We start from the raw sequence: 461,373 nt of genomic DNA, 5'->3' as shown, positions 1-461,373 counted from the left end.
ACCCGCTGACGTAGGTGGCCGCACCCCCCGGCGGCGCCACCGACAGACCCACCATGATCCGGGCTCGGTCCCGCTCGTCCACACCCACGCTCGGCCCGAACCGAGACGGTCGCCACAACCGAAGGGCCACCCGATCCACCACCGACCCGCGGTGCTCATCACGGGCTGCGTCGCGCACGGCGCGCAAGGTCTGGTCAACGGTGTCGGCCCATCTGAACCGGCGGGAACGCTCGATACCAGCCTGAGACCGATCCACCCGCTCCCGCTCGGCAACCTCGAGAGCGCGAGCCAGGTCCTCGGCATCTCCTTCCCGGTACAACACCGCAACGTCACCACATATCTCCCGCACAAGGTCGGTGTCGGGGGCGACGACAACACAACCCGACCTCATCCCCTCGACGAGCGGATGACAGAACGACTCGAAAGCCCCGCCCATCACCAGAACGTCAGCCCAGCGGTAAGCGTCCACCATCTCGGCTGCCGCCATCGGGGGCTTGATCACCGACTCCCCCAAAAGACGCCAGGAGAGCGCCTCCACCTGGTCGGCGTAGGCCTCGTCCATCCGGGTGCCGTGGACGCGCAGGTCCCAACTACCGCCCTTGCGACGAACTTCGGCCAAACCCTCCAGCACAACCTCAACCCGCTTGTTCTCGATGAGGTTGCCCACCATCAGGACCTGCACCGGCCGGTCCGGTGAAGCGGCCGCCGCATCGTCGAGGCGGGGGTACTCGGGAAGCGAGCAACCGTGATGGACCACGGCATCCACCCGTGCCGATCGGGCCGCCGCCGCCATCGTCTCAGACACGGCCAGCACCGAGGCGGCCCGCCTCGACGTGAGGTAGGCCACAACCCTGAGCAGATGGGCGGGCAACCAGCCACCGATGGCTTGGCCCGAAGCGAACGATGCCCACGCATACCGGTTGTTCAGCAGCACCACGGTGGGAACAGAAAGGAGCGGTGCCGCATCGCGAGGGAAGAAGGCCACGTCCACACCGTGGTCTCGGACCACGCGGGCCACCACGCGTCCCCGGGAGAGGCGTGCCCTCCAGGACCCCGGAGGCGGGAAGGTCTCGGCCACCACCGTGACCCCCGCCCGCCTCATGGCCGAAACCAGGTCGGCGTTGTCCTCGGCCCACGCCGCGTCTACCAAGGCCACCACGTCGGTCTTGTCGGCATCGTCGGAGTCGATGAGGCCCTGGGCGAAGCCTCGGCTGTAGGTGGCCGCGCCACCGGCCGCTGCCACCGACAGATCCACCAGCACCCGCGGCATCACCGTCGCCAAGTCAGGCCCGGCTACATCGGGCTCGTCGGCCACGCCATCGTGGTCGGTCACAGTCATCAGATTCCCCCCGCGTCGGCCTGAACCAGCAGTCGGGATCGGTCAGGCACGGTCGACGAGCGTAGTTGCCAGCCTGGCCACCAGCCGGACGAGAACTAACGTCGACCCGTCCCGGCCCCGTCCTTGGTTCATCGATGCGCATCGTCTACTTCCACCAGTTCTTCTCCACCCCTCAGGGCTCGTGGGGCACCCGCGTGTACGAGTTCTGCAAAGACTGGGCCGCGGCAGGCCACGACGTCACCGTGGTGACCAGCACCTTCGCCAAGTCCGACCTGGTCACCACCAAACTGGTGGAGGACCAGGAATTCGAGGGCTTCAAGGTCAAGGTCATCGACCTCAAGATGAACAACAAGGAATCGGTGGCCAAGCGCATCCGGTCCTTCGTGGTCTATGCCGCGCTCTGCTCCTGGTACGCGGTGACCCTGCGTGCCGACGTGGTCATCGCATCGTCGGGGCCGATAACCATCGGCATGCCCGCCCTGGCCGCCCGCTGGATCCGGCGACGAAAGCTGGTGTTCGAGGTCCGAGACCTGTGGCCCGACGGAGCCATCGAGATGGGCATGCTCCAGAACAGGGCCGTCCAACGCGCCGCCTATGCCCTCGAGGCTGCCTGCTACCGCAGCGCCGACCACATCGTGTGCCTTTCTCCGGGCATGGTCGACAACATCGTGGGCCGCTTCGGCGTGCGCGACATCTCCTCGATCACCAACGCCGCCGACCTAGACCTGTTCGGAACCCCCCGCCAAGCCACCGACCTCCCAGCGGTGTTCGCTGACCACAAGGTGGCCATCTACACGGGCAACATCGGCCAGGTGAACAACTCGGACCTGCTCCTGCGGGCCGCCCGTCTGCTCACCGAGCGAGGCAGGACCGACATCGCCATCGTGTTGGTGGGAGATGGCCAGCTCAAGGAGCAGCTCATCGCCGAACGAGACGAGCTGGGCCTTACCAACCTGGTCTTCTGCGACCTCATGCCCAAGGTGGATCTGGTCGCCCTCATCCAACGTTCGTTCGTGTCGCTGGTACCCCTACGGGGCCAGCCCATCTTGGACACGTCCTCCCCCAACAAGCTCTACGAGTCGCTGGCGGCCGGCAAGCCCGTCATCCAGAACACCAGAGGCTGGATCAAGACCCTGCTCGACGAAAACCAGTGCGGCTTCACGGTCGACGCCACCGACGAGACCGAACTGGCCGATCGGCTCGAACAACTAGCCGACGACCCCACCCTCACCGCCACCATGGGCTCCAACGGCCGGTCGTTGGCCGAGCGGGAGTTCGACCAGAACATCCTCTCTGCCCGCTACCTGTCGGTGATCGAAGCGACCAGGTCCTGACCTCCCCACCGACGGGTCGGCCACCGGTGTCGGTGTCAGGCCAGTGACGCTACCGGGAGGTGGCCAACGTCGTCGTCGTCCACCTCCTCGGACCGAGCAAGACCCGACGAACCCCTGTCCCAGGGCCCATCGAACGGTGACCTCCGCTGCATCAACGAGGCCGCCAACACGAAGATGGCGAAGAACACCGAACCACCCGCGAATATCCAGCCCTCGAAGATGCCGTGGACGATCATGAAGGCGAAGACGGTCCTGAACACCGAGGACCGCCCACGAGCGGCTCGTATACCCACAAAGGCCACCACACCCAGCGGCAACAACCCAGGCCATCCCAGCTCGACCAACGGGCGCAATACCGACGATGACACCGGAATGCCTTCCTCGGAGCTCTTGAAGTCGTTCCCCGGACCAAGGCCCCCGATCGGGTTGGCCTGTATGGCATCGACCGCGCCCGACCACGACTTCTGTCTCGTGTTGGTCGTCCGAACCAGGTTCTGGTTGGTGATGTCCACCGGTTGGGTGCTCTCACTGAACAACACCGTCCACAGGAGCGGGATCGCCACCACCAACGCGACCGCCACCGAAAGTCGCTTGATGGTGCCGCCCCACCCCCGAAGCAATTGGGGACCGGCCACGATGCCGAGAGCCAAGGCTGCGGCCCGAGAGGCGGTACCGAACATCACCACCAGAGCGGGCGCCAAGCTCACCATCGCCGCGGTCATGGTTCCGGCCGTCAGGAAGAACAGAGCGGCGTAGGTAGACAAGGCGTTGGGGTTCTGGGTCAGACCGCGCCAACGGTTGGCGACTATGTCGAGCTCGTATCCGCCGATCGCCGCGCTCGGCATCACGATCACCAGCACCATGCTGATCGCCACCACCAACCCGGACGTCCACCTCAGCACCACCCGGACGTCTTCGCCGTCGGCGGCGCTGAGCAGGCACCAGCAGAAGACGATCAGGTACACCAACAAGAAGATCGATTTCAGGCTCTCGCCCATGTCCACCGAACGAGGCAGCAAGAGCAGCGCCAGAGCCAGGTACACGTAGATGGCGGGAAAGACCCCGGTGACCAACACCCCGAAGCGGGGCAGCCGCTTGCGAAGGATGCCGGCCAACAAAACGCAGACCAAGGCCAAGGCGGCGTAGCCGTTGGCGCTGACGGGCACGACCGCGCCGTTGAACATCTGGGCGGCATAGAGGAGTAGACCCGCACCCATCAAGAACCTCTGATCGGCCAACCCTAAGACCAGAACGAACAATGCGATGCCCATGGCCAGAACCAGCACCAGCGGGCGAAAAAGGGACTCGAGCCCGAGAACCCCGCCCGCACCCGCAGTGCCGCCCACCACATCAAGCATCTTGATCATCGCGATCCCACGAACTGTGACGGCAGCGCTTCGGATTCCCTCGATCTGGGGCTGGCCTCATCTACCAACTCGGCAAGTCGGACCATTGCCCGAGTCGAAATCTCGATGCTGCGACGCGAATCACCAGAGGAGTCCTCGCTGATGCGACGAGCGAACTCGACGTACATGTCCTCATGGGATCGGAGCCGTGAACACGAGGCGCTACGGCTCCGACCGAAGCCCTGCTCGCTCCGGTAGCGGGAGTTGTCTTCGATCGTCACCGTTGCATCGTCATGCCACAACGAGATGAGGTCACGGACGCCGAGGCGCGGAGACCCGACGTGGCGAAGCGATATCGCACAAGAGGCGCCGGTGCTCAACTCCAAGACCAACACCACCTGATCAGCCAGAACCAACGCCCGGTGTTCACTCACCTGTGGGAAGTCGTTCAGGTACAAGAAGTAGTCGATCCAATGGCACCCGTTGGACACCACCGAGTTGCCCACCACCGGCCACCGATACCAATGAAGGGCAGGTAGTGGTACCTCATAGACCGTGGCCGACATCGAGATCGGCCCAGACCCGAGGTCCCGTCGGATGAGACGGTTGAACGGCGAGTGACGGCGTTGGAATGCGGCATGGACCCGGGCATCGGGGTGGCGATCCATGGCCGCCAAGAGATCGTCGAGCTGGGCTTCTGTGGTGGTGAGCGGCTTCTCGATGATCACATGTCGGGCACCTCGCTCGATCAGATCCACCGCCAATGGGCCGTGGGAGTGGTGATACCCAGCCAGCACCACGTTCTCGATCTTTTCATCGACACGGGGAACCGGCGACGTGTCCAACGCCGGGCCCGGGGTGGCAGGAACGGGACCGAGCTGGGCCGGGTTGATCTCATGAATCCCGGCCAGGTGGAGCTTCAGGTCCAGGTTGGCGATGGCGTTCACCTTGGCGTACTGGCCGTAGCCGAACACGTGGTAGCTCGGCCGGTCCCCGGGAACGGGACCCCCCTCTGCTCGTTCCCTCACCGAACTCTCCGGCGACTTCTCCTCGGTAGACATCCAACTCGACGGCGGCGACAACACGACCTTGGCTATGCGGGTCTTCGTCGCGTCGTCCAGGGCGGGCTGAACCAGAGTCTCGGGCTGCCACCCGGCCAGGCTCGACAGCACCTCGGAAACCTCTACCCCGAAATCCCGGGCCAGGCTCACCCCTGACACGTAGTGAACCCGACGACGGTCAAGATCATCGGGACCGGACACCTTCCACACCAACGCCTCGGGAAGGACCAGTCGCTCCACCCCTCGGGGGGCACTGGTGGCCACGAAGCCGACCAGATCGCCAGCCTGACCATCGATGTCGGTCTCGCCCACATCACCCAGACGCCCGATGCCAACCGACAACCACGCATCGTTTCGGACCGTTTCGGCCTGACGGGACCGAACCTTGCGGAGCATCCGGGACGGACCGAAAGCCCGGGCGTAGGCCAAAACCATCCGGATGTCTCGGGGTCGTACGAAGAACTGCTGGTCGGCCCGACACAACGCAACCTGGGTGAGGACGTGCACTCGCACCGCACCTGGGACAACGCTCTGATCCAAGTAGTCCGGTCTCCACTGGCCGGACTCATCGAGTAGGTGCACCGTGTTCAGTTCCTTCCGGGACGGACCCGATACCGTACCGCCCGACCGCCACCCACAACCCCCCAGACCGGTGGCTACCACTGTGCTGATGTCGTAACCACGACATCCGACGACACCGACAAGTGGCGCTGCCCAACTGCTACCGCCTCCTAGGGTGCTCCAGCCGGCCGGCCCCGACATAGACGATCATGGCTGCGACCCTCAGGGAATGGCCCGGCAACACCATTCTCAAGCCAGTTCTCACCACGAATGGAGCTACACGTGGCATCGCCGCTGGACCAGATCGGGCGCCAGACCCGAACGCTCCTACACCTGCACCCAGCCCAGGTTTGGCACCGATTGCGACTCCAAGCCCAGCGAAAGGCTGTTGCCCGCAACCCCGACAAGGCCGCCCACCGTTGGAGGGTCACACCAAGTCGCTCCGTGGGACTGCCCGAATCGTTCAGGGCCATCGACGCAGATCACCTGGCCAGCAACTGGACGCTCGGAGACCTGGCCCAAGGACGATTCGACCTGCTGAACGAGCCACGTGATCTGGGAAACCCGATCAACTGGACGCCACCAGACACGACCCAGCTCTGGTCATTCCACCTTCACTACTGGGAGTGGGCCTGGGCCCTGGCCGCCGACACCGACCGCGATGGGGCTCGCTCGGTCTTCGCCCACCACCTGAAGAGTTGGACCACCGCCACCACCTTCGGCACCTGGGACGGCTGGGCCCCCTACCCGGCATCCCTACGAGCCTGGGTCCTGGTCAACGTGCACCAAAGGCTGGCTGCGGGCACCGACATCGAACCGATGCTGTGCGATTCCATCGAGCTGCATGCCGGCTTCTTGGAGCACAACATGGAGCTCGACGTCGGCGGCAACCACATGATCAAGAACATCAAGGGTCTTCTTGGCTGCGCGGTGTTTCTGGGTGACGACCGGCTCATGGCGACCGCACTGGGCCACCTCGACCGAGAGATGAAGGTCCAGATCCTCCCCGACGGCGGTCACTACGAACTGTCGCCCTCCTACCACTGCCAGGTCCTGGCCGATCTGGCGGACATGGCAGGGCTGCTGGCCGCCATCGACCACCCGCCGGTCATCGACTTGAAAGAGGCCCTCACCCGGATGAGACGTTGGCTCGGGGAGATGCTGTTGCCAGACGGGACCTTGCCCCTGTTCAACGACAGCGAACCCGTCGCCCCCGGCCTGATCGCGGCCCTTGACCCCGACGCCGTAGAACCCCGCCCCCTGGTGGTGCTCCCAGACAGCGGATACGCCGTGATGCGCTCTGATCGCATGCACCTGATCGCCGATGTCGGACAACCCGGTCCCGCCTCTCCACCTGGCCACATCCACGCCGACTGCCTCAGCTTCGTCCTCCACGTAGACGGCCAGCCAGCCATCGTTGACACCGGAACCTCCGAGTATGGGTCTGGGCCCCGCCGCGCCCACGAGCGCAGCACCGCCGCTCACAACACCATCGTGGTGGACCGCACCGATCAGACCGAGGTGTTCGGAGCGTTCCGGGCGGGACGAAGAGCCCGAGCCACGCTGGAGCGAGCCGAGGCAGCCCCGGACGGTTCGGTGGAGGTCGCCGCCTCCCACGACGGCTACCGCCACCTGCCCGGCAAGCCGATCCACCGACGGCGGTGGTCCGTCCACCAGAACACCCTCACCATCACCGACGAGGTCACCGGAACTGGCAGCCACCACCTGGAATCACACATCCACCGCCCGACAATCGGCGGCAACACATCCGAAGGCACAACGCAGATGGCAATGGATGCCCTCGAGATCGAGGCCGATCCGGCCACCGAACACACCACCAACCGCTGCGACTTGGCCGCTGGCTTCGGAAACCTCGTCCCAGGGATGTCTGACACCTTCTCGACCACCGCGCACCTACCCGTGGTGATCACCACCACCATCACGGTCCGGAACGCCTGACGAACCACAGGTCCGCAAGCCCCGGCCCCGGGCCGCAACCGATTTGCCCGACCCCGACGAGACCTGGATCCCCCGAAAGGCAGAGCCTTCCGGGGGAGTTCGGTCGCCGGCCTGACGGCCGACGACTTCGCTGCGACGACCGGCAAAGCCGATCTCCGCAGGTCAGGGGCTCCGCCACAAAGGGCTCTGCCCCCGGACCCCCGCCCAGTCCTGTGACTTCAGCTCGTCAGACAGTCGAGCACCAATGGTGGGCGCACATAGAGCCGGATTCGCCCGGGTGACAAGGGACAAACGAACACGACCCGATGTCGAGCAGGCCGCAACTTCCTGGGATCAGGGGGACTCCTACCGGTGGTTCCGCGCGCTGTAGCATGTGGTCCCTATGTCGACCAGCACAGCCGGGGCAGTCACACTCGAACTGCGTGACTACATCGCAGTGATCAGGCGCCGCAAGGTCCTGATCCTCCTCATAACTGCGGTGCTGGTGCTGATCACCTTGGGCTACTCCCTCACGCGGACACCCCTCTACCAGGCCAACGCTCAGGTTCTGGTCGACCGCCGAGACAGCGACGTGGTCCTTGGCATCATGCCGGGCTCGGACCCCGACGCCATCAAGAACGAGATGCAACTCATGCGCAGCGGCCGCACCCTCGCCGCCATCGAGAAATCCCTCGGCTACCTCCCCGACGTCGAACTCAAGCCGGCATCCACGTTGAACCCAGGCGTCATCGTGATGGCCACCGACCCCGACGCCGAGCGTGCCGCTGAGATGGCCAACGACTTCGCCGAGGCATACGTCGCCGAACGTCGCCGCCTTACCAACGACGACCTCGAAGCAGCCATCTCCGAGATCCAGACCCAGATGGCAGACCTCGCCATCGAAGTGGCCGCCACCGACCAGCAGATCCAGGACCTGATGGTCCAGGTGGACGACACACCCGAGTCCGACACCGAGCGCATCCGCCTCCTCGAGGCCCAGATCGCCCAGCTCCAGGTCCAGAACGATCCCAGCAACGTCAGCAGCCGCCAGAGCGTGCTCCAGACAAAGCTCGATCAGCTCAAGACCGCTCTCAGCTCCACAGCCGTACGTGGTCGGTTGGTGGTGTCCACCGCACCCACCCCCGAATCCCCGGTGTCGCCCACACCGGTCCGAGACGCCACCATCGCCCTAGCCGCCGGCCTCTTCTTGGGACTCGCCGTCGCCTTCTTGCGCGACTACACCGACGACACGTTGCGGACCAAGGAAGACCTCGACCGGACCACCGGCGGCGTGCCGGTGTTGGGGATCATCCCGGCCATCACCGAATGGCGAGACCGCAAGACGGCGCTGCTCGAATCCGTGAGCCACCCCAACTCGCCGGCATCGGAGGCCTACCGGGGCCTGCGCACCGCCATCGAGTTCGTGGGCGTCGAGCAGAAGCTCGACATCATCCACATGACCAGCTCCACCTCCGGTGAAGGCAAGACCACCACATCGGCCAACCTCGCCGTCACCCTGGCTCGCGCTGGCAAGAGGGTCATCCTCATCGACTGCGACCTCCGCCGTCCACGCCTCCACCAGTTCTTCGGGTTGGACAACTCGATCGGGTTCACCTCCGTGATCCTCGGCAGCAGCCGGATCGAAGAAGCCCTCCAGCCGGTGCCAGGCGTGCCGGGGCTGTTGATCATGGCTTCGGGGCCTCCCCCACCCAACCCGTCCGAGCTGCTGTCCACCAAGACGGTGCGCTCCAAGCTCGATGCCCTGGCCCGGTCGTCTGACTACGTGGTGATCGACTCTCCGCCCCTGCTCCCCGTGTCGGACTCAGTGATCATCTCCAGCCTGGCCGACATCACCCTGCTGGTCGTCACCGCTCGCACCACCGCCCGCCGCTCGCTGCTGCGTTCGATCGAGATGCTCCGCCAGGTAGATGCCCCCCTCGAGGGGCTCGTTTTCAACGGCGTCCACTCCGAGGGCACATACGGCTACGGATACGGCTACGGCTACGAGGCGTACGGCACCTACTCCGCCTATGCCCCCTCCGGCTCCGGGAACACCTCGGGCTCAGGCAAAGGTCGCAAAGCCAAGCGCGGTGGAACCAGCACCAACGGGACCGGTGCCGACATGAACGGCCACGCCACCTCCAGCACCAACGGTTCCACCGGCTCGTCCAAGCCTGTCACCACCGACCACTGACCGGGTCCCTTCGGGTGTTGTCCGAACGCGGACGGAGGCGTCGGTTCCTCCAACCCCGGACGCAAGCCGCGTCCTAGGTCTGGCGTCCTACACTCCCGTCGTCGCCGCGGTGGCGGCCGCCGAGCACGTGCAGGGGCAGGACATGACCGGATGGAACTACGCCGAGCTGTGGGAAACCGTCGCGGAGCAGATCCCCGACGCTCCCGCCCAGATACAAGGCCAGCGGGTCATCACGTGGGGTGAGTGGAACCGCAGGGCCAACGGTGTGGCCCGGGCCCTGCTCGATGCCGGGCTGGGTGAACAGGCCAAGGTGGCCCAGTACCTCCACAACTGCCCCGAATACCTGGAGTCGATGTTCGCGGCGTTCAAGGCCGGTCTGGTTCCGGTCAACACCAATTACCGCTACACCGACGACGAACTGGTCTACTTGTGGGACAACGCCGACACCGAGGCGGTGGTGTTCCACGGGCACTTCGTCGACAACATCGACCGGATCCGAGACCGCGTCCCCCGCGTGAAGGTGTGGCTGTGGGTAGACGACGACACCGCAGCATGCCCGGCTTGGGCCACCCCTTACGAGCAGGCCGCCGCCGCCCACCCGGGCCGGGTGGAAGCCCCGTGGGGTCGCAGCGGCGACCACCTGTACATGCTCTACACCGGCGGCACCACCGGCATGCCCAAAGGCGTGATGTGGCGGGTGGACGACCACATCCGCAACGTGATCGCCCTGGGCGTCAACCCCCGCTACCGCGACGACCCCGTCGACTACTCGGTCACCCGCGAACTGGTCCAACAAGTCGGCATGGTCGGTCTACCCGCCTGTCCGCTGATGCACGGCACCGGGTGCATGACCCAGCTGATCGTATTGTCCGGCGGCGGATGCGTGGTCACCCTCGAGAGCCCCAACCTCGACATCGTCGAACTGTTCGACACCATCGAGACCAACCGCATCAACACCATCGCCATCGTCGGAGACGCCTTCGCCAAGCCGATGTTGCGAGCCCTCGACGCCGAGCCCGACCGCTGGGACCTGTCCAGCCTGTTCCTCATCGCCTCGTCTGGGGTGATGTTCTCCGAGGCCTCCAAGTCCGGACTGATCCGCCACCTCCCCCACGCCATGATCGTGGACGCCTTCAGCTCGTCAGAGGCCATCGGCATGGGCCAGTCGATCAGCGCGGCCGGCGTCGACTCCGGCACCGCCAAGTTCACGGTCGGCCCCAACACCAAGGTGTTCACCGAGGACCACCGAGAGGTCGAGCCCGGCTCAGGCGAGATCGGCCGGGTTGCGGTCGGTGGCTTCCAGCCCATCGGCTACTACAAGGACCCCGACAAGACCGCGGCGACCTTCATCACCGTGGACGGCCAGCGCTACTCGATCCCTGGAGACTTCGCCACCGTCGAAGCCGACGGCTCCATCACCCTCCTCGGCAGAGGGTCTGTGTGCATCAACACCGGCGGCGAGAAGGTGTTCCCCGAAGAGGTCGAAGAGGCGCTCAAGATCCACCCCGACGTGGCCGACGCCGTGGTGGTGGGAGTTCCCGACGACCGTTTCGGCGAAGCCATCACCGCCGTGATCCAGCTGGAGGCCGGCGTCGAACTCGACGCGGCAGGGCTGGTGGCTTCGGTCAAAGAGAAGCTGGCCAGCTACAAGGCCCCCAAGTCGGTGCTGGTCATCAACACGATCGGGCGAGCCCCCAACGGCAAGGTCGACTACAAAGCCATGCGCCGCTACGCCATGGCCGAACTCGGCATCGAGCCCTGAGCACCGCCCAGCACTGAGCTCTGAGACCGTTCCGGTGCGTTCCCCCGTCCTCAAACGCCTCATGGACCTCGCGCTGGCCCTGGCCGGCCTGGTCGTGGCCGCCGTCCCCATGGCCGGCATAGCAGTAGCGATTCGCCTCACCATGGGTAGCCCCGTGCTGTTCCGCCAGCGTCGCCCCGGCCTGCACGGCGAGTTGTTCGACGTGCTCAAGTTCCGGACCATGCGTACCGGGGCGGGCAGCGACGCCGACCGACTGACCCGCCTCGGGGCGTTCCTGCGCCGTACCAGTCTCGACGAACTACCCGAGCTGTTGAACGTCATACGAGGCGAGATGGCTCTCGTCGGTCCCCGCCCGCTGCTCCCCGCCTACCTGGACCGCTACTCGCCCGAACAAGCCCGCCGCCACGACGTCAAACCCGGAATCACCGGTCTGGCCCAGGTCAACGGACGCAACGCCTTGGACTGGGACGACCGGTTCCACCTCGACGTGACCTATGTGGACACCTGGACCGTCGCGTTGGACGCACGGATACTGGCGCGTACCCTACGATCCGTGGTGAAGCGTGAGGGGATCTCTGCGGAGGGTCACGCCACCATGCCCGAGTTCATGGGATCCGCCGCCATGTCCAAAACGATGCCCGATACGAGCCCTAGCGCCGATACCAGCCCGACCGGGGTGGTCGACCCTGGGCCAGACAACGTCGGCGGCTCACCATGCCCGTGACCCCGCCGCCGGTACGGGCCGGGTCTGGATATGACCCGTTGGCGTCGCTGTACGGCGCCGACACGCCACCGGCCAAGGACTATCGCCTCCGCCTCGCCTCCCCGGTGATGGGCACCGAGGAGACCGAGGCGGTCACCAGTGTGATCGAGTCCGGGGTCCTGACCAACGGCCCCTGGACCAGACGTTTCGAGGCCGCCATGGCCTTCCGCCATGGCACCGACCACGCCGTGGCCTTCGCCAACGGCACCGTCGCCCTGGCCGCCATGTACCTGGCAGCCGGGATCGGCCCGGGAGACGAGGTGATCGTTCCGTCGTTCACCTTCATCGCCACCGCCACATCGGTCGTCCACGTCGGAGCCACCCCGGTGTTCGCCGACATCGATCCCATCACCTTCAACATCGATCCCGCTGCGGTGGCCCGGTGCATCACCCCACGGACCAAGGCCATCGTGCCGGTCCACTACGGCGGTCAGCCCGCAGACATGGACCGCCTGTTGGAGTTGGCCACCGCCCACGGGCTCAGCGTGTTCGAAGACGCGGCCCAAGCCCACGGGGCCAGCTACCGCGGGCGGCCAGCAGGGTCCTTGGGTCGGGCCGCCATGTTCAGCTTCACCCCGGTCAAGGCCATCACCACCGGCGAAGGGGCCGTCGTCACCACCGACGACGCCGACCTTGCCCACCGGATGCGTCTGCTGCGCAACCACGGCATGGACCGGCCCTACCACCACGAGATCGTCGGCTACAACTGGCGGCTGTCGGAGATGCAGTCGGCGCTGGGCGTCAAGCAGCTCGACCGCCTCGACGAGATCCTGGCCGTCAAGGCTGCCAACGCGCAGACCATGGCCGCCCTGTTGGCCGACCTCGCCGACGTCGAGGCGCCAACCGAGCTCCCCGACCGAACCCACCCCCACACCATCTACACCATCAAGGTTCCGCCCCGACTCCGTGACCTGGTCATGGACGCCCTCGATCAGGTCGGCATCGAGACCCGCCGCTACTTCCCGCCCGCCCACCTCGAACCCGCCTTCGTGGGGCTCGCCGACCACAAGCTGCCCGTCACCGAGTCGGTGGCCGAACAGGTGGTGTCGCTCCCGTTCCAGTCCCGAATCACCACCGAGGACCTCGAGGAGATGGCCGCCATCATCGGCGAGGTCCTCGAGACCTGATCTCGAAAGACTGTCGCTGAAACCTGTCGCTGAAACCTGATCTGGGCGGCACCGCGGCGGGCACCGCGGTCAGGGAGCCGACAGACCCCGCTCGCCGAGAAGGCGTCGGTAGGTGGCCAAGGTGATGTCGATCACCCGTCGCTGGTCGAACTCCTCGACCGCCTTGACCCGCGACGCCTCCCCCATGTGGGCTCGCCGCCGCCCATCGTTGGCCAGCACAGACACGGCCTCGCTCAGCGACCCAGCATCACGCGCTCGGACCAACAGACCGTTCCCCCCGTCGTCGACCACCTGACGACATCCCCTGATGTCGGTGACCACCAGCGGCACCCCGGTGGCGGCGGCCTCCATGGCCGACCGGGGAAAGCCCTCACGGTACGAGGCCAACACGTACACGTCCAACGCCCGGTAGCAGTCCTCCACATCGGAACGCTGACCCAGGAACGTGATCCCGGACTCGCCCGACACCCGAGCCAGGTCGGCCTCCACCAGACCATCGGACTTGTCGGAATCAAGAGGACCGACCACCAGCCATCGCACCTGGGGATCAGTCTCACGCAAGGCCGAGGCCGCCTCGATCACCTCGGCCAGACCCTTCTCCCACACCAGTCGGGCCACAACGCCGACCGCCACCTGGTCTTCGGTCACACCGAACCGGGCGCGAGCCGCGGCCCTGGCTTCGGTGGTGGGGACCGAAAACCGCGACAGATCCACACCGTTGCCCAACACATGGATCCGATTCGCTGGGACCCGCAGCCGTCGAAGCACGGCCACGTCCTCCACGCTCTGGAGCAATTCAGCATGGGAGCACGCTGCCGCCAGGCGTTCCAGCCCATAGACCACCGCTCGGCGCGGCCAGGAGTCTTCGGGGGTGGCGTACAGGCCGTGGACGGTGTTAACCACCACCGGCACCCGGGCAGCCCGGGCCGCCGGACGACCGAACCAACCCGGCTTCGGGTTGTGCAGGTGCACGATGTCGGGGCGTTCATGGCGGAACAGGCGGTACAGCTCCCCGATCAGGGCCAGGTCCCGTCTCGGGTCCATGGCCCGGGTGGCATTGGCCAGCGCCACATGACGGATCCCGGCCGCTTCGAGCGCTCCCACGTGGGGTCCGGGGGCTGACGCCCCCACGACCTCATACCCGGCCCGAGCAAAGGCCTGGAGCTGCGGCTTGAGCAACAGGTCCAGGCTCATGTCCACCGTGGTCACGTGGATCAGCTTCCGGCGACCACCGGCCCCCGGTGACCGAACCGCCCCAGATCGAGACACGGCGTCGATCTCAGCCGTTGCCGAGAGAGCTCGGTCGGGCCGGAACCCCGTGGACGGTGGTGGCGGCGGCAACATCGTGGAGCACCACCGCTCCCGCCCCGACCCTGGCGTCTGGGCCGACGCGAACCCGGGGACCGGCCACAGCGCCCACGCCGAAGAAGCTGCGCTCACCGACCTCGACGCCACCGGTGAGACGACAGCCCGGGCTCAAGGTGACGTGATCCCTCAAGATCACGTCGTGGGACAGGCTGCAACCCACGTTCACCTGCACGCCCTCCCCCACCTCGACGTTGGTGGTGATGATGCTCCCCGCGGCGACGACCGAACCGTCACCTAGGCGCACGTCTCGACCCACCGAGGCAGTGGGATGGACCAGCGCAGGCGCCAAGGCCACACCGGCCGCACGCACCTGAGCCGATAGCCGGCTGCGCAGCATCGCATCACCCACCGCCACCACGGCCACGAGTTGATCCGATCCGCAATCTCCCACCGTGTCCACACCGCCCAAGACGCGGGCACCCAACCGGGACAGCCTGGCCTCGGACTCCCCATCCGGTACGGCATCGTCGAGGAAACCCAGGAGGTTCCAGGCCGGGCCGGGATCGGCTGCGTTCACGGCCACGACCAGTTCGAACACCTCGCGACCATGGCCCCCAGCCCCCACAATCACCAGGTCCCGGGCCGGGCCGACGTCGCTCACGACCGGAGGATACCCATCACCTCGACCGCGGGGCGTCGCCCGCTCCTTCCCCATCCAGTCGGAGGCCGGCGACAGAACACCGCCGGAAGGCTCTGCAGTTCGGCGGATCCAGGCTCAGCCACCGTGATCACGGCGCTGACGTCGGGCTCCTCGCTGCAACAGCTTGGACCGGTTCATGTCCCGTGCACTCAGGTGTTCCCGGGACGGGAACAAGACACCGGCCGTATACGCCCATCGGTCCCCCCAGTTGGGCAACTCGGACACCACCCTCAACCGGGAACGGCCGTAGGAGGATCCATCTCGTCGCTGGGCCATGATGATGCGACGCTCGCTCGGGCTGGGATCTACCTCATCGAACCAGGCCTTCCACCGTGGGAGGCTCACTCCCGGCAGCGAGAGGATCGATGCCGCCGCCTCGTGGAGCACGGCGGTGCCGTTCCAGGCTTCGGCTTCGCTGACCACACCGTCGACCTCGACCTCCGAGGAGAGCAGGTAGCCCAGCAGGTCCCGACGGCTCATCAACCGTGGGATCGGCGAGCCCAGCATTGCGTGATAGGCGGCGTGAAGGACTCGCACGACCCGCGTCGGCGCCGACATGGTCACACCGGCAAGGTCGAAGTGGACGGGATCGTCGAACAACCGCTCAACGGGGACCCGCACGGCATGGACACCGTCACAGATGGTTCTATGGAGGTCTATCTCGACGTGGTCCGAGAACGTGAGCGTCACCGACTTGGCGAAGCGGCCATCGAAGCCGGGCCGCCGCTGGGGATAGGGACGATCGGCCCCCATCGCCACCAGCACCTCAACGGTTCGATCGATGTCGCTACCTCGCACCACCAGATCCAGGTCCCCGAAGGTACGCAGACCGGGCTCGAGCTCGTCCAGATGCGCCACCGCCGGCCCTTTGACCACCCGCAGGTCCGTGATCCCAGAGACAGCGAGACGCTCGGACACGTCGCACAGGCGATCCTCCAACTTCATGCACCACGCCAGGGCGTCGAGGTGGTGGCGCTCCAGCAGATCTACCTGGGCTTCCCCCAACAGAACGGCGCCCGACTCCGACGCCGCCATGAGCGCACCGGTCAACCGTTCAACCCGAACCGACTCCACCAGCGCAACCCCCAAGTGGCTCCAGTCGACCGGCTGGCCCCCAGATTGGCCCCCTTGGACCATGGGCGCAGTCGTGGCCACCAGATGTTCGAGCTGGGACCCGAACCCGTGGTCCACCGACTGATCACTGTCGACCAGCATCGTCATCCTCCGCATGCTGGTGAGGTCCCACCTCGACAAGGCCCGCCGCCGACATAGCCTCGACCGCGTCCCTGACCGCTTGGTCAACCACGTCGCCGCCTACCCCCACCGCCGCCCCCTGGGCCACGGCGATCAACTCGGAGAGCGTGTGGGGTGTGTCCAGCTCCACCCACACTCCGGCCGTGACGCCTTGCAACCGGTGCAACTGTTCCTCACCCCGACCCAGCAGCAGGATCGACGCGCCGCATCGACGGGTAAACAGGTCTGTCCGACGCGTCAACCGGACGTGATCGGGGCCCAGCGTCATCTTGCACCGTCACCAATGGTTGCGGGTCGCTGGTGGATGAAGCCCAGGGCCGCCAGTTCGGAAACCAGCTCTCCACCGGGACCCGTCATCTCGACGGCGCCGACGGTCAGGTCCCACAGCAGCGCCGCACCTGCCGCGTTCACGCTCACGACCGTACCGGCCTCAGGTTGATATGCCACCAGCTCACCGCAGGACCACACCCTCACCGTCGATCCCCACGACCAGGGCCCGTCTGGGGACGGCTCCGCCAGCGTCGCGGTAGTCGGAGCAGGTTGCACCTCGACCGCGGTCTTCTCGACCTCCAGGACCCATCGGCCACCCGAAGGCGAAGGCGGGTCGGCCATGAGCCTCTCGATCACCTCCATCGCCTCCGCCGCATGCTCGTAGGACAGTCGCACAACGGGAACCTTCGCCACCAGCCGGGCGAAGGCGTCGAGCACCGACACCGGATCACGGCTGAGGTCGAGGTTGTTCATGCACAGCGCTTCCATGGCGGCGCCGAAACCGAGCTGTTCCCACCTCACCTCGTTGCCCAACCGCCGGTCCAGGATCACCACCACCGCGGGCTCGGCCACCAGCCGTTGACCACCGCCGAGGTCCGATGCGCACAACAGGAGCGGACCAGGGGACTCGACTCGTCCCGTCGCCGCGCCGGCCGGCAGCGCGCCCAGGCCCCCGACCTTGGCCACCACCGGACGGGTGAACGAATGCACCATGCCGGACACCCCGTCGAGAACCACCTGTTCGTCGTTCACCAGATCGAACCCCTGGCCGACCAGGTGCGATACCAACGTCGACTTCCCGGTGCCAGAGGCAGCCAGGACGAGCACGGCCCGCCCCAGAGGATCGGCCACCGCTCCGCCGTGAAGGGTTCCACTCGGCCCCATGTCCAAGAACCGCCGGCTCACCAGGCTCAGCACGGTGACCGCCACGCTCTCGACCGCCACCACCCGCTCCCCACCCCACTCGGGACGTACCCGCACCGTCGCCACCGGTTGAGGCTCCAGATGGACGACCAACGGGTCGCCATCGACCACGGTGACGTCGTCTCCCATCGACCGTCGGGCGATGGCGACACATCCCTCACGGGGCAGACCCAGCGGGGCCAGAGCGGCGGGCACAACACCGCTCCCGTGGTCGAGGATCACCAACCGTCGGTAGGTGGCCCTCGCCGGGGAAAGCCCTCCCGACTCCAGGTGAACGATCCCACCCGCCGGCCCGATCCCCACCGGACCGGGCGGTGCGGTAGGCGTCGCCGACTGTGCGTCTGTGGTGTCGGAGTGGATTCTGGTCACGGAACGGTGCTGGTCGGATCAGAGCGGGTCGGGTCGGTCACCTTCAACGCTCGACTCCCGATCAGGCGAGTTCGGTTCATCGCGGTTCGCCTCGTAGATCAGCAACGGAGCCGGATAGAGCGATGGTAGATCCCCCGATGCCCTACCCAAGTCGACCGCCCAGAGAAGTCACCTCCCTTCGGATCTGGCGACCAAGGCAGACTGGACCTATGAGGCACCGTCTCGTCCTCGTGGCCATCGCAGCCGCCGCCTTCGTGGCGGTGAACCTGCTCGTGTTCGCGATCTCCGAGCTCGTCTGGCCATGACGGCGACCCCGTCCCCGACAGCGAGGTCGCGCCCGAGCCACCAATCCGCTGCACTCCCCATCCCGTGATCCCGCATTGACTCACTCGAAACCTCCGCGTAGGGGGATTCGTTGCCTCATGTAGTTCCTCCGTTTGGGGTGTGGCCCGCTACGCCTGATCGATGGGACTCTCGATGGCGCAACGGCGTGCGGTCACGAACCAGATGGCAACGAAGTACCGGCAGGCGACACGGCCGGAAAAGACACAGATCCTTGACCAACTCGTCGAGCTGACCGGCTGGCATCGCGACTGGGCCCGGGCACAGCTGCGCCAGGCCGGAACGGTCCGTGCCGCCGGGTCCCGCAAGCCCCGGACGCCAACGTATTCGGCCCGGGTGGTGTCAGGTCTGGAGCAGTGCTGGCGGGTCGCCCGCTGCCCGGCCGGCAAGCGCCTGGCGCCGATGCTCGAGACGCTGGTGCCGCTACTGCGCCGCGATGGCGAGCTCGTGCTCACCGACGCGGAGGCCGACCTGCTGGTGGCGATGTCGGCTGCGACGATCGATCGGCGCCTGGCGAACTCGAAAGCTGTCGCGGGGTTCACGGGCCGGTCCCACACCAAGCCGGGATCGTTGTTGAAATCGCAGATCCCGATCCGAACCTGGTCTGAATGGGACGAGAACAAACCCGGGTTCGTGGAGATCGACTTGGTCGGCCACGAAGGAGGCAACAGCTACGGCGAGTTCTGCTTCACCCTCACGATCACTGACGTGGCAACGGGTTGGACCGTGAACCGCTCGATCCCGAACAAGGCCGCGATCCACGTTGTCGAAGCGATCAAGCACGCCTCAGCACGGTTCCCGTTCCCGATCCTGGGCATCGATTCCGACAACGGTTCGGAGTTCATCAACTCCCATCTCTACGACTACTGCCTCGCCAACAAGATCACCTTCACCAGGGGCCGGCCCGGCAACAAGAACGACGGCAGCCACGTCGAGCAGAAGAACTGGACCCACGTCCGAAGCCTCGTCGGCTACCTCCGTTTCGACACCCCCGCCGAGCTCAAGCTCCTCAACGAGATCTGGGACCTCGACCACCACTTCACGAACCTGCTGTGCGCCCAACAGAAGCTGATCAGCCGCGAACGTGTCGGCGCCAAGATCATCAAACGCCACGACACCGCACAGACCCCGCACCAACGTGCCCTGGCCGCGGGCGTGCTCACCCCAGCGAAGAAGGCCGCTCTAACCCGGGCCCGCAACACCATCCGACCCGGGCAACTTCAACGCCGCATCGACCAACTCGCAGCGCAACTCGAACGCCTCGCCCTGTCCAAAACCGCTGCCCCACCCAGACCCATCAACCGGGCCTTCAACAAGCGCGACCGTCCGGAGGTCTTAGGTGAGGCAACGAACTAGCCCTCCCGGAGGTTTTGACATGAGGCAACAGGATCCTCTAATATGTCCCCGACCTGATTTGAGGAGGGCTAGATGAGCGATCGAGAGAACAACCAGGCCGACGACGCCAGCATCACCAGGCGTGACGCCATGCGCAAAGCGGCGGGCATCGGCGCAGTGGCTGGCGCGGCTTGGGCCGCGCCATCGATCAACGGAATGTCGATCGTGCCGACCTTCGCTGCCGCGGCCAGCACCGCCCCCATCGTCATGACCGGCACGGCCACCAAGACCCTGGGGTGCTTCGGGCCGGATTCCTTCGCCGTCGACCTAACCCACCCGACCATCCCGGCCAACAGCGGATGGTGGAACTTCGCCTTCCAGGGTTGCACCGCGCTCAACACTGAGTCGGTTCGCTACGATTTCTTGGGCGGCCGGACCGACTGCTACAAGGAGCCGGTCGGCTACCAGTGCAAGATGGAGCTGCTCAACGGCACCACCGTCGTCTACGACACCGGGCACATCGACAGCACCGGCAACCAGCTCGGCGGCACCATCTTCATCGGCACCGCCGCCTACCCCAATGGTTTCGGAAACATGAACTGGCGCATCACCTGCGTCTGACCTGAACCTGCTCACGTCCTTCCTCGACCGTCCTCAGGTCCGAGACGCCGTTTGGCGGTGGCCGTGCGCGGACCAGTTCCTGGCCTGGGCCCCGTGGGCGGCACCCGTGGTGCTGGACCGGCGGGCCCTGGCCGTGCTCGACGCATTCGACGGCTCCCCCCTTCCCCCGCTGGCCGACGCCCTCGCCGACATAGAAGCCCGAGACCGCTCGGAAGCGCTCATCGAACTTCAACACCTCGCGGTCATGTTCGCTCGGGTCGGCCTACTGGACGACGGCACCCACCACCCTCGCCCGAACGTGACCGCCCTCGGTCGTCCCGTGACCGTGTGCGACCGCGACTGGTGGAGGCTTGACGCCTCGACCATCACCGACCTGCACCTCGAGAATCGACTCCTCACCGTGTCGAGCACCGACGAGCGGCTCTCACAGGTCCTCACCGGCCTGACCGGGTTCCACCCCACGACGCGAGACGCCATAGACGACACCACCCCCCTCGAGTTGGCGGTGGCCATGTCCGAACGAGAGCGGGGGGTACACGCCCTCTACGGCCGAGGGGGGCGGGTCTATGCCCGCTCGACGGACCGTGACGCGCTGATCCACCAGTTCTGCTGGTACCTCGCGTCCTTGGCCTGGCTAGCCACCGATCCCGAGGTGGTGTGGCTCGACTCGCTGCTCCTCCATCGAGACGGAGAGGTTGCGTTGCTGCACGGCCGAGCCCGCCACATGTGGACCCAATTCGGCCGGCGCCTGGAACAGCGGGGCTGGCGGGCGCTTCCGTCGGTCCTGACCGCCTTGGACCCGGCCACCGCCCAGGTCGTCGTTGCGCCCACACCCACCGGGGTGGTGGCCGAGGCCATGAACCTCCTCGACCTCACCTCGACACCAGAAGTCGCGTTTGGCTCTCGGCTGACGGTGACCAGGATCGATGACCTGGCTCCCGACTACGAGGTGTCATTCCTGATCAACGCCGGCCACGACCTGAGCGATCTGAGCCCACCTCTGACCGGATGGCGGGTGGCGCTCATGGCATTTCGAGGGGCCGCCGATGCCTGGCCCAGCCAGGATTCACCCGACACCCACCGAGGTGAGACAGCCCTTCGCACCGCGGCCGCACTGGCCGAAAGACCAGACCTCCCCGCCGCTCTACATCTATCGGACGACGCGCTGGTGGCTTCGTTGACGTGACCGAAGCCCCCTCGGCCTTCGGTCGCTTCACAAGCCGCGACTACCGTCAACACGCCCACCAAACAAACCTCTCTAGGAGTTACCCATGGCAGATCTCGGTTACGACGGCAAGGTCGCGGTCATCACCGGCGCAGGAGGTGGCCTCGGCCGATCACACGCCCTGGAGCTGGCCAAGCGAGGCGCCCTCATCGTGGTCAACGACCTGGGCGGATCGGTGGACGGCCAGGGTGGTTCCCACACCGCCGCCCAGCAGGTCGTCGACGAGATCAAGGCCGCCGGCGGCGAGGCCGTGGCCAACTACGACTCTGTGGCGACCCCCGAAGGCGGCAAGGCCATCATCCAGACCGGCCTCGACGCCTTCGGCAAGATCGACATCGTCATCAACAACGCCGGCATCCTGCGAGACGCTGCGTTCAAGAACATGGACGCGGAGAAGCTCGAGCCGGTCATCGACGTCCACCTCAAGGGTGCCTTCTACGTCACCCTGGCCGCCTGGGGCGTGATGCGCGAACAGAACTACGGCCGCATCGTCAACACTTCCTCTGCGGCCGGCATCTTCGGGAACTTCGGCCAGACCAACTACGGCGCGGCCAAGGCCGGCCTGGTCGGCTTCACCCGGGTGCTGGCGGTAGAGGGCGCCAAGAACAACATCAAGGCCAACGCCATCGCCCCGGTGGCCAAGTCCCGCATGACCGAGGACCTGCTCGGCCCCCTCGTGGACAAGCTCGGCCCCGAGTTCATCACCCCGGTAGTGGCCTGGCTGGCCCATGAGGAATGCCCGGTCAGCGGCGAGGTCTTCTCCTGCGGCGGCGGCCACGTGGCCCGGATCTTCACCGGTGTCACGCCCGGCTACACCGACACGGAGAGCCTCACCGTCGAAGACATCCGCGACAACTTCGACCAGATCCGCAACCTCGACGGGTACGCCGTTCCGGCCAACCTCACCGAGGAGCTCCAGCTCACCCTCAAGGCACTGGGCGGCTGATCGCACGGTGTGACGGCGTGGATCGTCCACGCCGTCACACCAACCGTCTCCAATCCACCCGTCGACCACCCGAGAGCTGAGCCCATCGGGTGAGGCCCCGCGATCGGAGGTGGTCACCAGAGGGAAACGCCACACCAAAGGCGAAGGCGGGACGGTCCGCCCACCCCAGCTCCCTGATGGCAGAAACCTTGGCCGGGCCGAACGAGGAGCCCTCCACCTGCTGGCGGGCGATGATCCGACGCTCTCGATCCGACACGTCCACCCCCTCGGCCCACAGGGCCCACCGTTGCGGCAGCCACCCGAAGGTGGCACCGGTGACCCGGACCGCCTCGGCCAGTACCGCAGTCCCACCCCAACGGTCGGCCTCCAGCGTGGCTTCCTCCACCGAGACCTCACCCCTGGCCAGGTAGCCGGCCAGATCCCTCACGCTCATCAGCTTGGGACGGGCTGAACCCAGCACGGCGTGGTGGCCGGCATGGAGCAGACGGTGCACCGGGGCCAGCGCCGTCATCGTCTGACCGCCTAGGGCCCAGGGCTGGGCCATCTCGAACAACCGGTGTAGCGGAACCCGAAAGCCGTGAACGCCATCGCACAACGACCGATGTAGGTCCAGCTCCATGCCGCTGGCCACCGTCAGCGTCACCGACTTGGCGAATCGGGCATCGAAGCCGGGCCTACGTTCCGCCCACGGCCGAGAGGCCCCGTCGACCATGAGGGTTCTGACCACGGCGTCGAGGCGGTCGGCTCTCACCAGCAGGTCGATGTCGTTGAACGAACGCCACGACGGGTCGGGCTCATCGAGATGGGCGATTGCCGGCCCCTTGAGGACCAGCAGGTCACCCTCGTCGGCCACCGCCGACAGCCGCTCCCTCAGCGCCAGCAGCTCTGCCTCTCGATGCAGGCACAGCACTAGCTCGTCACGGTGGGCCCGCTCCAGTTCGGCCCGGGCCGCCGAGGTAAGCCTCAACCGTGAGCGCCTCACGCCAGCCATCACCGACCCGGTGAGCTGAAGCCGCTTCGCCGCCGCCACCACCGCCCCAGACCAGCCCTCGGCGGCGGTCAGGTCGACGTCCACCGTGGGCGCCCCCGGCAGGTGCTGGACAGCTACCGCCCGTAGGATCGCCTCCACCGAGGGCTCATCGACCCGATCTTCGGATCGACTCCCGCCGGCCCCGCCGAGGTGGACGTCGGGCAGCCGGAGCGACCCGAGAACGCGAACCGTCGGGTCCGTTCCATCGCTTCGGTGTCGGTCCCCAGGGCGCCGCATGTCATCACCCTCGTGTCGGACACCGGGTTGGGCTCGGACGCCGGGTTGCGCTCTGACACCGGGTTGCGCTCGGTTCGACCGGAGGGCCGCCGCAGACTCGACGGCCACCTCCTGGTCGACCAGGAGACCCGCCGACACCAGGGCGTCGATCGCCACCTCGACAAGGGCCACCTCGGACCCGTCCCCGCCGGGGTCGAAACGGCCTGGGCCGGTGCGGTCGACGACTGGCGCGAGGCGGCGGGTCCCTGGCTCCGATGAGACGTCGGCGCCGACCAGCCCCGTGATCACGTCATCCTTCGCCGGCGGTTCACCAGCGCGACCCGCCTGGGCCCAGACCAGAGCGGTCAGACCATCGAGTACCGCCACCTGACGGTCCGAGGCTCGCATGACCACGGTCTCATCCCCATCGACCCGCCACAACAGACCCCGAGCCTGGGCCAATGTCCGGGCCGGCGGGCGGTGACGGTACAAGCCAGCCCGATCAGGCTTGCGCACCTGCGGCCCGGACCTCCCGGGACAGGGTCCGCGAACCAGCCCGCACCAGGGAGTCGACATCACCGTCGATCAGCGCCCAGGCATCGGTGGCCAGACCGTTCTCTATCTGCACCACGCCTCGACCGACCCGCGCCGTGGCCCCGGACTCGCCCGACCGCCACGCCACCGGCACCGGCACCGGCAGCGCCGCCACCAACAGCCGGCCCGAGATCCCCCCCAGCCACGTTGGCATGGCCTCGGCCAGGAGCTGGGTGAGCAGGTCGGGTTCGGGGTCCACCACCACGGTGGGAGGGTCGGGGATCACCCGCCCCAGCGTGCCCACCGCCCCAGCCGCCGCCATCAGGGGGATGGACACCGGAGCACCCAGGGCCACGTCGGCCAGATCCGAAGCCAGGCCGGTCACCGATCGGGCCTGACGCCCGACAACCCGATCCAGCACCGAGCGGGCGCTGTTCAGCGTCCGGGCCACCACCACGGCGTGGGCAACCCCGGCGAAGAGGGCCTGGCGGGAGGGTTCATCGAGCGGCACGGCCGGGTCCTCGACCTGGTCGGGGTGGGCGCACACCGCGGCACCAGCGGCCCAGGCCATCACCTCGTCGTCCACGTCGTCGAGCTCTGCGGGACCCAGAACCTCCAACCAGGCCGCGTGCAGGCCGACCAGGGAGCCCACGTCGAGTGCACCTGACACCACCGCGCCCAACAACTCCCGGCGCCGGGCATCGATCGCTGATCCGGGCAGGTACAACCGGGCCACCGAGCCCAGGCGCGGAGCAAGGTGAAGGGCCCACGCCCGCATCTCGGGGCTGCTCACTGCGGGGCCCACCCGGAGTCGTACAACTCACTCACTGCGGCGGTGAGCGATTCTCCCAGCACATCACCCAGGATCGAGGCCACCAGGTTGGCCACCACCAGTTCGGCCTCGGCCGGACCTCTACTCCCGAGGGTGCGGATCGAGTTCCAGGTGGACCACGACCCGACGGCCACCAGGGAATCCAACACCAGTTCACGGCGATCCCCGGCCCGATCGAGTTCGGGAGCGAACGCTTCGGCCAAACGGGCGGCCACGAAGTCGTGACCGGCCTGGAACTGGCTGTTGATGGTGGGCGAACCGGGGGCGTGGACCACCGCAGCCCGCAGCGTGGGGGTGAGAGCCTCGTTGATCCGTCCCCGCTGCTGGCAGAACGCCACCACCCTCTCGGCCGGTCCGAGCGCCATGTCGACGGGGCGGACCAGTTCGGCGAGCTGTTCGGTGACCCGAGCTCCCACCGCGGCGTAGAGGGTTTCGAGATCGTCGAAGTGCTGGAACACCGACCGGACCGACACCTCAGCCTTCTCGGCGATGCGCGGCGCGCTGGGGCGGACATCTCCGCTGGCCAGCAAGGCCAGCGTGGCATCCACGATCGCCCCTCTGGTGCGCACGGCCCGGGCCGTGCGCCCGTCTACCGGCTCGGCCGGGGCATCGTCTATGTCGAAGGTGGACGACAAGTGCTCTCCAGGGGAACGGGAGGAACCGCCCGACGAGTGTAGGTGCTACCTGCGGTCCGGCACCGAGGGCGTGTGCGCTCCCGACGCGCCCCAGCGGGGCGGCCCCGCTTGGGCGTCACCGACAGTGGTTAGGTTGGAACCATGGCCCTCGTCCCACCCGAGACCCTCTCTCCGTCCAAGGTGTCCTCGTTCAAGGACTGTGCCCTAGCCTTCCGCTTCTCGGCCATAGACCGCCTGCCCGAAGCCCCGTCGGTGGCGGCCACCCGAGGCACCCTGGTGCACCTGGCCCTCGAGCACCTGTTCGAGCGCGAGCCCGCCGAGCGGACCCGAGCCAATGCCGACCAGGACCTGGACCGGGCCATCGCCGAGATCCGCACCGACCCGGAGTACCTCGGCCTCGATCTGGACGCCGACGCCGAGCAGTCCTTCTTCACCGAGGCCGGCAGTCTGATCGACACCTACTTCACCCTCGAGGATCCCACCGCCATCCATCCCATCGGATTGGAGTTGATGTTGGAGGCCAGGGTCGGGGGTCTACGCCTTCGGGGGATCATCGATCGGCTGGAACTAGATGCCGACGGCAACATGGTGGTCACCGATTACAAGACCGGGCGGGCCCCGGGAGCGGCCTACGCCCAGGGGCGCCTGGGTGGGGTCAACTTCTACGCCCTTTTGTGCCAGGAGCTCTTCGGGGTCCTGCCGGCCAAGGTCCAGCTCCTATATCTGGGAGACGGCACCGCGCTCACCACCCAACCCACCGATCAGGCCACCCGGGCCCTGCGCACCAAAGTTGGGGCCATCTGGCAGGCGGTGGAGACCGCCTGCCAGCGAGAAGACTTCCGACCTCGCCCTGGGCCGCTGTGCAACTGGTGCTCGTTCCAGGCCTACTGCCCCAGCCAGGGGGGAGACATCTCCCTGGTGACCTCGGCCGTGAGCATGGCCTCGTGACCAGAACAGACCCGGGCGCAGACCGGGGCACAGATCCGAGCGCCGGCCTGTGGGGGTCGGTAGACCGCTTCGACGAAGCCGTGGATCATGTCTGGGGTCAGATCCTGCGCGGCCACCCCCAGGTCGACAAGATGTTCTACCTGGCCTCTGAGCTGGGAGATTTCAGCCTGATCTGGCACTTCATCGGCGCGGCCCAAGGTCTTCGCTCCGATCGCGACGCCGATGCCACCATCCGGCTGGCCGCGGTGCTGTTGGTGGAGTCGGTGGTGGTCAACCAGGGAATCAAGCGGCTGGTCAAACGTCCTCGACCACAAACCACCGAACCCCGCCCCCACCACCTCCGCCAGCCACTCACTTCCAGCTTTCCCAGCGGGCATGCCAGCTCGGCGTTCACCGCGGCAGGGGTGCTCAGCCACCATGACCCAGCGCTGAAGCCCCTCTACTACGCCGTGGCCGCCGTGGTCGCCACCAGCAGGGTCCACGTCAAGATCCACCACGCTTCCGACGTGATCGCCGGAGCGGTGCTGGGCGCCGCCTTCGCCCGCATCGCGGTCCGGGCGTGGCCTCTCCCCCGCCACTAAACCTGGATCCACCGATCGGATTTGGCTTCTGCTCGATTGACCCTGGTCACCCAGACGAATCCGCTTCTTTGGTCGGCCACCGTTGATGTTCTACTGTCCGACGAGATGGAGCGGGAGGACTGGGCGGGGGTTCGGGGGCAGAGCCCTTTGTGGCGGAGCCCCCGACCTGCGGAGATCGGCTTTGCCGTTCGTAGCAGCGAAGACTCGGCCGTCAGGCCGGCGACCGAACTCCGCCGGAAGGCTCTGCCTTTCGGCGGATCCAGGCTAAGGACCCGAGCGGATAGGTCCAGTCGTCGTCGCTGTGAGGTTGATCAGACCGAGGCTTCGCCTCGGTTTAGCCATGCCGTATTTATGGGTCGGCTCGCCTGATGGCTCGCCTCCTAAGCCTGGATCCACCGATCGACCAGGTCTCGACGATCTAGGGTCCCCATCGTGAGCACCGAGGGGAACGACGGCGGAACCAGCGAACCGATGAGCGACCTGGAGTCGCTGATGTGGACCCTGGAATCAGACCCGTTCCTGTCCTCCAACTTCGCCAACATCAGCTTTTTCGACCGGGCCCCCGACCACGACCGCCTCCGGCAAAGGATGTGGCGAGCGAGTCGGGTGGTCCCCCGCCTCCGCCGCAAGGTCCAGCCCGGCCTGGGCCCGCTCACCCCCAATTGGATCGACGACCCGGATTTCGACCTCGACCACCACCTCCGCTGGGTGACCCTCCCCCCCGGTTCCCAAGACTCCGATGTTCTGGCTCTGGCCGCCGACCTGGCCCTAGCCCCACTGGACCCGAACCGTCCCCTATGGGAGTTCACCGTGATCGACGGCCTGCCCGACGGTCGGGCGGCGATGGTCCAAAAGCTGCACCACACCATCACCGACGGCAACGGCGGCATCCGCATGTCGGTCGAGTTCATCGACCTGGAGCGAGATGCCCCGCCCCCGCCCCCCGTCGACGAAGGGCCCCCAGCCCAGACGCCCCAATGGGGCCCGCCGGCCCTGGCCACCGCCCTGCTACGCAACGCCGACCAGGCCGTACGCCAGTTCCAAGGCCGGGCTGGGTCGCTAGCCGGCTCGCTCACCTCCAGCGTGCGCCACCCAACCCAGCTCGCTTCCACCCTGGCCGGCCTACCGGCCGAGTCGGCCGCCACCATCCGCTCCCTGATCCGCCAATACGGCGTAACCGGGTCGTTCCGCTCACCGCTTTGGACCGAGCGCTCCCTGCAACGGGCGCTGGTGGTGTTCGACGTCTCCCTGGAAGAGGTAAAGCAGTGTGCCCGCGCTCTGGATGGCAGTGTCAACGATGTGTTCGTGGCTGCCGCCGCCGGTGGGGCGGGCCGCTATCACCGCACCCACGGCCACGACACCGCCGAGCTACGCATGACCATGCCGGTGAGCACCCGTTCGGGGCGCACGATGGCCGGCAACGCCTTCTCACCGACGCGGGTCATGGTGCCCCTCGACGCCGATCCGACAGACCGGTTCCGCGAAACCCACCAACGGCTAACCGTCACCAAGACCGAGAAGACCCTGGGGTTCATGTCGTCGCTGGCCGGCTTGGCCAAGGTCGTACCCCGCCCGGTGCTGGTGCGCCTGGCCCGCCAACAGGTCACCACCGTCGACTTCACCACCTCCAACGTGAAGGCAGCCCCCTTCGACCTCTACATCGCGGGCGCCAAGATGGAGCACAACTACCCGATCGGCCCCATCATGGGAACGGCCTGGAACCTGACCACCATGAGCTATCGAGGCCGGCTGGACATCGGTCTCCACGTGGACACCGCGGCGGTGGAACACCCCGAAGAGTTGGCGACAGCAATCCAGGAATCGTTCCAGGAGCTGTTCGCTCTGGGGGCCTGATAAGGCCCGTGGGGTCAGACGCCGGACGGAACCGGGATGTCGTCTACCACCAGGTCGTCGGTGACCAGCGGAGTGGCCGCGGTCACCAGGAGCAAGCGGATGTCCAAGAGGAGGTCTGAGACCTCATCGGAGGAGACCAGCTCGCGGTGCTGGAAGGTGCCGAGAGCCCGGTCGATCACGGCCATGGCTTCGGCGATCACGGTCTCAGACGTTTCGGTGTCGGTCACGTCACCACCTTACCGGCCCCCGGTGACAGATCGGTGGCGCATTTGGCCCACACGGTCATGGTGCGGGGCCAGGGCGTAGGTTCTCGGCCATGACCCACCCCCGCCTCGGCGTCACCTTCGCCAGCCTCATGCCCCTCGGGCCGGCCACCGCAGTGGAGACGGCCCGCCACGCCGCCGACCTCGGCTACCGATCGTTCTGGACGGCTGAGACCACCGGCCCCGAGGCCTTCTCGGTGCTGGCCGCTGCCGGTGCGGCCGCTCCCGGGCTCGGGCTAGGCACCGGAGTGCTCGCCCTCCAGATCCGCACCCCGATGGTGGCGGCCATGGGGGCCGCCACCCTCCAGGCTCTGCACCCCGACGTGGATGTGTGCCTCGGCATCGGCATCTCCTCACCGGTGGTTACCGGCCGCTGGCACGGCGTCGACTACGGCGAGCGCCCCCTGGCCCGGGTCCGGGAGTACGTGGCCCTGGTCCGTGCCTGTCTGTCAGGCGAGAAGGTCGACTGGGACGGCGACTTCTACCGGGTCCGGGGCTTTCGCCTCGGCATGAAGCTGGGCGACCGCAAGCCCAAGATCGTCATCGGTGCCCTCAACCCGGCCATGTTGCGCCTGGCCGGCGAGGTGGCCGACGGCGTGCTCCTCAACTACCTCCCCGCCTCCCACGTGGCCTGGTCGGTGGAACAGGTGCGCGCCGGCGGCCCCGCCGAGATCTACGCCTACATCCATGCCGGGGTCGGAGACCGCGATCAGGCCCTCGACAAAGCCCGACGAGACCTGTTCTCCTACGCCGTGGTCGATTCCTACGCCGCCAACTTCATCCGGGCCGGGTTCAACGACGAGGTGGCCGAGATTCGAGACCGACACCGCGCTGGCGACCGCGATGGCGCCTTGGCCGCGGTGTCAGACCGAATGTGCGACGCCATCGACGTGATGGGATCAGAAGATCTGGTGACCCAGACCGTGCGTGACTACGTGGCGGCCGGCGTCGACGTACCCGTGCTCATGCCCCTCCCCTGGGGTGGAGACCGCACCCAGGTCCTCACCAACACGCTCCGCGCCGCCGCCCGAGCCTGAGGAGGCGGGGGGGGCCCCCCGGCCCCCCCCCCCCCCCCCCGGCGGGGCAAAACCGGGGGGGAGCCCCGCCCCGCCCCCCCCCCCCCGCGGCGGCGACGGCCCCCCCCCCCCCGGGCCTGAACGTAGATCCACCGAAAGGCAGAGCCTTTCGGTGGAGTTCGGTCGCCGACCTTCCGGCCGACGTCTTCGCTGCTGCGCCCGGCAGAGCCGATCTCCGCAGGTCGGGGGCTCCGCCACAAGGGGCTCTGCCCCCGAACCCCCGCCCAGTCCAGTCGCTTCAGCTCATCGGACAGCCGAACAGCGATGGTGGCCGTACCAGGTACCCGATTCGCCTGGGTGACCAGAGAATCGAGCACGACCCAAGTTCGATCGGAGGATCCCAACTGGGACCCCCGCGCAGCCACGCCTGGGTAGGGTGCCGGTCATGGAGCTCGAGGACCGGGTGGTCGTGGTCACCGGTGGAGCGAGAGGGATCGGTCTGGCGATCGCCCAGGCCGCGGTGGCCAACCGGGCCGGCGCCATAGCGGTGGTCGACCTGGACTCGCCTGAACTGGAGGCTGCCGCCACCAACCTGGGACCCACCGCCCGGGCCTACGCCGCCGACCTGTCCGATGAAGCGGCCGTGACCGGGGTGATCTCCCAGATCCAAGCCGAGCTCGGCCCGATCGACCTCTACGTATCCAACGCCGGCATCGGGTCCGGAGCCGGGCTGGACGCCACCGCCGAGCAGTGGGACCAGATCTGGCGGATCAACGTCGCCGCCCACATCCACGCCGCCCGGGCCCTGCTCCCCACCGTGATCGAGCGAGGACACGGCCACCTGTTGATCACGGCATCGGCCGCCGGCCTGCTCAGCCAGATCGGGGACCTCCCCTACTCGGTCACCAAGCACGCCGCCGTGGCCGTGGCCGAGTGGTTGGCCATCACCTACGGGGACCAGGGTCTCACCGTCTCCTGCCTGTGCCCCCAAGGAGTGAAAACCGACCTGCTGGCCAAGGCCATGGGCCACACCTCGGTCCAGACAGTGGTGGCCCACGGGTTGATGGAACCGGATCAGGTCGCCGACGCGGTGGTGGAGGGCCTGCGCCAGGAGCAGTTCCTTATTCTCCCCCACCCCGAGGTCGCCACCTTCTATCAACGGCGGGCCACCGACCCCGATCGGTGGTTGGCGGGCATGAGGCGCCTACAGGCCCGGATCCTGGGCCAACCCGGGCTCGACCCGCCCGAGCCGTGACCCGCCGTACTCGTCCGATCGACGACGGCCTGGCCGAACTGGGCCTGGAGATCGGCCAGATCGTTCGCTACGTCGGACGGTCCGATCGACGGTTCCGAGAGGGCGTGGTACTACGCCGCGAGACCGACGGATCGGTGGGGTTGCGAGACGAACGGGGCCGAGCCCGGGCCATACCGGTGGAGCAGATCGAGGTTCGAGTGATCGGCCCTCGAGGCGGCGAGCAGTGGATCCCCCTCACCGAACTGGGCGGAGGCCTCCAACTCGGCCTGTTCTGACCGACGCCGGGAAGCCGAACCGGCAGGGTCAGAACAGTGTTCCCTGCGGTTCGGGACGGACGTAACGGACCGCTCCGGTCCAGGGGATGTCGTCCATGAACGACCAGCTCCGCCGGTGCAACGCCGATGGCCCCACCCCCCGCAGGGCCTGGCGGTGCCGGGGACACGGGTAGCCCTTGTTCCAGGCGAAGTCATAGGCCGGGAACTCCTCGTCCTCGGCCCGCATGATCCGATCCCTGGTCACCTTGGCCAGGATCGAAGCGGTGGAGATGGACAGACACGTCGCATCGCCCTTGACGATCATCCGCGTAGATCCGCCACCCACGAAGTCCCACTTGCCATCGATCAACACCTGATCGGGCACCATGCCCAGCCCATCCAACGCCCTCCTGGCTGCCAGCCGCTGGGCCTCGGACATGCCCAACTCGTCACATTCGGTGGCAGTGACGTGACCAACCGACCATGCCACGCACCAGTCGGCCAGCCGGTCGAACAAGGCCTCACGCTCGGGCTCGGTGAGCGCCTTGGAGTCACGAACCTTGTTGACCCTGCGATCCCGGGGCAACACCACCGCCCCGATGGTCAGCGGCCCGGCCCACGCCCCCCGCCCCACCTCGTCGACGCCGACCCCCACCTCGTGACCGGCCGCCCAGAGCTCACGCTCCACCGCCAAACCCGGGACCCGTCGCTTCAACGACTTTCGCAAAACCGGAGCAGAGGCGGTAGCCACGAACCCGAACGCTAATCCTGGTTCGCCGGAAGGCTCTGCCTTACGGCGAACTCCAGGCCGATGCCGCCGGTGCTAGGCACCTTCCTCACAGGTCGTACAGTTCTGGCGTGCCCGAACCAGCACCCGAGCCGCGATCCACCGGTCGCCCCGGTCTGCTCGAAGGCGTCCGCGTCGAGGTTCGCAACAACTTCGACGACTCGTGGAGCAACGGATTCGTGATCATGGCCGTGACCGCCACCGGCTACCGGCTTCGGCGCCGCCACGACAACGAGGTCCTACCCACCGAGTTCCCGGCCAACGACGTCCGCCGGGAACGCAAGAACTCCATGTGGTGGGTCTGAACCGCCACGCTCCGCGCGGGAAGGATCTGCGTTTCGGCGGAGCCAGGGTCAGGACCCGGTGCCCCCGCCCAGGATGGCGACGTAATCGTCTACCTCGATGGCGGTGAGGGTGAGGGTCTTGAGCGTGCCCCTCGCCGACAACGTGGTGGCCACCCGGGCTACGGCCCGCTCGTCGGGAGCGTCGAGCACGGTGATGAAGTCGTACTGGCCGAGCAGGGCGTACTGACTCAAGACCTTGACACCCATGCTCTCGACATCCGCGTTCACCTCTTTGAGCCGCTCAGGGCTGTCACGCAAGCGGGCATAACCATCGGGTCCGAGGGTGGAGAGCATCACGAACTTGGGCATGGCGAAAACCTACCGCCCGATGACCCAGGACGGTCGGGCCAGGGCGATCAGGCTAGGGCGTCACTCCAGGCGATCGATGTTGGAACGTTCGTCGGGATCCACCTCTCCGGTGGCCAAGAAGGCAGCCACAATCTCTCGGGCCACCGCTACCGAGGTGAGACGCAGGCCAAGGGCCAACACGTTGGCATCGTTCCAACGTCTCGCTCCCCGGGCGGTATCGGCATCGGTACAAAGGGCGGCCCTGATGCCCGGCACCTTGTTGGCCGCGATCGAAACGCCGGTCCCCGTCCAACAGCACACCACCCCGACGTCGGCCGCCCCCGACGCCACCACCCGACCAACCCGCTGACCGACATCGGGCCACCGATCCTCGAACGGATCCACCACCTCATGGCCATCGTCGGCCAACACGGCCAGAACCGCTTCTGTCACCTCGTTGGACTCGTCGGTCCCGAAAGCCACTCGCATCACCCGATCGTGCCAGAGAACCGCCGTCACCGGGCAGGGACCTAGCCTGCGGCCATGGCACGCACGGTCCACGTCGTCCCCCACACCCACTGGGACCGGGAGTGGTACAAGCCGTTCCCGGTGTTTCGGATGCAGCTCGTCGAACTGCTCGACGGCCTGCTCGCCACCCTCGACTCGGACCCGACCTACCGGCACTTCCAGCTCGACGGCCAGATGGCCGTCATCGACGACTACCTGGAGATCCGCCCGACCGAAGCCGAACGTCTGACCCGGCTCAACCGGGCCGGGCGGCTCACCATGGGCCCGTGGTACACGCTGCCCGACGAGTTCTTGGTCTCGGGCGAGACCCACATCCGCAACCTTCGCCTGGGACTGGAGCGAGCCGAAGCCATGGGCGGCTCCATGGCCGTGGGCTACCTGCCCGACATGTTCGGACACGTCGCCCAGATGCCCCAGATACTGGCTGGCTTCGGATTCGACCACGCCGTGGTGTGGCGAGGGGTGCCCTCGACACTGGCCGCCCCCGCCTTCTGGTGGGAAGCACCCGACGGCACCCGAGTCCGGGCCGAGTACCTGCCCGATGGCTACGGCAACGGAGCCCGGCTCCCCGCCACCGGATCTGGACTGGTCCACCAGGTAGAAGCGTTCCGGGTCGCGCACGGCCCGTGGGTCGGCGACGACGTTTTGTGGATGAACGGGACCGACCACCAGCTCCCCGACCCCCGGCTTCCCGGTGTTCTTACCGAGGCCGAGGCCGCCAGCCCCGACGGGGACCGCTTCGTGATCGCTTCGCTGGCCGAACACCTCCGGGCTGCTCCGGTCCAGGACCTACCCACCTGGTCAGGCGAGCTCCGCTCCGGAGCCCGGTCCAACCTGTTGATGGGCGTGGCCTCGTGTCGCACCGATGTGAAGCAGGCCGCGGCCCGGGCCGAGCGGGCGCTGGAGCGCGTGGCCGAGCCATTGCTGACGTGTTGGATGCCGGCCGAGGAGTGGCCCAACGAGTTCCTGGCCAGCGCGTGGAAGGAGATGATCCGCAACGCCGCCCACGACTCGATCTGTGGATGCTCGGCCGACGAGGTGAACCAGGCAGTACTCCACCGGTACGCCGAGGCCACCCGGGTAGCCGAAGCGCTCACCGACCGGGCCCTGATCAGGGCCTTGGCCACATCGGGCCAGGACCACATCGCCGTCAATCCGAGCGCGTCGGATCGATCCGGCATCGTGGCCGCGGTGGTGGCCGGGGAGGTGGCACCTCCCGACACCCAGCAGATCTCGGTGCGACCTGCCGTTCACCGTGGGCCCGCCCTGGCCGGCGCCCAGGCAGTGGCGGTGGTCATGCGAGCCGCCCTCGATGACCCCCGGGTGAGCCGCGTCGAGATCGTTCCCGACGACCGGTCCACCGACCTCGTCCGAGCCGGCCGGGCCTCGACCGGCGATCACACCCCGACCGGTGATCACACCCCAACCCGGTGGACAGCCCGACTCCACTCCGATCGTGGCCCCGACCAGATCGACGCCCGCGAGCTGCGCCGACAACTGGAGGCCATCGCCCGGGACCCCGACGCGGTCGTGACCGTGGAGACGGTCCGGCGAGGACCAACACAAGAGGTCCTCGTACGTACCCCGGTGGTACCCGGCCACGGTTGGCGGGGGTTGGCCCCTGCCCCCCTCGGGGACCATGCCGTTCGTCCTCACGCCGGGGGCCTCACCAACGGGTTGGTGACCGTCGAGGTGGACCAGTCGAACGGCACGTTCTCGGTCAACGGTCTGGGCGGGTTCGGGGTTCTGGCCGACGAAGGTGATGCCGGCGACACGTACAACTGGTGCCCGACCCCCGACGGAGCCACGCTCACCAGACCGGACGCGGTTGACGTCGTCGTGGCCGAGGCCGGGCCGGTTCGGGGCCGCATCGAGATCACCCGACGCTTCACCTGGCCCACCCACGTCGCCTACGGAAACCGGGCCGGACGGACCACGGTGGACATCCAGACGATCATCGAGGTGCGGGCCGGAGAGGACCTGGTCCGGATCCGAGTCGAGCTCGACAACCGATGCCGAGACCACCGCCTTAGGATCCACTTCCCGCTCCCGCAGCCCGCGACCGGGTCACGGGCGGGTTGCGCCTTCACCACCGTGTCCCGAGGCCTCACCGCCGAAGGCGGCCCCAACGAGGCCGGTCTACCCACCTTCCCGAGCCGGGGATTCGTAGAGGCTGGCGGCCTGGTGGTGGCCCACGACGGGCTCCCTGAGTATGAGGTACTCGATCAGAGCTACCTGGCCGTGACCCTGCTGCGGTCGGTCGGGGTCATCTCCCAAGATTCGATGGCCACCCGGGCACTGCCCGCGGGACCGCCCACCCCCACCCCCGCCGCCCAGTTGCCAGGCCCCTTCGGCGCCGACCTCGTTCTGCACACCTCGGGCCGCAACCCCTACGACGTGGTCGAAGAGGCGTTCACCCCCATCCTCACCGCCCGCCGGCCCGGAGCCGGCTGGGGTGACCCCGACTGCTCGGAGCGGTCATTCACCGTGTCGGGGGCTGAGCTATCGGCCCTCACCCTCCGACCCGACGGCCTCGTGGAGCTTCGCCTGTTCAACCCGACCGACCAGGAGACGGTGGCAACCGTGGCCGGGCGCCGAGGCCAGGTCACCGACCTGCGGGGCCGCCCCCTCGGCCAGCCCTTCGACGAAGCGGTAAACCTGAGACCACACCAGATCGTGACGTTGGCCCTCGACCATCGCTGACATGGGACCGAGGGGGTGGCGGCGGTATCGTCGTGCACCGTGCAACGCCCTTCCATTCGTGCTCTACCCGTGGTCGGTGCCGTACTGGTACTGCTGATCGGGGCCGGGATCTTCCTCATGGATCGAGATTCCGAGCCCGAACCCGCGGCCGCCCCAACCACCACCACCCAGCCCCGTCCTACCACCACCACCAAGCCCACCGAAGAGGGCTTCTTGGTGGCCGACGCCGCCGGGCCGGTGGTCGACCTCTACAGCGAACCGGGTGTGGCCTTGGCCGACCGTCCGTGGCTGGACAACCCCACCCATGAGGGCCTGGCCGTGGTGTTCCAGGTGCTGGAGGAAGGCCCCGAGTACCTCAAGGTGCGGGTTTCGTCTCGCCCCAACGGCCTGGAAGCCTGGATCAAGCGTGACCAGGTGACGCTGCGCCACGTTCCCAACCACGTGCTGGTCGAGGTCGGAGCCCGCCGGGTCACCGTGTTCAACGGCGACGAGATCCTGTTGCAGGAGCCGGTCGCCGTCGGCAAGGACCGCACCCCGACACCGCTCGGCAACTTCTTCGTCGACGGCATCGTCGAGCTGGCCAACACCACCGGCTCCTACGGTTCCCACCAGGTGAGCGTCAGCGGCTTCAGCGAGGAACTGAAGAGCTTCCAGGGCGGAAACGGCCAGATCGCCCTCCATGGCACCAACCGACCCGAACTGATGGGCCAGCCGGTCAGCAACGGTTGTGTCCGTATGACCAACGACGCCATAGCCCGCCTGGCCTGGCTCGCACCCACCGGAACCCCAGTCCAGATCGTGGCCTAAACATCCTGGTCCGTCGGAAGGCAGAGCCTTCCGACAGAGTTCGATGGCCGGCCTGACGGCCGACGTCTTCGCTGCTGCAACCGGCAAAGCCGATCTCCGCAGGTCGGGGGCTCCGCCACAAAGGGCTCTGCCCCCGTGCCCCCGCCCAGTCCTGCTGCTTCGGCTCGTCGGACAGTCGAACACCACAGGTGGCCGCACAGAGCCCAAGGCGCCTCGCTGACAGAGGCCAGTCAGCGGCGGCGCTGGGAGCGGCGGGCATCCATCTCGGCCAATCGGGCCTCTTGGCGTTCGGCCCAGCGGGCACCGGCCCGCTCTCGGCTGGAGCGAGGCTCTTCGACGGCATCGGCCCGCCTCAAGACATAGAGCGGAATGCGGCCGATGTCTTTGACCTTGCGGTTGCCGATGTCTCGCCACGAGAACTCGACGTCCCCTTCCAGAGCGTCACGCACGTCGGCCGTGCACACCACCGTGGCCGGAAAGGCCAAGGTCACGAGTCGTCCGGCCATGTTCACCACCGGCCCGAACACGTCGGCCTCCCGCTGGAGAACCGGGCCCGATGCCAGCCCCACCCGCACATCGGGCAGCTCGTCATCGGCGGCGTAACCCTCGGCCAGTGACAGGGCGATCTCGGCCGCGGCCCGTTCATGCGGGACGGCGAACAGGACCTCGTCACCGATCATCTTCACCACCCGGCCCCCCAACCGGCCCACCGTGTCATAGGCGCGGGTCTCGAACCGCTCCACCACCTCGGCCAGTTCGTGGGGACCGAGTTGTTGGCTCAGGGCCGTGAACCCGACCAGATCGGCAAAGCCGACCACCATGTGCGACGGGTCGGTGGCGGCCTGCTCGCGGGCCATCCGAGCCCGGGCCGCGTCCTGAAGGTGACGGCGCCACACCAGCCCCATGATCTCGATCAGGTTGGGCACCAGGACCGGGGCCACCGCCGCGAACGCTTCTCCTCGCGGTGCAGCCACGGGCTGTGACTCGGCGACGGGCTCGGTCTCCCCGTCCCCCCGGTCGTCACCGCCCGTGGTTTCGATATCGAGACCGTCGCCCGCTGACGTCTCGGGCTCCTCCACATGTCCGTCCCTGAGGTCGTCACCCGGGTCCACGGCGTCGACCACGGCATTGGCCACCCTGGACATGGATGAACCCACCACCCGCGCCATCTGGAGCGTCAGGTCGTGATCGATCACGTCGCTCTCCATGAGCTGACCGATGACGGTGAGGAGAGCTACGTCGGAGTCGTTGAAGGCCCGGTCCCCCACCCTGGGCACGGTGAGGCCGAGGGACCGCCACATCCGGGTGATCAGCTCCGGAGCCAGGCCGGTAGCGGCGGCCACGTCGTCGAGGTCGTAGTCGGCGCCCTCGGGGCGAGCGACCGTGTCCATCAACAACAAGGTGAGGTGGTGGTTCTGGTCGGCGGCGGCAATGGCTGCCTCGTCCACCCCGTAGAACCGCAACAACTCGGCCCGTGTTCCCGTCTCGGGAAGCACTCCCGTCTCGGGAAGCACTCCCGTCTCGGGAAGCACTCCCGTCTCGGGAAGCACTCCCGTCTCGGGAAGCACTCCCGTCTCGGGAGGCACTCCCGTCTCGGGAGGCACTCCCGTCTCGGGAGGTACCTCCCCCTGGTCCATCCCGCCTGGTTCGGTCACGAGAACGACCCGCCCTCGGGAACGGTGGGACCCGTCGACGGGCCCGGATCTGATCCGGGGCGGCGCATCACCGGGTCGATGTCGGGGTGCTCGGCCACGATGGTCAGCGACTTGAGACCGCCGGGTGGCAACACGTCACCGAGCAAAGCATCGCCCTTCAACTCGGTAGTGGTCCACGTCCGGTCCAGCCCCGACGCGGTGATGACGACGGGACCCACACCATCGTGGGGTTCCAGGTGCCACAACAGGGCGGGGCGGATGCCGTGCCAACGGACGCCATAGGAGATCCGCCCCCACTCGGTGGGCAGGTCGTGAACCTCCACGCCGCCGCCATACCAGTTGTCGGGATGGACGGGAAGTAGATCCAGACCCGAGTCGGTCTCGGTGACCATCTGGTGGCGCAGTGCGGTGATGAGCGCCGCCGACGCGGCCAGGTCATGACCGATCCTCCTGGTTCCCGAACCAGGAGCGGGGCCCTCCCATGCCGTCAGCGGCCCGGCCTCGGACACCACCGCATCCAGAGCGGGACCACGCGCGGCGAGCACCCGATCGACCGCGTCGGCTTCGGTCCCGGCTTCGGTGGGGGCCACGGCACCGTGCCTCACCTTGGACTCCAACGCCCCCACCGCAGCAGCAGCCTCCCGCTGGCCACAGCGATCCAACATGTTGGCGGCCTGACCCAGGCTCGTACTCACCCGCCATCGCAGCACCGGATCGGAGAGCTGACCACGCTTGTTCGCCCGAGCCAACCGCTCCACCGCGGCGGACACCTCGGGCAACATCCAATCCAACAACTCGTCCACCCGGTGCAAGAGCCAGTGGCGCGACACCACCGACAGCACGAGGGCGTCGGCTTCCACCGACGCCGAAGCCAGCCGGTCCACCCACCGAGCCACCACAACCCCGACGTCGGAGGGACGGTCCATGAGGTCCAGCGCGGCGAGGATCACCTCGGTCGCCCCCAACTCCATGTCCGAGCTGAGGTGGCCGTCGCGGCGCACCGACTCCCCGTCGTGGGCCAACTGCACGTGGGCTCGGGCATGGGTGAGGGCTGCTGCCAGGTGGTGGTCGGGTACCTCTAGGCGGGGCCCGCGGCGGTGGACCTCCCAGCCCGAAGCGACGGTGGCGGCATCGGGTAGGACCTGGGGGTAGTCGAGCGGACCGGTCCCCGTCTCACCCACCGGTACCATCGCCCGCAAGACCGCGGTGTGAGGCGTCGGGAACACCAGGGCCATGGTGGCCAGGCCCTGCGGGCACGAGGCCGTGAGCAGTTCGGTACCAGCCGCCCCCGAGAGAACCTGGTCGACCACGTCGCCGCCGGCTCGGTCACCCACCGCCACCCGGGCCGGGCGCCGGGGAAGCACCACCGCGGGCCGACCATCCACCCGGACCATGTGGGCCACATCGCGGCCCCGCCCACCGCCGACAGGTTCGATGGTGATCTCACGAACCGAACCGACCCCGTCAGCCACGAATGGACGGATCACCACTACGGTGGCGAACGGGATGGCGGTGCGGTTCTCGACCTCGGCAACTACCCACTCGTCGCCCACCGGGCGGGGCGAACGCACCCCATAGGCCCGATGCACCGCCTCCCCTCCCGGAACTCGCATGAGGGTCTCCACCACCGGGGCGTCGCCCAACAGGAACTGGCGGATCGACCCCTCACGGGCGGGGATGCGCCACCGGTCATCGGCGCCGATCCACCAATCCAGGCTCCAACCCTCACCGACCACCAGACCGGCTCCGTCGACTGGTGTGGCCACCGGCGAGGACACCGTGCCCACCAGGCTCCACTCCACTCGACCCGGCCGTACTCCCGCAACCGGCTCAGCACCCCTCGAGCCGACCTCGTCGAGCTCTCGGCGCCTCCTCACCCCCCTCGGCAGGACCCAGCCGGCGTCGCGCAGTTCGGTGACCAGCGAGCCGGGATCCGAGCCACGGTGGAGACCACTACCTGCTTCCGAACCGTCAGCCACCGATGGGGACGAAGCGGGTGGCGACGGGGTCGAGGAGGCGGTGCGGGACGACGAACGGCGAAACATGATCCGGCGGGTCTATCCGGCCCGGCCTCCCCCGTCCACCTCACGGCGCGATCCCCGACGAAGCAGGCCGGCGTATGCCTCAGCAGCCGGGCGTCCGTGATGGCACACCGCCTGCACCTCGGCCGCTATCGGCATGTCTATTCCGAGCTCTGCGGCGATCTCCATGACCACGTTCGATGTCTTGACCCCCTCGGCCACCATGTTCATGGCCGCGATGATCTCGTCGATCGTCTGCCCCCGTCCGAGGCACTCCCCGACATGGCGGTTACGGCTCTGCGGGCTGATGCAGGTGGCCACCAGGTCCCCCATGCCAGCCAAGCCGGCGAACGTGACGGCCTGGCCGCCCAGGGCCACACCCAGCCTGCTCATCTCGGCCAGGCCCCGGGTGATCACCGCGGCGCGGGTGTTGTCGCCGGCACCCAGCCCATCGGCCATGCCCGCGGCGATGGCGATCACGTTCTTGAGCACCCCACCCAGTTCGCTGCCCACCACGTCTTCGTTGGTGTACACGCGGAACAGGTCGGCCTGGAAGAGGACCTGGAGGGCACGGGCGATGTTGTCGTCCTCCATGGCGATGACGCTGGCCGCAGCGTGGCCAGCCAGGATCTCCTTGGCCAGGTTCGGCCCGGTGAGCACCCCCACGGGATGGCCGGGAAGGACTTCCTCGACCAGTTGACTCATCCGCAACCGGGTACCCACCTCGAGGCCCTTGCTCAGCGAGATCACCGGGACCCAGGGTCGCAGGAACGGCTTGACCGCCTCTAGGGAGGACCGGAACCCGTGGGAGGGAACTCCCATCACCAACAGGTCGGCACAGCGCACGGCCCGCTCCAGGTCGTCGGTGGCCCGAAGCTGGTCGGGTAGGCGGAACCCGGGGAGGTAGTCGCCGTTCTCGTGGTCCCGATCGATCTGCTCGGCCAGCGCCGACCTTCTCGACCACAACAAGGTGGGGGTGTTCCGACTGGCCAGCGCCGCCACCGTGGTTCCCCACGACCCCGCACCGATGATTGAGACCGCTATCTCCATGGTCGAACCATAGAACCGGGTGGACGATCGATGGGCGAGGTCGGGCCTGGCGAGTCGGCGGTAGCGTGGCGTGCGTGCAGAGCGCCGTCGTCATTCCGGTGAAGGCGTTCGCATCGGCCAAGGCCAGGCTGTCTCCCGCGGTCACCCCCCGAGAACGCGAAGCGCTGGCCCAATCCATGGCCGAGGCCGTCATCCGGGCCGCTGGTCCCATGCCGGTGGTGGTGGTGTGCGACGACCCCGGCGTGGCCACCTGGGCCCAGACCCAAGGAGCCGAGGTCCGGTGGACACCGGGGTTGGGTCTCGACGGGGCGGTCCAGGCCGGCGTCGAGTGGGCGGCAGAGTCGGGATACAACCGGGTGGTGGTGGCCCATGCCGATCTTCCGCTGGCCACCGACCTGCAACACCTCACCGGTGTCCACAGCGGCGTGGTCTTGGTTCCAGACCGCAGGGCGGACGGAACCAATGTGATCTCCCTGCCCGCCGACTGCGGTTTCCGGTTCGCCTACGGACCGGGCTCGTTCCACCGCCATCGGGCCGAGGCCACCCGCCTGGGCCTAGCGGTGACGGTGGTCGACGACGCCTCGTTGGCCTGGGACGTCGACACCCCCGACGATCTCGTCCTCCCATCGGGCCAGGCGGTCACCGCGGCCATGGCTGCCTCGATCCCGCCGCTACCAGGTCCCGGGCCGACGACCATCGGAACGCGCCGGTCCATCGCCGGCCACTGACCCATCGATGAGGACCCGGCCATGACGTTGCCTCGGCCCGCCACCAGCGGCCTCGCCATCCCGACCCGAGCCTTGGCGGTGGGGGCCCATCCCGACGACGTCGAGTTCGGGGCCGGTGCCACCCTGGCCCGATGGGCCGAAGCTGGCTGTGAGGTGTCGTTGGTGGTGTGCACCGACGGGTCCAAGGGTACGTGGGACCCTTCGGCCGACACCGAGGTCCTGGTGGCTACCCGCCAGGCCGAAGCCCGAGCCGCGGCCGCCGCTTTGGGAGCGACAGGGGAAGTCGTGTTCTTGGGTCGCGTCGACGGCGAACTCGAGAACGACCGGGTCACCCGATCCGAGCTGGCCCGAGTGATCCGGCACCTGCGACCCGACGTCTTGTTGGGTCACGACCCCTGGAAGCGCTACCGCCTCCACCCCGACCACCGGGCCGCCGGCTTCTTGGTCTGCGACGCCCTGGTAGCAGCCCGAGACCCCCACTTCTTCCCCGAGCACGGCCTGGACCCGCACCGTCCGGCCGCACTGTTGCTGTTCGAAGCCGACGAGGCTGACCACGCCGAACCGGTGGACGAACACCACCTCTTGGCCCGGATCGCGGCCCTGGAATCGCACCGCTCCCAGTACGAGTCCACCATGTTCATCACCGAACCGACCGAGGCCGCGTCCGCGCAAGACGCCACCCTCGCCGGGGAGGTCCCAGCCACGGTGGCCGCGTTCCGAGCCGAACAGCGCCAAGCCCTCCTCGATGGGGGCACCTGGGCCGGAGCCGCATTGGCAGAGTGCTTCCGGTACATGCCCACCGACCGCTGAAACACGACCGCCCCACGAAGGCGAACAGTCCAGCCCCACCGCTGGCCTGCGCCACCTGACCCCGGACGCGATTCGGGGGAGGGCCCAAGCCCTCCCCCGAATCGAACCCGATTGTGTGCTGGTTACTTCTTGGCCAGCTTCGGAGCGGGGATCTCCTTGTTCACGGTCTTCTTGAAAGTGGCGCCGAGGGTGGCCTTGGGGGCCTTCTTGGCCTTGACCTTCACGGTCTCACCGGTGCGGGGGTTACGAGCGGTGGTGGCCGCCTTGGCGATCTGCTCGAAGGACACGAAACCGGTGAGCACGACCTTGTCGCCCTTGGTGACGAGAGCCAGGACCGTCTCCTCGAAACCCTTGAGCACGGCCGCAGCGGTGGTCTTGTCGGTGCCAGCCTGCGCGGCGACCTGGTCGACGAGCTCAGCCTTGGTGATGTTGGCCACTGCCAACCTCCTGGTTGTTTGTTGGGATAACGCCCGAACATTGCTGTGTCGGGCCTCGTGAGGTCAAGTATCACCCCGATCAGCACCCATTTGGGGGATGCCCGCCCCACGTCGCCTCTCTAGGCTCACCTCATGCTCGAAGACGGCACCTACGACGCGGTGGTGGTTGACGCCGAGGAGGGCCCTGCCCCCCACTCCACGAGGGTGGAGCTGGCCATCGCCGCCGGCCCTCACAAGGGCGAGCTGGTGGCCATCGTCACCGACCTGACCCTCATCGCCTCGCGCGATCCGCTGGACCTGTTGGCCCTACCCGCCACCATCACCGTCGAGGCCGGGATCCCCTCGCTCACCATCGAAGGCTGACCGCAACGAGAGACACGGCGGACAGCAGCCCGACGCGGTCTGCCTTTCAAAGGCTCCAAGCTCAGTAACAGTCGCTCAACTCGTGAACTCCGGCGGCTACGCCCTCGGCCAACACCGAGATGTCGGGTGCCCGTTCCCGGTCGCCGGTGATGCCCACCACCAACTTGCCGTTGTAGGAGAGGATGGCGGTGGCCACCGCCGCCCCGTGGGCGATGGGCACGTACGGCCTAGGTTCCACCAGCTCCCGGCCCAGGCAGTAGAGCGGGAACTGGGGTCCGGGCACGTTGGTCACCACGGTGTTCACCGACCGTTGCGGCACGGCGTGGAGCATGCGCATGGCCAGCCGGCTGGCCGACCCGGCCAACATGGGGGGTACCAGATCGGCCACGTTGGTTATCCATTCGCCGGCCTCGCTCATGTGGGAGGCCTTGCGGTCAGCCATCTCGGCCTTGACCGCGTCGAGTCGAGCTGTCGGGTCGCCCAGGTGGGTGGGCAGCTCAACCAACAGGGCAGACACCCGATTGTCGGGTACACCCACGCCGTCGTCATGACGGACCGACACCGGAACCAACGTTCGGATCGCGCTCTCCACCGGGTCTCCCCGGTGGGTCAAGTAGGTCCTCCACCCCGACGTGACCGCGGCCAAGACCACGTCGTTGACGGTTCCACCTGCGGCTCGACCGATGCGCTTCACCTCGGCCAGGTCGATGGTGACATGGGTCCAGACCCGATCCGGGCCGATGGAACCCTCCAAAGAGGGGGCCGTTCGGGGTCCAAGGTGTGACAAGAAGCGGGCCGCTCCTTGCATGGTCCTGGCCATCTGCTCCACCGCTTCGGACGGTCTGGTGGCGGCGGCCACGACCCTGGCTCCTCGCGTCACGGTGTCGGCCACCAAGCCGATCCAGGCATCGGCAACCAGCTCGCCAGCACTGGGCTCGGGCTCTGGAACCCACGGTTCGGGCTCGGGGACGACGGGGTCGGGAACGATGTCCAACAACGCCTCCAACAGCCCGACCCCAGCCACCCCGTCGACCATGCAGTGGTGGACCTTGAACACCATCGCCCACCGCCCCTGGTCGAGGCCTTCGACCAGCCAGGCGTCCCACAACGGCAGGTCCCGGTCCAGGCGTCGAGACATGAGCTGCGACATCAGTTCGTCCAATGCCGCATCGTCTCCCGGGGCCGGCAGGGCGGTTCGGTGAAGGTGGTTGGCGATGTCGAACTGCGGATCGTCGACCCACACCGGCCGACCCAGCTCGAAGGCCACCGCCCTCACCCGCTGGCGGTAGCGAGGTATCCGGTGGATCTTGGCCAGGATCAGATCACCCACCTCCTCGAGGGTGGGGGCTGGGCCCTCGAAGACGGTGGCCCCGGCGATGTGGAGATGGGTCTGGTCGTCTTCGAGGTGCAAGAACTCGGCATCCAGCGACGAGAGACGGTCCATGTCGGCCAGTCTGGTGCCAGCACCACGCCTCGTCCATGGTCTCCCATCCAAGGTCAGAGGGCATCCACCAACGAGGCGGTCGCCGCGGGAATGATGACGATCGGTGACCAGCCGCCCAGCCGTCTGCCCGATCGTCCATGCCGAGACGACAGGACCGTGATGGCTGCCCAACGACCAGGGGTACCCGTGAACCATTCCCAGACCTCTCCCGACGCGCGTCCGCACACCTACGTGCTCGACACCTCGGTCCTGCTCGCCGATCCCGGCGCGCTGACCCGATTCGACGAGCACGCGGTGGTGCTGCCCGTGGTCGTACTCATGGAGCTCGAAGCCAAGCGCGACCATCCCGAGCTCGGGTGGGCGGCGCGCAACGCCCTGCGCCACCTCGAGCGTCTGCGCCTTGCCCACGGTTCCATCACCGACCCCATCCCGGTGAACGCCGAGGGCGGAACGGTGCGAGTCGAGTTGAACCACCAGTCCACCGATGGCCTGCCACCGTCGATGACCGCCGACAACAACGACCACCGGATCCTGGCCGTGGCCCTGAACCTGGGACGGGACGGCCTCGTGGTCACCCTCGTCACCAAGGACCTGCCGCTACGTCTCAAGGCCAGCATCGTGGGGCTCCAAGCCGAGGAGTACCGCAACGAGCAGGCCGCCGACACCTCCTGGACCGGGTTCGTGGAGCTAGACGTCGAGCCCGACGACATCGACGACCTGTACGCGGATCGTCTGGTCGACCTACCCGAGGGTCGTGACCTCCCGTGCAACGCCGGGGTGGCCCTACATGCCGGTAGCCAGTCGGCGCTGGGTCGGGTCCGAGCCGACAAGGCCATCCACCTGGTGCGTGGCGACCTCAGCCTGTTCGACGTGGTCGGCCGCAGCGCCGAGCAGCGCATTGCCTTGGACATCCTCTCGGATCCGTCGGTGGGGATCGTGAGCCTGGGCGGCAACGCCGGTACCGGCAAGAGCGTGCTGGCGTTGGCGGCTGGGCTCGACGCCGTGCTCGAGCGCGGCACCCACAAGCGGATCTTGCTGTTCCGTCCGCTGTTCGCCGTGGGTGGTCAGGATCTGGGGTTCCTGCCCGGCGACCGGGAGGAGAAGATGGGGCCTTGGGCCGCTGCTGTGTTCGACGCGTTGGAGTCCATCGCCGGGCCCGAGGTGGTCGAGGAGGTGATGGCCCGGGACCTGTTGGAGGTTCTCCCACTGACCCACATCCGAGGTCGCAGTCTCAACGACACCTTCGTGATAATCGACGAGGCCCAGAACCTCGAGCGACCGGTTCTGCTCACGGCCCTGAGCCGACTCGGTGAAGGCAGCCGGGTGGTGCTCACCCACGACGTCGCCCAGCGCGACAACCTGCGGGTGGGCCGCCACGACGGCATCGCTTCGGTGATCGACGCCCTGCGGGGCCATCCCCTGTTCGCCCATGTGACCCTCACCCGATCCGAGCGCTCGCCGGTGGCGGCTCTCGTCACCAACCTCCTAGACGACTTCACCTGAGGTTCCCGGCGAAGCCGATCCGGCGGAAGGCCGAGCCTTCCGCCGGAGTTCGGTCGCCGGCCTGGAAGGCAATGCAGCGATCACTGATTATTCCGTGAGTTATCACGTATTGGTCAGCTATATTCGGGACATGGATAGGAACCAACCCACCGAAGGCGAGAGCCTCATGATCCACCTGGCCGACGCCTGGCTGACCGTGGAGAAGCTCCTCAACGGCAGGCTCAGCGCCATCGCCGGGATCAGCGTGGCCGAGTACCGGCTGCTGCGGGCCATCTCCCTTTCCCCTCAGGGCCGGGCCAGCCGGGTTGCTCTGGCTGGCGAGGTCGGACTCACCCCGTCCGCTGTCACCCGGGCGCTGACCCCGCTCGAGACCCGAGGCATCGTGGCCACCACCCGCAGCGAGCGCGACGCCCGACAGGCACTGGCCGGCATCACCGACTCGGCCATCGAGCTGTTGACCACGGCCACATCTGTGGTGCAGGAGACCATGGCCGACATCGTCGAGGGCCTTTCCTTCAGCACCACCGACCTCGGAGAACTGACTGCCTTCCTCGACGGGGTCACCTCGGCCGCAGGCCGCCCGCCCAGAGGTCGGGTCTCGGAACGGTGACCGAGCTGCCGGCTGTGTTCAGCCAGCTACCTCAACCTTCACCTCGGCCTCCAGCTTGGAGAACCGGTCGGGCTGGACGGTGACGGTAACGACCCACGACCCGGCGATGGCCAGGTCGGCATCCTCCACCCGGAACCGGCCCGGCCCCACCCGTTCGACCTGGCCTTCGATCGGGCCCACGTCAAGGGCCGGTAGCGAGAAGTCGACGCTGGCCTCCGGGTAGCGATCATCGGGTCGACCGTCACCGGCCAGGAGACGAAGGTCCACCTGGTTGGTGCCGGCCCGACCAGGGCTGATCACCACTTCGACCGATCCATCACCGAGCGGAGCCGAAGCCTCGACCGGCCCCCTCGGAGCCGACCCCCGCGAGTCCGATCCATTGCTGGTCGCCGAGGCCGTCCGGGCCGGGGTGACGTTGACCAGCGCCGCGGTCACCGCGACCACCACCAAGAGGACGCCCACCTCGACCCGCAGAATCCGAGCCAACGTCTGCCACCGAGGATCACCAATCGGCGGGGCGTCGTCGCCGTCGGGATCAGGGGCCAACACCGGAACCAGCCGAAGGCGATTCCAGCCCCCGGCCGCGGCCACCAACGCCACCAACGCCACCTTGGCCATGAGCAGGCGGCCGTAGGTGGTCGACGTGAGCGGACCCAGACCCCCCACCACGATTGTGGCCATCGCCGCGCCGCTCATGGCCACACCCACGAGCGCAACGGCGGCCAGACCGGAGAACCCGGCCACCGCCTCACCGGACCCGATCACATCTCCGGCCGCTCGTCGACGACGCAGGATCCCGATGAGAGCCACCAAACCCCCGAGCCAGATGGCGGCCGCGGCCAGGTGGGCCAGATCGGCCACCATCCCCGCCCAGGCCGGGACCATGGTCCTGGTGTGACCGGTGAGGGCGAACCCGAGGGGGGCGACGGCGGCCCCCGCGCCAGCGATTGTGCGCACCGCCCCCTTGAAGGGCAGACCGGCGGTGATGGCCACCATGACCATTCCCACCATGGACAGCCCCAGCGACCAGCCCATGCCGTCAGCCAACGATCGACCGAGGAGACCGACCTCGGTCACCGATCCCCAGCCTCGCCCGGTGGCCAGCGATGCCCGCACCGGCACTTGGAACAACAACGCCAACACCCCAACGCCGGCCAACACACCCAGTCGGCGGGACACCGGTGACGGCTCGTCGGCCCGACCCAGACGGGTACCCACCAGGACAGCCCCCGCCACCACCAGCACCGCGCCGTAGGAGATGGCCCGCAGCACGGCGGCGATCACCTCGTCTCGCCGGTCACCACCGGCCCCGAACGCCCGGTCGACCACCTCGGAATCGACCACCGTGCGCTTCCCGACCGAGAACTGGAAAGCGCCGTGGATCGGGTGACCATCAGCAGACACCACCCTCCACGCCACCACGTATCCGCCGTCGGGTAGAACCCCGCGCAGCGGGACGGTGACGGTTCGACCGCGGGCCTTCGCCTCGCCGCGGTCATGGCGCCCCGCGGTGGCGTCCAAGACCCGTACTCCTTCGCCCTCGACGGACACGTCCTCGGTGAAGGAGAGAACCACCTGGTCGGGCGAGTTGTCTGCCACCGCTCCCGCGACCGGCTCTGTAGCGGACAGCTCGGCGTGAGCCCACGCCTCACCGACCCCGACGCCGAGCACCCCGACGGCGAGGACCAGGGTCGCCACCACCAACCGCACCACCCCGTCCCGCCATCGGGGCCGGTGCCCGGAGTTGCAACGGGAAGAGGTCATCGGGGCATGGTGGCCCAATACAGCCGACCGGTTCCACCCAGGCCCCACCCAACCGCCGTGGCCGGAGTTTGGCTTCAGGCGCCATCCCTCCTACGATGGCTCGTCCGCAGGAGCACGGTCCCGGCCCGGCTCGAGCGTCCAACCTGTCCGGGAGAGCGAACCGATGGCCAAGAGCGACAAGCGTCCGATCATCAAGCTGAAGTCCACCGCGGGCACCGGCTACACCTATGTGACCCGGAAGAACAAGACCAACACCCGCGAGCGGATCGAACTCAAGAAGTACGACCCCAAGATCCGCCAGCACGTCATCTTCAAAGAAGAGCGCTGACTCTGAGCGGCCAGGCCTTCGCCGGCCGCTGAGAGTTGAGCGAGCAGGTGAGCCGTCCGCAGGCACGGCATGGTTGGAACCAAGGCAGAGCCTCGGCCTGATCAACCTCGCAGTGACGACGACTGGGCCATCCGCCACGACCCCAATGGGCACGACGCGGAGTGGTGACGTGACCCCTCGGGGTATCCACCACCGGCGCGCCCGTGCTCTCTACGATTTTCCCAACAGGGGAATCGCCGGGAGCACAGATGCAGCCAACCATCTACGGCCTCGACATCGAGACCGACACCCGAAACGACGGAGCCGACCCGACCATCGCGCCGGTGATCACAGTCGCGCTGTCGGGTCGCAACTTCGACGAGATCTTCGTCGGATCCGAGGCCTACATCCTGACCGCGCTCGACGACCGATTGTCCACCCTGGCCCCCGGCGTCCTCGCCACCTGGAACGGCTCCACCTTCGACCTTCCGTTCATGGCCGATCGGGCTCTGCTCCTTGGCGTGGACCTAGGCCTGCGGTTGTGCGTCGACCAGCGCCTCACCATGCAGCGGGCACTGCTGCCCGGGCATCGGGGGGCGTATCGGGCCGCGTGGCACCACCACAGCCACATCGACACCTTCCGCCTCTACGGCGAGTCGGCACCGGCCGGGCCGTGGTCGTCGCTGCGGGTGATCGGCCGGGCCCTCGGCCTCACCGCGTCGGCCAACCGAGGTGAAGCTCGGGGCCGTTGCCAACTTCTCGCCACCGAGGCACTCCATGCCCATGCGGCCAGCGACGCCCGCCTGGCCCGGGTCCTGGCTGAACGCCGGTGGTCGACGGCGCAGAGGCTGGTGGATCGCCTGGACACGACCGAGGCCGAGCTGGTGACCGTGGCCGCCAGCCGTCTGGAACGCCAAGCCCGCTTGGAGCGCCAGCCGGCACCCGCAATGGCCTGATCAGCCGCTCCCCGTTGTCACCGTGGCGGGGCACAATCTGATCGAGGCTCGCAGTCCCCTCCCAGCCCCAGGGCCGGACCGCCGGAAGAACCACCACCTCCGGAGGTCCCATGTCGAGCCACGCCACCCCCACCCCCGATCCCGCCAAGGGTTCGCCGCCGCCAGGCGCCCAGCCACTCATTCCCATCAGGCCCGTTAACCCGTCTCCAGGGCTGCCCACCCCAGAGCTGACCCACCTCGTGCACGAGGCCGCGGCACCCATGCACCGAGACCTGGTGGTGGTGGTCAGGTTCCACGCCGACCATCTCGACCTGGCCCTCTGGCCCATTCCGCCGTCGGGTCGATCCAACACCGAGGTGCTCGTCGGCTGGCGACCCGACCCCGGGGTCAGGGCCGTTGGCCTCGTGTCGGCCGGTACCGCCCGCGCCATCGATCCCGGAACGGACCAGACCAGACTCGACGGTCCGGTGACGGTCACCGTCATCACCGACGTAGAGGGCCACACCGCCACCGTGCTCGAGCACCAGGGTGGAGAGGTGGTCACGGTGCCAGAGCCCCCCACCGGTTGGGGAGCCGACTGCCTCCGGCGAACCCTGGGTCTGCCCACCCCTCGCCCCGAGGTGCCCGTCAGCGCATGCGTGGAAGGCACGTGGCTCGCCCACCTGTCGGCGGCGGCGTGGGACCCGTCGACGGGCCGATCCCGGGCCCTTTCGTGGGCCGAGATGGCGCAGATGCACCCGTTGGGCCAAGCCGGCCAAGGGTTGGCCACCCCTGCTCCTCGATCTCTTGCCCGTCTCACCCAACTCCTAGACCAGGAGTCATCGTGGTCGGCGCTGTTGGAGGCGGTGGGAAGCGAGATCCCGGGGTCGACCCTGAACCCGCCCGGCGGTCGGCAGGTTCCCCTAGCGGCCTGGTTCGATCAGGGTTCGTTCTCGCGCTGGATGCTGCGCCGCGTTCCCGACCCCGACCAGGTCCTGTTCGACCTGCTCGACCACCTGAGCGAGGAAGGCGCCGATCGGCTCCTGTCCGCCCTGGTCTCACTCTGAGCGGCGAGCGGATGTGGCCTGTCCGCTGGGGGCCTAGTTTCCGAGGCCCCCAGCGTGGCGGTCAGCCGCCGTTGTAGTCGGTGAGCGTCTTGTTCACAGCGGCCTCGGCATCCTTCAAGGCCTGGGCCGGATCGGCGCCGCTGAACAGCACCCCCTCCAGCGCACCTTGGACCGCCTCGGTGTAAGCCGGGAAGGGGCCGATCAGCGGGCCGGCCTGATCGGGGTCGGCCGCCTTGAGCTGATCCACCGCGTTGAGCAACAGCACACCAGCCACGTCTGTGTCCCAGAACGTCTGGACCTCTTCCTCGTCGAGCACAGACTTCACCACCGGCAGGTAACCGCCGTTGACGTGCCACTCCCGCGCGTTCTCGGGCTGGAGCATGAACTGGAGAAACTTCCACGACGCAGCCTGTTGGGCCGGGGTACCGGCATTGAGGATGTAGAAGGCTCCCCCGCTGGCGAACACCTTGCCCGGTGCCTCGATACCAGGGTAGGACCCACCCCCAGGGACCAGCGCCGCCTTGTCGATCACCGACTGGTCGAAGTCGATGCCTGCCTCGGCCGCGGTGATCTTTCCGCCTAGGGCATCTCGGATGGTGGTCGATGCCGTCGACGTTTCGATCACCATCGAGCTCTGCTCGCTGACCAATGCCAGGTAGTGGTCGATGCTGCCTTCGGTGGCGGCAAACGCGTTGAGCAGGCCATCGGTGTTCATGGTCTTGAGGAACTCGAGCAGGTCAACGGCCTCGGGGGTGTTGAACGAGGCCTCGGTGGCAGCAGCATCCCGACCGTTGTCGTTGTTCACGATGTCCTGGTTGATACCCACCAGCCAGGTCTCGAAGAACCAACGGTTCACCTTGAACGACAGCGGCTTCTGGGAGACGCCGGCATCTTTGAGTTTCCGGGCCGCCTCCCGCACCTCTTCGAGGGTGCCAGACGGATCGTTGGGATCGAGGCCAGCCTTTTGGAAGTGGACCTTGTTGAAGTAGATCATCGGCGTCGACACGTTCATGTACCCCGGCCACAGCACGCCGTCCACCGAGAACTCGGCCCGAGCCGCGGGCAGGAGCTGGTCGGTGTCGTATCCGTCGGCTTTCATGCACGATTCGGCCGGCAAGACCTGGCCCTTGTCGACCATCTCGCCCAACGCGGTGTCCTCCACGTACAGCACCTGGGGGAGCTGGTTGGGTCGAGGAGATGCCGCCTGGTACTTGCGCAGCACCTCCTCATAGGAGTTGCCCTGGTTGTTGGCCGTCACCACCACCTTGTCTTGGCTGGCGTTGAACCGGGTGGCCATGTTCTCCATGGTTTGCTGGGTGGTACCACCCAGACCGCCATACCAAAGGTCTACCTTCACCGGCGACGTGGCCTTCTCCAAGGCGTCGAGCGGGCATTCGGGCAAGGTCTCGGCTTCGCCGGGGACGGTGGTTCTGCCACCGGACTCCTGGTCTCCAGATGTGGGCGGACCGCCACAGGCCGCCATCACCAGTCCACCGGCAGCCAGGATCGAAACCACCCCGCGGCGGGCACGGTGGCGAGAACGCCGACCGGGCTCGAGGATCGTTCCAAGGCCGTGGGACGCCTCGGGCGTCGACGGGCGAACGGTGCTGGGATGGTCAGGCATTGTGATCCTTTCGGGACGGGTCACTTGACCGCGCCGGCGGTGAGACCGCGGATTATCTGGCGTTGGAAGGCGATCAGGAGAACCAGGACCGGCACCGCCGCCACCATCGCCGCGGCGATGCTCACGTTGGCGTTGGCCACGTTGTTACCGATGATGGTGCGGAGCTGGAACTGGAGCGTGTTGTAGCGGTCGTCGGACACAACCGACGCCGGCCACAGGTATTGGTTCCACGCACCCAGGGCGGCGATCACCGTGAACGAGGCGATCACCGGGCGGGTGAGAGGCACGGCGAAGCGGGTCAGGAAGGCCACGTGGCCATACCCGTCGAGCCGTGTGGCGTCGTTGATCTCGGGTGGGATGCCCCGGAAGCCCTGACGGATCAAGAACGTGCCGAAGGCCGAGGCCGTGAACGGCAGCACCAGGGCCTGCATGGTGTTGATCCACTCGAGCTGGCGGATCAGGGCGATGTTGCCGATCAGCGTCACCTCCAAGGGGAGGAGCAAGGTGGCCATGAACAGCGCGAACAGGAGGCGCTTGAACGGGAAGCGCAAGAAGGCAAAGGCGTAGGCAGCCATGACGGCGGTGACCACCTGGGCCAGGGTTATCGTCACCGTCATCACCAGGCTGCGGCCCATGGCCGGACCTAGTCGGGCCGAGGACCACGCCTGGGTCCACACTGCGCCACCGGCGAACACGATGGCGGCCCCGGTGATCAGCGAACCGACGGCGGCGGCCTCGATCACGGCCACCGTCATGCTCCTACCGTTGACGGCCAGGGCCGGTACCAACGTGGCCGAAACCAGGGCCATGGCAGCCAGCGTCCACCATTGGCTGTTCCCGTCGGCAGCGTGGAACGACCCGAAGGCCGGACCGACGGATATGGCGAGGACCACGGTGGCCCCCGCCGTGGCCAGAACGTTCTGCCAGCTCTGAGACGCCGCCCTCCAACCTCGGTCCCATCCCACCAGGGCCCGGTTGGCCCAAGTGAACACCACCAAGACCACCACCGTTCGGGCCACCACCGAGAAGAGTCCGCCGGTGAACCACGTTCGATCCTTCCAGTCGACATTTACCGGGTGGAGCGGCTTGCCGGCGTCCACGTACACGAACGGCGGCGACATGGCCTGGATCAAGGTGAGCAACAGTGGTCCGAGAACCACCACCGACAGGAGGACAAGCATCAGGTACTGCCCGGCCACACCCAGCCTGCGGCGGGTTGCGGAGTGCCCGAGCCCGTGGGAATCACTCGTCGCCATAGTGGACCCTCCGCTCGAGCAACACGAACTGGAGGAACGTGACGATCAGCGTGATGGCGAACAACCCGATGGACAGCACCGCACCGGCCCCGTAGTTCTGGCTCTGGCGGGAGATCTTGAACACCAAGGTCTCCGATGCTCCGGCCGGGCCTCCGTTGGTGATGATCTGGATCTGGGCGAAGGCCTGGAACCCGAAGATCACCAGCACCACCACCAGGAACAGCAGAACCGGCGAGATGAGCGGCAAAGTGATGCGCAACAGACGCCGCATCGGCCCGTATCCGTCGAGACGGGCAGCCTCCATCACCTCTTCGGGGACGGCCTGCAACCCAGCGAGCACGATCACGAATGCCAGCCCCAGGTTCTGCCAGATGCTGGGCAACGCCGCCGCGAACAGAGCCATGTCGGGGTCCTCCTTCCAGCCGACCTGGAAGAAGCCCACCGCCGGGTTGAACAAGAACAAGAACAGCACCGAGCTGACCGCCACCGAGCTGGCCAAGGTGCTGGAGAAGATGGCCTGGAACACCTTGATGCCCCGGAGCTGACGATGGGCGGCCACCGCCAGCAAGGTCCCCAGGACCAGGCCCGCGGGCACGGTGTAGAGGACGAACAGGAGCGAGTGCGTGAATCCGTCCTTGAACTCGGGACCGGTGAGGATCTCCCGGTACTGCTCCAAGCCGACGTAGCGATAGCTGAGACCACCCCGAGATGATCAACGACGGCGCCAGGAAGCCGAAGGCCATCCCAACCTCTTTGAGGGAGTAACGCCGTCGGAGCGATGTCACGGGATGCGCTCGGTGGTGGTCACATCGAACAGGTGGACGTGGGCCGGATCCGCGACCAGCTTCACCACGTCGCCGACCACATGGCTGGTCATGCCCGGCTGGCGGATCACGAACTGCTGCTCTCCAGCCACCATGAACAAGAGGCACTCGTGGCCCAGCCATTCGACGGCGCGGACTTCGGCTCGAATGGTCCCGTCGTCGGTGATCAGCAGGTGCTCGGGTCGAACGCCCACCACCACCTTGCGGCCTCGTTCCATGGTGGTGGAGGTCTCGGGCCCAGCCAGCCACCCACCCACGATGTCGACGGTACCGCCCGCACCCATCACACCGTTCAGGCAGTTCATGGGAGGAGTGCCGATGAACTGGGCCACGAAGGTGTTGACAGGGCGGTCGTACACCTCCCGAGGGGTGCCGACCTGTTGGAGCTTGCCCATTGACATCACTGCCACCCGGGAGGCCATGGTCATGGCCTCCACCTGATCGTGGGTCACGTACACGATGGTGGTGCCCACCCTCTCGTGCAGTTCCACCAACTCGATGCGAGTATTGGCCCGAAGCTTGGCATCGAGGTTGGACAGCGGCTCGTCCATCAAGAAGGCCTTGGGTCGCCCGACGAAGGCCCGGGCCAAGGCGACCCTCTGACGTTGACCACCGGACAGGGCCGAGGGCTTGCGGTCTAAATAGGCCTCCAAGTCGAGCACCCGGGCAGCCTCATGCACCCGTTCAGCTCGCTCGTCCTTCGTCAGCTTGCGGGTTGGATGATCCGGACCATCTACGGCATAGGACCGCACCAACAGCGGTGACTCGATGTTCCGCCTGACCGTCATGTGGGGGTAGAGGGCATAGCTCTGGAACACCATCGAGATGTCCCGGTCCGCCGGGTCGACATCGTTGACCAACCGCTCCCCTATGAACAGCTCACCGTCGGTGACGGTCTCCAAACCCGCGATCATCCGCAGGGCAGTTGACTTACCGCAACCGGACGGACCGAGGAGCACCATGAACTCACCATCGACGATCTCGAGATCGAGCGTCTCGACCGCTGTCACATCGCCGTAGCGCTTGGTGACGCCCTTGAAGGTGACACCGGCCATCTGACCTCCTGGTTGCCGTGGTCGACACGGATCGTAGGGGGCCGAGATGGCCATCGGGTGACAGAACGGTGTCGACCATCCCAACCAGAGGTGGATGCTGAGCTAGAACCTTCCACCCGGCCGCCGCTGGCCTACCGCAACTTTCGGACTCCTCACCCCACCGTTCATCACCATGCCAACTTCTCCCGATCCGAGCGCATCCTTCGACGACGCCACCAGGGCTCTCTACGCCGCGTTCGCCGATGTGGCCCACCGACCCAACATGGCACGGTGTCGCCATTGCGTCACCGATTCGGACGTGGCCGCCCTCGCCGGAGCGGTCACGACCCTGCCGGCACCGTCGATCAGCCGCTTTCTGGCCAAGGCCGGAACCACCTGGGGAGATGGCGAGGACCTTCGCCGCGTCGCGCCCCGGGCCCTCCACCTGGCAGCCGACCGCCAGCTCACCTTCGGACGACAGGTCCTGCTGGAGAAGCTGGCCAACGCGGGCTGGTCGACGTGGCCACCGGCCCAGGTCGATGCGATCTGTCGCTTCCTGCTGGCCGAGTGGACCCGGCTGATCGCCTCGCCCCCTCGGCCCGCTCACTGCGCGCACGGCTGGCTGAGCCAGACCGCCACCGTGGTCAGCGACCTGACCCCGTTCCTGCAGGGCGTGGAGCCGATGCTGGCGGGACCCAGCCCGGGCCCCGGCCCTTCACCTTGCCGTGGTAATCGTCCAGAGCGACCTGCGCCCCGACTTTCCCGACAGCGTGAGCGCCCTGTTCCAGGAGCCGGCGACAGCCGAGGCGTTCGGCGCGTGGCTTGCCGGCTCTCCGGTCAGCTCTGGTCTCGAGGCTGCCAGCCGAGCCCTGGCCACCACCGCTGATGCCCGAAGGCTCACGCTGGCCGTGGATCGGCTCGCCCGGTTCCGCTCGGCCCGCACCCGAACGGTGTGAGACGACCACCGGCCGCGGCGGCGACCGGAGTCAGCCCCGGGCCACCTCGCCATGAACCTTGCACCGCCCGACGAAACCACCGGGCGTGACCACCACGGCCAGCCTCGTGCCGCAGATCGAGCAGAACCGAGGCGGGTCCAACTCGCGGCCGCAACCAGGACAGTCCGTCGTCGGTCGCCCGCAGGCCGAACAGTGGACGACGTTCAGCCGGTCACCGGACCGACGCTTAAAAGACCTTGCCCAGCACACCCACGGGCATCTGCAGATCTTCCAGCATCTGGAGATCTTCATCCGGGGTGCGACCCAAGGTGGTGAGGTAGTTGCCCACGATCAAGGCGTTGATGCCCGACGTCAGACCAAGGGCCTGAAGCTCGCGCAGGGTCACCTCCCGACCGCCGGCGTAGCGCAGGATCACACCGGGTAGGGCGAGGCGGAACAGCGCTATCCAGCGAATGGCCTCCATGGCCCCAACGATCGGGTAATCACCCATCGGTGTACCGGGCCGGGGGTTCAAGAAGTTGACCGGTACCTCGGTGGGGTCGACGGCACGCAGTTCTTCGAGCAGCTCCAGGCGCTGGGCCGCGGTCTCTCCCATGCCCAACAGCACTCCACAGCACAGCTCCATGCCGTGGTTTCGAACCAGCTCACAGGTCTGTTGACGGTCGTCCCAGGAGTGGGTGGTGACCACCTTGGCGAAGTGGGAACGGGCAGTCTCCAGGTTGTGGTTGTAGCGGTGAACCCCACCCTCGGCCAGCCGTCGGGCCTGGTCGTCGGTGAGGATGCCGGCCGACACAGCCAAGTTGAGCCCGGTCTCCTCGCGGATGAGCGGCACCAACTCCAAGATCCGAGACATGTGCTTCTCATCGGGGCCCTTCACCGCCAAGACGATGCAGAACTCCGATGCCCCCACCGCCGCGGTCTCGCGGGCCGCGGCCAGAACCTCGTTCGTGTCGAGGAACGGGGTGGCCTTGACCGGGGTGTCGAAGGATGCGGACTGGCTGCAGAAGTGGCAGTCCTCGGGGCAGGCGCCGGTCTTCACCGACAAGATCCCCTCGACCTCGACCTCGGGACCACACCAGGCCAGTCGAACCTCATGGGCCAGAGCGGCCAGCGACGGAACCGAGGCATCCGGTACCCGCGCCAACACCTCCAACTCCGCTGCGCTCAGCTGGCGACGCTCATCCAACAACGCAACCTCGGCGGAGCGGATGACCCGGCGGGCCTCATCGGCTTCCAGCGGAGGAAGGGCGACCACCGGGCCGGGGCGGGGCGACAGGGTTACCGGCTGCACGGTCTCAGACATGGCCACCGACACTAACGACGGTGCCTGAGGCCACCCCAACCGGTCCGGCGACCGGTGTCATCAGCTCGCCTCCCACAGCGCCGCTGGGCTGGGTCGATCGACTCATCTGTACACATGCCAGATACGGGCCGTTCGACTCATTTACGATGTATCACACGCTGCCGATCGGGCATCAGGGGACTCTCCCATCTGGGCCAGCAAGGGGATCGGCACCAGGGGACGAGACGAACATCACAAGGGGCTCGATGTCATGAGCAAGCCAGCCAAGCACCAGACCGGGGCGCCCACACCCAAACGGCCGAAGGTCCCCATCCGGGCCAAGCTGCTGGCCGCCCTCTTCGTCCCCCTCGTCGCCGTAGCCGGCCTGAGCCTGGTCCAGGTCAACCAGGCCCAGGACCGCAAGAGCACCGTCGAGGAGGAGACCGCACTAGCCGGGGTGGCCCTCACCCCTGGCGGGCTGAGCGCCGCCCTCATCGTCGAGCAAGCCGATGCCGTGGTCACCGTGTTGGACCTGCGCGGTACGGCCACGCTGCCGACCAAGGACTGGTCCGAGAGCACAGCCCAGACCGATGCCGCCCTCGAGAGCCTCCGCAAGAGCGTGGCCGAGGGCGGCCCGGTGGCCCGCAAGATCTACGCCAACACCTTCGCCGACATCGAGGGCAACCTGAAGACCCAGCGGGCCAAGGTCGACGAGGCAGCCAAGACGCCCGGGCTCGGAAACTGGGGCGTAAACGAGTCGGTGTACCCGGCGTACTCACGCACCATCGAGACGCTGCTCGACGCCAACGACCAAGTGGTGCGGGCCATCTCCGACCCCGAGATGCGGGCCGCGGCCGAGACGCTCAACGACGCCAACCGGTTCAACTTCGCCATCAGCGTGGTCATGAAGCTGACCGGAACCTCCCTGGCCGCCACCGACCCCGAGCGCGTTAAGGTCGAGGTGTCTGGTGTTTTGCGCGATTTCGACCGGGTCAAGGAAAGCCTCCGAAGCCACACGACCGGCCCCTGGGCCCAGTCGGTCAACATGCACGCCTCCAACCCCAACTTCGACGAGATCTCCAACACGGTCACCCAATACCTGCTTTCTGGTGAACTGGTCATGGAGGAGCTGATCCAGCTCAACCCACCCGTGGCCGACCTGAGCAAGGCCCCTGAGGGGACCACCCAGCGGGTGGCCCTCGAGGCGGCTACAGCGCTGGAAGACATGATCGACGCCCGGGTGAGCGACGCCAATGCCGAGGCCCAGCAATACCAGCTCATCGGTGTCGTGGTCGTGCTCGGTGCCACGATTGCTGCCCTTGCGGTGGCGGCCTCGATCCTGCGCCCGATGCGCAAGCTCACCGAACAGGCCGAGGAGATGGCCACCACCGGGCTGCCCGCGGCAGTGCAGGCAGTGTTCAACACCCCCACCGACCAGGACGTCGTGGCCCCCCACTTCGCCCCGATATCGGTCAAGTCCCACGACGAGGTCCAGACGGTGGCCAGCGCCATCAACCACGTCCAGACATCGGCCATCGACCTCGCCGTGGAGCAGGCAACGCTCCGGCGCAACATTGCCGACTCGTTCGTGAGCCTGGGTCGACGCACCCAGAACCTGATCGGACTCCAGCTGGAGCTGATCACCGAGCTGGAAGAGAGCGAAACCGACCCCACAGTCCTGGAGTCGCTGTACAAACTCGACCACCTCGCCACCCGAGCCCGGCGCAACGCCGAATCCCTAGTCGTGCTCGGCGGCACCGAAGCCCACCGCGCCGGAGGCACACCGGTCCCCTTGACCGATGTGGTCCGCGCCACCCTCAGCGAGGTAGAGGCCTACCAGCGGGTGAGCCTCAGCAACCTGGACACGGCCTACATCCCCGGCTCTGCCGCCGCCGACCTCATCCACCTGCTGGCCGAACTGGTGGAGAACGGCCTGTCGTTCTCTCCCCCGACCACCGACGTCGAGGTGACCGGCACCCGGGGTCCGGCCGGCTACATGGTCACGGTCACCGACCACGGTGTCGGCATGACCGCCGACCGCCTAGAGCAAGCCAACCGGCGCCTATCGGGTAACGAGTCGTTCACCATCGCCCCGTCCCGCTACCTGGGCCACTACGTGGCCGGTCGGCTTGCCGCTCGTCTCGGCGCTTCGGTCTCGCTGGCATCGGCATCGGGTGGAGGGGTGGTCGCCACCGTCTCGGTGCCTGCCTCGCTACTGGTGAACGACGAAGAAGCCACCCGCGCCATCGCCCAAGCAGCTCAGACCCCCCCGGCGACACCGGCAAAGGTGACCCGGCCCTCGGCCAGCGCCAACGACGTCCACACCGACCCCGAGAACGCCGATGTCACCGTCGACGGACGCCCCCCTGCGGTCACGTCCGCCGCAAATGGAAACGGAAACGGCAAGGCCGCCACCGCACCCAAATCCGATCCGGTAGCGGTTCCAACACCACCAGTACCGGCAGAGACCACCACTGGGGGGTTGCGCAAGCGGGTTCCCGGCTCCCATGCCAAGGCAGTGGCCGAGCGCAGCCCCTGCTGCGCAGTGCCGCCGTGAACGCCGATCGCGGTTCGCTCAAGGCCGAGACCACCGAGAAGGAGAACCAGAACCTGGCCACCCTTCTCACGGCCTACACCTCGGGCCTTGATCGAGGTCGGAGCGGGTCCGATGATCCAGGCGACGAGGGCTGAGCCGGCCATGGCACAATCCCCCACCGGCGGAGCCCAGAAGTGGCATCCTGTTCGCTTCGAGTCGCACCACCTTCCGATGCTTGAGCAGACCAACGGCACGTACCGCCACCCCCCGACGGAGCCAACCGAGTGACTGAGCTGAGTGACAGTGCCAAGAACTTCAACTGGTTGATCGATGACTTCGTCAACTCCACCGCAGGCGTCACCGATGCCATCGCGGTATCCAGTGACGGGCTGTTGATCGCCGCCTCCAAGTCCTTGGAACGTGAGGACGCCGAGCAGGTAGCCGCAATCGTCACCGGTCTCGTGTCGCTCTCCGACGGCGCGTCGCGGGCCTTCGGCTTCGCCGGTCTCCAACAGGTCATCGTGTCCATGTATGGCGGCTACATGTTCGTTTCGTCGATCTCGCTGGGAAGCGCCCTGGGCGTGGTCGCTACCAGCGGATGCGACATCGGCGCCATCGGCTATCAGACCAGCCTGCTGGTCGAGCGGGCTGGCGAGCTCCTAACCCCCGAGTTGATCAGCGAGCTACGAGTCTCGGTCCTGTCCTAAGCCTCGATCCACCGATCGAACTTGGCTTGTGCTCAGTTCTCCCTGGTCAACCAGGGCCGCTCCGTGGGGTCCAGGCCGGCGACCGAACTCCGCCGGAAGGCTCCGCCTTCCGGCGGATCAGCCCGGTGGAGCAGCGTCAGCCGTTGACCAGGTCGGCCACCAGGCGGAGATGGTCGGGGGTGCCGTTTACGAGCAGGGTGGTCATGACCGTCTTGCGCCATTTCTGGTCGAGTTCTTCACGCACCTTGGCCAGCGGTCCCACCATGGCCACGTCTTCGACCAGGGCTAGAGGCACGCGGGCGATGGCCTCGTCCTTGCGGCCGGCCAGGAACAGGTCCTGGATCTCCTCGACCACCTCGCCGTAGCCCATGCGGGCGAAGAGGCTGGCGTGGAAGTTCACCTCCTTCGCCCCCATGCCTCCGATGTAGAAGCCCAGGAACATCCTCACCGCATCGGCTGCTCGTTCGATGTCGTCGTCGATCACGATGTTGACCATGTTGGGCACCTCGAAGGTGTCCAGAGAGCGGTGACGGGCATTGGGGCGGGCGAAGCCTTCGGCCAGGTTCTGGCGGTAATCGACGTCGAGGTCAGGTGACAAGAAGATGGGCAGCCAGCCGTCGCAGATCTCCGCGGCCAGGGCCACGTTCTTGGGCCCCTCGGCTCCGAGAAGGATGGGAAGGTCGGCCCGTAGCGGGTGGGTTATCGACTTGAGTGCCTTACCCAGGCCGGTGGTCCCGTCGCTGTGGTTGGGTAGCTGGAAGTGGCGACCCTGCATCTCCACCGGGGCTTCGCGGGCCAGCACCTGGCGGACAACGTCCACGTACTCCCGGGTCCGCTCCAGGGGACGGGGGTAGGGCTGGCCATACCAACCCTCGACGACCTGGGGTCCCGACGCTCCCAGACCGAGCATGAAGCGGCCGTTGGTGAGGTGATCGAGCGTGAGAGCCGACATAGCTGTGGCCACCGGAGTACGGGCCGCCATCTGACACACCGCCGTACCCATCCGGACCCGAGATGTGGCCGGGCCATGCCAAGCCAACGGGGTGAAGCAGTCCGAACCGTAGGCCTCGGCCGACCAGATCGAGTCGTAACCCAGGTCTTCAGCGGCGGCAACCATCTCGGCCACACCCACCGGCGGCGCCGAGAACCAGTATCCGAGGTGGAGCCCGAGCTTGAGGTCGTCGCTTGCCATGGCCGAACCGTAGCCCGCCGCTGCCATAGCTCGGTGGGGTCCAGCGCGCCTTCTGCTGGCCCGGTCGGGTGCATTCGACTCCGAGGGACTACACTAGAACACGTTCTAGTTTTCGGTTCAAGGAGCCCCGATGACCAGCACCACCGACCGCTACCCGTTCTCGATGCCCTCCGGGTGGTTCGCGGTGGCCGAATCTCCCGACGTAGAGATCGGCCAGACCAAGGCCATCTACTACTTCGCGACCCACATGGTGCTGTGGCGGGACGAAGAAGGCACCGCTCATGTCCAAGACGCCTACTGCCCCCACCTTGGCGCCCACCTCGGCCATGGCGGCCTGGTGGAGGGATGCGCCGTGGTGTGTCCCTTCCACGGCTGGAAGTTCGACGGCGACGGCTGCAACACCGAGATCCCCTACTCGGATCGCACCAACAAGAAGGCCAAGATCTACTCCTACCCGGTGCTGGAGCGGAACGGCTTCATCTACGCCTGGTACCACCCCACCCGCCAGGAGCCGACGTGGGAGGTCGAGGCCATCGAGGACGTGACCAACGGTGAGTACTACGGCCCCAAGCGATTCACCCACACCGTCGAAGCCGCCATCCAGGAGATGGGCGAGAACGCGGTGGACTCGGCCCACTTCCGCTACGTGCACAACGTGGCCGAGGTGCCCGAGATCATCCGGTACGAGCACGACGGCCACCGTTCCTACATGGAGTCCAACCAGAAGTTCCCCACCCCTCGGGGAGTGGTAAACGGAGAGATCAACAGCACCGCAGACGGGCCCGGCGTGAGCGTTGTGCGCTTCGCCGGAATCGTCGACACCTTGCTGATGACCGCCACCACCCCGGTCGATGCCGACACCACCCAGACCCGCTTCAACTTCTACGTCCGAAACCTGGGCGACGAATCCACCAATTCGTCGGTGGGTGAGGCCTTCGCCAACGAGGTCATCAAGCAGTTCACCGAAGACCTTCCCATCTGGACCCACAAGGCCCACTTGGTGCGGCCCGCCCTGGCCGACAACGACGGTCCGTTCATGAAGTACCGCAAGTGGTACGCCCAGTTCTACGCCGATCATCCCACGGCCGAAGAGGTGGCCGCCGAGGAGCGCACCGTGTTCCCGGCGCCGTACTGGCCAGACCGGATGGACGAGGTCCCCGGCAAGGGAACGGCCTCGGTCCGCTACGGCGGTTCGGCGTTGTAGGGAGGTCCGTTAGAGCCGGTCCGTCAGAAGGCGGAGCCTTCCAACGGAGTTCGGTCCGTCAGAAGGCAGCCTTCCGACGGAGCTGATTTTGTCGGCCTTACGGCCGTCGCCTTCGCTGCTGCGATCGGCAGAGCCGGTCTCCGCAGGTCCGGGGCTCCGCCACAAGGGGCTCTGCCCCCGAACCCCCGCCCTGCCGCGCTCCTCGGTGTTCTCGCGGTACTTCGCCACCTTGGACGATCCGGGATTGATGGGTTGGGCTTGTAGGGTGCTCGCCGTTCTGCTGAATGGGTGAGGCTGCCGATGGGTCATTCTGCTCCTGACATCGTGCTGGTCATGACCGACCAGCAACGCCACGATCAGGTCGGGTGGGCACCGGGGTCACCAGTCCGCACTCCGACCCTGGATGCTCTGGCGACCTCGGGGGTGATCTTCGACGCCTGCTACAGCGGGTCGACCACCTGCGTGCCAGCCCGCACCGCACTGCTCACCGGAAGGCTCGATCACCGGGTGGACACCGGTCCAAACCGGGCCATCCGCCCCGGGACTCCGACGGTGGCCACCATGCTGGGAGATGCCGGCTACCAGACGGCACTGGTGGGCAAGATGCACTTCACGCCCATGCGGACCGGGCACGGTTTCGACCACATCGAGGTGGCCGAGCACTTCACCGCCTACCCCGGTGACCCGGCCGGGTGGGACACATATGACCACTACCACGACTGGCTGGCCGAACAAGGCCTGGCCGACTGGCGCTTCGAGGTAGCCGGGGGCACAGCAGCGCCCTACCCCTTCCCCACCGAGACCCACCCGACGTCGTGGGTGCGGGATCGGGCCATCGAGGTGCTGACCCGCCGGGATCCGAACCGCCCTCTGTTCCTGGTGGTGTCGTTCCCCGGCCCCCACCCTCCGCTGAATCCGCCCGAGCCGTGGGCGTCGATGTACGACCCGGCCGACAGCGTGGTGGACCCCGACGATGACCGCCGCAACTTCGGTCTTCCCAACCTGTTCAGGAGGGAGATGGAGGCCGACGGGCCCGACCACCGTCGGGTGCGAGCCGAGCGCATCGGCCACCACCGTCGAGAACTGGCCCTCACCTACGGCTCGATCACCCAGATAGACGAGGCGGTGGCCGCGGTGACCGACCGCATCGACTTGGACCGAACCCTGTTGTGGTTCACCGTCGACCATGGCGATTACGGCGGACGGCGGGGGCTGGTGCGCAAGGTGCCGTGGATCCCGTTTGACGACCTGGCCCGTGTCCCCTGCTTCGCCACGGGTGCCTACGTCGCCGGCGGCCGACGGATCACCGAGCCGGTACAGAGCTACGACTTCGTGCCCACCGCCCTGACCGCGGCCGGGCTGACGCTCCCCTACCTCGACCCCGACCCCGGCGACGGTGTCGATCTGAGCGGACTTCTGGCAGATTCCGTCGCCCCCGGAGATCCCGATCGCATCGTGCTCTCGGCGTTCACCATGCACTGGCCCATGGCCCGCCGAGGCCCCTACAAGTACATCCGCGAGCTGGGCTGGAGCGAAGAGGTCCTATTCGACCTCAACACCGACCCCGGAGAGACCACAAACCTGATCGACTCCCCCGAACACGCCGACATCCGCGCCGACCTGGCCGCGGCGGTCGACGAAGAACTAGCCGGCTCCACCATCAGAGCCGACCTAGACGCCGCCCTAGCAGCAGCCATGCGCGCCCCCAACCAAGGCTGAGCCGAGGGCTGAGACCTCCGCGACGACGCCGTTATCCCCGAAGGGGGCAGCAGGCTCTGGTGGGGCCGGAGGGGTTGAGCCCGGGCGGGCCCGCGCGGAGGCCGGCTGGGGGGGGGGGGCCCACCTTGTCCCGACCGACGACCCACATGGCAAAGAACTGGCTACCGCCGCCGTAGGCGTGACCCACGGCTTTGCGGGCGCCGTCCACCTGGTGGTCTCCGGCGGTGCCCCGGACCTGCATGGCGGCCTCGGCGAAGCGGAGCATGCCCGATGCTCCGATGGGGTTGGTGCACAGCACGCCACCGGACATGTTGACCGGAAGGTCACCATCGAGCGCGGTGACGCCCTCCTCGGTCAGCTTCCAACCCTCGCCGGGCTCGGCGAAGCCCAGGTTCTCCAGCCACATGGGCTCGAACCACGAGAACGGGACGTACATCTCAACGCAGTCAACATCCTTGCGGGGGTTGGTGATCCCGGCCTGGCGGTAGACGTCCGCGGCGCAGAGGGCTCCGCCCAAGGGCAGCACGGTGTCCCGCTCGGCCGACAGAGTCGGCTCGGAGCGCATGGCGGTGCCCTGGATCCACGCCGGTTTGCGGCCTTCGGCGGCGGCATCGTCGGCCACCTTCTCGCTGCCCAGGACGAGGGCGCAGGCGCCGTCGCTGGAGGGGCAGGTCTCGGCGTAGCGGATGGGATCCCACAGCATCAGCGAGTCCTTTATGGAATCGAAGGTGATGTCGGGTTCGTGGAGGTGGGCGTAGGGGTTCTTGAGACCGTTCTGGCGGTCCTTGAGGGCCACCAGGATCCCGGTGTGGTCGGGGGCCTTGGCCCGCCGGATGTAGCTGCGAACGTGGGGGGCGAAGTAGCCACCGGCTCCGGCGTGCAGCGGCGGGGTGAAGGGGATGGGCAGCGACAGCGCCCACATGGCTTCGCTCTCGGACTGCTTCTCGAAGGCGACGGTCAACACTCGCTCGTGGATACCCGCCGAAATGAGCTGGCTGGCCACGATGGCGGTGGAACCCCCCACCGACCCGGCGGTGTGAACCCGGAACAGCGGCTTGCCGGTGCACCCCAGGGCGTCGGCCAGGAACAGCTCCGGCATCATCACGCCCTCGAAGAAGTCGGGGGCCTTGCCGATGACCACGGCGTCGATGTCGGTCCAGGTCATCTGGGCGTCGGTCAGGGCCCGCTGGGCGGCCTCGCGGAGCAGGCCGGCCATGGAGACGTCGCCCCGGGTGGCCTGGTGCTTGGTCTGGCCGATGCCGACGACCGCGACTCGCTCCTTGCCCATCAGTTCTCTCCTTCGAGCACGGTGACCAGGTTCTGTTGCAGGCAGGGTCCGCTGGTGGCGTGGGCCACGCCGCGGTCGGCCTCACCGGCGGCGATCCGGTTGGCTACTTCTCCGATGCGGACCAGGCCCGCGGTCATCATCGGGTTGGCGGCCAGGGCCCCTCCCGATGGGTTGATGTTCGTCTCGGCACCGAGCCCCATGGCTTGGGCGAGGATCAGCTCCTGGGGGCTGAACGGCGCGTGGATCTCGGCCACGTCCACCGGCCCGTCGGCGACCCCGGCCCGCTCGGCCGCGATGCGAGTCGACTCGCTCACCGTCAGGTCTCGGAGCCCGAGGTGGATCGGCTCGATGCGGTGGTCGATGCCACGGATCCAGGCCGGGCGCTCCACCTTGGAGCGGGCCACGTCGCCAGCGGCCAAGACGATGGCGGCAGCGCCGTCGGTGATGGGCGGGCAGTCGCTACGTCGGAGCGGGGCCACGAGGTAGTCCTCGGCCAGCACGTCGGCGGCGGGACGGTCCCAGGCCAGTTGGGCATTGGGATTGGTCATGGCCGCCCGGCGGCTGCGGGCCGCCACCTCGGCGAACTCTGCTTCGCTGGCTCGGCCCGAGTCGAGCAGGGCCCGCGCTTGGAGGGCAGCCAGGCTGATCGAGTCAGGCCATAGCGGCCCCATGGTGATGGGGTCGAGCTGGCGGGTCAGCACCATGGGCAGGTCGCCGGGTGACGACTTGGCGTAGGCGTAGACGAGGGCGGTGTCGATCTCTCCGAGTTGGAGCTTGACCCAGGCCTCATAGAGGGCCCAGGCCCCGTCCATCTCCACGTGGCTCTCCTGGATGGGGGGCCACGGCCCGACGGCGTCCAGGGTGGACACGAAGCTGAAGGCCATGCCGGCCAGGTAGTCGGTGGACCCCGAGCAGGTGAAGCCGATGTCGTCGATGGTCATGTCGACCTGGCGGAGCGCGCCGTGCACGGCGGGCATGAGCATCTCGACCTCGTTGAGCTCCTCCACCCGGCGCCGCATGGGCGTCTGGGCGAAGCTGATGACGGCGATGTCACGCATCAGGCGGACGCTCCTTGGGTGGTGCCGCCCTGGCCGGTGCGGGGGTTGCGGATGACGGCCTCGGTGGGGGCTACGCCGCCCACCCACGAGCCCAGGCCGGTGCCGTGGCCTTCGCCAGGGATCCGCACATGGGGGTCGTCGGGCTCGCCGTTGGGACGGAAGTAGCGGATCGACTCCAGGGTGGGTTCGATGTCGGCGTCGTCACGCCACACCCCCTCGACCCGCATACCGATGCGGACCTGATCGGCGGGGACCTCCTGGATGAGGTGCATGATCGACAGGTCTGCTCCGTCGAGCAGGATCAGGGCGCTCACGTAGGGGATCTCCATGACCGAGCCGTAGAACTGGAGGTTGACCACACAGAACGACGTGACGGTGCCGACTTGGGCCACCTCGACGTCGATGGGTGTGGGCTGGCCGAGTTCGGGGTCGGCACCACGCGGCGGGACGTAGACACGTCCACCGGGGGCCTGCTGGCCGATGATCTGTTTGTTGGTGATGCCGGTGAGGAAGCGGGTGGTGGCGTCGCCGGCGGTGAACTCGTAGTCGAGCTGGGCCGGTGTCCGAACCGAGCGGACAGGCTCCACGTCTCGGATGGATTCGGGAAGGGTGATGTCGGCCATCAGGCTTCTCCTCCGTCGGTGACGGGCACCCAGTGGGCGATGTCGTTGATGTGGCCCTCGCGCTCATCGGCCCATACCGGCTGCACCCGCATGCCGGTGGCCATTGCGGCCATGGACCCGGCGTCGACGGCTCCGAGCATGGCGGTGTCGGCACCGTCGGGTCGGATCTGGGCCCAGGCGAAGGGGCGATCCAAGGGATGCTTTTCGTGGGGGTCGATCACCCAGGCCCAGGTCGTCACCTCACCCGCGGGTCCGACCTCTACGAGCTCGGTGAGGTCGCGTCCCGAGACCGGATCGAACTCGGCGGGCGGCACGATGACCCGACCGTCCTCAGCTCGCGTTCCGATCAGGACCCGTTCGCGGAGTCCGGTGAGAAAGGCGCCGATGATCGGGCCGGTGGTCCGCTTGAACGGATACTCGATGATGAGGGGGGCCGAGAGGATCTCGCCACCCCCTGTCCCCTGGGTGGTGTCGGTCACGGCGCCAGACAATAGAACACGTTTCACTTTCGCGAGGAGGCCTCCCAGGGCAGGTGTGGGGCCGCACCAGCTCCAAGTATGACGCACCACGGGCTGACCCCCCAGGGGCGGCGGGCGGTGGGGGAGGAGAAGGCGGCGGGGGGCCATGGCCACGGTCCCCGCGTCCAGTGGCGTGGTCGATTCCCAACAGGGCGGCGTGCTGGCACCACCCCCCCCCCCCCCCCCCCCCCCCCCCCCCCCCCCCCCCCCCCCCCCCCCCCCCCCCCCCCCCCCCCCCCCCCCCCCCCCCCCCCCCCCCCCCCCCCCCCCCCAAGGGGGGGCCCCGGCCGGCGCCCAGCCGGGCTGCGGCGCCCAGGGCCGCGGGGATCCAGGCGAAGCCCCGCTCAGAAGGTGATGACGGTGCGGATGACCTCGCCCTTGCGCATGGCGTCGAAGGCATCGTTGATGTCGTCGATCCCCATCCGCTTGGAGATCATCCCCTCGAGGTCGAGCTTTCCTTCCTTCCACAGCTGGAGGAACCGGGCGAAGTCGCGCCGCACGTCCACCGAGCCGTAGTAGCTACCCATGAAGTTTTTCTCGGAGAAGAAGATCTCGAAGCCGTTGAAGGACACCTCCTTGTCCATGGCGCCGACCCCCACCACGCAGGTGGTCCCACCGCGCCGGGTGGCGTCGTAGGCCTGGCGCATCACGGCCGGGACACCGATGGCCTCGAAGGCGTAGTCGAAGCCGTCGCCGGTCAGCTCGGCCTGCAGGGCAGCCAGATCGTCGGGCTTGACGGTGTGGGTGGCCCCGAACCGCTTGGCCATCTCCAGCTTCTCGTCGACCAGGTCGACGGCCACGATGACCGACGCCCCGGCCACCTTGGCGCCCTGGATCACCGAGATCCCAACGCCACCGCAACCGAACACCACGACCTTGGAGCCGGGTTGGACCTTGGCGGTGTTGATCGCCGCGCCAACACCGGTGCTGACCCCGCAGCCGATGAGCGATGCGATGTCGAAGGGGACGTCATCGTCGATCTTGATGGCTGCTTCCTGGGGCAGCGTCACGTACTCGGCGAACGTGCCGGTGCCGGCCATGCCGAACAGGTCGGTGTCGCCTTCGGTGAACCGGGGCAGGCCAGCGATGGTGAACTGGATCATCACGCACAGGTGGGGTTGGTTGCGCTCGGTGCAGTAGTTGCACTGCCCGCACGGCGGTGACCACGCCACCACCACGTGGTCGCCCACCTTCAGGTCGGTGACCTGATCGCCCACCTCGGAGATGATGCCGGCGCCCTCGTGGCCGGGCACGAACGGCGCCCCCTGGGGCAACGTCCCCTCCATGGCGTGGAGGTCGGAGTGACACACCCCGGTGGCCTCGATCTTGATGGTGACGTCGGTGGGGCCGCACGGGATCGGTTCGACCCCGTCGACCACCTCGAGCTTCTCGTCCCCGGTGTTTCGCAGCACGGCGGCGCGCATGATGTGTCCCCTCTATGGCAGTGGTTCTGTGGGCCCGCGGACCCTACTAGAACGCGTTACAGAAGTGACCCCACGAGAAATAGAACGTGTTCCAAGAATTTCTCCTACAGTCCCCCACCATGGGAGACCTTGGATTCTGGCGACTGGCCGAAGCTGACCGTGACCGACTGGCCCTGGTGGGCCCCGACGGGAGCGAGCGCACCGCGGGCGAACTCCTGGACCGGGCCAACCAGATCGCCCACGGCCTCCGGGCCCTGGGACTGGAGACGCAACGACACCGTCGCCCTCCTGCTCCCCAACGGGATCGAACTGATCGAGACCTACCTGGCCGCACTCCAAATCGGCCTGTACGTGACACCGATCAACTGGCACCTGGTTGGCCCCGAGATCGCCTACATCCTCGAGGACTCCGACGCCCGCGTGTTCATCGCCCACGAGCGTTTCGCCGAGGCCGCCCGAGCCGCCGCCAGCGAGGCGGACTTCCCCACCGGCCCCGACGGCCGCGCCTTCGCCGTAGGCGAGGTGGACGGATTCCGCCCCTACGCCGAGATCGCCGCGGATCAGCCCCTCACCGCTCCCCGAAGGTCGTACCACCGGCGCCGCCATGCACTACACGTCGGGCACCACCGGCCGCCCCAAGGGCGTCAAGCGCGGCCTGTTCGAGATCGACCCCTCGGACATGGGCGAGCTGCTCGGCTACCTACCCAACCAGTTCGGCATTGCCCCGCGAGACGGCCACGTCCACCTGACCGTCTCACCGCTCTACCACACCGCGGTGCTGATGTGGACGGGCAACGCCTTGCACCTGGGCCACACCGTGGTTCTCATGGACAAGTGGCAGCCCGAGGAGACCCTGCGCCTCATCGAGCGCTACCGGGTGACCTACAGCCACATGGTGCCCACCCAGTTCGTCCGCCTGCTCGACCTGCCCGCCGACACCCGCTCCGCTTACGACATGAGCTCGTTGCGCAACATGGTGCACGGGGCTGCCCCGTGCCCCCACGAGATCAAGCGTCGGATGATCGAGTGGTGGGGCGACACCATTCAGGAGTACTACGCCGCCACCGAAGGGGGTGGCACGGTCATTGGCGCGGCCGAGTGGCTTTCCAAGCCGGGCTCGGTCGGCCTGCCCTGGGCCGGCTCGGAGATCCGCATCTACGACGACAACGCCAACCAGCTCGGCCCCGGCCAGATCGGCACCGTCTACATGCAGCTCATGGCCGACTTCGAATACAAGGGCGACTCCGCCAAGACCAAGGCCAACCGGATCGAGAACTTCTTCACGGTGGGCGACCTGGGCGAGCTCGACGAGGACGGCTACCTGTTCCTGCGCGACCGCAAGGCCGACATGATCATCTCGGGCGGCGCCAACATCTACCCGGCCGAGATCGAGGGTGAGCTGATCAACCACCCCGCGGTGGCCGACGTGGCCGTGTTCGGCATCCCCAACGCCGACTGGGGCGAGGAGATCAAGGCCGTGGTCGAGCTTCACGACGGCTTCGACGCCAGCCCCGAACTCGAGGCCGACATCCTGACCTGGGCCGCCACCCGCATGGGCAAGTTCAAGCTGCCCCGCACCATCGACTTCGTCGAGGCGCTCCCCCGCGAAGCCAACGGCAAGCTCATCAAACGCAAGCTCCGGGATCCCTACTGGGAAGGCGTCGATCGCCAGATCTGATCACAGAGGCGCGACGACGGGTGACCCGTCGGGAAAGATGAGTTCGTGCCAGTCCACGTACGCGCCTATCAGCAAGGCCAACTGGTCGAGGACCACATCGACCTCGCCGACGTCTCCGAACACCTGGACCTGCCCGACGTCTTGGTGTGGGTCGACCTGGTCGCCCCCACCAGCGACCAGCTCGCCGAACTGGCCGCTGAGCTTGGGCTACACGAGTTGGCGGTAGAGGACGCACTGAAGGCCAGCCAGCGACCCAAGCTGGACAGCTACGAGAACCACCTGTTCGTGGCCACCAGGTCGCTGCGGGTTGACGCGAGCTCGGGCCAGCTGTCACGAACCGACGTCCACGCCTTCTCGAACAGCCGCTGGATCGTTACGGTCCGAGACAACGACAGCTTCGACATGACCTCGGTAGCCGCCCGGGTTCCACGTTCTCCCCAACTGCTGAACCTCGGAGCCAGCTACATCCTCTACGCGGTGCTCGACGCTGTGGTGGACGAGTACTTCACAGCGGTGGACGTCTTGGACGAGTTCTACGACGCCATGACCGAGGACCTGTTCGAGGAACGACCCATCGCCCAAGACCGTCAGCGTCAGTGGTTCGAGATGCGCCGATCGCTGGTCACGTTCCATCGCAGCGTGGCCCCCATGCGCGAGGTCATGGCCGGTCTGACTCGCCACCGGGTGGAAGGTCTTCCCCAGGAGCTGGACCCCTACTTCGCCGACGTCTACGACCACGTGATCCGGGTTTTGGAGGCCACCGACGCCCTCCGGGAACTGGCCGCCAGCATCATCGAAACGAACATCAGCCTGCGCGACTACCGCCAGAACCAGATCATGAAGCGCGTCACCAGCTGGGCCGCCATCGTGGCCGTGCCCACCCTCATCACCGGCTTCTACGGCATGAACGTCCCCTACCCCGGCTTCGCCCGCCACTGGGGAGTGGTTGCCTCGGTCGTGTTGATGTTCGTGATCTCGGGCGCCCTCTACATTCAGTTCAAACGCCAAGCCTGGTTGTGACACCGGCGGACCCTCGGCCTGTCACCCATGCGAATCCAGCACGCTGTGTGCCCACCCAAGGTGTTCGGCTGTCCGACGAGCTGAAGCAGCAGACAGGGCGATCCAGCTAAACCGCGACCGGGGTCACCGGTTGGGGAGACGGGCGGAGGAAGCCGAACCGAGTGGCCATGAATCCCCGGATCTCGGGATCGCGCAACCTCCAGAAGCCAGCATCGACCACGAAGTGGGTGGCGACGATCCCCTTGGCAAGCCCGAACGTCCACAGCGGGCCACTGTCGAAGTTGGCGGAGGCAACCGAGAGGAAGATCCCTCCGACCACCACCGCGGCAACCGTAGACAGCACGACCCGACGCTGCGGGGCAACGACCGTACCCACCATCAGGTAGTACTGCGCTCCATGGGCGGCCTGATAGGCCATCGCCGCCCACAGAAAGCCAACTCCAAAAAAGCACAGTGGAGCGTAGAAGAGGACCGTTCCGGCCAGCACCATCGCCCGATACCAGTCCCGTCGGGCCAGCACGGCAACCGCCACCAATCCGACGATCACCAAAGCCGATCCGGTCACTCGAGCAGCGGTGTGGAACGTCCCCAAGTCGCTGGTCATGATCACCAGGCCCATCAGCCCGATGACCGTGGTGGCCAGGATCAGCCGCCTCTCCGATTGCGACGGTCCGCTCCGCTGCGTGGCCCGACACCAGAAGCTGGTCATTCCGAAGTTCTGCTTGGTGAAGTGGTGCAGCTGCCAAGCGATGAAACCGAAGACCAGGACCTCTCCAACCCGCCGAGGAGCGAGCGCGAAGAGCAGTGTCGATGCGGGAATTATCACCAAGGGAGCCACCACGTATCGGCCCCGGTGGCGGCGGACGTGGTCACCCAGATCCCGTTGCAGGTACAACCCAACGGTGGCCAACACGTGGGGTGACCCCAGGTAGATGCTGAGCACCAGCAGGGGATCCTCTACCTCCGCTACCGACGCCAACACGAACAGCAGCCAGGGAAACGCGGTGGTGGCCACGATCAGCCGCCCGTAGCGTCTCCCGTCATCGGCCAGCGCCACAGCGGTCACGTTCCCACGATCGGCACGAACAGGGGCTTCCTAAACCTGGATCCGCTGAAAGGCCGAGCCTTCCGGCGGAGCTGGGTCGCCCCGGTTGAGCAGGCAGGTCAGCGGTACTGGTCGAGCATCAGGTGGGTGGCTAGGGCCACCTCGTCTCCCACCCGTTCGATCCCCGACCAGCCGTTGACCCAGCCGACCAAGGCCGAGAACCAGACATGGCCGAGGGTGCGGGTCACATCGGCCCGCAGCTCAGCGTCGAAGTCCGACCCCAGGGCCGGCGCCAGGATCCTGGTCATGGATCCAGCCACCGCCTCCTGGCAGGCGGCGGCCCCCTTGTCTGGTGACATGAGGGCGGTGACCACCGCCTCGGACAGCCTGGGCTCACGTTCCATGGCCCGAGTGGCCCGACTCAACACGTCCATCACCCGATCCGCAGGTGAATCGCCTTTGGGTGGCTTCTGTCCGACCCGGCGTTCGAGGTCCATGACCCACTCGACCATGGCCGCGGCCAGCAGATGGTCCTTGGATTCGAAGTAGCGGTAGATGGTTCCCAGGGCCACGCCCGCCGACGCGGCCACGTCGCGCATCTGCACTGCGTCGTAGCCACCATCGGCTCCAAGCTCGAGCGCGGTGCGCAGCACCCGCTCACGCCTAGCAGCCTGGTTGGCGGTGAGCACCACCACCTCGGCATCGGGGGCGGGGACCACTCAGGACACCGCCTTGGGGATCTGGCGGAACGGCACGTCACGGTCCACCCGAAGCTCGCCGGGAAGACCGAGGACTCGCTCGGCCATGATGTTGCGCTGCACCTCGTTGGACCCGCCGGCGATCCGGATGGCCGGGGCGTACAGGAACCGCTGCTGCCAGTCGACGCCCGCAGCCAAGGTGTCGTCGAGCAGCATGCCCTCCGGGCCGAGCATCTCGAGCGCGGCGTTACCCAGTCGACGCAGGTACTCGGCCGCGAACAGCTTCATGACCGAGGTCTCAGGCCCGGGCGGAACCCCCTTGGACAAGGCGGTCTGGAGCCGGAAGCCCAGGTAACGCTGGATCTGCTGGCGGATCCAGCAGTCCACCAGTTGCTGGCGCAGGGTGGGATCCTCGTTGCGACCCCGCTTGCGGGCCAACTCGATGAGGGCGTGAGAGTCGCTGGAGCGGTTGGCGCCGGCGATAAGGCCCCGCTCGTTGGCCAGCGTGGTGAGGGTGCAGGTCCACCCGCCGTTCACGTCACCCAAGACGTTCTCGTGGGGGATCCGGACCTCGTCCAGGAACACCTCGCTGAAGTGCTCCGATCCGGTCATCTGCCGGAACGGTCGGATCTCGAAACCGAGGGTCTTCATGTCGACCAAGAAGTAGGTGATGCCCTTGTGCTTGGGCACATCGGGGTCGGTTCGGGCCAGCAGGATCCCCCAGTCGGCCTCATGGGCGCCCGAGGTCCACACCTTCTGGCCGGTCACCACCCACTCATCGCCGTCACGGATGGCTCGCGTGGAGATGTTGGCCAGGTCAGATCCGGCGTCGGGCTCGCTGAAGAGCTGACACCAGACCTCGTCGCCGCGGAGCATGGGCCGCAGGTAGCGCTCCTTCTGCTCCTCGGTGCCGTGGCGCATGATCGTGGGTCCGGCCATACCGATACCCACCGCGAAGCTGGCGGTGGACACGCCGAACCGGCTGGCCTCCTGGGTGAAGATCGACGACTGGAGCGAGGTGGCACCCCGTCCGCCGTAGCGGGTGGGCCAGGTGATTCCTGCCCAGCCCCCGTCAACCAAGACGTGCTGCCACTCCTTGACCCGGCGCATGAACTCGGCCGGGTCCATCGTCCCCTCGAGCATGCCGGTGGAGAAGTCCTCGGGGCTGCCCTTGGCCGGGGCATGAGCCTCCAGCCACGCCCGGGCCTCGGCTCGAAACTCTGCCTCTTGCGGGGTGTCGTCGAAGTCCACTGGAAAATACTAGAACACGTTCTAGTGTGAGTCCGACCTCGCCTTACTCCATCGGCTCATCGCCGGCCCGCCAGGTGGCAGAATCACCGCCTACTCGACCATGAGGGGACAGCACATGGAACGTCTCACCGGACTCGACGCCGCCTTCTTGTACCTGGAGACGCCCACGCACCACATGCACGTGGCCATGACCATGGTGTTGGACCCAGCCACCATGCCCGGCGGGTATTCCTTCGACAAGATCAAGGACTTCATCTCCAAGCGCCTCCACCTGGTGCCCCCGTTCCGACGCCGCCTGGTCAACGTCCCCCTCAACTGGCATCACCCGGTGTGGGTGGACGACCCCCACTTCGACCTCGACTACCACATCCGCCGGATCGGTTGCCCAGCACCGGGTGGACGCCGGGAACTGGGAGAGATGGCGGGCCAGATCGCCAGTTCGCCGCTGGATCGCAGTCGCCCGCTGTGGGAGCTGTGGGTGGTCGAAGGACTCAAGCAGAACCGCATCGGCATCGTCACCAAAGTGCACCACGCCGCCATCGACGGGGCATCGGGCGCCGAGCTCATGGTGCACCTGTTCAGCCTGGAAGCCGATGCTCCGGACCCGGCACCGGCTCCGCCCTCCGAGCCCGAGAAGATACCCAACGAGTTCGAGCTGCTGGGCTACGCCGCCGCATCCAAGCTCCGGCGCTACATGACCCTGCCCCAACTCATCGGAAGCACGGTCAGCTCGGTCAACCGGGTGGTCCAAGGCCGGCGAGATCCGCTGATCCCCGTCGGTGCCGCCCCCCTCACCGCACCCCGCACCTCCTGGACCGGACCCCTGTCCACCGGCCGGACCGTGGGGTTCGCCCGCGCCTCACTGCCCGCGGTCAAAGAACTCAAGTCGGCCTACGGGTGCACGGTCAACGACATCGTGTTGGCCCTGTGCACCGGCACCCTGCGCCACTACATGATCGGGCGGGACGAACTACCCGATGCACCGCTGGTCGCCACCTGCCCCGTGTCGGTCCGTCCCGACGGTGAGACCACCATCGGCAACCAGGTCTCGGCCATGTTCACCACCTTGCCCACCCACATCGACGACGTGGCCGAGCGGGTCAGCCAGATCCAGTCCTGCACGGTGGGGGCCAAGGCCGAACACAAGGCCGTTGGTGCCGACATGCTCCAGAACTGGGCCGAGTACGCCGCGCCCAACACCATCAACCTGGCGTCGCGCCTGTACTCGAGCCTCGGCCTGGCCGCCAACCACCGGCCGGTTCACAACGTCATCATCTCCAACGTCCCCGGGCCGCCCTTCCCGCTCTACTACGCCGGCGCCAAGATGATCGCGGCCTATCCGATGGGCCCGGCCATGGAGGGTGTTGGCCTCAACATCACGGTGTTCAGCTACCAGGACTCCATCGACTTCGGTTTCATGGCCGACCGAGAGATGGTGCCCGACGTGTGGGACCTGGCCGACCACGTGAGCGACGCCCTCGCCGAGCTCCAGATCGCGGCCGGGATATCTCCCGAACCCAAGTCGGCAGCGCCCGGTCCGCCCATTACGACACCACCAGCCAGCGGCACCCCCATCAAGAAGGCCCCGCCAAGAAGTCGACGGCCAAGAAGTCGACAGCCAAGGCCACCGCGACCAAGAAAGCTCCGGCCAAGAAGTCGACAGCCAAGGCCACCGCGGCCAAGAAAGCTCCCGCCAAGAAGGCTCCGGCCCCGGCGGCCGCAACCCACTAGGGCCACAAACCCGCCGGGCCAGTCCACGGGTCAACTAGAACCTGTTCTCGTTCGCGGTGCTAGACAGGACCCCCTATGGGGTTCAACATCGCTGACCTGTTCGAGCGCGCCGTAGACGCCGTACCCGACCGGGTGGCGGTGGTGTGCGGCGACCACAAGCTCACCTACCGGGCCTTCGACGAAGAAGCCAACCGACTGGCCCACCACCTGCTGGGCCAGGGCTTCGGCCTCGGCGACCACATCGGCATCTATGCCCAGAACTCCCTGGAGTGGATCGTGGCCATGATGGCGACGTTCAAGATCCGGGCTGTGCCGATCAACATCAACTTCCGCTACGTCGAGGACGAGCTGGCCTACCTGTTCGACAACGCCGACCTGGTGGCTGTCCTGCACGACCGCGAGTACGCCGACCGGATCGCGACGGTCAAGGACGCCACCCCGGGCCTGAAGCACTTCGTGGCCATGGATGCTCCCGCCGGCTCAGGCACCGACCCCGACCTGGCCGCCATCGGCTCCATCCCTTGGCCCGACGCCCTGGCCGGTCAGCCCACCGACCGCCCCCAACTGGAGCGCAGCGACGACGACCAGTACGTGCTCTACACCGGCGGCACCACCGGCATGCCCAAGGGCGTGGTGTGGCGCCACGAGGACGTGTTCTACGCCCTGGGCGGCGGAGTGGACGCCTACACCAACGAGCGGGTGACCGACGGTCACCAACTGGCCGAGAAGGCAGCCACCAACCCCAACCCGATCGTGGCGTTGAACCCGGCCCCCCTGATGCACGGCGCCGCCCAGTGGGGAACGCTGCGCTTCCTGTTCGAGGGCGGGACCGCAGTGCTGGTTCACAAGTTCAGCCCCGAAGCGGTGTGGTCGGCGGTGGAGGACAACAAGGTCAACACCATCACCATCACCGGTGACGCCATGGCCCGCCCCCTGGTGGAGGCGCTCGAGGCCGAACCGGACCGCTGGGACCTGTCGTCGCTGTTCGTGGTCTCCTCCAGCGCGGTGGTCTTCTCCCCCGCCCTCAAGGAGCAACTCCTCGACCTGTTGCCCAACATCATCATCGTCGATGCCATCGGATCATCCGAGGGCGGGATGAACGGCATGGTGATCCAGACCAAAGGACAGACCGTCAACCAGGACGCGGGCGGCCCGACCGTGAAGGCCGGCCGAGACGCGGCGGTGCTCGATGAGGACCTGCGCCCGATGGCCCCGGGCACCGGCCAGGTCGGGAAGCTGGCCCGGGCCGGCAACATCCCGATCGGCTACTACAAGGATCCGGTCAAGACGGCCTCGACGTTCCTAGTCGGGGCCGACGGCGTCCGCTACGTGGTGGCCGGTGACCTGGCCCGCCTCGAAGAGGACGGTTCCATCACCCTGCTGGGGCGTGGGTCGGCGTGCATCAACTCGGGGGGCGAGAAGATCTTCCCCGAAGAGGTCGAGAGCGTGCTCAAGACCCACCCCAGCATCTATGACGTCTTGGTCGTCGGGGTACCTGACCCCCGGTGGGGCTCGGCGGTGTGCGCCGTGGTGCAGGCCCGGCCCGGGGCAACGGCGCCGACGCTGGCGGAGCTTGCCGACTACGGCCGCGCCCATCTGGCCGGCTACAAGCTGCCCCGACACCTGGTGGTGTGTGACGAGGTGGTTCGTTCTCCCAGCGGCAAGCCCGACTACCCCTGGGCCACGCAGCTGGCCAAGGACGCCGTAGCCGGGACCTGATCAGGTACCGGTGAAGTTGGGCTTGCGCTTCTCCTTGAAGGCGCGGGGCCCTTCCTTGGCGTCGTTGGTGTTGAAGATGATGGGCTCGCCGATCTCCAGCTCACGGGCCAGGCCCTCGGCCTCGCTCATACCTGCTGTCTCCCGCATCGAGCGGAGGACGGCGGCCACCGCCAACGGGCCGTTCTCGGCGATCTGATCGGCGATCTCGCGGGCCTTCGCCAGCGCCTGGCCATCGGGCACGACGTGGCCGATGAGGCCGATCTCCTTGGCCTCCTGGGCGCTGATCAGGCGACCGGTGAGAAGCAGGTCCGCAGCCATGGTGAACCCGATCTGGCGCTGAAGGCGCACGGTGGATCCACCCAGCGGGAACAGACCTCGCCGGACCTCGGCGATGCCGAGCTGGGCCGAGGTCCCCTGCCACCCGGATCTCGGTGGCCTGGAGGATCTCGGTTCCGCCGGCCACGCAGTAGCCCTCCACCGCCGCGATGAGGGGCTTGGACGGGCGGAAGTGACGCAGCAACGCCTTCCAGTGCAGGTCCGGGTCCTCGGCCATGCGGGCCATCTCCTCCTCGGAGAACCCGGTGGCCAAGGCCTTGAGGTCCATGCCCGAGCAGAAGTCACCGCCGGCACCGGTGAGGATGCCGACTCTGAGCTCAGGATCCTCGTCCAGCAGCTTCCAGGCATCGGCCGCGCCGACCAGCATGGACGGGCTGAAGGCGTTCTTGGCCTCGGGCCGGTTCAGGGTGACGGTGAGGACGTGACCGTCCCGCTCTACGAGGATGTGGGGTTCATCTGCCATCCCCTGAGACTAGAACACGTTCCAATTCTGGTGCCGCGGCCGCGGCAGACCTGATTCCGGTCAGCGGTTGAGGCGGCTTTCCCGGATTGCAGTCTCGATGCCGTCGAGGGCGGCCAGAACCCGTTCGTTCTGAGTCTGTTGCTCGACGATCACGCGGGCCAGCCAGAACCGGAACAGACGCGTGAGCGAGTAGCGCAGGAACAGCCCGAGGCCCACCAGCAGTAGGCCGAGGCCCACCAGCCCGCCTGAGATGAGCATGGGGATCTGGTCGGCCACATAGGGAGTATCCGACGCCGACCACCAGGCCGCGATCATCAGGACCAGGCCGATCACCGGTAGCACCGCACCGCTCTTGAGCAACAGGGTCTCGGCCTCGGCCAAGGGTTCGGGGACCGTGAGGGCCTGCACCCCGGCTTCCAACCGCGCGGAAGCGGAAGCCGGTGCCGGGGCCGATCCCGACGGAGCCGGGTTCTGGTTGGTCTCTTCGGCGGTGTTTGCGTTGGTCATGAATGGGCTCCGAGGTACGCGGCCGACAGCTCGGCCTCGAGGTCTTGGGGACTTCCAGATGAGATGACGTGTCCGTGCTGCATGATCACGGCCCGGTCGGCCACGCCGAGCACGGTTCGAGCGAACTGCTCCACCACCAGGATCGAAACACCATCGCGAGCGATGCCTGCCACGATCTCATACAGCTCGGCCACGATCAGGGGGGCCAGACCCATGGACAGCTCGTCGATGATGAGCACCGCCGGGTCGGTGGCGAGGGCGCGGGCCATGGCCAGCATCTGCTGCTCGCCGCCCGACATGGTGCCGGCCACCTGATCGATGCGCTCACCGAGACGAGGGAAACGGGTGACGGCCTGTTCCACGATCACGTCCTCAGGCGTACCGGAGTAGGTGGCCATCTTCAGGTTCTCGCGCACGGTGAGGTTGCGGAACACGCCGCGCCCTTCGGGGATGGTGCACAACCCGATCCGGGCCAGAGCATCGGGTTTGACGCCGTTGACGTGACGGCCCGCCACGTGCACGCAACCGGAACTGGCCTGGTGCTGACCGGTGGCCACCTTGAGCGTGGTCGTCTTACCGGCGCCGTTGGGGCCGAGCAGGGCCACTACCTCACCACGAGGCACCACCAGGTCCACCCCGTGGAGGACCTGGATCCGGCCATAGCCGGCGGTGACGCCGCGCAACTCCAGCAGCGGTCCCGGCGAACCATCTGTTTGCGAACGGGGGTCGTCGGCCAACGGATCGGGATGCTGGCGGCGGGACGGGCGGAGGTTCACGCTATGGCTCCCACATCGGTGCCCTGCCCCAGGTAGGCGTCGGCCACCTGTTCGTTGGCCTGGATCTCGGCGGGAGTGCCGCTGGCCAGCACCACACCGAAGTTCAGCACCGTGATGGCGTGGCACAGCCGCATCACCAGGGGAACGTCGTGCTCCACGATGAGCACAGCCATGCCCTCTTCGGCCAGCTCCAACAGGATGTCGGCAAAGCGATCGGTCTCCCGTTCGTCGAGACCCGATGCCGGTTCGTCCAGCAGGATCACCTTGGGTCGCCCGGCCAAGGCCCGGGCCAACTCCAGCAGTCTGGCGTTGCCGGTGGAGAGGGAGTCGGCCCGCTGGTCGGCGAGGCCCTCCAGACCCACCCGGGCCAGGAGCTCATGGGTGACAGCCACCGGGTCGTGATCGGGATCGGCCACCAATTCGGCCGCGGTGAGGACGTTGTCATGGACGTCGAGCGACCCGAACAGCTCCAGTCGCTGGAATGTCCTGGCCATACCCAGTCGGGCCCGCTTGTGGGCAGGGACGGCGGTGATCTCCTCGCCTCCAAGGAGCACCCGGCCGGTGGTCGCGGCCTGAAGCCCGGTGAGGACGTTGAAGGTGGTGGTCTTGCCCGCACCGTTGGGGCCGATCAGGCCGGTGATCTGCCCGGCTTCCACGTCCAGGTCGACCCGGTCGACGGCTAGGTGTCCACCGAAGCGGACCGATATCTCACGCGCTTCGAGGATCGGCATCACACCTCCCCCAGTTCAATCCCAGCTCCCCATCCAACCCGGCCAGCTGCTCGGCCGTGGCCCCCCGTCCGATGGGAATCTCCTCGGGCAGAACGGCGCTGCGGGGCGGAACTATCAACGCCCGGAGCCTGGCGCTCAGGGCACCGGGACCAACCGCCTGGCGGTCGTCGATGTCCAGGGTTCCGAGGCGCTTCTGGCGTCGACGCTCCAACTCTCCCGTTACCCGCTGGACCACCTGCGACACCGCCCCATCGGGGTTGGCCACCAACGAGATGCCAGCCAGACCAGGAGCGATGATCATCAGGTTCTTGAGGAACGGATAGGTCTCCCCGATGATCGGGAACATCACGATGAGCATTCCGCCCAGGAATGCTCCCGACACCGCGGCGATGCCACCAACCACCGCCATCAACACGGTGGGCAGGGCCGGAACCGCGCCTTCGAGGAGGGCGTACTGTGAAGGCCCGGCCTGGGTGCGCCATTGAGCCAGCAGCACGCCACCGATGCCGGCGATGACCGCCGACAGGGCGAAGGCTTGGACCTTGAGGCGCGCCACGTCCAGGCCGATGGTGGCGCTGCCGGCCGGGCTGTCCTTCATGGCTTGGAGCCGACGACCGAACGGCCCCCGCCGCAGGTGGGTGACCCCCACGCCGCAAGCCGAGAACACCACCGCCATGAAGGTGAGGTACGCACCATCTCCGGCCAGCGACAGGCCGCCGACCGCGAAGCGCGGGAAATTCGGGCTGGCGTGGAACGACTCGACGTTGGGATATATGGCCTTCTCACAGAAGAGGGCGAAGGCCATGGTGGCTAGGGCCAGGTACAGCCCACGGAGCTTCAGGGTGGGAAGGGCGACCACGGCACCAACCACCGCACACACGACGACCACCGCCAACAGGCCGAGCGGGCTGCCCCCCGGTGAAACGAGGTGCATCGTCATGGCCCCGATACCAGCGAAGGCAAACGGGGCCAGCGATATCTGCCCGGCGATGCCGGTCAGCGGCACCAAGGACAAGGCGATCAAGGCGATGGCGAAACCCGAACCGATGGCGTTGAAGACGTTGCCCTCCATCACCATCGGGATGAGGATCGCCACCAGCACCAGACCCACCGAGGCCAGGAGGGCTTCGGTGATGGTCGGCTTGGGCATCCTGGTCTTGTCGGCCCGTCCGCCGAACAGCTCGGCCTTCTGCTGGGGCACCACCAGCAACACGATGAACAACATGATCACCGGCACGCTGTCGACGTTGATCCAGTCCGGCAGGTTGGCGTCGTACATGCGCACGGTCTCACGGGACAAGCCCAGTATCAAGGCACCGAGAGCGGTGAGCGGAAGGCTCTTGAGCCGTCCGACCATGGCGGCGGCATAGGCGTTGATGACCAGGAAGGTGAGCTGGATCTGGTCGAGACGCAAGATCGGGGCCACCAACACACCGGCCACGCCGGCCAGAACACAGCCCAACGCCCAGGCGATGGTGGACACGGTCTGAGGGTTGGAACCATTGAGGGCAGCGAGCTCACGATCGTCGACCACCCCTCGCATGGCCACTCCGATACGGGTGTTGTACAGCACGACCCGCAAGGTCCCAGCCACCGCAACGGCCACGGCCATGGTGATGATCTGGTGGTAGGTGACGGCGATACCGGCCACGTCGATCGACTTACCTCGGAAGAACTCGGGCAGGTTGGCGATCACCTCGTTGGGCGGCCAGATGATGGACGCCAGTTGGATGAGGGCCACCAGGAGGCCGATGGGGACCACCAGACGGATGGTGGGCGGCGCTTCGGTGAGCCCGCGCATCAAGACCCGGTCTATGAACAGTCCCATCAACGGTGCGAATACCACCAAGGTCAGCACCAGCGCTACCGGAACCGGCAGACCCCACGCATCGGGCGAGGAGAGCTGCCAGTACACGTAGGCACAGAACATGGCGATGGCGCCGTGGGCGAAGTTGAAGATGCCAGACGTGGTGAAGGTGAGGACCAGACCGCTGGCCGCCACCGCGTAGATGGCGGCCGCGGTCAGACCAAAGACCACGATGGTCAGGAGGCTATCCACGGAGAACTCGACTCGACCGTTGCCGCTGGGAGCCCATCACCACTTGACGGTGGAGCCGTTCAGCTCGGGACTGGTGAGGGACACGATGTTCTTGGGATCACAAGAGAAGGTGCCGGGCTCCTCGGGGTAGGCCCGGGTGAAGGCACCATCTTTGATCTGGACCAGAACGAAGCAGCCCTCACGTGCCCGGGAGCCGGGGTTGGTCGGGAAGTGGAGTCCGCCAGCGTCCCAGTCCTTCAGCTTCTTGATCTCGGCCACCAGGGTCTCACGGGTGAGGTCCGACCCAGCGTTGCTGGCCGCCTCGGCGAACATGAGGGCGGCGGAGAACGCCTGCACGCCCAGCGCGGTGGGGGCGGTCTTGGTGCCGGTGGCGTTGTAGATCTCGAGGTACTGGCCCATGGCCGGGACCTGGTCGGCCTCCTCGAAGGGCACGGTGTTCAGCTCGACGTAGACACCTTCGGCGCCCGGCTCGGTGAGCAGCACCGGGTCGTAGTACTGGGCACCGAACAACACGGCGTCAGGCTCGAAGCCCTGGGCCGCCATGTCCCTCAGCAGCTTGGCCCCTTCGCCGGTCTCAGAGACCATGCTGACCATTCCAACGCCTGCGGACTTCATCTCCCGGGCTTCGGCCGCGTAGGACTCTTGGAAGATGCCCGTGTCGTGGGTGACCACGAACTTGTAGCCGATCTCCCCCCAGGACTCGATGATGCGTTGGGCCTGGCTCCACGCGGTCGGCACCTGGCTGGAGGACACCATGGCCGACTTCTTGATCGCGTCGGGGAACTTGCCGGCCAGATAACGAGCCGGACCGACGGCGTTGGTCTCGGGCGGGTTGGGGACCGGGGTCCACACGTTGGGGGCCAGTGACTTCTTCGGGTTGGCCGAATAGGCGGCGACGTCGGGCAGACCACAGGAAACCGATGGTTCGGCGCCGAGGTCATCGAACACCGAGCCCGACCCGACGATGGCAAACAGGCCGTCGTTGCACGCGGCCTGAACTGCGGCCAGCGTGTTGGTGAGCTGGGAGTCGTAGGTCACCAGCTCAAGGGTCCGGCCGTTGATGCCGCCTAGGTCGTTGCAGTACTTCACGAAGGCCTGCATCGTCTCCTCGATGCTGGCCGTGGGCGTCTTGACCGCTCCGGCTCGATCGGACACCACACCGATCTTGATGGAGGTCTCGGTGATGCCGGTGTCGCTGGCCGTGGGCGTGAAGCCCTCCGGCGCCGCTCCGCAGGGGGCCTCCATGGTCCCGAACATCGGGCCCTCGGGACCTCCGGGGGTGGCGGGTGCGGTGGTGGCCGACGGGCCACCTCCACCGGTACCAGCCCCGGCGGCCAACTGATCGTCGCTGAGGCGACTACCACAGCCGGACGCCAAGAGAGCCAGCGCGCAGCCGACCGCAATCGTGCGAGTTCTCATTCTCGATCCCCTGTTCCGTCGAACCCGTGAAACCTAGCGCAAGGGTACCGACGGCTCTGACGCTACGTCAGATCACATGTGACATGCGTCAATTCTGAATGTCGAGCTCCTCCAAGAAGGCGCGGCGCGGCCCGGTCACGCCGTGGCGAGGAGGCGACCCAGGCGGCGGAGGTGGGCGGTGGGGCCGCCGAGGGAGAGGTCGATGTGACGGGCCCAACGGAAGGTGCGGTGCACCGGGTAATCGACGTCGACACCGATGCCGCCATGGAGGTGCTGGGCGGCGTGGGTGACCCGGTGAGCGGCGTCGGAGGCCCAGAACTTGGCGATGGCCAGCTCCTCTGATGCGGGCATGCCGGCGTCGAGCCTCCACGCCGCCTGGTGAGCGGTGAGGCGGACGGCCTCGGTGTCGATGTAGGCATCGGCCGCCCGGTGCGCCACAGCCTGGAACGTGGCGATGGGAGAGCCGAACTGGCGGCGCTCGCTGGTGTAGGTGGCGGTGATGCGCAGGGCCGCCTCGCAGACCCCGGCCTGAGTGGCGCACAGCGCGGCGATGGCCCGGTCGGTGATCCATTCGGTGACGGCGGCACCGCCGTCCACCTCGCCCACCACGTCGTCGGCTCCGACGGCCACGCCGTCGAAGGTCAAGGTGGTGAGAGGTTCCAGGTTCGAGGAGGTGTTGCGCTCGGCCGAGACCCCGGCGGCGCCGGGATCGACCAGGAACACGGTGGATGTGCCGTCACCGGTGCGAGCCGACACCAGGACCCGCTGGGCCAGGTGAGCCGCCGGTACCAGCATCTTGGTCCCGGTGATGGCCAGCCGTCCCAGCGGGGGAGGCTTCCGTGGTCGGGACGGCTGGGGCAGGCCATCGCCACCTTCGGACAGAGCGGCGGTTAGCACAACATCGCCAGCAGCCACTCCTGGCAGCCAGGCCGACTTCTGCTCATCGGTGCCGAAGTTGGCCAGAGGCAATGCCCCCAAGGCGATGGTGGCGTACAGCGGTACCGGGGCGACGTTGCGGCCCACCTGCTCGAGGATCAGAGCGAGCTCGAACAGCCCGTACCCGCCGCCACCTTGGGCTTCGGGCAGGCACAGGCCGAGCAGGTCAGCCTTGGCCAACTCGGACCACAGCGCCCGATCGAACCATTCGCCCGACGGGTCGGCCTCGACCTCGCGCACGCGCTCGGGGGTGGAACGCTCCGACAGGATCTGGGCGGCGAGGTCGCGGACCGCGGTCTGCTCTTCGGTGAGGGTGAAGTCCATCTGTGGATTCCTTACATCCGGGGCGTGCGGGGCATGCCCAGGCCGAACATGGCGATCAGGTCGCGTTGGATCTCGTTTACCCCACCGCCGAAGGTGAGGATGGTGCTGCCTTGGAAGCCGCGGTCGAGCCGGGCGGCCAGGGCCGCGGCCGGTGAGTCGACGGTGAGGGCTGATGACTGCCCCACGATCTCCATGAGGATCTGGTAGGCGTCCAAGAAGAACTCGGTGCCGAACACCTTGATGGAGCTGGCATCGGCGGGGTTGACCGATTGTCCGGCCGCCTCGACGGCGGCCACCTTCCAGTTGAGGAGGGTCAGGTACTCGATGCCGGCTCGGACCCTGGCCAGACCGACCTGTACCCATTCCTGGTCGATCACCCGGGACCCGTCCGCGGTGGTGGTGGCGCGGGCCCAGTCGAGTACGTCCTCGTAGTTCTTCTCGATCATGCCCGGAGGGGCCAGCCCGACCCGCTCGTAGTTGAGCTGGTTGACGATCAGGTTCCAGCCGCCGTGGAGCTCTCCGATGATGGCCGAGTCCGGAACCCGCACGTTGTCGTAGAAGGTGTTGAACGTGGAGGCGTTCACCATGGTGTGGATCTTGGAGTAGGTGTAGCCAGGGTCGGTGGCAGGGATGGCGAAGATGGTGATGCCGCGGTGCTTGGGGGCATCGGGATCGGTGCGGGCGGCCAGCCAGATGTAGTCGGCGTAGTTGGCCAACGAGGTGAAGATCTTCTGCCCGTTGATGACCCACTCGTCGCCGTCCTTCACCGCCTTGGTGGTGAGCGAGGCCAGGTCGGTACCGGATTCGGGCTCGGTGTAGCCGATGGAGAAGTGCAGGTCGCCGGCCAGGATCCTCGGCAGGAAGAAGTCCTTCTGCTCCTGGTTGCCGAACTGCATGATGGTCTGGCCGACGGTGTTGATCGACAGGAACGGGGTGGGGGCCCCGGCCCGCCACGACTCGTTCATGAAGATGAACTGCTCGACAGGGCCGAAGCCACGACCGCCGTAGCTCTCGGGCCACCCCACGCCGAGCCAACGGTCCCGCCCCATCTGACGGACCGCCTCGAGGCAGGCCGGGTCGCCGGTGTCTCCCGAGAAGGCCGCGGCGGTGACCTCGGGGGTCATGAGCTGGGCGAAGTAGGCCCGCAGCTCGGCCTTGAGCTGCTCTTGCTCGGGCGTGAAGGCGATGTGCACTGCTGCTCCTCAAGCTCGCCGAAAACGAGAACACGTTCTAGCAGAGCCCCTGGTCGGACCCCGATCCGAGCTAACCCTCGATCCACTCCGCCGGAAGGCGCTGCCGTTCGGCGGATCGACGTCGTACCATCACCGCCGTGACCAGCCCCCGCCTCCCCCTGATCGTTGCCGCCACCGAGATCGAGATCATCCACGTCCCGCGTTCGATTCCTCGGGTGATCACCGGACTGGGCAAGACCGCCGCTGCGGTGGCCACCACCCAGGCCCTCACCCGCATGGCCGCCGAACCCGAAGGCTTGGAGGGCCTGACCGTTCTCAACGTGGGAACGGCGGGCGCCCTGCGAGATGAGATTGTGGGCTTGCACCTACCGGGCGTGGTGTTCAACCACGACATCAACGGCGACGCCATCCGGGCCCTGGGATACGACCCCCGCGAGGAGCTCACCGTCGACGGCGACGACACGGTCCTGGCCTCAGGCGACCTGTTCGTGACCGACCCCGACGTGAGGGCCCGTTTGGCTGAGCGGGCGCATCTGGTGGACATGGAGGGCTACGCCGTGGCCCTGAGCTGTGCGCAGTTCGGAGTGCCGGTCCGGCTGGTCAAACACGTGTCAGACAATGCCGACGGTTCAGCCCACGACTGGCCCACCGCGGTAGCGGCCAGCGCGCTGGCGTTGGCCGAATGGGTGGAGCGTCACCTCGACGAGGCGTGACGCCCGCCGGTCAGCGACCGGCCATCTCCAGGCAGGCGTCTCGGATGCCGGACCCGAAGCTGGGTTTGGCACACCAGGTGTGACCCTCTTCGACCTGCACCACCCGGGCATCGGGAACCGACAGGAGCAGCCGGAGTTGCTCGTGGGGGGGCACGGCGCGGTCATGGGCGGTGACGAGCAATGTGGTGGGGACATCGACGCCTCGGAGCCACTTGCGGGAGTCGTAGGTGCCGATGGCGGCCAGCGCCTCGGCCACCATCCGGGGATCGTGGCGCTGCATCTCGGCCGCAGCCCAACGGGTGAAGCTGTGGGGCCGGGCCCGAACCGCGGGCGGCACGTTCGACTGCCACGGCCGCAATGGAAGCTGGGTGGCGAGCTGGCCCACCCGGGTGGAACCGGCAAACACCGAGACGGCGGTGACGAAGGCCAGCCGTTCACGTACCCCAGGAACGAAGTGGTTGCTGGTGGCGCAGAACACCAAGCCGGCGACCTTGTCGGGGTGGCGGTGCCACAGGAGCTGCGCCACCGGGCCGCCCATGGAGTAACCGACCACGATCACGGGCCCCACGTCGAGCTGATCGAGGAGGGCCGCTACGTCATCGGCACAGTCGGCCAAGCGGAAACGCGACCACGTCCTGATGCCGCGGCCGTGACCCCTCAGGTCGGGTGCCAGAACACGAAAGTGCTCACCGAGGGGATCGAAGGCCTGGAACCAGTTGAGCCCGGCCGAGGCGATCAGACCGTGGAGCAACAGGACGGTCGGTGCCCCGGGTGGGCCGTCCACCTCGCGCACGAACGTCGTTCCCCGTCCGGGCAGCTCAACCCTCCGACCCAACGGAATGGGCGGCCCCCCAACGGCCTCGGGCTCAACGGTCGTTTGTGACATACCGTCAGATTACGACCACCGACCGGCCCCACTTGAGCCATCTGACCGATCGAGACTCACCGCGCGACCCCGCGAAGGCTCCGCCGCCGGCGCCGATGGTCCACAATGTGACGCGCCGTCAGATCCAGGAGATGTTCGTGCCCAACCATCCGACCCGGGAATCCATCGACTTCGTGAGCGGAGCCTGGTGGGGCACCAACCCCCACGACGACCTCACCTGGATGCGGGCCAACGCCCCCGTCTACTGGGACGGTCAGGTCTGGGGAATAAGTCGCTACGCCGACCTCAAGGCCGTGTCCAAGGATTCGGTCACCTGGTCCAACGCCCAGGGCATCCGTCCCGACAACGGGCCCTCACCGATGATGATCGACATGGACGACCCCGACCACCTCCAGCGCCGCAAGCTGGTCAACAAGGGGTTCACCCCGAAGCGGGTCCGCGAACGTGAACAAGAGATCCGGGCTGTCTGTGACGAGATCATCGACCGCGTCATAGAGAAGGGCGAATGCGATTTCGTGTGGGATATCGCCGCTCCCCTCCCCTTGATAATGATCGGTAACGATCTGGGTGTGGCTCCCCAGGACCGGGACCAGCTCCTGGAGTGGAGCGATGCCCTGCTCTGTGCCCTCACCGGGGACCCCGAACAGATGGAGTCGGCCGCCGAAGCGTTCGCCGGTTGGACCGAATACGCCGGACGGGTGATCGAGGACCGCACCGCCAGCCCCCGAGATGACCTGATGAGCGTCCTGTGTCACGCCGACGTCGACGGCCACCACCTCGATCACAACGAGGTGATCTTCGAGTCGCTCCTGATCCTCATCGGCGGAGACGAGACCACCCGCCATGTCATCTCCGGAGGTGGGTGGCAGATCCTCAACGATCGGGACCAGTGGGGCCGGCTGGTGGCCGACCCGTCCCTGTTGACCCCGGCCATCGAAGAAATGCTGCGCTGGGTCACCCCCATCAAGAACATGGCTCGGGTCGCCACCCGAGACGTCGAGATCGGTGGCGAGACGGTGCAGGAGGGTCAGAAGGTGCTGCTGCTGTATCCGTCGGCCAACCGCGACGAGACCGTGTTCGAGGACCCGTTCCGCTTCGACATCACCCGCACCCCCAACGAGCACGTCGCCTTCGGGTTCGGTACCCACTTCTGCCTGGGCAACAGCCTGGCCCGACTGGAGTTGAAGGTGATGTTCGAGCAACTGCTGGCCCGCATGCCCGACATGGAGTTGGTGTCAGCCGAGGAGCCCGGGTACCGGGCCGCCAACTTCGTGAGCGGCTACGAGGCGATGCCCGTCCGTTTCACCCCCGGTACCCCGCTCAGCTGAACGAGGTACCGGGCTGACCGGCGGTCGATGGCGATCAGACCGCGGCGCAGGTGCCGGCGTCGCCAACCCGGGCCGCGACCTTGGTAGCCGCGCTGTACCCACCGGTGAACACCTCGATGTCGGCCTCGGGATCGACGCCGTGGACATACTCGGACGCGGCTTCACAGGCCTTGATGGCGGTGTCAACGTCGATCGTCACCGCGTAGAGCCCCACGGTCTGGACACCCATGTAGTTGACGCCGATGACGCCGTCACCGGTGTTCCAGTCGAACATCGCGCCGATCTCAGGGTGGTTCTCGTTGAGCCAGTCCAACAACTCGGTGGTGCCGATCTCGGTCGAGGCCACCTCGGTCGTGGTTGTCTCCTCCGCAGCTTCAGAGGTGGTGGTGTCTTCGTCCTCGGCCGGAGCTTCGGTGGTGGTCGATTCTTCGGCCTCGATCGTTGTGGTGGTCTCGGCCGCGTCATCTCCGTCATCGGACGAACACCCAGCCAGTGGCGCAACCACCAGCGCGGCGGCGAAGCCAGTGCCAAGCAAGGTACGAATCCGGCTGCACGATCGGGTCGTGGTCATGAGTGTCTCCCATCAGTCTCGGCTAGTGGGGCAGGACCGTAGCCCGACTCCGGTTCCAAGACCGTCGATCGGACGCCCGGTCTCCGAGCGGCTTCGCCGAGGTCAATCGAGCGACAGGGTGGCCCTTGAGTTGCCGTCGCCGTCCACCACCACCAGTTGGGTTCCGGCCAGCACGCCCCAGCCGTCGGCAGCGGGGATCACTCGGGAGATCGGTTCGACAGCTTGGACCGGGACCCGGTCATCCACCATCAGCCGACCACCGGACATGGCCAGCACCACCACCTCGCTGGGGGTGGCGTAGGGCCGGCCGTAGGACGAGTCGTCACAGCCGGCGACCCCGCAGACCTCGCCGACTCCGGCCATGGGGCTACCCCAGGAAGTGGCGGGGACGGCGAAACGGCCCCCGCCAAGGTCCACGAAGGCGTGGTGGTCATAGACCACCGGGGAGTCGTCACCCAGCACGATCGAATCGATCAGCACCGGCGAGGCGGGGTCGGAGACGTTGAACAACTTGGCCGACGCCCGGCCCGACTCATCGGGCCCGAAGCCGACCACCTCGGTGGCCGACACCGGATGGAGGTAGGCGCTGAAGCCGGGGAGCTTCAGCTCGCCCACCACCTTGGGATCGGTCGGGGTGGACAGGTCGATCACGTAGAACGGGTCGGTCTGGAGGAACGTCACGGCGTAGGCGGTGGTCCCGTCGAAGCGGATGCCGTAGAGGGACTCACCGGGAAGTCCGAATCTGGGGGTTCGGCCCACGACGTCCAGAGCACCGTCGGTGTCGAGGACCACTATCTCGTTGAGCGCCTCACCGGGCGTCGGCTCGGGGACCGGTTCGGGCAGCGGGATCTCGGGGATGGTCTCGACCACCGTGGTCGGAACCGAGGTCTCGGGCACGCTGGTTCCCGGATCGGTGGGTTCGGGAACGGTGGGTTCTGGGATCGCCGGGTCCGGGGTGGTGGTATCGGGCGAGGACGGCTCGGGGACCGTTTCGGTTGGAAGCTCCTCGGCGACGATGGTTGCGCCCACCGTGGCGATGTCCCCCGAGCCAACACCCTCGTCGGCGGGGGCGGGCACCTCTGTGGGTCGGGGCTCGGGCAGGTCTTGTTCGACGACGGCACCATCGGGGATGGCGCTGCCTATTCCGCCGTCACCCTCGACGGGCATGGGCATCCCCACGAATCCCCCTGCCATCGACACCGCCACCCGCAAGAAGCCATCGTGCTCAGACATGGAGAAGTCGTTGAGCAGGGAGCCCTGAACCTGGCCTGATCCGGTGTGGGTGAGGCTGGCCAAGTCGAAGCGGTGAAGCCCGGTGCTCTGCGCTCCGGTCTGGGGGTCCCAGGTGGGGGTGGCCAAGAAGGCAGCATCGGCGGTGACGTGAACCAGGCTGCCCGAGCCGACCACCTCGGTGGCCCGCACCGGTTGGAGCGGACCGGTTACCGGCAGCACCGCCAGCAACGTGGCCGACGCCTGGGCCGGGCCGGTGGGATGCAGCACCTGGTCGCAGGGCACGGCTTCTCCGGCGAAGGGCAGGGAGCCCAAGTCGTCGCCCGAGCCGGTCGTGGCTTCGGGGGCGATGGCGTCGGGGGCGATGGCTTCAGCATCGTCGCCTCGACCTACCCCGACGCCTGGTTCCTCATACACCACCGGGCCGTCGAAGCCGTCGGTGGCGACCACCAGCAGCTCCCCGCCCTGGCGACGGGCCGACACCAACATGCCGTGCGCGCTCCACGTGCCATCCTCGGTGAGCGAGTCGGTGGCCACCACGAAGCGCTGGACCTGAACCGTTCCTTCATCGGAGGTGCCGACCGCCCAGGCCACGCCGGCGTCGGCGTCGTAGGTCACCTGGGCACCCCAGGCTACGGTGGCCCGGGCCACCAGAGCGGCGTCACCGAGGTCGGCTACCGCCAAGGTCTGCCCGCCCACCACCAGAGCCCGGTCGCCGCCGAGGCGTTCCACCAGATCGGGTTCGTCGATGCCTTCAACGACGACGTTGGTGCCGTCCCCCTCGGGGGCCTGAGCCAGTGACTCCTCGGCGCGTCCCGCGGCCGCTCCGGCACCGGCCACCGCCTCGCTCTCCATGGCGGCATCGGCGGCTGGGGCCGCGGCGATGGTGGACTCGACGGGGCGCCGATCTCGTTGAAAACCTCTCGGGCGCTTTGATCCAACTGTTCTTGACCCCAAGCGCTCAGCTCGGAACACGAGCTGAACGCGGCCAGGCCCGATGCCTCGACCGGGGTCTCACCTCCCAGCACGATGACGCCGGCAACCAGGGCCGCCGCGGCAGAAGCCGCCGCCACCCCCAGCAGGCCACGGCGGGGACGACTCGGAGGGTTCAAGGTGTCGCTCATGTCGGTTGTGACGTCGGCCGGCTCCGGTCGGTTCCCGGACGGCCCCGACTGCGCCAGACCGGTCAGGAACCGACCTGGTCCTCCGCCGTCTCACGGGCCCAGCGGTAGTCGGCCTTGCCCGCCGGTGAGCGCAGCACCTCGTCCACCAGCACCAGGTGCTTGGGCAGTTTGTAACCGGCCAACGTGGCCCGCAGGTGGTCCCGCAGTTCATCGAGCGTCGGGGGTTGTTCCGGGTTGGCCGGGGAGACCACCGCGGTGACCACGCTGCCCCACCGTTCGTCGGCCACGCCGACCACCAAGACGTCGGTGACCTTGGGATGGTCGACGATCTGGGCTTCCACCTCTTCAGGAAAGACCTTCTCACCCCCGGTGTTGATGCACTGCGATCCGCGACCGAGGAGTTGGATGGTGCCGTCGGCCTCCACGGTGGCCATGTCTCCGGTGAAGCAGTACCGGACCCCATCGATCTCCACGAACGTCTCGGCCGTCTTGACCGGGTCGTTCAGGTAGCCGACGGGGAGGCGCCCGCTGTTGGCAACCCGGCCCTCTCGTCCCGAACCGGGCTCCACCTCGTGCAGGTCGAGGTCGAACACCTTGGTGCCGGGAGCGGGAGCGAAGCGGGTCAGACCGGCCCCGACCTCGCCGGCCTGGAGGCGCTGGGACCCCTGCACGCCGCTCTCGGAGGAACCGAATCCGTCCACGATGGCTCGCCCTGGGAACAGCTCGGCGAACCTGGCCTTGAGGGCGGCGGAGATCGGCCCTCCACCGTTGGAGATGGCAAAGAGGTTGGTCACGTCCCAACGGTCGGGGTGCTCCTCCCAGGCCTTGACCAAGGGTCGACCCACGGCGTCACCGATGACGGTCAGCGAATTGACCCCCTCGTCCGCCACTGCATCCCACACCGCCTCAGGATCGAGACTCCCCGGCATGAGCACCGTGGTCCCGCCCGCCAGCAGCCACGACCAGGTGGTCCATTGGGCGGCGGCGTGCATCAACGGGGCCAGCGGCAGGTACACGAACCCGGCGACCATGCGATCGATGACCTCGGAAGGGTCGCCGACCGGCCCGAGCAGGCGCATCGGGTCGCCGCCGCCGATGCAGGCGAAGTAGGCGTCGTCCTGACGCCACACCACGCCCTTGGGCCGCCCGGTGGTTCCGCCGGTGTACATCAGGTAGAGGTCTTCACCAGAACGGCCTTCGGTGACCACCGGGTCGGGCGAGGATGCGGCCAGGGCTTCCTCGTAGCCCACCGCCCCGGGCAGGTCGACGGGGTCGGGGTCCGAATCGGTGGGGACAGGGTCGTCCACCACCAGGATCGCCTTCATGTCGGCTACGGAATCGGCCACGGTGGCCACCAGCGCCGTCAGGGACCGGTGAACGACCATGGCCACCGAGCCCGAATCCTCCAGCAGGGCGCGCAGCTCCTCGCCGGTGTAGCGGTGGTTGATGTTCACGGTGGCCGCTCGAAGGGTGAAGGCGGCGATCATCGCCTCCAGGTAGGCCTGATCGTTCTTGAGGAACAGGGCGACCTTGTCGCCGGGACCCACCCCCGCGGAGCGGAGGTGGTGGGCCAGGCGGTTGGCCCGCTCGGCCAGCTCCCGGTAGGTGGGGCGCTGAGGTCCACACACCAGGGCGGTGCGGCTGGCAGCCCGGGGCCACACCGCTTCCCACAGATCGGCGAAGTTGTAGGTGGTGGGCGGTGGCGTGTCCGCTCCTTCGACCTCGGTCTGCGGATCGGTGGCGCTGGTCCCCTCGCTCATGGCTGACAGTGTGTCAGAAAGCCGGGAACAACGGACCGGCCCCCAGCATCGGCTGAACGGGCCGGGCCAGGAGCCCAGCCCGCCTACCATCCTGACGGACCGTCGGATTTCGGGGCGGCCGCCGCGCCGACTCTCAGCCCCGACCCCTCCACCACACCGAGGACCCGAGCCATGACCGCCACGACCAGCACCGCCGGCCCCTCTCGGGGGTGCGGATCATCGAGAGCTCCATGCTCGGCCCCGCCGCCATCACCACCGCGCTCGCCGACATGGGCGCCGAGGTCATCAAGATCGAGACCCCCTCGGGCGACTACATCCGCCAGATGACCTGGCCCATCGTCGAGGGCGTCTCGCTGATGCACCTCCACGTGAACCGGGGAAAGCGATCCCTCGTGCTCGACCTCCGCACCCCCGAGGGCGTCGAGACCTACCTGGATCTGGTGCGAGACGCCGACGTGGTCATCGAGGCCATGCGACCCGGGGGGCTGGAGAAGCGGGGCCTGGGCTATGACCGCCTCCGAGAGGTCAACCCCCGGATCGTCTTCTGCACCATCTCGGGGTACGGCATGACCGGCCCCTACGCCGACCTACCCAGCCACGGCGTGGCGTACGACGTATGGGCCGGACTGGTCAAGCCTGAGATCACCGAAGACGGGTTCGCCGCCATCCCCGAGCATCCCTCCGTCGGCATCCACGCCGGTCCGTTGTTCGGCGCCCTCGGTGTTCTGGCCGGCGTCATCCAGGCTCGGGCCACCGGGCACGGGGCACGGCTGGAGATCGCCCAGAGCGACGCGGCCGCGGCCATGGACTGGCTGCGCAGCGAGACCTGGAAGGCATACGAGCGTCCCGAGGACGAAGTGACCGGCAACGCCTCGGACAACTACGAGCGGCGAGCACCGGGTACAGCGGGCATGCGCGACGGGGTCCGCTACCAGTTCTATGAAGCCTCCGACCATCAGTACGTGCTCCTCCAGGCGTCCGAGCGCGAGTTCTGGGAGAACTTCTGCCGGGCCGTGGACCGCTACGAGCTGTTCGAAGCCCACCCTGGCGCGAAGTTCGCCGACCACGCGGTCGGCAACGTCGAGCTCCGAGCTCAGCTGCGCGACATCTTCCTGACCCGTACCGCTCGGGAATGGGTGCAGCTCGGCCTGGACGTGAACGTGCCCATCGTGTCGGTCAACACTCCCCAGACCCTGGCTGACGACCCCCAGTTCCAGGACCGTTTCCCCTGGATCCCCGCCGAGGTGCTGGGCTGCGACCAGCTCCCGTCCCCCATCAAGTTCCTCGACGTGGAGATGCCCACCCCCACCAAGGCCCCCACCGTCGGCCAGCACAGCGAAGAGGTGCTGCGCCAGGTCCTCGGCTACGACGACGAGCACATCTCAGCGTTGCGCGACGCCGGCGCCCTGGGCTGAGCCCGGATCAACCGACACCCGGTGGCCCCACTCGACAGGCGGGTGGTGCACCCCGATCCTCGACTGCCGCGCCAACTAGAACACGTTCTAACATCGCGCCCATGCACCTGTCCCACACCGAGGTACAAGACGCCCTGCGCGAGGCCGTGGCCGGCTTCTTGGAAAAGGCTGCCGACGCCGAATCCATCCGCCGGGCCGAACCGCTGGGCTGGGACCCCAAGGTCTGGGACGGCCTGACCGCCATCGGGGTTCCAACGCTGGGCGTGGCCGAGGAACAGGGTGGGTCCGGTGCCACACTGCGCGACCTGGCCGTGGTGGCCGACGCTTGTGGCGCCCGCCTCGCCCCCGCGCCCGTGGTGGAGACGATGGTGGCGGCCCGCCTCCTGGCCCGGGTCGCCGGCACCGATACCTCTGGCGCGGCTGCCTCCGCGCTCGACACGCTGGCCCAGGGCGGGGAACCGGTGGCACTCGCCGTGCGCCCGGCCACAAACGGAGTGGCCACCCTGGTTCCCGGCGCCGCGGTGGCCGATGCGGTGGTGGCCCTCGACGGTGAAGACCTGGTGCTGGTCGTCCGCAACGACCTGCCCGGTTCGCCGTCCAACCTGGGTTCGGCCCCCCTCGCCGACGTCTCGGTCACCGGCGAGGGCTGCACCGTCATCGCGTCAGGCCCCGAAGCGGTAGCCGCCCATGCCATAGCGGTGGACGAGTGGCGCGCCCTCACCGCCCGCTGGTTGGTGGGGTTGGCCCGAGATGCCCAGGCCATCGGCATCCAGTACGCCATCGACCGCAAGCAGTTCGACGTCCCCGTCGGCTCGTTCCAGGCCGTTCAGCACCGCTTCGCCGACCTGGCCACCGACCTCGACGGTGCCGACCTGCTGTCCAACAAGGCGGTGTGGGCGCTGGACGTGGGCGACCCCGTCGCCACCTCGTTCCCCACCATGGCCTTCTGGTTCGCCGGCGACACGGCCCAACGGGTGGCGGCGTGGGCACTGCACGTCCACGGCGGCTACGGGTTCATGGAGGAGTACGACATCCAGCTCCACTTCCGTCGGGCCAAGGCCACCCGGCTGTTGCTGGGCGACCCCCGACGTGAGCTCCAAGCCCTAGCCGAGCTCCTGTGGGGAGACGAGGCCACCGGCCCGATCCCGGGCTCGGCGTTCCGACCCACCCACGGCACCGGCTCCGTCGACTCTCCGGCCCAGGCCACCGGCGACGACGGCGGCGGCTTCGACTTCCGTCTCGGCCCCGATGTCGAGGCCTTCCGGTCCGAGGTGCGGGCCTTCCTGGCCGAGCACGTGACCGAAGAAGTGATCGAGACCGCGCACCACACCGGCACCATCCACGACTGGGGCCTGCACACCAAGATGGCCGAAGCGGGCTGGATCTCGGCCGGTTGGCCCGCCGAGTTCGGGGGCCAGGGCCGTTCCCCGCTGGAGATGAACTCCCTGTCCGAAGAGATGTACCTCTCCGGTGCTCCGGTCGACGGCCTCGGGGTGGCCTCGCTGGTAGCCCACACCCTGCTCATCGACGGCACCGAGTGGCAGAAGCAGACGATCATCCCCGAGATCCTCTCGGGCCGGGCCATGTGCTGCCTCGGCTACAGCGAGCCCGATGCCGGCTCCGACGTGGCGTCGGTGGCCACCAAGGCCGTCCGCGACGGCGACCAGTGGACCATCAACGGCCAGAAGATGTTCACCACCCTGGCCCACGAGGCCCACTACGTGTTCCTGCTCACCCGCACCAACACCGAGGTGGCCAAGCACAAGGGCCTCACCATGTTCGTGGTGCCGATGGACACCCCCGGCATCTCCTTCACCCCGGTCCACACCATGGGCGGCGAGCGGACCAACATCACCTACTACGACGACGTCAAGGTCGACGACCGCTACCGCGTGGGCGAAGTGGACGGAGGCTGGAAGGTCATGATGACCGCACTGGTCTTCGAGCGGAACTCCGCCTGGTATGGCGAGCTCGTCCGCCTCCTCGACCACGGCCTCACCTGGGCCCGAGATGCCCTGTCCCCCGACGGTGGCGTCATGATCGACGACCCCCTGGTACGGGAACGACTGGCTCGAATCGCCATCGGCAACGAGGTGTCCAACCTCTTGGGCTGGAGGGCGGCGTGGATGGCTGCCAACCACACGCTGCCCGGTGTGGAAGGCACGATGGCCAAGTTGTTCACCACCGAGCACTACCAGTTCGCCGGCAACGAACTGATCGACGCGTTGGGTGCCGACGGGCTTCGCCGCCACGGCGATCCCAGCGCCGGAGCTGACCTGGCCCACGGCTGGATAGAGGCCATCTACCGCCACTGCCAGGTCACCACCATCTACGGCGGTACCAGCGAGGTCCTCCGCGGCATCATCGCCGAGCGCGGCCTCCAACTCCCCCGCAACCGCTGACCGGTCGCCCTCTACGGGCGGCTCCCGGTCAGCGACCCAGATGGGCGAGGGCTCGGTGGGCGGCGTGGAAACCGGCCATGCCGTGCACGCCCGCCCCCGGCGGGGTAGACGCCGAGCACAGGAACATCCCCGCTATCCCGGTGTCATAGGGGTGGAACGTGACCCGCGGCCGGAACGCGAGCTGGATCGGGTCGTTGGCTCCGGCGGCCACGTCACCGCCCACGTAGTTCGGGTTGTGCCGAGCCAAGTCGGTGGTGGAACGGACAGCCAAACCCACGATGCGATCCCTCACACCCGGAGCGAACCGCTCCAGTTGGTCGATCACCGCCTCGGTGGCGTCACCGGTCCAACCGGCCGGGACATGGGCATAAGCCCAGACCGGGTGTACATCACCGACCGACCGGCCGGGATCAGCCAGGTACTGCTGGGCCACGAGCACGAAGGGACGCACCGGCATCTGCCCCCGATGGATGGCCGACTCGGCCGCCGCCACCTCCTCGAACGTGCCTCCCAGGTGAACGGTGCCAGCCCGGCCGACGTGTTCGTTGACCCACGGCACCCCTCCCTGCACCGCCAGGTCCACCTTGAACGCGCCCGGCCCGTAGCGGAACCGCTGATACGCCCGCCGGATACGGGGAGGCTGATGTTCGCCGGCGATTCGGGCGAAGGCGGGCGGGCCGACGTCGAAGATCGCCACCCGGTGCGGCGGTAGGTCGTCGAAGGAGCGCACCTCCCTACCCGTCTCGATGATGCCCCCGGCCGCGGTCACCACCGATGCGAGGGCGTCGGTGATGGACCGTGATCCCCCCTCGGCCACCGGCCAGCCGTAGCGGTGGCCCATGGCCACGAACATCATCCCGGCCGAGGCGGTCACCGGTTGGGTCAACGGTCGGTAGACGTGGGCGGCGATACCGGCGAAGAGGGCTCGAGCTTCTGGTGTCTGCCATCGCCGAGCCACCCCGGATGCCGGCCTCACCGCCGACAGCCCGAAGCGGGCCAACGTCGCGGGGTGGCGGGGAATGCGGGCGAGCGGACCGAGAACATCACCGGCCAGTTCGGGGGCGCGGGCGGTGAGCGGTGCGAACGTCGACCGCCAGCGCCTGCCGTCGACGGCCATGTTGTCGGCGGTGTCATCGAGGGACCGGAACAAGACGCCGGCCCGGCCACCGTCGAGAGGGTGAGCCACATCTACCGGCGCGTAGCGCCAGGCCAGGCCGTGCTCCTGCAGACCCAACTCGGCAAAAGCCGGCGACGCCACCCCGAAGGGATGGACCGCTGAGCAGACATCATGGGACAGGCCCGGCACCGTCAACTCGGCTGTGTGGGTTCCGCCGCCGATCTCAGCCGACGCCTCCAGGACCTGGACCGACCATCCCGCTCGGGCCATCACCGCGGCCGCGGTCAGCCCGTTGGGCCCCGAGCCGACGATGACCACGTCGACAGGTTCCCCCGACGACCTGCGACCAGCTATTGAACCGGCGGCGTTCACCTCGGCGACGCTAACGCTCCCATCCAGCTATCGGGGTCAGGTGATCGAACGACAATGAAGGGCGCTCGATCCACCTTCGGAGGACGGGTGCCGGGCGGGCACAATGGCGCATCGCCAAGCTGACCTCCGCCCTTCGGGTGAACCTCCCCTCGAGCCGGCTGGTGGGAATCGATCTGGCCCGGGCCCTTGCCCTGGCCGGGATGATCGCCACCCACCTGTACCACCCGCTCTATGACCGCGAGATCTCTCTTGCCCATCGGTTGGCCGCTGGTCGGGCATCGGCGCTCTTCGCGGTGCTGGCCGGGCTCAGCCTTGCCCTCATGACCGGAGGCACCTCCCCGGTGAAAGGCCGGGAGCGAACGGCTCGCTCGGTAGGGCTGGTAGTCCGTTCGGTACTCCTCTACGCCATTGGAATCGGTCTGACCCATGCCGGCACCCCCATTGCGGTGGTGCTCCAGAGCTATGCGGTGATCATGGTGACGATGTTGCCGTTCTTGGGCTGGCGTCCCCGGAACCTGGCCATCCTGGCCGGAGCCTGGGTGGTGGCTGGACCGCTGCTTCTGGTCTGGGTGATGTCGTGGTGGCCGAACTGGAGCGTCACCGGATGGGGCACGGTCACCGAACACCTCCAGGGCATCTACCCGTTCTTGGTGTGGATCACCTACTTCTGGGTTGGCTTGGCCATCGGTAGGACCGACCTTCGCCGTCGGGCCACAGCAATCTGGCTCGCAATCGGAGGCGCGGCCCTGACCGTCACCGCCGTGGCCATCTCGGATCGACTGGTCTACCGGGCCGGGGTGCTCGAGGAACTGGCCCAGGACGTGGGGACCCAGGACCTCGACTACCTCGACTTCCAGCTCGACTACGGGCTACCCGGCTTCATCCCCGGTGGATCCAATTGGTGGTTGGCGGTCAGCGCCGCCCACTCGGGCACCCCGTTCGAGCTGGCCACCACCATCGGCAGTGCCCTGGCGGTGATCGGCGTCTGCCTGCTGATGGCCCGTGTGCTGCCTCGAGCCACCGCGATCATCTCCGGGGCCGGTGCCATGAGCCTCACCATCTACACCCTGCATGCGCTGGCAATGTCGGAGAAATTCTGGCCCCCCGAGGAAACCCGCAGCTTCTGGATCCAGATCGCAGCCTTTGCCGTGCTCGGAGCCGCCTTCCGCCTGGCCGGCCTCAAAGGCCCCTGGAGTGGGCGGTAGCCCGCGCCTCCGGTCTGACCGCGTCGCTGGTGCGACGCGGTCAGACCCGCCACCTGACGGACCACCTAGGCAGAGCTTTTCGACAGATCGCGGCTGAGGCAGTTCGAGACGTGAGCGACGTAGGTCGCTGAAGTCATCGGGGCCGGCGGGCCGCCTCGTAGTGCTGGGCACCGATCGGTAGGCGCCACAACCGCTGATCCACTCGTCTCGCCCACCCACCGGCGAAGGGCAGAAAGAGTATGTAGCGGCTCTCGATCGGTTCCATGCCAGCGTCGACCAACAGCCGCTTGGCCTCGGCGCGGGAAAGCAGTTCGACTCCCTCGTCGAACTCACACCTGCTCACCGCCACCCGGGTCAGCGGGTTGAAAGGGTTGTGTTCGAACACAGCCACGATCCCGCCAGGCCTGACAACGCGGGTCATCTCCCGGGTGAAGGCCAGCCGGTCGGGGGTCTCGACGTGGTGCAGCACACAAATGGTGAAAGCCATGTCGAAGGCCCCATCCGGGTACGGCAAGCGGTGACCGTCGAACACGGCATAGTTGACGGCGGGGTTGTCCAACCCGGCCCGTGCCACAGCCTCGCCGGACACGTCGACCCCGTGAAGCTCCCCGAAGACTCCGCCAAGGGCGGCATCGGTGACGCCCACCCCGCAGCCGACGTCGAGCACCCGCATCCGCTCCAGGTCGCCGAGGTGTCGGCGGGACAGATCGACCAGATGGTCGGCCTTGCAGCGAGCGAAGAACTCCACGTCCTGACCGCTGAATGAGACCGAGGCGCTGACCTCGTCGGAATAGCTCCGGGCGTGCCGGTCGAACTGCGCGGTCATGGTCGACTGTCGGTACGAACGACTTCGCGGACGAGGTAGAGCGGCCGCTGCTTCACCTCGTCGTAGATGCGGGCGATGTACTCACCGATCACGCCGAGCACCACCAGTTGAACCCCGCCGATGACCCCCATCGGAACCACGATCGAGGCCCACCCTGGCACCACGTCGAAGGATGCGATCTTGGCCACCACCCCGAACCCGGCGGCCAGCACCGACACGAACGACACGAAGAACCCCAGCATCATCACCAGGCGAAGCGGGACGGTAGAGAACGACACGATGCCATCGGCGGCGAAGGCCAACATCCGTCGCATCGGGAACTTGGTGACCCCAGCATGTCGGGCTTCGCGGACGTAGCGCACCCCGACCTGGTCGTATCCGACCCAGGCGAACATACCGCGCAGGTACCGCCGGTGTTCGGGCATGGCGTTGACTGTGTCCACCACCCGCCGATCGACCAAGCGGAAATCTCCGGCGTCGCGCGGGATCTCGACGTCGCTCATCCGCCCCAGCACCCGGTAGAACCACCGTGCCGTGGCCAGCTTGGTCCGTGACTCCCCGTACGCTCGTCACGCACGGCGTAGACGACCTGGAACCCCTCCCGCCACTTGTCGACCAGGGCCAACACCACCTCGGGCGGGTCCTGGAGATCGGCGTCCATGATGATCACCGCATCCCCGGATGCATGCTCCAGGCCCGCGCTGATGGCCATCTGGTGACCGAAGTTTCGGGTGAGGCGAACCACCACGTAGCGAGGGTCAGCATCGCTCAGCGACCGCATGATCTCGAAGGAAGCATCAGTGGAGCCGTCGTCCACCAGCACGACCTCGGAAGGACCATCGAGCGAATCGAGGATGGGGTCCAAGCGACGGGCCAGCTCGGGCAACGTCTCCTGCTCGTTCAACACCGGGATCACGAAGGAGAACACCGGCGCCATGGCCTCGCACCCTACAGCCGCCACCGGCAACCTAGGGGTGGGCGACGGGCCGGGGCTCGGAAGCCCTGAGGATCACCATCGTGTAGGGGATCCTCAGGGTCTTGTGGTCCACATCCACCTCGATCACCTCGAAGGACGCGGAACCCAGAGCGGCATAGGCATCTGGGGTGCGCACGTCCTGGCCTCGATCGTGATCCAAGAGGAACCGGGCCATCCGGCTCTGTCCTTCCACGTAACCGCCGTCGACGGTCACGAACTTCCCGCCGGGCCGGAGCACCCGGCTGGCGATGTGAAAGATCGACCGGGCGGTGTCGTCGTCCACGTGGTGGAGCACGCCGTGGGAGAGGACGGCGTCGAACACACCCAGTTCGTCGGGGCTGACCGTTGTCACATCGGCGCAGAAGAACTTCGCGCCACCCCGGCCGTAGCGGTCCTGGGCCTGGGCCACGTAGTGCTCGCTCAGATCGAACCCGACGTAGTCGACGCCGTTCAGATACCGGACCACATCGCCGGGACCGCAACCGATGTCGAGCATTCGGCCACCGCTGGGGATCTCCAGCCGAGCGATGACGTCTTGCCAGAGGCGATGGGAGCCGATGGCCCGCTGATAGGTCTGGTATATCCACGGCGCGGAGAGGATCCGGTGAATACCCGTGGTCTTTTGGCTCATGGCTGGCGTCCTTCCTCATCGGACCGATCCACGACTTGAACTACACGGAACCAGGGTTGCCGGTCAGCCACTTCCGTCTCCCTCGCATCCATCAGGGTCCATGCTCCCGTTGATTCGAAACACCCGTGCGCTGTCTCGCTCGTAGATCTTCTCTGCGGCCGAGTCGCCACCGGTCCATTCCAGGTCGACCACCGGTGTCGTCGTGAACCAGGCGCTGAGCACCACGACGAGGGTGAACCGGCCTTCGTTGATACTGGTGCGCCACTCCTCGCAGGTCTTCGCCGTTCTCCACCCCGATCGCGGTTGGGGTACGCCGATGTACTGCACGTAGTTGGCCTGATCCGGGCCGTACACGGGGTACTGAAGAGGGGTGCCGGCGATACCGATCCGCTCTCCCGAGAAGCGGGAGGACCAACTGAGGTCGATCAGCTTCAGCACACCGGCGTAGTCCTGGTACCGGTTCGAAAGGTAGACGCGTCGAGCCGTGACCGATGCGAGCCCGCCAGCCACCACCAGAACGCAGACGCCCACCATTACGGCTCGGCGATCGAGCCTGGGAAGCCACCGTCTGGCCGCAACCCCCAAGGCGAGCGCCAGAGCAGCCCAACCGATCCACACCAACGACGCCACGCCCCATATGGGTTGGTCGATTGCAGCCTCGAGGTTCTCCTCCCAGTCGCTGGCCTCCACCTGGATCGAAACCAAATAGACACCCAGTACGCCGATCGTGCAGTAGCGCCAAACCGAGGCCCTGCCCCTAGTCGCCGCCGCTGCCGCCACCGCCGAGAGCACGATCCCAGGGGCGAGATACCGGGTTACGACCCCGAAGTACACCAACTTGCCACCAAACCCGAGGATCGCCGGCGTCACCAGGAAGCCGGCAACAGTGATCCCCGCCACCAGGCAGATGATCCGCTGCATTCGAAGCCCGGTGACCAAACCCGCGATCAGCAGGACACCAAGTCCTCCCAGCAGCAGCCACCACAAGGCACCTACCCCTTTGTCCATACCGGGCCAGAGGTAGAGGTCTCGGTCCGACGCGCTACCGAGATGAGCGGCGACGGTCGAGAACTTGGTGAAGATCGGCGTCTTGTGGAACTCGAGGGGTCCCAGGTCGAGTTCCATCTGTGGCAACGGGTTGCCCACGATCACCCAGTTCCTCAGATACCAAAAGGAGCCGGTTACCGCGAGCACGCCAGCCCACAAAGCGCTGACCCGGATTCGAGATTCTCGGGATGATGCGATAACCACGGCCAAGCTCAGCGCACCAACCGGGAGCAGGAACTGGAACTTGGTACCCACCGCGAGCCCGGCCGCTATCGAAGCCAGGGCGAGGGCGGCCCTGTCGAATCGACCTCCGCCCTGGTGTCCGTTGGCGAGCAATGCCAACGAAGCCAGCAGCAGGGCGATGCCCATGGTGTCGTTGTAGGCCCCACCGGGCTGGGTGGCCATCAGGCTTGGGGTGGTGAACCCGATCGCGGCAGCACCCACCGACAGCCAGGAGGTACCGAACGGCCGACCTAGACACCAGGCGGCCATGAGGCCAAAGGCCAGCCATCCGAGGTTCATGAAGACCGACAGGATGTCGATACCCAAGAAGCTCATTCCGATGGCATGGAAGATAGAGCCGTTGCCCGGGAAAAAGGTGGTGAGAGCTTCGTCTTCCAGGTAGTGGAGTGGCGTGATCGAACCGGTTTGCACCCACCTTGCCGCCACCGGAAGGTGGTACCAGAGAGAATCGATGGTGTGGATCCCGTGGTTGAGGGCCCACCAGGTTCGCTGCCCCCACTCCGCGACCACCACGACGACGGCTACCGCGGCAAACCCGAGGTCGAGCCGGTGCAACCTCGGGCTGACCGTCGGAGGTCCGATGTCGGAGGGCTTCGGACCTTCGGGACGAGATGACGCCCGTTCACTTCTGCCCCAGGACCACAGGCCCGCCCCCACCGCGATCAGGCCGACGAAGGCCGGGCCCCGGCCGAACTGACCGACCGATCCGATCACCTGCACAACACCGACCATGCAAGTCAAGGTGATGACGGTTGACGCCAGCGCCAATGGCAGACCGCGCCAGTCCGGCAATAGGCGGCGCGCCGCCCCCCAGGACCCGAAGGCCACGACTCCGACGGCGACGCCAAGCAGGACTAGTCCCGAGGCAAAGGTGATGAAGCTGCTACTCAAGGCCCTCTCCAAAGGTCATCGGCGCGGCAGCCTCGCGTTCAGGGTCCAAAACCGCCTGTGGCTGGTACCCGACAATCGGATACCAGCCACAGCGTAGATCGCTAGCTCGGGCGACAGGTCCCGAGCCTCGACGTCAGGAGAGGCGCTCGATGATCATGGCCATGCCCTGGCCGCCACCCACGCACATGGTCTCCAGGCCGATGGTCTTGTCGTCCTTCTGAAGGCCGTTGATCAGCGTGTTGATGATGCGGGCGCCGGTCATGCCGAAGGGGTGGCCGATGGCGATGGCGCCGCCGTTCACGTTGAGCTTGTCCCACTCGATGCCGAGCTCACGGGCCGACGGGATGACCTGGGCCGCGAACGCCTCGTTGATCTCGACCAGGTCGACATCGTCGATGGTCATCCCGGCCCGGGCCAGAGCCTGGCGGGAAGCCTCGATCGGGCCCAGGCCCATGATCTCGGGATCCAGACCCGACACACCCGAAGAGACCACGCGGGCCAGCGGGGTGAGGCCCAGAGCCTTGGCGCGCGTGTCGCTCATCACGACCACGGCCGCCGCGCCGTCGTTGAGGGGGCAGGCGTTTCCGGCGGTGACGGTACCGTCGGGGCGGAACACCGGCTTCAGGCCAGCTAGACCCTCGGCAGTCGTGCCGGCCCGGATGCCGTCGTCCTTGGTGACGATCACCTCGTTGCCCTCGTCGTCGGTGGTGGTGACCGGGGTGATCTCGTTCTCCCAGAAACCGCTCTCGAGCGAGGCGGTGGCCCGCTGCTGGGAAAGGGCCGCGAACTGGTCCTGCTCCTCACGGGTGACACCCTTGTAGCTGGCGACGTTCTCGGCGGTCTGACCCATGGCGATGTAGACATCGGGAAGGCCACCATCGAAGGGGGTCCATGCTCCCTGGCCACCACCGGAGAGCTCACCGGTGCGGGCCACGGCCGCAGCATGCTTGGGGTTCTGAGGGCCGCTGTCGGCGAAGCCGTATACGAAACGGCTCACGGTCTCGACGCCGGCGGCGATGAACACGTCTCCCTCGCCGGCCTTGATGGCCTGAGCGGCCATGCGGACCGACATCAGCGACGACGAGCAGTAGCGGTTCACGGTCACACCGGGAACCGTGGGCATTCCGGCCTGGATGGCGACGATGCGAGCCAGGTTGTAGCCGGCCTCGCCGGCGGGCTGGCCGCAACCCAAGATCAGGTCCTCGACCGTGTTGCGATCCAACTCGGGGATCTTGTTGAGGGCGGTGTCGACGATGAACGCAGTGAGGTCATCGGGCCGCTCGTTCTTGAGCGAACCCTTCTGGGCCCGGCCGATGGGCGTACGGGCGACGGAGACGATGACGGCTTCGGGCATGGGTGGGCTCCTCTTTCGCTACCCCTGTGGTGGCCCTCTGTCTAGCAAGTGCCCTCGCGGACTCCTGAATCGACCCCCCGTTCGCTCGACCGGCTTGACCGGGTGCGATCAGCCGGTGAGCATTGCGGTCGTGAGAGTCACGGCCGTGGAAATTCCGACCAGAGTGCTGGTGTTCGGCATGGTCCGGCCCGACGGTTCGATCGATGGTCCCGATCTCTACGGCGTGGCCGAGGCATGCGGCCACACCGACGAGCAGCTTCGCTCGTGTCTCCGGAGGCTGGTGACCGAGGGCCTGCTCGTTCGCGAGGGAAGCGGGCGCCAGGCCAGCTACCGCACAACCCCTCGCGGCAACGAGCTCCACCTCGGCTCGATGCGACGCCACGAGATGGCCTACCGACAAGACAGCCGCGGTCAGGGCTGGGACGGCACCTGGCACCTGGTGGCCTTCGCCGTTCCCGAGAACCTGCGGTCGGCCAGAGACCGACTGAGAGACCGACTCCTCGACGAGGGTGGGGCACCGATCAACAACGGGATGTACGTGTCACCCCATCCATGGGAGGAGGAGGTTCGGGCCCTGGCGGCTGAGCTGAACGTGGCTGATCGCCTCACCCTGGCCAGCACCCAGGACCTGGAGGTGGGCGGGGTGAAGTCAGCCCGCGACCTGGCTCGCTCGTTGTGGCCCGTCGATGAGATCGCGGCCGCCTACAGCCGTTTCGTCACCGATCACGAGGACGTGGTTCCCACGCTGGAGAAGCTGAGGGCCCGCCGGGACCGCATCGCCGACACCGACTTCCTACCGGGGGCTCTGCGCATGGTCATCGCCTTCCAGGAGGTGTTCATTCGTGACCCCTTGCTGCCACCTGAGCTTCTGCCCCGCCCGTGGCCGGGCCGGGCCGCCCGTGAGCTCTTGTTGACGAGCCGACGTCTGGCACTGCGCCTCCGCGCCGAACATGAGCGGCCAGCGTTGTTCGCCGCTTTCGATCAGTTCGCCAACTCGACACCCTGATCCAGGGCTGACCGTCGCGGCCGTCGGAACGCGCCGAACGCGGTCCGTTGCCGCGCCGACGAGTCAGCATTAGGATCGGCGGCTCGCAGTGGGGGCCGCGGATGCTCCGCGGATTCGCGAGCGGAGGAACAATGGACGCAACGGCCGAACAGGGATCCCAGGCTGAACCTCACCTGTTCATCAACGCCACCTGCGTGGTGTCGTTCCGCAGCGAGGGAACGTGCCTCGAGCGCAACAACGTTGTCTGGCCGATCGGCCACCCTCACCTGGAGACGCTCGCCCTTCTCAGCCTCGACGAACCGCCCACCGCGGTCGAAGCCAAGATGCAGGTTGTCGACCAGACCGGCGTGTCAGAAGACGACATGGCCGCGTTCATCATGGACCTGGTCTATTCACTGCACCTCAGCGCCGGTGAACCTCAACGTCACATGGCGATCGAAGACCATCCCGCGGCTCGCACCGGAACTCGCGTGGACCTCAACGTCGAGGACCACGTCTGGCTGCCCACGCCCCAGACGGTTCGGCTCCGCAACGGGGTCTTCGAGTTGATCGACCATGAGAACCGCCGGGTCGCAGCGCTCACCGCCACCGAGGTTGCGGCCATCGGCACCCTCTGCCGACCCACCACGCTGAGCGCGGCGCTCCAAGCACTGCCGACAGCCCACGGTCGTCCCATCATGTCGGCTGAGGAGTTCGCCCAGCTCGTTGGCGACTTGGAGGCAACAGGCAGCCTCCGACGGCGCGCTCCCCTCCCCGATGGCAACGACGAGGTCAGCCCCGAGGACCAAGACGACTTCGATCTGATCAATAGAGACGAGATCGCTCACCGAGTGGCAGCCAAGTACGCGGCCAAGCAGTCGGCCGAGGAAGCCGAGCGTGAACGGGTTACCGGCCAGAAGCGCACCAAGGTGATCCCGGTGGCCTTCGACCTGATGGCGCCGGCCGGTGTCGGCTCGGTCGTTGCCTTCGCCAAGGCCTATGAGAACGGACGGTTGGAGGAGCACTACCAGTTCAGGACCGACTGGATCTGGTCAGACGACCGCCTCGACGAGTTCACGTCCGAACCCGCGATCTACCTCTGCTCCGATTACATCTGGTCTCACCAGCAGTGCTTGGTGGCCTCCGCCAAGATCAAGGCCCTCAGCCCGTCGAGCATCACTATCCACGGTGGCCCCGACGCCCCCAAGTACGAGGGTGACTCCATCGCCCACATGGAGGCCAACCCTCACGTCGACGTTCTGATCCGCGGCGAGGGCGAACAGACCGCAGCCGAGGCCTTGGCGGCGCTGACTTCGGTGATCGGGGCTGCCGAGCCGGACCTGTCGGTCCTCGATGGCGTTCCGGGCCTCACCTATCGCCTCGGCGACCAGCTGATCAGGACCCCAGACCGGGAACGTCAGGTCGATTTCGAGCACCTGCCCAGCGCGGTCCTGACCGGGTTGTTCGACATGTACGGCGAGATCCCTATGTCCGGCGTCACCCTCGAGACCATCCGAGGCTGCCCTTACAGCTGTGCCTTCTGCGACTGGGGGTCGGCCACGAACAGCCGCATCCGCAAGTTCTCGATGGACCGCATCCTTTCCGAGATCGACTGGTGCGCGGCCAACAAGATCGAGACCCTCGGCCTGGCCGATGCGAACTTCGGCATCTTCGAACGAGACGTAGAGGTCTCCCAACACGTGGCCGATGCCCACCGCTCCAACGGCTACCCGGCATCGTTCGGCGTCTCCTACGCCAAGAACACCACCAAGTACCTCCGCAAGATCATCACGATCCTCTCCGAGGCCGGAATCCTCTCCACCGGCGTCCTGTCGCTCCAGACCATGGACCCCAGCACCCTGGAGACGGTCCGGCGTTCCAACATCAAGACCGAGAAGTACGACGCCATCGCCGACGAGATGCGCAAGGCCCACCTGCCGCTGATGGTCGAGCTCATGATGGGGCTCCCGGGTCAGACCCCGGATTCGCTGGCCAACGACCTCCAGGAGTGCATCAACCGTTCCGTCCCCGCTCGCATCAACCTGACCACGCTCCTGGTCAACAGTCCCATGAACTCACCTGAGTACATGGAGGCCAACCAGATCGAGGTAGCTGAGCCGCTTCGCCCTGGACACAACTCCGTGCTCGTGTCCACCAAGAGCTACACCCGCGAGGACTACAACGAGATGCGGCTCATGCGCCTGTCGTTCATGGCGTATGAGAACTTCGGGATGCTCCGTCACGCGGCTCGTTTCCTGAGCCACGAGACCGGTAAGAGCGAGATGGACGTGTATAGGACCATCAGCGTCTTGACCCGCCAGCACCCCAATAGGTGGCCGGCACTCACGGCCATCGATCGCTTCTCCACCGACCTGATGGCACCCGTCTTCAGCTGGCAGGCGATCATGCACGACCTGGGACGCCTCGCCGTCGAGGAGTTGGGTGTGGCCGACGACTCGGCGTTGCATACCGTCTTGGCCGTCCAGGCCGGCCTACTCCCCGCCTACGGACGGACCTTCCCGCAGGTCCTCCAGCTCGATCACGACATCGTGGCCTGGACCCAGGCCATCAGCGAGGCCAGGGCCATTGACCCTTCCGGCGACTGGCATTCGGTGGTTCCTCACCTGTCCACCTACGGGCCCACAGACCTGAAGGTCGACGACACCGCCGGGATCAACGACTGGGCTATGGGCATCCATCCCGAGCTCAACAGCTTGGGTATCAACTGGGAGCTCGATTCCCGGCTGTCGCGGGCCGGGATCAAACCCAAGGAGGGCACCATCAAGGAGTCCTTCATCGAGTTCGCCACCGCAGCCGTCACCTCCCGACCAGAACAGCGAGAGGCAAACAACCCGGTGCCGGTGAACATCGGGCGGCGAGACTGACCCGACGTCTCCTGCCCGCTCAGGAGGCGACGAGCCAGCCCACACCCGCAACACCATTGGTGTTCCCATGAAGTGCCCTGTCTGTGACGTCACCCTGTCGATCTCGGCTCGAGAGGGCGTGGAGATCGACTTCTGCCCTCAGTGTCGAGGGGTGTGGTTGGACCGGGGCGAGCTGGACAAGATCCTCGACCGGGTCAGCCGCGGGCCCGAGACGGTGGCCCCTCCTCCCCCTCCTCCCCCTCCTCCCCCGCCCTCTCCGGAGAACACCGACTACCGCACTCCTCGCGACCGTGATTACCCGAGCGGCCGACGCGATGAGGGGCGAAGAGATGAGCGGGATCGAGACCGAGACGACGATCGCGACCGCTACTACCGCAACGATCGGGACCGGGATCGGGATCGAGATCGCCGAGATGACCGTTCCTATGATCGGGACCGAGGCTATGACAAGCGCAAGCGTCGCAAGTCGTTCCTCGAGGAGATCTTCGACTTCGACTAGTACCGGCACGGGTATCCGCTGACGGTTCCGGCATCGATCCACATCGTCGCCGGCTAGTTCCCGTGGAACGCCCTCAGCACCTGAGCTCAGGTCGTCTCCTGAGGAACCAACCGTTCCACACGTTCGCCGATGGGGCCAGCCGATCGGAGCTCAACCCAGGGCTGCCATGGCCTCTCGCAGAGCGCCCAACTCAGAGGTGACGGCGTCGAGATCCCGACCGACACCGACCAGGGCATCGGCGTCGGCCACCACCGCCACCTCCGCGGCCCGGGCCACCGCCGCCAGCAGACGGGCCTCGGCCACCCGCAATCGTTCCTCGGTGTCGGCCACCAGGTTCAACAGCCGTTGCACGCTGGCGAAGCGAGCCGACAGAGCCTCCATCTCGACGGGGACATCACCGGCCGAGGCCTGACGGCGGGCCGCCTTGTAGGCCGCGGTGGCCCCGTCGGGGTCGAGGGTGGACAGCACCGCCTCGACCTCGCCGATGCGCCGGGCCGTTGAGTGCACCTCGACCACTCCGGCCGTCACGAGCTCACCCAGTTCGACCAGCCGGAGGCGCAACGGACCGTCGGCCAGGTGCGCCACCACTGCCTGCCACCGACGGCTGGCGTCGATGGCGCGGGACACTTCGTCGTGAAAGCGCCACGGCACCTCACTCATATCAAGCTCGGGCACCGGGCTCGACACGCCCACGGGTGCATCCGAGTTCGATCCGGTGTCGGCCTCGACGTCACCCCTGGCTCCGTCTCTCCAACGTCCCAACATGGGAATGAACCTACCGGGCCGACTCAGGCCAGATAGTCGACGAACTTCTCGAGTTGGCGCAGGTTGCGGCACTCGAACACGCCGTCGCAGTGGTTGCCGTAGTCGCCCACGATGGAGTCGCCGGTGTCCCAGTAGCTGCGCGGCTCAGGGTTGAGCCAGTAGACGTGACGGGCCCGGTGCCGCATCTCCTTGATCACCCAGCTCTGAGAGGCGTGGTAGTTGTTCCGGGCATCACCGAGGATCATCACCGTGGTCTTCGGCCCGATCTCCTTGCCCCACTTGTTCCAGAACACCTCGAAGGCGTGGCCGTAGTCGGAGTGGCCGTCGACCCAGACCACGTCGGCCTCGGTGTTCACCCGATGAACGGCCTCGGTGATGTCCTCCACGCCCTCGAAGTAGGAGGTGACCTCGTCTATCCCGTCGATGAACACGAACGAGCGGACCTTGGAGAACTGGCCGCTGATGGCGTACACGAGCATCAGGGTGAACCGGGCGAAAGCCGCCACCGACCCGGAGATGTCGGCGATCACGAAGATCTCGGGCTTGTGGGGGCGGGGATGACGGAACTTGGGCTCGGCCGGAACTCCGCCATATGACAGCGAAGCCCGCACGGTGCGGCGAAAGTCGAGAGGCCCCCGGCGGTTGTGGCGACGCTTGCGGGCCAGGCGCACGGCCAGCCGCCGGGTGAGGGGGATCAGCGCCTTGCGCAACCCGACCATCTCGTCTTTGGACGCGTGCATGAAATCGACGTCTTCGGGCAGCGGCTTGCGCAGCGTCTTGGCCATGGCCTCGACCCCACGGTCGGCCACCAGTCGACGGCGGATCTCGGCCTCGATCTCCTTCTTCAACGCCTCGATGCGGTGCTCGTACTCGTCACGTTCGAGCCGTTCCTCCAGCGGGGTCATCGGTTCGCCGCTGTCGCCGGCCTGCTGGCGGCTCTGGTCCATCATCCGCTCCATCAGACCCTCGAGGTCGAGGTTCCGCAGGGTGCGGTACAGGTAGTAGGTGCCACCGACTGGGCGTCCGGGTTCCATTCCGGCGAAGCGCTTGACGGCCTGGCGAGCGATGGCGCGCATCAGGGCCTCGTCGCCCTTCATCATGGCCTGGTACAGGAGCTGCTGGAGCTCCTCGGGGGTCATTGCCTGGCCTCCGCCCTGGCCCTGCCCGCCCTGGCCGCCATCTCCCAGGCCGTCACGCTCGTCGTCGTCGAGCATGCCGGCCAGGTCGGCGTCGACGGAGTCGTCGTCGATGCCGTACTTCGAGCCCCGCAGGGAGAAGTAGACCTCGAACACGGTCTCGAAGGCCCGCCAGTGGGCGTTGTTCTTCACCAGGGTGGCGGCGAGCGCGTACTTGAAGGCCTCGCGGTCCTCCATGGGGATGTGGCGCAGGGCCGCCATGGCGTCGAGGTTCTCGGTGAGGCTGACGGGCAGGCCCGCCTCACGCAGCTCGATGATGAACCCGTTGAGCAGGTCCAGGATCGGTTCACCGGCGACGCCGACCGTCCCCGCGGCCGGGTCAGGGTTCGAGGTCGAGCTTCCGCTCGTCGGAGTGGAGGCCGGGCTGGTCACGACAAGTCCCGTCGCCCGGCCTACTTGGGCCCGGGGGCGAATTGCTTGAAGCCCTGCTTGTCGGCGGTGAACTCACGGACCGCCTTGGCGATGTCGGACTGGTACTTGAGCAAGATGTTGGCGGTGGACGAGGCGGTCTCGGCATCGATCTGCTCCACCCCGAGCAGCATCAAGGTGTTGGCCCAGTCCAGGGTCTCTGACACCGACGGCGACTTCTTCAGTTCAAGTTGGCGCAGCGACCGCACGATGCGGGCCACCTGATCGGCCAGGTTCTCGGTGATGTCGGGAACCTTGGTGAGCACGATCTCCTTCGTCGACGTGGAGGAACAAGCAGCGGCGCTTGAGCGCCTCGGAGAGCTCACGGGTGTTGTTGGAGGTGAGGAACACCAACGGGATCTGGCGGGCGGTGATGGTGCCCAGTTCGGGGATCGACACCTGGTAGTCCGAGAGGATCTCGAGCAGGAGGGCCTCGGTCTCCACCTCTACCCGGTCGACCTCGTCGATCAGCAGCACCACCGGCTCATCGGCACGGATGGCTTCGAGCAGGGGACGTTCCAGCAGGAACTCGTCCGAGAAGAGGTCGTCCTCGACGTCGCTCCAGGAATCTCCCTCACCGCCCGAGGCCTGGATGCGAAGGAGCTGCTTCTTGTAGTTCCACTCATAGAGCGCCTTGGCCTCGTCGAGCCCTTCGTAGCACTGGAGGCGGATCAGGCGAGCCCCGATGAGCTCGGCCACCGACTTGGCCAGCTGGGTCTTGCCGGTACCGGCCGGCCCTTCGACCAGGATCGGCTTCTGGAGCCGATCAGCCAGGTAGACGATGCCGGCGATGCCCTCGTCGGCCAGGTAGTCGACCTTGCGCAGGCCCTCGCGGACCGCAGGAACGGACTCGAAGCGGTTGTCGGTCATGACCGGAGGCTACCGCCGCGCTTGACCGGACGGTCAATCGTTTCCCGGGCGGTCCATCCTGGTCAACCTCGCGTCTGGCCCTCGCCCCGAACCACGTACTTGGCCGTGGTCAGCTCCCGCAGACCCATCGGTCCCCGAGCGTGGAGCTTCTGGGTGGAGATGCCGATCTCGGCACCGAAACCGAACTCCTCGCCGTCCACGAAACGGGTGCTGGCGTTGACGACCACCGCGGCGGCGTCGACCTCACGGGTGAAGCGGTCGGCCGCATCCAGGGACCGAGTCACGATGGCTTCGCTGTGACCCGACCCGTACCGGGAGATGTGGACGATGGCCTCGTCGAGGGAATCAACGACCTTGACCGCCATCTTCAGATCGAGGAACTCGGTGGCCCAGTCCTCATCGGAGGCTTCGGTGGCGCCCACCGCCGCGGGCAGCAGCGACAGCGTGGACGGGTCGGCCACCACCGCCACCCCTGGAAGCACCGAGTCGATTCCACTCAGGAACGCCTCGGCCACCGCCTTGTGCACCAGCAGCGTCTCGGCCGCGTTGCACACCGACGGCCGCTGCGTCTTGGCATTGGTGACGATGCGAGCCGCCATCTCCAGATCTGCGGACTCATCCACGTACACGTGACAGTTGCCGTCCCCGTCGATCACGTAGGGAACGGTGGCGTGCTCGAGGATCGAACGGATCAGCGCCGGCCCGCCCCGAGGGATCAACACATCGATGCTGTCTCGGAGGCGCATGAACTCCACCGCGGCGGCGTGGCTCGTCTCCTCCACCAACACCACGGCGTCAGCGGGAAGGTCGACCGACTCATAGGCCGAGCGCAACACGCCGGCGATGGCGATGTTGGAGTTGATCGCGCCCGAAGACCCGCGCAGGAAGGCGGCGTTGCCCGACTTCAGGCACAGTCCGGCGGCGTCGCTGGTCACGTTGGGACGGTTCTCATAGATGATGGCAACCACACCCAAAGGCACCCGAACCCGGCTGATGCGCAGACCGTTGGGCCTGACCCAACCGTCGAGAACCTCGCCGACCGGGTCGGGCAGGGCCGCTACCTTACGCAACCCCGCAGCCATGGCCACCACCCGGGATGCGTCGAGGCGGAGACGGTCGACGACGGTGGCCGACACGCCACGGTCCTGGGCTGCGGCTACATCGGCCTCGTTGGCCACCAGGATCGCATCGGTGGCCGCCACCAGCGCGTCGGCGGCGGCGTGGAGGGCCGCGTCCTTCTGGGCGGTGGAGGCGTTGGCGAGCGGCCGGGACGCGGCCTTGGCCCGCTGCCCCAGTTCGACGATGCTGGATCCGGTCACGAGAGCAGAGGCTAACGGGAGCGCCCGCACTCCCCCTCGCCGCCGTAGGGTTCGCCCCATGGCCTCCGTCCGCCCCGCCACCACCAACGACCTGCCCCGCATCGGCCGGGCGCTTGCCGCCGCGTTCGAGACAGACCCGATCTGGCACTGGCTCACCCCCGACATCGGCCACTACCGGCGCCGGGCTCCCGCCTTCTTCGCCGCTGACGCCAAGCTCAAACTGACCCCCCACGGACGGGTGCTGGTCAGCGACGACCTCGGCGGCTGCGCCGTCTGGTGCGCTCCCGACCACTGGAAGGGAACGCTGGCCGAGACGGCCCGGATGCTGGCGCCCTCCGGCCGCCTGCTCGGCCGTCGTCTGCTCGACGGGGTGAGAGCCATCGGAGCCATGGAGAAGGTCCACCCCAAAGACCCGCCCCACTGGTACCTGTCGGTGCTCGGCACCGACCCCGACCACCAGGGCAAGGGCATCGGATCGGCGTTGATCCGCGCCGTCACCGACGAATGCGACCGAGAAAGCATGCCCGCCTACCTTGAGTCATCAAAGGAGGAGAACCTGGCCTTCTACTCCCGCCACGGGTTCGTGGCCGATGAACCGATTCGCCTCCCCAAAGGCGGGCCGTTGCTGTGGCCGATGTGGCGTGACCCGCGGTGAGCGGGGCCAGCCGGGCCCAGCCGTCCAGCGCGGTGGAGGCGACTGACATCACGCTCCGTCCCAACGACCAGACTGGAGCCACGGCCATCCCCGACCGATCCGCAGGAGCCCTCGCTTGATCAACGAGCCCAAGCAGATGCAACGAGCGGTGGAGAACTTCGTGGCCGAGGTGAGCGCGGCCATGACCGACGTCGTGCACCGCCTACCCGCGGTCGACGGCCGCAAGGTCGAACAGGACGTCACCACCGAGGCGTTCAACCTGGTCACCGCCTTGATCGATGTGGACCGACGCCACACCGACGCCGAGCTGTGGGGCGTGATCTTCTCATTCTGGAAGCTCATGCCCAACGAGCTAGGCAACGCCAAAGCCGACGACCTCCGCCAGAGCGACCTGCTGGTCGGACGGTCGAGTTGGCTGGATCGGGTGTCTCCGATGATGGAGATCCTGGTATCGGCCGATCGCCGGTTCGGCACCAACCACAGCCGGACCTACTACGACCGCTGCGTGTACCTGGCCTTCACCGTGGCCGCCCTCGACGCGTCGCCGTCGCGGGCCGAGCTGGCCGCGGTCGACTCGCTGCGCACCAACCTGTTGGCCGCCATGGACGGGCTTCCGGCTTCTCCACTGTCTGGCCGCACCGGCACCGGCGACGCCCCGGCCAATTCGGGGGCCGCCGGTCCAACCGGTGCCGGTGCCACCGCCGAAGGCCCGAAGGCCGGCACGGACGGTGCCGCCCAGGCCAATGCCGAAGCCGAAGCTGAGATCGAGCTGCCTCCCGCCCGACCGATCGAGGAACTCCTGGCCGAGCTGGACGACCTGGTCGGCTTGGACAGCGTCAAGACCGAGGTCCGGTTGGTGACCAATCTGTTGCGGGTTCAACAGCTCCGCTCCGAGCGAGACCTGCCGACTTCACCCCAGAGCCGACATCTGGTGTTCACCGGCAACCCCGGCACCGGCAAGACCACGGTGGCCCGCCTGCTAGCCGCCATCTACCGGTCGCTGGGCGTGGTCGAGAAGGGGCAGCTCATAGAGACCGACCGGTCGGGTCTGGTGTCTGGCTTTGTGGGCCAGACCGCCCTGAAGGTGGTGGAGGTGGCCGACAAGGCCACCGGGGGTGTGCTCCTGATCGACGAGGCCTACGCCCTGGCCCGCGGCGGCGAGAACGACTTCGGCCGCGAAGCGATCGACACGCTGGTGAAGGTCATCGAGGATCGGCGCGACGAACTGGTGGTGATCGCCGCCGGCTACCCGGTGGAGATGGCCGACTTCATCGCCGCCAACCCGGGCTTGGCGTCTCGTTTCCCCAAGACGATCTTCTTCCCCGATTACACCGACGACGAGCTGTGGTCCATCTTCGAGGCCATCGGGGACAAAGCCGGTTACCACCCCGACGACCAGGCCGAGGCCGCGGTCAGGGCCTGGTTCGCGGCGGTACCGAGAGACAAGGGCTTCGGCAACGGGAGACTGGCCCGCAACCTGTTCGAGGACGCGGTGGCCCGCCAGGCCGGACGGGTCGTGGCCATCGAGAACCCAACCGACGACGATCTCACCACCCTCACCGCCGACGACATAGCCAAACCCGGCCAAGGCCCCCGCCACTCGAACACGGCCTAGCCTGGATCCACGCGGGTGATCGGGGCGGGGGGATTTCGCTGGCGAACCTCCGCTGTCGGTCCGGTTCGGTAGCGTCTCGCCCATGAGGGAGCGGATCCTGGCGGTCGTAGGTGCGCTGGTACTCATCGCCGCGGCCCTGGTGGCGCGGTCCTTCCTGGCCGGAGATAGCGACAATGACCACAGCGCCGGCGGCAAGAACGGCCGGGACCGCCCCGTGGTGGCCTGTACCCCAGACCTCGAACCAGTCTGTGACGCCCTGGTCGCAGAGGGGGTCATCACCGCCGCCCCCTCTTCGCTCGACCTCTCCGGCGCCGCCGCGCCACCCGATGGAGTGGCGGGGTGGATCACGTGGGCGCCCGCTCCCGGCGTGGCCAACATCGACCGGCCCGACACCTGGCTACCCGGGGGTGAACCGGTGGCATCGGCCCCGATCGGAGTGCTGGTGGCCGACGGGGGCCAGTGCCAGGGCGCCCCGACGTGGGCCTCGTGCGTGATCGCCGCGGCCACCGACGGGCTGCCCGTCGGCGTGGGCCCGGGAAACACGGCCGAGAGCCTGGCCCGGCTCGAACCACTGGCCCGAGCCCTCGTCCCCGACGACGGCGACTTCACCACCATTTCCGGGGCCGCCCTACGCCGGGTGCTCACCAGCCCGCAGGTCCCACAGGAGGACCAGCGCAGCCAGATCACCATGATGCTGACCCGACGGGGAACACTGTCGCTGGTGATCGGACCGGTTCCCGCCCTCCAGAAGGCCGCGTCACGCCACTCCGTCGCACGCGTGGTCGTCCCCACCCCCGCGGCGCGCATGACGGTGGTACTGGCCACCCGCCAGGTTCCGGGACAGGAGGCGCTGGCGGCCCAGCTGGTGCTGGACAGCCAGGGTGCCGCCGCCGCCTTCAACGCCCTCGGCGTGGCACCCGGACCGGCCGAGGCTCCCCTGGAGTCCCTCGCCGGCGAGATGTACGCCGTGTTCGACAAGATCCGCTGAACTCGACCCCAGGAGACCACAACACCATGGGACTCACCGAGACACAGAACCCATCACCGGCCCGCCCCCGGTGGCGTCGACGACTACGCCTCACCGGCCTAGCCGCCACCGTGGCGGTGCTGACCGCGGCGTGCTCGTGCTCGGTGAAGGACGGCGGGCAGTCGGCCACCGGAGACTTCGGCGATCCGGGTGACTGCACCGTGGTCGACATGGCCGTGTCCTCGGAGAAGATCGACCTCCTCACCTCGTTGGCCAAGTCTTTCAACGGTTCTGATGCCGCCAAGTTCGACGGCGGCTGCGCCTTCGTACGGCCCTACTCCAAGTCCTCGGGTGGCGCGGCTGAGATCTTGGCCCAGGGATGGACCGACTCCTCCGAGGGGGCCCAGCCGGTGATCTGGTCACCGGCAGCCTCCAGCTGGGGCCAGATCCTCAACCAGCGCCTCTCCAACGCCGGTCAGCCGGCCATGGTGGGTGACGCGGTGTCACTCCAGGTCACCCCCCTGGTGATCGCCATGCCCAAGCCCATGGCCGACGCCTTGGGCTACCCGGCCAAGCCGGTCGGTTGGGCCGACATCGCCGCGCTGTCCACCTCTCCCGACGGTTGGGCCGCCTACGGCCACCCCGAGTGGGGTTCGTTCAAGCTGGGCAAGACCAACCCCAACTTCTCCACCAGTGGCCTGTCCGCCCTTATCGGCCAGGCCTACGCCGCTACCGGCAAGACCCGTGACCTCTCGGTCGAAGACCTCGACTCGGCCACCAACGCCACCTTCGCCAGCCAGGTCGAGAGCGCCGTGGTCCACTACGGCGACATCACCATGACCTTCCTCAACAACTGGTTCCGCACCGACCGTTCGGGCACGTCGCTTACCTACGCCTCGGCCGTGGCCGTCGAGGAGAAGTCGGTCATCGACTACAACCAGGGCAACCCCGACGGAGTCCTCCAACCCGGCGAGGTGGCCCGCAAGCCCCGCATCCCGCTGGTGGCCATCTATCCCAAGGAAGGCACGATCTACAGCGACAGCCCGCTGTACATCCTCGATGCCGCCTGGGTGGACGACACCGAGAAGAAGGCGGCCGCCACCTTCGTGGACTACGCCCAGCAGCCCGAGGCCCAGCGCCAGGCCCTCCAGTACGGGTTCCGTCCCGGGAACCCCGACGTGGCCGTGGCCGCCCCCATAACCAAGGCGAACGGTGTCGACCCCGACCAGCCTTCCACCCTGCTTCAGGTCCCGGACCCACCGGTGATGATCCGCCTGCTCGAGAAGTGGAAGGAACAGCGCAAGACGGCCAGGGTGCTGCTGGTGCTCGACGTATCCGGTTCCATGCAGGAGCCCGCCGACCCCGACGACCCCGATGGCCCCACCCGGATGGACCTGGCCAAGGAGGCCGCCATAACCGCGTTGGACGAATTCAACCCCAGCGACGAGGTAGGACTGCGGATCTTCACCTCCAACCTGGGGCCGGGCGAGGACCAGAGCTACTTGGACCTGCTACCGGTCCAGCCCATGTCCACCAACCGCGAGCGGCTGGCCAACCTCATTCGTGACCAGTACCCCCTCAACGCCACCCCGCTGTACGACGTGGCCCTGTCGTCGTTCCAGACCATGGCCGACAGCTACGACGACAGTCGTATCAACGCGGTGGTGCTGCTGACCGACGGCATGAACGACGACGGCAACCCCAACGACGACTTCCAGCAACTCGAGACGCTGGTGAGCGAGCTACGCCAAGGAACCCAGGGAGAGTCGTCCAAACCGGTGCGGATCTTCACCATCGCCTACGGCAAGGGTGCCGACCTCGACACCCTCAAGCAGATCGCCGAGGCCTCCACCGCCGCCGCCTACGACGCCAGCGACCCGACGTCGATCAACAAGGTGTTCACCGCGGTGGTGTCCAACTTCTGAGCCGTTGGCCCGGGTGCACCCGGGCCAACGGGCAGAATGGCCCTGTGGGTTCACTTTCGTTCCGGGACCGGTTCTTCTCCCCGTCGGTTGCCAAGGCGCTCACCTCCCCCAGCGGGATACTTAGCCTCGGGGCGGGTGCCGCAGTGGGGATCGTGGCCACCGCCCCGGTGGCGGTTCCCTTGGCCGCGGCCGGAGCGGTGGTCGGAGGCTTGGTTGGACTGGGCATCCGTCTCGCTGTAGCGCTCCCACGAAACGAACCCGCCGACAAGATCGACCCGTTCGCGGTGAGCGAGCCATGGCGTCATGCCGTCATCGACGCCGTGAAGTCCCGAGCCCGCTTCACCCAAGCGGTCAAGACCTTCCGTGACGGTCCGCTCAAGGCCAGCGTCACCGCCATAGACGACCGCCTCGACGATGCCGTGAACGAGTGTTTCCGGGTCGCCCTCCAGGGTCAGCTCGTCGCCGACGGACGCAAGAACATCAACGACCGGGAGGTGGCAGCCGAGCTGGCTCAGGCCCGGACCCAGGGCGCAGGGAAGACCGAACAGACCGAGACCCGCAACCGGCGCATCGAGTCGCTGGAAGCCCAGCTCCAGACCGCCCATCGGATGGACGACCTGATCGAGTCGACCAAGGACCAACTCGACCTGCTCAACGCCAGGCTGGACGAAGCCGTCACCCGGGCCATCGAGCTTTCGGTCTCCAACCAGGGTGCCGAGGTTGGGGCCCTGGGAAGCGACGTCGACGGCATCGTGGACGACCTTCAGTCTCTCCGCTTGGCCATGGAGGACGTGAAAGGCGGCTCGACGCCAGCGCCATCGGTGAGCGGTTCACCCACCGAGCTGGCGACGTCGAGCGAGCTTGCACCACCGCCGCCGCCCCCATTGCGCGATGTCCCCCCACCGTTGCCACGTACCTCCCCTGCCGCGCCGTCGCCGGGTCCTGACCCAGATCAGGGTCGGGCCACGGGTCGGGCGTGACCGAACCGACACCGCCCGCCACCCACCCGGCTGGCGACGGTGACAGGGAGCGAGTGCTCAGACCCCGCACCATCGCGCCCTTCCCAAGCCCAGCACCCACGGCACCGTCTCCTGCCACCACCGAGCTGACCGGCCTACCTCCTGACCTGATCCCCCCACCGGCCCTCGACCCAACCCAAGACCTGGTATTCGCCTCAGGTCCGTCAGAACGATCGGGTCCCGGCCCCGAGTCGGACTCGGGAGCAGACGTCCTCCCGCCCGACCCTCCGCACCCTGGGCCCCACCCGGACGATGAGACCGAGACAGAAGCCGACTCGGTCTCAGGACCGCGCTCAGGCTCGGGGATGTTGCGAGCCAACGTCGTGGTGGCCAGCGGCACGGCCATCTCCCGACTCACCGGGTTGGTGCGCACCAGCCTGATCCTGGTGTTGTTGGGCCAGGGCCTGAACGACGCCTACGTCAACGCCAACAACACGCCCAACATGATCTACGAGCTGATCCTGGGCGGGATCCTCACGGCCACGCTCGTCCCCCTGTTCACCGACGACCTCGAACACGATGGACGTGACGGCGCCACCGATGCCATCTTGTCGTTCGCTCTGGTGGCCTTGTTGGTGGTGACGGTGGTGGCCGCGGTGGCGGCGCCATTGCTGATACTGCTCTTCGCCACTGGTTCGGACCCAGCCAACCGTCCCGACTACATCGCGGCCGGGGTGCCGCTGGCCCTGCTGTTCGCTCCCCAGGTCTTCTTCTACGGGCTGATGGCGCTGTGGTCAGCCGTGCTCAACGCCCGCCACCGATTCCTGGCCGCCGCCTGGGCGCCCGTGCTCAACAACATCATCGCCATCGCCACGTTGATCGTGGCCGGTCAGATGACCGACGGAACCCCAACCCTCGAAGATGCCCTGGCCGACCACCGGATCCTGTGGGTGCTCGGAGTCGGCACCACCGTCGGCATCGCGGTGATGGCCTTGTCGCTGTACCCGGCGGTTCGGCGGGCAGGCGTACGCCTGCGCTTCAACTTCGATCTGAAGCACCCCGCGGTCCGCAAGACCGTGAGCCTGTCGGGGTGGACCTTCGGCTACGTCATGGCCAACCAGGTGTCGATCGTGGTGATCCAGATCCTGGCCAAGCCGTCGTCGGGTGACCCCACCCGCTACCAGACCGCCTTCCAGTACTTCCAGCTTCCCCACGGCCTGCTGGCCGTGTCGATCATGGTGACGTTCGCTCCGTTGTTGGGCCGGGCCGACGCTCGCGGCGACCGCGCCGCTTTCAACGATCACATGCTCAAGGGCTTCCGCCTGATCGGACTGCTGATCATCCCCGCCGCGGTCGGCTATGTGGCCCTACCCCGGGGCCTGGACCACCGGACGTTCGTGGCCACCGGCGAACTGGCCCAGGCTCTGGGTCTCGGCGGGGTGATCGCCGCCTTCGCCCTGGGCCTACCGGGATTCTCCAGCTACCTGTTCACCCTGCGCGGGTTCTACGCCATGAAGAACACGCGGACGCCCTTCTACCTGAACCTGTTCGAGAACGCGGTGAACATCGTGCTGGCCGTGGCTCTGGTCCGGATCTGGGGGGTGGTGGGCCTGGCCCTGTCCTTCGGGCTGGCCTACAACGTGGCCGCAGTGGTGGCCGTGATCGTGTTGTGCCGCCACTCCCCCGGTTTCGACTGGCGGGCGCTCGCCACCACGTGGCTTCGGCTGCTGGTGGCAGCCCTGGCCATGGCCGCTCTGGTGTACGGCGTGGTTCGCCTCATGGCCCCCGGCTCGGCGGTGATGCTGGTACCCACGCTGGCGGCCGGCGTGACGGTGGGAGCGCTCAGCTACCTGGCCGCCATCCTCGTGCTCCGGGTCCCCGGCATCACCGACATGTTCGCCAGGCTCCCCGGCCTACGCCGCTTCGCCTGAATCCGCCGAAAGGCAGAGCCTTCCGGCGGAGTTAGGTCGCCGGGCTGGCGGCCGACGTCGTCGCTGCTACGACCGGCAAAGCCGATCTCCGCAGGTCGGGGGCTCCGCCACGAAGGGCTCTGCCCCCGAACCCCCGCCATGTCCCGCTGCTTCAGCTCGTGGGACAGCGCGCATCATGGGTGGATAGATGGACAGAGAGCCGGACCAACCTAGGTCGATCAGAAGGAGCCGGTGGCCTGGGTACCCTCGGCTGGGGGTTCGGTGGCGGTGGCCACCTCGGGCTCAGCGGGAGCCTCGGCAGGCGGCGCCGTCGCCGTCACGGGTGCGGCCGCAGCGGCGGTCTCGATGCCCAGTTCGGTGCGGATCTTGTCCAGGCGGTTCTGAGCCTCCCAGTTCTGGGCGGCGGCCTCGATCTCGACCATGCGGGTCTCGACGTTGGTCTCGGTGAGCTCGCTCATGCCCTTGGCCCGGGCGTAGCGCTGCTCGATCTTGTCTCGCACCTCGTTGAGGGTGGGGACGTCCTGGCCGACGGTCTCAGACAACGAGGACATGGCCTTGTTCATCTGCTCTTGCATCTTGGCCTGCTCGAGCTGGCTCAGCAGCTTGTTGCGCTCGGCCAGCTTCTGCTGGAGGAGCTGGCCGTTGGTGGCCACCGCGGCCTTGGCCTGGTCGGCAGACTGGGTGGCGTTGTAGTGCATGGTCTTGAGGTCTTCGACCGAGGCCTCGACCTCGACGAGCTGGGTGGCGATGGTCTCTGCCGCCCGGGTGTACTCGGCGGCCTTGGCGGCGTCACCGGACTTGGCGGCCTGGTCGGCCATGGTCACGGCCTGACGGGCGTTGGCATTGAGCTTGCCCAGGTGCTCGAGCGCCCGGTTGAGCTGGAGCTCGGTCTGCTTCTGCTGGGCGATGACGTTGGCGGCGTGTTCCTTGAGCCGCCGGTGTTGATCCTGGGCCTCGTTGATGGCCTGCTCGAGCTGGATCTTGGGATCCGCTTTTTCGTTGAACTTCTGGTTGGCGCCTGCGGTGATGTAGTTCCAGAACCGCTTGAAGAACTTGATCATGGCGGGGACTCTACGGCACCTCGTCCCCCGATGTGACCGCTACCCCCACCAGGCACGTCATCACCGTCCGCGACCAATGGTTGTGGGCTCGGGTCAGGGGACGATGACCAGGTCGTCGCGATGGACCACCTCGTGGGGCATGCCGTCGGGGAGCTCCGCGGTGCGGCGACCGGCGGCGCGGGTCAGGTCGGAAGCGGTTACCCGGGCCAGCCCCTTGGCGAACACCACCCCATCGGGGCCAGCCACTTCGACGGCGTCGCCTTCGGTGAAGTCACCGTCCACGGCCACCACCCCCGCGGGGAGAAGTGAAACGCCGCGCTGGGTCAGGGCCCAACGGGCCCCATCATCCACGGTCACCCGCCCCGAGGAAGCCACCGCGAAGGCGATCCACAGCTTGCGGGCCGACATCTTGGTGGGGCGGGGCTGGACGACCGTGCCGACCCCGACCACTCCATCCACCGCGTCGACCAGCACCCGGTCCCGGGTGGCAGCGGCGATCACGGCCCTCACCCCCGACCATGAGGCGATCTTGGCCGCGGTGACCTTGGAGGCCATGCCTCCACTGCCCCGGGTCGTACCCGAGCCACCAGCCAGGGCCTCGAGTTCGGCGTCGAACTCGACGATCTCCTCGATGAGCGAGGCATCGGAGTCGATCCGGGGGTCGGCGGTGAGCAGGCCGGCGGCATCGGTCAGCAGCACCAAAAGGTCGGCTCCGACCAGGTGGGCGACCAACGCCGACAGCCGGTCGTTGTCGCCGAAACGGATCTCGTCGTCGGCGATTGCGTCGTTCTCGTTGATCACCGGGACGACGCCCAGGTCGAGCAACCGGTTGAGCGTGCCCCGGGCGTGTAGGTACTGCTGGCGCAGAGCGAAGTCCAGAGGGGCCAGCAAGACCTGGCCCGAAACCAGCCCGTGACCGGCGAAGCAGTTGTCATAGACCCGCATGAGTCGGCTCTGGCCGATGGCGGACACGGCTTGGAGGGTCTGGGCATCGGAGGGGCGAAGGTCACCGCCCATCCCGATGGCGGGTAGTCCCGCGGCGATGGCGCCCGACGTGACCACCACGACCCGGTGCCCGGCTGCCCGCAGCTCGGCCACCTCGGCACAGAACTTGGCCACCGCGTCGGGGCGGATGTCGCCGTGCTCATCGGTGATCGACGACGTCCCGATCTTGGCCACCACGGTCTGGGTCGTCACCCCGAAAGGTTGCCCGCTGGAACCCTGACCAGTCGAACCAGTTGATCCCTGCCCGACCCCTGCACCGGGACAGGCGCTGACCGGCCCGCACCGACCAGCCACGTCATCCACACCATCGTGCGCCGCCGGGTCACTGGCGAACGAGCCCAACTCCGCACATCAGGGCCGGACCCGCCGGATCGAGGTGAACCGGGCCGAGTGGGGCCAGCCCGGTCAGCCGGTGTATGAGGGACGGGCGGGGCGCGGTGTGGCAGGCGGGGCCTGGGGGCGAACGGGCGGGTCGGTCTCGGGTTGGCCGGGCTCGGTCACCGGAGGCTCAGTCGTTGTCGGGGTGAGGCTCGGGACTGTGATCGTCGGGTAGCGCAGGTCGCCACAGCTGGCCGAGACGGTCAGCTCGGGCTCGCCTTCCACCGCCGGCACCGGCACCGACCAGTCACCGAAGGCGTCGATCTCGGCTTCTTGAACAGCGACGTTGCGGCCCGCCACCGAGAACTCGACGCGGGCGGTGGTTCCGGCCGGGCAGTCGGTTCCGATCACGGTGGTGCCGTCGAGTTCGGGCCGCCATGCCCCGATGTGGGCCCAACTGGGGCCGGGCGCTAGCTGGGGATTGTCCACGTCGAAGCGGGCGGTCTCGGCCCGGTCGTCACACGCCGAGTTCACCACGACGTCCCAGGCTCCGACCTCGATCATCGTGGTCCAGGTCCCGGGGCTTGCCTCCTCACCGGCGTAGCCCATGAGAGTCCCGGGCGGCGCTCCGGGGGCCAACCAGCGACTCTGGAACTCAGGTGTCATCTCGCAATCGATCGAGGCCACCGCCTCGGTTCCGGGTGGACCCTCGCTCGGTGACAACTCCAGGCCCGCGGCGTGGGCGACCCCGGCGACGGTGAACAGGGCCAGGGCTGTCACCGGAACGACGCGGCGCAACGGGGCGAGGTTCCTCACCCTCGAAGGATCGTCTCCTGCCCGGCCAAGCGCGCCATGACCTTCACCAGACCGGAAGCGTGCTCTGCCCATTGGAGACCTACCTCGCCGGTGGGCCGGTGCCCACGCCGACCAGCAGCGTATAGGTCCCGGCTCATGAGGCTGGATCCTTCGAAAAGCAGAGCCTTGCGGAGGAGTTCGGTTCCCGGCCTAGCGGCCGAGGTCTTCGTTGCCAGGACTGGCAAAGCCGATCTCCGCAGGTCGGGGGCTCCGCCACAAGGAGCTCTGCCTCCGGGTGGGGTTGAGCCTGGATGTCGAACTCTTGACGCCTAGTTACTGAGTATGCATACTGCGTAACTATGTCAGTGCGGATGGGTCTGTTGGCCCTGCTCGAAGAGGGTCCCGCTCACGGCTACCACCTCAAAGGCGCCTTCGAGGCCCGAACCGGAGGGGTGTGGACCGTGAACGTGGGCCAGGTGTACACAACGCTCGAACGACTTCACACCGATGGCCTGGTCCAGGCCGTCGATGAGGATCCGGCCGATGCCGAGGCGGGGGGTCGGGACCGTCGGCGGTGGCAGTTGACCCCAGCGGGCAAGGGGGCGCTCGACGACTGGTTCGACGAGGGTCCGAGCGCCGAGAGCCCTCCGCGGGACGAGTTGTTGGTGAAGGTGCTGTTGGCCTTCGGCCGTTCCGCCACCGAGGCCTTGTCGGTCGTGGACCGTCAACGGGCCGAGCTCTACCGCCAGGCCCAGGCCCATCGTCGGGCCCGAACCCGGGCCGCCAACCGTCCGGCGGACACCGCCGGTGACCCCCGCGACATCGCCGCGGCCCGGGTGGCCGCCGACCTCATGGCCGAGGCGATCTCGGCCCGCCAAGAAGCCGACCTCCGTTGGCTCGACCACTGCGAGTCAGTTCTCATCTCCAATCCCGAAGGGCGGATCCAATGACCACTCCAACGCTCAGCTTCCGAGCTACCACCAAGACCTACCACCACGGCATCGTGGAGGTACCTGCGGTACGAGACGTCGACCTGGACCTGATGCCCGGCTCGGTCACGGCCATCATGGGTCCCAGCGGTTCGGGCAAGTCCACCCTGTTGCACCTGGCTGCGGGCATGGTGATCGCCACCGCCGGTCACGTCCTGGTGAACGGAGATGACGTGGGGCGGCGCTCCCCCGCCGACCTGGCCCGTCTGCGCCGCACCGACGTGGGCGTGGTCTTCCAGCAGTACAACCTGCTCCCCACCCTCACCGCACTGGAGAACGTCACCCTCCCCTTGGAGCTCGACGGTATGAGCCTGCGCCAAGCCCGGGGCATCGCCGAGACCGCTTTGGAGCGGGTGGGGATCGACCCGCCGCTGGACCGCTACCCCGACGACCTCTCTGGCGGTCAGCAGCAGCGGGTGGCCATCGCCCGGGCCGTGGCCGTGCCCCGGCGCCTGGTGTTGGCCGATGAGCCCACCGGCGCCCTCGACACCCAGACCGGCGACCGCATCATGGAGCTGTTCTGCACGCTGGCCGAGGAGGGGGCTGCGGTCCTGGTGGTGACCCATGAACCTCGAGTGGCCGGATATGCCGACCGGGTGGTGACGTTGCGAGATGGCCGGGTGGTGAGCGACACCGCCAGCCGACCGAGCCGGCCCGCAGATGGTCGTCCCAACACCAACGCCAAGGGCGCCAACCTCACCACAACATCGACCAGCGACGGCTCTGTGAGCCCAAACCACTCGGATCCGTCGGTCGATGACCAGGCCTGGGCACCGGCCGACTCCGCATCCACCTCCGCCCATGGCGACATCGACCCCACCGACTCATCGGCGGTGGCCCGATGAGCTTTGACCACAACCCTCCCCCGCCCCCTACCCAGGGATGGCCGACGCCCGACCAGTCACAACACCGGCCCCCAGCGCCCACCAGGGCCCGGGCCAACTGGGCGCTGGCCTTCCGCCTGGCTCGACGAGAGGTCCGCCGCCATCCCTGGCGTCACGGTCTTGTCACCGTGATGATCTTGGTTCCGGTGCTGGCCGCCATGGCCGCGTTCACCGCCCAGCGAACCACAGAACAGGGAGCCCTCGCGTCCGATCGGTTCAGCCGTGGGGGCCGGATCGCCACGATCACCCTCGACCCCACCCTGGTCGCCGGCGCTGAGCAGGTCGGAACGCCAGACCCGGACGACCCGGCCGCCCCCACCCCCGGCGCCGGGACCCAGTCCACCGCCGATCAGGTCGAGGAACTGCGTCACCTCGCCGAGGAGGCCAGCGACGGGACGGCCACGGTAGAGGCAGTGTGGGCAGGCGCAGACTGGCTCACCACCGATGACACGCAACCCGACGGCAAGGGACCGCGCCTGGTGGGAACCGAGGTCTACGAGGGTCCCGAGCAGTCCCGCTGGCGCGCACGCTGGGTAGCAGAGAGCGGCCACCTCCCCCGTTCGGATGAGGAGATCTTCCTCACCCGAGACCTGGCCGCGGCCGGCGGTTGGAGCGTGGGAGACACACTCACCTCGGGTTGGACCGGGCAGAGCTTCACGGTGTCGGGAATCGGCGTGGCGGGCGATGACGTCGACAAGCTGGCCGCAGTGGTTGGGCACCTGCCCGACACGTACTGGACCGAACGACCCCAGGGGAGTCCGGTCCTGGTCTCTCGCGATCGCCTCGCCAGCGGCGTGCACCGGTGGTCGGACCCCGACGTCCACTTCGATCTGGTGGACGGGGAGAGCCGTCAGATGATCGGCGTGTGGGCGCCCGGCGACCATCGCAGCGCGGTCGTCGCGGCCATGGCGCGGGCAAAGTACACACCCCACAACGGGAGCGGCGATTTCTCGTTCTTCGATGACGGCTATGTGGAGATCCATTCGTCGTCGGTGTCATGGCTCGAAGGCTCCAACATCGCTTCGGTGTTCATCACCGTGTTCATGGCCGGTTTCGCCGCGGTGGTTGCGGTGGTGGCATCGGCCGCCTTCGCCATCGCCTCCCGCCGCCAGCTCAAGGGCGTGGGCCTGCTGTCCAGTGCCGGGGCAGACCCCAGAACCATTCGTTCGGCGCTGGTGCTCCAGGGGGCCATCCCCGGATTGGTGGCGGGCCTGGCCGCCCTGGTGATGGCGCTGGTGAGCATCACCGTCCTGAACTCCCAGGCCACTGCCGAACGTGTCTCCAGCGTGTACGGCGTCGACGTGACCATGCCGGTGGGACGAACCGTGGTGGCCGTTGCCATCGGTGTCCTCGCTGGGATGTTGGCGGCGTGGCAACCGGCCCGGGCCGCCAGCCGGGTCCCGGTGTTGAGCGCCCTGGCTGGCCGACGACCCCTGGGCCCGGTACCCACCCGCATACCGCTCACCGGTGCGGTGGTGGCCGGCGCCGGAACGCTGGCCCTGGTGGTCCTGACCCGAATGATCTCCGAAGGATTGGGCGGCGCGTGGGCCAGCCTCTGGGTGCTGGGTGCGGTGCTGGCCGTGGTCTTCGGCTGCATCGCTCTGGCCCCCACCCTGGTGGCGGTCACCGGCCGGATGGCGGACCGCTTCGGCGGGCTCACGCGCCTGGGGCTGCGAAGCATCGCCAGACACCGCACTCAGGGTGCGGCCACCGTGGCCGCCCTGGCCGTGTGCTTGGCCATCCCGGTAGGAGTGTTGACGGCACGAACCGAGGCGATTCGCACCGCGGGACGCCACGCGTCAATCCAGAGCGGAGCGCTGGTGGTCGAGGGGGACCATGACACCGAGGCCACAAGCGCGGCGGAGCCACCTATGACCGCTACCACCGGCCCCGATGGCCGCATGGTCTCCACGGTGCTCCTGGCCAACCGGCGCGGTCTGGTTGTCCAGATCAACGGCGACCTGAAAACGGCGGAGTCGGCCGCGGCTGCCGCCCGGGTCCAAGAGGTGGCCGGTCCCATGACCCCGATCAGCATCTACGGCCTGGCCGACGGTACCGGCGGCTGGTACGCGGTGGCCGCGATCGACCCGGCACAGGCCGACGGGCTGTTGGTCCCTTGGGCCGTCGAACGGCTCAAGGCCGGTCAGGCCGTCACCATGTTCGGCCGCCCTGGCCCGCTGACCCTGGGCGAAAGTTCCACCGCCGTCACCTTGGATTCTGCGACCGGCCCCGATGGGGGTGGTTCAGACCTTGGCTACGGGCTGGAGGCCGATCACCTCGTCCCGGCGGGGGTGATCGAACAGGTCGCCCCCGACCTCACGCCGCTCAGCACCGTCCTGGCCCGCAGCACCCCTGCCACCGGCAACGAGTACGCCTCCCTCGAAGGGGTGTCGGCCGACACCGGCGAGGTGGTGCCTACCCTGGCCGAGTTGGAGGCTGCCCGCGGGACCTTCGCCGCTCAGCCCGACGGTGGAGCGGGGTCCGATGCGGCCATCGTGCCCACGACACCGACCCAGGCCTGGACCCACATCCTCAACGGCCACCCGGAGGGCAACTACGAACCCGCAGGTCCCCCCAGCGGGTCCACCGCCGAAGACGACGACTGGCAGAGCCGGTGGTTGTTGATCCTGGCGGGAGCCACCGGGATCCTGGCCCTGGGGGTGTTGGCCATCACCCTGTCCCTGCGAGCGGTGGACAGCGCCGATGACCATCGGGCCGCCCTGGCCGCTGGTGCCCCTCCGGCCCGCATGCGACGTCAGAGCGCTTTCGAGGGCGTGGTGTTGTCGCTGCTGGGTGCGCTCTTGGCCCTGCCGCTCGGATGGCTGCCGGTGACGGCGGTGCTGGTGGGTCTCAAGCGTGACGGCTGGGTGGATGCGGGATGGGGCGAGTTTCTCAGCTCACGACTCGTACCCCCGGGCTGGGAGATCATCCCGATCCTGTTGTTGCCGGCCGCGACGGCCGGGGTGTTGTGGACGGTGGTCCCCGCCATCCGCGCCACCCTCAACCGGGCGCCGCGGGATCAGGTGCTCCCCCGAACCTGATCAGTCGGGGACGTACTCGAAGTGGAACCCACCGACTTGGACCGGTGACCCTTCCACTGCGCCCGCCTTGGCCAGGGCCTTGTCCACCCCCAGCTTGCGGAGCCGCTCCTGGACGTAAGCCAGAGCCTCCAGGTTGGTCAGGTCGGACAGGGCCACGGCCCTCTCCGCGGCCCGACCGTGGACCACGAATGCCCCCGAGTCGAGGCGTTCGATGGTGATACCCACGCTGGCGGGACGATGCACAACGAACGGTTCCGGTTCGGGTTCGGCGTGGCGGGCCTGGTGCACGACCTGGGCCATGGCACCGGTCAGATGAGCCAGACCGGTGCCGGTGACGGCCGAGAAGGTGAGTCCCTCGAAAGCGGCGATCGTGTCGGGCTCGGCCAGGTCTGATCGGCTGCCCACCACCAGGCGGGGCCGGTCCAGCAACTCGGGCCGGTAGGCACCCAGTTCGGCCAGTAGCACCTGTTCCTGGGTGGCGGGATCATGACCGGCGGTGGGGGCCAGGTCGATGAGGACTACGAGGGCCCGAGCTCGTTCGACGTGACGCAGGAACTGGTGCCCCAGTCCCTTTCCCTCGGCGGCACCTTCGATGAGTCCGGGGATGTCGGCCACCACGAACTCGACGCCGTCGTCCATTCGCACCACGCCCAGGTTCGGTTCGAGGGTGGTGAAGGGGTAGTCGGCGATCTTGGGCTTGGCCGCCGAGATCCGTGAGATCAAGGTGCTCTTACCCACGTTGGGAAATCCGACCAGAGCCACGTCGGCCAACAACTTGAGCTCGAGGCGCATCCAACGTTCTTCGCCGGCCTCACCCTGTTCGGCGAAGGTGGGGGCCCGACGCTTGTTGGACAGGAATCGGCTGTTGCCCCGCCCGCCTCGGCCACCGGCGGCGGCCAGGAACCGGTCACCGGGGTTGATCAGGTCGGCCAACACCCGCCCATCGAAGTCGTAGACGACGGTGCCCTCGGGTACGGCCACCTCGAGGTCGGATCCTCCATGACCATGCTTCTTCTTGCCTTGGCCATGGGTGCCGCTGACCGCCTTGCGGTGGGGGTGGTCCCGAAAGGCCAGCAGCGAAGCCACGTTGCGGTTGGCCACCAGCCACACGTGTCCGCCCCGCCCGCCATCGCCACCGTCGGGGCCACCTTTTGGGACGTGGGCCTCCCGCCGGAACGACACGCACCCGGCGCCCCCGTCTCCGCCCTTGGCGTTCAGTTGTGCTTCATCGACGAACCCGGACATGGTCCCCGCACACTACCGACCCAACCCCCTGACGCGACGAGGCCCCCGGCCAAGGTCGGGGGCCTCGCGATCTTCCTGCTCACCGGCAGCCCGCCGGCAGCAGCGCTAGGTCAGTACTCCTCCACCAGGTGAACCGGATCGCCGATGATATCGGCCGTCCACGTCGTCCGGTCGGTCACGTCTGGCCTGCCTGGATCATTGAACTCATATTCGATTTTCCACCAATGGTTGTTCGCCGGTGGAGTATATCCAGTCAAATCTACTTCAATGACCAGCCGGTGACCGTTATACCTGCTACCGGTAATGTCTATCGATGTCTGGTTAGTCCCACTCCGGCCGCCGCCTGCCGGCGTGGTGTTCTCGTTGTAGTATGCACTCCAACTCATTTGTTTCGGAGACCATGTGTTTTGACCCGTTGGCTGCAAGATTCTCAGTACAGACCCTCCTTCACCAGGGTCCCACAGTTCAAGCTTTAGCTTCTTACCAGCGTGTTCTGGTTCGATCTCTGCCAAGAAGAACTGTGCGGTGCTCCCGTCCGAGGCCGCGTAGACAGAGATGGCGTCCTTGCCGTAAACGCTGGGGCACAACGCCCACTCTCGGGCATCGCACAAGCCGTTACTAAACCCCTGCGATCCAGCAGCTCCATTCGTATAGCGGGCAACCACACCCCATTGGTTGGAGCCCAACGCCGACCCCGGGACACTGCCGTTACGTGCCTTTAGGATATATCGACCACTAGCCCAACCCGGCTGAATAGTGCACAATCGATTCCACTTGTTTACACTAAGGAACGTATAGTTGTAACCAGATGATGCTGTATAGGTAGTAGGACCGCACACTCTTACGTCGTCAGTCGGCGTGAAAGGAGAGTTCTCTCGCCACAGTTCATAACTGAAGTTCTCACTCCCATTCCCGGTATCTGGAAATGTACCGGGCCGATACTGGGGATCATAGAGAAGAACATCAATGCCAGCAGGCCGACCCTCCGGAGCATCTATGTACAGCTCATATCCGTCCGGACGATATTCAGTGTTGAGTGTTGGCGTGCATACATGTCCCGTGTTGGCACTGAAGTAGCGGCTCTGATGCCGGTCACCCTGGACCTTGGAATAGCAGTACGTATTAATAGCCTGGTTGAGGTATTCTCGCCGTGGCCCCGCCGGCAGCAACTCACCTGTACCGAAGTAGTTCCGGGGGCTTCCAAGAGGTACCGGCAACCGGTATTCGGCAAAGGAGTGGCGAGTGAGGGATATATCGTTGCCACCGAGGTTCTTGAAAAAGAAGCTTCCAACACGCGTATCGGTAATCGACACCTTGAGCCTGCGCTCGTTCGCACTGCTGCGCTGGACCGTAATCGAGACACCGTTGCCAGGTTCGACACCGTTTCTGGCCGCGGCCGCCAACGCATAAGCGGTTGCCTGGCCTTCATCTGGCAGCCAGACCACGCCCGCAAGAGCCGCGGCGTCGGCGGCCTTACGCAGTTGGGCCGCGCGGTTGTACCATGAACCCACATCAACCGAGAAACCAACCATAAGCAGGATCGGAACCAAGGCCAAAGCGAACATCACCAAAACATACCCACGTTGACGCGGGCGCTTTATCGGTGAGACAAGGATGGCGTTACGTCGATGAGCAAATGTTCGAGTCATTGCAAACACCTCAGAGTGGCGTTGGTTCAAGCCGCATCACGGCCGTTCGTTCAATAGTCTGCTGTGCACCCAAGATCGGGAACAGGTTGTCGGTCTTGAGGCGAATGTAGATTCCCAGATACTGGGCGTTATGAAGGGTGTTGTTTCGGCTGGAAGGACACCAAGTCGTGGTTGCAAGCATTCGGTTACTCGTCATACAACCAGTGCCTGTAGCCGGCAACCATGGGTCTGCCGCAAGGGTGTAATTGAAGTTTGATGGCGAGATGTTGTCGAGTTGAGCTTGATTGAGGACCACGCACTCAGATCCGGAGGGGGTTTGCGCGATGCAGCTTGCTGGAGGTGCACCGTTCGCGGAGGTGGCTCGAAACAGAACAACACGATCTACATCATCAAGCCGCCCCCCAGCCGCGAGACTCGCCCTCACCCCGCTCAGAGCCTCATAATCAGCCCTCGGGCTAACAGCCATCGCTGCCCCGGTGCGGGCGCCCGCTCGCCCTGCCTCGGTTGCGACTACTGCGGAACGCCACGCAAGCCCGTAGTCAATAGCTCCAGCTACCAACACCAGCAGAATCATCGATATGAAGGCAAACTCCACCAGAGCGACGCCCCTTGAGGAGCCCGCGCTCCGCTCGGCGCGGTCTTCGTGATGCCTGAGCCTCATCGCTGTCTCGGCTCGATCTTGACGACGGACTGGTCGTCAATGAATCGGCCCTCTCCAAATATTCCCGTGAGCCATTCGTGCCGAATCCTCATATACACTCCCACGTAGTCGGGCCCATTGTAGTTGTTATCGGTCAACCTGTCCTTACGGGTGTCAGGGCACCAGAACCGATCGGGAGACGAGGTATTACATCCGAAGGTAATCTTGGAAGGATCCAAAATATCATTGACGTTGGTCTGAACGGCCAGTGCATGTCTCTGACGCTCAGCGATCTCAATGGTTGCTCGGTCGAAGTCTGCAGGCGTATAAACATTGCAGAGGCCTGCGCGGGGCACTCCGGTCAGACAAGATCCGGGAACTCCAGCTTCTTCCTCATCTGATGGACCGGCACCAAAGCCGGTGGCCTTATAGACCACGATGAATTGGATCGCCGAGCGCGGGATTGCGGCAGACTCTCGGGCAACGCTATTCACTATGTAGAGATCGGCTGATGTGATCTGAGCGTTCGGTTTGGTTGGCGTTTCCCACCTTCCGTTCTGCGCTCCAGCAGCCGATGCTGCTCTAGACGCCGACCTCACAGCATTGGAAACACCCAAGTAGTTCCTCATGTAGAGGCCAGATTCAAAGATGGCCATGAGGAAGAGGAGAAAGATCGGCATAACGAACGCCGCCTCGACCAACGTCACGCCGCGTTGGTGACGCATCCTGGCCCGCGCCCTGCTGATCCACGCCGGGTGTCGGTACGGCATAGCCGCTCGTCGAGAATGCTCAAGCTTCACAATCGTCCCCATCGGCAGTTTGACCCGAGAACCTGAGGAGGACCTCCGATACCAGGCCCTCCCTGCCGCCTCTATGGGAGCCGGAGCACCCTACGAGACGAGGTTCATGGTATCAGCGAAGGTGACACTTGACCAGCAGAAGGGCCACGCATCGTGTAGTAGGACCACGCAACGTGACCAGAATGGGCGTCTTGCTCCACTGCGAAGCGTCAGCCAGAGTGTCACCGTCCGTCCATAGGATCAGCAAGATGGAGCCAACCCGTTTTGCCCTCGCCCATGCGGCCATCGAGGTCAGTAGCGGTTCAGGTGATCTGCCCGGAGGGGCGACAGAGAGAGCCTCGAACACGATCAGCTTGCGCCGGGGGCCACCCGAGCCGAGGGGGCGGGCAACCGTCTTGTCATGGAAGAGCCGGACCGGTTTCGCACCTGTTTCGAACGGGATCTCGACCGGATACAGCACTCCAAGGCGTTCAGGCGCCTGGCCGGAAAGTGCCAGGTGTTCGTCGCCCCCGACGATGACCACCTCCGCACTCGGCTCACCCATGCCATCGAGGTCTGCCAGGTAGCGGTGTCCATCGCCCGCCCGGTGGGTCTCAACGTCGCGTTGACCGCAGCGGCGGCCACCGGGCACGACTGCGGGCACGGCCCTGCCGGCCACGCGTCAGAAGGTGCACTGTCACCGTTCGTGGATGGCGGTTACCACCATGCCGTCTATGGCGCCGACGTGGTTTTGGCGCCCCTCAACCTGTGCGTGGAGACCCTGGACGCCATCCGCAACCACTCGTGGAACCGTCCCGCCCCCATGACCCCAGAAGGAGAGGTAGTGGCCTGGGCCGATCGCATCGCCTACGTCTGCCACGACTTCGAAGATGCGGTGACCGCGGGCATCGTCAAGCCCGAGGACCTGCCCGCCGAGGTAGCCGAGGTGGTCGGCACCACCCGACGCTCCAACTCCACGGATTTATCACCGCCATGGTGGAGACAATCGCCGAGTCCGGGGTCGTCGCCATGCGCCGTCCGGAGGCCGATGCCCTCGCCGCCTTCCGGGCCTTCAACTACGAGCGCATCTACCTACGCCCCGACTCCGTCGACCAGGCCGACCGGGCCGCCCGGCTGATCTCGTCGCTCACCGAGTACTTCATCGACCACCCAGACCTCACCGGTGAGGGCTTAGGTGTCTCCCCTGGTTCAGACAAGGCCCGGTCCGAGGCGGTCCGATACGTATCGGGAATGACCGACCGTTTCGCCAACCAAGCCGCCCTGAACTTGCTCGGTTGGTCCCCCGAGGCCCTGCCCCGCACCTGACGCCGGGCCGCCGACGCCTCGAACCACAGGGACGCTCAACGACACCCGCCGCAAGGACCGAAACGCAAAAGACCCCTGCAACGGCAGGGGTCCTAGCGTTTCGGTCAGCTACGGCCGACCCAGATGTTGGTGGCCTCAGTCGGCGACGGGCAACACGTCTACCAGCTTGCGTCCGGCGCGGCGACCGAACTTGACCTTGCCATCGATGGTGGCGAACAGGGTGTCGTCACCGCCACGGCCGACATTCTCGCCGGGGTGGAAATGGGTGCCACGCTGACGAACCAGGATCGACCCAGCCGACACCACGGTGCCGTCGTAGGCCTTCACGCCGAGGCGCTGTGCGTTTGAGTCGCGGCCGTTCCGGGTGGAACCGCCGCCCTTGGTCTTCGACATGGATCAGCCCTTCGTGATGCCGGTGATCTGGATGGTGGCGTAGTTCTGACGGTGACCCCAACGCTTGCGCTGGTTGGTCTTGTTCTTGTAGGTGAAGCCGGTGATCTTGGGACCACGGACCTCTCCCACCACGTTGGCCTTGACCGAAGCCTTAGCCAGGGCGTCGGGCGAGGACACCACGGTGTCACCATCGACCAGCAGGATCGGGGTGAGGCTCACCTCGCCCTCGGTGACACCGAGGCGCTCGACCTGGAGCTCCTGACCCTCGCTGACCCGGTACTGCTTTCCACCGGTCTTGATGACTGCGTACATGATGCGTTGCCTCTGCGCGTTCGAACGTTGGGCCCCTGGGGCCGGTGGACAAGCCTAGGAGTGAAGCCCGTCCCCGACCAACCCGGCGCCGGGCCAGGTCGGGGACGAGCTCCGAACTCAGTGGCTGAAGTCAACCACCCGACCTGTCCATGTGGTCTGGTCGGTGGTGGTCCCTTGAAATGAGGTGTACTCGACCATCCACGTGGTGTTGGTAGGCGGCGGGTTGTAGCCGGCGAGGTCCACATCGATGTGGAGCAGCCGACCGTTGAAGCGGGAGTTCGAGCTGTCGACGCTCTGGACAGGGCTCGATGACGATCCCACCCCGGCGCTGTCCCAGGTGAAGGACACCGGCACCCAGGTTCCGGCTCCGGACGGAGCAAGGATCCGGATCAACTGGACGCCCTCACCAGGATCGAAGAGCTCGAGATGCAGGGATCGCCCTTCCTCGGTCGCCGGGATAGATCCCGCCGGCACCCGGGTGATCGCCGAAGAACGGTTCAAGAACAGCGGTGTGTCCTCCGCCGAACTGACCACCGGGCAGGTCGGCCGCGACTCACGCCGGCACAGAGCGACGGACGGGTCTGAACCGTCGGCCTGGTAGAGGGCGGCCACCGCGAAGGCGTTCCGTCCATTGACGGCGGGCGTGGTGAGAACTCCACCGTTGGTGACCTTCAACAGGTAGGCACCCGCTGGGTCCGATACCGGGATGGAACACAACCAGTTCCATCGTTGACTTCCCAGGAATGTGTAATCGAACACCGTTTCCGATCCGAAGGTGCGGGTGCAAGCCAGCGGGTTGTCGTTGTAGTCGAGCGGGGTTCGATCCGCCTTGAACAACGTAAAGGTGAACGGCTCGGATGTGGAGCCGGTGTAGTTCAAATCGGCGGTGATCTCACCGCCGGGCAGCGGCTGCTGGTTGAACCGGGCATCCCACACCACAACATCGAGGTCGCTGGTACGGCCGGCGGGCACGTCGATGAGAAGCCGTAGCCGTCAGCTCGGTACTCCGGATTGGCCGGGCCGGTGCACACACCGCTGCTGTAGCCCGTCTGGAAACGGTCACCATTCACCTTGGAAGCACAGAACGTGTTGACCGACAGGTACACACCCTCGTCTGGATGGGTAGGCAAACCTGCCGAAGCCAGCAGGTTTCCGGTGCCCAGGTAGTTGGTGCCGTTGCGCACCCCGAGCGGCCGGGCGGCGGCTGCGGGCGGGCGGACCTGGGTGGTCTCCGCAACGAGGTTCGTGTGGGGGTCGGTGGCTGGTTCTGATCCGTCCGAGCCAACCGAGGCAATGAGAACCGACGCACCCGAGGTGGTGCCGACGGCGGCCTCCAGGCTGAACGGAAGGCTGGCACCGGGAAGCAACGGCTCCGACACAGCACAAGACTGGTGAAGCCCCGAAACCGCGGTACACGAGCCGCCTCCGATCACCGCGGAGTCGGCGGCGATGCCCTTGTCGAACGCCAGATCGAGAACCACCGCCGATGCGGCCACGGTCCCGTGGTTGGTGACCGTTCCGGTCACGATCACGGTCGACCCTTCTTCCACCGTCGCGGCCAGGCCCGAGTCGATGACCACACCCAGGTCGCGCCCGTCGGGCGGCGGCAGCGGGTCGCAGGCCGCGGCGCCCACCGCCACCAAGGCGGCCGTCAGGAAGGCCGTCAGCCTCCGAGGTCTGTGCACGCTAAATCGACTCATCGTGAGGTTGTCCACCGCAGGTCCTTTGTGTCGCCAAGGCCCAGCCATCCGCCGAGCCGATATTTATCTCCCACCGCCCACGGACAAGTCAAGGAAACGACGTGCCTCACACACTTTGAGCGCTTGGAGATGTTTGGTGCCTCACACACTTTGAGCGCATGATCCCAGGCCTGGGAGAAGGCTTGCCTCTTCATGGAAGGCAAGATCGACATGGCTGCTCGACGTCAGGTCACGAACAAGCTGCTGACGCATACCGCAGAGGCTCCAAGGCTGACAAGGGCCAGATCTTGGATCAGGTCGTGGACACCACCGGGATGGGCCGCTCGACTGCTCGTCGTTTGCTGAGTGGCCCTCAGCTCCCAGACCCCAAAGACCAGATCGACAAGCGCTCGGTGAAATCCCGCCTATACAGCGACGACACCCGGCTGTTGCTCGAGCACGTGTGGATGCTCATGGGCATGCCATGTGGGAAGTACTTCGTGGTGATGCGCGACCTGTGGCTTCCTTTGCTCGAAGCGGCCGGCGACTTGGACAAGCCATTCGCCACAGAAGCGGCCCGGGCCGAACTGATGGCGATGTCAGCAGCCACCGTGGACCGCTACCTGCGCCCGGCCCGTGACCGGATGCGGATCAAAGGCATCTCCACAACAAGGGCGGCGCCGAAGCTGCGCAACTCGATCAAGATCCGAACCGTCGGCGACGAACGCGATGACCGCCCCGGAGCGATCGAAGCCGACACGGTCGCACACTGCGGACCGACCTACATCGGTGAGTTCGCCCGCACCCTCACCATGACCGACATGGTCACCGGCTGGACCGAGAACACCTCGATCCGCAACAACGCCTCACTGTGGATCACCCAAGCTGTTGAAGACCTACAGGCCAGTTTCCCGTTCCCGTTGATCAGCTTCGACTCAGACAACGGATCAGAGTTCATCAACCACGACGTCGCCGGGTGGCTCCAAGACCGAGACATCACCCAGACACGATCACGGCCCTACCGCAAGAACGACCAGGCAACCGTCGAGTCCAAGAACAACCACGTCGTGCGCAAGCACGCCTTCTACTGGCGCTACGACACGCCCGAAGAACTCACGTTGCTCAACGAGCTGTGGCCGCTGGTGTCGCTCCGGCTGAACTTCTTCACCCCGACCCGCAAACCCCTCGACTACCGCACCGGCCCAGACGGCCGGCGCCGACGCGTCTACGACGACCCCAAGACCCCCTGGCAGCGCGTCCTCGACGCCGAGATCCTCACCGAGAACCGCATCGCTGAGGTCCAAGCCCGGATCCACGGCACCAACCCCGCCGACCTCACTCGCCAGATCAACCACATCCAGGCCCAGCTCACCGCCGCCGCTAGAGCCAAGACCGAAGCCATCGCCGCAGCGAAGCCCCTCGATCTGGAATCCTTACAACCGTCGATCAACCGATTGACACCCACCAAACGCAAGCCCTCAAGCGCTCAAAGTGTGTGAGGCACCACCAACCCCCACGCGCTCACTTTCCGTGAGGCACCTCGGGAAAAACTTCGATGATGGGTCGACACGAACGCCGAGCCGGAGCTTTCGCTGAGCCTCTCGGCTACTCGCCGATCAGTTCGCGGTCGAAGACCATGCCTCTGCCTTCGCAGGTGGGGCACGGGCCCGACAGCGACTCCATGAGACCCTCGCCGATGCGCTTGCGGGTCATCTCCACCAGACCCAGTTCGGAGATGTCGAAGACCTGGGTGCGGGTCTTGTCCCGGGCCAGCGCCTTGCGGAACGTCTGGATCACGGTCTCGCGGTTGGCTTTGATCTCCATGTCGATGAAGTCGATCACGATGATTCCGCCGATGTCTCGCAGGCGGAGCTGGTGGGCCACCTCCTCGGCGGCCTCCAGGTTGTTGCGGAACACCGTCTCTTCGAGGCTGGACTTGCCCACGTTCTTGCCGGTGTTGACGTCGATCACCGTGAGCGCTTCGGTGCGTTCGATGATCAGCGAACCGCCCGAGGGCAGCCACACCTTGCGATCCAAAGCCTTGTGGAGCTGCTCGTGGACGTGGTGGGTCTCGAAGATGGGCAGGTCGCCGTGGGCGGCGGGGTCGTAGCGCTCGACCCGGTCCACCAGCGCCGGGGAGAAGCTGCGCACGTAGTCGCGCACCTCCTCGAACAGCTTGTCGTCGTCGATGACCACCTGGCGGTAGTCCTGGTTGAACTCCTCACGGATGACCCGTACCGCCATGTCGGGCTCCTGGTAGAGCAGGGCCGGTGCCTGAGAACGGGCGGCCAGGGCTTCGATCTGGGACCACTGGGTGGCCAGGCGTTGGACGTCTCGTTCTAGTTCCTCGGCGGAGATGCCTTCGGCCGCGGTGCGCACGATCAGGCCGTGTCCCTCAGGGCGCACCTTGTCCAGGACCGTGCGCAGCCGCTTGCGCTCGTTGTCTGGGAGGCGCTTGGAGATCCCGTAGGTGGTGCTGTTGGGCACCAGCACCACGAACCGTCCCGGAATCGACACCTCCTGGGTGAGGCGGGCGCCTTTGGCTCCGATCGGGTTCTTGGTGACCTGGCACAGGATCGTTTGACGGGCCCGCAGGATCTGTTCGATCCGGACGTCTTCGGCCTTGCCCTCGAAATCGTCGGGATCCAGACGGGTGTCACCCCGGTACAGCACTGCGTTCTTGGGGGTGCCGATGTCTATGAAGGCCGCCTCCATGCCCGGCAACACGTTCTGGACCTTGCCCAGGTAGATGTTTCCGTGGATCTGGTTGATGCCGTCGGTCGGGCGAGACACGTAGTGCTCGATCAGCGAACGCCCCTCGAGCACGGCGATCTGGGTGGCGGCGGGCTGGACATGAACCGCCATCAGGTATCGCCCGACCGGCCGTCCCTTGCGCTCGCGCCCCCGGCGTTTGCGCAGGGTCTTCTCGTCGAGGTTGATGGGGGCGTCGTCGGTCACCGCCGTGACCGGTGGGCCCGCCGCTCCCCCGCGGCCGCCACGGCGCCGGCCTGGCTCGCCCGGGCCGCTGGACCCCGCCGCGCCTCCCGCGGTCGCATCCTTGGACCGTGGGGAACCACCGCTGGGCCCGCCGTTGTTTCGGCGAGCGGGCGTCTCGGAACCGGCGGCGCCAACGGGAGCTTCGTCGGTCATCTCGATATCGGCAACGCCTCCGGTACCGGTACCGGCACCACCACGGCCACGTCCACCCCGACGCCGCTTGCGTTTGGGCCCCTCCCCGCTGGCGTCAGCGGTGGCAGGTCCGTCCGCCCCACCCACAGGACCGACCGGAGCCGGCCTGGTGTCGCCGATCTGAGGCTTCCGAGGTGGTACCGCGGCGTTGGGCGCGGTGGACTCGACCGGCGCCCGACTCTCCCTCGCGACCGCGGCCTTGTCGACATCGCTACGACCCTCGACCGAACCGGGCCCGATAGCGGACCCAGAACGCCTGGGCTGGCTCCCCCCGGGTGAGGTCGACGATGACGAGGGCGATGCAGGACCGGTCGATTCCCGACGGTCGCGGGCTGGTGTTGCGCCCGTCGACTCGTCGGAACCGGACCCGACCTCGGACCCGGTCTCATCGACGCCTTCGGGACGGGGTCGGTTGCGGTTGCGTCCGCCGCGAGAACCACGTCGCCGTCTCTTGGCCGCGCCTTCACCCGTTCCCCCGTCTGTGGAGGGCCGGGCATCGGGACCCTGCGAGCCCGAGCGGTCGGGTTCGGCGGCTTCCTCCGAACCCGTTGGGGCATTCACCTTCGGCGGGGTGGCACCGCTCTCGCCGGCTTGGTTCGGCCTCGGCGAGGCGACCGCACCGCCGGGGTCGCGTTCGGCCTTGGTTGCCGACTCTGGTTTTGGGCCGGACGGTGGGGTCGAAGCCTGGGGCGATGTTTCAGTTGGGGGTGTCGGGCTGGAGCCGGGAACCGGCTGTTCGGGATGGGGCCCTGAGTCCGTATCGGACATGTTGGAGATCCTCTCTCATGACGCACGCGCCTCGGCGTGCGGCGCCGACGCGGCCTCGGCACGAACCTCGAGGGGTTCATGCCGGGCGCCGTCGAGCAGCATCCACTGGTTGGTGCGCCGCACCCGGCCTTCCTCCCACGCGGGGTCGAGCACGGCGATGAGCTCGCCGATACGCAGACCGCGTGGCTGGGTGGCCAGGTGGGCACGAATCTGGGTTCCGGCATCGGTAGGACCGACGACGGAAAGATCGAGAAGGTACGGGCGGACGTCGTCGGTCACCGACTTGCCCTTGCGTTCACGGGTGACCGAGATCTCGTCTGCAGCCAAGGCACGTTCGATGGCCTCGGCCGCGGCCGAAGGTGAGGCACCGCGGAGCTCCACCTCCCAAGAACAGCTCACCACCGCCTGTTGGAGCGACTCCAACGAGGTCGAGATGACCCCGATGGCGGTGACGTCTATCCCAACGGGCAGCGCGTCGGTCAGTGGTGACACGAGACCGTCCAGGTCGGACTCGGCTGGAGCGTTGGGAGCTTCGGTGTCTATGTCCACGTCCAGGTACTCGGCCAGCGACTCGTGACCGGTCGACAGGGCCAAACCGAAGTGCATCCGCGGTCGGGGCGAGAACCCCTGGGAGTACGCCACCGGCAGACCGACCCGGCGGATGGCGCGCTCCCACACTCGGGCCAGGTCACGGTGACTGGTCCAGCGGATCTTGCCCACCTTCTGGAAGCGGATCCTGATTCTCATCGCCGCGGTCTCACCCGCTCGCACCGGCAGCGACCGCGGCATCGGACCGGGCAGGCCGGGTGGCCAGCAGGGTTACGGGGACCTCGCCCCCGACGGTCAGATCCTGACCGGTGCCCTGGGATCCACCAGCGGGGGGAACCGCCGAGGCCACCACGTGCTCCACGCCGTAACCGGTGCAGGCGCCGCAGTCGTAGCAAGGGGTCCAGCGACAGTCTTCGAGGCCGACCTCGTTGAGGGCATCGCGCCACTCCATCCACAAGAAGTCCCGGTGCAGGCCCGCCGAGATGTGATCCCAAGGCAACGCCTCGTGCTCTTCACGATGGCGATAGACGTACTGCTCCAGGGTCAGGCCTTGGCGCTCGAGGGCGTCCAGCCAAAACTGGAGGTCGAACTTCTCGGTCCATTCCTGGAAGGTGCCGCCATGGCGCCAAACGTCCTCGATCACCGCACCCAGCCGTCTATCGCCCCGGCTGACGATGCCCTCGGCTGCCGAGGCCCGAGGGTCGTGCCACTTGAGCTTGACGGCATGGTCGCGACGAAGCTCGTCACGCAGCAGGTTGATCTTGCGCCGTAGCTCCTCTTGGGTGTTCTGCCCGAACCATTGGAACGGCGTGAACGCCTTCGGCACGAAACCACCGACGCTGATCGTGACCGATGGGCTCTTGTGATACTCCCGACCGATGGCGACCACGTTGCGGGCCAGGCTGGCGATGCCCAGCGTGTCCTCGTCGGTCTCGGTGGGCAGCCCGGTGAGGAAGTAGAGCTTCATGCGCCGCCAGCCCTGGGAGTAGGCCGAGCGCACCGCGGCGTAGAGGTCCTCTTCTCGCACCAGCTTGTTGATGACCTGGCGCATGCGCCAGGTACCCGCCTCGGGAGCGAACGTGAGGCCGGTGCGTCGGGCCTTGCCGATCTGCCCGGCGATGCCCACCGTGAAGGCATCTACCCGCAACGACGGCAGCGACACCGACACCTGGCCGCCGAACTCCGGATCGTTGACGGTCTCGCTGACCACCTGTTCGATCCCCGAGAAGTCGGCCGTAGAGAGCGACGTGAGGGCCACCTCGTCGTACCCGGTCCGCCTGAGCCCGTCGGCCACCATGGTCCGGACCTGGTCGGCGGGCCGTTCCCGAACGGGGCGGGTGATCATGCCGGCCTGACAGAACCGACAACCCCGGGTGCATCCCCGGAACACCTCGACGTTCAGGCGGTCGTGCACCACCTCGGTCAGCGGTACCAGTTGCTGGCGCGGATAGGGCCATTCAGCCAGGTCGGGCAGCGTCCGCTTCTCGACGACGGGCGGGGCCGCCGAATCGAGCGGAACGGTCTCGACGAGACGGCCATCAGCGTCGTAGATGGCCTCGTACAGCGACGGCACGTACACACCGGCGATTCCGGCCAGGTCTCGCAGAACACCTAGGCGGTCGGGCTTTCCGGCAACCCTCCAGGCCGCCACCACCTCGGTGATCTCGCCGACCACCTCTTCGCCGTCGCCCAGCACCACGAAATCGACGAAATCGGCGATGGGCTCGGGGTTGTATGTGCAGTGTCCACCGACCCCGATGAGGAGGTGTCCAGGTTCACGGTCGACCGAGCGGATCGGTACCCCGGCCAGGTCGATCAGGTTCACCAGGTTGGTGTACGTGAGCTCGGCCGACAGGTTGAAGGCCATGATGTCGAAGTCGGCGGCGGCACGGTGGCTGTCTACCGAGAACAACGGGACACCCTCCAACCGCATCAGCTCTTCGAGATCGGTCCACGGCGCGTAGGTGCGCTCGGCCACCCCCAACGGGTGTTCGTTGATGATCTCCCGCAGGATCTGAAGACCCTGGTTGGGGAGACCGATCTCGTAGGTGTCGGGGTAGCCCAGCAACCAGGCCGCCGCCTCGGGACGGTGCTCAGGGGTCTGGGCACCGTCTTCGCAACCGATGTAGCGGGCTGGCTTCTGGACCTTCCCGAGCAACGGCTCGAGCCGGTTCCACACAGTCATGACGGCCGGGATTCTATCGGCCCGCAATCGGCCTCGGCTTCATCTTCCTCCATGGCCAAGCGGGATGCGACGGACGCACCTCACATGGGGTCACCGTAGATGCAGTCCAAGGGGCCCTCTACCGCGTACTCCGAGGTTGTGTGGTTGACGGTGAGCGTACCAATAGCTGCGTAGTCGCCGCTGAAGCCCCCGCTCCATGCACCGTTGCCGTCGTAGGCCGTGACTGACATTACGTATTCGGTCAACGGGTCTAGGCCCACGAGAGTGCATGCACTGGTGTAGCCGGAAACCCGAGCCACCTCAACTCCGTCCACATCAATCCGGTACTCGGAGATGTAGCCCCCCTCGTCCGGCGGATCCGCCAATGACCATTCAACGTCCGTACCAAGGTAGCTGTCCGATGCAGTGACCTGTGATCCTGCCGGAAAGGTCGGGGCGCACGCGCTCGCGACGACTGCCAGAACCGCAATGGTCAAGGCCACAAGAAACTTCTTCACAGCTCAGCTCCTCCGAAAAACTGCCGGCGGCCAACAACTCGGCCGTGCCAACCACACTACCTGAGACACGTACAGTGGCAACGCGACCACGCTGCGACTCGCGGCCTTCGGATGAGCTCCGAAAAGAGGTTGGACTAGTGCTGGCGTGGCGGGTCAGGTGAAGCGGCGCATGTGGACGCTCAGGACCAGGCCGATGCTCAGGCACATGGTGAGCAGCGCCGAGCCGCCATAGCTCATGAACGGGAGAGGGATGCCGGTGATGGGCATGATGCCGATGGTCATGCCGATGTTCTCGAAGCTCTGGATGACGATCATCACCATGATCCCCGTACACAACAACATCCCGAAGTCGTCACGGGCCAACTGAGCGGTTCTCCACACCCGCCACGCGATCACACCGAGGCCGGCGATCAGCCCTGCCCCACCCAAGAAGCCGAGCTGCTCACCCACCGCGGTGAAGATGAAGTCGGTGCGCTGTTCGGGTACGAAGGCGTTGTTGGTCTGAGTTCCGTTGAACAGGCCCTGACCGGTGAACCCGCCCGACCCGATGGCCAACTTGGCCTGTTCGAGGTTGTATCGGGCCTTCTCCTCCCTTTCCGAGGTGGCGGCCTGGTCTTGACGGACATAGGTGGTGAGCCGGGCCACCTGATAATCCTTGAGAACGCCTGATGTCAGCACCAACGTGGTGACCACCACCGCCCCCAAGGCCAAGACGCCGAGCAGGCGAGGCCGAACCCCCGACACCAGCAGCAGGGCGAACGCCACCGGCACCGAGACCAGCGTGGTCCCGAGGTCGGGCTGGAGCATGACCAAGCCCATCGGCAAGCCACACAGCCCTAGCAGCATCAGCACCCGGGTGTTGTCGAGATCACCGCGGAACTGAGAGGCCAGGCCCGCGAACCCGACGATCATGCCGAGCTTGGCCATCTCAGAAGGCTGGAGCTGGAACGGTCCGATCTGGAACCAGCCCTGTGTACCGCTGCGGCTCTCACCCACCCCGGGGATCAGAACCAACAACAACAACAGAACCGACCCCCCGTAGATGAAGGGCCAGTAATCCCGCAGCCTCCGGTAGTCGAAGAGGGCGGTGCCCACCATCAACACCGCGCCGATGATCATGAACATGACCACCCGCTTGACGAAGCTGGTGTCATAGGGCGGCACCGGACCACGGGTAACGCTGTAGACCATCAGGGCCCCGAAGGTGGTCACCACACCCACCGCGGCCACCAGCACCCAGTCGACGTGGCGCAACGGCGACGCCGGATTGGTCCGGAAGCTCGCCATCGGGCGGCTGGTGGTCGAGGTGCCTCCCGCTCTCGGGGGCGGGGTGCGGGGGCGATACCGGGTGGCAGCCATCAGTCCGCACCGCCCTGGCCGATGGAATCGGTCCTCGCCGCCGCGGTATCGGCATCGATGTAGCCGCGACGTGGGACCTCGAAGCCGCCCGGTTCATCCTGGACGATCTCGCCGGACGCGATCGGTTCGAGGATCATGTAGGTGGCGGGCGCTGCTGATTGTGAACCGAAACCGCCACCCTCGATCATCACCGACACCACCAGAGTGTTGTCGGGGTTGGGCCCGTAGGCCACGAACAGCGAGTTGTCCCGCTTCTGGTCGTCTCCATCGCCGACCTCGGCGGTACCGGTCTTGCCCGACACCGCGAACGTGCTCATCGGGAAGGATGAGAAGGTGCTGTAGGCGGTTCCCGACGGGGACTGAGTGACGCCTGCGAACCCTTGGAGGAAAGCCGGTCGCCAATCCCGCCAGTCGATGGTGCGGGTGATGACCGCCTCGAACGGCTCGACCAGCACCGCACTGTTGGCCCGCGCCACGTGGCTCAGCACCGACGGCCGGTAAAGCCGGCCCTCGGCGTTGGCCAGGGCGCTGTAGGCCATGGCCGACTGGAGGGGCGTGACCAACGTGTCGAACTGGCCGATGGCCACATCGGCGCTGTAGCCGACCTTCCAACGCCGGGCGTCCTGCCACGACGCCTCGTCGTTGTCGTAGTTGTCCCGGCTGCGCTCCCACAAGGAGTCGGCGAGCTGACGGTTGCTCTCGGGCGTCGGCACCCGGCCAGCGCTCTCACCGGTCAGGTCGATGCCGGTGCGAGCCCCGTAACCGAGCTTCATGATCTCCTGTTGAAAGGCGTCCTCGGCGACATCGCCGTTGGCGCTGAGGTAGTACGCCGCCTCACCGATCTTGTAGTAGTAGACGTCGCTCGACACCGTGAGCGCGGTGGGCAGGGTGATGTAGCCGTGACCGGCTCCGCCGCCCGAGTTCTTCTTGAGGCAGCCATCGGTGTTGCGGGGTGGGTTGCAGAGCTGGTGGGTGCCGGGGTCTGCCACCGCCACATCGGGTTCGATGATGCCCAGGCTCAGCGCGGCATAGCTGGACGCCAGCTTGAACGTCGATGCCGCCGGATAGGCCTCCTGGATGGCACGGTTGGACAACACCTTGGTCTCTGGGTCGGTGAGCTCGGCCCACAGGTCCTGGCTGATGCCTCCCACCAGCTCGGCGGGGTCATAGGTCGGCCACGAGGCCATGGCCCGAACCTGTCCGTTGCGAGGGTCGACCACCACCGCGGCCCCCGAGGTGGCCCGGGAACCCGACCGGGCCAGTTGGGCCGCCAAGGCTTCTTCGGTCTTGTACTGGATGCGGATGTCGATCGACAGGTGAACGTCGTCGCCGGGTCGAGGATCCACCCGCTGATCGATCAACTCCCGCACGATCCGTCCCGCGCTGTCGACCTCGAACACCTGCCGGCCCGGCGTACCTCGCAGGTACTGCTCGTAGGTGGCTTCCACCCCTGACTTGCCGATCTCATCGGCCTGTTCGTAGGGCTTGTCCGGGTCGTTCTTCTCGTCGAAGGCGGCCCACTGTTCATCAGACAGAGGCCCGACGTAGCCGAGGAGGTGAGCGGCCAGGGAACCGTAGGGGTAGGCACGAACGGTCTGACGTTCCACGACCACCGCTGGGAACAAGTGGGCCTGTTCGCTCAGGAAGATCTCGGTTTCCACCGGGATGTCCTTAGCCACCGGTATCGGCCGGAAGTGGTTGAACCTGCTGTCGTTGAGACGGCGCTCGAGGAACTTCACGTCCACCGCCGGTCGAGCTGGCCCGGCATCGGCTTCCTCACCGCTGCCGTCGCCTTGGTCGCCTTGTTCGTCTTGGTCGCCTTGTTCGTCTTGGTCGCCTTGTCCACCTTCGGTCTCATCGACCTCGGCATCTACCTCGCTGTCGGCCCCGCCTTCGCCATCCGCGCTCGGGTCACGGCTCAGCACCGAGGCCAGACGTTCGAGCATGGCCTTCTGCACGGACTCATCTAGATCTCGGTACTGCTGCCAGTCGATGGCCACCACCACCGACACCCGGTTGTCGACCATGACGACGTTGTGTCGGTCCAGGATCCGCCCCCGAGGCGCGGGGATGATCACGGTTCGGGTGGCGTTGTTGGCCACCTGACGCCAGCATCCACCCCCTCGACCACCTGGAGGATCCACAGCCGGGCGAACAACGCCCCGAACAGAGACAGGGCAGCCACGGCCAGGATTCCGAGGCGGTGCCGGTGGTCGGGAGTGGTCATCGGAGGAAGTAGGGGTGACGGGCGTCGGCCTCGTCTTGGCGGGCCCAACGCATGGCCCGCACCACGATCGGTGCCAGGACGGTGTTGACCGCCGCTACCACGACGACGATAGCGGTGAGGGGCGGCCCGGAGAACGCGGCCTGGCCCAGCACCTCGGCCACCAGTGCGTACAGGACCATGCCCGCGGCGGAACCGAGGGCCACCACGACCGGGCCGATCCAGGGCGCGGAACGCACCACCGAGGAAGCCACCGCCCCGACCGTGTAGCCAACCAGGGTGTAGACGAACGCCGACAGCCCCAGCGGGGTCGACAGCACCAGGTCATATGCCAACCCGGCGGTGAACCCGATTACCGCGCCACGGTCGGCGCCGCACACGAAGCCACCGACCACCGCCACCAGGATCATCACATCGGGCCGCGCCCCATCGAAGGAGAAGCGCGAGAAGAGCGAGACCTGGAGCACGAGAGCGGTGAAGACCACCGCTCCCAGGCGGGCCGGAATCACTTTGGCGGATCCTTCAACACGACCTTCACGTAGACCGAGGCCAAGTCTGCCAGCGGCTCCACCTCCAGGGTCGTGCCCTGACCGGGCACGACGTCGACCTTGGTCACCTTGCCGATCTTGAGGTCCTTGGGGAACGGTGATCGTTCCACACCGCTGGTGTAGACCCAGTCCCCCACCTTGGCCCGGTTGACCTCCACCGAATCGATGAGCAATGGCCGATTGCGGCCCTGGCCCTGAGCCACGGCACGGGTTCCGTCGGCCAGGCGCACCCCGACCTGGAAGTCGGCCGTGGTTATCAGCGTGACCGTCGAGCGGCCGCCGCTGGTGGTCTTGATCCGACCGTACACAGCGTTGCCGGTGGTCACCACCGCCATGCCAGCTTTGACCCCGTCACCGCTGCCCTGGTCTATCTCCACCGACTGGTCGAAGTTACTGAGCGGAGCCGACACCACCTCGGCGGTTAGCAGCCGGAGACCCTCCACCGTCACACCGTTGAGTCGTTCCAGGTCACGGACCTTGGCTTTCAGGCGCGCTATGTCGGCTTCTTGGCCGGCCACCGCCGCCAGCTCCGCTCGCAATCGGTCGTTCTCGTCCTTCAGGTCCCCGTACCCGAAGGCGCCCTTCCAGCCGTTGGAGAACGGCTCCAACATGGCATCGGCCCCCGAACGGACCGGGCTGAAGACGCTGGCCAACACGTTGCGGATCGGCCGCAACGGCCCGGTACCGGGCAGGTCGAGCACCAGCAGCGACACCGCGGTCAGGAGCAGCAACCCGAAGGTGGCTCGAGAACGCGGTGTGCTCGACGAACGGCGGGGGAAGGCCAAGAAACCAGTGGGGGGAGAGCGGAGACGGAGACGGTCCGGCCGACAGCCGGGTCAGTGCAGGGAGTTGGCGGAGAACAGAACGCCCTTGAGGGCCTCGAACTCCTCCAGCGACTGCCCTGAACCTATCGCCACGCAGTCCAAAGGATTGGGCGCGATCACGATGGGCATCCCCGTCTCATGGGTGAGGCGGGCATCGAGGCCGTGCAGAAGTGCGCCGCCTCCAGCCAGAACGATCCCGGTCTCCATGATGTCGGCGGCAAGCTCTGGCGGGGTCTTGTCCAAGGTGACCTTGACGGCGTCACAAATGGCCGCCACCGGCTCCTCGATGGCCTCGCGGATCTCTTCGGTGGTGGTCACGATGGTCTTGGGAAGACCGGTGATCAGGTCTCGTCCGCGGATCTCGGCGTGCAGTTCTTCTTGCAGCGCCCAGGCCGAACCGAGGGCGATCTTCACCTCTTCGGCCGTGCGCTCGCCCAGGGCCAGGCTGTATTCCTTCTTGATGAACTGGATGATGGCGTCGTCCAGTTCGTCTCCACCGACCCGAACCGACTGGCTCGACACGATGCCACCCAGGGAGATCACCGCCACCTCGGTGGTCCCACCGCCGATGTCGACGATCATGTTGCCAGCCGGTTCTTGCACCGGAAGGCCGGCACCGATGGCGGCGGCCATTGGTTCTTCGATGATGTAGGCGGGCTTGCGGGCCCCGGCGTACTCGGCGGCCTCTCGGACGGCACGCTGCTCCACGCCGGTGATGCCCGACGGAACGCAGATGACCATGCGGGGCTTGGCCCACCGGCGCTGATGCACCCGGTGGATGAAGTACCGCAGCATCTTCTCGCAGATCTCGAAGTCGGCGATGACGCCGTCTTTGAGGGGGCGGATGGCCTGGATGTGAGCCGGTGTGCGCCCGATCATCCGCTTGGCCTCGAGGCCCACCGCCAACGGACGGCCGTCTTTGACGTTGACCGCCACCACCGAGGGCTCGTTGAGCACGATCCCACGTCCCCGCACGTAAACGAGGGTGTTGGCGGTACCCAGATCCACCGCCATGTCCCGGCCCATGATCGCAGTGAACGGGTTCTCGTTCGACATCGACGTCATGCTAGCCGTCGTAAAGGAACTGCAACAATCACCCTCTACCAGATGTTGTGGTTCAGGTGGTGGATACCGGCCCGGATCGTCTAACCGGGCCGGACCCGAAGGTCAACGACCAGGGAACCAGAGCGCGATCTCGCGGGCCGCAGACTCGGGGCCATCGGATCCGTGCACGAGGTTCTCGTTGGTGGTGGTGGCGAAATCACCCCGGATCGACCCGGGCTGGGCCTCGGTGACCTGGGTTTTGCCGATCAGGATCCGCCCCAACTCCCAGGTGTTGTCGCTCGGGCCCTCCACGATCATGGCGAACACGGGAGACCGGGTGAGAAAGTCGACCAGCTCGCCGAAGAAGGGCTTGTCGGCGTGCTCAGCGTAGTGAGCCTCGGCCAGGGCCCGATCCGCGGTGCGCAGCTCGGCGGCCACCAGACGCAGACCCTTGCGCTCGATGCGCGACACGATCTCGCCGACGAGCCCCCGCTCCACGGCGTCGGGCTTGCACATGATGAAGGTCTGGTTGGTCATAGGGGTGGCACGCTACCGGTGGCCCCGACCGAAGGACCAAACGCGCCATCGGAGCCGGCGCGGGGTCGACGTCATCGAGCCGACTGCGCCTAGAAGCAGCGGTACGACGTCTGCCGATGCCCGGCTCCCAAGGACCACAAACGGGGCCAGCGGCCAGATCAGGATGCTTCTGGGTCGCCACCCGAGCCCGACCATTGCCCGTCGGGGCGAAGGGTGAGCAGCTCGGCGCCGGATTCGGTCACGACCATGGTGTGCTCGAACTGGGCGGTGCGCTTTCCGTCCACGGTGGACGCCGTCCAACCGTCATCCCAGAGCTGGTGCTGCCATGCCCCCACCGCGATCATCGGCTCGATGGTGAAGGTCATCCCCACCTCCATCACCGTGTCGTTGCGGGGATGGAAGTAGTGGAGGATCTCGGGGCGGGTGTGGAACTCGGTTCCCACCCCGTGGCCCACGAAGGCCCGAACCACGCTGAACCCGTTGGCTTCGGCGTGGGTCTGGATGGCCAGACCGATGTCGGAGACAGGCTGGCCAGGCTGCACGGCTTGGATGCCCCGCCACAGGCTCTGCTTGGTGACCTCGATGAGCCGCCTGGACTCGGGGTCGACGGTCCCGACCTCCCACGTGGCGTTGGTGTCGCCGTGCACGCCTTCCCGGAACAGGGTGACGTCGAGGTTGACGATGTCACCGTCGCGCAGGGCCCGCCCATCGGGGATCCCGTGACAGATCACCTCGTTGACCGAGGTGCAGACCGATTTGGGGAACGGCGGTGAGGTGCCGTAGTTGAGCGGGCTGGGATACCCGCCAGCCTCCACGCAGAGGTCGTGGCACAACACGTCGAGCTCATCGGTGGTGACTCCGGGGGCGATAGCCGCACCTACCGTCCGCAGGATCTCGGCCGCCGCCGCCCCGGTGCGACGCATCCGCGCCAACACGTCGGCGTCTTTGACCATGGGCTCGTCGCGGTCGTCGGTGCCCCCGAACTCGGCATAGTGAGGTCGGGCGATGTCTGCGGGTACCGAACGCTGGGCACTGATCGGGCCCGGAATCACCCGATCGGTGGTCGACTTGTGGCAACGCTTGAACTTGAGCCCGCTTCCGCAGAAGCAAGGATCGTTGGGCTTCATCTTCGACAACGCCGGCGGCCGCTGGCCACCAACGGTCTGGGTTGAAGTCGACGACGGTTTCACGACGGTCCTCCGGGTTGGGTCATGTCGGTAATCAAAGGTCCACCTCGGATCGCAGCGCGGTGCGGGCCGCTCCCACCACGTACAACGAGCCGCTCATCAGGATGAGATCGTCGGGGCTCGCCACCGCCATGGCCCTGCGTACCGCATCCTCCACCGAGCCGACCGCCTCGGCCACCACCCCGAGGGAATCGGCCGCGGCTGCCACCACCGGTGCTGGGATGGCGCGGGGCGAGTCGGGGGTGCATGCCACCAGCAGACCAGCCTCAGCTGCCCCCATAGCGGTCAGCATCTCGAGCGGATCACGGCCCTCCAAGAACCCGACCACCATCACGATGGTGCCTCCCAAGGTGAACTCGCGGTGCAGGGTCTCGGCGCAGGCCCGCGCGCCCTCGAGGTTGTGGGCCCCGTCGAGGATCACCGTGGGTTCGCGCAGCACCACCTCGAAGCGTCCGGGGACCTTCACCGAAGCGAACCCCTCAACAACCACAGACTCATCCAACTGACGCTGGAAGAACGCTTCCACCGCGGCCAGGGCCACCGCCGCGTTCTGGCTCTGGTGCTCGCCGTGCAATGGCACAAAGACGTCCTCGACGGACCCGAACGGAGTCCTCAACGAAACCGACCGGCCTCCGAGGGCGAGCAGCTCCTGATCGCAGTCGAACTCCTCGCCCCGCCACCAGGTGGCCTCGGCATCGGTCGACGAGAGCAACGGGCGCAGGTCCTCTCCAGTTTCGCCACACACGAAGGTGGATCCCGCCTTGACGATGCCGACCTTCTCCTCGGCTATGGCCTGGCGCCACTCCCCCACCCCGTCGGTGTGGTCCCGGGAGATGTTGGTGAGCACGGCCACATCGGCATCAACCACGTTGGTGGCGTCGTAGCGACCGAGCATTCCCACCTCTATGACCGCCACGTCGACGGCCACGTCGGCGAAGTAGGTGAAGGCAGCCGCGGTCATGATCTCGAAGTAGCTGGGCGTGATCCCGACCAGCGGTTCCACCGCGGCCACCGAGGCAATGCTGGCGGCCAGGGCGTCGTCGTCGATGGGCTCACCGTTCCACGAGATCCGCTCGTTGAGGGATTCGAGGTGGGGGCTGGTGTAGGTCCCAACCGACAGCCCGGCCGCTTCGAGCAGAGCCGTGCACATCCGCGCCACCGACCCCTTGCCGTTGGTGCCCGTGATGTGGATCACCCGATAGGCGCCCTGAGGGTCGCCGAGGGCATGAACCAACTTGGCCATACGGTCCAGCGACAGGCCTTCGGCCCGGCCAGCGGTGGCTTCGAGGTTGGTGTGCTGATCGAGGTAGGCGAGGGCGGCGTGGAGGTTCACGGTGGATCCACGCTACCGGCCTCCACGTCGGGGCCTACGGTCGAGTGGGGCCCGATCGGCTCACCAGCCGACCGGGGCCAGGTTCAGTAGCGGCGAAACTCGGCCGGAACCGGGGTGTTGAACCGTTCGCCCAGACGTAGAACGTCTTCGCGGTCGATCTCGGTGGGTTCATAGCCACGATGGAGGGCAGCCAGAACGTCAGGGCTGAGGCATGGCACCTGGCGACCAGCGACCCAGCCGTAGGTGAAGCTCTCAGCCGGGAAGTCGGGCGGACCGACCTCTGGGTCTCGAGACGCCACCCAGGCGTTGCCGTGATGGTCGCTGGACACCGACCGCAGGTCGATGACCCGTTCGTAGCTATCACCGAGGCGGACGCTCGACACTCCGTCGTGGTCGACCACGTCGAAACCGACCTCGGCGAGGGCCTGCACTGCGGGCTTCACCTCCCGCAGGTCGATCACCAGATCGACGTCGGCGTGGTCCCGATGTTGGGCGCCGAGCAGGGCCTCTACGCCCCACCCGCCTTCGAGGGTGGGCGAGACACCGGCCTCGGCCAGCACCTCGAGCACATCCAGCACATCCTGAGCTTCCATGGCCATGGCGAAACACGCCTCCTGGTTCAACGCTCGATCGTTCGGGGGAGTTGGACACCCCGCGGGAGCCGACAATCAAAACGCTCTGCGTGGTGCACCCAGAATTCTAGCACTCTGCGTACGATTGGTGGAGCATTCTGCGCGGCTGGACCGCCGCAGGCTCAGACCGACGCCAAGGCGCCAAGAGGCGAGCTGGTCGGTGAGCCGACACATAAGTACGGCATGGCTAGACCTACCGACGAGCGGGGTCTGAATCGAATCAGGATGCGGCGCGTCGGGGACGTGACGTGCGAGTGGGCTGACGGGGAACCAGCGTTGGGTTCACCTTCTCCAGCACCACCTTGGCATCGATCACGCACTTCTCGATGTCGGTACGACTGGGAAGGTCGTACATGACGTCGAGCAGCACCTCTTCCAGGATCGCCCGCAGGCCACGGGCGCCGGTGGAACGGAGGATGGCCTGATCAGCAATGGCCTCGAGGGCATCGTCGGTGAGCTCGAGAGTGACGTTCTCCAATTCGAAGAACCGTTGGTACTGCTTGACCAAGGCGTTGCGCGGCTCGACCAAGATCCGCACCAGCGCATCACGATCGAGGTTGTCGACCACACCCACCACCGGCAGACGACCGATGAACTCGGGGATCAGCCCGAATTTGTGCAGATCCTCGGGCATGAGCTGACCCAGCAGGTTGCCGATGTCCTTGTCCTCGGAACGACGAATATCGGCCCCGAACCCGACACCCTTGGCTCCAGCCCGGCTCTCGATGATCTTCTCGATGCCGGCGAAGGCCCCTCCACATATGAACAAGATGTTGGTGGTGTCGATCTGGATGAACTCTTGGTGGGGGTGCTTACGTCCCCCCTGGGGTGGAACCGATGCGGTGGTGCCCTCGAGGATCTTGAGCAGCGCCTGCTGCACGCCCTCGCCCGACACATCTCGAGTGATCGAGGGGTTCTCGGCCTTGCGGGCCACCTTGTCGATCTCGTCGATGTAGATGATGCCGGTCTCGGCCTTCTTCACGTCGTAGTCGGCGGCCTGGATCAGCTTGAGCAGGATGTTCTCGACGTCCTCACCGACATAGCCGGCCTCGGTGAGGGCGGTGGCATCGGCGATGGCGAACGGCACGTTGAGCATCCGGGCCAAGGTCTGGGCCAGGAACGTCTTGCCACAGCCGGTGGGACCGATGAGCAAGATGTTGGACTTGGCCAGCTCCACCTCGTCGTGGCCCGACGCCGCCCCCACCTGCACCCGCTTGTAGTGGTTGTACACCGCCACGGCCAGGATCTTCTTGGCGATGTCTTGACCGATGATGTACTCGTTCAGGAACTCATAGATCTCGCGAGGCTTGGGCAGCTCGTCGAACTGGAGCTCGGAGGTCTCCGACAGCTCCTCTTCGATGATCTCGTTGCAGAGGTCGATGCACTCGTCGCAGATGTAGACCCCTGGACCCGCGATGAGCTTCTTGACCTGCTTCTGCGACTTGCCGCAGAAGGAGCACTTGAGGAGCTCGCCCCCGTCTCCGAACTTCGCCACGGCGACCTACCCCTTGTCGAATCGTCAGGAAGCGGCCGTGATCGGACCGCTCTTGTCGGCGACCTCACGATTGGAGATCACCTCGTCGATGATGCCGTATTCCTTCGCTTCTTCCGCGGACAGCACGAAATCCCTGTCCGTGTCACGTTTGAGCTTGTCCTTGGGCTGACCAGTGTGCTCCACCAGGATGTCTTCCAGGAGGTCCCGCATGCGCAGGATCTCTCGGGCCTGGATCTCGATGTCGGTGGCCTGACCCGATCCGCTCCCCCACGGCTGGTGCAACAGGACCCGAGCATGGGGAAGCGCCAGGCGCTTGCCCTTGGTGCCCGCCGCCAGCAGAACGGCCGCGGCCGAGGCCGCCTGGCCATAGCAAATGGTGGTGATGTCAGCCTTGATGTACTGCATCGTGTCGTAGATGGCGAACAGCGCCGTGATGTCTCCACCGGGGCTGTTGATGTAGATGTTGATGTCTTTGTCGGGGTTCTCCGACTCGAGGTGGAGGAGCTGGGCGCACACCAGGTTGGCGATCGTGTCGTCGATCGGGGTGCCCAGGAAGATGATGTTGTCCTTCAGCAGCCGCGAGTACAGGTCGAAGGCCCGCTCGCCCCGGTTGGTCTGCTCGACGACCGTGGGAACCAGGTAGTTGTAGGCCGGCTGAATGGTCACTCGGCGTCCTCCGTGGAGCCCTCGTCTTGGGTGGGAGCATCCAACTTCGCCCGGTCGATGGCGTTGCCATCCCCATCGACCAGTTCGACCCGTTCGATGAGCCAATCCAGTGCAAGTTGGTTGCGCATCTCCGAGCGTAGCGCCGAGATCTGACCGGTCCGCTCGAACTCCTTGCGAACCCGCGCCGGCTTTTGGCCCGAACCCTCGGCCAACATCTCGAACTGCTGGTCGAGGGCCTCTTCGGTGACCTCGAGCTCCTGTTCGACCACGATGGCCCGCAGGGCCAGGTTGGCCTTGACCGCTCGGGTCGACGCGGCACGCATGTCTTCCAGGAAGGTTTCAGGCCCGCCTTCGAGCGACGCCAGGTAGCGGTCGGGGGAAACGCCCTGGGCCTGAAGGCGACCGAACAGATCGTCGAGACGGTGCTGGAGGTCCTGGTCGACCAGGGGCTTGGGCGCCTCGTCGTCTACCAGTTCGGCCAGCGCGTCAGCGGTGTGGTTGCGGAGCTGCACAACCGACTGGGCTCGCTTGAACGGGGCGATGCGGGCCCGCAGGTCTTCTCGAAGTTCGTCGAGGGTCTCGAACTCGGTGGCCTCGGCCGCGAAGTCGTCATCCAGTTCGGGCAGAACCTTCTCGCGAACCTCGGTCACGGTCACCTTGAAGTCGACGGGATCCTCGCCCTCGACGGGGGTGGTCGGCGGTGAACTCCAGCACATCGTCGGCGCTGGCACCTTCCAGCTTCTCGTCCAGCTCGGGAACGATGGTGCCGCTGCCCACCTCGTACAGGTAGCCGTCGGCCACCAGACCTTCGAGGGGCTCGCCGTCTCGAGAGCCGACCACATCGATCAGTACGGCGTCGCCGCTCTGGGCCGGGCGTTCAACCGACTCGAGCTGCGCATAGCCGTTGCGGAGGCGCTCGACCTGCTCTTCGATCTCCTCGTCGGTGATCTCGGGGTTGTCGATGGTGACCCGTAGGGACTGGTACCCGGCCGGGTTGACGGTGGGACGCACCTCGACCACGGCCTCGAAGGCCAGATGGGCATCTTCCACCGTGGAGGTGAGGTCGAACTCGGGAGCGGCGATGACATCGACCTCGTTGTCTCGCACCGCCTCTGAGTAGAAGCGAGGAACCGAGTGCTCGATGGCATCCCCGCGTGCCGCCTCGATCCCGATGCGGGCCTCTATCAGCTTGCGAGGTGCCTTGCCGGGGCGGAAGCCCGGGATGCGCACCTCACGGGCGATGCGCTTGAACGCCGCATCTACCTCGCGCTCGAACGTTTCGCTGTCGACCTCGACCGTCAGCTTGACCTTGTTGCCCTCTACGGGCTCAACCGTTGCCTTCATGAGGATCGGAAGTGTACCGGTGCCGTGCCCGGCTCACCGCACCCGCACAAACCGATCAGCCCACGGACCCGACCGAGGGGCAGAACGGACACGTCACACCTCATCGGGATCACGACCTTCGAGTTGGGGCGGTGCGACCTTCCTCCAGAAGTTCCCCGAGGGGCCGGTGGCCATCCGGTCTTCGCCAGCGGTGAGCGGCCGTGGCGGTACGTTCGTACGGTGGCACCCCTGGCCGGTTTCGTTCTCGCCGCCGCCGCGCTGTTGGTGATCTCGGGGATTTCCAAGCTGGCCCGACCTGAGCCCGCCGCCAAAGCCTTGGCCGCGGCGGGGTGGCCGTCGAGCCCCTCCCTCAGCCGCAGCCTTGGCGGCGCCGAGGTCGCTATCGGTGCATGGGCCCTGGCGATGGGGGGGCCGGCGCCCACCGCGGTGCTGGCTCTCGTCTACCTGGCCTTCGCCGGGTTCTCCGCCCACCTGATGCGGGTGGCTCCGGGCGGAACCGATTGTGGATGCTTCGGGACCACCGGCACCAACGTCTCTCGAACGCACATCGTCACCAACACCGTGGTGGCGGTGGCCATCTCCAGCACCCTCATCCATCCGGTGGGGGGCGTCGCCGACGTGATCGCCAACAGTCCTGGTTCGGGGATACCCCTGCTGGCCTTGTCGACATTGCTTGCCGGCAGCGTGGCCCGGCTACTGGCCGGACGACTACCTGGCACCAGCCTCGGTTCGAGGTAGGAGTTCGAGCACCCCGCTCTGGCGCGGTACGGTGCAGGCCCCCGCGGGTGTAGCTCAATGGCTAGAGCTTCAGCCTTCCAAGCTGAAGATGCGGGTTCGATTCCCGTCACCCGCTCCAGATCACCGGCCCAGGTCACCCCGCCATCGGGATGCCTGGGCCGCTGTCGTTATAGACTGCGGTAGGTTCCGGCGATGCTGCGTCGAACCTCCTTGACCCTGTTGTTGGTCGCTGTTCTGCTGGGTGCCTGTTCGGACGTGACGACACCTCGGACAGCCTCGGCTCGCAGAGCGAATCCCAGAGCAATCCGAGCTCGATCGAGGACTTGGTTGGCTCCGTACCAGGGCTGAGCGAGATCACCGAGCCAGAAGGGACGGGACCCCTTCTGGGCACTGTGGATGGTGAGGAGGTCCGGGTCGCCGACATGGCGATGTTCTGCGAGGGCTACGGCGCGGTTGCCACCTACCGCGACCGGCTCGCCGCTCTCCTGGAAACCGGTGACGGGCGCGGGGCCATAGCTCTGATCGAGGCCTCGGTGCCCTCTGCCGAAGCCGGAGCCCGAAGCGCCCAGCGCTCGATCAGCGGCGGGCGTGACCTGGACATGATCCCGATGTCGTTCGTGGTGGCCACCGACGACTGGGCCTACAACCAACTCGACGCCGAGACCATGCTCGAACGACTGACAGCAAGATCTATAGAGCTCCAGCCCTTCGATGAGGCCTTCGCTACCTGCTGACCTCACATCTCGCGCTGGACCCGAGCGGATAGGCCCAGTCGTCGTCACTGCGAGGGCAATCAGACCGAGGCTTCGCCTCGGTTTAGCCATGCCGTACGTATGGGTCGGTCCGCTTCTCGGGCGCACCTTCCTCGAACCTGTCGACTTCGGGATCGTCACCCGGTCGGGCTCAGAAATCCCCGTCGGTCACGAGTCACCCAGGAGGCCGTCGTCATCCTCGACGGTCACCAGGCCAGTGTCGAGGTGGTACAGCAGGCCGACCACGTGGGCAGGGTCTCCGTCGCGTTCGATGGTGCCGAAATGACGTAGGGCATCCACGGTGGCCTGAAGGTTTCCGCCCGTAGCCCGTATGGGGTCGTCACCCACCAGATCGACCAACCGGGCCGCCACATCGCCGATCAGGTCACCCAGGTGGCCGGTCAGGTCGTGGTCACCCATGGCGGCCAGCACAGCACCGCAGTGGGTGTGCCCCAGCACCACCACCAGGGGGATGCCCAACGCCCGGGCGCCGAACTCGATGCTGCCGATCGCCACGCCCGACAGGGACTGACCGGCGGTGCGCACGGTGAGGAGATCGCCGATTCCCTGACCCAACACCACCTCGGGCGGCACGCGGGAGTCGACACAGCCCAACACGACGGCACGGGGGCTCTGCCCCGCCACCAGAGCCGACCGCTCGGCCACCGACATCTTGTTGTCGACCAGACCTCCCGCGGCGAAACGACGGTTACCGTCCAACAGGTTCGCCAGAGCAGCGGCAGCAGCTTCGCGGCGCTCGCTCGGACCTGACGACGCGACGTCATAGGACATTTGTGGCTCTCCAATGCGACGGGCGGCCGCCAGCTCGGCCACGCGTCGAGTGTGGCGGGCCTGCCACCGCGGAGCCAACCCCACAGGTCTCGGCGACGGCAACCAGCGCGGTAGGCGGCGCCCCCGGCAGGGCTCGAACCTGCGACCGACCGCTTAGAAGGCGGTTGCTCTATCCAACTGAGCTACGGAGGCCAGGCCGAGATCGTACGGCACGGACCAACCCGTCCATGCGCCCGCGGTTGTGCATGCCACCCGGGGTGCGTTGGTCCGCGCACCCCAACCTGTTACGATTATGTGACGAAGCCGGGTCGAACTCGTTCACCCCTACCCGGCAGAGGAGGACGGTTCGTGCGTCGACGATCACTGGGCGTGGCCCTGACGGTGGCGGCTCTGGCCTTCGGCCTGTCCGCTCCCCAGGTCGCCAACTCAGCTCCGACCCAGAGCCTCGAGCAGCAGCGTGACCAGGTACGGGCCGAGAGGGCTCGGGTCGCGGCTCAAATCGACACCTCAGAAGCATCGCTCGACGAGATCGACGACGCCCTCCAGTTGATCGAAGAGGACCTGCGCGCCCAAGAGGAGGCGCTGTCTCGCATCGAGGGCGAGGTGGCCCAGGCCGAGAAGGACATCGAGGCTGCCGAGGCCGCCATCGTCCGCCTCGACAAGGAGATCGGGATCCTCCGCCAGGAGATGCGACGCCGGGCCGTGGCCGCCTATGTGAGCCCCACCGCCGACGACGTTCTCAGCGTGTTGGAGACCAACGACTTCACCAGCGCAGCCACCCGCAAGTTCTACATAGAGCTCCGTTCCCAGGGTGACGCCGACGTGGCCGACCGCCTGAAGGGCGCCACCGACGACATCGACCACGAGCGGGAGAAGGCCGAAGAAGCCCGCCAGGTGGCCGAAGCCAAGCGCAAGGAGCAGGCCGAACGCACCGCCGCAGTGGATACGGCCCGGGCCAACCAGCAGCGTCTGGCCGACGACATGCAGGCCACCATCGACTCCCAGATCGCCCGATCGCTGGACCTGGCCGCCACCGATCGCGAACTGTCGGCCCGCATCGCCGAGCAGCAGGCCGCCCTGGCGGCCCGCCTGGCAGCCGAGCGCGCCGCCCGTGAGGAGGCAGCCCGGCGTCGGGCCCAGGCCTCATCGGGCAGCAGCGGCGGAGGCGCCCCCCTTCCCCCGCTGTCGGGCGGAGGTGGATCTTCCTCTGGCAACAGCGGGGTGGCGGTGTGCAGCGTGCCCAACATCTCCGGCGGCGTGAACTGCCAGATCCAGGACCGAGTGCTGGGAATGATCAACGCCGCCCGCGCCGACGGTGTGAACCTGAGCGGCAGCGGCTACCGAGACGCCTCACGCCAGATCGCCCTACGACGGGCCCACTGCGGATCCAGCTACTACGCCATCTACCAGATGTCGGCCAGCGCCTGTCGTCCGCCGACCGCCCGGCCCGGCTCCTCTCAGCATGAGATCGGCCTGGCCATCGACTTCGCCAACTGCGGCCGGGGCAGCGCCTCCTACGCCTGGCTCAAGGCCAACGCCGCCAGCCACGGCTTCTACAACCTGCCCAGCGAGTCGTGGCACTGGAGCACCAGCGGCCGCTGAGCCGCCGGGACCACCCGATCTGACCCTGAACGGTTTCTGTGGTCCCACCGGCAGTTGCTAATGTGGCGGCTCCCTGGTGATCGTAGCTCAGCTGGTCAGAGCGCCGCGTTGTGGTCGCGGATGTCGGGGGTTCGAATCCCCTCGGTCACCCCATTCTCACGGTCGGCACCCCTTCGGGTGACCGGCCGTGAGTCATTTTCGGTGCCCGAAACGCCACGTCCGAAGGGCCGTTGATCTGACTCATCGGTGCGGTTCTGGTTGGCATCGGTTCGGGGGCATTGCACTAGAGTCGCCACGCGCCTCTAGCTCAATGGCAGAGCAATGGACTCTTAATCCACAGGTTGGGGGTTCGAATCCCCCGGGGCGCACCACCCGGAAGCCCCTGCTCACGCAGGGGCTTCCGTCGTTTCCGGGCGCATGGGCCGAAGGTGCCTCAGACCCAGTTACGCGGTGCCGGTATTTCGTTGCCAGTTGGTTCGTGACCGCACGTCGTTGCACCATCGATCATGGCGTAGCGGTCCGCACCCCAAGCGGAGGAACTACATGAGGCAACGACTCTCCCACGCGGAGGTTTCGAGTTAGTCAATGCCGTCAGCCGCACAGGACTGGACCTCGCTGGTAACTTGGGCCCATGGCTGCGGCACCCGATGCTCTCCTGGAACAGGCCCTAGCGTTGTCGCCTGCGGACCGAGCCAAGTTGGCTTCGGGTCTGCTGGCCAGTCTGGACGAGGATCAGGGCGACGAGGCCGAGGTGGAACGGCTGTGGTCCGAAGAGACCGAGCGACGCATGGCCATGCTCACGTCGGGTGAGGCCCAAGTCGTTACCTGGGAGCACGTGAGCGAACGCATCGACGGACTCCGAGCATCGTCCGCCGCTGAATGAGCCTGCCAGTCAGGCTCCATCCCCTCGCCGAGGACGACCTCGTCGAGACATGGGCCTGGTACGAGGCCCAGGAGAGCGGACTGGGCAAGCGCTTCTTTGCCACGGTCCACGCAACGATCGCTCAGGTAGCCGACTGGCCAAACTCCGGATCACCGGTCATCGAAGTCGATGGCGAGGTGATCGAGCGACGAGTCGGCACCAAAGGCTTCCCGTACCTGGTCCGCTACCGCATCGTCGACAACACCGTCGTGGTCGTGGCCGTCTACCACCAGCGACGCAGCCCCGACTTCGGCGCCGGCCGCCAGATCTGAAGTCAGCCGAACCTTCGCCCCACGCGACACTGGCTCACCTCACCCACAGAGGCAAGTCTCGGAACAATGCGCGATCCGACGGGTCTCGCCACCGCGTATCGCGCCGCGTTCCGTGGGGACGGAACGGGACGGACGACCCAATACAACGGCAGGTCAGGGGACGGATCGGTACGCAACGACACACTGTTCGTCGGGCTCTTAATCCACAGGTTGGGGGTTCGAATCCCCGGGGCGCACCGCCCGGAAGCCCCTGCTCACGCAGGGGTTTCCGCCGTTTCCGTGCTCGAGTGCCAGGGGCGTATCAGACCCACTTACGCGGTGGCGACCCGCGACACGGTGTAGAGGTGACATCGAGCGGGCGCTGGGGGCATGAGGGGAGGACCTTGACCTCACCCAATCGCCGGTAGAGGTCGCGTACACACGTCCTCCGGAGGTTGCCCGTTCGCCGACACGCTCAGGCGAGATGCGGGATGTTCCTGGAGCCCATAGCATTACGGTGTGACCGAGGAGCCGTTCGATCGGGTGCTGACCCGTGAGGAGTTCAACGAGATGTTGCGTGACGCGCCTCCTCCATCGGCGGACGATGTGTCGATCACGAGCGACGGGCAGCGGCTCGATTCCAAGGAAGCCGTGCTGAAGTTCTTCGCTCAGCTCGAGTCCGAGCTCGCTTCCAAGGGCAGGTAGGACGATCGGGTGGCTGGCGGACCACCACTCGATCGAGCACGCATCATCGAGTGTCTCGACGAGCACGACGTGCAGTACCTGGTTGTTGGCGGCATCGGTGCCCAGCTCCACGGAGCGACCCGCCCGACCGCCGATTTCGACTCGCTGCCGGCGACATCGAAGGAGAACCTCGCTCGCCTCGCTGCGGCGATGAGGGATTTGAACGCCTTCCTTCGGGTGGAGGGCCTCGATGACGACGAGGCCCGTGCCCTCCCGACAAGGCTCGACGAGGAGTCACTCGCTCGCATGGACATCTCGACGTGGCGAACTGACGCAGGCGATCTGGATGTCCTGACAGCGATTCCAACTCGAGATGGTGGGCGGGCGTTCTACGACGATCTCGCCGGTCGAGCGACACCGATGCAGGTCGCTGGAGCAGTGGTTCGGGTGGCATCGCTGCCGGACATCATCGCGTCGAAGGAATGGGCTGATCGCCCGAAGGACCGCCACGCTCTCCCCGAGCTCAGGCGTCTCGCCGGAGAAGCCGAATGATCGCTGCATTTTCCCGCTGAGGACCTACGACGGCGAGAACCATGGCCCCCAGGCGTGCCGTCTTCACCCACGACGGGATCCACTCGAGCCACCACGTATCTCACCGCGTAACTCGGTGGTACGGGGTGGGTCGAAAGGAACAGAACGGGATGCGCAGCCCAAGAGAACAGCAGGTCAGAGCGCTCGTCCTCAACTCCAGAAATGGTCCAGGCGGCGGTAGCCCACCAATCGGCCGATGGACACCGCGGCCGTCTCACGAGCCAGCGCCCGAAAGGACGCCGAACCCGACGTCGGCGACACGGTGGCTCTCAGACCCACTTCCTCAGCGATGTCGGCCACGCGGCGGCTGTGGGCCGGGCTCGACACCAGCACCACGTCGGAGATGCCCTCGTCACGCAAGAACCGGGCCACCGAGGCCAGAGACTCATAGGTGCTGGCCCCTTGAACCTCTTTTCGAATCACCTCATCGGTCAGACCGTGCTCACGCAGGTAGTTGTATCCGGCCGTGGCCTCGGTGAAACGATCTCCGGGCTGACGCCCTCCTGTGACCACGACCAGTGGCGCCAAACCTTCCATATAGAGGTCCAGGGCATGATCGAGGCGCTGGCGCAGCACCGGCGACGGGACCCCGTTGTATTGAGCGGCACCCAGCACCACGATCGCGTCGGCGCGGACGCGGCCATCGTGGCGAGACGCCTGCCACACCTGCACGAATGTGGCCGCCACATATGAGGCGACCAGCACCACCACAGCAAAGGCCATGAGGGTGGGCCAGCGAAGGTGCCGCCACCAACGACGACGTAACGAAACTCCGCCGCCTGCATCGTCGCGGCTTCTCGCCAGCGGGTCGATGCCGGCCATCAGTCCAGGCGGGACCGAAGGTCTCTCAACCGAGCCAGGGTCCTCTCGGGACCGAGCACCGTGAGCGACTCCCACAAGGGCGGCCCAACGGATCGCCCGCTAACAGCCAGGCGCACCGGCCCCTGGGCCTTGGACAGTTGGGGAGCGCCTTCGGCGTTCACCAACCCCGCGGCCACCGCCGCTCCCGCCACCGCCTCCTGGATCTTGTGCGGGACCCAGGCATCTACCCCCGAGTCGGCCAGCGTCTCGAGACCGGCGACGGTGGCATCGAGCATCTCGGCCACCTTCTTGCCCTTGGTCACGACCTTGGTCCAGGAATCCTCGTCGAAGGTTGGGGCGTCGACCACCAAGAACTCGATCATCGGCTCCACCTCGGCCAGGGTGCGCACCCGCTCCTGCACCTCGGTCGCCATGGACTCCAGCGCGGCCCGGGCCGGTTCGCCCCTGGTGAGGAACGGATCGGCCACCTCCAAGAACTCCGACGCCGACAACGAACGGATCTTCTCGGCGTTGACGAAGCTCAGCTTCTTCTGATCGAAGAAGGCCGGAGCAGCGTTTACGTCTTCCAGGCGGTACAGGTCGACGATCTCCGATATCGGCCTCACCTCCACCCCATCGGCTGGCCCCCAACCCAACAGGGCCAGATAGTTGACCATGGCCTCGGGGAGGTACCCCCGGTCCCGGTAGTCTGACATGGACACGTCGTCTCGACGCTTCGACAGCTTCTTGCGCGCTTCGTTGACCAGCAACGGCAGATGGGCGAATGCGGTGGGCACGCCCAGCTCCAGCGCCTCCCTCAACAGCAGGTACTTTGGCGTGCTGTTTACGTGATCCTCACCCCGGATCACGTGGGTGATGCCCATGTCGGCGTCGTCGAAGGAGTTGGCCAGCAAGAACATGGGCGCACCATTGCCGCGCACGACCACGAAGTCTTCGATGTCGGAGTTGGCGAAGGACACTTCTCCCCGGACCAGGTCGGTCCAGCCGGTACGGCCCTCACGAGGGGTGGCAAAACGCAAAGCCCGGCCCGGCCCCGCCTCGAGGTCACGGTCTCGACAGAAGCCGTCGTAACCGGGCTTGCCGCCGGCAGCAGCGTTGCGGGCCTGGACCTCCTCACCGGTACACGAGCAGTAGTAGGCCGCACCGGTGGCGACCAGCTTGGCCGCCGCGTCCAGGTACAGGTCCCCCCGATCGCTCTGGTGCACCGGGTCGCCGTCCCACTCCAACCCCATCCACGCCAGCATCTCGAGCACGTTGTCGACCAGCTCAGGTCGGTTCCGCTCGGCGTCGGTGTCCTCTATGCGAAGGAGGAAACGTCCACCGTTGTGGCGGGCGAACATCCAGTTGGCCAGGGCGGAATGACCCGAGCCGACGTGCAGGTAGCCGGTGGGTGATGGAGCAAAACGGACTACGACGGGGTTGGACACCGGGCCATGGTAACGACCACCCCCGACAGCCTTGGGAGCCGGCGCTCACCGCCGCTACGACCAGCGCCCAAGAGGATCAGCCGACCGCCGCAAGGCTCTGCCACTCTGCGGATCCAGGATCAGCCCGATTCGGTCACGGACCCTGGGTCATCGGAGTCGTCGAGATCACCTGAGTCGTCCACCTCGGGGAAGAAGACCGATGGAAGCCGATGACGATGAGGAGCAACCGCCTCGGGGCCGAACACCCGGGCCCGGATCGGGGCCGTAGCCCAACCGAGGGGGCACGACAGGACGTAGCTGTAGGCCACCACCACACCGGTCGCGGCCGGAACCACCGCTAGACCCATGGCGAACGCGCCACCCACCGCCACCGTGACCCACCGGCGGTCCGCACTGGGCGACACCAGGTTGCGGAACGAACGGAAGCGGAACGATGAAGCCATCAGCAGGGCTGGCACCACCGCAACCACCACCGGTACCCAACGCTGCCAGCCTTCGGGTGCCGGGTCGAAGGCGAACACGGTCGCGATTACGACCCCGGCCGCACCGGGGCTGGCCAGGCCGATGAAGTACCGCTTGTCGGCGTGGGGATCGACGGTGACGTTGAACCGGGCCAGGCGGAAGGCGGCACACGCGATCCACAGCCCGGCGGCCAGCCAACCCACCCAGTACAGCTCCCCCAACCACCGGGTGTAGAGCAATAGTGCGGGAGCCATCCCGAACGAGGTGAGGTCGGCGAGAGAGTCGAACTGGAGACCAAACGGGGTGATGGCCCCCACCGCTCGGGCCACGGCACCGTCGGCGATGTCGAACAGCACGGCGACGGCGATCAGCACCGCCGCGTGACGATGCTGTCCATCTATCGACGCCAGGATCGACGAGAACCCACACATCAGGTTCACCAGGGTGAACATGCTGGGCAGCATGGCTCCGAGCCGACTGCGCCCCTCGAGACGGCCCGGTGCAACAACGGTGGCGCCGGTTGGTGACACCAGCCGGAAACGCAGGCGTCGCCGTCGTCCAACGCCGTTGGGCCGACCCCGCTCGCCACCGGGCTCAGCGGGGGACGAGGCCCCGTTGTGGTCTTGTCCGGGGATCACTACCCCGGCCCGCCGAACCGGGCTATGACGGTCTCGCCGGCCACCACCCGCTGCCCGGTGGAGACCACCAGTTCGCAGTCCATGGGCAAGAAGACGTCCATCCGCGAACCGAAGCGCATCAGCCCGATTCGTTCCCCGGTGGCGAGCTGATCTCCAACCGAAACCCTGGTCACCACCCGTCGAGCCAGAACGCCGACCACCTGACGGAAGACCACCCGACGAGTGACGCCGTCCACGTCCCGCTCGACCGCTATCTCGCTGCGCTCGTTGTGGTGGGCGCTCTCGGCCTTGTAAGCCGCCAGGTAACGCCCCGGACGGTGGGTCACCTGCGTCACTGTTCCGCCGTAGGGGCACCGGTTGATGTGGACATCGGCCAAGGACAAGAACATGCTCACCTGCTGCCAGGACCCTTCGGGGGCGACCCCGTCCTGGCCGGGACCCACGTAGGTGACCTTGGCGTCGGCAGGTGATATCACGACGTCGTCAGAAAAGCGGTCCCGGTCTGCGGGGCGCTCGGGGTCTCGGAAGAACGCCGCCACCGCCGCCGCGAAGACGCCGAGGACCGCGGCCAACACCCGGTGCCCGCGGGCCAGGGCCACCAGTGAGGCGACCGCGGGAATCGCGGCGAAGCGGAAACCGTCACGATCGATCTTCATGTGACTCCCTCGTGACGTGAACGACCGTTCCCATCCTCGCAGGTCGAGGCGGCCCGATGTCCACGGGCAGCCCTGAGTCAGTCCGCCGCCGCCTCGGCGACTGCCGGCTGTCCCGCCTATAACCCTCAGTCGAGAACGAGCTGACGTCGCCAATCGGAGCGGTAGCCAGCTTCCACCTCGGGCAAGGACCTGGCCAGCACCGAATCCGGGACCGCATCGGCCACCGCCCGAAGCTCTGGGTAGTGGGCGGCGGTGTGGTGCACACCTTCGAAGCGGGTACGTCGTTCGTCGACCAGATCCGCCGGGGCCTGCGGATCCAGATAGCCCCACACGGTGTAGGCCACCTCGAGGTCTTCGGCCATGGGACCCCTACCGAACAGCGCGGCTCGCTTGAGGGCAACTGCTACCGCGCCCCGTTCGACAGCGGCGAGCTGCTCCCCGATGACCAACTCGAGCTTGGACCGCAGAACCGGCAGGAGCTTGATTACATAGCCCTGGTCCGGCCCGGGAGCCCCCATGCGTCCAGCGTCGGCATCGGGCTGGCCCGTGGCCAACTCGCCCGGACGGTGCAGGTTCCACGCACCCTGGCGCCGAGGTGGCGACTGGTAGGTGCGGGGTCGGTGGGTTGGAGACGACGGGACGAACTGAGGCGCAGCCATGACAGCCTCGACGCTAGCGCCCAGACCGGCCATCGCCCCATGTGGCCAGGCCCGGGCCGAACGCGGCTCAGTCCTCGGCGTGGAGCAACCCGTAGACCAACGAATCCTCCAGCGCCTGCCACGCCGCCAGGATGACGTTCTCGTTGACCCCGATCGTGGACCAGCTGTGACGACCGTCGGTGGAGTCGATGAGCACCCGGGTGACCGCACCGGTCCCCTTGGCCGTGTCCAGCACCCGCACCTTGAAGTCGGTCAGGTGCACCTTGGCGAGCTGGGGGAACCGGGACCCGATGGCTGAACGAATGGCCGAGTCCAAGGCGTTGACCGGGCCGTTGCCCTCGCCGATGCGCATCACCCGTTCGCCGCCCACCACCAACTTCACGATGGCCTCGGTGTCATGGCGGAGCTCGTCGGCTTCGCTGACTATCACCCGGAACGACTCCAGCGAGAAGAACGGCTGAGTCCACCCTGTGGCCCGACGCATGAGCAGCTCCAGCGAGCCGTCAGCGGCCTCGAAGTGGTAGCCCTCGTGCTCGAGCCGCTTCAGCTCATCCATGACCGTGGTCAGGCCCGGACCGTCGAGCTGGATACCCAGCTCCTGAGCCTTGAGGTCCAAGGTGGCCTTACCGGCCATCTCCGACACCACGAAATGGGTGTCGTTGCCCACCGACACCGGATCGATGTGCTCGTAGGCGTCCTTGCGGCGGGCGATGGCCGACACGTGAAGGCCCGCCTTGTGCGCGAACGCCGATGAACCCACGTAGGGGGCCTGAGGGTCCGGCGCGATGTTCACGATCTCGGCGATGCGGTTGGACACCACGGTCAGCCGAGACAACCGCCCCTCGGGCAGGGTGTTCACGCCCATCTTGAGGGTGAGGTTGGGGATGATGGTGGTGAGGTTGCAGTTGCCGGTTCGCTCGCCGTACCCGTTGATGGTGCCCTGCACCTGGGTGGCGCCGCCGCGCACTCCGGCCAGGGCGTTTGCCACGCCACAACCGGTGTCGTCGTGAAGGTGTACTCCGACCTTGACGTCGTCTCGGAAGTGCCCGGTGATCTCCCGCACGATGGCCTCGACCTCGTGGGGCAGCGATCCACCGTTGGTGTCGCACAGCACCAGGGTCTCGGCCCCGTGCTCGGCGGCCGCCTCCAGCAACCGGAGGCTGTACTCGGGGTTGTGCTTCCACCCGTCGAAGAAGTGCTCGGCGTCGAACAGCACCCGCACCCCGTTCGCGGCCAGGAAGTCGACCGAGTCGGCCACCATCGCCTCCCCCTCTTCGAGGGTGGTGCGGAGCGTGTCGGTGACGTGCATCGCCGAGCTCTTGCCCACGATGCACACCGCCGAGGTTCCGGCGTCGAGGAGGTTGCGCAACGTCGGGTCGTCGTCGACCTTGCCGCGGGGGCGGCGGGTGGATCCGAAGGCCACCAAGGTGGAACGCTCGAAGCGAAGCTCCCGTCCGGCCCGTTCGAAGAACTCGACGTCTTTGGGGTTGGCCCCGGGCCAGCCCCCCTCGATGAACTGCACGCCCAACTCGTCGAGGGCGTCGGCGATGCGCAGCTTGTCGTCGACGGTGAGAGAGATGCCCTCGAGCTGGGCGCCGTCGCGCAGGGTCGTGTCGTAGATCTCCACGGCCTCAGGCAGACCGGGATCCCGGGGAGGGAGCTCCGGGGCCGGTACCTCGACGTTTTCTTGTGCTTCGCTCATCTCCAACTCACCTTCTCACCGTCGGGACTCACCCGACGTGTTCGACCCAGTCCTTGTAACGGTCGACCTGACCCCTGATGGCGCGGTGGTACTCCTCGCCGATGGCGGTGGTCATGGGTCCGGGACAGGGGATCTGACGATCGTCGACCGAGTTGACTGCTGACACCTCGGCCGCGGTGCCACACAAGAACATCTCCTCAACGACGTACACGTCGGAGCAGGCGATCTCGCTCAGCTCACACTCGTAACCCAGGTCGCGAGCGATGGTCATGACGCTGTTCTGGGTGATCCCCTCCAACGCTCCCGACGACAGCGGCGGGCTCAGCAACTTGCCATGGCGAGCCACGAACACGTTCTCTCCGGTGCACTCGCTGATGAGCCCGGCCCGGTTCAACATGATGGCCTCGTCATAGCCGGCCTTGAGGGCTTCAACCTTGGCCAACGAGGAGTTGACGTAGTTGCCGGTGGTCTTGGCCGCCGGGGGCATGGTGTTGTGGTCGTGACGGGTCCACGACGAGGTCTTGAGGCGGATGCCCTTGGTGAGCGCGTCATCCCCTAGGTAGGCGCCCCACGGCCAGCAGGCAATGGCCACGTCGACCGAGCACGGCAGCGTGTTGAGACCCATCTCGCCGTAGCCGTAGTAGGCGATGGGACGGATGTAGCAACTCGACAGGCCGCTGGCCCGGACCACGTCCTTGGTGGCCTCGACCAGCTCTTCGACCGTGTAGGGCAGGTCCATCATCAAGATCCGAGCCGAGTTGTGGAGTCGCTCCATGTGCTCGGTGAGGCGGAACACCGCAGGGCCGTCGGCCGTCTCATAGGCCCGGATGCCTTCGAACACGCCCATGCCGTAGTGCAGGGAGTGGGTGAGGACATGGATCTGGGCCGAATCCCAGTCGACGAGCTCGCCGTTCATCCAGATCTTCTCGGTAGGGGTGATGGGCATGGGGTTTTCCCTCGTGGGTGCAAGGCGCTGGTCGGCGCCGTTATCGGACTCGAACGCCGGACTCACCGGCGGTGCTGCAACTTGTGGGGGTTGGTCTGGAGGGTCTTATGGAGACCTGGTCGGTAGAACCGAGGCCGGGTCGGGCGGAATCAGGGCTACACCCGGGAAGCTACGGCGTCGCCGATCTCGGGGGTGGACGCGGCCAGCTCGGTGGTGGCGGCACACGCCTTGCGGATGCGCTCGGCGGCATCGGCCTCGCCGAGCAGTTCGAGCATCATGGCGGCCGACAGGATGGCGGCGATGGGGTTGGCCTTGGCCTGGCCGGCGATGTCAGGCGCGGACCCGTGGACGGGCTCGAACATCGACGGGGCTCGCCGGGTGGGGTCGAGGTTCCCCGAGGAGGCGAATCCGATCCCGCCCGATACCGCACCACCCAGGTCGGTGAGGATGTCGCCGAACAGGTTGTCGGTGACGATCACGTCGTAGCGCTGGGGATCCTGGACGAAGAAGATGCAGGCCGCGTCCACGTGGTTGTAGGCCGTGGTCACCTCGGGGAACTCGGCCCCGACCTCGTCGAAGGTCCGCTGCCACAGGTCGCCGGCGAAGGTGAGGACGTTGGTCTTGTGGACCATGGTGAGGTGCCGGCGGGGGCGCGACGCGGCCAGCTCGAAGGCGTAGCGGATCACCCGCTCCACCCCGAGCCTGGTGTTCACCGAGCCCTGAGTGGCGATCTCGTTGGGTGTCCCCTTGCGCAGGAACCCTCCCTCGCCGGCGTAGGTGCCCTCGGTGTTCTCACGCACCACCAAGAAGTCGATGCCCTTGTCGGCCAGGTTGAAGGGCCGCAGGTTCACGTACTGGTCGAGCGCGAAGCGCATCTTGAGCAACAGGCCGCGCTCGATGACGCCCGGCGGCACGTCGGGCGTGCCCACCGCTCCTAGGAGGATGGCATCGAATCCACGAAGCTCATCGAGCACGTCGTCGGGCAGGATCGTGCCGTCCCGCAGGTATCGGGCACCGCCGAGGTCGAACTCGGTGGTGTCGAGGTCTACCCCCGCGGCCCGCACGACCTTGAGGGCCTCGGCCACGACCTCGGGGCCGATCCCGTCTCCACCGATCACTGCGATCCTGTGCGTCACGCCTGTTCCTTCCTCTGTGCTCTCAACTTCGGTTCTGGTTTCTGAGATCAATTCGCTGCCCCGCTGGCGACGATGCTGTGCCTACAACGACAAAGCCGCCCACCGAAGTGGACGGCTCGTGCGCACACCGACGACTTCGGTGTGCGCTACCCGATGACGATTACCAGGGCGGGGCGGGACATGACCCCAGTGTACGCCGAGGCCCACGGTGCCGGGCAACCAGTTACACCATCCGCGGCGATGATGCGGCAATGTTCACGGATCGGAGGCTGGGGCCGATAGGTGCAGGACGGACTGCGCCGATGCAGCCCCGAGGTGACAGACGAGCGATGGCCCCCGACAACCCTCACGCTGATCCCGACGCACCACCTTCCCTGCTGCCGTTCACCGGTGCCAGTTCGGAGAACATCTTCGACCTGCCCTATGCCGATGACCCCAGCGCCCGGGCCGCCCTTCCCCCACCCCCGGATCCGGGCGTTCCTCCTTCCACGAGCCCCGGGCTGCCCCCACCTCCGGCTGAGGAGAGCACCTCCTCAGCTCGGTCGATCGGTTCCGCCGAGGGTGACTCGAGTTTGGGCCCGCCGCTGGAAGCCCGGTTCGACTCCCCCATCCACGCCGAGCCCGGCCCCAGGGAGATCCCACCCTTCGGCGCCGACTTGGCACCGCCAGCACCTCCACCACCTCCCGCATCACCTCCGCCGGTACCGCCCGCATCAGGTGTCGTCGATCCCGCTGATGAACTGCCGGCGGTACGGACCCCCCGGGCCTTCCTTCCCTCGAACTTCTCGACCCCGTCGTCTCGGTCGTCTCCGTCGACCCCGATTTCACCCGCCCCGGTTCCTGAGGCCGTGATGTCGGGTACCGACCGGGCATCCGGTGACGGGCCCGAATCTCACCAAGTGGTGATCCCTCCGCCCATCGACGCCCAGTACCTCATCGGCGACCTGATCCAGATGGAGGAGGACGGAGACCGAGATCCTGTTACCGATGCCCAGAGTGATGCCGGGGTCGACTCCGAGGCTCAGGCCGCTCAGGCCAGCGAGCCCGGCACGGCATTGCCCCCGATGGTGGCGCGCTCGGCAGGAGCGGCGAACGACGCTGGCCCTACCGGCGCCGAGGAGCCCACCACCACCAACGGGTCCAGCGGCGGGTTCTCCTTCGCCCAACCATCTCGGGATTCGACATCACGGCGACGCCCATCGATTCGGGCCCGTCGTGCCGGAAACGATCTGGCCGCCTCCACCGGTCCAGCCGACCTAGCCGGTGCCCCGGTCGGGCCGCTGACCATGTCACCCGACGCGCCGATACCCGTCGCCCCGCAACGACCTTCGACGCCAGGTTCCACCCTCGCTGGACTGCCCACCCGGCCTGCCGGTGGTCCATCGATCATTCCGCCGCTGGTACCGGGAGCACAGAACCCGAGCCCACCGCCTCCGGCCTCGGCCCCGGCGGCCTCGGCCATGGCTCCGCCCGTGTCCATCCCCGGGGCGATTGGGCCGGGACCAACGGTCGAGACCACACGGGGCGCCAATCCGACGGCTGCGGCTAGCGTGGGTGGTACAGCCGAGCCGTCACCGTCTCGGGTGGCCGATGGGGTTCTGGTGGGCATGGCTGGCGCCGCCTTAGCCGGGTGTGTTTGGTGGTTGGTGGTGGCCATGACCCAACGCCAGTTCCCATATCTGTCCATCCTGCTCGGGGCGCTGGTGGGTCAGGCCGTTCTCGTTGGATCTCGCAAGGGCTCGGCGACCCTGGCTGGCCTGGCCGGAGTGCTCACCTTGATCTCGTTGTCGATCTCGCAGTACTTCATCGCTCGGTCTCTGGCCATCTCCGAACTGGGCTTGGACGTTCCTCTGTGGGACGGTGCCGGCAACGCCATGGACGTGATCAAATCGGCGTACCAGGGCGATGCCCTCACCGCAGTCTTCGTGGTCCTCGCCGCCGGGGTCGCGGTGTTCTCGGTTATCCGTCGTGGGGCTCGCCCAGCCATCTGACCCTCGGGACCAAATGCGGTCGACCCCAGTGTCCATGCGATCCAGCTCGCTGCCGGTGAGTGGGGACAATCGGGTCACGGCTGTGCCTGGTGCCGGAACCTCTAACGTTGGGCAGATGGCAGACACCGTCCACCTGTCCCAGGCTGCATTCGATCGGCTCAAGGAGGAACACGACGACCTCGTTACCCGAGGTCGTCTCGAGATCGCTCGCAAGATCGAGGCGGCGCGAGAGCTCGGTGACCTGTCCGAGAACGGCGACTACCACGCCGCCAAGGAAGAGCAGGGGAAGATGGAAGGCCGGATCATCCACTTGGCCAAACTGATCGAGAACGCCGAGATCGTGCAGACCGGGGCGTTGGAATCGGTCCAGACCGGTGTGGTGGTAGGTCTCCGCTACGAGGGAGACGAAGGCGTCGAGCACTACCTTCTCGGCTCTATCGAGGAGCGGGTCGACGGCGTCGACGTGATGTCACCAGGATCACCGCTCGGTGCTGCGCTGATCGGTCACGCGGTGGGCGACATCGTCAGCTACGAGACCCCCAGTGGGGCGGTGTTGTCGGTCGAGGTCGCCGAGATCGTGTCGGTCGACGAGTTCGTGCGCGAACAGCGAACCGGCTGATCCGCCCCAACCTGGATCCACCGAAGATCGGTGAATCGTGCTCGAAGGCTCAGGTTGACTCGCCCCTAAGGCTGCCCTAGGCCGCGAGTGGGTTGGTCACATCTCGTCGTGCTTTACGGCGTAAGCGCGCGGGCGACGGCCTGGGCGGTGGCCACCACCGCGGGGCCGAACACCGGTCCCGGGTCTTCCCCCAGTCGGTCCAGGGGACCCGAAATCCCGACCGCGGCCACCAGGTCACCATCTACCACCACCGGTGCGCTCACCGACCCGACCCCCGGGGCTCGTTCACCGAGGCTGAAGGCATAGCCGAGGTCGGCAACACCGCCGGCGAGCAGACGGCCCGCCGACCCGCGTCCCAACGGAAGGCGCGCCCCTTCGTCGACGATGGTGCGCAGCTCATGACCTGAGTGCAGCGAGACCAGGCACACGCGGTGGTCCCCCTCACGGACGTAGAGCTGCACGCTCTCGCCGGTTTTGTCTCGCAAGTCCTCGAGCGCGGGCCGGGCCAGGTCGGCCAACGGCCAGTCGTCGGCGGCAGCTCGACCGAGGGTGGCCAACCGTGGCCCCAGCGAGAACCGGCCGTCCCCGGTGCGGCGCAATAGCCGGTGCGCCTCCAGGGCCACGGCCAGCCGGTGGGTGGTGGCCCTGGAGAAGCCGGTGGCGTCGACCAGGTCTGCCAACGAACATGGGGATCGGGCCACTGCGACCGCTTCGATGACCGCCATCGACTTGTCCAGCACGCCCACCCCTGAAACGTTGACGGCATCGAAGGCTGCGGGCGGGCCCGGCTTGGATGACCGATCGCCTCGGGGTAGAGTCATTCCCATTAGTTGAGAACCGTATCTCAAATATTGAGATCATCCAACTCGCCGCCACCGTCACGAGGAAACGCCATGACCGCCCCCAAGACCCTGAGCCAGAAGGTGTGGGACGCCCACGTCGTGTCCCGTCAACCAGGTGAGCCCGACCTGTTGTTCATCGACCTCCACCTCGTACACGAGGTCACCAGCCCTCAGGCCTTCGACGGCCTCCGGCTCAACGGCCGTACCGTCCGGCACCCCGAACTGACGGTGGCGACCGAGGACCACAATGTCCCCACCCAAGACACCCACCTTGAGATCGCCGACCCCATCTCGCGCAAGCAGGTCGAAACCCTGCGGGCCAACTGCGCCGAGTTCGGCATCACCATCCACCCCATGGGCACCCCCGGACAGGGAATCGTCCACATCATCGGCCCCGAACAGGGCCTCACTCTGCCGGGGATGACCGTGGTGTGCGGTGACTCCCACACCTCGACCCACGGAGCCTTCGGGGCCTTGGCCTTCGGCATCGGCACCAGCGAGGTGGAACATGTCCTGGCCACCCAGACCCTGCCCCAGGCCGCGGCTCGCACGCTGGCCATCACCGTCGACGGCGACCTGCCCGCGGGTAGCACGGCCAAAGACATCATCTTGGCCATCTTGGGCCGGATCGGTACCGGTGGCGGCATAGGCCACATCGCCGAGTACCGGGGCTCTGCCATCGAGGCGCTGTCGATGGAAGGCCGCATGACAGTGTGCAACATGTCGATCGAAGCGGGGGCCAAAGCCGGCATGATCGCCCCAGATCAGACCACCTTCGACTACCTCCAGGGACGCCCCCACGCCCCCAGCGGTGCCGCCTGGGACGAGGCCGTGGCCTACTGGAAGACCCTGGGAACCGATCCCGACGCCACCTTCGACAAGGAGGTGCGCCTCGATGCAGCAGAGATCGCCCCCCACATCTCCTGGGGTACCAACCCCGGCCAGGTCGCACCGATAACCGCCCGAGTCCCCGACCCGAACACGTTCGCCGATCCCGTCGAACGCAACGCGGCCGAACGGGCCCTGGAGTACATGGGCCTCACCGCCGGCACGCCGCTCAAGGACGTGGCGGTCGACACCGTGTTCATCGGCTCGTGCACCAACGGCCGCATCGAGGACCTGCGCGCCGTGGCCGAGGTGGCCAGGGGCCGACGGGTGGCCTCGGGCCTCCGCACCCTGGTCGTTCCTGGGTCGTGGGCGGTCAAGGCCCAGGCCGAGGCCGAGGGTCTCGACCGGGTCATCACCGAAGCCGGGTTCGACTGGAGGGACCCGGGCTGTTCGATGTGTCTGGCCATGAACCCCGACAAGCTCGCTCCCGGTGAACGGTCTGCATCCACCAGCAACCGCAACTTCGAAGGCCGCCAAGGCCGGGGAGGTCGCACCCACCTGGTGTCACCGGCGGTCGCGGCCGCCACCGCTATCGCCGGGCACTTCGCCACCCCCGAAGACCTCTGATCGCTCTCGACCAGAACCCGCCCTCACCGCTCGACCCCCGACCCACCGCCTCGCGCGCCACCAGGAGCCCCCAATGGAAGCCGTCCGCATCGTCACAGGTACCGCCGTCCCGCTCGACCGTTCAGACGTCGACACCGACCAGATCATCCCTTCGGATTGGCTCAAGCAGGTGGAGCGCACCGGCTTCGAGAAGGGCTTGTTCTCGGAGTGGCGCGACGACCGGGACTTCGTGCTCAACCAGGAGCAGTACGCCGGCGCCAACATCTTGATCGCCGGCCCCAACTTCGGCACCGGCTCCTCGAGGGAGCATGCGGTGTGGGCCATTCAGCAGTACGGGTTCCAGGCGGTCATCTCGCCTCGTTTCGGCGACATCTTCCGCAACAACTCCACCAAGAACGGGCTGGTGCCCGTGGTCGTACCAGCCGAGGTGGGCGAGCAACTGCTCCGTGCCGTCGAGGCCGACCCCACCCTGGAGATCACCATCGACGTCCAACGTCGACAGCTAGAAGCCCCGGCACTCGGCCTGACCGTCGACTTTCCGCTCGATGACGCCGTTCAACATCGCTTCCTGGAGGGGTTGGACGACATCGGCCTGACCCTCCAGAAGATCGATGAGATCGCCACCTTCGAACAGACCAGGCCAGACTGGATGCCCACCTCGGCCTGACCGCCCTCTGGTGCGCTCATCCTGGAGCCGCCGCCCGGCTGAGCCTTGTTGCGGAGTTCGGCCACCGGCCAGGCCGGCAAGGTTCAGGCCGGTGCCGAAGGGGCGACGATGAATGTCCCGTCGGCTTCGTCAGCCGCGTCTTCTCGAGCTGTGGTCAGGTCGATCTCGGCCGACCGCTCGCTTCGAAACCGGCGCACCGACCAGGCGATGGCCGCGCCCCACACGGTCATGACGATCAGGTAGGCAGCGACCGCCGGCGTTCCGGTGACGTCGAAGGCACGCAGCAAGGTGCGGATGTTGGTGAGCACGATGAAGCCGCCCACCAGCGACCCGAGCAGCTGGGCGGGGATGTGGCGCACCAGGTAGGCAGCGATCGGGGCTGCCACCAGGCCACCGGCCAGAAGAGCCAGCACGTAGGCCATCTCGATGGCTTCGTTGCCAATGCCCAGCAGGAAACCGGCGCTGGCCGCGGTGGCCACCATGAACTCGCTGGTGTCGACCGAGCCGATCACCTTGCGAGGCTCGACCCGACCCGAGACCAACAGCGTCGGCGTGGCGACAGGACCCCAGCCGCCGCCACCGGTGGCGTCGATGAAGCCGGCCACCAAGCCGAGGGGGGATAGGAAGCGTGCCCGCAACGGGGTCTGCGCGCTCTCGGTGCGAGTCCGACCGAAGGTGAAGCGCACCAACACGTAGACCCCCAGCACGCACAGGATTCCAGCCATCCATGGCGCGGCATCTGCGGTGGAGAGGTTGGAGAGGAAGGTCGCTCCAGCGAAGGCACCGACAGCACCAGGCACGCCCAGCCGGGCGACCATACGCCAGTCGACGTTGCCGAAACGCCAGTGGGCCACCGCGGAGGCGACGGTGGTTCCGATCTCGGAGAGGTGCACCGAAGCCGATGCAGCCGCCGGGGCCAGACCCGAGGCCAGCATCAGCGACGACGAGGTGACGCCATAGGCCATACCCAGCGCACCATCGATCAATTGAGCAAAGAAGCCCACGATGGTGAGCACGATCAGCCTTCTCATCGCTGACTCCTTTCTCCCGTGATTCCCGTATTCCTAGTAATAAAGGGGACTTTATCGGTTGTGGGACGAAACGGCAACCGAGATGGCCTCCATCTGAGCCGACTCGCGAACCGACTCGCGAACCGACTCGATCAAAACCCCATAAGGGGTTAGTCAAGGGCGGAGCACCGGCTTCGACAGTGCTAGCCCGATGAGCCGACCGTGCCCGTGGTCCCGGAATCGTCTCCGGGCTCGGTGCGCCCCGGCACCAGCCCACCAGTGGCCCCCTGTTCAGGCACAGGACCTGGAGCAACCGGCGAGCCATCCGCACCCGCACCCGCACCCGCACCCGAGGGGAGACGATCCAGTTCGGTGCGAATCTCATCGACGAGTGACGCTCGCTGCTGGATCTGGGCCAGAACCTCTTGCAACCGAGGGCCTGACTCCATGGCCGACCGAGACGCCAGATCCGAAACTGCCTTCTCGATCATGCTGACCGCCTCGGTTACCCGCTCCAGCGGCTCCCCACTGTGCTGACGAGGTAGGGCTGCCACCGCCACCAGGTGATCGTCGAGGATCACCGCCTGCTCTTCCAACTCGACGCGAACCTCGAGCAACACGCCGTGGTGGTCGAAGGCTTGATTGGCCCGCAACGCCTTCATGGCGTCACGGAGACGTCGGTGCAGTACCGCCTCGGGGGTGTGCGCCCCCGCCCATGACGCCGGGGCCCGGGTCTCACGCCCCGGGACAACCTGGTTGTCGGCCCGGTGCTTGGCCGAGACTCGACGGGTCAACACGACAGCACCCACCACCCCGGCGGCAACTACAGCCAAGGCGAGCACCAGGAACAGAACCAGCATTAGCGCCATCATCCGCTCCCCGACTTGGCGCCGTTCCACACCACGACGATGATCGTGATCAAGATGATCGCGGCCAGCACCGCCAGCGCGATCTTGACCTTGCTCCAAGGCCGCTGGCCCTGAACCTCACCGGTGACACCGTTGATGAACACCTGGAAGGGTTGACCCTGGAACACCACGGTCAACAACCACACCGGCAACAAGACGTGTTTGTAGAGGAGCGAATGGAAGGTAGTGGCCTTGGTGGTGATCCTCTGCTCGTCGCCCCCGATGTCTCGCCGGATCGACGACTCGATCTGGGCGTCCATCACCGCTTTTGCCTCGGGGAAGCTTTGTTCGGCGTCGTTGTCATAGGTACGACACAGGTGGCCGGCCACGTACTGGGGTGAGAACGGCTTGGCCGTGGCCGTCGGCCAGGGCTCGAGCTTTCGCACCTTGTCCTCGTCGAAACCAGTGTTGGCCAACACCGGGACGTCGTCGAACAGGTCGGTGACCGTGCCCGAGGCTGGCGACCAGTCAGTACGGGTTTCGGTGTGTTGGTCGTCTCCCGAACCGACAGTGACCGTGTAGTGATCGCCACGCTGGCCGGTGTAGGCGGTGGTGGTGTCTGCGTCGTAGGTGAAGTAGGCGGCGTAGATGCTCGTGAACGAGCCCTTCTCGTTGTATTTCTTGAACTCCGACGGCGCGAACCACCGACTGTTGATCCACTTCTCGATGGCTTCCTTGGCCTGCTTCTCCGACACCTGGAACGGCAGGACACCGTCTACCGGGAGCCGAGCGGGAGCGTCGTGAACATCGTCTCGCTGGATCGGCGTGGCGCAGTAGGGGCACCGCTTGGCGGTAAGGGTCCCGGTGAAGGTGGTCTGGCCGCCACAGTTTTGGCAGGTGATCTGCTTCTCACCCTCGAGTTGGGGGGCCGCAGAGTCAGCGCGGGCCGAGCGGAGCTGAGCCATCATCGAGCGCAGGTCCCGCTCCTGGGGAGCAGCCATGGCCGACGTGTCTATGTCGGCCTGAAAGCCACAGCTAGGACAGGCCAGCTTCTGGCTGGCGATGTCGAACACCAACTGGTCACCGCACTGGGTACACGGGTAGGTGCGGGTCTGCTCGGTGACCTGGAACATGGCACGGCCGTCTGGTGCCGGGCTCTCTCCCCCGCCCACCCCAGAACCTTCGCGCCCTGCCGCCTCCGGGACCGGGGGGACCGGCGGAGGCGGAGGCGGAGGCGGAGGGGGGATGTGGGATGGCGGAGGTGGCGGGGGCGGAGGTGCCCCGGCGTCACTGCTCACGGAGCCGGCGGCGGCGTGAGCTCAGCGGTCGGGGCCGGTGGGGCTGTAGGCGGCTCACCGGCGGGAGGTGCAGCGGGAGGCGCAGCCGGCGGCAGCGGTGGCGGCGCCGCGAACAAGGGCTGAAGGGCGGCAACGGTGCTGGCTGCGGCCCATGCGGCCATTCCGTTGGTCCACACCAACGACTGTGCCGTCACCTGACCGTTGGCCACACCGGACTGGATCTGAGCCACTGTGAAGGGACCCTGAGCCTGGCCTCCCATCTCCACGTGGAAGGTCTGCGCGCCCGGCAGCGGTGGAGGGGCGGCCGCGGGTTGGACAGCGGAAGTCATCTGGTTGGCCATCTGACCGGCCATGGCCAACCCCATGCCCATGCCCATCATGTCTCCCATGGTGCCGCCACCACCGGGGTTCTGAGCCGCAGCCAACATGGCGTCGGCCTGCTTGGCCTGTTGGTAGCGGCCCAGGTCCCCCACGTTGTCGAGGAAGCCACCCTCCTCGACACCTCGAGCCACACCGCGGGTCATGGCCGCTGTGATCTCGTCGGGCAGCGAGATGTTCATCGTGATGTCGGGGATGGACAGGCCGTACTCGTCGTCGACACGCTCGGCCACGAAGTCGCGCAGCTTGGCCGACAGCTCGACCTGGCGTCCCTGGAGGTCGATCGCTCCCAGGCCGGTCTCCAACACCATGTCGGAGAAGGCCAGCGTGATCACCCGGCGCAGGAGCTCGGTGATCTCCTCGATGTCCACGTTGGAGTCGGTGCCGATCACCTCCTTCAGGAAGATCTCGGCGTTGTCGATCTTGACCACGCACAACCCGTTGGCCCGCACCTGAACCATCTTGAAGTCGGGGTCGCGCACCGTGACCGGCTGCGGGGTACCCCATCGCATGTCGGTGACGGGACGGGTGTTGATGAAGTACACCTCGCTCCGGAACGGGCTGTTGAAGCCGTGCTTCCAACCCTGGAGCGTGCCCAGGATGGGCAGGTTCTCAGAGGTGAGCTCGTAGTGCCCTGGGGTGAACCGGTCGGCTAGGGCCCCGCGGTAGACGAACACCGCTTCTTGGCCCTCGCGCACGATGAGCTGAGCCCCGTTCTTGATCTCGTTGTGGTAACGGGGGAAACGCCAAGCCAGGGTCGAGCGCGAATCATCGATCCACTCGATGATGTCGACCAGCTCGCCCTTGATCTTGTCCATGATGCCCATCGGGGTGTTCTCCTTACATAGCCCGCTCGGAACAGCCGAACAGTATGCGCGGAATCGGGGGGCACGTAGGCAACGTTTCCATGTCGGAATTGCGACCGTCAGATGACGACCGAGACCAGCCGCCGAACGGGCCACATCTCCAAGTCGGAGCGGGGAACCGGCCGGTGTTGGCCTCGACGTTCTAACGTGCCCCGGGTGAGTCCAGTTCCTGTCGCCCGAGTCCTGATCACCGCGGTGGGCATCGGGGTGGCCGCAGCCGCGGTGCGGATCCTGCGCGGGCCCGAGGCCCCAGCCTTCCGTGCTCCCGCACTTCCGGCCCAGGGTGTCCTGACACCGCCAACCACCATCACGAGCGAGTCGGTCTCGACCCCCCCGGCCGCGGTCGACCCAGCCGCGGCCGACTCGGCCACCGAACGCAATCGACCAGCCCACGCCGAGACGGCAATCGCTGCAGGCGCGGACTCGTCGGTCCGGGGCCACGAGCCACGGCCACAGAGCCCGACCGACAGCACCGATCCGGTTTCGTCAACCCCGACCGAGGTCACCCAGCTCGAACACTCCCCCGCAACGACCGGGGCTCAGGCCCACGACGCCGCCGCGCCCGCGCCCCCCGGTGAACGTTGGGTGTTCCCCAACGCCGATGGCACTTGCCCACCTGACCATCGGATCAAAGCCAAGCTCCGCAGCGGATTGTTCCATGAACCGGGCATGGCCGCCTATGAGCGCACCAACCCGGACCGTTGCTATTCCAGGGCCATCGACGCCGAATCCGATGGGCTACGTCGGGCGAAGCGCTAACCCGCCCCGAGCGCCTCAGCGCCCGATCACGGCCACCGCGGTCACGCCGTCGGCGGAGCGGAGCTGTTCCACGACCTCGGCCGAAGGTACTTCGTTCACCGAGATCACCATCAAGGCTCCGGAAGCATCCGACACCCGGGCCACGTCCATGTCGGCGATGTTCACACCAGCGTCACCCAGGATGGTTCCGACCCGGCCGATCACCCCGGGCCGGTCGTCGTTGTTCACCACCAACAGGTTGCTGGCTGGCGGCACGTCTACCGAATGACCGTCGATCTGGACCAGGCGGGCTTCGGCACGCAGACCGACGAGGGTGCCAGCGATCTGGTGACCTCCCCCCGAGATGCTGATCAGGTTGATCCAGTCGACGGTCGATGAGGTCGCCGACTCGGTGAAGGACACTCCCCGTTCCTCAGCCATCTGAGGGGCGTTCACGTAGGAAACCTGGTCTCCTCCGTCGCTGAACATCCCCTTGAGTACCGACAGCGTGAGGATGCGGGTGTCGTAGCCGGCCAACTCACCCTGGTACTCGATGCTCACATCGGTAGGGATTTGTCCGGTCAGCCCGGCGAACACAGCGCCAAGTTGTTCAGCCACGTTCAGGAACGGGCGGACGGTCTCGGACGCCTCGGCGGCAGCCACGTTGACGGCGAAGGGGACGAACTCGCCGGCCAGGGCCAGCGCCACCTGCTCGGCGATCGTGTCGCCCGCCTTGGCCTGGGCTTCTTCGGTGCTGGCGCCCAGATGGGGCGTGACCACCACCTGAGGCAGGTCGAACAATGGGGATGCCGTAGTGGGCTCGGCAGCGAACACGTCGAGCGCAGCACCGGCGATCTGGCCTTGTTGGATGGCGTCGGCCAATGCCTGCTCGTCGACGATCCCGCCGCGGGCCACGTTGATTACCCGGAGGCTGGGCTTGGCCTTCGCCAAGAAGTCACGGCCGATCAGGCCGATGGTCTCGGGGGTCTTGGCCACGTGGAGCGTGAGGAAATCAGCCTGGGCAGCCACCTCGTCCAACGTGACCAGTTCGATGTTCATGGCCTGGGCCCGCTCCGGAGCCACGAAGGGGTCATGGGCGATGATGCGCATGCCGAAGGCCATGGCCCGTTGGGCGACGAGCTTGCCGATACGACCCAGGCCGACCACCGCGAGGGTCTTGTCGGCCAACTCGACGCCCTCCCACTTGGAGCGCTCCCAACGCCCCTGGACCAGCGCTCCGTGAGCTTGAGGGATGTTGCGGGCCTGGGCCAACAGCAGCGCCATGGTCTGTTCGGCCGCCGACAGGATGTTGGACTGGGGGGCATTGACCACCATGACGCCGCGGGTGGTGGCGTGGGCCACGTCCACGTTGTCCAGCCCGATGCCGGCTCGACCCACGACCACCAGGTCGGTGCCGGCGTCGAGGACTTCGGGGGTGACGGTGGTGGCAGATCGGATAATCAAGGCGTGTGCGCCCTTGATCGCCTCCACCAGCGCTTCGGGGGTGAGGTCGAGTTGCACGTCGACCTCATGTCCCGCGGCCCGCAACACGTCGAGCCCCTTCTCGGCGATCTTCTCCGACACCAGTACTCGAGCCATGGTGCCGAGTCTGGCAAGCGACCGGCCCGGGCCGCCAACCGTGGAGCACCGTCGAGCTTGCCCCTTCAGATCCAGACCCCTTGTGCCGATGGAATAGCGAGTCCACGCGAGCAATGACCGGCCCGGCTTCTGCCGCCGCTGGGGGGAGCAGTTGATCAGGAAGTTGGTTATATCGGCCGTCGTCGTGGTGGTGGCCGTCGTCGTCTCGGTGCTGGTTCGACCGTGGGAAGCGGATCGAGATGGCCCCGCGGCCCTCCCGGCACCGGTTCGGGCAGCCCCTGCCTCTGGTTCGGCTGGACCCGGGTCGACCTCGACCTCATCGTCCCCCGCCATGCCAGCCCCGTCGCCGGACGACGAAGAGAGCCCGTCGGTCCGCTCCCGGCCCAGTTCTCCCGGTGGAGACCTCGAACACAGGTACTTCGGTGACGGTTCCACGGTGGCGATCCTCGGTGACTCACTCACCGTGCAGGCTCGATCCACGCTGCGAGAACTGCTGGCCGACCAGGCCCTGAAGATCGCCGCCCTCAACGGTGAGGGCATGTCGGGCGGCCCGCTCTCAGATGGTGTCGGCTCACCGATCATGGCGTCCATGGTCCGGGAGTACGCGGCCGATCCACCCGACGTGATCGTGGTGGCGCTCGGCACCAACGACGCCTGGCAGCCAGACCTGGATGCAGCCAGCTTCGAGCGGCAGTGGATGGCGATGACAAGGGCATTCGCCGACTCCTGCATCGTCGGCGTCACCGCGACCGAGAACACCGAGGCGTGGAACTACGACGCGGACGATGCCGTCGCCGTCAACAGGATCATCCGCCGCACGTCAGACGTGGTGGTCGACTGGGCCGAGCTGGGAACCGACCCGACCTACACCGGCGTCGACGGCATTCACCTGACCGATGCCGGACGAGAACGTTTCGCTCTGCTGATCAACCGCGGCGTGGATCGCTGCCTCAGCTAGGTACCACCCGCGCCGGGCACCGGATCCAGGTAATCCACGGGCCCCCGCACTCCAAGAGCCGGTTCTTGTGTACAGGTGCGTCAGCTAGTCCGCGCGTCAGCGATTCAGCGATTCAGCGATTCAGCGATTCAGCGAGCCAGTAGATCGGCAATTCTCTGGATGCCTTCGCCGAGGTCGTCGTCTCCAAGGGCGAAGGACAGGCGGGCGTATCCAGGCGCGGCGAAAGCCTCGCCGGGCACGATTGCCACCTTGGCCTCCTCCAGGATCAGGTCGGCCAACTCGAGGGTGGACGACACGGTCCGACCGGCGACCGGCCGCTGGAGTACCGACTTGAAGGACGGGAAGGCGTAGAAGGCACCCTCGGGTTCCAGGCAGGTGACGCCGGGGATGGCGCTCAGCCCGGCGTGCATGGCCAGTCGGCGACGGTCGAAGGCCTGACGGAAGCGGGCCACGTCCTCGAGGCCCCCGGTCAGAGCGGCCAAGGCTGCCCGCTGGGAGACGTTGGCCACGTTTGACGTCTCGTGGCTCTGGAGGTTGGTGGCCCCCTTGATGATGTCGGCGGGGGCGATCATCCAGCCCACCCGCCAGCCGGTCATGGCGTAGGTCTTGGCCACGCCGTTGAGCACGATGCAGCGCTCGGCCAGCTCCGGAACCAGCGTGGGCATCGAGGTGAACTCGGCATCGCCGTAGGTGAGGTGCTCGTAGATCTCGTCGGTGATCACCCAGATCCCGTGCTCCGCCGCCCACACCCCGATGGCCTCGACCTCGGCCCGGGGGTACACAGCACCGGTCGGGTTGGACGGCGACACGAAGACCAGCGCCTTGGTGCGCGGGGTGCGTGCCGCCTCGAGCTGGTCGACGGTCACCCGAAAGCCCGTGCTCTCGTCGGTAGGCAACTCGACGGGCACGCCACCACTGAGCTTGATGGGCTCGGGGTAGGTGGTCCAGTAGGGGGCGGGCAGCAACACCTCGTCGCCGGGGTCGATCAGGGCGGCGAAGGCGTTGGCCACGGCGTGCTTGCCACCGTTGGTGATCAGGACCTGGCTCGCCTCGACGCCGTAACCCGAGTCGCGGGCGGTCTTGGCCACCACCGCTTCCTTCAGTTCGGGTAGGCCCCCGGCGGGGGTGTACCGGTGGTTCTTGGGATCGCGCGCCGCCGCCACGGCGGCTTCCACCACGTGATCGGGGGTGGCGAAGTCGGGTTCACCGGCGCCGAAGCCGATGACCGGTTCACCGGCGGCCTTGAGCGCTTTGGCCTTGGCATCAACCGCCAAGGTGGCCGATGGTGCAATGGCGGCGATGCGATCTGAGAGTCGTGAACCCATGACGCCCATCGTGGCACGCACTCCCCCGGCCATCCCATCCGGATTTGGATGAATACTCGGCTCGCCTGTCGAACGGGTGGGCTGCGACACTGGCGCCATGACCGCCATCCCTTCCATCACCATTCCCGCCGACCTCCTGCCCGCGGATGGCCGGTTCGGGTGCGGTCCCTCCAAGGTCCGTCCCGAAGCGGTGGCTGCTCTGGCCGCAGAAGCGCCCACCTACTTGGGGACCAGCCATCGCCAGTCCACCGTCAAGTTCATGGTGAGCCGGCTGCGAAACGCCGTGCAGGAGTTGTTCGCCCTGCCCGACGGCTATGAGGTGATCTTGGGCAACGGCGGAACCACCGCCTTTTGGGATGCCGCCACCTTCGGTCTGGTCGAACAGCACAGCCAACACCTGACCTTCGGTGAGTTCTCGGCCAAGTTCGCCGAGTGCACTGCTCGGGCACCGTTCCTGGCTGACCCGTCGGTGATCTCGTCTGATCCCGGCACCGCTCCGGTAGCGGTCGCCGAGGCCGGTGTCGACCTGTACGCCCTCACCCACAACGAGACGTCCACCGGTGTGGCCACCGAGATCCGCCGCCCTGCCGGTGCCGACGCCGGAGCCCTGGTGGCGGTGGACGCGACTTCGGCCGCTGGCGGTCTGCGTTTCGACGCGGCGGAGACCGACGTGTACTACTTCGCTCCCCAGAAGTGCCTGGCGTCCGACGGAGGGCTGTGGATCGCTTCGGTGTCGCCGGCGGCCGTGGAGCGCATCGAGCGGATCGCCACCAGTGGTCGCTGGATCCCGGCATCGCTGGACCTCAAGATCGCCCTCGACAACTCGCTCAAGGACCAGACCTACAACACCCCAGCCCTGGCGACCATCTTCTTGGCCGTCCAGCAGATGGAGTGGATCAACCAGAACGGCGGGCTCGGCTTCTCCAGCGGCCGCTGCGCCCGGTCAGCGGAGGTCATCTACAGCTGGGCCGAGGCGTCGAGCTACGCCACCCCGTTCGTCACCGATCTGGCCCTTCGTTCCAACGTGGTGGCCACCATCGACATCGACGACTCGGTCGACGCCACCGTGATCTCCAAGGTGTTGCGGGCCAACGGGATCGTCGACACCGAGTCCTACCGCAAGCTCGGCCGCAACCAGCTCCGCATCGCCCTCTTCCCGGCCATCGACTCCGACGACGTAGCCGCCCTGACCCGCTGCATCGACCACGTGGTCGACCAACTCACCACGAGCTGACCGGGAGCCGAGTTGATCGGGACCACCACGTCCGACGGGATTGGGCCAGGACACGGCCACCATGTCATCCCCGAAGGTCAGGCTCCGCGTCGCTCCCTTCTACTCCCATACCTGGCTCTGGTGGTCGTCACGGTGGGGCTGGCCCTCATTCCACCGCACCGCGACCACGGGCTGATCCTCGTCGGGGCGGCCGCTGCTTGCTTTGCAGTAACCGTTGCCAGCTTCGCCCTGATGCCATGGCACAGGTTCCACTCCAGATGGACCATCGCACCCATGGTGTTGATCTGCGCCGCAGTGGTCATGTTGCGCCATTCCTCCGAGAACGGCGGGGTCGGCTACCTGAGCTTGTTGATGGTCCCGGTTGCCTGGCAAGCCGCCTACGGCCGGCGCCAAGAACTTTCCGTGGCAGTGGGTCTGGTGTTCCTCAGCCTCGCTCTGCCCATCGTGGTCATCGGCGGAGATCCCTACCCAGCGATTCAATGGCGCGGCGCCGTGGTGTACACGTCCGTCGTTGCGATGATCGGCGCACTCCTCCATGACCTGACCAAGACATCACACTTGCTGCTGAGGAGGATCGAGTCGGTGGCCAGCACCGATCGATTGACCGGTCTGCACAACCGCTGGTGCTTCGACGAATGCCTGAACGAAGCCGTGGAACAGGCCGACCTGGACGGCGGTGGCCTGGCGCTGGCCATAATCGACCTCGACCACTTCAAGGCATACAACGACGCCTACGGTCACCCTGCCGGGGACGATCTTCTGGTCGAGATGGCTAGGCGGTGGACAGCCGGCCTGCGCCGCCAGGACACCATCGCCCGTTGGGGTGGCGAGGAGTTCGCTGTCCTGCTTCCCGACACCGACACGGATTCCGCTTTGGAGGTGATCTCCCGTCTGTTGGCGGGTGATCACCACAGCGACTCCTCCCCGCCTCCGATCACCGCGTCAGCGGGGGTTGCGTCGTTGGCCGAGAGCGGAGACTCGGCCACTCTCCTCGCCATGGCCGATCGGCGCCTTTACCAGGCCAAGGCGGAAGGCCGGGCACGGGTGTGTGGCGACAGTAGGTCAGTGGTCGTGGGCCAAGCTCGAACCGCGGTCGGCTTCACCCCGAGCACCGGCTCCGCTGGGGGTGGAAGCGAGGCAATCGACGCAGCGCCCGGGAAAGGTGACGGCGTCGGCTCGTAAAAGGAATCCGAAGCGTTCGCGCAGTTCCTCGGCCAACGTTTCCACAAGGTCAGTGGGCACGCCGACGACCCGCCCACATCGTTCGCATGCCAGGTGGTGGTGGGGTGCTTCGACGGCGAGGTGGTACACGGAGGGACCGGAGTCGACTTCGATCCGGGTGACGACGCCCACCTCAACCAACCGTTCCAGGGTTCGGTACACGGTGGATTCGTGGAATCGGGGGTCGTGGGCCACCAGTCGGGCATAAAGGTGTCCTGCGGTCACATGGTGCGACGGCTCGCTGGTCAGCGCCCTCACCACCGCAGCACGTGTACCGGTCACCCGAACTTTGTGGTCCCGGAGTCGTTCCAGGATCTGACTGGTTTCAGCCTTGCTCACAGATTCGACGATATTGCCGCCGCTGTTGGGTTCGCCTGTGGACCTCAAACAGACACCAGTCGTAGTTGCGACTGACTTGCAACTAGCTTCAATCCGATGAGAACGTCAGGAAGCTCGTGGTCCCGCCCTTTGTCGCGTTCGGTGGTGTCAGCTGTCCTCCTCAGCCTCACATTCCTGGCCGGCTGCGGGTCTAGCTCGGAATCGTCGGGTACAGCTGAGAACACCGTTCCCCCGTTACGGGTGGTGACCACGGTGTCGCCGCTCACCTCGATCGTGGCCAACGTCGCCGGGGCCGGCGTGGAAGTGACCGGCTTGGTGCCCGAGGGCGTCAACTCCCACACCTTCGAGCCGCCACCGTCGGCGGCCCGGGCCCTCGCCGAGGCCGACATCGTGTTCGTCAACGGGCTCGGCCTGGAAGACCCCACCGAAGACCTGGCCCGCGCCAACCTGTCCGAGGGGGCCGAGGTGGTGAAGCTGGGTGACGAGATACTGCCCCGGGACGAGTGGATCTTCGACTTCTCCTTCCCCCGTTCGGGCGGCAAGCCCAACCCGCACCTGTGGACCAACCCGCCCATGGTCAAGGCCTACGCCAACGTGGTCAGAGATGCCCTGGTTCGCCACCACCCGCAGGGCAAGGCCACCTACGACGCCAACCTCCAGAAGTTCGAGACCCGCGTCGACGCCCTCGACCAGGCCATGGCAGACGCCACCCGGTCCATCCCCGAGGCCAAGCGAGTTCTACTCACCTACCACGACGCCTACGCCTACTTCGCTGACCACTACGGCTGGAAGATCCTGGGCGCCATCCAACCCTCGGACTTCGCTGAGCCATCGCCGCGTGACGTGGCCGAACTGATCGACCAGATCAAGGCCAACGACGTTCCGGTGGTGTTCGGCTCGGAGGTCTTCCCCTCACCGGTGCTCGAACAGATCAGCACCGAGACCGGCGCCCGATACGTCGACGACCTGCGCGACGACGACCTGCCCGGTGAGCCAGGCGACCAAGCCCATTCCTGGCTGGGGTTGATGCGCCTCAACTACGTGACCATCGTCGATGCCTTCGGCGGCGACACCTCGGCATTGGAGGCCCTCGACGTATCGGACGTGACCGCCGACCACGCCACCTACCCCCAATGACCCCACCGCCGGGACCGGGCCGCTCCCTGGTCTCACTGAAAGCGGTATCGGTTGACTACCGGACCAGGACCCGATGGGCGCAAGCGCGACCTCGCCCCCGGTCGAACACGTTGGCCATCGAAGACGTCGACCTCAGGGTGCCCGAAGGCGCGCTGGTCGGCATCGTCGGCCCGTCCGGCTCGGGCAAGACCACCGTTCTGAGGGTGCTGACCGGCGCACTGCGCCCCACCGCTGGTGTGGCCCGGCGTCGACCCGGCCTGAGGGTGGGTTACGTGCCCCAGATGGAGGCCGTGGATTGGAGCTTCCCGGTGTCGGTGGCCGACGTGGCGCTGATGGGGCGCCGACCAGCTCACCGCTGGCCGTGGACCACCCCGGCCGAACGGGAGGCGGCGGCCGATGTGCTCGACCAGCTCGGCCTGGCCGGGCTCGAGGACCGTCACATCAGCGAGCTGTCAGGCGGTCAACAGCAGCGAGTGTTCGTGGCCCGAGCCCTGCTCCAAGACGTCGACCTGTTGGTGCTGGACGAACCGACCGCGGGCGTCGACATCCGAACCCGCCATGACCTGCTGCACCGACTCGCCGATCTGAACCGGTCACGGGGGGTGGCGATCGTGTTGAGCACCCACGACCTGAACGGGATGGCGGCCCACCTGCCCCACGTGGTGTGCGTGAACCGCACCATCGTCGCCGAAGGGCCGCCCGCGACCGTGCTGGTCCCCGATGTGTTGGAACGGACCTTCGGTGCGCCCATGGACGTGCTGCGCCACAGCGGGCTCCCGGTGGTGGTGGATCGTCATCGTCCCGGTGCCGGCATGGAGGACCACAGCACCCCTGGCCATCACCACGTCGGGGGCCACGGTGGGGATCCGCGCCCGATCCGGGGAGACCAGCTGTGAGTTGGTTGACCGAACCGTTCGGGTACGCCTTCTTCCGGGACGGGCTGTTCGTGGCGGTGCTGGCCGGAGCCCTGTGTGGTCTGGTCGGAACCTTTGTCGTGCTGCGCGGGATGAGCTATCTCGGCCACGGCCTGTCCCACACCGTGTTCGGGGCTGCGGCGGTGGGATCGGCTGTCGGGGTGCCGTTCTACGCCGCCGCCGGGCTGGGAGGCCTGGTCGCCTCTGTCACCATCGGCCGTCTGTCCCGCAGGGGCGTGCTGCGGGCCGATGCCGTGATCGGTGTGGTGACCACCGCGAGCTTCGCCCTCGGGGTCGGGGTGCTGGCCCGTTGGGGGCAGGCCCGCCGCAGCCTCGATGCCGTCCTGTTCGGGTCGGTGCTCGGCGTCGATGCCGTGGACGTGGCCGTGGTGGCCCTGATCCTGTTGGCCACCACTGCGGTCGTCGGCCTCGGTTACCGGGCACTGTTGTTCACCACCTTCGACCCCGAGGTGGCCCGAGCCGCCGGCAGTCCGGTCGACCGCCTCGACGACCTGGTCATGGTCCTGCTGGCCCTGACCGTGATGGGAGCGATGGAGGTCACCGGAGCGGTGCTGGTGTCGGCCAGCCTGGTCATTCCGGCCGCCACCGCCCGCCTGGTCACCGATCGATTCGGGCCGATGCTCGTCGCCTCGACCGGGTGGGGGGCCGCGGCCGGCGGTGCGGGAATGTTGGCCGCCTACCACCTGGACATTCCGCCGGGCGCCGCCATCACCTTGATCGCAACCCTGGGTTTCGCGCTGGCCGCCGCCACCGGACCAGTGCGCGCCCACCGCCGGAGCTGACACCGCTCCGTGCTCGGCGGGCCTGGGCACAGACGAACCAGGCCCCCGCGTACGGACCCAGACGCGCCGGGGTCCGCCGCCCCGGCCCTGGAGGGAGAGAAGGCCGGAACGGCGGACCCCTGAGAGGTGTTGCCGCCTCCCCCCTAGTCAACCCCGACCGGACAGATATGTCCAGCACCTGTCGCAAATGAGCGCGGCGTTGTGCTCGTTGTTTTTCGGTTCGTTGCTGCCGTCTCCGGCGGCCCGCCGGCCCGCCGGGGCTCAGGAGACACCTCGGCCGCCGAGACCCGAAGGTCCGGGCGGCCGAGGTCCCTTGGCTCGGTAGTTGTGCCGACGGTCAGCCGGCGGCGGCGGCGAAACCCCGCTCGAGGTCGGCGATGATGTCGGCGACCGTCTCGATGCCGACCGACAGTCGCACCAGGCCGGGGTCAACGCCGGCGAGGCGCTGTTCCTCATCGGTGAGCTGGCTGTGGGTGGTGGAGGACGGGTGGATGGCCAAGCTGCGCACGTCGCCCAGGTTGGCCACGTGGTGGTGGAGGGTCAGGCCTTCCACGAAACGAGCCCCGGCGTCGCGACCCCCAGCGATGACGAAGGCCGGAACCGACCCGAAACCGTTGCCACCGGTGATCTCGGTGGCCCGCTGGTGCCAGGGCGAACCGGCCAGCCCGGCGTACTGGATCCGCTCGACCTGGGGGTGTCCGTCCAAGAAGTCGACCACGGCCCGGGCGTTGGCGTTGTGGCGCTCCATGCGCAGGCTCAGCGTCTCCAGTCCCTGTACGAACATGAAGGCGTTGAACGGGCTGACCGCAGCTCCGTAGTCCCGCAGGATCTGAACCCGGGCCTTGATGACGTAGGACCCGGGCCCCAGCGCAGGCCAGTAGCTCAGACCGTTGTAGGTGGGGTCGGGCTCGGTGAAGCCGGGGAAACGGTCGTTGGCCGAGAAGTCGAACGAACCGGCATCGACGAGCACGCCGCCGATCGAGTTGGCGTGACCACCGATGAACTTGGTGGCCGAGTGGACCACGATGTCGGCACCGTGCTCGAAGGGCCGGATCAGCCACGGGGTGGCCACCGTGTTGTCGATGATCAACGGCACACCGACCTCGTGGGCCACGTCGGCGACGCCCCGGATGTCCAAGAAGTTGTTCATGGGATTGCCGATGCTCTCCCCGAAGAACGCCTTGGTGTTGGGCCGAGCCGCCGCCCTCCACTCCTCGAGGTTGTCGGGGTCTTCCACGAAGGTGAAGTCGATGCCGATCTTGGCCAACGAGTGGCGGAACAGGTTGTAGGTGCCGCCGTAGAGAGCGGCCGAGGCCACGATGTGGTCACCGGCCCCGGCCAGGTTCAAGATGGCGGTGGTCGACGCCGCCTGACCCGAAGCCAAGGCCAAGGCCCCAGGTAGACCCACTGCGGTGTCCGGAGCCCCTTCCAGCGCCGCGACCCGAGCCTCGACCACGGCCTGGGTGGGGTTCATGATCCGGGTGTAGATGTTGCCGATCTCACCCAGGGCGAACAGGTCGGCGGCGTGCTTGGAGTCGCGGAACTGGTACGCGGTGGTTTGGTAGATCGGCGTGACCACGGCCCCGGTGGTGGGGTCGGCAGCGGCACCGGCGTGGACTTGGCGGGTCTCGAAACCCCAGTTGGCATCAGTCATGGCCGCACCATAGCGCGACCTCGGGCGCAATTCCCGACCTAGTTAGTCAACTTTCGTGGCGTTCGGATTCTCGGGTGAGTTGGGGCGACCGCCGCCAGTGGGCCCCCGTGGTGTCGACGGGCGACGACCATGGTCCCAGCTCTACCGATATCGACAAGCTGGCCGCCGCGATCATCCGCCTCCCCTCCCGTCGCGCCCGCAGGTGTCTCACCCCAACCTGACAGACAGGGCGGTCCATACGACCGATTGACGGATCGACGCCGATAAGAACAGAATAAGAACATGGTCTCGGTTCAGGCCACGATCGCCCGACGCCCCTTCGATCTCACTCGTAGTGCGGTCGAAGCCGCCGTGCGAGGCATCACACCAGACCCGATCCAGGCGCACTACGTGATCGTGAGTGGTCGCCGGTTCCCGCCGAAGCAGGTCATTGGCGCTGTAACCGGGCTCGATCGCAGCGAGTTCATCAGCACCCAGGCACGCCGGATCCTCGAACGACTCGGATTTACGGTGGGCCGGCTCGGATCACCCCCAACCAGCGCGGCCACGCCTGACCCCGTTTCATCGGCTGACGAGCGCCTCGCCCGAGAAGCAGAGCTCCTCAGGCCCTACATCGGCCAGTTCGTCGCCGTGGACCTCGAATGGACCGAAGTCCTCGCCTCAGGCCCCGATCCGCGAGCGGTGTCCCATGCTCTAGGAGCCATCGGCCGAGTCGGCGTGGTGTTCCAGGTACCTCTCGATCCGTCCCGGGATGTGGGTGGCTTCGCCTGGTGATCGTTCAATTCCGGGGACTGCCGGCCGTCAGGGGCTTCGTACCGCGACCGGTCGTGGACGTGGTCGCCACGCACGAGACCTCGGCTCACCTCCTCGCCCTATGCGACACCGGCGCCCTGCACAACCGCTTCGCGGCCTGGGTGGCCGACGACATCGGGATCGACCTGACCGGAATCGAGCCCGAGGCGATCGGGCTCGGTGGCCAGCACCTGCTGGCACGAACCGCAACGGTTGCGCTCCGGATTGGCGAAATGGAGTGGGAAGCACCGGTGAGCTTCTGTGAACCCTGGCCATGGAGCTACCAGCTCCTTGGCCAGGAAGGCTTCTCTCGGTGGTTCGAGGTCATCGTGCGCGCAGCCGACCGTGAACTCGAGCTCACCCTGATCGACCAGTAGACCGCAACTCATCGAGCCGCCGGGCTAGGTCCGCGCGGCAGCCTTGTCGAACCGATCGGGGTCGTCGGGCCGGCTTCCGCTTGTCAGCGGAGCGGCGTTGGACCGGCCGCATTACGTCGACCACCCGAAGCGGAGAGATCGTCCTCCCGATGACTCGTGGGTGGATTCCTTCCGTCTCAGGGGTTGCACTGCCGGCAGAACCGGAGTTCAAAGGGCGGCACTTCGGGAGTTCCAACTCCGGTTGAACGGGAACTCCTGGAAATGTCTGGGTGTGCTCACCTGATCTGGCCCCACTTGGGCGGGTAGTGCTCACCTGATTTGGCCCCACCTGTGGGGTCCGCTGGTGGGAGCTGGCTGCCGTCGACTGTGGGTGATGCCCAAGAGGTCGAAGGTGAAGTTGTACGAGCAGATCCGCAAGGCGCATGAGCGCGAACAGTTGTCGATTCGGGAGCTGGCGAGGCGGTTCGGGGTGCATCGCCGTGATGTGCGCCAGGCGCTGTCGTCGGCGGTGCCACCGGATCGCAAGGCGCCGTCCCGGCGACAGCCGTCGCCATTGGATCCGTGGAAGACGGTCATCGATGGCTGGCTGGACGCGGACCGGACCGCGCCGCGCAAGCAGCGGCACACGGCCCGGCGGGTGTGGCAACGCCTGACCGAGGAGCACGGGGTCGTGGTGGGTGAGTCGACGGTGCGCCGCTACGTCGCGGAGGTCCGCCGGCGCATGGACGTGCCGTTGGTGGAGGTGATGGTCCCTCAGCATCACCCGCTGGGTGAGGAGGCCGAGGTCGACTTCGGCACGGCCAGTGTCGTTTTGGCTGGGGCGCTGATCGAGGTGTCGATGTTCGTGCTTCGCCTGTCGGCGTCGGGCCGGGGTCGAGAAGCACAAGAACCGCACGAACCCGACCGGCCGGATCAACGGCTGGAAACACATCCTGCACATCTTGTCCATCCACTACCACGACCGCATCACAGCGGCCACCAACTAGCCATGACTACACCGGTTACACACACAAATCCGGAGTCCCACTGCACGCACTAGAACCTGGAACTCGCCCTCACCACCCCGACGCACGGAGGGCTATTTGGTCATTAACGGACTTCACAGCCATTCGCACCTCATTTTCAGTATCGGGGTCCGAATCGCACCGCGCATTCAGTGTTCCAAATACAACAACCCTCCCATCCACAAGATTGAGTTCGAACCGTTCTCTCACCCCGCTTGCCATACCTGTTACGCCATGCCCAACAGAAGCTGATGAGATGTCTTCCCATGCGTAGCGCCGAATCAATACCCCGACATCCGTGATTACGCCTTCCTCGCACACCGTTACCCGGAAATGCCTCGGCGCCCACGATACCAAAAACGCACCTACCACGCCGTAGATCGCCGCGCCAAGATACCTTCCTATGATGAGACCACAAACCGCGATTACTAGGCTAAGTGCACCTATTCCAACCAAGCCACCCTGCGAACCTGGATTGTTGAAGTGACTCTTTACCATCACGCATCACGCCACTCTAATCGAAGGCCCAATGGGCACAACCTTTGATCAACATCCCGCGTCGCCTCTCTTCTGGTTCTGTTCGGCTATCCAACTGACGGTACTGACCCCGTCATAGCCAGCACCAATGATCCTGCCTGCGTACTCCACTGACCCCCTGATAGCCGGCAGGCCCTTCAGGTGCGCAAGCCCGTCGAATGAGCCGCCGATCAGGCCCACGGTGATATACGACAACAATCCGTCCACGAGGTTATCCCCCAGCGAGTTGCTGAATCCATGGTCTACGATCCGCTCACCCGCCCGTGCCATGAAAGCGACTGTGCTAACAACTGCACATTCAGCCCATCCAACAACTGGAACGAGGCAGAAGGCAGTAGCCGTTGCTGTGGCAACTAGACCGGGGCGATCAAACGGAGTATAGATGATCCCTTGAATAGTTCCACCATGTTCGTCGCGAGCAGATCCATGGCACGCAGAGTCGGCTATGTCTATGCAGTAACTCGTTCCCGGAATTCGGAATCTACCGGATGGATCTTGCCAATTGGCGGGATTGCCGCCCACGTATCCGTATGGTTCCTCGGTGACTGTGACCAACGGATCTACGGATGTGAATTGGCCTGTGGCGGGGTCGTAGTGACGGGCTCTTAGGTAGATGTAGCCGGTTTCGGGGTCGTGGTATTGGCCGGTGTATCCGGCTAGGGGTTGTTCGAGCCACCAGTTTGTGTTGGCAGTGATTTCACCGTGGGCGTTGTAGCTGATGGTGTTACGGGTGGTGCCATTGGCGTTGGTTGTGAGTCTGGTGGAGCCTTGGTGGTCTTGGTGGAAGTATTGGACTTCTCCGGTGGTGTTGATCTGATAGATCGCTGTCCCGCCCGGCCCGTAGATCACATACGCGCTCTGCGCGCCTTGATGCTCCGCTAGCAGCAACGGCAGACCCGATCCGGCGGTCCATGTGTGTTCTTTACGCCACTCGATACCGGTGCCAGCGGTGTTGTCGAGTTGTTTGGCGGTGCGCATGCCGGTGGTGTCGTATTCGTACCGCCAGGTCCGGGTCGGTGCCTTGAACACGCCGATCGCATCGATCGCGACATCAGTTTGGGTCCATGATCCGATCGTGAACGTCCCGGTGCCGGTGAGGGGGATGATCATGGTGGTGGATGCGTGTTGGGCGGGGTCGAACACCACGATCCCGCCACCCAAGTCGGCTTCGGTTGTCCCAACGCCGAGCACTCCGGTGCCGGTCGGGTCGGTAGCGGTGACCGAAACCATGACCGCCATGATCTCACCCGACAGCCCGCCCTGCCCGGTGACCTGAACTTCGACCGGTGTATTCGACTGGAGCGTGTCACACGGGTCGTTGTCGCAGACACCGGTGCCAGTGGTGGTGTCCACCAGTCGGGTGGGGGCTTCGAGAAGATCCAGGCCGAGACCGGTGTCGGTTCCGGTGGGGATCTTCCAATACCCCGTCACCGCCACCCTGATGCTGGTGGCACCGGCGGTTTCCAAAGTGATGGTGCCGTCAGGGTTGAGGGGCACTGTGAACACACCAGCGGCACCGACACTGCCTGTTTCCCAGACGAGCTCTCCCGCCGATGCGGTCGCATTCGGGGTAACACGGACCTGGCCACCAGACGCGTTCTGGGCCAGGATCGACACGGTGACCGCGTTCACCCCGGAAGCGGGGATCCCACCACGGCCAGCGGTGGCGACGTCGGTTTCACCCGCCGGGAGCGTCCCACACGGCGAACCGTCACACACACCAGTACCCGATGAGGATTCCGCGGTGACTGCGGGGGTGACCGGCCAGTAGTTCAGGGCCGGCACCCACGGGGACGGCGCCCGGAAATACCCGACCACATCAACCGACACATCCACTCCCACCCCACTAGCCAAGGTGATCGTCCCATTGGCGGCGACCTTCGCGGTCACGGTCTGAGCCGAGGTTTGCCCAGCGTTGAGTGGAAGGGTTCCGGCCGCGGCGTCACCAGCGGGGTTCACTTCCAACCAGCCATCACCAGTTGTGCCTGACGCGATGATCGACACCACCACCGCCGTCACCCCCGATGCCGGCACACCACCCACACCGGTGACCTGCACCGCGACAGGGTCCTCAGCGGCGATCCTCGCGCACGGGGCACCATCACAAGTCCCAGCACCCGTCGTGGTGTCGACGATGCGAGACGCGGGGACTGGGACGTATTGGCGGGCGGTGTCGTCTTGCCACGTCGTCGGCAGGACCGCCGAAGTCATGCGGTTCTCGGCATCGAACCCGAAGGTCGCGGTCGTTCCCGACGGATACGTCATCGAGGTCCGGTTCCCGCGGGCGTCATAACCGTAGGTGGTGGCATCCTCGGGTGGGGTCCCACAATCACCGCCCTCGGCGGTTTGCGATGTCCAACACAGGCGTTGGGCGGGGTCGAACACCTGCAACACACCATCCTGGTCGACCAGGTTCGTGGCCGCATCAAACCCGAACCCTTCCGTGCCGGTCGCGGTCAGTCGGTCCCGGTCGTCATAGACCCACGACTGGTTCTGACCGGCGACCACGCCGGTGCCGGTGACGGTGGTGACCTGGCCCTTCAAATCCCGGGGCCCGTATGAGAGGCTGCCGAGCACGGTGGAACCGCGGTTCCAAGACACGCCGACCATCCGGTCAGCGCGATCAAAGCTGTAGACGTCACGGTTCTGTGAGGACACCGGGAACACCGTCTCGGACCAGTTGCTGTTCTGGTCATAGCCAAACGTGGTCAGCCGCCCAGTCCAATCCGTGACCGACTCCAACCGTCCCGCATCATCAAAGGCCCTCGTCACCGGTGTGGACTGGCCGGGGTAGGAGATCGAGGTCAGGTTTCCCGTGTCATCCCAGCCATAACCCGTGGAACGACCATTCACATCGGTGTGGGACTTCAACCTGGAACGCTGATCCCACACCCACATCTCAGTGTCACCGCCCCGCGACGCGTGGGTGCGGCGGCCCACAGCGTCATAGGTGATGGCGGTGATGTCTGGGGTGGCCGTATCGGCGTAATCGACACCGGTCGGGCGGCCCGCAAGGTCATACGCGTACGTGACACAGCCGGTCTTGGGTGAGGAAGTGCAGCTGCCGCCCGGTTGGGTCACCGACCCGAGGTGGCCCTCACCGTTCCAGCCATAGGAGGTGACCTCCCCGACCGGGTCGGTCACGGACTCGAGACGACCTAGCCCGTCATAGCCATAGACCCATTGGCCGTTCAGTTCGTTCACGAACCGGGTTCGGCGTCCGTCAGGGTCATACTCGTAGCTCCGTGCCCCCGGACCGGGTGGATCCACCACCTCGAGACGATCCACCTCGTCATACCCATAGGTCGTGACGTCACCTGTGGTGACCGTCGCAGACAAACCGGTCTCCACCGAGATCATGTTCCCGTTCAGGTCGTAACCGGTCTTCACCCGGTTCCCCAACGGGTCGGTCTCCTCGACCACCCGACCAAACTCATCAGACACCAACCTGGTTTTCCACAACTCCGGGTCAGCACCGACCAGGTTGCCTTTCGGGGAAACCACCCACTCCAAACGCCCAATCGGGTCATAGCCCATCGACGTCTTGTTCCCCAACGGGTCCGTCACCGACACCATGTCCCCAGTTCCGGGATCATAGGAATACGCCCAGTGCTGGCTACGACCGTCGATCACCTCCACCAGATCATCACGGTGCACCGGGTCATACACCAACGTCGTCGACGCCTCATCAAGCGTGCCCACCGCATCGACCACCGTCTCGGGCATCCCATCAGCGTTATAGGCAACCGTCGAGGTCACCACATTCACAGTCGACGCTGGCAACGGGGCCGCGGTCTCACCCACCGACACCGACGTCACCTGATCCCGACCGTTATAGGTCCAGCGAGTCACCCGACCCGACGCATCCCTAGCCATCTCACGGTTCCCACGAGCATCATTCTCGAACACCACCACCCCAGCCGGGCTGGTGACCTGCTCCAACGCCAACGTCACCGGATCACGCAACGTAGGACACCTCCTGCTCCAACTCGCTGCCCGGTGCTGAGACGACGGCGCTGCAACCAGAATCATCGAACTCGAAGATCTGTTGGCGCCCAGACGGGTAGGTGACCGTGGTAGAGCCGGCCTCGGGTTCGAAGTAGCTCAGCCGGGTTGCCTGGCCAAGAGCATCGAGTTGCTCAACAACCCGACCCATGTGGTCGTAGGTGTTCCGGATCAGCGCATCAGCAGGCCCACCCTGTTGAGCAGGTCGCCGCATCGACACCATTTGGTGGTCACCGTCATAGGAAAAGGACCAAAGACCGCCACCAACATCCACAAAAGTGGACAAATTTCCAGCCGTGTCATAGCCGAAATGGATCGACCGATTTCCAACCGAGGGATGATCGGCTACGGAATCCAACCGGGCTCCGACCCACCCGAAGACGAGACGGCGGCCAGCCGAATCCTCCACGTACTGCACCCGCCCAGATCCGTCGCGAACATACCGGGTCTCGTTGCCGAACTGATCCCGAACCTCCGCCAACCTTCCCGACTCATCAAAGATGAAATGCTCGAAATGACGACGCGTGAACTCCCATCCGCCACCTGGGGTCTCGGCCAGGGTCGCCACCAGCCGGGCTGGCGCTTTCCACCCAAGACCGTCCGGGGCAAACCCGACCGTCGTACCGTTCTCCTGGACAACTACACGGTTCTGTCCCTGAGAGATCACCCGCATGTCGGTTTCGGTCGACCAGCCGAACCCCGCGGACCCAACGGTGTCAGCCTCCAACGAGTTGTAGGTGGGGTTCACCGCCATGGACGGACCACGACCATCAACCCCCAAACCAACCACCGGCATGTGGAGATTGCCAGTCCGAGTACTAATCGGATCGCCCACGCCAGGATCCCCACATGGATTGCGAGAAGACGGATTTTTGCCAAGGCCCTCAGACTCGGGGATGAGACCATTGGGACAAGCAGGCGGTAGGTCACCGTTCCCTCCCGCCGACACCAAGTGCGCGTTCCAGTCGAACTTTTCCCCGGCGAATGAACGCTCCGACCAGATCTGGACAAAGAACACGCCCGAGGCGCCATGGTTCGTCCACATGTCGTCATTGCCACGCGGCCCAACCTCCACCCACGGATACGGCGGTGGCCCATCCACTGCACCCATGCCAAGGAAATCCCAGGTCATGTCGACGGACTGTCCTGAGACGGGATCGATGAGGTTGAACCACATCGTGTATTCACCGCGCCCCTGGCTCCAGTAGCCAGACGGAAGGATCTCACCCCAGAACTTCCCAGTCAGCCGCCCACCCGAGGGAATCCACACCTTTACGTAACTGGTCCCCGACCTAGGACCCCCATTGTGATAGGTGTTGACCGTCTGAGACGACGTACACCACAACTCGGGCGCATCCGACGGTAACACCGCGCCTTGATCGCAGCCGAAGCTGGCATCGGCACCAACACTCCACCGACGAGCCCCCAGAACCAACACGCCCACATACACAGCAAACGAGCGCCGACGCAGCCGACCGTCGCCACCGACCGCTACGGAACGATCACACCCGAGGAATCTGCGGAGAGAGAGAGAGAGAGAGAGCAAGGTGGGAGGCACCTTCGTTCAACATCGGAAAGCCATCGGCACCATGGGTGGGTTCTTGAGCATCTGGTCCCACTGCGAAAGCCGCTGCCCGGCCACGGACGGGTGAGCTCTACTCGAGCGGCCTAGTTTCCTGGACCACGCGCTTTGACCTGCTCGATGATGGGCGATCGCAAAGGGCCCGCCTCGCAGGGCGGTGCAAGTGAGAACTCCGGAAGCGGGCCGCCATGTCCCGTCCAGGACACGAAGTCAGGCGGTCACAGACGCAAGGCCCGATCCCGGAGCTCCCACAAACATCAGCGCTGTCAGTCGCCGCCGGAGATCTCGGTGACCGACTTCTTGCCGGCGGAGATCCACGGCATCATCGAGCGAAGTTCCTTGCCGACGGTCTCGATCTGGTGCTCGGCGCCCTTGCGACGCAGGGCATCGAAGTTGGAGCCACCGCTCTTCACCTCGTTGACGAACTGCTCGGCGAAACGGCCCGAGGTGATGTCGTCCAAGACGTTCTTCATCTCGGCCTTGACCGCCGGGGTGATGATGCGGGGACCGGTTACCAGGTCGCCGTACTCGGCGGTGGTGGAGATCGAGTAGCGCATGCCCGCAATCCCCTCTTCGTACATGAGGTCCACGATCAGCTTCAGCTCGTGCAGACATTCGAAGTAGGCCATCTCAGGCTGATAGCCGCCCTCGACCAACGTCTCGAACCCGGCCTGCACCAGGGCGGTGAGTCCACCGCACAACACGGCCTGCTCACCGAACAGGTCGGTCTCGGTCTCCTCGGTGAAGGTGGTCTCGATGACCCCGGCCCGGGTACCGCCGATGGCATCGGCGTAGGCCAGAGCCAGGTCGCGGGCGCCGCCGGTGGCGTCCTGTTCCACCGCGATCAGGCACGGCACGCCGCCACCCTCGGTGTAGGTGCGGCGCACCAAGTGACCCGGACCCTTGGGCGCGGCCAGGGCCACGTCGACACCGGCGGGAGCCTGCACGTAGCCGAAGCGCACGTTGAATCCGTGGGCGAAGAACAGGGCGTCGCCCTCGTTCAGATTGGGGGCCACGTCACGGGCGTAGACCTCGGCGATCTCGGTGTCGGGCAGGAGCATCATGATCACGTCGGCTTCGGCCGCGGCCTCGGCGTTGGTGAGCACCTTCAGCCCGGCCGCTTCGGCCTTGGCCCGAGACGACGAACCGTCGCGCAGGCCGACGCGCACGTCGATGCCCGACTCCTTGAGGTTCAGGGCGTGGGCGTGACCCTGGGAGCCGTAGCCCAGCACCGCCACCTTGCGACCGGCGATCTTGGACCGATCGGCGTCCTTCTCGTAGTAGACGTTGGCCATCTTCTCTCTCGTGTCTCGTGTGGGACCGGGCGACAACGTCACCCGACCGGGCGTTCTAGGGGATTGTTTCTAGGTGGTCGAAGGCCTTGGGGGCCAGATGGGCCGGGCCTCTGTTCGTAGGTGACCGCCGACGCCACCCCACGGGGGAGCGCCGGCGAAAGGAGTTTGGTCAGGAGACCTTGGGCTTGATGCCCGACACGGCGTGGAGCCGGGCCGGTTCGCGGTCCAGCTTGGGCAGGGCGACGCGGCCGGTGCGTTGGAGCTGCACGATCCCGAACGGGCGCAGCAGCTCCTCGAAGTCGTCGATCTTGGAAGGATGCCCTTCCAGCGACACCGTGAGGGCCTCGTTGCTGACGGCCACGATCTTGCCCTCGAAGATGCGGGTGACCTCGGCCACCTGGGGACGTTCGGCCACCGAGGCATGGACAGTGGCCAGCAGGAGCTCGCGCTCCACGGCGTGGCGGGGGTCGAGCTCGGTGATCTTGACCACGTTGATGAGCTTGTTGAGCTGCTTGACGATCTGCTCCAACGGGGCCGATTCGACGTCGACCACGATGGTTATGCGGCTGAAGCGCTCGTCGTCTGTGGGGGCCACCGCCAGGGAATAGATGTTGTAGGCCCGGCGGGAGAACAGGTTGACCACCCGGGCCAACACGCCAGCCCGGTTCTCGACCAGGACCGACAGGGTGTGGTGACGGACCTCGCTCACTTGGCCTCCTCCTGGTTGGATGCGCCGGCCGGATCCTCTTGGAACGGCGGCACCTTGACCTCCGAGTTGGACTTGCCGGCGGGCACCATCGGAAACACCTTCTCGGACCACTCGGTACGGAACTCGATGACCACCGGACGGTCGTCGATGGCGTTGGCCTTCTCGATGGTGGGCAGGACCTCGTCGGGGTGTTCGACCCGGAAGGCCACACAGCCCATGGCCTCGGCCCACTTCACGTAGTCGGGCAGATCCGGTGACAGGTAGACCTCGGAGTAGCGCTCCTCGTAGAACATCTCCTGCCATTGGCGGACCATGCCCAGGTAGGCGTTGTTGAGGATGGCGATCTTGACCGGGATCCGTTCGGCTGCCGCGGTGACCAGCTCTTGGGCGGTCATCTGGAAGCAGCCGTCACCGTCGATGGCCCACACCATGCGGTCGGGGCGGCCGACCTTGGCGCCGATGGCAGCGGGCACCGAGAACCCCATGGTGCCGAGCCCACCGGAGTTGACCCAGGTGTAGGGGTGGCGGAACGTCCAGTACTGGCTGGCCCACATCTGGTGCTGGCCGACGCCGCTGGCCACGATGCAGTCCTCGGGGGCGGCGTCGCGCAGGGCCTCCAACACCATCTGGGGCTTGAGGCCCTCACCTTCTTGTTGGGGTTCGTAGGTGAGCGGGTAGCGCTCCTGCCAGCCGGTCAGGGTGGCCCACCACGAGGTGATGTCGGGCTTGGTGGCGTCAGCCTCGAGCAGCGACTTGATGGCGGCCACCAACTCGACGATGACCTTGTTGCAGTCCCCCACGATCGGCACGTCGGGGGTGCGGACCTTGCCCAGCTCGGCCGGGTCGATGTCGGCGTGGATGATCTTGGCGTCAGGCGCGAAGCCCGCCACCTTGCCGGTGACCCGGTCGTCGAAACGACTGCCCAGGGCGACGAGCAGGTCCGCCTCCTGCATGGACATGATGGCGGTGTAGTTGCCGTGCATGCCGGGCATCCCCAGGCACAGGCGGTGGTCATCGGGGAAGGCGCCGCGGGCCATCAGCGTGGTGACAACCGGCAGGTCCAGCAGTTCGGCCAGCTCACGTAGCGCTTCGGCGGCCCGCGCCTTGAGGATGCCACCACCGGCGTAGATGACGGGCCGCTGCGAGGCCAGGATCAGCTCGGCCGCCTCTTTGATCTTGCGGGGGTGACCGGTGGTGGTGGGCTTGTAGCCAGGCAGACCGGCGACCACCTCCTCGTCGGTCGGCCAGTACCACTCCATGGCCGAGCGGGGTTGGTGGGGTCGACGATGTCCTTGGGGATGTCGACCAGCACCGGACCGGGCCGGCCGGTGGTGGCGATGTGGAACGCCTCGCGGATGGTGCGGGGGATGTCCTGAGCGGTGGTGACCAAGAAGTTGTGCTTGGTCACCGACTGGGTGATGCCGGTGATGTCGGCCTCTTGGAAGGCATCGGTACCGATGGCCACGGTGGGCACCTGGCCGGTGATGCACACCATGGGAACCGAGTCCATGAAGGCATCGGCCAACGGGGTGACGATGTTGGTGGCCCCCGGCCCACTGGTCACCATCGCCACGCCCGGCTTGCCGGTGGCGTGGGCGTAGCCCTCAGCCATGTGGCCGGCGCCTTGTTCGTGGCGCACCAGGATGTGGCGGATCGGCGAGTCGATGATCGGGTCGTACACCGGCAAGATGGCCCCGCCGGGCAACCCGAAGATCACCTCGACTCCCTCCATCTCGAGGGACTTGATCAGGGCCTGGCCTCCGTTGAGCTGCATCAGGTTCTCCGGGAAAGGTTTGGAGCTGGTTAGGGCTGGTGTCGGGTGTGTCGCTGGTGCGTAGCCCCGGTTGCAGTCTGGCGGGTCCGCATCCGGCCCCGAAAACTGCGACGACCTCCCGTTGGGGAGGTCGAGGGGCGCACGAGGTGGGAAAGACGACGTGCGCTACGGGCGTACTACAAGTCGGGTCGAGAACGTCATCCCCGCCAGTATGCCCCCCCACCCTCCCCCTGGCAAGCGAACGACGTGCCTCACCCACCTCGAGAGCGCCACGCTTGTCGGCGCTCACCGGACATGGGTCCGGCTGGCTGGGCGCCGGCTCCGTTTCCTAATCCGCGGCTTTACGTCCTTTGTCATCACCTGCCATCAGGAACCGCGGGTCAACTGCTCGCCAATCCAAACAGAGACCTGAGACCGCGCCACCGGCCGCTTCTATGCCAACTAACAACCGCCACTGTTCCGATACAGAATCGGACAGACTCATCGCTGAACAGGTAGTCGCGCACTGACTGCTGGAACCCGCCGGGCTCCGCGCAGGCGAGCCTCCAGGCGAGCTACCCAGCCTCAGGGGTTAGTCGCGTCCAGATAGAGGGCCCGCCCTACCAACGGTCGCCGATTCCCGAGATCAATGAGTCGATCCTTACCTCCGGACGACGCGATGGTTCCCCCCAACGAGTCCGCATAATGCTGCAACTCTTCGTCTGATGTAGCAAGAGTGCAAAGCTCATCAAGGCATTCCAACTGTGCCTCCAACCCATAGGCATGATTGACGAAGAACAGTAACCACTCCCACGCCAGACAATTCTTCTCATAGTCGACATCGTGGAGGAAGGCATTTGTGATGGCCTCATGCAGGAGCGAAGACGCCTCAGAAACAGGTAACAACTGGTCCCCATCGCCCCTCTCCGGTGCAAGCCACGCGAGGATTGCCCCTATAAATTCATTCAGAGGACGGCGAAACACGATCTTCAGTTCATCAGTTGAATATACAGATAGATCAACATTTTCGAGAACCGGATCCTCCACTTTGGGACGCCAGGAAGCCAATACATCACGGAGGAGTTCGAGATGCTCGGGTGAATGGCCGCTCACGCCTGCACTAACCCGCCCGACATGGCAGAGGCTGCTGCTGCGGCTGCAGCCGCCGCGGTCCATGCTGCGCCCTCCGCGATATCACCCCAGGGAATGTCCTGGTACCAATGTTTTCCAAAAGCTGCCTGGAGTGCCTCTTCCGGCGTCGGCGCCGACTGCCCGAGCCAATACTTGGCTTGAGCTAGAAGGATTACGTCACCAGGGCCCCTTGGACCGCAGCCATTTCTTGGAGCTATTCACATAGTTCTTCAGACTCCTGATTGCTTTCTGGGACGACTTGTACTGTACCTGGTGGGTATCCCAATTTCGCCCGCCGTTATCTGTCAACCATTTCATTCCATACATGAACAAGTCTCGTGTACGAAATCGTATACCGTGAGTACCGCCGCGATCGGCAGCGGCGTGCTTGTCACGGTTGATATGCTTATCCAGTTTCTCCCACTTTTCTGGCGCTCCTGACCCTTGTGTGGGTGGGTTGAGGGCCCGGGTCGGCTGAGATCGTTGTGCGTGCACGGGGTCGGGACAGGCGGACGGGGTGCGTGACGTGCGCGGGTTCCCCGGCCACGATGCGGGTGTCGAATCCATCCCGTGAACAGGGGGTTCCCGTGCACGCCACGACTGATTCGGACTGGGTTTGACGGGTGCTCGGTGGGTTTGATTTGTCAGGCCGCATCAGCCTGTTCGAGGTCACGGTAGTGGGCGGCTTCGGCCTCGGCTGGAGAGCGGTCGTCGAGTTCGCCGTGGATGCGGTCCTCGTTGAACCAGGCGACCCACCCGCAGGTGGCGAGCTCGAGGTCGTCGAGTCCTTTCCAGTGGCCGCCGTTGGCGGCGAGCACGGCAGGGCTGCGGTGCAGTTCGGTCTTGTAGAGGGCGTTCACCGATTCAGCCATTGCATTATCGAAACTGTCCCCAACGGTGCCGATGGAGGGCGTCGCGCCGATCTCGTCGATGCGGTCGGTGTAGGCGATGGATGTGTACTGGGAGCCGGCGTCGTTGTGGCAGATCAGCCCGGCGAGGTCGGTGCCCCGCCTTGTCCAGGCGGCCATGTTCAACGCGTCCACGACAAGGTCGGCGTGCATGGTGCGGGCGGCTTTCCAGCCGACGATGCGCCGGGAGAACGCGTCGACAACGAACGCCATGTACACGATCCCAGACCATGTCGAGCAGTACGTGAAATCGGCTACCCACAACTGATCTGGGGCGGTGGCGGTGAAGTTCCGCCTCACCAGGTCCGGGGCTCGGGTCGCGGCTGGATCGGCGTGGGTGGTGAATCGGCGCTTCGCTCGACTGGCACCACTGATGCCCTCAGCTTTCATCAGGCGGGCGACCTGGTCACGACCCAGGTCGAGACCGGCCTTACGAACCGCGACGGCCATCTTGCGACGCCCGTAGACCGAGTAGTTCTTCTCCCAGATCGCCCGGACCTTCGGGCCCATCTCAGCGTCGCGGATCTTGCGGACACAGGGCTTGCGGGTCTTGGCGGACCAGTAGGTGGTGGGGGCGATCTCCAACGCTTCACAGATCGGCTCGATCCCCCATCTCAGCCCACCGGACTCACGGGTCCGGTGGGCGTCGATGAACTCAACAACCGCAGCGACCTCATCTGAGGTCAGCGGCCCTACCTCCTCGGGCGACCGTCGAGCTCGGTCGCGAAGAAAACCGATGCGGCTTTCAGAATGTCATTCGCCCTGCGAAGCTCCTTGACCTCGCGTTCAGCTCGGAGATCCGCTGCGCATCGGCGCTCGATCGGCCCGGCCGATTCCCCGAATCGATGTCAGCGCGACTGACCCAGCCACTCAAGGACTGCGCTCCAACACCAAGCTCACGAGCGACCCGGGCGATCACACCATGAGACACACCGGTCTCACGGCGGATCTCCAAGACCATCCACACCGCCCGCTCACGCAGCTCATCGGGATACTTCGGCGGCTTCGACCGCACACCACTCTTCGTTGCCATGCTCCATACTCGTTTCCAAGCTCAGGAGCACCCGCGGATCCCAGTCCGAATCACCAAAGGCATCCACCGCAACGCCCGCAACCTCGCCGCCGCGTTCTTCGACCACCAACACGAGATCCTCGCCTACACCCGAACCTCGCCGTCCCCTTCGATAACAACCAAGCCGAACGAGATCTCCGTATGGCCAAGATTGCCCAAAAGATCAGCTACGGCTGGCGAACCCCCGACGGCGTTCAGACCTTCGCCGCCATCCGCAGCTACATCGAAACCGGACGCAAACACGGCCTCCACGCCCTCGACCTCCTCACCCAACTCCTCACCACCGGACCCTGGACCATCCCCAACCCAACATGACCAAACCAGCCGCCGGCTGAATAGTTACACAGGTGGACCCTCACTGTGCTCCCCCACAAGGCCAGGTTGAGGGCCGGTTAACGGGCAACGTCCAAGCCCCAAGCGAGGATGCTCCCGAGTTCCGTGGAACTTGGGACATCCTCCGATTGGGCCGTCCTCAGCACGCTCAACCAAACTCGCGGCTCAGTCAAGCGGGTCGCCCCAATCGCACAGGTCCACTAGCAGGGGCTTGCTGCCAAAACACGCGCCCCTCACGATATCGTTGGGCGGTTCATCCCAGATACTCAACAAGATCTTGAACTGACCATTGCGGGTCTGCCTGAGGTAGTAGATCGGATAGTCCGCCGAGGACACAGATGGAAAGCCTTCGTACCGTTCATAGCCCAAAGTGGCAAGCTTCCTCAAGATCTCCTCCAAAACAATACGACCGGACATCGGACGCGCGTCCCAGGTCGTCTCCACCTCAGGGTCACCGATTGGAATACTGCCCGAGAGGCGGCACTCATCAGAGTCCACCCGCACATCCCCTTTAACTCCACCTCCAGTCAAGGCAGAGATTCGAACGGACTCATCGTACAGGCTGCTCATTCGAGCGTTGTCCAATTTCCTGGGTGTCACGCTCCTTTTCCAAGCCTTCATGAATAGCACCAGCCCAGTGACGAGCACCAGAATTGCTACCAGCTTTACAAAGACAACATACCACTTTCGGCTCTTTGGCATCAAAGGGAAGGCCCATTCAAGTACACCGCGCGAGCCCGACCAATCCTGGAACCCGTCATAACGCTAGTTATCGGCATGAGCGTGTCGTTCCTTAGTGGATTCGCCGAGACGACAGTCCAGGCGGGGCCAAGGGAGGGGGCACCGACCGTACAGGGCGGCTCTTCCTCGACGTGCTGGCTGGGCCATATCGCCACTACCGGGCAGACGCGCCGGACCCGCCCATGCTTGGGTCGACATGCTCCCGGTGGCGGTCACCGACTCGGCGATGGCAAGGTGGCCTCGGCTCCCATGGGTACCCCGACGTCGAGGGGGTAGGTTCGTCGGTTTATGGGGTCTGAGCGCGTTGGTTGGTGGGTGACCTTCGCCGTCGCACTGTTCGTCGGGACGATGTGGGCGCTGTCGGTGCCACCGTCAGGCGGGCCGGACGAACCGGCCCACATGGTCAAGGCGGCAGCCGTCGCCGGAGGGGACCTGTCGACCTCGGTGGTGTGGAAGGACGAGTGGATCGGCAAGGTGCCCGACACCATGGTCCGGGTCCGGATGGGTTACCGCTACGGCGCCATGTGGGAGCAGGTGAAGTGTGGTAAGGGGTGGCGAACCAAGCCACGACGTGCGCGCCAGGGCTGACCGAGAATCCAGATCGGTACATGGTCACCACCACCTACGTCGGGACCTATCAGCCCGCCTACTACGCCATCGTCGGGCTGCCCACCCGGTTCCTTCCGCCCCGCCACGGGGTCTATGCCGCTCGTCTGGTGAGCGTGGCGATGGTGGCCGCGCTTGCCGCGTCGGCGTTGACGTCCGCTCGCAAGCTGGGCTCGACGGTCACGGGAGCGACCCTGCTCACCTTCACCCCGGCGTTGGTGTTCGTGGCCTCGACCGTGAATGCCCAGGGACCCGAACTCGTCGCCGCCATCGCCGTGTGGACCACCGGGCTGGTCGTGCTCGGATCCAACCCGCCCACACGACGCGAGGTGATTCGTTTGGGGGTAGCGGCCTCGGTGTTGGCCTCGTCCCGACCCACCGGACCGCTCCTGACCATGATCATCCTGGTGGTTCTGGGACTCGCAGCCGCGAACCTGGCCCGGCTGAGAATGCTCTGGTCACACCGCTCCACCCGGGTGGTGGCCGCGGTTACGGCACTGGTGTGGGCGGCCAGCGTGATCCACGTGATCGCCACCAGCGCTCTCACATCGGTGATGATCACACCCCGACCAGAAGGCCTCACCCGAGCCCATTGGAACGAGGTGGCAGCGACCGTCCCCCAACTGGTCGAGGATCAGGTCGCTCTGATCAGCTGGCACGGCATCGTGGCGCTGAACCTGGTCAAACCCCTTCTCGTCGCCTGGTTCGCACTCCTGGCGGCACTCGTCGTGGTCGCGCTGGTCCGAGGCACGTGGCGTTCACGGCTGATCATGGTGGCGATGGTGACGGGATGGATCACCCTGCCTCTCGCCGCGGTGCTGATCAACCACGAGGCCGCATGGCAAGGCCGATACGGCCTTCCCCTCGGAGTCGGAATCCCCATCCTGGCGGCGTGGACCATCGAACGCCGGCCCGCTCAAGGTCGGTGGGCACCAACCAGACCTGCCTTCACCGTGGTAGCGGCCACCGCCGTGGCGACGGGCCTGGTCGTCGCCCACCAGCAGTTGATGAGCCGCAACCTCCATGGCCAACCCAGCCCCGTGTTCGCCCCTCGCTCACCGGACCTGTGGAACGGCCCACTGAACCCCGACCTGTTGTTCCTGGGAATGATCCTGGCCGCCATCATCATCATCGGCCTGACCCTGCTCCAGGTTGTTCCGCTACGACGGGCACCCCACCCCTCCGGGCACGGCGTCACCGCTCAGGAACTGCGCGGGTAGGTCCAGTCGTCGTCGCTACCTGGGTGATCAGACCGAGGCTTCGCCTCGGTTTAGCCATGCCGTACTGATGGGTCGGCTCGCCTACCGGCTCGCCTCCTTAGATCAGCTCAGACGGCTGAGGTCTCTAACTGCGCCTCGGTCGGCGCTGAGGGCTAGGGCGGCGTAGGCCCGTAGCGCCTGGCTGACCGGACGATGGCGGTCCACAGGTTGCCAGGGCTTCTCGCTGGATTCCATCTTGGCTCGACGGTCGGCCAACTCCTCGTCGGGCACATCGAGGAGGATCGACCGGCCGTGGACGTCGATGGAGATCATGTCTCCCTCCTCGACCAGGCCGATGGTGCCCCCCACCGCTGCCTCCGGTGAGACGTGTCCGATCGACAACCCCGACGTACCGCCCGAGAAGCGACCGTCGGTGATCAGGGCGCACTCCTTGCCCAGACCGGCGCCCTTGAGGAAGGCGGTGGGATAAAGCATCTCCTGCATGCCGGGACCGCCCGAAGGCCCCTCGTAGCGGACCACGATGACATCGCCGGGCCGCACCTCCTCGTTGAGGATCAGGTCCACGGCAGCCTCCTGGCTCTCCACCACCCGGGCCGGGCCCCGGAACGTGAACAGCTCCTCGTCGATGCCCGCCGCCTTGATCACACAACCGTCGGGGGCCAGGTTGCCCCGCAGGATGATCAGACCACCGTCGGCGGAATAGGCGTGCTCAACGCTACGGATGCACCCGACCTGGTCGTTGGTGTCCAGGCGCTTCCACCGGTTGGTGGTGCTGAACGCCTCGGTGGTGCGCACCCCGCCGGGGGCGGCATGGAACAGGTCGATGGCCCGGTCGCTGGCCTTGCCGCCCCGCACGTCCCACTCGTCCAACCACGACTCCAGGTCGGGCGAGTGGACGCTGTGCACCTCGGTGTTGAGCTTGCCCGCCCTGTTCAGCTCGCCCAACAGTGCCGGGATACCGCCGGCGCGATGCACGTCTTCCATGTGGAAATCGGAGTTGGGCGCCACCTTGGACAGGCACGGCACCCGGCGGCTGATGGCATCGATCTCGTCCAAGCCGAAGTCGTGACCGGCCTCGTAGGCGGCGGCCAAGATGTGCAACACGGTGTTGGTGGAACCACCCATGGCTACATCTAGCGCCATGGCGTTCTCGAAGGCGGCCACGCTGGCCACGTTGCGGGGCAGCACCGAATCGTCGTCGTTCTCGTAGTACCGACGGGCCAGATCCATCACGATCCGCCCGGCCTCCACGAACAGATCACGACGAGCGGCGTGGGTGGCCAGCGTCGACCCGTTGCCCGGCAGCGACAGGCCCAGGGCCTCGGTGAGGCAGTTCATGGAGTTGGCGGTGAACATCCCCGAACAAGACCCGCAGGTGGGGCAGGCCGAACGCTCCACCTCGTCCAGGCCCTCGTCGGTCACGTCGTGAGCGGCGCTGGCGGCGATGGCGGTTATCAGGTCGGTGGGCGCGTGGGCCACGCCGTTCACCACCACGGCCTTGCCCGCCTCCATCGGCCCACCCGACACGAACACGGTGGGGATGTTCAGGCGCAGGGCGGCGTTGAGCATGCCCGGGGTGATCTTGTCGCAGTTGGAGATACACACCAGGGCATCGGCGCAGTGAGCGTTCACCATGTACTCGACCGAGTCGGCGATCACCTCACGGCTGGGCAGGCTGTAGAGCATCCCGCCATGACCCATGGCGATGCCATCGTCCACGGCGATGGTGTGGAACTCCTTGGTAACACCCCCCGCGGAGTGAACAGCCTCGGCCACGATGTCGCCCATGTCCTTGAGGTGGACGTGGCCCGGCACGAACTGGGTGTAGCTGTTGGCGATGGCCACGATCGGCTTGCCGAAGTCGTCGTCGGTCATGCCGGTGGCCCGCCACAGGGCACGGGCGCCGGCCATGTTCCGGCCGTGGGTGGACGTGCGGGACCGCAGTTCGGGCATGGGTCCAGCGTAGGCCCCAACCCGGCCGCATCCCTCAGGACAAATTCGATCCGGGGGTGACGGGCGGAGGCACGGCGGGTGGGGAAGGATTGGACCATGTCGAAGCCCTCCGCCTCCCCCCAAGTTGTGCCGACGTCGGGAACGAACCGTGTTCGGTCATGGCGCCGCGTCACCGTTGCCGCTCTTGTGTTGGGGTCGGTGACGCTCGGTGCCTGCGGCAGCGATGACGGTGACGACACCGCCACCACCACGACAGTGGCCGGGGCCGCTTCCTCCACCACCGGATCGACCGACACCACGGGCGGGTCCACCGCCACCTCGGAACCCGCAACCAGCCAGGACGTGCTGGTGTACTTCGTGCGAGGCGAACGCCTGGCCGCCTCGTCGCGATCGGTCACCGGCGAAGGAGTTGGGGCCGCGGCGTTGGAGGCGGTGATCGCCGGTCCCAACGAGGTCGAATCGGGTATCGGCTTCTCCAACGCCGTGCCGGCGGGCACCGAGGTGCTGGGCGTGAACATCGCCGCCGGTGTGGCCACCGTTGATCTGAGCGGCGACTTCCAGTCCGGTGGAGGCAGCCTCTCCATGCAACTCCGGGTAGCCCAGGTGGTAGCCACCCTGACCCAGTTCGACACCGTCGAGTCCGTCACCATCCGCATCGACGGCGACGAGGTCGACGGCATCGGCGGCGAGGGGGTGCCGGCCAGCGACCTCGACCGCACCGACATCGAAGACCAGACCCCGGGCATCCTGCTCGAACACCCCGCTCCCGGCGCCACGGTCTCCTCGCCGCTGACGATCTCGGGGACGTCCAACACCTTCGAAGCCACCTACGAGTACGAGGTGATCGACGAGGCGGGCACCACCGTCGCATCCGGCTTCGACACCGCCACCTCGGGCACCGGTACACGCGGCACCTTCGAGACCGAGATCGACCTCGGTGACACCACCGGCGACGTGACCCTCGTATTGTTCGAGTCCAGCGCCAAGGACGGCAGCCGCATCAACGAGGTCGAGATTCCGCTCACGGTCGGCTGACCACCTGGGATCACCTCTCCCGACCACACACCAAAGGCGACCACCACCCCACATGACCCAGGTTCCGACGTTGCCCTCACCCGCCGCCTCCCCGGTGGCGACCCGACCCGGTCCGGGAGAGGCAGTGATCGAGATCGTCGACGTGGTGAAGCGGTGGGGCAACACCCCGGTACTGGGTGGGGCGTCGTTCACGGTTCGCCCCGGTGTGACCGGGCTGCTGGGAGCAAACGGGGCGGGCAAGACCACCCTCATCGGCATGATCCTGGGCCTCACCCCGCCCGACGGTGGAAGCATCCGAGTCTTCGGCTTGGACCCCACCACCGCCGGCCCCGAGATCCGAGCTCGGCTCGGCTACAGCCCCGAACACCACCTTCTCCCGCCCGATGTGCGGGCCGTCGACCTGGTCCGCCACGTCGCCGAGGTCCACGGTCTACCCCGTCAAGAGGCCACCAACCGGGCCAGCGACGCGCTGTGGCAGGTCGGGCTGGGTGAAGAACGTGGCCGCCCCGTCGGCACCATGTCCACCGGCCAACGCCAGCGGATCAAGCTGGCCCAGGCCCTGGCCCACGACCCCCACCTGATGGTGCTCGACGAGCCCACCGACGGCCTCGACCCGGTGCAACGAGACGCCATGTTGGAACTGATCCATCGAGTCGGGCACGAGTTCGGCATCACCGTCTTGTTGTCTTCGCACCTCCTGGAAGAGGTGGAGCGCATCTGTGACTCGGCGGTGATCCTGGCTGGAGGCACCGTCGCCGCAGCCGGCACCCTCGACGAGCTCCGGGGAAGGCGAAGGCCTCACGTTGGAGTTCGACGGGGCCCCCGCCGCGGTCGAAGCCGCTCTCACCGCCATCCACGCCACCGGAGCCGAGATCCGCGTACATGGCCGCCAGTACCTGGTGACCGGCCCCGAAGGCCTGTTCACCACCGTTCGCGACGCGGTGGCATCCACGGGAGCGGGGATCAGGCGGCTGGGCCGACGCACCGTGTCGCTCGAAGAGGTGTTCCTCGGGGTCGGCGCCGGAATCGACCCGTCGCTGGACCCCCGCCGAGCCGGTACCGGCCAACCCGCCACTCCCCCGGCCCCGACTCCGGCCCCGACTCCGGCCCCGCCACACTCGCCCGCACCGGCGACCACCGCGGTAGCCCCGGTGGCGTCATCGAACCCGTCGCCGACGCCACCCGTACCACCGCCACCACCGCCACCACCGCCAGCGCCAGCGCCAGCGCCAGCGCCAGCGCCACCGGACATCGATGCCGACCAACGCCGCGCCACCTCCACCACCGCCGCCACCGCCAGCCCCCACGGCCCCCACGGCCCCAGGGCCGGCACCGTCCATGCACCACCATCTGGATGACGACTCGTCGCGGCCTAACAATGGGGACACGCCATGAGCGGGCCCGACGTGTTCGATGGTGCCGAAGCCCGAATCATCGACCGCGGCTACCGGCGCTACGACAACGATCGCACCGGAGTCGGCGGTGCGATCTGGTCAGTGATGCGCCACAGCATCCAGCGAGGCCTGGGAATGCGGCGCCCCATCTGGGCCAAGGTTCCCCCCACCCTCACCGCGTTCATCGCCTACATACCGGCGGTGGTGTTCGTGGGCATCGTGGCCCTGGTGCCGGCCGAGAGCATCACCGACCTCGTGCTCCCCACCTACGGGGCGTACTACGGCTACGTGATCAGCGCCATCGTCTTGTTCGTGGCCTTCGCCGCTCCCGAGATGCTCTGCACCGACCGGCGCAGCGGCATGCTCGGCATCTACCTGGCCTCACCCCTCAACCGGGACACCTACCTGGTGGCCAAGGCTCTGGCGGTGGCGGCCACCCTGTCTCTGGTGTGCATCGGTCCACCGCTGCTGATGCTGGTGGCCAACGTCTTGCAGAACCAGGGACCGACCGGGCTCGGTGACATCCTCACCACTCTCTTGCGGGTGCTGGTGGCCGGGCTGATGATCACCCTGCTCTTCACCGGAGTCACCATGGGCGTGGCCAGCCTCACCGACCGCAAGAGCATCGCCACCGCCGGGATCATCTTGTTGTTGTTGGTGTCGGTCATGATCGCCGGGATCTTCTCCGAAGCTTCCAACAGCGACCTACCACTCATCGGTTCGGTGCTGACGCTCAGCCTCGACATCGGGCCGAGAGTCCACAACGACCTCGTCATCGACTCCCTGGACGTTTCCGATGCCGCCGTCTACGGAGCCTGGCTCGCCTGGACGGTGGCCGGCTTCGCTGTAGCCCGCTGGCGCATCCACTCCCTGCCGGTGACCCGATGATCGAGGTGGTCGGCGTCTCACGCTGGTTCGGCGACGTGGTCGCCGTATCTGACGTGTCGTTCTCGATCGGAGCCGGGGTCACCGCCCTTCTCGGACCCAACGGCGCCGGCAAGTCGACGCTGCTGCGGATGCTGTGCGGGCTCAGTCCCCCCAACCGCGGCACGGTGAAGGTTCTGGGTGGAGACCCCCGCACCGACATGGCGGTGCGCCGACGGATCAGCATCGTCCCCCAGCAGGAGGCGGTGTTCGAACGGATGGGGGCGCTCGATCTGGTCCGGCTGGCCGGGGTCCTCAACGGGATCCAAGACCCCGACGGGACCGCCCGCCGCTGCCTGGCCGTGGTCGAGATGGACGCCGACGACAAACGGCCCGTCACCACGTACTCCAAAGGCATGAAGCAGCGGGTCAAGGTGGCCCAGGCGCTGGTCAACGATCCAGCAGTGATGGTGCTGGACGAGCCCCTCACCGGGCTCGACCCACGTCAGCGCCGTCACCTGATCGAACTGTTCGCACTGTTGGGCGAACAAGGACGGTGCGTGCTGGTGTCCAGCCACGTGCTCGAAGAGGTCGAACGGTTCGGGTCACGGGTCCTCGTCATCGCCCAGGGGCGGCTGGCCGCCACCGGCGACTATCGGGCCATCCGAGACCTCATGGACGACCGCCCTCACCGGATCCGCGTCCGCACCGACAAACCCCGGGAAGTGGCGGCATCGCTACTGCTCCATGCCGGGGTCCAGGCCGCTTCGGTCATGCCAGCCCGAGCCGGGCGAGAGCCAGCCGTGCTGGTCGACACCACCGACGCACCCACCTTCCGCCGGTCGGTGGCCGCCATCGCCCACAGCCTCGATGCCCAGCTGTGGGAGGTCGCCCCGTTGGACGACGACCTCGAGAGCGTCTTCAAGTACCTGGTGCAGCCATGACCCATCCCGACACCCCAGCGCCCCAGAACTTCGCTTCCCCCCCAGCGCCCCCGCAACCGCCCCCGCCCAGCAATCCGGTCGCCCAACTGCCGGCCCCGGACCTAGGTTCCGCCACTCCACTGCCGGCGCCGGTACCGGTGTTTGCGGCGCTGTACCGGTTGTTCCTTCGCACCACTGCCACCCGAGGCCGGCTCCTAGCCATCGGAGCGCTCAGCGGGCTCAGCTTGCTCGGCGCGGTCATAGCCAGCGCCGCCGGACCGACCGACTCCTTCGAGGCGGCGGCGTCGTTCGCTGTGGCCAACCTCACCACGCTCCTGCCGGTGGCGGCCCTGGTGTTCGGTGCCGGGTCAATTGGAGACCTGATCGACGACGGGTCGCTGGTCTACGTGTGGCTGCGCCCCATCTCCACCCGCCTGCCGGTGGTGGCGGCGTGGGCGGCGACAATGACCATCCTCGTGCCGCTGGTCGGCCTGCCCGTGGTGGCCGGTACCGCACTGTTGGACACCCACCCCGACATCATGGCCGCCACCATCCTCGCCCTGGCCGTGGGAATTCCTGCCTATTCGGCGCTGGCGGTCATGGCCGGAATCCGCTTCCGTCGAGCCCTGCCATGGGGCCTGGCCTACATCTTGTTGTGGGAAGGGTTCGTGGCCGGAGCCGGCAGCACGGCTGGGCGCCTGGCCATGCGCTCCTACCTGCTGTCCATAGTGGCCCAGGTCGCTCACCACCCCAGCAAGATCGGGATCTTCAACCTGGCCAGCGGCATCACCATGCCGCTGGTGGTGGGCGTCGCGGCCCTCGCCTACGCCAGCCGCCGCCTGGCCCACACCGACGTCCCCTAGCGCTGACCCTCAGGCGCTGACCCTCAGGCGCTGACCCTCAGGCGCTGACCCTCAGGCGCTGACCCTCAGGCGCTGGCCGTCAGGCGCTGGCCGCTCGGCTCAGGACCGGGCGCGAAGCTGAAAGGACAAGCCGGCGCCGACGACTCTGACCGCGGCACGATCCTCTGGCGGGAACCATGTTCGACCCGCTTACCGGTCATGATGGCCCGGTTCCCCTCGACCCCGTACGTCAGTTGACCTGGCGTTCCTTGTCACCCCAGTAGTCCTCGCGCAGCTTGAACTTCTGGAGCTTGCCGGTGGCGGTACGGGCCAGGACAGCGCGGAACTCGATCCGCTTGGGGATCTTGTAGCCGGCCAGCCGAGACCGGCAGTAGTCCCGCAACTCGTCCTCGGAGACCTCCTGGCCGGGGGCCAGGACCACCAGGCCGAGCACCAGCTCACCCCACTTCTCGTCTGGCACCCCGATCACCGCCACCTCGGCCACGGCCGGATGGCTGAACAGGGCGTCTTCCACCTCGATCGACGACACGTTCTCGCCGCCGGTGATGATCACGTCCTTCTTGCGGTCCGAGATGACCACGTATCCGTCGTCGTCGATTGCGCCGCCGTCGCCGGTGTGGAACCAACCGTCGACGATGGCATCCGCGGTGGCGTCGGGCTGATCCCAATAGCCCTCCATGACCACGTTGGAACGGGCCTTGACCTCTCCCTGTCCGGACACAGCCATGCGCACCCCCAGCGCGGGAGCACCGGCCCGGCTCAAGTTCCTGGCCCTCGCCTCGGGCGAGAGATCATCCCACTCGGCCCGGGCCCGGTTCATGGTCAACAGCGGGGCGGTCTCGGTGAGCCCGTAGATCTGGATGAACTCCCAGCCCAGCTCGGTCTCCACCCGCTCGATGGTTCGGGTGGGCGGCGGGGCTCCCGCCACCACGATGCGGGTCCGCCCCCGACCGGGCACCTCGTCGAGCCCGGCGGCAGCATCGAGCACCATGTTCACCACCGCTGGCGCACCGCACAACAGGGTCACACCATGCTGGTCGACGCGGCGCAAGATCTCCGACCCGTCGACCTTGCGCAACACCACCTGGGTGGCACCCATCCCGGCGTTGGCGTAGGGCATCCCCCACCCGTTGCAGTGGAACATCGGGAGCGTGTGCAGGTAGACGTCTCGATCGTTCACACCGGCCTGCCACCCGAAGGTGGTGGCGTTGACCCACAGGCTGCGGTGGGTCTGTTGCACCCCCTTGGGGCGGGCGGTGGTCCCCGAGGTGTAGTTGATGGTGGCGGTGACGTCCTCGTCAGGTTCCCAAGGGCGGGGCTCGTTGTCCCAGTCGAACATGGCATCGGCTTCGGGCGAACCGAGCTCGGCCCGGTGGGCCGCCTCGATTCCCTCGACGGTGTCGGCCACCTCGGGGTCATACAACAGGACCGAGGCCCCGCAGTGCTCGACGATGTAGGCGATCTCATCTTGGGCCAGACGGAAGTTGATGGGCACGTAGATCCGCCCCCAGCCCGACACGCCCCAGAACCCCGACAGCAGGCGACCGGCATTGTGGGACACGACCGCCACCCGTTCCCTCCGCCCGATACCCATTCGGTCCAGCCCCGCAGCTTGGGCTCGGGCCCGCGCCGCCAACTGTCGGTAGGTGAGCGATCCCAGCGAAGACGCTGGCTGGTCGGGTTCGTCGACCACCGCCACCCGGTCGGGGTAGACGGTCTCGGCCCGGTCCAAGAAGTCACGAACGGTGAGAGCAACCTTCATGGCCCGGACCGTACAACCCCATCGCCATCCCCGTTCTGGCGCAAGAAGCGGCGGCCATGGCGCCGACTCTTGCCCAGTATCCAAGCGGTCCACCCACACCCACCGTTCTGGGGCAATCCGTGGTCAACAATCAGCCACTTCTTGCCCCAGAATCGGCACCCACGTTGAGACACAGAGGGAGGAGAGAAGTCACGCAGCATTTCTGGCCCGGGCAACCAGCGCAGCCCGTACCTGAGTCACCACCAACTGCGGACTACTCACGATGTCGTCGTAGGTGAAGTCGAGGACCAGATACCCGGCGAGTACCAACTGACGCCTTCGCGCAGCGTCCGCCGCCACCTGATCCCGGGTGCTGTGCCACGCATGGCCATTCACCTCGATGACCACCAGATGGTCCGGATACAGAAAGTCGACGCGGGCGACAAAGGCACCCTTGGGTGCGATCCGGGCCTGGCAGATCGGGGCGGGCAGACCAGCATTCGCCAGGACTCGAAGGGTCTCCCGCTCCAGCCAACTCTCGGTCACCGCACCACCGGACCGTTCCACAAGGACCTGTTCAAAGACACGAACCCCGTTTCGTCCCCGGCACCGGATGGCCTCCAACCGCGCCCACAACCAAGGGTCATGGGCCAGACGTGCCGCGACGGCGTCGTCGACCGCACCCTTCACGCGAGCGACACTGATGATGGGCACCAGCGACGCCAGGGAGAAGAGCGTTCGAGCCACCGACATGCATGGAATACCGGCCACCGTGACCAGGTCATCCTCGGTGAGGTTGGTGCTTGTGTGAAGGTTCACCTGTGGGTTGTCGTATGAGTAGCTATGCCGCCCCACACTCACTTCGGGTACACGCGGAGCCTGGAAACCTCGGATCGAATGCAACCAGGCCGCCGTGCGGTGAGAGGCGTACCCACCGGTGTCGAAACATGCGATGGCAACGCGCTGAAGTGGGTCCGACGGTGCTCCGGCCACGACCAACGTCTGCCGCCCAGCCCTGACCAGCACACCGTTGCCAACCAGAGTCCGGAGCCTCGCTCGAGTGACCCCACCTTCGCTCAGCTGAGCACGGGTGAGAACCCCGTGCTGTGCCCTGGCGAGTTCGAAGATGGCTGCGAGACTGGTCATAGCCCGAGTCCACCAAGGCCCAGTGACAACCAAGCCTGCACCCCACCCGCAACGTCCACGCCGACCCTGAGGCCACCCGCCTGCAAACCGGTTCTGGGGCAAGAAGTGGCGGACAGGCCACCAGGATCGGCCCCAGATCCGTCTGACCTAGGCGCGGACATCGATTCTCGGGCAGGAGTCGGCTGTTCAGCAGCTGCTCCTTGCCCAAGAACTGATTCGCCCGTCGGTCAGGCGGAGCGGTCGGTCAGGAGGCGGGCTACCTCGCGGCCGTCGGCCTGGCCCTGGGTGGCCTTCATTATCTGGCCGGTGAAGAACCCCGCCAGCTTCTTGCGGGCCTTATCGTCCCCGGTGCGGTACTGCTCCCACTCGGCGGGGTTGCCAGCAATCACCTGGTCGACCACCGCCTCCAGGGCTTCGGAGCCCATCGCCTCGAACCCACGCTGGGTCGCAACCTCGGCCGCAGTCCTCGACGGGTCTGTCACCAGGTCGGCCAGAACCTGCTTGGCCTGGGTAGCGGTCAGGTCACCCGCCACCTCCATGGCCACCAGTTCCGCCAACCGTTCCGGGGCGAGTTCGGACCCACCTTCACCGGCCAGGTTCTGGGCGATGTGCACCAAGACCCGGGCCTTGACAGCGTCGGGAGCGGCGGCGGCAGCAGATGCAAGCTCACCCAACTCGCCCACGCCGTGCCCGTGGCTGCGGGCCTCGGCGTCACCGGTGTACACCTCGGCCCGGGCACCGTCGGGTCCACCCGCAGGAGCATCGAGGTGCTTCCAGTGACCGCCGGCCACCGCCATGGCCAACAGGGCCTGGGAGTCCTGGCCGCGGTCCACGATCACCACAACCGACTCGGCGGTGACCGACTCGCCGGTGACGTCGGCCAGACGGTGGCGGCGAGCCTGGGGCAGCATCGGCAATGACGCGGCGATCTCGGCCACCCACGCCGGGTCGGGGTCGACGGGGACCAGGTCGGGCTCGGGGAAGTACCGGTAGTCGTCGGCCTCCTCCTTTGACCGCATGGTCTGGGTCCGGCCCGATGCGTCGTCCCAATGCCTGGTCTCCTGCACCACCTTCTCGCCGGCCGAATGAATGTCGGCCTGGCGGGTGGCCTCGTACTCGATGGCACGACCCAGGGATCGCAGCGAGTTCAGGTTCTTGATCTCACAACGGGTGCGCAGCTCGTCGGTACCCTCACGCCGCACCGACACGTTGGCGTCGACCCGCATGGAGCCCTCTTCCATCTTCCCGTCGCTGATCCCACAGGCCACCAGGATGGAACGAAGCTCGGCCACGTACTGGCGGGCCTGCTCGGCCGAGCGGACATGGGGCCGAGACACGATCTCGAGCAGCGGAACCCCGGCCCGGTTGTAGTCGACCAGGGAATGCTCGGCTCCGTGGATGCGCCCGGTCTCGCCACCGACGTGGGTGGACTTGCCGGTGTCCTCCTCCAGGTGGGCCCGCTCGATCCCGACCACGTGCCCGGAGGGAAGCTCCAGAGACCCGTCGACCACGATGGGCTGGTCGTACTGGGAGATCTGGAAGTTCTTCGGCATGTCCGGATAGAAGTAGTTCTTCCTGGCGAACACCGACCGACGCACCGACGACGGGCCGCCCACCGCGCAACCGAAGCGGATGGCCAGCTCCACGGCCTGTTGGTTCACGACCGGGAGGGTTCCCGGCAACCCGAGGGTGACGGGATCGACATTGGTGTTGGGCTCGTCACCGAAGCTGTTGGGAGCCCCAGAGAACATCTTGGTGACCGTCGCCAGCTCGGCGTGCACTTCGAGGCCACACACGAGCTCCCAGCGGGACCCATCGGCGGCTTCGACCACCAACACGTCGTCGCTGTCGGGGACGGTGATCGGGTTTCCGAGCGAGTCGGTGGGCACCCGGCCTTCAACCGCACCGTCCGCAACGGCTACTGAAACAATGGATGGAGTGGTCATCTGTTCACCTCATTGCCTACGGCAGCGGCAGCCATTCTCGAGGAACCCGGGCGCGGCCCTAGCGACTTGAGCGACCGACGTCGACCTGAACTTGCTGCTGGAGCGGTTATTTCCCAGCCAGGCTTTGCCCAAGAACCGACTCGGGATCCGGGCTGGTGGGTTACTGGGGCGGATCTGGTCGCGATACGACCAGATCTTGCCCAAGAAGAGATCTGGGGCTGGATCACTGGGTGAGAGGTCATGGGGCGGCGGCTTCGACTGCGGCCGCCTCAACCACCGACGCGGCGCGGAACATGGCTACCTCCCCCAAGGTGGGGGCCAGGATCTGGACACCGACCGGCAGCCCGTCGTCTCCGGTCCCGAACGGAACCGACATGGCGGGGTGACCGGCCAGGTTGGTGGGGATGGTGCAGATGTCGTTGAGGTACATGGTGAGCGGGTCGTGGATGGCACCCAACTCGAAGGCCGTGGTGGGTGAGGTCGGCGACAACAACACGTCCACCTTGGCGTAGGCGGCGGCGAAGTCGTTGCAGATCAGGGTGCGCACCTTCTGCGCCTGACCGTAGAAGGCGTCGTAGTAGCCCGCCGACAGGGCGTAGGTGCCGAGCATGATCCGACGCTTCACCTCGTCTCCGAACCCAGCGGTACGGGTGGCCACCATCATCTCGTTGGTGGTGGCGGCATCGACGCGCAGCCCGTAGCGGACACCGTCGAAGCGGGCCAGGTTGCTCGAAGCCTCAGCCGGCGCTATCAGGTAGTAGGCAGACAGGCCGAAGGTGACAGCGGGGACCGACACCTCCTCGACCACGGCACCGGCCGCGGCGAGGGCGTCGGCGGCTTGACGGACCCGGGCAGCCACGTCGGGGGCGATGCCCTCACCCATCAACTCGGAGACCAGCCCGACCCGAAGGCCTTGGACGCCATCGTCGAGATGGTCTGAAACTACTGGTGGCGCCTGGGGGATGGAGGTGGCGTCGCGGGGATCGTGACCGGAGATCACGTCCAACAGGAGGGCGGCGTCGGCCACGGTGGTGGCGAACGGCCCGATCTGGTCCAGCGAGGACGCGAAGGCCACCAACCCGTAGCGGCTGACCACGCCGTAGGTGGGTTTCACGCCCACCACGCCGCACAGCGCCGCGGGCTGGCGGATCGATCCGCCGGTGTCGGAGCCCAGAGACAGCGGGGCGAACCCGGCCGCCACCGCAGCCGCCGACCCACCCGAGGAACCGCCGGGTACCCGAGTCGTGTCACGGGGGTTGCGGGTGGGACCGAAGGCGGAGTTCTCGGTGGAGCTGCCCATGGCGAACTCGTCGAGGTTGGTCTTGCCCACCGACACGGCACCCGCCGCGTTCAGCAACTCCACGACGGTGGCGTCGTAGGGGGGAATCCAGCCTTCCAGAATCCGAGACGAGCACGTGGTGGCCACGCCCCGGGTGCACAGGTTGTCCTTGATGGCCACCGGAACGCCGGCCAACGGACCGGGGTCCTCGCCGGCCGCCACCCGACGGTCGATCTCATCGGCGGCCGAGCGGGCCGCGTCCGCCGTCACCAGGTTGAAGGCATGGATCTCGGGTTCGGCCGCCTCGATGGCAGCCAAGTGACCTTCGAGGACCTCCCGGGCCGAACGTTTACCGACTCGAACAACGGCGGCGATGGCCACTGCGGTGTCGACGTGGGAGCCGTTCACGGTTCTTCTCCCAAGATGGTGGGGACACGGAACCGGCCCGATTCGGCCTGAGGCGCGCTGGCCAGGGCATCAGCATTGGTCAAGGTGGGGCCGGCCTCATCGGAGCGGAGCACGTTGATGAGGGGAACCGGGTGAGATGTCGGTTCGACCCCGGCCAGATCCAGGGCCGCCACGTCCTCGGCGTGATCGAGGATGGCGGCGAGTTGGCCGGTGAAGGTCTCCACCTCGGACTCGGCCAGCTCCAGCCGGGCCAGGCGGGCGACGTGTACGACGTCGTCACGGGATATGCGAGACATGCCAGCGATCGTAGGCCACCCCTGTCCTGACCCGGTCAGCCCGCCCTCGGCCTCGCGCATGACGGGGGCTCGATCGGGCCGGTCGGGGGATCCAGATGCCCTCAAGGTCCGAGCGGATAGCTCCAGCCGTCGTCGCTGCAAAGCTGACCAGACCGAGGCTTCGCCTCGGTTTAGCCATGCCGTATTAATGGGTCGGCTCGCCCTTCATGGGCGAACACCGAGCCGGGACGGTCAGGCGCCGGCGGTCACCTTGAGGGCGAACTCGACCGTGGCCGACTCGACCACCGCCGCGTCGTAGTCCAGGGTGGCTACGTGGAAGCTGCGGTCCAGGCGTATGCGTTCGACCGGGCCGGTAACGGCCGCAGCCAGGATGTCCGAGTTGACCGGTGGTACCACGTGATCTTGGGGACTGGTGAAGATGAGCGCCGGTGAGGAGATACGGCTCAGCCGGTCGCCCAGCGCCTCGCCAGCTTCGAACAACGAGATCAGGGGGGCCAACGGCGTGTCGGCGTAGGCGGTCTCCACCACGTCGGGGCGGGCGATGTCCGAGCCGATGCCGGGGATGCGATCGGCCCCGGTGGCCAACACCTCGGTGACCGCAGCCCGCATCCCTTCGGGTTCGCTGACGATGGCGTTGACGAACACGAGTCCGGCAATCTCTGGGTGCTCAGAACCCAACCAGGCGGTCAGGGCCCCGCCCATGGACAAGCCCACCACCACCACCTGCTCACAGCGGCCGACCAGGTCCTGGTACGCGGCCTCGGCGGTGGCCAGCCAGTCCGACCAGGTCGTCTTGATCAGGTCCTCGACCACGGTGCCGTGCCCGGGCAGGAGCGGCATCTCCACGGTGAAACCGGCAGCGGCCAAGGCCTCGGCCACGCCTCGCATGGAACCCGGGTTTCCGGTGAAGCCGTGGAGCACCAACGCCCCAGACGGGCCACCGGCATGGGACCAGGGTTCGGCTCCAGGGATCAGGTTCTCTGGCAATGACGAGGTCATGGGTGCTGCTCCAACGAAGTTCGATGGCCGGTCCACGTCGACCGACGGTCAGACAATCAATCACATCGGACGAAGAGATGTGGTTCACGATCACAACGTGCAGGATCGATGCGGGTGTGGGTGCAAGGTGGGCTGCTCACGAACCGGATCATCCACCTGGCCTTGCACGGCGGAGGGCCGCCCCGACCGCACCGTCCTTGACCCACGGGTCAAGGGGGTGATCGACTGACCGCCGTGACCGATCAGCGCCAACTCACCGCGCAGGGTCAGGAGCGCAAGCAGCAGCTCCTCGACCACGCCGCCGAGCTGTTCGCCGAACGCGGTTTCGCCGACACCCGCGTGGCCGACATCGTCCGATCCGCAGGCGTGGCCAAAGGCCTCTTCTACTGGTACTTCGAGAACAAGGAGGCCCTGTTCCGGGAACTGGTGGAGTTGAACCGGCTGCGACTGCGCCAGTTCCAAGCCCAGGCCATGGACCGCAACGCCGATCCGCTGCTGCAGATCCGCCAGGGCACCGAGGCCTCGGTGCGCTACATGGCCAACTACGCCAACTTCTTCGCCCTGCTGGAGGTGGAGAACCTGGACAAGCAGTTCGCCGACGAACTCCGCAAGGGAACCGAGATCCACACCCGAGACATGGCCGCCCTCCTACGCCGGGCCATCTCTGAGGGAACCGTGCGAGACGAGAACGTCGACCTCCTGGCCTATGGGGTGGTCAGCACCGTCGGTCTCTACGGGCACCTGCACCGCACCGGACGCATCCCCACACCGGTCGACGAGCTGGCCGCCTTCGTGGGCCGGTTCGTGGTGTGCTCGCTGGCCAGCCACGAGAAGGTGGCCCGCCGAGTGTTGGCCGTGCCGCTCCTGACTGCCGACACGGCCTGAACGGCTCCCGCCACGACCTGACCTCGGTTATCGTTCCGCCACCCACGTGCAAGGGGCGTGGGTCAGAACGTCCGAGGAGGACAAGTTGTCGAAGTTTCTCAGCGCCGAGTGGCTCGAGGCCGCTACCGCCATCCGTGAGGAGTTCAAGGGGCAAGGGGGAGCACCGCCACACAAGATGAGGATGAACCTGATCATCACCGGTGCCCCAGAGGACGTGTCGGCCGAGCCGATCGACGCCCACATGGACACCACCGACGGTGACATGAACATGGACATCGGTCACCTCGAAGGACCAGACCTGACCGTCACCCTGGAATACGAGGTGGCCAAGGCGATCCTGGTCGAGGGCAACCCCCAGGCCGGCATGCAGGCCTTCATGGCCGGCAAGATCAAGGTCCAGGGCGATATGACCAAGCTGATGGCCATGCAGTCCGCCACACCCGATGCCACCGCCCAGCAGATCGCTGAGCGCATCAACGCCATCACCGACTGATCCAGAGGCGAGCGTCACGCTCGCATCACTATCGGTTGACGGTCTCGGCCCGGCCAACACGGCCGGGCCGAGACGCGTCCGGGGCCGGGCCCAGGACAGGGTCGCCGGAGTTGCCCTCCGCCACCACGGTGGCCCTCGACGGCGAAGAGATGCGCGGTGCCGTCGCCACTGCGACCAGGGCCAACGCCAACCCGGTGAGGTAACCCCAGTGGTAGCTGGGCCCAGCCCCACCGAGGCCACCCGGCTCTGCTGCACCATCTGCATCACGGTGATGCCCACCACCACGCCCACCTGGTTCACCATCTGCTGGGAGGCGCCCGCGATCCCCAGGTCCCGGGGTTCGACCGACGCGGTGACCGCCGCCGACAGTGGCGGCATGGCGATGCCCATGCCCACACCGGCCAGGGCCAGCGCCCCCATGATCACGATCACCGCCGAACTCTCGCCCAAGGTGGCCATCCACCCCATGGCCATGACCACTGCCACCGCTCCAGCGGTTGCCGCCCACCTGGCCCCCACCCGCGCCACTACGAGCCCGGCCACCGGACCGGCCAGGGCGAAGGCCAGCGGACGGGCGATGCTGACCAACCCGGTCCTGGTCTCGGTGTAACCGAGGACGTTCTGCAACAGCAGTGGCGTGAGAATGAAGGAACCCATGTATGCGGCGTTGAGGTTGGCCTGGGTGACGATGGCGAAGGTGAACCCGCGTCGACGTAGGTAGTGCAAGGGCAGCAGTGGGCTCTCGGCCCGACGTTCGACCCGAACGAATCCAACGGCGGCGAGCGGGGTTACAGCTAGACCGGCCAGCACCCCGGGGTGGGTCCAACCGAGCCTGGTCGCTTCACTGATCGAGTAGAGCAAGGGCGCCACCGTGACTGCCAGCAGCGCCGCTCCAGCCACGTCGAGACGACCTTCACGGTGCTTGGGTGTCTCGGGCAGCAGTCGCCAGGCCAGCGCCAACGCAGCTACCGCGATTGGGATTTGAAGCAGAAACAGAACCCGCCAACCGAAGGCCTCGACCAAGGGACCACCGGCCACCACACCCACCACCGGCCCACCGGCGCCGACCATGGTCCAGTACCCCAAGGCCTTCACCCGTTCCTTCTCGGCGAAGACCCGGCTGACGATGGCAAATGATGCCGGCCCCGTCGCCGCGCCTTCCACGGCACCGAGCACACGGAACACGATCAACGTTCCAGCGCTCCACGCCACCGCCGATGCCACTGCCGTGACGATCACACCCACCATGCCCCACATGAACAGGCGACGGTGGCCCAGACGGTCGCCCAGCTTGCCCACTAACGGGCCAACCACCCCGAAGGCCAACATGGGACCGGTGACCACCCAGGTCATGGTGGCTTCGGTGGTCCCGAACTCCTTGGCGATGCGATGGATCGACACCGCCAGGATCGTGATGGTCACATTCACCGCGAACAGGCCCGACAGGACCGTGGCCAGGATCCACCAGCGACGGGCATGAACCTGCGGATCCACACCGTGGTGCGCTGGTTCTGCCATTTATCCGAGGCTACTTGACCCGCGGGTCAAGTCCTCCTTCCAGGATTCGACCTACTGGCCGCGTTGACGACCCAGCTCTCGCCTCGGCACGTCTCCTCAGCCCATGATGATGGTCACGGTGGTCCCAGGACGGGCCATGGTGCCCGCCGGCGGGTTGGTGCGCCGAGGTCGACCGGTGGCCGACCCGCTGACCGCCGCCTCGAACCCGGCGTTGGTGAGCATTGCGGCCGCTTCGGTGAGGCTCGATGCCCGGCTCACATCGGGCACCCTCCGAAGCTCGGGGCCGAGGGACACCTCGACGCTCACCTGGCTACCTCGGGGCACGGTCTCGCCCGAACGGGGCAACACCGAGATGACCTGACCCTCGGGAACATCGTCGCTATAGGTGCCGACCTTGGCCATCTGGAGCTGAACCGCCTCCAGGGCCTCTCGGGCAGACGACTCGGTACCGCCGACCAACCCGGCCGGCACGGTCCGGGGCCGCGGCCCCCGAGACACCTCGACACCGATGGTGCTACCCCGCTCGGCCCGCTCACTGGTGCCTGGAACCGCCCCGATAACCCGCCCTTGCTCCACATCTTCGTGATATGCCTGACCCGAGGAGTCGATGGCGAAACCGACCTCGGCCAGCGCGGCGGTGGCATCTTCGACCGTGACGTCGTTCAAGGCGTCCAACGGGATCGGGTAGATCTTCTGGCCCGCCGACACCGTCAAGTCGACGGTGTCACCCAACCCGACTCGGGCCCCGGCCGTGGGCGAGGATGCCAGCACCTGGCCCTTGAACGTGTCGTCCTGGCGGCGCTCGGTCAGTGGGCCCAGCTTCCACCCACCAGCCGATATCAACGCCCGCGCCTCGTCGAGGCTGAGGTTGGTCAGATCGGGCAGGGGCAGCACCAACGCCGGCTCGGGCGGGACCGGGTCCCGGTCCACCAGCGTGGCCGCAGCCACGCCCCCGCCACCGGCCAAGACCACCACAGCGACCACTGCCCATGGCCAACGGCGGCGTCGACGTGACCCGGCCTCGGCCTGGAAGCCGCCACCCGACGTAACGCCCGCCTCGGGGTCGACGGCATCGGGCTGGTCGAAGGCGTAGTCGTCAATGCGCACCGGCGGTACGAATGCGGTGGCGCTGGAATCCACGACCCGGTCGACGGGGTCCTCGGAGACGTGCCCGTCACCGGTGTCGGCCCAGGTTGGTTCGGCACCGCTGCCGGCACCGACCACAGCCAGCTCACCGTGGCGCGAAGCCTGCTCGGACTCCAGAGCCGGGTCGGAACCGTTCGTACCGTCGGGATCGGTGAGGTCGTGATCTCCCAGTCCTTCGGCATCGCCGCGGAGATCTACCACCACCCGCTCGGGGTGAGGCTCGGGGTCGATGCCCAGGTCCTCACCTCGGGGCCCCGACCCGTCGGAATCGACCACGACCGTGTCGCCGTGTTCATCACCGTCGCCAATGCCGTCACCGTCGCCAATGCCGTCGCCGTCGCCATCGCCACGGACAGATGGCACAGCGGCACCGCCGGGACCATCCCCTGGGTCGACCGCGTCGACGTCGACGGCGTCGAGCTCGACCGGTTGGAGCTCGACCGGTTCCACCCGGCTCACCCAGTCGGGCGGGTCGAGGTCCAGGTCCTCAGCGGTGAGACCAGACCGATCCGACCCCGACTGGGCCACCGCCGACGCGCCCACCGCTGCGCCCTGAACCAAGAGACCATCGGCCGGTCCGACACCGTGCATCGTGGGATCCAGATCAGCGGCGACCACACCCGCAGGCGGCAAAGCTCCAGCCAGGGCCAAGGGGGTGGGTCGAGGCAGCGCTTTGGCCGCCCGTAACAAGCCCGCGGCCAGGGTACGGGCGTCGATCCGCGCCGCAGGATCGGGGTTACCGGCTCGGGTCAACACATCGACCAACGGGCCCAGCTCGTCGGGCACCACCAACTGGCGGTCGACGCGAGCCATGAGCGTTCCCAGAGTGGTGTCGGCCACGAAGGGCACAATGCCGGTCACCGCCTCGATGAGCACCAAGGCCAACGAGTAGACGTCGGCCTTGCCGGTCAAGGTCTCACCCTTGGCCTGCTCGGGCGAGGCATAACGGGCGGTACCCAGCACCGCCCCCGCCGGCTCGGTCCACGCCGCCTCGGCCAACGCCCGAGCCAGCCCGAAGTCGGCGATGCGCAGACGCTGTTCTTCACCGAAGAGGAGGTTGGCCGGCTTGATGTCCCGGTGGACGAAACCACGCCGATGGGCGTAGTCGAGGGCCCTGGTGGCATCGAGGCCTACGGTGAGAGCCTGCGACGGAGTCAGCAGGTGACCGGCGTCGAGCAAGGCCCGCAGGCTTCCCCCGGCCAGGTATTCGGTGACGATGAAGGCGACCTCGTCGTCTCCCCAGTCGTACACCGCCATCACGTTGGGGTGGTTCAAGGCCGCCGCGGCTCGGGCTTCGGCCGCGAACCGCCGCAGGAACTCGGCGTCATCGGCCAAGGCGTCGTGAAGCATCTTCACGGCGACGCGACGACGGAGGCGTACGTCGTCAGCCAGGAAAACCTGGGCAGAGGCGCCCATGCCGATCGGCGCGACCAGCCGGTACCGCCCGCCCAGCACCCGGCCGATCTCGGCGGTCATGCGTGGATTGGCCACGAACCGAGGGTACCGCCCCCCACCCGACGTTTCGGGGAGCCTCGAGCCCCGAGCGCGACTCCCACCGTGGGACAGCGGTCAGGCAACGGCGGTGATGGTGAGAGAACCGACCTCGGGTGGCACGATTCTCTCGATGATCGACACCGCCACGCCTGCCAGCCCATCGAGCAACGGGCGCGCTCCGGGGGACAACCTCGGCGTCGGTGGCGACGTGGACAACGGCGAGAGTCCGGCTCGCCGAGCCATCCGCATCGTCGCCACCACCGTTGCGCTGGTCCTGGCTGCCGGGATCTTCGCCTACAGCTGCAGCAAGGGTGAGACCTCGCCCGAGAGCACCGCCCACCCCGCCATCGTTGCGCAGTTCCCTGCCCCTGGAGGTCGGGCCCTGCGCCAGACCGACGTCGGCGCCGAGCTGGCCCTGGGCTACGACGGACGACTGACCGTGAACGGCATCGACATCCCAGAAGAAGACATGGAAGGCGCCGTGGATCCGGACTCGCTCACCGAGGCCGAGCTCCGCCAGTACGGCGTTCGGCCCACCAGCCGCAACCGGGTGTTCTTCCGCCCCGGGCCCGGCAAAGTGATTGAAGAGTTCGAGCCAGGCGAAGTGACCATCGTGCTCCGATACTTCAAGGACTCCCGAGCCGACACCACCACTCGGGTCGTCACCTGGACCGTCCACGTCATCTGAGAGCTGGCGTCGACAAGCTCCACGATTTCGATGACTCCGTCACTCGCAGGGGCCATCGAAAAAGGGATCTCGAAAAAGGGATCTCGCGCCCCAGCCTGTTTCGGTCAGGGAAGCTCGCCGGTCTCCAGCAGATGTTCGAAACCGGCCTGGTCGAGGATCGGTATTCCCAAGCCTTCGGCCTTGGTGACCTTGGATGCCCCTGGTGATGCTCCCAGGACCAGTGCGGTGGTCTTCTTGGACACCGATCCCGGCGACTTGCCGCCCCGGTCGGTGACGGCGGCCTCGGCCTGCTCACGGGTGTAGCCGTCGAGGGTTCCACTCACCACCACGATCTTGCCCAACAACACCTGAGGAAGGCTCGAGGCTTGGGGACCGACGGTGTTGACGCCCGCCGCGACCAGCCGGTCGACCAGGTCACGATTGGCGGGCTCGTCGAACCAGGAGCGAACCGACGCAGCGATTACCGGTCCCACCCCTTCGACCGCGGCCATCGCCTCGAGCGGTGCTTCGGCGATGCGGATCAGATCACCAAAGGCCACGGCAAGGGCAAGCGCCCCCGACGGTCCCAGATGGCGGATGTTCAGGCCCACCAACAGGTTGGCCAACGGCCGGTCCAGGGACGCCGCAATCGCACCTCGGAGGTTGGCCACCGCCTCGTCCCCGAGGCCACGGACACCGTCGGCTGTCGACTTGAACAAGCCGACGTCTCCCACCAGTGCCTCGATCACATCCACAGCCAGATCCCGATGATCGTCACCTGAAGGCTGAGTTGCGGCCAGGTCGACCGCCTCAACCGCCTCCAGACGAGCCTTGGCGTCGCCCGTACGCTGCTGGGCATGGGTCACCGCCCGCGTCGCCCACGCAGAAACCGCGGCTCGAAGTCGGGCCAGGCGCTCCCAATCCAAGCGGTAGAGGTCGGCGATGTCGCCCACCAACTCCAGATCCAACAGGAGCCGGACCCTTTGTTCCCCCAACCCCTCGATGTCCATCGATCCCCGACCGGCGAAGTGTTCGATGGACCCCGACCGCTGGAACGGGCACAACGGGTCGGGGCAGCGCGTGTCGCTCTCGCCGTCGAGCCTCACCAGTTCGACGGGCCGAGATGACGGACAGGTGCGAGGAAACTGCCATACGGGTCGATCGTGGTGGGCTGCGTCGATCACCGGGCCGACCACCTCGGGGATCACGTCGCCAGCCCGACGCACCACGACGGTGTCGCCTACACGGACGTCTTTGACCTTTACCTGGTCCTCGTTGTGGAGAGTGGCGTGGGTCACGGTGGCACCCCCCACGAAAACCGGCTCCAGCACGGCATAGGGCGTGACCCGGCCGGTCCGGCCGACCGACACCTCGATGGCTAGGAGCCTGGTGGTGCGCTCCTCGGGTGGGAACTTGTAGGCGATCGCCCACCGCGGCGCCCGGGACGTCGTCCCCAGGTCTTCCCGCTGAGCGAGGTCGTCGACCTTCACCACCGCTCCATCGATCTCATAGGGCAGGTCGTGGCGGTGTTCCTGCCAGTGGCGACAGAAGGCGGCCACCTCGGCCATGGTCGCTACCACCGTGACCTCTGGGTTCACTGCGAAACCCCACCGGCCGAGCTGAGCGATGGAACCGGCATGGCTGGTGAACTCCGGGCCGCCTTCCACCTGCCCGAGCTGATAGCACCACATGGACAGTTCACGACTGGCGGTAACGGCCGGGTTCTTCTGGCGCAATGACCCAGCCGCAGCGTTCCGGGGGTTCACCGCCACCGGGTGCGGCTTGCGACCTGCCTCCACTCGCACCCTGTTCTCCTCTTGCTGGGTGGCTTGGAGTCGGGCGAAGGCATCGGCGGACATGTAGATCTCGCCGCGCACCTCCAGCACCTCGGGGACCCCATCGGGTAGTTGTTGAGGGACGGCGGCAATGGTTCTGACGTTGGCGGTCACGTCCTCTCCCACGTGACCGTCGCCCCGAGTTGCGGCCTGTACCAAGCGGCCCCTCTCATATCGCAGCGAGATGGCGACCCCATCGATCTTCAGCTCACAGCAATAGCCACCGGTGATGGATCCCGAACCGGGATCACGACGGTCGAGACGCTCCCCCCAGGCCTCCAACTCCTCGACCGAGAAGGCGTTGTCCAGCGACATCATCGCGGTGGAATGGCGGACCGGCGAGAAGGTGGCCGACGGGGCCCCTCCCACCGCGGCGCTGGGCGTACCGTCCAAGACCAGTTCAGGGAACTGCTCCTCCAAGGCCCGTAGCTCACGGACCAGGTCGTCGTAGTCGGCGTCGCTGATGGTAGGGGCGTCGAGCTCGTGGTAGCGGTGGTTGTGCTCGGTTACCTCAGCCCGCAGCTTGGCTGCCCGGGTGGCGACGTCGTCGCTGGGACCGCTGATGGGAGTCCCATCGGATTCGGCCGCGACCCGGCGGCTGGGCCCCGGGTCCGAGGCCGGATCGGTACCCGATGCTGTCGAGGGCGTCACAGCCGGGCACCCTACCGGCCGGCTGCGACAACCTTCGACCGGTCAGATCGAGCCTGAAACCTGCAGATCAGACGACGGCCGCCCCGAAAAATGGGCCATTTGACCACTCGTCGCGAAGGGGGAAAGCCTCAAGTCGGGATGCCAACGGCCGACGGAAATGCGGGAAAAGACTCCCGTAGCAGACCCACGCCCGAGGAACGCGGATAGCAGATGACTCTCAACGGCACGCTCGAAGACTTCTCGCCGGCGGGCATCCTCAAGGTCCTGTCCGCAGACGGGCGAACGGGCGCTGTCCGCTTCGGTGGCCCCCACGGCTGCACCGTCTACCTCCACCGGGGTCAGCTCTACTTCGCCCGCAACGAGGCCACCGATGGCGCCCTGGCCACGGCGCTGGTGCGCCCTGGTCGGCTCAGCGCCGATGGCTGGGGCCAGGCCATCGACGAGGCCGGGGATCGACCAGTTGTCGGCGAGCTCCTCGTACGCAACGACGAGATCACCTCTGACCTGCTGGCGTCGGTTGTCCTGTCGGTCATCTACGACCCGCTGATCGATCTGTTCCGCGATGGCACCGGAGAGTTCGACTTCGAGCCCGACACCGTTCACTGGCTGGGACCGTTCCGAGCGTTCCCGGTAGATGCCATCGTCGGCGAGGTCCGCAAGCGTGTCCGCGAGGTAGACGAGTGGAGCGGGTCGATCCCGGGTCTCGACTCGTGGGTGGAAGCAAGTCGGACGCTCCCCGGCAACGCCGCCCAGGTGACCATCCTTCGTGAGGACTGGGAGCTGGTCACGGCACTGGCCGGCCCTCGCACCATCTACGAACTGGCCAACGAACTGGGCCGCGGCGCGTACTCCACCGCCCGGGTGGTCAACCGACTCTTCCAGGCCGGGCTGGTACAGGTGGTGTCCACCGATGCCGAAGCCCAGGTCGTACCCCTGCGCCGGGCTGAGACCAAACCCGAGGTTCAGACCGACGACTACCGGTCTGGTGGAGAGTCCGAAGATCCCTTCGCCAGCGACGACCGTTTCGACGCTAACCAGGGTTTCCAGACCGAGGACCGCTTCGACACCACCGACCCGTTCACCAACGACGGTCGCTTCGACGGTCGCCTGGCGACCGAACCCCAGGACCGCTTCGACACCGGCACCGAAGCCGAGACCGAGACACCGCCACCGCCACCGCCCGAAGCTGTCGACGACGAGCCCTCGGCCCCAGACATCGAACCAGATCCGTTGCTGGCCATGGGTCTCCCCCACCGGACTGCGCGGCGGAGCACCACACCCAAAGCCGATGAGCCCGATCCGCTGACCGCTCGCATCGGCGATGCCATCGCCGGTGCGCTCGCCTCAGAGGGGAAGACCGAACAGGAACAGCCCCGGGTGGGCATCCCCGAGGTCGACCCCTTCAGTGACATGTTCGCCAGCGCCGCTGACCTGCTCGGCACCTCGTCGCCGGCACCGACCGATGCTCCCGACACCGGCGAACGGTCCGAGCCGGATGCCGCCGCCTACGCCGACGTGTTCGGCGACCACGGCTCAGACCTTCACCACGAAGGCATCGAGACCGACGAGGACGGAGAGGAGGAGCGCTCGGGCGACCCCAACGCGGCGTGGCTCGAAGACCTCTACGCCCAGTTCATCGACGAGCCCGAGGCCGCCGCCGCTGCCAACGGTGCCGGCAAGAAGCGCCGTCGCGGCGAGCCCAACCCGGTCGATGTGGCGTTCCGCACCGAGGAACAAGACGCCGACGCCAAGGTCTCGACCCTCAAGCGCCTCATGGGTGCCCTGCGCAAGCTCTAGACGGATCGCAGTTCTCCGGGCAGACGCCATTGGTGTTCGGCCGTCTGACGAGCTGGAGCCGAAGGACTGGGCGGGGGTTCGGGGGCAGAGCCCTTCGTGGCGGAGCCCCCGATCTGCCGAGATCGGCTTTGCCGGTCGCAGCAGCGAAGACGGCGGCCGGCGGGCCGGCATCCAAACTCCGCCGGAAGGCTCCTCCTTCCGGCGGATCAGGGTTTAGGCACCCACCGAGAGACGGATCCCCATTACCTGGTCGTGGATCTTCTCGGCTAGGTGGGAGGCCACGTCGAACACGTGGTCGGCCTGGGCGACGTCGTGGAGGGCCAGACCGCATGCCGGGGTCACGAGGGCCTGGCGCCGCAGCAGAACCGGATCACAGCCGTTCTGGACCAGCTCACACCACTGGGACGAGAGCTGGCGCCACGATCTCGATGCATGCTCGCCTAGAGGCTCGTTGGTGGCGACTGCCCCCCACGCGATCCATCCGCCACGCTCGAGGAACCCGCTGAGGCTGGCGGCGTAGGGAGTCAGCCCGGCCCCGACCGGGGCGGACAGGACATCGGGTCCAGCCTGCAGCACCAGTCTCCAGTCTGCGACCCCACAACAGTGAACGCCCGAGAGCGCACGGTCCTGCACCGATGCAAGTGCGCCTGAGAGCAGGTCGATGACCCCGTCGGGGGTCAACTCCAGATCGGGGCGGAGGCCGCCGACCAAGCCGGGCTCGTCGAAGACCACGACCCGGTGCGCCTCGGGGACCGACTGGTCGACCCGGTCCAGCAGGGCCAGGGCTCGTTGGCGCACGGCCCGGCCCGCCACCTCGAAAGCAACCGTCGGGGCCAGACCGGCCTGAATGAGGGTCAGGCCCAACGTCAACGGACCGGTGAGCTGCAGCTTCACCGGATCGGTTCGCCCGGCCACCCGATCCAGGAACAGCCGCCAGGTGGCGAACGGTGCGTCGTCGAGGCCGGGGTCTCCGAGCGGGGCTTCGGGATCGATGACGGCTGGGTCGTCGATCGAGATGGTTCCGTCGGTGTCCACCGAAACGCCACCGATCCCCCACGCGGCCTGCGGGATCATCTGCTCGAGGGGGTCGAGCCGGGGAAGCGTCGGCGCGGCTGGCAGGAGCGGGGTGTGGCGGAGCACGAAGTCGATGGCCTCGTCACGGTCGACGTGGGGGAGGCTGCCCACCGACGAGGACGCGCCAAGGGGCAAGGCCGCCTCGTCTCCTGTCGTGTGCAGCACTGCCTCCACAGCCCAGTCCCCTCTCCAGTTGTCCCCTTTACCCCCTCTGGAATAGCCACCAGCGGCTCGCGTCGGCAAATCTCAGGTCCGTGTCGAAGGTGGATCAGATCACCCCGTGGGTGGCTCGGGGCTCGTGGGTGGTGGTGGCGCTGACCGCCACCGGGGCACTGGGTGACGTCTTGGACGGCCGATCCGTCCTGGCACAGATGGTGGTTGTGGTGTCTCTCAGCGTGGCTTGGACGGCGGGATTGGTCACCCTCCTGGTCCCCAGGAGCGCCAGCCTCACCGGAGCCAGGCTGGTGGTTCCGGCCGGACTTGCTGCCACGGTCACCATGGCCGCATTCGGTTCCACCCTCGATTTCGCCGACATCGGAGCGATCCTCGCCGCCACCCTGGCGACCCTCGCCGTGGTGTCGCCGTGGTTCACCGAAGCCTGGGTGGACGGATCTTCGTACGGCCCCGAGCAGCGTCTCCCATTGCAGACACCGACGTTGCTCGGTCTCACCGTCGTGCCCCTGAGCTGGCTGGCCGCGGTCGCAGGAGTGGCCATCGGGCCGGGGCTGGCCGCCGCCGGCCAATGGATGGTGGCGGTGCCCGCCTCCGCCGCAGGCTTGGTTGTGGCCCGACAGGCCGCCCTTTCGCTCCACCAACTCTCTCGCCGGTGGGTGGTGCTGGTCCCCGCGGGGATGGTCCTCCACGATCCGCTCACCCTGGCCGAGCCCCAGCTCTTCCCGCGCCTGGCCGTGGCCTCGCTCGGCCCAGCACTGGCCGACACCGATGCGGAGGACCTCACCGGGGGCGCCAGCGGACTCGCCCTCCAGCTCGACCTCACCGAACCGGTCGACCTGCTGGTGATCCGGGGACGAAACCGGACCGAGACCGTCGAGACCAACGCCTTGCTGTTCACCCCCGCTCGTCCCGCCCACCTACTGGACCGAGCACGCCACCACCGCATCCGCGTCCCGACCTGACCATCCCACCAGCCTCTGACGCGACATCACCACAGATCGGGACCGCCGCGACGACGCCGCGTCCAACGGCCACTACCGGAGTCGAAACGGCGTCGGCAACAGCAACTCCACGTTGCGGTCGTAGATCGACCCGAGCAGGCCGACGGGATCGATCCAGCGGGCATCGTTCACCGCCAGCTCCCGGCTCAACGAAGCCATCTCGCCCACCGTCCATCGGCCGTGGCGATGACGGGGGGCACGCGGCGGCGAGGCGTGGTCGATGACGGTGGTCAGGATGGACACCGTCCCGTCGCCGTTGTCGAACAGCTCGAAGGTCCGCCCCTGCTGGGAGAAGTCGATCAAGCTGGCCGTGTCCACCTCCCAGAACCCTTCCACGACCGCCGCTGCCTCATCGGAGACCCTCATCGACCCCGCGGCCTCCATCCGGCGGGCCGTGTTCGGCCCCGCAGACCCTCCGGTGGAATCCGGCCGACGATGGTGGATGACCCGGTGTTCATGGCTGTGACCGTTCACCCACAGCACCACGTTGGGGAACCGGTGCAGGAATCGGACCAGTTCGGCACCCCCCACCCGGCGCCCGGGATCGGCGTCATCGCTGTTCGTGTTGTCCATGGTCCAGGAGTTGTGGTGGCTGACCAAGATGACGAGGCGGTCGGGACCATCACCGTCGACCCACTCACCGGTTCGGTCGCGGAACCGACGGTTATGGGTCATCAACTCGGACTCCAACCACTCGAACTGCCGGGGACCTAGTCCGCCGCCGTCACCGTTGGTGTGGTTGCAGGTGTCGAGACCGATCACCTGCACATGGTCCCCCTCTGAGCGCGACCACCAGCTGGTCGATTCAGCGAGGTTCGCGGCCGTGAACCCGTGCCCTAACGGCCCGTGGCGAGGAGCGTCTTCGAGCAGCGCCTTCACATAGTCGACTCGAGACAGTGCCGACCGGGAAGAGCGATCCGGTGTCACCTGGCGGACACCGACGGGGACCCGCTCGGCCCACCGTTCCCAACGCGACACGTCGGCACCCAGGACGGTGGCGTGGACGATGGCGCGGACCAGACCAACGGTTCCGGTTGGCTTGGCCGACGTCCCCTCCAGCATTGGTTGGAGCTGATCGATGCGCAGACCCCGGATCGGGCCGAAGGTTCCCGTGAAAAGGCTGTCGTGGTTGCCGAACACCGCCAACCACGGCACGTCCAGCCCCACCGGCTCGAACTCGGCCACCGCCGCGTCGAGCAAGCCCGGCAGATGTGGGAAGCCGGCCCGACCGTAGATGTCTCGACACCGGGGGTCGTCGGGATGCCACGCCCCCCTCCACCCCGAGCGCTGCACCCCCTCGTAGCGGCCGGCGGCGCCGGTGTCGGGGGCCATCGGCCTCCCCTCCAACACCGACAACCACCAGGCCATCTCGGCCACGGTGCGATTGTCGGTGTTGTCGCCGGTCTGCACGCACCAGGCCATGACCGCCCCCGAGTCCGGGCTCTCGACAACGGCGTTGGTGGCGGCCACCATCCGGTCGAACACGTGGGTTGTCAGGCTCTCCTGTGGCCGATAGCCGCCGTCGGTACCGGGGTTGATCCACCCGAAGGTGTCCCCGCCCTCCATGCGGGCCGGAGACTGGCTGTCACACAGATGGGTGTCGGTGTGCTGCGCGAAGTAGAGCAGTGACCGCCGCCGTTCGAATCGGGTCGGGTCTGGGGAGGCACCGCCCGCGGGATGGACCAGGTGGGGTTCGCCGGGGGCCCAGCCCAGCAGCCGGAACCGCCCGGAACGAACCGGTCGAATGGTGGCCTCGACGGTGGAGGCAACACCTTCGCCAGCCACCTCTGGGGCCGACGAGAGCCCGGACTCACGCTGCGGAGCCCGGCCTCCCCGCTGGGCGCGCCGGGTCGAAGCCAGACGTGACAGGCGCGACGCGACATCTCCAAGCGAGTTGGCCTGATGGTTTGGCACGCCGGGAATGGTGGCACGCCCTGCCGTCCACCGGAACCAGATTCGACGACACGTCGGTCACATCGAGCCGCCCCGGTGAACCCGAACTGAACTCGAGACGACCGGACCCTTCCTCTATGGACCTGGGCGGACAGGTCCGCTCGTCGTCGCTGCGACGTTGGTCAGACCGAGGCAATGCCTCCGGCCACCACCTCGTCTCCGTCGTAGGCCACCAGGCTCTGCCCGGGTGCAACTCGACGCTGGTCCACATCCCACCTCACCACGACCCGCCCCCCGTCTCGGGGTTCATCGGGGTCTGCCTCAACCACGGCATCGTGAGTGGCTCCGTGGGCGCTGCACTGCACCGCCACCCGTTTCGGTAGCGGGCCGGCGGTCACGGCCCAGTTCGAGACCTTTTGGGAAGCCACCACCAGCTCACCGGCGGTCCCGACGGTCACCACCGGGTCGGGGCCGGCCCTGTCCACTTCGAGCACGTAGCGGGGCGCACCCCCGCCAGCCAGCCCCAGGCCCTTGCGTTGACCGAGGGTCACCAGTTCCACCGCGTCCACCCGACCCAGATCTCGTCCGTCGGTGTCGACCACCCGGGCCGGGGTCAGAGGGATCCGGTCACCAAGGAACGCCGACCGCCCCGTGGCCCGAGTGATGAAGCACACGTCTTGGCTGTCGGGCTTGGCCGCCGTGCGCAGACCCAGGTCTCGGGCCACGGCCCGGACGTCGTCCTTGGCGAGGTGACCGATCGGGAACAGAGTTCGAGCAAGCCGATCCTGGTCGAGCATGTGGACCACGTAGCTCTGGTCTTTGGCCCGGTCGGCCCCGCGGGCGACGCGTCGGGTGCCATCGGGCTTGGACACCACCCGGGCATGGTGGCCGGTGGCCACCGCATCGAACCCGAGGGTGCGAGCCCGGTCGTCGACAGCCTTGAACTTGATGTGACGGTTGCACTCGATGCACGGGTTGGGGGTGAGCCCCCGGGTGTGATCCTCGCCGTAGGGAGTGACCACGTGGTGGGTGAACTCGTCGGAGAGCCCGAAGGTGTGATGGTCGATTCCTAGGTGGTCGGCCACCCGGCGAGCATCGTCGACGTCACTGATCGAACAGCACCCCGAGTCGGACTCACCTCCCCACAGCTTGAGGGTGACGCCGACCACGTCGTGACCCTCGTCGCGCAAGAGAGCGGCGGCCACCGACGAGTCGACACCACCGGACATCATCATCAGGACCCTCATCGCAGACCTCCTGACGACACAACGCCGGCGAAGCCCGTAGACCTAGCCGTGTCCCCCTGACCCTTGAGCCGGGCTACCGCCGCGGGGATCACGGCCAGGGCGTGGTCCACATCGGACCGTGAACTGGACCAACCGAGCGACAACCGCAGGGATCCTCGGGCGACCTCGGGGGCCACCCCCATGGCCGCCAGCACGTGGGAAGACTCCGGCGCACCGCTGGCACAGCTGGAACCCCACGACGTCGCCACACCCTCCTGGTCCAACAGGAACACCAGATCCTGACGATCTACCCCAGGTACGCAGACGTGGAGGGTGGCTGGCGAACGGTCATCGACATCGACCCCTTCGGCGGTTACCACCAGACCCTCCACCGCGGCGCGAAGCCCACCTTCCAGCGTCTTCCTCAACAGGCGAAGGCGTGCCACCGCCCGTTCCCGCTCCGCACACGCGACGGCGCATGCCACCGCAAAGCCCACCGCTCCAGCCACGTTTGGGGTACCGCTCCGTCGCTCGCGCTCCTGCCCACCGCCGGTCGTGACCGCGGCGATCTCCCCCGGCCTCTTGACCACCAGGGCTCCTACTCCCTTGGGACCTCCCAACTTGTGGGCGCTGAGCGACACCAGAGATGCCGCCGCCGTCGTAGCGGCCACGTCGAACCAGGCCATGGCCGCCACCGCATCGGTGTGCAGGACCGCCCCCGGCCACCGGTCGGCGATCGCGTCAGCCACCGACCCCAAGTTGTTGACCACACCGGTCTCGTTGTTGACCGCCATCACCGACACGACCGCAGGGTCGATGGGAGACGAACCACCAGCGAGCAAGCCCAGATCGAGCCGGCCATGGCGGTCCACGTCGAGGACCACGCCACCGGTGTCTGCGACCGTCTCGAGCACGGCGTGGTGCTCGACCGCGGAACACGCGGCCACCCCACCGCGTGCGGCCAGAACCCCTCGGATGGCCAAGTTGTCGGCCTCGGTCCCCCCCGCGGTGAACACCACCGCCCCGGGTTCGACCCCCACGGCGTCGGCCACCGTGTCACGAGCGTCGTCGAGGCGGCGGCGAGCCTCTCGGGCCCAGCGATGTGAACCCGAGGGATTGCCGGGCACCGCCTCCATCGCCTCGACCATGGCCGCGATGACCTCGGGCCGCATCGGCGAAGACGCCGCGTGGTCCAGGTACGCCAGCGGTGGGCGATCGAGGGATGATGCTGAGACGTCCGACACCGCAGCCAAGGGTAAGGGACCTAGGAGCCAAGCCGGCAGACGAGCCGCCCCCCCTGGGCGCCACGGCCAAGGCACCATCGGACAGACCGATCCGCTCGCGGCCTAAGCCTCGATCCACCGATCGGACTTGGTCGTGTTCGATTGTCCCTGGTCACCCAGGCAAATCCGGCTCTATGTGTGACCACCGCTGGTGCTCGACTGTCTGACGAGCTGAAGTCACAGAACTGGGCGGGGGTTCGGGGGCAGAGCCCCTTGTGGCGGAGCCCCCGACCTGCGGAGATCGGCTTTGCCGGTCGCAGCAGCGAAGACGTCGGCCGTCAGGCCGGCGACCCAACTCCGCCGGAAGGCTCTGCCTTTCGGCGGATCCAGGCCAAGCCACCCCCGGATTAGCGGCTCAACGGCCGGGCGCGATCATTGCGGGCATGGCACCCAGATCCGACCCGTCGGGCCGACCCCTGGTCGGTTTCGATGCCGCCACCTACGGCGACCGGTTCGTCGACGTGTACGACGACTGGTACGCCGACGTGACCGACACCGTGGCCTGCGTGACCTCCGTGGCGGCACTGGCCCGCGACGTCGCCAGCAACAACCCAGATGGCAACAACCCAGGCAGCAACAGCAGTGAGGCAAGGGTGCTGGAAATGGGAGTCGGTACCGGTCGGCTGGCCATCCCCCTGGCCGAAACCGGGGTAACCGTGGTCGGCCTCGATGCCTCGGTCGCCATGTTGACCGCCATGGCCGCTCGACCCGGAGGAGAACTGGTCCGCGCCGTCCACGGGGACATGGCCGACCCTCCACTTGACGGAGAGACGTTCCACATCGTCCTGGTCGCCTTCAACACCCTGTTCAACCTCACCGACCCACAAGCTCAACGACTGTGCCTGGAACGGAGTGCCGCGTTGTTGACCCCAGGCGGGCGAATCGTGGTCGAGGCGTTCGTCCCCGACCCCGACGCAACCTCGGGAGACACCGTGGATGTGCGCCAGGTCACCGCCGACCGGGTCGTGTTGAGCGTGAGCCGAACCGATGCCAGCGCCCAGCTCGTCGTCGGCCAGTACGTCGACATCACCGAGTCCGGCGTGAAGCTCAGACCCTGGCAGGTGCGCTGGTCCTCACCCGATCAGCTCGACTCGCTGGCCGAACGGGCGGGTCTGGTGCTCGAGGACCGCTGGTCGGACTGGGACCACAACCGCTACACCGAAGACGCCCACAGCCACGTGTCGGTGTACCGCCGAGCCTGAGAAACATCCTCGATCCGCCAGAAGGCTCCGCCTTCCGACGAATCCAGACTTGGGAGGCGACCGGATAGACGAGCCGACCCATAAGGAGGCGCGCCGATAGGCGGACCAACCCATGAGCACGGCATGGTCAGACCGAGGCGAAGCCTCGGTCTGATCACCCTCGCAGCGACGACGACCGGACCTATCCGCTAGGACCCCTAGCGTCGGTCTTCTCGCTGGGCGGCGAGGGCCGCCTCCTGCTCGGCCCGAAGGCGGGTGACCTCCGCTCGCAACTCGGCCAGCTCGGCCCGCAACGCCGCCACCTCCCCCGCGGTGGCCCGGTCCAACTCGCTTCTGACGCGGGCTACCACCGGGGTGGCCACCCGCCGGGCCTGGGCCTTGATCCGGGCCGTTCCTGCGGGAGCCGACTGAAGAGGAGTGTCTTCGAGGTTGGCCTGGTTCTGCGCCGCTCCCACCCGGGTACGGAGCCGGGCGACCGCCTCGGCGTCGATGACGGGATAGGTCACCCCTACGGGATCGGAATCAAGATGATCGACCCCTTCCGTTTCGTCGGCCTGGTCGGGTGGTTCGGTGGGCGAGGTCATGGTGTGGGCTCCAGGGTGAACAGCGACAGGGCGGCGCCGACGCGCTCGGACAGCCGAGACCACGGAGGCGTGGCCAGCTCGGTCAAGCGGAGATCGATGAGCGACGGCGGGCGCTCCAAACCCAGCCCGACGCGCAACTCCCGCGCGCTCGGACCTAGGTCGAAGTGGTCCTCGGCGAAACGGCGGGCATGGCCCGACAGCGCCGCAGCCCGATCCTCGTGGCGAGCCAAGCTCGCCGCCAACCGGTCGGCTTCGCTGGTGTTGTCGGCCACCAGCACCTCCCGCCCCGCTTCGAGACCGAACCGGCGAGCGGCCCGGTTCGAGACGATCGACGGCGTCCCCAACGCCAGGGCCAGCGGCACCAGTGAGTCCGACACGACAGCGGCCGAGGCCAGAGCCAGGCTGGTCGACCTATCAGCGACCGATGCCGCGCCATCCACCGCCAAGACCAGGTCCTCGGGCAACCCGTGGGCCAGGCGCAGCCGGGACCGGGTCAACAGCGGCATCACCGGCACGGTGGCCAGGTCGAGCCCCCGAGCCGGAACCCACAACGGGGCGGTCTCGGATTTGGTTCCGACGTGGTGCTGGCCCGCCGATGTCTCGACCACGGAAACCCCCGAAACAAGGTCGGAACCGCCATCGGGGAACCGGACCCGGTCCGAGGTGAAGGCGAAGGTGGCGACCACCCCCCATTCCTCGGCCCGTCCCACCTCGTCGGGGCTCGAAACCCGACACACCACCGGTGCGCCTAGATCGAGGGCCGAACGGGCCATCTCGGCCAGCACATCGACATCTGCGGCCACCACGGCAGCCGGGCGCCTACCGGTGACGGGACGTACGTGATGATGCCAGGACACGATCCGGTGCCCGTGACCGACCAGTGCCGTCAGACCGGCCACCGCCTTCGCCCGACCTGGCGTCGCCGCAAGCGCCAACACCACCATCAGAACCAGCCATCCTGTGGGGGGCGGCGCGGGGTGGAGACCCACGCCCGTGAAGCGTGGCCTCGCAGCTCTGCTGACCGGTCCACCACGCTCACCCGCCCACCAACGTTGTGACCACGTGATCCCACGACAGGTCCACCACCCGTTCCCGTCCGGCTCGACCCAAGCGGGCCGCCAGTTCGGGGTCATCCACCAGGCGATCCAGCGCCGCCCCCATGGCCTCGGGCGACCCGTCTGTGACCAGACCCGTCACCTCGTGTTCGACCCACTCCAGCACACCGCCGGAGTCGGCGGTGGTGACCACCGGAACGCCGGCGAGGAAGGCCTGGAGGGTAACGAACCCGTAGTCCTCGTCGAAGGGGGCGTACATTACTGCGGTCGCGGCCCTGAACAGATCGACAAGTTCGTCGTCGGACACGAATCCGGGTAGCGCGACGCGGCCGTCCAGTCGCAGTCGATCAACCTGGGCCTCGAGATCTCCGGCAAGGGACCCTCGCCCGGCCAGGACGGCTGGCACCCGCTGACGCATGGCCGCCAGGCCTTCGAGGAACAGACCGGGGCGCTTGTTCCCCTCCAAGCGCGTCGGACACAAGATGTGGTCACCTGACCCACCGCGGCGCGGTCGCAGGCGTTCAGCCAGCGGTGGCGGCTGGTACAGCGCCGTGGCCTCGAGACCACCCCACCGTCTCAGGCGACTAGCCACCACCTCGGAGATGGTGTAGCGACGCTGGGCTTCTCCCAGCGCCCGGATGTCCCAGTCGAGGAGCTGACGGTGATCGTCGATGCTGGCCTGGTCCAGGCGGAAGTCGCTCCAAGGCTGCCCCAAGGCGTCGTAGGCGGCGCGGTGCTGGTGGGCCAGCCACGGCACCTTGTTCGGGTGACGGGCGAAGTAGGCCGGGAAGTTGACCGGGATCACCAGTTCGGCATCCAGGGGGATCATGCGCCACGCCATGGCGGCATCGAACAGGCGATCGCGGTCCCACGCCGTTGGCAGAGCCACGACCTCGGCTCGATGCCCTGCACCGTGCAGGGCATCGACCAGGTTGTCGACCATCAGCTCGAGGCCGCCACTCATGAACGGCACCTGGGTGGCACAGACCAGAACATCCATCGCCTGGGAGTCTCGCGGACCATCGGCCATCAACAACACCCCAGCGTCCCGGATCCGCAGCGCCAGAGCCAACCCCACCCCTGCACCCCGCCGGTCCGGGTGGGCGGGCTGGCGCCGGTACGTTGTAGCCCCGTGGACGTTCCGCGCCTGGCCCTGGTCCCGCCTCGATACGGACCCGACGTGATCGGCGGTGCCGAGCTGGTGCTGCGCGAAGTAGCCCACGGCATGACCACCCGGGGCTGGAAGGTCGACGTCCTGACCACCTGCGCCCGAGACCACTACACCTGGGCCAACCACTATCGGGCCGGTGTCAGCACCGACGGGCCCGTGACCATCCAGCGGTTCCCGGTGGTGAACGACACATCCGGTCGGGCCCGAGCCACCGTCGCCCAGCGCCTTGCCCTCGGCGAACAACCCTCGCTGGGCGAGCAGGAGGCGTGGATGAACGACGGGCTTCGGGTGCCCGAATTGTTCCACGAGCTTTTGGACCACGGCCAGGACTACGACGCTATCGTCGTGTCGCCGTACCTGTTCTGGACCAGCTTCGCCTGCGGCCTCGTTGCCCCCGAACGCACCATCCTTCGTCCCTGCCTCCACGATGAGCCCGAGGCTCGTTTCGAGCTGTTCGAGCCCCTGTTCAACGGGGTGGCCCGTCTGTGGCTCAACACCGACCCCGAACTGGCTCTACTCGACTCAATCGCTCCCGGTCACGCGCCGGCGTCGGTGATCGGTGAAGGCGTGCCCGTACCCGAGCGCTACGACCCGAGTGGCTTCCGCTCCCGCCACGGGCTGGGGGACGTGCCGTTCGTCCTCTACGCCGGGCGACGCGAAGGGGCCAAGGGCTGGGAGCAGCTCCTGGACGGGTTCGTGGCCACCGTGCGAAAAGAAGACGTCGACCTGCACCTGGTGACCATCGGTGTCGGCGAGGTCCACATCCCCGACGACGTGGCCCACCTCATCCACGATCTGGGCCTGGTCTCAGACCGCGACCGAGACGATGCCTTCGCCGCCGCCAGCGGCTACCTGCAACCTTCGGCCCTGGAGTCCTTCTCACGCACCGTCATGGAGGCGTGGCTGGCCGGTACGCCCGTCATCGCCAACGCCGCCAGCCCGGTGGTGGCATGGCACTGCCAACGGTCTGGCGCCGGCCTCACCTACGAGGACGATGCCGACCTGGAGCAATGCCTGCGCTTCATCGCCGAGGCGCCCGACGCGGCAGCGGCGCTGGCCGGGCCGGGCCGGGCCTATGTTCTCGAGAACTACACCTGGCCCGTCACCCTCGATCGCATGGAGGCCAGCCTCGACGAGCTGGCCGGACGAGCATGACCGCCACCTCCACCCCGCCCCGCCGCATCCTGGTGGTGAGTCCGTACCCGCCGATTCGAGACGGCATCGGCACGTTCGCCGTTCAACAGGTCCGGTCGCTCCGTCGGGCCGGCCATCACGTCGAGGTGTGCTCCCCCTCACCCTCCGCCGCCCACCACCACCTCGACCTCCGAGGCCCCCGCGGCGCGCTCGGGCTCCGCCGACTCATGGCCGGCTTCGACGAGGTGATCATCCAGTTCCACCCCGACTTCTTCTATGACCATCCCGCCACGCCCTCGTCTCGGATCTCCACCGGAATAGCCTTGGCCACCGCCTTCCGGTCAGGGCCCAATGTGGTGATCCGCCTACACGAGGTGGACCGACGCTGGGTCGGGACCACCGATCCGTCGGCGTTCGCCACCCGAGCCGTGTTCAGGGCTGCTACCCGGGTGGAGGTACACAGCCCAGGCGACGTGGCCATGGTGACCGATGAGTTCAAGGTTCCCTCCAACAGAGTCGTGCTGGTGGACCACGGAGCTGACTTCGAGCCTCGCACCACCACCGACCGGGCCGAAGCGAGGCGTTCACTCGGGCTGGCCCAGTCCGACCATGTCTTCGTGTGCATCGGATTCGTACAGCCCCACAAGGGGTTCGACCGGGCCGCAGCCGCCTTTCGAGGCCTGGCCGACAAGGGCGCTTCGCTGCACATTGTGGGATCGGTTCGCATAGACGATCCGGCCGCCGCCGACCACGAGCGGGAGCTGGAGGCCCTGGAGTCCCAGATCCCCGGTGTGCACCTACACCTCGGATACCTGTCCGACGAGGCCTTCGACCGGTGGATCGTGGCCGCTGACACCGTGGTTTTGCCCTACCGCCACATCTGGTCGTCGGGGGTGGCAGAACGGGCCCGACTGCTCGACCGGCCGGTCATCGCCACCCGGGTGGGCAGCCTCGAACACCAGCTCGCCGACGACCCCGGCGCCGTGCTGGTGGACGACAACCTCCAGCTTGCGGCCGCGCTCCGGGCCGCGGTGATCGGAGGCTCGGCACCCTCAGACGGCACCACCGAACTAGACGACGGCCGCACAAACCGCGGTGACTCGAGCGGCGACGTGTCGGAATCGGCTGACGCCACGGTGTCGGCGTGGACCTTCGATGGCCCCGTGGACCGCACCACGGTCATGGCCGAGATCGGACGCCGGTCCGCCGCCAACCGAGGAGTCATCAGCCGGACCGGGGCCCGTACCCACGCCACCGCAGCTCAACCGGCCACAGCCGCCCTTCCGCTGAGACGACTAAGGCCCGTCCCCCCGCCGCCGGCCACATCGGCCCGCCCCGGGGTGTCCACCGTCAAGAAGGTCATCCGAAGGGTCATCGCCTGGGAGGTGGACCCGTTGCGCGAACAGCTCGTGCGCCTCCAGAAGGCATCGCTCCAGGCGGCCGAGACCACCGATGCCCGCCTGGAAGAGCTGTCCGACGAGATGGCCCACGATTCGCCGACAGATCGGCCCGGACCGCCCAACCATTGACCCGCGGTCACGCCCACGGGAAGCGGGCCCCGATTGCGGCCCTATGATCGCCCGCCATGTCCACCATGTCGTCCCCGATGAGGGCCCTGGTTACCGGGGCGTCGGGGTTCGTCGGCCGCCACCTCATCCGTCACCTCGAAGAAGCCGGTGACGACGTAATCGGGGTGGATCGCGAAACCGGTGGGATCGACATCACCGACGCCAACGCCGTGACCTCGCTTTTGGAGCGCACCCGGCCGACGGTGGTGTACCACCTGGCCGGCTGGGCCGACGTGGGTGGGTCCTGGCAACACCCGGTGGAGGCGTTCCGGGCCAACGCCGAAGGAACGCTCAACGTCTTGTCGGCGGCCACCGCCGCCGGTGTGGAGCGTGTGCTGGCCGTGTCGAGCGCCGATGTGTACGGGATCGTCACCCCAGATGAGCTTCCGCTGACCGAGGACTCACCGCTGCGACCAGCGAGTCCCTACGCCGCATCCAAGGTGGCCGCCGACTATCTGGGCCTCCAGGCCTGGCTCGGACGTCAGTTGCCGGTGCTCCGCGTCCGTGCCTTCAACCACCTCGGCCCCGGCCAGACCGACAAGTTCGTCGCTCCCGCTCTGGCGTCGCGCATCGCCCGCGCCGAGGTCGAAGGCGGAGAGGTGATCACCGTCGGCGACCTGTCGGCCCGACGGGATTTCACCGATGTCCGCGACGTGGTGCGGGCCTACCGGCTGCTGGTGGAACGAGGTGAACCGGGGCAGGTCTACAACGTGTGCTCTGGGGTCGATCTGGCGGTCCGGGATCTGGCCGACCAGCTTGTGGCCCAGGCTCGGGTGCCACTGCGTCTGGAAGTGGACGAGGCCCTCCTTCGTCCGGTCGAACTACCGGTGCTGCGTGGAAGCCACCAGCGCCTCACCGATGCCACCGGCTGGCAGCCCGACATCCCGATCGCCCAGACGCTCACCGACTTGTTGGAGGACTGGCGGGTCAGGCTGGCCGGGTAACCGGATCCCCGGCATCGACCACCCAACGGGACGCGACCGAGACCGCGCTTGCCGGGTCCGCCACATCTGCCACCACCTGGAACTGGGCCGTGAGCCGATCTGGTGTCAGCTCCACTTCCAGGTAACCGTGGTGGTCTAGCTGTTCGCGCAGGTGAGGGGTTCGGGCGCTCACATCCTGGCTGAACAGCACCGAAGACACCGGCACGGCCATGAACTCGGGTGCCACCACCGGAGAATCGACATCGAAGGGGACAGCGTGGACATCGAGCACCATCCCCTGGTGGTAATCGCCGGTGAGCACGACCGGGTTGGTCGAACCGGCGAGCTGGTCGATGAGCCGGGCTCGGGCCTGGGGGAAGCCGTCCCACACATCCAGGTAGTAGGCGGGGTCACCGTCGGGTGCTCCACTGTCCACTCCGGCCAACACGACCGGGTTGCCGAGAAGGTTCCAGGTGACTCCCCCGCGGGCCAGCCCGTCGGCCAGCCATTTCTCCTGTTCGACCCCCAGTCGTGACCGATCCTCGTCGGTGCGGGCGTCGCAATCTCCGAAGTCGGTGGTGTCGCGGGGGTCGGGACGACAGGGTGGTAGGTCGCTGTGTTGACGCTCGTCCAGGACGTGAAGGCGAGCCAGGTTCCCAACCTCGAACCGGCGGTGCACGTCGAGGACCGAACCCTCAGGTGGGTCGAGGCGCACCGGCAGGTTCTCCCACCATGCCTGGTAGGCGGCGGCCTTGCGATCCAGGTCGCCTCCTGCCTCTGTGTTAGGGACAACGTCGCCCATGTAGTTGTTGGCAACCTCGTGATCGTCCCACGTCACCACGAACGGTACGCTGGCGTGCGCAGCCTGGAGGTCAGGGTCGAGGCGATAGGACGCATAGCGCATGCGGTAGTCCTCCAGTGTGACCACCGCATGGGCAGGCTGGGACATGCGTGCGCCCGGTACCCCGGGGTACTCGTAGATGTAGTCGCCGAGGTGGAGTACCAGGTCAACATCGCGGGCGGCAAGGTGACGGTAGGCGGCCCATGCCCCCGTCTCCATCATCTGACAGTTCGCCACCGCCAGAGTGAAGCGATCTGGTGTGCCCACTGGGAGGGTCCGAGTCCGACCGATTGGGCTGGTCCATTCGCCGACCCGGAACCGGTAGAAGTGGTCAGTGGCGGGATCCAGGCCGTCGGCGTCGACGTGCACGCTGTGTCCGTGGTCGTAGCGAGCGGTGAAGGTGCCCTTGGTGGCGATCTTGGTGAAGCGAGCGTCGATGGCTACTTCCCACGCCACATCGACCGGGTCAGAGAACATTCCCCCGGAGCCGTCGCCAGCCAGAGCGTCTGGGGCCAGTCGGGTCCACAGGATCACCCTGTCAGCCAGGGGATCGCCTGATGCGACCCCCAGGGTGAACGGGTCTGATGCCAACTTGGCGCTGTGAGAGGTGGTGGTTCTCTGTCCCGCTCCAGGCGAGGTCGGGCGGTCCGCCGACGTCGTCGCCGGACCCGGGTCCGAGCATCCGGTGGCGGCCAGCGTGACGGTGGCGACCGACGCGGTCAGGAACGCCCTCCGGCTAAGGCTGACGGGATTACCACCGCTGGTATCTGGCTTGGACCATTGCGAAGACATCGGCGGGGTCCTCCTTCGAGGGGTTTCGGCTACTTCGGTGGAGACCGCTCGAGCGCCGATCGATCAGGGCCGGGAATTGTGCCATCTGCGACCGATCGATGGGCGGGCAAACGCTTCTGTTGTCAGCCTACCTACCGGTAGGTAGGCTGACGGGATGTTGCAGCTGTCCCCCGAACAGATCGCACTGCTCAACGAGCTCGAGCCGGTTGCAGCCGACCTGCTGGACAAGCACCTGGCCACCTCCAAGGAGTGGTTCCCCCACGAGCTCGTGCCCTGGAGCCGCGGTCGGGACTTCGAAGCGGGCCAGGAATGGGACCCCAAAGAGGTGGACCTCGATCCTGCCGTGCGGTCAAGCCTGTTCGTGAACCTTCTCACCGAAGACAACCTGCCGTACTACTTCCACACCATCGAGACCATGTTCGGCAACGACAGCGCGTGGGGAACCTGGGTACGACGCTGGACCGCCGAGGAGGGTCGCCACTCCATCGTGATGCGCGACTACCTGACCGTCACCCGGACCATCGACCCCGTGGCCCTCGAGCGCGCCCGGATGCACCAGGTCTCCGGCGGTCAGGTACCCAGCCCCGACTTCTTGACCGACGGCATCGTGTACGTGGCCCTCCAGGAACTGGCTACCCGCATCGCCCACTACAACACCGGCAAGCTCATGAACGACAAGGCCGGCTACGAAGTCATGAAGCGCGTCGCCGCCGACGAGAACCGTCACCACCTCTTCTACCGCGACCTGGGTACTGCCGCGCTGGAGATCAACCCGTCGGCCATGGTCATCGCCGCCGAACGCCAGGTCCGGGAGTTCGAGATGCCCGGCACCGGAATCGTCGACTTCGAGTCCCACGCCCACGCCATCGCCCGCGTCGGGATCTACGACTTCAGCGTCCACCACGACTCGGTCCTGGTCCCCGTCATCTTGCGCCAGTGGTCCATCGACCAGATCGAGGGCCTCAACCCCGAGGCGGAGGCAGCTAGGACCAAGCTCCTCAAACGAATGGAACGCATCGACAAGGCCGGACGCCGCTTCGCCAGCCGTCGCGCCGAAGCAGCCGAGACCGCCCTGGCCACATCCGCTGACGAACGACCTGAACCCACGCTGGTGGGAGTCGGCTGACTCAGCCACCCATCGGGCCAGTCCGTCCCGAGTTCTGCTACGCAATGGCCATGCGCTCCCGATCTGCACAGGCACTGATGTTGACCGCCATGGTGACCACCGCCGCGCTGGCCGGCTGCGGTGGCGGCGACGAGTCGACGTCGTCGTCGACCACCAAGGCCGAACGAACCACCACCACCACCACGACCACCGCGGCCGAGACCACCACCAGCCGTGCCGGAATCGACGACCTTCCGGGATGCCCCGACACCGCCGCGGTCGAGGAGCTCCTAGGTGGACCCACCGAGATGACCCCGAGCCTTGGCGGATCCAGTTCGTCCAACAGCGACGGAGGATCCTTCAACTACGACTACGAGGGATGCTCCTACGAGCTGACCGACGGTTCCGACGGCGAGGTCAACATCACCAGGGTCAGGGGCCACGACGCCGACGGCTCGTTCTTCGACGCCGCAGAGGCAGGAATCAAGGCCGACTTCGTAGACGACGGCATGGAACCGCTGGAGGATCTGGGCGAGGATGCCTACCGATCCGGGACCGACATTGTGGTCCTCGTCGACGGGGCCATGGTGTTCGTCACCGCCTACGGCGACGACGATGAACCGTCGCTGCCCCTGGCCCGAGAGCTGGCCGAGTCGGTGCTCGCCGAGGGATCTGGTCTGGTCACCGAGGCCGACATGGATTGCGACGAGATCGGCGCCATGGCACCGGAGTCGTTCGGGACCCTGGAGTCGACCGGGCCTACTGGTGGGGTCATCGTCATCGACGACCTGACCATCAACCCCAGCGGATGCCACCTGTCCTTCGAGGACGGCAGCTCTGGTGAGGTGACCACCGCTCCCGGAGACCAGTGGGACGCGTGGGTTGCGGCCGAGCAGGATTCGGGGTTCACCGTCGAGTACACGTCGTTGGAGGTAGCAGGCCACCGCGCCTTCGACGACGGCGAAGCCATCATCGTCGACGACGATCCCAACCATCCCCTGCGGATCACCTCACGAGGTGATGACCTCGACCCCGACCAGGCCGACCTCCGTCGCCGCCTCGCCGAACTCGTCCTCGACTAACGGTCCTAGCAACAGCGAGGACGACGACCGTCAGGCCGGCGACCGAACTCTGCCGGAAGGCTCTGCCTTTCGGCGGATCCAGAAGGTCAGCGATCCTGACGGTCAGGTATGAGTGAGTAGGTGGCGAAGCACATCTCGTCCTCGGTGCCCTCGGCGAACATGATGTACTTCGGAACTCGGCCCACGGCCTTGTCCCGGTCCCAGGAGCACTCCAGCCGCAACGGCTGACCGGCCTTCACTCGGAGCGGCTTGGCCAGCCCGTAGTTCATCTGCCAGTCGAAGCTCCAGTCAGGGATGTCCAAGAGGATCTGTTCCTGCGGTGTGTCGACGTCGAGGGTGAGCCGAAGCGAGGAGCCGATCGTGTGCATGTGTCCGAGCACGCCGGTGATGATGCCGTCCTCGGGCACCACCAGATCGCACCATGACCGGGCGAACCGACCATCGAAGGTGGCAGCCAACTCCTCAGGCGACCGGCCGCACAACATGAGAAGCCCGTTCTGAGTTCCAGCCCCCGACGGGCCATACAACCGGACGTTCTCTTCCATGGCCGCGGCGCGGTCACAGAGCGGAGCGTCGGCGTCCTCGGGTAGGCACGGCACTTCGACGGGAGCCAGCGGATTGACCACCCGCATCTCCTTCACATCGGGGGTGTCCGGGGTGAGCTGGATGGCCAAACCCGACCGATCGGCCACAGGCGTGCCACCGAAGTGGTAGTGGATCTGCATGACCAGGGCATCGCCGGGCTCCAACAAGATGCCGGAGTTCTCCGGGAAGATCACCGGGGACTGGCCGGGTACCCAGCCCGCCACCAAGTTGGCCTGACCAGCAAAGCCGACGTCTCGGTGCCGGGGTTTTCCCGGATCTCGATCCGGTCGACGCCCAGGGATGCTCGGGCTGCTGTAGCAGGACCAACCGGGCTGGCCACCCTCGCCCGACATCGCCAGTGCGTTGGTCCGTTGCTCCTCGGAGATGTGGAACACCTGGGCGTGGTGAAGCTGGGGGACCTGGTCGGCCAGGAACGTGTAACCGGTCATGAAGACCGGCTCGGTGATCTCGGGCTCCAGCACGAAGCAGCGATAGTCGTTGGTGTTGTCCGTGGAGCCGGTATAGCTCGGGATGAACATCTTCTGGTCCTGGCGGGGCAGGAGATCGGCTGCTTCCTTGGTCGGCTTCAGCTTGGTCGTGGCCGGCACGTCGAGGGGGGCGCCGGCATCAGCCCACGCCGCCAGCGTGGCGATCTCGGCGTCGGAGATGTCGGGCTTGTGCGCCAGCTCGACACCCTCATCGGATGCGAACCACGGCGGCATGTATCCAGCTTGGGTGACGGTCTTGAGCCCGTCGGAGACGGCCTTCACGTCACCGGCATCGTCCATGGTGAGCGTGTGGGCCCCGAACTGGCCCGAGATGTGGCATGACGCAGTGCTCGGCGAGGATCGGCTGCACGTCACGGGCATAAGACGGCACCCCTTCGGCATCTGATTCGATCCGGGACTGCTTCTCGATCGTCGAAGCAACCTCGGTGGTGGCCGGGTCGACGGCCACCAACTCGAGGGTCAGCCGGACGTCGTCTTCGGTCTGGACCAACCCGGCGATGGAGATGGGCCCGGCGTCGAAGCGAGACAGCTTGGCCACCGTGGTGGCGGTCGCGACGAGCTCACCGTCCTTCCATGTGGCGGTCACGTCGAAGGTGGCGGTGGCGGGCTTGCCCTTCACCGTCACGTTTCCTTCGATGGTGAAGTCATAGGACTTCCCCTCCGTGGCCGCACCGGTGAGCCCGACGATCTTGTCCAGGTCGAAGGTGGCCAGCGGGAACTGGTTGGACTGGAGGAAGTCCTGGCGGATGCGGGCGTCGCGGAGGTTGTTGTCGGACTCGAACTGCTCGATGTTCACCACGATCTGTCCGATGCGGCTCTTCTCCAGCGCGCCCTCATTGAGGGCCACATCACCGGCGATGCCACTGGTGGAGCCCTTGGCTGTGCCGGTGGTGCGCCCACCTAGCTGTTCGTTCACCTCGTAGGTGAGCGAGGAACGGGTCGGATCGATCCGCAGGAGGGTCTCCCCGTCGCGCGGGGTCAGCCGAGGTGCTCGGGGCACCTCCTTGGTAACGGTGGCGAAGCGCTGGGCGTCGACGACCGGCTTGATCTGCTGATAGGCGAAGGTGCCCACGACCGCAAGGCCCAGGGCCACGCCCGCCACCGACAGGCGGCGAACCATGCGACGCTTGGATGCTCCGTCCGGACCGCCAGCAGGCGGTTCTGGAACTGACAGCTCTTCGACCTGGTCTTGGTCGGCCATGTGCGCGTACACCCCTCGTGCGATCTGATGACCCGCGTCCCCTTTGACGCGGGCCGCCCCGGATTCTGGCAGATATTTGCATGTTGCGTGCGACTTCCTGACGGGTCGCTGGGCCCGACCCCGGCCACGGCGCTAGACCGACACCGATGCAGCTACCGGTGATCGACGTGTCCGCCCTGACCGCCAAACGCGATCCCCCGTTGACCTCACCTGCGGACCCCGACCAGATGGAGGTCGCCCGCCAGATCGATGAAGCCTGCCGTCGTGACGGATTCTTCTTGATCACCGGGCACGGCGTCATCCCTGACCTCCAGCGCCGTCTCGACCGGGCCTCCCGGGCCTTCTTCGATCTCCCCGACACGGTGAAGGCCGACGTGGCCATGCCCCGAGCCGGTAATGCATGGCGAGGCTGGTTCCCCGTGGGCGGAGAGCTCACCTCTGGACAGCCCGACCTGAAGGAAGGCCTCTACTTCGGTGCCGAGCTCGATCTCGACCATCCCCGGGTGCGGGCCGGTACTGCGCTTCACGGCCCCAACCTGTTCCCGGCCTACCCGCCCGACCTGAAGCCGATCGTCTTGGAATGGATGGCGGCCATGACCGGCCTAGCCCAACAGATCATGGTCGGACTGGCACTGGCGTTGGGGCTGGGACCGAACTGGTTCGCAACCAACCTCACCGCCGACCCGACGGTGTTGTTCCGCATCTTCCACTACCCTCCCGCTCTTGCCGCTCCGGTGGACTCCCCCACATCGGTGGGCCCGGATGCCACCTCCCCGCGTTGGGGCGTGGCCGAACACACCGACTACGGACTGCTCACGCTGCTGGCCCAAGACGGTTCGGGCGGTCTCCAGGTCCGCCGGGACGGACGATGGCTGGACGTGGATCCCAGACCGGACAGCTTCGTGTGCAACATCGGAGACATGCTCGACCGCATGACCGGAGGCCGGTACCGCTCCACGCCCCACCGTGTTCTGGCCACCGCTGTCGATCGATTGTCGTTCCCGTTCTTCTTCGATCCCAGTTGGGATGCCGAGGTGACACCCCTACCCATGGACGGCGAACCCCCCACCGACGATGCCCTGACCCGCTGGGACGAGACCAGCGTCCACGAGTACCGAGGCACCTATGGGGACTACCTCACTGCCAAGGTGGCTAAGATCTTCCCTTCGCTGAACACCTGACGAATGATCACATCCCGTTGGACTGGTCACGACTCATCCGACCCGGGGTGACTGGCGACCCGCCTCGACTCACCTCGCGGATCAGTCGTATATGGCCTCCAACCACCATTGGCCCGACTCGACGGCCAAAAGGTGTGCATCACCGGTGTCATCGACCAATTGGAACCGGGCCCGACGACGATGCCGGGTTGGATCCCACCATCGCTCCTCCACCGGCCACGGCCCACACCACCCCACCACCTTGCGCGCCGGCTGACCACGCCGGGAGAACCGAACCGGCGGAGAGGAGACCTCGGCCCTACCGGTAACCACTACCGGGTGGCCGTGAACGTCCAACACCTGCACCGGTTCAGGGGGTTCCAGTACCGAAGCCGGGGCCGGATCGGGCACCCGACCCGGCCAGGGACCGTCCACCTCGACCAGTCGGGCCGCGGGCCTGTGGGTAGTGAGGTCAACCGTCTCCACCGGGACCTGGACCACCCGATCCGCAGGGCCACGCCCCCCACGCATCTCAGCTACCCGCACCGAACCGGCCCCCAAGGTGCCCTGGAGTCGGGCCACCGCCCGCAGAATCCGCTCATCCACCAAGGTCTCTCCACCCCAGAAACCGAGCTGACGACCCCGGGCCGCCACCACCTCGACGGGCACCAAGGTGATCCGAACGATGCCGGCGGTGGGTCGCACCGCAGCTCCACCGGAGAGCCAACCGTCGAGCTGCCAGCGAACCCGGTCGGTGAGGGCCGCCGGGGTCAAGGCCCCCTCATGACGCCAGTGACGGGCCAAGGTCTCACCGTGATCGGTCTCGGCTTCCACCAGCACCCGGGTACAGGCCAGTCCCCGACCTTCAAGAGACTCGTGCAACTCCCCGGCCAGCACTCGGGCCACGAACGCAGCCCGGTCGACCTGGTCGGCCGGCGGATCCACCTCACGGCTGACCTTCAGTTCCGGAGCGGGACGACGGGCAGCTAGGGGACGGGCATCCAACCCTCGGGCCAGACGGTGGACGACGACCCCCATCTCACCGAAGCGACCCAGCAGATCGGCCCCATCCAACTGGGCTACCTGACCGATCGTCTTCAGACCGAGCCGCGCCAACAGTTCGGTCAACTCGACCGGAACCGCCAAGTCCAACGCCGCTCGGGTGAGCGCAGCCACCGGGAGCGAAGCCAGATAGCCCGGAGATTCTCCTGGGGCCACCACAACCGGCTGGCCCTGGCGGATCGACTGACGGGCCGCCAGCAGGGCGGCGAACGAACCGTCGGCGACGCCGACCCCCACCTCGGCCCCCCCGGTGGCTCCAGTGGCGATCCAACCGGTGCGCTCGGCCAGGGATTCGTCTCCCCCCGTGTAGCGCGACGGACCCCGGGTGGCGAAGGCCAAAGTACCCGGCACCGAAACCTCTACCCCGGGGGTGAGGACGTCGAATGCGGCAGCCACCGGCTCGAAGCACCGGGCGTCACGATCGGGATCGTGTCCCACGACATCTGCATGAGGGCAGCGACGTTGAGCCTCCCGTCGCCGCATACCCACCTCTACGCCGACACGACGAGCCTCGGGCGAAGCGGCCACCACCCGATTGGCCCGAACCACCACCATGGCCTCGGGTTCGGAAGCCTCTGCGCCGTTCCCGGGCGTCTTGCCACCGTCGCTCCCTCGGGCCGCGGCTACCACCGGCCAGTGCGGGCAGTGGACCACCACGGTCCGGGTGGGAAGATCTCCGCTCACCCTGCCGCTCCGAGGTGGTCGGCCCACACCGACCTGCCCACCACGCCCGCACCGGTGCCAGTGCCCATGCCAGTGCCAGTGCCAGTGCCAGTGCCAGTGCCAGTGCCAGTGCCGGCACCGGGGTCCTCCACCACCGCCACCCCCCCACCGGGAGCCGGGAGCCAGAGATGGGCCCGACGGGGACGGTCGGCCCCCCGTCTGCCCGTCACCGAGACCTGGGCCAGTCGACCTCGAAGATGACCATGCCCCAGACCCACCCCACGCCACCGGGCCGCCGACGCCTCCAACACCAAGTCAGGTGCGGAGGCCCAGCGCCCCTGAGAACCCCCCACCTGCACCATCACCGAGCCGCGGTCACGGGCCTGGGCGCTGAGCCGACGGTGGACACCGGCCGATACCGGGCGCGCTGGCTGGCACAACACCACCTCTACCGCGTCGAGCACGGCCGACACCGATGACGCCCACCGATCGGGACCGGGTTCATCGACAAGGAGCACCCTCTCCAGATCCACACCCAGTTCAGCAGCCGCCACCAAACCCAGGTGAGGTAGACCGACCACCGCCACCCACCCTCCAGAGGTGGTGGTGGGACCCACTAGGGCCAGAGCCAGCGAAGAGGATGCAGTACCGCTGGTGGCTACCAGCGAGCCACGCTGAAGCCCCCCGTGGGGAAGCAGGGAGGCCAATGCATCGGGTACAGCCAGGATTCGTTCTGTGGCCCCCACCACCGGCCTGACCCGCTGACCCAGCAATGCCAGAGATGCAAGATCGGGTGCTGCGACGGCCATGGACCCAGTATCGAACACTTGTTCGATGCCTGCAACTGATCCCTGAGATCAATTGCCAGGGCTGACCAAGGCACTGCCTCTCGGCGGATCCAGGATAAAGGCCGAAGCCAGATCAGGACCCAGAGACCTCGGTGATGTAGGTGATGAGGTCGGCCAGCTCTTCGTCGGTGAGATCGCCATAGGCCACCGGCATCAGGTTCTCGAAACCGGCTCGCACCTCAGAGCGAGGGTCTCGGATGGCACGCTCCAGATAGGCCTCGTCGGCAGTGACGGTGACACCGTCTGCCAGTTGCACCTCGGAACCGGCCAGCCCCTGCCAGCTAGGGCCCATACTCCGCTGTCCGTCGATGGTGTGGCACGAATGACACCCCTGAGCATCGGACACGGCCTTGCCTCGTTGACCCGCTGCGCTCAGCTCGACCTTGGCTGGGGCGTCGTCTCCGCAGCCGGACAGCACGCCGCCAGCCCCAAGAGCCACGGCGACGGTGAGCAACACCGCCGCCCGTTTCCGACCAGATCGAACGGGGATGCGGCGATGCTCCAAGGGTCAGCCCTCCGTGGCCGTCGAATCCGAGGCCGTCTCGGCGGCTGCTTCTGCTGCAGCCTTGGCTTCAGCTTCAGCCGCCTCTGCTGCGGCCTTGGCTTCAGCTTCAGCCGCCTCTGCTGCGGCCTTGGCCGCCTTCTCGGCCTCGGCCTCGAGGTAGGCGGCCGTCTTCTCCTCGTCGTAGTACAGGTAGAGGAGCTCGACGATCTCCTTGAGACCCTGGCTGTCGTGCCCCTTGGCCAGATCGACGGTGACCATGTTGCCGTTGACGTGCACGTTCTGAACCTGGCCGCTGGCGAAGAGACGCCGGGCCAAGACATCGGGTGGGCGCTGGCCCCAGATCTCCTCGTCCAGGGCATAGCGCTCGTGACCGGTTCCGGTGAGCATCCGGTTGGTCTCGAAGCGGACGACCCCGCGGTTCGACGATGGCTTCTCGTTGACGACGATCACCTGGCCCATGGTCTCGGGATCGTAGTTCCAACCCCCTGAACGCCAGTCATCCACCCATGGCTTCGGGCGATGCTGCTATCCGATCACCCCAGGGTCAGGACATTGGATGGCGAACCGACCGCCAGGCCCACGTCGCCAGGCCCACCGATGCCACGGCCAGGACCGAGTGCACCACCTTGAACCCAACGGGGTGGTCGGCGGTCACGATGATGGCGATCCGCACCACCCAGTAGATGACGGTCCCGGCCGCGAACCCGGTCACACCCAGGGTGAAGCGAGCATCCTCGCGATCTCCACCGGTGACCATGTATGCCCCCAGCGCCAACGCCGCCAACACGAACAGGGTTATCGGGGTGGACCAGATCAATTTCTCGGCCACGGTGTCGTCTGGGTTGGTCCACGCCAACCAGATCCGGTTGGTCCAGATGAACAGGGTCACGGCACAGAACACCGCCACCGAAGCCGGTTCCAACCGGCTGGTCCAGCGGTCCGAAGCGTCAGCATCACGACCCTCGCGTTGGTCGGCCCGACCCAGGTCCTGAGCAGAAGGTTTCACGGGACCAACGCTAGGGAGCAGGCGGGGTGTTCTCCGAGTCGGGTCCCGCCTCGGAGTCGAGGATCGCCGAGGGTTCGCCCGCCGCCCACCTCCTCGACGAATCCGGTTCGTTGGAACCGCACCTGACGGTGCGACACTGGAACCATGGCCCGCCGCACCAAGATCATCGCCACCATCGGTCCCGCCTCCGACTCCGAGGCCATGATCAAGGACTTGGCCGAAGCCGGGATGGACGTGGCCCGCATCGGCTTGGCCCACGGCACCCTCGACGAGGCCATCGAGAAGTTCCGGCGGGTTCGTCGCGTCGAGGCTTCCCTCGGACGACCCCTGGGTGTCCTGGTCGATCTGCCCGGTCCCAAGGTTCGAGCCGGCGCCATGCCCGAGGGCGGTCTGGATCTCGATGAAGGAGACCTGATCCGTCTCACCCCTGGTAACGAAGGCTCCACCGAAGCTGCCATCCGAGTCGATCACGATGGCCTTCTGGCCGACCTCCACGTCGGCGACCGAGTCACCTTCGGCGACGGCGGGGTCATGGCCTTGGTCGACGAGCGGGCCAGCGACCACCTAGTCGCCCGGGTCACCCACGGCGGTCTGCTCCAGGGTCGGCCCGGTGTCCACATCCCCTCGGATCGGCTACGCATCCCGTCACCCACCCCCGAAGATCTACACATGCTCGATGCCTTCGTGGAAGAGGGGATCGACATGGTGGCCCTGTCGTTCGTCCGGTCGGCCCACGACGTGCGCCGGGTCGGTGTTGAGCCCCACCCTCGCGGCCCCTTGGTCATCGCCAAGATCGAGACCCGGGCCGCGGTGGACAACCTGGACAGCATCATCGAAGCCTCCGGTGCGGTCATGATCGCCAGAGGTGACCTGGGGGCGGAGCTACCCATCGAGGAGCTGCCGCACCTCCAAAAGCGAATCCTCCAGCGCTGCATCGCCCTGGGCCGCCCAGCCATCACCGCCACCCAGATGTTGGAGTCAATGGTCACCGCTCCTTCGCCGACCAGGGCCGAGGCATCCGACATCGCCAATGCTGTGTTCGACGGGTCCAGCGCGCTGATGCTGTCGGGCGAGTCGGCCATCGGTCATGATCCAGTGAACGCGGTGGCCACCATGGCCCGGATCGCGGCCCGAGCCGACGACGAGTTCGACTACGACGCTTGGGGGGCGCGGGTCCACGCCATGGCCACCACCATGCAGCCGTCCATAGACGACACCGTCACCAACTCGATGACGATGGCGGCATGGCGCGCAGCCAGCGAGTCGAAGGCAAGCGCCATCATCTGCATCACCCGCACCGGTTTCACGGTGCGAGCCATCGCCCGCTTCCGGCCCCAGGCCAAGATCTTGGGGTTCAGCTCCGACACCCAGGCCCTGCGCCAGATCAAGCTGAGCTGGGGGGCCATCCCTCACCCGCTGGGTGTCGACTACCACGACGATCACGTGATCACCCACGTCCTGAACGTGGCCCGTGAAGCCGGAGACATCCGGCGAGGTGACCTGGTGTGCGTCCTGTCGGGATCGAGCGACTATCCGGGGCAGGCCACCGACTCGCTCCAGCTCATCCCCATCCGCTGATTCCTAAGGGTCCTAGCGGATAGGTGCAGTCGTCGTCGCAACCAGGTTGATCAGACCGAGGCTCCGCCTCGGTTTAACCATGCCGTGCCTATGGGTCGGCTCGCCTATCGGCTCGCCTCCTAAGCCCGGATCCGGTCGCCGGCTACTGGAGCGAACACGAAGAACATGCGGGCCCGACATGTGGTGACGCCAGCTCTCGAAGCAGTGCCATGCCCCCAACCTCCCCGGGGACCCATGCGCTCGAGCGTCACCTCCAGGAGCAGTTCATCTCCAGGTTCGACCATGGAGGGAAACCTGACGTCCTCCAGTCCGGCCAGCAGCGGCAATCGCCCGACGTGGGCCGGGTCGGCCAGCACTGCCAAGGCTCCGGTCTGAGCTAGCGCCTCGACCTGGAGCACCCCCGGCACGACTGGACGACCCGGAAAATGGCCGGCCAGCCAGGCCTCGTCTCCTTCGATCCGCCATCGGGTCACGGCGTGCCTTCCTGGCTCGCACCGCTCCACGGTGTCCAGGAAGCGAAACGGCGGCCTATGCGGCAACAGGTCGATCACCCGTCCTCAGACCGCCCATCGGTCCCACCGTTACAACGTCGCGGTCGACGGGCTCAGCCGCCGGGCCGCCCACCATGGTGAACCGTCGGTCGGCCGGGTTGTTACCCGGCGGTCTTTTCCAAGCTACCGACGGGTAAGGCGAAACCTCGGGCGTCGGGGGCGGTCTGACCTCCTCGTGACATCCCCCCAACCTCAAGATCGACATCCGGCGCCGGAGCCGGAGTCGGAAGTTGGCCACGCCGACCCGATGGTGATGGAGGCTTCCGCTGACGGTGACGCAGTGGTGCTCGACCTGCGCCTAGTGGTCGCGCCCCAAGATGGACGATTCCACCCGGCCACCCCTCGCGTGGTGACCGCCGAAGGTGAGGTGGTCCACAGCGGCGACGTGATCGGACACGTGGTCCGATCTGGGAACCACGAACCGATCCACACCTTCTGCGCCGGGTTCTTGATGAGGCTTCTGGCCGACCCCGGCGAACACGTCCGGGTCGGCCAGCCCGTGGCCCTGATCCACCCGGTCTCGGTGTGAGCACGGCTTCGGTTTCGGCTCGGGACACCTCGTCCGCGTCGGTCGATCACTCCGCTCCTTCGATCCCCCGGCTGGCCTTCGCGGTGGCCGGAATCGGTGTGGCGCTACCCACGAAACGGGTGACGAACCGGGACCTCGGTGCCAGCATGGACACCGACCACGCCTGGATCGTGGGGCGCACCGGAATCCACGCCCGCCGGGTGGCGGGCGCCGACGAATCCACCACTGCGCTGGCCTCCCAGGCCGCGGTCAACGCCCTCGGCGATGCCGGTATCACCCCGGCCACGCTCGATCTGATCGTGATCGCCACTTCCACACCCGATTCAGGCTGCCCCTCCACCGCGGCCCGGGTGGCCTCAGCTCTCGGAGTTCGCGCCGGCGGATTCGACGTGAACGCCGCTTGTTGTGGGTTCGTTCATGCCCTCGGCGCGGCGGCGGCGTTGGTGGCCGACTCGGTGGGCACGGCGCTGGTGATCGGGGCCGACCGCTACACGTCCCTGACCGATCCGACCGACCGCAACACCGCGGTCCTCTTCGGTGACGGTGCAGGAGCGATGGTGATCCAAAAGGTCACCCGACGCCCGGGAGCTCCCGGGATCCTCGGCACCGACCAGGGAGGCGCCCCGCGCACGTTGAGACTGATCGAGGTGACTCCGGGCCGGGACCACCTGACCATGGACGGCCCCGATCTTTTCCGACGCGCCACCCGCGCCATGGTGGCCTCCTCCGCGGCCGCCCTGGACCGGGCCGGCCTGGCCGCCGGCCACGTCGATCTGTTCGTGCCCCATCAGGCCAACGCCCGCATCATCGCTGCCGCGGCAGAACGGCTGGGAGTGGATCCGGCGCGAGTAGTTGTCGACGTGGCCGAGAGGGCCAACACCTCGGCGGCATCGATCCCCTTGGCGCTTCACAGCGCCCGCTCCCAAGGCCGACTCGACGCTGGTGCGACGGTACTGCTCAGCAGTGTCGGCGCCGGTCTGGGATGGGCCAGCCTGGTCATGAGGTGGGGACGATGACCGCCCTAGGGGCCAAGTCCCAGGCCCGGGTGGCGTTGGTAAGCGGGGCCACCGGGGCCATCGGTGCTGCCACGGCTCGGGCCCTGGCCCAGTCCGGACATGCGGTGGGAGTGGGATGGCGATCTGATCCCGAGTCTGCCCGGGCGGCGGTCGAGGCGATCACCGCCGCGGGCAGTCACGCCATGGCCGTCCACCTGGACCTGACCGATGCCGAGTCGATCGAGCGGAGCGTCACCGTTCTCGAGGCCGAACTGGGGCCGGTCACGGTGCTGGTGAACAACGCCGGGCTCACCTCCGACGGTCTGTTCATACGGATGTCTGATGCCGACTGGTCGAGGGTCATGGCCACCAACCTGGACGGAACCTTCCGTCTCACCCGCAGAGTGGTGCCGTCGATGGTTCGAGCCCGGTGGGGACGCATCGTGAACGTCACCTCCGTGGTCGGTCTCAGCGGATCGGCTGGCCAGGTCAACTACGCCACCGCGAAGGCGGGTCTGATCGGCTTCACGCGGTCTCTGGCTCGGGAACTGGCGTCCCGGTCGGTGACGGTCAACGCGGTCGCGCCTGGGCCCATAGACACGCCGATGCTGGCCCAGATCGGGGCGGGACGGATCGACGGAATGGCGGCCCAGGTTCCGGTGGGTCGCCTCGGCCAACCCGAGGAGGTGGCCGCAGCTGCCGCCTATCTCTGCTCGGATGCCGCTGCCTTCGTGACCGGTGCGGTCCTTCCCGTCGATGGCGGGCTGGGGATGGGTCACTGAGCTCACGAGGTGCGCCGATAGGCGGACCGACCCACAAGCACGGCATGGAAAAACGTGGCAACGCCTCGGTCTGATCACCCTCGCAGCGAAAACGACCGGACCTATCCGATCGGGTCCTCAGGACCCGATCGGACGAGAGGCAGAAACTTCCGGCGGAGTTCGATCGCCGACCTAACGGCTGAACACCAATGGTGGCCACACCGAGACCAACAACCAACAACCAACAACCAACAACCAACAACCAAGGAACACGACAATGACCACGAACCCCGTCACCCGCTCCGAGATCATCGATTCAGTGCTCGACGCCTGCGTCGAAGTGCTCCGAGTCGAGCGAAACAAACTGGGCGAAGCAACCGAGTTCGCCGCCGACCTGGAAGCCGACAGCCTCGCCCTGGTCGAAGTCGTCATGGTGCTCGAGGAGCGCTACGACCTGCGCATCCCCGAGGAGGACCTGGAGGCGGTGACCACAATCGGCGCCGCCGCCGACCTGGTGATGAGCCACCTGGACCAAGCCGCGTGACCGCGACCCGCGCCACCGTGGTGGTGACAGGCCTCGGGGCGGTGACCCCGGCCGGGGGCACGGCCATGTCCACCTTTCAGAGGACGCTCACCGGGCACGGCTGCACCGACGAGAACCTGACCGCCCCAGTGACCGACTTCGACCCATCGTCGGTGCTCGATCCCCGCGAGGCCAGAAGGGTGGACCGGGTTGGTCAGTTCGGCCTGGTAGCGGCGGACGAAGCACTGGCTCAGGCCGGCCTCTCCGGCCCCGACCGTCTGCCCGATCCCGGCTTGGACCCGACCCGCGTCGCGGTGGTGGTCGGGTCGGGGGTCGGTGGTCTCATCACCTTGGAGGAAGGAGTGTCGACGAGGGTCACCCGCGGGACCGATCGGGTCAGCCCACTACTCATTCCCATGATGATGTCCAACGCCACCGCCGGGCTGATCGCCCTACACCACGGATTCCGGGGCCCGGCACTGGCGGTGGCTACGGCATGTGCGTCGGGAGCCAACAGCATCGGGGAAGGAGCCGCCCTCATCAGAGCCGGTCGAGCAGATGTGGTGGTGGCTGGCGGAGCCGAGGCCGCCATTACACCGACCGCCCTCGCCGGGTTCGCCCGGATGGGGGCATTGAGCCGCCGCCACCACGATCCCCACGGAGCGTCACGACCCTTCGACCGAGACCGCGACGGCTTCGTGATGGGAGAAGGAGCTGGCATCGTGGTCCTCGAGAGCGAGGAACACGCCCGCCGACGTGGTGCCGCGACCATTGGTGAGGTGGCCGGGTACGGCGCCACCTGCGACGCCCATCACATAACCGCCCCGGACCCGACCGGCGCTGGCGCGCTGGCGTGCATGGAGGCAGCGCTGGCCGACGCTGGCATGACCCCGGCCCAGGTCGGCCACGTCAACGCTCACGGCACTTCGACCCCACTGAACGACCGAGCCGAGTCCGAGGCGCTGGTGCGGCTCTTCGGTGGCTCCACGCCACCGGTCACCTCGACCAAAGGGGTCACCGGCCACCTGGTGGGAGCGGCCGGCGCGGTAGAGGCCATCTTGACCTTGCTCAGCGCCCGACACGGACTGGTTCCACCGGTCGCGAACCTCGACGATCCCGACGTAGACCACAGGGTCGATCTGGTCCGCAACCGACCCCGTCGAAACGACGACAAGGTGGCCCTGTCCAACTCCTTCGGTTTCGGAGGCCACAACGCATCGCTGGTGTTGGTCGCCCATCCCGCCGATCGATCCCGATGACCATCACAACCCCGGTCTGTGTCGACCGGCCCGATGCCGTGACCGCCGACCTCCGAGAGCTCAGTGGCCGGACGGTGGCGTGGTTCGAACTGTCGGGCCGACGCCGCGGTGGCGACGGGTCCGCCGAGGCAGAGGTGGTGGCCCGCGCCATCACGTTGGCCACCTCGATCGGATGCCCCGTGGTCGGGATGGTGCGGTCGGTGTCGGTGCCACCCGGACCCGAGGGGCTGGCCGGGCTGGCGGCGTGGGGCCGGGTGGCCGCTGCGGCGGTACGGGCCTCGGGTGTGGTGCCCATCGTCCTAGCCGTGACCGGCCCGGTTCACGGCAGCCTGGCTCCTCTCCTCGCGCTAGCCGATCACGTGGTCATGACCACCGAGGCTTCGGCTTATGTGAATGGGCCCGGGCCGGTAGCCACCATCACCGGCACCCTCACCGACCCGGGGCGCCTCGGGGGAGGACGGGTCCACAGCCGGGTCACCGGGTTGGCTGCCTTGATCGCCCATGACGCCGACGATGCCCTCGATGCCGTGGGCGACCTGCTCGATCACCTACCCGACAACCACTTAGACGACGCACCGATCCGCTTCACCGATGATCCCGCCGGTCGCCTGTGTGAGCTGGCCGCAGCAACGGTTCCAGCCGACCCGGCCAAGGCTTACGACGTGCGTGACGTGCTGGCTGACATCTTCGACCGTGACAGCGTGCTGGAAGTCCACGCCGAGCACGCCCCCGGACTGGTCACCGCCTACGCCCGCCTGGCGGGACGGTCGGTGGCGGTGGTGGCCAACCAGCCCTGTGTGCTGGCCGGCACGTTGGACATCGATTCCTCGGTGAAGGGTGCACGCCACGTCCAGTGTGCCGACTCCTTCGGGTTGCCGCTGGTGACGTTGGTGGACACCCCGGGGTACCAGCCCGGTCGAGACATCGAGGCCCGCGGCATGATCCGCCACGGCGCGACCTTGGTCCACGCCTATGCCGCGGCCACCGTCCCGAGAGTATGTGTGATCCTGCGCAAGGCCTACGGCGGCGCCTACATCGTGATGGATTCCCACACCATGGGTAGCGATCTGGTACTGGCCTGGCCCCGGGCGGAGATCGCGGTGATGGGCCCCGCCGGAGCCATGGAGATCCTCCATCGAGGTCAGATCGCCCCGGCGATGCGAGCCCGCCTGGAGGATGAGTACCGGTCGACGTATTGCACGCCTCGATTGGCCGCGGAGCGAGGCCTCGTCGACAGTGTGATCAATCCGGCCGACACCCGTCGGGTGCTGACCGCGGCCCTCGGTCGACTCCACACGAAGCGACCGCACCTCCCGGCGCGCAAACATTCGAACCAACCGCTCTGATCCCCTCCCCCACTCGACTGGAACCCCGATGCTGCTCACCGACCGAACCGTGCTGGTCACCGGTGTCCTCACACCATCGTCGATCGCCTTCACCGTGGCCCGACTGGCCCAGGAACAAGGGGCGACGGTGGTACTCACCTCGTTCGGCCGGGCGCTTCCGGTTACCCGTCGAGCTGCTCGCCGGCTCCCGATCGAACCGGTGGTGGTGGAGCTCGACGTCACCGACGAGGACCACCTCGCTTCGTTGGCCGAACGACTGGGCGTTCGTGAACTGGACGGTGTGGTTCATTCTGTTGGTTTCGCGCCGGCCGACTGCCTCGGACACGACGACGGCCTGTTCGGAGCATCGTGGGATGACGTGGCCACCGCGCTGCGGGTGTCGACCTGGTCCTTGCCGGCGTTGGTCAAAGCAGTTCGGCCCCTGCTGACCACCAGAGCCTCGGTGGTGGGCCTGGACTTCGACGCCTCGGTGGCGTGGCCGGCCTACGACTGGATGGGCGTAGCCAAGGCAGGATTGGAGTCGGCGTCGCGCTACCTGGCCCGGGACCTCGGTCCCCACGGGGTGCGGGTGAACCTGGTCGCGGCCGGTCCACTGCGAACCGTCGCCGCCCGCAGCATCCCCGGTTTCGCCCGCATCGAGGACACCTGGAGCCGAACCGCCCCGCTCGGCTGGGATGTCGACGACCCCGAACCAACAGCGCGGGCCGTGGTGGCCTTGTTGTCGGACTGGTTCCCGGCCACCACCGGCGAGATCGTCCACGTCGACGGGGGTGCCCACGCGATCGGCGGAGGTGCCTCCTAGGCTGGGTCGAAAGCGGGAGGCATCGATGGCCAAGAACCAGAACTCACCAGGAATGTCAGCGATGGCTGGGGTCGCGACCGCACCAGCCGGTGCCGATGAGGACAGCCTGAACCTTCCCGAATGGGCGCGGCCGATCCTGGTGGTGGGGATGATGCTGGCCGTCATGTGGCTGGTGGAGATCGTCGACCTGATCCCCCGTACCAGCTTCGACCGATGGGGGATCCAGCCTCGCGAGGTCCAAGGACTGGTCGGCGTGGTCACCATGCCGTTCCTACACGACGGTTTCGGCCACCTGATCTCCAACACCGTTCCGTTTCTGATCCTGGGTGCGATGGTGGCGGCCGGAGGGGTAGCGCGGTATTTCGTGGTCACGGGCATCGTCACTTTGGTGGCCGGCGTGGGGGTGTGGCTGCTGGGTCCCGACGACACCGTCCACATCGGGGCCAGCGCCTTGGTGTTCGGCTACCTCACCTACCTGTTGTCCCGCGGGTTCTACGAGCGGAAGGTCATGAACCTCGTGGTGGGTTTGGTGGTGCTGTTCCTCTACGGCGGGGTGCTGTGGGGGGTGCTACCCCGGCCCGGCATCTCCTGGCAGGGTCACCTGTTCGGAGCCGTCGGAGGTGTCCTGGCCGCCCGTGTTGTGCACAACGAGGCCGTCACCACCCGTCGGTCCGGGTCCACCGCCTAGAGGTGGGTGCCGTTGCGCCCGCCCTGCTGCCGCCCCGTGGCCGCTTCCGGCGGCGACTCAGGCCATGTCATGCTGACCACGCCTACCCATCGCCGATGATCGGCCGACCCGACCACGCCCGCGATCACTGACCCGTCGCCACCAGCCAGGAGACCCCTTGTTGTTGCACCCCACCCTTCGCACCCTTCCCCGGCGAGCGCGCCGCTTGATGCTGACGGTCGCCCTGGTTGGGAGCGTGCTCGGCGGATGCAGCGGAGATGATGGATCTACCGAAAGGGCCGACGAGTCGACGACCACAAGCTCCGAAGCCGGGTCCAGCGGCACCTCCACCACCGAGGTCGCCACGACAGTGACGCTGGACCCCGAGTTGGAAGCATCCATGAAGGAGGCCATGGAACGCGCCGAAGCCGCCTCGTTGACGTTCGATGATTTTCCGTCGGGCTGGGAACACCTACCCCCCGCCGAAGGCGACGCTGGCCCGATGGAGACCTGCACCGAGGTCGACCTCGACACCCATCTGCTGGGCCTCTACCGGTCCGATGGCTTCTCCACCTCGGTCGATCCCGGGACGCTCCAGGCCAGCAGCTCGGTCACCGTCATGGACTCGGTCGACTCAGCCACCAAGTTGATGGAAGACATTGGGACCGATCGGTTCTTGTCGTGTGTGAACGAGCTCTTCAACGGCTCCACCGACGCCTACGAGCGGACGGGAAGCCTCACCCGCAACGAAACGGCCCCCAGCCTGGGTGACGAAGCCGTCGCCATGTCGGGCGAGTTCGTCATCTCTCCTCTCGACGACACGCCCGACCACCCGGTGAGCATGGCGGTCGTGGCGTTTCGGACCGGAGATATGGTCACGGTGCTCAACTCGACCGCGGTGGACCGCAACCTCGACGAGACGCTCCTGCGGACCCTTCTCGACCTGCTCACCCAACGCCGCCCAGGCCTGACCTATCCGCTCGGGTCCTTGGCCTTAGGACCCGAGCGGATAGGTCCAGTCGTCGTCGCTGCAAGGGTGATCAGACCGAGGCTTCGCCTCGGTTTAGACATGCCGTATCTATGGGTCGGTCCGCCTATCGGCGCACCTCCTTAGCGGGGGGCGAGGTCCCGAATGGCCTGACGTTGGTCGATGCCGAACGGCAGCATGGCGATCACCGGCGTTGTCACGCCGTTGGCCTGGTAGCGAGCAATGTGGTCACGGCACTGTTCGGGGGTTCCGTGGATGATCAGGTCATCTACCACCGATTCAGGGATGGCGGACAACGCAGCCTTGCGGTCCCCGGCCGCCCAGTGATCCCACATTGGTTGAAGCACGTCGGCTCGGCCCAGCCATCGCTGGAACTCGGCGTAGACCGGCACCGTCAAATATGCGGCAATGAAGAACCGGCCGTATTCCAACACCAGATCCCGGTCGGTCGTTGGCGCGACGAAGATCCTGGCCACCACCTCCTTGTCCGCTCCGCCCTGGTGGACGTGAGGCGTCACCGTCGGCACGTCGTCGGCACCCAGCCAGTTGAGGATGGCACCGTCGCCTTCGCGTCCAGCCAGCCCCAACATTCCTTCGCGGAGGGCGGCGATGAGGATCTTGGGCTGTTTCTCGGGCACAATCCCCAACTTGAAGCCCTTGACCGAGAAGGTGTCGTAATCCTCGCTCACCTTGGTTCCGGTGAGGGTCGTCCGCAAGAGGCGCACAGTGTCGCGGGTCTTCTTGTAGGGCTCGGTGAAGGGAATGTCGTTCCATCGCTCCACGATCACGTTGGACGAGGTTCCGATGCCGAAGGCGACCCGTCCCGGGGCAGCATCGGCCAGCGACGCCACGCACTGGGCCAGGGTGGCCGGCCCCCTAGTGAAGGCGGGAACGATGGCCGAGCCGAGACGAAGAGACGGAGCCCACACCGACGCCAATGCCAGTGGCGTGAACCCATCGGCCATGTTGGCCTCGCTGGACCACACGTCGGTGTAGCCCAAGTCTTCCAGTTCGACGATCCAGTCCCGCTGGGCATGGAGGGGGACACCGTCGATAGGGATCGTCATCCCGTAGCCCTGATAGGTCATGGCCGGAACCTACACGCCGGGCGTCGGCCATGGCCTGGACGCCCCACCTACTCGGTGGGCGCCATTGCCGGTGCGCTGGCAGATCCCGTTCAGCCTCGGTCCTGGGGCGGGAGGCTGGGTCGGCTTCCGATGGTGGTTCCCGCGGGATCCCAGTACCGGACAATGGTGGACTGGGAGGCGGTGGCCATGAGGGTGCCGTCGTCGGCCCACAGGTGGACGGTGCCGTGGCCGAACCCGTTGCCGATGCCGTCGACTTGGACCTCGACCAGGATCCACTCGCTCGGTACCACCCGTATGACCCGTAGCGTGTTGTCCAGGCTGTTGCCCCCGGCGTAGGCGCCGAGTGACTGACCGATCCCGAACGGCACATAGTCGCCGAGGATGGCCAGAGCCACCGCAGACGGCTCGGTGAGCTCTGGGATGCGGACCCACAGGGCGCTCCGTCCCCGCTCCATAGGGTTGCCGGGCAACTGCTCCCAGTCCCGGGCCAACGCCAGACGGGTTTCGAAGCGGCTCATCAACGAGTCCTCTCCCGGCACGCGAAGTGAACGGGCCGGGCAATCCTCGGGGCGAGGCACGTCGATCGGCTCCACCCACACCTGATCGGAATCGGTGGACCGTGAACCCAATGCAGCGTTGACGGTGAAGATCTCCCGGTCCTCGACATGACCAACGACGCGGGCCTGGGTGCTGTTGCGCCCCGACACGGCCACCGTCACATCGAGGTCGAGCACGGATCCGGGCGTGGCGTAGGACAGGTACTGGGCGGTCGCCCACACGACGGGTCGACCGGTGGCCATCTCAAGAGCCAAGACCGCGGCACCGAGCCCGCAGCCACCGAACAGGAACCCGCCAAGGGTGGACAGTCCATTGGTTACCGGCAGGTACCAGCGGTGAGGGTTGTGAGTGGCGGTGAGATCGAGGAACTCCTGAGCATCCACGGTGAACGAGCCTACGGGGGCCACAACACCGCAGGGGCAGGTGTCCTCGCCCACCGGGGATCGAACCACGGAGCGTCGGGCCAAGCGAGCTCACGTCGCACGGGCTGGCCTTGTGGCGGCGCCGGCGACGGCGACGACCGGGAGTGACGGCAGCAGGTACAGCGCCTACGGTCCTGCCCGAACGGTCCTCGGTCATCACGGGGTCTCGGTCCACCAAACCCGCAAGTTCGATTGGGGAAGTAGGCGCATGGCCATCCAACACGTCGTCTTATTCCGATTCCTGGAAGACACCGATGCTTCGGCCATTGATGCCATGGCCACCGCCCTTCGTCGTCTGCCGGGCTTGATTCCCCAGGTGGCCACCTACGCCGTCGGCTCGAACCTGGGGATCACCGAGGGTTCCTGGGACTTCGCCGTCTCCGCTCGTTTCGCTTCGGTAGAGGACTTCCACACCTACCGCACCCACCCCGAACATCTAGCCGTGATCACCGACCACATCGAACCCATCACCGCCGAGCGACGCTCGGTCCAGTTCGAGTTCTGAGCGTCGACCTACACCGACAACCGCCCCGGTTGACACCATCGGAAGGAAAGTCATGACCGTGGACAAGCCCTGGGCCGGAGATGCCTCATCTCTGGTCGATGCCTTCCGCTCCGGTGAGCGTTCACCCGCCGAAGAGCTGGAAGCCACGTTTGCCGCCATCGAGGCCAGCGAGTTAGGGGCCTTCGTCTGGCTCGACGAGGAACGGGCCCGGGCCCGAGCCGCAGCCGCCGACGTCTCGCTGCCATTCGGCGGTGTCCCGGTGGGGATCAAGGCACTCGAGCCGGTGAAGGGCTGGCCGTACACAGAGGAGTCGTTGGTGTTCGAGGCGCGGACGGCCGACCGGTCCTCCACCTCACACACCCGACTACTGGAACGAGGCGGCATCGTTCCCGTGGGCCAGACCCTGGCTTCGGAGTTCGGCGGGCTCAACATCTCCACCAACAAGATCCATGGAACGTGCACCAACCCTTGGGGCCAGGGCCGCACGGCGGGGGGTTCGTCGGGCGGGTCGTCGGCAGCGGTGGCCGGAGGTCTCGTGACCATCGCCACCGGAGGCGACGGCGGTGGATCCATACGCATCCCGGCCGGGTTCTGTGGTCTGCTCGGCATGAAGGGAACGGCGGGACGCATACCTCGAGGGCCGAAGACGCTCATCCATCCCATGACGGTTGTCCTCGGCTGCCAGGCTCGTTCAGTACGCGATGCAGCCCGGTGGTTCGACGTAGCCAGCGGATACGACTCCCGCGACCCGTACTCGTTGCCTCGCATCGACGGCTGGGAGCGGGACTTGGGCAGCCATGACCTGTCGGGTCTGCGAGTGGCCATCTCCCCCACGTTGGGAACCGCCGTGGTTCGCCCCGAGGTTTCCGAGCGGGTGGCGGCAGCAGCAGAGGCTTTGGCTCGAGATGCTGGGCTCACCGTTGTCGATCTGGACGTGAAGTTTCCCAAGCTCGACGTGGCCTGGGCTCTGGGCAACCTGTCGGGGCTGCGCCAGGACCTGGAGGGCCTGTGGCCCGACTGCAAGGACCTGCTCACGCCGGAGATCGCGTTCGGTCTCGAGATGGCCGAACAGCTCGTCAGCTTGGAGACCAACGCCCGGGGCGAAGCCACACGCACCGCCGCCAACGAGGCAATGGCCGACATCTTCGACCAGGTCGACGTGCTCATCTGCGCCACCAACCCCGACGTGGCCTTCCCGGCTCACATCACCACCAATACCCGGGTTGGCGACCAGAGGGTTGATCTCGGGAACAACGGCGCCCTAACCATCCCTGCCAACATCTGCGGCAATCCCGCGGTGTCGGTTCCGGTGGAGCCCTTCGAGGGTCTGCCTGTGGGCATGCAGATGATCGGTCGCCACCACCAGGACCAACTTCTGTTGGACCTGGCCCTCCGGGTGGAGCAAACCTGCCCGTGGCCGTTGGTGGCCCCCGGCGCACCCCTCTGAACAACTTGGATCGCCTTTTCCACTCGCATCCTTCATCGAACACATGTACGATCAGAGGTGGAAAGACTCGTTGTCACACCCCACGAGGAGACTGATGACATGGCCGAGCAGCTTCCACTCACGACGATCACCGCCGCCCGCCCCACCGGAACTCCCCGGAACTGGCAGCTAGACGAACGCACCAGGGAGGTCGGCCGTCGAGGCATCGCCTCGGCTAGGGCCGCCTTGGCTGCCCACCGCCCCACCGACGACCACCGCCCCAAAGCAGCCTGATCCCTCGTCGCACCGCTCGGCTCTTGGGCCAGGTTGGTTTGGGGACGGATACCTTTCTTGACCATGACCACCCCTTCCGATGTCGTGATCGTCGAAGCTGTCCGCACCCCCGTGGGTCGCCGCAACGGCGGGCTGTCCACCAACCACCCAGCCGACACCCTCGGTACCGTGCTCAGCGAGGTGGTGCACCGCTCCGGCATCGGTGGCGATCAGGTCGGCCAAGTCGTGACCGGCTGCGTGAGCCAGATCGGTGAGCAGGCCTTCAACATCGGTCGCACGGCCTGGTTGACCGCAGGCCTGCCCCAGTCGGTGGCCACCACCACGGTCGACACCCAATGCGGATCCTCTCAGCAGGCAACCAACATCGCCACCGCGCTGGTTCAGGCCGGCGTGGTCGACGTGGCCATAGCCAGCGGCGTCGAGGCCATGAGCAGGGTACCCATCGGTTCAAACGCCAAGGGGGACTACGGCCGGCCCATCCCCAAGTCCTACTTCGCCCGCCTCGAGTTCACGTCACAGTTCGAAGGTGCCGAACGCATCGCCCAGAAGTGGGGCATCACCCGCTCCGACGCCGACGACTTCGGACTCCGCTCTCAACAACTCGCGGCGCAGGCGTGGGCCGATGGCCGATTCGAGGGCCAGATCACGCCCGTCCAAGCCCCCATCCTCGGAGAAGACGGCAAGCCGACCGGAGACACCACCACCGTTTCAAGGGACGAGGGCCTGCGCGAGACGACCATAGAAAAGCTGGCCAACCTCAAGGCCGTAGCCCGAGAAGACGGCGTGCACACAGCTGGCTCCTCGTCACAGATCTCAGATGGTGCCGCCGCATTGCTGTTGACCACCGCGGCACGGGCACCGGAGATGGGCCTCACCCCGCGGGCCCGCATCGTGGATACCTGCCTAGTGGGCGTGGATCCCGTGCTCATGCTCACCGGCCCGATAGATGCCACCCGCCACCTGCTGGACCGCACCGGTCTGTCCATCGCAGACATCGACACGTTCGAGATCAACGAAGCCTTCGCCTCGGTCGTCTTGGCCTGGGCCCGCGAGTTCGATGTGCCCATGGAGAAGGTCAACCCCAACGGCGGGGCCATCGCTCTGGGGCACCCGCTGGGAGCCACCGGTGCAGTCTTGATCACCAAGGCATTGAACGAACTCGAGCGTACCGGGGGCCGGTACGGGCTCATCTCCATGTGCTGCGGAGGCGGCCTGGGTACAGGAACCATCATCGAACGGCTTTAAGGAGGCGAGCCGACCCATAAGCACGGCAATGGTTAAACCGAGGCAACGCCTCGGTCTGATCAACCTGGTAGCGACGACGACTGGACCTATCCGCTCAGGTCCTAGGCATGGCCCAGAACCTCACCCATGCGGCTCCGGCCGACGAGCATCGACATCGTCACTGGAGTCCGCCATGAGACCGTCCCGCCATCTCTTCACAACCCGCCTACCCTCGCTCACCCTCGCCTCGATCATCTGGCTCTCCACCTCCCTGCTGGCGAACTCCTGCACCCGTCCCCAGCCGCCGAGCACCGCACCCCTACCAGATGGGGGCACCGGCCTGGTGGCCATGGTCGACCGGGTCACAGACGGGGACACCCTCACCCTGTCGTTCTCTGGTGCTGGTGTCGAACGGGTTCGCCTGCTCGGTATTGACACGCCAGAGACGGTCAAACCCAATAGCCCGGTCGAGTGCTTCGGACCTGAAGCCTCGGCCCGCACCAAACACCTGCTGCCACCGGGAACCGAAGTCTTGGTCCAGCGAGATACCGAGGCCAGGGACCGCTACGGCCGGCTGCTGGTCTACCTGTGGCGCCGTGCTGACGGCCTGTTCATCAATGAGACATTGCTCGCTGACGGCTACGCCACCATATTGAGCATCACCCCGAACATCGCCCACCGGCCAGACCTGGCCCGGACCGAACAGTCAGCTCGACGCCGCCAGCTCGGACTGTGGGGTGCGTGCACCGACCCCGCAGGGCGATAGCGTCCACCCCGATGACCGAGCTGACCGAACGCCTCGGGTTGGGGCCCGATGCCCGGGCCGTGATCATCAACTGCGACGACTTGGGTGTCAGCCATGCCGTCAACGCCGGGGTCTACGAGGCGCTGCGCACGGGCCATGCCACCAGCGCATCCATCATGGTTCCAGCGCCGTGGGCCCGGGAGGCGGCATCTCGGTACCGAGGGGAAGACGTCGGCGTACACCTGACCCTCAACTCCGAACACGACCGCTACCGGTGGGGTCCAATCACCCATGCGCCCTCGCTCCTGGATGGAGACGGAGGGTTTCCCCGAACGGTGGCCGACCTATGGGACCACGCCGACTTAGACGAGGCACGACGCGAGCTCAGGGCCCAGGTGGAGCGGGCGATCCTGTGGGGCTTCGACGTCAGCCACCTCGACTCCCACCTCGGGGTTCTCCAGCACCGCCCCGAGTTCTTCGACATCTACCTTGACCTAGCCGTGGAGTTCCGCCTACCCACCCGGCTATCGGGTCCAACGTTCGAACGCTCCGTCGGGTTCCCGTTCCGGACGCTGGCCAGCGAGGAGGGCGTCGTGTTCCCCGACCACTTCGCCCCGGTCCACTCCGGTCACGGCAGCCGCCGCACCGTCGAACGGGCCATCCACGATCTCGAACCCGGCGTCACCGAACTCCACGTGCACCCAGCCCACGACACCCCCGAGCTTCGGGCCTACGATGAGGCGTGGTCACACCGGGTGGACGACCACCACCTCACCTGCTTCGACCACGAACTGCCGGTGCTGCTCGATCGCCTCGGGGTGATCCGCATCGGCTACCGGGATCTCCGCCGCGCCCAGCGGGAAGCTCGGCCGACCTTCACCCCCTAGGACCCGAGCGGATAGGTGCAGTCGTCGGGTCTGGCGCCTAGGCGCGTGCAGCGTGGGCCAATAGCGCCAGAAGGGGTCCCGTCGGCCCTGCGGCCTTGAGACGTCCACTCATCCAAGCCACGTTGGCGTCGAGTTCGCCCGATACCAGGCGAGCCGCCTCGGCCGCCGTCGAGGACAGCTCCACTACGTCGACGTCCTCGCCGCGACCAGCCTCGTCGCCGCCAGCGGAGGGGGACGGCTCGAAGCGCACGGTCACTGCCACCGGCCCATCGGGCGCCTTCGGCACCGACCAGGTCACCTCCAGCGGCCGACGGAGACCCCAAACCGGTCCGAGACCTGCCAGTGGCGTCACCCAGTCCAGATCAGGGGCGGTCATGACCAGACCTCTGCCCGGAGTCCACTGAACAGATCTCGTTCGATCCCTTCGGGCACCGGCACCCGGGTGCGGGCGAGTTCGTAGTCGTCCCACGGATGGATCCTGGAGGCGACATCATCGGGGAGCCCGAACCAGAACGGCGAGGCCGGATCCACCTGGGTGGCGTGGGCCCTCAGCGCATCGGCCCGAACTTGGTAGTACCCGTCGACGTCGATGCTGGTCGTTATCAGGTGGTCCTGGCTGGGTCTGTCGAACCAGGCCTGGTCGAAGGGCGACTCCAAGTCGTGGTCCAAAAAGGCTTGGTGGATGGCCAAGATCCGAGCCCGTGACCACGTCGTGTAATAGAGCTTGGACGGTTCCCAGGGGTCTCCCAGGTCTGGATAGCGGGCGGGGTCCCCGGCGGCGTCCCAAGCGGCCAGGGTGATCTCGTGAGCCCGAATGTGGTCTGGGTGGGGGTAGCCGCTTTGGTCTTCGCCGTATGAGACCAGCACCTGCGGTTGGTCCCGACGGATGATGGCCACCAGCCTGCCCACGGCTTCATCGAGAGGCACCATGGCGAAACAGTCGGGGTTGAGGTTGTGATCGCTGTCGGGCATACCCGAGTCGTGGTAGCCCAGCATCTCCCAGCGGGCGTAACCGATGATGTCAACCGACCGCTTAAACTCGGCCCGACGGACCCCGGCCAGATCAGCGTGCACCTCAGGGGTATCCATGGCCGGGTTGAGGATGTCTCCAGCCTCTCCCCCGGTGCAACACACCAAAGTGGATTCGATGCCCTCTCGGGCGTAGCGGGCCACCGTCCCCGCCCCCTTGGAAGCTTCGTCATCAGGGTGGGCGTGCACGGTGAGAAGGCGAAGGGGTCGGTCCACGTCGCCCGACGCTACCGGGCACGTCACCCAATGCCGCCCGTCCGACTGCCCGACTCCGACGCCCCCGAATTGCGAGGCACCTCGAAACCGCGATCGACGGCGTCGCCGTAGCCCACCCCGCGAGTAATGGTCATCAATTCACCAATGCAGGAAATTCGTGTCAGATCCACAGTGGCCGTGGATAGATTGTCTGGCTGCACCGAGTGGTGTGGCAGGGAGGCACGAAATGGACAGCGGTGATCCCGAGGTCTGGCGGTGGATCTGGTTGATCGCCGCCGTGGTGTTCGGTGTCGGAGAGATGGCGGTGGCGGGGTCCTTTTTCCTTGCCCCCTTTGCCATGGGAGCAGCTGTTGCCACCGTGGTCGCCTTCGCTGGTGGCGGCCTCACGCTTCAGTGGGCCGCCTTCCTCGGGGTTTCGGTCGCCACCTTCGTGGCCCTTCGCCCCATGGCGCACAAACTCAGCGCATCAACCCCCGAGTCGAACGTTGGAGCCCACCGGCAGGTGGGCCAACGGGCCCGAGTGATCGAGCCCATCGACGGCGAACACGACCACGGCATGGTGCAACTCAACCGGGAGAAGTGGAGAGCCGAGAGCCAGAGCGGTCAGGCCATCCCCGCCGGCACCACGGTCTTGGTGGTGGAGGTGAGGGGTACCCGGGTGGTTGTCACCCCCACCGACCCGGTGGGCACCGAGCACACCGTTCCCCCGGCCTCGTGAACCATCGGCCGGCCGACTCGCTCGTCATGGGCAACTGATCATGCCCTTCCGTCCTCATAGGCAGACCAAGGAGACCCCGTGGGACCCCTCGTAGTAGTGCTGGCGATACTCGCCATCTTCTTCTTCATCTTTGCGGCCAGCGCCATCCGCATCGTCCAGCCCTATCAGCGGGGCGTGAAGGAACGTCTCGGCAAGTACCACGAGACGCTCGACCCCGGTCTGCGGGTGATCGTGCCGTTCGTGGACAAGATCCGCATGGTCGACATGCGCGAGCAGGTCGTCGACGTCCCGCCCCAGGAGGTGATCACATCCGACAACGTGGTCGTGTCTGTGGACGCCGTCGTCTACTACGAGCCCACCGACCCCCAGCGACTCGTCTACAACGTCGCCAACTTCATTCTGGCCGTCACCAAGCTGGCCCAGACCAACCTGCGCAACGTGATCGGCGACCTTCAGCTCGACCAGGCCCTGACCAGCCGAGACAAGATCAACGTCGATCTGCGCCAGATCCTCGACGACGCCACCGACAAGTGGGGCGTCCGGGTGGTCCGAGGAGATCCAGCGGATCGACCCACCACCAGACGTAATGCACTCGATGCACGAGCAGATGAAGGCCGAGCGAACCCGTCGTGCCGTCGTAACCGAAGCCGATGGCCGCCGGGAGGCATCGATCACCACCGCCGAAGGCGAGAAGCAGGCCGCGATCCTTCGCGCCGAAGGTGAACGTCAACGCCAGATCCTCCAAGCCCAAGGTGACGCCGAGGCCACTCGAGCGCTGGCCGATGCCGAACGCTTCCGCCAGCTCACCGTGGCCGAAGGTGAGGCCCGCGCCATCACCACCGTCTACCAGGCAATCCATGCCGGTGACCCCTCACCTGACCTGTTGGCCATCAAGTACCTCGAAGCCTTGGGGCGTATCGCCAACGGGCAGGCCACCAAGATCTACCTGCCCGCCGATTTCGGCAGCGGTCTGGGATCGCTGGCCGCAGTGGCCGAGCTTTTCGCTGGCAGCGGCACAGACGAGGAGGGCCGCCAGGCCCGGGCCACCACAGCTCGCGCTGCCCTTGACCGTCAAGCGGCCGAAGCGGCAGCAACGGTCGCGGCCCACCCCGCCCCCGCTGCACCCCAGCCCGCCCCTGCTCCCACGACGGCTCCGGCTCAACCGGCGCCCGCCCGACCCGCACCACCAGCTCCGCCTGCTCGGCCCGCCCCTCCCGCCAGCCCGCCTCCAAGCGTCTGAGCCTGGATCCATGTCCTCCTGCGTCAGCTCGTCAGACAGCCGAACTTCAATGTTGGCCACACAGAGTCGGACACGCCTGGGAGACCACGGACAATCGAGCGCCACTCACCCTTGATCGGTGGATGGAAGCTGAGCGTCTAGGAGATCGTTCGCTCAGAACGCGATGCGTCCCGCCGGTTGGGTCATCGGCTCTGACCCACACGGCGGGACGCAGATTCGGTAGCAGAATCCGGGCGCTCCCGCCGAAGTTCGGACGGGCCCGGTGGCGAGCGGGGAGGGCAACAGGTGCCGACTCCGAAGCACATCCGCGGTCCGTTGTGGGAACGGGGGGCGCTGGCGGCTCTCCTACCTGGTGGTGGCGATTCAGCCCGGAGGCGACCGCTCCACTTCTCGTTTCGGTCTCACGGTTGTCCTGCACCTCCCGGGGAGAGTGGGATTGCTTCCGTGTCGTCGGGGTGGGGTCACCCCTGACGTACGTCAACCATGGACGATTGCCCGTTACCCGTCAAGGCCTCTGACGTGGCTTCTTTCCCGCGCTCCGAATGACCCTCAGGGCCCCAGCGAATAGGTCCGGCCCCATCCGCTCGCCTCCTCTTGGGTTGGCTCGGTTCTGGCCCTACTCAACGGCGGTGTCGGCGCTGGGCCGATCTGACCCATCACTGGACTTCGAGCGACCGAAGCGCCCGGCGAAAGGCGACCGGCCCGGGCCGTCCTCGATCCGCTTCGAACGCAGCGCCGCGTAACCCAACATTCCGGCCGGGAACAAGAACTGGGGAAGAAGCAACGAGAACACACCCAGCATCACCGCTGACATGGTCCACATGCGTCGGCGCTTGGGGTGCAGGCTGAACACAACGGCGTTGCCAACCAAGATCAACGGAGGCCCGAGAAACAGAACTGCACCGGTTCCATAGGCCTCGAACAGGGTCCGGGTCGCCTTGGCCCCCTGCTCGGCCCCTTCGGGTGGAACCGAGTCCATGATCGAGGCCATCACGGCCAGCACGATCGTCAAGACCGCGGCCATGATCACCTGTAAGCCTCCCGGCACTTGGACCAGTTTGCGCAGGAACGAACCTTCGAGGGTGGCGATGTCGACCGGTACCTCTCCCAGACGGGCCGGGGTAGAAGTCGGTTTCGCCGCCGTCGAGCCGTGGAGATCTCCCGCCCGAGCCGACTCACGGTTCTTACCCGATGGCGCCTTCGCCGTTGCCGCGGCAACTCGATCCTCGTGCGGCGTGGACGCCGCCTTGGTGCGCGCCGCCAATGCCTCGCGCTGAGCCTTGTTCTGACGAGCCCTCTTCTGCTTGCTGACGTCGGTGCGGTTGGCCACCTCGAAAAGCTAGGGACCATGCCGACCCGGGACCAACCGGAGGCGCCACGGCCGCAGCGACCACCATTTCTAGGAGGCCAGCGGATAGGCGAGCCGACCCCGCTAGGACCCTTGGCCACCCAACTCGAGCCGCTCAGTGGGCAGGAGGAGGTCCGGCGTGCTGGCGGATCCAACCGTGCATGGCGATACCCGATGCCACCCCGGCATTGACCGAACGCGTGGACCCGTACTGGGCGATGGCGAGAACCATCGAACAGGCCCTCAGAGCGCCTTCCGATAGCCCCGGTCCTTCCTGGCCGAACAACAGCACACATCGCTCAGGCAACTCGGTGGTCTCGAGGGGGACGGAGCCTTCGACGTTGTCCACGCCCACCACCACCAGTCCCTCCGCCCCGGCCCAGTCGATAAACGCTCGGACCGTGTCGTGGTAGTACACCGCTAGATAGCGATCGGTGGCCATGGCACCGCGGCGGTTCCAACGACGACGGCCGACGATGTGGACGCCAGCAGCTCCAAATGCGTTGGCATTTCGTACGACTGCTCCGATGTTGCGGTCATGACGCCAGTTCTCCACCGCCACGTGGAACGGATGGGCTCGGCTAGCGAGATCGGCCGCGATCGCGTCCTCCCGCCAGTACCGGTACCGGTCGGCGACGTTGCGTCGGTCCCCCTGCCCTAGGAGGTCACGGTCGAAGTGCCCTTGATCGGGCCATGGTTCGGGATGTGGCGGCAGACCTACCGCCGAGCTGGCCTTCGCTTCCTCGTCGTCGAGGAGGAGAACGACGGCGGGCATCTCTGCGATGGAGGAGATCACGGCATCCGGTGTTTGACCGGGTGGGCACGGAGATTCGGAGGGATTGAGCCAGACCCCCCGACATCCAGCACGCTGCGCTCGGGTTACGTCCGCGATCTCAGATGTCACATGTACCAGCTCGCTGAGATGGCAACCCCCGGCTGCGGCCCCCACCGAGAAGAGCCGACCCTCGGCTTGCGTCAACCCCATCCTGACCGGGTCGAGCACGAAGTCGACAACTCGAACCCACTTGCGGTGGTGTACGTCAGCCGCGTCGTCGATCACGAGGCCGATGGCGAGACGCAAGCTCAACTCCCCCAAGACCTCATCAAATCGTCTCAAGCTGACCAGGTCACCGACCGCGAACTGCACACAGCGAACAGGCACCCCCGCACCGTATGGGAACCGCTCGAGCGTCGTGGCCGCGGGCACGACGCCTTGATTTCCATCACCGCAGGAAGAGGTCAAATGGCACCTCCAGCGCAGCTGGCTTCTGAGGCCGACATCGGGCACAAGGGCAGCACCCCAGTCGAGTCGAACCTGATTGGTGCTCTTCTGAGACGACGGACGGTTTCATGGGCCACAGCCACGCGGCATACGCCAGAGAAGACGTTGAAGATGCCAAGCGTGGTGAGCCCTCTTTCTCACTCGATCGGTGGGCCACAGACAGAGGTCTCGAGTTCGTGGGCCAAGCACTACCAGGATCGTTCGGATCCGTATCGCCCGCCCGATGATCCATGCGCAGAGTTTCGATTCCCCTCTTCCTCGCCCCGAACAGGCCGAGCAGATCGGGGGCTTCGACCAACCCGAGCACTATGAGGTTGCGGCGCTGTCGAAGGTGGCCGAAGAGCTCTCGATGACCCCCGAGTCACCGGTGCTGTTCCACCGCACCCAGCCGCATTGTCCCGTACCCGGAAGGGCCATCGGCATTCTGCGGGGACCGGTCAGCGGCGCTTCCACTACCGGCCGTCTGGGGTTTTTCGTTCTTCGAGGCCACACCGGGGGCTCGTATCGGGTGGCCATGATGCTGCCTTCTCTACCGGGAGCCGAGACACCGCTGGGAGGTGTCTTGGACCGGGATTCGGACCACTACGTAGAGGTGACCGACGGTGTCGCCTATATCTGGCCCAGAACCCGCTACGGCGGCGAGCTGAATCCGGGTAAGACCCTGGATGTCGCCGTCCCGACCCTTGCTCGCCTGGGATTCGTTGCCGGATCCTGAGACCCGGACCTGACCGCGAGCGGGTCAGCCCAGACCGGCCACAGCTATCACCATCGACACCAAAGCCACAACCAGCGCCACGATCAGTTGGCGCTGAAAGGTCTGCTGAGCGGCGTAGTGCTGATCCTTGAACTGGCTGAACAGGCTCACCATTCGGAGTTCCATGGCGGCCACCTCCTGACGCAAGCCGGCCACCTCCCCTTCCACCGAACCGAGCCGGGTGAAAACCGAGTCGATCCGATGATCGAGTTGGTCGATCCGATGTTCAAGCTGGTCGATCCGATGGTCGACCTGCGCAAATCGACTATCGATCTGCTCGAACCGGTGGTCGATCTGCTCAAACCGAAGGTCGATCATGGCAAACCGCTGATCAACAGAAGCGAATCCGGCCACCATTCGGGCCTCCAGGTAATCGAGGTCGCGCTTGGTGGCCACATCGGCCCAACCAACCGGGGGCAGGTGTTCCATCAGCACGGCAGCCTCCTCGGGCCCGATTAGCTCCTCGAGTCTCAGGTATAGATGATGCCGTGCTTGTTCGGTGATAGCCATGACTGTTCTCCAGACCACGAAGTAGGTGAACAACGGGGTCGGCGTGAACCCGACCGGCAAGCCCTAGGGCAACACCGCATCGCCGAGGACAAACCTATCGAGCCGCTCTGACAGCCACGCCGCCGTCTCTGGTTCGGGCGGCCTTTGTTCGTGAAGATCCCGGTCAGCTGCGTCTCAGACCAAGAGTCGGCAACAAGATCATGGCTCCAGCAAAGGTGCCCGCCCGGTAGGTGACATCACTCAAGTCGTCTACCCGATGGATACCTCTCAGGGTTTCCACCAGTATCTCCGCAACCCATTGTGGGTCCCCACCACGGCCCAGATCGATGAAGTGGTTGGGGGACCCGACGAGCGGAACTGGATCACCGGGCGAGAAGTGGCTGGGTTCATTCCAGCCAAGCCCCTTCAAACGATCCAGGCCCTCGAAGTCGAGTTGGTGTTCGGGCGTCAGGTACTGATTGCTGACCGACTCCAGCCGAACACCACCGTGGTCGACCATCACCTGCACAAACCGGTTACCCGTGCCGCTCAAGATCAGGAACTGGTCAACTTCGAGAACACCGATGACAGAACCAAGGGCGACCGAGAACGGGGCCCAGTCACCTCCCCCACCACCATCACGGACCCCATCAGAACTCGCCTCACCCGACCCGTCAGATGACACGTGACCCTCCCAGTGTCGATACCCATTTGTCGAGACCGACGGTAGACGGACCGGGTCGCATATGGGTCGGCTCGCCTATTCACTCACCTCCTTGGCTAGGACACACATCCGGACCCTGGAACTACTGGACCACCACGATCGACTCGCTCCGCGAGGGTTCCCTAGGTGGGTCGTTGGAACCATTTGGGGGTCGATCTACTAAGGGGCTGATCCGCGGGCGGTCCTATCTCCTGAACGCACCACCGGGTGCATCGATACGACAGGAGCTGATCATGACCGTCACCACTTCGTCTGCCACCGACAGCCGCACAAGACGGTCTCCCCGTCTCATGTCACGGCTCGCGGTTGGCGCTCTCGCCGCTGGCTCTCTGGTCAGCGGACTTGCCTATCCCGCCGTGGCCGAGCCGGGACCGATACCTACGGTTGGCGCTATTGCGGTCGACGTCGGTGTCAACACCGCCACGGTTCAGTCCTGGGTGGTTGACTCCGGTGCGGTCTGGGCTGATCTGGCGTTCCAGAGCTCGGCATCTCACGCGGTGGTGCAGCTCTCCACGAGTGCTCCCAAGATGATCGATGGCAAGCCGAGCCTTGGAGCAGCCCAACCGGTCGCCCTTGCAGGCCAGCGCGTTTCAGGCAACATCAGCGCTTTGGCCACTGCCAGCACCTATCGGTTCACGCTATCGCCCGATGGGCTACGGCCTGACACCACCTATCACGTGCTGGTGACCTTGCCCGGAAAAGCCGGGCAAGAAGCGAATGTCGTGGCCAAGTCGTTCAAGACCAAGCACCGGATCGTCACGACGACGGTTGAGTGGATCCATGTCAGTGACGACGCCGATCCCGGCCTCGTGCGGGGTCCCGGTGAGGTTCGTTTCGGGGTCCGGGTTGCACCGGACGAGTCGAAGCTGGCGTCGAGGTCCTTCAGCAACTGGACCGGGACGATGTCGCTGGCCACTGGTGAAGACAAGGTGTTCTCCGGTGGCACGTTCACGGCCCAGGCCGACACCCGAAACTCCCATGCCTACGTCCAGGTTCAAGGCCAGGAGGAGGATGGGGTCGGCTTCTGCCCGATAGGAACCGTCGACACGCCCACCCAAGGCTCGTCGAAGTGCGGTGACCAGGCATGGGCTGAGGCATGGGTCGACCTGCCGTCGGTGAGGGCTGAAGGCGAGCTCGACACCAGGGTGCTGGCAGTGGTCATCGGCTCGCCCGCCTTGCAGTTCCAGGCTCAGGTTCGGGTGCAGACCAAGACCTCTTGAAGTCTGTTTGGAGCCCGCTCGGAGCTCATCTCCGAACGTGACCAGAGAGCATTCCACCCGTAACGACTACCGGAAATCTCTGGACGTGGTGGTCACCGCCAAGGGCAGCAGGGAGATGGCCTCGGCCACCACGTTCACCGCACCATCGGCCGATTCCACCCGCCCCCTCACCAACAAGGCGGGAGCCGACTGCACCAGCCGCCGGTGGCGCACCCAACAGCCTTTGGACACCACCACGTTGATCAGGCCGGTCTCGTCTTCCAGGTTCACGAACGTGGTTCCGCCCGCGGTGGCCGGCCGTTGCCGATGGGTGACCACACCACCCACCAGAACCCGGGACGAATGGGGTCGGGCCGCCAGATCCGAGGCGGACACGACCCCCAGTCGGTCCAGCTCACTTCTCACGAATCGGGTGGGGTGACCGTGGGCGGCGATGCCGGTGGACCACAGATCGGCCTGGGCCGTCTCACGTTCGTCCATCCCCGGCAGCGTGGGGGCCTGGACGCCGGTGACGATCCCCTCCAGGTGACCGGGTCCGCCCTGTGCCAGCGCTCCTACCGCCCAGATGTCCTCTCGACGCCCGGGAACCGGGACCAACACCGGGTCGGAATCCAATCCTGAGACCGCAGCCCGACCCGGGGGAACATCAGCACCACGAAAGCAGGAGAAGGCTCCAGCGGTGGCCAACGACTCCAACAACGTCAGGGTGAGGTCTGGGTTACGACGAGCCACATCTTCCATCGAGGCATAGGGCCGACCAGCTGCGATCCGCTCGGCCAGGTCAGGGCCGATGCCTCGCACCACTCCTATGCCCAAGCGCACTGCTGGTCCGCCATACCCCCAGGTCCGATCATCGCTCGGGTCACGAACCAGCACCGTGGCACCCCCCACCCCATCCCCACCGATGGACTCGCCAGTGACCGCATCGGCCCTACCCAATCCCGCCTCCTCTTCCGCCGCCAGCGGTGCCGGAGGGTGCAGAGAGGATGGGGGCTCGAGGGTAGCGGTGGCCGCCGAAGCGTTCACACATGGAGTACGCACCTCGACCCCGTGTCGGGTGGCGTCAGCCACCAGTGAATGCGGTGAGTAGAAGCCCATAGGTTGGGCGTTGAGCAGACCAGCGCAGAACGCGGCCGGATAGTGGTACTTGAACCACGCCGACGCGTACACCAGATAGGCGAAGCTCACCGAGTGGCTCTCGGGAAAGCCGTAATTGGCGAAGGCCGCCAACTTCACGTAGATCTCCTCGGCCACATCTCCGGTGATGCCCCGCTCGGCCATGCCCTCGAACAGCCGCTGGCGCAACCGCTCCATCCGTTCGCTGGAACGTTTGGACCCCATGGCCTGTCGCAGTTGATCGGCCTCGGACGGGCTGAAACCGGCCACGTCTATCGCCATCTGCATGAGCTGTTCTTGGAACAGAGGGGTTCCCAGGGTCTTGGACAGCGACCGTTCCAACAACGGGTGCAGATAGGTGACGGGCTCTTTGCCGTTGCGGCGACGGATGTAGGGATGGACCGAACCGCCCTGGATCGGCCCTGGCCGGATGAGCGCCACCTCCACCACCAAGTCGTAGAAGGTGCGGGGCCGAAGCCGGGGCAGGGTGGCCATCTGGGCCCGCGACTCGACCTGGAACACACCCACAGAGTCGGCCCGGCACAACATGTCATAGACCTCGGGATCCTGGGGGATGGTGGCAAGGTCGATTCCGGAGCGGGCCGGACCGAGATCATCAGAGATGGGGCCGACCAGATCGACCATGTGGTGCAGGGCGCTCAACATGCCCAGCCCCAACAGGTCGAACTTGACCAAACCCACCGCGGCACAGTCGTCCTTGTCCCACTGCAAGACGCTGCGATCGGCCATGCGGGCCCACTCCACCGGGCACACCTCGACCACCGGCCGGTCGCACACCACCATGCCCCCCGAATGAATCCCCAGGTGGCGCGGGAAGTGCTCTACCTCACGAGCCAGATCCAACACCGCCACGGGAATCTCGTTGTCAGCCTTCTCTCCGATCTGGGCCTCCAATCGTTTCCAGGGGTCGAGCTGCTTGGACCAGGCATCCTGCTGGCCCGGATCGGCTCCCAGCGCCTTGGCCATGTCTCGCACCGCGGAGCGGGACCGGTAGGTGATCACGTTGGCCACCTGGGCAGCGTTCTGACGGCCGTACCGCCCATAGACGTACTGGATCACCTCTTCTCGGCGACCGCTCTCGATATCTAGGTCTATGTCTGGAGGACCATCGCGCTCGGGTGAGAGAAACCTCTCGAACAGCAACCCCAGACCCACGGCATCGACCTTGGTGATACCCAACGCCCAGCACGCCGCGCTGTTGGCTGCGGACCCTCGACCCTGGCAGTAGATGTCGTTGAGACGACAGAACTGCACTATGTCCCACACGATCAAGAAGTAGCCGGGGAACCCGAGCTGGTCGATCATGGACAACTCGTGATCTATCTGGGCCCATGCCCGGTCGTTGCCCCCGTCACCCCGGCGCCGAGGTCTAGGCCCGTAACGATCGACACGAGACGCCCCTTCTTCCACCAGCCTCCGCAAGAAGGCCATCTCGCTCAGCCCATCTGGGCATGGGTAGGGCGGCAGACATGGGGCCACCAGAGCCAGATCGAACGCACACTGGCGTCCCAACTCGGCGGCGGCAGCCACTACCCCGGGATAGCGGGCGAAGCGGCGGTCCTGCTCGGCCCCTGACCGCAGGTGGGCTCCCGATCCGGCCGGTAACCAACCATCGGCATCGTCGAGACTTCGCCGGGCCCCCACCGCGGCCAGCGCCGCGGCCAGGCGACTCCCGGCCGGGGTGGCGTGGCGCACGTGGTTGGTGGCCACCAGCCCCACCCCCCGCCGCAAGGCCAGTTCGGACAGGGCGTCGTTGCGGTGGGAGTCCAACGGGTCGCCGTGGTCCCACAGCTCTACGTGAACCGAATCGACCCCGAAGGCTTCCACCAGGAGATCCAGCTCCCGAGCAGCCGCAGCCGGGCCGTCAGCAGCCAAGGCACAGGCCAACGGACCGTCGATCCCACCGGTCAGCACCACCCACCCGTCCCCACCCGGGATCGGAGAAGATGCTCGATGCGGTGGTGATGTCACGGGAGCTACGGCCAGATCGGCAAGTTCCCCGAGGGTGATGCGGGGAGCCCCCTTCTTCCCGGCCATCTGAGCCTGACTCAGGGCTCGGGCCAGGCGGGCATAACCACCTGGACCCCGAGCCAGCACCACCAGCGGCGCACCTCGGTCAGCCAGCACGATCTCAGCTCCGAACACGGTGGGTAGACCAACGGCCCGAGCCGCCTCGGCAAAGCGCACCACTCCGTAAAAGCCGTTGCGGTCGGTGACCGCCAGCGCTTCCAAGCCGAGACGAACCGCCTCTTGCACCAGTTCTTCAGGGTGAGATGCACCCTTGAGGAAGCTGAAGTTGGTGTGGCAGTGAAGCTCGGCATAGGGAACGGTGGACGACGGAGCCATCAATTGGGTCGGTGGCTCCCACGCCACCCGCTTGTGGGACCATGCCGGCCCGTCGCCTCCGGTGGCCCATTCGGGCCGATCCGGTTCGGTGGCTTCTCTGACCCGAGGTGACCCCTGAGGCTGAACACCAGAGAGCCGTCGTTCCAGCTCTGACCATGGCACCGACGGATTGTTGAACCCCACCCTGCCACCTTCGCGCCCGAACATACGTTCGGTCAATCGGGTTGGGACCCCCTTACCTGCGGAGATCGGCTTGGGAGGCGAGCGAATAGGTGAGCCGACCCATAAATACAGCATGGCCAGACCGAGGCGAAGCCTCGGTCTGATCACCCTCACAGCGACGACGACTGGACCTATTCGCTCGGGTTCTTTGCCGCCGTAGCAGCAGCTGCTCAGGCGTGCTCACCCGAGCCGCAGGCTCTGTCGCCCGAACAGGCATCTCCGCAACCAGCCGGGACCGAGCCTGGTTCACGAAGCTCGGCCACCGCCGCCCACAGGTCGGTGGCGCTTGGCTCACCCACGAATGATCGATGTACCAGACCACTGGCATCGGCGATGAGGACCATGGGCACTGCGTCCACCTTGTATCGCTGATGAAGCGCCTTGTCCTCTGCTGCATCCACGGACTGAACGGCCACCAACGGCGCTTCCAGCACCATCGCCTTGTCGACGGTGCCCCGGCACGCATCACAGGTGGACGACGAGAACACCACCACCATCCACGGCGCCTCCGGTCGTTCGAAGTCGGCTCGATCCAGTTGGGTCGGCACCACCCAGCTGGCGCCCTGCTCGGGAGCGTCTCCGTCACGTCGACTCAGGATCGTGGAGATGACGACGGCCACCACCACCAACACGGCCACGACCACGATTGGGATCACCCCCACAGTCTGGTCAACCGGACTGTGGACGAACCACCTCGACCACCGGAACCGCTCAGGCCCCGATCAGGAGGCGAGCCGCAACCTGTGTGACTCATCAACCCGACATGCCGAGATGTGACCTACCCGCCAGAGGCATCAGCCTCGATCCACCGATCGGAGCCTCCGACCTGCGGAGATCGGCTTTGCCGGTCGCAGCAGCGAAGACGTCGGCCGTCAGGCCGGCGACCGAACTCCGCCGGAAGGCTGTGCCTTTCGGCGGAGCCAGGCTTAGCCGGGGGGAAGCGGGACCACCTGGTCGGGGAATGGTGTGGCCAGGTCGGTGGAGATTCCTCGACCGGTGGTGGCCCATTGGGTCCGGGCCACCACGATCGGACCATCGCCAGCGATGACCAGGGCCGATCCGAGTTGGCTATCGCCCAGATCCAAGGTGGCGCGTCCACCGGCGGGGACCGTGACCGAAGACGACGGCCGAGGCTGTCGGGCACCTCCCACCAACTCGTGGACGGTCACCTTCACGTCCAGATCCGACGGGTTGGCCACCACCACCTGAGAGGTGATCACCTCGCTGGCACCCCGTCCGGCCAGGAACCAGGACCGAGCTGCGACCGGCGCGCCCGCGGTCACGGCGTAGCCGGGGGCGTAAACGGTGTAGCTCAATTCAGCCTCCTCGGACTCATGGTCGTGTTCTGCGTCGGGGTCGGTCTCGGGAATCCTCTCATCGTCTACGGGTAGATCGGGCGAGCTGGTGGTGGAGGGTGTCTCGGTCGTCGAGACGGTGGACGGTGGGGACGACGTTGTGGTCACCGAGGCCACCACCTGCTTCGCCGCCGCCGCCACCGCGACCCCGACCCGGGTCGACGGCGCGGCACCGGTCAGGTTGGATGTTCCCGATCCTGAAGGTGCCGACGTAGTGGTGGTCGTCACGGTCGATGTGGTGGTGGCTGGGACCGAGGTGGTCGTGGCGGTGTCGGGGTCTGGCTCAGAATCGGATTCCGCGGCCGCGTCGGGGTTGCCTTCGGATGGTTCGGGCTGGGTGTCACGCTCGCCGACGTGCCAAACCAGTTCCGCGGCCACGTCCACGTCGTTGGTGGACCGCACCCGCAGTGTCAGCTCCATTCCCGGGGTGAACTCGATACGGTCGGTCAGGTCCACCAACGTCTGACGGCGAGGCCCCACCACCACCTCGATCGGGGCGATCGGTACCTCTAGGCGAGGGTCGGCGAAGCCGGCCGTCAGCTCCAGTTCGGCACGCTCGGAACTGGGGTTGAGCACCGCCAGTTGAGTGCGCCCGCCCTGGACGAAGCGAACGTCGGGGAAGAACCACTGCGTCGATGCAGTAGCCAAGGCCGGAGTGGAGGCCACTCCACGAGGAGCCTCGGTGGAGACCGCGTTTGCCCCCGACCCAGCGACCGAGTCCCCGGTTCCGTCGTAGATCTGGAGCCGGTCCACCACGATGCGCCCGGTGCGGGTGGTGATGGTGGTCGCCACCTCGGCCCGACGGGACGGGTTCTCCACCGTGACCACTCGAAGAGAACGGGCCGGAACGGCCATGCCGGTCAGAGCCCGCGGCGAGATGGGCCCCTCGTCGGTGGCGAAGGAGATGTCTACTGAGGTCGGGTCTGGGAACGGGTTGAACAGCGCCAGGTGCAGGGTCGCTCCCCGCAGTGTCGTACCCGACGGCAGGTACCAGCGGTTGGAAGCCGCCGAGGCACACGGGCTGACCTCGAAGCCGTGCTCACCGTCTACCTGGCGTTCCACTGTGGCCCGTCCACCGAAAACCTCGACGGTGGCGGCGGCCCATTCACCGACTCACGTCTCGCGCCCCGACGCGGACCCGGCCGTTGACCGGAACGTCGACGGTGACGGCCTTGGGCTTGGCATCTCCGCCGAAGACGGTGACGGTTGCCTTGGCTCCGGTGTCGGCAGCGTTCGCGATGGTGAAGGACAGGTCGGCACGCTCTCCGGCCCCGACCGCGGTACCACCACCGCAGAACCAAGTCGACGACACGGGATCGGCTACCGCTGCAACCGGCAGCAAGGTCTCAGGGGCGGTGACCGTGACATCTCGAAGCACCGGCGGACTGACCCGGTCGATCACGTAGACAGCGCCGCCGACCACCGCTAGAAGCAGCAGGAACGGCAGCCACCGTCGGGGGGTGAACCGGCTCCTGATCCGGGCATGGCGTCCGCCTCGTCGTCGCGCCATCACCGTTTACCTCTCGGGTCTAGCCATCTGGGGCAGTGAACACCGATGATCATTGGCCGTCTCCAACCTCGGACACGGCCGAACCGACCACCGCGGACGCGGTCGCGGTCACAGATTTCTCTGCTCGCTCGCGGCGCCGGATGCGGCGCCGAGCCACCAGAACCGCGACCCACAGGGCGATCTGGCCGGCCGAAACCAGGTGGTGGAAGAACGGCGTCTGATAGGTGAGCGTGGCTTGCCCGGCGCGGTTGGCCGTGAACACGTTCGTCCACCCGTAGTCGCGGCGACGGGCCAGAGGGACCCCGTCAACCCTGAGCTGCCAGTTCGGGTCGGCGCTCTGAGAGACCAGGACGTCTCCTGGTGCAGGGACCTCCCCCGCTGCACCCACGGCGCCACTTTCTTCTTCCAGAGCCGGATCGGCACCGGACAGCTCGTCAGATACGGCGTCGGTGAACCGGGTGCGGTCGCCGTCGCGTTCGGGCAGCACCGATCGGGCACTCGGAGCCGCGGTGTTGCGATAGACGAGCAAGCCGTCGGCCACCGGGATCTCCTCGAGGTCGAGCTGCTGGGCCAGCATGGCCGTGAGGGCTCGGGGTGGATGGCGTTGCCCGGTGATGGTGGTGCTGGACGGAGCCAGCCGACTGGTGACCACGATGTAGCGGACACCCATCGGGGCCAGCAGGTGACCGAGGCGATCGGTGCGGCCATCTTGGGCAATGGTGAGAGCCTCGGCCAACAGCGGTGTGGCCCCCGGCGGGGCGCCCGGGATCCGGTCCAGCACCGTGGGTACGCCGCGGTCGGTGGCGGCATAGGCCATGTCCTCACCGAAACGCCACCCCGACACCGGTAGGAGTTCGGGGTCTCCGATCCACAGGACCCTCGCTGCCGGCCGGTCGTGGTTGGACACCAGGGGGTCCAACGATGCGCCGAACCCTCGTGCTGGCATACGCCAGCGACCGTCGATCAGACCCGCCCCCAACGGCAACGCGCCCAGGACCACGCCGAGGGCGGCCACAACCGAAAGCACCTGACGCCAACCGAAGGTGTAAGCCCGCAGGTCGGTGTCGAAGCTGGCGATGCCGAGTGCGGCGGTCAGGGCCAGCGCGGCCGCGGCTGGGGCCAGCACCACTTCGGCGGCCGGCAGCCCGAACGGCAGGTGACCGGCCTGCCCGGCCCACAACACCCCCCACGCGGCGAGAGCTACGAACCAAGCCCGCACCGCCCACTCCAGACGCCAGGACCGTCCGATGATCACCGGGAGCACTCCTGCAGCCAGGAACGCCCAACCCAGGGGAGGTGCCCCCCACGGGCCCGACTCGAAGCGGATCACACGGCCCAGCGTGAGGGGTCCTCCATTGGTGGACCCAACGCCGGCCACCGCTTCCCACCATGACGGGGCCGATATCAGCTCGAGGCTCCACGGGACGTGGAGGGCCACGGCCACGATCACCGCCCCACCTGTGACCGCCAACATCCGCGCTACACCAGCCACTCGGAAGCACAGCACCGATCCGAGGGCTAGGGCCAGGCCCATGGCTGCTGCGATCACCACGAAGGAGGGAACGATGGCGGCGGTGAGAGCCAGCAGCAACCCAAGGCCCAGGATCAACCCTCCCATGCGTCGACGCGTCGCGGGCAGACCGGCTCGACCGTCAACTCCCACCTCAGCCCCGCGCGAGGGCTCACCTTGTGTCCCCGCGGGGATGGACTCGGCGTCATCCCCGTCGAGGGAAACCGGACCGAACGGGGCCACCCCTGAGGCTCGACCAAGCATCAACATCACCCACGGGGCGGCGGCGTAGGCGACTAGTCCACTCCACGAACCGCGGGCCAAGGCGTTGTAGGGCACGGGGATGGCGAGGTAGACGGCGAAGGCGGCAACGCTGGCCCGCGCTGATCCGATCGGCCGGGCCAGCCGCCACGCCCCCAGGGCCCCGAGGGGCACCATGCCGACTATGAGCACGGTACGCAACAGGCCGGTCGCCCCGAACATGACGAAGCTGGCCAGCCCCAACAGGAGGTGAGCGGTGGGTTGACCGGCAGCCCCGCCCAGCCCGTCTCGACTCCACCCCGACCACCACGAGGCGATCAGATCTCCCGGAGCCGAGGGGAATCGGGCCAGTTCGCCGATGGCGGGGATGGGGTCGATGAGGAGCTCACGCGAGCTGACGGCGAGGAGCACCCCGAGTACCAGAGCGAAGGCGCCGGTGAACTGCCTGGAACCGGCTTGAAGCGACCCGATCATGTCCCGCGACGACCTGGTGAACGTGGTGACGCGGTCGTCGCGTCGAAGGAGTTGGCCCCGAACGAGAGCGTTGAACCGGGCGCTCCCGTTGACCTGGAACTCGCGGACATCGGAGTCCTTGACCCCTCGGGCGACCTTGAGGAGCTTGCGTCGTGCCCGGGCCGTCTTGTAGCGCCGCAGGTTCCAGGGCCAGGCCGACAGGACATCTCGGGCCTGGGCGGGATGACCCGACAGGACGCCGTAGAGAGCCTCGACCAGGGCCCAGATGATGGCTTGGGGAAGCACCTTGAGGCGGCTCCACCAACCATAGGAAACGAGGGTGGTGCGGAGCCGGTGACGGGCAAGCCGCCGGCGCCTGTCGTCGATGGGGATCCGTTCCCCCATCGCTTCGAGGTGGCGAACCCGGGCACCGGGGGCCACCATCACCCGGGCACCGAGGGTGTGCGCTCGCCAGCACAGGTCGAGGTCCTCGCCGAGGTAGTCGATGGCTTCGTCGAACCCGTGGAGGGCCTCGAACAGGTCGGTCCGAACCAGGGTGCAGGCACCGGGAACCGCGAACACGTCACGGACGGCATCGTGTTGTTCCTGGTCGAGCTCCCCCACCTCGGCGTAGGGGGCCAACACGCCGGTCTTGTCTGCCCCGAGGCCGACCTGGAGAAGACGGGTCGGGTCGTGCCAATCGACCAGCTTGGGCCCGATCACGCCGGCATTTGACCGGAACGCCTCCTCGACCAGAGCGCGCACCGAGTCCGGTTCCAGGGCCACGTCGTCGTGAAGGAAGAGGTAGAAGGCCGCTCCCTCCACCAGCCCGGTGGCGGTGTTTGCTGCCGCGCCATACCCAGGGTCGTGTTCGAGGACGTGGATACGGGCATCGGGCAACTGGTCCCGCACCCGATCGCTGGGATCGACCTCGCTGGCGGTGTCGACCACCACGACCCCCAGGTCGGCATAGGTCTGTGCCGCGATACTCGCCAGCGTGTCTTCGAACCAGGGTCCGGGATCGTGAGTGACCATCACCACGACCACCGGGGGAACCACGGCGGGAAGCGGGGTGACGTCGGGGCCGGACTGGTCGACGGGGGTGCCGGACTCAGTTGGTCGGAGGCGCACGATGTCTCCAGGGTACCGGTGCTCTCGGTTCCGATCGGGCACCCCCCTAGGGGGACGAGCCTGATGTGCGAGTGGTCACAGTGCTTGCAACTGTTTAACAACCCGCGTATCGTAGTGAGCGAATCGAATGTCCCCCGCTTGTTCACAGGAGAACACCGAGATGGCCGAACTGAGCCTCGAAACCGTCACCAACGTTGCCCGCGACGCCTTCTACGTGAGCGTCGGCGCTGGCGTCATCGCCTTCCAGAAGCTCCAGGTCCAGCGGGTCGAGCTGACCGAGACCGTCTGCACCCAACTGGACGACGCCAAGGTTCGCTTCGACGAGGCCAAGGGCCGCATCGACGAAGCCAAAGACACCGCCGAGAAGTCCCTGGGTTCGGTTTCCGAACTGGTCGAGGACCGGGTGAAGCTGGTCGAGGAGCGCCTCACCGCCCTCGAGACCCGCCTCGAGACCATCCTCTCCCAGGTTGAGGACAAGCTCCCTGAGCAGGCCCGTGACCTGGTCAAGCAAGCCCGCGAGCTCGTCGGCCTCGCCGCCTGACCTTCCGGCGCCAACCAATAGCTCTGGGGTCGTCCCGGCCGCTTGCTGCACGGTCCGCCCGACGGACCCAACCGAGATCCCCCTTGCCAGAAGGGCCGACCCCCGGGTCGGTCCTTCTGTGCGTCCCGACCCTGCTCCTGGGCGTTCAAGACTGGTCACTACGCTGGGTCGGACCATGACAGACCGCGAACTGGTACGCAGCTACATCGAACGGGCGGCGGTGCGGGCCGACGGAGACCTGGGCCGTTACGTCCGCGACCGGGTGGACGAAGCTCGGCCCCATGCCCACGCCGGGGCCGAAGTGCCCGAAGGGGCCCGGCTGCGGGGCGTGAAACAGGCGGTGGTAGCGGCATCCCGACCCGTCACCTCCCACCAGTCCGTAGTCAACCACCAGGTCCTCGACGCCCTGGACAGGGTCGCCGACGACCTCCGCGAGCTAGCAGCCCGCATCACCACCGCCGACCAGTACGTGTCGCGGGTACGTGCCACCGCCGCCACCATCGAAGGCCTGGTCGATGAACTGGTCACGGGCTTCGAAGCCGAGCGAGAAGCTCGTGAGGCCCTCGGGGGTCAGATCGCCGCCGAGCAGGAGCGCTTCGCATCCTTCCGAGCCGAGGTCCTGGCCGAGTTGGCCATCATGCGAGCCCGCCAGGACACGCTGCTGCGCGCCGCCCGCCAGGCTCTGCCCGACGGCCCGCCGCCGCTGGAACTGCTCAGCCGTGAGCTGACGGTGCACGATGAAGCCCTCTACGAAGACATCGAGGATGCCTTCCGAGGCAGCCGGGACGCCGTCACCGAGATGCTCCACGGCTATCTGACCGACCTCGCCGCCATCGAGGGGACCAACCCGGTGGTGGACGTGGGTTGCGGTCGGGGGGAATGGCTGGAGTTGCTCGCCGCCAACGGCGTCGCCGCCTACGGCTGCGACATCAACCATGTCGTGGTCGAGCGCTGCCGCTCCCTCGGTCTAGAGGTCCGGCACGCCGATGCCGTGGATCACCTCACCACCATCGAAGCAGGAACGGTCAGAGCAGTCACCAGCTTCCACGTGGCCGAGCACCTCTCGCTGGACACGCTGGTGGCCCTCATCGACGCCGCCCTGGTAGCCCTTCAACCCGGCGGCCTACTGATCCTGGAAACCCCCAACCCCAACAACCACCAGGTGGGCGCGGCCAACTTCTACCTCGACCCGTCCCACCTCAAGCCGCTACACCCGCTCTTCTTGGAGTTCCTAGTTCGTTCCCGTGGCTTCGACCCCGTCGAGGTACGAGAGCTACACGGCCCAGGGATCGAACCCCTGCGGCCCACCGACCTGGCTGGCGACCCAAACCGCACCACGCCGTTTGTGGAGGCCCTCAACCAGGCCTTCGCCTCACCACTCGACTATGCGGTAGTGGCCCGCAAGCCCGGCACCGCCGCCGGCCCGGCCTGAGGACGGGCAGGGACCGGTGCGTCGACCTCGCGTCGCCATCCTCAAGCCCGACTACTACGGCATCGTCGGCGGCTTCGAGCGCGTGGTCGACATCCTCGACGATGCCCTGACCGCCGACGGCTACACCGTGTCTCGCCGTGTGGTGAAGGTGGTCGACCTGCCCCTCGAAGTCGGCGGGCTCGACATCCCGCCCGAGGTGTTCGAGTCCCACCCCGAATACTTCCGGTACCTGATGGTGCGCCAGGCCTTCGACCGCCTCGACACCGGCGATGCCGACCTGGTGATCTCCACGCAACCGCCGTCGTTCAGCCACGTGCACCCTCGCCATCTGGCGTTGTTCTTCCACCATCACCGCGTCTACTACGACCTCGAAGACGTATATGTGGAGGCCGGTTTCGTGGACGACCCCGATCTCCACCGTCGAGCCGGTCAGATCATCCGCCAGATCGACCAGGACCGCCTCGATTCGGTGGGCTGGTTCCTGGCTGGATCTCAAACCGTTGCCGACCGACTCGCCCACTTCGGCGGCCAGACCAACGTGAGCCTGTTCCATGCCGGGGTCGGGGTCGGAGACGACGCCGAACCGGTACCCCAGACACCACCAGGCACCGGCCCGGTCCTGTCGATCAGCCGGATGGAGTTCCCCAAACGTTCCGAGTTGGCTGTGGCCGCCGCCCATCTGATGGGTGAGCGCCCCATGGCCCTAGTGGGTACCGGCAGCCGGGAGCGCTGGGTGCGCCACCTCGATCACGTCCTGGCCCACGGTGAGGCTGACGCTGCTGAGCTCTCCCCTGCCGAGATCTGGTGCAACACCGGCCGGGCCGCCCAGCTGGTGCCCGACGACTTCCGCTCGCACGTGGAGTTCGCCGGCCGGGTGTCCGACGACGACCTGGAGCGGCGCTTCCGCGACGCCCCCTGCGTGCTGGCCGTGGCCCACGACGAGGACTACGGCCTCACCGCCATCGAGGCCATGCGCCACGGCCGCCCGGTGATCGTGTGCACCGACGGCGGTGGTCTCACCGAGCTGGTGGTCCACGAGCAGACCGGTCTGGTCGTGGACCCGACACCCAGGGCGGTGGCCGACGCCATCGAACGACTGGTGACCGACCGGGATCTGGCCGCCGAGTTGGGCCGCAACGGTCGAGACCGCGCCGCGGAGTTCTCATGGGCCAACGCGGTGGCCGAGTTCCGAGACGGCCTGGAACGGGTCGACCGGTGACCGGCCCCGAGATCGAAGCCGTGGATGCTGGCCACGCACGGGCTTCCGCCGGCAACCTGTCGATCGCGGTGGTTGCGCCATCGGCGGTGCCCTATGCCACCGGTGGAGCAGAGCGGGCCGTGGCCGGTCTGGCCGACGCCCTCGCCGAGGCCGGACACCGCTCCGAAGTGTTCAAGCTGCCCGTGGACGAACGCACCCTGCCCGGCGTGGTGGCCGGCTACCAGCACTTCTCCCTGCTCGACCTGTCCCACTTCGACCGGGTGATCAGCGTCAAATACCCGGCGTGGATGGTCCGCCATCCGGTCCACACCGTGCTCATGTTTCACCCCCTGCGGGGCCTCTACGACACCTACCCCGACCACCTGCCTACCGAGGTGATCGATCCCGAGCCGGTAACCGAGGACCTGCTGCGCCGCCTCAGTCCCGGCGCGGGCGCGAAGCGTTGCCCGACGTGTTCGGTTGGTTCGGGCTGGTGGTCGACACCCTGGGTGCCGACCACCCCGACCTGTCCTTCCCCGGTCCTCTGGCCCGACGACTGGTTCGCTGGCTCGACGGTGTGGCCTTGGCCCCCGGCGAGGTGGTCGATCACTGTGCCCTGTCCCACACCGTGGCCGCCCGTTCCGGGTACTTCCCCGACCGTGTTACCCCGCGGGTCGTCTACCTGCCCAGCCCCCTTCCAGCCGGTCCCGAGATCGAGCCAGGCCACGGCCAGCGCTACCTGTTCACTGCGTCACGCTTGGACGGGCCCAAGCGGATCGACATGATCGTGGCTGCCATGGCTCACGTTCACGGCGACGTACCGCTGCTGATCGCCGGCGAAGGACCCGAGGGGGATCGACTGCGGACCCTGGCCGAGGCAGACGAGAGGATCCACTTCGTCGGCCGCCTGGCCGACGACGAGCTCCGGCGCCACTACGCCGAGGCATTGGCGGTGCCGTTCGTTCCCCGAGACGAAGACCTCGGCCTCATCACCCTCGAGGCCATGGCCCGGGGAGTGCCGGTGGTGACCACCACCGATGCCGGCGGTCCCACCGAACTCGTGGAACACAACATCACCGGTCTGATCGTGGAACCGGAACCGGCAGCGCTCGGTGCCGCACTGGCCGAACTGGTGGCCAACCGGGCCGAGTCGGCCGCGTTGGGACGATCGGCGGCTGCAGCCGCGGACCGGATCACCTGGGACGGCGCCGTCGAGCGTCTGGTGGGTGAAAGGTCCAGAGCCGGGCGCAAACGGCACGCCGCCACCGGACCCCTCGGGCCTCCGGCCCCCGAGAGGGGTGCGTCGGGACGACCCCGAGTTGTGGTCACCACCACCTTCCCGGTCCACCGGCCGGTGGGTGGCGGTCAGCTCCGGGCCCGGCACCTCTACGGCGGACTGGCCCGCCACGTGGACGTGGAGATCGTGGCCCTGGTCGACTGGGATACACCGCCGACCTCGATCGAGATCACCCCCGGGCTGGTGGAGACGCTGGTGCCCCGCACCGCCACAGCCCGCGATGCCTGCCTCCAGACCAGCCTCGAAGTCGGTGTACCGGTGGCCGACATAGTCTCGGGCCATCAACCCGGCCTCACGCCTGGCTACCTCGCCACCCTGGCCGAGGCCATGGGAGGAGCCGATGCCGTCGTCTTGGCCGAGCCCTATCTGGTTCGCGCCGTGCTCCAAGCCCGGGAACTGGCCGGGGTCAGCGGACCACCGCTAGTGCTCGACGCCTACAACGTCGAGGCCGCACTCAAGGACTCCGTGCTCCCGGCCACCGTCCTGGGGCGACGCCTAGCCCGGCAGGCCACCGCCATCGAATCCGACGCCGTCGCTGCAGCCACCGCGGTGGTGGCATGCGGGGAGGTGGATGCCGCCGAGCTGTCCAGCCGCTATCACAAGCCCGCCGACGCGTTCACAGTCATCCCCAACGGCGCCGAGGTACCCGCTCGCCCTGTCGAGGCCGACGAGCGACGGCACCACACCCACGGCTGGTTGGCCAACTACCACCGCAGCGGACCCCTGACCCAGTCCTACGAGCACATCGGGTTGTTCATCGGGTCGTGGCACCCGCCCAACGTGGACGCGGTTTGGTTGTTGACCGAGATCGCCGACTCCCTACCGGGTTTGTTGATGGTGTGTGCCGGGAGCATCGGCGATGCCTTCTACAACCGGATCGTGCCGCCCAACCTGGTGTTCACCGGGGTCGTCTCCGATGCGTCCCGCCGGTCTCTGCTGCGCAGCGCCACCGTTGCGCTCAACCCCATGCGAATGGGCAGCGGCACCAACCTGAAGGTGGTGGAGTACTTGGCCAACGCCATTCCCACCGTGTCCACCCCCTTCGGCGCCCGGGGTCTTGACGTGGTCGACGGCGAGCATCTGAGGCTGGCCGAGCCTGACGATTTCGCCGCCACCGTCGAGGACGTCCTGGGTGACCGGACTGCCGCTCACCACATGGCCCTCCACGGCCATCACCTAGTGGCCGCCACCCTCGGGTGGCCCGCCCTGGCTGAGCGTTTCACCCAGGTGGTCCTTGACGCCGCTCCCACCATCGTCCTGTGATCGGCTGATGGACAAGGTCGAGCGTGGCACCGTGGTCTACGGAGTGGGAACGGTCGGTCGGTAACGTTGCCTCCCGTGGTCGACACCGTCACCAAGCCTGCCAACGCCGACCTGTCACCGGCCTTGGAGGTCTCCAAGCGGCCCCGCCCCACCGAACGGATCCGCCACCTCTGGCAGTACCGCGAACTGGTGGGCAATCTCACCCGCAAGGAGCTCAAGGTCAAGTACAAGAACAGCGTCTTGGGCTTCGCCTGGTCGCTGTTGAACCCGCTTATGTACCTGGTGGTGTTCTCGCTGGTGTTCGGCGAAGTCCTCGACGTCAACATCCCGTACTACGGGCTGTTCTTCCTGTCGGGGCTGCTGGCCTGGAACCTGTTCAGTACCGGCCTGTCGGCGGGCACGTCGGCCATCGTGGCCAATGCCCAGCTGGTGACCAAGGTGTGGTTCCCGCGGGAGTCGCTCGTAATCGCCTCGATCCTGGCCGCCATGGTCCACTTCCTGCTCCAGAGCCTGGTGCTCATCGGCGCCCTGCTGGCCTTCCGGCGCATGCCAGCCCTCGAGTTCATACCGGTGTTCGTGCTCGGGCTGGTGGTGCTCTTGATCTTCTGCACGGCACTGGCCATCGCCCTCAGCGCCATCAACGTGTACCTGCGAGACACCCAGCACCTGCTCGAGGTGGCCCTGCTGGCCTGGTTCTGGCTGTCGGCGGTGGCCTACAGCTACGGCATGGTGGCCCAGAAGCTGGTGGACCGCTTCGGCCCCAACGGCGAGTTGATCGCGGCGCTCAACCCGGTTCTCACCGTGGTCGTCACCTTCCAGCGCACGCTCTACAACCCGGCCGACCCCACCCCCGCCGAATTGGCTGACCCCAACTTCATCCCCGCCATCCCACCCCACGGCATGGGTTGGTACGTGAGCCATCTGGCCGTTACCGGCTTGGTGTCCATGGCGTTGCTCTATGGGGCACTGGCCCTGTTCAGCCGGCTCGAAGACAACTTCGCCGAGGAGATCTGAGTGGGCACCTCCGGCGTGGCCATCTCGGTCGAGAACGTCACCAAGAGCTTCAAGATCTACCGGGAGAAGTCCCAATCAGCCAAGGAACGACTCATCCGGGTCGGCCGCAACCCCCACGAGGTGTTCAAGGCCCTCGACGACGTGTCCTTCGAGGTTAACGAGGGTGAGACCTTCGCCCTCCTCGGCCACAACGGATCGGGCAAGTCCACGCTGCTCAAGTGCGTGGCCGGAACCCTCAGACCGACCAGCGGCCGCATCGTGGCCCGAGGTCGCCTGGCTGCCCTGTTGGAGTTGGGTGCCGGCTTCCATCCCGATCTCACCGGTCGGGAGAACATCTACCTGAACGGGTCCATCCTGGGCTTCTCGGCCAGCCAGATCGACCAGATCTTCGACGACATCGTGGCCTTCGCCGAGCTCGAGGAGTTCATCGACAACCAGGTCAAGCACTACTCGTCGGGCATGTACGCCCGGCTGGGCTTCGCCGTCGCCATCAACGTCGAACCCGAGGTTCTGTTGGTCGACGAGGTCCTGGCCGTCGGGGACGAGGCCTTCCAGCGCAAGTGCATCGAACGGGTCAAGAAGCTCCAAGCCGATGGTCGCACAATCCTTCTGGTTTCCCACGCCGCCGACCTGGTCCGCCAGCTCGCCGACCGCGCCGCGGTACTCGACCACGGCCACCTGGTCGAGGTGGCCGAGCCGGGCGAGGCGATCCGTGTCCTGCGCGAGACCCTGGAACGCCGAGGTATCGCTGCCCCCGACCTGGAGGCGGCGGCCCCCGCTCCTAACGAACCTGGTCCGGTGCTGGCCGCGGTGGAAGGAACCGAATGGTCTGGTCCTCCTGTCGAGACGGCTGAGCGTCCGACCACCACCGGGGACAAGGTGGTGGAGATCACCAAGGTTGCCTGTGAGTACCCCACCACCGAGGCCAGGTTCTTGCAACCCAACGAGCCGCTACGGATCCGCGTCGACTACGTGGCACCCGAACGCATCCCCGACGTGGCTTTCACCCTCGAGATCAGAGATGCCGGTCAGAACATCGTCTACGCCACCGACACCGAGATCCTGAACCAGCCGATCGTGACGGTCAACGGCGTCGGTGCGGTGTGCTTCGACCTGCCCCGGGTACCTCTCCTGGACGGACAGTTCTCGGTGTCGATCATCATTACCAACCGAGCTGGCGGCCAGGTATTCGACCGGTCAGACGATGGGGCGGCCTTCGAGGTGGTTCAACACGATCCCCATCGCGGCTACGCCGCCTTGGAACCCACCATCGTCCACTTCTTCCACGGCACCGGCTTCTAGCAACGAGTCGTCACCCCCATTCGGTTCCAGGTAGAGCGCTAGCCGGTGTAGGTCGGGGCAGCCGCCATGGCGGTGGCGGGCTGGGCTCGGGGTGGCGAAGCGGGAGCCGCAGGCAGCCTCGGATCCGTCGCTGATGTCGACGGTGTCGAGGTTGAGGTCGAGGCCGGCAGGGTGGTCACGGTGGGCAAGGTGGTCGCCGTGGGCAAGGCGGTCGCCGTGGGCAAGGTGGTGGACGGTGGCAGCGAGGTGGATGGCTGGCCAGGGTCTGAGGGCGGAGGAACGAACGGGGGCCTTGGGGGTGGGCCAAAGCGGACGAGAGCGGAGTAGGAGAGGTTTCGGTCCCAGTGCTGGACCTCTACCTCACATCCGGGAGGAGTTCGGCAGTCGACCAGTTGACCGTCGTGGCTGGAGAAGCTGGCGTGGAGCACCAGCTTCACCGTCGCCGAGCCGAAGGGGTCGATGACGACGGGAACGCCGGCCTGCAGATCACAGGCGTCGGATCCAACTCGGCATAGGCGCACATCTCCGAAGTAGCCGGTGGGATCGAAGTTGGTGAACGTCACCCGAACCGCCTGACCGTCCACGATCCCCCGGTCGGGATCCACCGAGACATCGGGTGCTGGCAGCAGCGGCCCGTCGGCCTCGAATACCACCGGCACGTGAGCGAGCGTGCCCAAGGTCTCCAAGGTGAGCGAGTCCCAATAGGAGACAACCACCACGCACAAGGCCTCCCGGCAGTCCACCGGCACCCGGGGCGACGCCGGGGGCGGCCCGGGAACGGAACGCTGGGAGATGATGGCCCGCAACCAGACGTCCACCTCCACGCTTCCGCCAGAGTCGGCATCGGTGTTGTTCAGCCTCCGGCACTGCCGACCGCCGTCTAGCTCCACCGGTCCACATAGGTCGACCGCCACACCGGCCTCGGCCGGAAACCCCCAGCCGGCGACGTGCGCAACCTGACCGTCGACCAGACCAGATGTCGGTGTCACCACGACCGAGGGGTCTACGGGGTCGGCGCCCACCGGGGCCAGCGATGTCGAAGGCACCACGAGACCGATCACCACGACCCCTATCAGGATCAGGGCCAGAGAACTGCTACGACCACGCCAGGCCGTCCACGTCGCGCCTCGGGCCGATGGTCGTGATGGTGGTGATGGTCGCAGTCTGCGCTCTCTGTCGTCGGCTACCTCGATTGACGCCATCGCCTGCCCCCTGCCATCTACATCGATGATCGAATCGTACGGTGCCCAGGGCATTCCACGGGTGGTGGGGTGCCCGGCAGTCATCTGGCTGCGGTGGCCCCGAGTTTCGGGCGGGCATCTCGTCTCCGGGCCTTTCCGATCGCTGGGTTGTCGTCGAGCAGATCTGGGGGTGGTCAGCCGGTGTAGCTGGGGGGTGCTTCGATGGCCGCGGCGGGCCGGGCACCTGGAACGTGGTCGACGGGGGGACGGGGCTGCCCGGTTGTCGGTGCTCGGCCAGTGGTGGAGGTGACAGCTACCCCGCTCGTCGAGGTCGGCTCCGAGTTCGGAGTAGACGATGTGGTCGACGAGGCAGAAGCGAGCGAGGAGGTGGTGGTGGTGGTGGAACCGCCCGGCAAGGTCGTGGTGGTAACCGATGTTGTGGTGGTAACCGTCGGGTTCAGCGGAGGACGCGGCGGAAGCGGTGGATGGGTCGGGCCGACACCCGGGTCATAGCCGAGGGGGCCCAGCACCTGCTCGTAGAAGAAGGTGTGGCTCCTCTCCACGATGTCGCGGAACTCAGAGGACACCACCCCGTGCCCGCCGTCGGGGTACTCGATCCACTCGCACACCAACCCGATGTAGACGGCTGCCGCGCACTTCTCCCGTGCCCCGCTGGGAGGAACGGTGGTGTCGTTGGTGGCGTGGAAGCCGATGACCGGCGGATCACCGGGTTCGGGCCACGAAGGGAACTCCGGCGATGGGAGCGGCGGCTGCCACCTCGGAAGGGCCGTAGCCACGGGACTGGTCCGGATAGGACAGGTTCCAGCTCAACACCCCGCCAGCCGAATAGCCGCCGACGAAGATGGCCCGAGGATCGATCCTCAGGTCATCGGCGTTGGCCCTGATCCAATGCAGGGCCGCCGATGCATCGTCACGGGCATCATGGGCCGCGGCCACCACCTCCTCGAGCTGTGAGGTGGAGGCATCGGTCCTCAGCCGGTACTGGAGGGATATGGCCACATACCCACGCTGAGCCGATGCCCAGGCATAGGGCTCCATGGAGGACTTGTCACCAAAGATGAACCAACCGCCGTGCATCCACATGACCACCGGACGCTGGGCGAGGCGGTCACCGGCCGGCTGGTAGATGTCCATCTTCAGGTCGACGGTGCGTCCCAGGTGATCGGTGGTGGTCCGATAGAGCACATCGTGGTCCACTTCGATGTCGCTGAACACCGGGTCGATGAAGCGGCCCCGAGACGGAGGTGGCGGCCCGAAGGAGACCGGAACCCGGTAGGTCTCCTCCTCGATCCAGTCGGTGACCCTGATCTCACAGCCAGGACCCTGCCGGCAGTCGACCGGTTCGGCATAGGTGGGGAAGGCTCCGTACAACTTCAGTTCTACGACCGTCGGGCCGTCCATGTCGATCTCTGGCGAACGTGACGATGCCGGATCGCATCGCTCGGTACCGATCTCACACAGCGATACGTCGACGTAGGTGGCCGGATCGAAGCCGGTGAGGGTCACCGCCACCGCTTCACCATCGACAATGTCCGCCGAGGGGTCGACCGACACCGACGGAGGAGCCATCAACGGAGCGTCGGGATCGAAATCGAGCGGGAACACGTAGCTGCCGTCGGGCGAATATGCCCTCACCACGCAGTTCTGCACCCGGCAATCGACCGGCTCGTCGCCGCTGTCCGCCCACGGCTTGATGATGGTTCGCACCGCCAAATCAGATTCGATGGCGCCAATCGGATCTGGCGAAGCGCTGGTGTGGTTGGACCTGCAAGTCCTGTTCCCGTCGAGATCGGTCGGGCCGCACTGGGTGATGACGATCCACGATCCTGGATCGAAGCCCGATCCACTCAGGTGAACTACCTGGCCGTCCACCAGATCGGTGGTGGGGTGAGCAGAGAGAAGCGGAAGCGGAAGCAGAGGCGCCGCCGGATCGAAGTCCACCGTCACCGGGTCTGGTTGGCGCCAAGCATCGGCGTAGACCTGGACCTGACAGACGGCGCTGGCCGAACGGCAATCGATCCGGGCCTCTTCGGTCTCGTAGCTGGCCACCGTGGCTCGCAGCTTCACGTCTGTGATCAGGTCACCACTGGCAGAGGTCACGCCGCTGCCGAGCGACCGACACCCGGTCTCGGTGCCATCTGCTGCGCAGAGCTGGACGGTGAACGGCTCCTCAGGGTCGAATCCGGCCCCGCCCACCGAGACGGTTTGACCGTCGAACAGATCCGAGTCGGGATTCACCGATACCACCGGGGCCGGGATCAGCGGGGCGACGGGATCGAATGCCATCGGAACGCGGGCCCGGACCACCGGCCCACCATCGTCCTGCCATTCCAGGCCAACCAGCTCACACATCGCCGAGCGGCAGTCGGTGAACGTTCCAGACCCGGACTCGGCGACAAGAGCCGAGATCCGGAAGGTCAGCGAGAACGAACCGGCCTCATCAGGTTGCCCCAGGACCAACTCCTGAGCCCAGGCGCAATCCTCTGCCTCGGCATCGGTCAGCCCGACCGGGCACAGCGCGATCAGGACCATGTCCGTGAAACCCGCCCCGGAGACGGTCACGTCTTGTCCGTCCACAAGATCAGTCGAGGGAGAAGCCGACAGGGTGGCAGCCGCCGATGCCTGTTCGACACCGAAGAGGGCGCCTCGCCCGGCCGGGACCAAGGCAGACACCGCCACCAGGATCAGAGCCACCACCTGGCGGTGGATCGAGCGCGTTCGGGCCGAGCCCGTCAAGGTCTTCATGTCCTGTTCGTCCCTGTGGTTGGTGATTGCATCACGAGTCTCGGCGGTCCGGCCGCGTCACCCGGTGTAGCCGGGAGTGCCGGCCACCGCTGAACCTGGGCGAGCCGGCGATGCGGCGGCGCCAACCGAGGACCGAGCGAAGTGGAGCGGGACGGTGATCTGTTCATCGGCGTTGTACACCCAGATCTCACATCGCCCGACCCCGCAGTCGACCGGGATGCCGGGGTCTTCGGGGTGGGGCACCAACACCTGTCGCACCCGCTTGGCGCCCTGCATCACTCCTGCTCGGTCCACCAACACGTCGCCATCGAGCTCTGTGCACGCGCTAGGAGAGCCGCTGTCGGAGACCACGCACTGGGTGATGGCTAGGTATTCGCCGGGCTCGAACCCGTGACCTTCGAAGTGGATCTCCTGGCCGTCGACCAGCCCGGAGGTGGGGGCGAGGTTCAGGACTGGCCGGAGCCGGGCGGGAGCCTGCGGCGAGAAGGTGAGGGTCACCGGCACGGCACGCCGAGAATCAGCCGAGCTCACGCCCAGTCGGCACACCACCGCGGTCGACCGGCAGTCGAGGCGTTGGGTGCTCCCATCGACCCTGACCTCCGTGCGAACCGAGGCCAGCACCGAGAACCCGCCGGTTGCCGAGATCGCGCCGTCACCGGCCGGGCGACAGGCGTAGAGCGAGGCCGTCGCGGCGCACTGGACCACGTGGACCCAACCAGCGGCACCGAAGCTGGCATCGAAACCAGCGCCGGTCACCTGCAACCTCTGACCGTCCACGAGACCGGTGGTCGGGGTGACCGTCAAGGTCGGCCTTGCCAACAGGTCCCCGTCAGGGTCGAAGTCCAGAGGGTGCCGGGCTAGCACTGGGGGGTCGACCTGATCGGCATCTAGAGCGACCAGCTCACACGGCTCGGCCCGGCAGTCGGTCATGGCCAGGGAGTCGTCGTGGTGGACCATCGCCGGCACCTCTACTTCGACGGTGAACGACCCGTTGCTGTCGGCCTCGGCGAACTTCAGGTACTGGCCGTGAGCACAGATCTCGGCATCACGGTCCGACAACCCCACTGGGCATACGCCCATCACCACCAGAGACGAGTAGCCGTCACCGCTGACCGTCACCTTCTGCCCGTCGACCAATCCGGATGCGGGTTCCACCGAGATCGACACACCAGCCGCGGCCGCCACTGGAATCACGGAACCAGAACCGGTAGGCCCAATCCCGGCCAGGACCGCCAGGAGCGCCGCCACCACCACGAAGAGCCTGTTGCCCGTCCTCGCTGACCTGACCATGCTCGACCGCCTCCACCATCGTCGTCGTCCCCGACGGTACCCCCCCTCCACCGATCGAAGGAGGGTAGTTCTCGATTCTCCCTGTTCATCCAGGCGAATCGGGCTCTCGATGCGGCCACCGATGGTATTCGGCTGTCTGACGAAATGAAGCAGCAGGACTGGGCCGGGGGTCCGGCGACAGAGGCCTTCGTGGCGGAGCCCCAGATTGCCGAGGTCGGCTTTTCCGGTCCTATCGCAACGACGATCGTCGAGAGGCCAAGGACGCGAGCGGTTCAGCCTCCTGGCGCCGTCGCCTCCATGGCCGCTAGGACCGCGTCCTCGTCACAAATGACCGGGTAGTCGGCGGCGGAGGTGGTCATGGCCCGGCTCGCTGCTGCCCCCAAGGTTCCCGACGACGGAGCCGACCACGCAGCGCCGTCCACGTAGTGATGGGTGAACACCCGCATCACGTGAGACACTCCGACGTCTGTCACCGACCGTCGGTCGGGCTCGTAGCTGTCGGTGATGCCCGTAGCGGAGGCGATCAGTTCGTAGCTCGGGAAATAGTCAACGAAGTCGAAACGAGCCAGTGCCTCCTCGGCTGCCACTCGCAGAACCGCTTTGGACACCGTGGTCGAAACCAGTACGTGGCGGGGTTCGTAGGTGGCCACCAGCGGGACCGGCGACACCGTGAGCAGGATCTTGGCGCCCGGGTTCACGGAACGAACCAGATCACACAGCTCGAACAGGTGGGACCTGACCTCGTCCACCCCGTAGTTCACGAACTCGTAGCGATCGGGGTCCCACACCCCTCCATCCACTCCCGGAGCGGTGGCGAACACAGCCCCGTCGTCGCGGCTACGCCACGCCTCGGTGAGTCCCAGGGTGAACACCAACACCGTCGAGCGTTCGAACACCTCGCGCACCGCGGCAAGGTGGCGGACCCGATCCCCTTCGAGAGCAGCGACGTCCGCGAAACCGTCGGGTTCGACCCGCGGCCGAAACGGGTCGACGAACACCGACCCTCGGGTCCACGCGCCCTCGATGGGAACCATGTCGCCGTAAGCCCGTCGAAACAGCTGGATCGCCTGGGCCGCCGTGTAGACGTTTCCGTACCGGGCCGAGAAGGTGCCGTACTGGCGACGCCGAGCCTCGGCTTCGTCTAGGTCTGCGGGAGCGACCTCGGCCACGAAGTACCCGAGCCCCGACCGCGACAGGTGCCTGGATAGGTGCTGGGCGAAGCAGGAACCCATTGTCCCGATCAGGTCGTCGGGCCCGACACCGAAACGAGTGGACACCACGGGGTCCAACCCGCCGGGGGGAGCCCAGGTGACGGCTCGGTGCCAGCGTTGGTTGTCGCTGATCTCCCGGTAGGGATGGTCAGGCTGGTTCGACACCACGACAGGGTCAGCCACCGTGGCCTCCGACGGTCGGGCCCGAAACTGACCCCGCGACCCGCTCGGAGCCGACGGCCAGGGTCTGGGCCACCCGTTCGTCGTTGCGGAAACGAGACACCGAGACGGCCCCGGGGTCGAAGGAACCGTAGAGGGCGAGCGAACGGGTCACGAAGGTCTCCAAGCCGATCAGTTCACCGTTCGGGCACCGCCACACGAAGGCGCCGGGCCGGTCGAGGGAGCTGGCCACAAAGGGGTAGACCGGCCACACGGTGGAGGTGGCCAGTAGCCCGTCGGGGATCACCAGCTCCCACGGGTAATCCACCAGGTCGGAGGCCGCCCCGATGCGTCGGGCCACCACTCGCCCAAGCTGGATCAACGCCTCGATGGTGGGGTGGTTGTCGGTGAGCATGAACACCCGGTCTCGGGCCACCAGCGGCAGGAACCAACCCTCGAAGTCACAGCCAGCCTCGTCGAACACGTAGCGGGCCAGGCGGACACCGCCCTCCCATGCCGACAGGTAGCCGAGGCCCTCGAACGTGGGAAGGTCGAAGCGGCCCACGATCTCGTCGATCCCCCAACCGTTCAACCACCCCCAGGCCACGATGGCCGAGCTGTAACCCCCGACCGCCGACTCCACCTCGGTGCCGTCGGCCATCGTCAGGTGGACGATGTCGGGGTGGAAGCCGGTGAACAACAACAGCGGAATCGACACCAATTCGGCGCGGGAGCCAAGACGCTCCAGCACCGGCCGTGCCGCGCTCGGATGCATCGATGAGACCCATACATCGGCGCCGGGTAGGAGATCCACCAACTCCGGCGGCTCTACACCGAGGTACGGCACCGCCACCACTCGATCGTCTGGGAGCATGGCCGACAATGCCGCGTGCAACCCACCGAGCTGACAGTTGCTCGTCACCACGATCAAGCGACCGCCCGAGTCAGATCTCACCGCTCCATCTTCCCACCATCGATCGACACGACACGGATCCCCCCGACGGCCGTCGCACCACACGCCACGAGAACCGATGAGGAGTGATGTGTTCTGGGGCCGGGGGTCAACGTAATCTCAGCGCTGTTCTTTCGACTTGGAGAAGCATCGTGTCCACCCCCCGACAGGCCGTCACCGTGCGGTCACGCCGTCACCGGGCTGCTGTCAGCCTCATAGTCCTGCTCGCCGTGACCCTCGGATCTGCCGGCAACCTCATGGTCCAGCCTGCCGGCGCGCTGGAGCCCCCACCCACCGCGGCCTCGCCCTACGGTCCCTTCGCCACGGCTAAGGAGTTGGTGAACCAGACCTACAAGGACGTCCTCATGCGGGAACCAACAACCACCGAATCCCGGGTGGCGGTTTCCAAGCTGGAGGGCGGAACCGAACCGGCCGTGTTCGTCGCCGGGTTGGTCAACAGCACCGAGGCCAACACCAACGTTCACTCCGTGATCAGGCTCTACCGGACCTACTTCCTCCGCAACCCCGACCTCCGCGGCTTCCAGTCGTGGGTGACCAAGCGGATCGAGGGGATGCCGCTGGCCCACATCTCCAACCAGTTCGCGGTGTCCAAGGAGTTCAGCGTGCGCTACGGCGTCCTGAACGACGAGCAGTTCGTGGACCTCGTCTACGAGAAGGTGCTCAAGCGCCCCGCTGACCCGGCTGGGCGGGCGTTCTGGTTGGACCGCCTCCGCAACGGTCACCACCGTGGCTACGTGATGATCATGTTCTCGGAGTCCCCCGAGTACGTCCGCGGCACCTGGGGCGTGGTCACCGCGGTTCACGTCTACACCTCGCTGCTCCAAGCCAGCATCAAGCTCGGCCCTGCCGATACCTATGGTGCTTCGCTCCAGAACGGCCGCAAGACCACCGAGGACCTCATCCGAGAACTGATGAACGGCCAGGCCTACAAGGCTCGCTTCAAGACCGCAGCCTGATCCTGGATCCGCCGAAAGGCAGAGCCGCTCGGGTCCTCAGACGTTCTGCTCAGCCCTCGCTGGCCGCCCGATAGAGAGACATCAGCCCCCCCACCGTTGTGGCCCACGAGAACAGCGGGTGACGCTGGTTACCCGCTGTGATCAGGCCAGCCGACACGTCGCCGTCGTTCAGCACCTCCCTCAAGGCCTCGGTGAGAGCGTCGCGGTCACCGACGGGGACCAGTCGAGCCGCGTCACCTGTCACCTCCGGGATGGCACCGGCCGCCGTGGCCACCACCGGCACCCCGACCGACATGGCATCGAGCGGCACCAACCCGAAACCTTCGTAACGGCTCGGATAGGCCACGACCGACGCACCTCGGACCAGGGCCCACCGAGCATCGTCGTCGACCCAGCCGAGACGCCGGATCCGCCGACGATGCCACGCACCGTCGATCGCCGCGGTGAGCGCCGTGGCCCCCCAACCGTCGGGGCCAGCGATCACCAGTCGTAGGTCTGGGTCATCTGCTGCCAATGCGTCGAAGGCCGAGACCAGCATCGGAAGGTCCTTGCGGGGCTCCACCGTGCCGACCGCCAAGACGTAACGCCTCAGATCCAGCCAGGTGATGGCCCCGGGCCGCGTCGGAGCGAGTCGTCGCAGGACCGGGAGCCCGGTGGCCGTTCGCCACCGCGACGATCCGCTCGTCGGCATCGGGGAAGGCGTCTCGTACCTCGTCGGCCACGAAATCGCTGACCGTGTGCACCCATGCCCCTCGGCGCAACGCCCGTCGCAGCAAGGCCGGCCACTGCAACACATCTGGTGTGCACAGGCCAGGGTGATGAACCGCGGTCAAGTCGTGAACCGTGACCACCTCGACCGTGCCCGAGCCCCCGGGGGGAGCCACGAAGTTCGGTCCATGGACCACGTCGACGTCACCCACCAACAGATGTGCATCTGGATGATCGCAGCGAGCCCACATCTCCCGAGCCAGGCGGGCCGGAACGGTACGGCCGCTGACCCCGACCCCTGCGGGCACGACCGCTTTCAGTCCAGCACGACCACGCATGGTCACGGCAAAGGCGGTGACCTCCACGTCACCTCGACCGGCGAGACCATCGAGCACCTCACGGGTGAACGTCCCAACCCCGGTCGGCCGATCCAGCAACGACGTGACATCGAACCCGACGCGGAGAGTCCGCTCGGCGGTGGTGAAAGGGGTGACAGTCGAGCCACAGGGGCCAAGGGTAGAGTCCAGTGCCGTCTATCCGTACCGGGCACCCCCGGAGGTCCTCGTGCGATCCCGCCCCGCACCGACGAACTCGCTCGCCCGTCGCCGCCGACGCATGATCGGTGCCGTACCAGCAGCGTTCGCAGTCTGGGTCGTGATCGGCGGAATCCCCCTCAGTGCACCGGCCCCAGAGGCCGGCACACTGGACAGCCAGACGATTCGGATCACCGGCACCAACGCCGACGCCACGCCTGCCGCTTCGGGAGGTGTCGAGGTAGGCCCAACCCGGTCCCGATCGAGCATCCCGACGACGGTTACGGCGGGCTGGACTGCGTCGGTCGACGTCACCAATGGGAGCCAGGCCATTGGTGTCACCTGGACGGGCAGCCCAACCGGGGAGGTGGAGATCCGGGGCCTAGGCGCGTCGGGATGGACAGCGTGGAACGAGATCCACGCCAACCCCACCGAAGGGCCCGACGGGACCGGCCGCCGGATCTCGGAGGATCAAGACGGAGAGGGTTCAGGAGACGACACGTCTGGGGACCTGGTCTGGTTCGGAGGAGGCGTCGATCGTGTCGAACTGAGGGTCGCGTCCGGCCCCCTCTCCGACGTGACGATCGAGGCCATGCAGTACCGACCCCCGCAGGACCCGACGACGTGGCAGACCGCCTTCCAGATGCCTGTCGCCGGAGCGGCCGACACCAAGCCAGCGATCAGACCTCGCTCCGAATGGGAAACCGAGGGTTGGGCCTACGAGAACGACGATTGCGGTTCGGGACCAAAAACCGCGGCCGGCGGCGTCAAGTACGGCGTAGTGCACCACACCGTCAACGCCAACACCTACAGCCAGGCCGACGTGCCGGGGATGTTGGCCTCCATCTACCGGTTCCACACCCAGTCGCGAGGCTGGTGCGACATCGCCTACAACTTCGTGATCGACCGGTTCGGACGCATCTGGGAGGGTCGGACCGGCAGCATCGAGGGCGCCATCGTGGGCGGTCACGCCACCGGCTTCAACACCAACAGCGTCGGCGTCTCCTTCCTTGGACAACACAATCCGGGCGACACCCCGGCCGCGGTCGCTCCCACATCGGCCCAGCTCGATGCCGCCGGTCAGGTGATTGGTTGGAAGCTGGGCCAGAACGCCATGCCGGCATCGGGCACCGTCACCGCTCCAGACGGGTCCACCATCAAGCGGATTGTGGGTCATCGCGATGTCGGATCCACCAGCTGCCCTGGTGACCTTCTTTGGAGTCAACTCGAAACGATCCGAACCAAGGCCACATCGGTCGCGGCCGGTACCACCCCGACCATCCCCACCGCAACGACGACAACGTCACGATCCAGCACCACCACCCAACCCAACGAACCCAGCAAACCACTGGGACCGTTCGCCACTCCCGCACAACTGGTCACCCAGTCCTACCAGGACCTCCTACGTCGGAAGCCCAACACCAACGAGCTAAACCTCGCCAGCGCCGCCATCGCCGGTGGACAGAAGGCAGAGGTGTTTCTGGCCAACCTGGTGTCGGGCACCGAGATGGACACCAACGTCCGTCAGCCAATTCGCCTTTACCGGGCCTACTTCCTCCGCAACCCCGACCAGGCTGGCCTGGAGTTCTGGGTTCAGAAGCGACGGTCTGGCTGGTCGTTGAACAAGATCTCAGACAACTTCGCGGCCTCAAACGAGTTCAGACAGCGGTATGGGGCGCTGAACTCGGTCCAGTTCGTCGACCTCGTCTACCGCAACGTCTTGGGCCGCTCTCCCGACGCCAACGGTCGGGCCTACTGGGAGGCGAAGCTGAAGGCGGGGATGAGCCGAGGTCAGGTGATGACCGGATTCTCCGAATCACCCGAGTACAAGACCGCCACCACAGCCGGGGTGACGGTGGTGGCCCTCTATGACGGCACCGTCAAGCGCACCATCCCCCAGGGGACCTACGACTACCTCGAACCCAGGCTGCGCAACGGGACCACCGACATCTCCGGTGTAGCCCGGTACTTCATGGACAAGCCCGAGTACCACGCCCGTTTCAAGTAGCTCCCAACGGTCCAGGCGAACAGTACGTTCGTCGTCGCTGCGAGTTGGGTCAGACAGCGCTGGCCACCGCCACCCCACCGGCAAGGCAACCGATGGCGATGCCGGCACAGAGGGCGTAACCCAGCGCCGGTCCCTGGCGGCGCAGCGCCGGCGTGAACAGGGCCAGCCCGGCCACCGCCCCGCCGGCCAGTCCACCGATGTGACCACCCACCGAGATTCCCGACATGCCGAAGGTGATCAGCAGGTTCAGCGCGAGCACACCGATGAGAGGCGAGTCCCGGAACGGCAACCCTTGAATCCGCTGGGCCACGAGGATGAACCCCATCAGCCCGAACACCCCACCCGATGCCCCTGCGGTGAGGCTGTCCGGAGAGAGGATGAGAGCCCCGAGCGACCCGGCCAACACGGACACCCCGTATCCGACCGCCAGCCGGGCCCGGCCGGCCATGTGCTCGACCGCTCCACCCAAGATCCACAGCGCGTACATGTTGAACAAGAGGTGGACGATCCCAAAGTGGAGGAAGCCGGATGTCAGCATCCGGTACCACTCCCCTTCGGCCACCCCGATCACCTCACCGCGGTAGAACGCACGCGAGATCAGGCCGAGCTCGGCGTGGACCCGGCCCGCCGAGCCAGACAGCGAACGACCTCCGTCTACAGCCACTCCCAGGACGAACACGGCCGCGTTGAGCCCGATCAGCACCTGGGTCAGGATCGGCCGGGTCTGCATGGCCGACACCCCGCGGTAGACCTTCTGCGCCCCTTTGCGGGCACACTCGGGGCAGTGGAACCCCACTGATGCCTGGTTCATGCACTGCGGACAGATCGGCCGGTCACAACGCTGGCAGATGATCCCCGCCGGATTGTCGGGGTGGCGGTAGCACGCTTGCATCGGCTGGTACACGACGGGGCACGGTAGCGGGCCGGGGGTCAACCCGGCATGCGGGCGTCCTCGAGGACCCAGATCGAGGCCTGGCCCGGCTCATAGCGCCAGATCTCCCGGTACCCCTGCAACCGAAGCACGCTGGTCTGCTCTGGCGACACGCCGGCCATGACCGCCCCATCACCCCACTGGTCCGGATACCAGACGATCTCGAAGCGCCGTTCCGGTAGGTAGAACTGGTACCGATAGAACTCGAGCAACGGACATCCGAATTGGTCCACGCAAGAGATCGTCTGCCCAGTGGGCAAAAGGGCGTCGATATCGGCCGATATCGACGGATCCACAGCGATGTAGCGGTCCAGTCCAACGTCGGCCCTCCACACCCCGGCCACCACCAACAACGCCGCCACCAGGGTGGGCACCAGCCGTCGACGTGTCTGGGACCCGATGGCCGCGGCTGCCACCAGCACAACCATCGTCACTCCACCCACCAGGGTTGCCACCCTCAACCGCTGTGTGGCCATGGGGTCCAAGGCCAACAGCCCCAGCACCGTGTAGGGGACGAAATCCTGTCGTAGGCGTTCCTGGTTCGGTATCCACACCACGGCGGCTGCGATCGCGGTCACCGCCAACGACATCGCCGTCTCGCCGAGCAGACGCCGTCGCCCGGCGCTCAGAAGTGCCCCGAACCCGATGACGACCAGCGGAGCCAGCAGCATGTCGTTGTATCGGCCGTAGACCAGGTGATCGGGTCGTGGGCGACCGGCCATGTACCCAGCGGAGGTGGCGAAGGAGATCCCGATCAGGGCCACCGTCAACGCCAGGTGGGACACCGTGAGCGGAGTAGTGCCGGCCGCGGATCCGCCCCGGGACGACGCTGGACCCCATCGGTCGACGTCATCACCTCGGACACCCGAACCAGCCGTGGGATCCCCCCGCCGGGAGTTCCGAACGGCCACCCACGACCAGCGACCCAGGGCCAACCCGCCCAGGAAGGCCAAGCCCGCAGTGGTAACGGTGAGATACCAGACCTGTCCGAAAATGGCGGTTGTCAGCGATGACACCGAGATGTGAGCCGCCAGCTCGCTGCCCTCCCGGGACCCCATTCCCAGCGAGTCGGCCAGCCACGCGGACCAAACGTTCACCACCACCACACCGGCCACCATCACGATCGCGCCAACTGCCACCACCGTCGGTCGCAGCGATCGGTTCCGAGCCAGCACCGCGAGGGTGGCGAGCACCACCACCAGAACCGGCAGGAACCGAGCATGGGCCGCGTACCCCACCAACGCCGTACCGGCGAAGGCAGCTGCGCGCCCTGTACACGGCTCGCTCAGCAGCCTCAGCCCGCTCACCAACACCAGCGGGAACATCAGCAACACCAAGTTGTCGGACCAAGCCAGGCCGGAACCCAGTACCAGGGCAGGCATCGACACGGCCAGCGCCGCGGCCACCGCGGTCCATGGGCGCCCCATTCCAGCCAGGTGACGAGCCAGGGCCTCCACCACCACGAAGGTCACGCCAGCCAGCATCACGTTGACCACCACCGCCCAACGAAACGTTGCCGCAGGGCCGAACCCGAACAGCTCGGCTGGCGCTATGAGAAGGCTGTAGAGCGGCATGTAGGGCGCGGCGTCAGCCAGGTTCCACGCTGGCCCCCCCGCACTGAACCGGGCCATAGCCAAGTACGCCGTCTCGTCGGCCACCACCTGAGGTGCACGGGCATCGAGCGTCACCGCCAGACGCACCAGCGTGGTGAAGATCACGCCCGCGGCCAGCGGGATCACGTCGCTCACCCTATGAGCCCGCGGCGCGGGCACGGGAGCAACGGAATCCATCGGATCCAGAGCATACGGACGCCAACCGTTCAGCGGCATCACCCGATGCTCAGGTCAGGTCGTCCCCTAGCTCGTCGACCAGGGAGAACCAGTAGAAGCCGTAGGGAGGCAGGGTCACGAAGTACGGCAACTCACCGATGGCTGGGAACGGGACCCGGCCGAACAGTTCGATCGGACGCTTTCCGGCCAGGTGGCGCAAGTCGAGCTCGACAGGCTGAGCCACCTTGGACAGGTTGTTCACGCACAGCACCACGTCATCGGCGCTGTCGTGACGTTCCTGGGTGCGTAGGAATGCGAAGACCGCTTCGTTGGCGACCTCCAGCGGTTCGAACCCGCCGACACCGAACACCGGGTGGGCCTTGCGGGCCTGGAGCAACTGCTGAACCCAGTGCAGGAACGAACCGGGATTACGGAGTTGGGACTCGACGTTGGTGGCGGCGAACCCGTACACCGGGTCCATCAGCGGGGGGAGGTAGAGCTGGGCGAAATCGGCTTTGGAGAAGCCACCGTTGCGGTCGGGGGTCCATTGCATCGGGGTCCGAACCCCGTCACGGTCACCGAGGTAGATGTTGTCCCCCATGCCGATCTCGTCGCCGTAGTACAGCACCGGGCTGCCGGGCATGGAGAGGAGGAGGCCGTGGAACAGCTCGGCGACCCTACGGTCGTTGTCTATCAACGGGGCCAACCGGCGCGAGATGCCCACGTTGCGCTTCATCCGCGGATCTTTGGCGTACTCCGCGTACATGTAGTCGCGCTCCTCATCGGAGACCATCTCCAAGGTGAGCTCGTCGTGGTTGCGCAAGAAGATCCCCCACTGCGCGCCGTCGGGTATCGCCGGGGTCTGAGCCAGGATCTCCTTGATGGGCTTGGCCAGTTCCTGTCGAGCGGCCATGAACATGCGGGGCATGAGGGGAAAGTGGAAGCACATGTGGCACTCGTCGCCCGCCCCGAAGTAGTCGACGACGTCGGCGGGCCACTGGTTGGCTTCGGGCCAGCAGGACCCGATCGGGGAACTCGGCGTCCACGACCGACCGGACCCGCCTCAGGTATTGGTGGGTCTCGGGCAGGTTCTCACCGTTGGTGCCGTCGGACTCGAACAGGTAGGGCACGGCGTCGAGGCGGTAGCCGTCTAGACCCAGGTCGAGCCAGTAGCGCACCACGTCGATCATGGCGTCGGCCACATCGGGGTTGCGGTAGTTGAGATCGGGCTGGTGGTGGAAGAACCGGTGCCAGTAGTACTGCTCGCGCTGAGGATCCCAGGTCCAGTTGGACAGCTCGGTGTCCACGAAGATCACCCGGGCCTCCGACCACCGGTCGTTCTCGTCGTTCCAGACGTACCAATCGGCACGAGGGTTGTCCCGTGACTGGCGGGACTCCTGGAACCACGGATGCTGGTCGGACGTGTGGTTCATCACCATGTCGGCGATGACGCGGATCCCGCGGCGATGAGCCTCATCGATCAGTTCGGCGGCGTCACCCACCGTCCCGTAGTCGGGGTGGACGCTGAAGAAGTCGGATATGTCGTAGCCACCGTCGGCCAGAGGAGATTCGTAGAACGGAAGCAGCCACAAACAGTCGACGCCCAGCCACTCCAGGTAGTCGAGCTTCTCGGTGACCCCCCTCAGGTCTCCGGTGCCGTCCCCGTTGGAGTCGTTGAAACCTCGGACCAAGACCTCATAGAACGTGGCCCGGCGGTACCACTGCGGATCGTCGATGTTCACCGACGGTGATCCTAGGGCTGGCCCAGCCAGGTGATTTCCGGGTCGGGACGAGGCGGGGCTGCCACCTGACCGATCGGATGACCGAGGTAGATCAGGGCCACGAAATCGTGGTTGTCGTCCAAACCGGCCAAAGCCCTCGCCGGAGCGTGGAAATGGTCGGAGATGGATGCCCAATAGCTGGCCAGCCCTTCCGATGTGGCAGCCAGGAGAAGGTTCTGGACCGCGGCGGCGGTGGCATCGCGGTCCTCTCGGCGGCGCACCGGATCGGGGTCTCCGATGACCCAGACCAAGACGACCACCGGACTTCGCAGGTACTTGGTCCGTTGGCTCGACACCTTCATCGGGTCCATGTCGAGCGACTCGCCCACGGCGGCGAAGGCTTCACCAAGGTGGGATCGTGACTCTCCGGTCAACACCGTGAACCGCCACGGCCATGTCCGCTTGTGGTTCGGTGCCCACGTGGCCAACTCGATCAACCCTCGGACCACCTCAGGGTCGACGGGGCGAGCCGGGTCCACCACCAAGGAGGTCCGACGGTTGCGGATCACGTCGGGTACCGACTCCGATGCGGGGTGGTCGGGCAACAGGTCATCGGGTACCGGGATCTGGGCCATCGGGTCAGTCTGGCCCGGCTCGGCGCCACATCCGACAACGTGGGAGGCAACCAGCCGTACCGATGGCTACCGTCGAAGCGTGCGCGCGCTGAAGAGCTTCACGGTCCGCCCCCGCCTACCGGAGCCGCTGTCGCTGCTCGAACCCCTGGCGTTGAACCTTCGATGGTCCTGGGACGACCGGACCCGCGACCTGTTCCGTTGGGTCGACCCCGAGGCATGGGATACCACCCGCCACGACCCGGTCACCCTGCTCGGGACCGTGCACCCCGATCGCTTGGCCACCCTGGCTGGCGATCAGGCCTTCATCCGCTACCTCCACGACGTCCACAACGACTTCACCCGCTACCTGGAATCACCCCGATGGTTCCAGGCCCGACCCGACTCACCTCTGCGTTCAGTCGCCTACTTCTCCCCCGAGTTCGGCATCGCCGAGGCCCTCCCGCAATATTCCGGAGGCCTGGGAATCCTGGCCGGCGACCACCTCAAGTCCGCCAGCGACCTGGGCGTACCGTTGGTGGGAGTCGGCCTCTTCTACCGGCACGGCTACTTCCGCCAAGCCCTTTCGGTAGCGGGCTGGCAAGAGGAGCGGTTCCCCGACCAGGACCCGTGGGCCATGGCCCTGTCGTTGTGTGAAGGAGTTCGGGTTCGGGTGGAACTGGCCGGCGCTCCGCTCGAGGCCCGGGTGTGGCGCGCCGATGTCGGTCGAGTTCCGCTCTACCTCCTCGACACCGACGTCGAAGAGAACCCAGAGGAGCTCCGCGGCGTGACCGACCGCCTGTACGGCGGCGACACCGAACACCGCCTGCGGCAGGAGATGCTCCTGGGCATCGGTGGGGTACGAGCCTTGGAAGCGCTCGGCATCGACTCCCAGGTGTTCCACACCAACGAGGGCCATGCCGGCTTCTTGGGTCTGGAGCGGATCCGACGGGCCGTCGTCGACCGCGGGCTCACCTTCGCCGAGGCACTGGAGTCGGTGCGGGCCGGGTCGATCTTCACCACCCACACGCCGGTCCCGGCCGGGATCGATCAGTTTCCCCGGGAGCTGATGGAGAAGTACTTCGGCGGCTGGGCCGCTGAAGTCGGGATCACCGTCGACGAGCTGATGACCCTCGGTCATCGCCCGACCAACCCGCTCGACTCCCCGTTCAACATGGCGGTCATGGGATTGCGGCTGGCCGGTCGTTCCAACGCCGTAGCCAAGTTGCACGGGGTCGTTAGCCGCGAGATGTTCGGTGACCTCTGGCCTCAGATCCCCGCCGAGGAGGTTCCGATCCGATCGGTGACCAACGGGGTTCACGCCGCCACCTGGGTCTCTGCCGACATGAGCGACCTGCTGTCTCGTTCGGTCCTCCCCGACTGGGATGAGGCCGACGCCGAAACGTGGGGACGGGTGGTAGACGTGCCCGACGACGAGTTGTGGCGGGTGCAGGAACAGGCCCGAGCTCGACTGGTGGCCTTGGTCCGAGACCGGGTCAGGAGGCGGGCGGTGGCTACGGGTACCACGTCGACCGAAGCCGCATGGGCCGACGAGTTGCTGGATCCCCATGCCTTGACCATCGGGTTCGCCCGCCGTTTCGCCACCTACAAGCGAGCCAACCTCCTGCTCGCTCAGGCAGACCGGTTGCAGGCCTTGCTGCTCGATGCCGACCGACCGGTTCAGTTCGTGTTCGCCGGCAAGGCCCATCCGGCCGACAACGCCGGCAAGGAGATGATCCGCCAGATCGTCGACTTCGCTCGCGAGCTCGGCGTGCGCCATCGCTTCGTGTTCATCGACGACTACGACATCGCCGTGGCCCGCACGCTCTACCAGGGCGCCGATGTTTGGCTGAACACGCCTCGACGCCCCCACGAGGCCTGCGGTACCAGTGGCATGAAGGCGGCACTAAACGGCACCCTCAACTGTTCGATCCTCGACGGTTGGTGGGACGAGATGTTCGATGGTGAGAACGGTTGGGCAATCCCCTCGGCCGAGGACATCACCGACGAGGTCGAACGCGACCGGCTGGAGGCCGATGCCCTGTTCGACCTGCTCGAAAGACAGGTGGTGCCGCTGTTCTTCGACCGGGCCGGTACTAGTAGCTCCGCTCCCAGAGGTTGGTTGCGCCGGGTGAAGCACAACCTGGCCTCGCTCGGCCCGGCGGTGGTGGCGTCACGGATGGTCCGCGACTACGTGACCGACCTCTACGAACCGACCGCGGCCGGAGCCGACACCATGGAGTCCAACGATGGCGCGATCGCCCGCGACCTGGCCGATTGGAAGCGTCGGGTGAGCGCGGCGTGGCCCGAGGTGCACATCCTCGGCGTCGACGCCGAGGATGACCCCGCTGACCTGGGGTCGACTCGCACCGTAAGCGTCACCGTGGCCTTGGGCCCCCTGCGCTCTGGCGACGTCGCCGTGCAACTCGTACACGGACCCGTGGGCCAGGGTGATCAGCTCACCAGCCACACCAGCACCACCCTCGAACCTGTCGATCCGACCGACGCAGATGGCCAGGCCACCTATCGGGGCTCCATCACCTGTACCACGCCAGGCCGCTACGGGTTCACGGCTCGCGTCTCACCCGCTCACCCCGCCCTCAGCACACCCCTCGAGCTGGGCCTGTTGACCTGGCCCTGACACGCCGCATGCCGCCATCAACTGTGCAATCATCGCGGCCATGCCGATATCACGACGTACCCGTACCGCCATCGCCGCCGTGGTCATGCTGGTGGGAACCACCGCCTGTGGCAACAGCAGCTCCGACAAGGACACGGCCGCCACCACCACCAAGGCGGAGACGACCACCACCAGTGCCGAGGCGAGCACCACAAGCGAAAGCGAAAGTGAAAGCAGTTCCGCGGCCGCCGAGGAGCGGGCCGAAGCAGCCAACCTGACCCTCGATGACCTGCCCGACGGCTGGACGTCCACGCCCAACGGCGAGGAGAACGACAGCAACGTCTTCGACACCTGCGGTGATCTGGACCTCGACGAGATCACCGTCGCCAAGGTCTCCTCGGACAACTTCGAGTACGCCACCTCCGACGGCGGTGGGCTCACCTTGACCACCACGTCGGGCGTGTTCGACTCCGAGGAGAACGCCCAGGCCATGGTCGACATCATCGGCGAACAGGCCTTCGCCGACTGCACCACGACGGCCATGGCCGACCTGGCTGCGGTCCCCGGCATGACCGGGAGCGTCGCACCGACCCCGACCGGGGAGCTCCCCGACGTAGCCGACCAGGTCGGCGCGCTCAGCGGGGAGTTCACCATCCCCACCCCACAAGGAAACTCGACCATGCGGGTGATGCTGATCGCCGTACGAACCGGTGACCTGGTCACCACCATCTCCGGTACCGCCATCGACACCGAGCCCGATGGAGCACTGATGAATGACGTGGTCAACCTGGTTGTCGACCGACAGGCCGACTGACGGCCGACCAGGGATGGGGGTCCCGGTCAGCGCCCGGTGAAACGGGCGTGGCCGGGACCGTGCTCCAAGAAGGCGGCCACGCCGATCTTGGCGTCAGCAGTACCGAAGACCTCTACGAATCGTTCCTGTTCAAAGGCCAGGCCCGATTCCAGATCGGTTTCCAAACCAGAGTCGATGGCGGCTTTCGCCAGTCCCTGAGCCACCACCGCACCCTGGGCGAACGACCCGGCCCATGCCAGCGCTTCGTCCATGAGGGCTTCGGGTTCGACCACACGGTCGGCGAGACCCATGGCCAAAGCTTCCTTGGCGCCGACCTGACGCCCGCTGAGGATCAGGTCCTTGGCTCGGGCCGGCCCCACCAGACGGGCCAGGCGTTGGGTTCCGCCACCACCGGGGATGATGCCGAGCAGGATCTCGGGCTGGCCAAATCGGGCCCTGGAGGACGCCAAGCGAAAATCACAGGCCAGGGCCAGTTCGCAGCCGCCGCCGAGAGCGAAGCCCGAAACCGCGGCGATCGTGGCCCGGGGGATGGCAGCCACCGCGTTCAGCGCCTCCAGGAACAGTCCGCCGATCTCGGCCGCTTCGGTGGGCCCGCCGAACTCGGAGATGTCGGCTCCTGCCGCAAACACCCGATCACCCCCCGTGACTACGACGGCTCCCGGAGGCTCGGCGGTCAGTTGACGTGCCGCCGCCGCCAGTTGGCGCAGCAACTCCGAGGAAAGGGCGTTCACCTTGGGGGTTGTCGAGGCGCAGCACGGCAACTTCGTCGTCTCGACGTTCGATGGTGACCAAGGGTTGAGACATGGCCATCGACCCTAGGTTTCGCCTCCACCGATTGGAAAGCCCACCGATGGAACCCTGTCAGGGGCTGAACTTCGGCGGGGCCGAAGTCGCAGCCGCCTATCCCATCGCCGTCCCCGTCGATTCCCCGTTGGACGCCATTTATGGCCAGGACCGTCGTGTCACAAAGCGGATCGCCCAGGGGGATGACATCTATCCCCGACGACCCCGACGACAGGTCGGCGGGTGAGGGGATCATCGCGGGGCAGGAGCTCCCGATCATGTACCCGTGGGAGATCACCGGCCCTGGGCCGCCGCAGGCCGGGAGGGCTGTGACCAGGTTGATCTCCATCCCCGTAGCTGCCGCGTGCGTCTCACCCGTCGCCAGTGTGGACACCGCGACGCCCCATCTGTAGCCCTGGAGGATGGCGGTGTTGGTGACTACGACCTTTCCGGCGTTGGCTAGGACGGCTACTCCGGCCGTGGTCAGCTTGCTGTTCGACACCACAACACTCCCCCCTTCCCGAACCATGAGGGGGTTCGTGCCCGCATAGGCGGGTACGTCATAGACGAACAGCAAGGAGTGGTCCACGGCCGCCGAGCCGCTCACGTCAAGCGCCAGCGCACCCGCCTCGCCCTCGACGCCACCCGACAACCAGTCGATGCTCAAATGGCCACCGGCCGCCACCGTGATCCGCATCGGACTGACGATCGTGCCGCCCGGGGTACCGAGGATGCTCACGTCGCCGGTGATCGTCGGGTCGAAGCCTCCATAGGTTCCAGCGGGGACCATCACGTCGGCACCGTCCGCCGCGGTGTTGGCCTCATCAAGTGCGGCTTGAAGCGTGCACGCCCCACCCGCCGCGGCTGAGGTGCACGCTCCGTCACCCGGGTTGTCGTCCGCTCCGTTGGTCTGAGTGGCGACGACCAACTGAAGGCGAGCCGGCAAGGGCTCGCACGCCGCCATCGCCAGCAGGGCGACCGACGCCACGGCGATCATTGCAACCCGCATAAACACGCCGCTGCTGCTCTCACGAGTCATCGCGGGTTCACGGGTTTCTCGACCAAGGCACTCCGCTCCTCGCAAAGATCTGATCGACCCAAACATCCTCCGGAGCCTAGGGGCGAGGACCTCGACCGTCCACGGCTTGAAGGACCACGTCTGCTGCTGACCAGGGATCCAAGGTTCCGTCCTCGACCTGGGCCTCCAGCGAGCGTCGCCCGGCCGCACCGATCATCTGGTCGGCGCGGGCACGGATGCGCTGTTCGACGATGAGGGTCAACTCGTCGCGCAGACGGGTGCGGCGGCGCTGTTGCAGTCCGCCCACCGTCTCCAGGTGGGACCGGTGGGCGGTGATGGCGTCCCACACCTCGCCCGCCCCATCTCCGGTGGTCCCGACCGCGGAGACGACCGGAGGCCGCCAGCCGCTGGGACCGGGTCCGGTGAGATCCAACATCGACTCCAGGTCGCGCCGGGTGAGGTCGGCTCCGGGCCGGTCTGCCTTGTTGATCACGAAAACGTCGGCGATCTCCATGAGCCCGGCCTTGTTGGCCTGTACCCGATCACCCCATCCGGGATTCACGACCACGACGGTGGTGTCGGCGGTCCCGGCCACCTCGACCTCGACCTGGCCGACGCCCACGGTTTCGATCAGGACCCACGGGAACCCGGCCACGTCCAGAACCCGCACCGCTTCGGGGGTGGCCAAGGCCAAGCCCCCGAGATGGCCACGAGTGGCCATCGAGCGGATGAACACGCCCTCGTCGAGCGCATGTTCGGACATCCTCACCCGGTCTCCCAGGATGGCGCCCCCCGTGTATGGAGAGGACGGGTCGATGGCCAAGATGGCGATTCGTTCTCCCCGTTTCCGGACCGCGGCCACCACCGCACTGGTCAGCGTCGACTTCCCGGCCCCTGGGGCCCCGGTCAGACCCACCGTGTAGGCCGAACCGGCCAACGGGTACACCCGACGTCCGACCTGGTGAGCGGATCGCCCACGCCGCTCCACAACTGACAGCAGGCGGGCCAGCGCGCCGCGGTCACCGGACCGGGCCGCATCGACCAGATCAGTGGGGTCGAGAAGGTCCGGGTCAGCCATGGGGATCGACGGTAACGCCGGTCAGAGTGAGACGGGGGACTCCGCCGGGGCCACGCCGTACTGCTCCACCGCGGTGACGCCCGGAACCCGGTCCTTGAGGATCCGCTCGACCCCGGCCTTGAGGGTGACCGTCGATGCCGGGCAGGAAACGCAAGCCCCGGTCAACTCGACGGTGACCACTCCCGTCTCAACGTCGACGCCCCGAAGGAAGATGTCGCCACCGTCGGCTTGGATGGCCGGGCGGATCACCTCGAGGGTGCGACGAACCTGATCTTCCACGGGTCTCCTTTTCGAACTCGACCATTCTCGCGTGCCCAGACCGAGGCAGGAAACCCACACCGAATCGACGGTGGGCGCTGGTTCAGCGCTCTGCCAGAGATTCGCGGTTGTGGAAAGCTCACCCGGCTGCCACCGACCAGGGGGTCGACGACCGGAGAGGACGCAACCAGTTCGCGATGTCGATCACCGAGCGAACCCTCAACGTGGACGACCACGAACTGGCGTCGATGCGCCTACCCCTCGATGACATGGTCCTCGAGGAGCCGATCGGTCCCGATGTCTGGCGCTGCGCCGAAGGGCCCTTCGACCGCTACGAACGGCGACTGAGGGTGGAACCCGACGGCGATGGTCGCCACCGGGTCACCGAGACGGTCGAATGGGAGCTGGCCATCCCGGTGTGGGGCGCCATGTTCAGACCCCTGGTCCGGCGTTACATCACCAACCGTGACCACCGGATCGACGAGGCAGGACAACCGGTAGGTGGATCTCCACCTTGGTGGTCACCACCAGACCGGCTGGACGCCAGGGCCACAGCCATGGTCGCCCGCCTGTGCACCCTGTCCATGGTGGTGGGCTACCTCGGCACTCTCCTCACCCAGACCATCACCTTTGCGTCGGACCAGTTCCACGCGTCCACCAGCTCGCAAGGCCTGACCCTGGCCAGTGCCCGCGCCGGCGTGCTGCTCTCCCTAGTCATCATGACGATCGCCGACCGCCGAGGCCGACAACGCCTGCTGGTGGTGTGCACCATTTCGGGCATCCTGGCGGCTTCTCTCGGGGCGTTGGCCCCAACCTGACCACCCTCGGAGCGACGCAGTTCCTGACCAGGTCGTTCTCCACCGCCCTTGCCCTTCTCATCGCGGTCGTCGCCGCCGAGGAGATGCCTGCAGGCGGAAGGGCCTACGCCGCCAGCGTGGTCGCCATGACCACCGCGCTGGGCGCGGGCGGCGCTGTGCTCCTCCTCCCCCTCGCCGACCTTCACCCCGGGGCGTGGAGGATTCTCTACGTCGCGCCCCTCCTTGCCCTTCCGACCTTTGCCAGGCTGGCGGGACGAGTGCCCGAGAGCCGGCGCTTCATGCGTCCCCACGCCCGGGTCACCATGAAAGGACACCGAGGACGCCTGACCTTGCTCGGGGCCTCGACGTTCTTCGGTGTGATGTTCCTGGCCCCCGTCACCCAGTTCCAGAACGAGTTCCTCCGCGAGGAGCGCGGTTTCTCGGCTCTGGCCATCACCATCTTCACCATCTGCACCAACACCCCTGCCGGGATCGGAGTGGTGGTCGGAGGTCGACTGGCTGATCAGAGGGGCAGGAAAGTGGTCGGAGCGGTCGGCACCCTTGGAGGAGCGGTGCTGTTAGCCGCCGCCTTCCACGCCTCGGGGATCTGGCTGTGGTTGGCGTGGGTCGTGGGGGGCGTGATCGGTGCCATGACCGTTCCAGCCCTGGCCGTGTACGGCCCTGAACTGTTCCCCACCGCGCTGCGAGGCCGGGCCAACGGGATCATCTCGCTCACCGGTGTGATCGGGGCGGCCATCGGTTTGTTCGCCGCCGGGTGGATGTCGGACCGGTACGGAAGCATCGCTCCGGGTCTGACCGTGTTGGCCGCCGGTCCCTTGGTGGTGACCGTTCTGGTACTCACCCTCTACCCCGAGACCGCACATCTCGAGTTGGAGGAGCTCAACCCCGAAGACGCCGCCTTCCTCCGCCCCAGCGGCTGAACGGCGAGTTGGCCTGACTCCGTCGGAAGGCTCTGCCGTTCGGCGGAACCGGCCTTAGGAGGCGAGCGGAGGCGAGCCGACCCATAAGTACGGCATGGTTAAACCGAGGCGAAGCCTCGGTCTGGTCAACCTGGTAGCGACGACGACCGGACCTATCCGCTAGGACCCTTAGAGGGCCTTGACCCATGCGTCGACCACGGCGCAGATCTCGTCATCGGCGCCCTTGACGTCGTGGCGACCGCCGGCGATCCAGTGGTGGGTGACGGGACCGGCGATCGCCGCGGTCGCCGCCTCCAGCTCTTCAGGCGTGCCGAAGGGGTCCCGGTCACCTCCCACGAACAGGCAGGGCACTTCGATGTCGGGGAAGTGCTCGGTTCGCAGGCGTTCAGGCTTGCCAGGGGGATGGAGTGGATAGCTGAGCAACACCAGACCAGCTGCGGGAAGTCCTTCGGCCACGGCCATCGAACACATCCGTCCCCCCATGGATCGACCACCCAGCACCAGCCGTTGGAGAGCCACCCCGGCACGGCGGCAGAAGGTGTCGGCATCGCTGAACAAAGAAGCGATCAGCTTCGGGGCCCGATCGGGGGCCTTTCGACCTTCCTTGCGGTAGGGAAAATCAACTCTGGTAACCGGGAGCGGACCGAGGGCTTCTTCCAGAGCGACCAGGGTGTGGTGGGTTCGGTCGCTGCCGGCTCCGGGGGTCAACAGCACTCCCCCCGCCGCACCGATTTCGGGCCTCATCGGTTGGCCCCCAGCAGGATCCGCCGGGCCTCGCTCAATTCGGCGATCCGCACCGCAGCACGAGCAGCCTCGCCGCCGTGGTCGGGGTGTGCCGCTCTGAGAAGCTCCCGGAACCTCTGTTGAACCACGTCTCGTTCCGTCGACGCTGGATCGAGCTCGAATACCTCGAGCGCCCACGCCAACGGGTCTCGACCTCCGAGGGTGGCCCAGCCGGCCGTGCCTCGGGCATCGCTGAGGTGGGCTATCAGTCGCGGTCCGACCGGGCCCTGCCACCTCACCGCCCGCCGGATCGCTCGCATCACTCCGGGCCGGTGGTCGGCATCGATGCGGGCAGCGGCGTACACGGCGGCCAACACGTTGGGGGTCGGAGCCCCCTTCAGGTCGAGGTCGAAGTGCAGCTCCTCGCCATCGCCTACCAGACGATGCCGGAAGACCGTCAGCCCCACCCGGTCTTCTTGGAAGCGATGTCGCAGGCGAGGCTGAGGAAGTCGGTTCCCGACCTCGATGTCGCGGGTCAGAGCGAGAAGGTCACCCGTCAGGTCCGGGTCGACCTCGTCGATGAAGCTGGCAACAACGCCACCGAGGAGCAAACCACCGAAACCCGGGCTGGGGGAGGTGGGGAGAACCGTCGCCCCCAGAGCAACTCGGCGGGTGGGCGCGATCGGCCGGGAGTGGAAAACCTCCAGCTCAGCCATCAGCATCGGGCCACGCTAGTGGTGGCCGCGCCGAGCCCCGCCGGCATGGAGTTCGGCTGCCGAAAGGAACAACCCCCCATCGCCGACCCGTCGGGTCATGCGCCTGGCTCAGATCCAACCCTGGACCAACTGGCGCAGCTCAGCGGCGGTTCGGCTGATCTGCTGGGTCCAGGTGGGCACATCGGCGTCGTCAGCGTCAGACCGATCACCGTCACCGCTCTCTGCGAGGGTGACCCGATCCGGGGCGGGACCGCCCTGTTCGTCGTCTGGGTCACCATCGACGGTCGAGGGGTCCACCGCTACCAATCCCACCAACGCCTCCAAGTCTTCACCCAATGCGTCCCAATCAGAAGACGAGAACCCGTAGGGAACCCCAAGGGCACCGATGACCTTCACCACCTCCGCGAGTTGTGATGCGAGCTTGGCGTCGTGCGGATCGGGGACCAGGCGGTCCAGGACCAGGTAGAGATCCGAAAGCGCCTCGTTGGCGGCCAATCCGTCGCTGTCGCCAGGACCCTCGTCGTCGAGGGCCGATGACAGCAGTCGGTCGATCAGATCGGCCGCCACGGACTCGTCCTCGAGCGACACCAACAAATCGCCTTCGTCGCTCCAGGAGTGGGCGATTCCGCTAGCGATGAGCATCGCATCGAGGTCCGACGCGGTACCGGCATCGAGGTCCTCGATCTCGAAGGCCACCTGCTCTTCCACGTCGGACAGGTCACCAACGTCGCGACCCTCGAGCGCGGCGATCAACGCATCCACCTCCTCTTCGTATTCTGCTGGCACGACCAGAGTCCCCGCCTCCCACACCCGTCGGACCCCGGCGTGATCGAGCATCCCTTCCAACGACACCTTGAGCTGGTTGCCCCAACTGTCGAGCTCATAGGCGATCTGATCCCCCCTGCCCAGCATTTCACCGACGACCAGCCCGGGCTCTTCGCCCTGGGCACCGCCAGGGACCGCGGGGGGAACGTCATCTTGGAGGACGACGTCGCAGGTGATGCATCGGCGCACCGATGCCACGTACTGGGATCCACATTGTGGGCAACTCCGGGTGGCCATGGCGGAAGCTTGGCACGATCACCCGGTCCTCGGACCTCCGGGTCACCGAGTGCTTCCGGTGCGGCTCCACCACCGGCAATAGAATCCCCAGATGCCCGACAAGCAGGTCCCCACCCGAAACCTGGCCATGGAACTGGTCCGGGTCACCGAAGCCGCTGCCCTCGCCGCCTCCCGCTGGGTAGGCCGGGGCGACAAAGAAGGCGCAGATGGCGCCGCGGTGGACGCCATGAGGCTGGTGTTGGGAACGGTGCCCATGGACGGCGTGGTGATCATCGGTGAGGGCGAGAAGGACGAAGCCCCGATGTTGTACAACGGCGAGCGCATCGGGGACGGCACACCCCCCGCGGCCGATATCGCTGTCGACCCGATCGACGGCACCACCCTCACCTCGTTGGGGCGTGGAAACGCCATCGCCGTCATCGCCGTGTCCGAGCGCGGCACCATGTACGACCCCGGGCCCTGCGTGTACATGGAAAAGATCGCCGCAGGCCCCGAGGCCGCTGGCGCCATCGACATCACCGCCACCCCCACCGAGAACCTGAGCGCGGTGGCCAAGGCACTGGGCAAGCGGGTCACCGAGGTCACGGCCGTGGTCCTCGATCGCCCCCGCCACGAGGAGCTGATCGGCGAGATCCGCCAAGCCGGGGCTCGGATCCTGCTCATCCCCGACGGGGACGTGGCCGGTGCCATCGCCACCGCATGGCCCGACTCTGGTGCCGACATCATGTTCGGTGTGGGTGGCACTCCCGAGGGTGTCATCGCCGCTGCCGCCCTCAAGTCCATGGGCGGTGCCATCCAGGGCCGGCTGTGGCCCCGCAACGATCAGGAGCGCCAGGCCACCATCGACGCCGGGTACGACCTCTCCGAGGTGCTCGACGAGGACCGGCTGGTGGCCGGCGACAACTGCTTCTTCGCCGCCACCGGCATCACCGACGGAGAGCTCCTCAAGGGCGTCCGCTACACGAGCCGCGGCGCCTTCACCCAGTCCCTGGTCATGCGGTCGAAGTCTGGCACCGTTCGCCTCGTCGAGGCTCAGCACCAGCTCGGCAAACTCGAAGAGTTCTCCAGCATCGAGTTCAGCTGATCGCCGATCCGGGCCCGGGCACCGGTGAGGTACCTCAGGGCTGAGCCGCCGAGTCGCGTAGCGCTCTGCTTCGCAATGGTGGTCCTGCCGGTGGTGGCCTACGCGGCACAGATGTTCGCCCATCTGGGGTCGCCCCGTCTCGACGGCGACTACGCGGTGCTCGAGGCTTGGACCAGATCGGCCCTGGACCTCGATGCTCTGGTAGGCCCGTACTCGCGCTACCGCTGGAACCATCCTGGCCCCGCCGCCTTCTACTTGTGGGGTCCGCTCTTTGCCGCGACGGGCCAGAGCGCCTCGGGGCTGGCCGTCACCACCCTGGCAATGAACCTGTCTGCCATGGTGGGGATCGCCGCGGTCATGTGGCGTTCCGGAGGCGAGCGGTCCCTTATCGCCGCCAGTGGCGCGCTGGTCTGGTTCGTGGCCGCCGCCGGACCAACCTGGTTCGACGACCCGTGGAACCCGGTCATCGTGGTGTTGCCGACCGCTCTTGCGCTAGCCGCGGCCGCCGCCGTTGTGAGCGGACGCCCTCTCCAGATCGTCACCGTCGCGGCTGCGGCCAGCCTCGCCGTCCAGTCCCACATCGGTACCGTCACGCCGCTGGCTCCCGCCCTGTTCGTCACCGTGGTGTTCGGGCTCCGAGGCGTCCTGGTCGACAGGTCACGGTGGTTGGGCCCAGTGCTGGCTGCCCTCGGCGTCGCCGCAGTGATGTGGGCGCCACCGATCTACCAGCAACTCACCACGTCACCCGGCAACTTGGGATTGATCACCAACGATCTAGGCGAGGACCGTGGCAGTCATTCTGTTGCCGAGGTGATCGACGCGTCGATAGCCCAGTTCACCCTGTCAGATCGTGACCTGATGCAGCGTTCCCTGGGACGCAGCACCTCCGATGTCGGTTCTGGCCCTCTCAGGGTGACCGCCTTGGCCGGTGGTGGGAACGGTCCTGGTGCTCGGATTCGGGTCGCTGCGTCGGGTGGTGAACGGACGGGTCGGGCCATGGTGGCGGGTAGATGTGCCGCTCTCGGTCGCGCTATCTCTCGTCGGTGTTCTCTCCTGCGGATCGGCGGTGATCGGCTTCATCCAGGTCAAGGGACCGTTGTCGGGTTATCTCACCCTCACTGCGTTGTCGGTGGGGCTTGTGTTGTTCATGGCCCTGGCCATGCTCCTCATGGACCAAGCCGATCGGGCTCTACGGCTCGGGCCGGAGGGTCCATCGCGCCCTTCATCGCCCCCATCCAGCGAGACCCGCGTCCGCCCCTGGGCCAGGAGCCTGTCGACCATGGCCCTTGGTGTCCCGGCGCTGGTGTCCGCGGGTATTACCGTCGCCGTGGTGTGGAACATGCCCTCCACGCTGCACGCCAACCGGGCTTCCGTGGCCACCGATGCCGAGTTGGAAGCCTTGACCGCCCAGCTACCAGCTCGGGACCAGCCCGTCAGCGTGACCATCGTCGACCTGGAGGCGTGGCCGACCGCAGCCCTGATCCTCAACCAGCTCGAGCGGGAAGGGTGGACGGTCACCACCACCGACGACTTTCTGTTCATGTTCGGCGATCAGCGTCGCCGTACCGGCTGTGAGACGGTCCGAGTCGAGGTCCGCACCGTTGGCGGTTCACGATCCCCCGCTCCCACGTCGGTAGCGGTTGGGCGGGTCGGTGCTGCCGAAGTCGTGGTGACGGCCTTGCCTGATCTCCCCGGCTGCTGAGGCTCCGAAGAGGCGCGACCTTGGACGCTCTGTTCGGGTAACCACCAGCTTGGCCCCTTGGTTCAGGAGTAGCCGATCCAGGCCCCTTGGGTGGCCTCGACGATCGATGGATCTAGAACGGTCGACGGTCGGACAGTCACCCGTTCCCGGGCCACGTCGGGCGGGAACACCTGTGCGGCCCGCAGTACCTCGGCGGTCAGGAACCTCATGGGGAGTCGACCGTCGACCACCGGAACCGGACGAAGCGGATCGGTCAGGGCAACTCCCGCGCCCAGAGGAGTTGCCAGGTGGAACCCCCAGTCACCGAAGCTCGGAACGTCGACGTGGTAGGGGGTGGGGGCCCAGCCCGCAGCTTCGAGGGTGACTTCACAGGTCCAGAAGGCTTCGGGAGCAAAGAACGGGGATCCGCACTGTACGGCCATGGCCCCGCCCGGGTTGAGCAGGTCCCGGACCAGCCCGTAGAGCTCGGTCGAATACAGCCGGCCGAGGGCCAAGGTGTCTGGGTCGGGGAAGTCGGCGATCACCGCGTCGAAGCGAGGACCTCCGGCTCCACCGTTGGCCCGAACCCAGGTGAATGCATCGGCGTTGACCACCTCGACACGGTCGTCGTTGCATGCGTCCTGGTTGAGTGCCCGAAGCTCGGGCACCTCGGTTGCCACTGCCGTCACCTCGGGGTCGAGTTCCACCAGGGTGACATGGCGAACGCTTCGGTGGCGCAACACCTCCCTAACCGCCACGCAGTCTCCACCGCCCAGGACCAGGACCCGCTCGGCCGAGGTGGCCGACACCACGGGATGAACCAGTGATTCGTGGTACCGGTGGGAGTCCACGCTGGACACCTGAAGATCACCGTCGAGGAACAGCCTCGTGTCCACCGTTCCACCGGGATGGACACGTTTGGTGACGATGATCTCCTGGAAGGCGCTCTCCCGGCGATCCACGATCGGATCCCGGTACAGGCGTTGACGCCCGTTGTCGGTCACCCGGTCGGCACTCGATGCCACCGCGATCAGACCGATCGACGCCGTGACGATGATCGCCACCACGGGCAAGGCTCGACGGGTGGGCACGATGACGGCCACCGCTGCGGCCATGGCCACGTTCACCACCGCGACCAGGATCGTTCCGTGGACCAAGCCGATCCACGGTCGAACCACGAACGCGAATGCCACGGCACCAACCAGGGCTCCGAAGTAGTCAGCGGCAGTGAACGCGGCCACGACCGTCGACGCGCGCTGTTCAGCCAGACGGTCGTTGAGAGCAGCGAGCAGTGGCATCTCGGCCCCAATGCACAAGCCGAGCACGAAGGCGACCGCTAGCAGCGGCCCCCAGAAGGCGTCGAGTGTGGCCCACGACCAGTAGAGGAACGGCGCGGCGGCCGCACCGAGAACGGCCAGAAGGCTCTCCACCCCCACGAACGCGACCACGGGACGGTTGGCCAGCCTTCCACCGGTCGTGGCCCCCACCCCCATCCCGAACATGGCCGCTCCCAGCACCACCGCATTGGCCCGCTCGGTGGAACCCACCGTGACCGTCCCGAGAAGCATCAGCGCCAGTTCGTAGGCAACTCCGGCACCGGCGATGATCGCCGCCACGCCCAACAGCATCCAGCGACGGCGCCGCAGACTCAGATCGGTGACGTGATCGGGGAACGACGGTGCGGAGCTCGGTCTCGCCTCTGGTCCGCCGTCGTCGGAGGTCGTCACCTAAGAGAGCGAGGCGGCGATGACCAGCGCCACCGCGATCTCCGATCCGACGGCGACCACGGCTGCAGGATCGAACTCCTTTTCGTTGACGAGATGTCGCAGCTTCACCGGAAGCGCGGCATCGAGTAGCAGGAAGACCAGTGACGAGGCAACGATGCCGGTGACCCCGTACAGCGCGGCTTGGACCAGCCCCTCGTCGAGGGCATCAGGGGCGGACAGGACCGCACCGCAGACGATGATCCCCACCGCGGTGAGCTTGCCTGCAACCAGCAGCGCGGCGTTCAGGTTGTCCGATACCTGGTCACGCAGGCTGCCGGGCGTGAGCACGTCGACCACGACGAAACCGATGATCATGATGGCCAAGGACACCCCCAGCCATGCGGCGATGGGACCTAGGTCGTTGATGAAGTCTTCCACTGCTTCTCCTGTCTCCCACTACTTGCCCGACCCGGAGCCACCGCCCCGGAATCCGTTACCGGTGTCGGAACCTCCGTTGTTGGACCCGCCGCCCCCCGAGTATCCGCCCATCCGAGTACCCCATCCGGTGCTGGCCAGCAGGACGCCAGAGTGGCGACGGTAAGCCCGGTCGTTGTCCTTGTAGAGCACGACCTCGGATTTGCCGTTCAGCTCGGAAACCCAAACAGTCCCAGACGGGTAGAGCAGGTACTGGTCGGTTCCACCGCTGGCGCGCTCATCGGGCCGAGCCTTGGCCGCGATCACGTCGGCGACCTCGGCAGTCGATCCGGTGGACTCCCAGAATCCATCGGCCCCGCTCACGTCGAGCCCCGCCGGAGCCGTGGTGAGCTTGGTGAGCGAGGGCAGACCGTTGAGCTCCTTGGCCAGGTCCGGCCCCTTCCCCGACTTCGAACAGGCCGCGCCGACAAGGCCCAGCGTCACCGCCAAGACCACGACTGCGGCCAGGGTCCTGCACCGTGGAGCAGACATCAGGCGACCTCCTGCAGTTCGAGGGCCGAGGTGGTGACGATCATGTGGGGATCTACTCCCGGGTATAGATGCCATGAGCTCCATGCCAACGAGTGCTGATCTGAGGTGTCGAGCACTAGCCCGGTGAGGGCATCGGGGTGGCCGGGAAACCCCACCACCAACGAGCCGGGGCGCCCACTGATCGCTCTCAGCATTCGAGCCCCGTCTTCGAGCTCGCTCTGTCCGGTGATCTTGCGCCCGGCGAAGCAATAGGTGCCATGGGCAATGGTCTGGCGGTACGAGGATGGCAGGCGGTCGGGGGAGACCAGCGTGGATACCGGGTCTCCTCCGTTCCGGCAAGCAACGGTCTCGACAATCGCCTCCGAGCCGCCATAGGTCACCGTGACCCGGTGTGAGGCAGCCAACGCCTCGAGCACGACTGTGATCGACGGTCCCAGGCGAATGTGGCTCGTTGCCACCGCGGGCAGGAGGTTGGGCCCCAAGTGGAGGCGCAGCGCGTCACCCAACACATCGACCGACGCGATATCTACCGTTTGGAGGCTCATGAGGTGGTGAAATGGGCCGACGGTCGATCCCGCCAGGCATCGACTGGATTCTACGCACAGGGCGAGAGGGAACATCACGATGGGTGTCGGGGACCGCTTGTTGGGTGACCTTCGCCGGCTGCTCGACGACGACGACATCAAGATGGACACCGAGGCACCAGGCTGGCTGGTGGGGCTGCGCTTCATGTACGAGATGGCGCTTCTGATCGCGGCGGTGGCGTCGGCGTGGCTACTCCTGCGTCGCGGAACGACCGCCAACACCATGAGCTGGGTGATCTGGGCATGGTTCGCGCTCGACTACTCGGTACGGGTATACGTCGCCAACGACAGGGCCGACTATGTCCGGCGTCATCGGCTGGAGCTCGTCGCCGCCCTACCCCTCGACCTGGTGAGACCGGCCCGCCTGCTGCGACTGCTGCGCCCACTCGCCATGATGGTCCGGGCCACCAAAGGCCTCCGAGACGTCCTCGGATTGACCGGCATCAGATTGATCGCCGCGGTGGGGGTCACGGTCGTCTGTGTCGGTGGAGCTCTTCTCCCCCGCCTCGACCCTGGCGTGGCCGCGTCGTTCGGCGATGGGTTGTGGTGGGCGGTCGTCACCACCACGACCGTGGGTTACGGCGACATCTCGCCGACCACCACCGGTGGCCGGGTGCTGGCCGCCGTGTTGATGATCGCCGGGATTGGAATGCTCGGTGCTCTCACCGGAGAGGTGGCCGAACGGTTCCTGGCCCAGCGGACCGCCAGTGCCGACACCTCTGGTGACGCGGAGGTGGATCACATCCGTACCCGGCTGCTGAGCTGGGCCACTCTTTCCGGCACTGAACGGCGTCAGCTTGCGGCCGTGCTCCACACGCTGGCCCACGCCGAGCACCATTCCGTCCAATCAGATCCGCCTGACCAACACCCCACCGGAGGATGAACCAATGGGCCTCTTCAACCGAAACCGCACCTCAGAACTGGAGGCGGTAGCCAACGCCCCGGTCGGAGCCAGCGTCCGTGTCGACGGCATCGATGCGGTCATCGCCGGCACCATCGTCTTCGAGAACGCCGGCGACCGCTGGGTCGAACACTGCTTGGCTGTAGGGGACGGTCGTCAGATCTGGGTGTCGATCGAGAACTTCGACACCACGGTTGCCACGCGATGGGAAGCGATCGATGCCGCCGCGGTCACCGGTGGACCCGACGCCAACCGGTGCGGATACTCCAGCACCGCATTCACCCGCTCCGAGTCCGGTACGGCGTCGTTCGTCTCCAAGGGGGAGACCGGTTGCAGCCCGAACGGCTCGGTGGACTTCGTCGACTTCAGCGCCACCGACGGCAGCCGGCTGGGATTCGAGCGCTTCGGGGAGGTCGGTGCCCGTCGGCGATCAATCGCCGTGTCCGGCAACTGCCCCAACTGTGGCGCCGGGCTCACCGTCGACCCCCACGGCCGCTGTGTCCACTGTGGCGCGGCCGCCACGGTCGACGAGGGTCAATGGGGTGATTGGGAGGTCCGCTTGGGCACAGACGTGACGAAGTCGATCACGCTGTCCTGAAGCTGCCGGACGGCTTACTCGGGGACGACGCCAGCGATCTCGAGACGTACCTCGGCCCGACGGAGGGCCACGACCGCTTCAGCGTCCCCGGGGTTGTCGGCCAACGCCTTGCGAGCGACCGCTCGGGCCGCGGTGGCCCGGTCGATGTCGACCTGGTCGACCCCCTCGGCCACGTCGGACAATACCGACACCTCGTCACCGGAGATCTCCACGAACCCACCGTGAACGGCGAAGTACAGATCTGATCCCTGAGCGGGGCGAACGGTGACCTTGCAGACCTCGAGGGCCCCCACGAACGGAGCATGCCCGGTGAGGAAGCTGATGTCGCCGCCCTCTACGGTACGAGCGGTGACCATCTCGGCCTCGCCCGCCCACAAGATGCGCTCGGGCGACACCAGTTGGACCTGAAGGGTCACGTCACTCCCCCGCAGACTTGCGGAGCTCGGCAGCCTTGGCTCGGGCCGCTTCGGCGCCGCCCACGTTCAAGAAGGCCTGCTCGGGCAGGTCGTCGAGATCACCGTTGACGAGCTGCTCGAAGGAGTCGACGGTCTCCTCGACGGGCGTGGTCACACCGGGCAGACCGGTGAACACCTCGGCCACGTACATGGGCTGGGACAGGAAGCGCTGGACCTTCCGGGCCCGGGAAACCACGACCTTGTCCTCTTCGGAAAGCTCATCGAGACCGAGGATGGCGATGATGTCCTGGAGCTCCTTGTAGCGCTGGAGCACCTGCTGGACCTTGCGAGCCACGTTGTAGTGGCGGTCGCCGACGATCTCGGGGGCGAGGATGGTGGAGCTGGACGCCAGAGGATCCACAGCCGGGTAGATGCCGAGCGCTGCGATGTCGCGGCTCAACTCGGTGGTGCCGTCGAAGTGGGTGAACGACGTGAACGGCGCCGGGTCGGTGTAGTCATCCGCGGGTACGTACACGGCCTGAAGGGAGGTGATGGAGCGGCCCCGGGTCGAGGTGATGCGCTCCTGGAGCACACCCATCTCGTCGGCCAGGGTGGGCTGGTAGCCCACGGCTGACGGCATGCGGCCGAGGAGGGTGGAAACCTCCGAGCCGGCCTGGGTGAAACGGAAGATGTTGTCCACGAACAACAGCACGTCCTGCTGTTGGACATCACGGAAGTACTCGGCCATGGTCAGCGCCGACAGCGCGACCCGAAGGCGCACACCCGGGGGCTCGTCCATCTGGCCGAAGCACAGGGCCGCCTTTTCGAGCACGCCCGACTCACCCATCTCCAAGAAGAGGTCGGTACCTTCGCGGGTGCGCTCGCCTACGCCGGCGAACACCGATACGCCACCGTGGTTCTGGGCCACACGGCGGATCATCTCGGTGATGAGAACGGTCTTGCCCACGCCCGCACCGCCGAACAGGCCGATCTTGCCACCCTGCTTGTAGGGGGTGAGGAGGTCGATGACCTTGATGCCGGTCTCGAACATGATGGCCGAGGGCTCGAGGGTGTCGAAGTCGGGGGCGGGGCGGTGGATCTCCCACCGATCCGCAACCTCACCTAGTTCTTCCGACGAGATGTCGAGCGGCTCACCGATCACGTTGAACACGTGACCGAGGACCTTGTCACCCACCGGGACGGTGATTCCGGCACCGGTGTTACGCACAGCGGTGCCGCGGCGAAGGCCGTCGGTCGGCTTCAGGCAGATGGCCCGCACCCGGTTGTCGCCGATCTGCTGGGCGACCTCGGCCCTCACCTCGTTGGGCTTGCCGTCGACCTCGATGGTCATGGACAGGCACGAGTTGATCTCGGGGATCGAGTCCGAAGGGAACTCGACGTCTACCACCGGGCCGGCGACGGTCACGACCCGGCCGTCCTTGCGCTGGATCGCGGGCTCGTTGGTGATGGTCATGACTGGTCTCCTGCGGCAAAGTGGAGGGGGCGGGCGGGCTCGCCGGTGGTACCGGTACGGGCGGGGAATACGTCGTCGACATTGACCTGGTCGACGAGCAGGTCGGATCCGTCGGTGGCGGCCTGGCGCAAGGCCTCGGCGCCGCCGACGATCTCCATGATCTCGGTGGTGATGGCGTCCTGGCGGGCCCGGTTCATGACCCGGCTCAGCTTGACGATCATCTCTTCGGCGTTTTCGGTCGCCGACTTCATGGCCCGCTGACGGGCGGCGTGCTCGGACGCCGCGGCGTCGAGCATGGCGGCGTAGAGACGGGCCTCGGCGTAGCGGGGTAGCAAGCGTTCGAGGATGGCATCGGGGCCGGGCTCGAATTCGTAATCTGCCGACGGTCCGGCCTCGGCGCTGTCGCCATCGGTCATGGCCGACGTGTCGAGCGGCATGTAGCGCACGATCTCGGCGGACTGGCTACCCATGGTGATGAAACGGGTGTAGGCGATGTGGACTTCGGAGTACTCACCGGAATCGAAGCGCTCGGCCACGTACCGAGCCACCTCGCGAGCGTCCTCATAAGTCGGGTTGTCACTGAACCCGGTGAAGCTGGCCGCGATCTCGTGACCTCGGAAGCGGAAGTAGCCGGTCGGCTTCTTGCCGACCGTGATCAGAGCGGTCGAGCGTCCGGCAGCCTCGTCGGCGGCCATGGCCCGCTCCGCACCACGGATCACCGCCGAGTTGTAGCCACCGGCCAGGCCGCGGTCGGCAGCAACCACCACGTAGGCGATGGTCGAGATCTCTTCCCTGGCGTTGAGCAGAGGCGAATCTCCACCAGCACCAGCCGCGGCCAGGTTGCGGATCACACCGGTGATCCGATCGGCGTAGGGGCGAGCCGCCTGGACCCGCTCCTGAGCCTTGGCGATCCGGCTAGCTGAGATCAGCTCCATCGCCTTGGTGATCTTCTTGGTCGACTGAACGGACTTGATCCTCCGTCGGAGGGCCCGCTCCTTACCACCGGCCATGGGTGCTCCTACTGACCTTCGGGGTTTCCGGAGGCCGGAACGTCGTTGGGTCCGGGAGCGGCTACGACCTGGGCAACCGGCACCGACGACTCGGCGGTGCCGGCGACGAAGTCGTTGCCGAACTCGGCGAGTGCAGCCTTCAGCGCGTCCTCGTCGAGCTGACCGGTGTCACGGATGCCGGCCAGCAGACCGGCGTGGCGGGTGCGCATCCAAGCCAGCAGGTCAGCCTCGTAGCGCCGCACCTCGGGTACCGGCACCGGGTCCACGTAGCCGCTGGTGCCGGCGTAGAGCACTACGACCTGCTCCTCGACGGGCAACGGCGAGTTGAGCCCCTGCTTGAGGAGCTCGGTGAGGCGCTGACCACGATCCAGCGTGGCCTGGGAAACGGCGTCGAGCTCCGAGCCCATGGAGGCGAAGGCCTCCAGCTCACGGAACTGGGCCAGGTCACCCTTGAGGGAGCCGACCGCGGCGCGCATGGCCTTGATCTGGGCCGCACCACCCACTCGGCTCACCGACTGACCAACGTTGATGGCCGGTCGGTTGCCGGACTTGAACAGGTCGTCGTCGAGGAACACCTGACCGTCGGTGATCGAGATCACGTTGGTGGGGATGTAGGCCGAGATGTCGCCGGCCTTGGTCTCGATGATCGGGAGGGCGGTCATGGAGCCGGCGCGGTTGGCGTCGCTGAGCTTGGCGGCCCGTTCCAGCAGCCGGCTGTGCAGGTAGAAGACGTCGCCTGGGTAGGCCTCGCGCCCCGGGGGACGACGCAGCAGCAGAGATACGGCACGGTAGGCCTCGGCCTGCTTCGAGAGATCGTCGTAGACGACCAAGGCGTGCTCGCTGTTCTCCATCCAGTGCTGGCCGAAGGCACAGCCGGTGTAGGGGGCGAGGTACTTGTAGGGAGCCGGATCCGAAGCCGGCGCCACCACGACGACGGTGTAGTCCATGGCGCCGCGGGCCTCGAGGGTGGCCACCGTCTGGGCCACCGAGGACGCCCGCTGGCCGATGGCCACGTAGACGCACTTAACGCCCAGACCCTTCTGGTTCAAGATGGTGTCGATGGCCACGGCGGTCTTGCCGGTCTTGCGGTCACCGATGATCAACTCACGCTGGCCCCGCCCGATGGGGGTCATGGCGTCGATGGCCTTGATACCGGTCTGGAGCGGCTCGTGCACCGGCTTGCGGCCGAGGATGCCCGGCGCCTGGATCTCCATGCGCCGCTGCTGGGTGCCGACCAGCGGGCCCTTGCCGTCGACGGGCTCGCCCAGGGTGTTGACCACCCGGCCGAGCAGACCGTCGCCGCAGGGTACCGAGAGAATCTCACCGGTGGCCCGAACTACCTGGCCCTCCTCGATGTTGCCGACTTCGCCGAGGACCACGGCGCCGATCGACTCCTCGTCGAGGTTGAGCGCCAGACCGATGGTGCCATCGGCGAACTCGAGCATCTCGTTCACGGCGCAGTCGGGCAGACCACCAATGGTGGCGATGCCGTCGCCCACCTCGAGAACGCGGCCCACCTGGGCAGCGGTCACGTCGGGCGTGAAGCCCTCGAGGTTCTTTCGGAGGGCGGCGGTGATGTCTTCGGTGTTGATGGTGAGCTCGGCCATTTGCCGTTTCTCCTGAGCCGTGTGAAGAAGAGAGGAGTCTGTGCGTGGGGCATGTCCGCCCAACGGCGGTGGGCCCGGCAGCGTTGGGAACTAGAGGGCGTTGCGGAGCTGATCGAGGCGACGGCGGATGGAACCGTCGATGACGGTGTCTCCGACCTGGGCCACCACGCCGCCCTTGAGGGACGGATCGATGATGACCTTGATCTCGACCTGCTTGCCCGTGGCCCGGCCGAGAGCGTCGGCAAGGCGGGACTTCTGGTCGTCGGTGAGGGCGATGGCCGAACGAACCTCGGCCACCTCCTTGTTGGCTTCCGCTGCCGACATCGCCACCAGTTGGTCGACGATGGCGGGCAGGTCACGGACCCGGCCGGTGCCCACCACCATCGAGACGAGGCTCGTGGTGACGGGTAGGGCCTTGCCGCCGAGGAGGTCGACGACGATCTGCTGACGGACGGCCACAGGGATGTGGGGGTCCGCGAGCTTGTCACGAAGCTCGTCATTGCCCCGCACCACCTGGGCCACCCGGAACAGCTCGTCCTCGACCTCGCTGAGCGGGCCTTCGGACCGAGCGACCGCGAATAGGGCCTCGGCGTATGCCGTGGTGCGGTCGTCGGACATCAGCGGGACGCTCCCACCTGGTTGATGTAGGACTCGATGAGCGCCACGTTGGTGTCACGATCGAGGTTGCGCTCGACGACCTGCTCGGCGGCGCCGATGGCCAGGGCGGCCACCTCGCCTCGGAGGTCGGCGATGGCCTGGGTCTTGGCGGCTTCGATCTCACCGGTGGCCCGGGCCCTCATCTCGGCGATCTCCGCCTCGGTGCGGGCCTGGAGGTCACGCTTCATCTCATCTGCCGTCTGACGGGCCTCTTCGATGATGCGAACCGACTCGTTGCGGGCATCGGCCAGCTGGGCCTGGTACTGGGCGAGGATGTCGCTGGCCTCGGTGCGCTGGGCCTCCGCCGACTCGAGGTCGGTGCGGATGCGGTCGGCGCGGGCGTCGAGCGAAGTCCGCATGGCGGGAAGAGCGAACTTCCACATGCCGAGCATCACCACAACGAAGCCGAACGATCCCCAGAAGATCTCGTGGGTCTCGGGGAGCAGCGGGTTGGGGGCCTGCTGGCAATCGACGTCGATGGAGTTGGCGGCCTCGATCTCCTCGATGCAGGCGTGAGCCGCATGGGAGAGCTCGTGGCCACCTTCTTCGGCGGCAAGCTCTTCGGCAGGCACGGAGATGGCCGTAGGGCCCTCCTCATGACCGCCTTCCTCCTGGGCCGAGGCCACGCGGGCCGACCCGAAGAGGCCAAGGACAATGACCGCGGTAGCTGCGAACAGCAGACGGAATCGTCTCATCAGATGTGTCCTTTCGGCCGGAGCCTGAAATCAGGAGCCGGCGAGGAAGAAGACCACGAAGCCGATGAGGGCCAGGGCCTCGACGAAGGCGACGCCCAGGAACATGGTGGTACGGACCATGCCGGCGGCCTCGGGCTGACGAGCCATGGACTGGACGGCCTGGCCGACCAGGTAGCCGATGCCGATACCGGGGCCGAGGGCTCCGATGCCGTAACCGATGGCAGCAGCGCCCTTGTTGGTGATCTCTGCGAGGAGCATTTTGGTCTCCTAGCCCTTTCGTGGTTTGGGTCTGGGTTTGTGGGTCTCTAGATGAGAGCTGGGGTGCTCAGTGATCCGCGTGGATCGACAGTCCGATGTAGACGGACAGGAGCAGGGTGAAGACGTAGGCCTGGAGGAACGACACCAGGACCTCGAACGCCGTGAAGAACACCATGGCGAAGGCCGGCAGCGGCAGGAAGATGGCGTACCACTTGGCGGTGAACAGGCCGGCGGAGAGCGTGGCGAAGGTGACCAGGAGCATGTGCCCGGCCAACAGGTTGGCGAAGAGACGCACCATCAGGGAGAAGGGGCGCACCAAGAAGGTGGAGACGAACTCGATGGGGGTGATCAGGATGTAGAGCGGCACCGGCAGGCCGGGCGGGAACAGCGATGACTTGAGGTAGCCGAGAGGGCCCTGCGCCTTGATTCCAGCGCCTACGTAGCAGAAGAAGCCGAACACCGCGAGCATCATGGGCACGGCGATCTGGGCCGAGGCCGGCATCTGGAAGATCGGGATGATCTCGAAGATGTTGGTGAAGAAGATGAAGAAGAAGGTGGCCATCAGCACCGGGGTCCACCCGGTGTGGTGGTCTCCGATGTTCTCCTTGACGATGCCGTCCTCGATGAACTCGACCGAGATCTCAGCGAGGCTCTGGGCCCGACCGGGCACAAGCTGCTTCTTGTTGCCCAGGATGAAGACCAGGTAGGTCATCACGGTGGCCAGCACGCAGATGAGCGCAACCTTGTTGAAGGCGTAGAAGGTGCCCTCGCCGAACATGGCGGGCCAACGGACTACGTGGGAGAGCGGTGGGAACTCGAGAGCCAGCACGGGGTGGTCTACTCCTCAGAACCGGGCTTGAGGCCAGGGAAGGCCAGTGAGGCGGAAACGAAACGGGCTTCCCAGAAGAGAAGGCCGAGGTGGGCGACGATGAGCGTGGCACCGAGGGGCCATGCGGCCACCCAGTCCATGTGGCGCACCGCCATGACGGCGCCGACGATGGCGCCCAGGCGTACGAGGAACCCGAAGAGGGTGACGCCCATCAGCAGGCTGTAGGAGGTGCGAGCGGCCCATGCGAGCAGGGCGGCCGACACCCAGAAGTTGGCCAGGATCAGTCCGGCGGCGAAGGCGACCGACAGGATCCCGTCGACGCCCCAACCCACGAAGCCCACCGCCAAGAAGATCGGCAGGGCGCGGACGCCACGGCGAATCAGGTCGCCGGCTACCTCACGCTCGACGGCGGGGCCGGTGTCGCGCATGGTGAAGGTGGGGTCGGCAGCCACGGTCACGGGGTCTCCCCCGTGTTCGGTGTGGCACCGATGCGAGAAGTGGTCCGGGGGCGGTTCCAGACCGCACCCTCCTCCTCGCGCTTCATGGCTTCGTCGTAGCCGAGCCAGAGCTTGGCGAACATGCCGATGAACCCGAACACGACGAGACCGATGGTGAACATCGGCGCCGTGCCGAGGGCCCCGTCTACGAGCCACCCGATGCCGCCGAAGACCACGGGCACAGCCGCGAACTCGAAGCCGCGCGCGAGCGTGTCGGCGTAGCCCTTGTTCAGCTGTCGACGCGCTCTGAGATCCATCAGTGGAGGGCTCGTTGGGGTGAGGTGATGCCGGGGCCTGAATCGGTGTGGTCGTGAGTTCCCCGGCCGCCGGATGGGACTGCTCGAGGACTTTGTGAACCGGAGCGCAATCTAGGTGACAAGGGCGCGAGCCCACAAATCCGACCGGGGAGCCGAGCACGCGGTGCGGCGACCCACCAATGCTGCGCCGTTTGGATCGGTGAAGCAAGGTTCCATTTCAAACCAGGGGTTCGGTCCGCGTGAGCTCAGGTCGAGGTCGAGGAAAGTTCGTCAGGGTCCGATTCCAGGGACTCGCCGCCCACGTCCCCGACCTGATCGGACTCGCCGTCCTCCTTTGCCGCACGCACACCAGGGTGGAAGAAGGTGTACAGCACCAGGCAGAGAAGTAGGACGAGCATCGGAACCAGCGAGTCACCCTCACCGGTGTAGACGGGGTAAAGGACGAAGATCGCCAACAGACCGGTCCAGAGCCACAGGATCACCACGCTGCGACGGTGGCCGTGCCCCAACCGCATGAGGCGATGGTGCAGATGCTCTTTGTCCTTCTGGGCCACACCAGCACGCCGGCGGGCGCGGCGCACGATGGCGAAGGCGGTATCGACGATGGGGACACCCATGACGAAGAACGGGATGAACAACGGAGCGAAGAAGAAGTAGACCTGACCCGAGAAGGTCTGACTGGTCTGACCGCCTACCAACATCGTGCTGGCCGCCATCAGGCCCCCGAGCATCAAGGCCCCGCCGTCGCCCATGAAGATACGGGCCGGGTTGAAGTTCCATGGCAGGAAGCCGAGGCATACCCCGGCGATCGCCACCGAGATGAGCGGGCTCGGGTTCTCCGGGCCGATCACCTCAACCCCCACCGTCGCCAGCTTGTGGCCGTAGAGGAAGAACGACCCTGCCGCGATGGCAACGATCCCAGCAGCCAACCCGTCGAGCCCGTCGATGAGGTTCACCGCGTTGGCCATGCCCAACACCCACAGCACGCTCACCAGCGGGGCGAGGTCGGGGCCGAGCACGAACAGCGAATCGACGAAGGGGATCCTGAAGTACAGGAGGCTCACACCCAGCGCGTACATGATCGAACCGGCCAGCACTACCCCCGCGGTCTTGGCCGGGGCCGACACGTCTCGCACATCGTCGAGCGTGCCCACCGCGCACAGGACCACCGCGCCCGCCGCCACCCCCATCGGCACCGTGAGCCCATCAAACACCGGGCCGAACTGGCCCGAGGCCCAGGCCACACCCAACGCGGCCAGGAACCCCACCAGCATGGCCACCCCACCCAGGTAGGGAATCGGCCGGGAGTGAACGGCCCACTCGGTGGGCACGGCAACGACCGACAGGCGGATGGCTACCGCCCGACACAGCGGGGTGACCACCAACGTCGCCAACAGCGCGACTGCGAAGACCACTACGTAGGCGGAGGTGGCGGGCATCTCAGGTCGGGTGCGGGCGGCGACGACATCCCCCCCGCCGCCCCGCGCGACTCAGGTCGGGTAGGGCTCGAACTTGGAGCAGAGCTCGGCCAGCTCGGAGCGGGTGGTATCGATCACCTTCTCGTCGTCTCGGTGGCTGAGCACCCGGTGGATCTGGAAGGCGATCTCCCTCATCTCGCGGTGACCCATACCCTGGGTGGTCACCGCCGGGGTGCCGATGCGCAGGCCAGAGGTGATATAGGGCGGGCGAGGATCATCGGGCACCGTGTTCTCGTTGAGGCTGATCCCCGCCCGGTCCAGGGCCAGCCTGGCCTTCTTGCCCGAGAGGTCGGCATCGAACCCACGAAGGTCCACGAGCATCAGGTGGTTGTCGGTACCGCCTGACACCAGGCGCAGCCCGTGGGAGGCAAGGGCCTCGGCCAACACCGATGCGTTGTCCACGACGTTGCGGGCGTACTCGGCGAACTCGGGCTGGGCGGCCTCGCGGAAGGCCACGGCCTTGGCTGCGATCACGTGATCGAGCGGGCCACCCTGCAGCCCGGGGAACACCGCCTTGTCGATGGCGGCGGCATGCTCGGCCCGGGACAAGATGCACCCGCCCCGCGGGCCGCGCAGGGTCTTGTGGGTGGTGAAGGTGACAATGTCGGCCACCGGAACCGGGTTGGGGTGGACGCCACCAGCGATGAGCCCGGCGATGTGGGCGGCGTCGAACATGAACAACGCCCCGACCTCGTCGGCGATTTCCCGGAACGGCTGGGGGTCGATGATGCGGGGATAGGCCGTTGCTCCGGCCACGATCAGTCGGGGCCGGTGCTCGAGGGCCAGGTCACGAACCTGGTCGAAGTCGATTCGTTCGTCTGAGGGGGTGACCCCGTAGGAGACGAAGTTGTAGAGGATGCCGCTGGCGTTGACCGGCGACCCGTGGGTGAGGTGGCCACCCTGGTCGAGTCGCAGGCCGAGCACGGTGTCTCCCGGTTGGAGAAGCCCCAGGTACACGGCCATGTTGGCGTTTGCCCCCGAGTGGGGCTGGACATTGGCGTGATCGGCGCCGAAAAGGGCCTTGACCCGATCTCGGGCCAAGTCCTCGGCCTGGTCGATCACCTCGTTGCCGCCGTAGTACCGCTTGCCGGGGTAGCCCTCGCTGTATTTGTTGGTCAGCACCGATCCGGTGGCTTCCAGGACGGCTGGCGAGGTGAAGTTCTCCGAGGCGATCAGCTGGACCGTGCGGTTCTGGCGGTCCCGTTCGGCATCGATGATGTCGAACAGTTCGGTATCTCGACTGGTGGGCCAGCTCATCGGTTTGCTCCTGAGTCGGGACCCGCGGCCCGGGCGGTGATGCCGGGTACCAGCGAGTCGAGGTAGGTGTCGAGTCCAGATCCATCGGCGCCGTAACGACCGATCTCAGCCAGCTGGTCGACTCTTTGCTGGTGGCGTCCGCCCTGGTACGGCGTCTGGATGAAACACACCACGATCTCATCGGCCAACGCGGGGGCCACGATCCGACCACCCAGCGACAACACGTTGGCATCGTTGTGCTCGCGGGCCATGCGAGCCGTGTACAGGTCGTTGCAAAGGGCCGCCCGCACTCCCAACACCTTGTTGGCGGCGATCTGCTCACCCTGACCCGATCCCCCGAGAACGATGCCCCGCTCCACGTCGCCACGGGCCACGGCTCGAGCCACCGCCGCGCAATAGGCCGGGTAGTCGACGCTCTCGGTGCCGTCGGTTCCAAGGTCGATCACGGTGTGATCGAGATCGGTGAGCATGGCCACCAAGTGGGACTTCAGGTCGTATCCAGCGTGGTCGGCTCCGATGGCGATCCGCATCAGGACTCCAGGTGACGTGTTGGGGGAAGGAGGTTGCTGTTCAATGATGGCCGGTGACGGCCGGTTCGGACCACGCCAGCGCCACGAAACGATCCAGCAGGTCATTGAGCTGGGCGGCCGTGCGTTGGAAGGCCTTGCGAGATCCGCCAATGGGATCGGTCACCTCGAGGCGTCGATCCTGGCGGAACAGGTCGGCGCGCTTGCGGTCCTGGCCCAGCTCGGCCAGCCACTCATCGAAGGGACGGGTGCCTCGGGCACCGTGGTTCTCCGCCCTGAAAACCAGGTCCGGGAGGGTGTACGCCTTGGTGAACAGCTCGGGGCGGATCACCACGACCTCTCGCACATGGCGTTGTTCCATTCCGATCACCAGATCTACGCCCGCCGCCATGTCCTCGTTGACGATCCGGGACCGGTGGCTACTCAGGTCGAGACCAGCCTCGGCCATCACCTCGCGAGCATGGGCGTGGGCGGGATCACCATCGAGCACCAACCCGAACGAGGACACGTGGGCGTCAATGCCCCTGTCCTCGAGGCGCTGGCGCAGCAGGACCTCTCCCATCGGGGAACGGCAGATGTTCCCGGTACACATGACGACGATCTCGATGGCAGGTGAGTGTAGAGGTGGATGTCGTCGAGCACGCCACTACTTGACCAAACGGTCAAGTAGTGCGTTGACTGTGGCGATGCCCTCCACCTCCACGATCGACCCCAGGTGGCCAGTGCTGGTCGGTGTGGGTCAGGTCGAGCAACGAACCGAAGACTTCCACGATGCCCTCTCCCCCGATGCCCTCCTAGTCGAGGCGGCGTTGAAGGCTCAGGCCGACAGTGGAACCGATGGCCTCCTCGGCTCCGTCGACACGGTGGCGGTGATACGGATCCTGTCGTGGCGCTACCGCGACCCGGGCGCCCTCGTGGCCCGCAGACTCGGCATCTCGCCCAGGCACACCATCGTCACCGACGATGGAGGCAACTACCCCCAGACGCTCGTCAACCGAGCATGCCTGGCAATCCTCGCCGGTACGTCGGACGCGGTGCTCATCGGCGGTGCCGAGACCTGGCGCACCCGTTCGCACCACAAGGCCGCCGACCTGAAGCCGGACTGGCCGGTCCAAGACGACAGCGTCGAGCCGGCTGAATCGGTCGCCAACAAGGCAGAACTGTGGCACCCCGGCGAGTGGGCCCGCCGGGTGATGCTGCCCATCGAGTTCTACCCGCTGTTCGAGAACGCCTACCGGGCCGCTCGAGGTTGGACCATCGACGACCACCGCGACCGCGTGGCGCAGCTCTGGTCAGGCTTCAGTGAGGTGGCCGCGACCAACCCCAACGCCTGGATCCGTCGGGCCTTCGACGCCGATGCGATCCGGACGCCCACCCCCGACAACCGAATGGTCGGCTTCCCTTACACGAAGCTGATGAACGCCAACAACGCCGTCGAGCAGGCAGCCGCCTTCGTGGTGTGCTCGGTGGAACGGGCCCGTTCCCTCGGCGTCTCCTCAGACCGCTGGGTGTTCCCGTGGACGGGAACCGATGCCCACGAGCACTGGCACGTCTCGAACCGCTGGAGCCTGGCCGAGGCCCCGGCCATCCGCGTGGCGGGGCGTCGGGCCCTCGAACTCGCCGGTGTCGGGGCGGACGACGTGGCGCACGCAGACGTGTACTCGTGCTTCCCCAGCGCGGTTCAGATCGCAGCCAACGAGATCGGGCTGGGCACGGACCGTCCCCTCACCGTCACCGGCGGGCTCTCCTTCGCGGGCGGGCCGTGGAACAACTACGTGAGCCACTCGATCTCGGCCATGGTCGAACGGCTGAGGAGCGATCCAGGAACGGTCGGGCTGATCACCGCCAACGGCGGCTTCCTCACCAAGCACGCGTTCGGCGTGTACAGCACGAGGCCACCGGATGCGGCCTTCCGCCACGCCGACGTTCAGGACGAAGTCGATGCCGGTCCATCCCGCGCATTGGCCGAGATCGTCGACCCCACCACCGACGGCACCGTGACGGTCGAGACGTCCACGGTCATGCATGACCGGACCAGCACCCCCGAGAGAGCCATCCTGTCCACACTCCTCGCCGACGGACGAAGGGCATGGGCGGGGTCCACCGATACCGACGTACTTCGGGAACTGATGACGGTGGAGACCGCAGGCCGCCATGGGACCGTGGACGCCGACGGCACCTTCACCTTCACCGACTGACCTCACATTGGCGAGCGGCGCGGTTAGGTCCAAGCGAACGCCAGCCGCCGATCGGTTCGCGTCCTCAGCGCCTCGACTGCCTGGGATGCCCGGGTTCCCCGTCCACCGCCACAGCCAACGCTCCGACCACGATGGCCAGGGTGGCGGCGATGTCAGCGGCTTCGCTGTCCACCCAGTTGAAGGCCCGGGCCACGATCAGAACGATCCCGGCCAGGATGATCAGGGCTCCTATCCGGGTCGTCACCGTCCCAGTATCCCCGGCCCACGCGGGGTCGACCAACAACGGCCGCGCCCCTCGACGCAGGCAAGGCGTCGCCTGCAGCAACTGGTGTGTGGAGGTTCCTGGACGGTCCTACGTCAGGCCCAACTCGGTCGCTGACACGGAGCCCTCACGAAGCATCCGCGGCGTGAGGTCGCTCACGTCGATGACCGTCGAAGCCACCGTTCCCGCCGGGCCGCCGTCGACGACCAGATCGACCAGTCCGACCAGCGACGATGCGGCAGCGGCCGCGTCGGTGGCGGTCGGCTCTCCATGCCGGTTGGCGCTGGTGGTCGCTATCGGCCCCACGTGGGCGGCGAGCATCCGAACGAAGTCTGAATCCGGGCACCTCACCCCGACCGTGCCCGAGGCGCCCCCCAATTCCATCTCTCGCGCCGACGTGCTACGCGGCAGGACCAAGGTCAGCGGCCCCGGCCACCACCGACTCATCCAGCCCTCGATGCGCTGGTTCACCGCCGATGGGTCCACCAGTTCCAGGGCCTGGGCGCGGTCGGCGACCAGCACGGCCAGAGGTTGTGCAGCCGAACGGTCCTTGAGGGCGAACAACGCCCCGGTCGCGCCTCGGATCCGGGGTAGTGCACCCACCCCGTAGACGGTGTCGGTTGGGATCACCACCGTCCCGCCCGCCTCGAGCACGGCGATCGCTTGCACCAGCGCTTCCTCAGGATCTTGGAGGGCCGACACCAACAGCGACACGGGTGACCAAACTATCGTCGACTTCCATGTCAGCAATTCTGCGCAACCGCCTCCTTGCGGCCGCCACCGCCGCTCTGATCATGCTCGTACCAGCATGCGGATCAGATGAAGGCTCAGCCCCAACAACCACAACCGCCGCTCGGCTCACCACCACCACCGCCGAGACCACGACCACGGTCGACAACTCCGCCGAGAAGGCCGAACTGAAGCTGGTACCGGTGTTGTCGGTCACCGGATGTCCGGCATTGGAATCCACCACCACCACCCCCACCACCGCCCCTGCAACCGACAGCACGCCCTCTACCTCGGCACCTGGCACAACTGCCGCCGAGCCGGACAGGTCCGGCGACCTCGACGGCCTGTTCCCCACCGCCGACGGTGTCTACTGCCACACCGTGGGCGAGCCCTTCGGTGACGGCAACGATCTCCACGATGCAACGGTCGCCGATTTGGACGGCGCATACCAGGTGATGGTGCGGGTGAAGCCGGAATCCAAGGAAAAGCTCAACGCCGGGTTCAACTCCTGTTTCAACGGCCAACCAGAATGCCCGGCCGGTCCGTCCGGAAGAGGGTCAGCGGCCTTCGTTCTCGACGGTGTCGTTCTGCTCGCTCCGGCGATAGCCGTAGAGGACATGGCCGACGAAGTGTTCCTGATCGCAACTGGCCTCACCGAGCGCGAGGCCCGAGGGCTCATCTCCAAGATCAATCGCTGACCCCCTGAGGACCCCAGCCGATATTTCCGGTCGTCGTCGCTACCAGGTTGATCAGACCGAGGCGTTGCCTCGGTCTAACCATGCCGTGTTCATGGGTCGGCTCCCTATTCACTCGCCTCCTGAACGGCGAGCGAAGAAGTCGAGCCGACAACAGCCCGACAGTTGTCGTCCGAACTCGGCACGATCCAGATCGGGTGGCTAACGGCCTCGGGCCACGACACAACGAGACAGCCCGGCGTGGTCGACCTGGACGGTCACCTCGGTGAACCCCGCTTCTCGGGCCAAGGCTCGAACCGCATCGGCCTGGGTTGCACCTATCTCGATGACCACCGCACCATCGGCGGCCAGCCACCGCGACACCCCGGTGAGGATCTGCTCATGGCACTCGAGACCTCCGGGCCCCGACACCAGGGCCGAGGCCGGCTCCCAGTCGGCCACCGACCGATCCAGATCCTCGGACGCCGCGATGTAGGGAGGGTTCGTGATCACCACGTCCACCAGTCCCTCCAAGTCGACAGGCAACGGATCGAACCACGACCCCTCCACCACCCGGACCCGACCACCGGACATGCCCAGGCCCGACAGGTTGGCGCGGGCCACAGCCAGTGCGTCGGGCGAACGGTCGATCAACCACACGTCGGTTCCCGGCCGCTCGGCCGCAACCGACAGCCCGATCGCCCCCGAGCCCGTTCCCAGGTCAACCACGGTCACCTCATGGCCGTCTGGACGGGCCATGATCACACGGTCCAACTCGTCGAGGGCCCAACCCACCACCTGTTCGGTCTCAGGTCGAGGGATGAGAACCCGGCGATCACACATGAGGTCGAGGGTCCGGAACGGCCAGTGACCGAGGACGTACTGGATCGGTTCGCCCCCGACGCGTCGCTCCACCATCTCGTCGAGGCGGGCCACGCCCCGAGTCGTCGCCGGAGAATCAAGGCCAAGCTCCAACTCGGCACCCTCCATCCCACTCGCTTCTTCGATCAGCCACCGAGCCTCAGAAGGCGGCGAGGTCACTGAACCGTTCCCCCCGATCCGCTGGATGGTCTCGGCCAGCAGCGCTCGCCACGAGATCGTTCCATCGACGGCATCGGTGACGGAACCATCGACGAGGTTGGGCTCACCCTCGTCGGCGGGGGCCTGGTCCCTCATGCCGATTCGGTGAGGCGGCGAGTCTGCTCGTCGTGGACCAGGGCGTCACTCACCTCGTCGAGCTCGCCGCCGAGCACCTTGTCCAACTTGTAGATGGTGAGTCCTATCCGATGGTCCGAAACCCGGTTCTCCTTGAAGTTGTAGGTCCGAACCTTCTCGGACCGCCCTCCCCCGCCGACCTGGTCGCGACGGGCCTCCGACAGCTCGCTGGCCTGGCGGTCCTGCTCCAGCTTCAACAGCCGGGACCGCAGGACCTGCATGGCCTTGGCCTTGTTCTGGATCTGTGACTTCTGGTCCTGCATGGACACGGTCACGCCGGTGGGCTTGTGGGTGAGACGTACGGCGGAGTCGGTGGTGTTGACCGACTGCCCACCCGGGCCCGAAGACCGGAAATACTCGACCTGGAGATCGTTGGGGTCGATGTCCACATCGACCTCCTCGGCTTCGGGCAACACGGTCACCGTGGCCGAGGACGTATGGATACGGCCCTGGGATTCGGTGGCGGGAACCCGCTGCACCCGATGAGGACCGCCTTCGTGCTTGAGGCGGGTCCACGCCCCTTCACCGGCCACCAGGAACGTGACCTCGTCGTAGCCGCCCAGTTCGGAGTGGTCTGCGTTGAGGACCTCGAGCTTCCAGCCCTGACGCTGGGCGTAGCCCTGGTACATGCCGAACAGGTCGCGGGCGAACAAGTTCGCCTCCTCACCGCCTTCGGCCCCGCGGATCTCCACGATCACGTTTCGACCTTCGTTGGGGTCTTTGGGCAGGAGGAGCAGTTGGATCTCGGTGGTGAGGCGCTCCACGTCGGCGTCGGCCTCCGTGGCTTCCTGGCGCATAGCCTCGCGGTCGTCGCCGCTCAGCTCGGCCATCATCTCCCGGGCGGTGGCGGCATCGTCGGCGCGGCCACGCAGTACCACCGAACGGGACACGATGGCCTCCAGCTCCTTGTGCCGGCGGGCCAGCTCCCGGTAGCGAGCCTGATCGGAGAAGACGTCCGGATCAGCCAACCGGACCTCCACGTCAGCCAGCTCGGCTTCGAGAGCATCGAGACGATCCTGCATCAGATGCCACCCTCGCCCGACAGCGATCGCCAGTCGTCGGGGACCATGACCACCTCGGCCGGCAACCGGAGCAAACCGGCAAGGTCGTTGGTGATCCCGAGCGCATCATCGGCCGGCACCGCCAGCACCAACCGAGCTCCGGGCGCATGGGTGAGGCGATCGTCAGCCGCAGCTGGGACCAGTTCCAGGTCGATGCCGGTAGAGCACACCACGACCATCGGATCGCCTTGCCTATCGGTCCCAACCGCGGTGGCCACCCCGATCTCACGGAGATTGCGACGGGGACAAGCAGAGCCCACTGGGCGAAGCTGGGCCGCCCCGACCAGGTCTGGGCGGCCGACCACCACCGAACGAAGCCAACGCTCGGGCACGAGTTGGTTGAGCGGGTGTCGGTCCGCCCCGCCATGGCGGGACCGACGAACCACATCGACGGCACGGGCCACCGCATCGGTCTCGCCGAGATGGGCGAACATCATGGCCCCAGCTTCGCGGTCGAACCTGCCTACTCCGGCTTCGACATGGGCCGAACCGTCATCACCGACCACCACTCGGGCCACCTCGAGTCCCAGTAGTTCACCCATCAACTCGCCGCCCTCCACCACCGGGTCTAGCCCCGCGGCGGCCAACACCGGGCGGTACAGCTCGGCTTCGGGAGGCGGAGCGGGGTCGACAGCAGGGTCCGCCGCCGTCACCGCTATCAGGTCGGCCCCGTCAGCCCTCCAGATCTCGATGGGGCAGCTCATCTGCCCTGCACGTCGGGCCAGGATTCCCGCCGCTTCGGCTTCCTCGGAGTCGACGATCACGTGAAGGTGGTTGGGCCGGTCATCGGAACCGCCTCGAACGGCCAGGGCCATCGCCATTCCGAGGCGTCGGGCCGGGTCGTCATCGACCAGGACCCAGGTCTGCCCTCCGTTCCGGTCGTTGAGCGAGGCTCCCGCCGGCGACGATCCCGCGCCCACATCGTCTGGAACCCCCCACCGTCGGGCCACCAGGGCGCGCAGCTTGGTGGCTAGCAGGGCAGCACGGCGATCGGCTTCGGCGGTGTTCATGGCGGTGGCGTCAGGTCCCGGGCGCGCCACGTGCGCCGGCTGGGCCGGCGCACGTGAGCGAGATCGTTGGGACTACTTGTTGCGTCGGCCGTAGCGGCGCTCGAAGCGGTCGATACGACCACCCGTGTCCACCAGCTTCTGCTTGCCGGTGTAGAAGGGGTGGCACTCGTTGCAGAGCTCGACGGAGATCTCCGCCTGAGTGGAGTGGGTGGTGAACGTGTTGCCGCAGGAACAACGGACGTTGGTCACCACGTAGTCGGGGTGGATGTCAGCCTTCATAGATGTCTCCAGTGTGGCGGTTGAACCGTCGCCGACCAAATGTAGCGATCCACACCCCAAAGCGGTCTGGGCGCCGAGGCGGCGAACGGAGCCAGTCAGGTCAGGCCTTGCCGATCTCGGTCAGCAGCGCTTCGTTGGTCCGAATGGTCTTGAGCCGCTCGACCAGCATCTCCAGACCGGCGGCGTTCGATCCCGTCTCGTCCTTCAAGCCGCCCAGCACTCGACGCAGCTTCCAGGCGTTGTTCAGGTGCTTGCGGTCGTAGAGGAGCTCCTCGTGACGGGTGGAGGATCCGTCGACGTCGATGGCCGGGTAGATCCGGCGTTCGGCTAGGCGTCGGTCCAGGCGCAGTTCCATGTTGCCGGTGCCCTTGAACTCCTCGAAGATCACCTCGTCCATGCGAGTGTTCGTCTCCACCAGAGCTGTGGCCAGAATTGTGAGCGATCCGCCCTCTTCCACGTTGCGGGCGGCGCCGAAGAACTTCTTGGGCGGGTACAGGGCGCCAGCGTCGATGCCTCCGGCCATGACGCGGCCGGTAGCCGGAGCGGCCACGTTGTAGGCCCGCGCCAACCGGGTGATGCCGTCCAGGACCACCACCACGTCACGGCCCATCTCCACGAGGCGCTTTGCTCGATCGATGACCAGTTCGGCAAGGGTGATGTGCTCTTCTGAAGGTCGGTCGAAGGTGGACGCCGCCACCTCGCCGTTGAGCAGCCATCGCTTCATGTCCGTGACCTCCTCGGGGCGTTCGTCCACGAGGAGCACGATGACGTGGACCTCGGGGTGGTTGCGCTCGATGGCCCGGACGATGTCCTTCACGACGGTGGTCTTGCCCGCCTTGGGCGGAGAAACGATGAGCCCACGCTGACCCTTGCCGATGGGAGCGACAAGGTCGACGATGCGGGCGGTCATGTTCTCGGGGAAGTCGGTCTGCTCCAGCGTCAGACGCTCATCGGGGAACAACGGGGTGAGGTCGTCGAAGTCGGGTCGCTCGGGCTGGTCGGGCCGCGCCGGGGTGCCGTTGACCTCGTCGATCTGCATGAGGGCGGGGTTCTTCTCGTTGCGGTTGGCCATGCGGCTCTTGCCCTTGACCACGTCTCCTCGCCGCAGACCGAACTGGCGAACCTGCTTGACCGACACGTAGGCGTCGTCGCGTGAAGGCAGGTACCCGTTGACCCGGAGGAACCCGTAGCCCTCTTCCCGCAGGTCCACGAAACCTTCCACGTCCACCGGTTCGGCGGGCGGGAGGTCATCCTGGTCGTTGCGGCGGTCACGGTCACGACCACGGCGGCGACGGCGACGGTTGCCGGTCTCCACTTCGTCTCCACCGCTGCCCTGGGACCCCTGACCCTGTTGGTCTCCTCCGGTAGCCCCTTCGGGGACTCCAGGCTCTTCAGCACCGGCGCCATCACCGTTGCGGTCGGAACGACCGCCGCCTGATCGTTGGCCTCGGCTCTGCCCTTCGCCGCCTGCGGCCTCCGCCTCGGCGTCGTCGTCACCTTCGGCTCCCCCAGTGACACCGGCATGGGCGGTGTCACCGTCGTCTTGAGTTGAGATGTCGTCGAAGTCGAAGGCCGGCGCTGAACCGGCATCGCTCTCGTGCGGGGCTGGCTCGGGGGCCAGTTCGGGGGCCGGTGTGGCTTCATCCTCGTCGTGCCCTACGAGGGACAAGATCTGCTTGACGATCGTGGGCTTGGTGGCACGGGCCGCCACTTTTCCGCCCAGCGTCTCGACGATCGTGACCAGTTCGGAACGCTCCTTGCGCTCGAGCACTGACGGATCGAAAGCCTGACCATCGGACATGGAGAACACCCTCTCGGAGTGGTTGCGGTTCTTCGGAGCGGCGAGCGCGACGGGCGTCACCGCAGGGGTCTGAACTCCCACCTCGGAACGGAACCCACCTGGGTGATCCCGGCCCGAGGATCGGAGCGGCTCCGGACGCAGTGTCTCGGACCCGTCGGGCATGGTAGTCACCTGCGACACTGACCGGCATGACCGCATCGGCTGACACCACCGACACCCGCACCCAGACGATCGTCACGCTGGACATGGAGGGGGTCCTGGTCCCCGAGATCTGGATCGCCGTGGCCGAACGGACCGGGATCGACGCCCTGCGGAGAACCACCCGCGAGGAACCCGACTACGACGTCTTGATGCGCTACCGGCTCGCCCTGCTGGCCGAGCACGGGTTGACGCTGTCTCTGATCCAGGATGTGATCGCCGGCCTGGAGCCACTGCCGGGCGCAGCCGAGTTCGTGGCCGAGCTGCGCCAACGCACCCAGGTCGTCATCCTGTCCGACACCTTCGAGCAGTTCGCGGCCCCGTTGATGCGCCAACTGGGAATGCCCACCATCTTGTGCCACCGCTTGGTGGTGGATGACGACCGGATCACCGACTACCGGATTCGAATCGACGACCCCAAGCGCCGTGCGGTGCAGGCCTTCCAGAGCCTCAACTACCGGGTGGTGGCTGCGGGCGACTCCTACAACGACACCACCATGCTGCTCGACGCCGATGCCGGCTTCTTGTTCCACGCCCCCGACAACGTGAAGGCCGAGTTCCCCCAACTCCCCGCCCACGAAGAGTTCGATGACCTCCTAGCTGCGATCGACGTCCACCTCACCTGACCCGCTACCCACCGGGCCGGAACCGGGCCCCAACTGCGACCGGGTCGCTCCCATATCCCGTCTCGGCCCCTCCACCCCAGACCACCAATGCCTTGACATCGAGAGCCAAGCGAAACATCGAACCTATCGGCCCGCTCTCAGGGTCGCGTCAGTGGCTGATCACTCGGCGAACGTGGGCTTGAAGGGCGGCGAGGTCGTTGGGCAGGGCCTCGAACCGCTCGGGGCGGTCGAAGAGATCGGCCAGGTGAGCCGGAAGCTCGGGGCGGATGCCGATGGCCTGCTCGACCGCATCGGGGAACTTGGCCGGATGGGCGGTGGCCAGACAGACCATCGGGATGCCGGTGTCCCGGCGGGCCTGACGGGCTGCCGCCACCCCAACCGCGGTGTGGGGGTCGAGGATCACGCCGGTGTCGTCGTAGGTACGGCGGATCTCGGCCCTGGTCTGCTCATCAGAGAAGGCCGCCCCATCGAACACCTCGGTGACCGGGGCCAGCCGGGTATCTCCGGTGTCGACCCGACCATCAGCCCGGAACTCGGCCATGCGCTCGGCCAACACCGTCGCATCGCGGTCGTAGAGCTCGAACAGGAGCCGTTCGACGTTCGAGGAAACCTGGATGTCCATGCTCGGGCTGATCGTGGGGTGGACCCCGTGTTGCTCCATGACCCCGCTGGCCAGCCAACGGGTGAGGATGTCATTGCTGTTCGATCCCACCACCAGCTGGCTGATCGGCGTACCGGTCTGGCGGGCCACCCAGCCCGCGAACACGTTCCCGAAGTTGCCGGTGGGAACGGCGAAGGCAATCGGTGAGGTAGCCGAGGCGCCCAGGCTGCGGGCCGCGGTGACGTAGTAGACGACCTGGGCCATGACGCGAGCCCAGTTGATCGAGTTCATGGCCGACAGCCCCACCTCGGTTCGGAACCCCTCGTCGGCGAACAACGCCTTGACCAGGTCTTGGCAGTCGTCGAACGTTCCCGCCACGGCCACGTTGTGCACGTTCGGGGCATCGACGGTGGTCATCTGGCGACGTTGGACGTCGCTCACCCGTCCGGCCGGGTGGAGCACGACGATGTCGAGGTGGTCCTTGCCCCGGCACGCCTCGATTGCGGCCGAGCCCGTGTCTCCTGAGGTGGCCACCACGATGGTGGCCCGTTGGCCCCGCCCCGTCAGCTCGTGGTCGAAGATGTGGCCCAGAAGCTGAAGGGCCACATCCTTGAACGCGATGGTGGGTCCCCAGAACAGCTCGAGGAGGTGGAGGCCGTCATCACCCAGGGGGGTAACCGGACAGACGTCGGGGTGGGTGAAGGTGGCGTAGGCATCGGAGACCATCGCCGCCAACTCAGCCTCGGCGAGGGTGGGGGCCACGTACGGCGCCATCACCGCGGTGGCCACGTCCTGGTACGTCACCAACGTCGACGCGGAGGATTCGGACTGAGCGGGCCACTGGTCGGGCAGGTAGAGCCCACCATCGACGGCCAAACCGGCCAGCAGGACATCTCCGAACTCCAGCGACGGCGCCTGACCTCGGGTGGACACGTACTTCATCTGCACCTGCTGGGATCTAGTCGGCGCTGATGACGCGCAGCACGGAGGTGACGTTGAGGATCACGTCGAGACCACGAATGTCTTCGAGGGTGGCCTGAACGTCGGCCTCACGAGCTTCATGGGTGATGAGGATGAGACGGGCGGTGTCACCGGTGCCTTCCTGCTCCATGGAACGGATGGACACACCGTGACGCTCGAACACCTCGGCGATGGCCCGAAGCACGCCGGGCCGATCGTGCACGTCGAGGTTCAGGTAGTAGCTGGTGAGTAGATCATCGATCGGCCGGATGGGGCGGCGGACCAGGCTGATGAGGCTGGCGTGGGTTCCCTTGACCAAGTTGTTGGCAGCATCGATCAGGTCTCCCAGAACCGCAGACCCGGTGGGATCACCCCCGGCGCCGCGGCCGTAGAACATGAGGTCCCCTACCGCTGCCCCCTCCACGAACACGGCGTTGAAGGAATCACGCACACCGGCCAAGGGGTGAGTGGTGGGGACCATGGTGGGATGCACGCGCACCGCCACCGCTTCGGTGCCGTCAACCTCGTCCACCAGCTCTGCGATGGCCAGGAGCTTGATCACATAGCCGAGGCGACGGGCGAAGTCGATGTCGGTGGTGGTGATGCCAGCGATGCCCTCGTGGTACACGTCACCGGCCACCACCTTGGCCCCGAAGGCCAGCGAAGCCAGGATGGCCGCCTTGGCGCCAGCGTCGTAGCCCTCCACATCGGCGGTTGGGTCCCGTTCCGCGTAGCCCAGTTGTTGGGCCTCGGTGAGGGCTTCGGCATAGGAGGTGCCGTGCTCTGACATCTGGGTGAGGATGAAGTTGGTGGTGCCGTTGACGATGCCCATCACCCGGCGAACCTCCTCTCCCACCAATGACTCGCGCAGCGGCCTCATGATGGGGATGCCACCGGCCACCGCCGCCTCGAACAACAAGTCGACACCGGCAGCGTTGGCCGCGGCGAACAGCTCGGCACCGTGGTTGGCCAAGAGTTCCTTGTTGGCGGTCACCACCGGTTTGCCCGCGGCCAGCGCGGCGAGGATCAACTCCCGGGCCGGCTCGATGCCGCCCATGACCTCGACCACCAGATCTACGTTCGGGTCGCTGACGACCTCGCCGGCGTCCACCGTCAGCACTCCGTCGTCGAGGTGGACAGCGCGTTTGCGGGTGAGGCTGCGGACCGCGACGCGGGCCAGGTCCAGCCGAACGCCGGTCCTGGCGGTGATCTCACTTCCCCGGTCTTCGAGTAGCTGCACGAGGGCCGCGCCCACGTTGCCACACCCCAACAACCCGACTCTGACCACCGGTCCCGGCCTTGCGTCCTGTTCAGCCACGGCGGCGAGGCTACCGGTCGGTTCGAGTAGGCCCGAACCAATGCAGTCAGGTGATGGGCGGTGGCGGGTCACGCCGGATGATGCACAGACTCCCAGATGGGTCGTCGGGGTCCAGTATCAAGCGGATCGGCAGGTCGTGCGGCTGCCCGTCGGCGTCCACCTCGATGACGATCGCTTCGTCCCGCGGTGGCTCCAGGACCTCTCGCAGACCGAAGGCAAACCCTGCGGCCATGGCCCCTACTGCCGACGTCCGGCTCCAACGGACCATCCGTGACGACAGAGGGTCTGGTCCATGATCGGGCGGCTGGTAGGAGTCGAGCGCGGCCAGGGTCTCGGCGTCGTAGATCTCCCCGAAGGCCAGCTCGTCCTCCATCACAACAAGGCTAGAGGCGGGATCGCACACCACCACCGTCGTTGCAGGCGACGGCATCCACGCGACACACCGGAGGCGCACCAATAACCCATGCCGGGCCACAACGGAGCACCGGGCAATCTGTGGCGATGAACTCCGACATGGCCGCACCATGGCTGGACCTCGACGTGACCCGCGGAGAGCAACCCGGCACGTTCACGACCCGAATCTCCTCGGACTGGCAACTCGTCGTTGTGCCCCAAGGGGGGATCGTGGCAGCCATCGCGGCCCGGGCCATGGAGTTGGAGCTGAACCGGCCCGACCAGCTCCTTCGCACCATGACCAGCGTGTTCGCCGGACAGGTCGCGGTCGGCCCGGTTGAGATATCGGTTGAGATCCTCCGTCGAGGGCGGTCGATGTCTCAGTGCACCGCCACGGTCCGCAACTCCGGCGCTGAGGCTGGACTTACCGCGGTGGCGGTTTTCGGTGCCGAGCGAAAGGGCTTCTCCTTCGTCGATGCCGTGCCGCCCGATGTTCCTGACCCTGAGTCCCTTCGCTCGTTCCGCGATCCCCTTCCCGCTGGAGTCGAGTTCGAGTTCACTCGACCACCGGTTCCGTTCTGGGAGCGCATCGTCGATGGGCGATCCGCTCTTGGAAGGGCTCCATGGGAAGCGTTCGAGGACGGACGGGCGGAGTCGGCGTCTTGGTTCCGAATCGACGAGCCACCCACCTCGCTTGGTGGCGCGCTCGACCGAGTTGCCCCCATCGTGTTGTGCGACATGATGCCCTCCGCGGTCTTCCAGAAGGTGGGACCGAGTGGTGACACCTGGTTTGGACCGAGCGCCGACTACACGATCCACCTGTTCGGCGAAGCTGAGCCTGGTTGGCTCCTCGGGCACACCCGTGCGCGTTGGGCCGGCGACGGGTACGCGTCGGTCGAGATGACTTTGTGGGACCAGGATCTGATCGATCCCATCGCCTACGCCACCCAGATCATGTTCTTCGCTTTCGGCCGCTGAGACCCTGCACTACGTCGAAGCCCTCTCCGACGCCATGGTCACCCAGATCACGTTCTTCGCTTTCGGCAGCTGAGACCGCTCAGCAGACAAGCCGATTCGCCGATACGGCAATTTGATGTGCATTCGTTGGACAGAGGACGCTGACCCTCCGACCGGCACCAAACCCTTGACGGTGCTATCGGCGGAATAATCGTCCGAGTAGGCCCCGGCCTTCCTCGACCGGGCCCTGAGGAGACGTCTCGCTCCTTTCTGGCGCTTCAGCTCCGCCGGGCGGGCCGAGGATCTTCTGCCACGACCCGTCTCCGGCGAGGTAACTGGTGAACACCGACGCCACCGCGGGATACCCCGCGTTTGCCGCAGCCGTAACCGTCCCGTCCACTGCATAGTGCTCGAGCTGGTACGGCCCATCACCATCACCGGCGGCTTGGACGAACTCGTCGCCGTCCTCGACAATCACGAACTCCACCTCGCCCCGCTGCATGGCCTCAAGAGCGGACTGGAGCACATCGACGGAGACTCCCTCGACGATGTCATGCTCGGAGAGGCCTGCGTCGATCTGGGATCTGTCGACGAAGGAACTGAACCAGCTACTTCCTTCGGGCAGGCGCATCCTCATGGCGACGGACCCTAATGCCGTGACCGGCAGCCTTTGCAGGCGTTGGGAGTCGCCTGCACTGAACGCTGTCCAGTTCTCCTGGGCCGCCTTCGGCGGACGATTCCGGTTCCGTCAAGCCCGGTCCTCACTTCGTTGCGGCGGCTCGACGGCGTTTGCCCAGTGGCTCGCAAGCTCACAACAGCGCAAACGTTGTCAGTTACAGCACTAGGTGGCATCTCTGGGGCGTGACGGCCGGATCTGATCGCGGTCGGATCGGCCCGACTCGAAGTCAACCGATGTCGGTGGCGAGGAGGTCATCCTCGGTCTCGCGCCGGATGACCAGACGGGCCTCACCATCGGACACGAACACCACTGCCGGACGGGGCAGGAGGTTGTAGTTGGAACCCATGGATCGCCCGTATGCACCGGTGACCGGAGTGGCGATCAGGTCTCCCACCACCAGCCCCTCGGGCACCCGAGCCTCGGAGACCAGGATGTCACCCGATTCGCAATGCTTTCCCACCAGACGCACCGATTCGGTCCGGGGCGCGGTCACAGCCCGGGGCAGGAACGTCTCGTAACCGCTGCCGTACAGGGCGGGACGAGGGTTGTCGATAAACCCACCGTCACAGACAACGAAGGTTCGGATGCCCGGCACCTCCTTGACGGTGCCCACCCGGTACACGGTCACCGCGGCTGCAGCCGCGATTGAACGACCGGGCTCGGCCGACACCCGGGCGGAGATCCCGGCCTGGGCACAGGCCCGACTTACCACCTCGCCCCATTCGGTGATCGACGGCGCTTCCTCGCCTTCGACGTAGGCCACGCCGATTCCGCCCCCGATCGAGAGCTCAGGAAGGGCGCACTCGTTGACGAACGGGGCCAACGCCTCCACCGCCTGTTCGAAGAACCCGGCCACGAAGACCTGCGACCCGATGTGGGCGTGTAGGCCGACCAGGTCCACCGCCGGGCTGGACTGGGCTCGGGCGACTGCCCGTTCGGCGTCACCCACCTTGAGACCGAAACCGAACTTGGAGTCGTCCTGTCCGGTCATCACGAACTCGTGGGTGTGGGCCTCGACCCCAGGGGTGATCCGCAGCAACACCTTGGGCACCACCCCATCGGCGGCGTGCAGGCGTTCCAGCCGATCGATCTCGTCGAAGCTGTCGACCACGATTCGGCCAACACCCTCGGCTCGGGCCCGGGCCAGTTCCTGATCGCTCTTGTTGTTGCCGTGCAACACAATGCGCTCCGCCGGCACCCCGGCAGAGAGAGCGACGTGCAGCTCACCACCCGAAGCCACGTCGAGGTGCATCCCCTCCTCGTGGGCGAGTCGGGCCATGGCCCGACACAGGAACGCTTTGGTGGCGTAGGCCACGCCGTCACCGAAGGCGGAAACCGCCTCACGACACCGGTTCCGGAGCTGGTCCTCGTCGTAGACGAACAACGGCGTGCCGAACTCTTCGGCCAGGTCGGCGAGGGTCACACCCCCCGATGAGGAGCTGACCACCGGGGCCGACCTGGGCCGAGTCGGGCAACAGCCCGAAAGGCAGGACATGTTCAGACCGATCAGTCACACCCTCCACCCCTCAGCAATCCGCCGCCGAATCAGAACTGGGGCAAGAACCGGCTGCCCTCCAACCGAAACCTGCCCCAAAACTGGCAAGCACCGAACTGGGGCAAGAACCGGCTGCCCTCCAACCGAAACCTGCCCCAAAACTGGCAAGCACCGAACTGGGGCAAGAACCGGCTGCCCTCCAACCGAAACCTGCCCCAAAACTGGCAAGCACCGAACTGGGGCAAGAACCGGCTGCCCTCCAACCGAAACCTGCCCGAGAACGGGTTGGGTGGTGGTTTGGGGGGTCACAGGGACTCGGGGGCGCTTACGCCCAATAGGTCGAGGCCGACAGACAAGCCGACCCGAGCAGATTCCACCAGCCACAGCCGGGCCTGGGTCAGCTCCGGGCTGACCCCATCTCCGACCACGTAGCAGTCGTGATAGAAGCCGTGGAACGCACCGGCGAGCTCTCGCACCCAGGTGGTGACCCGATGTGGGGCCCGGTCGGCGCAGGCCGACAGCACGGTCTCGGGTAGCTCGGACAACGAGCGCAACACATCCAGCTCTCGTTCGTGGGTGAGCAGCGCCAGGTTGGCTTCACCCAGGGGTGCCCGCTCGATACCGGCCTCGGCGGCCCGACGGGCGATCCCGTGAATCCGGGCGTGGGCCATCTGCACGTAGTACACGGGGTTGTCCATGCCCTGGCTGGCCACCACGGCCAGGTCGACCGTCTGACGGGAGTCGATCGACTGGAGCAGGTAGGTCAACCGTGCCGCGTCGGCGCCGACCTCGTTCACGATGTCGCGCAGCTCGATCAGGTTTCCGGACCGCTTGGAGATGCGGACCGGTTCCCCGTCCTTGAGCAGTTCGACGAGCTGGACGATGGCCACCTCGAGCTCACCCGAGTCGTGGCCGAGTGCCGCCATGGCCGCCTTCATGCGGGCCACATAACCGTGGTGGTCGGCCCCCCATACGTTGATGAGACGTTCGGCACGCGAGAACTTGTCTCGGTGGTAGGCGATGTCAGGCGCCAGGTAAGTCAGCTCGCCGTCGCTCTTGACCAGGACCCTGTCCTTGTCGTCACCGAAGTCGGTGGACCGCAACCAGACCGCTCCGTCCTCGTCGAACACGTAACCCTTGTCCCGAAGCTCGCCGAGGGTTTCCTCGATGGCACCCGAGTCGACCAGGGACAGCTCCCGGTACCACACGTCGAAGTGCACGCCGAAGGCCGCTAGAGCGTCGCGCTGGTCGGCGAGGGCCCGGTCCTCGCCCCACGCCACAGGATCGACACCATCGGGCATCTCGGCGGCCCAGTCGGTGACGTACTGGCCCTGGTAGCCGTCCTCGGGCGGTTCCTCACCGTTCTTGCGGGCAGCCAGCGAGGCGCCGAAGTTCTGCATCTGGACACCGCGGTCGTTGATGTAGAACTCGCGGGTAACGGCCCATCCGCACCGCTCCAACAGTCGGGCCACCGAATCGCCGTAGGCGGCACCCCGAGCATGACCGGCGTGCACCGGTCCGGTCGGGTTGGCCGACACGAACTCGACGATGACCGAGCGCCCCGCCCCATCCTCGGAGCGGGCGTAGTCGTCCACGCCCGCGGTGACGACCTCGGCCAGCACGTCGTGGAGCCAGGTCGGGGCCAGGTGGAAGTTGACGAACCCGGGTCCGGCGATCTCGACCCGCTCGACGTGAGCCGGAAGGTTCGCGCTCAGGTGATCGATCAGAGCTGTGGCCAGCTCACGCGGGTTGCGCCCGGCCTTCTTGGCGGTTGCCAAGGCCACGTTGGACGACCAGTCACCGTGTTCCTTGCGAGCCGGCCGCTCCAGATCGATCCGCTCAGGCAGCGGGTCAACGGCCAACGCCACCAGGGCATCGTGCACGGCGGAAGCGAGGGCGTCGCGGATCACGGAGGAACCTTTCGGGTGCTGCGCCGAGGTCCGGGCAGGTGCCGCGGCGGTCGTCCGATCCTACGGGCACCCCCTGGCTACGCTGATATCGGTTCCTCGGCCAGAAGCCCAGGCGCATCTCACGGCCGTTGGGGGCGCTCCCCGGTCACCCACTAGGGTGACGACCCCCGCCCTCGTAGCTCAGGGGATAGAGCATCGGCCTCCGGAGCCGTGTGCGCAGGTTCGAATCCTGCCGAGGGCGCCAGAAAATTTGCGGCTGACCGCCCACAGACAGGCGGCCATGACGCCTAACGGTCAGCGTGAAGAGCGAACTCGCTCGACCATCTCAATAAGGACCCGAGCGGATAGGTCCGGTCGTCGTCGCTGCAAGGGTGATCAGACCGAGGCTTCGCCTCGGTTTAGCCATCCCGTGTTTATGGGTCGGTCCGCCTGTCGGCGCACCTCCTAAGCACCGAAGAGTTCGGCCCGCATGTCCTGCGACCAGCGCCCGGTGCACCCGTTCGGGAGCTTGCGGGGGACGCTCGACGTCAGTCCGCGGCGGGGGCGATGATGCGGCGGACGTCGGGCCAGCTGGTGGCAAAGCCTCCGTGCAGCGCCAGATCCTCCACGGCGGTGACGAGCACCCATGCCACGTCGGTGGTCTCGAAGTTGAGCGAGGAACCGAAGCGGTCGGTCACCTCCACCACCGCTGTGGTGTAGGTCCAGTCGTGGGCCGGGGTGAAGACGTGGTCTCCCAGATGCCGCCAACCCGCAGGCGGCTCGCCCACTTCCTCCGTCGACTCTCGCATGGCCGCCTCGAACGGGGACTCACCCCGATCGATCGCCCCGCCCGGACACGACCAGGTTCCCCCCTCGTGGGCCATTGCCGAACGAAGTTGGAGTAGCACCTCGTCACCGTCGGGGGCCCGAAAGACGAAGACCACACCGGCCGCTCCGAAGCGACCCCAGCGAGTCCTACCGTCCGCACAGGTGATGAATCCGTCACCGGACCGCCGCAGAACCACAGCGGAACTCTGCCACGTCCGGCTCCAGGCAGTCCTCACCACCTTCTCGTGCACAGCGACAAGGTTCTCGAAGCGGCCGATTCGGTGGGTGGCTGCTTCCGGCGGGCCGACACGCTCGTAGCCGACCAGACCCTGGTTGAGTTCTACGACGGCCGGGTCGGACCCGAGGGTTGAGCGCGGCCCGCCGCCGACAGGCGGGCGCAGGGATCCGGGTCCGCTGCGACCCCGCTGGCCCTGGCTGAGCGTCAGCCGAAGCGGGCGAGGGCCAAGACGAGCCCGGCCAGCGACAGGCCGGTGGTGATGATCCAGGTCTGGGTGGCACGCGCCGACTGCAACATCTCGACACGAAGGTCGGAGAGTTCTCCACGGACGGAACCGATCTCAGACTGAAACTCGGCGTGAAGCTCAGAACGAAGAACCCCGAGTTCGGAGCGGAGGAAGTCTTTGGTGACCGGTTCTTCGACGTCTCTTGCCGGGAAGTAGGAGAGCATCTCCTCGACTGCTTTCTCATCGTCGATGAGCACCGCGAAGGTCTCATAAAGCGTGTGACGGCTTCGTTCTGTCAACGACATTGTGGTGACCTCACTCCGAAGGGTCAACCAACCGCCCACAACGCAAGCCCCCTGTGGCCCGCTCCCGACGGAAGGTTCGGATCGTCTGTCAGGTCTCCCTGCAAGGGTCAATCTCACGCCACCGCCACCGTACCCAGGAGCACTGACAACCCAGACCAGGCATCCCAGACCTGGTCGTCAGGCTTGGGCGCGGGCCCGGTTGTGGGGTCCACACAGGCGTTGAAGGCTGGCGACCACGGTCTGACCGTCCTGGGCGTGGGCGTGAGTCTCAGAACCACCGCGGATCCGTGCCAAGTCCGGCTCTAGAGTTCGGGAAATGCCCTCGGTGCCGCCGGCCATCACCTACCCGGCCGACCTGCCCATCACGGCCCGGCGCGAGGAACTGCTCGAGGTGATCGCCGCCAACCAGGTGGTGATCGTCGCCGGCGAGACCGGGTCGGGCAAGAGCACTCAGCTCCCCAAGTTGTGCCTGGAACTGGGACGAGGGACCAACGGTTGGATCGGCCACACCCAGCCGCGGCGGGTGGCGGCGCGCACGGTGGCCGAACGGGTGGCCGAGGAGCTCAGCACCGACCTAGGCGGAACTGTCGGCTACGCGGTGCGATTCACCGACCGGGTGGGCGAGGACACGGCCATCAAGGTGATGACAGACGGAATATTGCTGGCCGAGCTGCAACGAGATCGGGACCTACGCCGCTACGACACGATCATCGTGGACGAGGCTCACGAGCGGAGCCTCAACATCGACGTGTTGCTCGGTCACCTCAAGCGGCTGCTCCCCCGTCGCCCCGACCTGAAGGTGATCATCACCTCGGCCACCATCGATACCGCCCGCTTCGCCGACCACTTCTGCACCGACGACAGACCGGCACCAGTGGTCGAGGTGTCAGGTCGCAGCTACCCCGTCGAGATCCGCTACCGCCCCTACGGGGGTCTGCACCCCGCCGATGAGGGCGACGACGTCATCGACGACGACCGGGACCAGGTCACCGCGGTCTGTGATGCAGTAATGGAACTGACCCGGGAAGGCCCCGGCGACGTCTTGGTTTTCCTGAGCGGCGAACGAGAGATCCGTGACACCGCCGACGCCCTGACCAAGGAGACCCTGACCGGTCGTCCACTGGCGGGCACCGAGATCCTGCCCATGTACGCCCGCCTGTCCGCGGCCGAACAGCACCGAGTGTTCGAGGCCCACCGCGGTCGACGGGTCGTCTTGGCCACGAACGTGGCCGAGACGTCGATCACCGTTCCTGGCGTGCGATACGTGGTCGACGCCGGAACGGCGCGCATCTCGCGTTACAGCCACCGGCTCAAGGTCCAGCGTCTACCCATCGAAGCGGTGAGTCAGGCGTCAGCCAACCAGCGGGCGGGTCGGTGCGGCCGGGTGGCACCGGGGATCTGCATCCGTCTCTACAGCGAGGACGACCTCCTCGCCCGTCCCGCCTTCACCGACCCCGAGATCCAGCGAACCAACCTGGCCTCGGTCATCTTGCAGATGACGAACCTGGGTCTGGGTGACGTGGCCCGGTTCCCGTTCCTCGATCCCCCCGATCCCCGCGCCATCCGAGACGGGGTTGCGTTGCTGGAGGAGCTCGACGCCGTCGTGGCGGACCGCGACGGCGATAGGAGGCGACTCACCAAGGTGGGCCGTCAGCTCGTACGACTGCCCATCGATCCTCGCCTGGCCCGGATGGTGGTGGAGGCCCAGCGTCAAGGCTGTGTCCGTGAGGTGTTGATCATCGCCGCGGCCCTGTCCATCCAGGACCCACGCGAGCGCCCGACCGATCAGGAACAGGCCGCGGCCGAAGCCCACGGTCGGTTCAAGGTCCCCGGGTCTGACCTGCTGAGTCTGGTCCGGCTCTGGGACCACCTGAGCGAGCGCCGGGACACCCTTTCCTCCAGCCGGTTCCGGCGAGAGTGTAGAGACGGGTTCCTCAACTACCTGCGGGTGCGCGAGTGGATCGACCTGCACCGCCAGTTGGCCCGAGCCGCCGCCACCCTCGACATCAAGCCATCCGAGACCGGGAACGGTGGTGGCCACGCTCATCCCGATCGGGTCCACAAGGCGATCCTGGCCGGGCTGTTGTCCCACGTCGGCATGTTGGAAAGGCCCGACGACAAGGCCCAAGGCCGCCAGCTCAACCGAGGCCGCGGACAGTCCGGTCAGCGCCAATCCCGCGAGTACCACGGGGCCCGGGGGTCACGGTTCCAGATCGCGCCCGGGTCGGGCCTGGCCCGCAAGCCCCCCGGTTGGGTGATGGCCGCCGAGTTGGTGGAGACCAACCGGTTGTGGGCCCGTCAGGTGGCCGCCATCGAGCCGGAGTGGGCCGAGGATCTGGGCGCTCATCTGGTGAAGCGCTCCTACGGTGACCCCCGCTGGGACGAACGCTCCGGGCGAGCGGTCACCACCGAACAGGTCACCCTCTACGGGTTGCCGATCGTCACGGGGAGACGGGTCGGTTACGACCGGGTCGACCGAGACGAGGCCCGGGACCTGTTCATCGAGCACGCCCTCGTCCGTCGGGAGTGGGACTCACCTCATCCGTTCTTGGTCCACAACGACGAGGTGATGGAGGAGGCCCAAGCCATGGGCGACCGCTTCCGCCGGGCCAACACGTTCGTGGACGATCACACCCTGTTCGAGTTCTACGACGACCGGGTCGGACCCGATGTCGTTTCCGGCCGCCACTTCGACCGCTGGTGGAAGCAGGCTCGCCGGGACCAGCCCACTCTGCTCGACCTGACCGTCAGCGACCTGCTGGAGCCCGAAGCAGTGCCCGACGGATTGGACCCGGCCGACTTCCCCGACACCTGGGTCCAGGGAGGCCTGAGTCTGTCGCTGTCGTACCGGTTCGAACCCGGCCACGATCTGGACGGCGTTACGGTACGAATCCCCCTGGCGGTGCTGAACCAGGTGGAACCGTGGGACTTCGACTGGCAGGTGCCGGGGTTGCGGGCCGACCTGGTGAATGCCCTGATCCGCACCGCACCCAAGGATCTGCGCCGCCAACTCAGCCCCCTCACCCCCACAATCGAACGGGCGGTTGCTGCCGTCAAACACCAGGACCGTGCCCTGGTGGAGGTGCTGGCCGACGTTCTGTCCGAGCAAACCGGAATCCGAGTCGGGGCCGACGCCTTCAACCACCGGCGGGTGGACGACCACCTACGGATCACCTTCGCCGCCACCGAGGGGACCGGGCCAGCTGCCGAGTTGGTGGCGATCGGCAAGGACCTGGACGACCTGAAGCGCCTTCTCGGCAGCCGCGCCCGGGCCGCGATGGCCGAAGCCCTTGCCCGATCCGCGGCCAAGCACCAGGCCCACCACGCACCTAGCCCGGAAGCCGGCTCCGACCCCACCATCACCGGTGAGAGAACGAACGGACCCCGACCATCCCCCTCCGACGGACAACCCATGACCGCCGCGTCGCCAAACGCGGTCGACGGGGCTCCCAGCGCCGTGGGTGTCGAACGAAAGGGGGTGACCGGTTGGGATTTCGGAGACCTACCGGTTGCCGTCCACTCCGAGGTCGATGGTCATCGGATCACCGGGTACCCCGCCCTGTTGGATCGAGGTGAGTCGGTCGACATCAAGGTGTTCTCCACCCCCGAGATCGCCAGCAAGATCATGGCCGTCGGCCTGCGTCGCCTGTTGCTGCTCTCGGTGCCGGTGGGAATCCGAGGCCTGGAGGGAGGTGTACCCAACCGAGTCCGGCTGGCCCTGGCCGCCGACGATGACCTGAGCCTCGGCCTGCTCCTCCGGGACTGCATCAATGCCGCCGCCGACCGGGTGATCGCTGACCACGGTGAAGACGTGCGCGATGAGCCAGCCTTTGAAACCCTCGTACGACGGGCGCGTGACCACCTGCGCCAGATGGCCACCACGGCCCTGGCCGACACCGGTCGCCTGGTGGTCACCGCCGCGGAGCTCGACCGACAACTCGAGCGGCTGACCAGCCCCACCCTCGCGGACCTGGTGGCCGATGCCCGGGCCCACCGACGACGTCTCGTCCATCCCGGTTTCGTGACCGAGGCCGGTATCTCACGCCTTGCCGATGTCGACCGCTACCTCCAGGCCCTAGGCCACCGGATCGGGCGAATAGCCGAAGCACCCGCCCGGGACCGACGCCACCTCGCCGAGGTCGCCGCCGTGGAGGCGGACCACGCCAAACTGCTGGCCGCCTTGCGGCCCAGCCAGGTCACCCCCCGGGTGAAGGAGGTGACCTGGATGATCGAGGAGCTGAGGGTGAGCCTGTTCGCCCAGACGGTAGGAACCCGCGGCCCCGTCAGCGCCAAACGGATCACCCGCGAGCTAGACACCCTCTTCGCCGGTCACCTCGACTGACAAACGGTTCTCGCCCCGGTCCGTCAGACCGGCCGGGCTGGCGATCCCGACGCGGACTTCAGGTTCCGACCGCTGCTTCGAATGCCCGGGCGAAACCAACGAGCTGGTCAGCGCAGTTCCAAGGCAAAGATAAAAAGAGGGTGTACGCGGCCTTTCGAACCCAGGAACCACAGTACGTAGCGGCCCAAGAGATTCCGGGTTAGAAACTCAGGAATGGGACTGAGAAGCAATTGGAAGAGATGTCACGGCTCTACACCGATGCGGTGAGGCCCCACCTGATTCCCGGCGAGGAACTGACGGGTGGTACATGCGACGCATCGCAAGGCCTTCTCGTCCGTCAGCTTCGCCATCGGGGTCACGCCGAGCCGCCTGGTCATGGTGCCGACGAACCGACGGGCCGAGGCCTCGGGCCCGCCGGTGTCGATCAGCCCGACCGACGTGGTCAGGTCGTCGGTGGACGGATTCGGCGGCGGCCTCGGTGAGTTCCTGAAGGCAGAGACGGGCGACATCCGAATCACTACTGCCGACACCACCTACAAGCTCATGGCCCTGGGCGGCGGCCTCGACAACATGATCACCGGGCCTACGCAGAGCCAGGGCAAACAGGCCTTGGTCGAGTGGCTCTGGAACGTCCGCCACCCCGCTGGATGAGCCCACCGGCACCACAAGGAACACACAATCGGCTGACCGCGACGACTGACCTATCAGCGGATCCCGGCTGAGGAGTGACCTCGGCCGATACGCCAGCTACTTCTCTCCGGGTGCTTTGGGTTCGCGGGGGAGGCCGAGGAACTTCTCGCCGACGATGTTGCGCTGGATCTCGGCGGTACCGCCCCAGATGGTCTCGGAGCGGGAGAAGAAGAACGACGACATCATCGGACTCGGCTTGTAGGTGTCGCGGCCCTTGGCTCGCATCGCCGCCGGCCAATTGCCGGACTCGGGGCCCGTGGACACCAACATCGATGCGGCCCCGAAGATGTCGAGGGCCAACTCCATGGCGTCACGGTGCATCTCGGACCAGAACATCTTGTTGGTGAGGCCCAGAGCGACCACGCCCATGTCCTTGGTCTTGTTGAGGGTCTGGGTGAGCGACCGCAGGCCGTTGATGCGCAGGATCTGGATCTTGGTGTAGTAGCGGGCCAGGCCTTGGCGGATCACTGGATCCTCGATCGAGCCGTTGCGCTTGGCCTCGGCCACCATCAACAGGTACTCCTGTTCGAAGCGGCGGTAGCCGGTGGTGGCCGACATTCCCCGCTCGTGGCTGAGCGTCGAGTTGGCCACGGTCCAACCGCCGTTGACGCCGCCGACCACGTTCTCCTTGGGGCAACGGGCGTTGGTGAAGAACACCTCGTTGAACTCGGCGGTGCCGTCGGGCTGGACGATGCCCCGCACCTCGATGCCGTCCTGTTTCATCGGCACCAACAGGTAGGAGATCCCGGCCTGCTTCTTCACGTTCGGGTCGGTGCGAGCCAGCACGAAGCAGTAGTCGGCGAACTGGGCCTGGGTGGTCCACACCTTCTGGCCGTTGATCACCCATTCGTCACCGTCGAGCACGGCCGTGGTCTTCAGCGATGCGAGGTCCGAACCGGAGTCGGGCTCGGAGAAGCCCTGACACCAGGCCATCTCGCCCTTCATGATCTTGGGTAGGAAGTACTTCTTCTGCTCCTCGGTGCCGTGCTGGAGGATGGTCGGCCCAACGAGGGTGTCACCGAAGAAGTCGGCGCGCATCGGGGCCTTGGCCCGAGCGAACTCCTCGGCCAACACCACGTTCTGCATGGTGGAGAGTCCTTTGCCGCCGTACTCGGTGGGCCACGACGCGCATATCCACCCACCGGCGAAGAGCTTGGACGGCCACTCCTCGTTGAACTTCTTCTTGTCGTCGGGCGACATCTCGAAGCCCTCGTCGAACCAGCCTGCCGGCAGGTTTTCCTCCAACCAGGCCCGGATCTCGATACGGAACTCTTCGGCTTCGGCGGGGTAGCTCAGGTCCATTCCGCTATCTTGACCCGCCGGTCAAGATCGCGCCAACCGCACTCCGGGCACCCCTCCGCGGTGTGGGCCACCATCACCTGGACGGTGCCGTCGCCCATGTCGGTGGCACGCCATCGCTAGGCACTAGGCGGTGGTGGGCTTCTTCTTGGGTGGGGGGCGGTCATGACGCGGGGGAAGCCGATGGCGGTCTCGGGCCATCGGTTGCGGCTGTTGCGCGACAGCCGGGCCATCAAGGAAATGGCGCCCGGATCGTCCTCCTCGGCCGGGCGGGTGATGATCCGTCCCGCCGCAGCCATACGGTCCATGATGGCCTTGCCCAACTCGGTCCGAACCACGGTGAGTGTCCAGTCGGAGAACTGGCCGATTCCTCCAGTGGAGATGTCGGCGTGCTCGGCGGCGAAGTCCGGGCAGTGCGTACAACCCTCCCGGGTCCATGCATGGCATTCCTTGAGCGGGATCTCGTGGTACGCGCCATCGTGGGTCCAGATCTGGAAGACGCCCTTGATGTTGACCTTCTTGATGTCGGCTCGAGCAATGCCGTACTTCGCCTCGAACAGCTCCTCGAAGATCCGGTCGTCGAAGGTCTTCGAGCACAGCAGTCCGAGAGTCACCTGGATCGGCTTGCCCACCTTGCCGATCTTGCGACTCCACATCACCGGAGCGGCCGAGGTCTGGCAACCCATGCCCACCAGAGCCAACTTCTCTAGCCCTCTCTCACGGGCCTCGTCGTAGGCGAGCCAGTTCGCAGAGTAGGTGTACCGACTCCCGGCCGCGTCGAGGACCTCCTCAGGAGTGGTGGCCACCCCCGGCTTGGCCCGCCATGAAGAGCCGTCGCCTTCGATCTGGCTGACCAGCGCCCCGTCTATGTAGCCCTCTTCCAGCAGCCAGATGAGGATCGCGGAGACCAAGCCGCCGTCCTGCCCCCGATCGTGCACCTCGTCGTCGGCGGCACGAACCAACAGCACCTGTTCGGCTATGCCCCAGATCTCATCGCGCTCGCGGGCCCGGGCGAAAAGGTGCTCTTCTGCGGTGGGTTCCCAGTCCCGGAAGCGGGGACACGCCCTGGTACAGGACGTACAGCCCTTCTGACCGTGGACACAGTCGGTGGGCCCCAACTCGTCCTCGACGTGGAACGGTCGGTAGCCGCCCTCCTTGTGGTGGTATCCGATGACGTCGTGCGGGCAAGAGATGACACAGGCCGAACAGCCGGTGCACAAACCTGCGTCGATCACCTCGGCGAAAAGCTCGGCCCACTGGTGGGTCCAACGTCCCTGTTCGCGCTCCAGCGGTCCGGTGACGGGCGGGACCGGAGCCTCGGCTGGGGCGGCAGCGGAGTCGAGCTGAGGTTCGGTGACCGTCATGGCCGAACATGGTACGAGCATCTCTGCCCGAAGCGCTCGTTACGGCCCCCACTCCCCATGGTCACCGCGGGACAGCCGACCACGGCTGCTTACTCGGCTGCCTCGGTGAGGGCTTCGGACAGGGCCGGATGCACCAGGATGCTCTCGGCCAGATCGATCACCTTCAGCCCCGCGGTCACCGCAACGGCGATCACCGAGATGAGCTCGGCGGCGTGACGACCCACGATCGAACCGCCCAGTACGACGCCGGTGGCAGGGTCCGAGACGATCTTCACGAAACCCCTGGGATCGTTGTTGATCAGGGCCTTGGCCGAAGCCGAGAACGGAACCTTGGTGACTCGCACCTTGCGGCCTTCGGCAAAGGCATCGGCCTCAGCCAGGCCGACATCGGCGATCTCGGGGTCGGTGAAGATTGCCGATGCCGCCTTCTCGTAATCGAGGTGACGGTGGGGCCCGGCGTGCAGGCCGAGGGCGTGTTCGGCGATCTTGCGACCCTGGATGGAGGCGACCGAAGACAGCGGCAGCTTCCCCGACAGGTCACCGGCAGCGTAGATGTGGGGCACCGACGACTTGCAGTTGTGATCGACCTTGACGTAGCCGCCGTCTAGCTCGACGCCGATCTCCTCCAGGCCGAGGGTCTCGGAGTTGGGGATCGACCCGATGCACAAGAGCACGTGGGATCCACGGGCGACGCGGCCGTCGTCGCAACGAACGGCCACACCCTCATCGGTCACGTCGATGCCCTCTGCTCTGGCCCCCTTGAACAGCTTCACACCACGACCCAAGAAGTCGTCCTCCAGCACGGCTGCAACCTCGGGGTCCTTCTGGGGCAGCACTTGCTGGCGGCTCACGATGAGGGTGACGTCGCAACCGAATGCCGAGAACATGTGAACGAACTCCACCCCGGTCACACCTGAACCGACCACCACCAGATGGTCGGGCAGGGTGGGCGGTGGATAGGCGTGGCGAGTGGTCAGCACCCGTTCACCGTCGATCGGGGCCCAGTCTGGGATTCGGGGCCGGCTTCCGGTGGACAGGACAACAGTGTCAGCGGGGATCACCTGCACCACACCGTCGAGTCCGGTGACCTCCACCTCGTTGAGTCCGACCATACGGCCCGAGCCCTGCAACAACCGCACTCCCTGACTGGCGAGCAGACCGGTGACGGACCCTTCAAGGCGGGACTCGATACCGGCGATGCGGGTACGCAGGGCGTCGAAATCGAGGTGGGCGTCCACCCCCCGCAGGCCCATTCCCTCGGCCTGGCGCAGCAGCGTCATGGCGTCGCCCGTGGCGATCATGGCCTTGGAGGGGATGCAGTCCCACAGGTGGGCGGCGCCGCCGACCACGTCCCGTTCGATGAGGGTGACCTCGGCACCGAGGCGGGCGGCGGTGGTAGCGGCCTGGTTTCCGGCAGGTCCGCCCCCGATGACGACGAAGCGATGGGCCATGTCCGCTCAGGCTAGTGATGTCAGGAGAGGGCCTTGTCCGGGGGGGTGTTCAGCCGAGGTCGGCGGAACGGTCGATGATGTCGGCGGCGCCATCGGAATCGACGTGACCGGCCACAATTCGGGCCGCGTCGAGCACGGCCGGAGCGGCGTTTCCCATGGCGACGCCCCAGCCCACGGCTTGGATGGCGGGGATGTCGTTGTGCCCGTCTCCCACCATCATCGAGTCGGCGAGGTCGACCCCGACGTGGGCGGCCACTTTGGACACTCCTGATGCCTTGGAGACGTCGTGACGGGTCAACGAGACGAAAGCTGCTCCGGGCATTGCCGGGGAGGTGGCCGCCGAGCCGACGGTTCCCTCCGGTGCGCTGGCCACGGCATCGTCAGCGGCGTCGAGTGGGACCACGAACTGGGCTCGAACGACGTCGCCGTCGAGGCTGGAGATCGGGCGTCTCCGGAACGGAAGGTCTAGGAGGTTCGCGTGAGATCGGGCCAACGGTCGGTCATCGTCCACCGCATAGTCGTCCCAGGTGTAGGCCTCCAGCACCCATCCCCTGGCCGCGGCGATCGACATTGCGGCGGCAAGGGAATCGGCTGGAAGCGGCGTGAGGTCGACCTCACCGGTCGACGGTTGCCACAGGGCGGCCCCGGTGTGGAATACGTGCCACCCGGAGGGGTCTAGTCGTTCGGCCCACTCACGCGTCGGGCCTGCGGCCAAACGGGCCGTACACAGGGTGAGGCGTTGACCCCGCCGTCTTGCCCGATCTGCGGCCGACCAGACCGCGGATGACGGGACGCCCTTGGACCCGACCAGGGTGCCGTCGACGTCGAGGCAGATGAGTTTGACCATGGCTGGCTCACGCTACGGGTGAAGCCGGTGTCGCTCCAATCTTCCCACCCTTGCGCGACTATCACATTTCATGCTATTTCATGACTTTCCAATATTCGCCATGGAGGTGCCGTAAATGCTGCCCCAGAATCCCGTCACCCCGACCGCCGTGGCGGTTCCGCTCATCGAACCGGTTCGCTTCGATGACGGGGCCGCGGCCGCGTTGTCGGCCGCTCTCGCGGTCCTCGCCGATGAGCTGGACCGCTTTCGGCGCCGCACCGAAGCAAACGCAGACCTGGCCCGCCGTGACTGGGCTGGCTACAGCCGACAGTGGTTCGACTCTCGAGCCGCCGAGCTCCAAGAACGCATCACCCTGGCGGCCCGGCGCGCCGAGGACGACCGTCAAGAGGTCGAGCAGGCCCGCAGTTGGGCCGTGGCCGAACAGCAACGCCGCGTTGACGCCGCAGCCGCCGAGGCCGCACAGGTCACGGCCGCAGCCGAGGCGGCACAAGCGGAGGCCACCACAACCGAGGCCGTGACCGTCCCATGACCATCAGCTCCGCACGACCAGACCTGCTAACTCGGGCGTCCGCGGGCGTGACAGCAGCCGGGAGCCACCTCGAAGACGCCGCCCATGCCGTCAGCGTGGCATCGGCCGCATTCCAGGACGCCTGCCCAGACCGACATGTTTCGATCAGCGCCCACCGCCTCACCAGATCGGCTGAGACATCCATCCACGACCTGGCCCGTCATCTCGAACGCATCGCCGAAGCGTTCCGGCTGGCCGACTCCAAACCAGCGACCGAGCGCCTATCGGTCACCACCGATCAGCACCTCAGTGAGGTGATCTCCGCGCACTACGGCACCCTCGACTCAGCCCTCACCCGTCCGACCAGGGCGGCAGCGGCACGGGGACGTGTCGATGCCCACAAGGCCATCCTGGCCGCATCCCGGGGTGGACCGGCAGCTGCGGTCGAGTTCATCACCTCCCAGGGATCCCTCAGCACCGACCCCGTCTACCTGGCCGCCCTGTTCAACGAGCTGGGGCCAGAACGACTCGCCACCTACGTGGAGACCTTGGCCGCCGACACGTCGCCCTGGGAGGTCGAGATCGGCCCGTTCCGCCAACTGGCCGACGCCTGGGCCACGGCCACCCGCACCCTCGACCAACCGATACCCGAAGCTCACCTGGAGGTGGACATGATCAACAAGCTCCTGAAGGAACCGATCGGCCGAAACGTGCTGCGGGCACTCGCCGGCGCCTCCGGCGTCCGTTCCGGCCTGGCCTACCTGGCCATGGTGCTCACTCCTCTGCTGTTGGTGTCGGCCATAACCGACGCCGATGTGTCCAGCTCCTACCGGTTCCTCACCGGTCCGGGACGCACCTCCGATCCCGACGTTGCCTTCCTCAACGCCTTGAGCCTGACCCCGGGCTCGGCAGATTTCCTCCTCACCGACGACCGCACCGGCGCAACCGTGGCCAAGCGGGTCCGATGGCTGCTCGACAACGGCACCGCCGCCCAGCCAGCCGCAGTCACCATCATCCGAGACCTCCTCGAGAATCCGGCGCTCCAGCCCGGAAGCTCGACACCGCTACCAAGGACCGAGATCCTCCGTGGCGTCTATGACTGGGTGGTCAAACACGGCGCCACCGAGGTCACCGAGCCGTTGGCCCAACTCCTGGCCGACTTCATGGCCGAGGACCTCGCGTTGTTCACGGCCCGGGTCGACCAGGTTCGCGGCGGCAACCCCGGCCGGGTATTCGAGGCGATCGCCCAATACGAGAAGCCATGGCTCACCACTCTGTTGGCCTTGGAGACCCACAGCCTGCAACGGATCCGGGCCACCCTTCACAGCCCATCCCACGAACAGATCACAGCCATGGACGATTTCGACAAGCTGGCCGATGCCCTAGAGGTGGCTGCGGCCGCCAGCGATCGGCCCGGGCCTGGGTCGGTGGCGACGTTCAGCCTCCTAGGCCTGGTGGTAAACCCGGTGACCGGCGCACTCACCAAGGGCGCGAACCCCGTGGTTGGCACTCTGGTCGGTGCCGGCCTCAAAATGGCTCTCGACGAGTGGCAGGAATCCACCGTGCCCGAGGCCGGCGATCGCGAGGAACGAACCCGACTCGAACGCGAGACCCTGCGCCGCCAGGTCTGGGTCGTCATCGCCTCAGACGAGAACCTCTCCAAGCAACTGAACTGGTTCATCGGCGGTACAGACCCAACCGCTCCCCCATCGACGGGAACCTCAATCAAGAGCGTCACTGACCTGATCAACCTCACCCCGTCAGGCGAAGATCTGGACGAGTTCCACGGGTGGGTGGACGGCCAACCCCGAGAGCTCCAGGCGTTGGTAGCGCTCTACCTCGAAGGCTGCTGAACAGTTCTCCACGCCGGTAGAGGAGCCTGGTCCCATTGGGGTCTATCCGATGTGGCCCCGTAGGCTCGCGATCGTGACCGATGCCTCAGAAACCCCCGGCCTGGACACCTGGAAGGCCTTGGCGGCCAAGGATCTCAAGGGCCGCGACCCCGAGACCCTCACCCGCACCAGGCCAGAGGGCATCGACGTCAAGGCGTTGTACACCGCCGCCGACGTGCAGGACCTCGACACCGACACCTTGCCGGGCCTGGCCCCGTTCACCCGTGGGGTTCGGGCCACCATGTACGCAAACCGACCCTGGACCATCCGCCAGTACGCCGGGTTCTCCACCGCCGAGGAATCCAACGCCTTCTACCGTCGCAACCTGGCCGCTGGCCAGCAGGGCGTGTCGGTGGCCTTCGATCTGGCCACCCACCGGGGCTACGACTCCGATCACCCTCGGGTGGTGGGCGATGTGGGCAAGGCCGGGGTGGCCATCGACTCGGTCGAGGACATGAAGATCCTCTTCGACGGCATCCCGCTGGACCAGATGTCGGTGTCGATGACCATGAACGGCGCCGTTTTGCCGGTGCTGGCGTCCTTCGTCGTCGCCGCCGAAGAACAGGGCGTCACCCAGGACAAGCTGGCCGGGACCATCCAGAACGACATCCTCAAGGAGTTCATGGTCCGCAACACCTACATCTATCCGCCCGAGCCGAGCATGCGGATCGTGGCCGACATCATCGAGTACACGTCGGACCACATGCCCAAGTGGAACTCGATCTCGATCTCGGGCTACCACATGCAAGAAGCGGGGGCCACGGCCGAACAGGAGTTGGCCTTCACCATCGCCGACGGGTTGGAGTACGTGCGCTCGGCGCTGGCCCGAGGCCTCGACGTCGACAAGTTCGCGGGCCGGTTGAGCTTCTTCTTCGCCATCGGCATGGACTTCTTCATGGAGGTCGCCAAGCTGCGAGCCGCTCGCATCCTCTGGCACCGGGTCATGAGCCAGTTCGAACCCAAGGACCCCAAGTCGCTCATGCTGCGCACGCACTGCCAGACGTCGGGGGTATCGCTCACCGCACTCGACCCGTACAACAACGTGATCCGTACCACTATCGAAGCGTTGGCGGCGGTGCTGGGCGGAACTCAGTCGCTGCACACGAACGCCTTCGACGAAGCGCTCGGCCTTCCCACCGACTTCTCGGCCCGCATCGCCCGCAACACCCAGCTCGTGATCCAAGAGGAGACCGGGGTTCCCCACGTCATCGACCCGCTGGGTGGCTCGTACTACGTCGAAGCCCTCACCCAGAACCTGGTCGATTCGGCATGGGCGCTGATCGAAGAGGTGGAGGAACTGGGGGGAATGACCAACGCGGTGGAGTCGGGCATGCCCAAGCTCCGTATCGAAGAGTCCGCTGCCCGTCGCCAGGCCCGCATCGACCGAGGCGAAGAGGTCGTGGTCGGTGTGAACAAGTACAAGCTCGACAACCCTGAAGCCGTCGACGTGCTCGACATCGACAACGCCGCCGTGCTGGCCCAGCAGGTCGCCAAGCTGGAACGAATCCGTGCCGAACGTGATGACGCTGCCGTGACCGCCGCACTGGAAGCCCTCACCGAAGGGGCACGGTCCGACGGCAACCTGCTGGCCCTGTGCATCGACGCCGCCCGAGCCCGAGCCACCGTGGGCGAGATGAGCGACGCCATGGAAGCGGTCTTCGGTCGCCATGCCGCGGAGGTTCGAACGATCCAAGGTTTCTACGGTCACGCCTACGAGGGCGACGAGCGCTTCGCCGCCATCCAGGCCCGCATCGACGCCTTCGCCGAGGCCCAGGGCCGCCGGCCCCGGATGCTGGTGGTGAAGATGGGCCAGGACGGCCACGACCGTGGGGCCAAGGTGATCGCCACCGGGTTCGCCGACCTCGGCTTCGACGTGGACGTGGGAGTGCTGTTCCAGACCCCAGCCGAGGCCGCCGCCGACGCAGTGGACAACGACGTCCACGTGATCGGCGTGTCCAGCCAGGCCGCCGGCCACAAGACCCTGGTCCCGCAGCTCATCGAAGAGTTGGAGGCTCGTGGTGCTGGAGACATCAAGGTGGTCGTGGGTGGGGTGATCCCGCCTCAGGATTTCGACCACCTTCGGGATGCCGGGGTAGCCGCCATCTTCCCGCCCGGTACCAACATCGTCGACGCTGCCACCCAGGTCCTGGATCTTCTCGACTGAAAGGTACGAGCCAACCATGAGCCCGAGTGACGCCAAGCCCACCCCGGTTCCGTTCGAGGCGGCGCGCCTCGGGCCGCTCACTTTGCGGAACCGGGTGATCAAGGCGGCCACCTTCGAAGGGGTCATGCCCCGAGGCCAGGTCACCCCGGAGCTGATCGATTTCCACGTCCGTGTCGCTCGCGGCGGTGCGGCGCTGTCGACGGTGGCGTACTGCGCCGTCTCCAAGGGGGGCAGGGTCAGCCGGGACACCATGGTTATGACCCCCAACATGGTCGGTGACCTCACCCGCCTCACCGCAGCGGTGCAGGCCGAAGGGGCCAAGATCAGCGCCCAGCTCGGTCACGCCGGCCTGGTGGCCCAGGCCCACAACCGACGGAACCCGAGCCTGGCCCCATCCACCCGGTTCAGTGCCCCGGCCACCGGCGTCATCCGAGCGGCCACCCGTGAGGATCTGGACCAGGTGGTGTCCGACTTCACCGCGGCCACCACCGTCGCCATCGAAGCCGGGTTCGACGCGGTGGAGGTTCACATCGGGCACAACTACCTGCTCAGCTCCTTCCTCAGCCCCAATCTCAACCACCGTCGAGATGAGTTCGGCGGAAGCATCGAGAACCGGGCTCGATTCCCGCGCCGCGTTCTCGAGGCAGTCCGAAAGGTCGCCGACGGGCGCATCGCCGTCATCGCCAAGCTCAACATGGCCGACGGCGTGGAGCGCGGGCTCTGGCTCAGCGAGAGCCTCCAGTTCGCCAAGCTCTTCGAATCCGACGGCACGCTCGACGCCATCCAACTGACCGGAGGCAGCTCGCTGCTCAACGGGATGTACTACTTCCGCGGTGACGTCCCGCTGCGTGAATTCGCCGAGGCCCAAGGACCGCTCATCGGCCTAGGCGTTCGAGCCTACGGCCGTCGGATCTTCCCGAAGCTGCCGTTCGAGGAGGCGTTCTTCCTCCCCTTCGCCCGTCAGTTCCGACGTGAGCTGGACATCCCCTTGATCCTCCTGGGCGGGATCAACGAGCTGTCCACCATCAACTCGGCCGTGGCCGACGAGGGTTTCGAGTTCGTCGCCATGGCACGCGCCCTGCTGCGCGAACCCGACCTGGTCAACCGCTTCGAACGCAACCACCAGAGCGCCGGAATCTGCGTGCACTGCAACAAGTGCATGCCCACCATCTACACCGGCACCCGCTGCGTCCTGGTCGACTCGCATCCATCGATCGCACCCGCCCGGTAGCGCTCCAAACACAAACGGGACGCGATCGTCCCCACCGCCAGCGCAGATGTCGCTGGGGAACCATCGCTCTCGGGGTCCCATAGCAAGCGAGCGAATAGGGAGTTTGGTGGGGCCGAACCCGCTGTTGCAGGTCCGGCCCCGTGATGTCGGCGACATCACCGTGTCTGGCCGGTGGGATTTGAACCCACGACCCCCGCGACCCAAACGCGGTGCGCTTCCAAGCTGCGCTACGGCCAGTTCGACCAACGCTACCCGCTGGCACAGCCGGTACTGTTCGCCCCATGACCGCTGACGATCTCGGGGACCGAGCACGACTCATTTCACTCACCGTCGCCGATCAGCCATCAGCTTGGGAGGCCGCCGGCTTCTCCGTGTCTGCACACCCCGGAGCCCGCGGCGCCATCCACCTGGGTGACACCGCCATCGTCCTCACCGGAGGGGGCGAGCGGTCCGACATCGGAGGCATCCAGGGCTGGACCGTGGGCGGACTCGACGCTCCAGCCGGGCCTGGACTGATCGATGGGATCGTCACCGAGTTCGAGGCGTGCATCCCCTCGTCATCTCGATCAGGGTCCGACGAAGCGGTGACACCCCACCCCAACGGCGCCCTCGGCATCGACCACGTGGTGATCATCACCCCCGACCTGGACCGCACCACCGCCGCGTTCGTCGACCGCGGCCTCGGGGTCCGACGAATCCGAGACACCGAGTCATATGGGGCGCCGATGCGCCAAGCCTTCCTTCGCATCGGTCCATCGGTGGTCGAGGTCGTGTCGGGCAACATCGACAACCCTGACCCAGGCAAGGCCCAAGGGCCGGCACAGTGGTTCGGAATGGCTCTCGACGTCGACGACTTGGACTTGGTGTCTGACCTGCTCGGCGACGGCCTGGGTGCCATCAAACCCGCCGTGCAACCTGGGCGGCGCATCGCCACCATCCGCCACAAGACCTACGGAATGACCGTCGCCGTCGCCCTCATGGATTCTCGAGGCTGACGTGCTCGACCACGTTTTCACCGACGCGATCGGAGCGTTGCGAGACACCGTCGAGAGCGCCCTCCTTGAACGTCAGGCCTTCGAGGAACGGTTCCAGGCCGATGTCCTGCTCGGGGACCTCACATGGGAAACGTCCTACGCCCTACCTGGGGAGGGCAGCCCGCCCCGGACCCGGGCCGACATAACCCTCGACTGGCCGACCTGGGCTCAGACCGCGTATCGATCCTGGTACATCGGCGAGACCCTCGATGACCCGCCCCGCATCGAGATCGAGATCGTGTTTCGCGTTCAGCGACTTGCGGCATCCCCGGACCCTCAACGGGTCCTGGCCGTCTTGCCCGAGGAGTCGAGCCCCATCGGCGGTGAGGTCCTCTACCGCTCGGGTCCCACCCTCGAAACCATCTTCGATGGCGACCTGGACGACGCCGAGTACGCGATCGAGGTCTCCTATGAAGGGTCCTACGACCTGGACGAGATCGTGCTGGCCGACGGATCGAAGTTGGACGAGTACTTCAGTTCTATGGGCGGTTGGATCGCGTCAACGCTGGTACGGCTCGGAGACCTGACCTTCGAGTTCCTACCCCCCGACGATGCCCAACCCTGACCCAGCGGCGGCGAATACCTCGACCCCAAAGGCCCCGTCCCCAGGGGCCATCGCCACCGTCGCCCCGTCAGGCGAACGATCGAAGACGGTCTCGGCCCTCACTACGAGGGACCAGGTGGAAAAGGCCCAGCTAGTCGTTTCATCGGGTTGGCCCGCCTGGTCGTTACCCCGGTCCGGTGACGTCGTCGATGGTGGTGGAAGTTCGCCCCCTCACCTGAGCCCGCTTCCAGACCCGGAACCGACGACCCCGCCCCGGTACTGATCCAGTCCTCGGGGACCGTGGTGGAGGTGGAGTCGGGCTCGAAGTCCTCGCACACCTCCGCGGTCTGGAACCCCTCGATGGTGAAGCGGGTGAGCGGGTTGCCGCTAACGACACGGTTAGGACGCAGGTCGGTGGCCCGGTAGCGGATACCAACTGGGCCGCCATCTCGGCGAAACGCCACCAGACGCAACAGGGCTCCCCGCGGCGGATCACGGAACTCGGTTACGGTGCGGAACCCCTCGGGGGCCACCCCGACCAGGAACGAGGTGAGCGGCGTGGCCGGACCCTCCACCTCCCAGTACGGCTGGCTCTCGGGGTCCCACAACACCATTCGGGTGAAAGCGCCCGCAGCGCAGTCTGGTACGCGAGCGACGTGCAACCCTCCGGCGAGGTGGACGCCGAGCGGATCGGCCCAGTTGTCATCGCCCAGCTGGTCGCGACCGACCTCGGGCAGCACCTCCACCGCGCGTCGGGTGAGAGCCACCGTTGCCACGCCGACCACCAAGAGCAGCACAGCCAGCACCATGAACGACGGCGTCCGCCGACCCCACCAGTGGGACGGTTCGGGACCTGCTGCCCTCATGAACCCAGGCCGGTCCTCGGGACCGGTCATGGGCGGGGGGCCACAGCAGAGACCATGCGGACGATGAGCTCCTCCCACGCGGGTCCGGCCGGCAGCGGTGAATCGGTCACCTCGAGCAGCAGAAAACCGAGGCCGACGGCGTGGCAGAACGTCACGATGGCATCGGTGTCCAGCGCCGGGTCGATACCGCCCTCGGCCTTGGCGGCATCGACCACCTCTGCCAACCGGCGACTGCGCTGGGCCATGCCCGTCCGCATGATGGCGTGTACCTCTGGTTCGTGACGGGACGCGGTGAACGACTCCAGCAGCATCCCCTGGAGGGATTCCTCGCCCTCGGCCTGGTCGCGATCCACCAGGTGACTTCCCGCCACCAGGAGGATGTCTTCCATCCGCCCCTGAAACCGGTGGTCGGCGAACAGGGCATCGAACTCATCGCCGGTGGCGTCTTCGAGTGCCGCGGCGAGCAGATCAGCCTTGCCCCGGTATCGAGAGTAGATCGCCCCGGTGGTTACCCCGGCCCGGCGAGCGATCTCGGCCACCCGTGCTCCGCTGTAGCCCCGGGCCGCGAACTCGGCGGCCGCGGCCGCCAACAACCGCTGTCCAAGCGGGTCGTCGCCGGGTACTGGCTCGGCACCGATGCCGGACGGGGGCGGGGTCGTTGGTGCTGACACCCTTGAAGAATACCGACGGCACTCCGGGTGACCGACCGCAGCCGACCAAGGGGCAGCCCGGTTACCCTCGGGTCGATGCGAGTACCCCTGGCCAGTGTGTGCGTGTTCGCGGGATCCAACCCTGGGCACGACCCCGCCTTCGAGGATGCCGCCACCCGCCTCGGGCGGGTCTTGGCCCTCCGTGGCATCGAGGTCGTGACCGGAGGTGGTCGGGTCGGCTTGATGGGAGCAGTGGCAGACGCCGCCATGGACGCCGGCGGCCGTGTGATCGGGGTCATCCCGAAGGACCTGGCCGACCGGGAACTCGCCCACCACGGCCTGTCCGAGCTCCACGTCGTCGAGTCGATGCACGCTCGCAAGCTGGCCATGGCCGACCGGTCGCAGGCCTTCATCGCCCTGCCCGGCGGCTTCGGCACGTTGGAGGAGGTCATGGAGGCCTTCACGTGGACGCAGCTCGGCATCCATGCCAAGCCGGTAGGCGTGTTGGACGTGAACGACTTCTACCGGCCCCTGCTGACGTTCCTCGACGCAGTCGTGACCGCCGGATTCATCCACAGCCGGCATCGGACCCAGTTCCTGTCGGCCACCGATCCCGACGACTTGCTCGACGATCTCCACCGCTGGGAGCCGACCACGATCTCCAAGGCACTGGGACCCGAGGATCGCTGAGGCCGGCCCAATCCCCACACGATGGTGAATCGACTGCCCATGAGCGATGGAGAACCCAATCGGCTCGGGGCTCAGGCAGACATCGACCCGATGAGTTCGGCCACCGCGGTGACAAGCGATTCTGTCGACGCGTCAGCACGTGCTGTTGCCGCAGCCAGGTCGCCGGCGCCCGCCACCGGCTCGACCACCTCGACGTAGCACTTGAGCTTCGGTTCTGTACCGCTGGGACGCACCACCACTCGCCCCGCTTCCAGGTGGAAGGTCAACACGTCGGCCGGCTCCAAACCTCGAGCCAGATCACCATCCCCCAGGTCATCGACGTCGACAACGCGGTGCGGCCCGATGGCCGTCGGGGGCGTGGACCTCAGCTCGGCCATCACCCCGCCGAGACGTTCACGGGCACCGAGGCCACCCAGGCGACACACCCACTGGTCGGTGCGGTGAACGCCGTGGGCCACAGCTAGGTCGTCGAGGACGTCGAGAACCGTTCGCTCCGTCGCCTTCAGGTCGGCGACCATCTCCATCAGTACCAGTGCCGCGGTTATCCCGTCCTTGTCGGGAGCAACTCCCCCCACGCAGTAGCCGAGCGCCTCCTTGTAGCCGAAGCCGAGCACGCGGCCGGGGCCGGGGGCCCTGCTGATCCACTTGAAGCCGGTGAGGGACACGACGTGAGGGATCTCCGCTGCCATCGCCATGTCGGCCAGCATCGAAGACGACACGACGGTGCTGACCAGAACGGCCGGACCCGTTGGTCCGTGCATCCAGCCCTTGGAGATCAGGTGAGAGGCCAGCAGTACCCCGATCTCGTCGCCACGGAGAACCCTCCAAGACGCCTGGTCGCCAGCGTGCCCGCGGCCCGGATCTGGTACCGCGACCCCCAGACGGTCCCCGTCGGGGTCATGGGCCAACAACATGTCGGCACCGCGGGCCGCAGCCAAGGCCAGCCCCAAGTCGAGCGCCCCGGGTTCTTCGGGGTTGGGAAAGGCAACCGAAGGAAAGTCAGGATCTGGGTCGGTCTGTTCGGCCACTTCGGTGACCGCCGCGAACCCGCCGCATTCGACGGCTCGGCGGAACGTCCCCGCCACCACACCGTGCAATGCGGTGTGGACGACGTTCACACCGCGAGAACTACCCGGATCGAGCACGCCGACCGCGGCCCGTAGATAGGCATCGATGACGGATCCGTCGAGGCGCACGATGTCGGGATCATCGGGTCCGGTCCTCGGCACCGCCGAGGCCGACGCCACCGCCGCCATCAGAGCGGAGATGACCGAGTCGGTGGGGGCGACGATCTGTCGGCCGTCGGCGCCATAGAGCTTGTAGCCGTTGTCGGACCGAGGGTTGTGACTGGCCGTCACCATGATCCCAGCTTGAGCTCCCAGGTGGGGCACCGCGAAGGAGACCACCGGCGTGGGCGTCGGGCCGGGCAGGATCATGGCTCGCACACCAGCGGCGGCCAGCACCTCAGCGGTGGTTTCCGCGAAGTCCCGGGAACGGTGCCGGGCATCGAACCCGACCACCACCGCCGGCAAGCCAGCAGACCCGCCACCATTGCTCAGCTTCCCTTCATGGCTCTCGCCCCCGTGGACCCAGTCGGCCACGGCCGAAGCAGCACGGATGACCACGGCCATGTTCATCCGGTTCGGACCAGCTCCCATCGGGCCCCGCAATCCCGCGGTCCCGAAACCGAGCAATCCAGAGAAGCGGTCGGCCAGCTCCGCTCGGTCGTCGCCGTCCAACAGGTCCGAAAGCTCCTGGCGGGTCTCGGGGTCGGGATCATCGGCCAACCAATCCCTCACCGCCTCGTCGAGGTCGCCCACCTCGTCCGAGAGCCAGGTCACGGTGCACCCGTCGGCGATGGATCGATCACCGGGAAGGTGAACCCATATCCCTGGGCCTTCAGCTCGTCGATCAGGCCGGCGAGCACTGCCAGGCTGGTGAAGCGGTTCTCTCCGCCAGCATCGTGGAGCAGGATGATCGCCCCGGGTACGACTTGCTGACGCATGTTGGCCAGAACGCTCTCCACGGTGGCCGACCGCTGCCAGTCCTTGGTGTCGACCTTCCACATCAAGATCCGCTCCCCTTGGGCTCGTGCCGCGGCGATGAGCGGATCGGACATGAATCCCCCGGGCGGACGGAAGAAGGCCGGCGCGGGGAGGCCGGCGGCCTCCATAGCCGAGCGTCCCCCACCGAGCTCGTAGTCCATTCGAGCTTGGTCCCCCTTGGTCATCTCGAGGTCGTGACTCATGCTGTGGTTGCACATCTGATGACCGGCCGCCGCCACCTGAGCGGCGACCGCCGGGGCATTGTTCACCGCTGAGCCGACCATGCAGAACGTGGCCAGCACCCCCCGGCTGCGGAGGATCTCCAAGACGTAGGGAGTCCACTTGGCCGACGGTCCGTCGTCGAAGGTGAGGGCCACCACCTTTTGGGTGGTGGGTGCCGGAGCCCGGGCCGCCACCACTGTCTCGACCGACACCTCCTCGCCGCTGGTAACCCCGACCACGCGACGAACACGACCCGGAGCACCTCGCTCCTCCACCAGGCGAAGCACGTCAGGGCCGGGCGGGGCGGCCACCTCCTCCTCTACGGTCCGAGTCTTCTCGGTCTCGTCTCTGCCGTTGACGACCTTCACGGTCGAGGTATCGGCCATCAGTGCCGATGCCCGGCCTACTGGCCTCCCGTCGAGGGTGATCCGGGCCGGGTCCAGGTCCGGGTCGAGCACCCGACCAGTCCCAGCCGACAACAGTCGGCCGTCCACCGGCTCGACCATGGCCGCCGTCAGGGCGTCGTTCACCGTCGAGCCCGCGGGCAATGTGACCTCGCGGCCGCCCGCGCCTGCCGACGGGGTCACGACTGTCACCACCACGTCGTCGGGCACGGCGTTGACCTTGTAGGCCACCACCAGACCCAACGCCAGGAGCAGTACCGGAAGCACCACGACGAATGCCTTCGACCGGCCACGCGAGTCGGCGGTGACGCCACCCATGTCAGTCCCGGGGCAGCAGCTGGGCCAACGACAGACCGGGGCGAGGCCCGAGGTGCCCGATCACCGCGGCGGCGGCCACCGATCCGAGCCGACCGCACTTGGCCAGCGGAAGCCCTTGGGTATACCCGTACAGGAAGCCCGCGGCGTAGAGATCTCCGGCTCCGGTCGTGTCGACCAGCTCGGTCACCGGCTCGGCCGCAACCGTGATCGCTTCGTCGGCGGTGACGATGACCGAACCGGCCTCGCTCCTCGTGACACACGCGATGTCACAGGCCCCGCGGACGGCGGCCACCGCGGCATCGAAGTCGTCGACCCCGTACAGCCGGGTGATCTCGTCGGCGTTGGCGAAGAGGATGTCGACCCCGCCAGCCACCAGATCGAGGAAGTCGTCTCGGTGACGATCGACGCAGAAGCTGTCCGACAGCGTCAGCGCCACTTGGCGCCCCGCGGCATGGGCCGCAGCGGCCGCGGCCCGGAACGCCTCCTTGGCTTCGGGCTGGTCGAACAGGTACCCCTCGAGGAAGGTCACATGGGCGTCTGTGACCAGGTCCAGCTCGAGGTCGTCGAGGCTCAACGCCGACGATGCCCCTAGGTAGGTGCTCATTGTCCTTTGAGCGTCGGGTGTCACCACGATCATGCAACGGCCCGTCGGATCGCCAGTTGCAGCCTTGTGGTCCGAGAAGTGCACGCCCAACGCTCGCAGGTCATGCGCGAACGACGACCCCAACTCATCGTCTCGAACCCGACCGATGTAGGCGGCACGCCCACCGAAGCTGGCCACACCCGACAAGGTGTTGGCTGCCGACCCTCCCGACATCTCGGTCTTGTCGCCCATGGCGGAATAGAGGGTCTCGGCGGTGTCGGTGTCGATGAGCATCATCGACCCCTTGACCAGACCGTGGTCGGTGAGGAACTGGTCTGCCTCGCTGCTCAACACGTCCACCAAGGCATTGCCGATACCTACGACGTCGAAGCGGGCTGGGGAGGAAGGCTCGTGTTTGGTCACAGGGACAAAACCCTACGGGACGGGGAGCCAGCGCCGGCCAAGCAGCCGACTTTGCCGCTCGGCTTATCTATTCCGTGCTTCTGGGTCGGCTCGCCTCCCAAATGTGGGCGGCACCACCGGAAGGTCCCGTACTGTGCGGTCATGTCGACGATTCTGACCATCACCCGGCGGAGGCTCGTCGCCTCTGCGCTCTCGGTCGCCCTGGTGACCTCGGTCGTGGCCTGTGGGGCCGACGGGGACAAGAAGGCCACTTCGACCACCGCCGCCGAGTCAACGACCACCACTGGCGACGCCCCGTCTACCTCCTCGGACAAGTCCGACCCGGAAAGCTCGACCACCGAGACCTCGGGAGGATCGAGCACGGCCGAGCCCACCACCACCGCCGGCTCGGGGGGTACGACCTCGGGGTTCGGATCACTGGCCGAAGGCTCCTACACCGGGTTCTTCCGGTCCGTGACCTCGGGGAGCGTGGAGGGCCAGGCTGTCCAGGTGGTGGGCTTCGATGACGTCGACTTGCTCACCGGGCAGGAAGCGATCGATGCCGCCATCGCGGCCGGTGATGCCGAGCCAGGCGCCACCTCGTTGGACACCGACTACTACCTGCGCAACCTCGACGAGACGCCTGTCCTGCTTCCCGTCATCCCCGAGGGCCAGGTTTGGATCCTGGTGGGAGGTAGCCCCGACACCGTGCCCGGCAGCATCGATGAAGCGTTCGCCCAAGGCGGGCTCTACCGGATCGAGGTCGTGGTCGTGCGCGGTGTGAGCCTCATCACCGGCGTCGAAGGCATCTACCTGGCCTAAGGGTCTTAGCGGATAGGTCCGGTCGTCGTCGCTACCAGGTTGACCGGACCGAGGCTTCGCCTCGGTTTAGCCATGCCGTGCTTATGGGTCGGTCCGCCTATCGGCGCACCTCCTAGGGGTCCTACATCTCTTCCAAGCTCCAGTTCGTCCGAACAGGTCATGCCTAGCTGGCCGGGTTGGATGAGGTGAGATGCCCCGACACCGCTGGGTCGAGGCATCTCACCTTGGACTATTCTCAGATTCCGATGCGCTGGGCCAGCAGCTCACGGTGGTAGGTCGGATCGCCGAACAGCAGCTCTGAAGACTTGGCCCGCTTGAAGTAGAGGTGGGCCGGGTGCTCCCAGGTGAAGCCAATTCCACCGTGGATCTGGATGTTCTCGGCCGCGGCGTGGAAATAGGACTCCGAGCAGTACGCCTTGGCCAGCGAGGCTACCGACGGCAGTTCCTCGTTGAGCTCCGACGCGCACCATCCGGCGTAGTAAGCAGCCGATTTGGCCGACTCCACCTCGAGGAGCATGTCGGCGCACTTGTGCTTGATGGCCTGGAACGATCCGATGGGACGACCGAACTGGACGCGATCCTTGGCGTACTGGACCGCCATCTCCAGGCAGAACTGGGCGCCGCCCACCTGCTCTGCAGCCAGCGCTACCGCTGCGAGGTCCAACACCCGAGCCAAGACGGTCCAACCGTCACCGTCGGTCCCGACGAGGCGGGCCGGAGTGGACGAGAACGTGACCTTTGCCTGCTTGCGGGTCTGGTCCATGGTGGCCAGCGGGGTGCGCTCCACGCCGGCGGCCTGCGCGTCGACGGCGAACAGGCTCACGCCCGCCGCGGTGCGAGCCGCCACCAATAGCAACGACGCGGTGTGCCCGTCGAGCACGTACATCTTGGTGCCGTCGATGGTCCAGGAGTCTCCAGACCCGGTGGCTGTGGCGGTGATGCCATCCTCATCCCAGCGGCCGTTCTCCTCGGTGAAGGCCAGGGTGGCGATGGTCTCACCTGAAGCGATGCCCGGGAGGTAGTCGGCCTTGGCCGAGTCGTCACCGGAGTGAAGCAAGGTGTTGGCGGCCAGGACCACCGACGAGAAGAACGGGGCGCACAACAAGGCGCGACCCATCTCCTCGAGCACCACCACCAATTCGATGTAGCCGTATCCCGACCCTCCGAACTCCTCGGGGATCACCAGGCCCTGGAGGCCGAGTTGTTCACCCATCTGCTGCCACACCGCGGGGTCGAAACCGGACTCGGTGTCCATGTGTTCGCGCACCGCGGTCTCAGGCGACTTGGCCTCGAGGAACTGGCGGACGGTCTTGCGGAGCTCTTCCTGCTCTTCGTTGAAAGCGAAGTTCACTGTTGCCTCCGAGGCGGGTCAGCGGTTGGGGTTTCCGGCCCGATGAGCCGCCCCGACAGGTCCCGGGCCTCGATAGTTCGGGCACGGTCTGTCCGCGGAAGCTCACGGGGACAGGTGAACCTTGCCACCGTTCGCGGCGGCGATGCCGCCCTCACGAGGTACACACGCGTACACCAAGCTGACCGCTGGCCTAACCTGCACGGATGACCGAGGCCACCGGTATTCGCCAACTTCGCACCCAGCTCACATCGATGGTCAGACGAGCCGGCGCCGGTGAGCGGATCGTCATCTCCATCGGCGGACGAGCGGTAGCCCAACTCGGGCCCGTCGAAGCCCTGCAGGCTCAAGTCACGCTCGACGACCTTGCCGCCCGAGGCCTTATCGACCTGGCCCGCCGGGGAGACCGTCCCGCCGACCCCGATGTGCGAATCGATGCCTGGACCGGCGGGCGTCTCGATCGTGCCCTCCGGGAGGTGCGGGGCGCATGACCCTGGCACTCGACACCTCAGCACTCTTGGGCCGGTACCTGTCCGGACCCCACCGAAGCGTGGTCATCGAGGCCATGACCTCCGACGGAGACTGGTGCGCGTCAGCCCTGGCCCGGGCCGAAGCGCTTGGCCTGGTCGATCGGGTGTGCGACGTGGCCACCGACAGCGACCGGGTGCGCCGAGCCCTGCGCGACGACTGGGAACGGATCCACTCGGTTCCAGTCGATCAACGGTGCCTCGATCGCGCCGCCGAGCTGTGCCGCGAGCAGCCGCTGCGGACCGTCGACGCCCTCCACCTGGCAGCGGCCGACCGGCTGCCGCGCCCTGTCACATTCGTGACCTTCGATCCCCGCCAGATTCCTGTTGCCATTGCCCTCGGGTTCGACGTTGCCTCCACCTGAGCGGTAATGGCAGCGAAGCGACGACCCGACCTATCCGCTTGGGTCTTCAGTGGAATCGGTCACAGCCGGGGTTGGTGAATTCCCGGCTACCGCACGATGTGAGTAGGGTGAACGCACAGCGCGTCACGCGCTTTCAGCTCGTGGCAGGGGGCCTCTAGGGGACGCTTGCCCGTCTGGTGACGTCCCGGCCATCCCTCCCCCCCCGGCCGGGACGTCGCCGCGTCCCGACCTCTGGTCGATTGGGCAGAATGACGACCATGGGCACACTGATCTGGAGCGACTCCACCGCCGACGTACACAAGGTCGTGGTCGGGCCGATGGACAACAACGTGTACGTGTTGAGGTGCCGTGCCACCGGCGATGCCGTCTTGCTCGACGCCGCCAACGAACACGAACGGCTGCTCGAACTGTGCCGAACCCTCGGCGTTCGGAAGGTGTTGGAAACCCACGGACACTGGGACCACATCCAGGCCGTCCCCGAACTGCGAGACGCCGGCTATTCGGTCCACGTGACGGCACAAGACGCCGCAATGTTGCCGAGCTACGACGAAGTGCTGACCCACGACGAGGTGATCGAGGTCGGGCATCTCCGGCTCCACACCATCCACACTCCAGGCCACACCCCCGGGTCCATGTGCTTCAAGCTCGACGGCGCTCCGATCCTGTTCAGCGGCGACACCCTCTTCCCCGGCGGCCCCGGGAACACGACCTTCGAGGGTGGTGACTTCCCCACCATCATCAGCTCGATCGAGGACCGGCTCTTCTCTCCCCTCGCCGCCGACACGATCGTGCTGCCCGGCCATGGAGACCAGACCACGATCGGGGCCGAGTCACCCAACCTCCAGGAATGGGTGGACCGGGGCTGGTAGCTACCGCCACTGCCGAGCGGTGGAACCACTGGTGATGCAAAGCCTCGATCAACCTACGGCCAAGTCGATGATCCATCCAAGGACCTCGGCGGCAGAATCCGAATCGATGTGAACGCCGTCGTTTTTCCGAACCGGCTGGCACATTCCGGGGCCGTCGGGGCATATCTCTTCGGCCAGGTCGAGAACATCCACCCCCGGCACCGAGCGCGCCGATCGCAACATGGTGGCCCGTACGCAGTCCATGCGAGCCAGGTGGTCCGATGGGTAGACCCACCCCGAGCCTTCCTCACCCCAGACCGGCAACAAGAGCACCACCCGGTCTGATCGCGCTGACAGGAACTCGAGACGTTGCACCACATCGGTGCCATACCAGTCCTGGGCCTCGGCCTGACACGGCCCCACGAACTCACCGTCGAGTTGACGGTCCAGAACTGCACCGGCGCCGATCGCCAGCACCGCCACGTCCACCGGTCGACCATCCAGTACCTGGGGGTACATGGACCTCCACCCAGTGCACGAGTCGGGAAGGGTCACCACCACGCCGGTGCCAGCCCGCCCCACCGGTGCACCCTCGGCTCCGTCACAGCCCTCGTTCGTCCCATCGATCAACGACACCTCGGCCGGGTCGAGCGCCCAGCCACCATCACGTATCAACCAGTTGGGTAGCGAATCGCCGAGCAGCACCACCGTTGGTACATCCGACGGTGAGACCTCATCGCCGTTGGCCAGATCACCAGCATCCGGGGTTCCAGGCCTGACCACCGCCGGGGCCGGCCGCACGACCGGTTCCGGCGTGCCGGCACCGTCGACAACACCGATCACAACCAGTCCCGTCAGCGCCAACGAGACCAGCCCAACCGTGATCACCTTGGCCGGTGAGGCCCCCCGTTCCCACCGAGCATGGCGAATCGGTTGTTCCACGAAACGAAACGAGAGCATCGCCAACCCCACCGACAGGCCGGCCCGGAGCACGAACAACGGCACCGGCCTCAGATCTACACGGGGTGGGCTCGCCACCACGACCACCGGCCAGTGGTACAGGTACAGCCCGTAGCTGATCGCTCCCAGGCCACGCAGCGGCGCCACCGACAGACCCCGGGACAACAAGCCGGGCGCACCAGCAGCCACCACCAAGGCGACCGAGACGATGGCCAAGACGACCAGACCTCCGCCGTACACCCAGCCCGTGGAGAGATCGGTCGTCCGCCACGCCACCAACGTCGTCACCAGTGCCGCGATGCCGACCACGTTCGCGACGATGACGGGAAGCCATGGTGGGTGTCGTTTGGCAACTGGCGAATGGGTTCGGTCGCCACCGAACCTCTCGTCCCACCAGGTCCGGGCCCGACCCATCGGCCAGATCCCCGCAACCGCCACCCCCACCGCGATCTCGGGGACGCGGGTCAGCGTTGAGTAGTAGGTGAAGACCTGGTCCTCGATCGCCGCGGCGGCAAGAGACCCAACCACCGCGACGACCAAACCGCCCACCACCAGTCCCGAACGCAGCCCGAACCGACTCCTGCGCGCCACCAGCCAGGCCGCGAACGGGAACACCAGGTAGAACTGTTCCTCGATGGCCAACGACCACAGGTGGGTGGCTGCAGACGGTGACTCGAAAAGGGCGGCGTAGCTCTCGCCACCGGAGATCTGCACCCAGTTGGCCACGTATCCGAGACCGCCCAGTAGTTCGGATCGGGTGGATGCAGGCAACTCCATGAGACGGCTCAGGGTGGCCACGCCAATGACGGTGATGATCAGGGCCGGCACGAGTCGGCGAACCCGACGAGCCCAAAAACCCGACAGTCCCAAGCCTCCCCGATGCTCCACCTCGGCCAAGACGAGCGACGCGATCAGATGGCCCGACAGGGTGAAGAACAGCGACACCCCGAGAAATCCACCCGGGAGCCAGGACGGTGCGCCGGCATGCAGGACCAGCACCGCCAGCACGGCCAGCCCGCGAATCCCGTCGAGTGCGGGCTGATGGCCCACGTGCCCGCCACTAACCTCTGCGGGATCGACACCTCCAGAAGCCTTGGATGGGCCAGGTGCGATACCAGGGACAGCCACGATCTGATTGTCTCAGACGCAGTTGGTCGTCAATGGTCGGCTGCACCCACCCGAGCCGAGACGGCGACCGTGGTTGCCAGCCGATTGCTACAGCTTGGGTGGAGTCTTGGGGAGAAGCTCGCGGGCCTCGGCCTCGTGGGCCATGGCCTCTTCGGTACGGCCCAGTTCCTTGAGCACCTTGGCCAGGCCGAAGTGGATCGCTCCCGCTAGCTCAGGTTGCTTGGCCTCAGCGGCTGCCACCAAGAGGTTCTCGTAGAGCTGCACTGCTGCCGCCGAGTCGCCCGCGGCATGAACCGAATCGGCGGCGATGGCCTCCATGACGATCGCCTGGGGTTCATCACCACTGGTCCGGGCGTGGTTGGCTGCCAGGCGGGCCGCCTCGGCGGCTTCCTCGGGCCGACCGGTGTCTCGCAACGTCTCGGCCCGAACTCGCATCACTGTGGCGATGACCCGAGCTGGTTCGGGAGCCTCGGCCGCGGTCAACTCGGCGCGGAGGAACTGGGCCTCGGACTCGTCGAAATCGCCGTCGGTGGCATAGAGCTGTGCGGCGGTGAGGCGAGCCTCCAGGTCGGGTCGCCCTACCTTGGGTGACAGGTCGGCCACCTCGAGCCAATGTTCGGCCGCGGTGTCGAGGTCTCCATCGGTGGCGGCTATGTGGGCCATGACACGGTACATCTGGTACTCGACCCGCGGACGTTCGGTCGCCGGAAGGTCTTCCAACCCGTTCTGTACCGACTTCACCAAGTCCCGGGCCTGGTCGAGCTGGTCGGCTTCCACCAGCGACTCGGACTGCTCGAGGCGCAAGACCAGACCCTCGACTCGCGCACCCATCGACAAGTAGATGTCGGCGGCGGCCCCCAGGGCTTCAGCCGCTTCGTCGTGTCGGTCCAGGGTCTTGAGGCTCACCCCGACGGTGCGCATCGCCCAGCCCAGGCCTGGCGATGCCCCTAGCGGTTCGATCGTGGCGATGGCGGCCCGACGGGCCGCCAAGGCTGCCTCTGGTCCTTCGGTCCGTTCCTGGCAGTCGGCCAACACCATTTGAGCTTCGAAGGCCATTCCCGCCGCCTGCGGGATCGGCGCCGTCGCCGACACCACGTGCTCGGCATAGGTCTCAGCCCTGTTGATCACACCCAGGGCGGACAGGAGGGCCGCCATCTTGGCCACCACCTCGATGGCGGGCGGAGTCGGGGGAAGAGCGGTGGCCACGGCCGCAACCTTGTCGACGGCGATGGCGAACTGCTTACGATCACGGACCGCCGGTGCCATCATGGCCAACCGCTCCGCATCCACCACGGCTTGGGCCCAAGCTGGTACATCGTCGGCCGCGGCCACAGCTTCAGCGGCGTCGGCCAGAACCTTCAGCGCGTCGGGAACCCGACCGGCACGGGCGTAGGCCTGAGCGACGTCGAGCCACACCGACACCCGAGAACGGATCGGGATCTGGTCATTGGCGAGGGCCAGGGCCCGCTCTGCGTGAGAGATGGAGTCCTCGGACTGGAACCCCGCAAGATCCAAGGCAACGGCGACATGGGCCCTGGCCACCAGATCGGGGTCGAGGTCGGGCTCGGCCAACAGTTCCAGGAGGTCCAATGCAGGGGGTGCACCTGCTCGGGAACCCCAGATCCCGGCCAGGAGACGCTCTGGGACCGGACGCTTGGCATCCTCCCACCGGCTGCGAGCCGCATCCATGACCGCGGCCCGCTGCCAGTTATCGTGCCCGGCGCGGGCCCAGGCGTCGAAGCCTTCATTGTCCTGTGGCGCGGGGCCAGGCACTGTGGTCGGATCTGTCGGGTTGTCGCTGGACACATCACGACGGTACCGGGCCGATGCGACCACCCCCCACTTAGCCTCGATCCACCGATCGGACTTGGCTTGTGCTCGATTCTGCCTGGCCACTCCGGCAGAGCCGGTTCTCTGGGCGGCCACCGATGGTGGTTCGGCTGTCTGACGATCCGCAACACGAGGGGTGGGCGGGGGTTCGGGGGCAGAGCCCTTTGTGGCGGAGCCCCCGACCTGCGGAGATCGGCTTTGCCGGTCGCAGCAGCGAAGACGTCGGCCGTGAGGCCGGCGACCTAATTCCGCCGGAAGGCTTCGCCTTTCGGCGGATCCAGGCTTAGGACCCGATCCTCACGTCTCGTCGAGGTCTATCGCCACGCTGTTGATGCAGTAGCGCAAGCCCCCCCGGTCCCGCGGACCGTCGGGGAACACATGACCCAGGTGTGATCCGCAACGGGCGCATCGGACCTCGGTGCGGACCATGCCGTGCGAACGGTCTTCGATCAACTCCACCGCCTCGGGGCTGATCGTCTCGGTGAAGCTGGGCCAGCCACAACCGGAGTGGAACTTGGACTCACTGGTGTGGAGCGGGTTGCCGCACGCCATGCACCGGTAGATCCCGGGGTCCTCGGTATCGGTGTAGGCACCGGTGAACGGCCGTTCGGTACCGGCCTGACGCAGAACGGCGAACTGCTCTGGGGTGAGACGTCGACGCCAGGCTTCGTCATCGAGAGCCAGGGGTTTGAGCCCCGGATCTACCTCGGGCACGCCATCGGCTCGAGATCCGACTGCATCGGGCCCGGCCAGCGTGCAGGTCACCCCCGTGCCCTTGAGGCCGCAGTAGCCGTTGGGGACCTTGTGAAGGTACTGCTGGTGGTACTCCTCAGCCGGATAGAAGGCTCCGGCTGGGGCCACCTCGGTGGTGACCGGGCCCCGCCCGGCCGCGGCCAGCGCCCGGTCGAAGTCTGCGACCGCGGCTTCGGCCTCGACTCTTTGAGCCTCGGAGGTGTAGTAGATGGCGGACCGGTACTGGGTGCCCACGTCGTTGCCCTGGCGCATCCCCTGGGTCGGGTCGTGCTCGTCGAAGAAGCGTTGTAGGAGCGCCCGGTAGGACACCATCGAGGGATCGAACACCACCATGACCACCTCGGCGTGACCGGTCAGACCGCTACAGGTCTCCTCGTAGGTGGGGTTCGGGGTGTGGCCGCCGGCGTAGCCCACCGCGGTGGACCAGACGCCGGGCACCGTCCAGAACAGGCGCTCGGCCCCCCAGAAGCACCCCATGGCGAACTGGGCCACTTCGTAACCAGCTGGGAACGGGCCCACGATCGGGTGGCCGTTGACGGCGTGGATGCCCGAGATCTCGAACGCTGGCGTGGCCCGACCCGGAAGCGCCGCGTCGGGGGCCGGAACGGTGGCGTCTTTGTGTCCGAACATGGGTTCTTCTCCGATTCCGTCGTCGGGCGATCACGGTGCCAGCGATCGGGCCACCAACACTCGCCCGTTCACCATGTCACCATCGGTCCCATTCTCCACCCTCTTGCCGCCAATGCCTGATCAAGCGAACGATGGCGGCGGAAGGTCCGGCTGAGGACAACTCGGACGACCTCAACTCGCAACCTTGAATATCCACTATCCGCGTAGTGCTAATACACTGGGGCCCATGGTCGGCGCCCACCTGTTCAACAGATCGATCGTGCCGGTGGCCTCGTGGCGCGGCCGCCGATCCGAGGTGCCAGGGGTCGCGGGTGTGTCGCTGTACGCGAAAGCCCCAGGGCGCCGAACAAGGTCGGAGACCCGATCATGACCGGGTTCGATGCCCACAAGATCCGGGTCGACTTCCCCATCCTGGAGCGCACCAGCCACGGACGCCGGATCGTGTTCCTCGACTCCGCCGCCTCGTCGCAGAAGCCCACCGTCGTCCTCGAGGCGATGGACCGCTACTACGAGACGATCAACGCCAACGTCCACCGCGGCGTTTACGAGATCGCCGAGGCGGCCACCAACGCCATGGAGGCAGCCCGTCGTCGCGTCGGACGCTTCATCGGAGCACCACGACCCGCCACTGAGATCATCTTCACCAAGAACGCCACCGAGTCACTGAACCTGGTGGCCAGGGCTTGGGGCGGAGCCAACCTCGGGCCCGGCGACGCCGTGCTCCTCACCCAACTCGAGCACCACGCCAACATCGTTCCGTGGTTCCAGCTCCAAGCCGAGAAGGGCTTCGAGATCCGCTGGATCCCCCTGAACCACGATGCCACCCTCGACCTGACCGACCTCGTCAGACTTCTCGACGGCGTAAAGGTGGTTGGTCTGACCGCCATGTCCAACGTGACCGGCACGCTCACCCCCGTCGCCGAGATCACCGCCGCTGCCCATCAGGCCGGAGCTCTCGTCGTGCTCGATGCCTGCCAGTACGTGCCTCACCTCGCCACCGATGTCGCCGCGCTCGGTGTCGACTTCGCGGCGTTCTCCGGGCACAAGATGCTCGGCCCCACCGGCATCGGTGTGCTGTGGGGCAGAGAAGAGCTTCTCGATACCATGCCCCCGTTCCTGGGAGGCGGCGGAATGATCCTCGACGTTCGACTCGATGGGTTCAAGGCCGCCGACCTGCCCGCCAAGTTCGAGGCAGGTACCCCGCCGATCGCCGAGGCCGTCGGCCTCCACGCCGCCATCGACTACCTCGACGATCTCGGCATGGACGAAGTGCGCCAACACGAGATCGAGCTCACCACTTACGCCATGGACTCCTTGACCGACCGATTCGGACCCGAGCTCACGATCCACGGCCCGGCGGACCCCCATGCCCGGGGCGGCGTACTCTCCTTGGCCATCGGCGACGTCCACCCCCACGATCTTTCACAGTTCATGGACCAGCACGCCGTGTGCGTACGACCCGGCCACCACTGCGCCAAGCCCCTCATGCGGGTCCTCGGGGTGGGAGCCACCGCTCGAGCTTCCTTCTACGTCTACAACGACACCGACGATGTCGACGCGCTGGCCGAGGCGCTAGCCGAGGCAGCAAGCTTCTTCTCAACCTGAGGGCTGCCCCCGCAGCCGTCCCGACCCCGGAAGGCCCACCATGTCTGGACTCGAGGATCTCTACCGGGAGATCATCCTCGATCACTACCGAAACCCCCGCAACCGGGGCGAGCTGGAAGTTCCACCTGCCCACCGGGCCGAGGGGTTCAATCCGCTGTGTGGCGACGAGATCGTGGTCTTCTTGGAGATGGCCCCCGATGGCACCGTCGGTGAGGTTCGGATCGGTGGCACCGGCTGCTCGATCAGCCAGTCCTCGGCTTCGATGATGTCCACCGCCATCAAGGGCAAGACCGCAGATGAGGTCCGGACCTTGATCCGTGCGTTCAAGGCCATGATGTCGATCCACGAATCGACGCTGGAAAGTGACGGCAGCGGAGACGCCGACGACGAGCCCGTCAGCGAATCCGAGGCGGCCGAACTGTCGCAGGTGGATCTCGGCGATCTCGAAGCGCTCCAGGGAGTTGTCAAGTTCCCGGTACGTATCAAGTGCGCCACTTTGGCATGGAACACCCTGGCCGAAGGCCTGTCCGAGGCCGAGGACGACACAGACGCCGGTTGACCTGCCCCCTCAACCGCCGTCGGCGGGAGAGGGGTAGCTCGGGGGCCGCAGGTCTGGAGGCACCTCGGTGACGATCGCTGGAGCGTTCTCCTCACGGAAGGCGTGCGGAGGCTCGGAGGGCATCTCGCCGGGAAGATAGCGGCGACCGTTGTCGGCGTAGCGCATCATCCCCTTGCCCTGGGTGCCCTGCTCGTCGATTCCCTCGGCCTCAGCGTCCCACCAGATCTCCACCATGTCGTCCACCGCTAGATAGTCGGTGTCGGCATGGATTCCCCGGTTCCCGAAGGACATCTGAGGGCTGAACGCGGTTCCTCCGGTGACTGGATAGGCGAACATCCCCGCCTCGAACGTCTTGGGTGTGAGGTTGGGCCCGGCCATGTGCAGGCCGATCATGAGCAGCCGAATCGGTTCGAACACGATCTGGGCCGTCCTGATGGCCACCGGTTCCTCGCCGTAGTACCAGCGATACAGGGAGCGGACCTCGCTGTTCTCGGGGGGTTGACGCATCGGCAGGCTCGATATCCCGAAGGCATGGGCCCACTGGGTCTGGTCGTAGTTGCGGCCCAGGGCCGTGGTGTCGGTCAACACCGTTCCGGTGATGATCCACTCCGGGTGGTAGTCCTGATCGGTGGCGGCCTTGGTCAGGTAGATCGGCATCACCGGATCCCCGAGGAACACCACGGTGGTGACACCCTTCTCCTTCAACGTGCCGATGATCACGCGGGCCTGCTCGGCCAACTCGGGGATCACGAGCTGATACTTCAGGCGGGCCGCCGGTTTGTAGCCGCGGGCGGTGCCTCGCTTGTCGGCCTCTTCGCTGACCCCCTGGAACACCGGTGGGTCCTGGTCGAAGTTGACGTGTCCGAACACACGCGTGCGTGCTCGGGTCTTGGCGTCGCCGGCGAACTCGGCCTTGTGACCCATCAGCCGGTCGATCAAGTAGTCACCCAGGGTGATGAGGTACTGCTCGGGGGTCTGGAGGTTGCCCCACATGTATGGGGCGTTGTCCAGGAATGTGGAGTTGGGTACCGACAGCCCACAACCGAGACACAGCACACCTCGACTGGCCAACTCCTCGGCGTAGGCGCCCTGCTGGCCGGGACCACCCAGCGAGGCGAAGGCTCCGATCTCCTCGGCAACCCGTACAGCGTCGGCTCGGGCCGCGGTTTCACTGGAACCGGTGCCCTTCATATAGACGACCTCTACCGTTCGGCCCCACATCTCGTAGCGGTCCTCGAACATGGCGATCAGCTTGCGCCTGGTGTCGAGGGCGGCTTCGGCGGTGTCGGCGTTGGCCTGGAGGGCGGCGGACAGGTCGTCGTCGGGGGCGCCGTACGCCACCACAATCACCTTCTCGGGAGTGACCCCCTGGGCGGTGTTGAGCCCGGGGGCGCCGGGCCGGGCTACCAGGCACGGGGGCGAATAGGTGGACGGCACCGTCACCCGACCGGTCTTGGGGTCGCACTTCGATCCCCAGTCGTAGTCGTCGACAGTCCCGGCCTCGGTGGCCTCGGCATAGGAGATCGGAAGCTGGGACTTCTCCACCGTCACCTGGGTGGTCTGTGGTCCAGATGCCACCGTGTCGTTGTCACCGGTAGAAGCCAGCACCGCCACCAGAGCGATGGCGGCCAGCACAGCGGTGAGCGGTCCGAATCGGGCCAGGGCCGAGGCCCGGGGCACGGGGGTTGCGGTGGGCGGGGTCATGCGGGCTCCGGTTGAGTCACGTTCGAACGGCCGATCACGGCGGAATCTCCCCCGAGGTATGAGGTGACGACTGCAGGGTGGGACAGGACCTCGGCGGGCGGTCCTTCGGTGAGGACCTCACCCTGGTCGAGAGCGACCAGGCGGTCCGAGACGGTGGAGATGAGGGTCATGTCGTGCTCGATCACGACCAGAGCCGCTCCGAGCGCATCACGGATGCGCAACAAGAGCGGACCCAGGGCTTCGGCTTCTCGCTGAGCGATGCCCGATGACGGTTCGTCGAGTAGCACCACCGACGGCCCGTGAGCCAGCACGCACCCGAGGTCGACCACTCGCCGGGACCCGGTGCTCAGCTCACCGATCCGTTTGGAACGAAACGACTCCAAACCCAAGAGCTCGATCAGCTCATCGACGCGGTGTCGGGCCGCATGTTCGCTGTCCACGTGAGCGGGCATGCGCAGGGCCGCGTTGAGCGGGTCCTTCACATCGAGCCACCGCTCCAACGCCACCATCAATGTGTCTTCTACGGTCAGGGCCGGAAACAGTCGTGAATCCTGGAAGCTGCGGCCCAGACCGACGGAGGCTCGACCGTGCGGGGCCATGCCGGATATATCCACGCCGCCGAGGACGACCCGGCCGGTGTCGGCGCGCAGGAAGCCCGAGATCAGGTCGAAGACAGTGGTCTTGCCGGCGCCATTGGGGCCGATGAGTCCGAGCACCTCTCCAGGTGCCACCTCGAACGAAACCTCGTTGACGGCCCTGATCCCACCGAAGCTGACCGACACACCGTCCACGTGGAGACCTTGGGGGATGGCTTCGACGAAGCCTCCCCGAGAGAAGATCCCTGTGCCGGTCACCTTGCTCGCCGGGCTGACCTGGCCGGCTTGCGGTTGGGCGGCGAGACGCTCGCCCGCTCCACTGAGGAACACCGACCGGAGGACGTCGGGTCGTTCCAATAGTTCGGCAGTGGGGCCGTGGAACCGGATCTCACCCTTCTCCATGAAGTACGCGGTATCGGCCACGGTGAGGGCCACGTTCACCGACTGCTCCACCAGGATCACGGTGGTACCGCCGTCCCTCAGTGCCCGTACAACATCTAGGAGCTGCTCGACCACGGCTGGAGCCAAGCCCAGCGAAAGCTCGTCGATCATCACCAGGCGAGGTCGGTTCAAGAACGCCATGGCCAGGGCCAGCATCTGCTGTTGCCCACCAGAGAGATCCGCAGCCGGGTCCTCCAGCCGATCGGCCAGCACTGGGAACAGGTCGAGGACCTCTTCCACCCGAGCCGACCTCGTGGTCGAATCACCCCGCAACATCCAGACCGCGGTACGAAGGTTCTCGCCCACCGTCAACGACGGAAACACGCCTTGGCCACCGGGCACCTGGGCCACGCCCAGTGGCGCGATCTCCTCTGGCGGAGCGTGGGTGATGTCCCGACCGTCGAAGACGACGGCTCCCCGGTGGGCCGGAACGACCCCCGAGATAGCCCTGAGCAATGTGGACTTTCCGGCTCCGTTGGTCCCGAGGAGGGCGATGATCTCACCCTCTGACACGTCTAGATCCACACCGAACAAGATCTGGACGTCGCCGTAGCCGACCCGTAGGTCGCGGACCCGCAGGAGCGGCAGCTTCCCCTCGGCCCGGTCCTGGAGCATCTGGGCCCGGGTGGCGGCACCGGTCCAAACCTGGGCGATGTCTTCCTCGATGACAGAACGGACCGACGCGATCAACAGGCCACCGACCAGGAACACCGGGGTCATGGCCAACATCCCCACCCGGAAGCCGTGGTGATCTCCCACCCAGCCCACGAACGGGATGACCAACAGACCAGGCAGCACCCACAACGCCCCGATGGAGAACCCGACCGACCGGGCCCGGGGCGGGATCGCCAAGGAGAGCGAGGCCATCACCCCGGGGCCGACTATGACAAGTGATGCGGCGATAAGGGAGTGGATCGCGACCGCAACCACGATGTTCGGGGCCATGGCGAAGCCCACGGCCAACAGCGAGGCCGCCACCGCCGCCACGCCCAACACGTTGAAGATGGCGGCTGGACCTTTGCGGAACGCCCGGGTGGTGAGCCGGGCGCCGAGGGCAACTCCGGCCAGCTCGACCAACTGGACGGGAACGTTGGCCCAGGCCCGGCGGATCTCGGTGAGGTGGAAGGTTTCGGCGTACTGGAGGGCGGCCAAGGAAGCGAAGCCCACGATCGACGCGGCCAGGAAGGGCAGAGCGGTGAATATCCGCCTCAGGGATCGGATCGTCCACACCATGCGCAGTGCTTCGGCATAGGACGGCGGCGGTTCTTCCAACGAGGGATCGGTACCCAGATCCGAAGCCGCCCGCTCGAAGTGGCCGCGCCCAGGATCGCTCAGACGAAGTCCGGCCACCGCCAACACGATGGTGGGTATCGCGAACACCATGAACGGCGCCCGCCAACCGAACGCCTGAGCGAGCCCGGCCCCGGCCAGCAGGCCCACGATGGCACCGACGCTGTTGGCAGCCCGGTGGAACGAATACACGCGGGGCCGGCTGGCGATCGGGTAGTAGTCGGCCAACAAGCTGTTGTGGGTCGGGAACACCACCGCCTGACCGACCGCCGCCCCCGAACGCATGATCACCAGCATCCACATGGAAAGCGCAAAGCTGGTTCCCAACGAGAAGGCGGCCCACACCGCGGCCCCGCCCAAGGCGATTCGCACCCGGTTGGACCGGTCGGCGAGCTGGGCGATGGGCACGGTGAGCATCAACGCCACCGCACCGGCCATGGCCACCACCCACAAGATCCCGGTGTTGTCCAGACCGAAGTGGTCTCTGATCTCGGGAAGGAGAACGGAGAACGCGGACCGATCCAGCTCGTCGGTCATGTTGAGACCGAACAGGATCAACAGCGGATACCAACCAGCGGACCCGAGCCAAGCCGATCGGCCAGACGCGCTTGTCGATCGGGCCGGGCCCGCTGATTCGGACTGAGGTGGGTCGGTGGTCGTCTCCACCGGTGCCGTCGATCCGTTCTCGGATGATCCGCTCAAGTGGAGACCTCCGATGCTCCGACCAATGCCGCCCCATCTGGAGCCGGAGGCAACTCCACCTTGAGTGCGGGAACGGTGTCGGCTCCGGCCGTATCGGCGACGAGGCTGGATACGACGATTCCCTGCCGTCGGGCCAAACGACGCAGCCCCGAGTCGCGCAGTCGGAACAGGAGATGTCCCAAACCACCTGGTGCCACCATGAGGACCACCAGTACCCCCGCTGCCGACGGCAAGAGCCGCCACCGGTCCGGCAGGTACCAGGTCCCGCCGTTGAGGTAGAGGGCACCCAGCACCGCTCCGGTGAGAGACCCCAAGCCTCCGACAACGGCCGCAGTGAACACACCGATGCTCTCGGTGACCACGAAAGGTCCCTCGGAGTAGGCCTGGTTGATGTGGACCAGCAAGCACCCTGCGACCGCGGCCAGGAAGCCAGACAGAGCGAAACCGGTGAGCTTGGCACGCACCACCGATACCGAATAGGCGGCCGCGGCCCGCTCGTTGTCCCGAACGGCAAGCAGGACCCGCCCGGTGCGACCCCGACGCATCCCCTTGACGGCCAGAAATCCCAAGACGACGACGACCAGCACGAACCAGTACATGGAGTCCTGGTCCTTCAGATCGAAGGTACCGAAGAGTGCGGGTCGCTCCAGCCGCTCGTGGGGTATCCACGACTGTTCGCTCCGGTTGAAGAGGAAGTTCGACGAAGCCAGGGCGAAGGCCATGGTGGTGATGGCCAGGTACAGACCCGGCAATCTGAGTGCAGGCAGACCGACGATCACCGCCACCACCGCACCGGCCATACCGGCCAGGATCAAAGCGAGGCTCAGGTCGTGTCCCCAGGTTGCTGTGCTCACCGCCCCCACCGCGGCACCCACCGACACGAACGACATCTGTCCCAGCGACACCTGGCCTGCCCACCCGGTGAGCACCACCACCGACAAGGTGATGAGGCAGAAGGCGGCCAAGGTCGATGCCTTGAGCTCATTGGCCGGGCCGATCGCGACCGGAACCAGCGCCGCCATCACCACCGCCGCCAACGGGAGCGCCATCCGGAGGGTCGCCACCAACGGCAGAGATGCCAGCTCCCGGGGGACCGGTCGGATCTCCTCGGCCGCCGACCAGGTGGAAACCGCATCGTTGCTGGCCCTGGTGACGGCGGCCCGACGCACGATCAGGGCCGCCAGGATCACCAAGGCCAGGACGACGTACACCCGACCAGGCTGGCTGGGGTAGGTGGCCCGTACACCCTGTTCCAAGACGCGCAGGGCCACCGCCGACGCCGCTATGGCCGGCAGGTGGTCGAGACGCCCCAACACCAAGGCGCCGAGGGCGAAGGCCATGGCCTGAGGGCTCAGCGCAGCGCCCGCCCCGTAGCCGAAGATGCCGGCGTGGAGGAAGACCCCGACGTAGGAGAGCACGGCGGCCACCACCCACACCAGGGTCTGCAACCTCTTGACCGGCACCCCCAAGAGCGCGGCCCGATCGGCGCGTTCGGCGCTGGCCCGAACGGCCACGCCAATATCGGTACCTTGGAGGAACAGGGCCAGCCCCACCAGGAGCAGTGGGGCGATGATGGCGGCAAGGACCTCGGTTCCGCCGAACACCTGGTTGCCGATTTCGAAGCGGACCTCGAAGGGCTCAGGCAGGGCTTGGTCGGCGAAGATCGTCTTTCCCCACCATCGCGGCAGCAGCATCGAGGCGACGACGAGCAGCTGGGACACGCCGATGGTCGCCACGGTCAGAAGCAGGCGCGGAGATCGATGGAAACGCCTGACCACGGCGAGTTCGATAACGGCCCCCAAGATGACCGCGGCCCCCAGCCCCAAGACGGCACCCACCAGCCAGGGCAGGCCTGACACTGCTATCAGCCCGACAGCGATGGTGGTGGGAACGGTACCGAGGTCACCTTGGGCGAAGTTGAGGACCCGATTGGCCCGGTAGACGACGGCCAGGCCCAGCGCGACCAACGCTGTCAGCAGGCCGGAAACCACGCCCAATGCCCAAGGTCCCGAGCCGGCGGGGAACACGAACACCTGAAGCGCAAGGATGGCCATCGCTGGCGCGAACGGCCGCACGACCGGCCACATTACGGCGGCAGCGCTGGATGAAGCTCGGGCCATCTTCGGCTTCGGCTCCTTTGATGCTCGGGTCCCCTGATGAAGTATCGCCGGACCTTGCGACCCGCCAATGTTTGCGCACCATAGCTGCAAAATCTTGGTCGCACCGGCCGACGCCACGGTCGATTTGATCGACCTGACCCAGATCGTTCCCGAAACCAGACCTCACCGGAGCGATGACGCCCGGTCGGCCTGCCCGACCGAAGATGATGCCCGGCCCACAGGCTTTGACCGGGATCGGTTGTGGGTCAATTAGCCTGCCCACCCGGTGGACACCGCCCTGTACGAGACCTTCTCCCGAGACCAGTGGCGGGCTCGACGGGAGGCAACCCCGTTGACGCTCGGTGCCGCCGACCTGGACGAGCTAAGGGGCTTGAACGAGCGGCTCGACCTGGAGGAGGTGGAGTCGGTCTACCTTCCCCTGTCGCGATTCGTGAACCTCCACGTGGCGGCCCGCCGGTCTCGCCAAGCCGCCATGGCGGAGTTCCTCGGCCGCGAGAAGGAGGCGGTCCCCTACATCATCGGGGTGGCCGGAAGCGTGGCCGTCGGCAAGAGCACCACCAGCCGGGTCCTCCAAGCTCTCCTGGCTCGATGGCCCGACCATCCCCGAGTCGATCTGGTGACCACCGATGGCTTCCTCTACCCCAACGAGGAACTGGCCCGACGGGGTCTTCTGACCCGCAAAGGCTTCCCCGAGAGCTACGACGTTCGTCGGCTCCTCGAGTTCCTCCACGACGTGAAGTCGGGAGTGTCCGAGGTTCGGGCCCCGACCTACTCCCACCTCGGCTACGACGTTCAGCCCCCTGAACACGATGTGGTCGTACGCCAGCCCGACATCGTGATCGTGGAAGGGCTAAACGTGCTCCAGGTCGGAAGTGGTACCACCACCTTCGTGTCCGACTACTTCGACACGTCCATCTACGTGGACGCCGAGGTTGCCGACGTGCGCCAGTGGTATGTGGAGCGGTTCCTGGCCTTGAGGGCCACGGTCTTCCGTCAACCTGATTCCTACTTCGCTCGATATGCCGAGCTAACCGATGACCAGGCCACCGAGACAGCCCTGGAGATCTGGCGCGACATCAACGAGGCCAACCTGGTGGCCAACATCGAGCCCACCCGCGACCGCGCCGGAGTCGTGCTCCACAAGGGCGCCGACCACCGGGTCACCAAGGTCCGCCTCCGCCGCATCTGAGACTCAGCTCGGCACCATCGGTCACTCACCGGGGGACGAGCACCGACGCCATGGCCCCGGCCAGGTGGGGTCGCTGCGAGGGTGGTCGCACCGATGCCGGGCGGCCGGGTCGGTTCACCCGAAGCGTCAGCGAGCTCGGTTCACCCGCTGACCGAAGGTGCGGGGGGCGCCGTAGCCCGATCCCACGTAGGGGCGACCACTGCGCCTGGCCCACCGCCACTGGATCGACACCCTGGGATCGAGCCGTCGCCCGGGCTGGTAGGCGACGGAGTGCAGCCAATCGGCCTGAGCCCGGCCACCCAGGACCAACAGGTCGCCCGAAGCCGGTGCCAGGTCCAGGTCACCATCACCGGTTCGGTCCCCGCGACCTCGACTCGGGCGAAGCAGCCACGGCCTTTGGGCGCCGAGTGACAACACCGCGATGAGCGTGTCGTCAAGCCAGCGCATGTCGGTGTCTCGGTGGAAGCCTTGGCCGTCGGAGCCGTCTCGGTACTGGATCATTCCGAAACCGTCGAAGGTCACCCCGTAGTGGTGTTGGAGGACTCGGGTGGCCTCGGCCAGGGCCGGGTGCGGGACCGGTCGACCGGACCCGCGGGCCCAGAATGATCCGAGCCGCTTCTCCTCCACGAGGTGGTCGTACCGGAACAGCCGTGACGTCCTCCAATCGACGTCGGACAGAAGCTGAGCGCACAGATCGTCGGCCCCGTCCATCCAGCCCCGAGCCACATCGACCCACGATGTCTCGTCCAAGGCTGTCCGGTGCCACTCGACAGACCGGTCGACATGAGGGTCGCTACCGATGCCCACCCACCCAGCATGGCCCGAAGGCGAGCAGTTCGTGGCGCCTACCGCGCGATTGCGATGTCCGAATGGTCAATCCGAAGGGGTCACCTTGAGAATCCGACCCGAGTTGGAGTCAGTGGCGATGTAGAGGTTCCCGTCGGGGCCCATCACTGCCGAACGCAGTCGGCCGTACCCCGTGACCCGCACCAGTTGCTCATCGACGGCATCCCTGTTCGTGTTGAATGTGATGATCCGAAGGTGCTGGTCCTTGAGCACAGCCATGGCCAGATCGTCCTGCCATCCCTTCCAGGCATGAGCTCCCACCGGGATGAAGGTGGCACCGGACGGCGCGATGGTGGGGTTGCCCGATGACCACACAGCCGCGATGGCGCCGGGGTGTCGGACCGGGTCCGTCATGGGCCTGGACTCGTCGTAGAACATGGGGCCGGACAGCGGACGAGGGTCCCAGCCGTAGTTTCCTCCGGCGACGAGCTTGTTCAACTCGTCATCTCGATCGGTGCCGTGCTCTACCGACCAGGGCTGGCCGGCATCGTCGAAGGCAACCCCCTGGACGTTGCGGTGGCCGTAGGTGTAGATCCTCGGATCCAGGACACCGCCGGGATTCCCCGGGGCACCTCCCCCAGCCGTGGTGATCCGCAGGACCTTTCCGCCCAGCGAGGCCGGATCCTGAGGGTTGGCGGGCATGGCCGCGTCACCGGTACCCATCCATATGTAGCCATCGGGCCCAAACCGCGGGCGGCATCCGGAGTGACGGCCGTTGGCGGCAGCCGGGATAGCGGTTACCAGGTCGCTCCGCTCGCCCAGCCCCGTCGCCTGGTCGTTGATCTTCCAGCGGACCAGTCGGACATCGTTCGTCCCCGACAGGTTGGAGTTGAAGCAGGTGTATATCCGTCGATTGCTGGTGAAATCGGGATCCACCGCCACGCCGAGCATCCCACCCTCGCCAGCCACCACGACATCGGCTGGGGTGGCCAAGGTGACCACCGAACCGTCGTTTTTGCGCAGTCGAATCTGACCGGTCCGTTGGGTGAACAGCAAGGACCCGTCCGGCAGGAATGCCAGGTCCCAGGGGCGGCTCAAGCCGGTGAGGTGCTCAGAGACGGTGAGCGTTGCCGGCCCAGGGCATCCAGTCAGGCCTAAGGCCGCCAGCGCCGCCGCCATGGCGACAAGTGACCCCCGCACCAGCGTCGATCTGTTCATCGCTGCCTCCTAGCGGTTTCTGCTCCTGTGGAAACGATAGGACGCGATCAGGCTGACGTCACCCGGCACCACAGCGAGGCCGGTGTCTCCCAACACCAAGGAGAAATCGACTATGAGTGAAGCGATGGTCGAGGTCGCAACGGTGAAGCAGTGCTGGCGGTACCCGGTCAAGTCGTTCCAAGGTGAACAGACCAGCCACCTGGTGTTGGGTCCTGACGGCATCGAAGGTGACCGAAGCTTCGGCCTGATCGACCAGGCCACCGGGCATCTCCTCAGCGCCAAGGCCGTACGACATCTGCTGGAGGCACCCGCCACCATCGACACCGTGGTGCTTCCCGACGGCACCAACCAACCGATCGACGATCCGTCCACCGACCTGGTTCTGAGCCAATGGCTGGGGCGGGAGGTGCGCCTGGCTCGTCCGATCGACTCTGGGCCGGTCAGCTACCAGATGACATTCGGTCCCGCGGGGCCGGACCGTCGAACCGTCGACGTGCCCACCCCGAGCGGGACGTTCCTGGATGTGGCTCACGTTCACCTTCTGACCACCGCCTCGCTGGCGGCCGGCAGAGCGGCTCGACCCGACCTGGACTGGGACGTCCGGAGGTTCCGACCCAACTTGGTCCTGGAGGTCGACGGCGAAGGTTTCATCGAAGACTCCTGGGTCGGGAATCGCCTGCGAATCGGCGACTGCGTCCTGGTTCCCGATGACCGCACACTGCGCTGCGCCATGCCCATGCGCGCCCAACATGGTTTGGACCGCGCCCCCGATCTCTTCCGGGCCCTGGTCGACCTGAACGAGAACCGCCTGGGCCTCTACTGCTCGGCGATGACCGCCGGGGTCGTGCGCGTCGGCGACCCCGTCGGCATGGATTAGTTCCGACTCCGGCGTCGGTCGCGGTTGCGCGCGAGACTCCACCCACGGCCGGGCCCGCGTGGGGCGGCCTCACTCTGAGAGCCCTCACGTGCTGTTCCCCACCATCCGCTTCGCCATCTTCTTCGTCGTGGTCATGCCCGCGAGTTGGCTGCTCATGCCCCTGCCCAGCCGGGGTCGAGCGCTGGTTTCCCGAGACGAGGACCAGCCTTGGATGGTTCCCGCCGCCCTGCTGGCCCTGGCCGCGGTGCTAGGGCCGTTGGCTCCCTGGGATGGCCCCACGTTCCTGACCGCCCTCGGGTGGCTTGCAGCCCTGGGCGTGGGTGGCCTGGCGGTGGTCCGCTGGCTGGACCTTGTCGGCCTGGTCCGGTGGAACGTGTTCATGCTGGTCGCCTCCTACGTGTTCTACGGCGCGTACGACTGGCACTTCGTTGCGGTCCTGGCCGGCTCGACGGTGGTCAACCAGTTGCTCACCGCCCGGCTCCACGCCACCGCCGAAGAACGAGCTCGCCGGTTCGTACTGGTTGGGGGGGTGACCGCCAACCTTGGGCTTCTGGCCTGGTTCAAGTACAAGGGCTTCTTCATCGAGAGCGCTTCGAGCATCTTCGCCCCGCTGGGCATCGACATCGATCTACCCGCCGGCTCGGTGATCCCTCCGGTGGGGATCAGCTTCTTCACCTTTCAGGCCTTGAGCTACCTGATCGACACCTACCGGCGTCGGATCGAGCCGTCGCCGCTACTGGACTTCGCGGTCTACCTCTCGTTCTTCCCGCACCTGGTGGCAGGGCCCATCGTTCGGGCCGCGGAGTTCCTACCCCAGCTCCGCACCCCCCGAGATGCCCGACAGGTCGACACCGGGCTGGCCTTCTGGCTCATCGCGGTGGGGCTGTTCAAGAAGGTGGTGGTGTCCAGCTACCTGGCCAGCGCCATCGTCGATCCGGTGTTCCGGATCCCGTCTCAGCACCAGGCGGTGGACACGCTGCTCGGCATCTACGGCTACGCGATCCAGATCTACTGTGACTTCTCCGGATACACCGACATGGCCATCGGCCTGGCGTTGCTGCTCGGTTTCCGCTTCCCACAGAACTTCGACGCCCCATACACCGCGACCAGTCTCCAGGACTTCTGGCGACGTTGGCACATGACCCTGTCGCGGTGGCTGCGTGACTACCTGTACATACCCTTGGGTGGTAGCCAGCGGGGCCATCGGCGGGCGTACCTCAACCTGTTCCTCACCATGTTGATCGGCGGTTTGTGGCACGGCGCGGCCTGGACGTTCGTGGTGTGGGGGGCGCTGCACGGTGGGTATCTGGCCGTCGAGCGATGGTGGTCATCACGGCCGGTCCCTGCGCCACACGACCCACCCAGCGGGTTCACAACCAGCCGCGACGACGACAATGACACCGACACCACCGGACTGCCCGGATTCGGAGATGAGTCCACGCCCGACGACCCCGGGCTCGGACGCTCCGGAAACGAGGCGGTGGCGGTGATCGATCGACTCCGCACCTGGCAGGCGACTCGACCACCGGCCTCCCCCACTCGCAAGGCATGGACGGGACGAATCCTCACCTTCCACGTCGTCTGCCTGGGGTGGGTCTTCTTCCGAGCTCCAACACTGTCCGAAGCCTTCGACGTCCTGGCTCGGTTGTTCAGCCTCGGCACGGGTCAAGGGGTCAACCTGATGGTGGTGGCCACCATCGCCGTATTCCTTGCCACCCAGTTCGTGCCCAGTGACTCGGTCGGCCGGGCTCAAGCCGCCTTCTCCCGGCTGGAGGCCTGGCAACAGGGCCTTCTGCTCGCCGCCTTCGTCATGTTCACCAGCGCCCTCAGCCCCACCGGCGTGGCCCCGTTCATCTACTTCGCATTCTGATGCCCCGCCCCACCGAGATCGGCCTACCGCCAGAGCACGAGGACTTCGGGTCCGAAGGTCCCCACGACGTCGATCACGCTCACGATCACGGCGGCGTGTTCCCAGGTGAGACGACGCCGCGGCTTCGGGTCCCGGCCGGAAAGGCCCTGGTGGTGATGGTGGTAGCGCTGCTGGCAGCGTCGCTGCTCAACGCCGACCGACTCGCCTACACCGCCCGGACCCAGCCGTTCGGCTGGCAGCGGACGTGGGCGATGCGAGTCACCGGGGTGCTCGAGTTCACCAGTGGGAACCTGATGCTGGACCGACCCCGGGCGTGGCTCGCCGGCGCCGTGGACAACGAGGATCCCCCACCGGCGGAATCAACCGAGAACGTGCAGATCGCCGGTTCCGGCCAGGGTGATGCCGTCACCACCACGACGAGTCCACCCGATTTTCGTGTCCCTACCGAGGACCATCCGTTGCGGATACTGGTGGCGGGAGACTCTCTGATGGGGTTCATCGGTCCGGCCCTGGTCAAGGATCTCAACGGATACCCCATCGAGATCACCGAGGATTGGGCGGTGGGCACCGGTTTGGCTCGACCGGACGTCTTGAACTGGCCGGCTCAATTGAAGGCCGATATGGCCCAGCACGATCCTGAGGTCGTGATCTTGGGTTTCGGCGGCAACGACTCCCAGGACATCGATACCGCTCAGGGGCGGGTGGCCATGGGATCACCGGAATGGAAGCTGGAGTACCAGCGACGGGTCGCCCAGGTCCTCAACGCGGTGGAAGGACCCAATCGGACCGTGTACTGGATCGGGATGCCGCTGACCACCCGCGCCAACATCGAGAAGGTCGCACCGGCCCAGTCAGCCGCGGTCAAGGCCGAGATCGCCGCCCGACCCTGGGCTCGCTACGTGGATACCCGTCCGATCCTCTCGCCCGACGGCGAGTACACCATCTACCTGAAGGGACCCGACGGTAGCGACGTCAAGGTGCGCGAAGCAGACGGTGTCCACCCCACGCTGGCCGGAGCCAGTCGCATGGTCGCTCCAGTGGTCGGATCCCTGCTCGATGAGCGCAAGCTGACCGAGGCCGCCGCCCGAGCCGCGGCAGCCACCAGCACCACCACGACCTCATCGACCACGAGACCCCGAGGATCTCCACCCACCACCCGGTCCGGCGGCTAGGCGGCCCCACCCTCACACCCAGCCCCATACGATCCAGCCATGAGTTCTGACCCCGGCCTCGAACGCAGCCAGGCCTACCGAGATGATCAGGCTCACGTCTTCCACTCGTGGTCAGCTCAAGCCCACCTCGACCCCTTGGTCATAGCCGGTGGCGAGGGAGCGTGGGTGTGGGACGAGACCGGGCGTCGCTTCCTCGACTTCTCCAGTCAGCTGATGAACGTGAACATCGGCCACCAGCACCCCGACCTGCTGGCCGCCATCCACGCCCAGACCGACATCCTCACCACTGCCGCTCCCATACATGCCAACCCGGCTCGTAGCGAAGCCGCCCGTCTGATCGCAGGCAAGGCCCCAGGAGACCTCGACTCCGTCTTCTTCACCAACGGCGGCGCCGAAGCCAACGAGAACGCCATCCGCATGGCTCGCCTGCACACCGGTCGCCACAAGGTGCTCGCCACCTATCGCAGCTATCACGGAGCCACGGGCGGTGCCATCACCCTCACCGGTGATCCTCGCCGCTGGCCCAACGAACCCGGCATACCCGGTGTCGTCCACTTCTGGGGACCGTACCCATACCGCTCGGCGTTCCACTCCAGCTCCGAGTCCGAGGAAACCGAGCGGGCCTTGGCCCACCTGGCCGACACGTTGATGGTGGAAGGTCCCCATACGGTGGCGGCCGTGATCCTCGAACCGGTGGTGGGCACCAACGGCATCTTGGTCCCACCGCCGGGCTATCTGGCCGGGGTTCGGGAGATCTGCGACGAACACGGGATCGTGTTCATCGCTGACGAGGTGATGGCCGGGTTCGGTCGATGCGGCGAATGGTTCTCGGTGGATCGGTGGGGGGTCGTCCCCGACCTGATCTGTTTCGCCAAGGGTGTGAACAGCGGCTACCTACCCCTCGGGGGGGTGATCATCTCCCGCTCCATCGCAGCCACCTTCGACGACCGGCCCTTCCCCGGTGGGCTCACCTACTCGGGCCATGTCTTGGCTTGTGCCAGCGCGGTGGCCAGCATCTCGATCTTCGAAAAGGAAGGGATCGTCGACAGGGTCCGCTCCGTGGGCGAGGCCATGCTGGGTCCGGCATTGCAGGAGCTCTCCGATCGCCACCCATCGGTGGGTGATGTCCGAGGGCTCGGGTTCTTCTGGGCCATCGAGTTGGTGAAGGACCGTGCCACCCGTGAGCCGCTGGTTCCGTTCAACGCCTCGGGTGCGTCGGCGGCTCCGGTGGCAGAGGTGGTCGCGGCGTGCAAAGCCAGGGGACTTCTGGTGTTCTCCCACTTCAACCGGATCCATGTCGCCCCGCCGCTCATCACCAGCGAGGCCGACCTGCGTCACGGGATTTCGGTGATAGACGAGGCCCTCTATTTGGCCGACACCCACTGCTAAAGCCTGGATCCACCGATCGGACTTGGCTTGTGCTCGATTCTCCCTGGCCACTCCGGCAAAGCCGGTTCTCTGGGCGGCCACCGCTGGTGTTCGGCTGTCTGATGATCCCGAACGCGAAGGCTGGGCGGGGGTTCGGGGGCAGAGCCCCTTGCGGCGGAGCCCCCGACCTGCGGAGATCGGCTTTACCGGTCGTAGCAGCGAAGGCGACGGCCGTCAGGCCGGCGACCGAACTCCGCCGGAAGGCTCCGCCTTTCGGTGGATCCAGGCTAAGGGTCCGGAGACCAGAGACCGTCCCGGTTTCGGGCATGATCCCGATCACGCCCATTTGGGTGGAGGGCCGATGGAGGGTCAAATGAAGATCACGTTCTGGGGTGCGGCCGAGACCGTCACCGGGTCACGCTTCGTGGTGGAAACCGACCGAGCGCGGGTCCTGGTCGACTGCGGCTTGTTCCAGGGGATCAAGCGGCTCCGACTGCTCAACTGGGAGAAGTTCCCGGTCGATCCGGCCTCACTCGACGCGGTGATCCTGACCCACGCACACGTCGACCACAGCGGCTACCTGCCGGGATTGGTACGTGACGGTTTCGACGGACGCATTTGGTGCACCCACTCCTCAGCGGCTTTGGCCGGGATACTCCTGCCCGACACCGCTCACCTCCAAGAAGAGGACGCCAGGTACGCCAACAAGCACCGCTCCACCCGACACGATCCAGCCCTGCCTCTGTTCACCAGTGAGGATGCCGAACGGGCATTGGATCACCTCCAGCCTCACGACTTCAACTCACCGTTCGAACCGGCACCGGGCTTGACCGGCCATTTCAGTCGGGCGGGCCACATCTTGGGAGCCGCCTCGGTTCACCTCCACGACGGAAACCGCTCCGTGCTGTTCAGCGGTGATCTCGGTCGAGACGACGACCAGATCATGCTTCCCCCCGACCCGCCCCCCGCCGCTGACCACATCGTGGTCGAGTCCACCTACGGCAATCGCCAGCACCCCGACGAGGGTCCAGCCGACGTCCTGGCCGAGGTCATCAGTCGTACCGCCAAACGAGGTGGGACGGTTCTCATCCCGGTGTTCGCCGTCGGTCGTGCCCAGCTAATGATCCATCTGATCACCACGCTCAAGTCCGAGGGTCGGATCCCCGACATCCCGATGTTCCTGAACAGCCCCATGGCCGTGGATGCCACCCGGATCTTCATGTCCGCACCCGAGGACCACCGGCTCGTCCAAGCCCAACTAGATGCCATGTCCCGGTCTGTGAAGCTGGTCCGTACCGTGCAGGAGTCGATGGACCTGACCAGCCGGGCCGGGCCGATGGTGGTGCTCTCGGCCAGCGGGATGCTCACCGGCGGGCGAGTGCTCCACCACTTGATGCAGGTGGGCCGAGACCATCGAAGCACCATCTTGTTGGCAGGGTTCCAGGCCGCCGGCACGCGCGGTGACCAGCTCCACCGTGGCGCCCGAAGCCTTCGCATCTACGGCCAGACCATTCCGCTCCGCGCCGATGTGGTGTCGTTGGAGAGCGTGTCGGCTCACGCCGATGCCGACGGCCTGATGGCCTGGCTCGGAGCCGCACCGTCGGCCCCGTCGATGGTGAGCATCGTGCACGGTGAGGCCAGCGCGGCCGACACCATGCGCCAACGTGTCTCCAACGAACTCGGGTGGGATGCCTGGGTTCCCACCGCCGGGGAATCGGTGGAGGTGCAACGAGGCGGCGGACCCGTCACTCCCATCCCGGTACCCACCAAGAATGAGGCGCCCTCACCGGTCACCAGCTCGGCTACGCCGGTCGCCACCGGGGCTCAGACCCTCGAAGCCAGTTCCGATGCGGTTGCCGTCGTCGGACAACTCTGGGACGCGCTGGCTCGACGCGACTTCGACGCGGTCGGAGCGCTAATGGCCGACGATGGCCACTACGTAGACGTGGCGGTTAAGGACCTCGACCCTGGGGCCGTGGGCCCCGTCGAGACGGCAGCACGGTTGCGGCTAGGCCTCGGTCCCCTGCACGCGTACCAGCTCCACGACGGTCCGTCGGTGGCATCAGGGGACACCGTGGTGACCGAGCACGCCGAGACCTGGGTCTGGGAACCAGACGTGTCGGTAACGCTTCCGTTCACATCTGTGGTGCAGGTGAGAGATGGTCGGATCGTCAGGTGGTGGGACTACTTCGACCTGAGCACGCTCACCAATGCCGCTCCCGAGTGGTGGCTGACCCACATAGCGCAGGGCTACCGCTGAGGCGACAAGCCACCGTCACCCAAGTGGGGACAGGTCCTGGTAGTCCTCCCGGGCCACTGGGTCACCGGTGAGAGCGCCGCTGCCATCGGGGACCTCCACCGGTTCGCCATCGAGGGTGAAAGCCACGCGGCCGATGCCGGGACGTGAGGTGAGGGTGAACACGACCTGGGCCACCGACAGGGCCTGATCACTGCTGCGCCCGTCACCCGTTGAGGTCTCGAGATCAACCGTCGCCACCCCGCGGGACACCTTGACCCCGAGGATGCGACTGGTCTCGGCTATCGCTGATCGAAGGCCGGATCGAGCCTCACCCCGCGTCGGGCCCGAGACCAGCACCTCCAAGACGTCGGCGGGCGAAGCATCGTTTGCCACCTCCCGGAACACCGGTTCCAGCCGGTCACCCTTCACGAAGAACAAGGCGGCGACCTCCTCGCTCGACGATGGCGTCACCTCGGCTTCGTCGGTCTTCTCGAGCAACTCGAACGGCACCTCGCCATCGGCCAGCCGGGTGGCTTCGTGGTCTGGACCGACCCCGCACCCGGCACCGAGCCCGAGCATCGCCACGACCGTCAGCCCAGCCGCGACTGACCGGATAGGACGTTCCACGCTCATCGGGCCTCCTTCGGTAACCGCAGGGTGAAACAAGCACCACCGCTGGGGGCATCGCCCAGATCTACGGTTCCGCCATGTAGTCGCATGTGTTCGTTGACCAGCGCCAGACCGAGCCCGGTACCAGGGGCCTCTGCCCCGTCCCCTCGGGCGAACCGTTCGAACACGTAGCTGCGCTGGTGGTCGGGAATTCCGGGGCCGGAGTCCTCCACCGCAATCCACACCTCGTCGTCGGTCTCGCCGATCTCCACCTTCGTGGCGCCTCCTGCATAGTTGTCGGCGTTGACCAGAAGGTTGGTCAGCACCTGTCCCATGCGGCGCTTGTCCAAGGACACCGTCAGGCCCGGGCTGCATTGTGACTCGATCGGGATGTGGCTTCGATCGGTCGAGTCGAGTAGCCGTTTGACGAAGGTGACCGGGTCGACCGACTCCAGATGGACCTCGGCCACACCGGCTTCGGCCCGAGATATCTCCAACAGGTCGGCCACCAGTTCACTGAACCGGTCGACCTCACCCTCGAGCATGCTCAGCGCTTCCAGACCAGCGTCGTCGGTCACCCGTCGACGGGTGATCGACAGGGCCGCGGCCATGGTGGCCAGCGGGGACCGCAGTTCGTGACTGACGTCGGAGGCGAAGCGTGCTTCACGGTCGATCCTCAGGTGCAGGTCCTCCACCATCTCGTTGAACGACAGCACCAGAGGTTCGAGGTCGGCATCGCCGTCAGCCGCCAGACGCTTGGTGGTCGCGCCCTGTCGGATCTCGTTGGCGGCGTCGGCCATACGCCGAACCGGTCGCAGAACGCGACCGCTGACTGCCCAACCGGCCAACGCGCCGAGGCTGGCCGCGCCGACAACGGCCATGGTGAGGGCGCTACGGAGACGACGAAGGGTTCCAGCGACCTCCCCCATGGGGACCAGCTCCACGTAGACGGCGTCCACGTCGACAATGGGAGTAGCCACCACCTCGACTGGTTCACCGTCACGAATCACCCGCTGACGCCCGGCCGACCCGGCGTCGACGACCGCTAGGAGCGAGTCGGGGGCGTCCTCGCCGCTGTACCCGACGGCGCTGGCGAACCAGCGTCCGTCGATCCTGAGCAGGGCGGCACCATCCGGGCTGGCTTGAACCCGGGCCAGAGCATCGAGCGGTGCGGCTTGTTGGGTCCGCAACTCGGCCCGAACTGCCCGGGCGTTGAGGAACGCCTGACGTTCGGCACCGTCCTCGCGCTGGACCACCAGCGTCTCTCTCGTGACCAAGAAGCAGACCAACGCCACCACGGTCGACACGGCGAAGGCGATGATCCCGAACGCCACGGTGGTCCGTAGACGCATGGGGGCCCGGTAACGGCCGCGGGGCCGGACGGCTGGTGGGGCCGCGGGGGTGTCAGACGCCGTCATCGGCCCTCGAACCTACCCGGGAGACCCATGGACCGACCCGCGCCAGCCCAACGAGCTACCACCGAAGCAACCGCCGCCGGCAGGCCGAGCACTTCGGATGACGGGTCAATGAGGACACGAGCCGACCCGTCCACGGGGCAGGGCGAGTCGTGACAGATCCGCTTGGCGACTTAGGGTTCCGGTCGATCGAACGGAACCGAAGCGGCTCCGACACACCCCCGATGGAGGACAGGTGAGCAAGACCAACCCGGGCAACTTCTTCGAGGACTTCACGGTCGGCCAGGTGATCGCGCACGCCACCCCCCGCACGATCACCGATGGCGACCGTGCCCTCTACGGCTCCCTCTATCCCACCCGCTTCGCGGTTCCGTCCTCGGCTGCCTTCGCGGCTGCGTGCGGCCTGACCAATGCCCCCGTCGAGGAGCTGATCGGATTCCACATCGCTTTCGGCAAGACCGTGCCCGACGTCTCCCTCAACGCCGTGGCCAACCTGGGCTACGCCGAGTTGCGCTTCCATCGTCCTCTCAGCTCCGGAGACACGCTCACCACGTCCTCTGAGGTGATCGGTCTGAAGGAGAACTCGAACGGCAAGACCGGAGTGGTCTACGTGCGTTCGACCGCCATCGATCAGAACGGTGACGTCGCCATCGACTGGGCCCGGTGGGTAATGGTCAACAAGCGGGACCAGACTGCACCAGCACCCGAGACCGTGGTGCCCGAGTTGGCCAAGGTGGTCGATCCCTCGGATCTGGTGGTTCCCACCGGCCTCGACTTTTCGCGCTACGACTTCGTGGCCGCCGGTGAGCAACACCGCTGGGACGACTACGAGGTGGGAGAGAAGATCGATCACGTCGACGGCGTCACCCTCTCTGATGCCGAGCACATGATGGCCACCCGTCTCTGGCAGAACACCGCCAAGGTTCATTTCAACGTCGAGGCTCGGCCCGATGGGAATCGCCTCATCTACGGTGGACACATCATCTCGATGGCTCGGGCGTTGTCGTTCAACGGTCTGGCCAACGCACAGCTGGTCTCTGCCGTCAACGCCGGGGCCCACACCGCCCCCGCCTTCGCCGGTGACACCGTGTACGCCTGGTCCGAGGTCCTCGACAAGGCGGAGACGGCGGCTCCCGGCGTCGGGGCGTTGCGCCTCCGACTGGTGGCCACCAAGGGCCGGGACCAATCGATGACCCTCAAGGGTGAGGACGGCAAGTACGCCCCCGGGGTCCTGCTCGACCTCGACCTGTGGGCCCTCTGCCCCCGCTGACTACCGACCTGCCGACCCTGTTGAGGAACGGCAGGCCGGCGTCCGAACTCCGCCGGAAGGCACTGCCTCTCGGCGGATCGGGTCCCTAGCACGGGGAGCGAGACGTTGGCCACAGCCTGTGACTCCTGACCGTTTGGTGGCCTTCTGGTGACTTCGATGTAAAGCTCGCCTTGTCCGGGAGCACCCGGCTCCCGCCAGCGAGGAGGGGCCATGCCCACTGCCACTGCTACCGCCACCAAGCCCGCCGACAAGCCCGCCGACGGCCTTCAGGGCCTTATCGAGGGACTTCAGGCCAACGAATCCTCGGCCATCGATGCCATCAAGCGGTTTGTCGATACGGTCAACGACTCCTTCCCCGACATCGGCGACGATGGACCTCGGCGCCAGGTCATCGACGCCGCCTTCAAAATGACCCACCAAGTGGTCGACGCGTCCAACCGACTCGCCATCAACCTCATCGATGTGACCGAGAACGCCCTCGACGGTCTGGGCAAAGCATCGGTCTGACCCTGTCACGACGTACCCCCTAATCTGACGTCGTGTCAGACAACGAGCCGGGTCCCGGCGCCGCCCGGGACCCGGACTTCCTCCGGGCCGCTCGCCCGTTCCTCGAGGCCTACGCCTCGTACTTCCGTTCCGAGGTGCGGGGCTTCGACCGCCTCCCGTCCAGTGGACCCATGCTGGTGGTGGGCAACCACTCCGGAGGTCAACTTCCCCCCGACATTCCGATCCTGCTCAGCGCATGGTGGCGTGAACGGGGCGAGGACGATCCCATCTACGTTCTGATGCACTCGTTGTTCCTCGGCCTCCCCGGTATCGGACCGGTGATGTCACGAGGCGGCGCGGTTGAGGCAGGCCAGGCTTCGGCGGAAGCCATCTTGCGCAGCGGTTCGATCCTTATCGACTACCCCGGCGGCGACCACGAGGTGTTCCGTCCGTGGTCGGCCCGTAACCAGATCGACTTCGGCGGACGCAAAGGCGTGGTCAAACTGGCCCTCCGCACCCAGGTCCCGGTCGTACCGGCCGTCTCGGTCGGAGCTCACGAATCGGTGATCGTGCTCACCCGCGGCGAGAGCCTGGCCCGATGGCTAGGACTGGACCGACGGTTCCGGGTCAGCGTCTTCCCCCTGGTCCTGGGCCCGCTCGGCATCATGCCACCGGGAATACCCACCTTGCCCATGCCCGCCAAGGTCACCGTCGAACTGCTCGAACCGATCGATTGGACGGCCCAGTACGGCCCCGAAGCGGCCGAGGATCCTGACATCGTCCAGGCCTGTTACGACGAGCTGACCGGCCGCATGCAAGAGACCCTCGACGCGTTGGCCGAAGAGCGCCAGTTCCCCGTAATCGGCTAACGATCCCGGCGGAAGGCTCTGCCTTTCGGTGGATCCGGGCTTAGGCGGTCAGGCCCCGCTTGTCCATGGCTGAGGCCACGAACTTCCAGACCACATCGGACCACAGGTATCCCACGTGGTTCCCCGGGAACCAAGAGGTCTCCGGCTCGTCCCAGTGTTCCCAAAGCTTGCGAGCCTGTTCGGTGGTGGCCAAGCGATCGGCTCGGCCGGCGAAGATGGCCCGGGCACCGATCGGCGCGGCCACCGGCATGGCCAGCGGCGAGACCACCCGGTGGACATCTTGAGCGGTGCCGTTGAGGATGTTGTGCTCGATGCTGCGCATCTGGAGGTGACGGGGGGCGTGGTGCTCTATCAGACCGGGGAAGTCCACCACCGGAATGCCGGCCATGACCATGTCGAGATCGGGGTCGACGGCGGCCACCAGCGAAGCCACCAGACCCCCCAGGGACACCCCGAAGACACCGAGCCCGTCGGGGTCCTGGGCCCGCACCCAACTGAGCAGGCGCCGCACGTCCCACAGCGCCTGGGTCAGCCCGTGCACGCTGTTCATGAACTCGAAGCTCAAGAACTCTTCCCCGTTGAACCGGCTCGGGCGACGAGTTCCGTGTACAGGCAACACGATGGCAGCCACGTTCACGCCGAGCTCCTTGTGCAGGAACGACGCCCGGAAGCTGAACAGGTCCATGAAAGTGGAGCCGCAGCCGAAGCCGTGGATGGCGACCACCCAGGGCCGGCTGTGGTCACGGTGGCGTAGAACCCAGGCCGACGCGGTTCGGTTGGATTCGAACGCCAGCCACCGGTCGGTGCCGGGAACACCGAGGTGAGGTTGGTAACCGCTCGGCCACCAGATCCGCTCGTAGCTCTGGCCCAAGGCCCATCCCTTGGTGCGGACCGGTTCCTCCATGGGCGGGGGTGTCTGGTGGAACGAGATCGGGTCGTCCAACCATCCCCGTTCGGTGAACAGGTCGTGGGCCCGGGCCAGCTCGTCGCCGACCCGCACGTAGTCGGCTCGTCGGGGGAAGCGGTTCGGTCCCACGGCGAGAGCCATGATCGACTCGTCCATCACGACGTGGCCGACCAGCGACGGCGTGAGGCGGGCCGGGGGAACGCCGGGCACGTCCTCGCCCAGCACCTCTCCAACCAGGTAACGGACGGTCCGGGGCCAGGCCAGAGTCATTCGGGCCAGCGGTTGGCGGGCCAGCTTCTTCTCCACCGCCTTGGGCACCGATGAGACCTTGGCCACGGTGGCTGCGGGATGCCACCACGCGGGCGCACCCTGGTCGCCGCCCGCTCGACTAGGAGACCCGTCGCCATCGATGTCTTCGGTGGCATTGGGTTGATCCTTGGATGCAACTACGTTCATTGCTGCCTCCCCGGGGAGTGGTGAAGGGTCGGAGACCCCCGTTGGTCAGAATCTGGTGGCCCAGGACTCCAGTTCGTCGGACAGGTCCGCGCTGAGAAGCCACGGGTCAGATAGCGAGGCCGAACAGCCCAGGACCGAGATGTACATCGTGTCCACGTAGCTCCACGCCGTGATGTTCAGGCCGATCCCTTCGAGGATGGGTCCGCACGAGTAGAGCGAGGTGACCTGTCCGCCGTCTATCTCGAGGTTGGTTCGCGGCCCCCGGACACACGATGCCACCACGTTCAGAGGAGGTCGGAGGTGGTCCGCCAGCCCGGTCGCACCCCAGACCTTGGGCAGGAGACCGTGGAAGCTCGCGGGCACCAGACCCGATCGCCACTCGAACAGGTCGGGTCCGAACTCCTTGCGTATGCGCCTCACCGCCACCGAGCAGTCGTTGATGTGGCGGATCCGCTGGAGCGGGTCGGCCAGGTCGGTGCCGAGGGGCAAGAAGATGTTGTCGACGTGGTTTCCCCCGAGGCGGTGGAGGTCTGTGCGGGTGGCCATCGGCACCGAAGCCACCATCGACTTGTCGGGAAGCTCTCCCATTCGGGCCAGGTAACGCCGGATGCCACCGCCACACAAAGCCAGGAAGGTGTCGTTCAGCGTCACCCCCGCGGTGCGCTTGGCGGTGATGAGGACGTCGAGCGGGACGGCGAGACCAGCAAAGGTGCGATCGGTGGTCAGCGCCACGTTGAACGGCGTCTTGGGGCCGGCGAAGGGACCCGGTAGCGGCGTGGTCACGGTCTTGCGGGCAAGGCGGGCGTGGCGGACCCCCGACGCGGTCCGCTTGACGACACGGGGAACGGTCTTGAACGCCACTGACGCTCCCGACGCTGCGGCCCGGTAGAGGGCACGCGAGTCAGGGATGGGTTCGGGTCGGAATGAGTCCACCACGGCGGCGGCTTCGTCGGTGATGAAGGCGTTCTCCAGCAGGGCCACCGAGGCCACGCCGTCGGCCAGCGCGTGATGAAGCTTCATCACGAAACCCACGCGCCCCCCTTCCAATCCGGTGACGACGGTCATCTCCCACAACGGGCGGTCCCGAGGCAGAGCCACACCGGCGATGTCGGCCACCACCTCGTCCAATTGGCGCTGGGTACCAGGCGGCGCGGCCTGGACGGTACGAAGGTGGTTGGCAATGTCGAAGTCGGGGTCGTCGACCAGCACGGGATTCCCGAGATTGTGGGGCGCAGGCACCACCCGTCGACGAAGTACCGGCATTCGACTGAGCCGTTCCTCGATCAGGTCGGGAAGCGACTCCGGCGACAACGGCTCGGCGACCGGCCAGGTCCACCACCACCACCTTCATGGTGTGCATGTGGGCGTTTGGTGTCTCCGAGTAGAGGAAGCGGGCGTCGAGCCCCGACATGACCTTCACCGGCTCACCGTCCTCCCGGTCGGAGTTCTCCACCGGGCCTCGGTTCTCCCCCGGGTCTCATGGCCGAAAGCGACTCCACCACCGCTTCGACCAGTCCACTACCCCGAGCGTCACCGGTGATTCCAAGCTCCATCTGGTTCATGACGTAGCCCATCGACCATCCGGCATCGGGGTCTGCGATCCCGAGCGATCCGCCCGCCCCGGCGTGGCCGAACGACCCCGGGGGACCGAAGGGCGGGGGCGTCATGTAACCGAGGCCGAAGGGCATGGGTAGCCCGATCACCCGATCTGGGCCGTCGGTCTGGACGGCAACGGCGCGGGCCAGGGTCTCGGGCGAGATCAAGCGGTTCCCGTCCACTTCGCCGATGAGCGACGCGTACAGCCGGGCCACGGAGCGGGCGGTACCGACCCCATTGGAAGACGGCATTTCAGCGGCCAGGACCTCGGGCCGGTTCCAGATCTCGCCGTACCCGGCCAGCGCCTGGGGCCGGGCCAACACCTGACCCAGCAAGGTGTCGGGGCCCATGAAGGAGTCCATCAGTTCTTGCACCTCGGGAGCCACCACCGGTGGGTAGAGGCGGGCCAGGCGACCCAACTCCGTGGCCGGAAGCCCGATGAAGAAGTCGAGTCCCAACGGTCCGGCGACCTCGTCGGCCAGGAACCGTCCGACGCTGCGGCCGGTCACCCTGCGAACCACCTCACCCAGGATCCAGCCGAATGTTCGGGCGTGGTACCCCGATGCGGTTCCCGGATCCCACAGAGGGGCCTGGTCGGCGATGGCCTCGACCACCCCGATCCCAGCCCAGTGCGTCTTCCAGGCTCACCTGATCGGGTACGGCTGGCACACCGGCCTGGTGGGACAGGACCATTCGCAGCGTTGTGTTCTGCTTACCGTGAGTCCCGAACTCGGGCCAGTACCTTGCCACCGGGGCTTCGAGGTCGAGCACACCCCGCTCGACCAACACGTGGATGCACGATGCCGCCACCCCCTTGGTGGTGGAGAACACCAGTTGAAGGGTGTCCTTCTGCCACGGACGCGCTGCATCGCGATCCGCGAATCCACCCCAGAGGTCGACCACCGGACGACCGTGGAGGTAGACACACTGCCGCACCGATGTCGCCGTGGTCGGTGAAGTTGCGCCGGAAGGCCGCGTCGACGGACTCGAAGCCCGGTTCGGCGAACCCCTGGACCAGCACTGCGCTCTCACGCACGCGCTGGAACCTAGTTCCACGGAAGGGGTCTGTGGCCATATCGCCACCCGATGTGACAGGGCGACCGTTCCCGGTTCCGGACACCACCCACACCGTTAGTGTTCGGCTGTCTAACCAGCTGAAGCAAGAGGACTGGGCGGGGGTTCCGGGGCAGAGCCCTTCGTGGCGGGAGCCCCGACCTGCGGAGATCGGCTTTGCCGGTCGTAGCAGCGAAGACGTCGGCCGTAAGGCCGGCAGATCAACTCCGCCGAAGGCTCCGCCTTTCGGCGGATCACCTCAAGCCTCCAAGTGGTCGACGATCATCTGTGCCACCTCTAGGTCAGCTTGGCTTCTCGCTATCCCCGTTGTTGTCGACGGTGATCTCATGGACGCCGTGCAGAACGGTGAGACCGAACGCCTCCGAATAGATGGCGGCATCGCCGAGGTTGAGGATCTCGCTCTCGGCCGATTCACGTGACATGTCGAAACTGGCCCGGGCAGCCTCGGCGCTGTCGTGGACCAAGATCCCAACGCTGAGGGCCCGGCACCGTCTCTCCCTCCGCGACCAGGTGCAGGAGTGGATGCCCGGCTTGAACGTCTCCCGCGGTGGGCGTGCCGGGTTCACCGATGACGGCCGTCACCGTTTCCTCGTCGACCATCGAACAGACATCGAGTCCGCCCCATCGAAGGTGACGACTCCGTCCGGAGGTGTCCCTGCGACCACCGCTGACCGTGGTCCCGGTGGTGTCACCGGAATCTCCCGTCTCCGCCGGCGCGGTGGTCGAGGCCGCGCCATCCTCGCCATCATCGCTCGAGCACGCGGTGAGCATCAGAGCGGCGGAGAGGACCCCCACCATCAAAACTCGGCTACGTCGCATGGTCTCTCCTTCGGTCGGGCCCGCACCCGCGAATACGTATCTTGGTTGTACGTCATAGCGCGTGACCCGGGAAAGTGCTCTTTGTCATCCTGGACACATCGAGCGGATCTCTCCTCGATGGCTACCGGACAAGACGGTGTCGGTCAGGCGCAGGCCTTGCTGTCGGTCGGTTCGACCACGAAGGTCACCTGGCCGGCGCCACCTCGATGACCCCTCTATCTTCTCGCCAACCAGGTCGGGCAGCGTGCCGTCGTCGGCGGCTACCAGGTCTTTACCGTTGAGCGAGATCTGGGTGCTGTCGAGGTCTTCAGCGGTCAGGTGGTACACGGTGGCCTGTGGTGAACGGGTCGTGACGGTACGGGCATCTGTCGGTGACGGGTTGACCACCGCACAGGTAACCGAGGCAGCGTCGGATCCGGGTGTGCAGTGGGCGTAGACGTTCAGCCCGGCATGGTCGTCGCCATCCATCCCGACCACAGTCGGCCCCCATGAGTCGGTGCCACAGCACCGCGGCCCAGCTAGTTCGGCGCGGCATGAAGCCTTCCTCGTCGATGAGGCCGTAGTCGCTGGCCGCCAGCGTGTTGTGGAAGACCACGTCTCCGTCGCCCCTGGCCAGGCGACCGTTGTTGTCGACGTAGCGGATCACGTCTCCGGAAAAAGGACGCCCAGCGGTCGCCGCCACAGGCGGCCTCGGCGGTCTCGGTGATCCACATCGGCGCGCCGGGTTCGAACTCGTCTCGCAGGGCCTCGTAGAAGTCACGGTCGACCTCCACCCGGCTGAGGAACTCCTCGGTGAGCGCCACGTCGGGGAGTCTCCGGTGTTGCCGCACCGTTCCGACACCTTTGGATAGAAGTGGTAGCTGACGATGTCGAAGGCGGGGCTCACCCTCTCGAAGATGTCCCGGGTCTTGATGGGCGCATCGATGATCATCAGGGTCACGTCCTCGGACCCGCCGACTCGGCGGATCAACAGGTCGGGCTGCACTTCGTCAGACCATGGTTCTGAAGACCTCGAAGTCCCGGGCGAACGCGTCGGCGTCGTAGCCCTGCGGCAATCCAACCCCAGATTCGGTTTCGTTGAAGAGTTCGGCGGCCACCACAGGAACGTCGTTCTCCCGGCTGAACGTCAGCAGCGGGCGGGCCTGCTCATCTGACCACAGTCCGGCCGCGTCCCGGCCCCGGTGTTGGCCGGGAAGGAGAGGTGACCACCTCGCTGTCCAACGCCCGAGCGAAATCGCCTACGCCCTTCCACTGGTCAGCGGTCAGGACCCTTGGTATCCAGTGGGGTTCACCGCCGGTGGTTCCATCGGCGTCGAAGTAGGTGGAGTTGGCCCAGGTGCCACTGGCCCGGATGTAGACCGGCCCCAGCTCTGGGCCAGGTTGCGAAGCCGTTCAGACGTCGGGATCGATCGGTGGCCGGTAGACCCTGGCACCCTCGGCCTCGTACGGCGCCCAGAAGTAGCCGCCGGTCACCTCGACCATCTCGACGTTGTAGGGACTGGTAGCGCTCGTCGAGCTGGGCCACAGCCTCGTCCCCCACGGCCAGCACCAGATCGGCCTCGGGGACGGCCACGGTGGACGTCGAGGCCTCCCCCTTGTCGTCACCGGCTTGGTCGGCGTTGTCCGAACTCGAACACGCCACCACCAACGTGGCGGCAACGGACATGATGGCAACGCCCCGTACTAGGCGGGAGAGGGATCTGGCAGCCAATTGTTTCCCCTGATCAGGCTGGAAGTGAGTTGCCACGAACCTAGCGGGCCGAACCTTTGATGAGCCCAGGTGCACCAGAGGTCGGCGTCAGGTCCGCAGGACCGAGACGGCGAAGTCGGCTTGATCGTGCCAGGCGCAGGTCCCAGGTGGCGAATCGGTGCTCCAAGCGCAGACCTGCCGCGGCTACGGCGGCATCGAACACCTCCAAGGGGACCTTGTTGAGGTGGAACCCGGTGACGACGGCACCGTCGGGGCGAACGTGGGCGGCGACACGGCGCAGGACGTCTGCTTCGGTCCCAGGGGCGACGAAAATCGAAGGTCATCACGTAGCGGGGTACCGAAGCGCTCGTCGACCGCGGGGAACGGGGAGGTCTGGCCGGTGGTCGCGTAGCCGCGACGGCCGTACCAGTCGATCAGTTCGGTACGGGCGTCGAGGACCTTCACGATCATCTCGGTGGCGTGCCAGTGGTCGCGGGCCAGGCGTTCGGCCTCGGCGAGCACCGCCCGGCCGATGCCACCGGCTTGGAGGGTCGGAACGACGGCGAACATGCCCAGGTAGACCTGGTTGTCGGCTACCCGGTGATCCAATTCGCAGCACGCCACCAGGTCACCGCCCAACGAAGCCACCAGCACCTCCGGTGGCCACCGTCGACCATCGCCTTCACTTGTTCAGGGGTGGTGCGCCCACCGCCGAGCAGATCGGCTCTGGTGGTCCAGCCCTGTCGACTGCTGTCACCGCTGGTACGCCGAATGCACCAAGGTCGACCACGTCCTCCACATCGGCGACCGTCGCGAACCTGAACGTGAGACCCGAGGGGGCGGTTTGTGTTGATCGTCGGTGTCGCGGCTGTCGGTGGTCGTCGGCTCGATCAACTCCTGGGGGCGGACCACCCGTGTTGTCGTCCTAGACACCGGGTGGAAGCGTGCGTCTCTGGTCCACGATGCCCACCGCCGCCCCCCAATGACAAAGTGGGGTCGACGTCGGTCCGGACCGGTCCCCACCGCCGGGGCCGAACACGGCCGTTGGGTCGATCTCGATCAGCCGAGCGCGTTGGCCCGGGCGACCGAGCCGAACCACTCAGTGCTGGGCTTGGGCGTGCGGGCGAACGTGGAGCGGTCCACCTCGACCAGACCGAACCGGCCCGGCGCCGAAGGCCCACTCGAAGTTGTCCAGCAGGCTCCAGTAGGTGCAGCCGGCAACGTCGATGCCATCGGCCAGACAGGCCAGGACCCCTTCAATGCCGTGGTCACGCAGCGGATGGGTTGATCGTCGTCGTCGGTCCCGATGCCGTTCTCGGTGACCCAAACCGGCGTCTGGCCACCGGTCATCTCCCAGGCTCGCCGAACCGTGACCTCCAGCGCCTGGGGCCAGTACTCATATCCCATGATCAGGCGCTCCACCTTCTTCCTCGGCGCCGACCATCCCATCGCTGCCCCATCGGCCGCGGGAGTAGGTCTGGTACGCCGATGAAGTCATCACTGCCAGTGGCCTGGAGGAACATGTCATCCATCACGGCTCGGCTCCGGTCGATCTTGTCCTGAGCGGCAGCCACGTCTTCGGCGGTGTCTCCCACCGGAGTCCACTCCTGCATGGACAACGTCAGCCCGACCGGCACCCCCGATGCCGCCGAGCGGATGGCATCTACCGCGGCCCGGTGGCCGGCCACGAAGTTCTCGCCGACACTGCGAGCCCGCCCCAGGTCGGACACCCCGGGCGGGATCACCCCAGACCCCAACCGCAGAAGGCCACGATGTTGGGCTCGTTGATCGTGCAGGCCCGGGCTATGGTCTGACCTCAGGCGGGTGGCGGCACGCTCGTAAAGGCGGCGAAGCGGTCCACCGTCTCGGCTGACTCCATCCACCGCGCCGGCCAGCCACCTCGGTGAGGTGAAGTGGTGGAAGGTGACCACGGGTCCACCCCCGCGCGCGCAGGCCGTCACAGAGCCGGGCGTAGTGGTCGAGGGCGGCGATCGACCACTCGCCGTCTTCGGGCTCGATGCGGCTCCACTCCAGCGAGAAGCGGTAGTTGTCGAGTCCCACGGCCTGCACGACGTCGGCGTCATCGGCCCAGCGGTTCCACGAGTCGCAGGCGTCGCCGCTCGGTTCGGCTACTCCCGAGCCGGCGGTGTGCTGGAAGGCCCACCAGTCGTTGTTCCAGTTGCCGCCTCGATCTGGTGGGCGGCCGTGGCGGTGCCCCAGGTGAACCCGTCGGGGAATCGTCGGGTCTGCATCGGTCGATGGCCGGATCGTAGGGCTGGAGGCTCGCTCCGGCTTCCCGGCGACGGAACGTGGTTCTCGGCCTACGCTCCCGCCATGCCGCTCGCCATCACCGAAGACCATCGCTCGCTCGCCGACACCACCGCCGACTTCCTGGCCAGGCACGGCTCGCTGGGCACATCGCGAGCCCTGCTGGAGGCCGACGACGAGCCCCCCCGCCCTTCTGGGACGACCTCGCCGAGTTGGGGTGGCCCGGCCTGCACCTCCCCGAGGAGCACGGCGGCTCCGGGTTCGGCCTGTTCGAACTGGCGGTGGTGGTCGAGGAGCTCGGCCGGGCCCTCGCGCCCGGGCCGTTCGTGCCGTCGGCGGTGGTCAGCGCCCTGGTGGCCGCGGCGGGCGATGCCGCCCTGCAGGCCGACGTGCTGCCCGGGTTCGCAGCCGGCACCGCCTTCGGTGCCGTGAGCCTCGACACCGGCGTGACGATCGACGCCGGTGCGGGCAGCGGGACAGCCATCGCGCTGGGCGGCGGACCGGGGATCCTGGCCGTGGCTGTGGCGACGACGTGGCCCTGGTCGACCTGGCCGGCGACGGCGTCACGGTGGAGGTGCCCGCCAACCTCGACCCCACCCGACAGGGCGTGCGTCGCCCTCGACCACGCCCCCGCCCGGGTGGTCACCGGTGCCGGGCAGGCCCTGGTGGACTTGGCCCGGCTGATCCTGTCCGCCGAAGCGGTGGGCATCGCCGGCGAGTGCACGCACCAGGCCGCCGAGTACGCCAAGGTGCGCGAGCAGTTCGGCCGGGTCATCGCCATGTTCCAGGCCGTCAAGCACCACTGCGCCAACATGGCCGGTGGCCACCGAGCTGGCCACCGCCCTGGGCCGCCGCGCCCCGGGGCCCCCGCCGCCGGGCCGGAGGCCGACCGGCCGCCCTCAGCTTCCCCGGCCATGGCCGCGGCGCTGGCCATCCCCGCCGCCGACCTGTCCGCCAACCTGAACATCCAGGTGCACGGCGGCATCGGCTTCACCTGGGAGCACGACGCCCACCTCTACCTGCGCCGGGCCACGGCCATGGAGTCGCTGGTCGACGCCGAAGCGGCCGCGGCCCAGGTCACCGACGACCTGGCCCGGCCGGGGCCGCCCGAGCCGCAGCGTGGACCTCCCGCCCGAGGCCGAACCGATCCGCGACGAGGTGCGGGCCTTCGCCGCCGAGGTGAAGGACCTGGACGAGGCCGCCACCCGCGACCGGCTCATCGAGACCGGCTACGTGATGCCCCACTGGCCCGCGCCGTTCGGCCGTGACGCCGGCGCCGTCGAGCAGCTGGTCATCGAGCAGGAGCTCACCGCCGCGGGCGTGCGGCGCCCGGCCTACGGCATCACCGGCTGGGTGATCCTCACCATCATCCAGCACGCCACCGACGACCAGGTGGCCCGGTGGGTCCCCCAGACCCTGCGCCAGGAGGTCATCTGGTGCCAGCTCTTCAGCGAGCCCGACGCCGGCTCGGACGCCGCCGGCGTGAAGACGAAGGCCACCCGGGTGGACGGCGGCTGGCTGGTGAACGGCCAGAAGGTGTGGACCAGCGGGGGCGCACCTGTCCCGCTACGGCTTCGCCACCGTGCGCACCAACCCCGACGTGCCCAAGCACCAGGGCATCACCATCATGGTGATCGACATGGAGGACGACGGCGTCACCGTCCGCCCCCTGAAGATGCCCACGGGGAACTCCGAGTTCAACGAGGTGTTCTTCGACGACGTGTTCGTGCCCGACGACGACGTGGTCGGCCCCATCGACGGCGGCTGGACCGTGGCCCGCGCCACCCTCGGCAACGAGAGCGTGAGCATCGGCGGCGGCCAGGGCGGCATGGCCCTGCCCGGCGACCTGTTCCTCCCCGGCTTCGACGCCCACCCCGAGCGCCTCGCCGGCGGCGCGGCCCGCCTGGGCCGCTACATCGCCAACGACCAGGCCACCACGGTGCTCAACCTCCGCAGCGCCCACCGGGCCGTGGCCGGCGGCGCACCCGGGCCCGAGGGCAACGTCACCAAGCTGGTGCTCTCGGAGAACATGACCGAGGCCGCCGCCATGCTGGTGGAGCTGGCCGGCCCCGAGGCCGCCTTCGTTCGAGGGGCCGGCCTGATGTCCGGGACCCTGGTCCTGATGCACCGGGCGATGTCCATCGCCGGCGGCACGTCGGAGATCAAGCGCAACCAGATCGGCGAGCGCATCCTCGGCCTCCCCGCGACCCGCTCATCGTGTGACCCTGCGTCTGACCGACGCCCCATCGGCGGGCCACCTGACCGAGCCGCCATTTCCCAGTTTGCCAGTGGGTTTTTCCGGTTTTTGGCGGTAGAAACCATTGAAGTCCAGCGGTCCGACCCAACCGGCACCGCTCGCTCCCCCAGCTCCGTATTGTCGAGCTGGCAATCCAATCAACCCATACCGATCGAAAGGACCGCTCCCGATGAGCATCCGTCTCGGCGACACCGCACCCGACTTCTCCGCCGACACCACCGACGGCCCGATCTCCTTCCACGACTGGAAGAAGGACTCCTGGGCGGTGTTCTTCAGCCACCCCGCCGACTTCACCCCGGTGTGCACCACCGAGCTCGGCCGCACCGCGGCCCGCAGGGAAGAGTTCGCCAAGCGCAACGCCAAGGCCATCGCCCTGTCGGTCGACTCGGTCGAGGACCACAAGGCCTGGGCCCCGACATCGGCGAGGGTGGGCGGTACCGACCTGAACTTCCCCATCGTCGCCGACTCCGACCACAAGATCTCCTGAGCTCTACGACATGATCCACCCTGGTGAGGGTGACACCTCCACGGTGCGGTCGGTGTTCGTGATCGACCCGGCCAACAAGGTTCGCCTGAGCCTCACCTACCCCAAGTCGGTGGGCCGCAACTTCCACCGAGATCGTGCGTCCTCGACGCTCTTCAGGCCACCGACAAGGGCCCCATCGCCACCCCGGTGGATTGGACTCCCCGGTGACCGGGTGATCGTGTCTCCCGCTCTGAGCACCGATGACGCCAAGGAGAAGCTGGCCAACGTGGAGGAGAGATCAAGCCCTACCTCCGCTACGCCGACGCTCCCTGATCTACTCGAGCGACAAAGCCCACCGAGGGGGTGGCAGGCGTCGGCCTGTCACCCCCTCGGCGCGTCCGGACTGCTCAGCCGCGCAGCGACGGCAACACGTCGGACACGAACTCGTCCAACCGGGCTCGACCTTCGCTCGGCCACCCACATATCAGGTAGGTGACGCCCAGTTCCCGCATGGCTTCGACGTTGGCCCGGACCTCGTCCCATGGTTCGGACAAGCTGAGCGGCGCGGCTCGGGCGATGGACGACGGATCTCGACCGGCATCGACAGCCAGTTCGTCGAGCAATGCCGACTTCCGTCCGAAGGAGTCGGGGTCACCGAAGGTGTGCCAGACGTCGGCATGGCGAGCGACCAGCGGCAGCATCTTGCGCTCACCGCTGGCTCCGATCCAGATCGGGGGATGGGGAGCCTGGACGGGACGAGGATGCAAGGTGGCGTTGTCCACCTGCCAGTGCCGTCCTTCGAAGCTGAAGCCGTCGGTGGTGAGCAGGCCTCGGACGATGGTCAGGGCCTCGTCGAGTTGCTCGATGCGGGTGACGGTAGCGGGAAACGGGATTCCCAGAGCCTTGTGTTCAGGTTCGAACCATGCCGCTCCCAACGACAGCTCCAACCGCCCACCCGACGCGTGGTCGATGGTGAGCGCTTGGGCAGCTAGGACCGACGGATGGCGGTAGGTGACTCCGGTTACCAGCAGGCCCAGCCGGGCGCGGGTGGTATGGCCGCTGAGCGCCGCGAGCGTGGTGTTTCCTTCGAAGCACTCGCCGGGGCCTTCGCCGTACATGGGCTGGAAGTGATCGAAGCCCCACACGCCGTCGAAACCGGCGTCATCGGCAAACCGGGCCCGAGCCACCACCTCACTGAAGGGCATCCGTTGCTGGGCGATGTCGAGTCCGAAGCGCATGTCCCAATCATGGCGGCCCATCGCCACGATCGCGCCAGCGACTGATCTGGCGAGCCGCGCCGATAGCGTTACCGGGACCAGCGACACCGCCATGGACAGCGCACCGGAACCGTTCCCGATCGGGACGACCCCGGCCGGTCTCGAAGTCACATCCCTGATGATCGACCTCGACGACGACCGGGCCCTGGACCCGATGACAACAGGGGGGAAAGCAGCGGCCCTGGCCCGGGTCCGCTCGGCAGGACTGGCCACCCTTCCCGGCGTGGTGTTGACCACCGTCGCCTGTCGGGCCTACGACCGCGGCGTCGACCTCGCTGCGCTCGTCGACGTGGACCGATCGTTGACGTTGGCTAGTGCCGACGGAGCCTTGGTGGTGCGATCCTCCTCAGTGGTGGAGGACGGTGCCCGTTCCTCGTGGGCTGGCCAGTTCGAGACAGTTCTCGATGTTCGCGGGCCCGAGGCATTGGTGGCCGCGGTTCGAGTCGTCATGGACTCCCGGGATCGAGCAGGCGCGTCCGATCTGCCCACGGCGGTCCTGATCCAACCCATGGCTCGGCCGTCTGTGTCCGGCGTGGCGTTCGGGGTCGACCCGGTCTCGGGTCGTGATGATCGGCGGGTGGTGGCCGCGGTGAGGGGCCAGGGCGAGCCGTTGGTGAGCGGAGCTGTCGACGGCAGCCGCTGGGTGCTCGACCACCGGGGCCGGGTGGTCGACGAGGAGATCTCCGATGGAGTGAAGATCGGCCGATCCCGGCTGAGGCAGCTCGCCCAGGTCCTGGAGCGGCTGCGCGACTTGTTCGACGGACCTCAGGACTGCGAATGGGGGGAGGTCGACGACGTGCTGGTCCTGTTCCAGTGCCGCCCCGTCACCACCACGATCACCGGTACACCCCATGGCCCGGTGTTCGGCCCTGGACCGGTGAGTGAGACCTTCCCTGATCCCCTCAGTGCGTTGGAGGTCGACATGTGGGTCGACCCTCTCCGCTCCGGCCTCACCGAGGCGTTGAGGATCTCCGGGGTCGTCAACCCCCGCCACCTGGCTGAACGCGAGCTGGTGACCGTTGTCGACGGTCTGGTCGCCGTGGATCTGGAGGCCACCGGGGACCACGCCGGAACCGGACCTCGACGGCTCCGCGGTGGGTGGCGGGGGCGATGTCGACGCCTGGCGTCGTCGTGGCGGATCGGCCGACTGCGAGTGGCCCTTCCCTTGGTGGCCGACGGGGTGGTCGCTGCCGTCGACGACGACCTGGCGACCGTGCCCGCCGTGTCCACGTTGAGCGATCGCCAGCTCCTAGCTCTGATCGGCCACACCGGCCAGGGTCTTCGCTGCCTGCACGCACACGAGATCCTGCTGGGCATGATTACGAAGGCCGACGGGCAGGCCTTCAGCGGTGCCGCCGTGGCGTTGCGAATGCTGGAGCGCGCCCGAGCCGAAGGTACCGACGACTACGAGATCCTGGCCCGCTTCCCCGAGGTGCTGGGTCTCACACCACCCCGGATCGGGATCCCGGCACCTTTGCCAACCACCACCTCGACCCCGTCGAGGTCCCTCGGCGGAATCGGTACGGTCGATCTCCATGACGGGGGGACGCTGGATCCCGACGTGGATCGGGCCATGGTGGCCCGTGAGGCACTTCGCCTGAGGATCAGGTGGATGCAAGAGGTCGGAGGCCGGGCTGCTCTGGAGCTCGGTCACCGCCTGACTCGACGAGGAGTCTTGGGCCACCCCGACCAGGTCCGGGACCTGGCCCTCACCGATCTGGCCGAGCTTGTCACCAACCCCACCGCCGGTACCGGGCTACGCCCCCCGAGGTTCGAGCCCGCCGCAGGCGCGCCCACCCCGACGCTACCGGTCCGCTTCCGCCTGGGGAACCACGGTCGACCCATTCCGGTCGGGGCCGAGGCTCGATCGCGTTCGGTGGGGAGGCTCATACGACGTCGAGGAGAGGCCCACCCCACCGGTGCCGGGCGCGGGGTCGGGGCCGGAGGTGGAGTTGGGGTCGGGACTGTCACCCACGATGTTCGTGAGCCGCCGGTCGGGTCGGTTCTGGTGGTCCACACCCTGAGCCCCGAGTTGGGCCCAATCCTGCCCCGCCTCGGCGGCCTGGTGTCCGAGACCGGCAGCGTGCTGGCCCACCTGGCGATCCTGGCCCGCGAGAACCATGTACCCACGGTGGTCGCCCATCCCGACGTGTCTGGGTTCGTCGACGGCGTGGCGGTCCGGGTCGACGGCCGTTCTGGAGCGGTGACTTTCACATCCGGGCCACCCCGAGGGTCGTCATCGTGAAGGGCCTGGCCTGGCTCGCCGCGGTGGCCACCCTTGTCGTGTCCGGCGTGTACACGGTGGTGTCCTTGGCCCGATGGGAATGGTCGCGGGCGCTGTTCTTCGCCGTGATGTTCGTGGCTACCGAGGTGTTGGCCGCCACCGGGTCGATCCTGGGCCGACTGAGTCGTGTGGAAGCCGAGGTGGCCAGGCATCGATCCTCACCATCCCCAGCCACCACCATCCTGGCATCGACACGTAGTGACCAGCCTCGGTTCGAGTGGATGCGGTCTGATCCGATCGACCTCACCACTAGAACCGGGGTCTTCGTAACACTCTTGGTGGGGGGAGGTGTTTTGCTGTCCGCCGCGGCTTGGTTGCTCGACCACATCGCGGCCCGGACCGTCGACCCCCGACGGGAGGCCCGTCTCGGCACCCAGTTGGACTCCATCACCTACCGACCGGGCCTGGTGGTCGACGAGGTCACGGCCATGGCCCGCGAACACCCTCTCCGTGCCGACCCAGCCGTGGCCAGGTTCCTAGGACCGAGGCCATGACCGCCACCACCGGCCGGGACCGGCTCCGCTGGTTTCGCAACGTCGCCCTCTTCGTGTTGGTCACGGGCGGCGTGCTCCTGGCTCGAGACCACACCCAGTCGACCCATTCCGCCATGGATCCGGCGTCACGGCTCAGGGTCGTGGTCGAGCCCGTCCACAATCGATCCGAACCGTCTCAGGATCTGGCCACCGTGGCCAGGGCACGGATCGAGTTCTGCGACCTGGAGGTGTCGTCTGCCATAGAGGGTCGCCCGACGGTGGCCTCTGAGGATCCTGTGACGGTGACCCTGATCTTCTCCCCGGCGCTGGATCAGACCGATCGCAAACAGTTCCGGGGGTGTGTGGAGGACTGGCAGGTCGACAACCACCTACTTCGGGTCAGGTCGATGCAGGAGTACCGGGTCCGGTGAGATCGGCGGCCGGGCCCAGGAGCATCGGCACCGGCGCGACCGAAGTCGCGTCCGCACCCGAATCGGGGGATCGGCACGATCCGAATGATCAGAACCAAACGGGGGATGCCTACCGGTTCGACGATGAGGCACCCGCCGAACTGGCCCTCGCCTTTCCTCCCGAAGAGATCGTCCGTCCCGCCATATCCCTGCTGCATCGCGACCCGCCCCTGACCGCCAAGCACTTCTTCTACCACCGCAAACTGGTGTTCGCCGGCACGGTCACGGTGGCCTTCAGCCTGGCGTTCTTGGCAGCCTGGGACGGGGGCCATGTCTTGCTCAGGGTGGATGAGCCGGTGGCCCGATGGGTGTCTGACAACCGCACCGCCACCTGGACACGCGTTTTCAACAACCTGAGCCACTTCGGCGACAACGTGGTCGTCTTCGGTGCCGCAGCGGTCCTGGCAGTGTGGACCTGGCCTCGTTGTCGCTATCTGGCCGTGGCACTGATCCTGGCCGCAGCTATGCGACCAGCCATGGAGTTCGTGCTCAAGGGTGTGGTCGATCGCACCCGGCCCACCCTCGACCCCCTGGGTCGATTCCACGGTCCATCGCATCCCAGCGGGCATCCGATGGCGGTGGCTTCGCTTTGGGGACTGTTGCCCGCGGTGGTGGCCCTGCACGTCCGCAGCCGGGTGCTGTGGTGGGCATCGGTGGTTCTGGCCTTCACGGTAGGAGCCGTGGTGGCGGCGGCCCGCGTCTACAAGGGAGCTCACTGGCTGACCGACGTGTTGGCCTCGTTCATCTGGGCCGCCCTCTACCTCGCTGCCGTTCAGGGGTTCTTCGACCGCTACCACGGCACCACCAACTGCCGTCACCCGCAACACGAAACTCAGGTCGGTCACCGCTGACATCCAGCGCGGTGACCGACCTAAGCCTGGATCCACCGAAAGGCGGAGCCTTCCGGCGGAGTTCGGTCGCCGGCCTCACGGCCGATCTCCGCAGGTCGGGGGCTCCGCCACAAAGGGCTCTGCCCCCGAACCCCCGCCCCGTAGTCGTGATCCAGTGCTTCGTGGGTGCGGAAACCTCTGGACCTATCCGCTAGGACCCTGAGGAGGTGAGCCGAGATTGGCGTTGCCGTCAGGCGGTCACCAACTCGTCGTCGGTGAGGGTCGCGCCGGTCGGTGTGACTGGGCTGTCGAGGTGGAGGTCGGCATCGAGCGCGTCCTCGGCGGCCAGGTCGCTCTCCCGGGGACCCCGTACCAACATGTAGACGAAGGTGGCTCCGGCGATGGCGACGCCGGCCCACATGGCGACCTGCCAGCCATCCACCAGCGCGGTCTTGGCTGCGGTCAGCACCATCGGAGCATCAGAGCCGAGGTCGGTGGCAGCCGCGAACGCCGACCCGATCCCTTCCTGCACACGGTGGGCCAGGTCGGGGCTCAAGCCCTCGGTGACCGGCGAGATGCTGGAGCGGTACCCAGCGCTCACGAACGAACCGAGAAGGGCGATCCCGACCGCTCCACCGAGCTCTCGCACGGTGTCGTTGAGGGCCGAGGCAACACCCTGCTTGGATGCCGGCAGAGATTCGGTGATGACGGTGGTCGATGGGCTCATGCACAAGCCGATGCCGAACGACAGGACCAGGAGCCCGGGGATCACGCTCCAGTAGCCACCCTCGGCAGAAACCATGAGACCCAAGAGCACCAACCCGGCGGTGAAGAACCCGAGTCCGGTGGCGAGGGTGGAACGGGTACCGATCCGCTTGGCGATGGTGGGGGCCATGGCCGACAGCGGCATCATCACCACGACCATGGGCAGCAGCGAGGCGGCCGACTTGAGGGCCGAGTATCCGAGGACGGCCTGGGTGAACTGAGGCAGCACGAGGAACACACCGAACATGACGGCGAACACCACCAGCAAGGTGATCGATCCCGCGGCCAGGCCTCGATGGGAGAAGACCCTGATGTCGAGCAACGGGTGTTCCTGACGCAGTTCCCACAAGATGAACCCGGCGAGGGCACCCAGGCCCACGACCAGTCCAGCCACGGCCAGCGGGTCGCTCCAGCCTCGTTCGGGTCCTTCGTGGATACCCAACACGATGGCCCCGATGGCTACGGCTGACAGCACCGATCCGACGGTGTCGAAACGTCCGGGCTGGACCTCACGGGAGTTGCCGACGGCCTTGAGGGTGGTCACGATCGAGACGGCAGCGATTCCGATCGGCATGGCGAACAGCCAGGGCCAGGTGAAGTAGTCGATGAGGAACGACGCCACGAACAACCCGAGGATGCCTCCGGCCCCGGCAAAGCCCGACCAGATGCCCACGGCTCGCGCCCGTTGGTCGGCCGGGAAGCTGGAGGTGATGACCGACAGGGTGACGGGCATGATCATGGCGGCGGCGACACCGGCCAGGATCCGAGCACCCATCAACATGTTGGTGGTGGTGGACAACCCGGCGATGGCGTTGGCCACCACGAACAGGCTCAGGCCACCGAGCAGGATCGGCTTGCGCCCGAGCCGGTCACCGATGGCGCCGATCGGCAGCAGCAGGGCGGCCAGGGCCATGGTGTAGCCGTTGATGATCCACAGCAACTGGCTCTGGGATGCACCGAGGTCGAGGGCCAGGTCCTGCTGGGCCACGTTGAGGCCCGATACCGAGGACACGACCGCGATCAGGGCCGAACAGGTGGCGATGAGGATGAGGCGCTGACGTTTGGGGTCGGTGACCAGTTCGGCCTCGTGGTCGACCACTTGGGGCCGGTGATGTTTCTCGCTGTCGAGCGAGGGGGCTGTGGATGTCATCAGATTCCTGTTCGGCTGGGACGGAGTCACTTCTCGGCTAACCACTTTTCAGTACGAAACGGTATCGTACTGTTATGGCTCCGCAACCGGAAGTGACCGGCATGAGAAAAGCGTCACCTCCAACTGGGGCCACGCCCCCACCGCTACCTTGGCCACCACACGACTATCGCCCTGAGGAGTCGAGCCGACAGGTGAGCCGACCCACGAGCACGGCATGGTTGAACCGAAGCGAAGCCCCCGTCTGATTACCCTCGCAGCGAAGACGACTGGACCAATCCGCCTGGACCCTGTGACCACCTTGGAACCGACATGACCACCGATGCCCGTGTGGCCCGAAGTCGAGCCGCAGTAGTGCGGGCCGCCACCGACCTGCTCGTCGACGGAGGTCCGGCCTCGGTCACGGTAGATGCCATCGTGGCCCGCTCCGGTGTGGCCAAGTCGACCATCTACCGCCACTGGGACAGTCGCGACGACATCTTGGTCGATGTGATCGCCAGTTGTGCCCCCACCCTCACCGAGCCCGCGCCCGAGCTCGGGTTCCTTGAGGCGATCAACGACCTGCTCACCCAGATCAGCGTCACCCTCGCCGATCCCGAATGGACCCGGGTGTTTCCAGCCCTTCTCACCCTCAAGATCCACGAGGACGGACTGGCCAACATCGAGCAGCAGTTGGAGGACCGCCAGGAACGGGTTCTCGATTCGGTCCTCAAGCGAGGCATCGAAGAGGGCATCATCTCAGCCACCATCGACCTGAACCGAGCTGGTGCCATGCTCGTCGGCCCGCTCCTGTTCGCCAACCTGATTGGAAAACCGACGTTGGACCCGGCCTTCACCGCTCATGTGGTCCAGTCGTTCCTGGTCACCGAGGGAACTCGCCCGGACCAGGACTGAACGCCCCGGCGCCGGGGCGACGGTCGGATCACCAGACGGCTCGCGTCCCCAGCCTCGATCCATCGATCGAATATGGTCGCAACTCCGCCAGGGGGCTTTGCCTCTCGGCGGATCCAGGCTCAGGCGGGAGGTTCGCAGTCGGTGCAGTGAACGTCGTGGCCGGGCTTTCCCTCGATGAAATCGGTGATCCACTCGATCAGGGACTCACCGCCGACCTTCTGGTCGTAAAGCTCTCCGCTCACCAGAACGGTGTGATCGGTGCCCGGGGCCACCCAGTGGCGGATGTCGACGCCCTGTTCGGTGATCCAGGTGTTGTTCGCGTCGATGAGGCCGACCAGATTGGCGGCATCCTGGCCGATCATGGCCGAGAACCCGGCCTGCACCTCGTCGAACGCGTTGTTGTAGGTGGCGAACCGCAGGTCGGGATCGTGCTTGGCCGAGTTGACGAACAACCCGGGCAACGACCAGGCCTCGGTAGGCAGATCGGCGGTCTCGGGCCACAGCGGGATCGAACCCTCGGTACCCCAAAGGGCGCCGATGGCCAGGGTGATCGCCGGGGTGCCGGGATAGGCAGCAGATGCGTCGGCGATGACAGCGATGTCGGCATCGGGCCACACGTCGCTGGCGGCACCGGCATAGGCCGGAGCACCGGCCGACCCCGCGCTGGATCCAGCCACCACCACCTCGGTCGCCTTCGGGAACAGAGCAGCCGCCGCGGCCAGCGCCGCCGAGCCGTTGGCGTATCCGTTGTGGTGAACCTCAACGCCGTTGCCGTAGTCGTTCAGCCGGGTACCGAGGTGCAGGTCTCCGGTGCAGTAGGGCACAGCCACCATGGAGTAGTCGGCCAACGGGTTGGCTTCGTTGTCCAGGTCGAAGATTCCGTCGCCGTTCGGCCCTTCGTCGTCGTCCAGGTTCACGGTGTAGGTGGCCCCTTCGGCCGAACACGTGGCGGCGCTGAAACACGCCCCACCACCGTTGAGGAAGAAGAGCACCTTCTCGGGGTTGGCCGGGCGCACCCAGTAGTGGAACGGCGTGCCGTCGCTGCACCGACATGAGGCCGGAGCCAGCACCTTTTGCCATCCCTCCCCAACGGGCCCCATGGCGTTGGCTACGGCTGAGCCCCCGCTCGCCCCAGTGACGTTGGATGTCGCCGAGGTAGCAGTCGTCGCGGTCTTCTCGGACCCGCCGTCATCGCTGCCGCACCCCACCAGCGCCAAGCCCACCACCAACAGGGCCACGATCGCCTGGAAGCGTCGTGTGGAACGACCTCGAACTGTCATCGGCAAACCCCTTTCGCGGCACCCACTCTTACACCTCTGGCGGTCCCCACTCCGTGACCTGCGAAGACGTCGGCCGTCAGGCGGGCAACCCGAACTCCGCCCGCAGGCTCTGCCTTTCGGCGGAACCAGCGAGTCAGCGGGTTCGGGCTCGGGACGCACCTCGGGCGGCGATGAGCGTGGGGTCCCAAACCGGGGAGAACGGCGGGGCGTAACCCAAGTCGAGCTGGGAGAAGTCCTCGACGGTCATCTCGTTCCACACCGCCACCGCCAGGGCATCGATGCGCTTGGCCGCTTCGGGACCACCCACGATCTGCGCCCCGAGCATCCGGCCCGAGGAACGTTCGGCCACCACCTTGACCGCCATCGGCGCTCCATCGGGGTAGTAGTGGGCTCGACTGGTGCCTTGGATCACTTCGGCCACCGCGTCGAATCCTGCCGTCGTCGCTTCTCGCTCGGTCAGGCCGGTGCGGGCGATCTCGCACTCCCCCACCCTGGTGACCGCGGTGCCGATGACCCCGGGGAATCGGGCCGGGGTACCGCTCACGTTCAGGCCCACCACCCGGCCCTGCTTGTTGGCGTGGGTTCCGAGCGCGACCCACGCCGGGCGTCCGCTGACCCGGTGGTGGCTCTGGGCGCAGTCACCCGCGGCCCAGATCCCCGCGACCGAGGTCGACATGGTGTCGTCGGTGCCGATGGCACCGGTGGGACCGATCTCGATCCCCGCCGCTGCGGCCAGGGCCACGTTGGGTCTGACCCCCAGAGCCAGTACCACCACGTCGGCGGGCACCGTGCCGCGGTCGGTGACCACCGCCGACACCCGCCCGTCGACGTCGACTCCGAAGGCCTCGACCCCGGTGCTCAGCCGCACGTCGATTCCCATGGCCGCCATGGCGTCGGCCACCCGTCTGCCCATGTCTGGGTCCAAGGTGGCCATGGGCTGGTCCAGCTTCTCGATCAGGGTCACATCGAGGCCTCGGAGTACGAAGGCCTCGGCCATCTCCACTCCGATGTAGCCACCTCCGACCACTACCGCTCGGCGAGGGGTCCTATGACTGAGCAGCTCCTCCAGCCCTACGGCATCGGGAATGGTGTGGATGACACTGATCCCCTCGGCATCGACGTTGGGAAACGGTGGGACGATCGGTGAGGCACCGGTGGCCACCAGCAGATGGTCGAACGGCTGGCGGAACGTGGCACCGGTGTCGGCCACCCGGACCTCGACCTCCCGCGCCTCGGGGTCGATGGTCAACACCTCGTGGCCGGTTCTCACGTCCACCCCGCGTCGTCGGTGCTCCTCAGGGGAACGGGCCACCAAGCGGGCCGATCCCTCGACCAGCCCACCCACGAAGTACGGCAACCCACAAGCGGCGTAGGACGTGAACTCACCGCGCTCAAACACCACCATCTCGACCGGCTCGACCCCCCGACTCACCTGAGCGGCCGCCGACATCCCTGCCGCGTCGCCACCTATCACCACGAACCGAGTCATCGACATCCCTCCTGATCGTCGGGAGCGAACCTACCGCCGCCAAGTCCGGTTGGATCAGGGTCTTCGGTCCTCAAATCGCCTCGACAACAGGACCGATGCTTCGCCTCTGGGCGCAGCGGAACCGTTTTTCATCCCAAGCGGGCCATGCTGGAATCGCCCACGGCAAAGTCGAAGCAGAGGATGAACACATGACCGGTGCCGAAGACATCGCAGGTGATCGCCCGGATCGTTCGAACGACGTCGTCGATGACACCGGCAGCCATCGCTTCCGGTGCCGCGAAAACGGCCAGGAGGCCACGCTCATCTACCGCCAGAGCCCGGGCCGGCTCACCTTGGTGCACACCGGTGTGCCCGAGGCCCTCGGCGGTCGGGGAATTGGCGGCAGGTTGGTGCAGGCGGCGGTTGAACGCGCCGCCCGCTCCGGAGAGGTGATCGCCCCCGGCTGCCCCTACGCCCGAGCCTGGCTCACGAAACACCAGGAAGAGGCGGCTCGGGTCACCATCGACTGGTCCGAGCCGCCCACCCCTGAATAGCTCGAGCCTCAGACTGGAGCACGAACCGCGGGATCACCCGGTCAGGGTCAGCACCGATCGGGATCAACGAAGGTCGAAGCGGTCGAGGTCCATCACCTTGGCCCAGGCCGCCACGAAGTCGGTAACGAACTTCTCGCCGGCATCGTCTCCGGCGTAGACCTCAGCCAGGGCTCGGAGCTGGGAGTTGGACCCGAACACCAGATCAGCGGCGGTGGCGGTCCAGCGGAGTTCGCCGCTGGAGCGGTTCCGACCCTGGTAGCCCGCTCCGTCGGAGCCCGCCGACCACACCGTGCCCATGTCGAGCAGGTTCACGAAGAAGTCGGTGGTCAGCGCGCCGGGCCGGTCGGTGAACACACCCGCCGTCGAACCGGCGGAGTTGGCACCGAGTACCCGTAGACCACCGACGAGGACAGTCATCTCCGGAGAGCTCAACCTCAGCTGGGCAGCCCTGTCCACCAACTGGTGCTCGGGTCGGCTCTGGTCCCCGGCAGCCTGGTAGTTGCGGAAACCGTCTGCCTTTGGTTCGAGCACGGCGAAGGACACCACGTCGGTCTGGTCGTCGGTAGCATCGGTGCGCCCCGGCGAGAACGGCACGATCACCTCGACTCCCGCAGCCCGAGCCGCCTGTTCCACGGCGGCACCCCCACCCAGCACGATCAGGTCGGCCAGCGAGATCTGCTTGGAGCCGTTGCCGGCGTTGAAGTCGGCCTGGATCTTCTCCAGCGTCGACAGGACCTGGCTGAGTACGCCAGGATCGTTGACCGGCCAGTCCTTCTGGGGGGAGAGACGGATCCGGGCCCCGTTGGCACCTCCTCGCTTGTCGCTGTCGCGGTAGGTGGAGGCCGACGCCCAGGCCGTGGACACCAACTGGCCGACGGTGAGCCCCGAGGCCAGCACCTTCTCCTTGAGCGCAGCGACGTCGGCGTCATCGACCAGGTCGTGGTCGAGAACGGGCAGCGGGTCCTGCCAGATCAGGGCCTCGGCCGGTACCTCCGAGCCAAGGTAGCGAGAGACCGGTCCCATATCTCGGTGGGTGAGCTTGAACCACGCCCGGGCGAAGGCATCAGCGAACTGGTCGGGATTCTCCAGGAACCGGCGGGAGATCTTGGCGTAGGCCGGATCCATCCGCAGGGCCAGGTCGGTGGTGAACATGATCGGCAGGTGCTTCACCGAAGGGTCATGGGCGTCGGGAACGGTGGCGGCATCAGGATCGGTGGGTATCCACTGCTGGGCCCCCGACGGGGTCCGGACCAGATCCCAGTCGTAGCCGAACAACACCTCGAAGTAGGTGTTGTCCCACGTGGTCGGGGTGGGGGTCCAGGCCCCTTCCAGCCCGCTGGTGATGGTGTCGGATCCGTGGCCGCTCCCGAAGGTGCTGATCCATCCGAGCCCTTGGTCTTCAAGGTTGGCGCCCTCGGGCTCACGACCTACGTAGGTGTCGGCGTCACCAGCGCCGTGGGCCTTGCCGAAGGTGTGGCCGCCGGCGATGAGCGCCACCGTTTCCTCGTCGTCCATGGCCATCCGGGCGAAGGTCTCACGGATGTCACGGGCCGCGGCCAAGGCGCTGGGCTCACCGTTGGGGCCTTCGGGGTTGACGTAGATGAGACCCATCTGAACCGCGCCCAACGGGTCGGCCAGCTGCCGGTCTCCCGAGTAGCGCTCATCAGCCAGCCAGGCATCTTCTGGCCCCCAGTACAGGTCTTCCTCGGGTTCCCAAACGTCGGCGCGCCCACCACCGAAACCAAACGTGGCGAACCCCATGGACTCCAAGGCCACATTGCCGGCCAGGATCATCAAGTCGGCCCACGAGAGCTTGGCGCCGTAACGCTGCTTCACCGGCCACAGCAGGCGCCGGGCCTTGTCCAGGTTGGCGTTGTCGGGCCAACTGTTCAGCGGGGCGAACCGTTGGGTTCCGGTCCCGGCTCCACCCCGACCGTCATGGATCCGGTAGGTACCAGCGCTGTGCCAGGCCATGCGGATCATCAACGGGCCATAGGTGCCGTAGTCGGCGGGCCACCAATCCTGGGAGGTGGTGAGCAACTCGGCGATGTCGGCCTTCACCGCGGCCAGGTCGAGGCTCTCGAACTCGGAGGCGTAGTCGAAGTCCTCACCCATGGGGTCCGACGAGGGTGCGTTGCGGGCCAGCACCTTGAGGTTTACCTGTTCGGGCCACCAGTGCTGGTTGGCGGAGGATCCGGTGGCGTTATGGCTGTGACCGAGCATCGGGCAGCCACCAGCGGCCGATCCCATCGTTTCGTCGGTTGACTCGTCGTTGCTCATCTTCGCTCCTCGGAACCTTCCGCCCGGGTGGCTGTGGTCCGCTCGCCACAGCCTGCCAACACTGTCGGTCCCCTGCTCCCGTTTCTCGCAACGATCGAA

The 461,373-nt window shown here is 66.8% G+C and carries 390 protein-coding genes, 6 tRNA genes and 20 pseudogenes (1 of these 416 cut by a window edge); 175 read left to right on the top strand and 241 right to left on the bottom strand.

Annotated features, from left to right (window positions below):
• On the bottom strand, positions 1–1,339 hold the 5' portion of the coding sequence (locus IPG97_02365) for a glycosyltransferase (protein MBK6855424.1). The gene continues 1,064 nt to the left of window position 1, outside the view; only the first 1,339 of its 2,403 coding nucleotides appear in the window; it begins with the start codon at positions 1,337–1,339; its stop codon lies off the left edge, out of view.
• A 134-nt stretch (positions 1,340–1,473) separates the two neighbouring features.
• On the opposite strand from IPG97_02365, the gene IPG97_02360 reads away from it, so the two are divergent.
• Positions 1,474–2,673, top strand: coding sequence for a glycosyltransferase family 4 protein (locus IPG97_02360; protein ID MBK6855423.1), 1,200 nt, complete (start codon positions 1,474–1,476; stop codon positions 2,671–2,673).
• 35 nt (positions 2,674–2,708) lie between these two features.
• Here the strand turns inward: IPG97_02360 and IPG97_02355 are convergent, their stop codons facing one another.
• Both IPG97_02355 and IPG97_02350 read right to left on the bottom strand, forming a co-directional pair.
• On the bottom strand, positions 2,709–4,040 hold the full coding sequence (locus tag IPG97_02355) for an O-antigen ligase family protein (protein ID MBK6855422.1): 1,332 nt from the start codon (positions 4,038–4,040) through the stop codon (positions 2,709–2,711).
• Positions 4,037–5,662, bottom strand: a complete 1,626-nt coding sequence (locus IPG97_02350; protein ID MBK6855421.1) for a Gfo/Idh/MocA family oxidoreductase — start codon at positions 5,660–5,662, stop codon at positions 4,037–4,039. The genes IPG97_02355 and IPG97_02350 overlap by 4 nt, the downstream gene beginning before the upstream one ends.
• Before the next feature lie 261 nt (positions 5,663–5,923).
• Between IPG97_02350 and IPG97_02345 the strand changes: the two genes are divergently transcribed.
• From IPG97_02345 to IPG97_02325, 5 genes are all read left to right on the top strand, one after another.
• Complete coding sequence (locus IPG97_02345; protein MBK6855420.1) at positions 5,924–7,600, top strand: alginate lyase family protein; 1,677 nt, start codon at positions 5,924–5,926, stop codon at positions 7,598–7,600.
• A 382-nt stretch (positions 7,601–7,982) separates the two neighbouring features.
• Positions 7,983–9,773 carry a polysaccharide biosynthesis tyrosine autokinase gene (locus IPG97_02340; protein MBK6855419.1) on the top strand — a complete coding sequence of 597 codons (1,791 nt, stop codon included), beginning with the start codon at positions 7,983–7,985 and terminating at the stop codon, positions 9,771–9,773.
• 142 nt (positions 9,774–9,915) lie between these two features.
• A complete protein-coding gene (locus tag IPG97_02335; protein ID MBK6855418.1) occupies positions 9,916–11,535 on the top strand; it encodes an acyl-CoA synthetase in 1,620 nt (539 codons plus the stop codon).
• 61 nt (positions 11,536–11,596) lie between these two features.
• Complete coding sequence (locus IPG97_02330) at positions 11,597–12,259, top strand: sugar transferase (protein MBK6855417.1); 663 nt, start codon at positions 11,597–11,599, stop codon at positions 12,257–12,259.
• A complete protein-coding gene (locus IPG97_02325; protein ID MBK6855416.1) occupies positions 12,250–13,425 on the top strand; it encodes a DegT/DnrJ/EryC1/StrS family aminotransferase in 1,176 nt (391 codons plus the stop codon). The genes IPG97_02330 and IPG97_02325 overlap by 10 nt, the downstream gene beginning before the upstream one ends.
• A gap of 69 nt (positions 13,426–13,494) precedes the next feature.
• Here the strand turns inward: IPG97_02325 and IPG97_02320 are convergent, their stop codons facing one another.
• The 5 genes from IPG97_02320 to IPG97_02300 all read right to left on the bottom strand — a co-directional run bounded on the left by IPG97_02320 (position 13,495) and on the right by IPG97_02300 (position 18,103).
• The gene (locus IPG97_02320; protein MBK6855415.1) at positions 13,495–14,634 is read right to left on the bottom strand and encodes a glycosyltransferase family 4 protein; all 1,140 of its coding nucleotides are present in this window, start codon (positions 14,632–14,634) and stop codon (positions 13,495–13,497) included.
• Between the two features lie 70 nt (positions 14,635–14,704).
• On the bottom strand, positions 14,705–15,448 hold the full coding sequence (locus IPG97_02315) for a NeuD/PglB/VioB family sugar acetyltransferase (protein MBK6855414.1): 744 nt from the start codon (positions 15,446–15,448) through the stop codon (positions 14,705–14,707).
• Between the two features lie 60 nt (positions 15,449–15,508).
• Positions 15,509–16,654: a nucleotidyltransferase family protein gene (locus IPG97_02310; GenBank protein MBK6855413.1), complete on the bottom strand. Its 1,146-nt coding sequence runs from the start codon at positions 16,652–16,654 to the stop codon at positions 15,509–15,511.
• Positions 16,632–16,955: a hypothetical protein gene (locus tag IPG97_02305; protein ID MBK6855412.1), complete on the bottom strand. Its 324-nt coding sequence runs from the start codon at positions 16,953–16,955 to the stop codon at positions 16,632–16,634. The genes IPG97_02310 and IPG97_02305 overlap by 23 nt, the downstream gene beginning before the upstream one ends.
• A complete protein-coding gene (locus IPG97_02300; protein ID MBK6855411.1) occupies positions 16,952–18,103 on the bottom strand; it encodes a hypothetical protein in 1,152 nt (383 codons plus the stop codon). The genes IPG97_02305 and IPG97_02300 overlap by 4 nt, the downstream gene beginning before the upstream one ends.
• 612 nt (positions 18,104–18,715) lie before the next feature.
• On the opposite strand from IPG97_02300, the gene IPG97_02295 reads away from it, so the two are divergent.
• From IPG97_02295 to IPG97_02280, 4 genes are all read left to right on the top strand, one after another.
• Complete coding sequence (locus IPG97_02295) at positions 18,716–19,948, top strand: transposase family protein (protein ID MBK6855410.1); 1,233 nt, start codon at positions 18,716–18,718, stop codon at positions 19,946–19,948.
• Between the two features lie 72 nt (positions 19,949–20,020).
• Entirely contained in the window at positions 20,021–20,548 is a 528-nt protein-coding gene (locus IPG97_02290; GenBank protein ID MBK6855409.1) for a hypothetical protein, read from the top strand.
• 106 nt (positions 20,549–20,654) lie between these two features.
• On the top strand, positions 20,655–21,734 hold the full coding sequence (locus IPG97_02285; protein MBK6855408.1) for a hypothetical protein: 1,080 nt from the start codon (positions 20,655–20,657) through the stop codon (positions 21,732–21,734).
• 85 nt (positions 21,735–21,819) lie between these two features.
• Positions 21,820–22,719: an SDR family oxidoreductase gene (locus IPG97_02280; protein ID MBK6855407.1), complete on the top strand. Its 900-nt coding sequence runs from the start codon at positions 21,820–21,822 to the stop codon at positions 22,717–22,719.
• Between the two features lie 34 nt (positions 22,720–22,753).
• Here IPG97_02280 and IPG97_02275 read toward each other — a convergent pair whose 3' ends face one another.
• The 3 genes from IPG97_02275 to IPG97_02265 are packed head-to-tail and all read right to left on the bottom strand — an operon-like array spanning position 22,754 to position 25,966.
• Positions 22,754–24,481 carry a nucleotidyltransferase family protein gene (locus IPG97_02275; protein ID MBK6855406.1) on the bottom strand — a complete coding sequence of 576 codons (1,728 nt, stop codon included), beginning with the start codon at positions 24,479–24,481 and terminating at the stop codon, positions 22,754–22,756.
• Positions 24,468–25,292 (bottom strand): hypothetical protein, encoded by an 825-nt coding sequence (locus IPG97_02270; protein ID MBK6855405.1) that lies wholly within the window; start codon positions 25,290–25,292, stop codon positions 24,468–24,470. The genes IPG97_02275 and IPG97_02270 overlap by 14 nt, the downstream gene beginning before the upstream one ends.
• On the bottom strand, positions 25,289–25,966 hold the full coding sequence (locus tag IPG97_02265) for a TetR/AcrR family transcriptional regulator (protein MBK6855404.1): 678 nt from the start codon (positions 25,964–25,966) through the stop codon (positions 25,289–25,291). The genes IPG97_02270 and IPG97_02265 overlap by 4 nt, the downstream gene beginning before the upstream one ends.
• Before the next feature lie 141 nt (positions 25,967–26,107).
• Between IPG97_02265 and IPG97_02260 the strand changes: the two genes are divergently transcribed.
• The 3 genes from IPG97_02260 (at position 26,108) to IPG97_02250 (ending at position 29,349) form a co-directional block, all read left to right on the top strand.
• Positions 26,108–26,914 (top strand): PD-(D/E)XK nuclease family protein, encoded by an 807-nt coding sequence (locus IPG97_02260; GenBank protein ID MBK6855403.1) that lies wholly within the window; start codon positions 26,108–26,110, stop codon positions 26,912–26,914.
• Positions 26,911–27,495 carry a phosphatase PAP2 family protein gene (locus IPG97_02255; protein MBK6855402.1) on the top strand — a complete coding sequence of 195 codons (585 nt, stop codon included), beginning with the start codon at positions 26,911–26,913 and terminating at the stop codon, positions 27,493–27,495. Before IPG97_02260 ends, IPG97_02255 begins: the two co-directional genes overlap by 4 nt.
• A 432-nt stretch (positions 27,496–27,927) precedes the next feature.
• Complete coding sequence (locus tag IPG97_02250; GenBank protein MBK6855401.1) at positions 27,928–29,349, top strand: DUF1298 domain-containing protein; 1,422 nt, start codon at positions 27,928–27,930, stop codon at positions 29,347–29,349.
• Positions 29,350–29,363: 14 nt separating this feature from the next.
• Here IPG97_02250 and IPG97_02245 read toward each other — a convergent pair whose 3' ends face one another.
• Positions 29,364–29,576, bottom strand: coding sequence for a hypothetical protein (locus tag IPG97_02245; GenBank protein MBK6855400.1), 213 nt, complete (start codon positions 29,574–29,576; stop codon positions 29,364–29,366).
• An 89-nt stretch (positions 29,577–29,665) separates the two neighbouring features.
• Between IPG97_02245 and IPG97_02240 the strand changes: the two genes are divergently transcribed.
• The 3 genes from IPG97_02240 (at position 29,666) to IPG97_02230 (ending at position 32,158) form a co-directional block, all read left to right on the top strand.
• Positions 29,666–30,649, top strand: a complete 984-nt coding sequence (locus IPG97_02240; GenBank protein ID MBK6855399.1) for an LLM class F420-dependent oxidoreductase — start codon at positions 29,666–29,668, stop codon at positions 30,647–30,649.
• 424 nt (positions 30,650–31,073) lie between these two features.
• Positions 31,074–31,883, top strand: a complete 810-nt coding sequence (locus IPG97_02235) for an SDR family oxidoreductase (GenBank protein ID MBK6855398.1) — start codon at positions 31,074–31,076, stop codon at positions 31,881–31,883.
• Entirely contained in the window at positions 31,880–32,158 is a 279-nt protein-coding gene (locus tag IPG97_02230; protein ID MBK6855397.1) for a hypothetical protein, read from the top strand. Before IPG97_02235 ends, IPG97_02230 begins: the two co-directional genes overlap by 4 nt.
• Before the next feature lie 28 nt (positions 32,159–32,186).
• Here the strand turns inward: IPG97_02230 and IPG97_02225 are convergent, their stop codons facing one another.
• Complete coding sequence (locus IPG97_02225) at positions 32,187–32,888, bottom strand: ribonuclease HII (protein ID MBK6855396.1); 702 nt, start codon at positions 32,886–32,888, stop codon at positions 32,187–32,189.
• 107 nt (positions 32,889–32,995) lie between these two features.
• Here IPG97_02225 and IPG97_02220 point away from each other — a divergent pair, with 107 nt between their 5' ends.
• Positions 32,996–33,229 carry a hypothetical protein gene (locus IPG97_02220; GenBank protein MBK6855395.1) on the top strand — a complete coding sequence of 78 codons (234 nt, stop codon included), beginning with the start codon at positions 32,996–32,998 and terminating at the stop codon, positions 33,227–33,229.
• Positions 33,230–33,277: 48 nt separating this feature from the next.
• Here the strand turns inward: IPG97_02220 and IPG97_02215 are convergent, their stop codons facing one another.
• On the bottom strand, positions 33,278–33,577 hold the full coding sequence (locus IPG97_02215; protein ID MBK6855394.1) for a GYD domain-containing protein: 300 nt from the start codon (positions 33,575–33,577) through the stop codon (positions 33,278–33,280).
• Positions 33,578–33,637: 60 nt separating this feature from the next.
• Positions 33,638–34,045: an RpiB/LacA/LacB family sugar-phosphate isomerase gene (locus IPG97_02210; GenBank protein MBK6855393.1), complete on the bottom strand. Its 408-nt coding sequence runs from the start codon at positions 34,043–34,045 to the stop codon at positions 33,638–33,640.
• 54 nt (positions 34,046–34,099) lie between these two features.
• On the opposite strand from IPG97_02210, the gene IPG97_02205 reads away from it, so the two are divergent.
• Entirely contained in the window at positions 34,100–36,787 is a 2,688-nt protein-coding gene (locus IPG97_02205) for an alpha-mannosidase (GenBank protein ID MBK6855392.1), read from the top strand.
• Positions 36,788–36,826: 39 nt separating this feature from the next.
• Positions 36,827–37,594, top strand: coding sequence for a L,D-transpeptidase (locus tag IPG97_02200; protein MBK6855391.1), 768 nt, complete (start codon positions 36,827–36,829; stop codon positions 37,592–37,594).
• Between the two features lie 230 nt (positions 37,595–37,824).
• Here IPG97_02200 and IPG97_02195 read toward each other — a convergent pair whose 3' ends face one another.
• The 3 genes from IPG97_02195 to IPG97_02185 all read right to left on the bottom strand — a co-directional run bounded on the left by IPG97_02195 (position 37,825) and on the right by IPG97_02185 (position 42,320).
• Positions 37,825–39,249, bottom strand: coding sequence for a hypothetical protein (locus IPG97_02195; protein ID MBK6855390.1), 1,425 nt, complete (start codon positions 39,247–39,249; stop codon positions 37,825–37,827).
• Positions 39,246–41,228 (bottom strand): hypothetical protein, encoded by a 1,983-nt coding sequence (locus IPG97_02190; protein ID MBK6855389.1) that lies wholly within the window; start codon positions 41,226–41,228, stop codon positions 39,246–39,248. The genes IPG97_02195 and IPG97_02190 overlap by 4 nt, the downstream gene beginning before the upstream one ends.
• Positions 41,229–41,306: 78 nt before the next feature.
• Positions 41,307–42,320, bottom strand: a complete 1,014-nt coding sequence (locus tag IPG97_02185) for an NAD(P)H-dependent glycerol-3-phosphate dehydrogenase (protein MBK6855388.1) — start codon at positions 42,318–42,320, stop codon at positions 41,307–41,309.
• A 74-nt stretch (positions 42,321–42,394) separates the two neighbouring features.
• On the opposite strand from IPG97_02185, the gene cofC reads away from it, so the two are divergent.
• Both cofC and IPG97_02175 read left to right on the top strand, forming a co-directional pair.
• Positions 42,395–43,048, top strand: a complete 654-nt coding sequence (cofC, locus tag IPG97_02180) for a 2-phospho-L-lactate guanylyltransferase (protein MBK6855387.1) — start codon at positions 42,395–42,397, stop codon at positions 43,046–43,048.
• A 21-nt stretch (positions 43,049–43,069) separates the two neighbouring features.
• Positions 43,070–43,858 (top strand): PIG-L family deacetylase, encoded by a 789-nt coding sequence (locus IPG97_02175; GenBank protein ID MBK6855386.1) that lies wholly within the window; start codon positions 43,070–43,072, stop codon positions 43,856–43,858.
• A gap of 122 nt (positions 43,859–43,980) precedes the next feature.
• Here IPG97_02175 and IPG97_02170 read toward each other — a convergent pair whose 3' ends face one another.
• On the bottom strand, positions 43,981–44,295 hold the full coding sequence (locus tag IPG97_02170) for an HU family DNA-binding protein (GenBank protein ID MBK6855385.1): 315 nt from the start codon (positions 44,293–44,295) through the stop codon (positions 43,981–43,983).
• Positions 44,296–44,427: 132 nt separating this feature from the next.
• On the opposite strand from IPG97_02170, the gene IPG97_02165 reads away from it, so the two are divergent.
• Positions 44,428–44,658, top strand: a complete 231-nt coding sequence (locus tag IPG97_02165) for a hypothetical protein (GenBank protein ID MBK6855384.1) — start codon at positions 44,428–44,430, stop codon at positions 44,656–44,658.
• Between the two features lie 61 nt (positions 44,659–44,719).
• Here the strand turns inward: IPG97_02165 and IPG97_02160 are convergent, their stop codons facing one another.
• Entirely contained in the window at positions 44,720–46,102 is a 1,383-nt protein-coding gene (locus tag IPG97_02160; GenBank protein MBK6855383.1) for a wax ester/triacylglycerol synthase family O-acyltransferase, read from the bottom strand.
• A gap of 90 nt (positions 46,103–46,192) precedes the next feature.
• Between IPG97_02160 and IPG97_02155 the strand changes: the two genes are divergently transcribed.
• Together IPG97_02155 and IPG97_02150 are read left to right on the top strand one after the other, a co-directional pair.
• A complete protein-coding gene (locus IPG97_02155) occupies positions 46,193–47,605 on the top strand; it encodes a PhoH family protein (GenBank protein ID MBK6855382.1) in 1,413 nt (470 codons plus the stop codon).
• Positions 47,606–47,735: 130 nt separating this feature from the next.
• Positions 47,736–48,215 carry a MarR family transcriptional regulator gene (locus IPG97_02150; protein ID MBK6855381.1) on the top strand — a complete coding sequence of 160 codons (480 nt, stop codon included), beginning with the start codon at positions 47,736–47,738 and terminating at the stop codon, positions 48,213–48,215.
• Positions 48,216–48,233: 18 nt separating this feature from the next.
• Here IPG97_02150 and IPG97_02145 read toward each other — a convergent pair whose 3' ends face one another.
• Positions 48,234–49,979 (bottom strand): copper resistance protein CopC/CopD, encoded by a 1,746-nt coding sequence (locus IPG97_02145; GenBank protein MBK6855380.1) that lies wholly within the window; start codon positions 49,977–49,979, stop codon positions 48,234–48,236.
• Positions 49,980–50,142: 163 nt separating this feature from the next.
• Here IPG97_02145 and rpmG point away from each other — a divergent pair, with 163 nt between their 5' ends.
• The 3 genes from rpmG to IPG97_02130 all read left to right on the top strand — a co-directional run bounded on the left by rpmG (position 50,143) and on the right by IPG97_02130 (position 52,288).
• Positions 50,143–50,307 (top strand): 50S ribosomal protein L33, encoded by a 165-nt coding sequence (gene rpmG, locus IPG97_02140; protein ID MBK6855379.1) that lies wholly within the window; start codon positions 50,143–50,145, stop codon positions 50,305–50,307.
• A gap of 248 nt (positions 50,308–50,555) precedes the next feature.
• Positions 50,556–51,242: a hypothetical protein gene (locus IPG97_02135; protein ID MBK6855378.1), complete on the top strand. Its 687-nt coding sequence runs from the start codon at positions 50,556–50,558 to the stop codon at positions 51,240–51,242.
• A gap of 110 nt (positions 51,243–51,352) precedes the next feature.
• A complete protein-coding gene (locus IPG97_02130; protein ID MBK6855377.1) occupies positions 51,353–52,288 on the top strand; it encodes a hypothetical protein in 936 nt (311 codons plus the stop codon).
• A gap of 61 nt (positions 52,289–52,349) precedes the next feature.
• On the opposite strand, the gene IPG97_02125 is transcribed toward IPG97_02130, so the two are convergent.
• The 4 genes from IPG97_02125 to ugpC form a co-directional block, all read right to left on the bottom strand.
• Positions 52,350–53,912 (bottom strand): ABC transporter substrate-binding protein, encoded by a 1,563-nt coding sequence (locus IPG97_02125; protein ID MBK6855376.1) that lies wholly within the window; start codon positions 53,910–53,912, stop codon positions 52,350–52,352.
• A gap of 20 nt (positions 53,913–53,932) precedes the next feature.
• A complete protein-coding gene (locus tag IPG97_02120) occupies positions 53,933–55,168 on the bottom strand; it encodes a carbohydrate ABC transporter permease (protein ID MBK6855375.1) in 1,236 nt (411 codons plus the stop codon).
• Positions 55,155–55,844: a sugar ABC transporter permease gene (locus IPG97_02115; GenBank protein MBK6855374.1), complete on the bottom strand. Its 690-nt coding sequence runs from the start codon at positions 55,842–55,844 to the stop codon at positions 55,155–55,157. Before IPG97_02115 ends, IPG97_02120 begins: the two co-directional genes overlap by 14 nt.
• Positions 55,845–55,949: 105 nt before the next feature.
• The gene (ugpC, locus tag IPG97_02110) at positions 55,950–57,047 is read right to left on the bottom strand and encodes a sn-glycerol-3-phosphate ABC transporter ATP-binding protein UgpC (protein MBK6855373.1); all 1,098 of its coding nucleotides are present in this window, start codon (positions 57,045–57,047) and stop codon (positions 55,950–55,952) included.
• A gap of 172 nt (positions 57,048–57,219) precedes the next feature.
• Here ugpC and IPG97_02105 point away from each other — a divergent pair, with 172 nt between their 5' ends.
• Positions 57,220–57,912, top strand: a complete 693-nt coding sequence (locus IPG97_02105; GenBank protein ID MBK6855372.1) for a hypothetical protein — start codon at positions 57,220–57,222, stop codon at positions 57,910–57,912.
• Between the two features lie 296 nt (positions 57,913–58,208).
• Here IPG97_02105 and bioB read toward each other — a convergent pair whose 3' ends face one another.
• Positions 58,209–59,285: a biotin synthase BioB gene (gene bioB, locus IPG97_02100; GenBank protein ID MBK6855371.1), complete on the bottom strand. Its 1,077-nt coding sequence runs from the start codon at positions 59,283–59,285 to the stop codon at positions 58,209–58,211.
• 250 nt (positions 59,286–59,535) lie between these two features.
• Here bioB and IPG97_02095 point away from each other — a divergent pair, with 250 nt between their 5' ends.
• From IPG97_02095 to IPG97_02085, 3 genes are all read left to right on the top strand, one after another.
• Entirely contained in the window at positions 59,536–61,821 is a 2,286-nt protein-coding gene (locus IPG97_02095) for a HAMP domain-containing protein (GenBank protein ID MBK6855370.1), read from the top strand.
• A complete protein-coding gene (locus IPG97_02090; protein MBK6855369.1) occupies positions 61,818–61,955 on the top strand; it encodes a hypothetical protein in 138 nt (45 codons plus the stop codon). The genes IPG97_02095 and IPG97_02090 overlap by 4 nt, the downstream gene beginning before the upstream one ends.
• Before the next feature lie 138 nt (positions 61,956–62,093).
• Positions 62,094–62,507, top strand: coding sequence for a roadblock/LC7 domain-containing protein (locus tag IPG97_02085; GenBank protein ID MBK6855368.1), 414 nt, complete (start codon positions 62,094–62,096; stop codon positions 62,505–62,507).
• Positions 62,508–62,643: 136 nt separating this feature from the next.
• Here the strand turns inward: IPG97_02085 and IPG97_02080 are convergent, their stop codons facing one another.
• Positions 62,644–63,699 carry an LLM class F420-dependent oxidoreductase gene (locus IPG97_02080; GenBank protein MBK6855367.1) on the bottom strand — a complete coding sequence of 352 codons (1,056 nt, stop codon included), beginning with the start codon at positions 63,697–63,699 and terminating at the stop codon, positions 62,644–62,646.
• Between the two features lie 130 nt (positions 63,700–63,829).
• Here IPG97_02080 and IPG97_02075 point away from each other — a divergent pair, with 130 nt between their 5' ends.
• Together IPG97_02075 and IPG97_02070 are read left to right on the top strand one after the other, a co-directional pair.
• Entirely contained in the window at positions 63,830–64,903 is a 1,074-nt protein-coding gene (locus tag IPG97_02075) for a Rieske 2Fe-2S domain-containing protein (protein ID MBK6855366.1), read from the top strand.
• 300 nt (positions 64,904–65,203) lie between these two features.
• Positions 65,204–66,622: a sulfatase-like hydrolase/transferase gene (locus IPG97_02070; protein ID MBK6855365.1), complete on the top strand. Its 1,419-nt coding sequence runs from the start codon at positions 65,204–65,206 to the stop codon at positions 66,620–66,622.
• 31 nt (positions 66,623–66,653) lie between these two features.
• Here the strand turns inward: IPG97_02070 and IPG97_02065 are convergent, their stop codons facing one another.
• The 4 genes and pseudogenes from IPG97_02065 to IPG97_02050 all read right to left on the bottom strand — a co-directional run bounded on the left by IPG97_02065 (position 66,654) and on the right by IPG97_02050 (position 71,533).
• The gene (locus IPG97_02065; protein ID MBK6855364.1) at positions 66,654–67,910 is read right to left on the bottom strand and encodes a thiolase domain-containing protein; all 1,257 of its coding nucleotides are present in this window, start codon (positions 67,908–67,910) and stop codon (positions 66,654–66,656) included.
• Positions 67,910–68,968, bottom strand: a complete 1,059-nt coding sequence (locus IPG97_02060; protein MBK6855363.1) for a thiolase domain-containing protein — start codon at positions 68,966–68,968, stop codon at positions 67,910–67,912. The genes IPG97_02065 and IPG97_02060 overlap by 1 nt, the downstream gene beginning before the upstream one ends.
• Positions 68,968–70,217: pseudogene (locus IPG97_02055) on the bottom strand (OB-fold domain-containing protein). The gene IPG97_02060 and the pseudogene IPG97_02055 overlap by 1 nt, the downstream one beginning before the upstream one ends.
• A gap of 236 nt (positions 70,218–70,453) precedes the next feature.
• Positions 70,454–71,533, bottom strand: a complete 1,080-nt coding sequence (locus IPG97_02050) for a Zn-dependent alcohol dehydrogenase (protein MBK6855362.1) — start codon at positions 71,531–71,533, stop codon at positions 70,454–70,456.
• Between the two features lie 119 nt (positions 71,534–71,652).
• On the opposite strand from IPG97_02050, the pseudogene IPG97_02045 reads away from it, so the two are divergent.
• Both IPG97_02045 and IPG97_02040 read left to right on the top strand, forming a co-directional pair.
• A pseudogene (locus IPG97_02045) lies at positions 71,653–73,211 on the top strand (acyl-CoA synthetase).
• Between the two features lie 45 nt (positions 73,212–73,256).
• Positions 73,257–74,231: a magnesium transporter CorA family protein gene (locus IPG97_02040; protein MBK6855361.1), complete on the top strand. Its 975-nt coding sequence runs from the start codon at positions 73,257–73,259 to the stop codon at positions 74,229–74,231.
• Between the two features lie 106 nt (positions 74,232–74,337).
• Here IPG97_02040 and IPG97_02035 read toward each other — a convergent pair whose 3' ends face one another.
• From IPG97_02035 to IPG97_02025, 3 genes are all read right to left on the bottom strand, one after another.
• A complete protein-coding gene (locus IPG97_02035; GenBank protein ID MBK6855360.1) occupies positions 74,338–75,297 on the bottom strand; it encodes a hypothetical protein in 960 nt (319 codons plus the stop codon).
• 98 nt (positions 75,298–75,395) lie between these two features.
• The gene (locus tag IPG97_02030; protein MBK6855359.1) at positions 75,396–75,995 is read right to left on the bottom strand and encodes a TetR family transcriptional regulator; all 600 of its coding nucleotides are present in this window, start codon (positions 75,993–75,995) and stop codon (positions 75,396–75,398) included.
• Entirely contained in the window at positions 75,996–77,225 is a 1,230-nt protein-coding gene (locus tag IPG97_02025; protein ID MBK6855358.1) for an acyl-CoA dehydrogenase family protein, read from the bottom strand.
• Between the two features lie 115 nt (positions 77,226–77,340).
• Between IPG97_02025 and IPG97_02020 the strand changes: the two are divergent.
• Positions 77,341–78,726: pseudogene (locus IPG97_02020) on the top strand (wax ester/triacylglycerol synthase family O-acyltransferase).
• A gap of 305 nt (positions 78,727–79,031) precedes the next feature.
• Positions 79,032–80,675, top strand: a complete 1,644-nt coding sequence (locus tag IPG97_02015) for an acyl-CoA synthetase (protein MBK6855357.1) — start codon at positions 79,032–79,034, stop codon at positions 80,673–80,675.
• On the opposite strand, the pseudogene IPG97_02010 reads toward IPG97_02015, so the two are convergent.
• The 8 genes and pseudogenes from IPG97_02010 to IPG97_01975 all read right to left on the bottom strand — a co-directional run bounded on the left by IPG97_02010 (position 80,676) and on the right by IPG97_01975 (position 89,419).
• A pseudogene (locus IPG97_02010) lies at positions 80,676–81,474 on the bottom strand (crotonase/enoyl-CoA hydratase family protein). It lies immediately after the preceding gene.
• Positions 81,475–81,534: 60 nt separating this feature from the next.
• Entirely contained in the window at positions 81,535–81,981 is a 447-nt protein-coding gene (locus IPG97_02005; protein MBK6855356.1) for a hypothetical protein, read from the bottom strand.
• The gene (locus IPG97_02000; GenBank protein ID MBK6855355.1) at positions 81,978–82,718 is read right to left on the bottom strand and encodes an ABC transporter ATP-binding protein; all 741 of its coding nucleotides are present in this window, start codon (positions 82,716–82,718) and stop codon (positions 81,978–81,980) included. The genes IPG97_02005 and IPG97_02000 overlap by 4 nt, the downstream gene beginning before the upstream one ends.
• A 35-nt stretch (positions 82,719–82,753) precedes the next feature.
• Positions 82,754–83,488 (bottom strand): ABC transporter ATP-binding protein, encoded by a 735-nt coding sequence (locus tag IPG97_01995; protein MBK6855354.1) that lies wholly within the window; start codon positions 83,486–83,488, stop codon positions 82,754–82,756.
• Positions 83,466–85,547 (bottom strand): ABC transporter permease, encoded by a 2,082-nt coding sequence (locus IPG97_01990; protein MBK6855353.1) that lies wholly within the window; start codon positions 85,545–85,547, stop codon positions 83,466–83,468. The genes IPG97_01995 and IPG97_01990 overlap by 23 nt, the downstream gene beginning before the upstream one ends.
• Positions 85,548–85,583: 36 nt before the next feature.
• Positions 85,584–86,966 (bottom strand): ABC transporter substrate-binding protein, encoded by a 1,383-nt coding sequence (locus tag IPG97_01985; protein ID MBK6855352.1) that lies wholly within the window; start codon positions 86,964–86,966, stop codon positions 85,584–85,586.
• Positions 86,967–87,101: 135 nt separating this feature from the next.
• Positions 87,102–88,226, bottom strand: a complete 1,125-nt coding sequence (locus tag IPG97_01980) for an acyl-CoA/acyl-ACP dehydrogenase (protein MBK6855351.1) — start codon at positions 88,224–88,226, stop codon at positions 87,102–87,104.
• Between the two features lie 11 nt (positions 88,227–88,237).
• Positions 88,238–89,419: an acyl-CoA dehydrogenase family protein gene (locus tag IPG97_01975; GenBank protein ID MBK6855350.1), complete on the bottom strand. Its 1,182-nt coding sequence runs from the start codon at positions 89,417–89,419 to the stop codon at positions 88,238–88,240.
• 158 nt (positions 89,420–89,577) lie between these two features.
• Between IPG97_01975 and IPG97_01970 the strand changes: the two genes are divergently transcribed.
• Positions 89,578–90,132, top strand: a complete 555-nt coding sequence (locus tag IPG97_01970; GenBank protein ID MBK6855349.1) for a nucleosidase — start codon at positions 89,578–89,580, stop codon at positions 90,130–90,132.
• A 10-nt stretch (positions 90,133–90,142) separates the two neighbouring features.
• On the opposite strand, the gene IPG97_01965 is transcribed toward IPG97_01970, so the two are convergent.
• On the bottom strand, positions 90,143–91,018 hold the full coding sequence (locus tag IPG97_01965) for an alpha/beta hydrolase (GenBank protein ID MBK6855348.1): 876 nt from the start codon (positions 91,016–91,018) through the stop codon (positions 90,143–90,145).
• 131 nt (positions 91,019–91,149) lie between these two features.
• On the opposite strand from IPG97_01965, the gene IPG97_01960 reads away from it, so the two are divergent.
• Entirely contained in the window at positions 91,150–92,346 is a 1,197-nt protein-coding gene (locus tag IPG97_01960; GenBank protein ID MBK6855347.1) for a cytochrome P450, read from the top strand.
• 34 nt (positions 92,347–92,380) lie between these two features.
• Here the strand turns inward: IPG97_01960 and IPG97_01955 are convergent, their stop codons facing one another.
• The 3 genes from IPG97_01955 to IPG97_01945 form a co-directional block, all read right to left on the bottom strand.
• The gene (locus tag IPG97_01955; GenBank protein MBK6855346.1) at positions 92,381–92,917 is read right to left on the bottom strand and encodes a hypothetical protein; all 537 of its coding nucleotides are present in this window, start codon (positions 92,915–92,917) and stop codon (positions 92,381–92,383) included.
• 102 nt (positions 92,918–93,019) lie between these two features.
• A complete protein-coding gene (locus IPG97_01950; protein ID MBK6855345.1) occupies positions 93,020–95,002 on the bottom strand; it encodes a beta-propeller domain-containing protein in 1,983 nt (660 codons plus the stop codon).
• Positions 95,003–95,333: 331 nt separating this feature from the next.
• On the bottom strand, positions 95,334–97,031 hold the full coding sequence (locus IPG97_01945) for an acyl-CoA synthetase (GenBank protein MBK6855344.1): 1,698 nt from the start codon (positions 97,029–97,031) through the stop codon (positions 95,334–95,336).
• Positions 97,032–97,261: 230 nt separating this feature from the next.
• Between IPG97_01945 and IPG97_01940 the strand changes: the two genes are divergently transcribed.
• Together IPG97_01940 and IPG97_01935 are read left to right on the top strand one after the other, a co-directional pair.
• Entirely contained in the window at positions 97,262–98,446 is a 1,185-nt protein-coding gene (locus tag IPG97_01940; protein MBK6855343.1) for a CoA transferase, read from the top strand.
• 101 nt (positions 98,447–98,547) lie between these two features.
• Positions 98,548–100,848, top strand: a complete 2,301-nt coding sequence (locus IPG97_01935; protein MBK6855342.1) for an acyl-CoA dehydrogenase — start codon at positions 98,548–98,550, stop codon at positions 100,846–100,848.
• A gap of 28 nt (positions 100,849–100,876) precedes the next feature.
• Here the strand turns inward: IPG97_01935 and IPG97_01930 are convergent, their stop codons facing one another.
• Positions 100,877–102,277: an NAD(P)/FAD-dependent oxidoreductase gene (locus IPG97_01930; GenBank protein MBK6855341.1), complete on the bottom strand. Its 1,401-nt coding sequence runs from the start codon at positions 102,275–102,277 to the stop codon at positions 100,877–100,879.
• Positions 102,278–102,474: 197 nt separating this feature from the next.
• Here IPG97_01930 and IPG97_01925 point away from each other — a divergent pair, with 197 nt between their 5' ends.
• The gene (locus tag IPG97_01925) at positions 102,475–103,542 is read left to right on the top strand and encodes a DUF1624 domain-containing protein (protein MBK6855340.1); all 1,068 of its coding nucleotides are present in this window, start codon (positions 102,475–102,477) and stop codon (positions 103,540–103,542) included.
• A 133-nt stretch (positions 103,543–103,675) separates the two neighbouring features.
• Here the strand turns inward: IPG97_01925 and IPG97_01920 are convergent, their stop codons facing one another.
• The 5 genes and pseudogenes from IPG97_01920 to IPG97_01900 form a co-directional block, all read right to left on the bottom strand.
• Positions 103,676–104,368: a class I SAM-dependent methyltransferase gene (locus IPG97_01920; protein MBK6855339.1), complete on the bottom strand. Its 693-nt coding sequence runs from the start codon at positions 104,366–104,368 to the stop codon at positions 103,676–103,678.
• A pseudogene (locus tag IPG97_01915) lies at positions 104,365–105,305 on the bottom strand (glycosyltransferase family 2 protein). Before IPG97_01915 ends, IPG97_01920 begins: the two are co-directional and overlap by 4 nt.
• Positions 105,306–105,336: 31 nt before the next feature.
• Complete coding sequence (locus tag IPG97_01910; GenBank protein ID MBK6855338.1) at positions 105,337–105,975, bottom strand: class I SAM-dependent methyltransferase; 639 nt, start codon at positions 105,973–105,975, stop codon at positions 105,337–105,339.
• Between the two features lie 63 nt (positions 105,976–106,038).
• A complete protein-coding gene (locus tag IPG97_01905; protein MBK6855337.1) occupies positions 106,039–108,156 on the bottom strand; it encodes a hypothetical protein in 2,118 nt (705 codons plus the stop codon).
• A 133-nt stretch (positions 108,157–108,289) separates the two neighbouring features.
• Complete coding sequence (locus tag IPG97_01900) at positions 108,290–109,510, bottom strand: acetyl-CoA C-acetyltransferase (GenBank protein MBK6855336.1); 1,221 nt, start codon at positions 109,508–109,510, stop codon at positions 108,290–108,292.
• A 130-nt stretch (positions 109,511–109,640) separates the two neighbouring features.
• Here IPG97_01900 and IPG97_01895 point away from each other — a divergent pair, with 130 nt between their 5' ends.
• From IPG97_01895 to IPG97_01885, 3 genes are all read left to right on the top strand, one after another.
• On the top strand, positions 109,641–110,516 hold the full coding sequence (locus tag IPG97_01895) for a transcriptional regulator (protein ID MBK6855335.1): 876 nt from the start codon (positions 109,641–109,643) through the stop codon (positions 110,514–110,516).
• Between the two features lie 131 nt (positions 110,517–110,647).
• Positions 110,648–113,380 (top strand): radical SAM protein, encoded by a 2,733-nt coding sequence (locus IPG97_01890; protein ID MBK6855334.1) that lies wholly within the window; start codon positions 110,648–110,650, stop codon positions 113,378–113,380.
• Positions 113,381–113,447: 67 nt separating this feature from the next.
• Entirely contained in the window at positions 113,448–113,879 is a 432-nt protein-coding gene (locus IPG97_01885) for a zf-TFIIB domain-containing protein (protein ID MBK6855333.1), read from the top strand.
• Positions 113,880–114,029: 150 nt separating this feature from the next.
• On the opposite strand, the gene IPG97_01880 is transcribed toward IPG97_01885, so the two are convergent.
• The 4 genes and pseudogenes from IPG97_01880 to IPG97_01865 form a co-directional block, all read right to left on the bottom strand.
• Positions 114,030–114,644 (bottom strand): hypothetical protein, encoded by a 615-nt coding sequence (locus tag IPG97_01880; protein ID MBK6855332.1) that lies wholly within the window; start codon positions 114,642–114,644, stop codon positions 114,030–114,032.
• 23 nt (positions 114,645–114,667) lie between these two features.
• Positions 114,668–116,122: a VWA domain-containing protein gene (locus tag IPG97_01875; GenBank protein MBK6855331.1), complete on the bottom strand. Its 1,455-nt coding sequence runs from the start codon at positions 116,120–116,122 to the stop codon at positions 114,668–114,670.
• A gap of 110 nt (positions 116,123–116,232) precedes the next feature.
• Positions 116,233–117,118: pseudogene (locus IPG97_01870) on the bottom strand (MoxR family ATPase).
• A gap of 62 nt (positions 117,119–117,180) precedes the next feature.
• Positions 117,181–118,497, bottom strand: a complete 1,317-nt coding sequence (locus IPG97_01865) for a glutamate-5-semialdehyde dehydrogenase (protein ID MBK6855330.1) — start codon at positions 118,495–118,497, stop codon at positions 117,181–117,183.
• On the opposite strand from IPG97_01865, the gene IPG97_01860 reads away from it, so the two are divergent.
• From IPG97_01860 to murJ, 6 genes are all read left to right on the top strand, one after another.
• On the top strand, positions 118,496–119,092 hold the full coding sequence (locus IPG97_01860; protein MBK6855329.1) for a GNAT family N-acetyltransferase: 597 nt from the start codon (positions 118,496–118,498) through the stop codon (positions 119,090–119,092). The genes IPG97_01865 and IPG97_01860 overlap by 2 nt on opposite strands.
• A gap of 115 nt (positions 119,093–119,207) precedes the next feature.
• Positions 119,208–120,707 (top strand): AAA family ATPase, encoded by a 1,500-nt coding sequence (locus tag IPG97_01855; protein MBK6855328.1) that lies wholly within the window; start codon positions 119,208–119,210, stop codon positions 120,705–120,707.
• Positions 120,708–120,789: 82 nt separating this feature from the next.
• Complete coding sequence (locus IPG97_01850) at positions 120,790–121,695, top strand: hypothetical protein (GenBank protein ID MBK6855327.1); 906 nt, start codon at positions 120,790–120,792, stop codon at positions 121,693–121,695.
• A 26-nt stretch (positions 121,696–121,721) separates the two neighbouring features.
• Positions 121,722–123,599: a VWA domain-containing protein gene (locus tag IPG97_01845; GenBank protein ID MBK6855326.1), complete on the top strand. Its 1,878-nt coding sequence runs from the start codon at positions 121,722–121,724 to the stop codon at positions 123,597–123,599.
• A gap of 44 nt (positions 123,600–123,643) precedes the next feature.
• Positions 123,644–124,579: a hypothetical protein gene (locus IPG97_01840; protein MBK6855325.1), complete on the top strand. Its 936-nt coding sequence runs from the start codon at positions 123,644–123,646 to the stop codon at positions 124,577–124,579.
• 344 nt (positions 124,580–124,923) lie between these two features.
• Positions 124,924–126,489, top strand: a complete 1,566-nt coding sequence (gene murJ / locus IPG97_01835; GenBank protein ID MBK6855324.1) for a murein biosynthesis integral membrane protein MurJ — start codon at positions 124,924–124,926, stop codon at positions 126,487–126,489.
• Between the two features lie 218 nt (positions 126,490–126,707).
• On the opposite strand, the gene IPG97_01830 is transcribed toward murJ, so the two are convergent.
• The 3 genes from IPG97_01830 to IPG97_01820 all read right to left on the bottom strand — a co-directional run bounded on the left by IPG97_01830 (position 126,708) and on the right by IPG97_01820 (position 129,689).
• A complete protein-coding gene (locus tag IPG97_01830; GenBank protein MBK6855323.1) occupies positions 126,708–127,550 on the bottom strand; it encodes a PspA/IM30 family protein in 843 nt (280 codons plus the stop codon).
• A 93-nt stretch (positions 127,551–127,643) separates the two neighbouring features.
• Positions 127,644–128,732 carry a glutamate 5-kinase gene (gene proB / locus IPG97_01825; protein MBK6855322.1) on the bottom strand — a complete coding sequence of 363 codons (1,089 nt, stop codon included), beginning with the start codon at positions 128,730–128,732 and terminating at the stop codon, positions 127,644–127,646.
• A gap of 228 nt (positions 128,733–128,960) precedes the next feature.
• Complete coding sequence (locus IPG97_01820) at positions 128,961–129,689, bottom strand: hypothetical protein (protein MBK6855321.1); 729 nt, start codon at positions 129,687–129,689, stop codon at positions 128,961–128,963.
• A 338-nt stretch (positions 129,690–130,027) separates the two neighbouring features.
• Here IPG97_01820 and IPG97_01815 point away from each other — a divergent pair, with 338 nt between their 5' ends.
• Genes IPG97_01815 through IPG97_01805 form a run of 3 tightly spaced genes read left to right on the top strand, consistent with a single transcriptional unit; the run spans position 130,028 to position 134,582 of the window.
• Positions 130,028–130,618 carry a helix-turn-helix transcriptional regulator gene (locus IPG97_01815; protein ID MBK6855320.1) on the top strand — a complete coding sequence of 197 codons (591 nt, stop codon included), beginning with the start codon at positions 130,028–130,030 and terminating at the stop codon, positions 130,616–130,618.
• Positions 130,615–131,502: an ABC transporter ATP-binding protein gene (locus tag IPG97_01810; protein ID MBK6855319.1), complete on the top strand. Its 888-nt coding sequence runs from the start codon at positions 130,615–130,617 to the stop codon at positions 131,500–131,502. The genes IPG97_01815 and IPG97_01810 overlap by 4 nt, the downstream gene beginning before the upstream one ends.
• Positions 131,499–134,582 (top strand): ABC transporter permease, encoded by a 3,084-nt coding sequence (locus tag IPG97_01805; protein MBK6855318.1) that lies wholly within the window; start codon positions 131,499–131,501, stop codon positions 134,580–134,582. Before IPG97_01810 ends, IPG97_01805 begins: the two co-directional genes overlap by 4 nt.
• Here the strand turns inward: IPG97_01805 and obgE are convergent, their stop codons facing one another.
• The 4 genes from obgE to IPG97_01785 all read right to left on the bottom strand — a co-directional run bounded on the left by obgE (position 134,583) and on the right by IPG97_01785 (position 138,823).
• Positions 134,583–135,827, bottom strand: coding sequence for a GTPase ObgE (gene obgE, locus IPG97_01800; protein ID MBK6855317.1), 1,245 nt, complete (start codon positions 135,825–135,827; stop codon positions 134,583–134,585).
• Between the two features lie 110 nt (positions 135,828–135,937).
• Positions 135,938–137,392 carry a hypothetical protein gene (locus IPG97_01795; GenBank protein ID MBK6855316.1) on the bottom strand — a complete coding sequence of 485 codons (1,455 nt, stop codon included), beginning with the start codon at positions 137,390–137,392 and terminating at the stop codon, positions 135,938–135,940.
• 94 nt (positions 137,393–137,486) lie between these two features.
• Positions 137,487–138,071, bottom strand: coding sequence for a pilus assembly protein (locus IPG97_01790; GenBank protein MBK6855315.1), 585 nt, complete (start codon positions 138,069–138,071; stop codon positions 137,487–137,489).
• 62 nt (positions 138,072–138,133) lie between these two features.
• Positions 138,134–138,823 carry a pilus assembly protein gene (locus IPG97_01785; GenBank protein MBK6855314.1) on the bottom strand — a complete coding sequence of 230 codons (690 nt, stop codon included), beginning with the start codon at positions 138,821–138,823 and terminating at the stop codon, positions 138,134–138,136.
• A 493-nt stretch (positions 138,824–139,316) separates the two neighbouring features.
• Here IPG97_01785 and IPG97_01780 point away from each other — a divergent pair.
• A pseudogene (locus IPG97_01780) lies at positions 139,317–140,221 on the top strand (HD domain-containing protein).
• A gap of 135 nt (positions 140,222–140,356) precedes the next feature.
• On the opposite strand, the gene rpmA reads toward IPG97_01780, so the two are convergent.
• The 4 genes from rpmA to IPG97_01760 form a co-directional block, all read right to left on the bottom strand.
• The gene (gene rpmA, locus IPG97_01775) at positions 140,357–140,614 is read right to left on the bottom strand and encodes a 50S ribosomal protein L27 (protein MBK6855313.1); all 258 of its coding nucleotides are present in this window, start codon (positions 140,612–140,614) and stop codon (positions 140,357–140,359) included.
• A gap of 3 nt (positions 140,615–140,617) precedes the next feature.
• Positions 140,618–140,926, bottom strand: a complete 309-nt coding sequence (gene rplU, locus IPG97_01770; protein MBK6855312.1) for a 50S ribosomal protein L21 — start codon at positions 140,924–140,926, stop codon at positions 140,618–140,620.
• 117 nt (positions 140,927–141,043) lie between these two features.
• Positions 141,044–141,898 (bottom strand): hypothetical protein, encoded by an 855-nt coding sequence (locus tag IPG97_01765; GenBank protein MBK6855311.1) that lies wholly within the window; start codon positions 141,896–141,898, stop codon positions 141,044–141,046.
• Positions 141,802–142,641 (bottom strand): hypothetical protein, encoded by an 840-nt coding sequence (locus IPG97_01760; protein ID MBK6855310.1) that lies wholly within the window; start codon positions 142,639–142,641, stop codon positions 141,802–141,804. The genes IPG97_01765 and IPG97_01760 overlap by 97 nt, the downstream gene beginning before the upstream one ends.
• A 177-nt stretch (positions 142,642–142,818) precedes the next feature.
• Between IPG97_01760 and IPG97_01755 the strand changes: the two are divergent.
• Positions 142,819–144,104, top strand: a pseudogene (locus IPG97_01755) (transposase family protein).
• A gap of 106 nt (positions 144,105–144,210) precedes the next feature.
• On the opposite strand, the gene IPG97_01750 reads toward IPG97_01755, so the two are convergent.
• From IPG97_01750 to tig, 18 genes are all read right to left on the bottom strand, one after another.
• Entirely contained in the window at positions 144,211–146,562 is a 2,352-nt protein-coding gene (locus IPG97_01750; protein MBK6855309.1) for an Rne/Rng family ribonuclease, read from the bottom strand.
• Between the two features lie 15 nt (positions 146,563–146,577).
• Positions 146,578–147,309: a DUF2344 domain-containing protein gene (locus IPG97_01745; protein MBK6855308.1), complete on the bottom strand. Its 732-nt coding sequence runs from the start codon at positions 147,307–147,309 to the stop codon at positions 146,578–146,580.
• A 10-nt stretch (positions 147,310–147,319) separates the two neighbouring features.
• The gene (locus IPG97_01740) at positions 147,320–149,296 is read right to left on the bottom strand and encodes a TIGR03960 family B12-binding radical SAM protein (GenBank protein ID MBK6855307.1); all 1,977 of its coding nucleotides are present in this window, start codon (positions 149,294–149,296) and stop codon (positions 147,320–147,322) included.
• Between the two features lie 80 nt (positions 149,297–149,376).
• A complete protein-coding gene (locus IPG97_01735) occupies positions 149,377–149,793 on the bottom strand; it encodes a fibronectin type III domain-containing protein (protein MBK6855306.1) in 417 nt (138 codons plus the stop codon).
• A gap of 153 nt (positions 149,794–149,946) precedes the next feature.
• A complete protein-coding gene (gene rodA, locus IPG97_01730) occupies positions 149,947–151,152 on the bottom strand; it encodes a rod shape-determining protein RodA (GenBank protein MBK6855305.1) in 1,206 nt (401 codons plus the stop codon).
• Complete coding sequence (locus IPG97_01725; GenBank protein MBK6855304.1) at positions 151,152–153,254, bottom strand: hypothetical protein; 2,103 nt, start codon at positions 153,252–153,254, stop codon at positions 151,152–151,154. The genes rodA and IPG97_01725 overlap by 1 nt, the downstream gene beginning before the upstream one ends.
• Positions 153,227–153,379 (bottom strand): hypothetical protein, encoded by a 153-nt coding sequence (locus IPG97_01720; protein ID MBK6855303.1) that lies wholly within the window; start codon positions 153,377–153,379, stop codon positions 153,227–153,229. The genes IPG97_01725 and IPG97_01720 overlap by 28 nt, the downstream gene beginning before the upstream one ends.
• The gene (mreD, locus tag IPG97_01715) at positions 153,376–153,885 is read right to left on the bottom strand and encodes a rod shape-determining protein MreD (GenBank protein MBK6855302.1); all 510 of its coding nucleotides are present in this window, start codon (positions 153,883–153,885) and stop codon (positions 153,376–153,378) included. Before mreD ends, IPG97_01720 begins: the two co-directional genes overlap by 4 nt.
• Complete coding sequence (locus IPG97_01710; GenBank protein ID MBK6855301.1) at positions 153,882–154,655, bottom strand: rod shape-determining protein MreC; 774 nt, start codon at positions 154,653–154,655, stop codon at positions 153,882–153,884. Before IPG97_01710 ends, mreD begins: the two co-directional genes overlap by 4 nt.
• Positions 154,656–154,760: 105 nt before the next feature.
• Complete coding sequence (locus IPG97_01705; GenBank protein MBK6855300.1) at positions 154,761–155,804, bottom strand: rod shape-determining protein; 1,044 nt, start codon at positions 155,802–155,804, stop codon at positions 154,761–154,763.
• Between the two features lie 111 nt (positions 155,805–155,915).
• Positions 155,916–156,329, bottom strand: coding sequence for a nucleoside-diphosphate kinase (ndk, locus tag IPG97_01700; protein ID MBK6855299.1), 414 nt, complete (start codon positions 156,327–156,329; stop codon positions 155,916–155,918).
• 158 nt (positions 156,330–156,487) lie between these two features.
• Positions 156,488–157,456 (bottom strand): type I methionyl aminopeptidase, encoded by a 969-nt coding sequence (map, locus tag IPG97_01695; GenBank protein ID MBK6855298.1) that lies wholly within the window; start codon positions 157,454–157,456, stop codon positions 156,488–156,490.
• A gap of 94 nt (positions 157,457–157,550) precedes the next feature.
• Positions 157,551–158,849 carry a bifunctional folylpolyglutamate synthase/dihydrofolate synthase gene (locus IPG97_01690; GenBank protein ID MBK6855297.1) on the bottom strand — a complete coding sequence of 433 codons (1,299 nt, stop codon included), beginning with the start codon at positions 158,847–158,849 and terminating at the stop codon, positions 157,551–157,553.
• A gap of 83 nt (positions 158,850–158,932) precedes the next feature.
• The gene (locus IPG97_01685) at positions 158,933–159,472 is read right to left on the bottom strand and encodes an amino acid transporter (protein MBK6855296.1); all 540 of its coding nucleotides are present in this window, start codon (positions 159,470–159,472) and stop codon (positions 158,933–158,935) included.
• Between the two features lie 229 nt (positions 159,473–159,701).
• Positions 159,702–160,976, bottom strand: coding sequence for an ATP-dependent Clp protease ATP-binding subunit ClpX (clpX, locus tag IPG97_01680; protein MBK6855295.1), 1,275 nt, complete (start codon positions 160,974–160,976; stop codon positions 159,702–159,704).
• A 24-nt stretch (positions 160,977–161,000) separates the two neighbouring features.
• Positions 161,001–161,636: an ATP-dependent Clp protease proteolytic subunit gene (locus IPG97_01675; GenBank protein ID MBK6855294.1), complete on the bottom strand. Its 636-nt coding sequence runs from the start codon at positions 161,634–161,636 to the stop codon at positions 161,001–161,003.
• A gap of 2 nt (positions 161,637–161,638) precedes the next feature.
• The gene (locus tag IPG97_01670; protein ID MBK6855293.1) at positions 161,639–162,292 is read right to left on the bottom strand and encodes a hypothetical protein; all 654 of its coding nucleotides are present in this window, start codon (positions 162,290–162,292) and stop codon (positions 161,639–161,641) included.
• Complete coding sequence (tig, locus tag IPG97_01665) at positions 162,252–162,986, bottom strand: trigger factor (GenBank protein MBK6855292.1); 735 nt, start codon at positions 162,984–162,986, stop codon at positions 162,252–162,254. The genes IPG97_01670 and tig overlap by 41 nt, the downstream gene beginning before the upstream one ends.
• A gap of 219 nt (positions 162,987–163,205) precedes the next feature.
• Here tig and IPG97_01660 point away from each other — a divergent pair, with 219 nt between their 5' ends.
• The 3 genes from IPG97_01660 to IPG97_01650 all read left to right on the top strand — a co-directional run bounded on the left by IPG97_01660 (position 163,206) and on the right by IPG97_01650 (position 164,458).
• Entirely contained in the window at positions 163,206–163,724 is a 519-nt protein-coding gene (locus IPG97_01660; GenBank protein MBK6855291.1) for a hypothetical protein, read from the top strand.
• Positions 163,725–163,767: 43 nt separating this feature from the next.
• A tRNA-Gly gene (locus IPG97_01655) sits at positions 163,768–163,842 on the top strand.
• A 304-nt stretch (positions 163,843–164,146) separates the two neighbouring features.
• Positions 164,147–164,458 carry a hypothetical protein gene (locus tag IPG97_01650; protein ID MBK6855290.1) on the top strand — a complete coding sequence of 104 codons (312 nt, stop codon included), beginning with the start codon at positions 164,147–164,149 and terminating at the stop codon, positions 164,456–164,458.
• 186 nt (positions 164,459–164,644) lie between these two features.
• Here IPG97_01650 and IPG97_01645 read toward each other — a convergent pair whose 3' ends face one another.
• Both IPG97_01645 and IPG97_01640 read right to left on the bottom strand, forming a co-directional pair.
• On the bottom strand, positions 164,645–165,268 hold the full coding sequence (locus IPG97_01645) for a carbonic anhydrase (protein MBK6855289.1): 624 nt from the start codon (positions 165,266–165,268) through the stop codon (positions 164,645–164,647).
• Between the two features lie 118 nt (positions 165,269–165,386).
• Positions 165,387–165,460 (bottom strand) — tRNA-Arg (locus IPG97_01640).
• A 156-nt stretch (positions 165,461–165,616) separates the two neighbouring features.
• On the opposite strand from IPG97_01640, the gene IPG97_01635 reads away from it, so the two are divergent.
• From IPG97_01635 to IPG97_01605, 7 genes are all read left to right on the top strand, one after another.
• Entirely contained in the window at positions 165,617–166,870 is a 1,254-nt protein-coding gene (locus IPG97_01635) for a D-alanyl-D-alanine carboxypeptidase family protein (GenBank protein MBK6855288.1), read from the top strand.
• Between the two features lie 76 nt (positions 166,871–166,946).
• A tRNA-His gene (locus IPG97_01630) sits at positions 166,947–167,023 on the top strand.
• 143 nt (positions 167,024–167,166) lie between these two features.
• Positions 167,167–167,241, top strand: a tRNA-Lys gene (locus IPG97_01625).
• A gap of 260 nt (positions 167,242–167,501) precedes the next feature.
• Positions 167,502–167,753, top strand: a complete 252-nt coding sequence (locus IPG97_01620) for an addiction module protein (protein MBK6855287.1) — start codon at positions 167,502–167,504, stop codon at positions 167,751–167,753.
• Positions 167,750–168,064 carry a type II toxin-antitoxin system RelE/ParE family toxin gene (locus IPG97_01615; protein MBK6855286.1) on the top strand — a complete coding sequence of 105 codons (315 nt, stop codon included), beginning with the start codon at positions 167,750–167,752 and terminating at the stop codon, positions 168,062–168,064. Before IPG97_01620 ends, IPG97_01615 begins: the two co-directional genes overlap by 4 nt.
• A gap of 498 nt (positions 168,065–168,562) precedes the next feature.
• Positions 168,563–168,748 carry a hypothetical protein gene (locus IPG97_01610; protein ID MBK6855285.1) on the top strand — a complete coding sequence of 62 codons (186 nt, stop codon included), beginning with the start codon at positions 168,563–168,565 and terminating at the stop codon, positions 168,746–168,748.
• Positions 168,749–168,757: 9 nt separating this feature from the next.
• The gene (locus IPG97_01605) at positions 168,758–169,279 is read left to right on the top strand and encodes a hypothetical protein (GenBank protein MBK6855284.1); all 522 of its coding nucleotides are present in this window, start codon (positions 168,758–168,760) and stop codon (positions 169,277–169,279) included.
• Between the two features lie 189 nt (positions 169,280–169,468).
• Here IPG97_01605 and IPG97_01600 read toward each other — a convergent pair whose 3' ends face one another.
• The 8 genes from IPG97_01600 to IPG97_01565 form a co-directional block, all read right to left on the bottom strand.
• Positions 169,469–170,140 carry a YdcF family protein gene (locus IPG97_01600; protein MBK6855283.1) on the bottom strand — a complete coding sequence of 224 codons (672 nt, stop codon included), beginning with the start codon at positions 170,138–170,140 and terminating at the stop codon, positions 169,469–169,471.
• Entirely contained in the window at positions 170,140–171,567 is a 1,428-nt protein-coding gene (locus IPG97_01595) for a glutamate--tRNA ligase (GenBank protein MBK6855282.1), read from the bottom strand. Before IPG97_01595 ends, IPG97_01600 begins: the two co-directional genes overlap by 1 nt.
• 119 nt (positions 171,568–171,686) lie before the next feature.
• A complete protein-coding gene (locus IPG97_01590; GenBank protein MBK6855281.1) occupies positions 171,687–172,493 on the bottom strand; it encodes a phosphatidylcholine/phosphatidylserine synthase in 807 nt (268 codons plus the stop codon).
• 173 nt (positions 172,494–172,666) lie between these two features.
• On the bottom strand, positions 172,667–173,323 hold the full coding sequence (locus tag IPG97_01585) for a phosphatidylserine decarboxylase family protein (protein ID MBK6855280.1): 657 nt from the start codon (positions 173,321–173,323) through the stop codon (positions 172,667–172,669).
• Between the two features lie 125 nt (positions 173,324–173,448).
• Positions 173,449–173,982, bottom strand: coding sequence for a hypothetical protein (locus tag IPG97_01580; protein ID MBK6855279.1), 534 nt, complete (start codon positions 173,980–173,982; stop codon positions 173,449–173,451).
• A gap of 67 nt (positions 173,983–174,049) precedes the next feature.
• On the bottom strand, positions 174,050–175,684 hold the full coding sequence (locus tag IPG97_01575) for a citramalate synthase (GenBank protein ID MBK6855278.1): 1,635 nt from the start codon (positions 175,682–175,684) through the stop codon (positions 174,050–174,052).
• Between the two features lie 28 nt (positions 175,685–175,712).
• On the bottom strand, positions 175,713–176,630 hold the full coding sequence (locus IPG97_01570) for a branched-chain amino acid transaminase (GenBank protein MBK6855277.1): 918 nt from the start codon (positions 176,628–176,630) through the stop codon (positions 175,713–175,715).
• A gap of 155 nt (positions 176,631–176,785) precedes the next feature.
• Complete coding sequence (locus IPG97_01565; protein MBK6855276.1) at positions 176,786–177,766, bottom strand: 3-isopropylmalate dehydrogenase; 981 nt, start codon at positions 177,764–177,766, stop codon at positions 176,786–176,788.
• Positions 177,767–178,095: 329 nt separating this feature from the next.
• On the opposite strand from IPG97_01565, the gene IPG97_01560 reads away from it, so the two are divergent.
• Both IPG97_01560 and IPG97_01555 read left to right on the top strand, forming a co-directional pair.
• Entirely contained in the window at positions 178,096–179,757 is a 1,662-nt protein-coding gene (locus IPG97_01560) for a hypothetical protein (GenBank protein MBK6855275.1), read from the top strand.
• A gap of 115 nt (positions 179,758–179,872) precedes the next feature.
• A complete protein-coding gene (locus tag IPG97_01555; GenBank protein ID MBK6855274.1) occupies positions 179,873–180,376 on the top strand; it encodes a transcription elongation factor GreA in 504 nt (167 codons plus the stop codon).
• Between the two features lie 113 nt (positions 180,377–180,489).
• On the opposite strand, the gene IPG97_01550 is transcribed toward IPG97_01555, so the two are convergent.
• The gene (locus tag IPG97_01550) at positions 180,490–181,197 is read right to left on the bottom strand and encodes an IclR family transcriptional regulator (protein ID MBK6855273.1); all 708 of its coding nucleotides are present in this window, start codon (positions 181,195–181,197) and stop codon (positions 180,490–180,492) included.
• Between the two features lie 72 nt (positions 181,198–181,269).
• Between IPG97_01550 and leuC the strand changes: the two genes are divergently transcribed.
• On the top strand, positions 181,270–182,673 hold the full coding sequence (leuC, locus tag IPG97_01545) for a 3-isopropylmalate dehydratase large subunit (GenBank protein ID MBK6855272.1): 1,404 nt from the start codon (positions 181,270–181,272) through the stop codon (positions 182,671–182,673).
• Positions 182,674–182,746: 73 nt separating this feature from the next.
• The gene (gene leuD, locus IPG97_01540) at positions 182,747–183,340 is read left to right on the top strand and encodes a 3-isopropylmalate dehydratase small subunit (GenBank protein ID MBK6855271.1); all 594 of its coding nucleotides are present in this window, start codon (positions 182,747–182,749) and stop codon (positions 183,338–183,340) included.
• Between the two features lie 83 nt (positions 183,341–183,423).
• Here leuD and IPG97_01535 read toward each other — a convergent pair whose 3' ends face one another.
• The 4 genes from IPG97_01535 to IPG97_01520 form a co-directional block, all read right to left on the bottom strand.
• Positions 183,424–184,371 carry a sulfite exporter TauE/SafE family protein gene (locus tag IPG97_01535; GenBank protein ID MBK6855270.1) on the bottom strand — a complete coding sequence of 316 codons (948 nt, stop codon included), beginning with the start codon at positions 184,369–184,371 and terminating at the stop codon, positions 183,424–183,426.
• A 182-nt stretch (positions 184,372–184,553) separates the two neighbouring features.
• The gene (locus IPG97_01530) at positions 184,554–185,210 is read right to left on the bottom strand and encodes a hypothetical protein (protein MBK6855269.1); all 657 of its coding nucleotides are present in this window, start codon (positions 185,208–185,210) and stop codon (positions 184,554–184,556) included.
• Positions 185,211–185,218: 8 nt separating this feature from the next.
• Entirely contained in the window at positions 185,219–186,496 is a 1,278-nt protein-coding gene (locus IPG97_01525) for a hypothetical protein (GenBank protein ID MBK6855268.1), read from the bottom strand.
• Positions 186,493–187,701 (bottom strand): SPFH domain-containing protein, encoded by a 1,209-nt coding sequence (locus IPG97_01520; protein ID MBK6855267.1) that lies wholly within the window; start codon positions 187,699–187,701, stop codon positions 186,493–186,495. The genes IPG97_01525 and IPG97_01520 overlap by 4 nt, the downstream gene beginning before the upstream one ends.
• Before the next feature lie 195 nt (positions 187,702–187,896).
• On the opposite strand from IPG97_01520, the gene IPG97_01515 reads away from it, so the two are divergent.
• The gene (locus tag IPG97_01515) at positions 187,897–188,499 is read left to right on the top strand and encodes a hypothetical protein (protein MBK6855266.1); all 603 of its coding nucleotides are present in this window, start codon (positions 187,897–187,899) and stop codon (positions 188,497–188,499) included.
• A gap of 15 nt (positions 188,500–188,514) precedes the next feature.
• Here the strand turns inward: IPG97_01515 and IPG97_01510 are convergent, their stop codons facing one another.
• A complete protein-coding gene (locus tag IPG97_01510; GenBank protein ID MBK6855265.1) occupies positions 188,515–190,077 on the bottom strand; it encodes a phosphoglycerate dehydrogenase in 1,563 nt (520 codons plus the stop codon).
• A 331-nt stretch (positions 190,078–190,408) separates the two neighbouring features.
• Between IPG97_01510 and IPG97_01505 the strand changes: the two genes are divergently transcribed.
• Positions 190,409–191,035 (top strand): SGNH/GDSL hydrolase family protein, encoded by a 627-nt coding sequence (locus IPG97_01505; GenBank protein ID MBK6855264.1) that lies wholly within the window; start codon positions 190,409–190,411, stop codon positions 191,033–191,035.
• Between the two features lie 128 nt (positions 191,036–191,163).
• Here the strand turns inward: IPG97_01505 and IPG97_01500 are convergent, their stop codons facing one another.
• A complete protein-coding gene (locus IPG97_01500; GenBank protein ID MBK6855263.1) occupies positions 191,164–192,360 on the bottom strand; it encodes a pyridoxal phosphate-dependent aminotransferase in 1,197 nt (398 codons plus the stop codon).
• Between the two features lie 106 nt (positions 192,361–192,466).
• Here IPG97_01500 and IPG97_01495 point away from each other — a divergent pair, with 106 nt between their 5' ends.
• On the top strand, positions 192,467–193,594 hold the full coding sequence (locus tag IPG97_01495; GenBank protein ID MBK6855262.1) for a phosphoserine transaminase: 1,128 nt from the start codon (positions 192,467–192,469) through the stop codon (positions 193,592–193,594).
• 12 nt (positions 193,595–193,606) lie between these two features.
• On the top strand, positions 193,607–194,776 hold the full coding sequence (locus tag IPG97_01490; protein ID MBK6855261.1) for a GGDEF domain-containing protein: 1,170 nt from the start codon (positions 193,607–193,609) through the stop codon (positions 194,774–194,776).
• Here the strand turns inward: IPG97_01490 and IPG97_01485 are convergent.
• Positions 194,657–195,154 carry a transcriptional repressor gene (locus IPG97_01485; GenBank protein ID MBK6855260.1) on the bottom strand — a complete coding sequence of 166 codons (498 nt, stop codon included), beginning with the start codon at positions 195,152–195,154 and terminating at the stop codon, positions 194,657–194,659. The two genes, IPG97_01490 and IPG97_01485, sit on opposite strands and share 120 nt — an antisense overlap.
• A gap of 96 nt (positions 195,155–195,250) precedes the next feature.
• Here IPG97_01485 and IPG97_01480 point away from each other — a divergent pair, with 96 nt between their 5' ends.
• From IPG97_01480 to IPG97_01470, 3 genes are read left to right on the top strand one after another with little or no spacing between them, the layout of a single operon-like run.
• On the top strand, positions 195,251–196,291 hold the full coding sequence (locus IPG97_01480) for a zinc ABC transporter substrate-binding protein (protein ID MBK6855259.1): 1,041 nt from the start codon (positions 195,251–195,253) through the stop codon (positions 196,289–196,291).
• Positions 196,288–197,187, top strand: coding sequence for a metal ABC transporter ATP-binding protein (locus tag IPG97_01475; protein ID MBK6855258.1), 900 nt, complete (start codon positions 196,288–196,290; stop codon positions 197,185–197,187). Before IPG97_01480 ends, IPG97_01475 begins: the two co-directional genes overlap by 4 nt.
• Positions 197,184–198,008, top strand: coding sequence for a metal ABC transporter permease (locus tag IPG97_01470; GenBank protein MBK6855257.1), 825 nt, complete (start codon positions 197,184–197,186; stop codon positions 198,006–198,008). Before IPG97_01475 ends, IPG97_01470 begins: the two co-directional genes overlap by 4 nt.
• 337 nt (positions 198,009–198,345) lie before the next feature.
• Here the strand turns inward: IPG97_01470 and IPG97_01465 are convergent, their stop codons facing one another.
• The gene (locus IPG97_01465) at positions 198,346–199,662 is read right to left on the bottom strand and encodes a PLP-dependent transferase (GenBank protein MBK6855256.1); all 1,317 of its coding nucleotides are present in this window, start codon (positions 199,660–199,662) and stop codon (positions 198,346–198,348) included.
• 282 nt (positions 199,663–199,944) lie between these two features.
• Here IPG97_01465 and IPG97_01460 point away from each other — a divergent pair, with 282 nt between their 5' ends.
• The 3 genes from IPG97_01460 (at position 199,945) to IPG97_01450 (ending at position 201,870) form a co-directional block, all read left to right on the top strand.
• The gene (locus IPG97_01460; GenBank protein MBK6855255.1) at positions 199,945–200,436 is read left to right on the top strand and encodes a hypothetical protein; all 492 of its coding nucleotides are present in this window, start codon (positions 199,945–199,947) and stop codon (positions 200,434–200,436) included.
• 53 nt (positions 200,437–200,489) lie between these two features.
• The gene (locus tag IPG97_01455; protein ID MBK6855254.1) at positions 200,490–200,831 is read left to right on the top strand and encodes a hypothetical protein; all 342 of its coding nucleotides are present in this window, start codon (positions 200,490–200,492) and stop codon (positions 200,829–200,831) included.
• 373 nt (positions 200,832–201,204) lie between these two features.
• Positions 201,205–201,870 (top strand): transposase, encoded by a 666-nt coding sequence (locus IPG97_01450; protein MBK6855253.1) that lies wholly within the window; start codon positions 201,205–201,207, stop codon positions 201,868–201,870.
• A 511-nt stretch (positions 201,871–202,381) separates the two neighbouring features.
• Here IPG97_01450 and IPG97_01445 read toward each other — a convergent pair.
• The 8 genes and pseudogenes from IPG97_01445 to IPG97_01410 all read right to left on the bottom strand — a co-directional run bounded on the left by IPG97_01445 (position 202,382) and on the right by IPG97_01410 (position 214,722).
• Positions 202,382–206,338 carry an RHS repeat-associated core domain-containing protein gene (locus IPG97_01445; GenBank protein MBK6855252.1) on the bottom strand — a complete coding sequence of 1,319 codons (3,957 nt, stop codon included), beginning with the start codon at positions 206,336–206,338 and terminating at the stop codon, positions 202,382–202,384.
• Positions 206,331–207,131 carry an RHS repeat protein gene (locus tag IPG97_01440; GenBank protein MBK6855251.1) on the bottom strand — a complete coding sequence of 267 codons (801 nt, stop codon included), beginning with the start codon at positions 207,129–207,131 and terminating at the stop codon, positions 206,331–206,333. Before IPG97_01440 ends, IPG97_01445 begins: the two co-directional genes overlap by 8 nt.
• A gap of 1,094 nt (positions 207,132–208,225) precedes the next feature.
• Entirely contained in the window at positions 208,226–209,254 is a 1,029-nt protein-coding gene (gene ilvC, locus IPG97_01435; protein ID MBK6855250.1) for a ketol-acid reductoisomerase, read from the bottom strand.
• A 169-nt stretch (positions 209,255–209,423) separates the two neighbouring features.
• On the bottom strand, positions 209,424–209,963 hold the full coding sequence (gene ilvN, locus IPG97_01430; GenBank protein ID MBK6855249.1) for an acetolactate synthase small subunit: 540 nt from the start codon (positions 209,961–209,963) through the stop codon (positions 209,424–209,426).
• Positions 209,960–211,737, bottom strand: a pseudogene (locus tag IPG97_01425) (acetolactate synthase large subunit). Before IPG97_01425 ends, ilvN begins: the two are co-directional and overlap by 4 nt.
• 564 nt (positions 211,738–212,301) lie before the next feature.
• Positions 212,302–212,892 carry a hypothetical protein gene (locus IPG97_01420; protein MBK6855248.1) on the bottom strand — a complete coding sequence of 197 codons (591 nt, stop codon included), beginning with the start codon at positions 212,890–212,892 and terminating at the stop codon, positions 212,302–212,304.
• A 599-nt stretch (positions 212,893–213,491) separates the two neighbouring features.
• The gene (locus tag IPG97_01415; GenBank protein MBK6855247.1) at positions 213,492–214,493 is read right to left on the bottom strand and encodes an IS3 family transposase; all 1,002 of its coding nucleotides are present in this window, start codon (positions 214,491–214,493) and stop codon (positions 213,492–213,494) included.
• A gap of 7 nt (positions 214,494–214,500) precedes the next feature.
• Complete coding sequence (locus tag IPG97_01410; GenBank protein ID MBK6855246.1) at positions 214,501–214,722, bottom strand: hypothetical protein; 222 nt, start codon at positions 214,720–214,722, stop codon at positions 214,501–214,503.
• Between IPG97_01410 and IPG97_01405 the strand changes: the two genes are divergently transcribed.
• Positions 214,678–215,142, top strand: coding sequence for a transposase (locus tag IPG97_01405; GenBank protein ID MBK6855245.1), 465 nt, complete (start codon positions 214,678–214,680; stop codon positions 215,140–215,142). The genes IPG97_01410 and IPG97_01405 overlap by 45 nt on opposite strands.
• A gap of 183 nt (positions 215,143–215,325) precedes the next feature.
• On the opposite strand, the gene IPG97_01400 is transcribed toward IPG97_01405, so the two are convergent.
• Positions 215,326–215,862, bottom strand: coding sequence for a hypothetical protein (locus IPG97_01400; protein ID MBK6855244.1), 537 nt, complete (start codon positions 215,860–215,862; stop codon positions 215,326–215,328).
• A gap of 354 nt (positions 215,863–216,216) precedes the next feature.
• Between IPG97_01400 and IPG97_01395 the strand changes: the two genes are divergently transcribed.
• Both IPG97_01395 and IPG97_01390 read left to right on the top strand, forming a co-directional pair.
• Positions 216,217–216,489: a DUF2142 domain-containing protein gene (locus tag IPG97_01395; protein MBK6855243.1), complete on the top strand. Its 273-nt coding sequence runs from the start codon at positions 216,217–216,219 to the stop codon at positions 216,487–216,489.
• A 20-nt stretch (positions 216,490–216,509) separates the two neighbouring features.
• Positions 216,510–217,727, top strand: a complete 1,218-nt coding sequence (locus IPG97_01390) for a DUF2142 domain-containing protein (GenBank protein ID MBK6855242.1) — start codon at positions 216,510–216,512, stop codon at positions 217,725–217,727.
• 102 nt (positions 217,728–217,829) lie between these two features.
• Here the strand turns inward: IPG97_01390 and ilvD are convergent, their stop codons facing one another.
• Positions 217,830–219,680 carry a dihydroxy-acid dehydratase gene (gene ilvD, locus IPG97_01385; GenBank protein MBK6855241.1) on the bottom strand — a complete coding sequence of 617 codons (1,851 nt, stop codon included), beginning with the start codon at positions 219,678–219,680 and terminating at the stop codon, positions 217,830–217,832.
• 96 nt (positions 219,681–219,776) lie between these two features.
• Between ilvD and IPG97_01380 the strand changes: the two genes are divergently transcribed.
• From IPG97_01380 to IPG97_01355, 6 genes and pseudogenes are all read left to right on the top strand, one after another.
• On the top strand, positions 219,777–220,715 hold the full coding sequence (locus IPG97_01380) for a GerMN domain-containing protein (GenBank protein MBK6855240.1): 939 nt from the start codon (positions 219,777–219,779) through the stop codon (positions 220,713–220,715).
• A 52-nt stretch (positions 220,716–220,767) separates the two neighbouring features.
• Positions 220,768–221,469 (top strand): annotated as a pseudogene (locus IPG97_01375) (ABC transporter ATP-binding protein).
• Positions 221,470–221,518: 49 nt separating this feature from the next.
• On the top strand, positions 221,519–222,073 hold the full coding sequence (locus IPG97_01370; protein ID MBK6855239.1) for a hypothetical protein: 555 nt from the start codon (positions 221,519–221,521) through the stop codon (positions 222,071–222,073).
• 33 nt (positions 222,074–222,106) lie between these two features.
• On the top strand, positions 222,107–222,997 hold the full coding sequence (locus IPG97_01365; protein ID MBK6855238.1) for an ABC transporter permease subunit: 891 nt from the start codon (positions 222,107–222,109) through the stop codon (positions 222,995–222,997).
• The gene (locus tag IPG97_01360) at positions 222,994–223,917 is read left to right on the top strand and encodes an ABC transporter ATP-binding protein (protein MBK6855237.1); all 924 of its coding nucleotides are present in this window, start codon (positions 222,994–222,996) and stop codon (positions 223,915–223,917) included. Before IPG97_01365 ends, IPG97_01360 begins: the two co-directional genes overlap by 4 nt.
• Positions 223,914–224,759, top strand: a complete 846-nt coding sequence (locus IPG97_01355) for a hypothetical protein (GenBank protein ID MBK6855236.1) — start codon at positions 223,914–223,916, stop codon at positions 224,757–224,759. The genes IPG97_01360 and IPG97_01355 overlap by 4 nt, the downstream gene beginning before the upstream one ends.
• 229 nt (positions 224,760–224,988) lie before the next feature.
• Here the strand turns inward: IPG97_01355 and IPG97_01350 are convergent, their stop codons facing one another.
• The 6 genes from IPG97_01350 to IPG97_01325 form a co-directional block, all read right to left on the bottom strand.
• Positions 224,989–226,521 (bottom strand): AMP-binding protein, encoded by a 1,533-nt coding sequence (locus IPG97_01350; protein ID MBK6855235.1) that lies wholly within the window; start codon positions 226,519–226,521, stop codon positions 224,989–224,991.
• A gap of 189 nt (positions 226,522–226,710) precedes the next feature.
• Positions 226,711–227,319, bottom strand: a complete 609-nt coding sequence (locus IPG97_01345; protein MBK6855234.1) for a DUF559 domain-containing protein — start codon at positions 227,317–227,319, stop codon at positions 226,711–226,713.
• Positions 227,320–227,873: 554 nt separating this feature from the next.
• The gene (gene gatB / locus IPG97_01340; protein ID MBK6855233.1) at positions 227,874–229,592 is read right to left on the bottom strand and encodes an Asp-tRNA(Asn)/Glu-tRNA(Gln) amidotransferase subunit GatB; all 1,719 of its coding nucleotides are present in this window, start codon (positions 229,590–229,592) and stop codon (positions 227,874–227,876) included.
• Positions 229,593–229,830: 238 nt separating this feature from the next.
• Positions 229,831–231,279: an Asp-tRNA(Asn)/Glu-tRNA(Gln) amidotransferase subunit GatA gene (gene gatA, locus IPG97_01335; protein MBK6855232.1), complete on the bottom strand. Its 1,449-nt coding sequence runs from the start codon at positions 231,277–231,279 to the stop codon at positions 229,831–229,833.
• Positions 231,276–231,575, bottom strand: coding sequence for an Asp-tRNA(Asn)/Glu-tRNA(Gln) amidotransferase subunit GatC (gatC, locus tag IPG97_01330; GenBank protein MBK6855231.1), 300 nt, complete (start codon positions 231,573–231,575; stop codon positions 231,276–231,278). The genes gatA and gatC overlap by 4 nt, the downstream gene beginning before the upstream one ends.
• Before the next feature lie 231 nt (positions 231,576–231,806).
• Positions 231,807–232,574, bottom strand: coding sequence for an alpha/beta fold hydrolase (locus IPG97_01325; GenBank protein MBK6855230.1), 768 nt, complete (start codon positions 232,572–232,574; stop codon positions 231,807–231,809).
• Positions 232,575–232,808: 234 nt separating this feature from the next.
• Between IPG97_01325 and IPG97_01320 the strand changes: the two genes are divergently transcribed.
• Both IPG97_01320 and IPG97_01315 read left to right on the top strand, forming a co-directional pair.
• Positions 232,809–233,459 (top strand): TetR family transcriptional regulator, encoded by a 651-nt coding sequence (locus IPG97_01320; GenBank protein ID MBK6855229.1) that lies wholly within the window; start codon positions 232,809–232,811, stop codon positions 233,457–233,459.
• 85 nt (positions 233,460–233,544) lie between these two features.
• Complete coding sequence (locus IPG97_01315; protein MBK6855228.1) at positions 233,545–233,952, top strand: SCP2 sterol-binding domain-containing protein; 408 nt, start codon at positions 233,545–233,547, stop codon at positions 233,950–233,952.
• Between the two features lie 273 nt (positions 233,953–234,225).
• On the opposite strand, the pseudogene IPG97_01310 reads toward IPG97_01315, so the two are convergent.
• Together IPG97_01310 and IPG97_01305 are read right to left on the bottom strand one after the other, a co-directional pair.
• A pseudogene (locus tag IPG97_01310) lies at positions 234,226–235,470 on the bottom strand (MFS transporter).
• A gap of 96 nt (positions 235,471–235,566) precedes the next feature.
• Entirely contained in the window at positions 235,567–238,107 is a 2,541-nt protein-coding gene (locus tag IPG97_01305) for a PASTA domain-containing protein (protein ID MBK6855227.1), read from the bottom strand.
• A 133-nt stretch (positions 238,108–238,240) separates the two neighbouring features.
• Here IPG97_01305 and IPG97_01300 point away from each other — a divergent pair, with 133 nt between their 5' ends.
• The gene (locus tag IPG97_01300; protein MBK6855226.1) at positions 238,241–238,798 is read left to right on the top strand and encodes a hypothetical protein; all 558 of its coding nucleotides are present in this window, start codon (positions 238,241–238,243) and stop codon (positions 238,796–238,798) included.
• 104 nt (positions 238,799–238,902) lie between these two features.
• Here the strand turns inward: IPG97_01300 and ligA are convergent, their stop codons facing one another.
• Positions 238,903–241,263 carry an NAD-dependent DNA ligase LigA gene (gene ligA / locus IPG97_01295; GenBank protein MBK6855225.1) on the bottom strand — a complete coding sequence of 787 codons (2,361 nt, stop codon included), beginning with the start codon at positions 241,261–241,263 and terminating at the stop codon, positions 238,903–238,905.
• 210 nt (positions 241,264–241,473) lie between these two features.
• Here ligA and IPG97_01290 point away from each other — a divergent pair, with 210 nt between their 5' ends.
• Positions 241,474–243,060: a DUF4388 domain-containing protein gene (locus tag IPG97_01290; protein ID MBK6855224.1), complete on the top strand. Its 1,587-nt coding sequence runs from the start codon at positions 241,474–241,476 to the stop codon at positions 243,058–243,060.
• A gap of 213 nt (positions 243,061–243,273) precedes the next feature.
• On the opposite strand, the gene IPG97_01285 is transcribed toward IPG97_01290, so the two are convergent.
• The gene (locus IPG97_01285; GenBank protein ID MBK6855223.1) at positions 243,274–244,308 is read right to left on the bottom strand and encodes a hypothetical protein; all 1,035 of its coding nucleotides are present in this window, start codon (positions 244,306–244,308) and stop codon (positions 243,274–243,276) included.
• Between the two features lie 89 nt (positions 244,309–244,397).
• Between IPG97_01285 and IPG97_01280 the strand changes: the two genes are divergently transcribed.
• Positions 244,398–245,270 (top strand): hypothetical protein, encoded by an 873-nt coding sequence (locus tag IPG97_01280; GenBank protein MBK6855222.1) that lies wholly within the window; start codon positions 244,398–244,400, stop codon positions 245,268–245,270.
• A gap of 72 nt (positions 245,271–245,342) precedes the next feature.
• On the opposite strand, the gene IPG97_01275 is transcribed toward IPG97_01280, so the two are convergent.
• From IPG97_01275 to IPG97_01265, 3 genes are all read right to left on the bottom strand, one after another.
• Positions 245,343–247,223, bottom strand: coding sequence for a TIGR03767 family metallophosphoesterase (locus IPG97_01275; protein MBK6855221.1), 1,881 nt, complete (start codon positions 247,221–247,223; stop codon positions 245,343–245,345).
• A gap of 161 nt (positions 247,224–247,384) precedes the next feature.
• Positions 247,385–248,449, bottom strand: a complete 1,065-nt coding sequence (gene mnmA, locus IPG97_01270) for a tRNA 2-thiouridine(34) synthase MnmA (GenBank protein ID MBK6855220.1) — start codon at positions 248,447–248,449, stop codon at positions 247,385–247,387.
• Positions 248,446–249,750 carry a cysteine desulfurase gene (locus IPG97_01265; protein ID MBK6855219.1) on the bottom strand — a complete coding sequence of 435 codons (1,305 nt, stop codon included), beginning with the start codon at positions 249,748–249,750 and terminating at the stop codon, positions 248,446–248,448. The genes mnmA and IPG97_01265 overlap by 4 nt, the downstream gene beginning before the upstream one ends.
• A gap of 344 nt (positions 249,751–250,094) precedes the next feature.
• On the opposite strand from IPG97_01265, the gene IPG97_01260 reads away from it, so the two are divergent.
• Positions 250,095–250,913 (top strand): class I SAM-dependent methyltransferase, encoded by an 819-nt coding sequence (locus IPG97_01260; GenBank protein MBK6855218.1) that lies wholly within the window; start codon positions 250,095–250,097, stop codon positions 250,911–250,913.
• A 197-nt stretch (positions 250,914–251,110) separates the two neighbouring features.
• On the opposite strand, the gene IPG97_01255 is transcribed toward IPG97_01260, so the two are convergent.
• The 3 genes from IPG97_01255 to IPG97_01245 are packed head-to-tail and all read right to left on the bottom strand — an operon-like array spanning position 251,111 to position 253,552.
• Positions 251,111–251,497, bottom strand: a complete 387-nt coding sequence (locus tag IPG97_01255; protein MBK6855217.1) for a hypothetical protein — start codon at positions 251,495–251,497, stop codon at positions 251,111–251,113.
• Positions 251,494–252,486, bottom strand: a complete 993-nt coding sequence (locus IPG97_01250; GenBank protein MBK6855216.1) for a glycosyltransferase family 1 protein — start codon at positions 252,484–252,486, stop codon at positions 251,494–251,496. The genes IPG97_01255 and IPG97_01250 overlap by 4 nt, the downstream gene beginning before the upstream one ends.
• 46 nt (positions 252,487–252,532) lie before the next feature.
• Entirely contained in the window at positions 252,533–253,552 is a 1,020-nt protein-coding gene (locus tag IPG97_01245) for a glycosyltransferase family 4 protein (GenBank protein MBK6855215.1), read from the bottom strand.
• Between the two features lie 132 nt (positions 253,553–253,684).
• Here IPG97_01245 and IPG97_01240 point away from each other — a divergent pair, with 132 nt between their 5' ends.
• Genes IPG97_01240 through IPG97_01230 form a run of 3 tightly spaced genes read left to right on the top strand, consistent with a single transcriptional unit; the run spans position 253,685 to position 257,369 of the window.
• Entirely contained in the window at positions 253,685–254,878 is a 1,194-nt protein-coding gene (locus IPG97_01240) for a glycosyltransferase family 4 protein (protein MBK6855214.1), read from the top strand.
• Positions 254,875–256,386 (top strand): glycosyltransferase family 4 protein, encoded by a 1,512-nt coding sequence (locus IPG97_01235; GenBank protein ID MBK6855213.1) that lies wholly within the window; start codon positions 254,875–254,877, stop codon positions 256,384–256,386. Before IPG97_01240 ends, IPG97_01235 begins: the two co-directional genes overlap by 4 nt.
• A 56-nt stretch (positions 256,387–256,442) precedes the next feature.
• The gene (locus IPG97_01230) at positions 256,443–257,369 is read left to right on the top strand and encodes a GDP-mannose 4,6-dehydratase (protein ID MBK6855212.1); all 927 of its coding nucleotides are present in this window, start codon (positions 256,443–256,445) and stop codon (positions 257,367–257,369) included.
• On the opposite strand, the gene IPG97_01225 is transcribed toward IPG97_01230, so the two are convergent.
• The gene (locus IPG97_01225; GenBank protein ID MBK6855211.1) at positions 257,353–258,981 is read right to left on the bottom strand and encodes an alkaline phosphatase D family protein; all 1,629 of its coding nucleotides are present in this window, start codon (positions 258,979–258,981) and stop codon (positions 257,353–257,355) included. The two genes, IPG97_01230 and IPG97_01225, sit on opposite strands and share 17 nt — an antisense overlap.
• Before the next feature lie 154 nt (positions 258,982–259,135).
• Here IPG97_01225 and IPG97_01220 point away from each other — a divergent pair, with 154 nt between their 5' ends.
• The gene (locus IPG97_01220) at positions 259,136–260,107 is read left to right on the top strand and encodes an acyl-ACP desaturase (protein ID MBK6855210.1); all 972 of its coding nucleotides are present in this window, start codon (positions 259,136–259,138) and stop codon (positions 260,105–260,107) included.
• Positions 260,108–260,157: 50 nt separating this feature from the next.
• Positions 260,158–260,301: pseudogene (locus IPG97_01215) on the top strand (fasciclin domain-containing protein).
• A 953-nt stretch (positions 260,302–261,254) separates the two neighbouring features.
• Here the strand turns inward: IPG97_01215 and IPG97_01210 are convergent.
• Together IPG97_01210 and IPG97_01205 are read right to left on the bottom strand one after the other, a co-directional pair.
• Positions 261,255–262,616, bottom strand: coding sequence for a hypothetical protein (locus tag IPG97_01210; GenBank protein MBK6855209.1), 1,362 nt, complete (start codon positions 262,614–262,616; stop codon positions 261,255–261,257).
• Positions 262,525–263,463: a YceI family protein gene (locus tag IPG97_01205; GenBank protein ID MBK6855208.1), complete on the bottom strand. Its 939-nt coding sequence runs from the start codon at positions 263,461–263,463 to the stop codon at positions 262,525–262,527. Before IPG97_01205 ends, IPG97_01210 begins: the two co-directional genes overlap by 92 nt.
• A 146-nt stretch (positions 263,464–263,609) precedes the next feature.
• Here IPG97_01205 and IPG97_01200 point away from each other — a divergent pair, with 146 nt between their 5' ends.
• The gene (locus tag IPG97_01200) at positions 263,610–264,644 is read left to right on the top strand and encodes an isopenicillin N synthase family oxygenase (protein MBK6855207.1); all 1,035 of its coding nucleotides are present in this window, start codon (positions 263,610–263,612) and stop codon (positions 264,642–264,644) included.
• A gap of 81 nt (positions 264,645–264,725) precedes the next feature.
• On the opposite strand, the gene IPG97_01195 is transcribed toward IPG97_01200, so the two are convergent.
• From IPG97_01195 to IPG97_01175, 5 genes are all read right to left on the bottom strand, one after another.
• Complete coding sequence (locus tag IPG97_01195) at positions 264,726–266,369, bottom strand: DNA polymerase Y family protein (GenBank protein ID MBK6855206.1); 1,644 nt, start codon at positions 266,367–266,369, stop codon at positions 264,726–264,728.
• A complete protein-coding gene (locus tag IPG97_01190) occupies positions 266,366–267,157 on the bottom strand; it encodes a hypothetical protein (protein MBK6855205.1) in 792 nt (263 codons plus the stop codon). The genes IPG97_01195 and IPG97_01190 overlap by 4 nt, the downstream gene beginning before the upstream one ends.
• A gap of 112 nt (positions 267,158–267,269) precedes the next feature.
• Positions 267,270–267,653: a cytochrome c gene (locus IPG97_01185; protein ID MBK6855204.1), complete on the bottom strand. Its 384-nt coding sequence runs from the start codon at positions 267,651–267,653 to the stop codon at positions 267,270–267,272.
• A 51-nt stretch (positions 267,654–267,704) separates the two neighbouring features.
• Positions 267,705–268,160 carry a NifU N-terminal domain-containing protein gene (locus tag IPG97_01180; GenBank protein MBK6855203.1) on the bottom strand — a complete coding sequence of 152 codons (456 nt, stop codon included), beginning with the start codon at positions 268,158–268,160 and terminating at the stop codon, positions 267,705–267,707.
• Positions 268,161–268,245: 85 nt separating this feature from the next.
• Positions 268,246–268,707, bottom strand: coding sequence for a hypothetical protein (locus IPG97_01175; GenBank protein ID MBK6855202.1), 462 nt, complete (start codon positions 268,705–268,707; stop codon positions 268,246–268,248).
• Positions 268,708–268,851: 144 nt separating this feature from the next.
• Between IPG97_01175 and pyk the strand changes: the two genes are divergently transcribed.
• The gene (gene pyk / locus IPG97_01170) at positions 268,852–270,285 is read left to right on the top strand and encodes a pyruvate kinase (GenBank protein ID MBK6855201.1); all 1,434 of its coding nucleotides are present in this window, start codon (positions 268,852–268,854) and stop codon (positions 270,283–270,285) included.
• Between the two features lie 119 nt (positions 270,286–270,404).
• Here the strand turns inward: pyk and IPG97_01165 are convergent, their stop codons facing one another.
• The gene (locus IPG97_01165) at positions 270,405–270,836 is read right to left on the bottom strand and encodes a beta-hydroxyacyl-ACP dehydratase (protein MBK6855200.1); all 432 of its coding nucleotides are present in this window, start codon (positions 270,834–270,836) and stop codon (positions 270,405–270,407) included.
• Between the two features lie 253 nt (positions 270,837–271,089).
• On the opposite strand from IPG97_01165, the gene IPG97_01160 reads away from it, so the two are divergent.
• The 9 genes from IPG97_01160 (at position 271,090) to IPG97_01120 (ending at position 278,832) form a co-directional block, all read left to right on the top strand.
• Complete coding sequence (locus tag IPG97_01160) at positions 271,090–271,365, top strand: hypothetical protein (protein ID MBK6855199.1); 276 nt, start codon at positions 271,090–271,092, stop codon at positions 271,363–271,365.
• 62 nt (positions 271,366–271,427) lie between these two features.
• Entirely contained in the window at positions 271,428–272,381 is a 954-nt protein-coding gene (locus IPG97_01155; GenBank protein ID MBK6855198.1) for a beta-ketoacyl-ACP synthase 3, read from the top strand.
• Positions 272,378–273,142: a 3-oxoacyl-ACP reductase FabG gene (fabG, locus tag IPG97_01150; GenBank protein ID MBK6855197.1), complete on the top strand. Its 765-nt coding sequence runs from the start codon at positions 272,378–272,380 to the stop codon at positions 273,140–273,142. The genes IPG97_01155 and fabG overlap by 4 nt, the downstream gene beginning before the upstream one ends.
• 256 nt (positions 273,143–273,398) lie before the next feature.
• Positions 273,399–273,665: an acyl carrier protein gene (locus tag IPG97_01145; GenBank protein MBK6855196.1), complete on the top strand. Its 267-nt coding sequence runs from the start codon at positions 273,399–273,401 to the stop codon at positions 273,663–273,665.
• Entirely contained in the window at positions 273,662–274,903 is a 1,242-nt protein-coding gene (locus IPG97_01140) for a beta-ketoacyl-[acyl-carrier-protein] synthase family protein (protein ID MBK6855195.1), read from the top strand. Before IPG97_01145 ends, IPG97_01140 begins: the two co-directional genes overlap by 4 nt.
• A complete protein-coding gene (locus IPG97_01135; protein MBK6855194.1) occupies positions 274,900–276,249 on the top strand; it encodes a methylmalonyl-CoA carboxyltransferase in 1,350 nt (449 codons plus the stop codon). The genes IPG97_01140 and IPG97_01135 overlap by 4 nt, the downstream gene beginning before the upstream one ends.
• Before the next feature lie 28 nt (positions 276,250–276,277).
• The gene (gene fabI / locus IPG97_01130; GenBank protein ID MBK6855193.1) at positions 276,278–277,051 is read left to right on the top strand and encodes an enoyl-ACP reductase FabI; all 774 of its coding nucleotides are present in this window, start codon (positions 276,278–276,280) and stop codon (positions 277,049–277,051) included.
• 61 nt (positions 277,052–277,112) lie between these two features.
• Positions 277,113–277,739, top strand: coding sequence for a rhomboid family intramembrane serine protease (locus IPG97_01125; GenBank protein MBK6855192.1), 627 nt, complete (start codon positions 277,113–277,115; stop codon positions 277,737–277,739).
• Between the two features lie 157 nt (positions 277,740–277,896).
• Positions 277,897–278,832, top strand: coding sequence for a hypothetical protein (locus IPG97_01120; GenBank protein MBK6855191.1), 936 nt, complete (start codon positions 277,897–277,899; stop codon positions 278,830–278,832).
• On the opposite strand, the gene IPG97_01115 is transcribed toward IPG97_01120, so the two are convergent.
• Together IPG97_01115 and IPG97_01110 are read right to left on the bottom strand one after the other, a co-directional pair.
• Positions 278,829–279,794 carry an LLM class F420-dependent oxidoreductase gene (locus IPG97_01115; GenBank protein ID MBK6855190.1) on the bottom strand — a complete coding sequence of 322 codons (966 nt, stop codon included), beginning with the start codon at positions 279,792–279,794 and terminating at the stop codon, positions 278,829–278,831. The genes IPG97_01120 and IPG97_01115 overlap by 4 nt on opposite strands.
• A gap of 89 nt (positions 279,795–279,883) precedes the next feature.
• Complete coding sequence (locus IPG97_01110) at positions 279,884–280,735, bottom strand: thioesterase family protein (GenBank protein ID MBK6855189.1); 852 nt, start codon at positions 280,733–280,735, stop codon at positions 279,884–279,886.
• Between the two features lie 247 nt (positions 280,736–280,982).
• On the opposite strand from IPG97_01110, the gene IPG97_01105 reads away from it, so the two are divergent.
• From IPG97_01105 to IPG97_01080, 6 genes are all read left to right on the top strand, one after another.
• Positions 280,983–281,279: a Dabb family protein gene (locus IPG97_01105; GenBank protein MBK6855188.1), complete on the top strand. Its 297-nt coding sequence runs from the start codon at positions 280,983–280,985 to the stop codon at positions 281,277–281,279.
• Positions 281,280–281,331: 52 nt separating this feature from the next.
• Entirely contained in the window at positions 281,332–282,726 is a 1,395-nt protein-coding gene (locus IPG97_01100; GenBank protein MBK6855187.1) for an amidase, read from the top strand.
• 57 nt (positions 282,727–282,783) lie between these two features.
• Positions 282,784–282,999 (top strand): hypothetical protein, encoded by a 216-nt coding sequence (locus tag IPG97_01095; GenBank protein MBK6855186.1) that lies wholly within the window; start codon positions 282,784–282,786, stop codon positions 282,997–282,999.
• Positions 283,000–283,062: 63 nt separating this feature from the next.
• Entirely contained in the window at positions 283,063–284,244 is a 1,182-nt protein-coding gene (locus IPG97_01090; protein MBK6855185.1) for a steroid 3-ketoacyl-CoA thiolase, read from the top strand.
• A 172-nt stretch (positions 284,245–284,416) separates the two neighbouring features.
• On the top strand, positions 284,417–284,989 hold the full coding sequence (locus IPG97_01085; GenBank protein ID MBK6855184.1) for a thermonuclease family protein: 573 nt from the start codon (positions 284,417–284,419) through the stop codon (positions 284,987–284,989).
• 11 nt (positions 284,990–285,000) lie between these two features.
• On the top strand, positions 285,001–285,855 hold the full coding sequence (locus IPG97_01080; GenBank protein MBK6855183.1) for a polysaccharide deacetylase family protein: 855 nt from the start codon (positions 285,001–285,003) through the stop codon (positions 285,853–285,855).
• 37 nt (positions 285,856–285,892) lie between these two features.
• Here IPG97_01080 and IPG97_01075 read toward each other — a convergent pair whose 3' ends face one another.
• Together IPG97_01075 and mca are read right to left on the bottom strand one after the other, a co-directional pair.
• The gene (locus IPG97_01075) at positions 285,893–286,231 is read right to left on the bottom strand and encodes a hypothetical protein (protein ID MBK6855182.1); all 339 of its coding nucleotides are present in this window, start codon (positions 286,229–286,231) and stop codon (positions 285,893–285,895) included.
• Positions 286,228–287,100, bottom strand: a complete 873-nt coding sequence (gene mca, locus IPG97_01070; GenBank protein ID MBK6855181.1) for a mycothiol conjugate amidase Mca — start codon at positions 287,098–287,100, stop codon at positions 286,228–286,230. The genes IPG97_01075 and mca overlap by 4 nt, the downstream gene beginning before the upstream one ends.
• Positions 287,101–287,326: 226 nt before the next feature.
• On the opposite strand from mca, the gene IPG97_01065 reads away from it, so the two are divergent.
• A complete protein-coding gene (locus IPG97_01065) occupies positions 287,327–287,818 on the top strand; it encodes an NfeD family protein (GenBank protein MBK6855180.1) in 492 nt (163 codons plus the stop codon).
• 78 nt (positions 287,819–287,896) lie between these two features.
• Positions 287,897–289,058, top strand: a pseudogene (locus IPG97_01060) (SPFH/Band 7/PHB domain protein).
• Positions 289,059–289,674: 616 nt separating this feature from the next.
• Here the strand turns inward: IPG97_01060 and IPG97_01055 are convergent.
• Positions 289,675–290,388 carry a hypothetical protein gene (locus tag IPG97_01055; protein MBK6855179.1) on the bottom strand — a complete coding sequence of 238 codons (714 nt, stop codon included), beginning with the start codon at positions 290,386–290,388 and terminating at the stop codon, positions 289,675–289,677.
• A gap of 133 nt (positions 290,389–290,521) precedes the next feature.
• Positions 290,522–291,181 carry an rRNA methyltransferase gene (locus IPG97_01050; GenBank protein ID MBK6855178.1) on the bottom strand — a complete coding sequence of 220 codons (660 nt, stop codon included), beginning with the start codon at positions 291,179–291,181 and terminating at the stop codon, positions 290,522–290,524.
• A gap of 730 nt (positions 291,182–291,911) precedes the next feature.
• On the opposite strand from IPG97_01050, the gene IPG97_01045 reads away from it, so the two are divergent.
• Positions 291,912–292,403 carry a hypothetical protein gene (locus IPG97_01045; protein ID MBK6855177.1) on the top strand — a complete coding sequence of 164 codons (492 nt, stop codon included), beginning with the start codon at positions 291,912–291,914 and terminating at the stop codon, positions 292,401–292,403.
• Positions 292,404–292,427: 24 nt separating this feature from the next.
• Here IPG97_01045 and IPG97_01040 read toward each other — a convergent pair whose 3' ends face one another.
• A complete protein-coding gene (locus IPG97_01040) occupies positions 292,428–292,589 on the bottom strand; it encodes a hypothetical protein (protein ID MBK6855176.1) in 162 nt (53 codons plus the stop codon).
• A gap of 54 nt (positions 292,590–292,643) precedes the next feature.
• Here IPG97_01040 and IPG97_01035 point away from each other — a divergent pair, with 54 nt between their 5' ends.
• Positions 292,644–292,901 (top strand): hypothetical protein, encoded by a 258-nt coding sequence (locus tag IPG97_01035; protein MBK6855175.1) that lies wholly within the window; start codon positions 292,644–292,646, stop codon positions 292,899–292,901.
• Positions 292,902–293,115: 214 nt separating this feature from the next.
• On the opposite strand, the gene IPG97_01030 is transcribed toward IPG97_01035, so the two are convergent.
• Positions 293,116–293,616, bottom strand: a complete 501-nt coding sequence (locus IPG97_01030; protein ID MBK6855174.1) for a hypothetical protein — start codon at positions 293,614–293,616, stop codon at positions 293,116–293,118.
• A gap of 272 nt (positions 293,617–293,888) precedes the next feature.
• Between IPG97_01030 and IPG97_01025 the strand changes: the two genes are divergently transcribed.
• A complete protein-coding gene (locus IPG97_01025) occupies positions 293,889–294,875 on the top strand; it encodes a hypothetical protein (protein MBK6855173.1) in 987 nt (328 codons plus the stop codon).
• A gap of 66 nt (positions 294,876–294,941) precedes the next feature.
• On the opposite strand, the gene IPG97_01020 is transcribed toward IPG97_01025, so the two are convergent.
• The 5 genes from IPG97_01020 to IPG97_01000 all read right to left on the bottom strand — a co-directional run bounded on the left by IPG97_01020 (position 294,942) and on the right by IPG97_01000 (position 304,800).
• Entirely contained in the window at positions 294,942–298,541 is a 3,600-nt protein-coding gene (locus tag IPG97_01020; GenBank protein ID MBK6855172.1) for an error-prone DNA polymerase, read from the bottom strand.
• Between the two features lie 209 nt (positions 298,542–298,750).
• Complete coding sequence (locus IPG97_01015) at positions 298,751–299,236, bottom strand: hypothetical protein (protein MBK6855171.1); 486 nt, start codon at positions 299,234–299,236, stop codon at positions 298,751–298,753.
• A 270-nt stretch (positions 299,237–299,506) separates the two neighbouring features.
• The gene (locus tag IPG97_01010) at positions 299,507–300,997 is read right to left on the bottom strand and encodes a hypothetical protein (GenBank protein ID MBK6855170.1); all 1,491 of its coding nucleotides are present in this window, start codon (positions 300,995–300,997) and stop codon (positions 299,507–299,509) included.
• Positions 300,998–301,040: 43 nt separating this feature from the next.
• Positions 301,041–301,445 (bottom strand): hypothetical protein, encoded by a 405-nt coding sequence (locus IPG97_01005; protein MBK6855169.1) that lies wholly within the window; start codon positions 301,443–301,445, stop codon positions 301,041–301,043.
• 49 nt (positions 301,446–301,494) lie between these two features.
• The gene (locus IPG97_01000; GenBank protein MBK6855168.1) at positions 301,495–304,800 is read right to left on the bottom strand and encodes a glycosyltransferase; all 3,306 of its coding nucleotides are present in this window, start codon (positions 304,798–304,800) and stop codon (positions 301,495–301,497) included.
• Between the two features lie 127 nt (positions 304,801–304,927).
• Here IPG97_01000 and IPG97_00995 point away from each other — a divergent pair, with 127 nt between their 5' ends.
• The 6 genes from IPG97_00995 (at position 304,928) to IPG97_00970 (ending at position 312,847) form a co-directional block, all read left to right on the top strand.
• The gene (locus IPG97_00995) at positions 304,928–305,341 is read left to right on the top strand and encodes a hypothetical protein (protein ID MBK6855167.1); all 414 of its coding nucleotides are present in this window, start codon (positions 304,928–304,930) and stop codon (positions 305,339–305,341) included.
• A gap of 175 nt (positions 305,342–305,516) precedes the next feature.
• The gene (locus IPG97_00990; GenBank protein ID MBK6855166.1) at positions 305,517–306,773 is read left to right on the top strand and encodes a class I SAM-dependent methyltransferase; all 1,257 of its coding nucleotides are present in this window, start codon (positions 305,517–305,519) and stop codon (positions 306,771–306,773) included.
• 16 nt (positions 306,774–306,789) lie between these two features.
• A complete protein-coding gene (locus tag IPG97_00985) occupies positions 306,790–307,992 on the top strand; it encodes a glycosyltransferase family 4 protein (protein MBK6855165.1) in 1,203 nt (400 codons plus the stop codon).
• Positions 307,993–308,434: 442 nt separating this feature from the next.
• Positions 308,435–310,531, top strand: coding sequence for a glycosyltransferase (locus IPG97_00980; protein MBK6855164.1), 2,097 nt, complete (start codon positions 308,435–308,437; stop codon positions 310,529–310,531).
• A 75-nt stretch (positions 310,532–310,606) separates the two neighbouring features.
• On the top strand, positions 310,607–311,545 hold the full coding sequence (locus IPG97_00975; GenBank protein MBK6855163.1) for an ABC transporter permease: 939 nt from the start codon (positions 310,607–310,609) through the stop codon (positions 311,543–311,545).
• Positions 311,546–312,847 carry an ABC transporter ATP-binding protein gene (locus IPG97_00970; GenBank protein MBK6855162.1) on the top strand — a complete coding sequence of 434 codons (1,302 nt, stop codon included), beginning with the start codon at positions 311,546–311,548 and terminating at the stop codon, positions 312,845–312,847.
• A 368-nt stretch (positions 312,848–313,215) separates the two neighbouring features.
• On the opposite strand, the pseudogene IPG97_00965 reads toward IPG97_00970, so the two are convergent.
• The 6 genes and pseudogenes from IPG97_00965 to IPG97_00940 all read right to left on the bottom strand — a co-directional run bounded on the left by IPG97_00965 (position 313,216) and on the right by IPG97_00940 (position 320,376).
• A pseudogene (locus IPG97_00965) lies at positions 313,216–314,133 on the bottom strand (hypothetical protein).
• An 89-nt stretch (positions 314,134–314,222) separates the two neighbouring features.
• Entirely contained in the window at positions 314,223–314,825 is a 603-nt protein-coding gene (locus IPG97_00960) for a hypothetical protein (GenBank protein ID MBK6855161.1), read from the bottom strand.
• Entirely contained in the window at positions 314,752–316,794 is a 2,043-nt protein-coding gene (locus IPG97_00955; GenBank protein MBK6855160.1) for a carboxylesterase family protein, read from the bottom strand. The genes IPG97_00960 and IPG97_00955 overlap by 74 nt, the downstream gene beginning before the upstream one ends.
• Before the next feature lie 57 nt (positions 316,795–316,851).
• Complete coding sequence (locus IPG97_00950) at positions 316,852–318,084, bottom strand: hypothetical protein (GenBank protein ID MBK6855159.1); 1,233 nt, start codon at positions 318,082–318,084, stop codon at positions 316,852–316,854.
• A 272-nt stretch (positions 318,085–318,356) separates the two neighbouring features.
• Positions 318,357–319,460 carry a GSCFA domain-containing protein gene (locus tag IPG97_00945; protein ID MBK6855158.1) on the bottom strand — a complete coding sequence of 368 codons (1,104 nt, stop codon included), beginning with the start codon at positions 319,458–319,460 and terminating at the stop codon, positions 318,357–318,359.
• Between the two features lie 10 nt (positions 319,461–319,470).
• A complete protein-coding gene (locus IPG97_00940) occupies positions 319,471–320,376 on the bottom strand; it encodes a hypothetical protein (GenBank protein MBK6855157.1) in 906 nt (301 codons plus the stop codon).
• A gap of 182 nt (positions 320,377–320,558) precedes the next feature.
• Here IPG97_00940 and IPG97_00935 point away from each other — a divergent pair, with 182 nt between their 5' ends.
• Positions 320,559–321,383: a DUF4214 domain-containing protein gene (locus IPG97_00935; protein ID MBK6855156.1), complete on the top strand. Its 825-nt coding sequence runs from the start codon at positions 320,559–320,561 to the stop codon at positions 321,381–321,383.
• Between the two features lie 49 nt (positions 321,384–321,432).
• On the opposite strand, the gene IPG97_00930 is transcribed toward IPG97_00935, so the two are convergent.
• Positions 321,433–321,945 (bottom strand): glycosyltransferase, encoded by a 513-nt coding sequence (locus IPG97_00930; GenBank protein MBK6855155.1) that lies wholly within the window; start codon positions 321,943–321,945, stop codon positions 321,433–321,435.
• The gene (locus IPG97_00925; GenBank protein MBK6855154.1) at positions 321,884–322,528 is read right to left on the bottom strand and encodes a glycosyltransferase; all 645 of its coding nucleotides are present in this window, start codon (positions 322,526–322,528) and stop codon (positions 321,884–321,886) included. The genes IPG97_00930 and IPG97_00925 overlap by 62 nt, the downstream gene beginning before the upstream one ends.
• Before the next feature lie 127 nt (positions 322,529–322,655).
• Here IPG97_00925 and IPG97_00920 point away from each other — a divergent pair, with 127 nt between their 5' ends.
• Positions 322,656–324,632 carry a DUF4214 domain-containing protein gene (locus IPG97_00920; protein MBK6855153.1) on the top strand — a complete coding sequence of 659 codons (1,977 nt, stop codon included), beginning with the start codon at positions 322,656–322,658 and terminating at the stop codon, positions 324,630–324,632.
• Positions 324,633–324,681: 49 nt separating this feature from the next.
• Here the strand turns inward: IPG97_00920 and IPG97_00915 are convergent, their stop codons facing one another.
• From IPG97_00915 to IPG97_00900, 4 genes and pseudogenes are all read right to left on the bottom strand, one after another.
• On the bottom strand, positions 324,682–325,536 hold the full coding sequence (locus IPG97_00915) for a rhomboid family intramembrane serine protease (GenBank protein MBK6855152.1): 855 nt from the start codon (positions 325,534–325,536) through the stop codon (positions 324,682–324,684).
• A gap of 26 nt (positions 325,537–325,562) precedes the next feature.
• Entirely contained in the window at positions 325,563–327,311 is a 1,749-nt protein-coding gene (locus tag IPG97_00910; protein ID MBK6855151.1) for a hypothetical protein, read from the bottom strand.
• 91 nt (positions 327,312–327,402) lie between these two features.
• Positions 327,403–329,104, bottom strand: a pseudogene (gene treS / locus IPG97_00905) (maltose alpha-D-glucosyltransferase).
• Entirely contained in the window at positions 329,086–329,688 is a 603-nt protein-coding gene (locus tag IPG97_00900) for a nitroreductase (protein MBK6855150.1), read from the bottom strand. Before IPG97_00900 ends, treS begins: the two are co-directional and overlap by 19 nt.
• Before the next feature lie 79 nt (positions 329,689–329,767).
• Between IPG97_00900 and glgP the strand changes: the two genes are divergently transcribed.
• On the top strand, positions 329,768–332,305 hold the full coding sequence (glgP, locus tag IPG97_00895) for an alpha-glucan family phosphorylase (protein ID MBK6855149.1): 2,538 nt from the start codon (positions 329,768–329,770) through the stop codon (positions 332,303–332,305).
• 40 nt (positions 332,306–332,345) lie between these two features.
• Positions 332,346–333,098 (top strand): hypothetical protein, encoded by a 753-nt coding sequence (locus IPG97_00890; protein MBK6855148.1) that lies wholly within the window; start codon positions 332,346–332,348, stop codon positions 333,096–333,098.
• 26 nt (positions 333,099–333,124) lie between these two features.
• Here the strand turns inward: IPG97_00890 and IPG97_00885 are convergent, their stop codons facing one another.
• The 4 genes from IPG97_00885 to IPG97_00870 form a co-directional block, all read right to left on the bottom strand.
• Positions 333,125–333,859, bottom strand: a complete 735-nt coding sequence (locus tag IPG97_00885; GenBank protein ID MBK6855147.1) for an enoyl-CoA hydratase/isomerase family protein — start codon at positions 333,857–333,859, stop codon at positions 333,125–333,127.
• Entirely contained in the window at positions 333,826–334,920 is a 1,095-nt protein-coding gene (locus IPG97_00880) for a hypothetical protein (protein MBK6855146.1), read from the bottom strand. The genes IPG97_00885 and IPG97_00880 overlap by 34 nt, the downstream gene beginning before the upstream one ends.
• Before the next feature lie 76 nt (positions 334,921–334,996).
• Entirely contained in the window at positions 334,997–335,977 is a 981-nt protein-coding gene (gene meaB, locus IPG97_00875; GenBank protein MBK6855145.1) for a methylmalonyl Co-A mutase-associated GTPase MeaB, read from the bottom strand.
• Positions 335,978–335,998: 21 nt separating this feature from the next.
• Positions 335,999–336,256 (bottom strand): NifU family protein, encoded by a 258-nt coding sequence (locus IPG97_00870; protein MBK6855144.1) that lies wholly within the window; start codon positions 336,254–336,256, stop codon positions 335,999–336,001.
• Positions 336,257–336,432: 176 nt separating this feature from the next.
• On the opposite strand from IPG97_00870, the gene IPG97_00865 reads away from it, so the two are divergent.
• Complete coding sequence (locus IPG97_00865) at positions 336,433–337,053, top strand: hypothetical protein (GenBank protein ID MBK6855143.1); 621 nt, start codon at positions 336,433–336,435, stop codon at positions 337,051–337,053.
• Positions 336,999–337,973, top strand: coding sequence for an MFS transporter (locus tag IPG97_00860; GenBank protein ID MBK6855142.1), 975 nt, complete (start codon positions 336,999–337,001; stop codon positions 337,971–337,973). The genes IPG97_00865 and IPG97_00860 overlap by 55 nt, the downstream gene beginning before the upstream one ends.
• Positions 337,974–338,141: 168 nt before the next feature.
• On the opposite strand, the gene IPG97_00855 is transcribed toward IPG97_00860, so the two are convergent.
• The 3 genes from IPG97_00855 to IPG97_00845 form a co-directional block, all read right to left on the bottom strand.
• Positions 338,142–338,717 carry a dienelactone hydrolase gene (locus IPG97_00855; GenBank protein MBK6855141.1) on the bottom strand — a complete coding sequence of 192 codons (576 nt, stop codon included), beginning with the start codon at positions 338,715–338,717 and terminating at the stop codon, positions 338,142–338,144.
• A complete protein-coding gene (locus IPG97_00850; protein ID MBK6855140.1) occupies positions 338,714–339,418 on the bottom strand; it encodes a J domain-containing protein in 705 nt (234 codons plus the stop codon). Before IPG97_00850 ends, IPG97_00855 begins: the two co-directional genes overlap by 4 nt.
• A gap of 102 nt (positions 339,419–339,520) precedes the next feature.
• Positions 339,521–340,474 carry a hypothetical protein gene (locus IPG97_00845; GenBank protein MBK6855139.1) on the bottom strand — a complete coding sequence of 318 codons (954 nt, stop codon included), beginning with the start codon at positions 340,472–340,474 and terminating at the stop codon, positions 339,521–339,523.
• 91 nt (positions 340,475–340,565) lie between these two features.
• Between IPG97_00845 and glpX the strand changes: the two genes are divergently transcribed.
• Positions 340,566–341,558: a class II fructose-bisphosphatase gene (gene glpX / locus IPG97_00840; GenBank protein MBK6855138.1), complete on the top strand. Its 993-nt coding sequence runs from the start codon at positions 340,566–340,568 to the stop codon at positions 341,556–341,558.
• 931 nt (positions 341,559–342,489) lie between these two features.
• Positions 342,490–343,260, top strand: a complete 771-nt coding sequence (locus IPG97_00835; protein ID MBK6855137.1) for a hypothetical protein — start codon at positions 342,490–342,492, stop codon at positions 343,258–343,260.
• A gap of 62 nt (positions 343,261–343,322) precedes the next feature.
• Here IPG97_00835 and IPG97_00830 read toward each other — a convergent pair whose 3' ends face one another.
• Genes IPG97_00830 through IPG97_00815 form a run of 4 tightly spaced genes read right to left on the bottom strand, consistent with a single transcriptional unit; the run spans position 343,323 to position 346,456 of the window.
• Positions 343,323–344,966, bottom strand: a complete 1,644-nt coding sequence (locus IPG97_00830; GenBank protein ID MBK6855136.1) for a polyamine aminopropyltransferase — start codon at positions 344,964–344,966, stop codon at positions 343,323–343,325.
• The gene (locus IPG97_00825; protein MBK6855135.1) at positions 344,967–345,383 is read right to left on the bottom strand and encodes a DUF350 domain-containing protein; all 417 of its coding nucleotides are present in this window, start codon (positions 345,381–345,383) and stop codon (positions 344,967–344,969) included. It abuts the gene before it with no gap.
• 18 nt (positions 345,384–345,401) lie between these two features.
• Positions 345,402–345,911 carry a DUF4247 domain-containing protein gene (locus IPG97_00820; GenBank protein ID MBK6855134.1) on the bottom strand — a complete coding sequence of 170 codons (510 nt, stop codon included), beginning with the start codon at positions 345,909–345,911 and terminating at the stop codon, positions 345,402–345,404.
• Positions 345,911–346,456: a DUF2617 family protein gene (locus IPG97_00815; protein ID MBK6855133.1), complete on the bottom strand. Its 546-nt coding sequence runs from the start codon at positions 346,454–346,456 to the stop codon at positions 345,911–345,913. The genes IPG97_00820 and IPG97_00815 overlap by 1 nt, the downstream gene beginning before the upstream one ends.
• 79 nt (positions 346,457–346,535) lie before the next feature.
• On the opposite strand from IPG97_00815, the gene IPG97_00810 reads away from it, so the two are divergent.
• Both IPG97_00810 and IPG97_00805 read left to right on the top strand, forming a co-directional pair.
• A complete protein-coding gene (locus tag IPG97_00810) occupies positions 346,536–347,378 on the top strand; it encodes a two pore domain potassium channel family protein (GenBank protein MBK6855132.1) in 843 nt (280 codons plus the stop codon).
• A gap of 4 nt (positions 347,379–347,382) precedes the next feature.
• Complete coding sequence (locus IPG97_00805; protein MBK6855131.1) at positions 347,383–347,994, top strand: DUF4178 domain-containing protein; 612 nt, start codon at positions 347,383–347,385, stop codon at positions 347,992–347,994.
• 14 nt (positions 347,995–348,008) lie between these two features.
• Here the strand turns inward: IPG97_00805 and IPG97_00800 are convergent, their stop codons facing one another.
• From IPG97_00800 to IPG97_00735, 14 genes are all read right to left on the bottom strand, one after another.
• On the bottom strand, positions 348,009–348,410 hold the full coding sequence (locus IPG97_00800) for a F0F1 ATP synthase subunit epsilon (protein ID MBK6855130.1): 402 nt from the start codon (positions 348,408–348,410) through the stop codon (positions 348,009–348,011).
• 1 nt (position 348,411) lies between these two features.
• Positions 348,412–349,863, bottom strand: a complete 1,452-nt coding sequence (gene atpD / locus IPG97_00795; GenBank protein ID MBK6855129.1) for a F0F1 ATP synthase subunit beta — start codon at positions 349,861–349,863, stop codon at positions 348,412–348,414.
• On the bottom strand, positions 349,860–350,873 hold the full coding sequence (locus IPG97_00790; GenBank protein MBK6855128.1) for a F0F1 ATP synthase subunit gamma: 1,014 nt from the start codon (positions 350,871–350,873) through the stop codon (positions 349,860–349,862). The genes atpD and IPG97_00790 overlap by 4 nt, the downstream gene beginning before the upstream one ends.
• Before the next feature lie 8 nt (positions 350,874–350,881).
• Positions 350,882–352,480 (bottom strand): F0F1 ATP synthase subunit alpha, encoded by a 1,599-nt coding sequence (locus tag IPG97_00785; GenBank protein ID MBK6855127.1) that lies wholly within the window; start codon positions 352,478–352,480, stop codon positions 350,882–350,884.
• Between the two features lie 90 nt (positions 352,481–352,570).
• Positions 352,571–353,098 (bottom strand): ATP synthase F1 subunit delta, encoded by a 528-nt coding sequence (gene atpH / locus IPG97_00780; protein ID MBK6855126.1) that lies wholly within the window; start codon positions 353,096–353,098, stop codon positions 352,571–352,573.
• Entirely contained in the window at positions 353,098–353,832 is a 735-nt protein-coding gene (gene atpF, locus IPG97_00775; protein ID MBK6855125.1) for a F0F1 ATP synthase subunit B, read from the bottom strand. The genes atpH and atpF overlap by 1 nt, the downstream gene beginning before the upstream one ends.
• 30 nt (positions 353,833–353,862) lie before the next feature.
• Complete coding sequence (gene atpE, locus IPG97_00770) at positions 353,863–354,090, bottom strand: ATP synthase F0 subunit C (protein ID MBK6855124.1); 228 nt, start codon at positions 354,088–354,090, stop codon at positions 353,863–353,865.
• A gap of 67 nt (positions 354,091–354,157) precedes the next feature.
• Positions 354,158–354,868: a F0F1 ATP synthase subunit A gene (gene atpB / locus IPG97_00765; GenBank protein MBK6855123.1), complete on the bottom strand. Its 711-nt coding sequence runs from the start codon at positions 354,866–354,868 to the stop codon at positions 354,158–354,160.
• A gap of 59 nt (positions 354,869–354,927) precedes the next feature.
• On the bottom strand, positions 354,928–355,347 hold the full coding sequence (locus tag IPG97_00760; GenBank protein MBK6855122.1) for an ATP synthase subunit I: 420 nt from the start codon (positions 355,345–355,347) through the stop codon (positions 354,928–354,930).
• A 26-nt stretch (positions 355,348–355,373) separates the two neighbouring features.
• Positions 355,374–355,673, bottom strand: coding sequence for an AtpZ/AtpI family protein (locus IPG97_00755; GenBank protein MBK6855121.1), 300 nt, complete (start codon positions 355,671–355,673; stop codon positions 355,374–355,376).
• A gap of 245 nt (positions 355,674–355,918) precedes the next feature.
• The gene (locus IPG97_00750) at positions 355,919–357,112 is read right to left on the bottom strand and encodes an undecaprenyl/decaprenyl-phosphate alpha-N-acetylglucosaminyl 1-phosphate transferase (protein ID MBK6855120.1); all 1,194 of its coding nucleotides are present in this window, start codon (positions 357,110–357,112) and stop codon (positions 355,919–355,921) included.
• Positions 357,113–357,163: 51 nt separating this feature from the next.
• On the bottom strand, positions 357,164–358,408 hold the full coding sequence (locus IPG97_00745; protein ID MBK6855119.1) for a serine hydroxymethyltransferase: 1,245 nt from the start codon (positions 358,406–358,408) through the stop codon (positions 357,164–357,166).
• Positions 358,405–358,938: a ribose 5-phosphate isomerase B gene (gene rpiB / locus IPG97_00740; GenBank protein MBK6855118.1), complete on the bottom strand. Its 534-nt coding sequence runs from the start codon at positions 358,936–358,938 to the stop codon at positions 358,405–358,407. Before rpiB ends, IPG97_00745 begins: the two co-directional genes overlap by 4 nt.
• 40 nt (positions 358,939–358,978) lie before the next feature.
• The gene (locus IPG97_00735; protein ID MBK6855117.1) at positions 358,979–359,497 is read right to left on the bottom strand and encodes a hypothetical protein; all 519 of its coding nucleotides are present in this window, start codon (positions 359,495–359,497) and stop codon (positions 358,979–358,981) included.
• 124 nt (positions 359,498–359,621) lie between these two features.
• On the opposite strand from IPG97_00735, the gene IPG97_00730 reads away from it, so the two are divergent.
• Positions 359,622–361,133, top strand: coding sequence for an acetyl-CoA acetyltransferase (locus IPG97_00730; GenBank protein ID MBK6855116.1), 1,512 nt, complete (start codon positions 359,622–359,624; stop codon positions 361,131–361,133).
• Between the two features lie 64 nt (positions 361,134–361,197).
• Here the strand turns inward: IPG97_00730 and IPG97_00725 are convergent, their stop codons facing one another.
• Positions 361,198–361,377, bottom strand: coding sequence for a hypothetical protein (locus tag IPG97_00725; protein ID MBK6855115.1), 180 nt, complete (start codon positions 361,375–361,377; stop codon positions 361,198–361,200).
• Positions 361,378–361,485: 108 nt separating this feature from the next.
• On the bottom strand, positions 361,486–362,109 hold the full coding sequence (locus IPG97_00720; GenBank protein ID MBK6855114.1) for a threonylcarbamoyl-AMP synthase: 624 nt from the start codon (positions 362,107–362,109) through the stop codon (positions 361,486–361,488).
• Positions 362,110–362,135: 26 nt separating this feature from the next.
• Between IPG97_00720 and IPG97_00715 the strand changes: the two genes are divergently transcribed.
• Positions 362,136–362,822 carry a hypothetical protein gene (locus IPG97_00715; protein MBK6855113.1) on the top strand — a complete coding sequence of 229 codons (687 nt, stop codon included), beginning with the start codon at positions 362,136–362,138 and terminating at the stop codon, positions 362,820–362,822.
• Between the two features lie 198 nt (positions 362,823–363,020).
• Here IPG97_00715 and prmC read toward each other — a convergent pair whose 3' ends face one another.
• The 5 genes from prmC to rho form a co-directional block, all read right to left on the bottom strand.
• Positions 363,021–363,974, bottom strand: coding sequence for a peptide chain release factor N(5)-glutamine methyltransferase (gene prmC, locus IPG97_00710; GenBank protein ID MBK6855112.1), 954 nt, complete (start codon positions 363,972–363,974; stop codon positions 363,021–363,023).
• On the bottom strand, positions 363,971–365,035 hold the full coding sequence (gene prfA, locus IPG97_00705) for a peptide chain release factor 1 (protein ID MBK6855111.1): 1,065 nt from the start codon (positions 365,033–365,035) through the stop codon (positions 363,971–363,973). The genes prmC and prfA overlap by 4 nt, the downstream gene beginning before the upstream one ends.
• Complete coding sequence (locus IPG97_00700) at positions 365,035–366,114, bottom strand: hypothetical protein (GenBank protein MBK6855110.1); 1,080 nt, start codon at positions 366,112–366,114, stop codon at positions 365,035–365,037. The genes prfA and IPG97_00700 overlap by 1 nt, the downstream gene beginning before the upstream one ends.
• Positions 366,115–366,156: 42 nt before the next feature.
• On the bottom strand, positions 366,157–366,363 hold the full coding sequence (rpmE, locus tag IPG97_00695; GenBank protein MBK6855109.1) for a 50S ribosomal protein L31: 207 nt from the start codon (positions 366,361–366,363) through the stop codon (positions 366,157–366,159).
• A 100-nt stretch (positions 366,364–366,463) separates the two neighbouring features.
• The gene (gene rho, locus IPG97_00690; GenBank protein MBK6855108.1) at positions 366,464–368,326 is read right to left on the bottom strand and encodes a transcription termination factor Rho; all 1,863 of its coding nucleotides are present in this window, start codon (positions 368,324–368,326) and stop codon (positions 366,464–366,466) included.
• A 26-nt stretch (positions 368,327–368,352) separates the two neighbouring features.
• On the opposite strand from rho, the gene thrH reads away from it, so the two are divergent.
• Positions 368,353–368,988 carry a bifunctional phosphoserine phosphatase/homoserine phosphotransferase ThrH gene (gene thrH / locus IPG97_00685; GenBank protein ID MBK6855107.1) on the top strand — a complete coding sequence of 212 codons (636 nt, stop codon included), beginning with the start codon at positions 368,353–368,355 and terminating at the stop codon, positions 368,986–368,988.
• 148 nt (positions 368,989–369,136) lie between these two features.
• Here the strand turns inward: thrH and IPG97_00680 are convergent, their stop codons facing one another.
• Genes IPG97_00680 through IPG97_00670 form a run of 3 tightly spaced genes read right to left on the bottom strand, consistent with a single transcriptional unit; the run spans position 369,137 to position 372,240 of the window.
• A complete protein-coding gene (locus IPG97_00680; GenBank protein MBK6855106.1) occupies positions 369,137–370,531 on the bottom strand; it encodes a threonine synthase in 1,395 nt (464 codons plus the stop codon).
• Between the two features lie 16 nt (positions 370,532–370,547).
• On the bottom strand, positions 370,548–371,867 hold the full coding sequence (locus IPG97_00675; protein ID MBK6855105.1) for a homoserine dehydrogenase: 1,320 nt from the start codon (positions 371,865–371,867) through the stop codon (positions 370,548–370,550).
• A 46-nt stretch (positions 371,868–371,913) separates the two neighbouring features.
• Positions 371,914–372,240: a hypothetical protein gene (locus IPG97_00670; GenBank protein ID MBK6855104.1), complete on the bottom strand. Its 327-nt coding sequence runs from the start codon at positions 372,238–372,240 to the stop codon at positions 371,914–371,916.
• Between the two features lie 128 nt (positions 372,241–372,368).
• Between IPG97_00670 and IPG97_00665 the strand changes: the two genes are divergently transcribed.
• Positions 372,369–373,238: a thioesterase family protein gene (locus IPG97_00665; protein ID MBK6855103.1), complete on the top strand. Its 870-nt coding sequence runs from the start codon at positions 372,369–372,371 to the stop codon at positions 373,236–373,238.
• Positions 373,239–373,413: 175 nt separating this feature from the next.
• Here the strand turns inward: IPG97_00665 and IPG97_00660 are convergent, their stop codons facing one another.
• The 3 genes and pseudogenes from IPG97_00660 to IPG97_00650 all read right to left on the bottom strand — a co-directional run bounded on the left by IPG97_00660 (position 373,414) and on the right by IPG97_00650 (position 377,301).
• Complete coding sequence (locus IPG97_00660; protein MBK6855102.1) at positions 373,414–373,854, bottom strand: hypothetical protein; 441 nt, start codon at positions 373,852–373,854, stop codon at positions 373,414–373,416.
• A gap of 268 nt (positions 373,855–374,122) precedes the next feature.
• Positions 374,123–375,410 (bottom strand): annotated as a pseudogene (gene lysA, locus IPG97_00655) (diaminopimelate decarboxylase).
• Between the two features lie 286 nt (positions 375,411–375,696).
• Positions 375,697–377,301 carry an arginine--tRNA ligase gene (locus IPG97_00650; GenBank protein ID MBK6855101.1) on the bottom strand — a complete coding sequence of 535 codons (1,605 nt, stop codon included), beginning with the start codon at positions 377,299–377,301 and terminating at the stop codon, positions 375,697–375,699.
• Positions 377,302–377,470: 169 nt separating this feature from the next.
• On the opposite strand from IPG97_00650, the gene IPG97_00645 reads away from it, so the two are divergent.
• Positions 377,471–377,545 (top strand) — tRNA-Arg (locus tag IPG97_00645).
• Between the two features lie 283 nt (positions 377,546–377,828).
• Here the strand turns inward: IPG97_00645 and IPG97_00640 are convergent.
• On the bottom strand, positions 377,829–378,224 hold the full coding sequence (locus IPG97_00640; GenBank protein MBK6855100.1) for an NUDIX domain-containing protein: 396 nt from the start codon (positions 378,222–378,224) through the stop codon (positions 377,829–377,831).
• Positions 378,225–378,550: 326 nt separating this feature from the next.
• Positions 378,551–378,877 carry a hypothetical protein gene (locus IPG97_00635; protein MBK6855099.1) on the bottom strand — a complete coding sequence of 109 codons (327 nt, stop codon included), beginning with the start codon at positions 378,875–378,877 and terminating at the stop codon, positions 378,551–378,553.
• Between the two features lie 316 nt (positions 378,878–379,193).
• Here IPG97_00635 and hrpA point away from each other — a divergent pair, with 316 nt between their 5' ends.
• The gene (gene hrpA / locus IPG97_00630; GenBank protein MBK6855098.1) at positions 379,194–383,219 is read left to right on the top strand and encodes an ATP-dependent RNA helicase HrpA; all 4,026 of its coding nucleotides are present in this window, start codon (positions 379,194–379,196) and stop codon (positions 383,217–383,219) included.
• A 300-nt stretch (positions 383,220–383,519) separates the two neighbouring features.
• The gene (locus IPG97_00625; protein MBK6855097.1) at positions 383,520–383,870 is read left to right on the top strand and encodes a hypothetical protein; all 351 of its coding nucleotides are present in this window, start codon (positions 383,520–383,522) and stop codon (positions 383,868–383,870) included.
• A gap of 96 nt (positions 383,871–383,966) precedes the next feature.
• Here the strand turns inward: IPG97_00625 and IPG97_00620 are convergent, their stop codons facing one another.
• The 4 genes from IPG97_00620 to IPG97_00605 form a co-directional block, all read right to left on the bottom strand.
• Positions 383,967–385,211: an acyl-CoA dehydrogenase family protein gene (locus tag IPG97_00620; GenBank protein ID MBK6855096.1), complete on the bottom strand. Its 1,245-nt coding sequence runs from the start codon at positions 385,209–385,211 to the stop codon at positions 383,967–383,969.
• Positions 385,212–385,327: 116 nt separating this feature from the next.
• Positions 385,328–386,572, bottom strand: coding sequence for a Coenzyme F420 hydrogenase/dehydrogenase, beta subunit C-terminal domain (locus IPG97_00615; protein ID MBK6855095.1), 1,245 nt, complete (start codon positions 386,570–386,572; stop codon positions 385,328–385,330).
• 89 nt (positions 386,573–386,661) lie between these two features.
• Positions 386,662–388,023, bottom strand: coding sequence for an FAD-dependent oxidoreductase (locus IPG97_00610; GenBank protein MBK6855094.1), 1,362 nt, complete (start codon positions 388,021–388,023; stop codon positions 386,662–386,664).
• Between the two features lie 49 nt (positions 388,024–388,072).
• Complete coding sequence (locus tag IPG97_00605) at positions 388,073–388,870, bottom strand: HAD hydrolase family protein (protein ID MBK6855093.1); 798 nt, start codon at positions 388,868–388,870, stop codon at positions 388,073–388,075.
• A gap of 115 nt (positions 388,871–388,985) precedes the next feature.
• Between IPG97_00605 and IPG97_00600 the strand changes: the two genes are divergently transcribed.
• Genes IPG97_00600 through IPG97_00585 form a run of 4 tightly spaced genes read left to right on the top strand, consistent with a single transcriptional unit; the run spans position 388,986 to position 394,665 of the window.
• Positions 388,986–389,399, top strand: a complete 414-nt coding sequence (locus IPG97_00600; GenBank protein MBK6855092.1) for a hypothetical protein — start codon at positions 388,986–388,988, stop codon at positions 389,397–389,399.
• A 47-nt stretch (positions 389,400–389,446) separates the two neighbouring features.
• Positions 389,447–391,231, top strand: a complete 1,785-nt coding sequence (locus IPG97_00595; protein ID MBK6855091.1) for a hypothetical protein — start codon at positions 389,447–389,449, stop codon at positions 391,229–391,231.
• A 49-nt stretch (positions 391,232–391,280) separates the two neighbouring features.
• Entirely contained in the window at positions 391,281–393,434 is a 2,154-nt protein-coding gene (scpA, locus tag IPG97_00590; protein ID MBK6855090.1) for a methylmalonyl-CoA mutase, read from the top strand.
• Positions 393,435–393,450: 16 nt separating this feature from the next.
• Complete coding sequence (locus tag IPG97_00585) at positions 393,451–394,665, top strand: NADH:flavin oxidoreductase (protein MBK6855089.1); 1,215 nt, start codon at positions 393,451–393,453, stop codon at positions 394,663–394,665.
• 163 nt (positions 394,666–394,828) lie between these two features.
• Here IPG97_00585 and IPG97_00580 read toward each other — a convergent pair.
• Positions 394,829–394,902: transfer RNA gene (locus IPG97_00580), tRNA-Pro, on the bottom strand.
• A 44-nt stretch (positions 394,903–394,946) separates the two neighbouring features.
• Here IPG97_00580 and IPG97_00575 point away from each other — a divergent pair.
• Positions 394,947–395,660, top strand: coding sequence for a glyoxalase (locus IPG97_00575; GenBank protein ID MBK6855088.1), 714 nt, complete (start codon positions 394,947–394,949; stop codon positions 395,658–395,660).
• Between the two features lies 1 nt (position 395,661).
• Positions 395,662–396,264, top strand: a complete 603-nt coding sequence (locus IPG97_00570) for a hypothetical protein (protein ID MBK6855087.1) — start codon at positions 395,662–395,664, stop codon at positions 396,262–396,264.
• A 101-nt stretch (positions 396,265–396,365) separates the two neighbouring features.
• On the opposite strand, the gene IPG97_00565 is transcribed toward IPG97_00570, so the two are convergent.
• Positions 396,366–397,109: a hypothetical protein gene (locus tag IPG97_00565; GenBank protein ID MBK6855086.1), complete on the bottom strand. Its 744-nt coding sequence runs from the start codon at positions 397,107–397,109 to the stop codon at positions 396,366–396,368.
• A gap of 26 nt (positions 397,110–397,135) precedes the next feature.
• A complete protein-coding gene (locus tag IPG97_00560; protein MBK6855085.1) occupies positions 397,136–397,747 on the bottom strand; it encodes a TetR/AcrR family transcriptional regulator in 612 nt (203 codons plus the stop codon).
• 108 nt (positions 397,748–397,855) lie between these two features.
• On the opposite strand from IPG97_00560, the gene IPG97_00555 reads away from it, so the two are divergent.
• The gene (locus IPG97_00555) at positions 397,856–398,449 is read left to right on the top strand and encodes a TIGR00730 family Rossman fold protein (GenBank protein ID MBK6855084.1); all 594 of its coding nucleotides are present in this window, start codon (positions 397,856–397,858) and stop codon (positions 398,447–398,449) included.
• Positions 398,450–398,520: 71 nt separating this feature from the next.
• Here the strand turns inward: IPG97_00555 and IPG97_00550 are convergent, their stop codons facing one another.
• From IPG97_00550 to IPG97_00540, 3 genes are read right to left on the bottom strand one after another with little or no spacing between them, the layout of a single operon-like run.
• Entirely contained in the window at positions 398,521–400,269 is a 1,749-nt protein-coding gene (locus IPG97_00550) for a phospho-sugar mutase (GenBank protein MBK6855083.1), read from the bottom strand.
• 17 nt (positions 400,270–400,286) lie between these two features.
• Positions 400,287–401,390 (bottom strand): polysaccharide deacetylase family protein, encoded by a 1,104-nt coding sequence (locus IPG97_00545; protein MBK6855082.1) that lies wholly within the window; start codon positions 401,388–401,390, stop codon positions 400,287–400,289.
• Between the two features lie 49 nt (positions 401,391–401,439).
• Entirely contained in the window at positions 401,440–402,444 is a 1,005-nt protein-coding gene (locus tag IPG97_00540) for an adenosine kinase (protein MBK6855081.1), read from the bottom strand.
• 141 nt (positions 402,445–402,585) lie between these two features.
• Here IPG97_00540 and IPG97_00535 point away from each other — a divergent pair, with 141 nt between their 5' ends.
• The gene (locus IPG97_00535; GenBank protein MBK6855080.1) at positions 402,586–403,245 is read left to right on the top strand and encodes a hypothetical protein; all 660 of its coding nucleotides are present in this window, start codon (positions 402,586–402,588) and stop codon (positions 403,243–403,245) included.
• Positions 403,246–403,480: 235 nt separating this feature from the next.
• Here IPG97_00535 and IPG97_00530 read toward each other — a convergent pair whose 3' ends face one another.
• Entirely contained in the window at positions 403,481–404,596 is a 1,116-nt protein-coding gene (locus IPG97_00530) for an acyl-CoA/acyl-ACP dehydrogenase (GenBank protein MBK6855079.1), read from the bottom strand.
• A gap of 203 nt (positions 404,597–404,799) precedes the next feature.
• Between IPG97_00530 and IPG97_00525 the strand changes: the two genes are divergently transcribed.
• The 3 genes from IPG97_00525 to IPG97_00515 all read left to right on the top strand — a co-directional run bounded on the left by IPG97_00525 (position 404,800) and on the right by IPG97_00515 (position 406,354).
• Positions 404,800–405,084: a type II toxin-antitoxin system prevent-host-death family antitoxin gene (locus tag IPG97_00525; GenBank protein MBK6855078.1), complete on the top strand. Its 285-nt coding sequence runs from the start codon at positions 404,800–404,802 to the stop codon at positions 405,082–405,084.
• The gene (locus IPG97_00520) at positions 405,081–405,485 is read left to right on the top strand and encodes a type II toxin-antitoxin system VapC family toxin (protein ID MBK6855077.1); all 405 of its coding nucleotides are present in this window, start codon (positions 405,081–405,083) and stop codon (positions 405,483–405,485) included. Before IPG97_00525 ends, IPG97_00520 begins: the two co-directional genes overlap by 4 nt.
• Positions 405,486–405,733: 248 nt before the next feature.
• Positions 405,734–406,354: an MBL fold metallo-hydrolase gene (locus tag IPG97_00515; GenBank protein MBK6855076.1), complete on the top strand. Its 621-nt coding sequence runs from the start codon at positions 405,734–405,736 to the stop codon at positions 406,352–406,354.
• 48 nt (positions 406,355–406,402) lie between these two features.
• Here the strand turns inward: IPG97_00515 and IPG97_00510 are convergent, their stop codons facing one another.
• The 3 genes from IPG97_00510 to msrA form a co-directional block, all read right to left on the bottom strand.
• Entirely contained in the window at positions 406,403–408,343 is a 1,941-nt protein-coding gene (locus IPG97_00510; protein MBK6855075.1) for an acyltransferase, read from the bottom strand.
• Positions 408,344–408,508: 165 nt separating this feature from the next.
• Positions 408,509–410,227, bottom strand: coding sequence for a hypothetical protein (locus tag IPG97_00505; GenBank protein ID MBK6855074.1), 1,719 nt, complete (start codon positions 410,225–410,227; stop codon positions 408,509–408,511).
• A 321-nt stretch (positions 410,228–410,548) separates the two neighbouring features.
• Positions 410,549–411,634, bottom strand: a complete 1,086-nt coding sequence (gene msrA / locus IPG97_00500) for a peptide-methionine (S)-S-oxide reductase MsrA (GenBank protein MBK6855073.1) — start codon at positions 411,632–411,634, stop codon at positions 410,549–410,551.
• A gap of 366 nt (positions 411,635–412,000) precedes the next feature.
• On the opposite strand from msrA, the gene sufS reads away from it, so the two are divergent.
• Entirely contained in the window at positions 412,001–413,239 is a 1,239-nt protein-coding gene (gene sufS / locus IPG97_00495; GenBank protein ID MBK6855072.1) for a SufS family cysteine desulfurase, read from the top strand.
• Between the two features lie 40 nt (positions 413,240–413,279).
• Entirely contained in the window at positions 413,280–413,798 is a 519-nt protein-coding gene (locus IPG97_00490) for an SUF system NifU family Fe-S cluster assembly protein (GenBank protein MBK6855071.1), read from the top strand.
• A 9-nt stretch (positions 413,799–413,807) separates the two neighbouring features.
• Here IPG97_00490 and IPG97_00485 read toward each other — a convergent pair whose 3' ends face one another.
• From IPG97_00485 to IPG97_00475, 3 genes are read right to left on the bottom strand one after another with little or no spacing between them, the layout of a single operon-like run.
• A complete protein-coding gene (locus tag IPG97_00485) occupies positions 413,808–415,502 on the bottom strand; it encodes an ABC transporter substrate-binding protein (GenBank protein ID MBK6855070.1) in 1,695 nt (564 codons plus the stop codon).
• Positions 415,499–418,531 carry an MFS transporter gene (locus tag IPG97_00480; protein ID MBK6855069.1) on the bottom strand — a complete coding sequence of 1,011 codons (3,033 nt, stop codon included), beginning with the start codon at positions 418,529–418,531 and terminating at the stop codon, positions 415,499–415,501. The genes IPG97_00485 and IPG97_00480 overlap by 4 nt, the downstream gene beginning before the upstream one ends.
• Positions 418,528–420,651 carry an ABC transporter permease gene (locus IPG97_00475; GenBank protein ID MBK6855068.1) on the bottom strand — a complete coding sequence of 708 codons (2,124 nt, stop codon included), beginning with the start codon at positions 420,649–420,651 and terminating at the stop codon, positions 418,528–418,530. Before IPG97_00475 ends, IPG97_00480 begins: the two co-directional genes overlap by 4 nt.
• A gap of 265 nt (positions 420,652–420,916) precedes the next feature.
• Here IPG97_00475 and IPG97_00470 point away from each other — a divergent pair, with 265 nt between their 5' ends.
• Complete coding sequence (locus IPG97_00470) at positions 420,917–421,840, top strand: type I pantothenate kinase (GenBank protein ID MBK6855067.1); 924 nt, start codon at positions 420,917–420,919, stop codon at positions 421,838–421,840.
• A gap of 126 nt (positions 421,841–421,966) precedes the next feature.
• Here the strand turns inward: IPG97_00470 and IPG97_00465 are convergent, their stop codons facing one another.
• Complete coding sequence (locus IPG97_00465) at positions 421,967–422,647, bottom strand: DNA repair protein (GenBank protein ID MBK6855066.1); 681 nt, start codon at positions 422,645–422,647, stop codon at positions 421,967–421,969.
• A 66-nt stretch (positions 422,648–422,713) separates the two neighbouring features.
• Entirely contained in the window at positions 422,714–423,844 is a 1,131-nt protein-coding gene (locus tag IPG97_00460) for a PQQ-dependent sugar dehydrogenase (GenBank protein MBK6855065.1), read from the bottom strand.
• Between the two features lie 112 nt (positions 423,845–423,956).
• On the opposite strand from IPG97_00460, the gene IPG97_00455 reads away from it, so the two are divergent.
• The 5 genes from IPG97_00455 (at position 423,957) to IPG97_00435 (ending at position 431,391) form a co-directional block, all read left to right on the top strand.
• Positions 423,957–424,721, top strand: coding sequence for an MOSC domain-containing protein (locus IPG97_00455; protein MBK6855064.1), 765 nt, complete (start codon positions 423,957–423,959; stop codon positions 424,719–424,721).
• Positions 424,722–424,932: 211 nt separating this feature from the next.
• Positions 424,933–426,591 carry an MBOAT family protein gene (locus IPG97_00450; GenBank protein ID MBK6855063.1) on the top strand — a complete coding sequence of 553 codons (1,659 nt, stop codon included), beginning with the start codon at positions 424,933–424,935 and terminating at the stop codon, positions 426,589–426,591.
• Positions 426,591–427,763, top strand: a complete 1,173-nt coding sequence (locus tag IPG97_00445; GenBank protein MBK6855062.1) for a DUF459 domain-containing protein — start codon at positions 426,591–426,593, stop codon at positions 427,761–427,763. The genes IPG97_00450 and IPG97_00445 overlap by 1 nt, the downstream gene beginning before the upstream one ends.
• A 39-nt stretch (positions 427,764–427,802) precedes the next feature.
• On the top strand, positions 427,803–429,152 hold the full coding sequence (locus tag IPG97_00440; GenBank protein MBK6855061.1) for an aspartate aminotransferase family protein: 1,350 nt from the start codon (positions 427,803–427,805) through the stop codon (positions 429,150–429,152).
• A 352-nt stretch (positions 429,153–429,504) separates the two neighbouring features.
• Positions 429,505–431,391, top strand: coding sequence for an MBL fold metallo-hydrolase (locus IPG97_00435; protein MBK6855060.1), 1,887 nt, complete (start codon positions 429,505–429,507; stop codon positions 431,389–431,391).
• 15 nt (positions 431,392–431,406) lie between these two features.
• Here the strand turns inward: IPG97_00435 and IPG97_00430 are convergent, their stop codons facing one another.
• Together IPG97_00430 and IPG97_00425 are read right to left on the bottom strand one after the other, a co-directional pair.
• Positions 431,407–432,003: a GerMN domain-containing protein gene (locus IPG97_00430; GenBank protein MBK6855059.1), complete on the bottom strand. Its 597-nt coding sequence runs from the start codon at positions 432,001–432,003 to the stop codon at positions 431,407–431,409.
• Positions 432,000–433,397, bottom strand: a complete 1,398-nt coding sequence (locus tag IPG97_00425; protein ID MBK6855058.1) for a HAMP domain-containing histidine kinase — start codon at positions 433,395–433,397, stop codon at positions 432,000–432,002. Before IPG97_00425 ends, IPG97_00430 begins: the two co-directional genes overlap by 4 nt.
• 232 nt (positions 433,398–433,629) lie before the next feature.
• On the opposite strand from IPG97_00425, the gene IPG97_00420 reads away from it, so the two are divergent.
• From IPG97_00420 to IPG97_00410, 3 genes are all read left to right on the top strand, one after another.
• The gene (locus tag IPG97_00420; GenBank protein ID MBK6855057.1) at positions 433,630–434,664 is read left to right on the top strand and encodes a MaoC family dehydratase; all 1,035 of its coding nucleotides are present in this window, start codon (positions 433,630–433,632) and stop codon (positions 434,662–434,664) included.
• Positions 434,665–434,874: 210 nt separating this feature from the next.
• Positions 434,875–435,171 (top strand): hypothetical protein, encoded by a 297-nt coding sequence (locus IPG97_00415; protein MBK6855056.1) that lies wholly within the window; start codon positions 434,875–434,877, stop codon positions 435,169–435,171.
• 32 nt (positions 435,172–435,203) lie between these two features.
• Positions 435,204–436,019 carry an acyltransferase family protein gene (locus IPG97_00410; GenBank protein MBK6855055.1) on the top strand — a complete coding sequence of 272 codons (816 nt, stop codon included), beginning with the start codon at positions 435,204–435,206 and terminating at the stop codon, positions 436,017–436,019.
• 40 nt (positions 436,020–436,059) lie between these two features.
• Here IPG97_00410 and IPG97_00405 read toward each other — a convergent pair whose 3' ends face one another.
• From IPG97_00405 to IPG97_00355, 11 genes and pseudogenes are all read right to left on the bottom strand, one after another.
• Entirely contained in the window at positions 436,060–437,382 is a 1,323-nt protein-coding gene (locus IPG97_00405; protein MBK6855054.1) for an alpha/beta hydrolase family protein, read from the bottom strand.
• A 45-nt stretch (positions 437,383–437,427) separates the two neighbouring features.
• A complete protein-coding gene (locus IPG97_00400; protein MBK6855053.1) occupies positions 437,428–438,693 on the bottom strand; it encodes a wax ester/triacylglycerol synthase family O-acyltransferase in 1,266 nt (421 codons plus the stop codon).
• Between the two features lie 113 nt (positions 438,694–438,806).
• Positions 438,807–440,053 (bottom strand): annotated as a pseudogene (locus tag IPG97_00395) (beta-lactamase family protein).
• Positions 440,054–440,333: 280 nt separating this feature from the next.
• Positions 440,334–440,516, bottom strand: coding sequence for a hypothetical protein (locus IPG97_00390; GenBank protein ID MBK6855052.1), 183 nt, complete (start codon positions 440,514–440,516; stop codon positions 440,334–440,336).
• Positions 440,517–440,955: 439 nt separating this feature from the next.
• The gene (locus IPG97_00385) at positions 440,956–441,339 is read right to left on the bottom strand and encodes a hypothetical protein (protein MBK6855051.1); all 384 of its coding nucleotides are present in this window, start codon (positions 441,337–441,339) and stop codon (positions 440,956–440,958) included.
• 50 nt (positions 441,340–441,389) lie between these two features.
• Positions 441,390–441,674, bottom strand: a complete 285-nt coding sequence (locus tag IPG97_00380; GenBank protein MBK6855050.1) for a hypothetical protein — start codon at positions 441,672–441,674, stop codon at positions 441,390–441,392.
• Between the two features lie 485 nt (positions 441,675–442,159).
• The gene (locus IPG97_00375) at positions 442,160–442,537 is read right to left on the bottom strand and encodes a hypothetical protein (GenBank protein MBK6855049.1); all 378 of its coding nucleotides are present in this window, start codon (positions 442,535–442,537) and stop codon (positions 442,160–442,162) included.
• A 228-nt stretch (positions 442,538–442,765) separates the two neighbouring features.
• A pseudogene (locus IPG97_00370) lies at positions 442,766–443,360 on the bottom strand (GNAT family N-acetyltransferase).
• A 260-nt stretch (positions 443,361–443,620) separates the two neighbouring features.
• Positions 443,621–443,983 carry a hypothetical protein gene (locus IPG97_00365; GenBank protein MBK6855048.1) on the bottom strand — a complete coding sequence of 121 codons (363 nt, stop codon included), beginning with the start codon at positions 443,981–443,983 and terminating at the stop codon, positions 443,621–443,623.
• Positions 443,971–444,306 carry a family 1 glycosylhydrolase gene (locus tag IPG97_00360; GenBank protein MBK6855047.1) on the bottom strand — a complete coding sequence of 112 codons (336 nt, stop codon included), beginning with the start codon at positions 444,304–444,306 and terminating at the stop codon, positions 443,971–443,973. The genes IPG97_00365 and IPG97_00360 overlap by 13 nt, the downstream gene beginning before the upstream one ends.
• Positions 444,307–444,364: 58 nt before the next feature.
• Entirely contained in the window at positions 444,365–444,922 is a 558-nt protein-coding gene (locus tag IPG97_00355; protein ID MBK6855046.1) for a family 1 glycosylhydrolase, read from the bottom strand.
• Here IPG97_00355 and IPG97_00350 point away from each other — a divergent pair.
• Positions 444,896–447,032, top strand: a pseudogene (locus IPG97_00350) (acyl-CoA dehydrogenase). The gene IPG97_00355 and the pseudogene IPG97_00350 sit on opposite strands and share 27 nt — an antisense overlap.
• 223 nt (positions 447,033–447,255) lie before the next feature.
• Positions 447,256–447,885 (top strand): annotated as a pseudogene (locus IPG97_00345) (peroxiredoxin).
• Positions 447,886–447,959: 74 nt separating this feature from the next.
• Here IPG97_00345 and IPG97_00340 read toward each other — a convergent pair.
• Positions 447,960–448,790: a TIGR03560 family F420-dependent LLM class oxidoreductase gene (locus IPG97_00340; protein ID MBK6855045.1), complete on the bottom strand. Its 831-nt coding sequence runs from the start codon at positions 448,788–448,790 to the stop codon at positions 447,960–447,962.
• A 91-nt stretch (positions 448,791–448,881) separates the two neighbouring features.
• On the opposite strand from IPG97_00340, the gene IPG97_00335 reads away from it, so the two are divergent.
• Genes IPG97_00335 through IPG97_00320 form a run of 4 tightly spaced genes read left to right on the top strand, consistent with a single transcriptional unit; the run spans position 448,882 to position 452,907 of the window.
• Positions 448,882–451,074 (top strand): pyruvate, phosphate dikinase, encoded by a 2,193-nt coding sequence (locus IPG97_00335; GenBank protein ID MBK6855044.1) that lies wholly within the window; start codon positions 448,882–448,884, stop codon positions 451,072–451,074.
• Complete coding sequence (locus IPG97_00330) at positions 451,071–451,607, top strand: hypothetical protein (protein ID MBK6855043.1); 537 nt, start codon at positions 451,071–451,073, stop codon at positions 451,605–451,607. The genes IPG97_00335 and IPG97_00330 overlap by 4 nt, the downstream gene beginning before the upstream one ends.
• Complete coding sequence (locus IPG97_00325; protein ID MBK6855042.1) at positions 451,604–452,017, top strand: hypothetical protein; 414 nt, start codon at positions 451,604–451,606, stop codon at positions 452,015–452,017. Before IPG97_00330 ends, IPG97_00325 begins: the two co-directional genes overlap by 4 nt.
• On the top strand, positions 452,014–452,907 hold the full coding sequence (locus tag IPG97_00320; protein MBK6855041.1) for a phosphatase PAP2 family protein: 894 nt from the start codon (positions 452,014–452,016) through the stop codon (positions 452,905–452,907). Before IPG97_00325 ends, IPG97_00320 begins: the two co-directional genes overlap by 4 nt.
• A 229-nt stretch (positions 452,908–453,136) precedes the next feature.
• Here IPG97_00320 and IPG97_00315 read toward each other — a convergent pair whose 3' ends face one another.
• Complete coding sequence (locus IPG97_00315; GenBank protein MBK6855040.1) at positions 453,137–454,801, bottom strand: MFS transporter; 1,665 nt, start codon at positions 454,799–454,801, stop codon at positions 453,137–453,139.
• 309 nt (positions 454,802–455,110) lie between these two features.
• Between IPG97_00315 and IPG97_00310 the strand changes: the two genes are divergently transcribed.
• Positions 455,111–455,692, top strand: a complete 582-nt coding sequence (locus tag IPG97_00310; GenBank protein ID MBK6855039.1) for a TetR/AcrR family transcriptional regulator — start codon at positions 455,111–455,113, stop codon at positions 455,690–455,692.
• A 119-nt stretch (positions 455,693–455,811) separates the two neighbouring features.
• On the opposite strand, the gene IPG97_00305 is transcribed toward IPG97_00310, so the two are convergent.
• Positions 455,812–456,972 (bottom strand): hypothetical protein, encoded by a 1,161-nt coding sequence (locus IPG97_00305; protein MBK6855038.1) that lies wholly within the window; start codon positions 456,970–456,972, stop codon positions 455,812–455,814.
• Between the two features lie 133 nt (positions 456,973–457,105).
• A complete protein-coding gene (locus IPG97_00300) occupies positions 457,106–458,461 on the bottom strand; it encodes an FAD-dependent oxidoreductase (GenBank protein MBK6855037.1) in 1,356 nt (451 codons plus the stop codon).
• A 188-nt stretch (positions 458,462–458,649) separates the two neighbouring features.
• Between IPG97_00300 and IPG97_00295 the strand changes: the two genes are divergently transcribed.
• Positions 458,650–458,994, top strand: a complete 345-nt coding sequence (locus tag IPG97_00295; GenBank protein MBK6855036.1) for an N-acetyltransferase — start codon at positions 458,650–458,652, stop codon at positions 458,992–458,994.
• Positions 458,995–459,057: 63 nt separating this feature from the next.
• Here the strand turns inward: IPG97_00295 and katG are convergent, their stop codons facing one another.
• Complete coding sequence (katG, locus tag IPG97_00290) at positions 459,058–461,244, bottom strand: catalase/peroxidase HPI (GenBank protein ID MBK6855035.1); 2,187 nt, start codon at positions 461,242–461,244, stop codon at positions 459,058–459,060.
• Between the last annotated feature and the right edge of the window lie 129 nt (positions 461,245–461,373).

Source organism: Microthrixaceae bacterium, assembly GCA_016702505.1.
GTDB lineage: Bacteria > Actinomycetota > Acidimicrobiia > Acidimicrobiales > Iamiaceae > Aquihabitans.
Note: the sequence above shows the minus strand (reverse complement) of the source record. Positions and strands in the feature narration are given on the sequence as shown.

What these genes read in the sequence shown, in the direction of transcription:
- IPG97_02360 (MBK6855423.1), top strand. Translation starts at nt 1,474, where the DNA reads ATGCGCATCGTCTACTTCCACCAGTTCTTCTCCACCCCTCAGGGCTCG.
- IPG97_02355 (MBK6855422.1), bottom strand. Translation starts at nt 4,040, where the DNA reads ATGATCAAGATGCTTGATGTGGTGGGCGGCACTGCGGGTGCGGGCGGG.
- IPG97_02340 (MBK6855419.1), top strand. Translation starts at nt 7,983, where the DNA reads ATGTCGACCAGCACAGCCGGGGCAGTCACACTCGAACTGCGTGACTAC.
- IPG97_02335 (MBK6855418.1), top strand. Translation starts at nt 9,916, where the DNA reads ATGACCGGATGGAACTACGCCGAGCTGTGGGAAACCGTCGCGGAGCAG.
- IPG97_02330 (MBK6855417.1), top strand. Translation starts at nt 11,597, where the DNA reads ATGGACCTCGCGCTGGCCCTGGCCGGCCTGGTCGTGGCCGCCGTCCCC.
- IPG97_02325 (MBK6855416.1), top strand. Translation starts at nt 12,250, where the DNA reads ATGCCCGTGACCCCGCCGCCGGTACGGGCCGGGTCTGGATATGACCCG.
- IPG97_02315 (MBK6855414.1), bottom strand. Translation starts at nt 15,448, where the DNA reads ATGGGGAAGGAGCGGGCGACGCCCCGCGGTCGAGGTGATGGGTATCCT.
- IPG97_02310 (MBK6855413.1), bottom strand. Translation starts at nt 16,654, where the DNA reads ATGACGATGCTGGTCGACAGTGATCAGTCGGTGGACCACGGGTTCGGG.
- IPG97_02305 (MBK6855412.1), bottom strand. Translation starts at nt 16,955, where the DNA reads ATGACGCTGGGCCCCGATCACGTCCGGTTGACGCGTCGGACAGACCTG.
- IPG97_02295 (MBK6855410.1), top strand. Translation starts at nt 18,716, where the DNA reads ATGGGACTCTCGATGGCGCAACGGCGTGCGGTCACGAACCAGATGGCA.
- IPG97_02290 (MBK6855409.1), top strand. Translation starts at nt 20,021, where the DNA reads ATGAGCGATCGAGAGAACAACCAGGCCGACGACGCCAGCATCACCAGG.
- IPG97_02280 (MBK6855407.1), top strand. Translation starts at nt 21,820, where the DNA reads ATGGCAGATCTCGGTTACGACGGCAAGGTCGCGGTCATCACCGGCGCA.
- IPG97_02260 (MBK6855403.1), top strand. Translation starts at nt 26,108, where the DNA reads ATGGCCCTCGTCCCACCCGAGACCCTCTCTCCGTCCAAGGTGTCCTCG.
- IPG97_02240 (MBK6855399.1), top strand. Translation starts at nt 29,666, where the DNA reads ATGACCCACCCCCGCCTCGGCGTCACCTTCGCCAGCCTCATGCCCCTC.
- IPG97_02235 (MBK6855398.1), top strand. Translation starts at nt 31,074, where the DNA reads ATGGAGCTCGAGGACCGGGTGGTCGTGGTCACCGGTGGAGCGAGAGGG.
- IPG97_02215 (MBK6855394.1), bottom strand. Translation starts at nt 33,577, where the DNA reads ATGCCCAAGTTCGTGATGCTCTCCACCCTCGGACCCGATGGTTATGCC.
- IPG97_02210 (MBK6855393.1), bottom strand. Translation starts at nt 34,045, where the DNA reads ATGCGAGTGGCTTTCGGGACCGACGAGTCCAACGAGGTGACAGAAGCG.
- IPG97_02205 (MBK6855392.1), top strand. Translation starts at nt 34,100, where the DNA reads ATGGCACGCACGGTCCACGTCGTCCCCCACACCCACTGGGACCGGGAG.
- IPG97_02185 (MBK6855388.1), bottom strand. Translation starts at nt 42,320, where the DNA reads ATGGAGATAGCGGTCTCAATCATCGGTGCGGGGTCGTGGGGAACCACG.
- IPG97_02175 (MBK6855386.1), top strand. Translation starts at nt 43,070, where the DNA reads ATGACGTTGCCTCGGCCCGCCACCAGCGGCCTCGCCATCCCGACCCGA.
- IPG97_02165 (MBK6855384.1), top strand. Translation starts at nt 44,428, where the DNA reads ATGCTCGAAGACGGCACCTACGACGCGGTGGTGGTTGACGCCGAGGAG.
- IPG97_02160 (MBK6855383.1), bottom strand. Translation starts at nt 46,102, where the DNA reads ATGGACCGTCTCTCGTCGCTGGATGCCGAGTTCTTGCACCTCGAAGAC.
- IPG97_02155 (MBK6855382.1), top strand. Translation starts at nt 46,193, where the DNA reads ATGATGACGATCGGTGACCAGCCGCCCAGCCGTCTGCCCGATCGTCCA.
- IPG97_02150 (MBK6855381.1), top strand. Translation starts at nt 47,736, where the DNA reads ATGGATAGGAACCAACCCACCGAAGGCGAGAGCCTCATGATCCACCTG.
- IPG97_02145 (MBK6855380.1), bottom strand. Translation starts at nt 49,979, where the DNA reads ATGACCTCTTCCCGTTGCAACTCCGGGCACCGGCCCCGATGGCGGGAC.
- rpmG (MBK6855379.1), top strand. Translation starts at nt 50,143, where the DNA reads ATGGCCAAGAGCGACAAGCGTCCGATCATCAAGCTGAAGTCCACCGCG.
- IPG97_02135 (MBK6855378.1), top strand. Translation starts at nt 50,556, where the DNA reads ATGCAGCCAACCATCTACGGCCTCGACATCGAGACCGACACCCGAAAC.
- IPG97_02130 (MBK6855377.1), top strand. Translation starts at nt 51,353, where the DNA reads ATGTCGAGCCACGCCACCCCCACCCCCGATCCCGCCAAGGGTTCGCCG.
- IPG97_02125 (MBK6855376.1), bottom strand. Translation starts at nt 53,912, where the DNA reads ATGCCTGACCATCCCAGCACCGTTCGCCCGTCGACGCCCGAGGCGTCC.
- IPG97_02120 (MBK6855375.1), bottom strand. Translation starts at nt 55,168, where the DNA reads ATGGCGACGAGTGATTCCCACGGGCTCGGGCACTCCGCAACCCGCCGC.
- ugpC (MBK6855373.1), bottom strand. Translation starts at nt 57,047, where the DNA reads ATGGCCGGTGTCACCTTCAAGGGCGTCACCAAGCGCTACGGCGATGTG.
- IPG97_02105 (MBK6855372.1), top strand. Translation starts at nt 57,220, where the DNA reads ATGCCAACTTCTCCCGATCCGAGCGCATCCTTCGACGACGCCACCAGG.
- bioB (MBK6855371.1), bottom strand. Translation starts at nt 59,285, where the DNA reads ATGTCTGAGACCGTGCAGCCGGTAACCCTGTCGCCCCGCCCCGGCCCG.
- IPG97_02095 (MBK6855370.1), top strand. Translation starts at nt 59,536, where the DNA reads ATGAGCAAGCCAGCCAAGCACCAGACCGGGGCGCCCACACCCAAACGG.
- IPG97_02080 (MBK6855367.1), bottom strand. Translation starts at nt 63,699, where the DNA reads ATGGCAAGCGACGACCTCAAGCTCGGGCTCCACCTCGGATACTGGTTC.
- IPG97_02075 (MBK6855366.1), top strand. Translation starts at nt 63,830, where the DNA reads ATGACCAGCACCACCGACCGCTACCCGTTCTCGATGCCCTCCGGGTGG.
- IPG97_02070 (MBK6855365.1), top strand. Translation starts at nt 65,204, where the DNA reads ATGGGTCATTCTGCTCCTGACATCGTGCTGGTCATGACCGACCAGCAA.
- IPG97_02065 (MBK6855364.1), bottom strand. Translation starts at nt 67,910, where the DNA reads ATGGGCAAGGAGCGAGTCGCGGTCGTCGGCATCGGCCAGACCAAGCAC.
- IPG97_02060 (MBK6855363.1), bottom strand. Translation starts at nt 68,968, where the DNA reads ATGCGTGACATCGCCGTCATCAGCTTCGCCCAGACGCCCATGCGGCGC.
- IPG97_02050 (MBK6855362.1), bottom strand. Translation starts at nt 71,533, where the DNA reads ATGCGCGCCGCCGTGCTGCGAAACACCGGGGACGAGAAGCTCGAGGTG.
- IPG97_02015 (MBK6855357.1), top strand. Translation starts at nt 79,032, where the DNA reads ATGGGGTTCAACATCGCTGACCTGTTCGAGCGCGCCGTAGACGCCGTA.
- IPG97_02005 (MBK6855356.1), bottom strand. Translation starts at nt 81,981, where the DNA reads ATGACCAACGCAAACACCGCCGAAGAGACCAACCAGAACCCGGCTCCG.
- IPG97_01995 (MBK6855354.1), bottom strand. Translation starts at nt 83,488, where the DNA reads ATGCCGATCCTCGAAGCGCGTGAGATATCGGTCCGCTTCGGTGGACAC.
- IPG97_01985 (MBK6855352.1), bottom strand. Translation starts at nt 86,966, where the DNA reads ATGAGAACTCGCACGATTGCGGTCGGCTGCGCGCTGGCTCTCTTGGCG.
- IPG97_01980 (MBK6855351.1), bottom strand. Translation starts at nt 88,226, where the DNA reads ATGGACTTCACCCTCACCGAAGAGCAGACCGCGGTCCGCGACCTCGCC.
- IPG97_01965 (MBK6855348.1), bottom strand. Translation starts at nt 91,018, where the DNA reads ATGTCACAAACGACCGTTGAGCCCGAGGCCGTTGGGGGGCCGCCCATT.
- IPG97_01960 (MBK6855347.1), top strand. Translation starts at nt 91,150, where the DNA reads ATGTTCGTGCCCAACCATCCGACCCGGGAATCCATCGACTTCGTGAGC.
- IPG97_01955 (MBK6855346.1), bottom strand. Translation starts at nt 92,917, where the DNA reads ATGACCACGACCCGATCGTGCAGCCGGATTCGTACCTTGCTTGGCACT.
- IPG97_01950 (MBK6855345.1), bottom strand. Translation starts at nt 95,002, where the DNA reads ATGGAGAGCGAGGCGGTGGCCGGTGCCGGAGCGGCCGCGGGACGCGCC.
- IPG97_01945 (MBK6855344.1), bottom strand. Translation starts at nt 97,031, where the DNA reads ATGAGCGAGGGGACCAGCGCCACCGATCCGCAGACCGAGGTCGAAGGA.
- IPG97_01940 (MBK6855343.1), top strand. Translation starts at nt 97,262, where the DNA reads ATGCTCGGCCCCGCCGCCATCACCACCGCGCTCGCCGACATGGGCGCC.
- IPG97_01935 (MBK6855342.1), top strand. Translation starts at nt 98,548, where the DNA reads ATGCACCTGTCCCACACCGAGGTACAAGACGCCCTGCGCGAGGCCGTG.
- IPG97_01920 (MBK6855339.1), bottom strand. Translation starts at nt 104,368, where the DNA reads ATGACCGCGCAGTTCGACCGGCACGCCCGGAGCTATTCCGACGAGGTC.
- IPG97_01910 (MBK6855338.1), bottom strand. Translation starts at nt 105,975, where the DNA reads ATGAGCCAAAAGACCACGGGTATTCACCGGATCCTCTCCGCGCCGTGG.
- IPG97_01900 (MBK6855336.1), bottom strand. Translation starts at nt 109,510, where the DNA reads ATGCCCGAAGCCGTCATCGTCTCCGTCGCCCGTACGCCCATCGGCCGG.
- IPG97_01890 (MBK6855334.1), top strand. Translation starts at nt 110,648, where the DNA reads ATGGACGCAACGGCCGAACAGGGATCCCAGGCTGAACCTCACCTGTTC.
- IPG97_01885 (MBK6855333.1), top strand. Translation starts at nt 113,448, where the DNA reads ATGAAGTGCCCTGTCTGTGACGTCACCCTGTCGATCTCGGCTCGAGAG.
- IPG97_01880 (MBK6855332.1), bottom strand. Translation starts at nt 114,644, where the DNA reads ATGTTGGGACGTTGGAGAGACGGAGCCAGGGGTGACGTCGAGGCCGAC.
- IPG97_01860 (MBK6855329.1), top strand. Translation starts at nt 118,496, where the DNA reads ATGGCCTCCGTCCGCCCCGCCACCACCAACGACCTGCCCCGCATCGGC.
- IPG97_01865 (MBK6855330.1), bottom strand. Translation starts at nt 118,497, where the DNA reads ATGGGGCGAACCCTACGGCGGCGAGGGGGAGTGCGGGCGCTCCCGTTA.
- IPG97_01850 (MBK6855327.1), top strand. Translation starts at nt 120,790, where the DNA reads ATGAGGGAGCGGATCCTGGCGGTCGTAGGTGCGCTGGTACTCATCGCC.
- IPG97_01845 (MBK6855326.1), top strand. Translation starts at nt 121,722, where the DNA reads ATGGGACTCACCGAGACACAGAACCCATCACCGGCCCGCCCCCGGTGG.
- murJ (MBK6855324.1), top strand. Translation starts at nt 124,924, where the DNA reads ATGTTGCGAGCCAACGTCGTGGTGGCCAGCGGCACGGCCATCTCCCGA.
- IPG97_01830 (MBK6855323.1), bottom strand. Translation starts at nt 127,550, where the DNA reads ATGATCAAGTTCTTCAAGCGGTTCTGGAACTACATCACCGCAGGCGCC.
- IPG97_01815 (MBK6855320.1), top strand. Translation starts at nt 130,028, where the DNA reads ATGTCAGTGCGGATGGGTCTGTTGGCCCTGCTCGAAGAGGGTCCCGCT.
- IPG97_01810 (MBK6855319.1), top strand. Translation starts at nt 130,615, where the DNA reads ATGACCACTCCAACGCTCAGCTTCCGAGCTACCACCAAGACCTACCAC.
- IPG97_01805 (MBK6855318.1), top strand. Translation starts at nt 131,499, where the DNA reads ATGAGCTTTGACCACAACCCTCCCCCGCCCCCTACCCAGGGATGGCCG.
- obgE (MBK6855317.1), bottom strand. Translation starts at nt 135,827, where the DNA reads ATGTCCGGGTTCGTCGATGAAGCACAACTGAACGCCAAGGGCGGAGAC.
- IPG97_01795 (MBK6855316.1), bottom strand. Translation starts at nt 137,392, where the DNA reads ATGTTCGCTTTGGCCTTGGTTCCGATCCTGCTTATGGTTGGTTTCTCG.
- rpmA (MBK6855313.1), bottom strand. Translation starts at nt 140,614, where the DNA reads ATGTCGAAGACCAAGGGCGGCGGTTCCACCCGGAACGGCCGCGACTCA.
- rplU (MBK6855312.1), bottom strand. Translation starts at nt 140,926, where the DNA reads ATGTACGCAGTCATCAAGACCGGTGGAAAGCAGTACCGGGTCAGCGAG.
- IPG97_01750 (MBK6855309.1), bottom strand. Translation starts at nt 146,562, where the DNA reads ATGTCCGATACGGACTCAGGGCCCCATCCCGAACAGCCGGTTCCCGGC.
- IPG97_01745 (MBK6855308.1), bottom strand. Translation starts at nt 147,309, where the DNA reads ATGAGAATCAGGATCCGCTTCCAGAAGGTGGGCAAGATCCGCTGGACC.
- IPG97_01740 (MBK6855307.1), bottom strand. Translation starts at nt 149,296, where the DNA reads ATGACTGTGTGGAACCGGCTCGAGCCGTTGCTCGGGAAGGTCCAGAAG.
- rodA (MBK6855305.1), bottom strand. Translation starts at nt 151,152, where the DNA reads ATGGCTGCCACCCGGTATCGCCCCCGCACCCCGCCCCCGAGAGCGGGA.
- IPG97_01720 (MBK6855303.1), bottom strand. Translation starts at nt 153,379, where the DNA reads ATGACCACTCCCGACCACCGGCACCGCCTCGGAATCCTGGCCGTGGCT.
- IPG97_01705 (MBK6855300.1), bottom strand. Translation starts at nt 155,804, where the DNA reads ATGTCGAACGAGAACCCGTTCACTGCGATCATGGGCCGGGACATGGCG.
- ndk (MBK6855299.1), bottom strand. Translation starts at nt 156,329, where the DNA reads ATGACCAACCAGACCTTCATCATGTGCAAGCCCGACGCCGTGGAGCGG.
- map (MBK6855298.1), bottom strand. Translation starts at nt 157,456, where the DNA reads ATGAAGCCCAACGATCCTTGCTTCTGCGGAAGCGGGCTCAAGTTCAAG.
- tig (MBK6855292.1), bottom strand. Translation starts at nt 162,986, where the DNA reads ATGAAGGCAACGGTTGAGCCCGTAGAGGGCAACAAGGTCAAGCTGACG.
- IPG97_01650 (MBK6855290.1), top strand. Translation starts at nt 164,147, where the DNA reads ATGGCGATGTTCTGCGAGGGCTACGGCGCGGTTGCCACCTACCGCGAC.
- IPG97_01645 (MBK6855289.1), bottom strand. Translation starts at nt 165,268, where the DNA reads ATGTCCTATGACGTCGCGTCGTCAGGTCCGAGCGAGCGCCGCGAAGCT.
- IPG97_01620 (MBK6855287.1), top strand. Translation starts at nt 167,502, where the DNA reads ATGGCTGCGGCACCCGATGCTCTCCTGGAACAGGCCCTAGCGTTGTCG.
- IPG97_01615 (MBK6855286.1), top strand. Translation starts at nt 167,750, where the DNA reads ATGAGCCTGCCAGTCAGGCTCCATCCCCTCGCCGAGGACGACCTCGTC.
- IPG97_01600 (MBK6855283.1), bottom strand. Translation starts at nt 170,140, where the DNA reads ATGGCCGGCATCGACCCGCTGGCGAGAAGCCGCGACGATGCAGGCGGC.
- IPG97_01590 (MBK6855281.1), bottom strand. Translation starts at nt 172,493, where the DNA reads ATGCTGCCCAGCATGTTCACCCTGGTGAACCTGATGTGTGGGTTCTCG.
- IPG97_01585 (MBK6855280.1), bottom strand. Translation starts at nt 173,323, where the DNA reads ATGAAGATCGATCGTGACGGTTTCCGCTTCGCCGCGATTCCCGCGGTC.
- IPG97_01580 (MBK6855279.1), bottom strand. Translation starts at nt 173,982, where the DNA reads ATGGCTGCGCCTCAGTTCGTCCCGTCGTCTCCAACCCACCGACCCCGC.
- IPG97_01575 (MBK6855278.1), bottom strand. Translation starts at nt 175,684, where the DNA reads ATGAGCGAAGCACAAGAAAACGTCGAGGTACCGGCCCCGGAGCTCCCT.
- IPG97_01570 (MBK6855277.1), bottom strand. Translation starts at nt 176,630, where the DNA reads ATGCCCATCACCCCTACCGAGAAGATCTGGATGAACGGCGAGCTCGTC.
- IPG97_01560 (MBK6855275.1), top strand. Translation starts at nt 178,096, where the DNA reads ATGGCCCCCGACAACCCTCACGCTGATCCCGACGCACCACCTTCCCTG.
- IPG97_01555 (MBK6855274.1), top strand. Translation starts at nt 179,873, where the DNA reads ATGGCAGACACCGTCCACCTGTCCCAGGCTGCATTCGATCGGCTCAAG.
- IPG97_01550 (MBK6855273.1), bottom strand. Translation starts at nt 181,197, where the DNA reads ATGACTCTACCCCGAGGCGATCGGTCATCCAAGCCGGGCCCGCCCGCA.
- leuC (MBK6855272.1), top strand. Translation starts at nt 181,270, where the DNA reads ATGACCGCCCCCAAGACCCTGAGCCAGAAGGTGTGGGACGCCCACGTC.
- leuD (MBK6855271.1), top strand. Translation starts at nt 182,747, where the DNA reads ATGGAAGCCGTCCGCATCGTCACAGGTACCGCCGTCCCGCTCGACCGT.
- IPG97_01535 (MBK6855270.1), bottom strand. Translation starts at nt 184,371, where the DNA reads ATGAGAAGGCTGATCGTGCTCACCATCGTGGGCTTCTTTGCTCAATTG.
- IPG97_01530 (MBK6855269.1), bottom strand. Translation starts at nt 185,210, where the DNA reads ATGCTGGTTCTGTTCCTGGTGCTCGCCTTGGCTGTAGTTGCCGCCGGG.
- IPG97_01520 (MBK6855267.1), bottom strand. Translation starts at nt 187,701, where the DNA reads ATGGGCATCATGGACAAGATCAAGGGCGAGCTGGTCGACATCATCGAG.
- IPG97_01510 (MBK6855265.1), bottom strand. Translation starts at nt 190,077, where the DNA reads ATGGCTCGAGTACTGGTGTCGGAGAAGATCGCCGAGAAGGGGCTCGAC.
- IPG97_01505 (MBK6855264.1), top strand. Translation starts at nt 190,409, where the DNA reads ATGCCAGCCCCGTCGCCGGACGACGAAGAGAGCCCGTCGGTCCGCTCC.
- IPG97_01500 (MBK6855263.1), bottom strand. Translation starts at nt 192,360, where the DNA reads ATGGGTTCACGACTCTCAGATCGCATCGCCGCCATTGCACCATCGGCC.
- IPG97_01480 (MBK6855259.1), top strand. Translation starts at nt 195,251, where the DNA reads ATGAGAACGTCAGGAAGCTCGTGGTCCCGCCCTTTGTCGCGTTCGGTG.
- IPG97_01475 (MBK6855258.1), top strand. Translation starts at nt 196,288, where the DNA reads ATGACCCCACCGCCGGGACCGGGCCGCTCCCTGGTCTCACTGAAAGCG.
- IPG97_01465 (MBK6855256.1), bottom strand. Translation starts at nt 199,662, where the DNA reads ATGACTGATGCCAACTGGGGTTTCGAGACCCGCCAAGTCCACGCCGGT.
- IPG97_01460 (MBK6855255.1), top strand. Translation starts at nt 199,945, where the DNA reads ATGGTCTCGGTTCAGGCCACGATCGCCCGACGCCCCTTCGATCTCACT.
- IPG97_01450 (MBK6855253.1), top strand. Translation starts at nt 201,205, where the DNA reads ATGCCCAAGAGGTCGAAGGTGAAGTTGTACGAGCAGATCCGCAAGGCG.
- IPG97_01440 (MBK6855251.1), bottom strand. Translation starts at nt 207,131, where the DNA reads ATGGCGGTGAACCCCACCTACAACTCGTTGGAGGCTGACACCGTTGGG.
- ilvC (MBK6855250.1), bottom strand. Translation starts at nt 209,254, where the DNA reads ATGGCCAACGTCTACTACGAGAAGGACGCCGATCGGTCCAAGATCGCC.
- IPG97_01420 (MBK6855248.1), bottom strand. Translation starts at nt 212,892, where the DNA reads ATGGACCGCGGCGGCTGCAGCCGCAGCAGCAGCCTCTGCCATGTCGGG.
- IPG97_01405 (MBK6855245.1), top strand. Translation starts at nt 214,678, where the DNA reads ATGAGACACACCGGTCTCACGGCGGATCTCCAAGACCATCCACACCGC.
- IPG97_01400 (MBK6855244.1), bottom strand. Translation starts at nt 215,862, where the DNA reads ATGCCAAAGAGCCGAAAGTGGTATGTTGTCTTTGTAAAGCTGGTAGCA.
- IPG97_01390 (MBK6855242.1), top strand. Translation starts at nt 216,510, where the DNA reads ATGGTCACCACCACCTACGTCGGGACCTATCAGCCCGCCTACTACGCC.
- ilvD (MBK6855241.1), bottom strand. Translation starts at nt 219,680, where the DNA reads ATGCCCGAACTGCGGTCCCGCACGTCCACCCACGGCCGGAACATGGCC.
- IPG97_01380 (MBK6855240.1), top strand. Translation starts at nt 219,777, where the DNA reads ATGTCGAAGCCCTCCGCCTCCCCCCAAGTTGTGCCGACGTCGGGAACG.
- IPG97_01365 (MBK6855238.1), top strand. Translation starts at nt 222,107, where the DNA reads ATGAGCGGGCCCGACGTGTTCGATGGTGCCGAAGCCCGAATCATCGAC.
- IPG97_01360 (MBK6855237.1), top strand. Translation starts at nt 222,994, where the DNA reads ATGATCGAGGTGGTCGGCGTCTCACGCTGGTTCGGCGACGTGGTCGCC.
- IPG97_01355 (MBK6855236.1), top strand. Translation starts at nt 223,914, where the DNA reads ATGACCCATCCCGACACCCCAGCGCCCCAGAACTTCGCTTCCCCCCCA.
- IPG97_01350 (MBK6855235.1), bottom strand. Translation starts at nt 226,521, where the DNA reads ATGAAGGTTGCTCTCACCGTTCGTGACTTCTTGGACCGGGCCGAGACC.
- gatB (MBK6855233.1), bottom strand. Translation starts at nt 229,592, where the DNA reads ATGACCACTCCATCCATTGTTTCAGTAGCCGTTGCGGACGGTGCGGTT.
- gatC (MBK6855231.1), bottom strand. Translation starts at nt 231,575, where the DNA reads ATGTCTCGCATATCCCGTGACGACGTCGTACACGTCGCCCGCCTGGCC.
- IPG97_01325 (MBK6855230.1), bottom strand. Translation starts at nt 232,574, where the DNA reads ATGACCTCGTCATTGCCAGAGAACCTGATCCCTGGAGCCGAACCCTGG.
- IPG97_01300 (MBK6855226.1), top strand. Translation starts at nt 238,241, where the DNA reads ATGATCGACACCGCCACGCCTGCCAGCCCATCGAGCAACGGGCGCGCT.
- IPG97_01290 (MBK6855224.1), top strand. Translation starts at nt 241,474, where the DNA reads ATGACTCTCAACGGCACGCTCGAAGACTTCTCGCCGGCGGGCATCCTC.
- mnmA (MBK6855220.1), bottom strand. Translation starts at nt 248,449, where the DNA reads ATGAGGGTCCTGATGATGATGTCCGGTGGTGTCGACTCGTCGGTGGCC.
- IPG97_01265 (MBK6855219.1), bottom strand. Translation starts at nt 249,750, where the DNA reads ATGGTGCCTTGGCCGTGGCGCCCAGGGGGGGCGGCTCGTCTGCCGGCT.
- IPG97_01260 (MBK6855218.1), top strand. Translation starts at nt 250,095, where the DNA reads ATGGCACCCAGATCCGACCCGTCGGGCCGACCCCTGGTCGGTTTCGAT.
- IPG97_01255 (MBK6855217.1), bottom strand. Translation starts at nt 251,497, where the DNA reads ATGACCTCGCCCACCGAACCACCCGACCAGGCCGACGAAACGGAAGGG.
- IPG97_01245 (MBK6855215.1), bottom strand. Translation starts at nt 253,552, where the DNA reads ATGGATGTTCTGGTCTGTGCCACCCAGGTGCCGTTCATGAGTGGCGGC.
- IPG97_01235 (MBK6855213.1), top strand. Translation starts at nt 254,875, where the DNA reads ATGACCGCCACCTCCACCCCGCCCCGCCGCATCCTGGTGGTGAGTCCG.
- IPG97_01230 (MBK6855212.1), top strand. Translation starts at nt 256,443, where the DNA reads ATGTCCACCATGTCGTCCCCGATGAGGGCCCTGGTTACCGGGGCGTCG.
- IPG97_01225 (MBK6855211.1), bottom strand. Translation starts at nt 258,981, where the DNA reads ATGTCTTCGCAATGGTCCAAGCCAGATACCAGCGGTGGTAATCCCGTC.
- IPG97_01220 (MBK6855210.1), top strand. Translation starts at nt 259,136, where the DNA reads ATGTTGCAGCTGTCCCCCGAACAGATCGCACTGCTCAACGAGCTCGAG.
- IPG97_01205 (MBK6855208.1), bottom strand. Translation starts at nt 263,463, where the DNA reads ATGGCCGACCAAGACCAGGTCGAAGAGCTGTCAGTTCCAGAACCGCCT.
- IPG97_01200 (MBK6855207.1), top strand. Translation starts at nt 263,610, where the DNA reads ATGCAGCTACCGGTGATCGACGTGTCCGCCCTGACCGCCAAACGCGAT.
- IPG97_01190 (MBK6855205.1), bottom strand. Translation starts at nt 267,157, where the DNA reads ATGGCCGTCGCAGCACCCGATCTTGCATCTCTGGCATTGCTGGGTCAG.
- IPG97_01180 (MBK6855203.1), bottom strand. Translation starts at nt 268,160, where the DNA reads ATGGGCCAGGTGATCGTCGTCAACGAGAAGCCATCGTCGAACCGCGGG.
- pyk (MBK6855201.1), top strand. Translation starts at nt 268,852, where the DNA reads ATGGCCCGCCGCACCAAGATCATCGCCACCATCGGTCCCGCCTCCGAC.
- IPG97_01160 (MBK6855199.1), top strand. Translation starts at nt 271,090, where the DNA reads ATGGAGGCTTCCGCTGACGGTGACGCAGTGGTGCTCGACCTGCGCCTA.
- fabG (MBK6855197.1), top strand. Translation starts at nt 272,378, where the DNA reads ATGACCGCCCTAGGGGCCAAGTCCCAGGCCCGGGTGGCGTTGGTAAGC.
- IPG97_01145 (MBK6855196.1), top strand. Translation starts at nt 273,399, where the DNA reads ATGACCACGAACCCCGTCACCCGCTCCGAGATCATCGATTCAGTGCTC.
- IPG97_01135 (MBK6855194.1), top strand. Translation starts at nt 274,900, where the DNA reads ATGACCATCACAACCCCGGTCTGTGTCGACCGGCCCGATGCCGTGACC.
- fabI (MBK6855193.1), top strand. Translation starts at nt 276,278, where the DNA reads ATGCTGCTCACCGACCGAACCGTGCTGGTCACCGGTGTCCTCACACCA.
- IPG97_01125 (MBK6855192.1), top strand. Translation starts at nt 277,113, where the DNA reads ATGGCTGGGGTCGCGACCGCACCAGCCGGTGCCGATGAGGACAGCCTG.
- IPG97_01115 (MBK6855190.1), bottom strand. Translation starts at nt 279,794, where the DNA reads ATGACCTATCAGGGCTACGGGATGACGATCCCTATCGACGGTGTCCCC.
- IPG97_01105 (MBK6855188.1), top strand. Translation starts at nt 280,983, where the DNA reads ATGGCCATCCAACACGTCGTCTTATTCCGATTCCTGGAAGACACCGAT.
- IPG97_01100 (MBK6855187.1), top strand. Translation starts at nt 281,332, where the DNA reads ATGACCGTGGACAAGCCCTGGGCCGGAGATGCCTCATCTCTGGTCGAT.
- IPG97_01090 (MBK6855185.1), top strand. Translation starts at nt 283,063, where the DNA reads ATGACCACCCCTTCCGATGTCGTGATCGTCGAAGCTGTCCGCACCCCC.
- IPG97_01085 (MBK6855184.1), top strand. Translation starts at nt 284,417, where the DNA reads ATGAGACCGTCCCGCCATCTCTTCACAACCCGCCTACCCTCGCTCACC.
- IPG97_01080 (MBK6855183.1), top strand. Translation starts at nt 285,001, where the DNA reads ATGACCGAGCTGACCGAACGCCTCGGGTTGGGGCCCGATGCCCGGGCC.
- IPG97_01075 (MBK6855182.1), bottom strand. Translation starts at nt 286,231, where the DNA reads ATGACCGCCCCTGATCTGGACTGGGTGACGCCACTGGCAGGTCTCGGA.
- IPG97_01065 (MBK6855180.1), top strand. Translation starts at nt 287,327, where the DNA reads ATGGACAGCGGTGATCCCGAGGTCTGGCGGTGGATCTGGTTGATCGCC.
- IPG97_01050 (MBK6855178.1), bottom strand. Translation starts at nt 291,181, where the DNA reads ATGCCCGCCGTCGTTCTCCTCCTCGACGACGAGGAAGCGAAGGCCAGC.
- IPG97_01045 (MBK6855177.1), top strand. Translation starts at nt 291,912, where the DNA reads ATGATCCATGCGCAGAGTTTCGATTCCCCTCTTCCTCGCCCCGAACAG.
- IPG97_01035 (MBK6855175.1), top strand. Translation starts at nt 292,644, where the DNA reads ATGATCGAGTTGGTCGATCCGATGTTCAAGCTGGTCGATCCGATGGTC.
- IPG97_01025 (MBK6855173.1), top strand. Translation starts at nt 293,889, where the DNA reads ATGACCGTCACCACTTCGTCTGCCACCGACAGCCGCACAAGACGGTCT.
- IPG97_01005 (MBK6855169.1), bottom strand. Translation starts at nt 301,445, where the DNA reads ATGGCGCGACGACGAGGCGGACGCCATGCCCGGATCAGGAGCCGGTTC.
- IPG97_00995 (MBK6855167.1), top strand. Translation starts at nt 304,928, where the DNA reads ATGTCCCCCGCTTGTTCACAGGAGAACACCGAGATGGCCGAACTGAGC.
- IPG97_00990 (MBK6855166.1), top strand. Translation starts at nt 305,517, where the DNA reads ATGACAGACCGCGAACTGGTACGCAGCTACATCGAACGGGCGGCGGTG.
- IPG97_00955 (MBK6855160.1), bottom strand. Translation starts at nt 316,794, where the DNA reads ATGAAGACCTTGACGGGCTCGGCCCGAACGCGCTCGATCCACCGCCAG.
- IPG97_00950 (MBK6855159.1), bottom strand. Translation starts at nt 318,084, where the DNA reads ATGGTCAGGTCAGCGAGGACGGGCAACAGGCTCTTCGTGGTGGTGGCG.
- IPG97_00900 (MBK6855150.1), bottom strand. Translation starts at nt 329,688, where the DNA reads ATGGCCCAGATCCCGGTACCCGATGACCTGTTGCCCGACCACCCCGCA.
- IPG97_00890 (MBK6855148.1), top strand. Translation starts at nt 332,346, where the DNA reads ATGCCGATATCACGACGTACCCGTACCGCCATCGCCGCCGTGGTCATG.
- IPG97_00880 (MBK6855146.1), bottom strand. Translation starts at nt 334,920, where the DNA reads ATGACTCGTGAGAGCAGCAGCGGCGTGTTTATGCGGGTTGCAATGATC.
- meaB (MBK6855145.1), bottom strand. Translation starts at nt 335,977, where the DNA reads ATGGCTGACCCGGACCTTCTCGACCCCACTGATCTGGTCGATGCGGCC.
- IPG97_00865 (MBK6855143.1), top strand. Translation starts at nt 336,433, where the DNA reads ATGTCGATCACCGAGCGAACCCTCAACGTGGACGACCACGAACTGGCG.
- IPG97_00855 (MBK6855141.1), bottom strand. Translation starts at nt 338,717, where the DNA reads ATGAGGCCCGAAATCGGTGCGGCGGGGGGAGTGCTGTTGACCCCCGGA.
- IPG97_00850 (MBK6855140.1), bottom strand. Translation starts at nt 339,418, where the DNA reads ATGCTGATGGCTGAGCTGGAGGTTTTCCACTCCCGGCCGATCGCGCCC.
- IPG97_00845 (MBK6855139.1), bottom strand. Translation starts at nt 340,474, where the DNA reads ATGGCCACCCGGAGTTGCCCACAATGTGGATCCCAGTACGTGGCATCG.
- glpX (MBK6855138.1), top strand. Translation starts at nt 340,566, where the DNA reads ATGCCCGACAAGCAGGTCCCCACCCGAAACCTGGCCATGGAACTGGTC.
- IPG97_00820 (MBK6855134.1), bottom strand. Translation starts at nt 345,911, where the DNA reads ATGTCTGCTCCACGGTGCAGGACCCTGGCCGCAGTCGTGGTCTTGGCG.
- IPG97_00815 (MBK6855133.1), bottom strand. Translation starts at nt 346,456, where the DNA reads ATGAGCCTCCAAACGGTAGATATCGCGTCGGTCGATGTGTTGGGTGAC.
- IPG97_00810 (MBK6855132.1), top strand. Translation starts at nt 346,536, where the DNA reads ATGGGTGTCGGGGACCGCTTGTTGGGTGACCTTCGCCGGCTGCTCGAC.
- IPG97_00805 (MBK6855131.1), top strand. Translation starts at nt 347,383, where the DNA reads ATGGGCCTCTTCAACCGAAACCGCACCTCAGAACTGGAGGCGGTAGCC.
- atpD (MBK6855129.1), bottom strand. Translation starts at nt 349,863, where the DNA reads ATGACCATCACCAACGAGCCCGCGATCCAGCGCAAGGACGGCCGGGTC.
- IPG97_00790 (MBK6855128.1), bottom strand. Translation starts at nt 350,873, where the DNA reads ATGGCCGGTGGTAAGGAGCGGGCCCTCCGACGGAGGATCAAGTCCGTT.
- IPG97_00785 (MBK6855127.1), bottom strand. Translation starts at nt 352,480, where the DNA reads ATGGCCGAGCTCACCATCAACACCGAAGACATCACCGCCGCCCTCCGA.
- atpH (MBK6855126.1), bottom strand. Translation starts at nt 353,098, where the DNA reads ATGTCCGACGACCGCACCACGGCATACGCCGAGGCCCTATTCGCGGTC.
- atpF (MBK6855125.1), bottom strand. Translation starts at nt 353,832, where the DNA reads ATGAGACGATTCCGTCTGCTGTTCGCAGCTACCGCGGTCATTGTCCTT.
- atpE (MBK6855124.1), bottom strand. Translation starts at nt 354,090, where the DNA reads ATGCTCCTCGCAGAGATCACCAACAAGGGCGCTGCTGCCATCGGTTAC.
- atpB (MBK6855123.1), bottom strand. Translation starts at nt 354,868, where the DNA reads ATGTTCGGCGAGGGCACCTTCTACGCCTTCAACAAGGTTGCGCTCATC.
- IPG97_00760 (MBK6855122.1), bottom strand. Translation starts at nt 355,347, where the DNA reads ATGCGCGACACCGGCCCCGCCGTCGAGCGTGAGGTAGCCGGCGACCTG.
- IPG97_00755 (MBK6855121.1), bottom strand. Translation starts at nt 355,673, where the DNA reads ATGGATCTCAGAGCGCGTCGACAGCTGAACAAGGGCTACGCCGACACG.
- IPG97_00750 (MBK6855120.1), bottom strand. Translation starts at nt 357,112, where the DNA reads ATGCCCGCCACCTCCGCCTACGTAGTGGTCTTCGCAGTCGCGCTGTTG.
- IPG97_00745 (MBK6855119.1), bottom strand. Translation starts at nt 358,408, where the DNA reads ATGAGCTGGCCCACCAGTCGAGATACCGAACTGTTCGACATCATCGAT.
- rpiB (MBK6855118.1), bottom strand. Translation starts at nt 358,938, where the DNA reads ATGCGGATCGCCATCGGAGCCGACCACGCTGGATACGACCTGAAGTCC.
- IPG97_00735 (MBK6855117.1), bottom strand. Translation starts at nt 359,497, where the DNA reads ATGGGAGAGGTCCTGCTGCGCCAGCGCCTCGAGGACAGGGGCATTGAC.
- IPG97_00730 (MBK6855116.1), top strand. Translation starts at nt 359,622, where the DNA reads ATGCCCTCCACCTCCACGATCGACCCCAGGTGGCCAGTGCTGGTCGGT.
- IPG97_00715 (MBK6855113.1), top strand. Translation starts at nt 362,136, where the DNA reads ATGTCAGCAATTCTGCGCAACCGCCTCCTTGCGGCCGCCACCGCCGCT.
- prmC (MBK6855112.1), bottom strand. Translation starts at nt 363,974, where the DNA reads ATGAGGGACCAGGCCCCCGCCGACGAGGGTGAGCCCAACCTCGTCGAT.
- prfA (MBK6855111.1), bottom strand. Translation starts at nt 365,035, where the DNA reads ATGCAGGATCGTCTCGATGCTCTCGAAGCCGAGCTGGCTGACGTGGAG.
- rpmE (MBK6855109.1), bottom strand. Translation starts at nt 366,363, where the DNA reads ATGAAGGCTGACATCCACCCCGACTACGTGGTGACCAACGTCCGTTGT.
- rho (MBK6855108.1), bottom strand. Translation starts at nt 368,326, where the DNA reads ATGCCCGACGGGTCCGAGACACTGCGTCCGGAGCCGCTCCGATCCTCG.
- thrH (MBK6855107.1), top strand. Translation starts at nt 368,353, where the DNA reads ATGACCGCATCGGCTGACACCACCGACACCCGCACCCAGACGATCGTC.
- IPG97_00680 (MBK6855106.1), bottom strand. Translation starts at nt 370,531, where the DNA reads ATGAAGTACGTGTCCACCCGAGGTCAGGCGCCGTCGCTGGAGTTCGGA.
- IPG97_00670 (MBK6855104.1), bottom strand. Translation starts at nt 372,240, where the DNA reads ATGGAGGACGAGCTGGCCTTCGGGGAGATCTACGACGCCGAGACCCTG.
- IPG97_00665 (MBK6855103.1), top strand. Translation starts at nt 372,369, where the DNA reads ATGAACTCCGACATGGCCGCACCATGGCTGGACCTCGACGTGACCCGC.
- IPG97_00660 (MBK6855102.1), bottom strand. Translation starts at nt 373,854, where the DNA reads ATGAGGATGCGCCTGCCCGAAGGAAGTAGCTGGTTCAGTTCCTTCGTC.
- IPG97_00635 (MBK6855099.1), bottom strand. Translation starts at nt 378,877, where the DNA reads ATGTCGTTGACAGAACGAAGCCGTCACACGCTTTATGAGACCTTCGCG.
- hrpA (MBK6855098.1), top strand. Translation starts at nt 379,194, where the DNA reads ATGCCCTCGGTGCCGCCGGCCATCACCTACCCGGCCGACCTGCCCATC.
- IPG97_00620 (MBK6855096.1), bottom strand. Translation starts at nt 385,211, where the DNA reads ATGGACCTGAGCTACCCCGCCGAAGCCGAAGAGTTCCGTATCGAGATC.
- IPG97_00615 (MBK6855095.1), bottom strand. Translation starts at nt 386,572, where the DNA reads ATGACGGTCACCGAACCTCAGCTCGACTCCGCTGCCGCCCCAGCCGAG.
- IPG97_00610 (MBK6855094.1), bottom strand. Translation starts at nt 388,023, where the DNA reads ATGGCCCATCGCTTCGTCGTCATCGGGGGCGGACCTGCCGGAAACCAG.
- IPG97_00605 (MBK6855093.1), bottom strand. Translation starts at nt 388,870, where the DNA reads ATGGTCAAACTCATCTGCCTCGACGTCGACGGCACCCTGGTCGGGTCC.
- IPG97_00600 (MBK6855092.1), top strand. Translation starts at nt 388,986, where the DNA reads ATGCTGCCCCAGAATCCCGTCACCCCGACCGCCGTGGCGGTTCCGCTC.
- scpA (MBK6855090.1), top strand. Translation starts at nt 391,281, where the DNA reads ATGTGGCCCCGTAGGCTCGCGATCGTGACCGATGCCTCAGAAACCCCC.
- IPG97_00585 (MBK6855089.1), top strand. Translation starts at nt 393,451, where the DNA reads ATGAGCCCGAGTGACGCCAAGCCCACCCCGGTTCCGTTCGAGGCGGCG.
- IPG97_00575 (MBK6855088.1), top strand. Translation starts at nt 394,947, where the DNA reads ATGACCGCTGACGATCTCGGGGACCGAGCACGACTCATTTCACTCACC.
- IPG97_00565 (MBK6855086.1), bottom strand. Translation starts at nt 397,109, where the DNA reads ATGAGGGCAGCAGGTCCCGAACCGTCCCACTGGTGGGGTCGGCGGACG.
- IPG97_00555 (MBK6855084.1), top strand. Translation starts at nt 397,856, where the DNA reads ATGCGAGTACCCCTGGCCAGTGTGTGCGTGTTCGCGGGATCCAACCCT.
- IPG97_00535 (MBK6855080.1), top strand. Translation starts at nt 402,586, where the DNA reads ATGTCGACGATTCTGACCATCACCCGGCGGAGGCTCGTCGCCTCTGCG.
- IPG97_00525 (MBK6855078.1), top strand. Translation starts at nt 404,800, where the DNA reads ATGACCGAGGCCACCGGTATTCGCCAACTTCGCACCCAGCTCACATCG.
- IPG97_00520 (MBK6855077.1), top strand. Translation starts at nt 405,081, where the DNA reads ATGACCCTGGCACTCGACACCTCAGCACTCTTGGGCCGGTACCTGTCC.
- IPG97_00515 (MBK6855076.1), top strand. Translation starts at nt 405,734, where the DNA reads ATGACGACCATGGGCACACTGATCTGGAGCGACTCCACCGCCGACGTA.
- msrA (MBK6855073.1), bottom strand. Translation starts at nt 411,634, where the DNA reads ATGTTCGGACACAAAGACGCCACCGTTCCGGCCCCCGACGCGGCGCTT.
- sufS (MBK6855072.1), top strand. Translation starts at nt 412,001, where the DNA reads ATGACCGGGTTCGATGCCCACAAGATCCGGGTCGACTTCCCCATCCTG.
- IPG97_00490 (MBK6855071.1), top strand. Translation starts at nt 413,280, where the DNA reads ATGTCTGGACTCGAGGATCTCTACCGGGAGATCATCCTCGATCACTAC.
- IPG97_00485 (MBK6855070.1), bottom strand. Translation starts at nt 415,502, where the DNA reads ATGACCCCGCCCACCGCAACCCCCGTGCCCCGGGCCTCGGCCCTGGCC.
- IPG97_00475 (MBK6855068.1), bottom strand. Translation starts at nt 420,651, where the DNA reads ATGGCCCGAGCTTCATCCAGCGCTGCCGCCGTAATGTGGCCGGTCGTG.
- IPG97_00460 (MBK6855065.1), bottom strand. Translation starts at nt 423,844, where the DNA reads ATGAACAGATCGACGCTGGTGCGGGGGTCACTTGTCGCCATGGCGGCG.
- IPG97_00455 (MBK6855064.1), top strand. Translation starts at nt 423,957, where the DNA reads ATGAGTGAAGCGATGGTCGAGGTCGCAACGGTGAAGCAGTGCTGGCGG.
- IPG97_00450 (MBK6855063.1), top strand. Translation starts at nt 424,933, where the DNA reads ATGGTTCCCGCCGCCCTGCTGGCCCTGGCCGCGGTGCTAGGGCCGTTG.
- IPG97_00445 (MBK6855062.1), top strand. Translation starts at nt 426,591, where the DNA reads ATGCCCCGCCCCACCGAGATCGGCCTACCGCCAGAGCACGAGGACTTC.
- IPG97_00440 (MBK6855061.1), top strand. Translation starts at nt 427,803, where the DNA reads ATGAGTTCTGACCCCGGCCTCGAACGCAGCCAGGCCTACCGAGATGAT.
- IPG97_00435 (MBK6855060.1), top strand. Translation starts at nt 429,505, where the DNA reads ATGAAGATCACGTTCTGGGGTGCGGCCGAGACCGTCACCGGGTCACGC.
- IPG97_00430 (MBK6855059.1), bottom strand. Translation starts at nt 432,003, where the DNA reads ATGAGCGTGGAACGTCCTATCCGGTCAGTCGCGGCTGGGCTGACGGTC.
- IPG97_00425 (MBK6855058.1), bottom strand. Translation starts at nt 433,397, where the DNA reads ATGACGGCGTCTGACACCCCCGCGGCCCCACCAGCCGTCCGGCCCCGC.
- IPG97_00415 (MBK6855056.1), top strand. Translation starts at nt 434,875, where the DNA reads ATGCCCACTGCCACTGCTACCGCCACCAAGCCCGCCGACAAGCCCGCC.
- IPG97_00405 (MBK6855054.1), bottom strand. Translation starts at nt 437,382, where the DNA reads ATGAACGTAGTTGCATCCAAGGATCAACCCAATGCCACCGAAGACATC.
- IPG97_00385 (MBK6855051.1), bottom strand. Translation starts at nt 441,339, where the DNA reads ATGGATGGCGACGACCATGCCGGGCTGAACGTCTACGCCCACTGCACA.
- IPG97_00375 (MBK6855049.1), bottom strand. Translation starts at nt 442,537, where the DNA reads ATGTCCGTTGCCGCCACGTTGGTGGTGGCGTGTTCGAGTTCGGACAAC.
- IPG97_00355 (MBK6855046.1), bottom strand. Translation starts at nt 444,922, where the DNA reads ATGGTCTTCGGTGATGGCGAGCGGCATGGCGGGAGCGTAGGCCGAGAA.
- IPG97_00340 (MBK6855045.1), bottom strand. Translation starts at nt 448,790, where the DNA reads ATGCGCTTCGGACTCGACATCGCCCAGCAACGGATGCCCTTCAGTGAG.
- IPG97_00335 (MBK6855044.1), top strand. Translation starts at nt 448,882, where the DNA reads ATGGACAGCGCACCGGAACCGTTCCCGATCGGGACGACCCCGGCCGGT.
- IPG97_00325 (MBK6855042.1), top strand. Translation starts at nt 451,604, where the DNA reads ATGACCGCCACCACCGGCCGGGACCGGCTCCGCTGGTTTCGCAACGTC.
- IPG97_00315 (MBK6855040.1), bottom strand. Translation starts at nt 454,801, where the DNA reads ATGACATCCACAGCCCCCTCGCTCGACAGCGAGAAACATCACCGGCCC.
- IPG97_00310 (MBK6855039.1), top strand. Translation starts at nt 455,111, where the DNA reads ATGACCACCGATGCCCGTGTGGCCCGAAGTCGAGCCGCAGTAGTGCGG.
- IPG97_00305 (MBK6855038.1), bottom strand. Translation starts at nt 456,972, where the DNA reads ATGACAGTTCGAGGTCGTTCCACACGACGCTTCCAGGCGATCGTGGCC.
- IPG97_00300 (MBK6855037.1), bottom strand. Translation starts at nt 458,461, where the DNA reads ATGACTCGGTTCGTGGTGATAGGTGGCGACGCGGCAGGGATGTCGGCG.
- IPG97_00295 (MBK6855036.1), top strand. Translation starts at nt 458,650, where the DNA reads ATGACCGGTGCCGAAGACATCGCAGGTGATCGCCCGGATCGTTCGAAC.
- katG (MBK6855035.1), bottom strand. Translation starts at nt 461,244, where the DNA reads ATGGGATCGGCCGCTGGTGGCTGCCCGATGCTCGGTCACAGCCATAAC.